This is a genomic window from Massilia forsythiae, from assembly GCF_012849555.1.
GTDB lineage: Bacteria > Pseudomonadota > Gammaproteobacteria > Burkholderiales > Burkholderiaceae_D > Telluria > Telluria forsythiae.
This window is the reverse complement of record NZ_CP051685.1, coordinates 4596819-5058191: the sequence shown is the minus strand read 5'-3', so window position 1 is coordinate 5058191 and position 461373 is coordinate 4596819. Positions and strand designations below refer to the sequence as shown.

Annotated in this window: 353 protein-coding genes, 6 pseudogenes and 1 riboswitch (2 of these 360 running past the window's edge); of the genes and pseudogenes, 163 read left to right on the top strand and 196 right to left on the bottom strand. The window is 68.0% G+C overall.

All coding sequences use genetic code 11. The features are described 5' to 3' along the window. A protein-coding gene (locus HH212_RS21210; protein ID WP_170204314.1) for a LysR family transcriptional regulator crosses the window boundary here: on the bottom strand, nucleotides 1-99 show its 5' portion. 807 nt of this gene lie to the left of the window's left edge; only the first 99 of its 906 coding nucleotides appear in the window; it begins with the start codon at nucleotides 97-99; its stop codon lies beyond the left edge, outside the window. A gap of 115 nt (nucleotides 100-214) precedes the next feature. Between HH212_RS21210 and hmgA the strand changes: the two genes are divergently transcribed. The 3 genes from hmgA to HH212_RS21195 all read left to right on the top strand — a co-directional run bounded on the left by hmgA (nucleotide 215) and on the right by HH212_RS21195 (nucleotide 4320). Further along, nucleotides 215-1579: a homogentisate 1,2-dioxygenase gene (gene hmgA / locus HH212_RS21205; RefSeq protein WP_170204313.1), complete on the top strand. Its 1365-nt coding sequence runs from the start codon at nucleotides 215-217 to the stop codon at nucleotides 1577-1579. Between the two features lie 353 nt (nucleotides 1580-1932). Next, nucleotides 1933-3414, top strand: coding sequence for a hemolysin family protein (locus HH212_RS21200; RefSeq protein WP_170204312.1), 1482 nt, complete (start codon nucleotides 1933-1935; stop codon nucleotides 3412-3414). A gap of 90 nt (nucleotides 3415-3504) precedes the next feature. Then, complete coding sequence (locus HH212_RS21195; protein WP_229217392.1) at nucleotides 3505-4320, top strand: OBAP family protein; 816 nt, start codon at nucleotides 3505-3507, stop codon at nucleotides 4318-4320. Between the two features lie 172 nt (nucleotides 4321-4492). Here the strand turns inward: HH212_RS21195 and HH212_RS21190 are convergent, their stop codons facing one another. Continuing rightward, nucleotides 4493-6904, bottom strand: a complete 2412-nt coding sequence (locus tag HH212_RS21190) for an outer membrane beta-barrel family protein (RefSeq protein ID WP_170204311.1) — start codon at nucleotides 6902-6904, stop codon at nucleotides 4493-4495. Nucleotides 6905-7068: 164 nt separating this feature from the next. Between HH212_RS21190 and HH212_RS21185 the strand changes: the two genes are divergently transcribed. Then, on the top strand, nucleotides 7069-8439 hold the full coding sequence (locus tag HH212_RS21185; RefSeq protein ID WP_170204310.1) for an amino acid permease: 1371 nt from the start codon (nucleotides 7069-7071) through the stop codon (nucleotides 8437-8439). Nucleotides 8440-8457: 18 nt separating this feature from the next. Here the strand turns inward: HH212_RS21185 and HH212_RS21180 are convergent, their stop codons facing one another. Continuing rightward, a complete protein-coding gene (locus tag HH212_RS21180; protein ID WP_170204309.1) occupies nucleotides 8458-8961 on the bottom strand; it encodes a flavin reductase family protein in 504 nt (167 codons plus the stop codon). 51 nt (nucleotides 8962-9012) lie between these two features. Then, nucleotides 9013-9186: pseudogene (locus HH212_RS21175) on the bottom strand (flavin reductase); the annotation flags it as partial. Nucleotides 9187-9330: 144 nt separating this feature from the next. On the opposite strand from HH212_RS21175, the gene HH212_RS21170 reads away from it, so the two are divergent. Beyond that, nucleotides 9331-9597 carry a cupin domain-containing protein gene (locus tag HH212_RS21170; protein ID WP_170204308.1) on the top strand — a complete coding sequence of 89 codons (267 nt, stop codon included), beginning with the start codon at nucleotides 9331-9333 and terminating at the stop codon, nucleotides 9595-9597. 204 nt (nucleotides 9598-9801) lie between these two features. Here HH212_RS21170 and HH212_RS21165 read toward each other — a convergent pair whose 3' ends face one another. Together HH212_RS21165 and HH212_RS21160 are read right to left on the bottom strand one after the other, a co-directional pair. Further along, nucleotides 9802-10353: a glutathione peroxidase gene (locus HH212_RS21165; protein ID WP_170204307.1), complete on the bottom strand. Its 552-nt coding sequence runs from the start codon at nucleotides 10351-10353 to the stop codon at nucleotides 9802-9804. 134 nt (nucleotides 10354-10487) lie between these two features. Then, nucleotides 10488-11369, bottom strand: a complete 882-nt coding sequence (locus HH212_RS21160; RefSeq protein WP_170204306.1) for a helix-turn-helix domain-containing protein — start codon at nucleotides 11367-11369, stop codon at nucleotides 10488-10490. A 139-nt stretch (nucleotides 11370-11508) separates the two neighbouring features. Between HH212_RS21160 and HH212_RS21155 the strand changes: the two genes are divergently transcribed. Both HH212_RS21155 and HH212_RS21150 read left to right on the top strand, forming a co-directional pair. Next, complete coding sequence (locus HH212_RS21155) at nucleotides 11509-12927, top strand: cytochrome P450 (protein ID WP_170204305.1); 1419 nt, start codon at nucleotides 11509-11511, stop codon at nucleotides 12925-12927. Between the two features lie 111 nt (nucleotides 12928-13038). Continuing rightward, nucleotides 13039-13665, top strand: a complete 627-nt coding sequence (locus HH212_RS21150; RefSeq protein WP_170204304.1) for a hypothetical protein — start codon at nucleotides 13039-13041, stop codon at nucleotides 13663-13665. A gap of 43 nt (nucleotides 13666-13708) precedes the next feature. On the opposite strand, the gene HH212_RS21145 is transcribed toward HH212_RS21150, so the two are convergent. Next, a complete protein-coding gene (locus tag HH212_RS21145) occupies nucleotides 13709-15952 on the bottom strand; it encodes a hypothetical protein (protein ID WP_170204303.1) in 2244 nt (747 codons plus the stop codon). A gap of 146 nt (nucleotides 15953-16098) precedes the next feature. Continuing rightward, nucleotides 16099-18576 (bottom strand): glycoside hydrolase family 31 protein, encoded by a 2478-nt coding sequence (locus tag HH212_RS21140; RefSeq protein WP_170204302.1) that lies wholly within the window; start codon nucleotides 18574-18576, stop codon nucleotides 16099-16101. A 265-nt stretch (nucleotides 18577-18841) separates the two neighbouring features. Here HH212_RS21140 and xth point away from each other — a divergent pair, with 265 nt between their 5' ends. Further along, on the top strand, nucleotides 18842-19618 hold the full coding sequence (xth, locus tag HH212_RS21135) for an exodeoxyribonuclease III (protein WP_170204301.1): 777 nt from the start codon (nucleotides 18842-18844) through the stop codon (nucleotides 19616-19618). Between the two features lie 45 nt (nucleotides 19619-19663). Here xth and HH212_RS21130 read toward each other — a convergent pair whose 3' ends face one another. Next, nucleotides 19664-20311 (bottom strand): TetR/AcrR family transcriptional regulator, encoded by a 648-nt coding sequence (locus HH212_RS21130; RefSeq protein ID WP_170204300.1) that lies wholly within the window; start codon nucleotides 20309-20311, stop codon nucleotides 19664-19666. 115 nt (nucleotides 20312-20426) lie between these two features. On the opposite strand from HH212_RS21130, the gene HH212_RS21125 reads away from it, so the two are divergent. The 5 genes from HH212_RS21125 to HH212_RS21105 all read left to right on the top strand — a co-directional run bounded on the left by HH212_RS21125 (nucleotide 20427) and on the right by HH212_RS21105 (nucleotide 26930). After that, the gene (locus tag HH212_RS21125; protein WP_170204299.1) at nucleotides 20427-21236 is read left to right on the top strand and encodes an SDR family NAD(P)-dependent oxidoreductase; all 810 of its coding nucleotides are present in this window, start codon (nucleotides 20427-20429) and stop codon (nucleotides 21234-21236) included. 295 nt (nucleotides 21237-21531) lie between these two features. Beyond that, nucleotides 21532-22764 (top strand): 3-methyl-2-oxobutanoate dehydrogenase (2-methylpropanoyl-transferring) subunit alpha, encoded by a 1233-nt coding sequence (locus HH212_RS21120; RefSeq protein WP_170204298.1) that lies wholly within the window; start codon nucleotides 21532-21534, stop codon nucleotides 22762-22764. A gap of 79 nt (nucleotides 22765-22843) precedes the next feature. Continuing rightward, the gene (locus HH212_RS21115) at nucleotides 22844-23848 is read left to right on the top strand and encodes an alpha-ketoacid dehydrogenase subunit beta (protein WP_170205594.1); all 1005 of its coding nucleotides are present in this window, start codon (nucleotides 22844-22846) and stop codon (nucleotides 23846-23848) included. Nucleotides 23849-23851: 3 nt separating this feature from the next. Beyond that, nucleotides 23852-25348, top strand: coding sequence for a dihydrolipoamide acetyltransferase family protein (locus tag HH212_RS21110; RefSeq protein WP_170204297.1), 1497 nt, complete (start codon nucleotides 23852-23854; stop codon nucleotides 25346-25348). A 16-nt stretch (nucleotides 25349-25364) separates the two neighbouring features. After that, complete coding sequence (locus HH212_RS21105) at nucleotides 25365-26930, top strand: FAD-dependent oxidoreductase (protein ID WP_170204296.1); 1566 nt, start codon at nucleotides 25365-25367, stop codon at nucleotides 26928-26930. Between the two features lie 175 nt (nucleotides 26931-27105). Here the strand turns inward: HH212_RS21105 and HH212_RS21100 are convergent, their stop codons facing one another. Then, the gene (locus tag HH212_RS21100) at nucleotides 27106-27408 is read right to left on the bottom strand and encodes a hypothetical protein (protein ID WP_170204295.1); all 303 of its coding nucleotides are present in this window, start codon (nucleotides 27406-27408) and stop codon (nucleotides 27106-27108) included. A 174-nt stretch (nucleotides 27409-27582) separates the two neighbouring features. Between HH212_RS21100 and kefF the strand changes: the two genes are divergently transcribed. The 4 genes from kefF (at nucleotide 27583) to HH212_RS21080 (ending at nucleotide 33503) form a co-directional block, all read left to right on the top strand. Continuing rightward, nucleotides 27583-28134 (top strand): glutathione-regulated potassium-efflux system oxidoreductase KefF, encoded by a 552-nt coding sequence (gene kefF / locus HH212_RS21095; protein ID WP_170204294.1) that lies wholly within the window; start codon nucleotides 27583-27585, stop codon nucleotides 28132-28134. Continuing rightward, the gene (kefC, locus tag HH212_RS21090; protein ID WP_170204293.1) at nucleotides 28124-29941 is read left to right on the top strand and encodes a glutathione-regulated potassium-efflux system protein KefC; all 1818 of its coding nucleotides are present in this window, start codon (nucleotides 28124-28126) and stop codon (nucleotides 29939-29941) included. The genes kefF and kefC overlap by 11 nt, the downstream gene beginning before the upstream one ends. A 161-nt stretch (nucleotides 29942-30102) precedes the next feature. After that, nucleotides 30103-31017 (top strand): alpha/beta fold hydrolase, encoded by a 915-nt coding sequence (locus tag HH212_RS21085; RefSeq protein WP_170204292.1) that lies wholly within the window; start codon nucleotides 30103-30105, stop codon nucleotides 31015-31017. A gap of 68 nt (nucleotides 31018-31085) precedes the next feature. Next, nucleotides 31086-33503, top strand: coding sequence for a PAS domain S-box protein (locus HH212_RS21080; RefSeq protein WP_170204291.1), 2418 nt, complete (start codon nucleotides 31086-31088; stop codon nucleotides 33501-33503). A 283-nt stretch (nucleotides 33504-33786) separates the two neighbouring features. Here the strand turns inward: HH212_RS21080 and HH212_RS21075 are convergent, their stop codons facing one another. Beyond that, complete coding sequence (locus HH212_RS21075; protein WP_229217390.1) at nucleotides 33787-35859, bottom strand: glycoside hydrolase family 2 TIM barrel-domain containing protein; 2073 nt, start codon at nucleotides 35857-35859, stop codon at nucleotides 33787-33789. A gap of 235 nt (nucleotides 35860-36094) precedes the next feature. Here HH212_RS21075 and HH212_RS21070 point away from each other — a divergent pair, with 235 nt between their 5' ends. From HH212_RS21070 to merP, 4 genes are all read left to right on the top strand, one after another. Next, nucleotides 36095-36643, top strand: a complete 549-nt coding sequence (locus HH212_RS21070) for a TlpA family protein disulfide reductase (RefSeq protein ID WP_211172388.1) — start codon at nucleotides 36095-36097, stop codon at nucleotides 36641-36643. A gap of 61 nt (nucleotides 36644-36704) precedes the next feature. Further along, nucleotides 36705-37832 (top strand): transglutaminase-like domain-containing protein, encoded by a 1128-nt coding sequence (locus tag HH212_RS21065; protein ID WP_170204289.1) that lies wholly within the window; start codon nucleotides 36705-36707, stop codon nucleotides 37830-37832. Nucleotides 37833-37893: 61 nt separating this feature from the next. Beyond that, nucleotides 37894-38292, top strand: coding sequence for a mercuric transporter MerT family protein (locus HH212_RS21060; RefSeq protein WP_170204288.1), 399 nt, complete (start codon nucleotides 37894-37896; stop codon nucleotides 38290-38292). A gap of 61 nt (nucleotides 38293-38353) precedes the next feature. Beyond that, nucleotides 38354-38659 carry a mercury resistance system periplasmic binding protein MerP gene (merP, locus tag HH212_RS21055; protein WP_170204287.1) on the top strand — a complete coding sequence of 102 codons (306 nt, stop codon included), beginning with the start codon at nucleotides 38354-38356 and terminating at the stop codon, nucleotides 38657-38659. A gap of 139 nt (nucleotides 38660-38798) precedes the next feature. Here merP and HH212_RS21050 read toward each other — a convergent pair whose 3' ends face one another. The 14 genes from HH212_RS21050 to HH212_RS20985 form a co-directional block, all read right to left on the bottom strand. Then, nucleotides 38799-42992, bottom strand: a complete 4194-nt coding sequence (locus HH212_RS21050; protein WP_170204286.1) for a CheR family methyltransferase — start codon at nucleotides 42990-42992, stop codon at nucleotides 38799-38801. A gap of 168 nt (nucleotides 42993-43160) precedes the next feature. Then, a complete protein-coding gene (locus HH212_RS21045) occupies nucleotides 43161-44402 on the bottom strand; it encodes an MFS transporter (protein WP_170204285.1) in 1242 nt (413 codons plus the stop codon). Nucleotides 44403-44470: 68 nt separating this feature from the next. Further along, nucleotides 44471-45673: a serine hydrolase domain-containing protein gene (locus HH212_RS21040; RefSeq protein WP_170204284.1), complete on the bottom strand. Its 1203-nt coding sequence runs from the start codon at nucleotides 45671-45673 to the stop codon at nucleotides 44471-44473. Nucleotides 45674-45976: 303 nt separating this feature from the next. Continuing rightward, complete coding sequence (locus HH212_RS21035) at nucleotides 45977-46411, bottom strand: DUF6386 family protein (protein WP_211172387.1); 435 nt, start codon at nucleotides 46409-46411, stop codon at nucleotides 45977-45979. A 545-nt stretch (nucleotides 46412-46956) separates the two neighbouring features. Beyond that, nucleotides 46957-47148, bottom strand: a complete 192-nt coding sequence (locus HH212_RS21030; protein ID WP_170204283.1) for a hypothetical protein — start codon at nucleotides 47146-47148, stop codon at nucleotides 46957-46959. Nucleotides 47149-47296: 148 nt separating this feature from the next. After that, entirely contained in the window at nucleotides 47297-47944 is a 648-nt protein-coding gene (locus tag HH212_RS21025) for a hypothetical protein (protein WP_170204282.1), read from the bottom strand. Nucleotides 47945-48065: 121 nt separating this feature from the next. Next, complete coding sequence (locus HH212_RS21020; RefSeq protein ID WP_170204281.1) at nucleotides 48066-48599, bottom strand: hypothetical protein; 534 nt, start codon at nucleotides 48597-48599, stop codon at nucleotides 48066-48068. A 170-nt stretch (nucleotides 48600-48769) separates the two neighbouring features. After that, entirely contained in the window at nucleotides 48770-49165 is a 396-nt protein-coding gene (locus HH212_RS21015; RefSeq protein ID WP_170204280.1) for a hypothetical protein, read from the bottom strand. A gap of 143 nt (nucleotides 49166-49308) precedes the next feature. After that, nucleotides 49309-49827, bottom strand: coding sequence for a hypothetical protein (locus tag HH212_RS21010; protein ID WP_170204279.1), 519 nt, complete (start codon nucleotides 49825-49827; stop codon nucleotides 49309-49311). A 185-nt stretch (nucleotides 49828-50012) separates the two neighbouring features. Then, on the bottom strand, nucleotides 50013-50432 hold the full coding sequence (locus HH212_RS21005) for a hypothetical protein (protein ID WP_170204278.1): 420 nt from the start codon (nucleotides 50430-50432) through the stop codon (nucleotides 50013-50015). A 131-nt stretch (nucleotides 50433-50563) separates the two neighbouring features. Continuing rightward, on the bottom strand, nucleotides 50564-50920 hold the full coding sequence (locus HH212_RS21000; protein ID WP_170204277.1) for a hypothetical protein: 357 nt from the start codon (nucleotides 50918-50920) through the stop codon (nucleotides 50564-50566). A gap of 113 nt (nucleotides 50921-51033) precedes the next feature. After that, nucleotides 51034-51444 carry a hypothetical protein gene (locus HH212_RS20995; protein ID WP_170204276.1) on the bottom strand — a complete coding sequence of 137 codons (411 nt, stop codon included), beginning with the start codon at nucleotides 51442-51444 and terminating at the stop codon, nucleotides 51034-51036. A 209-nt stretch (nucleotides 51445-51653) separates the two neighbouring features. Continuing rightward, a complete protein-coding gene (locus HH212_RS20990; protein WP_170204275.1) occupies nucleotides 51654-52079 on the bottom strand; it encodes a hypothetical protein in 426 nt (141 codons plus the stop codon). A 405-nt stretch (nucleotides 52080-52484) separates the two neighbouring features. Further along, a complete protein-coding gene (locus tag HH212_RS20985; protein ID WP_229217389.1) occupies nucleotides 52485-53327 on the bottom strand; it encodes a glycoside hydrolase family 16 protein in 843 nt (280 codons plus the stop codon). Between the two features lie 344 nt (nucleotides 53328-53671). On the opposite strand from HH212_RS20985, the gene HH212_RS20980 reads away from it, so the two are divergent. The 7 genes from HH212_RS20980 (at nucleotide 53672) to HH212_RS20950 (ending at nucleotide 63865) form a co-directional block, all read left to right on the top strand. Beyond that, complete coding sequence (locus tag HH212_RS20980; protein WP_170204274.1) at nucleotides 53672-56674, top strand: TonB-dependent receptor; 3003 nt, start codon at nucleotides 53672-53674, stop codon at nucleotides 56672-56674. A gap of 270 nt (nucleotides 56675-56944) precedes the next feature. After that, nucleotides 56945-58507 (top strand): tryptophan halogenase family protein, encoded by a 1563-nt coding sequence (locus tag HH212_RS20975; RefSeq protein WP_170204273.1) that lies wholly within the window; start codon nucleotides 56945-56947, stop codon nucleotides 58505-58507. A gap of 41 nt (nucleotides 58508-58548) precedes the next feature. Beyond that, on the top strand, nucleotides 58549-59322 hold the full coding sequence (locus HH212_RS20970; protein WP_170204272.1) for a SapC family protein: 774 nt from the start codon (nucleotides 58549-58551) through the stop codon (nucleotides 59320-59322). Nucleotides 59323-59377: 55 nt separating this feature from the next. Next, nucleotides 59378-60403 carry a cupin-like domain-containing protein gene (locus HH212_RS20965; protein WP_170204271.1) on the top strand — a complete coding sequence of 342 codons (1026 nt, stop codon included), beginning with the start codon at nucleotides 59378-59380 and terminating at the stop codon, nucleotides 60401-60403. Nucleotides 60404-60448: 45 nt separating this feature from the next. Further along, on the top strand, nucleotides 60449-61948 hold the full coding sequence (locus HH212_RS20960) for a tryptophan halogenase family protein (protein WP_170204270.1): 1500 nt from the start codon (nucleotides 60449-60451) through the stop codon (nucleotides 61946-61948). A 13-nt stretch (nucleotides 61949-61961) separates the two neighbouring features. Next, a complete protein-coding gene (locus HH212_RS20955) occupies nucleotides 61962-63167 on the top strand; it encodes an acyltransferase family protein (protein ID WP_170204269.1) in 1206 nt (401 codons plus the stop codon). Between the two features lie 23 nt (nucleotides 63168-63190). Continuing rightward, the gene (locus HH212_RS20950) at nucleotides 63191-63865 is read left to right on the top strand and encodes a DUF4336 domain-containing protein (RefSeq protein WP_170204268.1); all 675 of its coding nucleotides are present in this window, start codon (nucleotides 63191-63193) and stop codon (nucleotides 63863-63865) included. Between the two features lie 8 nt (nucleotides 63866-63873). Here HH212_RS20950 and mntP read toward each other — a convergent pair whose 3' ends face one another. The 6 genes from mntP to HH212_RS20920 form a co-directional block, all read right to left on the bottom strand. Then, complete coding sequence (gene mntP, locus HH212_RS20945; RefSeq protein ID WP_170204267.1) at nucleotides 63874-64437, bottom strand: manganese efflux pump MntP; 564 nt, start codon at nucleotides 64435-64437, stop codon at nucleotides 63874-63876. A gap of 5 nt (nucleotides 64438-64442) precedes the next feature. After that, nucleotides 64443-64623, bottom strand: a riboswitch (yybP-ykoY riboswitch). An 84-nt stretch (nucleotides 64624-64707) separates the two neighbouring features. Further along, a complete protein-coding gene (gene glk, locus HH212_RS20940; protein ID WP_170204266.1) occupies nucleotides 64708-65865 on the bottom strand; it encodes a glucokinase in 1158 nt (385 codons plus the stop codon). After that, nucleotides 65862-68543: a glycoside hydrolase family 3 protein gene (locus tag HH212_RS20935; protein ID WP_170204265.1), complete on the bottom strand. Its 2682-nt coding sequence runs from the start codon at nucleotides 68541-68543 to the stop codon at nucleotides 65862-65864. Before HH212_RS20935 ends, glk begins: the two co-directional genes overlap by 4 nt. A gap of 221 nt (nucleotides 68544-68764) precedes the next feature. After that, the gene (locus tag HH212_RS20930) at nucleotides 68765-69031 is read right to left on the bottom strand and encodes a PAAR domain-containing protein (RefSeq protein WP_170204264.1); all 267 of its coding nucleotides are present in this window, start codon (nucleotides 69029-69031) and stop codon (nucleotides 68765-68767) included. Between the two features lie 3 nt (nucleotides 69032-69034). Then, nucleotides 69035-70525, bottom strand: a complete 1491-nt coding sequence (locus HH212_RS20925) for a T6SS immunity protein Tli4 family protein (protein ID WP_170204263.1) — start codon at nucleotides 70523-70525, stop codon at nucleotides 69035-69037. Further along, complete coding sequence (locus HH212_RS20920) at nucleotides 70522-72282, bottom strand: esterase/lipase family protein (RefSeq protein WP_308633219.1); 1761 nt, start codon at nucleotides 72280-72282, stop codon at nucleotides 70522-70524. The genes HH212_RS20925 and HH212_RS20920 overlap by 4 nt, the downstream gene beginning before the upstream one ends. Before the next feature lie 233 nt (nucleotides 72283-72515). Between HH212_RS20920 and HH212_RS20915 the strand changes: the two genes are divergently transcribed. Next, entirely contained in the window at nucleotides 72516-73544 is a 1029-nt protein-coding gene (locus HH212_RS20915) for an IS5 family transposase (RefSeq protein ID WP_170203683.1), read from the top strand. A gap of 132 nt (nucleotides 73545-73676) precedes the next feature. On the opposite strand, the gene HH212_RS20910 is transcribed toward HH212_RS20915, so the two are convergent. The 6 genes from HH212_RS20910 to HH212_RS20885 all read right to left on the bottom strand — a co-directional run bounded on the left by HH212_RS20910 (nucleotide 73677) and on the right by HH212_RS20885 (nucleotide 82008). Then, nucleotides 73677-76331 carry a type VI secretion system Vgr family protein gene (locus HH212_RS20910; RefSeq protein WP_170204262.1) on the bottom strand — a complete coding sequence of 885 codons (2655 nt, stop codon included), beginning with the start codon at nucleotides 76329-76331 and terminating at the stop codon, nucleotides 73677-73679. Between the two features lie 329 nt (nucleotides 76332-76660). Next, nucleotides 76661-77698, bottom strand: coding sequence for a LacI family DNA-binding transcriptional regulator (locus HH212_RS20905; RefSeq protein WP_170204261.1), 1038 nt, complete (start codon nucleotides 77696-77698; stop codon nucleotides 76661-76663). A gap of 116 nt (nucleotides 77699-77814) precedes the next feature. Next, nucleotides 77815-78921, bottom strand: coding sequence for an ABC transporter ATP-binding protein (locus HH212_RS20900; protein WP_170204260.1), 1107 nt, complete (start codon nucleotides 78919-78921; stop codon nucleotides 77815-77817). Nucleotides 78922-78931: 10 nt separating this feature from the next. Then, entirely contained in the window at nucleotides 78932-79897 is a 966-nt protein-coding gene (locus HH212_RS20895; protein WP_229217388.1) for a carbohydrate ABC transporter permease, read from the bottom strand. Continuing rightward, entirely contained in the window at nucleotides 79894-80787 is an 894-nt protein-coding gene (locus tag HH212_RS20890) for a carbohydrate ABC transporter permease (RefSeq protein ID WP_170204259.1), read from the bottom strand. The genes HH212_RS20895 and HH212_RS20890 overlap by 4 nt, the downstream gene beginning before the upstream one ends. Before the next feature lie 12 nt (nucleotides 80788-80799). Then, complete coding sequence (locus HH212_RS20885; protein ID WP_211172544.1) at nucleotides 80800-82008, bottom strand: ABC transporter substrate-binding protein; 1209 nt, start codon at nucleotides 82006-82008, stop codon at nucleotides 80800-80802. A 299-nt stretch (nucleotides 82009-82307) separates the two neighbouring features. Here HH212_RS20885 and HH212_RS20880 point away from each other — a divergent pair, with 299 nt between their 5' ends. Next, on the top strand, nucleotides 82308-83507 hold the full coding sequence (locus tag HH212_RS20880; protein ID WP_170204258.1) for a cation:proton antiporter: 1200 nt from the start codon (nucleotides 82308-82310) through the stop codon (nucleotides 83505-83507). 18 nt (nucleotides 83508-83525) lie between these two features. Here the strand turns inward: HH212_RS20880 and wrbA are convergent, their stop codons facing one another. The 3 genes from wrbA to gntR all read right to left on the bottom strand — a co-directional run bounded on the left by wrbA (nucleotide 83526) and on the right by gntR (nucleotide 87642). Continuing rightward, nucleotides 83526-84125: an NAD(P)H:quinone oxidoreductase gene (gene wrbA, locus HH212_RS20875; protein WP_170204257.1), complete on the bottom strand. Its 600-nt coding sequence runs from the start codon at nucleotides 84123-84125 to the stop codon at nucleotides 83526-83528. Nucleotides 84126-84353: 228 nt separating this feature from the next. After that, complete coding sequence (locus HH212_RS20870; RefSeq protein WP_170204256.1) at nucleotides 84354-86450, bottom strand: putative bifunctional diguanylate cyclase/phosphodiesterase; 2097 nt, start codon at nucleotides 86448-86450, stop codon at nucleotides 84354-84356. 157 nt (nucleotides 86451-86607) lie between these two features. Then, nucleotides 86608-87642 (bottom strand): HTH-type transcriptional regulator GntR, encoded by a 1035-nt coding sequence (gene gntR / locus HH212_RS20865; protein WP_170204255.1) that lies wholly within the window; start codon nucleotides 87640-87642, stop codon nucleotides 86608-86610. Between the two features lie 199 nt (nucleotides 87643-87841). Between gntR and HH212_RS20860 the strand changes: the two genes are divergently transcribed. Continuing rightward, the gene (locus HH212_RS20860) at nucleotides 87842-88327 is read left to right on the top strand and encodes a hypothetical protein (RefSeq protein WP_170204254.1); all 486 of its coding nucleotides are present in this window, start codon (nucleotides 87842-87844) and stop codon (nucleotides 88325-88327) included. A gap of 374 nt (nucleotides 88328-88701) precedes the next feature. Then, nucleotides 88702-91449: a sensor domain-containing protein gene (locus tag HH212_RS20855; protein ID WP_170204253.1), complete on the top strand. Its 2748-nt coding sequence runs from the start codon at nucleotides 88702-88704 to the stop codon at nucleotides 91447-91449. A gap of 38 nt (nucleotides 91450-91487) precedes the next feature. On the opposite strand, the gene HH212_RS20850 is transcribed toward HH212_RS20855, so the two are convergent. Next, nucleotides 91488-92480, bottom strand: coding sequence for a diacylglycerol/lipid kinase family protein (locus HH212_RS20850; RefSeq protein WP_170204252.1), 993 nt, complete (start codon nucleotides 92478-92480; stop codon nucleotides 91488-91490). Nucleotides 92481-92816: 336 nt separating this feature from the next. On the opposite strand from HH212_RS20850, the gene HH212_RS20845 reads away from it, so the two are divergent. Continuing rightward, the gene (locus HH212_RS20845; protein WP_170204251.1) at nucleotides 92817-93548 is read left to right on the top strand and encodes a TetR/AcrR family transcriptional regulator; all 732 of its coding nucleotides are present in this window, start codon (nucleotides 92817-92819) and stop codon (nucleotides 93546-93548) included. 54 nt (nucleotides 93549-93602) lie between these two features. On the opposite strand, the gene HH212_RS20840 is transcribed toward HH212_RS20845, so the two are convergent. Continuing rightward, entirely contained in the window at nucleotides 93603-94742 is a 1140-nt protein-coding gene (locus HH212_RS20840) for a branched-chain amino acid ABC transporter substrate-binding protein (RefSeq protein WP_170204250.1), read from the bottom strand. A 130-nt stretch (nucleotides 94743-94872) separates the two neighbouring features. Here HH212_RS20840 and HH212_RS20835 point away from each other — a divergent pair, with 130 nt between their 5' ends. The 3 genes from HH212_RS20835 to HH212_RS20825 all read left to right on the top strand — a co-directional run bounded on the left by HH212_RS20835 (nucleotide 94873) and on the right by HH212_RS20825 (nucleotide 96935). Then, the gene (locus tag HH212_RS20835; RefSeq protein ID WP_170204249.1) at nucleotides 94873-95775 is read left to right on the top strand and encodes a MaoC family dehydratase; all 903 of its coding nucleotides are present in this window, start codon (nucleotides 94873-94875) and stop codon (nucleotides 95773-95775) included. A gap of 112 nt (nucleotides 95776-95887) precedes the next feature. Beyond that, nucleotides 95888-96409 (top strand): universal stress protein, encoded by a 522-nt coding sequence (locus tag HH212_RS20830; protein ID WP_170204248.1) that lies wholly within the window; start codon nucleotides 95888-95890, stop codon nucleotides 96407-96409. Nucleotides 96410-96497: 88 nt separating this feature from the next. Beyond that, nucleotides 96498-96935, top strand: coding sequence for a universal stress protein (locus tag HH212_RS20825; RefSeq protein ID WP_170204247.1), 438 nt, complete (start codon nucleotides 96498-96500; stop codon nucleotides 96933-96935). 42 nt (nucleotides 96936-96977) lie between these two features. Here the strand turns inward: HH212_RS20825 and HH212_RS20820 are convergent, their stop codons facing one another. Beyond that, nucleotides 96978-97283: a putative quinol monooxygenase gene (locus HH212_RS20820; protein WP_211172385.1), complete on the bottom strand. Its 306-nt coding sequence runs from the start codon at nucleotides 97281-97283 to the stop codon at nucleotides 96978-96980. 153 nt (nucleotides 97284-97436) lie between these two features. Between HH212_RS20820 and HH212_RS20815 the strand changes: the two genes are divergently transcribed. Beyond that, nucleotides 97437-97913, top strand: coding sequence for a hypothetical protein (locus HH212_RS20815; RefSeq protein WP_170204245.1), 477 nt, complete (start codon nucleotides 97437-97439; stop codon nucleotides 97911-97913). A 13-nt stretch (nucleotides 97914-97926) separates the two neighbouring features. Here HH212_RS20815 and HH212_RS20810 read toward each other — a convergent pair whose 3' ends face one another. Continuing rightward, entirely contained in the window at nucleotides 97927-98493 is a 567-nt protein-coding gene (locus tag HH212_RS20810; protein WP_170204244.1) for a flavin reductase family protein, read from the bottom strand. A 162-nt stretch (nucleotides 98494-98655) separates the two neighbouring features. On the opposite strand from HH212_RS20810, the gene HH212_RS20805 reads away from it, so the two are divergent. Then, nucleotides 98656-99930, top strand: a complete 1275-nt coding sequence (locus tag HH212_RS20805) for a DUF3108 domain-containing protein (RefSeq protein WP_170204243.1) — start codon at nucleotides 98656-98658, stop codon at nucleotides 99928-99930. An 18-nt stretch (nucleotides 99931-99948) separates the two neighbouring features. On the opposite strand, the gene HH212_RS20800 is transcribed toward HH212_RS20805, so the two are convergent. The 6 genes from HH212_RS20800 to HH212_RS20775 are packed head-to-tail and all read right to left on the bottom strand — an operon-like array spanning nucleotide 99949 to nucleotide 107988. Beyond that, nucleotides 99949-104637 carry a PilC/PilY family type IV pilus protein gene (locus tag HH212_RS20800; RefSeq protein ID WP_170204242.1) on the bottom strand — a complete coding sequence of 1563 codons (4689 nt, stop codon included), beginning with the start codon at nucleotides 104635-104637 and terminating at the stop codon, nucleotides 99949-99951. 52 nt (nucleotides 104638-104689) lie between these two features. Next, nucleotides 104690-105289 carry a pilus assembly PilX family protein gene (locus HH212_RS20795; protein ID WP_170204241.1) on the bottom strand — a complete coding sequence of 200 codons (600 nt, stop codon included), beginning with the start codon at nucleotides 105287-105289 and terminating at the stop codon, nucleotides 104690-104692. After that, nucleotides 105286-106461 (bottom strand): PilW family protein, encoded by a 1176-nt coding sequence (locus tag HH212_RS20790; protein ID WP_170204240.1) that lies wholly within the window; start codon nucleotides 106459-106461, stop codon nucleotides 105286-105288. The genes HH212_RS20795 and HH212_RS20790 overlap by 4 nt, the downstream gene beginning before the upstream one ends. After that, complete coding sequence (locus HH212_RS20785; protein ID WP_170204239.1) at nucleotides 106458-106904, bottom strand: type IV pilus modification PilV family protein; 447 nt, start codon at nucleotides 106902-106904, stop codon at nucleotides 106458-106460. Before HH212_RS20785 ends, HH212_RS20790 begins: the two co-directional genes overlap by 4 nt. Next, a complete protein-coding gene (locus HH212_RS20780) occupies nucleotides 106901-107533 on the bottom strand; it encodes a GspH/FimT family pseudopilin (protein ID WP_170204238.1) in 633 nt (210 codons plus the stop codon). Before HH212_RS20780 ends, HH212_RS20785 begins: the two co-directional genes overlap by 4 nt. Beyond that, nucleotides 107521-107988, bottom strand: coding sequence for a type IV pilin protein (locus HH212_RS20775; RefSeq protein ID WP_170204237.1), 468 nt, complete (start codon nucleotides 107986-107988; stop codon nucleotides 107521-107523). Before HH212_RS20775 ends, HH212_RS20780 begins: the two co-directional genes overlap by 13 nt. 293 nt (nucleotides 107989-108281) lie before the next feature. Between HH212_RS20775 and HH212_RS20770 the strand changes: the two genes are divergently transcribed. After that, nucleotides 108282-110633: a GH92 family glycosyl hydrolase gene (locus HH212_RS20770; RefSeq protein WP_170204236.1), complete on the top strand. Its 2352-nt coding sequence runs from the start codon at nucleotides 108282-108284 to the stop codon at nucleotides 110631-110633. A gap of 266 nt (nucleotides 110634-110899) precedes the next feature. On the opposite strand, the gene HH212_RS20765 is transcribed toward HH212_RS20770, so the two are convergent. Further along, a complete protein-coding gene (locus HH212_RS20765; RefSeq protein WP_229217386.1) occupies nucleotides 110900-111838 on the bottom strand; it encodes a DMT family transporter in 939 nt (312 codons plus the stop codon). A gap of 253 nt (nucleotides 111839-112091) precedes the next feature. Here HH212_RS20765 and HH212_RS20760 point away from each other — a divergent pair, with 253 nt between their 5' ends. After that, complete coding sequence (locus tag HH212_RS20760; protein WP_170204235.1) at nucleotides 112092-112559, top strand: Lrp/AsnC family transcriptional regulator; 468 nt, start codon at nucleotides 112092-112094, stop codon at nucleotides 112557-112559. A gap of 64 nt (nucleotides 112560-112623) precedes the next feature. Here HH212_RS20760 and HH212_RS20755 read toward each other — a convergent pair whose 3' ends face one another. The 4 genes from HH212_RS20755 to HH212_RS20740 form a co-directional block, all read right to left on the bottom strand. Then, nucleotides 112624-113004 carry a hypothetical protein gene (locus tag HH212_RS20755; protein ID WP_170204234.1) on the bottom strand — a complete coding sequence of 127 codons (381 nt, stop codon included), beginning with the start codon at nucleotides 113002-113004 and terminating at the stop codon, nucleotides 112624-112626. Between the two features lie 101 nt (nucleotides 113005-113105). Beyond that, entirely contained in the window at nucleotides 113106-114086 is a 981-nt protein-coding gene (locus tag HH212_RS20750) for an aldo/keto reductase (RefSeq protein ID WP_170204233.1), read from the bottom strand. 331 nt (nucleotides 114087-114417) lie between these two features. Then, nucleotides 114418-114573 carry a hypothetical protein gene (locus tag HH212_RS20745; RefSeq protein ID WP_170204232.1) on the bottom strand — a complete coding sequence of 52 codons (156 nt, stop codon included), beginning with the start codon at nucleotides 114571-114573 and terminating at the stop codon, nucleotides 114418-114420. A gap of 344 nt (nucleotides 114574-114917) precedes the next feature. Next, nucleotides 114918-115247 (bottom strand): hypothetical protein, encoded by a 330-nt coding sequence (locus HH212_RS20740; protein ID WP_211172384.1) that lies wholly within the window; start codon nucleotides 115245-115247, stop codon nucleotides 114918-114920. Nucleotides 115248-115639: 392 nt separating this feature from the next. On the opposite strand from HH212_RS20740, the gene HH212_RS20735 reads away from it, so the two are divergent. After that, nucleotides 115640-116476 (top strand): metallophosphoesterase, encoded by an 837-nt coding sequence (locus HH212_RS20735; RefSeq protein WP_170204231.1) that lies wholly within the window; start codon nucleotides 115640-115642, stop codon nucleotides 116474-116476. A gap of 21 nt (nucleotides 116477-116497) precedes the next feature. On the opposite strand, the gene speD is transcribed toward HH212_RS20735, so the two are convergent. The 5 genes from speD to HH212_RS20710 all read right to left on the bottom strand — a co-directional run bounded on the left by speD (nucleotide 116498) and on the right by HH212_RS20710 (nucleotide 120125). Continuing rightward, complete coding sequence (speD, locus tag HH212_RS20730) at nucleotides 116498-116881, bottom strand: adenosylmethionine decarboxylase (protein WP_211172543.1); 384 nt, start codon at nucleotides 116879-116881, stop codon at nucleotides 116498-116500. 122 nt (nucleotides 116882-117003) lie between these two features. Continuing rightward, on the bottom strand, nucleotides 117004-117195 hold the full coding sequence (locus tag HH212_RS20725; RefSeq protein WP_170204230.1) for a hypothetical protein: 192 nt from the start codon (nucleotides 117193-117195) through the stop codon (nucleotides 117004-117006). Continuing rightward, nucleotides 117188-118645: a DUF4178 domain-containing protein gene (locus tag HH212_RS20720; protein WP_170204229.1), complete on the bottom strand. Its 1458-nt coding sequence runs from the start codon at nucleotides 118643-118645 to the stop codon at nucleotides 117188-117190. The genes HH212_RS20725 and HH212_RS20720 overlap by 8 nt, the downstream gene beginning before the upstream one ends. 7 nt (nucleotides 118646-118652) lie before the next feature. Continuing rightward, nucleotides 118653-119696, bottom strand: coding sequence for an SPFH domain-containing protein (locus HH212_RS20715; RefSeq protein ID WP_170204228.1), 1044 nt, complete (start codon nucleotides 119694-119696; stop codon nucleotides 118653-118655). Between the two features lie 42 nt (nucleotides 119697-119738). Further along, a complete protein-coding gene (locus HH212_RS20710; RefSeq protein WP_229217385.1) occupies nucleotides 119739-120125 on the bottom strand; it encodes a DUF350 domain-containing protein in 387 nt (128 codons plus the stop codon). Between the two features lie 59 nt (nucleotides 120126-120184). On the opposite strand from HH212_RS20710, the gene HH212_RS20705 reads away from it, so the two are divergent. Together HH212_RS20705 and HH212_RS20700 are read left to right on the top strand one after the other, a co-directional pair. Beyond that, nucleotides 120185-121696, top strand: a complete 1512-nt coding sequence (locus tag HH212_RS20705) for a polyamine aminopropyltransferase (RefSeq protein ID WP_170204226.1) — start codon at nucleotides 120185-120187, stop codon at nucleotides 121694-121696. After that, on the top strand, nucleotides 121696-123342 hold the full coding sequence (locus tag HH212_RS20700) for an NAD(P)-binding protein (RefSeq protein WP_170204225.1): 1647 nt from the start codon (nucleotides 121696-121698) through the stop codon (nucleotides 123340-123342). The genes HH212_RS20705 and HH212_RS20700 overlap by 1 nt, the downstream gene beginning before the upstream one ends. Before the next feature lie 8 nt (nucleotides 123343-123350). On the opposite strand, the gene HH212_RS20695 is transcribed toward HH212_RS20700, so the two are convergent. After that, a complete protein-coding gene (locus HH212_RS20695) occupies nucleotides 123351-123734 on the bottom strand; it encodes a nuclear transport factor 2 family protein (protein WP_170204224.1) in 384 nt (127 codons plus the stop codon). Between the two features lie 125 nt (nucleotides 123735-123859). Then, a complete protein-coding gene (locus HH212_RS20690; protein WP_170204223.1) occupies nucleotides 123860-125416 on the bottom strand; it encodes an FAD-dependent monooxygenase in 1557 nt (518 codons plus the stop codon). A 269-nt stretch (nucleotides 125417-125685) separates the two neighbouring features. On the opposite strand from HH212_RS20690, the gene HH212_RS20685 reads away from it, so the two are divergent. Further along, nucleotides 125686-126243 (top strand): hypothetical protein, encoded by a 558-nt coding sequence (locus tag HH212_RS20685; protein ID WP_170204222.1) that lies wholly within the window; start codon nucleotides 125686-125688, stop codon nucleotides 126241-126243. 16 nt (nucleotides 126244-126259) lie between these two features. On the opposite strand, the gene prsT is transcribed toward HH212_RS20685, so the two are convergent. Further along, nucleotides 126260-129052, bottom strand: a complete 2793-nt coding sequence (gene prsT / locus HH212_RS20680; protein ID WP_170204221.1) for an XrtA/PEP-CTERM system TPR-repeat protein PrsT — start codon at nucleotides 129050-129052, stop codon at nucleotides 126260-126262. A gap of 196 nt (nucleotides 129053-129248) precedes the next feature. Here prsT and HH212_RS20675 point away from each other — a divergent pair, with 196 nt between their 5' ends. Next, the gene (locus HH212_RS20675; RefSeq protein ID WP_170204220.1) at nucleotides 129249-130031 is read left to right on the top strand and encodes a PEP-CTERM sorting domain-containing protein; all 783 of its coding nucleotides are present in this window, start codon (nucleotides 129249-129251) and stop codon (nucleotides 130029-130031) included. Between the two features lie 73 nt (nucleotides 130032-130104). Next, nucleotides 130105-130695, top strand: coding sequence for a YdcF family protein (locus tag HH212_RS20670; RefSeq protein WP_170204219.1), 591 nt, complete (start codon nucleotides 130105-130107; stop codon nucleotides 130693-130695). 129 nt (nucleotides 130696-130824) lie between these two features. Here HH212_RS20670 and HH212_RS20665 read toward each other — a convergent pair whose 3' ends face one another. Next, nucleotides 130825-131757: a LysR family transcriptional regulator gene (locus HH212_RS20665; protein ID WP_170204218.1), complete on the bottom strand. Its 933-nt coding sequence runs from the start codon at nucleotides 131755-131757 to the stop codon at nucleotides 130825-130827. Between the two features lie 137 nt (nucleotides 131758-131894). Here HH212_RS20665 and mdcA point away from each other — a divergent pair, with 137 nt between their 5' ends. The 13 genes from mdcA to HH212_RS20600 all read left to right on the top strand — a co-directional run bounded on the left by mdcA (nucleotide 131895) and on the right by HH212_RS20600 (nucleotide 144680). Next, nucleotides 131895-133589: a malonate decarboxylase subunit alpha gene (gene mdcA / locus HH212_RS20660; protein WP_170204217.1), complete on the top strand. Its 1695-nt coding sequence runs from the start codon at nucleotides 131895-131897 to the stop codon at nucleotides 133587-133589. Then, on the top strand, nucleotides 133589-134704 hold the full coding sequence (locus HH212_RS20655) for a triphosphoribosyl-dephospho-CoA synthase (protein WP_370663884.1): 1116 nt from the start codon (nucleotides 133589-133591) through the stop codon (nucleotides 134702-134704). The genes mdcA and HH212_RS20655 overlap by 1 nt, the downstream gene beginning before the upstream one ends. 81 nt (nucleotides 134705-134785) lie before the next feature. Beyond that, nucleotides 134786-135097 (top strand): malonate decarboxylase subunit delta, encoded by a 312-nt coding sequence (locus tag HH212_RS20650; protein WP_170204216.1) that lies wholly within the window; start codon nucleotides 134786-134788, stop codon nucleotides 135095-135097. Then, on the top strand, nucleotides 135094-136002 hold the full coding sequence (locus tag HH212_RS20645; protein ID WP_170204215.1) for a biotin-independent malonate decarboxylase subunit beta: 909 nt from the start codon (nucleotides 135094-135096) through the stop codon (nucleotides 136000-136002). The genes HH212_RS20650 and HH212_RS20645 overlap by 4 nt, the downstream gene beginning before the upstream one ends. A 107-nt stretch (nucleotides 136003-136109) precedes the next feature. Continuing rightward, nucleotides 136110-136898 carry a biotin-independent malonate decarboxylase subunit gamma gene (mdcE, locus tag HH212_RS20640; protein ID WP_229217759.1) on the top strand — a complete coding sequence of 263 codons (789 nt, stop codon included), beginning with the start codon at nucleotides 136110-136112 and terminating at the stop codon, nucleotides 136896-136898. Nucleotides 136899-137000: 102 nt separating this feature from the next. Continuing rightward, nucleotides 137001-137423 (top strand): malonate transporter subunit MadL, encoded by a 423-nt coding sequence (gene madL / locus HH212_RS20635; RefSeq protein WP_170204214.1) that lies wholly within the window; start codon nucleotides 137001-137003, stop codon nucleotides 137421-137423. Nucleotides 137424-137433: 10 nt separating this feature from the next. Then, nucleotides 137434-138198 carry a malonate transporter subunit MadM gene (gene madM, locus HH212_RS20630; RefSeq protein ID WP_170204213.1) on the top strand — a complete coding sequence of 255 codons (765 nt, stop codon included), beginning with the start codon at nucleotides 137434-137436 and terminating at the stop codon, nucleotides 138196-138198. Further along, nucleotides 138182-139006: a malonate decarboxylase holo-ACP synthase gene (locus tag HH212_RS20625; protein WP_211172383.1), complete on the top strand. Its 825-nt coding sequence runs from the start codon at nucleotides 138182-138184 to the stop codon at nucleotides 139004-139006. Before madM ends, HH212_RS20625 begins: the two co-directional genes overlap by 17 nt. Then, entirely contained in the window at nucleotides 139003-139956 is a 954-nt protein-coding gene (gene mdcH / locus HH212_RS20620) for a malonate decarboxylase subunit epsilon (protein WP_170204212.1), read from the top strand. Before HH212_RS20625 ends, mdcH begins: the two co-directional genes overlap by 4 nt. Before the next feature lie 183 nt (nucleotides 139957-140139). Continuing rightward, complete coding sequence (locus tag HH212_RS20615) at nucleotides 140140-142332, top strand: TonB-dependent siderophore receptor (RefSeq protein ID WP_170204211.1); 2193 nt, start codon at nucleotides 140140-140142, stop codon at nucleotides 142330-142332. Between the two features lie 7 nt (nucleotides 142333-142339). Next, nucleotides 142340-142690: a DUF3649 domain-containing protein gene (locus tag HH212_RS20610; protein ID WP_229217384.1), complete on the top strand. Its 351-nt coding sequence runs from the start codon at nucleotides 142340-142342 to the stop codon at nucleotides 142688-142690. Then, nucleotides 142687-144321, top strand: a complete 1635-nt coding sequence (locus HH212_RS20605; RefSeq protein WP_170204210.1) for a PepSY-associated TM helix domain-containing protein — start codon at nucleotides 142687-142689, stop codon at nucleotides 144319-144321. The genes HH212_RS20610 and HH212_RS20605 overlap by 4 nt, the downstream gene beginning before the upstream one ends. Next, nucleotides 144318-144680, top strand: coding sequence for a DUF3325 domain-containing protein (locus HH212_RS20600; protein ID WP_229217383.1), 363 nt, complete (start codon nucleotides 144318-144320; stop codon nucleotides 144678-144680). The genes HH212_RS20605 and HH212_RS20600 overlap by 4 nt, the downstream gene beginning before the upstream one ends. 30 nt (nucleotides 144681-144710) lie before the next feature. On the opposite strand, the gene HH212_RS20595 is transcribed toward HH212_RS20600, so the two are convergent. Both HH212_RS20595 and HH212_RS20590 read right to left on the bottom strand, forming a co-directional pair. Beyond that, nucleotides 144711-147185 (bottom strand): hybrid sensor histidine kinase/response regulator, encoded by a 2475-nt coding sequence (locus tag HH212_RS20595; RefSeq protein ID WP_170204209.1) that lies wholly within the window; start codon nucleotides 147183-147185, stop codon nucleotides 144711-144713. A gap of 144 nt (nucleotides 147186-147329) precedes the next feature. Next, nucleotides 147330-147962, bottom strand: a complete 633-nt coding sequence (locus HH212_RS20590; RefSeq protein ID WP_229217382.1) for a TetR/AcrR family transcriptional regulator — start codon at nucleotides 147960-147962, stop codon at nucleotides 147330-147332. A gap of 85 nt (nucleotides 147963-148047) precedes the next feature. On the opposite strand from HH212_RS20590, the gene HH212_RS20585 reads away from it, so the two are divergent. Next, complete coding sequence (locus tag HH212_RS20585) at nucleotides 148048-149616, top strand: FAD-dependent oxidoreductase (protein ID WP_170204207.1); 1569 nt, start codon at nucleotides 148048-148050, stop codon at nucleotides 149614-149616. A gap of 164 nt (nucleotides 149617-149780) precedes the next feature. Here HH212_RS20585 and paoC read toward each other — a convergent pair whose 3' ends face one another. From paoC to paoA, 3 genes are read right to left on the bottom strand one after another with little or no spacing between them, the layout of a single operon-like run. Beyond that, nucleotides 149781-151985 carry an aldehyde oxidoreductase molybdenum-binding subunit PaoC gene (gene paoC / locus HH212_RS20580; protein ID WP_170204206.1) on the bottom strand — a complete coding sequence of 735 codons (2205 nt, stop codon included), beginning with the start codon at nucleotides 151983-151985 and terminating at the stop codon, nucleotides 149781-149783. Between the two features lie 13 nt (nucleotides 151986-151998). Then, the gene (locus HH212_RS20575) at nucleotides 151999-152952 is read right to left on the bottom strand and encodes an FAD binding domain-containing protein (protein WP_170204205.1); all 954 of its coding nucleotides are present in this window, start codon (nucleotides 152950-152952) and stop codon (nucleotides 151999-152001) included. Continuing rightward, nucleotides 152949-153620 (bottom strand): aldehyde dehydrogenase iron-sulfur subunit PaoA, encoded by a 672-nt coding sequence (paoA, locus tag HH212_RS20570; RefSeq protein ID WP_170204204.1) that lies wholly within the window; start codon nucleotides 153618-153620, stop codon nucleotides 152949-152951. The genes HH212_RS20575 and paoA overlap by 4 nt, the downstream gene beginning before the upstream one ends. A gap of 267 nt (nucleotides 153621-153887) precedes the next feature. Between paoA and HH212_RS20565 the strand changes: the two genes are divergently transcribed. From HH212_RS20565 to HH212_RS27460, 7 genes are all read left to right on the top strand, one after another. After that, nucleotides 153888-154313, top strand: a complete 426-nt coding sequence (locus tag HH212_RS20565; RefSeq protein WP_170204203.1) for a hypothetical protein — start codon at nucleotides 153888-153890, stop codon at nucleotides 154311-154313. Continuing rightward, entirely contained in the window at nucleotides 154313-155158 is an 846-nt protein-coding gene (locus HH212_RS20560; protein ID WP_170204202.1) for a DUF2145 domain-containing protein, read from the top strand. The genes HH212_RS20565 and HH212_RS20560 overlap by 1 nt, the downstream gene beginning before the upstream one ends. Before the next feature lie 126 nt (nucleotides 155159-155284). Further along, nucleotides 155285-155569 (top strand): hypothetical protein, encoded by a 285-nt coding sequence (locus HH212_RS20555; RefSeq protein ID WP_170204201.1) that lies wholly within the window; start codon nucleotides 155285-155287, stop codon nucleotides 155567-155569. A gap of 136 nt (nucleotides 155570-155705) precedes the next feature. Beyond that, nucleotides 155706-156491 (top strand): TetR/AcrR family transcriptional regulator, encoded by a 786-nt coding sequence (locus tag HH212_RS20550; RefSeq protein ID WP_170204200.1) that lies wholly within the window; start codon nucleotides 155706-155708, stop codon nucleotides 156489-156491. Beyond that, complete coding sequence (locus HH212_RS20545; RefSeq protein ID WP_170204199.1) at nucleotides 156488-157879, top strand: HlyD family secretion protein; 1392 nt, start codon at nucleotides 156488-156490, stop codon at nucleotides 157877-157879. Before HH212_RS20550 ends, HH212_RS20545 begins: the two co-directional genes overlap by 4 nt. Continuing rightward, nucleotides 157876-159447: an MDR family MFS transporter gene (locus tag HH212_RS20540; RefSeq protein WP_170204198.1), complete on the top strand. Its 1572-nt coding sequence runs from the start codon at nucleotides 157876-157878 to the stop codon at nucleotides 159445-159447. The genes HH212_RS20545 and HH212_RS20540 overlap by 4 nt, the downstream gene beginning before the upstream one ends. A 31-nt stretch (nucleotides 159448-159478) precedes the next feature. Then, nucleotides 159479-161179: a TolC family protein gene (locus tag HH212_RS27460; RefSeq protein ID WP_229217381.1), complete on the top strand. Its 1701-nt coding sequence runs from the start codon at nucleotides 159479-159481 to the stop codon at nucleotides 161177-161179. Between the two features lie 96 nt (nucleotides 161180-161275). On the opposite strand, the gene HH212_RS20525 is transcribed toward HH212_RS27460, so the two are convergent. From HH212_RS20525 to HH212_RS20505, 5 genes are all read right to left on the bottom strand, one after another. Then, nucleotides 161276-162541 carry a glycosyltransferase family 9 protein gene (locus tag HH212_RS20525; RefSeq protein WP_170204197.1) on the bottom strand — a complete coding sequence of 422 codons (1266 nt, stop codon included), beginning with the start codon at nucleotides 162539-162541 and terminating at the stop codon, nucleotides 161276-161278. Between the two features lie 90 nt (nucleotides 162542-162631). Next, the gene (locus tag HH212_RS27760; protein ID WP_170204196.1) at nucleotides 162632-164254 is read right to left on the bottom strand and encodes a methyl-accepting chemotaxis protein; all 1623 of its coding nucleotides are present in this window, start codon (nucleotides 164252-164254) and stop codon (nucleotides 162632-162634) included. Nucleotides 164255-164396: 142 nt separating this feature from the next. Then, on the bottom strand, nucleotides 164397-166622 hold the full coding sequence (locus HH212_RS20515) for a xanthine dehydrogenase family protein molybdopterin-binding subunit (protein WP_170204195.1): 2226 nt from the start codon (nucleotides 166620-166622) through the stop codon (nucleotides 164397-164399). Next, complete coding sequence (locus tag HH212_RS20510) at nucleotides 166619-167128, bottom strand: (2Fe-2S)-binding protein (protein ID WP_170204194.1); 510 nt, start codon at nucleotides 167126-167128, stop codon at nucleotides 166619-166621. Before HH212_RS20510 ends, HH212_RS20515 begins: the two co-directional genes overlap by 4 nt. Further along, a complete protein-coding gene (locus HH212_RS20505) occupies nucleotides 167125-168465 on the bottom strand; it encodes a c-type cytochrome (protein WP_170204193.1) in 1341 nt (446 codons plus the stop codon). The genes HH212_RS20510 and HH212_RS20505 overlap by 4 nt, the downstream gene beginning before the upstream one ends. Nucleotides 168466-168638: 173 nt before the next feature. Here HH212_RS20505 and HH212_RS20500 point away from each other — a divergent pair, with 173 nt between their 5' ends. Then, nucleotides 168639-170612 (top strand): CocE/NonD family hydrolase, encoded by a 1974-nt coding sequence (locus HH212_RS20500; RefSeq protein ID WP_170204192.1) that lies wholly within the window; start codon nucleotides 168639-168641, stop codon nucleotides 170610-170612. 60 nt (nucleotides 170613-170672) lie between these two features. On the opposite strand, the gene HH212_RS20495 is transcribed toward HH212_RS20500, so the two are convergent. From HH212_RS20495 to HH212_RS20465, 7 genes are all read right to left on the bottom strand, one after another. Further along, nucleotides 170673-172685, bottom strand: a complete 2013-nt coding sequence (locus HH212_RS20495) for a GGDEF domain-containing protein (RefSeq protein ID WP_170204191.1) — start codon at nucleotides 172683-172685, stop codon at nucleotides 170673-170675. Nucleotides 172686-173010: 325 nt separating this feature from the next. Continuing rightward, nucleotides 173011-173388, bottom strand: coding sequence for a DUF5710 domain-containing protein (locus HH212_RS20490; RefSeq protein WP_170204190.1), 378 nt, complete (start codon nucleotides 173386-173388; stop codon nucleotides 173011-173013). 43 nt (nucleotides 173389-173431) lie between these two features. Further along, entirely contained in the window at nucleotides 173432-175042 is a 1611-nt protein-coding gene (locus tag HH212_RS27755) for a methyl-accepting chemotaxis protein (protein ID WP_170204189.1), read from the bottom strand. A gap of 193 nt (nucleotides 175043-175235) precedes the next feature. Next, nucleotides 175236-176147, bottom strand: a complete 912-nt coding sequence (locus HH212_RS20480; RefSeq protein ID WP_170204188.1) for an ABC transporter permease — start codon at nucleotides 176145-176147, stop codon at nucleotides 175236-175238. Continuing rightward, a complete protein-coding gene (locus HH212_RS20475; RefSeq protein WP_170204187.1) occupies nucleotides 176144-176986 on the bottom strand; it encodes an ABC transporter ATP-binding protein in 843 nt (280 codons plus the stop codon). The genes HH212_RS20480 and HH212_RS20475 overlap by 4 nt, the downstream gene beginning before the upstream one ends. 19 nt (nucleotides 176987-177005) lie before the next feature. Beyond that, the gene (locus HH212_RS20470) at nucleotides 177006-178034 is read right to left on the bottom strand and encodes an ABC transporter substrate-binding protein (RefSeq protein ID WP_229217758.1); all 1029 of its coding nucleotides are present in this window, start codon (nucleotides 178032-178034) and stop codon (nucleotides 177006-177008) included. A gap of 90 nt (nucleotides 178035-178124) precedes the next feature. Beyond that, nucleotides 178125-179000: a TauD/TfdA dioxygenase family protein gene (locus HH212_RS20465; protein WP_170204186.1), complete on the bottom strand. Its 876-nt coding sequence runs from the start codon at nucleotides 178998-179000 to the stop codon at nucleotides 178125-178127. Between the two features lie 242 nt (nucleotides 179001-179242). Between HH212_RS20465 and HH212_RS20460 the strand changes: the two genes are divergently transcribed. After that, a complete protein-coding gene (locus tag HH212_RS20460; protein WP_170204185.1) occupies nucleotides 179243-179998 on the top strand; it encodes a PEP-CTERM sorting domain-containing protein in 756 nt (251 codons plus the stop codon). Between the two features lie 22 nt (nucleotides 179999-180020). Here HH212_RS20460 and HH212_RS20455 read toward each other — a convergent pair whose 3' ends face one another. After that, nucleotides 180021-180962: a polysaccharide deacetylase family protein gene (locus tag HH212_RS20455; protein ID WP_211172382.1), complete on the bottom strand. Its 942-nt coding sequence runs from the start codon at nucleotides 180960-180962 to the stop codon at nucleotides 180021-180023. A gap of 308 nt (nucleotides 180963-181270) precedes the next feature. On the opposite strand from HH212_RS20455, the gene HH212_RS20450 reads away from it, so the two are divergent. Continuing rightward, nucleotides 181271-183043, top strand: a complete 1773-nt coding sequence (locus tag HH212_RS20450) for a glycoside hydrolase family 9 protein (RefSeq protein WP_170204184.1) — start codon at nucleotides 181271-181273, stop codon at nucleotides 183041-183043. 62 nt (nucleotides 183044-183105) lie between these two features. Here HH212_RS20450 and HH212_RS20445 read toward each other — a convergent pair whose 3' ends face one another. Together HH212_RS20445 and HH212_RS20440 are read right to left on the bottom strand one after the other, a co-directional pair. Then, nucleotides 183106-184722 carry a PAS domain-containing protein gene (locus tag HH212_RS20445; RefSeq protein ID WP_255487020.1) on the bottom strand — a complete coding sequence of 539 codons (1617 nt, stop codon included), beginning with the start codon at nucleotides 184720-184722 and terminating at the stop codon, nucleotides 183106-183108. Between the two features lie 199 nt (nucleotides 184723-184921). Next, nucleotides 184922-185110, bottom strand: coding sequence for a hypothetical protein (locus HH212_RS20440; RefSeq protein ID WP_170204182.1), 189 nt, complete (start codon nucleotides 185108-185110; stop codon nucleotides 184922-184924). Between the two features lie 92 nt (nucleotides 185111-185202). Between HH212_RS20440 and HH212_RS20435 the strand changes: the two genes are divergently transcribed. Further along, on the top strand, nucleotides 185203-186792 hold the full coding sequence (locus tag HH212_RS20435) for a tryptophan halogenase family protein (protein WP_170204181.1): 1590 nt from the start codon (nucleotides 185203-185205) through the stop codon (nucleotides 186790-186792). On the opposite strand, the gene HH212_RS20430 is transcribed toward HH212_RS20435, so the two are convergent. Then, nucleotides 186705-189293, bottom strand: a complete 2589-nt coding sequence (locus tag HH212_RS20430; protein ID WP_170204180.1) for a bifunctional diguanylate cyclase/phosphodiesterase — start codon at nucleotides 189291-189293, stop codon at nucleotides 186705-186707. The genes HH212_RS20435 and HH212_RS20430 overlap by 88 nt on opposite strands. Before the next feature lie 452 nt (nucleotides 189294-189745). Here HH212_RS20430 and HH212_RS20425 point away from each other — a divergent pair, with 452 nt between their 5' ends. Then, nucleotides 189746-190237: a heme-degrading domain-containing protein gene (locus tag HH212_RS20425; protein ID WP_170204179.1), complete on the top strand. Its 492-nt coding sequence runs from the start codon at nucleotides 189746-189748 to the stop codon at nucleotides 190235-190237. 99 nt (nucleotides 190238-190336) lie between these two features. Here the strand turns inward: HH212_RS20425 and HH212_RS27630 are convergent, their stop codons facing one another. Continuing rightward, nucleotides 190337-190462 carry a hypothetical protein gene (locus HH212_RS27630; protein WP_255486847.1) on the bottom strand — a complete coding sequence of 42 codons (126 nt, stop codon included), beginning with the start codon at nucleotides 190460-190462 and terminating at the stop codon, nucleotides 190337-190339. Between the two features lie 757 nt (nucleotides 190463-191219). Between HH212_RS27630 and HH212_RS20420 the strand changes: the two genes are divergently transcribed. The 4 genes from HH212_RS20420 to HH212_RS27850 all read left to right on the top strand — a co-directional run bounded on the left by HH212_RS20420 (nucleotide 191220) and on the right by HH212_RS27850 (nucleotide 194117). After that, nucleotides 191220-191648: a hypothetical protein gene (locus tag HH212_RS20420; protein WP_170204178.1), complete on the top strand. Its 429-nt coding sequence runs from the start codon at nucleotides 191220-191222 to the stop codon at nucleotides 191646-191648. Nucleotides 191649-191795: 147 nt separating this feature from the next. Next, the gene (locus tag HH212_RS20415; protein ID WP_170204177.1) at nucleotides 191796-192251 is read left to right on the top strand and encodes a hypothetical protein; all 456 of its coding nucleotides are present in this window, start codon (nucleotides 191796-191798) and stop codon (nucleotides 192249-192251) included. A gap of 824 nt (nucleotides 192252-193075) precedes the next feature. Further along, on the top strand, nucleotides 193076-193561 hold the full coding sequence (locus HH212_RS20410; protein ID WP_170204176.1) for a hypothetical protein: 486 nt from the start codon (nucleotides 193076-193078) through the stop codon (nucleotides 193559-193561). 220 nt (nucleotides 193562-193781) lie between these two features. Further along, on the top strand, nucleotides 193782-194117 hold the full coding sequence (locus HH212_RS27850) for a HEAT repeat domain-containing protein (RefSeq protein WP_370663883.1): 336 nt from the start codon (nucleotides 193782-193784) through the stop codon (nucleotides 194115-194117). A 180-nt stretch (nucleotides 194118-194297) separates the two neighbouring features. On the opposite strand, the gene HH212_RS20405 is transcribed toward HH212_RS27850, so the two are convergent. From HH212_RS20405 to HH212_RS20375, 7 genes are all read right to left on the bottom strand, one after another. Next, nucleotides 194298-195413: an SGNH/GDSL hydrolase family protein gene (locus HH212_RS20405; RefSeq protein ID WP_170204175.1), complete on the bottom strand. Its 1116-nt coding sequence runs from the start codon at nucleotides 195411-195413 to the stop codon at nucleotides 194298-194300. After that, nucleotides 195410-196585, bottom strand: coding sequence for a glycosyl hydrolase (locus HH212_RS20400; RefSeq protein WP_211172381.1), 1176 nt, complete (start codon nucleotides 196583-196585; stop codon nucleotides 195410-195412). Before HH212_RS20400 ends, HH212_RS20405 begins: the two co-directional genes overlap by 4 nt. A 161-nt stretch (nucleotides 196586-196746) precedes the next feature. Next, nucleotides 196747-199632: a glycoside hydrolase family 31 protein gene (locus tag HH212_RS20395; protein WP_170204174.1), complete on the bottom strand. Its 2886-nt coding sequence runs from the start codon at nucleotides 199630-199632 to the stop codon at nucleotides 196747-196749. A 218-nt stretch (nucleotides 199633-199850) separates the two neighbouring features. Next, nucleotides 199851-201536, bottom strand: a complete 1686-nt coding sequence (locus HH212_RS20390) for a GH35 family beta-galactosidase (RefSeq protein WP_170204173.1) — start codon at nucleotides 201534-201536, stop codon at nucleotides 199851-199853. A gap of 73 nt (nucleotides 201537-201609) precedes the next feature. Beyond that, the gene (locus HH212_RS20385; protein WP_308633218.1) at nucleotides 201610-204663 is read right to left on the bottom strand and encodes a TonB-dependent receptor; all 3054 of its coding nucleotides are present in this window, start codon (nucleotides 204661-204663) and stop codon (nucleotides 201610-201612) included. Nucleotides 204664-204770: 107 nt separating this feature from the next. Then, on the bottom strand, nucleotides 204771-207050 hold the full coding sequence (locus HH212_RS20380) for a glycoside hydrolase family 95 protein (RefSeq protein WP_229217380.1): 2280 nt from the start codon (nucleotides 207048-207050) through the stop codon (nucleotides 204771-204773). An 82-nt stretch (nucleotides 207051-207132) separates the two neighbouring features. Beyond that, nucleotides 207133-209343 carry a WD40/YVTN/BNR-like repeat-containing protein gene (locus HH212_RS20375; protein ID WP_229217379.1) on the bottom strand — a complete coding sequence of 737 codons (2211 nt, stop codon included), beginning with the start codon at nucleotides 209341-209343 and terminating at the stop codon, nucleotides 207133-207135. A 662-nt stretch (nucleotides 209344-210005) separates the two neighbouring features. On the opposite strand from HH212_RS20375, the gene HH212_RS20370 reads away from it, so the two are divergent. From HH212_RS20370 to HH212_RS20360, 3 genes are all read left to right on the top strand, one after another. Continuing rightward, on the top strand, nucleotides 210006-213053 hold the full coding sequence (locus HH212_RS20370) for a TonB-dependent receptor (RefSeq protein ID WP_170204171.1): 3048 nt from the start codon (nucleotides 210006-210008) through the stop codon (nucleotides 213051-213053). A gap of 213 nt (nucleotides 213054-213266) precedes the next feature. Continuing rightward, complete coding sequence (locus HH212_RS20365; RefSeq protein ID WP_170204170.1) at nucleotides 213267-214847, top strand: aldehyde dehydrogenase (NADP(+)); 1581 nt, start codon at nucleotides 213267-213269, stop codon at nucleotides 214845-214847. A gap of 182 nt (nucleotides 214848-215029) precedes the next feature. After that, nucleotides 215030-215839: an NAD-dependent epimerase/dehydratase family protein gene (locus HH212_RS20360; protein WP_170204169.1), complete on the top strand. Its 810-nt coding sequence runs from the start codon at nucleotides 215030-215032 to the stop codon at nucleotides 215837-215839. A 52-nt stretch (nucleotides 215840-215891) separates the two neighbouring features. On the opposite strand, the gene HH212_RS20355 is transcribed toward HH212_RS20360, so the two are convergent. From HH212_RS20355 to HH212_RS20345, 3 genes are read right to left on the bottom strand one after another with little or no spacing between them, the layout of a single operon-like run. Then, nucleotides 215892-216467 carry a hypothetical protein gene (locus tag HH212_RS20355; protein ID WP_170204168.1) on the bottom strand — a complete coding sequence of 192 codons (576 nt, stop codon included), beginning with the start codon at nucleotides 216465-216467 and terminating at the stop codon, nucleotides 215892-215894. Between the two features lie 7 nt (nucleotides 216468-216474). Beyond that, entirely contained in the window at nucleotides 216475-217365 is an 891-nt protein-coding gene (locus HH212_RS20350) for a glycine zipper family protein (protein WP_170204167.1), read from the bottom strand. Then, nucleotides 217365-217568, bottom strand: coding sequence for a hypothetical protein (locus HH212_RS20345; protein ID WP_170204166.1), 204 nt, complete (start codon nucleotides 217566-217568; stop codon nucleotides 217365-217367). Before HH212_RS20345 ends, HH212_RS20350 begins: the two co-directional genes overlap by 1 nt. A gap of 129 nt (nucleotides 217569-217697) precedes the next feature. On the opposite strand from HH212_RS20345, the gene HH212_RS20340 reads away from it, so the two are divergent. Continuing rightward, nucleotides 217698-218947 (top strand): IS3 family transposase gene (locus HH212_RS20340; RefSeq protein WP_229217358.1). Its coding sequence is split into 2 segments (ribosomal slippage): nucleotides 217698-217983 and nucleotides 217983-218947, totalling 1251 coding nucleotides; the frame shifts between segments, so codons are not numbered across the junction. Here the strand turns inward: HH212_RS20340 and HH212_RS20335 are convergent. The 7 genes from HH212_RS20335 to HH212_RS20305 form a co-directional block, all read right to left on the bottom strand. Beyond that, the gene (locus HH212_RS20335) at nucleotides 218944-219309 is read right to left on the bottom strand and encodes a PAAR domain-containing protein (protein ID WP_170204165.1); all 366 of its coding nucleotides are present in this window, start codon (nucleotides 219307-219309) and stop codon (nucleotides 218944-218946) included. The genes HH212_RS20340 and HH212_RS20335 overlap by 4 nt on opposite strands. A 556-nt stretch (nucleotides 219310-219865) precedes the next feature. Then, a complete protein-coding gene (locus tag HH212_RS20330; protein ID WP_170204164.1) occupies nucleotides 219866-221659 on the bottom strand; it encodes an IlvD/Edd family dehydratase in 1794 nt (597 codons plus the stop codon). Nucleotides 221660-221663: 4 nt separating this feature from the next. After that, a complete protein-coding gene (locus HH212_RS20325) occupies nucleotides 221664-222560 on the bottom strand; it encodes an SMP-30/gluconolactonase/LRE family protein (protein WP_170204163.1) in 897 nt (298 codons plus the stop codon). Next, on the bottom strand, nucleotides 222557-223348 hold the full coding sequence (xylB, locus tag HH212_RS20320) for a D-xylose 1-dehydrogenase (protein WP_170204162.1): 792 nt from the start codon (nucleotides 223346-223348) through the stop codon (nucleotides 222557-222559). The genes HH212_RS20325 and xylB overlap by 4 nt, the downstream gene beginning before the upstream one ends. Nucleotides 223349-223378: 30 nt before the next feature. After that, nucleotides 223379-224590 carry a fumarylacetoacetate hydrolase family protein gene (locus tag HH212_RS20315; RefSeq protein ID WP_170204161.1) on the bottom strand — a complete coding sequence of 404 codons (1212 nt, stop codon included), beginning with the start codon at nucleotides 224588-224590 and terminating at the stop codon, nucleotides 223379-223381. A 31-nt stretch (nucleotides 224591-224621) separates the two neighbouring features. Further along, nucleotides 224622-227027: a glycoside hydrolase family 3 N-terminal domain-containing protein gene (locus tag HH212_RS20310; RefSeq protein WP_170204160.1), complete on the bottom strand. Its 2406-nt coding sequence runs from the start codon at nucleotides 227025-227027 to the stop codon at nucleotides 224622-224624. 313 nt (nucleotides 227028-227340) lie between these two features. Next, a complete protein-coding gene (locus HH212_RS20305) occupies nucleotides 227341-228498 on the bottom strand; it encodes a LacI family DNA-binding transcriptional regulator (RefSeq protein ID WP_170204159.1) in 1158 nt (385 codons plus the stop codon). Between the two features lie 215 nt (nucleotides 228499-228713). On the opposite strand from HH212_RS20305, the gene HH212_RS20300 reads away from it, so the two are divergent. Next, nucleotides 228714-230972, top strand: coding sequence for an alpha-glucuronidase family glycosyl hydrolase (locus tag HH212_RS20300; protein ID WP_229217378.1), 2259 nt, complete (start codon nucleotides 228714-228716; stop codon nucleotides 230970-230972). Between the two features lie 43 nt (nucleotides 230973-231015). Then, nucleotides 231016-232182: an endo-1,4-beta-xylanase gene (locus HH212_RS20295; RefSeq protein WP_229217377.1), complete on the top strand. Its 1167-nt coding sequence runs from the start codon at nucleotides 231016-231018 to the stop codon at nucleotides 232180-232182. Nucleotides 232183-232242: 60 nt separating this feature from the next. Here the strand turns inward: HH212_RS20295 and HH212_RS20290 are convergent. The 7 genes and pseudogenes from HH212_RS20290 to HH212_RS20260 all read right to left on the bottom strand — a co-directional run bounded on the left by HH212_RS20290 (nucleotide 232243) and on the right by HH212_RS20260 (nucleotide 243464). Then, nucleotides 232243-233597 (bottom strand): IS3 family transposase gene (locus HH212_RS20290; protein WP_370663882.1). Its coding sequence is split into 2 segments (ribosomal slippage): nucleotides 232243-233111 and nucleotides 233111-233597, totalling 1356 coding nucleotides; the frame shifts between segments, so codons are not numbered across the junction. 178 nt (nucleotides 233598-233775) lie between these two features. After that, nucleotides 233776-234372 carry a PEP-CTERM sorting domain-containing protein gene (locus tag HH212_RS20285; protein WP_170204157.1) on the bottom strand — a complete coding sequence of 199 codons (597 nt, stop codon included), beginning with the start codon at nucleotides 234370-234372 and terminating at the stop codon, nucleotides 233776-233778. Nucleotides 234373-234479: 107 nt separating this feature from the next. Further along, on the bottom strand, nucleotides 234480-236960 hold the full coding sequence (locus tag HH212_RS20280) for a cellulose-binding domain-containing protein (protein ID WP_170204156.1): 2481 nt from the start codon (nucleotides 236958-236960) through the stop codon (nucleotides 234480-234482). A gap of 220 nt (nucleotides 236961-237180) precedes the next feature. Then, entirely contained in the window at nucleotides 237181-239199 is a 2019-nt protein-coding gene (locus HH212_RS20275) for a cadherin-like beta sandwich domain-containing protein (RefSeq protein WP_170204155.1), read from the bottom strand. Nucleotides 239200-239323: 124 nt separating this feature from the next. Continuing rightward, a pseudogene (gene bluB, locus HH212_RS20270) lies at nucleotides 239324-239902 on the bottom strand (5,6-dimethylbenzimidazole synthase); the annotation flags it as partial. A 33-nt stretch (nucleotides 239903-239935) separates the two neighbouring features. Continuing rightward, the gene (locus tag HH212_RS20265; protein WP_170204154.1) at nucleotides 239936-242902 is read right to left on the bottom strand and encodes a Tn3 family transposase; all 2967 of its coding nucleotides are present in this window, start codon (nucleotides 242900-242902) and stop codon (nucleotides 239936-239938) included. A 4-nt stretch (nucleotides 242903-242906) separates the two neighbouring features. Then, nucleotides 242907-243464: a recombinase family protein gene (locus HH212_RS20260; protein ID WP_170204153.1), complete on the bottom strand. Its 558-nt coding sequence runs from the start codon at nucleotides 243462-243464 to the stop codon at nucleotides 242907-242909. A 140-nt stretch (nucleotides 243465-243604) separates the two neighbouring features. Here HH212_RS20260 and HH212_RS20255 point away from each other — a divergent pair, with 140 nt between their 5' ends. The 11 genes from HH212_RS20255 (at nucleotide 243605) to HH212_RS20205 (ending at nucleotide 257183) form a co-directional block, all read left to right on the top strand. After that, entirely contained in the window at nucleotides 243605-243871 is a 267-nt protein-coding gene (locus tag HH212_RS20255) for a pyridoxamine 5'-phosphate oxidase family protein (protein WP_229217376.1), read from the top strand. A gap of 343 nt (nucleotides 243872-244214) precedes the next feature. Further along, complete coding sequence (locus HH212_RS20250) at nucleotides 244215-245786, top strand: TonB-dependent receptor (RefSeq protein WP_170204152.1); 1572 nt, start codon at nucleotides 244215-244217, stop codon at nucleotides 245784-245786. Continuing rightward, on the top strand, nucleotides 245783-246670 hold the full coding sequence (locus HH212_RS20245; RefSeq protein WP_170204151.1) for a TonB-dependent receptor domain-containing protein: 888 nt from the start codon (nucleotides 245783-245785) through the stop codon (nucleotides 246668-246670). Before HH212_RS20250 ends, HH212_RS20245 begins: the two co-directional genes overlap by 4 nt. A gap of 16 nt (nucleotides 246671-246686) precedes the next feature. Next, a complete protein-coding gene (locus tag HH212_RS20240; RefSeq protein ID WP_170204150.1) occupies nucleotides 246687-247733 on the top strand; it encodes a LacI family DNA-binding transcriptional regulator in 1047 nt (348 codons plus the stop codon). 28 nt (nucleotides 247734-247761) lie between these two features. Next, the gene (locus HH212_RS20235; protein WP_170204149.1) at nucleotides 247762-248517 is read left to right on the top strand and encodes an SDR family NAD(P)-dependent oxidoreductase; all 756 of its coding nucleotides are present in this window, start codon (nucleotides 247762-247764) and stop codon (nucleotides 248515-248517) included. A gap of 17 nt (nucleotides 248518-248534) precedes the next feature. After that, a complete protein-coding gene (locus tag HH212_RS20230) occupies nucleotides 248535-250541 on the top strand; it encodes a DUF4962 domain-containing protein (protein ID WP_170204148.1) in 2007 nt (668 codons plus the stop codon). After that, a complete protein-coding gene (locus HH212_RS20225; protein WP_170204147.1) occupies nucleotides 250538-251527 on the top strand; it encodes a sugar kinase in 990 nt (329 codons plus the stop codon). Before HH212_RS20230 ends, HH212_RS20225 begins: the two co-directional genes overlap by 4 nt. Further along, nucleotides 251524-252834 (top strand): MFS transporter, encoded by a 1311-nt coding sequence (locus HH212_RS20220; protein WP_170204146.1) that lies wholly within the window; start codon nucleotides 251524-251526, stop codon nucleotides 252832-252834. Before HH212_RS20225 ends, HH212_RS20220 begins: the two co-directional genes overlap by 4 nt. Next, entirely contained in the window at nucleotides 252815-253573 is a 759-nt protein-coding gene (locus tag HH212_RS20215) for a GDSL-type esterase/lipase family protein (RefSeq protein WP_170204145.1), read from the top strand. The genes HH212_RS20220 and HH212_RS20215 overlap by 20 nt, the downstream gene beginning before the upstream one ends. Continuing rightward, entirely contained in the window at nucleotides 253570-254352 is a 783-nt protein-coding gene (locus HH212_RS20210; RefSeq protein ID WP_170204144.1) for a polysaccharide lyase family 7 protein, read from the top strand. Before HH212_RS20215 ends, HH212_RS20210 begins: the two co-directional genes overlap by 4 nt. Before the next feature lie 116 nt (nucleotides 254353-254468). Beyond that, nucleotides 254469-257183, top strand: coding sequence for a TonB-dependent receptor domain-containing protein (locus tag HH212_RS20205; protein WP_170204143.1), 2715 nt, complete (start codon nucleotides 254469-254471; stop codon nucleotides 257181-257183). A gap of 145 nt (nucleotides 257184-257328) precedes the next feature. On the opposite strand, the gene HH212_RS20200 is transcribed toward HH212_RS20205, so the two are convergent. The 3 genes from HH212_RS20200 to aroE all read right to left on the bottom strand — a co-directional run bounded on the left by HH212_RS20200 (nucleotide 257329) and on the right by aroE (nucleotide 259910). After that, on the bottom strand, nucleotides 257329-258234 hold the full coding sequence (locus tag HH212_RS20200) for an SMP-30/gluconolactonase/LRE family protein (RefSeq protein ID WP_211172380.1): 906 nt from the start codon (nucleotides 258232-258234) through the stop codon (nucleotides 257329-257331). Nucleotides 258235-258333: 99 nt separating this feature from the next. Further along, a complete protein-coding gene (locus HH212_RS20195) occupies nucleotides 258334-259056 on the bottom strand; it encodes a ribonuclease activity regulator RraA (protein WP_170204142.1) in 723 nt (240 codons plus the stop codon). Nucleotides 259057-259091: 35 nt separating this feature from the next. After that, nucleotides 259092-259910: a shikimate dehydrogenase gene (gene aroE / locus HH212_RS20190; protein WP_170204141.1), complete on the bottom strand. Its 819-nt coding sequence runs from the start codon at nucleotides 259908-259910 to the stop codon at nucleotides 259092-259094. Between the two features lie 268 nt (nucleotides 259911-260178). Between aroE and HH212_RS20185 the strand changes: the two genes are divergently transcribed. From HH212_RS20185 to HH212_RS20175, 3 genes are all read left to right on the top strand, one after another. Further along, entirely contained in the window at nucleotides 260179-261213 is a 1035-nt protein-coding gene (locus tag HH212_RS20185) for a LacI family DNA-binding transcriptional regulator (protein ID WP_170204140.1), read from the top strand. Nucleotides 261214-261434: 221 nt separating this feature from the next. Beyond that, nucleotides 261435-262214 (top strand): rhamnogalacturonan acetylesterase, encoded by a 780-nt coding sequence (locus HH212_RS20180; RefSeq protein ID WP_170204139.1) that lies wholly within the window; start codon nucleotides 261435-261437, stop codon nucleotides 262212-262214. A gap of 106 nt (nucleotides 262215-262320) precedes the next feature. After that, nucleotides 262321-263757 carry a right-handed parallel beta-helix repeat-containing protein gene (locus HH212_RS20175; protein ID WP_170204138.1) on the top strand — a complete coding sequence of 479 codons (1437 nt, stop codon included), beginning with the start codon at nucleotides 262321-262323 and terminating at the stop codon, nucleotides 263755-263757. A gap of 40 nt (nucleotides 263758-263797) precedes the next feature. Here the strand turns inward: HH212_RS20175 and HH212_RS20170 are convergent, their stop codons facing one another. From HH212_RS20170 to HH212_RS20135, 7 genes are all read right to left on the bottom strand, one after another. Continuing rightward, nucleotides 263798-264127, bottom strand: a complete 330-nt coding sequence (locus HH212_RS20170) for a hypothetical protein (protein WP_170204137.1) — start codon at nucleotides 264125-264127, stop codon at nucleotides 263798-263800. A gap of 607 nt (nucleotides 264128-264734) precedes the next feature. After that, nucleotides 264735-265160, bottom strand: a complete 426-nt coding sequence (locus HH212_RS20165; protein ID WP_170204136.1) for a hypothetical protein — start codon at nucleotides 265158-265160, stop codon at nucleotides 264735-264737. 466 nt (nucleotides 265161-265626) lie between these two features. Next, on the bottom strand, nucleotides 265627-266220 hold the full coding sequence (locus HH212_RS20155; protein WP_170204135.1) for a hypothetical protein: 594 nt from the start codon (nucleotides 266218-266220) through the stop codon (nucleotides 265627-265629). A gap of 114 nt (nucleotides 266221-266334) precedes the next feature. Beyond that, nucleotides 266335-267135: a PA4824 family protein gene (locus tag HH212_RS20150; RefSeq protein WP_170204134.1), complete on the bottom strand. Its 801-nt coding sequence runs from the start codon at nucleotides 267133-267135 to the stop codon at nucleotides 266335-266337. Nucleotides 267136-267179: 44 nt separating this feature from the next. Next, nucleotides 267180-268763: a GGDEF domain-containing protein gene (locus HH212_RS20145; protein ID WP_170204133.1), complete on the bottom strand. Its 1584-nt coding sequence runs from the start codon at nucleotides 268761-268763 to the stop codon at nucleotides 267180-267182. 136 nt (nucleotides 268764-268899) lie between these two features. Then, on the bottom strand, nucleotides 268900-271887 hold the full coding sequence (locus tag HH212_RS20140) for a glycosyl hydrolase 115 family protein (protein ID WP_170204132.1): 2988 nt from the start codon (nucleotides 271885-271887) through the stop codon (nucleotides 268900-268902). A 130-nt stretch (nucleotides 271888-272017) separates the two neighbouring features. Next, complete coding sequence (locus tag HH212_RS20135) at nucleotides 272018-273307, bottom strand: SGNH/GDSL hydrolase family protein (protein WP_170204131.1); 1290 nt, start codon at nucleotides 273305-273307, stop codon at nucleotides 272018-272020. A gap of 143 nt (nucleotides 273308-273450) precedes the next feature. On the opposite strand from HH212_RS20135, the gene HH212_RS20130 reads away from it, so the two are divergent. Next, nucleotides 273451-274833: an enolase C-terminal domain-like protein gene (locus HH212_RS20130; RefSeq protein WP_170204130.1), complete on the top strand. Its 1383-nt coding sequence runs from the start codon at nucleotides 273451-273453 to the stop codon at nucleotides 274831-274833. Nucleotides 274834-274864: 31 nt separating this feature from the next. Here HH212_RS20130 and HH212_RS20125 read toward each other — a convergent pair whose 3' ends face one another. Further along, nucleotides 274865-275899, bottom strand: coding sequence for a sensor domain-containing diguanylate cyclase (locus tag HH212_RS20125; protein ID WP_170204129.1), 1035 nt, complete (start codon nucleotides 275897-275899; stop codon nucleotides 274865-274867). Between the two features lie 119 nt (nucleotides 275900-276018). Continuing rightward, entirely contained in the window at nucleotides 276019-277077 is a 1059-nt protein-coding gene (locus HH212_RS20120) for a hypothetical protein (protein ID WP_170204128.1), read from the bottom strand. 197 nt (nucleotides 277078-277274) lie between these two features. Here HH212_RS20120 and HH212_RS20115 point away from each other — a divergent pair, with 197 nt between their 5' ends. The 11 genes from HH212_RS20115 (at nucleotide 277275) to HH212_RS20065 (ending at nucleotide 293173) form a co-directional block, all read left to right on the top strand. Continuing rightward, on the top strand, nucleotides 277275-278114 hold the full coding sequence (locus HH212_RS20115) for a M15 family metallopeptidase (RefSeq protein WP_170204127.1): 840 nt from the start codon (nucleotides 277275-277277) through the stop codon (nucleotides 278112-278114). A 10-nt stretch (nucleotides 278115-278124) separates the two neighbouring features. After that, nucleotides 278125-278388: a PAAR domain-containing protein gene (locus HH212_RS20110; protein WP_170204126.1), complete on the top strand. Its 264-nt coding sequence runs from the start codon at nucleotides 278125-278127 to the stop codon at nucleotides 278386-278388. Nucleotide 278389: 1 nt separating this feature from the next. After that, nucleotides 278390-279991, top strand: coding sequence for a hypothetical protein (locus HH212_RS20105; RefSeq protein WP_170204125.1), 1602 nt, complete (start codon nucleotides 278390-278392; stop codon nucleotides 279989-279991). 28 nt (nucleotides 279992-280019) lie between these two features. After that, the gene (gene tssM, locus HH212_RS20100; protein WP_170204124.1) at nucleotides 280020-283910 is read left to right on the top strand and encodes a type VI secretion system membrane subunit TssM; all 3891 of its coding nucleotides are present in this window, start codon (nucleotides 280020-280022) and stop codon (nucleotides 283908-283910) included. Beyond that, the gene (gene tagF, locus HH212_RS20095; protein ID WP_170204123.1) at nucleotides 283907-284893 is read left to right on the top strand and encodes a type VI secretion system-associated protein TagF; all 987 of its coding nucleotides are present in this window, start codon (nucleotides 283907-283909) and stop codon (nucleotides 284891-284893) included. The genes tssM and tagF overlap by 4 nt, the downstream gene beginning before the upstream one ends. Nucleotides 284894-284895: 2 nt before the next feature. Further along, nucleotides 284896-285669, top strand: a complete 774-nt coding sequence (locus HH212_RS20090; RefSeq protein ID WP_170204122.1) for an OmpA family protein — start codon at nucleotides 284896-284898, stop codon at nucleotides 285667-285669. Between the two features lie 17 nt (nucleotides 285670-285686). Further along, complete coding sequence (gene tssA, locus HH212_RS20085; protein ID WP_170204121.1) at nucleotides 285687-286784, top strand: type VI secretion system protein TssA; 1098 nt, start codon at nucleotides 285687-285689, stop codon at nucleotides 286782-286784. Between the two features lie 110 nt (nucleotides 286785-286894). Further along, the gene (locus tag HH212_RS20080; protein ID WP_170204120.1) at nucleotides 286895-290212 is read left to right on the top strand and encodes a type VI secretion system Vgr family protein; all 3318 of its coding nucleotides are present in this window, start codon (nucleotides 286895-286897) and stop codon (nucleotides 290210-290212) included. Between the two features lie 67 nt (nucleotides 290213-290279). After that, nucleotides 290280-291947, top strand: coding sequence for a LysM peptidoglycan-binding domain-containing protein (locus HH212_RS20075; RefSeq protein ID WP_170204119.1), 1668 nt, complete (start codon nucleotides 290280-290282; stop codon nucleotides 291945-291947). 10 nt (nucleotides 291948-291957) lie between these two features. Further along, the gene (locus tag HH212_RS20070) at nucleotides 291958-292563 is read left to right on the top strand and encodes a hypothetical protein (protein WP_170204118.1); all 606 of its coding nucleotides are present in this window, start codon (nucleotides 291958-291960) and stop codon (nucleotides 292561-292563) included. Then, nucleotides 292553-293173 carry a hypothetical protein gene (locus tag HH212_RS20065; protein ID WP_170204117.1) on the top strand — a complete coding sequence of 207 codons (621 nt, stop codon included), beginning with the start codon at nucleotides 292553-292555 and terminating at the stop codon, nucleotides 293171-293173. The genes HH212_RS20070 and HH212_RS20065 overlap by 11 nt, the downstream gene beginning before the upstream one ends. A gap of 47 nt (nucleotides 293174-293220) precedes the next feature. Here the strand turns inward: HH212_RS20065 and HH212_RS20060 are convergent, their stop codons facing one another. Beyond that, nucleotides 293221-293568, bottom strand: coding sequence for a hypothetical protein (locus HH212_RS20060; protein WP_170204116.1), 348 nt, complete (start codon nucleotides 293566-293568; stop codon nucleotides 293221-293223). Nucleotides 293569-293653: 85 nt separating this feature from the next. Then, the gene (locus HH212_RS20055) at nucleotides 293654-294406 is read right to left on the bottom strand and encodes an Imm52 family immunity protein (protein ID WP_170204115.1); all 753 of its coding nucleotides are present in this window, start codon (nucleotides 294404-294406) and stop codon (nucleotides 293654-293656) included. Between the two features lie 188 nt (nucleotides 294407-294594). Between HH212_RS20055 and HH212_RS20050 the strand changes: the two are divergent. Next, nucleotides 294595-295071 (top strand): annotated as a pseudogene (locus HH212_RS20050) (EAL domain-containing protein). A 36-nt stretch (nucleotides 295072-295107) separates the two neighbouring features. Here the strand turns inward: HH212_RS20050 and HH212_RS20045 are convergent. From HH212_RS20045 to HH212_RS20005, 9 genes are read right to left on the bottom strand one after another with little or no spacing between them, the layout of a single operon-like run. Next, complete coding sequence (locus HH212_RS20045; RefSeq protein WP_170204114.1) at nucleotides 295108-296307, bottom strand: type VI immunity family protein; 1200 nt, start codon at nucleotides 296305-296307, stop codon at nucleotides 295108-295110. A gap of 43 nt (nucleotides 296308-296350) precedes the next feature. Further along, nucleotides 296351-299044 (bottom strand): type VI secretion system ATPase TssH, encoded by a 2694-nt coding sequence (tssH, locus tag HH212_RS20040; RefSeq protein WP_170204113.1) that lies wholly within the window; start codon nucleotides 299042-299044, stop codon nucleotides 296351-296353. A 42-nt stretch (nucleotides 299045-299086) separates the two neighbouring features. Next, complete coding sequence (gene tssG / locus HH212_RS20035) at nucleotides 299087-300184, bottom strand: type VI secretion system baseplate subunit TssG (protein WP_170204112.1); 1098 nt, start codon at nucleotides 300182-300184, stop codon at nucleotides 299087-299089. Continuing rightward, nucleotides 300148-301989 carry a type VI secretion system baseplate subunit TssF gene (gene tssF, locus HH212_RS20030; RefSeq protein ID WP_170204111.1) on the bottom strand — a complete coding sequence of 614 codons (1842 nt, stop codon included), beginning with the start codon at nucleotides 301987-301989 and terminating at the stop codon, nucleotides 300148-300150. Before tssF ends, tssG begins: the two co-directional genes overlap by 37 nt. Nucleotides 301990-302007: 18 nt before the next feature. Continuing rightward, nucleotides 302008-302502, bottom strand: coding sequence for a type VI secretion system baseplate subunit TssE (tssE, locus tag HH212_RS20025; protein WP_170204110.1), 495 nt, complete (start codon nucleotides 302500-302502; stop codon nucleotides 302008-302010). A 14-nt stretch (nucleotides 302503-302516) separates the two neighbouring features. Next, nucleotides 302517-303008: an Hcp family type VI secretion system effector gene (locus HH212_RS20020; RefSeq protein ID WP_170204109.1), complete on the bottom strand. Its 492-nt coding sequence runs from the start codon at nucleotides 303006-303008 to the stop codon at nucleotides 302517-302519. 31 nt (nucleotides 303009-303039) lie between these two features. Further along, nucleotides 303040-304539 (bottom strand): type VI secretion system contractile sheath large subunit, encoded by a 1500-nt coding sequence (gene tssC / locus HH212_RS20015; RefSeq protein WP_170204108.1) that lies wholly within the window; start codon nucleotides 304537-304539, stop codon nucleotides 303040-303042. A gap of 2 nt (nucleotides 304540-304541) precedes the next feature. After that, nucleotides 304542-305045, bottom strand: coding sequence for a type VI secretion system contractile sheath small subunit (tssB, locus tag HH212_RS20010; protein ID WP_170205570.1), 504 nt, complete (start codon nucleotides 305043-305045; stop codon nucleotides 304542-304544). Nucleotides 305046-305076: 31 nt separating this feature from the next. After that, the gene (locus HH212_RS20005) at nucleotides 305077-305682 is read right to left on the bottom strand and encodes a hypothetical protein (RefSeq protein ID WP_229217375.1); all 606 of its coding nucleotides are present in this window, start codon (nucleotides 305680-305682) and stop codon (nucleotides 305077-305079) included. A 312-nt stretch (nucleotides 305683-305994) separates the two neighbouring features. Here HH212_RS20005 and tssK point away from each other — a divergent pair, with 312 nt between their 5' ends. The 7 genes from tssK (at nucleotide 305995) to HH212_RS19970 (ending at nucleotide 314074) form a co-directional block, all read left to right on the top strand. Then, complete coding sequence (tssK, locus tag HH212_RS20000) at nucleotides 305995-307362, top strand: type VI secretion system baseplate subunit TssK (RefSeq protein ID WP_170204107.1); 1368 nt, start codon at nucleotides 305995-305997, stop codon at nucleotides 307360-307362. Nucleotides 307363-307405: 43 nt separating this feature from the next. Continuing rightward, the gene (gene icmH / locus HH212_RS19995; RefSeq protein WP_170204106.1) at nucleotides 307406-308170 is read left to right on the top strand and encodes a type IVB secretion system protein IcmH/DotU; all 765 of its coding nucleotides are present in this window, start codon (nucleotides 307406-307408) and stop codon (nucleotides 308168-308170) included. Then, nucleotides 308170-311043 (top strand): type VI secretion system Vgr family protein, encoded by a 2874-nt coding sequence (locus tag HH212_RS19990; RefSeq protein WP_170204105.1) that lies wholly within the window; start codon nucleotides 308170-308172, stop codon nucleotides 311041-311043. The genes icmH and HH212_RS19990 overlap by 1 nt, the downstream gene beginning before the upstream one ends. After that, nucleotides 311040-312236: a glycoside hydrolase family 19 protein gene (locus HH212_RS19985; RefSeq protein ID WP_170204104.1), complete on the top strand. Its 1197-nt coding sequence runs from the start codon at nucleotides 311040-311042 to the stop codon at nucleotides 312234-312236. The genes HH212_RS19990 and HH212_RS19985 overlap by 4 nt, the downstream gene beginning before the upstream one ends. 8 nt (nucleotides 312237-312244) lie before the next feature. Further along, nucleotides 312245-312748, top strand: coding sequence for a hypothetical protein (locus HH212_RS19980; RefSeq protein ID WP_170204103.1), 504 nt, complete (start codon nucleotides 312245-312247; stop codon nucleotides 312746-312748). A 160-nt stretch (nucleotides 312749-312908) separates the two neighbouring features. Next, nucleotides 312909-313562 (top strand): M949_RS01915 family surface polysaccharide biosynthesis protein, encoded by a 654-nt coding sequence (locus HH212_RS19975; RefSeq protein WP_170204102.1) that lies wholly within the window; start codon nucleotides 312909-312911, stop codon nucleotides 313560-313562. Nucleotides 313563-313603: 41 nt separating this feature from the next. Further along, nucleotides 313604-314074 carry a hypothetical protein gene (locus HH212_RS19970; protein ID WP_170204101.1) on the top strand — a complete coding sequence of 157 codons (471 nt, stop codon included), beginning with the start codon at nucleotides 313604-313606 and terminating at the stop codon, nucleotides 314072-314074. 224 nt (nucleotides 314075-314298) lie between these two features. On the opposite strand, the pseudogene HH212_RS27435 reads toward HH212_RS19970, so the two are convergent. The 7 genes and pseudogenes from HH212_RS27435 to HH212_RS19940 all read right to left on the bottom strand — a co-directional run. Continuing rightward, a pseudogene (locus tag HH212_RS27435) lies at nucleotides 314299-314418 on the bottom strand (IS3 family transposase); the annotation flags it as partial. A gap of 29 nt (nucleotides 314419-314447) precedes the next feature. Next, the gene (locus tag HH212_RS19965) at nucleotides 314448-315449 is read right to left on the bottom strand and encodes a T6SS immunity protein Tli4 family protein (RefSeq protein ID WP_170204100.1); all 1002 of its coding nucleotides are present in this window, start codon (nucleotides 315447-315449) and stop codon (nucleotides 314448-314450) included. After that, nucleotides 315446-317176 (bottom strand): esterase/lipase family protein, encoded by a 1731-nt coding sequence (locus HH212_RS19960; protein ID WP_170204099.1) that lies wholly within the window; start codon nucleotides 317174-317176, stop codon nucleotides 315446-315448. The genes HH212_RS19965 and HH212_RS19960 overlap by 4 nt, the downstream gene beginning before the upstream one ends. Before the next feature lie 19 nt (nucleotides 317177-317195). After that, entirely contained in the window at nucleotides 317196-320231 is a 3036-nt protein-coding gene (locus tag HH212_RS19955; protein WP_170204098.1) for a type VI secretion system Vgr family protein, read from the bottom strand. 93 nt (nucleotides 320232-320324) lie between these two features. Beyond that, entirely contained in the window at nucleotides 320325-321284 is a 960-nt protein-coding gene (locus HH212_RS19950; RefSeq protein ID WP_170204097.1) for a chemotaxis protein, read from the bottom strand. Nucleotides 321285-321459: 175 nt separating this feature from the next. Next, nucleotides 321460-324513 carry a TonB-dependent receptor gene (locus HH212_RS19945; RefSeq protein WP_170204096.1) on the bottom strand — a complete coding sequence of 1018 codons (3054 nt, stop codon included), beginning with the start codon at nucleotides 324511-324513 and terminating at the stop codon, nucleotides 321460-321462. 189 nt (nucleotides 324514-324702) lie between these two features. Beyond that, entirely contained in the window at nucleotides 324703-325188 is a 486-nt protein-coding gene (locus HH212_RS19940; protein WP_170204095.1) for an Lrp/AsnC ligand binding domain-containing protein, read from the bottom strand. 110 nt (nucleotides 325189-325298) lie between these two features. Here HH212_RS19940 and HH212_RS19935 point away from each other — a divergent pair, with 110 nt between their 5' ends. Further along, nucleotides 325299-326600, top strand: coding sequence for a D-amino acid dehydrogenase (locus tag HH212_RS19935; RefSeq protein ID WP_170204094.1), 1302 nt, complete (start codon nucleotides 325299-325301; stop codon nucleotides 326598-326600). Nucleotides 326601-326614: 14 nt separating this feature from the next. Further along, entirely contained in the window at nucleotides 326615-327754 is a 1140-nt protein-coding gene (gene alr, locus HH212_RS19930) for an alanine racemase (RefSeq protein WP_170204093.1), read from the top strand. A gap of 4 nt (nucleotides 327755-327758) precedes the next feature. Here alr and HH212_RS19925 read toward each other — a convergent pair whose 3' ends face one another. From HH212_RS19925 to HH212_RS19915, 3 genes are all read right to left on the bottom strand, one after another. Continuing rightward, complete coding sequence (locus HH212_RS19925) at nucleotides 327759-328511, bottom strand: immunoglobulin-like domain-containing protein (RefSeq protein ID WP_170204092.1); 753 nt, start codon at nucleotides 328509-328511, stop codon at nucleotides 327759-327761. Between the two features lie 182 nt (nucleotides 328512-328693). Continuing rightward, nucleotides 328694-329470: an AAA family ATPase gene (locus HH212_RS19920; protein WP_170204091.1), complete on the bottom strand. Its 777-nt coding sequence runs from the start codon at nucleotides 329468-329470 to the stop codon at nucleotides 328694-328696. Nucleotides 329471-329528: 58 nt separating this feature from the next. Beyond that, nucleotides 329529-330581: an NAD(P)-dependent alcohol dehydrogenase gene (locus tag HH212_RS19915; protein WP_170204090.1), complete on the bottom strand. Its 1053-nt coding sequence runs from the start codon at nucleotides 330579-330581 to the stop codon at nucleotides 329529-329531. A gap of 142 nt (nucleotides 330582-330723) precedes the next feature. On the opposite strand from HH212_RS19915, the gene HH212_RS19910 reads away from it, so the two are divergent. Both HH212_RS19910 and HH212_RS19905 read left to right on the top strand, forming a co-directional pair. Further along, the gene (locus HH212_RS19910; RefSeq protein WP_308633217.1) at nucleotides 330724-331107 is read left to right on the top strand and encodes an antitoxin Xre-like helix-turn-helix domain-containing protein; all 384 of its coding nucleotides are present in this window, start codon (nucleotides 330724-330726) and stop codon (nucleotides 331105-331107) included. After that, complete coding sequence (locus HH212_RS19905) at nucleotides 331104-331691, top strand: RES family NAD+ phosphorylase (RefSeq protein ID WP_170204088.1); 588 nt, start codon at nucleotides 331104-331106, stop codon at nucleotides 331689-331691. The genes HH212_RS19910 and HH212_RS19905 overlap by 4 nt, the downstream gene beginning before the upstream one ends. A 9-nt stretch (nucleotides 331692-331700) precedes the next feature. Here HH212_RS19905 and HH212_RS19900 read toward each other — a convergent pair whose 3' ends face one another. From HH212_RS19900 to HH212_RS19885, 4 genes are all read right to left on the bottom strand, one after another. Continuing rightward, the gene (locus HH212_RS19900; protein WP_170204087.1) at nucleotides 331701-332852 is read right to left on the bottom strand and encodes an efflux RND transporter periplasmic adaptor subunit; all 1152 of its coding nucleotides are present in this window, start codon (nucleotides 332850-332852) and stop codon (nucleotides 331701-331703) included. Continuing rightward, nucleotides 332842-336039 (bottom strand): efflux RND transporter permease subunit, encoded by a 3198-nt coding sequence (locus tag HH212_RS19895; RefSeq protein ID WP_170205569.1) that lies wholly within the window; start codon nucleotides 336037-336039, stop codon nucleotides 332842-332844. The genes HH212_RS19900 and HH212_RS19895 overlap by 11 nt, the downstream gene beginning before the upstream one ends. A 286-nt stretch (nucleotides 336040-336325) precedes the next feature. Next, nucleotides 336326-337264 (bottom strand): SEL1-like repeat protein, encoded by a 939-nt coding sequence (locus HH212_RS19890; protein ID WP_170204086.1) that lies wholly within the window; start codon nucleotides 337262-337264, stop codon nucleotides 336326-336328. Between the two features lie 78 nt (nucleotides 337265-337342). Continuing rightward, nucleotides 337343-337927 (bottom strand): outer membrane beta-barrel protein, encoded by a 585-nt coding sequence (locus tag HH212_RS19885; protein WP_170204085.1) that lies wholly within the window; start codon nucleotides 337925-337927, stop codon nucleotides 337343-337345. A gap of 222 nt (nucleotides 337928-338149) precedes the next feature. Here HH212_RS19885 and HH212_RS19880 point away from each other — a divergent pair, with 222 nt between their 5' ends. From HH212_RS19880 to HH212_RS19865, 4 genes are all read left to right on the top strand, one after another. Then, complete coding sequence (locus HH212_RS19880; protein WP_170204084.1) at nucleotides 338150-338581, top strand: GNAT family N-acetyltransferase; 432 nt, start codon at nucleotides 338150-338152, stop codon at nucleotides 338579-338581. Beyond that, complete coding sequence (locus HH212_RS19875; RefSeq protein WP_170204083.1) at nucleotides 338574-339572, top strand: hypothetical protein; 999 nt, start codon at nucleotides 338574-338576, stop codon at nucleotides 339570-339572. The genes HH212_RS19880 and HH212_RS19875 overlap by 8 nt, the downstream gene beginning before the upstream one ends. Continuing rightward, complete coding sequence (locus tag HH212_RS19870) at nucleotides 339569-340108, top strand: DUF6438 domain-containing protein (protein WP_170204082.1); 540 nt, start codon at nucleotides 339569-339571, stop codon at nucleotides 340106-340108. Before HH212_RS19875 ends, HH212_RS19870 begins: the two co-directional genes overlap by 4 nt. A gap of 89 nt (nucleotides 340109-340197) precedes the next feature. Beyond that, complete coding sequence (locus HH212_RS19865; protein WP_229217374.1) at nucleotides 340198-340986, top strand: YfaP family protein; 789 nt, start codon at nucleotides 340198-340200, stop codon at nucleotides 340984-340986. Nucleotides 340987-341013: 27 nt separating this feature from the next. Here HH212_RS19865 and HH212_RS19860 read toward each other — a convergent pair whose 3' ends face one another. Both HH212_RS19860 and HH212_RS19855 read right to left on the bottom strand, forming a co-directional pair. Further along, nucleotides 341014-343434: a DNA polymerase II gene (locus HH212_RS19860; protein WP_170204081.1), complete on the bottom strand. Its 2421-nt coding sequence runs from the start codon at nucleotides 343432-343434 to the stop codon at nucleotides 341014-341016. Next, nucleotides 343421-344263, bottom strand: a complete 843-nt coding sequence (locus HH212_RS19855; protein ID WP_170204080.1) for a ferritin-like domain-containing protein — start codon at nucleotides 344261-344263, stop codon at nucleotides 343421-343423. Before HH212_RS19855 ends, HH212_RS19860 begins: the two co-directional genes overlap by 14 nt. A 145-nt stretch (nucleotides 344264-344408) precedes the next feature. Here HH212_RS19855 and HH212_RS19850 point away from each other — a divergent pair, with 145 nt between their 5' ends. Together HH212_RS19850 and HH212_RS19845 are read left to right on the top strand one after the other, a co-directional pair. Next, nucleotides 344409-344834, top strand: coding sequence for a hypothetical protein (locus tag HH212_RS19850; RefSeq protein ID WP_170204079.1), 426 nt, complete (start codon nucleotides 344409-344411; stop codon nucleotides 344832-344834). Nucleotides 344835-344970: 136 nt separating this feature from the next. Then, a complete protein-coding gene (locus tag HH212_RS19845; protein ID WP_170204078.1) occupies nucleotides 344971-346404 on the top strand; it encodes an FAD-dependent oxidoreductase in 1434 nt (477 codons plus the stop codon). Here the strand turns inward: HH212_RS19845 and HH212_RS19840 are convergent. After that, nucleotides 346365-346979 carry a hypothetical protein gene (locus tag HH212_RS19840; protein ID WP_170204077.1) on the bottom strand — a complete coding sequence of 205 codons (615 nt, stop codon included), beginning with the start codon at nucleotides 346977-346979 and terminating at the stop codon, nucleotides 346365-346367. The genes HH212_RS19845 and HH212_RS19840 overlap by 40 nt on opposite strands. 200 nt (nucleotides 346980-347179) lie before the next feature. On the opposite strand from HH212_RS19840, the gene HH212_RS19835 reads away from it, so the two are divergent. Next, on the top strand, nucleotides 347180-347614 hold the full coding sequence (locus HH212_RS19835; protein ID WP_229217373.1) for a hypothetical protein: 435 nt from the start codon (nucleotides 347180-347182) through the stop codon (nucleotides 347612-347614). A gap of 97 nt (nucleotides 347615-347711) precedes the next feature. On the opposite strand, the gene HH212_RS19830 is transcribed toward HH212_RS19835, so the two are convergent. Together HH212_RS19830 and HH212_RS19825 are read right to left on the bottom strand one after the other, a co-directional pair. Next, the gene (locus HH212_RS19830) at nucleotides 347712-349121 is read right to left on the bottom strand and encodes a GDSL-type esterase/lipase family protein (RefSeq protein WP_170204076.1); all 1410 of its coding nucleotides are present in this window, start codon (nucleotides 349119-349121) and stop codon (nucleotides 347712-347714) included. Nucleotides 349122-349311: 190 nt separating this feature from the next. Beyond that, complete coding sequence (locus tag HH212_RS19825) at nucleotides 349312-349929, bottom strand: LysE/ArgO family amino acid transporter (RefSeq protein ID WP_229217372.1); 618 nt, start codon at nucleotides 349927-349929, stop codon at nucleotides 349312-349314. A 99-nt stretch (nucleotides 349930-350028) separates the two neighbouring features. On the opposite strand from HH212_RS19825, the gene HH212_RS19820 reads away from it, so the two are divergent. Beyond that, a complete protein-coding gene (locus HH212_RS19820) occupies nucleotides 350029-350934 on the top strand; it encodes a LysR family transcriptional regulator ArgP (protein ID WP_170204075.1) in 906 nt (301 codons plus the stop codon). 56 nt (nucleotides 350935-350990) lie between these two features. Continuing rightward, entirely contained in the window at nucleotides 350991-351419 is a 429-nt protein-coding gene (locus tag HH212_RS19815) for a GNAT family N-acetyltransferase (protein ID WP_170204074.1), read from the top strand. On the opposite strand, the gene HH212_RS19810 is transcribed toward HH212_RS19815, so the two are convergent. Then, a complete protein-coding gene (locus HH212_RS19810) occupies nucleotides 351404-352414 on the bottom strand; it encodes a DMT family transporter (RefSeq protein ID WP_170204073.1) in 1011 nt (336 codons plus the stop codon). The two genes, HH212_RS19815 and HH212_RS19810, sit on opposite strands and share 16 nt — an antisense overlap. A gap of 59 nt (nucleotides 352415-352473) precedes the next feature. Beyond that, complete coding sequence (locus tag HH212_RS19805; RefSeq protein ID WP_229217371.1) at nucleotides 352474-352962, bottom strand: helix-turn-helix transcriptional regulator; 489 nt, start codon at nucleotides 352960-352962, stop codon at nucleotides 352474-352476. 139 nt (nucleotides 352963-353101) lie between these two features. On the opposite strand from HH212_RS19805, the gene HH212_RS19800 reads away from it, so the two are divergent. Further along, nucleotides 353102-353533, top strand: coding sequence for a hypothetical protein (locus HH212_RS19800; RefSeq protein WP_170204071.1), 432 nt, complete (start codon nucleotides 353102-353104; stop codon nucleotides 353531-353533). A 16-nt stretch (nucleotides 353534-353549) separates the two neighbouring features. Continuing rightward, on the top strand, nucleotides 353550-354488 hold the full coding sequence (locus HH212_RS19795) for a LysR family transcriptional regulator (protein WP_170204070.1): 939 nt from the start codon (nucleotides 353550-353552) through the stop codon (nucleotides 354486-354488). A gap of 502 nt (nucleotides 354489-354990) precedes the next feature. On the opposite strand, the gene HH212_RS19790 is transcribed toward HH212_RS19795, so the two are convergent. Next, a complete protein-coding gene (locus HH212_RS19790) occupies nucleotides 354991-355680 on the bottom strand; it encodes an AraC family transcriptional regulator (RefSeq protein ID WP_211172378.1) in 690 nt (229 codons plus the stop codon). A gap of 151 nt (nucleotides 355681-355831) precedes the next feature. Here HH212_RS19790 and HH212_RS19785 point away from each other — a divergent pair, with 151 nt between their 5' ends. Continuing rightward, nucleotides 355832-356749: an NADP-dependent oxidoreductase gene (locus tag HH212_RS19785; protein ID WP_170204068.1), complete on the top strand. Its 918-nt coding sequence runs from the start codon at nucleotides 355832-355834 to the stop codon at nucleotides 356747-356749. Between the two features lie 42 nt (nucleotides 356750-356791). Here the strand turns inward: HH212_RS19785 and HH212_RS19780 are convergent, their stop codons facing one another. Together HH212_RS19780 and HH212_RS19775 are read right to left on the bottom strand one after the other, a co-directional pair. Further along, entirely contained in the window at nucleotides 356792-357160 is a 369-nt protein-coding gene (locus HH212_RS19780; protein ID WP_170204067.1) for a hypothetical protein, read from the bottom strand. A gap of 209 nt (nucleotides 357161-357369) precedes the next feature. Next, nucleotides 357370-357933, bottom strand: coding sequence for an SRPBCC domain-containing protein (locus HH212_RS19775; protein WP_229217370.1), 564 nt, complete (start codon nucleotides 357931-357933; stop codon nucleotides 357370-357372). A gap of 258 nt (nucleotides 357934-358191) precedes the next feature. Here HH212_RS19775 and HH212_RS19770 point away from each other — a divergent pair, with 258 nt between their 5' ends. From HH212_RS19770 to HH212_RS19745, 6 genes are all read left to right on the top strand, one after another. Beyond that, entirely contained in the window at nucleotides 358192-358491 is a 300-nt protein-coding gene (locus HH212_RS19770; protein ID WP_170204066.1) for a hypothetical protein, read from the top strand. A gap of 158 nt (nucleotides 358492-358649) precedes the next feature. Then, complete coding sequence (locus HH212_RS19765) at nucleotides 358650-360524, top strand: rhamnogalacturonan lyase (protein WP_170204065.1); 1875 nt, start codon at nucleotides 358650-358652, stop codon at nucleotides 360522-360524. A 72-nt stretch (nucleotides 360525-360596) separates the two neighbouring features. Beyond that, nucleotides 360597-361850, top strand: coding sequence for a BT3233 family polysaccharide utilization protein (locus HH212_RS19760; RefSeq protein ID WP_170204064.1), 1254 nt, complete (start codon nucleotides 360597-360599; stop codon nucleotides 361848-361850). A 29-nt stretch (nucleotides 361851-361879) separates the two neighbouring features. Beyond that, nucleotides 361880-363193: a right-handed parallel beta-helix repeat-containing protein gene (locus tag HH212_RS19755; protein ID WP_170204063.1), complete on the top strand. Its 1314-nt coding sequence runs from the start codon at nucleotides 361880-361882 to the stop codon at nucleotides 363191-363193. 116 nt (nucleotides 363194-363309) lie between these two features. Beyond that, a complete protein-coding gene (locus tag HH212_RS19750; RefSeq protein WP_170204062.1) occupies nucleotides 363310-364647 on the top strand; it encodes a rhamnogalacturonan acetylesterase in 1338 nt (445 codons plus the stop codon). A gap of 59 nt (nucleotides 364648-364706) precedes the next feature. Beyond that, nucleotides 364707-365759, top strand: coding sequence for a glycoside hydrolase family 43 protein (locus HH212_RS19745; RefSeq protein WP_229217369.1), 1053 nt, complete (start codon nucleotides 364707-364709; stop codon nucleotides 365757-365759). A gap of 341 nt (nucleotides 365760-366100) precedes the next feature. On the opposite strand, the gene HH212_RS19740 is transcribed toward HH212_RS19745, so the two are convergent. The 5 genes from HH212_RS19740 to HH212_RS19720 are packed head-to-tail and all read right to left on the bottom strand — an operon-like array spanning nucleotide 366101 to nucleotide 374351. Next, on the bottom strand, nucleotides 366101-367411 hold the full coding sequence (locus tag HH212_RS19740) for an oligogalacturonate lyase family protein (RefSeq protein WP_211172377.1): 1311 nt from the start codon (nucleotides 367409-367411) through the stop codon (nucleotides 366101-366103). Nucleotides 367412-367457: 46 nt separating this feature from the next. Beyond that, the gene (locus tag HH212_RS19735; RefSeq protein WP_170204061.1) at nucleotides 367458-368900 is read right to left on the bottom strand and encodes a glycoside hydrolase family 88/105 protein; all 1443 of its coding nucleotides are present in this window, start codon (nucleotides 368898-368900) and stop codon (nucleotides 367458-367460) included. Nucleotides 368901-368914: 14 nt separating this feature from the next. Continuing rightward, nucleotides 368915-369670 carry a DUF6250 domain-containing protein gene (locus HH212_RS19730; RefSeq protein WP_211172376.1) on the bottom strand — a complete coding sequence of 252 codons (756 nt, stop codon included), beginning with the start codon at nucleotides 369668-369670 and terminating at the stop codon, nucleotides 368915-368917. Then, nucleotides 369667-372585, bottom strand: a complete 2919-nt coding sequence (locus tag HH212_RS19725) for an exo-rhamnogalacturonan lyase family protein (RefSeq protein WP_170204060.1) — start codon at nucleotides 372583-372585, stop codon at nucleotides 369667-369669. Before HH212_RS19725 ends, HH212_RS19730 begins: the two co-directional genes overlap by 4 nt. After that, complete coding sequence (locus HH212_RS19720; RefSeq protein WP_170204059.1) at nucleotides 372582-374351, bottom strand: rhamnogalacturonan acetylesterase; 1770 nt, start codon at nucleotides 374349-374351, stop codon at nucleotides 372582-372584. Before HH212_RS19720 ends, HH212_RS19725 begins: the two co-directional genes overlap by 4 nt. Nucleotides 374352-374509: 158 nt before the next feature. On the opposite strand from HH212_RS19720, the gene HH212_RS19715 reads away from it, so the two are divergent. After that, nucleotides 374510-375874 carry a TolB-like translocation protein gene (locus HH212_RS19715; RefSeq protein ID WP_170204058.1) on the top strand — a complete coding sequence of 455 codons (1365 nt, stop codon included), beginning with the start codon at nucleotides 374510-374512 and terminating at the stop codon, nucleotides 375872-375874. 20 nt (nucleotides 375875-375894) lie between these two features. Here the strand turns inward: HH212_RS19715 and HH212_RS19710 are convergent. Next, nucleotides 375895-376926 (bottom strand): annotated as a pseudogene (locus tag HH212_RS19710) (acyltransferase family protein). Between the two features lie 268 nt (nucleotides 376927-377194). Further along, nucleotides 377195-378952, bottom strand: coding sequence for a pectinesterase family protein (locus HH212_RS19700; protein WP_170204055.1), 1758 nt, complete (start codon nucleotides 378950-378952; stop codon nucleotides 377195-377197). 145 nt (nucleotides 378953-379097) lie between these two features. On the opposite strand from HH212_RS19700, the gene HH212_RS19695 reads away from it, so the two are divergent. Beyond that, entirely contained in the window at nucleotides 379098-380201 is a 1104-nt protein-coding gene (locus HH212_RS19695; protein WP_170204054.1) for a fumarylacetoacetate hydrolase family protein, read from the top strand. A gap of 3 nt (nucleotides 380202-380204) precedes the next feature. Beyond that, a complete protein-coding gene (locus tag HH212_RS19690) occupies nucleotides 380205-380858 on the top strand; it encodes a GNAT family N-acetyltransferase (RefSeq protein ID WP_170204053.1) in 654 nt (217 codons plus the stop codon). A 117-nt stretch (nucleotides 380859-380975) separates the two neighbouring features. On the opposite strand, the gene HH212_RS19685 is transcribed toward HH212_RS19690, so the two are convergent. Next, complete coding sequence (locus HH212_RS19685; protein WP_170204052.1) at nucleotides 380976-381311, bottom strand: SMP-30/gluconolactonase/LRE family protein; 336 nt, start codon at nucleotides 381309-381311, stop codon at nucleotides 380976-380978. Nucleotides 381312-381414: 103 nt separating this feature from the next. Next, nucleotides 381415-382008: a 3-keto-disaccharide hydrolase gene (locus HH212_RS19680; protein ID WP_170204051.1), complete on the bottom strand. Its 594-nt coding sequence runs from the start codon at nucleotides 382006-382008 to the stop codon at nucleotides 381415-381417. Nucleotides 382009-382161: 153 nt separating this feature from the next. On the opposite strand from HH212_RS19680, the gene HH212_RS19675 reads away from it, so the two are divergent. Beyond that, nucleotides 382162-383073, top strand: a complete 912-nt coding sequence (locus HH212_RS19675; protein WP_170204050.1) for an alpha/beta hydrolase — start codon at nucleotides 382162-382164, stop codon at nucleotides 383071-383073. Between the two features lie 167 nt (nucleotides 383074-383240). On the opposite strand, the gene HH212_RS19670 is transcribed toward HH212_RS19675, so the two are convergent. The 6 genes from HH212_RS19670 to HH212_RS19645 all read right to left on the bottom strand — a co-directional run bounded on the left by HH212_RS19670 (nucleotide 383241) and on the right by HH212_RS19645 (nucleotide 393011). Beyond that, nucleotides 383241-384595, bottom strand: a protein-coding gene (locus tag HH212_RS19670) for an IS3 family transposase (RefSeq protein ID WP_370663882.1) whose coding sequence is annotated in 2 segments (ribosomal slippage) — nucleotides 383241-384109 and nucleotides 384109-384595 — 1356 coding nt in all. Because the reading frame shifts where the segments join, the coding sequence is not laid out codon by codon here. Between the two features lie 104 nt (nucleotides 384596-384699). Further along, complete coding sequence (locus HH212_RS19665) at nucleotides 384700-384993, bottom strand: L-rhamnose mutarotase (protein WP_170205562.1); 294 nt, start codon at nucleotides 384991-384993, stop codon at nucleotides 384700-384702. Between the two features lie 77 nt (nucleotides 384994-385070). After that, complete coding sequence (locus HH212_RS19660) at nucleotides 385071-386270, bottom strand: glycoside hydrolase family 88/105 protein (RefSeq protein ID WP_170204049.1); 1200 nt, start codon at nucleotides 386268-386270, stop codon at nucleotides 385071-385073. A 37-nt stretch (nucleotides 386271-386307) separates the two neighbouring features. Then, a complete protein-coding gene (locus HH212_RS19655) occupies nucleotides 386308-389082 on the bottom strand; it encodes a glycosyl hydrolase (RefSeq protein ID WP_170204048.1) in 2775 nt (924 codons plus the stop codon). Nucleotides 389083-389334: 252 nt separating this feature from the next. Further along, a complete protein-coding gene (gene rhaI, locus HH212_RS19650; protein ID WP_170204047.1) occupies nucleotides 389335-390642 on the bottom strand; it encodes an L-rhamnose catabolism isomerase in 1308 nt (435 codons plus the stop codon). 269 nt (nucleotides 390643-390911) lie between these two features. Further along, a complete protein-coding gene (locus HH212_RS19645) occupies nucleotides 390912-393011 on the bottom strand; it encodes a bifunctional rhamnulose-1-phosphate aldolase/short-chain dehydrogenase (protein WP_170204046.1) in 2100 nt (699 codons plus the stop codon). Between the two features lie 391 nt (nucleotides 393012-393402). Here HH212_RS19645 and HH212_RS19640 point away from each other — a divergent pair, with 391 nt between their 5' ends. The 7 genes from HH212_RS19640 (at nucleotide 393403) to HH212_RS19610 (ending at nucleotide 401571) form a co-directional block, all read left to right on the top strand. After that, on the top strand, nucleotides 393403-394269 hold the full coding sequence (locus HH212_RS19640; protein WP_170204045.1) for a DeoR/GlpR family DNA-binding transcription regulator: 867 nt from the start codon (nucleotides 393403-393405) through the stop codon (nucleotides 394267-394269). Between the two features lie 68 nt (nucleotides 394270-394337). Then, entirely contained in the window at nucleotides 394338-395300 is a 963-nt protein-coding gene (gene rhaS / locus HH212_RS19635) for a rhamnose ABC transporter substrate-binding protein (RefSeq protein WP_170205561.1), read from the top strand. Nucleotides 395301-395537: 237 nt separating this feature from the next. Continuing rightward, entirely contained in the window at nucleotides 395538-397118 is a 1581-nt protein-coding gene (locus tag HH212_RS19630) for a sugar ABC transporter ATP-binding protein (protein ID WP_170204044.1), read from the top strand. Continuing rightward, nucleotides 397115-398110, top strand: coding sequence for an ABC transporter permease (locus HH212_RS19625; RefSeq protein ID WP_170204043.1), 996 nt, complete (start codon nucleotides 397115-397117; stop codon nucleotides 398108-398110). The genes HH212_RS19630 and HH212_RS19625 overlap by 4 nt, the downstream gene beginning before the upstream one ends. A 28-nt stretch (nucleotides 398111-398138) precedes the next feature. Further along, nucleotides 398139-399182: an ABC transporter permease gene (locus HH212_RS19620; RefSeq protein WP_229217367.1), complete on the top strand. Its 1044-nt coding sequence runs from the start codon at nucleotides 398139-398141 to the stop codon at nucleotides 399180-399182. Nucleotides 399183-399208: 26 nt separating this feature from the next. Beyond that, nucleotides 399209-400603 carry an FGGY-family carbohydrate kinase gene (locus tag HH212_RS19615; protein ID WP_170204041.1) on the top strand — a complete coding sequence of 465 codons (1395 nt, stop codon included), beginning with the start codon at nucleotides 399209-399211 and terminating at the stop codon, nucleotides 400601-400603. A 332-nt stretch (nucleotides 400604-400935) separates the two neighbouring features. Next, nucleotides 400936-401571 carry a hypothetical protein gene (locus HH212_RS19610; protein ID WP_170204040.1) on the top strand — a complete coding sequence of 212 codons (636 nt, stop codon included), beginning with the start codon at nucleotides 400936-400938 and terminating at the stop codon, nucleotides 401569-401571. Between the two features lie 120 nt (nucleotides 401572-401691). Here the strand turns inward: HH212_RS19610 and HH212_RS19605 are convergent, their stop codons facing one another. Beyond that, on the bottom strand, nucleotides 401692-402525 hold the full coding sequence (locus HH212_RS19605) for a hypothetical protein (protein WP_170204039.1): 834 nt from the start codon (nucleotides 402523-402525) through the stop codon (nucleotides 401692-401694). A 97-nt stretch (nucleotides 402526-402622) separates the two neighbouring features. On the opposite strand from HH212_RS19605, the gene HH212_RS19600 reads away from it, so the two are divergent. After that, a complete protein-coding gene (locus HH212_RS19600; protein WP_255486840.1) occupies nucleotides 402623-405913 on the top strand; it encodes an nSTAND1 domain-containing NTPase in 3291 nt (1096 codons plus the stop codon). Further along, the gene (locus HH212_RS19595; protein ID WP_170204037.1) at nucleotides 405910-406275 is read left to right on the top strand and encodes a DP-EP family protein; all 366 of its coding nucleotides are present in this window, start codon (nucleotides 405910-405912) and stop codon (nucleotides 406273-406275) included. The genes HH212_RS19600 and HH212_RS19595 overlap by 4 nt, the downstream gene beginning before the upstream one ends. Nucleotides 406276-406329: 54 nt before the next feature. Here the strand turns inward: HH212_RS19595 and HH212_RS19590 are convergent, their stop codons facing one another. Together HH212_RS19590 and HH212_RS19585 are read right to left on the bottom strand one after the other, a co-directional pair. Continuing rightward, complete coding sequence (locus HH212_RS19590) at nucleotides 406330-406788, bottom strand: putative adhesin (protein ID WP_170204036.1); 459 nt, start codon at nucleotides 406786-406788, stop codon at nucleotides 406330-406332. Between the two features lie 92 nt (nucleotides 406789-406880). Then, nucleotides 406881-407615 (bottom strand): RhiA family protein, encoded by a 735-nt coding sequence (locus HH212_RS19585; RefSeq protein WP_211172374.1) that lies wholly within the window; start codon nucleotides 407613-407615, stop codon nucleotides 406881-406883. A gap of 201 nt (nucleotides 407616-407816) precedes the next feature. On the opposite strand from HH212_RS19585, the gene HH212_RS19580 reads away from it, so the two are divergent. Continuing rightward, nucleotides 407817-408461, top strand: coding sequence for a hypothetical protein (locus HH212_RS19580; protein WP_170204035.1), 645 nt, complete (start codon nucleotides 407817-407819; stop codon nucleotides 408459-408461). An 89-nt stretch (nucleotides 408462-408550) separates the two neighbouring features. Here the strand turns inward: HH212_RS19580 and HH212_RS19575 are convergent, their stop codons facing one another. Next, complete coding sequence (locus HH212_RS19575; RefSeq protein WP_229217366.1) at nucleotides 408551-411790, bottom strand: beta-galactosidase; 3240 nt, start codon at nucleotides 411788-411790, stop codon at nucleotides 408551-408553. Nucleotides 411791-412137: 347 nt separating this feature from the next. On the opposite strand from HH212_RS19575, the gene HH212_RS19570 reads away from it, so the two are divergent. Continuing rightward, a complete protein-coding gene (locus tag HH212_RS19570) occupies nucleotides 412138-415221 on the top strand; it encodes a TonB-dependent receptor (RefSeq protein ID WP_170204034.1) in 3084 nt (1027 codons plus the stop codon). A 47-nt stretch (nucleotides 415222-415268) separates the two neighbouring features. Here the strand turns inward: HH212_RS19570 and HH212_RS19565 are convergent, their stop codons facing one another. After that, a complete protein-coding gene (locus HH212_RS19565; RefSeq protein ID WP_170204033.1) occupies nucleotides 415269-416342 on the bottom strand; it encodes a glycoside hydrolase family 43 protein in 1074 nt (357 codons plus the stop codon). 256 nt (nucleotides 416343-416598) lie between these two features. Between HH212_RS19565 and HH212_RS19560 the strand changes: the two genes are divergently transcribed. Next, on the top strand, nucleotides 416599-417300 hold the full coding sequence (locus HH212_RS19560) for a YjjG family noncanonical pyrimidine nucleotidase (protein ID WP_170204032.1): 702 nt from the start codon (nucleotides 416599-416601) through the stop codon (nucleotides 417298-417300). Between the two features lie 28 nt (nucleotides 417301-417328). On the opposite strand, the gene HH212_RS19555 is transcribed toward HH212_RS19560, so the two are convergent. From HH212_RS19555 to HH212_RS19540, 4 genes are all read right to left on the bottom strand, one after another. Next, nucleotides 417329-418195, bottom strand: coding sequence for an oxygenase MpaB family protein (locus HH212_RS19555; protein WP_170204031.1), 867 nt, complete (start codon nucleotides 418193-418195; stop codon nucleotides 417329-417331). A gap of 119 nt (nucleotides 418196-418314) precedes the next feature. Further along, nucleotides 418315-421488: a TonB-dependent receptor gene (locus HH212_RS19550; RefSeq protein ID WP_170204030.1), complete on the bottom strand. Its 3174-nt coding sequence runs from the start codon at nucleotides 421486-421488 to the stop codon at nucleotides 418315-418317. Between the two features lie 179 nt (nucleotides 421489-421667). Next, nucleotides 421668-425303, bottom strand: a complete 3636-nt coding sequence (locus HH212_RS19545) for a TonB-dependent receptor (protein WP_229217365.1) — start codon at nucleotides 425301-425303, stop codon at nucleotides 421668-421670. Between the two features lie 214 nt (nucleotides 425304-425517). After that, nucleotides 425518-426636 (bottom strand): glycoside hydrolase family protein, encoded by a 1119-nt coding sequence (locus HH212_RS19540; protein ID WP_211172373.1) that lies wholly within the window; start codon nucleotides 426634-426636, stop codon nucleotides 425518-425520. 204 nt (nucleotides 426637-426840) lie between these two features. On the opposite strand from HH212_RS19540, the gene HH212_RS19535 reads away from it, so the two are divergent. From HH212_RS19535 to HH212_RS19520, 4 genes are all read left to right on the top strand, one after another. Further along, nucleotides 426841-428439 (top strand): tetratricopeptide repeat protein, encoded by a 1599-nt coding sequence (locus tag HH212_RS19535; protein WP_170204029.1) that lies wholly within the window; start codon nucleotides 426841-426843, stop codon nucleotides 428437-428439. Between the two features lie 80 nt (nucleotides 428440-428519). Then, entirely contained in the window at nucleotides 428520-429509 is a 990-nt protein-coding gene (locus tag HH212_RS19530; RefSeq protein ID WP_229217364.1) for an aldo/keto reductase, read from the top strand. Nucleotides 429510-429666: 157 nt separating this feature from the next. Then, nucleotides 429667-431379: a rhamnogalacturonan lyase B N-terminal domain-containing protein gene (locus HH212_RS19525; RefSeq protein WP_170204028.1), complete on the top strand. Its 1713-nt coding sequence runs from the start codon at nucleotides 429667-429669 to the stop codon at nucleotides 431377-431379. Between the two features lie 29 nt (nucleotides 431380-431408). After that, nucleotides 431409-431981, top strand: a complete 573-nt coding sequence (locus HH212_RS19520) for a PEP-CTERM sorting domain-containing protein (RefSeq protein WP_170204027.1) — start codon at nucleotides 431409-431411, stop codon at nucleotides 431979-431981. Between the two features lie 301 nt (nucleotides 431982-432282). Here HH212_RS19520 and HH212_RS19515 read toward each other — a convergent pair whose 3' ends face one another. Next, complete coding sequence (locus tag HH212_RS19515; protein WP_170204026.1) at nucleotides 432283-435639, bottom strand: DUF8487 domain-containing protein; 3357 nt, start codon at nucleotides 435637-435639, stop codon at nucleotides 432283-432285. A 203-nt stretch (nucleotides 435640-435842) separates the two neighbouring features. Here HH212_RS19515 and HH212_RS19510 point away from each other — a divergent pair, with 203 nt between their 5' ends. Beyond that, nucleotides 435843-436712 (top strand): tetratricopeptide repeat protein, encoded by an 870-nt coding sequence (locus tag HH212_RS19510; protein WP_170204025.1) that lies wholly within the window; start codon nucleotides 435843-435845, stop codon nucleotides 436710-436712. Here HH212_RS19510 and HH212_RS19505 read toward each other — a convergent pair. Next, the gene (locus tag HH212_RS19505) at nucleotides 436688-437977 is read right to left on the bottom strand and encodes an acyl-CoA dehydrogenase family protein (RefSeq protein ID WP_170204024.1); all 1290 of its coding nucleotides are present in this window, start codon (nucleotides 437975-437977) and stop codon (nucleotides 436688-436690) included. The two genes, HH212_RS19510 and HH212_RS19505, sit on opposite strands and share 25 nt — an antisense overlap. 13 nt (nucleotides 437978-437990) lie before the next feature. Next, complete coding sequence (locus tag HH212_RS19500; RefSeq protein WP_211172372.1) at nucleotides 437991-440330, bottom strand: TonB-dependent receptor family protein; 2340 nt, start codon at nucleotides 440328-440330, stop codon at nucleotides 437991-437993. Between the two features lie 355 nt (nucleotides 440331-440685). On the opposite strand from HH212_RS19500, the gene HH212_RS19495 reads away from it, so the two are divergent. Continuing rightward, on the top strand, nucleotides 440686-441609 hold the full coding sequence (locus HH212_RS19495; protein WP_170204023.1) for a LysR substrate-binding domain-containing protein: 924 nt from the start codon (nucleotides 440686-440688) through the stop codon (nucleotides 441607-441609). A 93-nt stretch (nucleotides 441610-441702) separates the two neighbouring features. Here the strand turns inward: HH212_RS19495 and HH212_RS19490 are convergent, their stop codons facing one another. From HH212_RS19490 to HH212_RS19450, 9 genes are all read right to left on the bottom strand, one after another. Next, on the bottom strand, nucleotides 441703-442911 hold the full coding sequence (locus HH212_RS19490; RefSeq protein ID WP_170204022.1) for an acyltransferase family protein: 1209 nt from the start codon (nucleotides 442909-442911) through the stop codon (nucleotides 441703-441705). A 193-nt stretch (nucleotides 442912-443104) separates the two neighbouring features. Next, nucleotides 443105-444787 carry an ABC transporter substrate-binding protein gene (locus tag HH212_RS19485; protein ID WP_170204021.1) on the bottom strand — a complete coding sequence of 561 codons (1683 nt, stop codon included), beginning with the start codon at nucleotides 444785-444787 and terminating at the stop codon, nucleotides 443105-443107. An 11-nt stretch (nucleotides 444788-444798) separates the two neighbouring features. Further along, entirely contained in the window at nucleotides 444799-446136 is a 1338-nt protein-coding gene (locus tag HH212_RS19480) for an SfnB family sulfur acquisition oxidoreductase (RefSeq protein WP_170204020.1), read from the bottom strand. Then, nucleotides 446133-447050 (bottom strand): ABC transporter permease, encoded by a 918-nt coding sequence (locus HH212_RS19475; RefSeq protein WP_170204019.1) that lies wholly within the window; start codon nucleotides 447048-447050, stop codon nucleotides 446133-446135. Before HH212_RS19475 ends, HH212_RS19480 begins: the two co-directional genes overlap by 4 nt. A 35-nt stretch (nucleotides 447051-447085) precedes the next feature. Then, on the bottom strand, nucleotides 447086-448075 hold the full coding sequence (locus HH212_RS19470; RefSeq protein ID WP_170204018.1) for an ABC transporter permease: 990 nt from the start codon (nucleotides 448073-448075) through the stop codon (nucleotides 447086-447088). Between the two features lie 9 nt (nucleotides 448076-448084). Continuing rightward, on the bottom strand, nucleotides 448085-449929 hold the full coding sequence (locus HH212_RS19465) for an ABC transporter ATP-binding protein (protein ID WP_170204017.1): 1845 nt from the start codon (nucleotides 449927-449929) through the stop codon (nucleotides 448085-448087). Continuing rightward, nucleotides 449926-451344: an LLM class flavin-dependent oxidoreductase gene (locus tag HH212_RS19460; protein WP_229217363.1), complete on the bottom strand. Its 1419-nt coding sequence runs from the start codon at nucleotides 451342-451344 to the stop codon at nucleotides 449926-449928. The genes HH212_RS19465 and HH212_RS19460 overlap by 4 nt, the downstream gene beginning before the upstream one ends. Nucleotides 451345-451491: 147 nt before the next feature. Continuing rightward, nucleotides 451492-451983: a PEP-CTERM sorting domain-containing protein gene (locus tag HH212_RS19455; RefSeq protein ID WP_170204016.1), complete on the bottom strand. Its 492-nt coding sequence runs from the start codon at nucleotides 451981-451983 to the stop codon at nucleotides 451492-451494. A 220-nt stretch (nucleotides 451984-452203) separates the two neighbouring features. Further along, nucleotides 452204-455203: a glycoside hydrolase family 2 protein gene (locus HH212_RS19450; RefSeq protein ID WP_170204015.1), complete on the bottom strand. Its 3000-nt coding sequence runs from the start codon at nucleotides 455201-455203 to the stop codon at nucleotides 452204-452206. Nucleotides 455204-455405: 202 nt separating this feature from the next. Between HH212_RS19450 and HH212_RS19445 the strand changes: the two genes are divergently transcribed. After that, nucleotides 455406-456389 (top strand): HDOD domain-containing protein, encoded by a 984-nt coding sequence (locus HH212_RS19445; protein WP_170204014.1) that lies wholly within the window; start codon nucleotides 455406-455408, stop codon nucleotides 456387-456389. A gap of 81 nt (nucleotides 456390-456470) precedes the next feature. On the opposite strand, the pseudogene HH212_RS19440 reads toward HH212_RS19445, so the two are convergent. From HH212_RS19440 to HH212_RS19430, 3 genes and pseudogenes are all read right to left on the bottom strand, one after another. Then, nucleotides 456471-457199: pseudogene (locus HH212_RS19440) on the bottom strand (haloacid dehalogenase type II). A gap of 109 nt (nucleotides 457200-457308) precedes the next feature. Further along, nucleotides 457309-458943, bottom strand: a complete 1635-nt coding sequence (locus tag HH212_RS19435; RefSeq protein ID WP_170204013.1) for a Na+/H+ antiporter — start codon at nucleotides 458941-458943, stop codon at nucleotides 457309-457311. Between the two features lie 4 nt (nucleotides 458944-458947). Next, nucleotides 458948-459616 carry an HAD family hydrolase gene (locus HH212_RS19430; RefSeq protein ID WP_170204012.1) on the bottom strand — a complete coding sequence of 223 codons (669 nt, stop codon included), beginning with the start codon at nucleotides 459614-459616 and terminating at the stop codon, nucleotides 458948-458950. A 416-nt stretch (nucleotides 459617-460032) separates the two neighbouring features. On the opposite strand from HH212_RS19430, the gene HH212_RS19425 reads away from it, so the two are divergent. Beyond that, nucleotides 460033-460788, top strand: a complete 756-nt coding sequence (locus HH212_RS19425; protein WP_170204011.1) for a FadR/GntR family transcriptional regulator — start codon at nucleotides 460033-460035, stop codon at nucleotides 460786-460788. A 213-nt stretch (nucleotides 460789-461001) separates the two neighbouring features. Next, on the top strand, nucleotides 461002-461373 hold the 5' portion of the coding sequence (kdgD, locus tag HH212_RS19420) for a 5-dehydro-4-deoxyglucarate dehydratase (protein WP_170204010.1). It continues 540 nt past the right edge of the window; 372 of the gene's 912 nt are visible here — the first part of the coding sequence; the start codon lies at nucleotides 461002-461004; its stop codon lies beyond the right edge, outside the window.

Below are 461373 nucleotides of genomic sequence, written 5' to 3'. Positions count from 1 at the left end.
CAGGCCCAGGCGCCGCGCCGCCGCCGAGATCTGGCGCTCGCGGTAGACTTCCTGGAACACGGACAGCAAGTTCAGGTCGATGCTAGTTGGTTCGGTCATGCTCGAGATAGGATTATTGATCGCATGAATAGTCTACATTCATCTATTCATCTCGTAAAACATCGGTTGCTCCTCTACAGTGAGGGAATCGCGCTTGACTAAAGGAGATGCCTGCATGAATTCGATGACGCCGCCAGCCGCCGAGACTGACGCCGCCGACGCCAGGCGCGCCGGCAGCGATCCGGCACGCTACCAGTCGGGGTTCGGCAACGAGTTCGCCACCGAGGCGTTGCCGGGCGCGCTGCCGGCGCACCGCAATTCGCCGCAGCGCGTCGCCTACGGCCTGTACGCCGAACAGATCTCCGGCACTGCCTTCACCGCGCCGCGCAGCCACAACCGCCGCTCGTGGCTGTACCGCATCCGCCCGGCGGCGATGCACGGCGCCTTTACCCGCATCGACGACGGCCGCATCACCGACGATTTCGAGCGCCTGGCGCCGTCGCCCAACCAGATGCGCTGGAGCCCGCTGCCGATCCCGCCGGACGGGCAGCCGACCGACTTCATCGACGGCTGGGTGACCATGGCCGGCAACGGTTCCGCCGCGGCGATGAGCGGCTGCGCGATCCACCTGTACGCCGCCAACCGCTCGATGCAAGGGCGTTATTTCTACGACGGCGACGGCGAACTGCTGATCGTGCCGCAGCAGGGCCGCCTGGCCATCGCCACCGAACTGGGCCTGCTGGAGATCGAACCGCAGCAGATCGCGGTGATCCCGCGCGGCGTGCGCTTCACGGTGGACCTGCCGGACGGCGCGGCGCGCGGCTACGTGTGCGAAAACTTCGGCGCCCTGCTGCGCCTGCCGGACCTGGGCCCGCTCGGCGCCAACGGCCTGGCCAACCCACGCGACTTCCTGGCGCCGGCGGCGCGCTACGAGGACGTCGAGGGCGATTTCACGCTGGTGGCCAAATTCGGCGGCAAGCTGTGGAGCGCGCCGATCGGGCATTCGCCGCTGGACGTGGTGGCCTGGCACGGCAATTACGCGCCGTATATGTACGACCTGCGCCACTTCAATACCATCGGCTCGATCAGCTACGACCATCCGGACCCGTCGATCTTCCTGGTGCTGCAGTCGCCCTCGGACACGCCCGGCGTCGACACGCTCGATTTCGTGATCTTCCCGCCGCGCTGGCTGGCCGCCGAGGACACCTTCCGTCCGCCCTGGTTCCACCGCAACGTGGCCAGCGAATTCATGGGCCTGGTCCACGGCGCCTACGATGCCAAGGCCGAGGGCTTCATGCCGGGCGGAGCCAGCCTGCACAACTGCATGAGCGGGCACGGGCCGGACGCCGCCACCTTCGACAAGGCGAGCCGCGCCGACACCGGCACGCCGCACAAGGTGGCCGACACGATGGCCTTCATGTTCGAGACGCGCAACCCGCTGGTGGCGACCGCGCAGGCGCTGGCGTCGCCGCAGCTGCAGGGCAATTACCAGGATTGCTGGGCGGGGATACGGAAGCACTTCGACCCGGCGCGCAAATAGCCCCCAGCGTCTTAGGCCACCGTCGTCCCCGCGCAGGCGGGGACCCATGCTGGCGTTACCGGAGCCGGACTGCGCGCATATCGATCATGGTTGTTCAGTATGGGTCCCCGCCTTCGCGGGGAGTCGTTTCAGGCAATGCCTGGAACGACGGGCTTTGGCCGCGGGCCAGGCGCAAAAGCCGGCGCCTGACCCGCGCGTGCGGCCGCCCGATCCGCCGTTTTTTGCCCGTCCGATAACGCTTTCTCCCGTGCACCCGTTGGCGCACGGGCGCCGTCGTGCGATCATCGGGCCTTGAAGGGACGGCACGGGCCGTCTCGCCGGGCGTACTTGCGCCCGGCCGCACCGGAAACCGCATGACCGACATCCTCATCATCCTGGCCCTCATCCTGCTCAACGGCCTGTTCGCGATGTCCGAACTGGCCGTGGTGTCGTCCAAGCGCATGCGCCTGGAAAGGATGCGCGCCGAGGGCAGCCCCGGGGCCGCCACCGCGATCGCGCTGGCCGACGACCCGACCCGCTTCCTGTCCACCGTGCAGGTCGGCATCACCCTGATCGGCATCTTCACCGGCGCCTTCGGCGAAGCCTCGCTGGTGGCGCGCCTGGCGCCGGCGCTGGCCACGCTCGGCCTGCCGCCCGACTGGGTGCATCCGGGCGCGCTGGTGATCGTGGTGATCGGCATTACCTTCGCCTCGATCGTGCTGGGCGAACTGGTGCCCAAGCGCATCGCGATCCTGTATCCGGAATTCCTGGCGTCGATCATCGCGCGCCCGCTGCAGGCGCTGTCGCGCCTGATGCATCCGTTCGTGCGCCTGCTGGGCATCACCACCGACGCCATCATGCGCCTGCTCGGCATGCGCCACCGGAAGGACGAGACCCCGACCGAGGAAGAAGTCACCGGCATGATCCGCGAGAGCACCGACGCCGGCGTGTTCGAGCGCGCCGAGTACGACATCGCCGCGCGCGCCCTGCGCCTGGACGACTGCCACCTGCGCGCGCTGATGACGCCGCGCGTCGACCTGGAATTCCTCGACCTCGACCAGCCGCTCGAGCGCAACCTGGCGCGCATCGCCGCGTCGCCCTACAGCCGCTTCCCGGTGTTCCGCGGCGACCGCTCGCACGTGCTCGGCGTGGTGCGCGCGCGCAACCTGTTCGGCCAGGCGATCCGCTGCCAGTCGCTGCAGTCGCTCGACATCGCGGCGGCGGTGGAGCCGATCCTGTACGTGCCGGAGTCCAGCAGCGCCATCGACCTGCTCGAGCAGCTGAAACAGGGACGCGTGGAACTGGCGATGATCGTCGACGAGTACGGCGACATCCAGGGCATGGTGACGCTGACCGACGTGATGGGCGCGCTGGTGGGCGAGGTCGGCACCGCCGAGGCCGATACGCAGGACGACGCCGTGCGGCGCGAGGACGGCAGCTGGTCGATGGACGGCGGCGTCGTGCTGGACCGTTTCCGCACCGTCACCGGTAGCGAATTCGCCTTCCCCGACGAGGACGACGACGCCTACCACACGCTGGCCGGCTTCATGCTCTACCAGCTCGGCTACATACCGAAGACCGGCGACCTGCTCGACTGGAACGGCTGGCGGTTCGAGGTGGTCGACATGGACGGCAACCGCATCGATCGCCTGCTGGTCGCCCCCGCTCCCGTGCCGCCGCCGGCCGCCGCAACGCCCGCTACCCGCGGCGCCGGTCGCGGCGCGGCGAAAGGCGCGAACCCGGGATCGGGCGCCGCGCCGTATGCCGGCCTGCATGCCACCGCCGTGCCGACCGTGGCCGGCGCGCGCAAGAATCGCCAGGGAACCGCGGCGCCGCCGGGCGGTCCATCCGCCTGAGCGCCGGCCGCGGGTGCGCCGGCGGGTACGCGCGCGCCCGCGGCCGCCTCATCGGAACGATAACGACAACGACAACGACAAGGAGCCTTCATGATTCTCGAGCCCATCCGCGCCCGCCTCCGCCGCGGCCGACCGGCCCTCCAGTGCGCGCTGGTGTCGGCGGCGCTGGCCATGCCCGCCGCCCAGGCCCAGGACACCAGGCCGCGCACCGCGCCCGCCGGCGACGCCAAGACCGGCGGCACGCGCGCGCTGGAAGCCGGCGCCAAGCTGTTGCAGGGTAACGCGCCGCTGTCGAACTTCGATGTCTACCTGGTCGGCTTCCACCCGATGAAGGACCATCCCGAAGAACAAATGGAAGCACACCACTTCTGCCGCCAGATGAACGAGGACCTGGCCCAGTGCACCCTGTTCGACGGCAATACCAGGACCGCCAACCTGAACGGCATCGAATACATCATCTCGGAAAAGCTGTTCAATACCCTGCCCCAGGACGAGCGCAAGTATTGGCACCCGCACAACGGCGAGATCCTGACCGGCCAGCTGATCGCACCCGGCATCCCGGAAGCGGCCGAGCACGCGCTGATGAAGAAGAAAATGAATAGCTACGGCAAGACCTGGCACGTCTGGAACACCGGCCACAACGGCAAGCGCGGCGACGCCCTGCCGCTGGGCGAACCGATGCTGGCGTGGTCGTTCAACCGCGACGGCGAGATCCTGCCCAACCTGCAGGAAGAACGCGATACGCGCACCGGGATCGGCACCGCCGACAAGCGCAAGCGGCGCGTCGACCTGAAGCCGCTGGCCAAGCCGCAGTCGGGCGTGGACGATTTGAAAGGCAAGTTCGGACGGCCGACGCAGGATATCCCGGGGGTGGTGGATAGCCGGGCTGCCGGGCCGGGTGCGTAGGGTAGACGGGTTTCCCGTCCACGCGTTCACGCGGTGCATGCATGGCGCGCGTCTGACCGGATGTCGGTTGGACGCGTGGACGGCGGAGCCGTCCACCCTACGTCTATGAATTTATTTATCGGTTAGTTGCAATTTATGGTTGATAAAACGGCGCCGCGAGGCGCCGTCGAACTTACATGCCGGGTCCGCCGCCGCCCGGGCCACCGCCGAAGCCGCCCGGCCCGCCGGGTCCGCCCGGACCGCCCGGCGGCGGACCATTGCGCCAGCCCTCGCCGTCCTGGCCGTCGCGCCGGCTGCGATTGGCCTGCGCCCCGCCGAAGCGGTACGACAAGCCGACGAAGGCGATCTGGCCGTCGAAGCGGCGGATGTTGCGCTCCTTGAGGGTGAGCGTGTCGATGATGGTTTCCGCCTTCTGCGAATTGAACACGTCGTTCACGTTCACCACCAGCGACAGCTGCTGGGTGATGTTGCGGCGGTAGCTCAGGTCGAGCGTCGCGAACGGCTGGCGGTAGCCATTGCCGGACAGGGTCTTGCCCTGCGCATTCACCTTCACCTGCAACTGGTCCTGCGGCGTCAGCGCGTAGTTCAGGTTGCCGCGCACGCTCAGCGAAGGCGCGTGGCGCGTGACCTCGGCACCGTTCAGGTCGAGCTGCTGCTGCTCGGTGTAGTTCAGGTTGCCGCTGGTGTTGATCGACAGCTTTGGCGTCAGCTTGCCGCTCAGCGTGAATTCCAGGCCGCCGGCGCGGTTGCTGCCGCCGTTCTCGAAGGTGGTCAGGATGGTCGTGGCGTCGACCACCGTCTGGCGCGTGCGGATGGTGTCGTGGTCGTCGCGGTAGTAGCCGCGCAGGTTGGCGTCCAGGATGCCGGCCTTGGTCTCGTAGCCGACCTCGAAGGAATCGGTCTTGACCGGTTTCAGGAACGGGTTGCCGCTCGATTCGTTCAATTCGTCGACGTAGGTGACGAACGGGTTGAGCTGGCCGGCGCCGGCGCGGCGCAGGCGGCGCGCGTACGAGAAGCGCAGGTTGGTCTTGTCGTCCAGCTTGTAGGTGGCGTAGGCGCTCGGGATCCAGTTCAGGTAGCTGTTGGTGATGCTGGTGCCGGTGGTCACCTGGTCCATGTCCAGGTGGGTGTGCTCGGCGCGCAGGCCGACCAATGCGCCCCAGCGCTCGCTCAGCTTCCACTGGTAGGAACCGTACAGCGCGGTGTTGCGCTCGTCGACCTGGAAGTCGTTGGTGAGGCGCGCATCCGCCACCGGCACCGCGCCGCTGAAGTTGTAGTAGCGGTTGTCGAACTCGCTGTCGTTGTCGGCGATCTTGTAGCCCAGCTTGACGATCGAGCCGTTCTCCAGCGGCAGCTCGTAGTCGCCGGTGTAGTCGACGATGCGGGTGTGGTTGGCCTGCAGGCGCTGGCTGGCGTCGGCGTCGGCGAACACCGGACGCACCACGTACGCGTTGTCGAAGCGGTTGTCGACGTCGCTGTCGTTGGTCGACACGCGCAGGTCCATCTTGAACAGCTCGCCCAGCTTTTCGCCCTTGTGGTCCCAGCGCAGGCCGCCCATGTTGCTGCGGTTGTCGCCGCTGGTACGGGTGGTGCGCTGGTAATCGGCCGTGGTGACGCCGGTGCTGCCGAAGGTCTGGTCGTGTTCCTGGGCGACGCTGTCGTTACCGCGCCGCATCAGGCCGAGGTTGGCTTCGACGGTATCGACGTCGCTCAGGTTGTAGGTGACGGCGCCGCGCAGGCCATGCATGTCGTTCAGGCCGGCGCTAGCGGACGTCTGGGTGGTGCGCTGGCTGGCGCCGGTGGCCGGGTCGATGCGCTCGCGGTCGTATTCGCCGGTCGAGTTGCGGCCGTCGTGGCGCACGAACACGCCACCCTGGATGCCCCAGCGGCCCTCGTTGTAGGAACCGTTGACGGCGGAGTTGTAGCGCCCCTCGCTGCCGTAGTTGGCGTTGACCACGCCCATGCCGCCGGCGCGGCGGTTGCGCTTCATGACCAGGTTCAGGATCGGCCCGCCGCCGCCCTCGTTGCCGAACTCGGCGCCGGGGTTGTTGATGACCTCGACCGAATCGATATCCTCGGCCGGCATCGCCTGCAGCATGGAGCCGCGGCTGTCGCCCTGCAGCATGGCCGAGGGCTTGCCGTCCACCAGGATCTGCACGTTGCTGTTGCCGCGCAGCGAGACCGCGCCGGTCGGGTCGACCGACACCGAGGGCACGTTGCCGAGGATGTCGGCGGCGGAACCGTTGGTGCTGCTGACGTCCTGCTTGACGTCGTACACTTGCCGGTCGATGCGGTTGACCTGGCGCTCGCCCTGCACGGTGACGGTGGCGACCTTGCCGGTGCCGGTTGCCGTGCCGGTAGTTGCGCCGCTGGTGGTGGCAGGCGCGGATGCGGGCGCCGCCTGCGCATCGGCTGCGGCGGCGCTGGCCGCCGTCGTGCCGGCGCTCTGCGCCAGGGCCGGCGCCGTCGCGGCCAGCTCGCACAGCGCCAGGCCGAGGGCCAGATACAGTACGCTGCGGCGCGGCGCTTGCTGCAAGGTGAAGGAAGATCGGGTCGGGACCATCGTGGATGCGTGTCGTGCCATGACTTTCTGGTTATGGTGGTCGGTCAAAATGCCAAGGATGTTACAGGCTGCTCGCAGCGAGTGCGAAATTCTTTGTGTAAATTAAAGTAAAACGGCCGGACCACGCTTCGGGGCGCCCGTTTCGATTAAAATCCTTGTTCTTTTTTGGCAAGAACAAGCGCTCCATGACGTCCGACGACAACCGACTCCACCGCGGCCTGAAAAGCCGGCACATCCAGCTGATCGCCCTGGGCGGCGCCATCGGCACCGGCCTGTTCCTCAGCGTGGCCGACAGCGTGCGCCTGGCCGGCCCGTCGGTGGTGCTGGGCTACGCGGTGGCCGGCCTGGTCGCCTTCTTGATCATGCGCCAGCTGAGTGAGATGATGGTCGACGAGCCGGTGGCCGGCTCCTTCGGCCACTTCGCCGACAAGTACGGCGGCCGCTTCGCCGGCTTCGTCTCGGGCTGGAACTACTGGGTGCTGTACGTGCTGGTCAGCATGGCGGAACTGTCCGCGGTCGGCATCTACGTACAGTACTGGTGGCCGCAGGTGCCGCCCTGGGTGTCGGCGCTGGGCTGCTTCGTGCTGGCCAACGGCATCAGCCTGATCAACGTGCGCGCCTTCGGCGAGAGCGAATTCTGGTTCTCGGTGGTCAAGGTGGCGGCGGTGGTCGCGATGATCGTCTACGGCGCTTTCCTGCTGGCCACCGGCGGCGCCGGCCCGCAGGCGACGGTGGCCAACCTGTGGCAGCACGGCGGCTTCTTCGCCCACGGCGTCAAGGGCTTGCTGATGTCGATGGCGATCATCATGTTTTCCTTCGGCGGCCTGGAAGTCATCGGCATCACCGCGGCCGAGGCGGCCGACCCGGCGCGCTCGATCCCGCGCGCCACCAACCAGACGCTGTGGCGCATCCTGGTGTTCTACGTCGGCTCGCTGGCGGTGCTGCTTTCGCTGTACCCGTGGAACCGGATCGTGCCCGGTGCCAGCCCGTTCGTGCTGATCTTCCAGGCGCTCGACGCCGGCATCGTCGCGCATGCGCTCAACCTGGTGGTGCTGACCGCCGCGCTGTCGGTCTACAACAGCTGCGTGTACTCGAACAGCCGCATGCTGTACGGCCTGGCCACGCAAGGCCATGCGCCGCGCGCGCTGCTGAAGGTGAACCGGCGCGGCGTGCCGCTGGTGTCGCTGGGCGTGTCGGCCGCCGCCACCGCGCTGTGCGTCGGCATCAACTATGCGCTGCCGGGCAAGGCGCTCGGCCTCCTGATGGGCCTGGCCGTGGCCGGCATGCTGATCAACTGGGCGATGATCAGCTGGAGCCACCTGCGCTTCCGCGCCGCCAAGCGCGCCGCCGGCCAGTCGACCGCGTTCCCGAGCCCGCTGCATCCGCTGACCAACTGGCTGTGCCTGGCCTACCTGGCCGGCATCGTGGCGATCATGTTCGCCACGCCGGACCTGCGCCTGTCGGTGTACCTGATCCCGGCCTGGCTGGCGCTGCTGGCGCTCGGCTACCGGCTGGCCGAGGGCCGTCGCGGCGGCGCCGCGGTGGCGCGCGGCTGAGGCGCGCCCGTCCTGGCATCAGCGTCCCGGCGTGACCTCGAACGGCACGCCGGTCTCGAAAAAATGGCCGCCGGCCACGTAGTGGATGCTGCGCTTGCCGCTCTCCTCCATGTGCCAGTGGCCGTCGGTGAATACGGTGGGGTCGGCCCAGGCGCCGACCACTTCGCCCAGGAACAGGTCGTAGGCTTGCTGGATGTGCGGCTCCGGGATCAGGCGGCATTCCAGCCAGCCCAGGCAACCCTCGACCAGCGGCCCGCCGGTGTGCTCGCCCGGCGTCCAGGCAATGCCGTGCGCGGCGAACTTGTCGGTCTCGCGCCCGGACTCGGAACCGACCGCCAGCGTGAGGCGCGCCATCGCGCGCGACGGCACGGCCAGCACGAAGCTGCCGGACGCCTCCACCAGTTCGCGTGTGTAAGAACCTATCTCAGTAGGCAGGGGGAAGCTAATGGCGATGCATGGCAAGCAGGGGCAAGGCGCGAGGACGCCGCATGGCGAGCCATGCAAGGACGAGCAACGCAGCACCTGTTTGGCAGGCGCGCCAGTAGCGACTCCGGACTACTGAGGTAGGTTCTCAGTGCTCTTGTCGAGCACGACCGCCACCTTGGGCGGCGAGAAATCGAGCGGCATCGACCACGCGGCCGACATCAGGTTGGCGCGCCCGCCGTGGGCGCTGCTGACGATCACGGTCGGGCCGTGGTTGAGGAGACGGTAGGACTTGGCCAAGTCGACGGGAACGCGCTGGGTCATGCTTGCCTTTCTCGGTGCGGATAGCGGTGTGCGGGGACGGCCATTATCGGCGCAATCGCACGCCGCCGCTTGCGGCCCGCTGGCCTGCACGCCGCGCGCGCCGGTGCTACACTCGCCCATCCTCATCGGTCACCTGAGCACACCATGGAACACCAGGCCTTCATCGAACTCCTGCAACGCGAAGGTTTCGCCGCACCGGTCACGGTCGAACGCGAACCGGACGGCCGCCTGGACGCGCACGCGCATCCGTTCGAGGCCAAGGCGCTGATTTTGGCGGGCGAGATCCGCATCGTCACCGGCGGCCGGGAGCGCCGCTACGGGCCGGGCGACGTGTTCCACCTGCAGCGCGACGAACCGCACGCGGAAAGCTATGGGCCGCAGGGGGTGCGATATCTGTCGGGGCGGCGTTGAGGCTGTCTTTCCCACATCCGCGCACGCGTGCCCGGGATAACCGCTGCCATAGCCCATCACTCGTCGTCCCCGGCCTCGGCGGCCCCCTTGGCGGGGACCCATACTGAGCAACAAAGTTCGGTGCACTAGAAACAACTCGGGCGCTTCAAAAATACCAACTTCGGATACTCAGAATGGGTCCCCGCCTTCGCGGGGACGACGGGGTCAATCCGCCAGCGCCGCCTCGATCGCCTGCACCAGCTGCGGGCTGTCGACCGTGACGTCCGGCGCGAAGCGGCCGACCACGCGGCCGTCGCGGCCGATCAGGAATTTCTCGAAATTCCAGGCCACGTCGCCTTCTTGCCTGGGCGCCAGGCCGTGCTGCTCCAGCTTGGCCAGCAGGGTGCCGTCCGGATTCGGCTGCATCCGCGGCATGGCTTCGATCAGCGCCGCGTACAGCGGATGGCGCGGGGCGCTGTTGACGTTGACCTTGGCGAACATCGGGAACTGCACGCCGAAGGTGCCGCGGCAGAACGCGGCGATCGACTCCTCGCTGCCCGGTTCCTGGCCGGCGAAGTCGTTGGAGGGGAAGCCCAGCACCACCATGCCGCGCTCGCGCAGGCGCGCGTAGGCCGCTTCCAGGCCTTCGTACTGCGGGGTCAGGCCGCATTGCGAGGCGACGTTGACCACCAGCACTACCTTGCCGCGGTATTCGGCCAGCGTGGTGTCGCTGCCGTCGATTTTCTTGAGTGGGATGTCGTACAGGGAAGTGCTCATGGTCGGTCCTGGGAAGCGTGCGGAAAGCGCCATTCTAAGCGGTGCGGCGGATCGGCGCTCGGCAGGCGTTGCCCTCGTACGCGCATGCATGCATGCACGCGAGCCGGCGCGCGGGCAATGCGCGCCGGCGCCGCTCACGACCAGATGCGGTACATCCAGTAGCTGTCGTCGTGCTCGATCGCGCGGGCCAGCGCGGTCGGCGACAGGCCGCTCATGGCGCGCGCCTCGCGCGTCAGGTGCGCCTGGTCGGCGTAGCCGGTATCGGCCGCCACGCCGCTCCACGAGATCTTGCCGCCGGCCTGGCCGGCGCGCGCGGCCAGCAGCGCCTGCTCGGCGCGTCCCATGCGCTGCAGCGTGCGCATCGGCAACCCGGCCCAGGCCTTGATGCGGCGCTCGGCCACGCGCACGCCGCGCCCGGCGCCGCTGGTGGCCGCCTGCAGCGCCAGCCGGCGCGCCCAGTCGCCCAGCACGCCGCGCTCGATGCCGGCGCGGCCGCGCGCCGCTTGCCAGCGCGGCGCCAGGAAGGCGTCCACCAGGGCGGCGCGCTCGGCGTCGCCGGCGGCGGCCATCAGCGCCGCCGTCAGGTCCTGCCAGGGCGCGCCCAGCACCGCGCCGGCCGGCAGCAGCTTGCCGACGCACGCCGGCAGGTCGATCCCGGCCAGCGCGTGCAGCGCGTCCGGGTAGAACAGCGCGACGAAGAAGCGCGCCGGACCGGCGTTCCAGGTCGCCCACGGCTGCGGCTGGGGGCCGCTGAAGACGGCCTCGCCGGCCTGCGCCACCACTGCCTGCGACACCACGCCCTCCTCGACCGCGGCAGTCGGGCCATCCAGCAGCCAGCACACGCCGCACAGGGGCGTGGCCGGGTAGCGATTGAAGGCCGGCCCGGCGCTGCCGAGCGTGCTGCGCGCTACGTAGGCTGCCACGCATGAGGCCAGCGCGCGCTGCGGGGCGATCAGGCGCGCGGTCGGGCGCGCCGGGGCGCGCTCGGGGATGGCGGACGGGCTGGCAGTGGGCATCGCGTTCCTCGGTTCGGGCATGGCCTCATTGTAGCGACGCCGACGCGCATGTCGCAAACGCGCATGTCGCAAACGTTCAAGACAGGCGGCGCGCGCGGGGTCACACTGCACGCACATCGTTCCAACCGAGGAGTACCCCATGCCAGACACCACGATCGCGTTCGCCGGCCCGCGCCTGCTGGCCGACCTGCCGGGACCGCGTCCCGCGCCCCTGTTCGGCAACCTGCTGCAGATGGACCGCGCGCGCGTGCACCGCACCATGGAAGACTGGAGCCGCCAGTATGGGCCGCTGTTCCGCGTGTCCTTTCCGCGCGGCGACCTGCTGGCGGTGGCGGACAGCGAGCTGATCGCCCAGGTGCTGCGCGAGCGCCCGGCGACCTTCCGGCGGCCGGCCATCACGACCGAAGTGGCTTCCGAAATGGGCATGCCGCCCGGCGTGTTCGAAGCGGAAGGCGCCGCCTGGCGCAACCAGCGCCGCATGGTGATGCAAGCCTTTGCGCCGCAGGCGGTCAAGGCATATTTTCCGTCGCTGGTGGAGGTCGCCCGGCGCCTGCGGCGGCGCTGGGAAGACGCCGCCCGCAGCGGACGCCGCATCGACCTGGGCGCCGAGCTGCGCCTGTACACGGTCGACATCGTCGCCGGCCTGGCCTTCGGCAGCGACGTGAACACCATCGAGCATGGCGACAACGCGATCCAGCGCCACCTGGACCGCATCCTGCCGGCGGTGGCGCGGCGCAGCCTGGCGCCGTTCCCGTACTGGCGCTACCTCAAGTTGCCGCGCGACCGCGACCTGGAACGCAGCGTCGCCGCCACGCGCACGGCAGTGGACGCGCTGGTCGCGCAAGCGGCGGCACGCATGCGCCAGGAGGCGGCGCCTGCCGCACAGCCGCGCAACATGCTCGAAGCGATGCTGGCGGCGGCCGCCCAGGAAGGCAGCGGCGTCAGCGAACGCGACGTGGCGGGCAACGTGCTGACCATGCTGCTGGCCGGAGAGGACACCACGTCCAACAGCCTGGCCTGGCTGATCTGGCTGCTGCACCGCCATCCGCAGGCGCTGGCGCGGGCGCGCGCGGAAGTGCTGGCGGTCGCGCCCGACCTGGACACGCTCGCCATCGAGCAGGTCGACCGGCTCGATTTCGTCGAGGCCTGCGCGCACGAGGCACTGCGCCTGAAGCCGCCGGCCGCCTTCATCCCGCTGGAGGCGCTGGCCGACACCGTGGTCGGCGACGTGCAGGTGACCAGGGGGACCATCGTCTGGTGCGTGATGCGCGCCGGCAGCCTGGACGACGCCAGCTTCGCCGATGCCGCCGCCTTCGATCCGCAGCGCTGGCTCGACGACGCGGTCAGCAAGAAGGCGTCGATGCCGTTCGGCGCCGGCCCGCGCACCTGCCCGGGGCGTTACCTGGCGCTCCTGGAAATCAAGGTGGCGATGGCGATGCTGCTGGCGCGCTTCGACATCGCCGACGTGGCGACCGGGCATGGCGGCGAACCGGACGAAAAGATGGGCTTCGTGATGGAGCCGGAAACGCTGCGCATGCGCCTGCGGCTGCGCGGCTGAAGGCCCGGCCGGCGCCCGGCGGCGGCCGGCCGGCGGTGACAATGCGTGACGATTGCCGGGTCCGGAGTGCGTATCATGCCGCAATACGACCTGCCACCGGAAACGATCCGCATGCCCACTTCCCTTGTCGTCCTGCTTGCCGCCGGCGCCCTGGTTGCGCTGTGCGCGCCATGGCTGCTCATGCGCCAGCGCGAACCCGGCGGCGCGGCCTGGCGTGCGGCGCGCGCCCATCTCGGCGCGAGCATGCTGGTGGCGGCGGCAGTGCTGTGCGCCTGGCAGGGATGGTCGCTCGCCGACCGCATGGCGAACCTGGGCGCGCTTTGGCTGGCGTGGATTGCGTCCGGTTTCGTTGCGCTGCTGCCCTTTTCACTGCGGCCGCGCCTGCTCGGCGCCGGCGCCGGCATCCTGTGTGCGTGCGTGTGGCTGCTGGCCTCGCTATGGCTGGTCTTGACGCTGCTGTTCGACGGCAATTCAACCGCCGAAGCGGACCTGGGCGACGGCTTGCATTGCCGGCAATCGATGTATGGTTTCGTGACCGGCGACTCCGGCACCGACGTGGCGCTGTTCCGGCGCTACGCCTTCATCGACCACGACGTGCTGAAGCTGCGCCAGTCCGACGTGTATCCAGAGTCGGTACAGCCGGCGCCTGCCGCCTGGCACGGCGCGCTGCAGCGCTGCCATCGCCTGATCGACCAGCAGCGCAGAAAGGACGCCGGCACCGGCACGGGCGCGCCATGACGGCGCGCGCACAGCCTGTTTCCCGGGCTGCGTCGAGCCGTCGTCAGCCCTTGCAGGCGAAGCCGTAGCGCGTCGTGGTGCAACCGCGGCGGATGCACTGACGCTCGCTGTAGCCGCGCGCGCGGCACTGGCGCAGGGTCGCTTCGCGCCGTTCGCGCGGCGACGGCTCCTTGGCCGCGACCGCAGGCGCGGCCCGCGATTCCGCCTTGGCGGCGCGCTTGCGCTGGGCGGCGCCGGCCGCCTCGCGTTCGCGTTTGCGCTCGGCCGCGCGTTCGCTGTCGCGCTTGCGTTCGGCCACGCGTGCGGCTTCCTGCTTGCGCTCGGCCGCGCGTCCGGCCTCGCGCTGGCGTCTGGCGTCGGCTTCGCGCTTGTGCTCGCGTTCCGTCTCGCGCTCGCGCTCGCGTGACTTTTCACGCTCGCGTTCCTTTTCACGCGCGCGATCCTTCTCACGCTCGCCTTCGCTGCGCGAGACCGCGTTCGATGCCGGCTTCGAGGCCGGCGCGTTTCCTGGCCCGGCGACGCCCAGCGCGGCGACGGTCATTGCACCGTCGGCAGCCGCTGGTGCGGCAGCCGGGGCGCCGACCATGCCGGCGGCCGCTTGCGGGCTGGCCGGCAGCGTCGGCGCGGCGGCCTGGGCGCCGGCGGGCGCGTCGGACGGCGCGCGGCCGGCAATGGTCGAGGCCATCGGCCCGAGCGGCGAATTCGGGCCGGGCGCCGGCTCCGCGGCCGTCGCCGGGGCTGCCGCAGCGACTAGCTCCCGGGCCGCAGCCGGGGCCGCCGGCTTGCTGTCCGCCACTGCCGCCAGGGCGCTGTCGGTGCGGTGATCCTGGTACAGGGCCACGCCGCCGGCGCCGGCCAGCGCCACCAGCACGCCCGCCACGCCCCACAGCGCCGTGCGCCGCTTCCAGGCGCCAGGCGCCGGCGCACTGCGCAGCGCCAGGTCTTCGCGCAGCCGCTCCGCCAGCCAGTCGGGGTCCTGGGATACCGGCGGCGCCGCGGTTGCGGGCGCCGGCATCGCGCCGTCCACGGCCGCCTCGGCGGCGGGCGGCGCCATGCCGCCGGCCATCGCCGCGGACGCGGATGCAGCCACCGCCGGCGTGGCGGCGCCATCCGCCGGATCGCTACCGTCAGCGCCGGCGCCGTCGTCCCGGGCGGGACGATGCCGAGGCGGCATCTCGTCTGCAAGCGCGCCGCCGGCGTCCGCTGCGGATGCGGCGTCGAAGCCGAAACGCGGCTCCGGCCTGGCCCCGGCCCGGGCCGAAATTCCGGCTTGCGGGGCGAATTCGGCGCCCGGCGCGGGGTCCGGCTCGAACGTGAACAACGGCTCGGCAGCGGCGTGTCCTGCCGCGGCGGCATCGCCGGCAAGATGCGGATCGCCCTGCGGCGCAGCGTGCATGTCCTCGGCCGCATCCGCGTCGAAGCTGAACAAGGGTTGCGGCGTGACGGCGCCTGCCGCGGTGCTGCTGTCGTCCGGCGCGAAGCCGGCGTCCATAGCGGCGTGGCCATGCGGCGCCGGCCCGGCTTGCTGCGCGATGACGGGTTCGGGTGCGGCACGGTGCTCGAGCGCAAGCCCGGCCGCGGCATCGGCCCCGGGATCGAAGCTGAACAGCGCTTCCGGCACGGCATCGCGCTGCGGCGCGGCGCCGGTGTCGTACAGGAATGCGGGTTCCGGCGTCTTGCTCAGGTAGTGCCCGGTCGATGCGGCGGGATGGATGCCGTTCCCGTCCTCCGGCGCGGCATTGTCCACGGCATGCGCCGCGACCGGCAACGGGTTCCAGGGAAGATCGCTCGGCGCAGCGGGCGCCTGCATGGACGATCCGCTGCCTGCCGCCCGCACATCGCCGGCGCCATCGGTGCCTGCCGCCCGGCGCACCGACCAGACGCGCGGGTCGCGCGGCGCCGGCGCGCCGTGCGCGCGCACCGCCACGACGGGTGATGCCTCCTTGGACAGGTTCACGCCCCCGAGACCGGCCTCTGCAACATCGCCCGCAAGCGGCGCCGCCCACGGCTGCGCACCGGGAGCGGGCACCGGCGCCGCAAACCAGCCGGCGGTGGTGGCGATCTGCGCCGGTACGGACGAATCGCTGTCCGGCGCCGCCGCGAACGGCGCAAGGCCGGCGCCCTCCGCCGGCGCCGGCGCCTGCGGCAGCGCCGCCGCGGAAGCCGCCGGGTCGGGCGCCGCGCGCGACGCGGGCGCGCCGGGCGTCGGCAAGGCCGGCAGGGACGGCAGCCGCCGCTTCGCCGCCGAGCCGTTTTCGTCGATATCTTGCAACAGTTGGGTTTTCATGGAACGTCAGGCATTCGCTTCGGATGCCGAAGTCTACACAAAAACCGCAGCTGGACAGGAAAGCACATGCGTCATGCATGCGGCAGCGCATTCATGCGTGCCGGAAACCAGACAGCATGGAAACGCCGCGGCGGACATTTTCGCGATTACAAGGTGACGGCCACCTGCAGCGGCGCCTGGCGCAACGGCGGCAGGCTCACTTCCAGCAGCCGGCGCTCGGCGTTCCAGGTGAACGGCAGCGCCTGGCCGCCGGCTTCCACCGCGCGCGGCCTGGCGCCGACGTTGTGCACTTTTAAGGCGAAGCGGCGCTCGACCACGGCGGCGCGCGCACCGGCTTGCGGCAGCAGGCCGATTTCCAGGCGTCCGTCCCGGGTCTTGCCGGAAAAGCGCACCAGCTGGTAGTTGCCGTCCTCGAAGGCATGCGCGCTGTGGCCGTCGTCGTCGTACAGCTTGCCGCTCGCCTCGTTCACACTCGCATCGTGCCAGTAGTGCAGCTCCAGTTCGCGCCCGTCGTACTCGCTGGTGCTGTGCACCACCTTCGCCAGCGGCACGAAGGCGCCGGCACGCACGTAGGTCGGGATGTGCTGCGCCACCGGGCGCACGGTCTCGACGATGCCGCCGCGGTGCGGCTTGTCCGTGTAGAAATCGAACCAGACGCTGTCGGCGCGCCCGGCCATCTTCGGGAAATACACTTCCTGGCGCGTCGCGCCCGGCTCCACCACCGGCGACACCAGCAGGTCCGACCCCCACAGGTAGGTGGTGGCGATGGTGCCGACCGGCACCATGTCGTTTTCCGGCTCCTCGAACATCACCGGACGCATCAGCGGCATGCCGGTGCGGCTGTTGTCGAAGGCGGCCGTGTAGTTATACGGCAGCATGGCGTAGCGCAGGCGCACCGCGTCCCGCGCCAGCGCTTTCGTCGCCGCCTCGCGGAACACCGGTTCCGGCGCCACCGATTCCTGGGCGTGCGGGCGGAACACCGGCTGGAACACGCCGTACTGCAGCCAGCGCACGTACAGTTCGTCGTCCAGCACCGGACCGGCGAAACCGCCCAGGTCGGAGTGCATGTAGGCCTGGCCCTGCATCCCCATCTGCAACGAAATCTCGACCTGCGACTGCAGCCCGCCCCAGCCGCGGCCGACGTCGCCCGACCACGGGATCATGCCGAAGCGCTGCGACCCCGAATAGCCGGAGCGCATCAGGATGAACGGCCGCTCCTGCGGGAAGTCGCGTGCATAGCCGTCGGCGATCAGGCGCGCCCACTGGTGGCCGTAGATGTTGTGGACCTCGTCGGCGCTGCCGGCGGCGTGGCGCGCGGCGGACGGATGCATTTCCGGCTCGCCCAGATCGCCCCACCAGCCGGCCACGCCGCCGGCCTTGAGTTCCTTGTAGATGTTCCAGAACCAGTCCTGTGCCCGCGGCGCGAACACGTCGACCAGGCCGGTGTTGCCGAAATAAAAGTCGAAGGTGAACGGCTTGCCGTCCTTGCCGGTCGCCAGCACGCCCTTCGACGCCGCTTCCTGCCAGCGTTTCGACGTGGTCAGGACAAAAGGCTCGGTGATGACCACTGTCTTGACGCCCTGGCGCGAAAAATCGGCCATCATCTGCTCGGCATGCGGGAAGCTGTCGCGGTCCCAGGCCAGGTTGCCCATCGTGCCCTTGACGGTCTTGCCGAACCAGTACAGGTCGAGCACCACCGCGTCCAGCGGAATGTCGTCCCGGCGGAAACGCTCGACCACGGCGCGCGTCTCGGCCTCGTCGTGGTAGCCGAAGCGGCTGGCGAAGTTGCCGAAGGCCCAGCGCGGCGGCAGCGGCTGGCGTCCGGTCAGGCGGGTGGTGCCGTCCATGACCTGGGCCCAGTCGTCGCCGGCCACCACCTGGTAGGTCTTGCGCCCGCCGATGGTCTCGAAGCGCAGCGTGCCGTCATGACGGCTGTCGAAGTCGAGGTAGCCGGACTGCGGATTGTCGAAGTGGATCGCGTAGCGGCGCGAGGACAGCGCCATCGGGATGCCGTAGCCCATCTGCGCCGCGGTCTTGCCGAAGCCGTAGGACGCCTTGTTGTACAAGGTAAAACGCTGGCCGCGCCGGTTCATGCCGGCGGCGCGCGCGCCGGCGCCGTACAGCGCCTCGTCGGGATCGAGCGCGAACTCGATCGATTCCAGCTTGCCCGCGTGCCCGTAGCCGCGCTTTTCGGCAACCAGCGGACGGCCTTTATAGGCGTAGCTGATGCGGAACGGCTTCTTCTCGACCGTGACCGTGATGCCGCCCGTGGCCAGTTGCACGCGGCCGGCCTCCTCCTTCACCGTCGCCGCCACCTGGCCGGGCGCCAGCACCACCGCGTGCGACGTCCCCGTGTCCTGCTGGCCGCGCGGCACGAAGCTGGTCTCGACGATGTCGGCGGCGTACGGCTTGATCAGGTAGCGGCCGTCGCTGGTCGTGACCTGCAACACGCCGTCGGGTCCGCTCTGCCAGCCGAGGAAGGTGCGCGCGGCGTTCTGCGCCGCAGCCTGTGGGCCGAAGGCGAGCGAGGCCGCCAGCAGGCCGACCAGCAAGGCGAGCCGTTTCGGCGCCGGCACGGCGGGTCGGTCGGCGCTGCGGAGGATGGGCGTGGCGGAATGAAGCATGGCGTTCGTCTCGGTCTGGTTGATGTCGTTGTGCGTGCGGGCCGGGCTGTGCGGCTGGGCGAGAGCATGCCAGAATTCGTGCCGCTAAGGTAGTAAATTTACACCGAAAGGCACTTCGACGGGCATAGCTCACGCAATTCGACGCGTTTCCAGAGTAGTTTGACTACCTGACGATAGCGACGCGATGGCGCTCCCGCCATCGTGCGGCGAGCGGGCGCATCTGCGGTCAGAATAGCGTCAACACCACCTCATGGAGCACGCCGGCATGCGCATCGCCACCTTCAACGTCAACAGCATCAATACCCGCCTGCCCGCCCTGCTGCAATGGCTCGAAGAAACCCGACCCGACGTCGCCTGCCTGCAGGAACTCAAGGCGCCGCAAGACAAGTTTCCCGAAGCCGCCATCCGCGCCGCCGGCTATTGCCCGGTCTGGCACGGCCAGAAGAGCTGGAACGGCGTCGCGCTGCTGGCGCGCGGGGTCGAGCCGCAGGAAGTCGTGCGCGGCCTGCCGGGCGACCCGGCCGACGAGCAGAGCCGCTACATCGAGGCGGTGGTGAACGGCGTGCTGGTCGGCGGCCTGTACCTGCCCAACGGCAATCCCGCACCGGGGCCCAAGTTCGACTACAAACTGCGCTGGATGGAGCGCTTGCAGGCGCGCGCCCAGGAATTGATCGACAGCGGCATGCCGGTGGTGCTGTGCGGCGACTACAACGTGATCCCGACCGACATCGACGTGTACAAGCCCGAGCGCTGGCGCGAGGACGCGTTGTTCCGCCCCGAGACGCGCGCCGCCTGGAACGAGCTGCTCGGACAGGGCTGGTGCGACGCGCTGCGCGCCACCCACCCGGACCAGATCATCTATACGTTCTGGGATTATTTCCGCGACGCCTACGGCCGCAATGCCGGCCTGCGCATCGACCACCTGCTGCTGAGCCCGTCGCTGGCGCCGCGATTGACGGCGGCCGGGGTCGACCGCGAGGTGCGCGGGCGCGAGAAGCCGAGCGACCATGCACCCACCTGGGTCGAATTCGACTGGCCCTGATCAAGAACCTGCCTCGCCAGGCCGGAATCGCTGCCGGGACAGGTGCTAGGGTGTCGCCCGCACTTCCGGAGGGGCGTCACGCACCGGCCGCGCCAGGACCACCGCCAGGCGCAGCGCGCTGCCGGTGACGTCCTCGATCGGCGGCGCGTAGCCATCCTCGATCCAGCGCAGCGCGATGTGGATCACGCCGCCGACGATGCCGGCCTGTAGCAGCGGGTCGGCCGGAGCGCCTGGCGGCGCGATCACGCGCGCCACCTGCCGGCCGATGTCGCGCAAGGCGACGTCGAAGGCGCGGTCGACGGCGCGGCTGACCCCGCGGATCTCGACCAGGAACACGCGCGCCGAGGGCGGGTCGCGCTGCAGCGCCGCGAAATAGGTCTGCAGCATGGCGCGTGCGCGTCCCGGACGGCCGCCGCCGGCGTCGCGCGCCGCCGCCATGATTTCTTCCAGCACCGCACAGGTCACCGTCTCGAAGCAGGCGATCAGCAGCGCTTCGCTGTTCGGAAACGATTCGTAGAAATAGCGCTCGGTCAGGCCGGCGGCCGCGCACACCGCCTTCACCGTGGCGTGGCGATAGCCGCGCTGGCCATACACGGCCACGCCGGCCGCGACCAGCTGGCGGCGGCGCTGGGCGCGGCGCTCGTCTTGCGGGACGCCGCGATAGGGTCGGGTGGTGGTCGGGTCTGCTGGCATGCCGCATTCTGGCACAGAATGTTGCCAAGGTCTTTCTGACAATGTACAGTGTCAGTCAAGAATCTCGGTAGACCCAACAATACAACCGGAAGGTACTGGCATGAACGATCCGGGCATGGATCTGGGCAATCGCGTCGCCGTCATCACCGGCGCCGGCAACGGCATCGGCCGCGCGCTGGCGCTGGCGCTGGCCGGACGCGGCTGCCACCTGGCGCTGGTCGACATCGATGGCGAGGCGGCCGCCGATACCGCGCGCGCCGCCCAGCACCTGGACGTGCGCGCCACCGCGCACCGGGTCGACGTGGCCGACCGCGCCGCGGTGCGCGCCCTGCCGCGGCAGGTGGACGCCGCCCACAAGCGCGTCGACCTGCTGGTCAACAATGCCGGGGTGGCGCTGGGCGGCAGCTTCGAGCAGGTCGACGAGGACGACTTCGACTGGCTGCTGGAAATCAACTTCGGTGGCGTGGTGCGCATGACGCGCGCTTTCCTGCCGCTGCTGCGCACCAGCGACGAGGCGCGTATCGTCAACTTGTCGAGCATCTACGGCATCATCACCCCACCCGGCCAGACCGCCTACGCGGCCAGCAAGTTCGCGGTGCGCGGGTTTTCGCATGCGCTGCGGCATGAGCTGCAAGGCAGCTGCGTTGGCGTGTCGGTGGTGCATCCGGGCGGCGTGGCGACCGCCATCGCGCGCAACGCACGCATGCCGCGCCATGCCACGCCGGAACAGATCGAACGTGGTCGCAGGCAGGTACAGCGGCTGCTGCGCATGCCGCCCGAGCGGGCTGCCGACATCATCGCGCGCGGCATCCAGCAACGGCGCGCGCGCATCCTGGTCGGCAGCGACGCCGTCACCGCGGCCTGGCTGGAGCGGCTGGCGCCGGTCGGCTACTGGGACGTGCTGAAGCGCCTGTTAGGGCGCTGAGACCGGCTGCGGTCGCCTTATCGGATAACAATTGTTCCTACGAATGTACGTGCTCGCCATGCGCGCCAGCGCAAAGCACGCGCATTTTCCTGTGTCCGCCTGCCCGGCGGCGTCCCCGTTTCGCTGCACTGCGTGCTAACGTGATCACCTCGTACGCATCCCCATGAAGGCTGCTTTCGAGCATTTTTCCTGCTGCAAAGCAGCAGAAAAATAGTTCCCGAACGGCTGTGTGCCGGGCTATCCGGGGACTTATGATGTGCTCCGCCGCACAAACCTTACCAAGGAAAAAGCGATTATGAGCCAGAGTAAGCCTCTGTCCCTGCATGTCCCGGAGCCTACCGGCCGCCCGGGTTGCAAGACTGACTTTTCGTACCTCGATGTCTCCCCCGCGGGTTCGGTCCCGCGTCCCCCCACCGACGTCGGCTACCAGGATACGGCCGCGCTGGCGTCCGGCCTGGTCCGCGTGCTCGACGACGACGACGATGCCGTCGGCCCCTGGAATCCGGAACTGGACCGCGAGAAATTGCGCTTCGGCTTGCGCACGATGATGAAGACCCGCATCTTCGATGCGCGCATGGTCATCGCCCAGCGCCAGAAAAAGCTGTCCTTCTACATGACCTCGCTCGGCGAGGAAGCCATCGGCAGCGCCCACGCGCTGGCCCTGAAGGACGGCGACATGTGCTTCCCGACCTACCGCCAGCAGAGCCTCCTGATGGCGCGCGAATACCCGCTGGTCGACATGGTCTGCCAGCTGCTGTCCAACGAGCGCGACCCGCTCAAGGGCCGCCAGTTGCCGGTGATGTATTCGGTCAAGGACAAGGGCTTCTTCACGATCTCCGGCAACCTGGCGACCCAGGTGCCGCAGGCGGTCGGCTGGGCCATGGCTTCGGCGATCAAGGGCGACACGAAAATCGCCTCGTCCTGGATCGGCGACGGCGCCACCGCCGAGAGCGACTTCCATACCGGCCTCACCTTCGCCCACGTCTACCGCGCGCCGGTGATCCTCAACGTGGTCAACAACCAGTGGGCCATCTCGACCTTCCAGGCCATCGCCGGCGGCGAGAGCGTGACCTTCGCCGCGCGCGGCGTGGGCGCCGGCATCGCTTCGCTGCGCGTCGACGGCAACGACTTCCTGGCGGTGTACGCCGCCTCCTGCTGGGCCGCCGAACGCGCCCGCCGCAACCTCGGCCCGACCCTGATCGAATGGGTGACCTACCGCGCCGGCCCGCACTCGACCTCGGACGACCCGGCGCGCTACCGCCCGGCCGACGAATGGACCCATTTCCCGCTGGGCGACCCGATCGGGCGCCTGCGCCGTCACCTGACCAAGCTCGGCTGGTGGTCGGACGACGAGCACGCGGCCCTGCAGGCCGAGCTGGAAGCCGAAGTGCTGGCAGCGCAAAAACAGGCCGAGCAATTCGGCACACTGGTCGACGGCCGCGTGCCGAGCGCCGCGTCGATGTTCGAGGACGTCTACAAGGAGATGCCCGAACACCTGCGCCGCCAACGCCAACAACTGGGGGTATGAGGTGATGCGAGACATTCAGAACGACAAGGCCGCCGCGCAGGACGATGCGGCCGAAGAGACGGCAGGCAAGCGCGTGCCGATGACCATGATCCAGGCGCTGCGCTCGGCGATGGACGTGATGCTCGGCCGCGACGACGACGTGGTCGTGTTCGGCCAGGACGTCGGCTACTTCGGCGGCGTGTTCCGCGTCACCGACGGCATGCAGGCGAAGTACGGCAAGCAGCGCGTGTTCGACGCGCCGATCTCGGAAGGCGGCATCGTCGGCACCGCCGTCGGCATGGCCGCCTACGGCCTGCGCCCGGTGATCGAGATCCAGTTCGCCGACTATTTCTATCCGGCGACCGACCAGATCGTCTCGGAAGCGGCGCGCCTGCGCTACCGCTCGGCCGGCGACTTCACGGCGCCGCTGACCATCCGCATGCCCTGCGGCGGCGGCATCTACGGCGGCCAGACCCACAGCCAGAGCCCGGAAGCCTTTTTCACCCACGTGTGCGGCCTGCGCACCGTGATGCCGTCGAACCCGTACGACGCCAAGGGCTTGCTGATCGCCGCCATCGAGAACGACGACCCGGTGATCTTCCTGGAGCCGAAGCGCCTGTACAACGGCCCGTTCGACGGCCACCACGACCGTCCGGTCGTGTCCTGGTCCAAGCACCCGATGGGCGAGGTGCCGGAGGGTTACTACAAGGTGCCGCTGGACAAGGCGGCGGTATTCCGCGAAGGATCGGATCTCACCGTGCTGACCTACGGCACCATGGTATGGGTGTCCGAGGCGGCCGCCAGCGAAACCGGCATCGACGCCGAGATCATCGACCTGCGCACGCTGTGGCCGCTCGACCTGGAGACGGTGCTCGAATCGGTGAAGAAGACCGGCCGCTGCGTGGTGGTGCACGAAGCCACCCGTACCAGCGGCTTCGGCGCCGAACTCGCGGCACTGGTACAGGAACATTGTTTTTACCACCTGGAAGCGCCGATCGAGCGCGTCACCGGCTGGGACACCCCGTATCCACACGCCCAGGAATGGGCGTACTTCCCGGGACCCGACCGCGTGGGTGCGGCATTCAAACGAGCGATGGAGGCGTGACAAATGGGCATTCACCTGATCAAGATGCCCGACCTGGGCGAAGGCATTGCTGAAGTGGAAGTCGTGGCCTGGCGCGTGCAGCCGGGCGACGCCGTCACCGAAGACCAGATCCTGGCCGACGTGATGACCGACAAGGCGACGGTCGAGATTCCGTCGCCGGTGCACGGCACCGTGGCCGCGCTGGGCGGCAAGGTGGGCGAATCGCTGGCGGTCGGCGCCGAACTGATCCGCCTGGAAGTCGAGGGCGCGGGCAACGTCGCGGCCAATCATGCGGCGGCCGGCGCCGCACACGCCGCGGCGGCCGAGCCGGCGTCGCCGGCGGACCTGGGACCGGACCGCGTCGGCCCGGACATGGGCGCCAGGGCGGCCGCACCGGCGGGCGCCACGGACAAGGGCGCCGCCGCCGGTGCGCGGTCCGGCGCGGCTGCGCAGGATCGGCCGGCAACGGCCGGCAGCGGCGCAGCCGGTACGGGCAGCGGCGCTGCTGGCGCTCCCGGCGCATCCGGCAGGCAAGCGCCCGGCGCCGGCAAGCCGGCAAGCGCACCGGCGCATCCGGCGCGCGCCGTGGCGGCCAACGCCACCCAACAGCGCCGTCCGGCCTTGCGCGCCGAAGGCGACAAGCCGCTGGCCGCCCCGGCCGTGCGCAAGCGCGCCTGGGACCTGGGCATCGAACTGCAATACGTGGCCGGCAGCGGCCCGGCCGGACGCATCGGCCATGCCGACCTCGACGCCTACATTGCCGGCGGCGCCCACGGCCACGCTGCCGGCAGCGCCGACGAGCGCTATGCGCAGCGGGACGGCGAGGAAGCGGTCCCGGTGATCGGCCTGCGCCGCAAGATCGCCGAGAAGATGCAGCACGCCAAGCGCCAGATCCCGCATTTCACCTATGTGGAAGAAATCGACGTCACCGAGCTGGAAGCGCTGCGCGTGCAGTTGAATGCGCGCTACGGCAACGAGCGCGCGCGCCTGACGCTGCTGCCGCTGATCATGCGCGCGGTGGTGCTGGCGGTGCGCCGCTTCCCCGAAGTCAATGCGCGCTACGACGACAGCGAAGGCGGCGGCGTCGTCACCCGCCACCAGGCGGTCCACATCGGCGTCGCCGCGCAGACCGACGCCGGCCTGATGGTGCCGGTGGTGCGCCACGCCGAGGCGCGCGATCCATGGTCGAGCGCCGAGGAAATCGCGCGCCTGGCGGAAGCCGCGCGCACCGGCAAGGCGGCGCGCGACGAACTGTCCGGCTCGACCATCACCATCACCAGCCTGGGCGCGCTCGGCGGCATCGTCAGCACCCCGGTGATCAACCATCCGGAAGTGGCGATCGTCGGCGTCAACCGCATCGTCGAGCGCCCGGTAGTGAAGAACGGCGGCATGGTGGCGCGCAAGATGATGAATTTGTCGTCCTCGTTCGACCACCGCGTGATCGACGGCATGGTGGCGGCGGAATTCATCCAGACCGTGCGCGGCTACCTGGAATGCCCGGCCACCCTGTTCATCGAATGAGGGGCGACGACAAACCATGACCATGCAAGCGAACACCGAAAACACCACATTGCTGATCATCGGCGGCGGCCCCGGCGGCTACGTGGCCGCGATCCGCGCCGGCCAGCTCGGCATTCCGACCATCCTGGTCGAGGGCGCCGAACTGGGCGGCACCTGCCTGAACATCGGCTGCATCCCGTCCAAGGCGCTGATCCACGCGGCCGAGGAATTCCACAAGGTCGCCCAGTACGCGGCCGCCGGAGACCGGGGACACCCGCTCGGCATCCGCAGCGCCGCGCCGACCATCGACCTGGCGCAGACGGTGCACTGGAAGGACGGCATCGTCAAGCGCCTGACCGGCGGCGTCGGCGCCTTGCTCAAGAAAAACAAGGTCAAGGTCGTCAAGGGCTGGGCCACCATCCTCGACGGCAAGACGGTCGAGGTGCGCACGGCACCCGCGGCGCAACCGGCCGACGAGGCAAGTGCGATCGCGGCGATGGCAGCGGCGGACGCGGCGGGTTCTGCACCCGCAGCCGCTGCATCTTCATCGCCATCGGCTGAAGCCAACGCGACCAGCGCGGGCGGCACGGGCAACCAGGCCGACGCGCCGCTGCGCATCCGCTGCGAGCACCTGCTGCTGGCGACCGGTTCGCAGGCGGTGGAACTGCCGTTCCTGCCGTTCGGCGGCCCGGTGGTCTCTGCCACCGAGGCGCTGTCGCCGCAGAGTGTGCCGCAGCACCTGGTGGTGGTCGGCGCCGGCTACATCGGCCTGGAGCTGGGCACCGCCTACCGCAAGCTGGGCGCGCGCGTCAGCGTGGTGGAAGCCGCCGGCCGCGTGCTGCCGGCCTACGACGACGAACTGGCCAAACCGGTGGCAGCCAGCCTGAAGCGCCTGGGTATCGAGCTGCACCTCGAATCGAGCGTGCTGGGCATGGCGCCGGACGGGTCCGGCGTGCGCATGCGCAATGCCGGCGGCGAGGAAACCGTGCTGGCGGCGGACCGCGTGCTGGTGGCGGTCGGGCGCCGTCCGCGTACCGCCGGCTTCGGCCTGGAAAGCCTGATGCTCGACATGCACGGCCGCGCCGTGCGGGTCGACAACCAGTGCCGCACCTCGATGCGCAACGTGTGGGCGATCGGCGACCTGACCGGCGAGCCGATGCTGGCGCACCGCGCCATGGCGCAGGGCGAGATGGTGGCCGAGATCATCGCCGGCAAGCGCCGTCACTTCACGCCGGCGGCGATACCCGCGGTCTGCTTCACCGATCCGGAAGTGGTCGTGGTCGGCGCCAGTCCGCAGGACGCGGCGCGCCTGGGGCTGGACGTGATCAGCGCCAGCTTCCCGTTCTCGGCCAACGGCCGCGCCATGACCATCGAGAACACCGATGGCTTCGTGCGTGTGGTGGCGCGCCGCGACAACCACCTGATCGTCGGCTGGCAGGCGGTCGGCGCCGGGGTGGCGGAACTGAGCACGGCCTTCGTCCAGTCGATCGAGATGGGCGCGCAACTGGAAGACGTGGCCGGCACGATTCACGCGCACCCGACGCTGGGCGAGGCGGTGCAGGAAGCGGCGCTGCGGGCGCTGGGGCACGCGCTGCACATCTGAAGCGGCACCCGGCTCGCGAACGGCCGCCATGGCGCGGCCGGGCCGCTTGCGCGACAAGCACGCGAGGCGCAAGGCGGAACGCGCGTGAAGCCCACGCAAAAACGCCTTCCCATGCAACGGGAAGGCGTTTTACCTTATGTCTCGGATCGGATTGCCGGCACGGCCGGCTGCCATCTCAACCCTGCCGGTTGCCCGGGTTGACGGCGGCAGCGCCGCCGATGCCGTCCATGCCGGTTTCCAGTTCGCCCGGTCCCTGGCCGACGAAACCGTTGCGCTCCTTTTCCGAGCCGTCGCTCAGCAGGTCGTCGGTCCGCGCCGACTGCGCATTGCCGTTCTCGGCCTGCTGCGCGGCGCGTTCGCCCGACATGCTGCCGACATTGCCGGTGCCGCCGGTACCCATGGTGGCGGCGCTGCTGGTGCCGTCCTTGGTCACCTGGTCGTAGGTGCGGCCCAGGCCGCTTTTGTTGTCGTCTGCCATGATGTGCTCCATTGCTTGTTGAATTGCTGTCCATGATAGCCATCCGGCGCTGGCCGGGAATCGGCATACGCCTGACCGTGTTGTAGGACATGTCGGGCGTGGGCCCGCCTGGCGCCGTAGGCTAGAATGCCTGCTCGACAACCATCCCGCGCGGCCGCGCCGGCCGCCCACTGCATGACGCCCGATTCCATCCTGGTCCTGTACGCCCATCCGGCGCCGCAGCGTTCGCCGCTGATGCGGCGCCTGGCCGACGCCGCGCGCGCCCTGCCCGGCGTGACTCTGCACGACCTGTACGAAACCTATCCCGACTTCGACGTCGACGGCGACCGCGAGCGCGCCCTGCTGGCGGCGGCGCGCGTGGTCGTGTTCCTGCATCCGCTGCGCTGGTACGGCATGCCGGCGCTGATGAAGGAGTGGATGGAAGCCACGCTGCGCCAGGGCTGGGCCTACGGCGCCGGCGGCGACGCGCTGCGCGGCAAGGGGTGGTGGCTGGTGACCGGCACCGGCAGCGCGCCGGAGGCGTGGACGCCCGGCGGGATGCACGGCCGTCCGGTCGCGGACTTCCTGGCGCCGTTCGAGCAGGCCGCGGCGCTGTGCGGCATGGACTGGATCGACCCGCTGGTCCTGTACGGCAGCGCCCAGGCCGGCGCGGCCGCGCTCGACGCGCAGGCCGCCGCCTTCACCCTGCGCCTGCGCGCGCTGACGGAGGATGTCCATGGAACATAACCTGCTGCTGAACGCCTGCATCTACCTGGCCGCGGCGGTGATCGTGGTGCCGCTGGCCAAGCGCCTCGGCCTGGGCGCGGTGCTCGGCTACCTGCTGGCCGGCATCCTGATCGGCCCGTTCGGCTTCCGCCTGATCGCCGAGGTGGAGGACGCGCTGCACTTCGCCGAGTTCGGCGTGGTGCTGCTGCTGTTCCTGATCGGCCTGGAACTGGAGCCGAGCCGGCTGTGGTCGCTGCGCCGGCCGATCTTCGGCTGGGGCGGCGCCCAGGTCGCGCTGGTCGCGGCCGGCCTGTGCGGCGCCGCGCTGCTGGCCGGCATCGACTGGAAGGTGGCGCTGATCGGCGGCCTCGGGCTGTCGCTGTCGTCCACCGCCATCGCCCTGGCGTCGCTGGAAGAGCGCAACCTGATGCCGACCCCGGCCGGCCAGGCCGGCTTTTCGATCCTGCTGTTCCAGGATATCGCCGCGATCCCGATGATCGCCATCGTGCCGCTGCTGGGCGTGCCGGAAAGCGCCGGCGGCGGCGGCAACGCCTGGCTGGCGGCGATCAAGGTGGCGGCGGTACTGGCCGGGCTGGTGGTGGCCGGCCGCTTCCTGATCCGTCCGCTGCTGCGCTTCATCGCCAAGACCGACACGCGCGAGATCTTCACCGCCTTCGCCCTGCTGCTGGTGATCGCCATTTCGCTGCTGATGCAGTGGGTGGGCGTGTCGATGGCGCTGGGCGCCTTCATGGCCGGCGTGCTGCTGGCCGATTCCGAATACCGCCACGCGCTGGAGACCGACCTGGAGCCGTTCAAGGGCTTGCTGCTGGGGCTGTTCTTCATCGCGGTCGGCATGTCGGTCGACTTCGCCGTGTTCCTGGCCCGGCCGGCTCTGGTGCTGGGCCTGGTCGCCGGCTTCTTCGCCATCAAGGCGGCGCTGCTGACGCTGCTCAGCCGCGCGCTCGGCATCGCCCGCGGCCAGCACCTGCAGTTCGCGCTGCTGCTGGCGCAGGGCGGCGAATTCGCCTTCGTGGTGTTCGGCGCGGCCGCCACGGCGCGCGTGTTCTCGCCCGACACGGCCTCGATCCTGGTGGTGGTGGTGGCGCTGTCGATGGTGGTGACGCCGCTGGCGCTGATGGCGCACGACCGCGTGGGCGCCTGGCGCCAGCGCCACGGCGGCGCCGGCGCCAGGCGCCCGGCCGATGCCATCGAGCCGAACCGGGACCACGTGATCATCGCCGGCTTCGGGCGCTTCGGCCAGATCGTCGGCCGCTTCCTGCACACCAGCGACGTACCGCTGACCGTGCTCGACCACGACCCCGACCAGGTCGAGGTGCTGCGCAACTTCGGCTTCAAGGTGTTCTACGGCGACGCCACCCGCGCCGACCTGCTGCGCGCCGCCGGCGCCGGCCATGCGCGCGCGCTGGTGGTGGCGATCGACGACATCGAGGACAGCCTGGCGCTGGTCGACGCCATCCGGCGCGACTACCCGGCGCTGCCGATCTTCGCGCGCGCCCGCAACATCACCCATTATTATCAACTGATGGACCGCGGCGTCGGCGTCATCGAGCGCGAGACCTTCGAGTCGGCGCTGCAGCTGGGGCGCAGCGTCCTGGTCGACGGCCTCGGCCAAAGCGCCTACCGCACGCGCCAGGCGGCCGCCCGGTTCCGCCGCTACAACACCGCCAACGTGCACGCCGTCTATCCGTACTACAAGGACCGCGCCGTCTACACCTCGATGGCCAAGCGCGCGCGCGAGGAACTGGAAACCATGATCGCGCGCGACCGCCGCGCGGTGGACGAGGAGCCGGCGCACGACTGGGACTGACGTATCGGCCCAGCGCTTGCACCGCCGATGAAAATTGCATGCATATGTTGCAATTTTGAAATGGAACGCTGTTATCATCGGATGGCCGCCTCGCGGCGCGCGCGACGCCGCGGCCCGGTGGCCGACGCGCTGCGCGCCCGAACCGTCCAACAGGAGATCCGATGTCTTTCGCACTGCCGACGCGCCGTTCCTTCCTCGCCCACGGCGCCGCCCTGGCCCTTGCGCTGTCCACGGCGCACGCCCTTGCCGCCACGCCGGCGCCGCCGTTTTCCTCGGAGCGCATCAGCGTGCGCGTGGAAGGCAGCGGTCCCGACGTGATCCTGATCCCGGGACTGAATTCCTCGCCGCGCACCTGGGCCTCGACGATCGCCGCGGTGCCCGGCTACCGCTACCACCTGGTGCAGGTGGCCGGTTTCGCCGGCCAGCCGGCCGGCGCCAACAAGGAAGGCCTGGTGGCGGCGCCGGTGGCCGAGGACATCGCGCGCTACATCGCGGCGAGCGGCCTGCGCCGCCCGGCCGTGGTCGGCCATTCGATGGGCGGCACCATCGGCATGATGCTGGCGGCGCGCCATCCGGACGCGCTGTCGCGCCTGATGGTGGTCGACATGTTCCCGTTCATGGGCGCCATGTTCGGCGGCCCCGGCGCGACCGCGGCGGGGATGCAGCCGATGGCCGAGCGCATCAGCGCCGGCATGCGCTCCGCCTCGCCGGAACAGCGCGGCAAGCGCGCCGTGGACACCATCGACGGCATGGTGAACAGTGCCGCCATGCGGCCCGGCGCGGTCGAGGATTCGCTGGCCAGCGACACGGACGTCTCCGCCAACGCCTACCGCGAACTGCTGACCACCGACCTCGGGCCGGAACTGCCGAAGATCGCGGTTCCCCTGACCGTGCTGTATGTGCTGCCCAAGGGCGCGCCGCTGACGGACGCGCAAATCGACGGCTTCTACAAGGCGGCCTACGCCCCGGCCAAGGGCGCCACCCTGAAACGCATCCCGGACAGCGCCCATTTCATCATGTGGGACCAGCCGGCGCGCTTCCAGGACGAACTGAAGACCTTCCTCGGCGCACGCTAGCCGGCCCGGGCGGGCCCGGAGACCGCCTGCGCGTACAATGGCGCTTTCGATTTCTGAGCGGAACCACGGTGGACGGCACGCAGGACGACGCAACATTTCTGGCGCAGCGCGGCCCGATGGCCGAACGCATCCGGACGCACGACTGGCGCGCCCACCCGCTGGGCGACCCTGCGGGCTGGCCGCCGGCGCTGCGCCATGCGCTCGGCATGGTGCTCGATTCGGCCTTTCCTACGGTGGTCGGCTGGGGCGAAGACCTGTTCACCTTCTTCAACGAAGCCTACCGCGCCGAACTCGGCGCACGCGCCGATGCCGCCCTCGGCCGTCCGCTGCGCGAGGTGTGGCGCGAGACCTGGGACGAGGTCGCCCCGCAGGCGCGCCGGGTGCTGGACGGCGCATCGATCTTCCGCGAGGAGGTGCCGGCGACGATCGAGCGCCACGGCCATCCCGAGCGCGCCTGGTTCACTTTTTCTTTCAGTCCGCTGCGCGACGACGCGGGCGCGGTGCGCGGCGTGGTCTGCACCGTGATCGAGGTGACCGCCAGGGTGCAGGCACTGGCGCGCCACCAGGACGCCGAGCAGCACCTGGCGCTGGCGCTGGAGGCGTCCGGCACGGTCGGCACCTGGTCGTACGACCTGGATACCTTCGAGGGCCGCCTCGACGAGCGCCTGAAGCGCCTGTTCAAGGTGGACGGCGACCTCGAACGTTCCAGCGCGGCGCTGGCGCGGATGGTGCAGGCGATCGCGCCCGAGGACCGCCAGCGCGTGCTCGACGCCGTGCAGGCCACCACCGCCGCCGGCGCGCCCTACGACATCGACTACCGCATCCCGCAGGACGACGGCGGCGCGGTCTGGGTCAATGCGCGCGGCAAGGTGTTCACCGATCCGCTCGGACGGCGCCGCTTCGCCGGCATCGTGGCCGACATCGGCGCGCGCAAGGCGGCCGAGCGCGCCGTGCTCGACAGCGAAGCGCGCTTCCGCCTGATCGCCGAGATGATTCCGCAGATGGTGTGGTCGACCGATGCGGACGGCGTCAACGACTACGTCAACGGACGCTGGCAGGAATTCACCGGCATCCCGGCCGCCGAGCTGCTGGGCGACGGCTGGCAGCGCGCCATCCACCCGGACGACTTGCCGGGCGTGCTGCGCGCCTGGCGGGCGGCGCTGGGCGGCGCCGGCATGTACGAACTCGAGCACCGGCTGCTGCACTGCAGCGGCGCCTACCGCTGGGTGCTGAACCGCGGCCTGCCGGTGAATGGCGCCGATGGGCGCGCGCGGCGCTGGATGGGCACCCTGACCGATATCCACGACCAGAAAACCGGCGAGGAAGCATTGCGCGACGAAGCCCGGCGCAAGGACGAGTTCCTGGCGATGCTGGCGCACGAGCTGCGCAACCCGCTGGCGCCGATCAGCAGCGCCGCCCAGCTGCTGGCGCTGGCCGGCGCCGACGCGCGTCGGGTGCGCCACGCGAGCGAGGTGATCACCCGCCAGGTGGCGCACATGACCGAGCTGGTCGACGACCTGCTGGACGTCTCGCGCGTCACGCGCGGGCTGGTCGAACTGGCGCGCGAGCGGATCGGCCTGGACGGCGTGGTGGCCGCCGCGGTCGAGCAGGCGCGCCCGCTGATCGAGGCGCGCCGCCACGCGCTGCGCCTGCACCTCGGCGACGGCGGCGCCCTGGTCGACGGCGACCGCACGCGCCTGGTGCAGGTGCTGTCCAACCTGCTGAACAATGCGGCGAAATACTCGCCGCCGGGCGGAAGCATCGACCTCAGCACGTCGGTGGCGGACGGCCAGGTGCGCATCGACGTGCGCGACGACGGCATCGGCATCGGCGCCGGCATGCTGCCGCACGTATTCGACCTGTTCACCCAGGCCGAGCGCACGCCCGACCGCGCCCAGGGCGGCCTGGGGCTGGGCCTGGCGCTGGTGCGCAGCCTGGTGCAGCTGCACGGCGGCCGGGTCGAGGCGCACAGCGCGGGCAGCGGACGCGGCAGCACCTTCAGCGTCGCCCTGCCGCTGGCCGGGGACGCGCCGGCGCCGCCGCATGCGTCCGCGGCGGCCGCGCCGGTCGCTGAGGAAGCTGCCGCGCCGGCGCTCGCCGCGCTCCAGGGCCGGGGACGGCGCATCCTGGTCGTCGACGACAACCTGGATGCCGCGGCGTCGCTGGCCGGCATCCTGGCCGCGCTCGGCCACGCGCCGGCGACCGCCGCCGGATCGCGCGAAGCGCTGGCGCTGGCGGCGGCCATGGCGCCGCCGCCCGAGGTGTTCATCCTCGACATCGGCCTGCCCGACATCGACGGCTACGAACTGGCGCGGCGCCTGCGCGCCACCGCCGCGCCGGACGGACCGCCGCCGCTGTACCTGGCGCTGAGCGGCTACGGCCAGGCCCACGACCGCGCGCTGTCGCGCAGCGCCGGGTTCGACCACCATTTCGTCAAGCCGGTGGACCTGGCGGCGTTGTTGCGGGTGATCGACGGCGGTGACTGAGCGCCTTTATTCTCTGCCGACAACGCGTCGTCCCCGCGCAGGCGGGGACCCATACTGAGCAAGAGAATTTGGTACCCAGAAGCAACCAGAACATTTCAAAAATGCCGACTTTTGGCACTCAGCATGGGTCCCCGCCTTCGCGGGGACGACGGTTTTTAGGCCAGCAATACTATCTTGGACAGTAGTGCGCCTTCGCGGGGCGTCGTTTCAGGCAGTGCCTGGAACGACGGTCTCCCGGTCGGCGATTCATTCCGGGTAGCGGTTTGCCCCACCTAAAATCATGTCACGCCACATGCTTGCGCGTGCGCGGCCGCGCGCGCCGCTCGAAGCCGGCCGGGCCCGTCCGGGTCGCGCGGGCGGGATGGCCGCCCGGGCCACCGGCGCCGGGATCGTCATCTTCCGGGGCGCCGGTCGCCCCGGCGCCCTGGTCCGGCCCAGGCTCGGTCGCCGTCGGGCGCTCGCTGCGGTACGGCAGCACCTCGGCGGTCTCGCCGACCCGACTCCACGCGTCGGGGAAATCCGGCCCGCGCCGCGTGCGCCAGCGTTCGTCGTGCCCGAGCGGGTCGAGGTGCCAGTCGTGCAGGCGCGCATCCGGCCCGCGCGTGGCGGCCGCCAGCGCGTCGATCGGCGCCTTCGGCACCCGGTGCTCGGTCAGCAGGCCGTTCTTTTCCAGGAAGGTGTCGGCCAGCTGGGTGTAGCAGAAGCCGGACAGCGGCCGGCAGGCATGCACCGCCGCCATCAGTTCCTGGTAGCGCGCCAGCAGTTCGCGGCCGTCGCGCGCCACCGAATAGCCCCAGCCGCGCCGGTCCGCCTCCTGGCCGGCGGCGACGGGCGTCATGCAGGCGATGCCGCCGAACTCGGACAGGAACAGCGGCCGGCCCTGGCCGCTGAAGCCGTCGATCACCAGCCGGCGGCGGTCCGGCTGCACGTGCTCGAGGGTGTAGGCGACGCGTTCGCGGGTGCCGTAGCGCTCGGCCAGCACGGCCGGGTCCTGGGCGTAGTCGTGCACGCTGACGAAGTCGCCGCAGGGCATCTCCCAGCCGTCGTTGCCGACCACCGGGCGGGTGCCGTCCAGCGCGCGCGTCATGTGGTACAGGGCGCGCACGAAATCCACCTGGCGCGGGTCGTTCATCAGTTCCGGCACGCCCCAGGACTCGTTGGTCGGCACCCAGGCCACGATGCACGGGTGCGAGACGTCGCGCTCGACCAGTTCCTTCCATTCCTCCATCACGCCGTGCACGGTGGCGTTGGAAAAGCCGTAGGCGGACGGCATCTCGCCCCACACGCACAGGCCGAGCACGTCGCACCAGTACAGCCAGCGCGGGTCTTCCGACTTCTGGTGCTTGCGCACGCCGTTGAAGCCGAGCCGCTTGATCAGCAGGACGTCGTGGCGCAGCTGCTCGCTGGAGGCCACCATCAGGCTGTCCGGCCAGTAGCCCTGGTCGAGCACCATGCGCAGGTAGTAGGGACGGCTGTTGAGCACGAAGCGCTCGCCCTCGACGCCGACGGTGCGCAGCGCGGTGTAGCTCTGCACCGCGTCCAGCAGGTTACCGGCGGCATCGCGCAGTTCGACCTCGGCCTCGATCAGCTGTGGGCTTTCCGGGCTCCACATCCACAGGGCGCGGGCATCGTCGATGCCGGGGTCGGGCAGCTGGAAGATGCGCGACAGGCGCGGCCCGGTCAGCAGGCAGCGGTCGGCCACCAGCAGGCGCTCGCCCAGGCGCAGGGTGACGTTGGCCATGCCGCCTTCCGGCACGTGGGCGACGTCGGCGTCCAGGCGGACCTGCCAGACGGCCACGTCGGCGGTCCAGCGCAACTGCGTCACGTGGGTGCGCGCCACCTTCTCGATCCACACGGTGCGCCAGATGCCGCTGGTGCGCGGGTACCAGATCTTGTGCGGCTCGGCCTCCCAATCCATCTTGCCGCGCGCCTTGTGCATGTCGAGCGGATCGTCGTCGGCCTGCACCGCGACCTCCAGTTCCGGCCCGTCCAGGTGGCGCGTGACGTCGATGGCGAACGGGCTGTGGCCGCCGCGGTGCTCGACCGCGAAGCGGCCGTTGACCCACACGCGGGCGCGGTGGTTGACCGCGCCGAAGTGCAGCATCAGGCGTTCCTCGGGACCGGGCATCATGCCGGGGTCGAGGCGCAGGCGGCGGCGGTACCAGATGCGGCGCCGGAACGCCATGTCGTGCACGCCGCTGGCGCGCGCCTCGGGCGGGAACGGCACCACGATGCTGCGGTCGAACGCGACCTCGGCCGGGTCGACGTGCACGGCCTGATCGTCGAGCATGGCCTGCCACGGGCCGTCCAGGCTGCGCCAGGCGGCGCGGCGCAATTGGGGGCGGGGATATTCCACGTTTGCCTCCTCGGCATGGCGGCGGGCGCCGCGCGATGGTTGTGATGGAATGCGCCGTGCTTACGTACGCGATACAACCACTCTACGCATGCGGGACCCGCGCACGCAAGCGCCGCACGCGCGGCGTGGCGAAAAAGGCGCGCCGGTCCGGCAGGCGCAGGGGCCGGCCGGCGCCGGGCATCCCTGCACGCCCTCTGGTATCATGGCGCTTGTTTTCGTCTCCCGCCGCCGTCACATGTCCATCATACTGCCGCACCGCCGCGCCGCATCCGTCCTGTGCCTGCTGGCGGGCGCCACGCTGCCCGTCCTGGCGCCGAGCGCGGCTGCGGCGCCGGTGGCGTCGCTGCAGGCCTGGCCGGCGAAGCAGCCGACCCCGCCGCTCAAGCTGGCCGGCCTGGACGGCGGCGACTGGGACCTGGCGCGCCTGCGCGGCAAGGTCGTGGTGGTGAACTTCTGGGCCAGCTGGTGCGGACCGTGCGTGGCCGAGCTGCCGCTGCTGGGCGCGCTGGCCGGGCGCGAGGCCTGGCGCGACCGGGTCGCGGTGGTCGGCGTGAACTACAAGGAATCGCTGGACGCCATCCAGGCCTTCGGCGCCGCCCACCCGATCCCGTACGCGCAGGCGCGCGACCGCTCGGGCGAGGCCTTCAAGGTCTGGACGCTGGGCGTGATGCCGACCACGATTCTGGTCGACCGCCAGGGCCGCGCGCGCTGGCGCAGCACCGGCGAGCTGACCGCCGGCGACGAGCGGCTGCAGCGCGCCATCGAGGCGCTGCTGGCCGAATGAGCGCGGCCTGCGCGTACACGCCCGACGACATCATTCAACAATCACAACAAAGGAACCACCCATGCGTGAAACCAACTTCCAACGCCGCCTCGTCCTGAAAGCGACCGGCGGCCTGCTGCTCGCCGCCGCGCTGCCGCGCGCCCTGTTTGCCCAGCAGGCGCAGCAGCAGGAGCAACAGCGCCGTTTCGATCCGCAGCCGGGCGAGTGGAAGGGTTTCGAGGTGGTCACGCGCATCGACCTGCAGCGCGCCCAGGGCCCGTCCACGGTGTGGGTGCCGCTGCCCGCGGTCGACACCGACTGGCAGCGCACGCTGTCCAACAGCTGGAGCGGCAATGCCAAGTCGATGCGCGCCGTGTCCGACAGCCGCTACGGCGCCAAGTACCTGGTGGCCGAGTTCGACGGCAGCGCGCCTCCCGTGCTGGAAGTGGTGTCGCGCGTGCAGACCCGCGACCGCGGCGAGAACTGGAAAAGCACCCGCAACGGCGGCGCATCCGCCGAGGACCTGCGCCTGTGGCTGAAGCCCACCGACCTGATGCCGCTGGACGGCATCGTGCTCAAGACCGCCAACCAGATCGTGGCCGGCGCGCGCACCGACGAGGACAAGGTACAGCGCATCTACGACTGGATCCTGCTGAACACCTTCCGCGAGCCGAAGGTGAAGGGTTGCGGCCTGGGCGACATCAAGACCATGCTGGAGACGTCCAACCTGAGCGGCAAGTGCGCCGACCTGAACGGCCTGTTCGTTGGCCTGTGCCGCGCCGTGGGCGTGCCGGCGCGCGACGTGTACGGCGTCCGCATCGCCCCGAGCGCCTTCGGCTACCGCGAACTGGGCGGCAAGCCGGCCGCGCTGCAGGGCGCCCAGCACTGCCGCGCCGAGGTCTACCTGAAGCGCCACGGCTGGGTTGCGATGGACCCCGCCGACGTCACCAAGGTGATGCGCCAGGAAACCGCGGAATGGATCAAGGACCCGGACCATCCGGTGGTCGCGCCGGTCAAGCGGGCACTGTTCGGCGGCTGGGAAGGCAACTGGATGGGTTACAACTTCGCCCACGACGTGCCGCTGCAGGGTTCCAAGGCGATCGGCAAGGTCGGCTTCCTGATGTACCCGCAGGCCGAGAACCGCGGCGAGCCGTACGACCCGCTGAACCCGGACGCATTCAAGTACGTGATCACCGCGCGCGCGCTCTGAGCCTGTCCCGCATCGCACGCCGCCGGCAGGATCGGCGGCGCTCTGCTATGCTGGCGCCGACATGAACGCGAATACCTCTTCCCGTGCGCCGGCGCCCCCGGCGGACCCGCCCGCCGCCACCGAACGCAAGGCCGGCCGCCTGGTGGCGCTGGCCGTACTGGCCTCGCTGCTGGCCTCCACCTGTTGCGTGCTGCCGCTGGTGCTGGTGCTGGCCGGGATCACCGGCGCCTGGATGGCCACGCTGCAGTCGATGAAGCCGGTCACGCCGTACGCGATCGCGGTGACGCTGGGCGCGCTGGGCTGGGCCGGCTGGCTGCTGTTCCGGCGGGCCCAAGTGTGCTCGCTGGAAGATGGCAGCTGCGCCACCACGCGGCCGCTGCTGCGCCGCGTGTTCGTCGGCTGCGCGCTGTTCATCGCGCTGCTGCTGGGCTTTCCGCTGGTGGCGCCGCTGTTCTACTGAACGCCGACCCGTGCGCCGCGTGCGCGCGGCCTCAACATTTCCATCGATCCAATCCCACGACATGAAAACGACCAAGCTCCTGTCCCTGTTCGCCGCCGTGGCCGCCGCCGGCCTGCTGGCCGCGCCGCAGTCCGCCCTCGCCAAGACCCAGACCGTGGCGCTGAACGTGCCGACCATGGATTGCGCCACCTGCCCGATCACCATCAAGGCCGCCCTCAGCAAGGTGCCGGGGGTGAGCAAGGTGAACGTCAGCTACGAGAAGCGCGAGGCGGTGATCGTGTACGACGATGCGCAGGCCAGCGTGGCGGACCTGAAGAAGGCGAGCGCGGATGTGGGGTATCCGGCGATGATCAAGACCGCGCGTTGAAACACGCGGCCTAGCAACGTCGTCCCCGGCCTTGGCGGCCCCCTTGGCGGGGACCCATGCCGACATTGACAGTGTCGAGGTGCTTGCGTAACGATTTCGCATGCTCACTATGGGTCCCCGCCTGCGCGGGGACGACGGATTATTCGATCGCTTCGCTCCCAGCACTGCCAGCCCGCTTTTCCTGCCGCGGCAACAGCTCGCGCACCGCCGCGGTCAGTTTGTCCACCGACACCGGTTTGCCGATGTGCGCCGAAAACCCGGCCGCGTGGGCCTGCGCGACGTCGCTCTCCCTGCTCATGCCGGTGATGGCGATCGCCGGCAGCGCCGCGTAGCCGTCGATGGCGCGCGCCCGCCGCAGGAATTCGTAACCGTCCATCTCCGGCATGGTGATGTCCGAGATCACCAGGTCGACGCGCTCGCGCGCCAGGATCGCCAGGCCCTCGCCGGCGCTGGGCGTGTCGAACACGGCCGCGCCGCTCATCTCCAGCAGCGCCTTGAACACGTGCAGGATGTCCTCGACATCGTCCACCACCAGGATGCGCAGCCCGGCCAGGCCGTCTTCGGCATCGTCCTGGTTTCCGGACCCCAGCCCGGCGTGGCCGTCCACCAGCGGCAGCCAGATGCTGAAGCGCGCGCCCTTGCCCAGGCCCTCCGAGGCGGCCTCCACCCGTCCGCCGTGCAGGCCGACGATCTCGCGCACCAGCGCCAGCCCGATGCCCAGGCCGCCCTTGCCGCGCGCGCCGTTGGCCGCGCTCTGGCCGTACATGTCGAACACGTGCGGCAGGAACTCGGGCGCGATGCCCTGGCCGTCGTCGACCACGTCGATGCGCGCATGACCGTCCTCGCGCGCCAGGCGCACCTCGATGCTGCCCTGCGCCGGCGTGAACTTCATCGCGTTGCTGAGCAGGTTCAGCAGCACCTGTTCGATGCGCACCACGTCCGCCATCACCGGCAGGCCGTCGGCGCCGCCGCTCACATCGAGGCGCAGGTCGCGCGCCGCCGGGTCGCTGCGGGCGACATCGACGATGCCGCGCACCAGCACGTCCGGCACCACCGGCGCCAGCGTCAGCGACAGCTTGCCGGTGCGCACGCGCGACATGTCCATCAGGTCGTCGATGATCTTGGCCTGGCTCATCACCGAGCTGCGGATCACCGAGGCGGCGCGCATGAAGGTGGGCGACTGGCGCAGTTCCGGCATGCGCGACAGGAGCTCGGCGTTAATGTGGATCATGTTGAGCGGGTGGCGCAGTTCGTGCGCCATCACCGACAGGAACTCGTCCTTCTGCGCCGCGGCCTGCTCGGCGCCGCTGCGCTCGGCCTGCTCGCGGTTCAGCGCCTGTTCGCGCGCCTCGCCCTGGCGCTCGCGCGCGGTTTCGTCGCGCGCGATCTTGGCGTAGCCGAAGAAATCGCCGTTGCGCAGCGGCGTGGTGACGCCGCTGCAGAAGAAGCGGCTGCCGTCCTTGCGCACATGCCAGCGCTCGTCCTGGGCGCGGCCGTCCTGGCGCGCGCGCCGCAGCTCGATTTCCGGCGCGCCGGCGGCCAGGTCTTCCGGCGTGAACAGGCGGTCCAGCGGCTGGCCCAGCATGTCCTCGGCGGCGTAGCCGAACAGGTGCTCGGCGCCGATGTTCCAGCTGGTCACGCGGCCTTCCTCGTCGAGCGTGACGATGGCGAAGTCGTTGGCGCTGTCGGCCACCATGCGCATGCGCGCCTCGCTGGCGCGCGCCTGTTCCTCGGCCTGGCGCCGCAGCGTGATGTCGAAGAAGGTCATCACCGCGCCTTCGATGCGGTCCTCGTTGGTGCGGTAGGGCAGCAGGCGCACGATGTAGCAGCGACCGTCGTTGCTGCGCACCTCGCGCTCGACCAGGTGCAGCGTCTCGAAGGTGGCGTTGACGTCGCCTGCCAGCTGGTCGTAGTCGAGCTTGTGGGTCAGGTCGAGCAGCGAGCGGCCGATGTCGGAGGCGATGATCGAGAACAGGTCGGTCGCGCGCGGCGTGAAGCGCTTGATGCGCAGGCCGCTGTCGACGAAGATGGTGGCGATGTTGGTCGAGGCGATCAGGTTGTTCAGGTCGTCGTTGGCCTTGCCGGTTTCCTCGACCTTGACCTTCAGCTCGTAGTTGACGGTAACCAGCTCCTCGTTGACCGACTGCAGCTCTTCCTTGCTGGTTTCCAGCTCCTCGGTGGCCGAGCGCAGCTCTTCGTTGATGGCCTGCAATTCTTCATTGGACGCGCGCAGCTCCTCGGTCGAGACTTCCGAACTCTCGATGGTTTCCTGCAGCTGCTCGCGCTTGCGCTGCAGCTCCGACTCGAGCTGGGCCAGCACCACGTCGTGGCTGCCGTCCTGGCGCGCCGCCGCCACCCGTTCGGGCGCCGGCTCCACCCGGGCGAACACCACCAGCAGGAAGTCGGCCTCCGATTCTTCCTCGCGGAACATGCGCACCGTCATGGCGATGGTGCCGAGCTCCTGCTTTTCCGGCAGGCCCACCGGGCGGCACGCGATACCGCCCTCGTGCTGCAGCGCCTGGTACATGGCCGAACGCAGTTCCATGCGCAGTTCCGGCAGCACCAGCGCCAGCAGGCTGCGCGACGGCTCGCCGCCGACCATGCGCAAGTATTGCCCGGCCTGCTGCGACATGTGCACGATGTTGCCTTCGCGGTCGGTCACCACCGAGGGCGGCGCTGCCTCGGCCAGCGCGCGCAGGTGCAACTCGGCGTACGAGAACTGCGGCTTGCCCGGCAGCTTGGCGCGCGCCACCTCGGGCAGGCGCGCGCCGAACACGGTCGAGCCCGGATTGTGGTGGCTCAGGGCGCGGCCGCCGCCGCCGCGGGCGCGGTAGATGCGGTTCTTCTTGTCCACCGCCACGAAGTACTCGGACACCGATTCGGCCGACTCCGAACTACCCAGGAACAGGTAGCCGCCGGGCTTGAGGGCGAAATGGAAGGTCTGCAGCACGCGCGCCTGCACGTCGCGGTTCAGGTAGATCAGCAGGTTGCGGCAGGAGATCAAGTCCAGGCGCGAAAATGGCGGGTCGCGCAGCAGGTTGTGCGAGGCGAACAGGATGCGGTCGCGCAGCGGCTTGCGGATGCGGTAGCGGTCCTCTTCCTTGCTGAAGTACTGGCGCAGGCGCGCCGGCACCACGTCGGTGATGATCGCAGACGGATAGTTGCCCGAACGCGCGGCATCGATGGCGCGGTCGTCGATGTCGGAGGCGAACACCTGGAATGCCGGCGGATGTTCCACCAGCGCGGCCTGGTCGGCCATCAGCATCGCCAGCGAATACGCTTCCTCGCCGGTGGCGCAGGCGGCGACCCAGGCGCGGATTTCGTCGGCCGGCACCTTGTCCTTGAACAGCTCGGGAATCACGTCGCGCTCGAGCGACTCGAAGGCTTCGCGGTCGCGGAAGAAGTTGGTCACGCCGATCAGCATGTCGTCCAGCAGCGCCTTGTTCTCGCCCGGATCGGCTTCCAGCAATGCCCGGTACTCGGGCAGCGTATGCACTTGCCGCACCAGCAGGCGGCGCTCGATGCGGCGCAGCACGGTGGCGCGCTTGTAGTGGCGGAAATCGTGGCCGGTGTACTGCAGCAGACGCGTGATGATGTCCTGCAGCGCATCCTCGGCACTGGCGGCGTCCTCCTCGATGCGCGCTTCGGCCAACTCGTGCGCCACCGGCGCCTCGCCGTCGGCCGGCGCCGGCAGGCGGATCGACTTGGCGTTGTTCCACAATTCGATCAGCTTCTGCGGCATGTCCACCACCGGCAGCACGAAGTCGACCACGCCGGTGCGGATCGCCGCCTTGGGCATGCCGTCGTGCTCGGCATCCTCGGGCGCCTGCACCAGCGTCACGCCGCCCTGCTCCTTGATGCGGGTGACGCCGACCGCGCCGTCGGCCCCGGTGCCGGACAGCACGATGGCGATCGCGCGCGCGCGGTGCGCGTCCGCCAGCGTGCGGAAGAACAAATCGATCGCCACGTGCTGGCCGCGCGGACGCTCCAGTTCGTCCACGATCAGCAGGCCGTCGACCATCGTCAGGCGGTAATTCGGCGCGATCACGTACACGTGACCCGGCTCGATCTTCACCGGCGACGTCACCTGCTCCACCGGCATGCGGGTGGCGCGCTGCAGGATCGCCGCCGCCGAGCTGGGGTGCTTGGGCGACAGGTGCAGGATCACCACGAAGGCCATCTCGTTGGCCGCCGGCATGTTCTCGAACAGGTGCAGCAGCGCCGGCAGGCCGCCGGCGGAAGCGCCGATGCCGACCACCGGGAACTGCAGTGTGCTCGGCACGACGCCGGGTGCGACGGGTTGCGAGCTGGGCGTGGCGGTGGTGTCCGACATCGTAATGTTTGCAAATGAACAAAGCCGCAGTCTAGACGATTCGTGCGCTATTTGGGCCGGGACGGAAAAATAAACTCGCAATGAATACCGCGTTTGGAGAAGAAGCGCGCGCCGATGGTTCCCGCGAGCACGCGCAAACGTTTGCGCCGGTTTTCCCACCCGGGTTGTCTAGACCACCGGCGCCGCCACCGTTGCGCGCCGTTCGCTCAGGAACAACAGCAGCGCCAGCGCCGGCAGCGCCATGCCGACCGCGCAGGCACCGCCCCAGCCGGCGCGCGCATAGGCCCAGGCGCCCAGCGCCGAGCCGGCCGCGCCGCCCAGGAAGAAGGTCGCCATGTAGATGCCGTTGACGCGGCTGCGCACCTCGGCGCCGAGCGCGTAGATGGCGCGCTGGCCCAGCACCAGGTTGCCGGAGACGCCGAAGTCCAGCACCACCGCCGCCAGCGTCAGCAGCGCCAGGCGCGCGTGCATCGAGGCGCCGTCGTGGGCAGTAGCCAGCGTGGCGCCGAAGGCGGCGATCACGACGGCGATGCAGAAGGCGGTGGCGGGACGGGTCCAGCCGCGGTCGGCCACGCGTCCGGCGATCGGCGCCGCCACCGCGCCCGCCACCCCGGCCAGCGCGAACAGCGCGATGCCGCTCTGGTCGAGGCCGAAGGCGGGGCCGGACAGCAGCAGCGGCGTCACGGTCCAGAACACGCTGAAGGCGCCGAACATGCCGGCCTGGTACAGCGCGCGCCGGCGCAGCACCGGGAAGCGCGCGACGATCCCGCCCATCGAACCGAGCAGCGCGGCATAGCCGAGCGTGGCCGGCGGCACGCGCGCCGGCAGCAGCAATCGCAGCACCAGTGCCAGCAGGGCCATCAGCAGCACCGACAGCCCGTACACCGCCTGCCACGACACCAGGTGCGCGAGGAAGCTGGCGACCGGACGCGCCAGCATGATGCCGAGCATCAGCCCGCTGACGATGTTGCCGACCACGCGCCCGCGCTCCTCCTCGGCCGCCATGTGCGAGGCGTACGGCACCAGCACCTGCACCGCCACCGCGCCGAAGCCGATCGCCAGGCTGCAGGCCAGGAAGGCGGCGGCCTGGCGCGCGAACATCGCGCCCAGCAGCGCCAGCCCGAGCACGCCCATCAGCCCCAGCACCAGGCGGCGGTTCTCGACCAGGTCGCCCAGCGGCACCGCCAGCAGCAGGCCGGCGCCGTAGCCGAGCTGGGTCAGCGTGACGATCAGCCCGGCCGCCTCGGCCGGCAAGCCGATGGCGGCGCGGATCGGGCCGACCAGCGGCTGCGCATAATAGATGTTGGCGACGATCAGGCCGCAGGCGGCGGCGATCAGCAGCATCAGCCAGGTCGGCATGCGGTCGTGCGCAAGAGTCACCGGATAGTCCTCGTCGGATGAAACAGCCATTCTACCGTTGCGGCCGCGCGGACGCTTTCAACGGGATCGCCGGTGCGGCAAGGCGGATGGGATGCGCTCTACGGCTGCTCGGCCCACTGGTATTCCCAGGCCCACGGCAGGGCGACGTCGCCCAGGGCAAGGCGCGCCAGTTCCGGGAACAGGCGCTCGGCGCGCACGTCGTTGGACAGCATGACCACGCAGCGCCGCCCCTGCTCCACGCACAGCGCCAGGTTGGCGCTCCACTCGTCATGGCCGGCCACGTACCAGGCGGTACTTGCGCCCTGGCGGAAGGTGAGCACGCCGAGGCCGGCGGCCAGCCCCTGCGGCCAGTCGGCGCGCGCCGCGTCGAAGGTCGGGAACTGGCGCCGCGATGCCACCGGCAGCCAGGCTTTCACCATGGCCTCGCGCCCGGCCGGACTAAGGCCGTCGCCGCGCATCATGCCGGCCCACAACCGCGCCTGGTCGGCGACGGTGGTGTCCATCGAGGCCGCCGCGCGCACCCGGTAGCGGCGCTCGTGCGGCTGCACGCTGCCGTCGAAGGCATAGCCCTCGGCGGCGTTGTCGGCAAAGCCCGGACGCCAGCGCATCGCGGTGCGGCGCATGCCGAAGCGGTCGAACACGCGCCGCTGCATCTCGAAGTCGACGTCCAGCCCCAGCACCTGCTCCAGGATCATCTGCAGCAATTGGTAGCCTTCGCTGGAATGGGCATAGCGGCTGCCCGGCTCGAAGTGGATGCGCAGGCGCTCGTCGTCTTCCAGCCAGCGGAAGTTGGCGAAGCCGGCCCCGTGCATCAACAGCATGCGCGGAGTGATGCTCTTCCAGCGCGGGTCGTCGGCCAGGTCGGCGTAGTCGAACGGCCGCTCGTGGTAGTACGGCAGCGGCTTGGGCAGCAGGCGGTTCAGCGGCGCGTCCAGGTCGAGCTTGCCCTCGTCGGCCAGCTGCAGCACCATGTAGGCGAAGGCGGTCTTGGTCAGCGCGGCGCCGTACAGCACCGTCTCGTCGGTCAGCGGCTGGCCCAGCGCGGCGTTGCGCTGGCCGAACACGCGCACCTTGCCGACCTTGCCGTCCTCGATGGTGGCCAGCGCCAGGCCCTGCACCTGCTCGCGCCGCATCACGCGCTGGATCTCGTTGTCGGCCAGCGAGCGCGCCGGGCGCTGGGGCGCGGCGCAGCCGGCCAGCAGGCTGCACAGCAGGGCCGCGGACAGCAGGGCCGCCGGCCGGCGCGGCGGCGTGCTGCTCTGATTCGTGCGGCGGTTGGACGACGCGGCCGTGATATGCATGCTCGAAGGTCTCTCTTCTGTCGTGGAGGCCGGCATCATGCCACGTCAACTGTGTCACCGGGGCGGTGCATGGATAAAAACATCGCCATGTGGCGACGTACCGTCCCGATTCGACGAGTGCGGATCAGCAGGTGCGGTCGATGTGTAAAAGGATCGACGCGGAGTTGCCCGTAGGGAAGCCGTGAAATCGCCACCCGGTTCGAGTCCCAGTGCATCCAAGCGGACGTGTCCTGCATATAGAATTGGGCGCCGTCAGGTTCAAAGTAACGGGTAAATTTGAGGGATTTTTGGCACGACGCACGATTAAATCCTGATCAGGCTGTCGAACTCGTTACGGTTCGAGCCATGAGCGAGGTGTAGCGAGAGCGAAATTTCATTTCCATCGCGTGAAACACGAAGCGTGTATTCGCCTGGTTGAATGTCGATGAACATCCCGCCGCGCGCGGCTTCTGGCTCAAACGCTTCCGCAGTGACTTCTTCGGCCGCACCTGCAAAGAGACGCCCTGACGGCACACGCAAGTTCACTTCAACCTGAGGACACTGAACCTCTTCGGCGAAGGTGAACGAGTATTTACCGTCACTACCGAGGTTAAGGAAGGCGACGTTCCCTCGATTTACCTCTGCAAGTTCAGCGTCAGGGATAGACCACCAATCAGCATCGTCTTCGAGACGATGCTTGAGGGAAGCGATATCAAAGACGCACATCGTCGCCGTGTCAGTTACGAAATTGGCCTTCAATACACCTCCTTTAATGCATGACGGCGGACAAGCATCACCGTTGAAATTTCCGATACTGGCCGAAACGGGTCATTGCGATCCGCATAGAAGTCTACCGGATGCAAATCCATCATTAGCTGCGACCGGCTGGAATCTACCACAAGCAGCCATTCATAGTCGCTTGCAGACGTTACGCCAGTATGATCGTCTGATCGGTACAGATTTCCCAATTCGCATTAAATTTTTTGAAAACACTGACTGGGCCGCATATCATCTACCTGAATAAGGATCGACTCATCTTTTCGAATCACCTCCAACCTCCCGTTGTCGAGCTCATGGACTTCCGCTGCCCAGCACGACACGATATGCCCACCAATTTCGATCTCAATCCGAAGATCAGCGTTCTCCCCATCACATCCGGTAACTAAAACATTCGCTTGTCCGATCGGAAGTTCGATAATCTCTCGAGTGCGGTAGATACTGCCGCATTCAAGACTCGATAGCATGTCCATTTGTTCTCGATACATCAGATGCAATCCGTAACAGCCTGTTCCGTCGTCAGACTGTTACAACATGCGATAGACCAAGCCGTTTTCCAACTGAACATCAAGGCTGATGAACTGGAGATATGGAACATCTGGATGGGTGCATGTAACCATGCCATCATCTGCTGCTCCTCCAGCGAATGCCATTTCAGTACCCACCCATCTGACGATACAGTGGTTATTGATCTTAGTGACATGGGCAAATTGTTCCAAGGTCGAGCACTCCTTCAGAGAGTACCAGTGGCCGCTGTTGGCGGATCTCGGCCGGTCGGCCCAGCATAGCAGGTTGCCCGATCGGAAATTTAACCGACTATTACGACCGGCCGGATTCGACCCAAAGCGGACACAAGATGGGCCTGGGTCAGAAGGTCGGATAGCCGATCGTCGCAGCCTCGACGACGAGTTGATCATAGCTTCGCCTCGATCCCAGCGCTTGAATCAGAGCCGAGGAAAGGGGCTCATGTTTGTAGAATCGCGCAATGACTTCAGCGGGAATATCAACCTCGTAGTAATGCTCGGCAAAGTCACGGTAGGTCTGCGGTCCACCCATATAGTACGAAAGCATCCATGACGAGCCATCCGGATCGCTCGCCAAAGGGTATGCGATCTGGCCCTGATTCCAAGCCTGAGCATCTGCCAGGAACCAGAGGCAGAAAGTCGTATCTTCCATGTGAAACGCCGGCTCTGTCAACGAGGACGAGAACTGCTTTGGGACATGTTCCAGGACGCCCGGCCAGATTTTCGGAGGATTCAAAGCCCACGGCGACATTGCAGCTTCGTGATCGAACCCTCGAATAAAACATCCAGTTGGATCAAAGACAGCAAACAGATCGTCGCCTTGGCCATTACGCATCGAGCCCATCTGCGTATCAAGCGACCAGCTGGAATCGAAAGAAAAGTACCGGAACTCCCATTCCTCTTCCAATATTGCATCCAGCATTGAAAGCGACTGCATGATGCATTTCAGCGTATCGGGCGGGGGAAGATCAAGCATAGGGTGTGAATGCATGATTTTTCAATACTTGATATGTCTGCTTATGGCCGATCTCGACCCTTCAGGTCAGAATAGCAGGTTGCCTGATCGGAAAAGTCACGAACGGTCACGACCGGCTGGATTCGACCCTAAGCGGTCATCGGATTATCGAACCAGTGTCTGACCTTAAGCTAAACGGTCGCCACCCACCAGGTGGATCCCATTCTCCTTCTCCATCAATCCTCCCGGGTGTCGCACGGTGGAGTACCACGCCATCAATTCCAAGGTCTTGCTGCTTCCAGATCAGATCGCCTTTACGGTCAAATGCGAGCACTTCAGATGCGGATGCGGCAAGGATGGAGATCTGACGATCAAGATGATCCAGGTCACGCGAGTCATATAAATGCCCGAAATACCCGCTTAGTGAGAAGCGGCGCATGTAGCCAAGATGAACGTCAACGACGAATACGAACCGCCCGTAGCCAATGTAAATCATGCTGTCATTGACACGTACGTCCCTGAAGCACGATTCGCCTGCACTCGCAAGAATGTCTACTCGGGCAAGCGGTGCGCTATCAACGGTCGCAGCCACGCTTGCGATGACCTCGGAGTCCGATATCTCACCAGCGGCAACGAGGATTTGGTCGAACTCAAGGTAGGCATCGCGAGGACTAAGGAATTCTACTTTCATGGATTTATCGTTGACATGGGGGAGCATCAAATGTCCGCTTCTGGCCGATCTCGGCCGTTCGGTCCAGCATAGCAAGTTGGCCCGGCGAAAAATTCACAGACTGTCACGACTGGCCGGAATCGACCCAGAGCAGTCGTTCGAAATTTAGATTTTACCGGCACTGCAGATAGTTAAATTACCTCGTAGCTCGTACAGTCTTCAACATCGTTGATAAGCACTTTGCGGCCGTTCTCGAATTCGAATATTACGCATGCTCCACGTTCGGTAGCCAACGTTCTATAAGACTTGAGGCGCACACCGACCAGCTCAGCGGAAAGCGCCACATCAATATGAGGATAGTTCCACCCTTCCTCACCAATGGACCAGGGTTCTGGATCTGTTGGCCATGTTCGCCAGTGCACTGTGCCAAGATCGAAACACAAACGGTGCCATATACCAGCGAACTTCAGATAGGTGACATTTGCCGTTTGGATCGGCTCTCCTTCAAACTCGAAACCTTCGCAGATCAACCCTTCGCACGTCTGTCCCTCAATCGCGGGAGGCGCACCGATGAATTCAAGTTCCACTGTGCTCTTCCTTAGCAATGCGTTGTAACGCACCTGACAGAATAAATTGAATACCCTGGCTACGACCGCTCCTGGCCGAAAGCGGTCTTTGCTGAACGCCTGCAACCGAACTAAAGCGAGCTAGAGACAGGGTTAAAGAGACGTTAAGTAGGCGCTATCTTAAAACTGGCAAGGGCATCATCGAGCTCGTCTGCAGTTGGCTTGTCTTTGCCAAAGATCATCCATTCGAAATACCCAATAATTAAAGCAGATGCGGCAAAAATACTAATATAATAGTCATTAAAGCGGAAATGCACCATCTCTCCAAAGCAATATGACTCATAGTCATCTATGCATGGAGGCGTGACCTCATCAATAATTTGACTTTCTTTTTTCTTAGGATCGGTAAGTTCCCAGTGTTTTGTCCCGTTTGATACTTCTGTTACAGCCTTAAAAAGAGCTTTGGCTTCACTTGAAAGGTTGTGTGCCCGGTGAGCTTGTTCGGCCGTAGCTCCTCGTTTTCCTTGCAGCCAGTCGATGTACAGGTGATGCGCTGTAACTACGAAGTTAAACGTGTCATAGACACTCCACGATTGTTCAAGACGCGACTCGTCATACTTCAGCTTTTCGAATAGCTGCTCTACTGTATGAAGAGGTAAGCGTGGCGAGGACTTTTTATGCAATTCATTCTCCAAGCGAACAGACACCACTACAACTTCAATTCTTTTGACCAGACAAGGGATTCAGACTCTGAACCTATCAGCTTCTGTTATTGACCGGATCCGGCTTTCGGGATCAGCAAAGCAGGTTTCCACAATGAAAAATTACGGAGTGCCACGAGGGGACGCTTCCGACCCGAAGCAGACGTTCAGTGACCGTGTAAATTTGCTTGTTTTTGCCTCTGAATGTCCTTTTTCAAAGCCCTTCCTGATAAATAAAAACCGCAGGTCATGCATCGCACAGGTAAGGGATGAACACCCTTGTTGTATCTAGCTTCGTCGGCGATAGAACATGAAACACTCAATGGCTGAGTCGCGCAGTTAGGGCACTTATACAGCAGTACAGCGAATACAACAAAAATAATGCTTACAAACACAAAACCGACAATTACCGCGTCATTTTGCTTAACAAGAAAGGCGTCTAGAACTAGTGGCCCTAAGAAAACGCTGCCAAAACCGAACCATACGCGAAGCTGACGTTTACGGAAAATAGCCACATTGACTGACTGCTCAGCTTTTACCTCATCGCTAGACAAATCTATTCTAGATAACATGGCATTCCCCCCCATAACCCTCCAAAGCTAGCTTCTTGTCGCCGAAAAAGTATAACGCCTACTTCTGGCGATTCGCGTCAGGGTCAAAGTAAATTTCTAACCGTTTGCAGACTTATCTGGTCGTCTGCTATCGACCCAGAGCGGATCTATTTTCTAATCCAATAAAGCTCGACCTGATCTGCGCCAACTAACCGCGTTTTAGGTACTTCTTGAATCTCGTCGGGATTGATTACAGGGCGCGGAAACGGCCCCGCTGCCTGCAGGAGTTCTGGATGGTCCTTTGTCGCAATATTGCAGACTTTGGAAAACGCCTCACCGGGATTTTTTGCGCGAACGAGACCCGACAGTTCGCAGTCGTGTTCGACGCCATCCTTCATAAAACCCCAGCCTACAGCGGCTACCTGCCACATACTCATGTCCGTCCTCTGTGAGCGATATTGAATTTGAACGTACTGCAACGCGGAAGCCTGCTTCTGGCCGAACCCGGCCTTCGAAAGCAACATAGCATGTTGATACGCTGAAAAGTCGTCAAGTGGTGCGACCGACCGGAACCGACCCATTGCAGACGTTCACACAACAGACAACCGGCTCAAATATTACGGATAATCTCGTAAGCTCATTGCTCCATCATGTTTTGAAAGCGCATCGACAGCGGTTGAAGCGCTTTCACATTTAGTCCAGCTGGGACTAAAAATATTAATAATCCAAGATAGCCCAAAAATCCAGAGGTTCTTAAATACATGCCTGCCGCAAACCCGAGAATTACTAACAGGATCAACAACACGTTCAAGCCGATCATGACTTTACGCAGACCGATCCTAGAGGGACTGGAAAGTGCGACGGCCGTGCCGGCCGGAATAAGTACGATAAAACTGTACAGCACAAGAATCGCCATAAGGGTGTTGAACGATATTTGGGCACCGAACTTCTGGGCAAAGAGAGCTAAGCCAGTCAAAGCCCACAAAACCGCGCCGACGATGTTCATCCACTTTGTTTTGTTCGTGGCGCCTATTGTTTTTTGCATCATGAATCTCGTTCACTAGTTTTAATTTCTGGTCTAATGTCAGTGCATGGCGTCCACGCCAAGTGCCCGATTCTGGCCGATCTTGGCCGTCCCATATAGTATAGCAGGTTGCCCGGTCAGAAAATTTACTGACTGTCACGACCCTCAGCAACCGACCCAAAGCGTACTGTCGAGTAGACTCTGTACAAGCTAACGGTTTGCAATCGAAAGAATTAATAATTGTGGCGCCAGTCCAGGTAGTCGAGGCCGGCCTCGTCTCTCCCAAGCTCAATCCGGTAGTAAGAACGCTTGGCCATTTCGCCAGAGGTTTCGTGCCAATAGAACTCAGCGATTCTCTCAAGTGGCAAACGTTTGCGGAGCAGTTCATAATAGGCGCCGGTAATTTCTCTCGCGCGCGCCTCCGAAACATCAAATTTTTTCCGTACTTCTTCAATAGTTTCTTCTAGCAAATACGGGATCGTGACCTCCATAGGACTCTCGGATTTGCCAAAATCAGCAACCAATTGTTCCAGTGCCGAACCCAGAATGTATCTTGCGGCGTCGGCACCAAAATTTGTCGTGAGAACGAGTTCACCTCGTTGCTCCAAATCCAGGAGAGACTGGAGAATTTTTTCTACAAGCTTGTCATCACTCTTCATTGAAACTTTCATCGCCCGCTTTCGTCCGATCGCCACAGTTCGACACAGTTCGACACAGCATAGCAGGTTGCCCGGGGACTAGTCGAAGGTATCCCACCATATCTCTCCAGTATCGTGCGTCTGCTTTTGGCCCAGGATGGGTAAATACCCGAAGCGAACAGTATATTGTCAAGACTCGGCCTCCGCAAACGCTCTCAAAGACGTTTTCTTGAGGTCCGCAATGGTAAAGAGACCCTTGAAAACGCGTGTATTTCGCGTTTCTATACAGTCTATGCCGATAGCAGTCGTCAATCATCTGGCAACATTAAAAGAGTTTCCGCTGAGGGAAATAATGTTCTCTTTCATTGGGCGATAACGTTTTACAGGTAGTGAATAGTTTTCACTCTATAACGGGCTAACGGGCGACTATTTCGCCCGGCGATAGACGCGCACGTAGTCGACCAGCATGTGCTGCGGCAGCGGCGTGGTCCCATCCGGATAGCCGGGCCAGTAGCCGCCCACGGCCAGGTTGAGGATCACGAAGAACTGATGCGCGAACACCCAGTCGCCGCCGACCGTGTCCGGGCGCGCCGTGTGGTACAGGATGCCGTCGCGGAACCAGCGGATCTCGCCCGGCTCCCATTCCACCGCATACAGGTGGAAATCGTCGGCGTAGGCGCCCTTGTCCAGCGCGGACGGCTTGCCGACGCCCTTCTCGCCCGAGTAGCCGGGGCCGTGCAGGGTGCCGTGCACGAGGCCCGGTTCCTTGCCGATGTTTTCCATGATGTCGATCTCGCCGCAACGCGGCCAGCCGGCGGTGCCGATGTCGGCGCCCAGCATCCAGAACGCCGGCCAGATGCCCTGCCCGCGCGGGATCCGGATCCTTGCCTCGTAGCGGCCATAGGTGCGTTCCTGCAGGCCCTGGGTCTTGATGCGCGCCGACGTATAGTCCTTGCCTTCGTAGCGTTCGCGGCGCGCCTCGATCACCAGCTTGCCGTCCTCGACGCGCAGGTTTTGCGGCCGTGCGGTGTAGAACTGCCGTTCGTCGTTGCCGTTGCGCGGGTCGCCGGTTTCCGCGACCCATTTGGTGCGGTCGAGTTCGCGGCCGTCGAATTCGTCGTGCCAGTCGAGTATCCAGCCGGGCGCTTGCGGGATCGGCATTGCCGGCACCGTGCCAGCCCTGGCAGCGGCCATGGACGGTCGCACCGCCATGGCCGCTGCCACCATGCAGGCCAGCGCCAGCACCGCCGATGCGGCTGCGCGCGGCATGCGTCTCCTGGTGTCGAACATGTCCTTGCTACGCATCCGGCCTCACGCCGTGCTGGTTGATCGGTCGTGACCGCGATCGCCTGGAAACCTTCCCAGGCGCGCCGACTATAGCAGCCGAAAATTTCACGTGTCAAATCCTTGGCAGGACGCGCGCCACACCGGCGCCAGCTTCGCGCCAGCTCCGCGCCAATGTCGCGCGGCCCCGAGTGTTGCGCCCAATCCGCGCTTTAAAGAATTGGTTGTATTACAGAACAATATTCCGTTGACAATTGATTTTCTTAAACCTAAGATTCCAGCACTGCATGGAAACGTTTCCATACAATGAAGAATAAACAGGAGACCCAATGAATCATCCCAAGGCGAAGCAAAAACTGATCAGCCTGGCCGTGGCCGGCGCCTGCGCGGCGATCGTGTTCCCCGCCCACGCGCAAGACCAGGTGCAGAACCCGGCCCAGGCGCAGGTGCAGGATAACGGCGTGGCGCCGGTCGCCACCCCCTACGATAGCGCCGCCCCCGGTGCGGTGCAGCAGGTGAAGGTCACCGGCCTGCGCCAGTCGCTGGCCTCGTCGCTGAACCTGAAGCGCAATTCGGACGGTATCGTCGACGGCATCGTGGCCGAGGACATCGGCAAGTTCCCCGATACCAACCTGGCGGAATCGCTGCAGCGCATCTCGGGCGTGTCGATCGACCGCTCGATCGGCGAAGGATCGAAGGTCACCGTGCGCGGCATCGGCCCCGACTACAACATGGTGCTGCTCAACGGCCGCCAGATGCCGACCTCGAACCTGGGCGACCTGAACGGCCGCGCCTTCGACTTCGCCAACCTGGCCTCGGAAGCGATCTCGCAGCTGCAGGTGTACAAGACCAGCCGCGCCGAGACCCCGACCGGCGGCATCGGCGCCACCATCAACGTGGTCACCGCACGGCCGCTGGACAAGCTGGGCACCTGGTCCAGCATCGGCGTCAAGGCGGTGCACGACACCACCAACAACAACCTGCCGGGCGACGTCAAGGCCAGCAAGTCGACCACGCCGGAATTCTCGGGCATCTACAGCACCACCAGCGCCGACGGCAAGTGGGGCCTGGGCATCAGCGCCAGCTACCAGGAACGCAACCTGGGCTACAACCAGGCGTCCGTGTCGAGCGGCTGGAAGGGTCCGTTCCGCGGCGACGAGAACAACTGGGGCACCATCCCGGCCACCGGCGCCGTCAACCGGCCCCAGGGCAGCACCCTGTACGAGGTGCCGCAGAACCTGAACTACAGCTTCTCGGGCGTCAAGCGCCAGCGCACCAACGGCCAGCTGACCCTGCAGTTCGCGCCGGTCAAGGACCTGGTCACCACCCTCGACTACACCTACTCGGAAAACAAGATCCAGACCAAGCGCAACGACGTCTCGGCCTGGTTCAACTTCGGCCCGTCGACCTCGACCTGGACCAATGGCCCGGTGGCGGCGCCGCTGGTGTACACCGAGCAGATCTCGCCGGCCACCAGCGACATCGCCATGGGCGGCGGCGACTTCGCCACCAAGACCCAGAACAAGTCGCTCGGCTTCAATGCCCAGTGGCGCGCCAATGCCGACCTCAAGCTCGAGTTCGACGCGCATCGTTCGACCGCCGAGTCGAAAGCCGACAGCCCGCTGGGTTCCTTCAACACCCTGGGCACCGCCAGCTTCAGCCGCGGCGATACCTCGGCCGACTTCTCGCACGACTTCCCGGTACTGTCGATCGCCGGCGCCGACTTCGCGCGCGCGCCACAGCAGGTCACCGGTTCCAACTTCCAGAACGGCTACATGAAGGGCGAAGTCGACCAGGCGCAGGTGAAGGGCCGCCTGCGCATGCTGGAATCGTCGAACCTGAACTTCGGCCTGGGCGCGACCGAGGTCAAGAACCGCTCGGCGCTGTCGAACAACCAGAGCGACACCTGGGGCGGCGCCACCAAGGCCTCGGACTACCCGAGCAGCCTGTTCCACCCGGCCACCGTGCGCGGCTACTTCGACCAGATCGACGGCAGCGGCAACCCGAACCTGTTCAACAATTTCTACACCTTCAACTTCAACGAGGTGCGCCAGGTCGCGGCCAGCGCCACCGGCAAGCCGCAGCTGTACACGGCCAAGACCACCTTCGACCAGGACCAGCGCACCACCGAGAAATCGAAGTACCTGTACCTGCAGTTCAATACCGACTGGGACACGGCAATGCCGATGCACACCGCGATCGGCCTGCGCTACGAAAAGACCGACGTGCTCTCGACCGCGCTGGTGCCGGCCGCGAACTCGATCAGCTGGGGTTCGCAGAACGAATTCTCGGTCAACTTCGGCGCGCCGACCTTCACCACGCTGGGCGGCAAGTACAACAACCTGTTGCCGAGCATCGACTGGGACATGGACGTGCGCCCCGACATGAAGGTGCGCGCCAGCTACGGCGAGACCATCGGCCGTCCGCGCTACGACCAGATCGCCGGCGGCCAGATCCTGGATTCGCTGGCGCGCGTGGAAGGCGGCACCGGCCACCAGGGCAACCCGGCGCTGAAACCCGTCAAGTCGAAGAACTTCGACCTGTCGTTCGAGTGGTACTACGCCAAGCAGAGCTTCGCCTCGGTGAACGCGTTCTACAAGGACCTGGACAACTTCGCCGGCCAGTCGCAGTTCCTGGCCACGCCATTCAACCTGCACACCCCGGTCGGCGGCACCTTCTGGAACGAGGCGCTGGCGCGCGGCTGCGGCAATGCCGACACCACCTGCATCCGCAACTACATCTTCCGCAACCATGCCGGCGCGCCGGGCGTGGTGCGCGGCGCGGACGATGCCAACGGCAACGCCACCGGCACGATCACCGGCCAGCAGAGCGACCCGATCGCCAACTTCCGCATCACGACTTCGTCGAACCAGAAGAAGGCCAGCCTGAACGGCCTGGAATTCAATCTGCAGCACATGTTCGGCAACTCGGGCTTCGGCCTGCAGGCCAACTACACCTACGTGCACTCGGGCCTGCGCTACGACAACACCTCGATCGGCGAGCAGTTCGCACTGCCGGGCCTGTCGAACTCGTACAACCTGGTCGGCATCTACGAGAACGACAAGTGGAGCGTGCGCACCGCCTGGAACTGGCGCGGCGAATTCCTGGCCTCGACCTTCGACAGCGCCGGCCCGAACCCGGTGTACGTGGAAGCCTACGGTCAGCTGGACGTGAACATCGGCTACAACGTCACCGACCGGCTGACGCTGCAGTTCGAGGGCATGAACCTGACCGATTCGATCACCCGCACGCACGGCCGCACCAAGCAGATGGTGGAGTACGCGACGCAGAACGGCCCGCGCTACATGGTGGGGGCGCGGTACAAGTTCTGATGAAAGCGTTCGCCTGACGAGTCAGCGCTGAAACGTCGTCCCCGCGCAGGCGGGGACCCATACTGAGCTTCCGAAGTCGGTACGTTGAGAGGCGCTGATACGACGCCGATGCCGGTTGCTATGTATGGGTCCCCGCCTTCGCGGGGACGACGGCCTTGAGGCCGGCGCACGGGCACACTTGCCCGACCAACTTTTTCAACAAACTAGAAGTTGTTCCAAAGACAGCTTTTCAGGTAGACTCATGCAGTCCGGTTCGACATGAAAGCTGTGATGAGCAACACCATCGAACACATCGTGGTGGTCGGCGGCGGGTCCGCCGGCTGGCTGGCCGCCGCGGTCTTCGCCGCCGAGCATCCGTCGCTGCGCGTAACGCTGGTCGAATCGCCCGGCGTGGCGCCGATCGGCGTCGGCGAAGGCACCTGGCCTTCGATGCGCGACACGCTGCGCCGCATTGGCGTGTCGGAATCCGACTTCCTGCGCGAATGCGACGCCGCCTTCAAGCAAGGCTCCCGTTTCGACCGCTGGGTCGACGGCAGCGCGCGCGACACTTACTTCCACCCGTTCGTCCTGCCCCAGGGCTACGGCGACGCCAACCTGGCCGCTGCCTGGCAGCGCATCAAGCGCGACACGCAGCACGACATCGCGTTCGCCGAGCTGGTCAGCTTCCAGCCGCACCTGTGCCTGCACGGGCGCGCACCCAAGCAGCCGCACACGCCGGAGTTCGCCGCGGTGGCCAACTACGGCTACCACCTGGATGCCGGCAAGTTCGGCGAGTTCCTGCGCCGCCACTGCACCGACCGGCTCGGCGTGCGCCACCTGCGCGCCCACGTCGACGCCATCGAATCCCACGAGAACGGCGACATCGCCGCGCTGCGCCTGCGCGAGCGCGCGCCGGGCGAAGAACGCTTGACCGGCGACCTGTTCATCGACTGCACCGGCATGCAATCGCTGCTGCTCGGCGGGCACTACGGCGTGCCGCTGGTGGAAAAAAAGGACGTGCTGTTCAACGACCGCGCGCTGGCGCTGCAGGTGCCGTACGCCACCCCGGACGCGCCGATCGCTTCCCAGACCACCTCCACCGCCCAGCGCAGCGGCTGGATCTGGGACATCGGCCTGCCGACCCGGCGCGGCATCGGCCACGTGTATTCGAGCGCCCATTGCAGCGACGAGGATGCCGAACGCGACCTGCGCGCCTATGTCGCCGCCACGGGCGGCCCGGCGCCGCAGGACCAGCCGGCGGCGCGCAGACTGGCCTTCGAGCCGGGCTACCGGGCGCGCTTCTGGCACCGCAACTGCGTCGCGATCGGCTTGTCGAGCGGCTTCATCGAACCGCTGGAAGCGTCGGCGCTGGCGCTGGTCGAGATGGCCGCGGCCTGGCTGGCCGACGACATGCCGGCCACGCGCGCCCAGGTCGACGCGGTGGCGGCGCGCTTCAACGAGGCCTTTACCTATCGCTGGGAACGCGTGATCGAATTCCTCAAGCTGCACTACGTGCTGTCGAAACGCGCCGACAGCCCGTTCTGGATCGAGCACCGCGAGGCACGCACCATGCCCGCGCGCCTGCGTGAGCTGCTCGACCTGTGGCGCACGCGTCCGCCGTCGCGGCGCGACTTCCCGCGCATCGAGGAAGTGTTCCCGGCCGCCAGCTACCAGTACATCCTGTACGGGATGGGTTTTACGCTGGACGGCGCGGCGCGCGCCTCCGACCTGCCGCGGCTGGCTGACGAGTGCGTGCGCGAAGCGGCGCGCCTGGCCGCCAAAATGCTGCCGGCGCTGCCGTCCAACCGCGAACTGCTGACGCACGCGGCGCGGCGCGGCCTGCCGCGCACCTGAACCGCACCACATACCAATAACAAACGAAGAGAGACACACCGATGCCCAACCACGTACTGCTCAACAGCGTCGACCACAAGGACCTGCGCGTGATCACCGCGCGCGGCGCCGCCTACGGCGATGCCGTCATGTCGGCCCTGACCTTCCCGGCCGAGTTCCGCGAACTGCAGGCCAGCTACCCGATCGTGTTCGCCAGGACCGCCGACGGCATGTCGTTCGACCCGGTCGCGCTGCTCGGCTTCGAGGAAGGCGAGAACCTGTTCCTGGTCGAGGACCACGAGACCGGCCAGGCGCGCTGGGACGCGCCGGCGATTCCGCTCACCGTCGAGCGCCAGCCCTTCATGATCGGGCGCGGCGCCGAGGAACTGTCGGTGCACGTGGACCTCGACAGCCCGCGCCTGTCGACCGCGCCCGGCGTCGGCGAGGCGCTGTTCCTCACCTACGGCGGCACCAGCGAATACCTCGAGCGCATCGCCTCGGTGCTGCGCACCATCCACGAAGGCTTGACGGCCTCGCGCGGCTTCGTCGCGGCGCTGATGGAACTCGAGCTGCTGGAATCGTTCGCGCTCGACATCGAACTGGACGACGGCTCGCAGAACCGCCTGGCCGGCTTCTACACGATCCACGAAGAACGGCTGCTCGACCTGCCGGCCGAGCGCCTGGAGCGCCTCAACCGCGCCGGCTACCTGCAGGCGATCTACATGGCGGTGGCCTCGCTGTCGCAGTTCCGCGGCCTGATCGAGCGCCGCAACCGCGCCAACCGCGACCGCCACGCACAGCGCGCCCGGGCCGGCTTCGATGCCATCCGGGTCTAGCGATATGCTTAGCGCCATGCCGTCCGCGCCGATACCCGCACCGACACCCGCGCCGATGCGCGAGATCGCCATTGCGCCGGCCGCGCCCGGCGCACGGCCCGCATTGCCGGACGAGCTGCTGCGCGCCACCCGACCGTACATCGTGCGCGGCCTGGCCGCAGGCTGGCCGCTGGTGCGCGCCGCGCGCGACTCCATCGATGCCGGCGACGCCTACCTGCGCCGCTTCTACCGCGACGCCACCGTCAACGCCATGCTGGGCAAGCCCGAGATCGGCGGGCGCTTCTTCTACGACGACACCCTGAGCGGCTTCAATTTCTTTTCCGTGCGCGCGCGCCTGGACGCGGTGCTGGACGAGATGCGCGGCCACCGCGACAGGGACGCCGCCGCGCCGGGCCAGCCGCAACCGGCGATCTACGTCGGCTCGACCACGATCGACACCGCGCTGCCGGGCCTGCGCGCCGACAACGACGTCGACCTGCACGGTCGCGACGCGCTGGCCAGCATCTGGATCGGCAACCGCACCCGCATCGCCGCGCACTACGACCTGCCGGACAACCTGGCGGTGGTGGCGGCCGGACGCCGCCGCTTCACGCTGTTCCCGCCCGAGCAGCTGGCCAATTTGTACATCGGCCCGATCGACTTCACGCCGGCGGGCCAGTCGATCAGCCTGGTCGACGTGACGGCGCCCGACTTCGCGCGCTTTCCGCGCTTCCGGCAGGCGCTGGAACACGCGCAGGTGGCCGAACTGGACGCCGGCGACGCCATCTTCATCCCGTCGATGTGGTGGCACCACGTGGAGGCGCTGGCGCCGTTCAACGTGCTGGTGAACTACTGGTGGCGCCAGTCGCCCGACTACATGGACACGCCGACCAACGCGCTCATGCTGGCGCTGCTGACCATGCGCGAACTGCCGCCCGAGCAGCGGCGCGCCTGGCAAGAGATGTTCCGCCACTATATCTTCGAGCCAGACGCCGAGGCGCTCGATCACATTCCGCCGCAGGCGCGCTACGCGCTGGCGCCGCTCGACGACGAGCGCGCGCGCACGCTGCGCGGCCAGCTGCTGAAACGCATAAACCGTTAATACAAAAAGACGCGCGCACGAGGGGCGACGCGCCAGGAGACCCACATGGAACACGACAAACAGAACGGCCCGATCCGGCGCGTGGTGATCGCCGGCGGCGGCACCGCCGGCTGGATGGCGGCGGCGGCGCTCTCGCGCACGCTCGGCAAGGTGCTCGACATCAAGCTGGTGGAATCCGACGAGATCGGCACGGTCGGCGTCGGCGAGGCGACCATTCCCTCGCTGGTGCACTTCCACCGCCTGCTCGACATCGACGAGCGCGAATTCATGGCTGCGACGCAGGCCACCTTCAAGCTCGGCATCAGCTTCGAGAACTGGCGCGCGCGCGGCGAAGACTACATCCACTCGTTCGGCCTGACCGGCACCGACCACTGGAGCGCCGGTTTCCAGCACTTCTGGCACAAGGGCCGCGAGCGCGGCCTGGCGCACGACTACGGCGACTATTGCCTGGAACTGCTGGCGGCCAGGGAAAACCGCTTCGCCCACCTGCCCAAGGATGGCTTGAACTACGCCTACCACCTGGACGCCACCCGCTACGCGCGCTACCTGCGCCGCTTCTCGGAACACTTCGGCGTCGAGCGCATCGAAGCGAAGATCGCCGCGGTGGAAAAGAACGAGGCCAGCGGCCACATCGCGGCGCTGCGCCTGGATTCGGGCAGCCGCGTGGAGGGCGACCTGTTCATCGATTGCACCGGTTTCCGCTCGCTGCTGCTGGGCCAGGCGCTGGGTGTCGAATACGAGGACTGGTCGCGATGGCTGTTCAACGACAGCGCCATCGCGCTGCAGACCGAGTCGACCGGGCCGGTGGTGCCGTACACGCGCGCCATCGCCCACGACTGGGGCTGGCAGTGGCGCATCGGCCTGCAGGGCCGGGTCGGCAACGGCATCGTGTTCTCCAGCCGTCACGTCGACGACGACACGGCGCGCGCCGCGCTGCTGGCCAATGTCCAGGGCAAGAAACTGACCGAACCGCGCACGATCCGCTTCCGTCCCGGCCAGAGAAAGCAGGTGTGGGCCGCCAACTGTATCGGCATGGGCCTGGCCAGCGGCTTCCTGGAACCGATCGAGTCGACCAGCATCCACCTGATCCAACGCGCCATCGTGCGCCTGCTGCAGCTGTTCCCGACACACGGCATCCACCAGACCGACATCGACGAGTACAACGCCCAGGCGGCGGAAGACATCCGCACCATCCGCGACTTCATCATCCTGCACTACAAGGTCACCAACCGGCGCGACACGCCGTACTGGGAAGCCGCGGCGACCATGGACGTGCCGGAATCGCTGCGCCACCGCATCGCGCTGTTCCGCGACACCGGGCGCGTGTTCCGCCTGCAGAACGAACTGTTCGCGGAAAACTCCTGGGTGCAGGTGATGCTCGGACAAGGGATGATGCCGGCCACCCACCACCACACCGCCGACCTGATGGGCGACGAGGAACTATCCGGCTTCCTGGAAGGCATCCGCGCCAACGTGCGCCGCACCGCCTCGCAGCTGCCGCAACACGGCGACTACGTGGCGCGCTATTGCCCGGCCAAGGCCTGAGGTGGGCACATCCATGAACTCGACCAGCATCGATGCCGCCTTCGGCGACAGCAAGCGCCACTACCCGATCCTGGACGGCCTGCGCGGCGTGGCGGCGCTGATGGTGGTCGCCTTCCACCTGTTCGAGGCACATGCGCCGAACCGCTTCGAGCAGCTGATCAACCACGGCTACCTGGCGGTCGACTTCTTCTTCGTGCTGTCCGGCTTCGTGATCGGCTACGCCTACGACGACCGCTGGCAGCGCATGACATTTGCCGACTTCTGCAAGCGCCGCCTGGTGCGCCTGCATCCGATGATCGTGATCGCGATGCTCATCGGCGCCCTGATGTTCCCGTTCCAGGCCAGCGGCATCTTCCCGAAATACGCCGGCGCCACGGCGGGCGACGTGCTGCTGGCGCTGGTGGTCGGCATGACGCTGTTGCCGCTGCCGCCCTCGATGGACGTGCGCGGCTGGGGCGAGATGCACGCGCTGAACGGGCCGGCCTGGTCGCTGTTCTTCGAGTACGTCGCCAACCTCCTGTACGCGCTGGTGATCCGGCGCTTTTCCAATACGGCGCTGGCAATCCTCGTGTTCGTGGCCGGCTGCGCGCTGGCGCAGCACACGGTGTGGGGACCGAACGGCGACGTCATCGGCGGCTGGTCGCTGGAACCGGCGCAGCTGCAGCTCGGCTTCACCCGCCTGATGTACCCGTTCTTCGCCGGCCTGCTGCTGTCGCGCATGGTGCGCCCAAGCCGCATCGCCCATTCTTTTCCGCTGTGCGCGCTGCTGGTGGCGGCGATCTTGGCGATGCCGCGCGTCGGCGGTGCGTCGACGCTGTGGATGAACGGCCTGTATGAAGCGGTCTGTATCATCGTGCTGTTCCCGCTGGTGGTCTGGCTGGGCGCCAGCGGCGCGGTGGCGGCGGGAGCGCCTGCGCGCGTCTGCGGCGTCCTCGGTGCGATCTCGTATCCGCTGTACATCGTGCATTACCCGATCGTGTACACCTACACCGCCTGGGCCGTGGACGGCAAGGTCAAGTTGGCGGACGGCTGGCCGGTGGCGCTGGCGGCGTTCGGCGCCAGCGTGGCGCTGGCCTGGCTGTGCCTGACCTATTATGACGTGCCGCTGCGCCGCTGGCTGGGGCGGCGCCTGGTCGAGGGACGCAGCGGCGCCCGGCCGGTGCAGGCCGCCGCGGCCGCGGCCGGCGCTGCCGACGAGGCGAGCGCGCCGGAACGCTGAATCGACCCTTCCTGGAGAACGACATGCTCGTGCAGCTCGCACCGGACCTGTGGCACATGGAGCGCGGCATGACGGCCGCGGGCGTTCCCGTGACTTCGCGCATGACGGTGGTGCGCTTCCGGGACGGCCGCCTGTGGATCCATTCCCCGGTGCGCTTCGGCGCCGAGGTGCGCGAGCAGCTGGCTGCGCTCGGCGAGGTGGCCTGGATCGTCGCCCCGAACCTGGCCCATCACCTGTTCGCCGGCCATTGCCGGCGCCAGTTCCCGGACGCCGCGCTGTACGGCCCGCCCGGCCTGGCGCGCAAGCGCAGCGACCTCACCGGTTTGCATCCCCTCGGCGAGCGGGTCGAACCGGCGTGGGCCGGCGAACTCGACCAGGTGCGTTTTCCGATCCCGCTGGTGCAGGAAACGGTGTGGTTCCACCGCGCCTCCGCCACGCTGGTCATGACCGACCTGGTGCAGTGCTGGTGCGGCCGATTGGACTGGCGCGCCGCGCTGTATGCGCGCGTCACCGGCGTGCGCGGCCGGGTCGACGTGCCGCGCACGGTGCGCCTGGTGGCACGTGAAAAACACACGGCGGCCGCCGCGCGCAGCGTGCTGGCCTGGCCGTTCACGCGCGTGATCACGGCGCACAACGCCATCATCGAGCGCGACGCGCATGCGCTGGTGACGCGCGCCTTCGCCCGTTTCGGCGTCTGAAGACATCGTCAACGCCCGATGTGCTCGTAGAGGATCAGGCAGCCGATCCCGATCAGCACCAGGCCGCCCATCAGTTCGGCGCGCTTGCCGACGATGCGGCCCAGGCCGCGCCCCAGCATCACGCCCAGCGTCACCATCACGAAGGTCGCCAGGCCGATCGCGCCGGCGGTGGTGAAGATGTTGGCGTCGACCAGCGCCAGGCCGGCGCCGACCACCATCGCGTCGATGCTGGTGGCGAAGCCGGTGATCGCCAGCAGCCAGAAGCCGTGGCGCTGCGGCTTGTCCTCCTCGTCCTCGTCGGCAGACACGCTCTCGCGGATCATGCGCAGTCCCAGCACGCCCAGCAAGGTAAAGGCGATCCAATGGTCCCAGGCGTCGACATAGGGGGCGGCGGCGTGGCCGAGCGCCCAGCCGAGCAAGGGCGTCAGGCCTTCGATCACGCCGAAGATGGCGCCGGTGCGCAGCGCTTCCCTGAGCTGGGGCCGCTGCAGGGCCGCGCCCTTGCCGATGGCGACGGCAAAGGCGTCGGTGGACATGGCCAGGGCGATGGCGGCGGTGGCGAGGAAATTCATGTAGTGCTTTCGGCCGGGCGCAAACGAAAGGTACGCCCGCGCGGCCCGGTCACGGCGCGCAGGCATACCAAAGGTCTTGCCAACCTAAAAGGCTGCCCGTACCACGGCGCTGGAGACGTGCGCGCCGAGTGTGTTGATACGGGAACTTCCGGGGACGGAAGCAGGCTACTCCCCAATGGAATGCGCGCATCTTACACGATCCGCCGGCAAAACTGAAACAAAAAACCCGGCGCGGCCGCTGACGGCCGACGCCGGGAAAGGGAGGAGAAATCAGTGGCGTGCGGGTGCCGGCCGGCGCGCGCCGGCGCCGCGTTCATGGCTGCGTTCGGCGCTGTCTTCGGCGATGGATTCGGCCAGCAGCGCCGCCGCGCCGTGCAGCGCCGGATAAGGCTCGGTGACCAGCCAGGTCGGAATACGGGCCAGGTAGGGCTGCAGGCGTCCCTTGTCTTCGAAGCGCGCGCGGAAGGCGGAGTCGTGGAACAGCCGCCCGAGGCGCGGCACGATGCCGCCACCGATATACATGCCGCCGGTGGCGCCCAGCGTCAGCGCGACGTTGCCGGCCACGCTGCCCAGCACCGCGCAAAAGGTCGCGACGGTGGCGCGGCAAGCGGCGTCGTCATCCGCCAAGGCGCGCCGCGTAATCTCGGGCGCAGGCAGGTGCCGTGCGGCCGTCACCGCGTGGATCAGCTCCAGGCCGGTGCCGGACAACAGGCGCTCGGCCGAGACGTGGCCGAAGCGCTCCTGCAGCGCATCCAGGATCCGCGCCTCGGCGCGCGTGGCCGCGGCGAAGCTGGCGTGGCCGCCCTCGCCCGCCAGCGCGATCCAGCGCCCGCCGCACGGCACCACGGCGGAGACGCCCAGGCCGGTGCCGGGTCCGACCAGGCCGATCGGCCGGCCCGGCGCCGCCACCGGGCTGGCTGAACCCGGACCGGCGCCGGTGCTCGTGCCCGTGCTCGCGCCGACGGTTTCGCGCTGGCCGGCGCGCAGGTGCGGCAGCGCCATCGCCAGCGCCTGGAAATCGTTCAGCACCAGCAGGGTGTCGAGCCCGCGCTCGGCGCGCAGGGCAGCGATCGAAAAGCGCCAGTGGTGGTTGGTCATGCAGACGGCGTCGCCCTCGACCGGATTGGCGATCGCCAGCGCCGCGTGGCGGATGCCGTCCACCGCCAAGCCGCGCGCCGCCGCCCGTGTCAGGTAGGCGTCGAGCGCGGCGCCGATGGTGGCGTGTTCGCTGCAGGCCAGCACCCCGATGTCGACGAAACCGGCGGCGGCGGCCAGGCCGGCGCCACCATCTCGCGCATGCGCCGTCGCATCCTGCAGCGCGAAGCGGGCATTGGTGCCGCCGATGTCGGCCAGCAGGCGCAGCCCGGCGCCGGCATCGGCGTCCGCGCCAGCGGCGGCGCGCCTGCCCGGCCCGGCGGGCGCGTTCATCGCAGGTCCTCGCAGCGCACCGCGTCGGCGTCGCGCGCCGCGCCGCCGACCACGTCGACGTTGCCGAAGGCGGCCGCGAAGGCGCCGCTGCTGGCCACGCTGAACGGCGCGCGCACGCGCGCCAGCTCGACGCCCTGCGCCGTGAAGCAGGCCAGCGGCACCTTGACCGATTGCTTGCCCTTGCCGGCCAGTCGCGCGAACAGCGCGGTGGCGTCGAGCGGACGGCCGCAGGCGCCCGCTCCCTGGCTGGAAGCGCCATCGCCGCACAGCATCGCCAGCGTCACCTTGCCGGCCGGCGCCGTTTCGACACGGGTATCGAAGCGCAGCGCGCCGTCTTTCACGATCGCCGCCGGCAGCGCCAGGGCGTCGGCGCCGCGCGCCTCGTAACGCGCCGCGTCGGCGCCGGCGCTACCGTCCCAGGTCACCAGGCGCGCATCCTGTTGGGTATTGATCTGCGCCACCGCCGCGCTGATGCCGGGCAGCGCGATGGCCGCGTTGAGGTCGCTGCCGGGAGCACGGCTGGCGGCGCCGCTCCGGAGCACGATCGGGAAGCTGGCGCGGTCGGCCTGGCCGAACAGCGGGAACACGTTGGAGGCGCTACAGCCGCCCGCCGGGTAGCGCGTGTCCAGCCGGCCCAGGCGCGAGCGGGCGCCGTTCGCGAGCCCGTAGCCGTAGGCGAACAGCGGCGCATTGGTGGTGGTGTAGCCCGGATCGCCGAGGTTCAGCGGCGTCTGGCACACGCCCCGCGGCCACGAGAACGACAGCTTGCCGCGGAAGTCGTAGCGCGGCGCGCCCGGCTGCGCCACCAGCAGGTCGGACACGCCCTTGCCTTCGGTGCCCGGCAGCCAGGCGGCGATGAAAGTGTCCGACAGGTTCAGCAAGTCGTTGACCCACAGCGGCCGGCCGGACAGGAACACCGTCACCACCGGCGTGGCCTTGGCCCTGCCCTTGACCGCCTGCAGCAGCGCCAGGTCGCCGGGATAGCGGCTGCTGTGGCGCAGCGTGCCGGACAAGACGATGTCGCCGTCGCCCTCGGCATACGGGCCTTCGCCGACCACCGCGATCACCGCATCGAAGCGCGACGGATCGACGTCCTTGCCGTCGGCGCTGTAGCTGACGTTGGCGGCGCCGGCCGCGGCGCGGATGGCGGCCAGGATTGTGTCGGCATTCGGGAAGTCGGCGTTGACATTGGCGGTGCCCTGCCAGGTCAGCGACCAGCCGCCGGTCTGGTCGGACATGGTGTCCGCCGCCTTGCCGACCACCAGGATGCGTTTCGCCTTGCCCGCCGCACCCGTCGCCCCGACCGCGAGCGGCAGCGCCGGTCCTTCGTTCTTCAGCAGCACCAGCGACTCGCGCACCGCGCGCCGCGCCAACTCGCGCGCCTGCAGGTCGGCATCCTTGCCGGCATAACGGTTGTCGGACGGGCGCTTGCCGAACAATCCGGCGCGCAGCTTGACGCGCACGATGCGCGTGACCGCGTCGTCGATGCGCGCCATCGGAATGCGGCCGGCCCGGACGTCGTCCATCGTGTTGGCGATGAACGCTTTCCAGTCGTTCGGCACCATCACCATGTCGACGCCGGCATTGATCGCCTGGGCGCAGCGGTCGTTGCGGCAACCGCTCACTTCGCCGATGCCGTTGTAGTCGGTGACGATGAAGCCGTCGAAGCCCATCTGCTCCTTCAGGATCTCGGTCATCACGCGGCGGCTGCCGTGCAGCTTGCCATGGTCGACGCCGGACACCACGTCATTCCAGCTATTGAACGACACCATCACCGTCTGTGCGCCGGCCGCCAGGCCGCTCAGGTAGCCCTGCGCGTGGATCGCGAGCATCTCCTGCTCGCCGACCCTGGTCACGCCGGTGTTGACGCCGTTCTCGGTACCGCCGTCGCCCATGAAATGCTTGATGCTGGCCACCACGTTGGCGTCGTCCTTGAACGCGCCCTGCATGCCCGCGATGTAGGCGCCGGCGTACTCGCGCACCAGGCGCGGATCCTCCGAGAAGCTTTCGTAGGTGCGCCCCCAGCGGTCGTCGCGCACTACGGCGACGGTCGGCGCGAAGGCCCAGGCGATGCCGGTGGCGCGCACGGCGCGGCCGGTAGCGGCGGCGATCGCGCCGACCAGCGCCGGATCGCGCGCCGCACCCAGGCCGATGTTATGCGGGAACTGGGTAGCGCCGTACAGGTTGTTGTGGCCGTGGACCGCATCGGTACCCCAGATCACAGGCACCTTGACCGCCATGTCGGTCGCCATCGACGCGTCGTGGAAGGCGTTGGCCATCGCCAGCCAGTCGCCGGCGGACGCGTGCTTGTCATCGCGCGGCCAGCTGCCGCCGCCGTTCAGCACCGAGCCGAGGTAGTAGGTGCGCACGTCGTCCGGCGTGACCATCTTGATCTCGGCCTGGGTCATCTGGCCGATCTTCTGCGCCAGCGTCATCTTGCCGACGATGGCGGCGACGCGCGCTTCCAGCGCCGGGTCCTTGCGGATGGCGCTGTCGATGTGAGGCCAGTCGGCCTGGATACGTTTTGCCGCGGCCGGCGCCGCTGCGGGCTGCATGACAGGCTGGTTCTGCTGCGCCTGGGCGGCCAGGACCGGGATCGCCAGCGCGACGGCCAGCGAAAGCGCAAGGCGCGCGCGTGGACGCGGACGCAACGCGCCGCGGCGGTAAATGGTGCTCATACGGTGTCTCCGTGTTGTCGTTATGCTGTCGGCGGCATCCAGGCCACCCGATTGGAAACGATTCCAATCCAATGCGCAGATAGTGAAGGGAATCGGTTGCGATGTCAACCGGGAAGTATCGATGGATACCCGGGCGCCGCACGCGGCCTGTCCGACGATGTGCCGAAGGCGCGGGGAGCGCACGATGCGGTGCACCCCAGTCCCGGCACACCGTGCCTCGATCACGCCCGGCTGAAGCGTCCCGTCGTGGCGGTCAGCGTGGCGCCGCACGTGGTCTTGTGGCCTTCATACGCGACTGCGATGCCATCGATGAGATGGTGCGGATCGCCTTCGGCGATGGTGCATTTGTCGTGCCCCTTGATGGGACAGCTGCAGACATCGCCCACGCGGGCGACGGCGATGCCGTCGACCGTGAAATGGGTGGCACCGACGCTTTCGACCTTGCCGCCGTGGGAGGTGGGATCGCCGAGACGTATCACGTTGCGCATGGGTCAGCCTTTGTGGTCTGGTAGGGTGGCGCCGTTCTGGCCGTCGGCCGGGTTGCCGGGCGCGGTACCGGAACCGTGTGGATCGGCGGCGCCAGCCGGCGCAGGTGATGCCGCTGCCACCGCATGCGGCTGGGCAGGCGCGTCGTCGTAGCTGACCAGCTTCCATACGGTGCCGCTGCGATAGGATGGTCGCTCTCCCTTGAGTTTCTGCCATAGCGACGGCTCACCGAGTGCCATCACATGCGGCATCCGTTCCCCCGATTTGAAATACCGGCGCGCTCCGCCTTCGACCGGTCCGGCTTCATCCGCCTGCCACCAGCCGGTTTGCGGACAGGTACGGCCAGTGGCGGCGAGTTCTCCGAGCGGTAACCGTGGGGCGGACTCGGCGTGTGCATTCTTGTTTGGTGAAGCGGTGGTGGGACGTACGCGGATCGAACTGGTGATCTTGTCCCATACTGCCAGGGCTTCCTCGTCTGTGAGACTAGCCTTGGTTGCGCCCGCAGCATTGTCGGAAACACCAGTTTGAAGCTGGATGTCTGCGTAAGGTTTGTACGGATCACGCGCTACGCCTAAAAATTTTGCCTGGAAATCGTGATGCGTATGTGAGCCATCCTCGTCCGGCGAACGCATTAACACTTCGTAGCCGGTTTTCCAATCACCGATTTCGCGTGTACTCTCGCGCAAAAATCTGGTGGCTGCTAGTACCTTCGCTTCCTCTGGGGTCATCGGATCGTTCCTAATGCGATCGAACTGTCTCTTCAATGAGTCACCTTCTGGATCGTCCGGGTTGGAAGGCGCGACGTAAATCGAGAAATGCGCATCAGGAATTTCATCCAAACGAACACCGATGCGGACATGTTCAAAGGATCGATTTTCATCGACGCCAGCCCTATCCAGCAAAAACCCGTTCTCTAAACAATTTCCCGGCTCACTAGGAATTTCATTCGGCAACCGCTGGCGCAATCTATTAGCAATACTCTTAATTTCCGCAATCGCCAAATTTTGATCTTCACGCATTGGACGTGATCTTATTACCACACCATCTTTGTTAAAACTGAAAAATCCACTGATTTTAAGTCCGTTAATCGACTCGAAACTTTCGTAGCCAGTAACAAGTCGGCCTTCAGGATGACCTGTTTGATCAACCGAAAGGAGTAACGGCACATTTTTTTGATTGATTGCTTTTTCGCTTTTCAGATCGGCTATAAACTTATCAGCCATATCCGCGACTTGCTTAGCACCATCGATATATACCTCTACATCTAGCGGCAGTGCCACTTCGCCCCATACGACTGTTGCGGCTGCAGGGACTTCGACGACGAACCTACCAAAACATACAGCCTTCGTTTTTGCAAAGACGTCTTGCAGACGTGGAGAAAGTGAAATCATGTTCGGTTTTTTCCATGAATTGGGCGTATGGTCGCAACCGCAAAAAATCAGAGCCACAACTAGACAAACAAAGCGAAACTTCCTCTTGCGTTTTGACACGCTCATATTTTACATCTCCAATTTGCACTTTGAGCTATACGGATAATGCTATAAAGGGTGGCGGCAATAACGCGCGCGTTTTTATAGCTAGATTGATGATCGTACCCACTTTGACGAAACACCGCCTTAAATACACCACTATTAAGTTGATAATCAGCGGATTGAGCAGGTACAGTTTGATCGCCGACTGACGTTGGCGGCGCTATTGTTGCGTAGATTGAGTCAGGCACACCTTCTTCTACAAGAACAAAATTTTTTGCATTACGGCCGAGCATATCCCATCGAACAAGCTCTAATTTACCTTGTTTCGAATCACTAATTATAGGCCATTCTTGCCAGCCGCTTGGATCAGCACAGTTCTCTCCAATTTCCCATATTACTTGCCCGAAGCTTGCCTGCTGTCTATCTGCCCCGTAATGTGCGTAACTATTAAGATGGAATGTGTTCGCAATCTGTTTGTGAAAAGATTGTGCGTAATCCAGGTATTCACATGTCCGTACAAATGTCCCACCTCCACGGATTGGAAGGTTCCCAGAGGGGTTTATCCAATCCTCGCGAAACAGTGCATACCATTTCCTCTTGATTTTATAGATCTCGCCATATGGATCTCCGTTTTTTGGCCAAGACTCCAAGTCATGCCCTTTATGTCGAATCCGAAGCCACCCATTTCCATATGATCCAGTAGGTAACAACTGCAGCCCGCCTGGCGAATTTGCCAGCACTGCAGTAACCTCGTCACCATAATTTCCTGAAACTTTGGCAGCAATGCTTGCTTCGGCTGCAAATGCCAAACCAGGATCTTCAAACCCCGCCTTCATCCTTTTGTAAGCCGCTGGCGCTCCGATCGCTGGCATGACACCGTGTATGACACCTAGAATCTTGTCTTGCATATTTCCGTAGGAAGGATGAACCAGTGCTCGCCCAACCAATCCGCCCATGGAATGAGTAACAACGATCACATGATTGCATTCATAACCAGATTGATTCAATTCCTCCATGACTCGATTGATACGACTTGCGATGTCTACAGCGCTCCTACCATTGGACTGCAGCCAGTTATAACCGAACGCATAAACTGGAAACCAGCAGCCAGATACTACATTCAGCAGTTCTTCTTCAGTTATTGCTTGTTGCGGCAAGCTCGCATGTGGCTGCCACGCCCCCGGATTAACACCAATTACATCGCGCCATTCATCCCGTACCTTGCCATCGAAAATTGTAAAGCCGAGACGCGATTCGAGGTGCTGCAGCAGCTTTCCATAGCTTTTGAAGTAGACTTCACCCCAACCTCGAGCACGCGCCTTTTGGACAGCTGTGCGTCCATTTTGTATAGTTACTTGATCATCCACGAGTAACGAAGAGTGGAAGTCCTTGTTCAGCTCTACATTACTATGTCGCCCGTCACCGCTGATATCGAAAGGCCCTGCAGGATCATAAATGTCGACGGTAGTTTCCAAGGGATCAAGTTGCAACTGTCGTTCTCGGGCGGAAAACTTGCTGTTCTGCCTAACGTTCCCCGCACCCAAAATATCTGGCCGCCATGAGATATTATCTTTCCGCTTCAGTTCCTGCTGCCGCTTTTGGCTCATGCGCAAATTCGACCCCATAATACCGGGCAGAAAGATAATTGGTAATACACGCTTGGGAAGAATCCGAGCACACTGTAGTTTTTTGTCTTGCTGCGGAGTTGCAAAACCCTCGGCTTTGCGAGCAGCATTCTTATGTTGTTTAGCAGGTAGACGGTGCTCTGAATTAGTCATCATAAGCTTTCGTTGATAAAACCTAGAGTGAAGGTAGCGAACCCTTCAGTCGTCAAGCGCCTCCACGACATATTGTCCGAACGGAATAACACTCTTAAAACGTTCGGTAATACCTTTTTCATCCGTTCGACCCTCGAACGTGCGCCCGTCTTCCGGCCACCTCTAAAAACCTCGGCTGACCTGACGCCGGCTGGGTAAAATCTTGAGATCGAACCAAGCCAGTGAGTGTCGCCGTGATGAAACCCCGGATCAGTCTATTTGCCGAGCAGGAGCGCGAGGACCGGCGCGCGAAGCTGGGCGATCCGCTGGTGGGCCTGGCCGAGCATGTGGATTTCGAGGCGCTGGCGGGGAGCATCGATGCCGCCGCGCCGCGTCCGTCGCGTGCCAAGGGCGGCCGTCCGCCATACCCGACAGTGTTGATGATCAAGATCCTGGTGCTGCAACAGCTCTACAACCTGGCCGACGACGCGCTGGAGTATCAGTTGCTGGACCGGCGCAGCTTCCTGCGTTTTCTGGACCTGACGGAAAGCAGCAGCATCCCCGACGCCAAGACGATCTGGCTGTTCCGTGACCGTTTGGCCCAGGCAGGCGTAGGCAATCAAGTATTCGAGCAAGTCCAGCAACAGCTGCTGTCGCAAGGCTATCTTGCCCGCTGCGGCCAGATCGTCGACGCTTCGCTGGTCCAAGCCCCGGTTCAACGTAACAAGCGGGAAGAGGCCGAGACGGTCAAGGAAGGCACGATGCCGCTAGGCTGGAAACCGCATAAGCGCGCGCAAAAGGACGTCGATGCCAAGTGGACCAAAAAGCACGGCAAGAATCATTTTGGGTACAAGCTGCACGCCAGCGTCGACAAGCGTTGCAAGCTGATCCGCAAGATCGCCATCACCCATGCTGCCGTAGCCGACACCACGGTCTTCGAGGAATTGCTCGACCTGAGCAACACAAGCCGGGATGTCTATGCCGACCGTGGCTACCCCAGTATCGAACGCGAAGCCAGATTGAAACAAGCCGGGTGGCGCGTGCATATTCAACGACGCGGCCATGCGACCAAAGGCATTTCCGAGACGCAGAAACGGCGCAACCGCGCGATCGCCACACCGCGAGCCCGTGTCGAGCATGTATTCGGCGCCCTGGCTCAAATGGGTGGAAAACTGGTGCGCTGCCTCGGCATCGTGCGCACGACCTTCGTCCTGCAGTTGAAGGCTGCCAGTTACAACCTCAAGCGTCTCGTATTCTTGAAAGAACGCGGTCTGGCACCGTTCTAAACCCACGGTTTGGCAGCCTGCGGCTGCCAAACCAGCCTGTTCATGTACGTGTCGCGATCAAAAATCGCGTTGTCGGAGAGTCGCGGCACGCTAAATCGTGGTTCAGATTGCCTGCTGACGTTCAAAACTGGGTTATTCGAGGTGGCCTTCCGTCGTAATCCGATACCGATGATTCTTGATCGGCGCATCACTACCTACCCAGCGCAAGATGACTTGCTGGTGGTGCGTGGCATCGGTTGTCGGCAGCGTAACGCCGGGCGGCGTTCCTCCACCCGGCCCGACGTGAATGAACTTGGCCGACTTGATGACATGGTCGCCACTGCTCTGCTGCGCGATCGTGCCGCCGCCGATATCGACCTGCGCCCCCTGCGCCACGAAACGCAGCTTGGGCGCCTGCAGCACGATCTCGTCGTTGGCAGTCAGCACGATGCGCTTGGACGACGTCAATTCGATATCGTCGCCATGCGCCTGCAATTCCAGCTTGCCACTGGCGGCCACCAGCTTCATGCCGAGCCGATGCGCGAACAGGCTGATGCTATCCGCTGCCCGCGCCAGCAGCTTCTTGCCGGCGGACAGCTGGGTATTGCCGACGCTGACCATGTCGACATGGGTCTGCGCGCCGATGGCCACGTTGTAATGGCTCGTCACGGCAATACCCGCGGGGGCCGACAGCGCCACCACAGGCTGTCCGCCACCGGTACCGTCCGAATCCGTATTGCTGCCGGCTTCCCACTGTCGCAGGTAGCCGATCAATTGCTTGAGCTCCTTGTCATCGCTCTCGTCGGCATAATGCGCCAGCGACAATTCGGACAGATGCTGCTGGACGCCCTGCAGTGCCTCCACCAGGCCGATCAGTTCCGTGCGGTCCAGCTGCTTGCCGCCGGCCTTGGTTCGTTCGCTCGCACTGATGAGTACGCCCTTTGCACCGCGCACCGCAACCGCGCCGTCGCTGCGCAACTCCGCCCCTTCGCCGCGCGCCTGTCCCCTGCCTTCGCTGCGGGGGTGGGTGAGCCATCCCAGGTTCAGCTCGCTATGACCGTGTTGTGAAGACAATTGCGCATTGATCTGGCCGGGCGTGTCATCCAATCGCAGCTGGTTGTAGCGCGTGCCCTGCACTTCCTTGCTCTTGATACCGGCCAGGTAGCGGTTCGCGGGCAGCGCACCGGCATGGCTGAAGGTCGGCGCCGCTTCGTTGCCATACACACGGGCCACGATGATCGGCTTGTCCGGATCGCCTCCGAGGAAATCGACGATCACCTCGTCGCCGACGCGCGGCAGCGCGATCGATCCGTAGCCGTTCCCGGCCCAGCTGCTGGCGACCCGCACCCACGCCGAATCCCGGTCGCTGCCGCTGGCACCGGCGCCGTGCGCATGGCTGTGGTCTTCCACGCGGGTACCTGGAAAGCGCACCTTGGCCCGTCCGTGTTCGTCGCAATGCACTTCCTCGCCCGGTGGACCGACCACGATCGCGCTCTGGAGTTGCGGGCGCGGCAAGTCGGTACGCGGGTCGAAAGCGGGTACGATCGGAATGCCGCGCCGTACGCAGGAAAAACGGTTGGCGTAGCGCGTGCCGCGTTCTACGCTCGCCTGGCGCAGCGCGTCGGCGGACGAGGCATCGTGCCACCCGTTGGCCGCGAACAGGCGGCGTATGGGCTCGTCGATGGTTTTCGGCAGGTTGTTTTCGGCGTCCACCTCGAGCGAGGTGACGATGAATTCCCGTTCCTTTTCCGGATGCTTGTCGATGTCGCGATGCCCGGTCAGGGTGAACCACTGCGCGACACAGAGCGCGCGCACGCTGCCTTCTCCATGAAACCATTTCGACTCGTATTCATGACGCTTCATGCGCAGTTCGCCGAGTTCGCAGTAATCGTCGCGATTGGCCCCCGCATGCGGCACGTCGATCAGGTAATCGTCCAGGCTGGCCGCAAAACGGTTGCCGGTCGTTCCCTGGTTGATGCACGACGCCGTCGTACTGGTCGTCGCGCGGCCCTGCAGATAATCCCAGGTCAGCCGACCGACGTTGCCGGGCTTGAGCTTGCGTACCGGACTCCAGGCGACGATGGCATCGCTCTTTTCGGTGGCGCTGTCGCGATGGAAGCGTATCGTGCCTGCAGCCTGTCGCGGCAACTTGAATGCATCGTCGAACAGCACCAACGTGTGTGCCGCGGTCTCCCGGGTCCGCAACGCGCCCGGCTGGCCCGGCCGGATGCACCAGGCGATCCCGCGCCGTTTCCACAGGCGGCGCAGGAAGTCGGCGTCGGATTCATTGTGCTGCATCGTGAATTCACGGGCCGGATAGGTGCCGGTAAGGCACGACCAATCGATATCGAAGGCTTTTGCGAGTACCGGATTACTTCGGCGCCATTCGCCCAGGATGATCCTGGTGATGTCCAGCTCGTTCAGGCTGCGGAAGACACGGGTATTGACGCGTTGCTCCATCAGCGCCAAGGCATCGCGGATGAACAATTCGTACGTGGCGAGGCCACCGTCGCTCTGGCCGGCCGCGGCTTGCGCGACGATGCCGCACACTGATCGCAGCTCGCCGCGATCCGTCACGAATTGCAGTTCGGCCGGCAAGGCGATGAATTCCTTCAACGCCAGATCGGCGCGCGTCGACACGCATAAAAGACGGTAATCCAGGCCCCCGCAGACCGTTTCCCTACCGACGACGCGCTTGACCAGCAAGACGTCTTCCAATACCTGCTGCGCATGTGACAACCGCAAACGGATGGGGCGGTCGGCCTCGGACATGCCGGCCAACGCCTCCATCAAGGCTTTCAAGTTCATTTGCACATCCCGGCCTCCGGCCATTTACCTGGACCCGGTCATGGTGACCTCCCTTCCACCATTTTTGGATGTCAAATGGAAACACTTTATGAGGTGGAATTGATGCATTGATCTAAAACATCAACATGTCAAATATCAGCGCATTTACCCAAAGCCGCTTTGCCATTCGCCGCGGCACTACAGCGGATCGAGGAACCAGCGGTAGCGCCGGCCGCGTTGTCGTTATCGGTGGGCGAACTGGATCGGTTACGCAGCGACGATATGGAAAGCTTTCCAAACTGGACGCAAAAAAAAGCCGCGCGCGCGTCCGCCGGCTGCGCGGCAGGCGATCAGGCGGCCGCCTTGCGCCGTCCGCGCGCAGCCGGCGCCGGCGCCAGCGAGGCGCGCACCGTCAGGCTGACCGGGAAATCGCGCATCACCGGCCGCTTCATGTCGTAGCACAGGTTGAGCAAGGCGTCGATGCCGTTCTGGGTCATCTCGCGCCACGGCATGTGCACGGTGGTCAGGCGCGGCGCCGAAAAGGCGGCGCTGGGCGTGTCGTCGTAGCCGAGTACCGACAGCTCGTGCGGCACGCGCACGCCGGCTTCCTGGAAGTACGACAGCGCACCCGCCGCCATTTCGTCGTTGGCGCAGAACAGCGCGGTACAGGCGTAACCGGAATCCAGCAGCTGCTTGGCCGCGGCCCAGCCGCCGGCCGGCGAAAAATCGCTCTCCACGCGCCAGACACCGTCCGGGTCGATGCCTTGCGCGGCCAGCTCTTCCAGGAAGCCGGCCACGCGTTCGTTGTTGTCTTCCAGGCGGCGCGGGCCTTCCACCAGCGCGATCCGGCGGTGCTTGTGGTCGAGCAGCGCGCGCGCCGCGACGCGGCCGCCCAGCTTGTGGTCGACCGTGAAGCATTGCTCGGGCAGCGAGGCGAAGCTGTGGTTCAGCGCCACCAGGCGTGCCGCCTTGGCGCCGAGCGCGGCGACGTCGGCTTCCTGCAGGGCGCCGGTCATCACGATCAGGCCGTCGCAGCCGCGTTCGACCAGGAATTCGATGCCTTCGATGGCCTGGCGCCGCTCGTCGCCGAGGCCGGCGCCGAAGGCCAGCACCATGTGCAGGCCGGCGGCGCGCAGTTGGGTGTCGATGATCTGCAGGATCGGCGTGTAGAAGGTGCCGCTCAGGACCGGGATGTAGACGCCGACCATGCGGCTGGTGCCGGACAGCAGCTGGCGCGCTGCGTGCGAGGGCCGGAAACCGAGTTCGTCGATCGCCTTCTTGACGCGCTCCAGCGTCGCCGGCGACACCGAGCCGCGCCCGCTCACCACGCGCGACGCCGTTCCCAGGCCGACGCCGGCCAGCTTCGCTACGTCCTTGATTGTCGCCACAGGCAGGTCCTCGTCCGCTTGATGTTGTTGATCGCCGCGTTTAGTAAACAGGTTGGCAAGATGCGGAGCATACCGCATCCGCGCCGCCATGTATCCATCCCCACGCCGGTCTTTGCCTAAATTTGCACGGGCGCGCGCATCGTTTCCAGCCGCACGCCCGTGTCCGGATCGAACAGCGAGACACGCGCCGCGTCGATACGGAATGCCACGCCCTGCCCCGGCGCGAAGCGGCGTGCGTCGTGCACCAGCGCCGAAAGCACATGGCCGCCGCAGCGCAGCCACACCACCTGGTGGTTACCCATCGGTTCGACCAGCGTGACTTCGCCGGCCAGCATGCCGGCGCCGGGCGCACCCTCCGCGAGCGTCACGTGTTCCGGGCGCACGCCCAGCACCACCGGGCGCGGCGGCAAGGCCGCCCCGGCCTCCTCGGCCTGCGCCAGGCCGTCCAGCACCAGCGGCCCGGCGCGGAACACGCCAGCGGCGTCCAGGGCGCCGTCGACGAAGGCCATCGGCGGCGCGCCGAGAAAACCGGCGACGAAGCGGTTGGCCGGGCGCGCGTACACGTCGGCGGGCGCGCCGATTTGCTGGATTCGCCCGCCCTGCATCACCACGATGCGGCTGGCCAGCGTCATCGCCTCGACCTGGTCGTGGGTCACGTAGATCATGGTGGAACCGAGCGACTGGTGCAGCAACTTGAGTTCGCGGCGCAGGTCGGCGCGCAGCTTGGCGTCCAGGTTGGACAGCGGTTCGTCGAACAGCAGCACGCGCGCCTCGCGCACCAGCGCGCGGCCGATGGCGACGCGCTGGCGCTGGCCGCCGGACAGCTGCGCCGGCTTGCGCTTGAGCAGCGCCTCCAGCTGCAGCATCGACGCGATGTTGCCCACGCGGCGGCGGATCTCGTCCTTCGGCATGCCGGCCACGCGCAGCCCGAAGGCCATGTTGTCCGCGACCGTCATGGTCGGGTACAGCGCGTACGACTGGAACACCATGCCGATGCCGCGCTCGCTCGGGTCGGCGTCGGTCAGGTCGCGCCCGCCGATCTCGACCACGCCCTCGTCGACGTCGACCAGGCCGGCGATGGCGTGCAGCAGGGTCGACTTGCCGCAGCCGGAGGGTCCCAGCAGCACCAGGAACTCGCCCGGCTCGACCCGCAGGTCCAGGCCCTGGATGACGGTCTTGCCGCCGAGGGTGACGCGCAGTGCGCGCAGGTGGACGTTGGACATGGGGTGGAGCTCAGCCTTTCACGGCGCCGGCGGCGATGCCGCGCACGAACCAGCGGCCGGACAGGAAATACAGGGCCAGCGGCAGCAGCGCGGTCAGGATGGTGGCGGCCATGTTGACGTTGTACAGGCGGATGCCGGTGGTGGTGTTGATCACGTTGTTCAGCTGGACCGTCATCGGCAGGTTGTCGCGCCCGGCGAACACCAGGCCGAGGATGTAGTCGTTCCACACGCCCGTCACCTGCATGATGGCGGCCACTACGATCACCGGCAGCGACAGCGGCAGCATCACCTGCAAGAAGATGCGCCAGAAGCCGCCGCCGTCGATGCGCGCCGCCTGGAACAACTCGTGCGGCACGCCGGCATAGTAATTCCGGAACAGCAGCGTCATCACCGGCATGCCGAAGACCAGGTGCACCAGCACGATCGCCGGCAGCGATCCGAACAGGCCGGCCAGCGCCATCACCCGCACCAGCGGGTAGATCATCACCTGCACCGGCAAAAAGGCGCCGGCCAGCAGGACCGCGAACAGCACCCCGGCGCCGCGCGGGCGCCAGAACGACAGCGCATAGCCGTTCACCGCGCCCAGCAGGATCGCCAGCACGGTGCTGGGCACGGCGATCGCCACCGAATTCCAGAAGCCGGTGCGCACGCCCTCGCAGGCGGCGCCGGTGCAGACGCCGCTCCAGGCCTGGCGCCACGGCGCCAGCGTGAGCGCGTGCGGCAGCGCGAAGATGCCGCCCTGGCGGATCTCTTCCATCGGTTTCAGCGACGTCACCACCATCACGTACAGCGGCAGCAGGAAGAACAGCGCGGCGGTGACCAGGAAGGCGTACAAGCCGATGCGTGCGCTGCGGCTGCCGCGACGGCGCGGACGTTTACCGCGGCGGCCGGCTTCGCCGCGGACGCGGCCGGAGCGCGGCGGCGGCACGGCCACGGCGCGCGCCATGGGCGCGGCGACGGGCGGATGGCGGTTCATGCGGCTTCCCTGCGGCTGCGCGCGTAGGCGTACGGCGCCAGCAGCGCCAGAACCGGGGCCAGCAGCAGCACCGCGCCGGCCGAGGCCAGGCCGACGTTGGAGCGCAGGAACAGGTGGTCCATGATGAACTTGGCCGGCACCTCGCTGGCGGTGCCGGGTCCGCCCTGGGTCATGGCGACCACGGCGTCGTACAGCTTGACCACTGCGGTCAGCAGCAGCAGCAGCACGGTGGCCACGGTCGGCCACAGCATCGGCAGCACCACCTGCAGGTACACGCGCCAGGCCGGAATGCCGTCCAGGCGCGCCGCCTTCCAGATGTCCGGGTCGACGCCGCGCAGCCCGGCCAGCAGCAGCGCCATCACCAGCCCGGAGGCTTGCCAGATGCCGGCCAGCGCGACCGCGTAGATGGCCAGGTCCTGGCGCACGATCCAGTCGATGTGCAGGCCGATGTTTCCGAGCAGGCCGTCGATGCCGTCGCCAGGGGCCAGCAGCCATTGCCACACCAGGCCGGTGGCCACGAAGGACATCGCATACGGATACAGGAACACGGTGCGCAGCACGCCCTCGCCGCTCACCTGGCGGTCGATGCACACCGCCAGCAGGAAGCCGATGACCAGGCAGGCCAGCACGAACACGGCGCCATAGGCGGCCAGGTTGTGCAGCGACAGCATCCAGCGCTCGTTGTCGAACAGGCGCCGGTACTGGGCCAGGCCGATGAAGCGGCCGGACGGGAAGGTGCGCGACGCCGTCAGCGAGATGTAGACCGTCCACAGGGCGGCGCCGACGTAGCCGGCCAGCACGGTGGCGGCCATCGGCAGCAAGGCGATGTGCGGCGCGATGTGCGGCGCGATGTGCGCGGATGCGGGCTTGCGGCGGGCGGTGGTGGCCATGGCGCCTTTCATTCAGTAGCGCAGCGCCGAGGCGATGCTGGACTGGGCGCGCTCGACCGGCATGTCGGTGTTCCAGTAGGCGGTCAGCACGTCCTGCAGCGCGCCGTTCTGGTCCGGTGTCAGGTACACCTCGGTGACGCCGAGCGCGCGTCCGCGTTCGCGCAGGATCGCCATGCCGGCGCGCGCGCAGGCGTCCAGGCCGGAGACGTCGGCATCCAGGCGCGCCGGCAGCGAACCCTTCAAACGGTTGAAGGCCAGCTGCACGCCGGGGTCGCCGGCCACGCGCGCCACCAGCTGCTGGGCGCGCACGGTCGCCGGATCGTCGGTCCTGGGAAAGACCAGCACGTCGCCCTGCACCAGGTAGGGGCTGGCGGCGGACAGGCCCGGCAGGCAGCCGAAGTCGCGCCCGGGCAGCATGCCGGCGGCGGTGAACTCGCCCTTGGCCCAGTCGCCCGTGATCTGGATGCCGGCGCGGCCGGTGATCAGCAAGGCGGTGGCGTCGTTCCAGTTGCGCCCCGGGGCGGCCGGGTCGACGTAGTCGCGCAGGCGTTTATACGCCAGCAGCACGCGCCGGAAGTCGCCCGAGCGGATGGCTGCCTGGTCGCGGTCGCGCACCACGCGCAGGTACAGGTCGCGCCCGCCCAGGTTGGACAGGATCATCGAGAACAGGATGTTTTCCTGCCACGGCTGGCCGCCGTGCGCCAGCGCGACCAGGCCGGCCGCCTTGAGCCGGTCGAGCACCGCGAACAGCTCGTCCACGCTGCGCGGTTCGGCCTTGACGCCCGCGCGGGCGAAGGCCGCCTTCGAATACCACAGCCAAGTCTGCATGTGGATGTTCAGCGGCGCCGCGTAGTAATGGCCGCCGACCCGGATCACGCCCAGGATCGGCTCCGGCAGCAAGCGGTCCCAGCCATCGCGCCGGGCCACCGCGTCGACGTCGTTGAGTAGGTTTTCCTCGATGATGTCGAGGAACTGCTTGGAGGTGTTGAACTGGGCCGCGGTGGGCGGATTGCCGCCGATGATGCGGTTCAGGGTGACGGCGCGCGCCTGGTCGCCGCCGGCGATGGCGGTGTCGACCCACTCGCCGCCGGCGGCGCGGTAGGCCTGCGCCACCTGGCGCACCGCGGCCGATTCGCCGCCCGAGGTCCACCAGTGGATCACCTCGGCGCGCGGCGCCGCCTGGTGCGCGCCGGCCGCCAGCGCCGGCGCTGCCGCCAGCATCAGCGCCAGGCCATGCGCTGCGCGGCGCCGGCCACGCAACCACAAGCGCAGCCGCGCGGCGGCCGCCTTCGTGCCTGCTCGGAACATCTCGTCTCCATCCCGGCTGTCACTGCGGCACGCGTTGGAAACGTTACCATGACTTTTTCGGGAGCATAGCCCGCGCCGGTTTTAGTGTCAAATAGAAAATATATAGGTGAATTTTCCTACAAAACTGGGCAGAATGGCGAAAAACTTTGGCAAGCCACCCAGGCCGGGTGCGATCGGCCAGGTAATAAAACACCGTCCACACTGGAGACACGATGGGAACGACCGAGATTTTCCTGCTCGCCATGCTGATCATCCTGACCCTGCCCTGGCTGGTCTGGCGCATCGGCGGCACCGATTATTACGCCCCGCTGGTGATCGTGCAGATCATCACCGGCGTGTTGCTCGGCCCCGGCATCCTGGGACGCGCCTATCCCGAGTACTACCGCTTCGTGTTCAATCCGCAGGTGACGGGCGCGCTGTCCGGCATCGCCTGGTGGTCGGTGATGATCTTCGTGATGATCGCCGGGATCGAGCTGGATTTGAAGAAGGCTTGGGAGCACCGGCGCGAAAGCGTGATCACCGCCTCGCTGGCGCTGGGCACGCCGCTGCTGTTCGGCTGCGTGGCGGCGCTGGGCATGTTGGGCTATGTGGGATGGAAAGGCGCCAGGGCCGCGGACTGGCAATTCGTGATGGGCGTCGGCATGGCCTGCGCCGTGACCGCGCTGCCGATCCTGATCCTGCTGATGGAAAAGCTGGCCATCCTGCGCGAGCCGATCGGCCAGCGCATCCTGCGCTACGCCAGCCTGGACGACGTCGCCATCTGGGGCGTGCTGGCCGTGATCCTGCTGGACTGGACCCGCGTCGGCCGCCAGGCCGGCTTCCTGTTCGGCTTCGTGGCCGCCGCCTGGGGATTCCGCAAGCTGATGGGCAGGCTGGAGGAACGCGACCGCTGGCCGGTGGCGCTGATCTGGCTGGCCGCCTGCGCCCTCGCCGCCGACTGGGCCGGGCTGCACTTCATGGTAGGCGCCTTCCTGGCCGGCGTGGTGATGGATGCGCACTGGTTCGACCAGCGCAACATGGACCTGCTGCGCCACCACCTGCTGCTGACGCTGATGCCGGTGTACTTCCTCAGCACCGGCCTCAAGACCAGCTGGGAAGGCGGCGGCGCCGCCGTGTTCCTGGCCGCAGGGGTGCTGCTGGCGGCCTCCGTCGCCGGCAAGCTGATCGGCGTGCGCATCGCCGGCCGCATCCTGAATTGGGGACCGGGCGAGGCCTCGGTCATCGGCTGGCTGCTGCAGACCAAGGCGCTGATCATGATCATCTTCGTCAACATCCTGCTCGACAAGGGCCTGATCACCAGCGCCACCTTTACCGCCCTGCTGCTGATGGCGATCGGCAGCACCATGCTGACCACGCCGATGGTGGCGCCGAAACTGCGCCGGGTGATGCAGCTGGTGACCAGGGCAAGCTGACCGGCGCGGACTGGCGCTTCAGCCGAACAGCTTGGCCGCCGTCTTCGCCACCACTTCGCCCTGGTGACGCGCGCCGTCCAGGTCGATCGCACTGGGCTGGCGCTCGCCCTTGCCGCCGGCGATGGTGCTGGCGCCGTATGGACTGCCGCCGGCGATCTCGTCGAGCGTGGTCAGGCCGGCGAAGCTGTACGGCAGGCCGACCACCACCATGCCGAAGTGCAGCAGGTTGGTGATGATCGAGAATTGCGTGGTTTCCTGGCCGCCGTGCTGGCTCGCGGTCGAGGTGAAGGCGGCACCGACCTTGCCCTGCAGCGCGCCCGTGGCCCACAGGCCGCCGGTCTGGTCGAGGAAGGCCGCCATCTGCGACGGCATGCGGCCATAGCGGGTCGGGGCGCCGATGACGATGGCGTCGTAGCCGGGCAGCTCGTCGACGGTGGCGATCGGGGCCTGCTGGTCGAGCTTGAAGTGGCTGTTGCGGGCGACGTCTTCCGGCGCGGTTTCCGGGACGCGCTTGACGTCGACGGTGGCGCCGGCGGCGCGGGCGCCTTCGGCGACGGCGTTGGCCAGTTGCTCGACGTGGCCGTAGGTGGAGTAGTACAGGACCAGGACTTTTGCCATGGGAAGTGCTCCTTTGCTTGAATGGGAAAAGTCATGCTAGCGCAAGCGGACCGGGGGCGGCGCTCGCTGCGCGACAGGCGCGGGGCGCTGTAGGGATCGCGGTTTTTCGGGTTGCGGGCGGTGGGCGCGGTGATCGGCTGTGGAAGCGGTGCATGGGTCCCCGCCTGCGCGGGGACGACGTTTACCGGCACGTGGCCACCGGGAGCGTCACAGGAAGCGGTGCGGCGCTCAAGCCGTTGCGCGTTCTCCGCGCAGGGAGTACGGGGACGATCTGGCCCAGGCCAGCAGGTCCTCGGCCGGCAGCGGCGGCGCGATGTAGTAGCCCTGCGCCTCGTCGCAGCCGAGCGCCTGCAGCGCGTCCCAGATGCGCCGTTCGCTGACGCCCTCGGCCACCACTTCCATGCCCAGGTCGTGCGCCAGGTGGATGGTCGACTTGACGATCGCCGCCGCGCGCGGGTCGTCGATCATCTTCATGGTGAAGGCGTGGTCGATCTTGATCACGTCCACCGGCAGCCGGCTCAGGTAGCTCAGCGAGGAATAGCCGGTGCCGAAATCGTCCACGTACAGGCGGAAGCCCATCGCGCTGAGGCGCTGCAGTTCGGCGATGCCGGCGGTCGGGTTGCTCATCAGGCTGCTCTCGGTGACTTCCAGGCCGATCATGCCGGCGCGCGAGCCGTGCCGTTCCAGCAGCGCGCGCAGCTGTTCCGACAGGGCCAGCACGCCGACGTCGCGCGCCGACAGGTTGACCGCGATCGGCAGCAGCACGCCTTCGCTGCGCCAGGCTTCGCACTGGGCCACCGCCCCTTCCAGCATGTGGCCGGTGAGCAGGTGGATGAGTTCGGTCGATTCCAGCAGCGGCACGAAGGACTCCGGCGCGATGCAGCCCTTTTCCGGATGCCACCAGCGCACCAGCGCTTCGGCGCCGACGATCTGGCGCGAGCGGATGTCGACCTTCGGCTGGCAGAACAGGCGCAGCTGCCCATCCTCGATGGCGGCGCGGAAGTCGCCCACCAGCGACAGCCTCCCCGGCGTGTGCGGATCGATGCCGGCGTCGTACACCGCCGTGTTGCGTCCGGCCTGGGCCGCCTGGTACAGCGCGATGTCGGCCTTGCGCAGCAGCGTGTGGTAGTCGCGGCCCTGGCTCGGCGCCAGCGCCACGCCGATGCGCGCACCGAGCGCGCACCAGATGCCGACCACCGAGAACGGCGCTTCCAGCACTTCGTGGATGCGCGCCGCCCAGTGGCGTGCCCGGGCCTCGTCGGCGTCTTCCAGCAGGATGGTGAAGCGGGCGTCGACCCGCGCCAGCAGGCCGGCGCCGTCGATCAGGGCGCCCAGGCGGTCGGCCACCAGCGCCAGCAGCAGGTCGCCGTACAGGTGGGTCAGCGCATAGTTCACGTCGCGGAAGTGCACCAGGTCGACGATCAGGCAGGCCAGCCGGTCGCGGCCGAGCTGCGCCAGGCGCGCACGGCAATGCCGCTCGAACAGGTTGCGGTTGGGCAGCCCGGTGAGCGTGTCGTAGTAGGCCAGGCGCATCACGTCTTCCTCCACGCCGCGGCGCGCCGTGATGTCCTGCACCAGCCCGGACAGGGCGGGCGGGCCGGCGCCGTCGCGGCGCACCTCGGCCACCACGTGCACCCAGCGCAGTTCGCCGTCCGGCTGCACCATGCGGAACTGCAGGTCGACGTGGCGTTCCGGCTCGGCCAGCGCGCGCCGGCGCGCCGCCAGCACCGCGGCGCGGTCTTCGATGTGGATGCGCGCCAGCACGTCGCGCGGCCCCACCGGCAGGTCGCCGGGCGGGAAGCCGAGGATGCGATAGCCTTCGGGCGAAGCCGCCAGCACGGCGCCGCGGCCGCCGTCCCAGCGCCAGTTGCCGATCAGGCCGAGCGCCTGGGCGCGCCGCAGTTCGTCCTGGTCGTCCATCAGGCGCGCCTGCTCGTCCACCAGGAAGGTCACGTCCTGCAGCGCCACCAGCACCAGGCCGCCGTGGGCGCCATCGGCATCGGTGTCGGCGGCGCGCCCGGCCGCGCCGACCGGCCACGGCTGCGGCAACACCTGGCGCGCGCTGCCGTCGGCATGCAGGAAGCGGTGCACGCGGCCGAACGGACCGGCCGCGCCGTCCTGCGCCGCCAGCAGTTCCGGCAGGTGCATGCCGAGCAGCGCCGCACGCCCATGGCCGAACTGCTCGACCATCGCCTGGTTCAGGTCGAGGACGCGCAGGGACTGGGCGTCGCACGCCAGCATCGCCAGCCCGTTCCCCTCGAACAGCGGGCGGAACCACGCGTCGGCGCCGCTGCCCGCCTGCCCGCCATGCAACTGGACAGCCATGGAAATCCTTTCAGGTTTGAATGGGGTCCGATTGCAGTATAGGGAAGGGACGTCAAAAAATCTGCATCAAAATTGCATCAAATACCTGTCTATTTAGACAGGTAGCCTGTAGGAAAAGATGCCTGCAAGGCCGCCGCGCGGGCGCGATCGGCCACGCTCATGCGCTTTCGCGCGGGCGCAGCGTGAAGCCGAGGTCGATGCGCCGCTGCGCCGGTTCGCGCCCGGCGATCACGTCCAGCAGCAGCGACGCTGCCTCGAAGCCGATGCGGTAGCGCGGCGTGTCGACCGTGGTCAGCGAGGGCAGCATCCAGGCCGACGACGGCAGGTCGTTGAAGCCGGCCACGGCGACGTCGTCCGGCACGCGCACGCCGTGGCGCTGGCAGTGGTAGATCGCGCCCTGGGCCAGGTCGTCGTTGCAGCAGAACACGGCGTCGCAGCCGGGCACCTCGCGCAGCGCGCGCTGCATCAGCTGCGCCCCCAGCGCGATGGTGGACGGCTCGCCGACCATGATCTCCAGGCGCTCGTCGCCCAGCCCGGCCGCCGCCATGGCGCGCCGCCAGCCGTCGGCCCGGCGCAGCGTGCGCTCGTCGCGCTGGGCGCCGATGAAGGCGATGCGCCGATAGCCCTTGCCGAGCAGGTAATCGGTCATGGCGCCGCCGGCGTCGATCTGGGAAAAGCCGACCGACAGCTCGTCCGGCCCGTCGGCCAGGTCCATCATCGACACGATCGGGATGCGCGAATTGCCGAGCACGCGCTGCACGTGCGGGCTGTCCGCGTGGCCGGACAGCAGCACCCCGTCCGGGTTCGACTGCAGGTAGATGTTGAGCAGCTTTTCTTCCTCGGCGGCGGCGTAGCGGGTATTCCCGATCAGCAGCTGGTACTGGCTGGCCTCGACCGCGTCGTGGATGCCGTCCAGCACCGCCGTGAAGACGGCGTTCGACAGCGACGGCACCAGCACCACGATCACGCGCGACTGGGCCGAGGCCAGCGCGCGCGCGGCGCGGTTGGGCACGTAGCCGAGTTCGGCCACCGCCTGCTCGACGCGCGCGCGGGTGGCGTCCGACACCAGGCGCGGCTGGCTGAGCGCGCGCGACGCCGTCATCGTGGATACCCCCGCCAGGCCCGCCACCGCTTCCAGCGTGGCGCGCCCGGTCCCCCTCCCCCTGCCTTTTCCTGCACTGGTCGTGTTCATTATTGTTGTCGTCCCGGAAACTGGCCGACTCGCGGCCGACCCGCGATTGCGCCACGAATTGATCAACATGTCAATTTTTCATCTGAAATACTGCTGACTTTGTGCGGGACATCCTACGCAAGCCTGGCAGATTGTCCGATTGCCGGTCCATTAAGATGTCCTACGATGAGATTCTTATCCACTTATTCAGGAGACCATCATGCCGACCAATCAAGATCCCAAGGACAAGGGTATGAAGGGAAATCCGGGCACGCCGAACCAGGCCGGCAGCGGTAACCTGCAGAGCGGGCGCCAGGGCCAGTCGGGCAGTTCGCCGTCGCAGGGCAATGCGCAGCGCGGCCAGGGCGCAGGGCGCGACGACGACTTGCAGGACGACAGCCTGCTGGGCGGACGGCAAGGCAACCAGGATGTCAGCCGGCAGAGCGGCGGCCAGCAGGATAGCGGCCGCCAGCAGGATATCGGTCGCCAGCAGGATGTCGGTCGCCAGCAGGATATCGGCCGCGATCAGGGCGCTGGCCGCCAGGGCGGTACCCAGCAGGATATCGGTCGGCAAGGCGGCCAGCAGGATCCCGGGCGCCAGGGCACGAGCCGCCAGAGCGGTAGCCAGTCCAGCCAGAGCGGCCAGTTGCCGCCGGACCGCCCGCAGCAGGACGACCTCGACGCCGACAAGCCGCCGCGGCGCTGAGCGCCACCGGCGCGCGCGCGCAGCCGGCCGTCTCCCGAGATCGTGCGCGCTGCTTCGGCAGGCATCCGCTGCGGCGGATCGCCTGCCCTTGCCGGCCCCCGCTTCCGCCCGCGGTGCCCGCCAGGGGCGCATGCGTCATATCGTAATGTCAGTTGTTCCGTAACATTTGCGTCACACTCGGCCTCGGTACGCAGAATGTGTCGATGCGTACTGAATATTTCCACAGGGAATGTTAAAATTCTCTTGCAGCCATGTCCCGATCGGACGCGGCGCACCGCCGACGTGCGCCAGCCGCGCGCACCGCCGGCGCTGGTCGCGACCAGTCCTGCCCTGTTGGAATCCGCCGCGGCCGCGCCGCACGCCGAATGGAACCCATGACCCTGCCCCTGGCCTTCACGTCACCGTGTGACGACTGCAACGCGCATATCGACAATACCTTCGACCTGATGGCGGTACTCGATCGCCACGGCATCATTCTGCGGGTGAACCCGGCGGTGCGCGACATCCTCGGCTACCAGCCGGCGGAACTGGCCGGACGCAGTTGCTACGATGTCCTGCACCCGGACGACCGCAGCGCGCTGGAGGAGCTCGGCGTGGCGGTGCGCGCCGGCGCCGACTGCCGCGAGCGCGAGCTGCGCTGGCTGTGCAAGGACGGGCGCGTGATCTACCTGTCGATGTCGGGGCGCTGGTCCGAAGTCGAAGGCTTGATGTACGCCAGCGCGCGCGACGTCACCGAGCCCCGCCTGGCCAGCGCCGCGCTGCGCCAGTCGCGCGAGCGCATGAACGTCATGCTGGAAAGCATCGGCGACGCCTTCGTGTCGCTCGACCGCGGCTGGCGCATCGTGTACGCCAACCGCAAGGCGGCGCGCTTCGTCGGCGTCGAGCCGGGCAGCGGCGTCGGCCGTCCCTTGCTGGAAGTGGTGCCGCAGCTCGAAGGCACGGTGTTGATGGCGCACTACCGCGCGGCGATGGAGAGCGGCCAGCCCGCCATGGCCGAGGTCGAGTGGCATCCGGGCGCCTGGATCGAGATGCGCGCCTATCCGACCGAGGACGGCCTGTCCGTGTACTTCCACGACATCACCGAGAAACGCAGCGCCGCCGACGCGCTCCGGAAAAGTGAGGCGCGCTTCCGCAACCTGTTCCAGCAGGCCGGCGACAGCATCCTGATCGCCGACCGCGAACTGCGCGTGGTCGCCGCCAACGGCCGCGCCTGCGCCCACTTCGGCTATGCCGAACACGAATTCGTCGGCCGCAGCGTGCGCGACATCGACGACGGCTATACCTACGACGCCGCGCTGTTCGACAGCCTGCGCGCCGGCAACACGCACCTGCTGCGCATCACCAAGCGCCGCCGCGACGGCAGCACCTTCCCGGCGGAGGTGCACGTGTCGCTGTTCGAGGAAGGCGGCCAGGTCTATTTCCAGGCCATCATCCGCGACCTCACCGAGCGCGACCAGGCCGAGCGCCGGCTGCGCGAGAGCGAGCAACGCTTCCGCGAGGTGATCGAGATGACGCCGTCCGGCTACGTGCTGGCCAGCGCCGCCGGCCGCATCCTGGACGTCAATCCGGCCCTGTGCGCGCTCGCCGGCCAGGCGCGCGACGCGCTGGTCGGACGCTGCCTGGACGAATTGTTCGTCGCCTTCCCGTGGAGCAGCCTGGCGCGCGCCGGCAACGCCGGGGTGCAGGGTGTGGAAGCGGTGATCCGCCATGCCCACGGCCATGCGCTGCACGTGCTGTTCAACGGCAGCGTGCGCCGCGGCGCCGACGGCGTGCTGGAAAGCGTGACCGGCCTGATGACCGACATCACCGATCGCAAGCAGGCCGAGCACCGGCTGCACGAGCTGGCCACGCACGACACCCTGACCGGCCTGCCCAACCGCGCGCTGCTGCACGAGCGCGTGCAGGCGATGCTGGGACGCTGCGCGGCGGACGCCGCGGTGGCGGTGATGTTCCTCGACCTCGACCGCTTCAAGGAAATCAACGATTCCTTCGGCCACGAGCTGGGCGACGAGCTGCTGTGCGAGGTGGCGGCGCGCCTGCGCAGCGCGCTGCGGCCCGGCGACGTGGTGGCGCGCCTGGGCGGCGACGAATTCGTGGTGGCCGCCGACTGCGGCAGCGGCGCCGCGGCCGCCGCCCGCATCGGCGCCAAGCTGCTGCAGACATTGACCGCGCCGGTGCGGATCGGCGCCCAGGACGTGATCATCGGCGCCTCGATCGGCATCAGCCTGTACCCGCAGGACGGCACCACCCGCGAGCTGCTGTTCCAGGCCGCCGACACCGCCATGTACCGCGCCAAGAATGCCGGGCGCAACCGCTACCGCTTCTTCGAGGCGGCCATGACCCAGGCGGCGCAGGCGCGCATGGCGCTCGAGGTATCGCTGCGGCCGGCGCTGGCGCGCCAGGAATTCGAGCTGCACTACCAGCCGCGCATCGACCTGGACGGCATGACGGTGGTCGGCTTCGAGGCGCTGATCCGCTGGCAGCATCCGCAGCTGGGCCGGGTGCCGCCCGGCGAATTCATCGGCATCGCCGAGGAGACCGGGCTGATCGTCGCGATCGGCGGCTGGGTGCTGCGCGAGGCCTGCCTCCAGACGCGCCGGCTGGTGGAAGAGCTGGGCCGGCCGCTGCGGGTGTCGGTAAACGTCTCGGCGCGCCAGCTGGCGCAGCCCGGCTTCGTCGGCGAGGTGCGCACGGTGCTGGAAAGCAGCGGGCTGGCGCCGCATTGCCTGGAACTGGAAGTGACGGAAAGCGCGCTGATCGAGGACATGGAGCGCACCGCCGCCATGCTGGGCGAGCTGCAGGGCCTGGGCGTCAAGCTGGCGGTGGACGACTTCGGCACCGGCTATTCCGGGCTGGCCTACCTGCGCCGCTTCCCGATCGACGTGCTCAAGCTGGACCGTTCGTTCGTGATGCAGGAAGACGGCCGCATCAGCGCCTTCGACTTCATCAAGGCCTTCGTCGACATGGCGCACGCGCTGCGCATGCAGGTGGTGGCGGAAGGCGTGGAAACCGCCGAGGTGCTGGACTTCCTGCGCGCCGCCAGCTGCGACGAGGCGCAGGGCTACCTGCTGGCGCGCCCGATCCCGCTGGACGCGCTCGGCGCGCTGCTGCGCGCGGGGTGAGCGGCGGCGCGGCGACCGGCGCACCGCGCCCCGGGCGCTCAGGCCGTCTCGGTATCGCGATCGGCGGCGCGCTCCTGCGCGGCGCCTTGGCCATCCTCCGGCACCAGCAGCGCCAGGCGGCCCTCGATGGCCCGGAAGCGCAGCGGCAGCGCCATCTTGCAGACCTCGCCGTCGGCGGCGACCTTCATGCGCCGCCGCGGCGACAGCAGCGGCGCGCGCACCGTCATGTTCTTGAAATCGAACGAGACCACGTCCTCGGCCTCGCCCAGCCGTCCCAGCGCGCCGCGCAGCAGCAGGCCCAGCATGCGCAGCTTGCCGACCGGCTTGGGCGCGATCGCCGCCAGCCGTCCTTCTCCCAGCGCCTGTTCGAGCGGCGCCATGCCGACCTGCTCCATCTGCAGCCGGTTGTTGCCGACGAATAGCGTGGGCGTGCGCAGGCGCCGCGTGCTGCCGTCCAGTTCCAGCGTGATGCGCAGGTTGCGGTGCGACCCGAGCGCGGTCTTCAGCGCGGAAAACAGCGCCACCACGCGCGAGCGCCCGTACTGGCGCTTGTCGTGCTCGCGCTCCTCGAGCAGCTTCGGGTACAGCCCGACGCTGGCGTTGACCAGGAAGATGCGCTCGTTGACCATGCCGATCTGTACCGGCCGCACGCGCGCGCGCAGCAGCGCCCGCACCGCCTCGCCCAGGTCTTCGGGAATGCTGTGGGTGCGCCCGAAATAATTGAAGGTGCCCTGCGGCAGCACGCCGAACACGCAGTCGCTGCGCACCGCCTCGTGCGCCACCGTGTTGAGGGTGCCGTCGCCGCCGGCCGCCACCAGCACGGCGCCGTCGCGTGCGGCGCGCTCGGCCATGCGGCGGGCGGCCGCGCCGAGTTCGTTGGCGTCGTGCACGACTTCCAGCTCGCAGGCGCGCCCGGCCGCTTCCAGCACGTCGCGGATGGTCGAGCAGCGCAGTTCGGTTTCGGCGCGGCCGGACCCGGCGTTGAGCACCACGTAAAACGGCGCATCGGGGCGCACTTCGATCGTTTGCATGCTGGACGGACCTCTAGACGGCGGGATTGATGGATTGGCGGCGTGGCGCCGGCATCGCCTGCGGCCGGCACTTTCGCCAATTCAGCATAGCAGTATTGACACGATCGGGCGTTACCGTTGCCGGCAGCCATCAAATATGGCGTTTTTCGCTGTTTACAGGTCTGGAAGGCATCGATTTTGCCCAAATGCAGATGTCACGTCACTAATTTTCCGACGCGCCAAGCGAATACCATGGGGTTATACTGAATCCACCATTTCGAGCGGACTGCGGCATCTCGGCGCCCAGGCCGCTCGCTCCCGGCGCAATCGCCGCCATCAAACCACACTGCAACAGCCATGAGAATCAGCAAGGAAAAGGCCGCCGAGAACCGGGCCGCACTGATCAGGGCCGCGAGCAAGCTGTTTCGCGCACGGGGCATCGACGGCGTCGGTGTCGCCGAGATCAGCAAGGAAGCCGGCCTCACCCACGGGGCGCTGTACGCCCATTTCAAATCCAAGGAAGAACTGGCGCTGGAAGCGCTTTCCTACGGCCTGGACCAGGCCCACGAACGCATGTTCGCCGACAGCGTCGACGGCGTGCCCGACCTGGCGCGCTTCCTGGACGACTATTTCTCTGTCGAGGGACGCGACGATTACGGCAACCGCTGCGCGATCGCGGCGTCGGCCAGCGAGATCGGGCGCCAGGACAAGGCCATCAGCGCCCGCTTCGCCGAAGGCTATATGATGCTGGTGCGGGTGTTCGAGCACCAGATCGCCGAACGCCATCCGGAAGACGACGCCACCGCGCGCGCGCTGGTCGCGGTATCGGCCATGATCGGTAGCGTGGCGATCGCGCGCGGCGCCGCCAAGGGCGATCCGGCCCTGTCGGCACAGGTGCTGCGCTCGGCGCGGCGCCTGATCGGCAACCTGGTGCTGGATACGCCCGCCGCCCAGCCGGACAGCGCGCCGGCCGGCGCCGGCGATCCGCCCGGGGACGTCATCGCCGTCGGCCCTGCCGGCGGCAGCCGCGCCGATCCGCTGCCGCTGGCGGCGCTCCCGCTGGCGGCGGGCGACTTGCCGGCCGCCTGAGACCGCGCCGCCAGGGGCGCCGCGGCACATGCCCATGGCGCCGCGCGCCGGCTGTTACCTGGTGACCGCGATCTGGGTGCGGTGGCCGCCCTTGAAGGTGTACAGGGTGATGACGCCGTCGCGGATGTCGCCATGGGCATCGAAGGCGATGTTGCCGGTCACGCCCTTGTAGTTGGTCCTGGCCAGCTGCGGCAGGTATTTCGCCGGGCTGGACGAGCCGGCCTTGTCCATCGCCGCGGCGATCGCCAGCACTGCGTCGTAGGAGTACGGCGCGATGATCTGGACGTCGATGCCGAAGCGCTTGCGGTAGGCGGCGCGGAAGGCGTCCATGGCGGGCATGCCGGCTGCCTCGACGCCGCCGGCCTCGGCGCACACCACCTGGCCGTCGGCCATGGTGCCGCCGGACAGCTTGTGCATCTCGTCCGAGCAGATGCCGTCGCCGCCCATCATGCGCACGTTCATGCCGAGCTGCTTCATCTGGCGCAGCATGGGTCCGGCCACCGCGTTCATGCCGCCGAAGAACACCAGGTCGGGGTTGCTGGCGCGGATGCGGGTCAGGATCGCCGAGAAGTCGGTCGCCTTATCGTTGGTGAATTCCTTGGCGACCACATTGACGCCCTGCTGGCGCAAGCCGTTGGCGAACTCGGTCGCCAGGCCCTGGCCGTAGGCGGTGCGGTCGTCGATCACGGCGACGCGCTTGGCGGCCATGGTCTTGACCGCGTAGCGGCCCAGCGCGCGGCCGAGCTGGATGTCGTTGGCCACCACCCGGAACGCCGTGTTGAAACCCTGCTGCGTGTATTTCGGATTGGTCGCCGACGCCGAGATCTGCGGGATGCCGGCATCGTAATAGATCTTCGAGGCCGGAATGGTGGTGCCCGAGGTCTCGTGGCCGATCACGCCGTTGACCCTGGCGTCGGCCAGCTTCTGGGCCGCCGCGGTGGCCTGCTTGGGGTCGCCGCCGTCGTCCTCGCCGACCAGTTGCCAGGCGACCTTGCGCCCGCCGATCGTGGCGCCGCGCGCGTTGAGGGCATCGATCGCCATGCGCGCGCCGTTTTCGCTGTCCTTGCCGAAGTGGGCGACCGGGCCGGTCATCGCGGCCACGTGGCCGATCTTCACCGTTTCCTGGGCGGCCGCCGCGCCCGCCCCTGCACTACCTGCACACACCGCAACCGCCAACAACACCTGCTTCTTCATTCCATCCTCGTATGATTAAGACATTCTTTATGCCAAAACGATAGGGTAACGCGGATACGCTCAACTAACAAGGTTTGCGGTGCAACATACGGTTTCAGGCACAATGCAGGTTTTACCCGAAACCGTATCGATGTCCACCGACCGACCGTCCCGCTTCGCTTCCCGTCCGTCACCCAAGCCGTCGGCGCCGCCCTCAGCGCGTGCGCTGCCGCCGCTGAACGCCGCCACCCTGCTGCGCGCCCTGTTCAAGCGCCCGCGCCGCAAGTCCGGCGCGCGCACGCCGCGCACCGTGTTCCGCCTGGCCGCCATCGATGCCGTCCAGCTGCGCCGCTACCGCGACGCGCTCGGCTTTCCCGGCCAGGGCATCCCGCTCACCTTCTATTACCTGCTGGCGCAGCGCGCCCAGGTGGCGACCATGCTCGACCAGGACTTCCCGTTCCGCCTGCCGGGCGCGGTGCACACCGAGAACGCGCTGCGGGTGGAAACCCCGGCGCGGCCGGACGCGCCGCTGCTGCTGGCCACCAGCGTGGCGGTGCAGCCGCCGGCCGAGGACGGCGCCGTGTACGCCACCCTCGACACCATCGGCGAGCAGGACGGCCATACGGTGTTCGCCTGCCGCAGCACCTACCTGATGGTGCGCGGCCAGCGCGCGCGCCGCGGCAACCAGCCGCATGCGCGCCCGGCCGCGGCGGCGCTGCCGGCGCTGGCCGCCTGGCGCCTGGCCGGGAACAGCGGCCGCGCCTACGCGGCCTTGTCGGGCGACTGGAACCCGATCCACCTGTGGAGCTGGTCGGCGCACCTGATGGGGATGCGCCGCCCCATCATCCACGGCATGCACACGCTGGCGCGCGCGTGCGCCGAACTGGAACTGGCCGGGGGCCGCCCGCTGGTGGCGCTGGCCGGACGTTTCCGCGCGCCGGCGCCGCTGGGGAGCGAACTGGTGCTGGGCGCCGACCTGGCCGGCGGCGGCTACGTGGTCAACAGCGGCGGGCGCGCCGTGGCCGAGGGCAGTTTCCAGCTGGCGCCGGAATAATCCGCGTCCCGGACGCAGGCAGGCGGCCAACGAGATTGATATATCTCAAAGAAGCCATGCGTCGTTTCGCCATGCTCAAGCCGTCGACAGCCGCCGTCCGGAAGGAGCGCACATGAACGCATCGCAGATTGCGCCCGGCGACACCGGCAAGCCGGATGCAGCCGCCGCAGCCGCCGGTGCGCCCGCCGCCGGCCCGGTATTCCGGCGCATCCTGTTGCCGACCGACGGTTCCGACGCCTCGCAACGCGCGATCCTGGCCGGCGTCGCCTTTGCACGCGAACTGGGCGCCGACGTCGTCGGGCTGACCGCGGTGCCGTCGTTCCGCGTACTCAGCGCCGATCCCGACATGCTGGAAGACACGCCCGAGCAGTACGCCGCCGCCAGCGCCAGGCGCGCGCGCCGCATGCTGGCCGATGTCGAGAACGCCGCGCGCGCCGCCGGGGTGCCATGCCGGCTGGAGCAGGTGAACGCGGACCGTCCCTACGAGGCGATCGTCGAGGCCGCCGCCCGGCTCGGCTGCGACCTGATCCTGATGGCCTCGCACGGCCGGCGCGGGCTGCACGGCCTGCTGCTCGGCAGCGAGACCGAGCGCGTGCTGGTACACGGGACGGTGCCGGTGCTGGTGCACCGCTGAGGGCGGCGGGCCTGGCCTCTTATCGACGCATCTTCATGGACTCGTCGGCGCGCACACGGTCCGTTTCCACCGATGACGGGAGCAGCCGATGTATCGACGCATCCTGGTGCCGACCGACGGCACCGAACTGTCGGCGCGGGCCATCGAGATGGCGCTGCGCCTGGCGGCGCCGGCCGGCGCCGTGGTGATCGGCATGCATGCCAGCACGCCGCCCTACCTGCTGGCGCCGGAACTGGGACTGGCGGCGCCGATCGACGACGCCTGGCGCCACGAACGCGAGCAGCAGGCGCAGGACGGCCTGGCCTACGTGCGCCGGCGTGCCGGCGAGACCGGCGTCGCCTGCGAGGCGCTGCTGGTGCGCCACGACTCGCCGCACGAGGCGATCGTGCAGGCCGCGCGCGACCGGGCCTGCGACCTGATCGTGATGGCCTCGCACGGCCGCCGCGGCATGGCGGCGCGGCTGCTGGGCAGCGAGACCGCCAAGGTGCTGACCCACAGCGCGATACCGGTGCTGGTGGTGCGCTGAAGCGCGATCGGAATTGCCGTGGCGGCGGCCGGCGCGGCTGTGCTAGCGCGCCGGTTCACCGAACATGGTCAGCAGCTGGGTGCGTACCGGACCGTCCAGCAGCCCTGGCGCCAATTCGGCGAAGGCGCGCATGTGCGGCATCTGCAGGTGCTTGTCGAGATCGTCCTTGCCGATCCAGTTTTCATAGAAAACGTACTCGGCCGGGTCGTCGTTGCTGCGGTGCAGGTCGTAATCCAGGCAACCGGGCTCGCGCCGGGTGGGCGCCACCAGGGCTCGCAGCTGTTCGCCGAGGGCATCTTCGTGTCCCGCCTGCGCGCGCAGGGTGGCGATGACGGTGAGTCGGGTCATGGTATTCCTTTCATCGGTGCGGCCAAGCCGCGTCATGGAGCGTATGCTCCGGGTTTAAAACATCCTTCGTGATCTTGATCAAATCAGCCGTGACGTAGTACAGAAACTGACTGCCTGGTTTGCATATTTGCTTTGCAGACGGAGAACCGTGCCATGCCCCCGCGACACCCCGCTCGCACCATCGCCAGCCGTCCGCGCCCGCTGGGCGCGGCGTTGCGGCATGCGCGCAAGAGCCTGTGCACGCGCCTGCATGCGCTGGCGGCACAGCCGGACGGCGCGTTCGCGTGCGGCTTCGCGCTCGTCGTCGCCGAAGTCGAGGCCGGCTTCCGCCACGAGGAAACCCTGACCTGCACGCTCGGCGTGGAGCGCCAGCGCGAGCAGGGCGAGGAAAACGCCGTGGTGCTGAGCGCGCTGCACCGGGTGCTGCCGCTGGTCGAGGGCGGCGATGCGCCTCTCGGGCGCGAGGTCCTGTGCGCCCTGCTCGACGTGCTGGCCCAGCACCGCCTGGGCAGCGCCCAGGCCGGCGCGACGGCGCTGGCCGACGCCCCTGCCGGCGCCCTGCCGCGCCGGCGCGCGAACGCCGCGCGCGCCACCCTGCACGTGCCGGGACGGCTGCGTCACCCGCGCTGACCGCGGCGCCGCCTCATTTCAGGCCGGGCCGGCGCCGCCGGACGATCTCGCCGGCCAGCATGAAGGTGCCGTCCCCCTTGTAGTGCAGCGTTTCCGGATGGCGCGGCGAAGCCAGCGCGCGCGCCGCCACCACTTCCCAGACGAAGAAATTGTACTTGTCGACCAGGCTGTCGTCGTGCAGGCGGCATTCGAACTGGGCGTGGCATTCGCGGATCGCGGGTGCGCCGACCTGCTCGGCCGGTTCCGGCGTGAGGCCGAAGGCGGCGAACTTGTCGGTGTCGGCGCCGCTGGTCGAGCCGACGCCGAGCACCTGCTCCAGCTGGGCCGCGGTCGGCAGGTTGAGCACGCACTCGCGGCTGGCGCGGATCAGCCCAAAGCTGTGGTTGGCCGACGAAATCACGCAGCCGATCAGCGAGGGCGTGAATTCGATCACGGTATGCCAGCCCATCACCATCACGTCGCGCTCGCCGTCGTGGGCCGAACTGACCAGTACCACCGGGCCGGGTTCCAGCCAGAACCTGACCTGGTCCAGCGGCACCGGCCGTTTGCGCGCCGTCCCTTGGCGATTCGTTGCAGTCATCGATTCTCCCTCGCGGACCCGCCGCGGTCATCTTGATCCTCGTATTATTGCGGCAAACCCGGCGGCGGCGGCGGACGCCTGGCGCGTGCGCCGGCCTGCCGTGCCGGCGCAGCGGGCGATGGCGTAGAATCCGTGCCAATCCACCCGATGAAAGGAAGCACCATGCCCGCAGCGCGGCTGCGCCGCCACCGCCGCCTGCTCGCCCTGTGCGCGTTGTCGGCGCTGCTGCACGGACTCGTGCTGCGCTGGATCGCCGCGCAAGCGCCGGCCCCTGCAACGCCGCGGGCGCCGCTTGCGGACGGCCTGGTACTGCGGCTGGCGCCGGCCGGGCTGGCGGCGCCGGCGCCGGCGGATGCGCCGCATGCCGCGGACCCGCGCATGCCCACTGCCGCGCCCGCGCGCGCGGCCGACGCCGTGCCGGCGCCCGATGCCGTTGCATCCGCAACTGGGGCACCGGCGCAGCAGCAGCAGCAGCAGCAGCAGCAGCAGCAGCAGGCTATCCCACTGGATACCGGCGACACGGCGGCGCCGGCCGGCGCATCCGCCGGCGCCATCCCGGACGGGTCGCTACCGGACGGGTCGCTCCCGGCCGGCGCACTGCCCGCCGGCGGCGCCGGCGCGAGCGGTCCGGCGGACCAGGCCGATCCCGCCGGCCCGGTTCCCGGCCGCTACCGCGTGCGCATGCCGCCCCCGGTCTTGCTGACCTACGCGCGCACGCGCCAGGCGCCGGCCATGCCGGACCGGCGCCTGGCCGACGCCCGCATCGACTGGCGCAGCGACGGCAGGCGCTACGCACTGAGCGTGGACGGGGTGCTGGGACGGCTGGACAGCAGCGGCGCCAGCGGCGACGCCGGCATGCTGCCGCGCCGCGCCGTGGAGCGGCGCGACGGCCGCGAACTGGTCACGCAGTTCACCGAGGACGGCCGCGTGCTGCTGCCCGGGGACGGTGCCGGCGCGGCCGACAGTCTCGGCGTGCTCGACCGCGCCACGCTGCCGCTGCAGCTGGCCGCGATCGGCCTGGGCGAACCGGACCAGATCGAACACGCGCTGGGCCGGCCGATCGAGGTCGCGGTGGCCGGGACGGATGCGGTGACGCGGATGCGCTTCGCGGTGGCCGGCCTGGAAAGCGTGGCCACGGCGCTGGGCGCCTTGCCGGCCTGGCGTCTGGTGCAGCAGGCCGCGCCCGGCCAGGCGCGCCTGGAGGTGTGGCTGGCGCCGGAGCGCGGCTGGCTGCCGGTGCAGCTGCGCGTGACGGAGGGCGGCGTCGCCGACACACAGACGCTGCAGACGCTGCAGATGCTGCAGGTCCCTGCCGCGCCGGCCGGGGATGCGCCCGGCGGCGGCGCAGAGAGGGGCGCAGCGGCCGGTACGGCTGGCGCCGCCGACCGCAACGCCCAGGAGCCCGTCCCCGTGGACCGAGCCCGGCGTCGCTACTGAAACAGGCGCCGCGCCGGATCAGTCGCGCACGCGGCGCCAGCCGGCCTTGTGGGCGCCCTGCGACTTGGCCGACGGCGCCCTGGTGGTCACGGTGTCGCCGTTGGCGGTGGTGGCCACCACCTTGCGCGTGCCGTTCGGCAGCTGGACCACGATGAAGCCGACCGTGGCCGAGGTGTTCGACAGCGCGCGCCCGGCGATCAGGCCGATGCTGTCGTCGGTCAGTACCGGCTTGCCGGTGCAGACGTCCAGCTGGTACAGGTTGCTGGTACCGCCGACCGAGCACGCCGACGACGAGGTCGGCAGGTTGGTGACCACGTTGACGGTGCCGTCCACCACCTTCGGATCCAGGTTGACGCGCTCGCCGCTGTTCTGGTCGAGGTCGAAATACCAGCCGGCCTGGGTGCCCAGGTCGACCGACGGCCCGGAGATGGTATAGCTGCCGGCATCGTCGCCGACCTTGGCCAGGCGCTGGCGCGACATCCTGGCGGCGGCGCGCCAGTCGGCGGCGGCGATGCCGACGCCCTTGTCGCGCAGCACGTACACGCTCTGGGTGTCGCTCACGCCGATGTCGGACACGTCCAGCAGGCGGCCGGTGCCGAACACCACCGCGATGCCGGCGCCGGCGCTGACCGTGCCCTGGCCGTCGGTGTTGTTGACCGCGCACATGGTCACCTCGGGCCGCGTGGTGACCGGCTGGGCGGTGCCGGCATCGCCCATCTGCAGCACGGCCGGGTTGCCGGGCCTGGTGAAGTCGAAGCGCCACATCTTGCCCTGGTTGTCGCCGCCGTACACGTAGGTCACCAGCGGGTCGGTCAGCGGATTGGCGGTGATCGCGGTGATGCGCGCAAAGCCCGACGGCGTGCCGGTGCTGCCGATGCCAGTGCCGGTCTTGCTCAGCACCTGGCCGGTGCCGGCGTCCACCACGTACAGGTAACCCTTGCCGTCGCCCCCATTCACGTTGTCGGCGCCGGGCACGTTGTTGTAGCCGGACGTCAGGAACACCACCGAGCGCTCGGTGCCGGACGCATCCTTCCAGGTGCCGAACTGCGGATTGCCGAACGACAGGCCGAGGTCGGCATCGTAGTTGACGCCGCTGCACACGGCGCTGTCGGCGCACAGTTCCCACAATCCCTTGGGGTTGGCGGGATCGGTCACGTCCAGCGCATAGAAGCCGCGCCCGCCGGCGTTCAGGCCGGCCACCACCACGCTGCGCCAGGTGGTGCCGATCTTGACGTCGCCGATCTCGGGCGCGCCGTCGGTGGTGAACTGGTGGTTGGTGCCGTAGGTCGTACTGGCCTGCAGGTACAGCTTCTTCATCGTGATGCGCGGCGCGTAGGCCCACATCTCCTCGCCGGTCTTGGCATCGAACGCGTGCAGCATGCCGTCGTTGGCGGCCACGAACACGCTCGGGCGGCGGCCGGTGTTGGCGGTCTTGAAGTCGGCATAGCCGGCCGCGGTATAGCTCTTGCGCGGGTCGCGCAGGTAGGCCGGCTTGGACGAGGCGATGTCGCCCATCACGATCGGCAGGACGGCGCTCAGGCCGGCCGGCACCTTGTCGGTATGGGCGTAGCCGCGCATGACGGTGTCGTCGGCGTATTGCTGCTGGCCGCGCAGCCAGTCGACGATGTTGGCGCCGTCGTTGACGATGGCGCGGTTGTCGGCCGACAGGCTGGCGCACTGGCCCAGCGCGCCGCACTTGTTGTCGAACCAGGCCTTTTCGGTCGCGTTCATCGAGGCGTACTTGAAGGTCTTGAGCGTGCCCGCGGCCGCGGTGTCGAGCATCCAGATGGTGCGCGTGTCGCTGCTGGCGGCCACCTTGCGGCCGACGGTATCGGACGAGGTCCAGACCGCGCCGGTGCCGACGATGCCGGTGGCGGTGTCGATCTTGCGGTCGGAGAGCTCGCCGAACCACTTCACGGTGGTGAAGGTGGACGAGAAGATGTCGTTGTCTTCCTGCGAGATGTTGGGCGTCGAGGTGGCGGCGGCCGCGGCGGCGCCCACCCGCACCTCGATGTTCGACAGCGCCGAACTCAGGCCCTGCACCACCTGGGTCGGGTCGGAGGCGGCGAAGTACCTGCCGTGGCCGTTGATGGCGGCGTGCCACAGGTCGTCCACGCGCGACTGGTAGGCGGCCGAGGGGCTGGCGTCGGTGGTGACCGGATCGGGCCAGACGTAGGCCTGGTTGTTGTTCCACGGGCAGCCCTTGGCGACGCCGGTGATCAAGTTGTAGAAGTCGCCGCCCGACTTGGGCGTCTCGTAGTTGGCCTCGTAGTTCATGATGCCGTCCACGCCCAGGCCGAGCGCGTAGGTGTTCATGTGCAGGCGCCGGTTGTCGCCGCTGGAAGCCGGCACCAGGCCGGTGCGGGTGAAATCCTCGAGTTCCGGGCGCAGCGAGGACGCCGCCGTATTGGAGCCGCCGTTGTACCAGTACAGCGAGACGTCGGCCAGCGAAGCCACCGTCTGCGTGCTCGTATCCAGGCAACCGCTGGCGCGGGTGCAGAAGCGCGCCGCGCTCTCGACGTTGTCGTTGTTGGCCACGTCGCCGGCGGGGTCGCCGTTCCAGTAGCCGTCGGTGGTGATGAAGGTGAAGTTCTGCTGGCACGGGTACTGCACCGCCTCGGACCCGGCCGCCATCTTGTACGGGCTCTGGTTGGCGTACATCTTGCCGATCGCGTGCAGCGCCTTGCGGATCGGGGTCGACAGGTTGCCGTCCATGGCATACAGGCTGGCGTACCAGCTGCTGCGGTTGGTCGACGAGAATTCGCGCGGCACCGTCATCGTACCTTCGGCGGCGGCGGTCGACAGCGACACGATGCCGACGTTGTAGTTGGCGGTGAGCGCCTGGAATGCCTGGCCGACGGCGGTCTTCATCATCTGGTTGCGCGTCTTGTAGTAGGCGTACCAGTTGGCGAAGTTGGTCATTTCCTCGTCGTAGGTGCAGGTGCTGCCGGCGCAGTCGCTGCGCGCGCTCGCGCGCGGATAACTGCTCCTGGTCGAGACGATGTCGGTGCGCACGAACACCGCGGCGCCGGCGCCCAGCGCCGAGGTGGCGAACGGAATGATGTCGTAGGCGCCGGCGGCCGGGACGCTGCTCTTGACCGTGGCGAACGCCAGCGTGCCGCCGTTGCTGAGCGCGCCCATGGCGACGGCGTCGCCGCCGGTGAGCGAGACGGTGTCGACCAGGCAGATGGTGGTGGTGGATGTGCTGCTGTACTTGGCGCACACGTCGGTCGTCTTGTCGCCGCCGGCATAGGCAACGATCGCGGTCTGCGAAGTGTTGTTCTTGATCGCGGCACGGATCGCGGTGGCGACGGTGGCCGCGCTTGCCCCCTTGCCCAGGCTGGTGTTCGACGCCAGCAGCTTGGTGCTGCCCAGGCTGGTGCCGGCGGCCAGCGACGCGGTGTTGCTGCTGGAACCGGTGCCGCTGACGGTGATGATCGCCGTCGGGCGATCGGTCGGGTCGACGATCACGCGCTGGGTGCTGACGCCGATGCCCCAGCCGCTGCGGGTGCCGTCGGCCACCAGCGAGCACAGGTTGGACGTCTTGGCGCTGCCGGCGCTGATGCAGTCGATCGGGATCACCGCCAGCATGTTGTCGCCGCCCAGCGTGATGCCGTAGCTGGAGCAGGCCGGCACCGACGAGTTGGTCGGGGTGCGCACGCAGGCCACGTACTGGTTGGCGAGACCGGTCTTGGCGATGATCGAGGCTGCCAGGTCGGTGGCCAGCGTGGCGCGCTTGGTGGCGCTGTTGGTGCCGCCCGAGGCGGCCACCGCGCCGTTGGTGATGACGACGTCGCCGTTCGCTTCGCTCACCGTGACGCTGTCGATGCTCATCGCCGCGCCGCTGGTGCTGGCGCCGATCGTGATGGTGCCGTAGGCCGCGGTCACGCCCGTGTTCGGATTGCTGAAGCGCGGGTACCTGAAGTTGCCGACATACTTGGCCTGGCAATTGGTCAGCGACCGGCTGTCGCACCAGCGTATCTTGGCCTCGTACGGGTAGCCGGACGGCGCCGCCGCGCCCACCGACGTGCTCTGGCAGTTGGTGAGGTTGGCGTCGGAGCAGTACTCGGCGACGTTGATCGTGTAGTAGTAGGGATTGCCGAGGAAGCTGCTGGAATAGGTGCGCGCGTCGCTCGGGTAGGTATAGGTGGCGGTATTGTAGGCGCAATTGGTGCGGTTGCTGTCGCACCAGCGCAGGTCGGGAAAACCGCTGACCAGGTTGGTGGTGGACGTGCTGGCATTGGTCAGGTCGCGCTTGTTGATGCCGAAGCCGTCGGTGGTGACCGAGGTCCAGGCGCTGGTGGCGGCGCGCGTCATCGACGCGTAGGAGGTGCCGTCGGCCTTGACCGGCGGCGTGTAGCGCACCTTCGGATCATAGTACTGGCGGTTGAAATCGGCGCTGTTGAACGGCGGGTGACCGACCGCACACGCCATCGTCCCGCCGGACATCTTGCTGGCGGCGCGGCAGGTGGAGGTGTCGTCGATGTAGTCGGGCGTGAAGTTGTAGGTCATCGAACCCGAGTTATCGTACAGCAGCATCAGGTTGGGCTTGACGTTGCCGGTGCCGCTGATGTTCAGCAGCGGCAGCTGGGCGATGCTGGTCACGCCGGCGAGTGCCGCGCCGGCCGGCAGCAAGGCCAGGGCGAGGACGGAAGCGAGGACGGAAGCGAGGAGGCTGGCGCCGGAACGGCCGAGGATGGTCTTCATGAAAAGCCTGACAAAAAAACGGCGGCAAAAAACGGCTGGCGGTTGGCGGCGCTCAAGCCCCGATCAGCACGATCATCTGGTTGGTGACGCTGGCGCCCTTGGCCCCGCGCAGGCGCGCGGTGATCACGTAATGCACGTAAGGGCTGGCCGTGTACGCCGGCGAATCCGAGGCCAGGCTGGTGCCCATCGCCACGGTGGTGCCGAGCTGGCCGCTGGTGGACGCGGTCTGCACGCACTGGTTCTTGGCGTCGTCGAAGGCCAGGCGCTGCAGGCACATGCGGTGGATCACGTATTCGATGGTGCCGCCGCCGGCGGCGGCCACGGTCTGGCTGCCGGTCCAGAAACCGCTGTCGCGCGCGTTCTGGCTGGTGTCCAGCAGCGCCACGTAGCCGTGCGCGGCGTCGTCCTGGCTGAGCAGCGCCTTGTTGCCGGCGGCGGTGGCGCTGAGCCACTCGAAGCCGGTATGCAGGCCGAGGTCGACCGACTGCGTCAGGGTCGCGTCGTAGGCCAGGTTGCCGGTGGCCAGCGTGGTCGAGTGGATCGACTTCATCAGGTAGATGCCGGACACCAGCATCAGCGTCAGGATCACCAGCATCACCGGCAGCGCCACCCCGCGCCGGCGCGCCTGCCTCGATACAGGGTGCCTCATCATGGCCTCCATCCGGCGTTGCGCAGCGTGACCACGGTCTCGAACACGCGGTAGCGGTAGCAGCGCCAGTCGACGCTGTCGCCGGCCACCGCCACGTCCACCGTCACCGGCACCGCGGTCACGCCCTGCGGCGCCTCGGCCGCGAACACCACCGGCTTGGCGACGGTGGCGGTGCAGGCGGCGCCGTTGGACGGGCTTTCCGGCGCCTTGCTGCGCGCCACCACGGCCAGGCGCACGGCGGCCACGTGCTGGTAGTCGCCGGCGTCCCCCAGCACGCCGCTGCCGTCGGCATTGATGATGGTGGACGACCACTGGTTCACCTGCAGCCCGCTCTGCGGCTGGAAGGCGGTGCCGGTGCGCGTGTCGAAGCCGTACTGCGCCTTGATCGACACCACGTTGTCGGCCACCGTGGCCGCCGCACCCGATGCGCCGGCCAGGTCGGTCGAGCGCAGCTGCAGGAAGCCGTCCGCCACCGACCAGGTATGGAAGGCCAGGCCGTCGGCCGGCCCGAGGTTGAACAGGCGCGCCGCGCCGCCGGTGAAGGCGGCGCCCAGGTTGCCGCTGTTGAAGCGGTAGCCGCTGCCCTGCGCGGCGACCAGGTATTGCTGGGCCGGCGGCAGCGGCAGCTTGGCCGGATCGTCGGAAATCTGCGCCAGCGCGCAGTCGCCGCCGATCTGCTCGGGGGCCACCACGATCACGTGGTTGCGGGCGAAGCCGAACGGCACGCGGTCGACCTCGATGCGGGCGCCGCTGGCGTAGTTGCCGGTCAGGCGCAAGGTCGGCGCGCCGCCCATCGCACTGCCGCCATAGAAGGTGATGCGGTCGGGCGCGGCGCCGTTCGATTCGATCACCACCGGCGCCAGCGGATGGATGGTGGCGCCGGCGCGCGTGGCCGGCGCCATGGCGTAGCCGGAAGTGTCGCTGAACACCGTGTTGCAGCCGGCCAGCAGCGGATCGTTGAGGCCGAACCCGGCCTGGCCGGCGTCGCTGCCGAGCGTGAACAGCGCCACCATCCCGTTCTGCATCGCATCCGATCCGCCCAGCGCGGTGTTGCGGCTGCGCTCGGCGCCGGTGACCATGCGCATGGCGAACACCAGCGCCAGCATGCCGATGGTGATGCTGATCATCAGCTCGATCAGGGAAAAGCCGGATGCACGGCGGCGGACGGGCGTCATGATGCGTTCGCGATATAGGAAACGACGCTGTGGCTGTTGGCCGCGGTATTCGCCTTGCGCGTCCACGAAATGGTGACCGTCACCTGGGTACGCGAGGTGCCGGTCACCGGCGCCACCGCCACGGCCAGGCCGGCGCCGGGGATGCGGGCGCGGGTCTCGGTGACCCACGGCTGCAGGCGCGCGCCCGGCGTGGCGCCCGCCGCCAGCGCATACGCGGCCAGGTTGGGCTGGTCGCTGGCCATGATGCCGAGCAGCTTGTCGGCGGCGATGGTGGCCTCGGCGCGCATGCCGGTATCGGCCAGCGCCGACTGCGAGCGCGCCTGCAGGCCGATCGCGCCGAGCAGGCCGATCGCCAGCAGCGCCACCGCCACCAGCGCCTCGATCAGGGCGATGCCGCGCTGGCGGCGCGTGGGCGATCCGGCGGGCAGGCGCGGCGCGGTCATGGCGGGCACCCCTTGGCGGCATGGGCGGCGGCGTCGGGGTCGCAGATGCCGGCCACGCCGGCCAGCGTCAGCGCCACCGCCGAGCGCGGGAAGGCGCCGCTGCGCTTGCGCGCCGGCGCCAGTGTCAGGCGCGCGATGCGCGGTGCGACGCGGGTATCGACCCAGCCGAGCGGCGTGAAGACCACGCTTTCCGCCTCCAGCGGCGTGACCGTGGCGGTCATGGCGTCGACACCCGGCAAGGCGGCGCTGCTCTTGTAGAGCGAGCGGAAGCCGCCGCTCTCGTCCGGGTCGCCGCCGGCCGGGGCCGAGGCGGTCGACCACGAACCGGTGCTGTCGTTGCAGGGCGTGGACAGGGTCGGAAAGCAGATGTCGACGCGCCAGTCCATCTGGCCGTTGGCATTGTCCAGCAGGACCAGGCGGCTGGCGCTGTTGTGCGCCACCGCCTGGCTGCGCGCCTGTGCCAGCCCTTCCCTGTAGAACACCGCGGCGGCGGCGGCCTTCTTGGCCAGCAGCCAGTTCGACATGGACGGCACGGCGATGCCGAGCAGGATGGCGAGCACCGCCACCACCACCGCGGCCTCGACCAGGGTGAAGCCGTCCGTGCGCGGCGCCGGCGTCACTGGACGCACTGCCCCCCCTTGCGGTCGATCCAGCAGGTGGCGCTGGTGCCCCAGCCGGTCGGCGACTGGTCGGTGGAACGGGTGCCGGACTGGTCGATGCTGTAGACGAAGCCGTTGGCGGCTGCGCGCCCCGTGGCGGTGATCTTGAAGGCCGAGTCGGTCGCGACCGGCAGCGAATACGTGAAGTTGGCGCTGTCAGCCGGCAGGCGGCGCGGCGTGCCCTGGTCGAAGCCGGCGTAGGTGTGGGCGTTCGACCAGAATTCCTCGGCCTGGGTCTGGGCGCTGCCGAGCGCCGAAAAGGCGTCGGTCAGGCGCCCGCGCGTGACGTAGTCGCGGTAGGCGGGAATGGCGACCGCACCCAGGATGCCGACCAGCGCCACCACGACCATCAGTTCGATCAGGGTGAAACCGGCCTGCCGCCGCGCCGCGTGCCGAATACCCTCGAATACCCGCTTCCTGTCCATCACGCCTCCGATGCCGTACGACTTCAAAAATTTCCGTACGTCAATGTTAGCGTAAAAAACCCCGGCTTGGTCGTGAAAAAGCGACAGCGCACAGGTTTGTTGCGCAAACACGGCGGCGCACAAGCGCTTCTTTGACAATCCATCAATGGGCTTGGCAAAAGCGACAATGCCGTTCCGATCACACCTGTTATCGCCATTGCAGCATCCGGAATCGGCGATCGCATCGTGCATGTCTTGCCTGTCATAAAACTTTCGCGTTATGTTTGCGGTTCGTTATCGCTATCGGAGACAGCATGGCCGTTCGTTCCCCTTCCCAGTTGTGCCGGCGCGCGTGCGCGGGCGCCGTCGTCCTGGCCCTGGCCGCCCTGCATGGCGCGGCGGTGCAGGCCGCCCCCGGCGCCCGCACCGACGACGTCAACGTCTTCATCGGCACCGGCGGCGACGGCCACACCTTTCCCGGCGCCACCCGCCCGTTCGGCATGATCCAGCTCAGCCCGGACACCCAGGTGCGCCATTTCCGCCAGAGCTATCCGTGGGCCGCCGGCTACCGCTACGAAGACGATTCCATCCTGGGCTTTTCGCACACCCACTTTTCCGGCGCCGGCCATTCCGACCTGGGCGACGTGCTCCTGATGCCGGCCAGCGGCGAGATCAAGCTCGACCCAGGCTATCCGGAGCGGCCGTTCAGCGGCTACCGTTCGCGCTTCTCGCACGCGGAGGAGCACGCCGAGCCCGGCTACTACGCGGTGAAACTGCGCGACAATGCCGTCGACGTCGAGCTCACCGCCAGCGAGCGCGTCGGCCTGCACCGCTACCGCTACAAGGCGGGCAGCGCCGCCAAGGTGCTGTTCGACCTGCGTTCCAGCATCTACGACTATCCCGGCAAGAACTTGTGGTCGCGCGTGCGCATGCGCGGCGCCGACACCGTCACCGGCATGCGCGAGACGCGCGGCTGGGCGCCAGGGCGGCAGCTGTATTTCGCGATCCGCTTCTCGCGCCCGTTCGCCACCCACCAGCTACTGAATCGCGAGGAAGGCGTCGAGTACAAGGGCTTCGCGCCGCCCGGCAAGACCGCGTCCGACAAGGTGCAGGTCGAGGGCAAGGCGCTGGAAGCCCTGTTCGACTTCGGCGACCTGCGCGATGCGCCGCTGCTGGTGAAGGTGGCGGTGTCGGCGGTGAGCGAGGACGGCGCGCTGGCCAACCTGGACGAGATGCCCGGCTGGGACTTCGACGCCGAGCGCCGGCGCGCGCACGACGCCTGGGAAGGGGCGCTGGGCGCGGTCGAGATCGAGGCGCCGCAGCCGATGAAGCGCATGGTGACGACGAGCCTGTACCACAGCATGCTGGCCCCGAGCCTGTTCATGGACCGCGACGGCCGGTACCGCGGGCCGGACAACGCCGTGCACCAGGCCGAGGGCTTCCGCTTCCACTCGACCTTTTCGCTGTGGGACACCTACCGCGCCCTGCACCCGCTGCTGACGCTGATCCAGCCGGCGCAGCGCAACGCCGACTTCGTGCGCTCGCTGGTCGCGTCGCAACAGGCCAGCCCCTACGGCATCCTGCCGGTATGGCAGTTCGCCGGCCTGGAAACCTGGTGCATGATCGGCTACCACGCGGTGCCGGTGATCGCCGACGCCTACATGAAGGGCTTGCCGGGCTTCGACGCAGAGGAAGCCCTCAAGGCGATGACGGCCAGCGCCGACTACGGCCCCTACGGCGGCCTGGAACACTACATGAAGCTGGGTTACGTGCCGATCGACCTGGAACCGGAAGCGGCGTCGAAGACGGTAGAGTATGCGTTCGACGACTGGACCATCGCGCGCATGGCCGAGAAGATGGGCAAGAAGGCGGTGGCGGCGAAGTATTATGCGCGCGCGAAAAACTGGCGCAACGTGTTCGACCGCGCTACCGGCTTCGTGCGCGCGCGCAAGTCGAGCGGCGAATTCCGCACGCCGTTCGATCCGACGCAATCGAACTTCGGCAGCGACTATACGGAAGGCAGCGCCTGGCAGTATTCCTGGTACATGCCGCACGATAACGCCGGCCTGGTCGGCATGCTGGGCGGCGATGCCGGCCTGGTGGCCAAGATCGACCAGGTGTTCGACGCCAGGGTCGACCCGGCCGTGTACGCGCATATGGAAGACATCTCCGGCCTGATCGGCCACTACGCCCACGGCAACGAGCCTTCGCACCACGTGGCCTACCTGTACGACTACGCCGGCGCACCGTACAAGACCCAGGCGCGCCTGGCGCAGATCGTGTCCAGCCAGTACCGCGACGCGCCGGACGGCCTGGCCGGCAACGACGACCTCGGCCAGACCTCGGCCTGGCTCGCGTTCACCGCGCTCGGCTTCTATCCGGTGGCGCCGGGCAGCAACGAGTATGCGATCGGCCGTCCCTTCGTGCAGCGCGCCGCACTGAACCTGCCGAACGGCAAGCGCTTCATCATCCGCGCCGAACATTTCGACCCGTCCAACGGCTACGTCGGGGCCGTGCGCCTGAACGGCCAGCCGTTGGCGCGCAGTTTCCTGCGGCACGACGAGATCATGGCGGGCGGAGAGCTGGTATTCACCATGCAGGCGGCGCCGGATACGGCGTGGGGCAAGGACAAGAGCGCACGGCCATACAGCATGACGGCGTATTGAAAGTCGGCGAGAGGTCATCTACCTCGCCACGAGCACACGCGCCATCCTGTCCGTCGTCCCCGCGCAGGCGGGGACCCATGCTGAGCTTCCACACACGCTAACCTGTGCGGAGTCGCCACTGCTCATAGCAAGCGGCTTTGGATTCTATCTATGGGTCCCCGCCAAGGGGGCCGCCAAGGCCGGGGACGACGGCGCATTGTTACGTGGCCATCGCGGACAACCCCATCGAACAACCGAAAAAACAGCCATCCGAGTCTGTCAGATCTTCAGCGCTTGCGCCGCATCCCCGCCAGTGCCACGCCGCCCAGGATCACGCTGAACCCGGCCAGGTGGTACAGGTGCGGCGCCTCGCCCAGCAGCGGCCAGGCGGCCAGCGTGGCGAACAGCGGGATCAGGTACAGCGCCATGCTGGCGCGCGCCGGGCCGGTCAGGGATACCAGGCGATCGAAGCAGAAGTAGGCGCCCAGGCTGGGCACGACCGCCAGGAAGCCGAGCGCGGCATACAGGCGGGCGTCACCGAAGTCCGGGGTCGGGCCGTTCCATGCTTCCAGCGCCGCGAACGGCGCCAGCACCAGCGCGCCGCCGGCGATCAGGGAAGCCAGTTTCACGGTGCTCGGCAGCGGCGGCAGCGGCACGCGCTTGTTGAACACGGTGTACAGCGCCCAGCCGCAGGCGGCCAGCACCACCCACAGGTCGCCCTGGCCGAACTGCAGCTGGCCCAGGGCCGTGACGTCGCCGCGCGACAGCACGATGAACACGCCCAGGATCGCCAGCAGCATGCCGCCGGCCTGCTTGCGCGCCAGCGGCGCCTTCCATACCAGGGTCTCGATCAGCGTCACCAGCGCCGGGCAGGCGGCGAAGATGATCGCCACGTTGGCGGCGGCCGTATGGCGCGCGCCGATGTATTGCGGGGCCACCGCCACGCCCATGCCCAGGCCGGACAGCAGCAGGATGCGCGGCCAGTTGGCCAGCAGCGTGCGGCGCAGCGCCCACATGCGCGGGCCGACGGTCGGCAACAGGATCAGGAAGGCCAGCGCCCAGCGGCCGAAGGCCAGGAACACCGGCGGAATGGCGGCGCTTTCGGCCCAGCGGGCGACGATCAGGTTGGCGGCGAACAGCGCGGGCGTGACCAGCATGAGCGGCAGCTCGGCGCCGATGGCATCGCTGCGATAACCCAGACCTGAACGTGATACGGCTTCTGACACGAGGACTCCTGAATTCGATGAAATCTGACACGGCGCCAGGCCTGCGCGCGGCGGAGCCGGACGCGCGCAACGCGACCGCTCGATCGCCGCTGGTGCACTGCACAAAGAAAACAGGATGTTAATGGAAGCGCCGTGAAATAGGCTTCTGTTCGGTAGCGATAACAGGACCAGTTTCGAAAGGATCTTCTTCGGGAAAGCTATAATGCAGAGAGATCATCTCTGACCATTCCCAAGCGAAGAAAGAAGCCTTGCAATGAAAGACGGCCAGCTGGACGACACCGACCGCCACATCCTGCGCACCCTCAGCCGCGACGGCCGCATCAGCAACCAGAAACTGGCGGACACGGTGCACCTGTCGCCGACGCCGTGCTGGCACCGCGTCAAGGCGCTGGAGGAAGCCGGCTACATCACCGGCTACGTGGCCACGCTCGACCAGCGCGCGCTGGGCCTGCCCGACACGGTGATCATCGAGGTCACCGTCGACCGCCACGACGACGAGATCTTCAAGGCCTTTTCCGACGCCCTGGCCGAGCTGCCGGAAGTGATGGAAGCCTACCTGCTGTCGGGCGAGTACGATTACCTGATCAAGGTGGCGGTGTCCGGCACCGAGGGCTACGAACGTTTCCTGCGCCAGAAGCTGTACAAGCTGCCCGGCGTGCGCCACACGCGCTCGACCTTCGCGCTGCGCTGCCTGAAACGGGCGCCGTCGGTCACGCCATGAGGGCCGCGCGGCAAGGCCGCACGCGCGCATGCGCATGCAGCAGGCCGGCAGGCCGCTACCGCGCTCACTCCGGCGTCGGCGGTCCGCTGGTCGGTTTCATGCGCGCATGCGACTTGCCTGGCCTGACTCGCAGCGGCGCGCGCGGCACCGCCGGCCGCAGCGAGGTCAGCTCGCCGTCGTAGGGTGGCGTGTCGGCATCGATCTCGACCGCATCGAGGCCCTTGTGGTCGCCGCGCAGGAACTGGGCGATCGCGATGTTGACGATCGTCCGTTTGCTGAGCTCGGCCGCAAGCCGGACTTTCTTGTTGAAGTACAAGAACGTGTGGGTGACGCCGAGAGCGGTACTGATCTCGACCTTCTTTGGCAGCGAAAAGCCGTAGCGGCCGCTGGCCCAGAGCCTGACCGTGCAGACTCCGGCATCTGGTGACAGGAAACTGAAGTTCATGCCATTATCCTAATGCCCCAGCGGCGTTGATTTGCCGCTAATTTGTTTTAATTAGTAACGATCCTGACGCAAGTCGGCCAATCCCGGAAAAGTCCGCCTGGTCACACGAACCCGGCCACCCGGTGCGGCACGTACGGCGCTTCCAACTGCGCGATTTCCTCGGCGGACAAGCGCAGTTTCAGGGCCGCCGCCGCGTCTTCCAGCTGCGACAGCCGGGAGGCGCCGACGATCGGCGCCGTCACCCCCGCCTTCTGCGCCACCCAGGCCATCGCCACCTGCGCGCGCGGAACGCCGCGCGCCCCGGCCACCGCCTTGACGGCGTCGGCCACGCGGCGGTCGGCGTCCTCGGTCGCCGCATACAGGCGGCGCGTCACCTCGTCGGTATCGGAGCGCTTGCTGGCCACGTCCCAGTCGCGCGCCAGGCGGCCGCGCGCCAGCGGGCTCCACGGGATCACGCCGATGCCTTCCGCCGCGCACAGCGGCAGCATCTCGCGCTCTTCCTCGCGGTACAGCAGGTTCAGGTGGTTCTGCATGCTCACGAAGCGGGTCCAGCCGTGGCGTTCGGCCAGGTACAGCGCCCGCGCGAACTGCCAGGCGTGCATCGAGGAAGCGCCCAGGTAGCGCACCTTGCCGGCCTTGACCACGTCGTGCAGCGCTTCCAGCGTTTCCTCGAGCGGCGTATCGTCATCCCAGCGGTGGATCTGGTACAGGTCGATGTAGTCGGTGCCGAGGCGGCGCAGGCTGGCGTCGACCTCGGTCATGATCGCCTTGCGCGACAGGCCGCCGCGGTTCGGCCCCTTGCCCATCGGGTAGTACAGCTTGGTCGCGATCACGGTTTCCTCGCGCCGCGTGAAATCCTTCAGCGCGCGGCCGACGATTTCCTCGCTGGTGCCGTCCGAATACATGTTGGCGGTGTCGAAGAAGTTGATGCCCAGCTCGACCGCGCGACGGATGATCGGGCGGCTGGCTTCCTCGTCCAGGGTCCAGGGATGGGTGCCACGCTCGGGCACGCCGAAGGTCATGCAGCCGAGGGCCAGCGGGGAGACCTGCAGGCCGGTCTTGCCGAGTCGTTTGTATTGCATCGGTCGCTCCATTCGATGGCGCGGCATGCGCCGCGCCGGGTCAAAAGGAGGACGTTATCAGAGAATCCATGTGTCTGCCGCGCCGCGCCGGATAACGAACGATCGCCGGCAGGACGGCGGAAACGATGGAGAGGACCGGAATGACGGCAATAGGCGAATGACCGGCGGGCGCTGCCTTCGGCGCGGAATCAGAACTGACGGGAGGATTGGGCTGGATCGGGGCCGCGGGCCGAGCGGCGCAGCGGATGATGCAGTCTAGTGGATGATGCAGTCTAGCGGATGGAGTGGCGCGCCTGGCCTGGGCGAAAAGCCCCGCAGCCCGGCGCGCCGTTCAGACCGCGGTCTGGGCCAGGGCGGTGCCGGCCTTGGCCAGCGCAACCGCCACCGGCAGTGCGCACAACACCAGCATCACGCCGATGCGCACACGGCGTGCGCGCTGCTTTTGCTGGGCGAAACGGGAAAGGCGAAAACCTGCATCGGTGCTCATCGACATCCTCTCGTTCATGGTGGATTAGTTAATATAGTACTACGACAACAAACTTTTCCGCGCCACGCAGACCGCGGCTTTTGCAGCACCGGCGCGCGCCATGCATCAACATGAATTTACGTGACGAAAGATTCAGATTACACCCGCTGCAACGGCAACGCCATGCGCCAGCTTAATGGTCGTAAATTTAGGTTGATCTTGTGTTTTTTTCGCCACGTGGGATGCAGGGCGAAGGTATCGGGAATGCCCCGTGTGGATCGCCGCCGCGGCATTCGCGCGGCGTAGGAGCGTGAAGCAGGCGTGACAGGCCGGCCGCCGCAGTAGGCCGCCGGCGCGCGCCGGCATCAGGTGCCGGAAATCCCGGCGATGCGGATGATGCCCACTGCCAGTTCGAGCCAGACGAAGACCAGCGTCGCGGCCAGCACCACCCCGCCGAGCGCCCGGATCACGCCATGGCGGGCGCGCTTGACCACCAGTTCGTAGATCAGGCCGGTTCCGACCAGCAGCACGATGGCCATGGCGATGTCGGCCCGCTTCCACGCCACGTCGTGCGTGAACTGCATCGCCACCAGCGGTACCGCCAGCAGGCCCGCGGTCAGCACCAGGAGTAGAACGATGCTTTTCGCCGCGTTCTGCTGCGTTATTGGCAAGTGATTGCCGGTCATGGTTTTCATCGTCGTGCTCCTCGTTGCAGGGCGCAGCCGTCCCGCCGGCGGCACGGACGGCCGGGACGTCGAACACCTGGTTGTGACATGGCGGGCACGCGCGCAGACCAGCCATGCGGCGCGTGCGGTGACTAAGACGCAAGAACTAAAACGCAAGAACTAGAACGCGAGAACTACAGCGCACGACGATCGATCCGAAGCAACAATGAACATACGCTGTTATTTTTACAACGCAGTGACACCATCATATACCGCGCCGCGGGCGCCGGTAGCAGTCCGCCAGGGCTTTTTTTCGATGCGTGGCGAATCCGCACACGCGCTACCGTATGGCAATCATTGCCGCGCCGGACCGCGCTTCGAGACTCGCGTCAAGGCTCGCGTTGAGGCTATATACTCCATGCATGCGCCTACAGCTCTTTTCCGACCTCCACCTCGAACGCTACGCCGACTTCCGCCCCCTCATTGCCGCCGACACCGACGTCGTGGTGCTGGCCGGCGACATCGGTTCCTACCAATCCGGCTCGCGCCTGGCCAGCGACGACTTCGGCCTGGCACGCTTTTCGCCGCTGCGCCAGGACGCGCCGCGCGCGCGCGTGCTGTACCTGCCCGGCAACCACGAATACGACGGCCTCGAATTCGGGCAGGCGAACCAGCGCCTGCGCGCCACCTGCGCGCGCCTGGGCATCGAATGGCTGGACCGCGCGGCCATCGTCATCGGCCACGTGCGCTTCGTCGGCACCACGCTGTGGGCCGATTTCGATGCCCTCGCTGCACGCGAACCCGACGTCACGCGCCAGCTGAAACAGCGCGAAAAAGCCTTCCGCGCCGCCAATTACTACCTGAGCAAGAACACCACGCTGCAGGACGGCCAGCCGGTGCTGGCCGAGGGCCAGCGCGCGATGGCGCTGGATTGCCAGGACTGGCTGCGCGGCGCGCTGGCGCAGCCGTTCGACGGCGTCACCGTGGCGGTGACGCACTACGCGCCCAGCCTGCTCAGCGCCGATCCGCGCTATGGCCTGACGCCGGGCACCGCCGGCTTCTGCAACGCGCTCGACGAACTGTTTCCATTGGCGGATCTGTGGATGCACGGCCACCTGCACTGCCCGCAGGATTACGTGGTCGAAGGCGAACACGCGGACGGCAAGCCGTGGCGCTGCCGCGTGGTGGCCAATCCGCTGGGCTACCTCAGCAAGGGCGAACAGGAAGGATTCAGGCCGGATTTCGCGATCGAACTCTGAGTCCGGCGCCGGCCGGACGGCTCAGCCGCGCGCCACGCTGCGCAGCGTCACGCGGCCGGCTTGCAGCGCCGCCTCGATCGCCGCCAGCGCCAGGCGCGGACGCGCTGCGCCGCACATGAAGATGTCGAGCGCGGCGAAGCCGTTCTCCGGCCAGGTATGGATCGAGATGTGCGATTCGGCCAGCAGCAGCACGCCGGTCACGCCGCCGCCGGCGCCGAAGGTGTGGAAATGGCCGTGCAGGATGCGCGCGCCGGCGGCCAGCGCGGCGCGCCGCAGCAGCGCGTCGATGGCGCCGGCATCGCGCAGCAATGCCGGCGCGACCTCGTGCAGGTCGGCCAGCAGGTGGGTGCCGGCGGGCCGGTAGGCGGACGCGGGCGGCAGCGCAACGGCAGCAGAGCCGGCGATCGCGTCGGCTACCTCAGCGGCCACCGCAGTGGCGGCAACCGCGCTGGCATCCGCGCCGATACCGGCGCCGGCATCCGCGGCGGTATCGGCGGCCGGATTGGCGAGCCCATCGGCAGCGGTGCTCACTTGTGCCCGCTCCCGCCGCCGCTGTAGCCGCCGCCTCCGCCGTAGCCGCCGCGCGAGCCCGAGCTCCAGCTGCTGCCGCCGCCCGCCCCGCCCGCACTGCCGGCGCCGCCGAGCAGGCTGAGCCAGCTGCCGAAGGTGGTCACCAGCACCACGAACAGCGCGTACAGGAAATACTTGTTGTTATTCATGCCGGAACAGGAAAGGCGGCAGCGCCAGCGCCAGCATGCCCACCAACACCCAGGGCGCGGCGGCGCGGAAATGCAGCAGCAGCGGAATCGCGTTCAGTCCGAACAGCCACAGCAGGAAGCCGCGCGACTGGCCGAGCGGCGACGCCTGTTCGCGCATGGCGGCGCGGGATGCATCCCGGCGCGCCGGCGCTGCGCCCAGGCCGAACCAGGCGCGTACCTGGTCGGCGGCGACACGGCTGGAGCGCGACCAGGTGTACTCCTCGGCATTCAGCTCGGACGACAGGCTGGCCTGCCCATGCCGGTATTCCGAGACCTGCACGGTGTCGCCGGCCCTGACGCGCCAGTGGAACGCGCCCAGCGCCAGCTCGACGCGCGCCCGGTACTGGTACATCAGCGTGAAGGCAGCGCCGTCCAGCCGCACCGCCACGGCGCCGGCAGTGCCCGGCCAGGTATCCATCACGTCGGCGCGCCACCATCCGTCCCCGGTCTCCACCAGCCAGGAAAAGCCGGCGCGCGGGTTGTGCAGCAGGTATTCGGTCCAGGTTTCGCCCTCGTCGTCGCTGCGGCGCATGGCGCCCAGCACGCGCACCTCGCGTCCGCCGACCGTGCCCTTGCTGCCGAGCGGAATGGTGAAGCGCTGCTGCTGCGCCTGCTCGCCGATGGCCAGCACCGCGACCGCCGGCGTGGACGCGTCCAGCAGGCTGCGGCAATGTTGGCAGACCAGGTTGGCGGTCACACCCGGCACCCAGGCGATCGCCGTACCGCACTGCGGGCAGGACAGCGCATCGACGCGGCCGCGGTAGCGCCCGGCGCTGGCCCTGATCGCCTCGTCGTCGCGCAGCAGCTGGCATTGCAGGCCGTCCAGCGTGACGGCCGCGCCGGCGTACAGCTGCGGGGTCTCGCCGTCCGAATAATCGAGGGTGACGAAGTCGCCGCCGCGGCGGAAGTCCGCCACCCGCGCTTCCCAGCCGGCGCCGACCCGGAAAGGCAGTTCGCCCTGGCCGCAGATGCAGCGCGCCGTGCGTTTTTCGGCAGCGATGAAGGCGCGTCCCAGGCCGATGTCGGTCTCGCGTCCGACTGCGATGGCGTCGAAGGCCGGCCAGGCGGCGCCGGGTTCGCGCTCGACGGTCACCACGTAGCGGCCGGCCGAATCGCCCAGCCAGCCGTCGCCGCCGTCGTCGAACAGCAAGAACCATTCGTTCCATATGCCGGCGTCGTAGCGCAGCTGGATGCGTCCGACCACGGTGAAGGCGCGCTGCCCGAAAGTGCCGGCGCTGCCGAGCTGGATCGGCGAATAATCCTCGAGCACATCCGCCATGCGCCCGAGGTCGCGCACCGCGCCCGCCTCCTTGACCACCGTGGCGCGGCAGAATTCGCACACCGCCTGCACCGAGGCATGCGACTTGAACTCGACCGGCGCACCGCAGGATGGACAGGAGACGATCTGCATGCGCGGCTCAGCCGATCAGCTTTTTCAGCAGCTCGGCCTTGGCGCCGTCGTAGTCGGCGGCCGAGATCAGGCCGCGGTCCAGCAGCGCCTTCAGCTTGGCCAGGCGCTCCTCGACCGGCTCGGCGGCCGGCGCCGCAGGAACCGTTGCAGCGCCCGGCGTGCCGACGCCCGGCGCGAACGCCCCGCTCATCCCCTGCGCCATCGCCTGGCCGACCGCCAGTCCCGCGCCCAGGCTGGCGCCCAGGCCGGCCGCGCCCCCTTCGTTCTGCGCCGCCAGCGGAATGCTGCTGGCCACCTGGAAGCGGGTGAAGCCGCTGATCTTGTCGGCCGCCAGCGAACCCTTCATGCCGGCGGAGATGCGCTCGTCCAGCGCCGCCTGCAGTTCTTCCGGCAGGCTGACGCTGGCCACGTTGAATTCGTCCAGGCCGATGCCGTAGCGCGCGAACGCCGCCTCCAGGTCCTTGCGCACCTGCTGCGCCATCAGCGCCTGGTTGGCCGCCATGTCGAGGAAAGCCACCTTCGACACGCCGAGCGAGGTCGCCATGGTCGCCAGCAGGATGCCGCGCAACTGGTCCTCGACCTGGTCGCGCGTGTACTCGGCGCGGGTGCCGCTGATCTCGGTATAGAAGCGGCGCGGGTCCATGATGCGATAAGAGTACATGCCGAAGGCGCGCACGCGGATCATGTCGAAGTCCTGGTCGCGGATGGTGATCGGCTGCGGCGTGCCCCACTTGCGCCCGGTCTGCACGCGCGTGCTGAAGAACACCACGTCCGACTTGAACGGCGAATCGAACAGCTTGTCCCAGTTGCGCAGGTTGGTCAGCACCGGCAGCGTGCGCGTGGTGAGCTTGTGGGTGCCGGGGCCGAACACGTCGGCGATGGCGCCCTCGTTGACGAACACCGCCACCTGCGATTCGCGCACGTTGAGGATGGCCCCGTTCTGGATTTCGAAATCCTGCATCGGGAAGCGCCAGGCCAGCACGCCCTCGCTGTCCTCGTTCCACTGGATGACGTCGATGAACTGCTTCTTGATGAATGAACCCAGGGACATGGCGTCCTCCTCGAATCGGATGATGGAATGGTGCGGCGGCGCTCAGGAAATGCAGCCGGCGTTGACGATGCCGATCGACAGCGAGATCGCACCCAGCAGGCCGCCGAAGGCGCTGTTGTCGGCCTCGATCTGGTCCTTGGACATGCGCAGCAGGCGCGTGGCCAGCACCCACACCAGCAACTGCACGATCAGCGCGCCGAGCGCCCAGCCGGCGAATTGATAATAATCCGCCGTGTGCATCAGGGCCGAGGCGATGGTCGCCGAAAAGCCGATCAGGCTGCCGCCCAGCGACAGCGCGGCGGCGTGGTTGCCCTGGCGGATCAGCTGTACCTCGTCGTACGGCGTCACGCGCGTGTACACGACAAAAAACGCCAGAACCAGCGCGCCGGCCGTCACCAGGTGCAGCAGATAGTTTAGGATGGCGGGCACGCAATTCTCCAAGGAAACGGTAAACACGGTATGTCGCATCTTAAGGTAAAAGTTGTCCGATGACCAAAAGAATATTGATCCTGTCGGTATTCGTCGTGGCATCCTGCGGCCTGGCCTACGAGCTGGTCGCCGGCGCCTTGTCGAGCTACCTGCTGGGCGACTCGATCCTGCAATTTTCGACCATCATCGGCTGCTACCTGTTCGCCATGGGCGTCGGCGCCCACGTCTCGAAATACGTGGCCGACGAGGACGTGCTGGCGCGCTTCATCGACATCGAGCTGGCGGTCGGCCTGATCGGCGGCGTCTCGGCGGCGCTGCTGTTCATGAGCTTTTCCTGGATGACGGCGCCGTTCCGCACGCTGCTGTACGTGCTGGTGTTCCTGGTCGGCCTGCTGGTCGGCATGGAGGTGCCGCTGGTGATGCGCGCCCTGAACGCGCGCCAGACCGCGTTCACCGAACTGGTGAGCCGGGTGCTGACCTTCGACTACCTCGGCGCGCTGGCGGTGTCCCTGCTGTTCCCGCTGGTGCTGGCGCCGCACCTGGGGCTGGTGCGCACCGGCTTCCTGTTCGGCATGCTGAACGTCGGCGTGGCCTGCTGGACCCTGTACGCCTTCCGCGCCGAGCTGGCCGACCTGGCCGGCCGGGTGCTGCGCGCCTGCGCCGTGCTGTTCCTGCTGGCGCTCGGCTTCGGCCTGTCCGAGCGCATGGTCGACTGGGGAGAACACGGCCTGTTCGGCGACGAGGTCGTGTACGCCACCAGCACCCCGTACCAGCGCCTGGTGGTCACGCGCTGGAAGGACGACCTGCGCCTGTACATCAACGGCAACCTGCAATTTTCCTCGCGCGACGAGTACCGCTACCACGAGGCGCTGGTGCATCCGGTGCTGGGCGCGCTGCCGTGGGCGCGCAGCGTGCTGGTGCTGGGCGGCGGCGACGGCCTGGCGCTGCGCGAGATCCTGCGCTACCCGAACATCCGCCACGTGACGCTGGTCGACCTCGATCCGGCCATGACCCGCGCCTTTACGCAACGCGCGGAACTCAAGGCGCTCAACCGCGGCTCGCTGTCCGATCCGCGCGTCACCGTGATCAATGCCGACGCCGCGCAATGGCTGCAGCATGCGGACGGCATGTTCGACGCCGCCATCGTCGACTTCCCCGACCCGTCCAGCTTCGCCCTCGGCAAGCTGTACTCGGTGCCGTTCTACGGCCTGCTGAAGAAACGGGTCAGCGAAAACGGCCTGGTCGTGGTGCAGTCGACCTCGCCGTTCTTCGCGCCGCGCGCCTACTGGACCATCGACGCCACGCTGCGCGAGGTCGGCTTCGCCACCTACCCGTACCACGCCTACGTGCCCTCGTTCGGCGAATGGGGTTTTATTCTGGCGGCCAACCGCCCCGGCTACGCGCCGCCCGAGCGCTACGCGCTGCCGATGCGCTACCTGAATGCAGACACCACGCGCGAGATGTTCGCCTTCCCGCCCGACATGGCGCGCCTGCCGATGGCGCCGAATCGCCTGAACACGCAGTCGCTGGTGCGCGAGTTCGAGCACGACTGGCGCCAGGTGATCCGCTGATGGACCGCCGCAGCTTCGTCAAGAGCGCCGCCGGCGCCGGCCTGGCCGGCCTGGGCGGGGCCGCCGCCTTCGCCGCCTGGCAAGAGATCACGCCGAGCGTGCTGTACCCGGGCCGCGCCGAGGGCCACTTCCTGCGCGACCTGGCGAACACCGGCGCCGTGCTGCCGCCGCCGGCGGAAACCGTCACCACCGACGTCGCCATCCTCGGTTCCGGCGTGGCCGGCCTGAGCGCGGCCTGGGCATTGGGCCGCGCCGGCCTGCGCGGCATGCTGATGGTCGACGGCCCGCAGCCGGACGGCAACGCCGCCGGCGGCCATTTCGGCAGCGGCGACACGATGCTCGAGTACCCCACCGGCGCCCACTACCTGCCGCTGCCCTCGCCCGAATCGCGCCACGTGCGCGCGATGCTGCACGACCTCGGCATCATCCAGGGCGACCCGTATGGCGAGCGCCCGGTCTACGACGAGCGTTTCATTTTGCACGGCCCGGAAGAACGCCTGCTGTACCGCGGCGCCTGGCAAGACGGCTTCCTGCCCACCGCCGGCGTGCCCGACTGGGAGTTGCGGGAACACCGGCGCTTCTTTGCCGAGGTGGAGCGCCTGCGCAGCGCGCGCGGCGAGGACGGCCGGCGCGCCTTCGTGTTCCCGACCGTGCTGTCCTCCGACGACGCGCGCTGGCAGGCGCTGGACCGCATCACGCTGAAGCAGTGGCTGGATCGCCAGGGCTACCGCGCGCCGTCCCTGCACTGGTACCTGAACTATTGCTGCCGCGACGACTACGGCACCCGCTACGACCGCGTCTCGGCCTGGGCCGGCCTGCATTACTATTGCAGCCGCTGGGGCAAGGCGGCCAACAGCGCCGACGGCGCCTGGCTGACCTGGCCGGGCGGGCTGGCGCCACTGGCGCGCCAGTTGGCGGCGCGCTCCGGCATCGAACGCCGCGCCGGCACCGTGGTCTCGGTCAAGCGCACCGGCGCCGGCGTCGAGGCGCTGTGCTTCACGCTCGAGGGCGCGCCCGGCCGCCCGCTTGCGCGCACGTATCTCGTCAAGGCGCGCAAGGCCATCTGCGCGATGCCGCTGTACGTGGCGGCGCGCGTGGTGGACGACATCGCGCAGCTCGGCTTCGACGCGCGCCGCCATACGCCGGCCTACGCGCCGTGGCTGGTGGCGAATTTCCTGATGCGGGACTTCCCGCGCGAACTGCCGCAGGCGCCGCTGTCGTGGGACAACGTGGTCTACGGCGAGCCGGGCCTGGGCTACGTGGTCTCGACCCACCAGGACATCCGCGTCACGCCGCCGGACAAGACCGTGTTCACCGCCTACGTGGCGCTGTCCGACCGCACGCCGGAGGACGCGCGCCGCTGGCTGCAGGCGGCCAGCCCACGCGAGCTGGTCGAGCTGGCGAGCCGCGACCTGGAAAGCGCCTACGGCTGGGCCTTCGCGCCCTGTGTCGAACGGGTCGAGATCACGCTGCGCGGCCATGCGATGGCGGAGCCGCTGCCGGGCTTTCGCGCCAACGCCGGCCTGCGCGCGCTGCGCGAGGCGGATGGTCCGCTGCTGTTCGCGCATGCCGACCTGTCCGGCTTTTCGGTGTTCGAGGAAGCGGCCTGGTGGGGCATCCAGGCCGCCGATAAAGCGCTGGGCTGAGCGTGCCGTCAGCTGGCGTCGACCAGCCGCGCGATGCGCAGCCCGTCGAAGGTGAATTCGGACCGCCCCTGCAGCGCGGCCTGCGTGCCCGCCCGCGGTCCGCCCGGCACGTCCACCGCGAAACGCCCGCGCCAGGCGATCTCCACGCGCGCCGTGTCGCCGTCGAAGGCCAGCGCGGTGATGCGCTGCTCGCGCTCGGAGAACAGCCGGCAGCCCTGTTCGGCCAGGCGGCGGAAGGCGTCGATGCCGTCGGCCGTCGCCGTCACCTGGCCGCCGGAAACGTCCTCGAAATGCACGTCGTCCGCCAGTTGCGCCAGCATGCGCTCGATATCGAAGGCGTTGTAGGCGTCCAGGTAGCGCTGGATGACGGCGCGGCGCGCTGCTTCGTTCATCGTGGTCTCCGGTGGGTGGCCGCGCCGCGCACGGTGCGGGAATCGTCCGTTCACTCTACACGAAGCGCACCCTTGCGCGGACGCCGCGATGACGAAACGGCATGCCCGCGCAACAGCGCAACCGCTCAGCCGACGCGCGGCGTCATGGCGCGGCTGCCGAACCAGCGCTCCAGCCTGGCCGGCGCGCCGGCAGGATCGCACAGGGCGGTGTAGCCGTCCGGCCGCACCAGGTAGGTGGCGTCGCGCGCCAGGCCGGCGTCGTAGCAGGCCTGGCTCCAGTCGTAGCGGTGCAGCGCCAGCCCGGCCTGGCGGCACCAGGCCTGCAGGTCGGGCGCGGGGTCGCCGTACACGTGCGCCTGCCAGGCGATCGCCGCCAGCGGCGCATGGTTGTCGGGCCCGTCGTGGCCGATCCAGGGCAGGCGCTCGCCGGCCCTGACCTCGCCCGCCATGCCTTCGCTGAGCGGGCTGTCGCGGTAGTGCAGCGCGGTCTGCGACAGCATGCGGAACATCTTTTCGCGCAACGGCTTGACGCCGTACGCGGCGCTCGCCAGCGGCGGCGCGATGCGGGTACGCACGAACTCGGCCAGCATGCCCTGCGCCGTCATGAAGGAAAAGGCGCGGTCGGTGGTCTCGACCAGCTTGCGCGCGAAGGCGATGCGTTCCTGCTCGTAGCTGTCGAGCAGCGCCTCGGTGGCATGGCCGCGCAGTACCGCGGCCAGCTTCCAGGCCAGGTTGACGGCGTCGCCGATGCCGGTGTTCATGCCCTGGCCGCCGGCCGGGCTGTGCACGTGGGCGGCGTCGCCCAGCAAGAAGGCGCGCCCGCTGCGGTAGCGGTCGGTGACGCGGTGGTGCACCCGGTAGCTGGAAAACCAGTTCACGCGGCGGATGTCCAGTCCCAGGCTGGCGATGCCGGCGCGGCGCACGTCGTCGAAGTCCGGCGCCGTGGCGTCGGGGCCGGGGGCAGCCGCGCGGCCGCGCAGGGCGCCGATCAGGCGGCCCTGGCCGGTAGCGCTATAGCCGAGCAGGATGACGAAGTCGGCATGCTCCACCGACAGGTGGATCTCGCCGTCGGCCGCCGTGCCCGCGGCCTCGACGTCGGCCACGTAGAACACCTGTTCGTAGGTGCCGCCCGCGAAGCCGGCGCCGAGCGCATGGCGCACCGTCGAGTGGGCGCCGTCGCAGCCGGCCAGCCAGGCCGCGCTGCAGGTGCGCTCGACGCCGTCCGGGCCGCGCAGGCGCGCGCGGATGCGGCCGCCGCCGCCGTCGCTGCCGTCGTCGCTGTCGAAGCCGGTCAGCTCGGTGCGCCGCTCGACCGTCACGCCGGCCTGCTGCAGGCGCTCGACCAGCAGCGCCTCGTGGCGGTCCTGCGGATAGATCAGCACGAACGGGAATGGCGTCAGGCGCCGGCCGGCATCGCGGAAGTCCAGGCGCGCGCGGCGCCTGCCCTTGACCCATAGGTTGACCGCCGGGTTGCGCATGCCGGCCGCGACCACGTCGCGGTCGAGATCCATCTGGCGGTACAGTTCCAGCGTGCGCGCGTGGACGGCCAGCGCGCGCGAGGTGGTGCCGGGGGCATCGGCCTTGTCGACGATGCGCACCGTCACGCCGAGCCGCGTCAGCCACAGCGCCAGCACCAGGCCGGTGGGACCGGCGCCGGCGATCAGGACTTCGGTATCGTTCATGGGTACCTCGGGGTCGGGTTGCGGGCCGGCGCCGCGACCGTGCCGGCAGCGGCGCCCCATTCACTGGACCGTGCGGGCGGCAGAGGGTTCGCCGATCGTGCGGCGCGCATGACCCGCATCGCGCGCACGATAGGGAAACATTGCGTTACGTACAGTTAGGTAGAATCCTACCGTCGGCCTCGCAATCCATGGCGCCGCGCTTGCGGCGCGCCCGGCCGACGTCGCCGCAGCAACGCATTTCCTCCCGCCGTCAATCCAGAAAGCACGTCATGAACATCGCCTGTATCTCCTGGGGCTCCCTGATCTGGGCGCCCGAACCGCTCAAGCTCGCCACGCCATGGCATCCGGACGGCCCGCTGCTGCCGCTCGAATTCGTGCGCGACAGCGACGACAGCGAGGAATTGGCGATCGTCCTGCACGAGAGCGCGCCGCCGGTGCCGACCTACTGGGCCATGCTGGACACCCACGATATCGGCGCCGCGCGCGAGATGCTGCGCCAGCGCGAAAAGATCCGCATCGAATGCCCGCAGTTCGTCGGCAGCATCCCCGATCCGCACGAATTCTCGTACGGCGCGGTGGGGGACGTGGTGGCGGCCTGGATGCGCGAACGCGGCATCGACGGGGTAGTGTGGACCGCGCTGCCGGCCAAGTTCGCCAAGGTCAGCGAGCGCGCCCCCAGCGCGCACGAGGCGGTCGCGTTTTTGGATGGCATGCGCGGCGAGCAGCGCCGCAAGGCGGAAGAGTACGTGCGCAAGGTGCCGCAGGAGATCCGCACGCTGTACCGTACACTGTTCGAACAGCGCCTGGGCTGGACGCCGGAAGCTTGACGATTACACGTCCACCCTACCTCAATCGCTCCAGCAGCTTGCGCGCGTCGTCGGCCTGCGCGAAGCGCATGTCGCCGGTGGCCAGGCTTTCCAGCTCCTTGCGCGCCGCCGCCTTTTCGCCGGCCTTGTCCAGCGCCGCCGCCAGGTGGAAGCGGATGTCGCGCGCCTTGGGCGACAGCGCGCGCGCCTTGTACAGCAGCGGCAGCGCGCGCCCGGTGTCGCCCTGCCCGACCAGGATCCAGGCCAGCGTGTCCATCACGTCGGCCTGTTCGCCGGCATCCTTGAGCGCCGCCTCGGCGGTGGCCAGCGCGCGCGCATCGCCCAGTTCCTGGTAGGCCAGCGCCAGGTTGTTGCGCACGACCACATTGCGCGGCTGGCGCGCCAGCACCGCTTCCAGCTGGCCGGCGGCGCGGCGGAACTCGCGCGCCGCCATCCAGGTCTGGGCGCGGTAGGCCAGCGCGCGCAGGTCGTCCGGATGCGCCGCCAGCCAGCGCTCCAGGCGCTGTCCCGCCTCGTCGGCGCGTCCGGCCTGGCGCAGCGCGTTGTCGCTCTTGATCACCAGCTCGCTGCCGGGATTAAGCGCATAGGCGCGCTCGTAGGCGGCCAGCGCCTCGGCCGGCTGGCGCTTGGCCATCAGCACGTCGCCCTGCAGCTGGAAGCCGGCGGCGCCGCGCGGATGCTGGCGCTGCATGCGTTCGGCGATGATCAGCGCCAGGTCGGGCTGGCCCTTGCGCACGTGGATTTCGGCCAGTTCCACCTGGGCCGACGGAAAGTCCGGCTGCATCGCCAGCACGCCCTTGAGGTCGGCCTCGGCCTGGCCCGGATTGCCCAGTAACAGCTGCAGCGCCGCCACCTGCATCAGCACCTGGGCCGAGCGCGGCAGCGCCGCCTGCAGGCTCTTGTAGCTGCGCAGCGCCTCCTTGATCAGGCCGTTGGCCAGCTGGCTCTTGCCGAGCAGGTCGAGCAGGTCGGCGTTTTCCGGGTTGGCCACCTGCAGCGTGCGCGCCAGGTTCAGCGCCGGTTCCGGCTGGCTGGTGCGCAGGTATTGCGCGATCAGGTTCACCGCCGGGCCGACCGCGGCCGGGTCGAGCGCGGCGGCGCGCTGCAGCCAGCGCGTGGCGTCCTGTTCCTGGCGCTGCCCGGCGGCCAGCGTCGACAGCGCGGTCATGGCGTCGACGCTGCGCGGATTGTGCTCCAGGAAGTCGAGCAGTTCGCGGCGCGCAGCCTCGGCGCCGCGCTTGCCGTCCTCTTTGGAGGCGCCGTCGCGCAGGGCCAGCTGGGCCAGGCCGGCCGCCGCCGGGTAATGCGACGGCGCCAGCGCCAGCGCGCGCTGGAATGCCGCGCGCGCCGGCGCCCATTCCCGGCGCGCGGCATGGGCGCGGCCCAGCAATTCCCAGGCCACCGCATTGGACGGCTGCACCCGCTGCAGCGCTTCGGCGGCGCGCAGCGCGCCGTCCAGGTGCTCCAGCTGCAACTCGGTGCGGATCAGCGCCACCGCCGCCTCGGCCGAGCCGCGATCCAGTTCGGTGGCGGCTAGCAGCTCGCGCACCGCCTGCGTATTGTCGCCCTGCCCCAGCCGGCTCAGGCCGAGCGAGGTGCGTAGCCCGGCCGAGGACGGATCGAGCGCGCTGGCCTGGCCGAACAGGTCGACCGCGCGCTCGAAGCGTCCCGCCTGCAGGTGGGTCTGGCCGGCGATCGACAGCAGCTCGACGTCCTTGCCGGACGCCTTCAGGGCCGGCTCCAGCACGCCCATGGCCTGCTGGCCGTGGCCGGTGCCCAGCAGCGCCGTGGCCAGCATCTTTCGGGCGGCGACGTTGTCCGGGTGGACTTCCAGGTAGTGGCGCAAGTGGTGTTCCGCCAGGTAGTCGGAACCGAGCTTGAGGCTGACCGCGCCCGCCAGCAGCACGCTCGGCATGTGCTCGGGCGCCGCCCGCAGCACCTTGTGCAGCGAATCGCGCGCCGCTTCCGGACGCCCGCGCGAATAGTCGAGCAGCGCCTGGGTGTACACCACCAGCACGCTGCCCGGCGCCAGCCTGGATGCGGCGTTCAGCTCGGCCTGCGCCAGGTCGTAGCGTCCCAGGCCGACCGCCATATAGGCCTTTTCGATGTGCGCCGAGCGGTGCTGCGGGACGATCGCCACCACCTTGTCGTAGGTGGCGAAGGCCTCGTCGTGGCGCTTTTCGGCGCGCAGCAGGTCGGCCTCGAACATCAGCGCCTCGGCGCTGCGCGGCTGCGCCTTCAGCACGCGCGCCGCGTGGGCATGGGCCGCGGCGACGTCGCCGTCCAGGTAGGCGATGCGGCCGAGTCCGATCTGCGCCTCGGCGCTACCGGGATCGATGCGCAGCGCCTGGGTGAACATGTCGCGCGCCTTGCCGCGCTCGCCCAGCGCCAGGAAGGCGTCGGCGCGCACCGGCAGCACGTCCTTTTCGTAGGCCTGGTCCGCGGTCAGCTCGAGCGCCTTGCGGAACTCGCCCTGCAGGATCAGCGCGCGGCCCAGCACCGCCACCGCAGGGGCGCGCGCATAGCCCTCGCGCACGGCCAGGCGCGCTTCCTTTTCCGCCGGCAGCGAGTCGCCGGTCTCGATGTAGGTGCGCGCCAGCAGGTAACGGGTAGCGGCGTTGTGCGGATCGCTCTCGGTGGCGTTCTTCAGGGTGATCACCGCGCCCTTGTAGTCGCCCTTGGCGGCCAGGTCGCGCGCCTGGGCGCGCAGCTCGTCGCCGGACTGGTTGGCGCAGGCGGACAGGACCAGCGCCAGCAAGAGTGGCGCGCAGCGGACAGCGCCGTGGCGCGTGAAAGGACGAGTGGACATGGATGGGCGCGCCGGCAGGCGCTTCGGGTTGCAACGCAGGTCATGCATTGTCAACCTTAAACTATCCATCATGCAAGTAAAATTACTTGAATGAATGTGATAAAACATCAAGTAACTGATTTATAATTAACGTTTACTCATGGCATATGTCATGCCGTACACAAAAATATTGTTTCCATACGTTCCGGGGGATTCCTTGAAACACACGATCAAGTTCGCTTGCGCCACCCTCGCCTGCCTGGCCGGCGCTTCGGCCCAGGCCGGCGGCATCAGCGACGTCGGCGTCAACGCCTACTGGGGCTCGGACAGCCACAACCTGGGCGACGTCATCGGCGGCAGCGTCTACGACATCCAGGGCGCCACCATCACCCGCGCCGGCACCGTGCTGACGATCGCCATCGCCACCAGCTTCGCCGGCCACGCCGGCGTCGAATCGACCCAGGCGCGCAACGGCATCGGCTACGGCGACGTGTTCCTGGCCGACACCTGGAACCCGTACGGCACCGACAGCCACCACGAAAAGGACAACGCGTCCAACGGCACGCTGTGGGACTACGGCTTCAGCCTGGACAACCGCTGGAGCAACACCGGCGGCACCTTCAAGCTGTACCAGCTGAACGGCGCCACCAACGCCGCCAACATCAAGAATTCGGAATCCTTCATGAGCTGCGCGCTCGGCAGCGCCTGCTATTACCGCAACGGCCAGGCCACCGCGGTGAACACGGCCTCGAAGACGGTCAAGGACACCGGCCTGACCGGCACCTGGTCGGTCACCGCCGACAAGGCGCTGACCTTCACCATCAACCTGGCCTCGTCCGAACTGCTGAACTACAGCTCGTTCGCGATGCACTGGGGCGAGACCTGCCAGAACGACGTGATCGAAGGCGTGACCACGGTGGTGCCGGCACCGGGCAGCGCGGCGCTGCTGGCGATCGGCCTGGGCGGCCTGCTGGTCGCACGGCGGCGCCGCCGCGCCTGATTCACCCGGCAAGGACCGGTACTGTTATCATCGGCTGACATCGTCGGCCGACCGACCGAACACCGAGGAACCCATGCCGGACGCCGACCTGCAGCGCATCGCCGACTACATGATGCCGGCCTTTCCGCCGGCGCCGTCGGACCTCGGCTTCCTGTTCGGCACGCGCCACGGCGTGGACGCGTTCTGCGAAGCGGCCATCTCGCTCTGGAACGAGGGCATGTTCGGGCGCCTGCTGGTCTCTGGCGGGGCGACCGCCGGCATCGCCCAAGCCGAGGCCGAGGTCATCGCCGGACGGCTGCTGCGGCTCGGCATGCCCGAGTCCGCCCTGATCCTGGAAAGCGCCGCCACCAACACCGGCGAGAACGTGCGCTTCGGCCGCGCCGCGGTGGCTGCCGCCACCGATCTCGCCGCCATCCGCAGCGTGGTCCTGATCGGCAAGGTCTGCTCGGCGCGGCGCTACCTGATGACCATGCAGCGCCACTGGCCGGGCTTGCGCATGTCGCTGTGCGCCGTGAACTATTTCGGCGTGCCGGCCGCGCGCTGGCACGAGGACGAGGCGTTCCGGGCGCGCATCCTGGGGGAATTCGGCAAGATTCCGGGGTATCTGGCGCAGGGGTTCCTGGCCGAAGTCGACGGCTGCGCTCCCTATCCGGCTTCCCGATAGCCGATGGCGCTCGTCGCGCGAACCGTCGGTCTGGTCCCAAGGCCCGCACATCGTCGCGCGACCGTCCCTTGAACGCGCAAGCCGCCGCACCCCACCGCCAACGCGCCGGTCGACACCCCGAAGTCGCCGTCACCCCGGCAACGCCTCCCGCTTCACCCCATACATCCGGCACTCCGCCGCCAGCGCGAGCAAATTCGGATCGCGCTCGCGCGCCGTCGACAGCAGCAGCGTGATCGCCTGGCGCGACGCATAGCGCGCATCCAGCGGGATCAGGTCGATGCGGCTGCTGAAGCCGGCCACGCGGCCGGGCAGCAGGCTGTAGCCCATGCCGCCGGCCACCAGGTTGATCAGCGAAAAGATGTCGCTCACGCGCAGGACGGTCTCCGGCACGTAGCCGGCCTGCTGGAACGCGTGGTCGAAGCTGTGGGCGGTGACGAAGCCGCTGCCCAGGGTAATGAACTTTTCGCCGCGCAGGTCGCGCAGGTCGACGTGGTCGCGGCCGGCGTACGGCGAGCCGAGCGGCGCGGCCAGGCGCACCTCGTCCTCGAACAGCGGCACGTTCAGGAAACGCGCATCGGCGCGCGCCTCGTCGAGCGGCGCCTGCAGGCCGATCACGATCGCGTCCAGCCGACCTTCTTCCAGCCCCTGCTGCAATTCCTGGTTCGAGCCCAGCGTGAGGTCCACCTGCAGTTCCGGGCGGCGCAGCTTCAAGCCCATCAGCAGTTGCGGAATGCAGCGCAGCGTCAGCGAATACAGCGAGCCTATCTTGAGGCGCCGGCCTTCCACGCCGGCCAGTTCGCGCGCCTGGCGGATGCCTTCCTCGGTCTCGGCCACCGCGCGCTGGACGTGCCTGGCGAACACGAAGGCGGCCGGCAGCGGCGCCAGGTTGCGCCCCTCGCGCCGGAACAGCGGACAGCGCAAGCCTTCTTCCAGCGAATGCAGCGCGCGGTGCACGCTGACCGTGCTCTGCCCGACTTCCTCGGACACGCGCGCCAGGCTGTGCAGGCGCATGAAGGCCAGGAACACCTCGAGTTTTTTCAGCGTGATTTCTTCGTCGATCATGGCGGTTCCAGAGTGTGAGCAGCGTCGAGATTACCGCAACCGTTAGCCTCAGAGTAAACGTTCGCGCGCCGCGTTGATTGAAACCGGCATCGCCGCTTCCTATGCTGGCATCACACGCTGCATACAAAGGAGACAACATGGGAAGCTCGAACCCCGCGCAAGCGGCGGCCCCGGCGCGCCGCTGGGACACCCGGCGCCAGGAAAAGCGCCGGCGCCTGGACGCGGTGCGCCACCTGGCCGACGGCGCGGTCCTGCCCGCCGACCGCCTGGCCGAAGCGCTGGAATCGCTGGTGGTCAGCGGCGACCGCGTGGTCCTGGAGGGGAACAACCAGAAGCAGGCCGACTTCCTGGCGCGCGCGCTGGTGCGGGTCGATCCCGAGCGGGTCAACCGGCTGCACATGATCATGCCCAGCGTCAGCCTGCCGGAACACCTGGACCTGTTCGAGCGCGGCATCGCCAGCAAGCTGGATTTCGCCTATGCCGGCGCGCAGAGCCTGCGCATCTCGCAGTTCCTGCAGGACGGTACCCTGCAGGTCGGCGCGCTGCACACCTACATCGAGCTGTATGCGCGCCTGTACGTCGACCTGGCGCCGAACGTGGTGATGGTGGCCGGCTACAAGGCCGACCGCGCCGGCAACCTGTACACCGGTCCCAGCACCGAGGACACGCCGGCGCTGGTGGAAGCGGCGGCCTTCCGCGACGGCATCGTGATCGCCCAGGTCAACCAGATCGTCGACGACCCGCAGGACCTGCCGCGCGTGGACGTGCCGGGCTCGTGGATCGACTTCGTGGTGCAGTCGGATAAACCGTTTTATATCGAGCCGCTGTTCACGCGCGACCCGCGCCTGGTCAAGCCGGTGCACGTGCTGATGGCGATGATGGCGATCCGCGGCGTGTACGAGCGCCACCAGGTGCAGTCGCTGAACCACGGCATCGGCTTCAACACCGCGGCGATCGAACTGCTGCTGCCGACCTACGGCGCACGCCTCGGCCTGAAAAACAAGATCTGCCGCAACTGGACGCTGAACCCGCACCCGACCCTGATCCCGGCGATCGAGTCCGGCTGGGTCGAGAGCGTATACTGCTTCGGCGCCGAACTCGGCATGGAAGCTTACACCGCGGCGCGTCCCGACATCTTCTTCACCGGGCGCGACGGCTCGATGCGCTCGAACCGCGCCTTTTGCCAGCTGGCCGGCCAGTACGCGGTCGACCTGTTCATCGGCTCGACGCTGCAGATGGACGGCCTGGGCAACTCGTCGACCGTGACCCACGGGCGCCTGACCGGCTTCGGCGGCGCGCCCAACATGGGCCACGATCCGCACGGCCGCCGCCACGCCACGCCGGCCTGGCTCGACCTGGTGGATGGCGGTACCGACGGCGGCGGCATCGACCCGCTGGCGCGCGGCAAGAAGCTGGTGGTGCAGATGGTCGAGACCTTCCAGGACGGCACCGCGCCGACCATCGTCGAATCGCTCGACGCGGTCGAGGTGGGAAAAGCGTCCGGCATGCCGCTGGCGCCCATCATGATCTACGGCGACGACGTCACCCACGTGCTGACCGAGGAAGGCATCGCCTACCTGTACAAGGCGCGCTCGCTGGAAGAGCGCAAGGCGATGCTGGCGGCGGTGGCCGGGGTGACGCCGATCGGCCTGCGCCACGATCCCGCCGCCACCGCGCGACTGCGCCGCGACGGGCTGGTGGCGCTGCCGGAAGACATCGGCGTGCAGCGCGCCGAGGCCACGCGCTCGCTGCTGGCGGCCAAGAGCATCGGCGAGCTGGTCGACTGGTCGGGCGGGCTGTACCAGCCGCCGGCCAAGTTCAGGAGCTGGTGATGACGGCGCTGATTCCGATGGTCACGGCGAGCGGCGCCGGAACGGCGCGCAGCGCGCCGGCCGATGCCCTGGCCGAGCGGCTGGCGGACCTGGCGGTGGCGGCGCTGGTCGACGAGGCGCTGCTGACGCCGAAGCCCGGCCTGGTCGACCTGCGCGGCGGCGGCGCCCACGCCGACATGCGCTGGATGCTGATGTGCCGCTCGGCGTGGGCGCTGCGCCCGGCCTTTCTCGACATGGCCCGCGCCGGCGCCGCCGTCGACGACTTGCCCGCGCTGCGGCGCCGCATCGGCGCCATCGGCCGCGCGGCGGAAGGCGCGATGATGGCGGCCACCGGCGGCGTCAATACCCACCGCGGCGCGATCTGGGCGCTGGGCCTGCTGGTGACGGCAGCGGCGCGTTACGCGCTGCATGGTGCCGCCAACGGCGCCGGCCCCGCCCGCGAGACGACGGCTACCAAGACCGCAATGCACGACACGGCCACCGGCATCGCCCGGCTGGCCGGCCGCCTGGCGCGCATCGACGATCCCGGCGCGCCGGCGCACACCGGCAACAAGGGCGAGCTGGCCTGCCGCGTCCACGGCGTGGGTGGCGCCCGCGGCCAGGCGCGCGCCGGCTTCCCGGCGGTGACCGGGCACGCGCTGCCGATGCTGCGTTCGGCGCGCGCCCGCGGCGACGCCGAGCCGCAGGCGCGCGTGAATGCCCTGCTGGCGGTGATGGCCGGCCTGGACGACACCTGCCTGCTGGCGCGCGGCGGCGCCGCCGCCCTGCATGCGGCGCAGACGGGCGCGCGGCGGGTCTTGGCGCGCGGCGGCATGGCGGCGCCCAACGGACGCCGCGCCTTCGCCGCGCTGGAGGCGCGCCTGCGCCGGCTGCACGTATCGCCCGGCGGCGCGGCCGACCTGCTGGCGGCGGCGCTGCTGCTCGATCGACTGGACACCGCGCGCATCGACGCTGCCGGGCGAAGAACCTATCCCGGTAGGGAGAGGGAAGTTGATGACGATGACTGGCAAGCGCGGGCAAGGCGCGAGGAGGCGCATGGCGAGCCATGCAACGACGAGCAACGCGGCACCCGCTTGTCAGGCGCGTCAGCAACGACCGGTTCCCTGCTGGGATAGGTTCTACGGCCTGCGCGGACCGGCAGCCCGGCCGGCAACGGCGGCGAACGCCGCGACACGACAATGGAGACGGAGTAAATCATGGAGAAACTGGCATTCTCGTTCGGCGCCGGCCAAGCGGCGCGCTCGCGCACGGTGACCGGCGTGGTCAGCTCGGGCGACCTGGAAGTGCTGCTGGAACCGGGCGCCGACGGCCGCACTACGGTGGCGGTGCAGACCTCGGTGGACGGCTACGGCGCCACCTGGACGGCGCTGCTGGAACGCGTGTTCGGCGCCGGCGCCCTGCCGGCGGCGCGCATCGAGATCAACGACAACGGCGCGACGCCGGGCGTGGTGCGCATGCGCATCGAGCAGGCCTTCGAAGAAGCACAGCAGATGGGAGCGGCATCATGAGCGTCGACACCGTATCCCACGCCGTGCACCCGGCAGACAGCCCGGCGCCCGCCCCCGACGCCCGCATCGAAGCGCTGCTACGGCGCGACAGCTTCATCGAACGCGGCGCGCGCAGCCGCGCGGGGGCGCTGCTCGACGCGGGCAGCATGCGCGAACTGGCGGGGCCGTTCGAGCGCATCGCCTCGCCCTGGCTGGCCATGCAGGGCCTGGTCACCCAGTCCGACGACGGCGTGGTGGTGGCCAAGGGCTTGCTGGCCGGCCTGCCGACCGTGGTGCTGGCCATCGAGGGCGCGTTCCAGGGCGGCAGCATGGGCGAAGTCGGCGGCGCCAAGATCGCCGGCGCGCTGGAACTGGCGGCGCGCGACAACCGGCGCGGCATCCCGACCCAGGCCGTGATCCTGTTCGAGACCGGCGGCGTGCGCCTGCAGGAAGCCAACCTGGGCCTGGCGGCGATCGCCGAAATCCACGCCGCCATCGTCGACCTGCGCCGCTACCGGCCGGTGATCGGCGTCAGCGCCGGCACGGTCGGCTGCTACGGCGGCATGTCGATCGCGGCCGGGCTGTGCTCGTACCTGGTGCTGACGCGCGAGGCGCGCCTGGGCCTGAACGGGCCGCAGGTGATCGAGCAGGAAGCCGGCGTGGCCGAATTCGATGCGCGCAACCGCGCCCTGGTCTGGGGTCTCACCGGCGGCGAGCAGCGCCACGCCACCGGGCTGGCCGATGCCTGCGTGGACGACGACAGCGGCGCCATCCGCGCCATCGTCGCCGCCCTGTTCGCACGCGGGGTGCCGGCGCAGCACCGCAGCCAGCAGGCGGATGTCTACCTGGCCGCCCTGGCGCGGGCCGCTACCGAAGAACAGCCGACGCCGGCATCGGTCCGCGCCGTCTACCCGGGAGAAGCATGATGGAATCGAATCGAATCGATGGAACGGCCGGCGCCGGCGCGCTGGCGACCGAGGTGAACACGGCGGCGGATGCGGCGCCCCGGCAGGCGCCGTCCTCGCGCGGCGCCATGTGGCTGCGCCTGCTCACCGGCGGCGCCGATGCGCTGCACGACTGGCCGGCGGTGCGGGTCTGCGACGCGCCGCTGAAAGGGCAGCCGGCGCGCTGGATCGCGGTGGTGCCCGACCCATCCAACCGCTTCCCGCGCGCGCGCACCGGCGAGGTCGGCCTGGTCGAGGGCTGGCAGCTGGCGCAGGCGGTGCAGGAGGTGATCGAAATGGACCGCGACGCCGCCGTCAGGCGGCCGATCGTGGCCGTGATCGACGCGCCCAGCCAGGCCTACGGCCGGCGCGAGGAAGCCTTCGGCATCCACCAGGCGCTGGCCGGCGCCGCCGGCGCCTATGCCGAGGCGCGCCTGGCCGGCCATCCGGTGATCGGCCTGGTGGTCGGGCTGGCCATGTCGGGCGCCTTCCTGGCGCACGGCTACCAGGCCAACCGCCTGATCGCGCTGGACGACCCGGCGGTGATGGTGCACGCGATGGGCAAGGCCTCCGCCGCGCGCGTCACGCTGCGTTCGGTGGACGCGCTGGAACGGCTGGCCGCCAGCGTGCCGCCGATGGCCTACGACCTGCGCAGCTTCGCCACCCTCGGCATCCTGTGGCGCGTGCTCGGGCTGACCGATCCCGCCTTGCCGGACGAGCAGGACCTGGCGCTGGTGCACGGCGCGCTGGAAGACGCGCTGGCCGACATCCTGGCCGACCCCGAACGCGGCCTCGAAGGCCGCCTGCAGGGCCGACACCGGCAAGCCTCGCGCCGCGTGCATGCGCTGCTGGAAGCGCAATGGGAGGCCGCCGACTAGGACACCATTCTCTAGCGAAGCAAGTGCACGACGCCGCCGTCCCGAAGGACGCCACAGATCCTGGGGCGGCGGCAACCGAATCCTGGACGTGAGGAGACACACATGATTATCTATGGAACCGCATTGCTGGCCGTATGCCACCTGCTCGGGATCTTCCTGGGCGATTTGCTGGGCGCGCTGCTCGGCGCCAAGACCAACGTCGGCGGGGTCGGCATCGCCATGATCCTGCTGATCTGCGCGCGGCTGTACATGCACCGGCGCGGGCTGATGCCGGAACCCACCGAGATGGGCGTGGCGTTCTGGGGCGCGATGTACATCCCGGTGGTGGTCGCGATGGCGGCCCAGCAGAACGTGGTCTCGGCGCTGCGCGGCGGCCCGGTGGCGCTGCTGGCCGCCTTCGCCACCGTGCTGGCCTGTGCCGGCTGCATCGCCCTGATCAACCGCAGCGAGCGCGACGTGCCGGATGCGCCGTTCGGCGCCGATGCCGACAGCAACCCCAAACCGGGCGCCACGCGCCGCGCCTGAGGAGAACGCCATGATCGAACTGCTGGAAAAAACCGCCAAGCACAACGGCCTGGTGCTGGCCTTCGCCCTGGTCGGCCTGGTGATGCTGGTATCGATGCAGCTGTCGCGCCGCCTGACCTTCGGCCGCGTGCACGGCTCGGCGATCGCCATCGTGATCGGCCTGGCGCTGGCCTACTGGGGCGGCATCCAGACCGGCGGCAAGAACGGCCTGGCCGACGTCTCGCTGTTCGCCGGCGTCGGCCTGATGGGCGGCGCCATGCTGCGCGACTTCGCTATCGTCGCCACCGCCTTCGAGGTGCAGGTGGTGGAAGCGCGCAAGGCCGGCCTGGTCGGCGTCGCCGCGCTGCTGCTCGGCACCGTGCTGCCCTTCACCGTCGGCGCCAGCGTAGCCTGGGCCTTCGGCTACCGCGACGCGGTCAGCCTGACCACCATCGGCGCCGGCGCCGTCACCTACATCGTCGGCCCGGTCACCGGCGCGGCCATCGGCGCCTCGTCCGAGATCATGGCGCTCAGCATCGCCACCGGCCTGGTCAAGGCGATCATGGTGATGGTCGGCACGCCGGCGGCGGCGCGCTTCCTGCGCCTGCGCACGCCGCGCTCGGCGATGGTGTTCGGCGGCCTGGCCGGCACCGTCAGCGGCGTCTCGGCCGGCCTGGCCGCCACCGACCGCCGCCTGGTGCCCTACGGCGCGCTGGTGGCCACCTTCCATACCGGCCTCGGCTGCCTGCTGGGGCCGTCGCTGCTGTTCTTCGCGACCCGTGCGCTGGTCGGCTGACATGGCGGCGCCGCGTCCGCACGACCTACTGTGGCTGGCGCGCGCCGGCGGGTTCACGGCGGCGGCGTCGTGCCGCGCCGGGTGGAGCGTGCGCGGCGCGGTGGGAGGCACGGCCGGCGAGACGGCGGCCGGCGACCCGGCGGCCGGCGCCCCGGACAACGGCGCTGCGGATGCCGGCGCCGCTGCCGGCGCTGGCGCAGCCAGCGACTTGCCATCGTGGCTCGATACACGATGGTTGATGCGGACGCCGCTGGTGGTGCGGCGCGCGCCCGCCCCGCCCGGCCGGGTGGCGGCGGGCGCGCGCGGCCTGCAGCGCAGCCAGCGCTGCGCCGGCCTGGCCGACCTGGGTGCGCTGGCGCGCCGCGTCACGCCGGAGCAGCTGGCGGCCGGGCTGCGCGGCCCCGGCGACGGACGCCCGCGCCAGGCTGCGGAAGGACTGCCCTGCATCGCCGCCCTGCTGCTGCTCGCGCCGCGCCTGGATGCGCTCGGCCTGGCCTGGGGTCCGGCCGGCGGCGCCGGCTTCTGGCTGGCGACCGGCCTGCCGGTGCTGCGTTCCGGCAGCGACCTCGACCTGCTGGTGCGCGCGCCGGCGGCGCCGCCGGCCGCCACGCTGGCGGCGCTGGCGAAACTGGCGGACGCCGCCCCGTGCCGCCTCGATATCCAGGTCGACACCGGCCACGGCGGCTTCGCCCTGGCGGAACTGGTGCGCGGCGCCGGGCGCGTGCTGCTCAAGACCGCGCGCGGCCCGCTGCTGCTGGCCGATCCGTGGGCTTGGGCCGACGACGGCGGGGCCATGGACGCCGCATGAGCGTCCTGTTCACCTTTCCCGGCCAGGGCGCCCAGCGGCCCGGCATGCTGCATGCGCTGCCGGACCACCCCGAGACCGCGCGCACGCTGGACGAAGCCGGCCGCGCGCTGGGCCGTGCGCCGGACGCACCCTTTCACGTCCTGGCGCTCGACGGCGAAGCCGCGCTGCGCTCGACCGTCGCCGTGCAACTGTGCCTGCTGGTGGCCGGGGTGGCCATGGCGCGTGTGCTGGCCGCGCACGGCGCCGGTCCGCGGATGGTGGCCGGCCTGTCGATCGGCGCCTGGCCGGCGGCGGTGACGGCCGGCGTGCTCGATTTCGCCGATGCCGTGCGCCTGGTGCGGCTGCGCGCCACGCTGATGGAAGACGCCTATCCGCGCGGCTACGGCATGAGCGCGATCGCCGGCCTGACGGCGCGCCAGCTGGCGCCGCTGCTGGCCGCGGTGCACACGCCGGCCACGCCGGTGTACCTGGCCAACCTGAACGGCGAGCGCCAGCTGGTGGCGGCGGGTTCCGACGCCGCGCTGGCCGCGCTGGCCGGCCTGGCGCTGCAGCACGGCGCGCTGCGCGCCGAACGGCTGGCGGTGCCGGTGCCGTCGCATTGCGCGCTGCTGGCCGACCAGGCCGGCCGGCTGGCGGCCGCCATGGAAATGGTGCCGCTGCGCCGTCCCCAGCTCACCTACGTCAGCAGCAGCGCCGCGCGCGCCCTGTTCGACGGCGCCCGCATCGGCGCCGACCTGGCCGCAAACATGGCGCACCCGGTGCTGTGGGCCGACACGGTGCGCCACGCCTGGGAACGCGGCGCGCGCCTGGCGCTGGAAATGCCGAGCGGCTCGGTGCTCACGCGCCTGGCGGAGCCGGTGTTCGGCGCCGGCCTGGCACTGGCTTGCGAGGGCCGGCGCATCGACGACCTGGTCGCGGCGGTGCGGGGCGAAGACGCCGTCGGCGCCTGACCGGCGGCAGCACGATCGCCGCCGCGCCCGCTGTGGTGCCCGCTGTAGTGCCCGCAGTCGCGCCGCAATAGCGGAAAAAGCGGTTCCAAAAAATCAATGATCGCGTTAGAATGCGAATCATTCTCATTTGCGTTCGCCTTGACCCCGCGCACGCCCTCCCTTCCCACACCGATAACAACCTGCATGACGACTTTGCCTCCGCGCCTGCCCCTGTGCGCCCTGCTCGCGCTCGCCTTTCCCGCTCTTCCCTCGTTCGGCCAGGCCCAGTCCCTGCCCGCCGCCGATGAACCCGTCACCCACGCCGTGGTCGTCACCGGCGCCCGCATCGACGAGCGCTACGGCGCCGGCCAGGCCGGCGTCGCCAAGGGCAGCCCAAGCCTGCGCGAGACGCCGCAATCGGTGACGGTGCTGACGCGCGAGCGCCTCGACGACCAGAACCTGCGTTCGCTCGACGAAGCGCTGCAGGCCAACACCGGCATCGTCGTCGAGCAGGGCAGCAGCTACGAGCGCAGCTTCTATTCGCGCGGCTTCCTGGTGGACACCGTGCAGTACGACGGCGTGCCGACCCAGCGCGGCAACGGCTTCGCCATCAGCCCCGACCTGGCGGTGTTCGACCGGGTCGAGGTGCTGCGCGGGCCGGCCGGCCTGTTCAACGGCGCCGGCCAGCCGGGCGGCACCGTCAACCTGGTGCGCAAGCGCCCGCTCAAGGCGGCGCAACTTGCCGCCCGGCTGAGCGCCGGCCGCTGGGACGACTACCGCGCCGAGGGCGACGCCAGCGTGCTGCTGAACGCGGCCGGCACGCTGCGCGCGCGCGTGGTGGGCGTGGGCCAGGAACGCAAGTTCTTCTACGACGCGGCGAACACCCGCCACCGCGTCGGCTACGCGGTGTTCGAAGCCGACCTCGGCCCCGCCACCACGCTCGGCGCCGGCGTCGACGTCGAGCGCAACGTCATGCGACCGTTCTACGGCGGCCTGCCGCGCTACAGCGACGGGCGCGACCTCGACCTGCCGCGCGACACCTACCTGAACGCCGCCTGGTCGCACACCGACGTCAAGACCACCACCGCCTTCGCCGACCTGCGCCACCGTCTCCAGGCCGGCTGGAACGCCAAGCTGGGCGTGACCCACATGCGCGAGTCCAACGACGACCTGAGCGGCTCGGCCTTCGGCACCGTGAACCTCGCGACCGGCGCGCGCCCGGCGCTGTCCTCGTTCGGCCAGAAGCTGGTGGGCGACCAGGACGCCGTCGACGCCACGCTGGAAGGCGGTTTCGACGCCTTCGGCCGCCGCCACGACGTGCTGGTGGGCGCCAACTGGCAGCAGCGCGACTACGACCTCGCCAGCCAGCTGTACCGCGTCGCCAATCCATCGATCGATCCATTTGCCTTCGATCCGTTCGCCTATGCGGTGGCGCCGACCGTGCCGGCGCGCGCCGCCGCCCACACCCACAACCTGCTGCGCCAGTCCGGCGTGTACGGATCGCTGCGGCTGGCGCTGGCCGAGCGCGTCAAGCTGGTGCTGGGCGGGCGCGTCAGCAACTTCGAAACCAGCACGCGCAACCTGGTCACCAACGTCTGGACCATCGCGCCGTTCGAGGAAAACCACAAGTTCACGCCCTACGGCGCCCTGAGCGTCGACCTGGCGCGCGACTGGACCGGCTATCTCAGCTACGCCGAGATCTTCCGCTCGCAGGCCAACCTGGTCACCGCCGGCGGCCAGCCCCTGAAGGCGGCCACCGGCAGCAATGTCGAAGCCGGATTGAAAGGCGAACTGGCGGGCGGGCGCCTGAACGCGGCGCTGGCGCTGTTCCGCGTGATCGAGGATAACCGCTCGCAGGTCGACCCCGGCCAGCCGACGCCCTGCCCGGCCTCGCCGCTAGGTGGGTCCTGCTACGTCGCCGAAGGCAAGGTGCGCAGCCAGGGCCTGGACGCGGAACTCAACGGCGGCCTGCTGCCGGGCGTGGAACTGGCCGCCGGCTATACCTTCAACCAGACCCGCTATCTGCGCGACCGCACCGCCACCGGCACGGCCAGCGCCAACGAGAACCAGCCGCTGTCGACCTTCACGCCCAGGCACATCGCGCGCCTGTGGGCCAACTGGCAGCCGCCAGGGGCCTGGTCGGCCTGGAGCGCGGGCGCCGGCGTCAACGCCCAGAGCCTGGCCTACAAGACCAGCGGCGCGCTGCGCATCGAGCAGCGCGGCTACGCGCTATGGTCGGGCCGCGTCGGCTACCGCATCGACCGCAACCTCGACCTCGCCGTCAACCTGAACAACCTGTTCGACAAGCGCTACTACCGCACGCTGGGCAGCACCGGCGGCGGCAACTGGTACGGCGAACCGCGCAACCTCGCCGCCACGCTGCGCGCCACCTTCTGAGGACACCATGAACGCAGTCGACATGTCCGACCATCCCGCCGCGCCGAGGCCGGCACCGAAGCAGCGCCGCGCCGGGATCACCCTGCGCCAACGCGGCGCGGTCGCCGCGCGCGCGCTGGCCGCGATCCTGGGCGGCTACGGCGTCGCCGCGCTGTCCACCAACGCCCTGGCGGCCGTGCTGCCGCTGCGCCCGGTGGAGGCGGTGGTCAGCGCCACCCTGACCGGGCTGGCCGTGTACCCGTGCGCGGCGATGTGGGCCTTCGCCGCCCGCAGCGCCACCCGCGCCTGGGTCGGCCTGGCGCTGTTCGCCGTCGTTCCGGGCCTGGTGCTGCTGGCCCGCAGCGGAGGCCAGTCATGAAGGAAGGCTTCCGCCAGTCGATGGCATGGCTGCACACCTGGTCCGGCCTGCTGGTCGGCTGGGTGCTGTTCATGGTGTTCGCCACCGGCACCGCCAGCTACTTCCGCGACGAGATCACGCTGTGGATGAAACCCGAGCTGCACGCCGCGGCATCGGTCCCGGCGACGCAGGAAACCGCCATTGCCAACGCCCAGCGCGTGCTGGAACACAAGGCGGCCGGCGGCCGGCGCTGGTACGTCACCATGCCGAGCGAGCGCGACCCGACCGTGCGCGCCAGCTGGGTGCCGGCGCCGAAGCCGCAACCTGGGGCGGACGGCCAGGCCGGCGCCAGGAAGGAAGAACCGAAGCGCGGCCAGCGCCAGTTCGGCAGCGCCGTGCTCGACCCGGCCAGCGGCCAGGAATTGGGCAAGGCGCGCGCCACGCAGGGCGGCGACTTCTTCTTCCGCCTGCACTTCGACCTGCACTACATGCCCGCCATCTGGGGCCGCTGGATCGTGGGTTGCTGCGCCATGTTCATGCTGGTGGCGATCCTGTCGGGCATCGTCACCCATAAACGCATCTTCAAGGATTTCTTCACCTTCCGGCCCGGCAAGGGACAGCGTTCCTGGCTCGACGCCCACAACGTCAGCGCCGTGCTGGCGCTGCCCTACCACCTGATGATCACCTACACCGGCCTGGTCACCTTGATGTTCCTGTACCTGCCGGGCGGCGTGCAGGCCGTGTACCAGGACCGCACCGATGCTTTCTACGCCGACCTGAACGGCGGGCCGGCCGGCAACGCCAAGCCGTCCGGCGAGCGCGCGCCGCTGGCGCCCCTGGCGCCGATGCTGGCGCAGGCCAGCGCCGCCTGGCATGGCGCGCCGGTGGGCCGGGTCACCGTCAACCTGGCCGGCGATGCGCGCGCCACGGTGACGGTGGTCCAGGGCGAGGGCCACGGCATCGGCAACGACCTGCCGACCATGACCTTCGACGGCGTCAGCGGCACGCTGCAGTCGCGCACCGGAGAGAACGGCGCCGCCGTGGCCACGCGCGGCGTCATGGTTGGCCTGCACGTGGGCCGCTTCGCCGATCCGCTGCTGCGCGCCTTGTTCTTCCTGTCCGGCCTGGCCGGCTGCGTGATGGTGGCCACCGGGCTCTTGATGTGGGCGGTGAAGGAACGGCCCAAGCTGGCCAAGCTGCGCAAGCAGGGGGAAGCGGGGTTCGCCAGCGGCGTCGGCCTGCGCCTGGTCGACGGCCTCAACCTGGGCGCAGTGGCCGGCCTGCCGCTGGCGATGGCCGCCTTTTTCTGGGCCAACCGCCTGCTGCCGAACGCAGTCGCGCAGCGCGCCGACGCCGAGATCGGCTGGTTCTTCGCGGTGTGGGGCGTGGCCGCGCTGGCGGCGCTGTTGCTGCCCAGGCGCTGGATGTGGCAGCTGCAGCTGGGCCTGGGCGGCCTGCTGTTCGCGCTGCTGCCGCTCTTGAACGCAGCCACGGGCGGCGCCGGCCTGGCGCGCAGCATCGGCATGGGCCTGTGGGCGGTGGCCGGCTTCGACCTGGTGACGCTGCTGCTCGGGCTGGCGCTGGTGGCCGCCGCGCTGCGCCTGCGCAGGACGCCGGCGCGCGCCGTGCGCCTGGCCGGGAGCGCGGCATGAGCGCGCTCGTTCCGATGCTGGCGCTGGGGGCGCTGGGCGCCGCGACCGGCGGTTTCTGTTCCCTCAGCCTGGCGATGGACCGCCACTGGGAGGGACTGCACGGCCGCGGCAGCGCGCCCTCGCCGCTGCGGCGGCGCCAGCTGCGCATCCTGGGCAGCGTGGCGCTGCTGGTGGCGCTGGCGGCGTGCGTGGCGCTGTGGGGCGGCGCCAAGGGCGTCGTCGCCTGGCTGGGCGTGTTGACGGCGGGGGCGCTGGTATCGGCCTTGAGCCTGACCTATGCGGGGCGCGCGGTGGCCAGGCTGGGATGGGTTGCCGGGACGATTGCGCTGGTGTCACTGGCGGGGGCGCTGGTGGCGTAGCTGCCATGACCGAAGCCACAAATCGGTGGTTCAGGGAGGATCGGCAATCGCCCTTTCCCGCGCGCTTCCGGCCTTTTCCGCCGCCACCTTTTGCAGCACCTCCAGGATATCCTCGCCCTTCACCGGCTTGACGAAATGCCGGTCGAACCCCGCCGCCAGCGCGCGCCGGCGGTCCTCGGCCTGGCCGTAGCCGCTGACCGCGACCAGCGGCGCGTGCTCCATGCCGGGCAGGCGGCGCAGGCGCGCGGCCAGTTCGTGGCCGTCGAATTCGGGCAGGCCGATGTCGAGCACGCACAGGTCCGGGCGCGTGCGCGCCGCGTGCTCCAGCGCGCGCGCCGGGCTGTGCCAGACCGTGGGACGGTGGCCGAGCGCCTCGACGAACATCGCCAGGATCTGGGCCGCGTCCACGTTGTCGTCGACGATCATGACTTCCAGCGCCGCCGCGCCGGCCGCACCGGCCTGCGCATCGGCCGGCGGCGCGGCTTCGGCGGGATCGCGCCGGCGCGGCAGCCGGATGGCGAAGCGGCTGCCCTGTCCGGGGCCGGCGCTGTGCGCCTCGACGCGGCCGCCGTGCAGCTCGACCAGGCTGCGCACCAGCGCCAGCCCGATGCCCAGGCCGCCCTGGGAACGGTCGATGCTGCGCTCGCCCTGCGAAAACAGGTCGAAGGCGCGCTTGACCAGCTCGGGCGCCATGCCGATGCCGTCGTCCAGCACGTCGACCGTGATGCCGTCGCCGCCCTCGTCCACCCGCATCTCGACCGCCAGCCGGCCGCCGGCCGGCGTGTACTTGGCGGCGTTGCCGAGCACGTTGGCGAAGATCTGCACCAGGCGCTTGCGGTCGCCCAGCACCGCCGCGTCCTGCGGCGGCAGCTCCAACGTCAACTGGTGGCCCTTGGCGGCGATCAGCGGACGCACCTGCTCGACCGCCTCGGCCACCACGCCGGCCAGCGCCACCGGCGCCCGGTGCAGCGTGATGTGGCCGCGGGTGACGCGCGAGACGTCCAGCAGGTCGTCGATCAGGCCGCTCATGTGGCTGGCCTGGCGCGCGATGATCGCGGTGACCTGGCGCACGCGCGCCTCGTCCGGCGTGCCGATGGTGAGGAAGTCGGCCGCGGCGGTGATCGGCGCCAGCGGATTGCGCAGTTCGTGCGCCAGCATCGCCAGGAACTCGTCCTTCCGCTGGTCGGCTTCGCGCAGCGTGTCGGCCAGCGCGCGGAACTGCGCCTCGCTGGCGCGCAGCGCATCCTCGGCCTGCTTTTGCCGGCTGACGTCGACCACCACGCCCGGCAGCCAGGCCGGCTGGCCATCGGCATCCGCGCTGACCTTGCCGCGCGCCAGCAGGTGGCGCCAGCCGCCGTCCGCCAGGCGCACGCGGTAACGGCATTCGTAGGCTTCGCCGGACGCCACCGAGGCGCGGATCGCCGCCTGCACCGGTTCCAGGTCGTCGGCGTGGATCGCGCCCAGGTAGGCGGCCAGCGGCCCGCCGTCGGCATCCGCGGTCGACACGCCGAAGATCGCCGCCAAGTTGCGGTCGGCGTACACGCGGTCGGCGCGGATGTCGTAGGTCCAGGTGCCGATGTCGGCCGCCACCAGCGCCGCCTTCTGGCGCAGGCGCGCGTCGCGCAGCGCCGCCTCGTTCTGCTTTTGCTGGTGGATGTCGGTGCAGGTGCCCATCCAGCGCACGATACGCCCGCCGGCGTCGCGGATCGGCTGCGCGTGCCCCAGCATCCAGCGGTATTGTCCGCTGTGGTGGCGCAGCCGGTATTCGATCTCGTAGGGCGCGCCGCTGGCCAGCGAGTGGCGCCAGGCGGCCCAGGCGCGTTCCTGGTCGTCCGCGTGGAACATGCCGTTCCAGCCGTCGCCGTCGGTGGAACCCGGCCGCATGCCGGTGAAGTCGTACCAGCGCCGGTTGTAGTAGTCGTGGAAGCCGTCCGGCAGCGTCGACCACACCAGCTGCGGCATGGCGTCGGCGATGGCGCGGAAGCGCGGGTCGCTGCCGAAAGTGGCGGCGCACTCCGGCAGCGTGCAGGAAAGGCCGTGCACGCTGCCGTCCAGGTCGCGCAGCGGCGCGCACGACATCGGCGGCGCCTGGCCGGCGCGGCCGTCGGCGGGTGTGCCGAAGCCCGGCGTGGCGACGCCCGGCGTGGCGACGCCCGGCGTGGCGACGCGCGGCTGTCCCAGCTGGAAGGCGACCTGCGGCAGGTCGGCCAGCGCCGGGCGCAGCGCGTCCCAGGCCTGCGGCCAGGCCTGTTCCAGCGGACGTCCCAGCGCGGCCGGATGCAGGCTGCCCAGCAGCGAGGTGCAGGCATCGTTGTACAGCAAGATGTGGCGCGGCCCCCACACCAGGAACGCCGGCGCCGCCGCGTCGAGCATGAAGCGCACCGCGTGGCGCAGCACGACGGGCCAGTCCTGCATGGCGCCGAGCGCGCTGGCGCCCTGGCTGGACAACATGCGCTCGACGGCGCCCTGCGGAAAGAAGCTGGTGTGTGGATGGAAATCGGTCATGGCGGCGTCCGGCGGAAAAGCGATGATCCTGGCGTGTTCGTCAGTTTCATCAATTCTATCAGTTTTCCACATGGCAACTAGATGAATTTCAATCGTGCGTCGCGTGCGTACATCCGTTGCGGCGGCCGGACGGCGCCATGCGCTTCAGGCGTATGGCGTGCCCGCCATCGCGGCGCCGATGCCGCGGCTGCCGCGGTCGACCAGCGCCAGGAACGCCGCCTGCGCCGCTGGCGCATCGTGGCCGGCGCGGTAGACGCCGTGCGCTTCGATCAAGGCCGCGCTCCAGGTGGCCAGCAGCAGGCCCGCCGCCAGCCGCGCATCCGGATCGTGCGGCGCCCTGCCCGCCGTCGCCGCCAGGGTCTGCGCGATCATGCCGGCGATTTCGTCGCGGATCGCCCGCGCGCGCGCCTGCAGCGTGGCGCTGCCCTCGACCGTGGCGGCGAAGCGTTCGCTGTCGGGGCTGAAGCGTAGGCTCGGGCTATCCTCGGCCACCAGCCGGTGCGCCAGGCGGCGCAGGGTCTCGACCGGGCCGACGGCAGGGTCGCGCTCCTGCAGGCTGCGGCGCAGCATCTCGCGCAACGCCTCGTCGCGGTCGAACAGCATGTCTTCCTTGCGCGGGAAGTGATTGAACACCGTCATGCGCCCGACGTCGGCGGCGGCGGCGATCTGGTCCACGGTCACGTGGTCGAAGCCGCGCTCCAGGAACAGGCGCGTGGCGGCGTCCGAAATACCCTGGCGGGTGGCCAGGCGCTTGCGCGAGCGGAGGTCGGAAGGCATTGACATGACGGCGATGCTAGCATAGTTTATATATACCGGGTATATTTTCATACCCAGTCTATTTTTATTGAATTCGTCATCTCCCATGAATCGCCATCACCCACATCACGACGTCATCGTCGCCGGCGCCGGTCCGGTCGGCCTGTTCCTCGCCTGCGAACTGGCGCTCGCCGGCTGCTCGGTGCTGGTGCTGGAACAGGCCGCCCAGGCCGATGCGCCGATGAAGCGGCTGCCGTTCGGCATCCGCGGCCTGTCGGCGCCGTCCGTCGAGGCGCTGGCGCGGCGCGGCCTGCTGGAGCAGCTGGAAGTGCCGCGCCGCCTGAAGCATCCGTTCGGCGATCCGGCGCGCATGCCGGCGCCGCCGGCGCGGCGCCAGATAGGCCATTTCGCCGGCCTGCCGTTCTTCGACGAGGACATCGAGCGCGCGCGCTGGACGCGGCGCCTGCCGGGTTCGCTCGACACCAGCATGCTCTCCGAGATGGCGGAACTGGAAAGCGTGCTGGCGCACCGCGCGCAGGCGCTGGGGGTGACGATCCGCCGCGGCGCCGCCATCGCCGGCGTCGAGCAGGATGCCGGCGGCGTCACCGTGCGGGCCGGCGGCGAGCTTGCGGACGGCGGCATGACGTACAGCGAAACGCTGCGCGCCGGCTGGCTGGTCGGCTGCGACGGCGCGCGCAGCACGGTGCGCAAGCTGGGCGGCTTCGACTTCGCCGGCACCGAACCGGAGTTCACCGGCTATTCGGCGCAGGTGGACCTGGCCGATCCCGAGCGCCTGCCCCCCGGCCGTACCCTGACCGCGACCGGCATGTTCTTCCAGTCGCAGCCCGGCTTTTTGGTCATGCAAGAATTCGACGGCGGCGCCGGCCATGGCGCCACGCCGCCCACCCTGGAGCAGGTGCAGGCGGTGCTGCGGCGCGTGTCGGGTACCGATGTGGGCGTGAGCGCCCTGCACGCGGCCAGCACCTGGACCGACCGCGCGCGCCAGGCCACCCGCTACCGCAGGGGCCGCGTGCTGCTGGCCGGGGACGCCGCCCACATCCACGCGCCGCTCGGCGGCCAGGGCCTGAACCTGGGGCTGGGCGACGCCATGAACCTGGGCTGGAAGCTGGCCGCCACTGTCCAGGGACGTGCGCCGGACGGCTTGCTGGACACCTACGAGGCCGAACGTCACCCGCCCGGTGCGCGCGTGCTGGACTGGTCGCGCGCGCAGGTGGCGCTGATGCGGCCCGACCCGGGGGCGCGGGCGCTGAGCGCGATCGTGCGCGAACTGCTGCAGACGCGCGACGGCGCGACCCATGTCGCCGGGAGGATCTGGGGGGTCGATACGCGTGTCGACCTGGGAGAAAAGGCCGACGCCCATCCGCTTGCGGGTTACAGCGTGCCGCGCTTCGAGCTGGAAGATGGCAGGCGCGTGGACGACCTGCTGCGCGACGGGCGTGGGTTGCTGCTGGATTTCGGTGGGGATGCCGGATTGGCCGGTCTGGCGTCCGGGTATGCCGAACGAGTCGATTATGTCGCCGGCCCGGCCCGGGAGCAGCTGGGGATCTCCGCGCTACTGGTGCGGCCGGATGGGATCGTGGCTTGGGCAGGTGATGATGAAGGCTGTCCGGCGGGTGCCGAGCCCGCCTTGGCGCGATGGTTCACGCCCTTGTAGGGTGGGCGGGTTTCCCGTCCACGCATCCACGTACCGCATGCATTGTCGCGGTATTCCGGGCATCCGGGCATCGCATGAACACGTGGACGGCGCAGCCGCCTCGCCAGCCGCGTCCACCCTACGATCATGCCGGCATCGTGTTCAAACCACCGCCGGCATCGTGATTACACCGCCAGCGGCATCTTCGCCAGCAGCTTGTCCAGCGTCACCGGATAATCGCGCACGCGCACGCCGGTGGCGTTGTAGATGGCATTCGCCACCGCCGCCGCCACGCCGCAGATCCCCAGCTCGCCCACGCCCTTGGCCTTCATCGGCGAGGTCATCGGGTCGGTCTCGTCGAGGAAGACGACCTCCTGGTGCGGGATGTCGGCGTGCACCGGCACCTCGTAGCCCGCCAGGTCGTGGTTGACGAAGTAGCCGATGCGCTTGTCGACCACCAGGTCTTCCATCAGCGCCGCGCCCACGCCCATGGTCATGGCGCCGATCACCTGGCTGCGCGCCGACTTCGGGTTCAGGATGCGCCCGGCCGCGCACACCGCCAGCATGCGGCGCACGCGGATCTCGCCGGTGGCGGCGTCCACCGCCACCTCGACGAAGTGGCCGCCGAAGGTCGATTGCTGGAACTTCTTGTCGAGGTCGCCGTATTCCATCGTGTCCTCGCCGGTGATGTCGCCCTGCGCCGCCAGCTGGCGCAAGTCTTGCGACTTGCCGCCGGCGCGCACCGCGCCGTCCGCGAAATCGGCCTGGGCCGGGTCCATACCGGCCTTCCTGGCGATGTTCTCGCGCAGCTTGACGCAGGCGGCGTACACGCCGGCGGTCGAGCTGTTGCCGCCCCACTGGCCGCCCGAGCCGGAGGACACCGGATAGGCGGAGTCGCCCAGGCGCACCGTCACGCGTTCGAGCGGCACGCCCAGCATCTCCGCCGCGGTCTGGGCGATGATGGTGTAGGAACCGGTGCCGATGTCGGTCATGTCGGTTTCCACCGTGATGCCGCCGTCGCGCTCCAGGCGCACGCGCGCCGCCGACTTCATGTTCATGTTGTTGCGGAAGGCCGCTGCCACGCCGTAGCCGATCAGCCAGCGGCCCTCGCGCACCTGGCCCGGCGTGGCGTTCCTCTTGTTCCAGCCGAAGCGCTCGGCGCCGAGGCGCAGCGTGTCGACCAGGCGCCGCTGCGAGAACTTGCGGCCCGGCTTTTCCGGATCGACCGTGGTGTCGTTGACGATGCGGAAGGTGACCGGGTCCATCTTGAGCTTCTCGGCCATCTCGTCCATCGCGATTTCCAGCGCCATCATGCCCGGCGCCTCGCCCGGCGCGCGCATGGCGTTGCCTTCCGGGAGATCCAGCACCGCCAGGCGCAGGTGGGTCATGCGGTTGGCGCCGGCGTACAGCAGGCGCGTCTGGTTGACCGCGGTTTCCGGCTGGCCGTCCGGCAGGTCGCCCGACCAGCTCTCGTGGGCGATCGCCGTGATGCGTCCCTCGCGCGTGGCGCCGATGCGCACGCGCTGGATCGTGGCCGGACGGTGCGTGGTGTTGTTCATCATCAGCGCGCGCTGCAGCGTCACCTTGACCGGGCGGCCGGCCGCCTTGGCGCCCAGCGCCGCCATCAGCGCTTCCGAACGCAGGAACAGCTTGCCGCCGAAGCCGCCGCCGATGTAGGGCGACACCAGGCGCACGTTCTCGACCGGGATGCCGAGGGTCTTGGCCATGTCCTTCTTGCCCCAGTTGATCATCTGGTTCGAGGTCCACAACGTCAATTTATCGCCTTCCCAGACGGCGATGGTGGCGTGCGGCTCCATCATCGCGTGCGACTGGTCCGGCGTGGTGTAGGTGGCGTCCAGCTTGACGGGCGCCTTGGCGAAGGCGCCGTCGAAGTCGGCGACCCTGGTCGCCGGCTTGTCGTCCTTCGCAGGTGGCGTCTTGGCCGCGTTCATGGCGGCGTCCAGGTCGTACACGCCCTGCACCTTGGCGTAATCGACCTTCACCAGCGAGGCCGCGGCGCGCGCCTGCTCGAAGGTCTCGGCCACGACGACGGCGACGGCCTGGTGGTAGTGCTGCACTTCCGGGCCGGCCAGCAGGCGCGCCGTATTGAAGTCGCCTTTGTTGATCTTGCCGGCGTTTTCGTAGGTGACCACGGCCAGCACGCCGGGCGCGCGGCGGGCGGCGGCCGTGTCGATGGCATTGATGCGGCCCTTGGCGATGGCGGAACCGATGACCCATCCGTAGGCGGCGTTCGGCGCCGCCTTGTGCTGTTCGTACGCGTAGGGCGCGGTGCCGGTGGTTTTCAACGGGCCGTCGATACGGTCGGTGGGCTTGCCGATGACCTTCAGGCGGTCGATCGGATTGGTGGTGGCGGGTGTGGTGAATTTCATTGTCGTCGTCCGGTTAAGCTTTGCGGGCTTGCGCCAGCACCGAGGCCAGGGTGCGCTGCACCAGCGGCACCTTGAACGCGTTGTCGTCGGTGGTGCGGGCGCCGGCCAGCAGCGCGTCCGTGGCCGCCTTGGCACCGTTGCGCAGTTGCTGGTCGGCGGCCGGCACGCGCCATGGGCGGTGGGCGACGCCGCCGACCGCCACGCGGCCGCTGCCGTCCGGCTGCACCACCGCCGCCACCGAAATGAGCGCGAAGGCGTACGAGGCGCGGTCACGCACCTTTTGGTAGTAATGCTTGCCGCCCAAGGGCTTGGGCAGCGTCACCGCGGTGATCAGCTCGCCTGGCTGCAGGTTGTTCTCGATGTGCGGGGTGTTGCCCGGCAGCCGGTAGAAATCCGCGATCGGGATCGTGCGGCGCGCGCCGTCGGCACGTACCGTTTCCACGCCCACGTCCAGCAGCTGCATCGCCACCGCCATGTCGCTCGGGTGGGTGGCAATGCACAACTCGCTGGTGCCGACGATGGCGTGGTTGCGGGTGTAGCCGCCGATGGCAGAGCAGCCGCTGCCCGGCGTGCGCTTGTTGCACGGCTGGTAGGTGTCGTAGAAATACGGGCAGCGGGTGCGCTGCAGCAGGTTCCCGGCGGTGGTCGCCTTGTTGCGCAACTGGGCCGAGGCGCCGGCCAGCAGCGCGCGCGACAGCACGGCGTAGTCCTTGCGCACGCGCGCATCCGACGCCAGGTCGGTGTTGCGCACCAGCGCGCCCACGCGCAGGCCGCCGTCCTGGGTCGGCTCGATCTTGTCCAGGCCGAGGCCATTCACGTCGATCAGGTGGGTCGGCGTCTCGATCTCCAGCTTCATCAGATCGAGCAGGTTGGTGCCGCCGGCGATGAAGCGCGATCCCTTGTTTTTCATGGCCGCCGCGGCGGCGTCGGCCGGATTGGCCGCGCGTTGGTAGGTGAATGCCTTCATGCCTTGGCCCCCTTCACATTGCCGCCGGCGACTTCGTTGATCGCTTCCATGATGTTCGAGTACGCCCCGCAGCGACAGATGTTGCCGCTCATGCGCTCGCGCAGCTCGTCGATCGACAGCAGCGGTTTCGCGTTCAGGTCGCCCGTGACGTGGCTCGGGATGCCGCGCTTGATCTCGTCCAGCGCCGCCACCGCCGAACAGATCTGGCCGGGGGTACAGTAGCCGCACTGGTAACCGTCGTGCTTCACGAAGGCGGCCTGCATCGGGTGCAGCTTGTCCGGGGTGCCGAGGCCTTCGATGGTGGTGATCTCGTCGCCTTCGTGCATCACCGCCAGACTGAGGCAGGAATTGATGCGGCGGCCGTTGACCATCACGGTGCAGGCGCCGCACTGGCCCTGGTCGCAGCCCTTCTTGGTGCCGGTCAGGTGCAGGTGCTCGCGCAGCACGTCGAGCAAGGTGGTGCGGGTGTCCAGTTCCAGCGTCTGCGGCTGGCCGTTGACGCGCAACGTGACCTTGCCGGTGACCGGCGGCGGCGTGGTAGCAGGCGTGCCGGACGCGGCGCCGGCCTGGGGCGCCGCCATCGACGGCACGGCGGCGGCGGTGGCCGACAGCGCGCCGCCGATCAGGATGCCGCGGCGGGTCTGGTTGATATCGGTGGATTGTTCCATGGGAGTCGATTCCTCGGGTGTGGACTACGGAGGTGAAGCGTCTGCCTTGACAGGCAGGCAATGTGATCATATTCGTCATATTAATGGCAATCCGCACTTCGCCTCCACACGCTTTGCACATCCGCGCGGTCGCGTCCGGCGCGACGGCCGGTAGCGGATCGCGCTACCGGCGGCTGCCGGCGCCGCGCCTGTGCAATAAACGCTTGTGACGGCGGCGGCCTCGGGGCATGATTTCCTCATATCGACGTGTTTACCGAAGGAGGCATCATGAAACACAAGCTGCTGGTCGCGCTGCTGTCCCTGTCGCTCGCCATGGGCCTGTCGCCCGGCGCGGTTGCCGCCTCGGGCAACGGCGACGCGTCCGCGCCGTCGCGTCTGTCGGCCGACGCGTCCGGCCTGGTGATCGCCGGCTCGCTGGTGGCGGTCTCGGTCACCGGCAGCGTGGTGGTGGCGGCGGTCGAGACCTCGGCCGAGGGCGTCGACCTGGTGCTCCAGGGCGCCGGCCAGGCCAGCACCGCTACCGTGCGCCTGTCGGGGCAGGCCGCGCGCGGGCTGTCGCTGGCGGCCGGCACGGTGCTGCAGGTGGTGGCCACGGCCACCGGCCAGGTACTGGTCCTGTCGGGCAAGGCGCTCGCCTTCATCCCCAACGAGGCCGGCAAGGCGCTGCTGCACCACGCGCGCTCGGGGGCGTGATGGGCGCCGCCGCGCACGCGCGCAGACCGGCTGGGGCACCTTCCCCGGCGCCGGCGCGCGGCCTGGCAGCGCTGTCCCTGGCCGCGCTGCTGGCCTGGACGCCGGCGCCGCCGGCCCATGCCGGCGCCACCTGCCGCGAAGAACCCTTGCGCGCCACCGAGGTGGTGCAATCGATGGAGCTGGCGCGCAAGACGGTCGCCGCGCTGGATGCCAGCGGCGCCGAGGTGGCCCTGCTGGCGCGCTCGGGCCAGGACCTGGGCCGCTACGGCCTGCGCTGGTCGCACATGGGGATCGCGGTGCGCGACCATCCGGCCGGCCGCTGGACCGTGGTGCATGAGCTGAACGCCTGCGGCACGGCGTCGTCCGACCTGTACGACGAAGGCGTCGGCAACTTCTTCCTGACCGACCTGCACCGCTACGACGCCGCGATCCTGGTGCCGGGCGCGCAGTTGCAGGCCGGCCTGAAGCGGGTGCTGGCGACGCGCACGCCGCGCCGCCTGCACGAGCCGCGCTACAACATGCTGTCCTACGCGTTCTCGACGCGCTACCAGAATTCCAACCAGTGGCTGCTGGAAGTGCTGGCGGCCGGCATGGCGCCGCCCGGCCAAGTCGAGACGCGCGCCGAAGCGCAGGCCTGGCTCAAGCAGCAGCCTTACCGGCCGGGCACGGTGGAGGTGCCGGCGGCGGTGCGCCTGGGCGCGCGCATGACGCGCGCCAACGTCGCCTTCGACGACCACCCGTTCGAGCGGCGCATGGCGGGGCACATCGATACCGTCACCGCCGATGCCTTGCTGCGCTTCGTGCAGGAACGCGATCCGGAGGCGCGCCGTGTGGCGGTAGAGTAGCCGGGTGCGGCCGGCACCGGCGCCGCGTTGTCGACACGACGCCATGCGCATCCTCTGCCTATTGCGTTCCGGGCCGGACAAGCCATATCGAGGACACCAACGTCCCACGTCACGAAGGAGAACGCCTTGAAACGCCTATTCGCACTGTGGCGCACCGTCGCCGGCCAGGACTTGCGCCTGTTGTGGTTCGCCATCCGCCACGAAAACCGGCCCGGGTGGCTGCTGCCCGGCCTGGCCGGCCTGGCGCTGTTCGCCCTCGAGCCGGCGAATTTTGCGCTGCCGGTGCTCGGCGCGGTCGACGAGTTCGTGCTGGTGCCGCTGATACTGCACGGCATGGTGAGCATGCTGCCCGCGCAGGTCGTCGATGGCTTCGCCCGCGTCGCGACTGGACGCCGGCGCCGCGGAAGGTGAATCGGTCAATTTTTCCCGGCCAGCGCCGGCATCGGGACCGGCACGCGGTTTTTCGAATCCAGGCACGCACGATTCAAACCGCATAATCTTGTCAATAAGTGTACGATTGATTTAACTCAAACAATCGTTTAACTAAATGACGAGCAGCAATCCGCGCACGATCGCGCCGGGCGCCGCCGCCCCATCGGCGGACGCGGCGCCTGCGCCGGCGCCGCCGACGACTTCCTCACGCAAGCCACGCACCGACGGCATCCAGGCGCGCGAACGCATCCTGTCCGCCGCGTTGCGCCTGTTCGTCGAGCGCGGCCAGGCCGCCACCCCGGTGCGCGAGATCGCCCAGGCGGCCGGCGTCAACGTCGCCGCCATCGCCTATTATTTCGGCGACAAGGCCGGCCTGTACCGCGCGGCGCTGTTCGAGCCGGTATGCGCCGGCGCCACCGCCGTTCCCGCTTTCGATGCGCCGGCCCTGGCCTTGGCCGAGGCCCTGGCGCTGTACATGCGCACCTGCCTGCAGCCGCTCGGCCAGGGCGCCGACGCCCTGCTCAGCGTGCGCCTGCGCTTTCGCGAAAGCTTCGAGCCGACCGGCATGCTGGAGGAAGAGCGCGCCAGCCGCTTGCGCCTGCACGCGCGCCTGGTCGCGCTGCTGCAGCGCCATCTCGGCCTGGACGCGCCCGACCGCGAGCTGCAGGCGCTGGCCTTTTCCATCTTCGGCCTGGTCGCCTACCCGTACTACGGTCAGGACCAATTGCGCGCTGCCGACGCCGCGCTGCTCGATGCGCCCGGCGCCGCCGACGCCTGGAGCGCGCGCCTGGCCGGCTACGCCGGCGCCCTGGTCGCCTTCGAGGCCGCGCGCCGCGACGCCGCCGCCGTTCACCACCCCGACACCCGACCCACCTCCACGCCCGACGGAACCGCCCCATGACCGACACGCAAGCGACCGAACCCAACGACCAAGTCCGCAAACCCGCCTCGTCCGCCGGCGGCCGGCGCGCCGACGACAAGCCGGCCGCCGGCAGGAACAACGATGCCGGGGACGGCGGCGACAAGGACAAGAACAAGGACAAGGACGACCGGGACGGCGGCGACGACAAGGCAGGCGACCACGAGGACGCCGGCGACAAAGGCGGCGACGACAAGAAGGAAGGCGACGACAAGCAGGTCGCGCCGGAAAAGAAGAAAAAGATCCGCATCGCCCTGTTCGCCTTCGGCGGCCTGGCCGTGGTGATCGGCCTCGGCTGGCTGGCCTGGCACCTGCTGGTCGGCCGCTACCACGAGGAGACCGACGACGCCTTCCTGCAGGCGGACACGGTGACGGTCGCGCCCAAGGTCGGCGGCTATGTCGAGGAAGTGCTGGTCAAGGACAACCAGGATGTCAAGGCCGGGCAGGCGCTGGCGCGCATCGACGCGCGCGACTACCGCGCCCAGACCGAGCAGTTCGAAGCGCAGATCGCGATCGCCAAGGCGAATGCCGACGCGGTGCGCGCCCAGATCGGCGAGCAGGAATCGGCGGTGGCCGAGGCGCGCGCCCAGCTGGAGGCGGCGCGCGCCAGCGCCGGCTTCGCCAACAACGAAGTGCGGCGCTACGCCCCGCTGGTGGACATCGGCGCCGAGAACGGCGAGACGCTGGCCCAGCGCCGCAACCAGGCCACCCAGAGCGACAAGCAGGTGGCGGTGCAGCGCGCCGCGCTGGCCAACGCCGAAAAGCGCATCACGTCGCTGCGCGCCCAGGTGCGCCAGGCCGAAGCGCAGGCCGGCACCGCCGAGGCCCAGCTCAAGGCGGCCAACGTCAACCTGCAATCGACCCTGCTGACCGCCAGCATCGCCGGCCGCGTCGGCGACCAGACCGTGCGCGTCGGCCAGTTCGTGCAGCCGGGCGCGCGCCTGATGTCGCTGGTGCCGACCGGCAGCCTGTACATCACCGCCAACTTCAAGGAAACGCAGATCGGCCGCATGCGCATCGGCCAGCCGGCCGCGATCAAGGTCGACGCCCTGCCCGGCGTCGACCTGCACGGCCGCATCGAGAGTTTTTCGCCCGGCACCGGCGCCCAGTTCTCGCTGCTGCCGCCGCAGAACGCCACCGGCAACTTCACCAAGATCGTCCAGCGCGTGCCGGTGCGCATCGCGGTCGATACCGGCCCGGAAACGCGCCAGTTGCTGGTGCCGGGCCTGTCGGTGAAGGTCGAGATCGACACCAGCGACAACAAGGACGCCATCAAGCGCGCCAAGCACCAGGAAAAGCGGCGCGAGGACGGGCGCGAAGATCGGCGTGACGCTCAACGCGACGAGCAGCGCCGGGAAGCGCGCGGATGAGCGCGGCCGCGAAGGGCGCATCCGCCGAGGCGCAGGCGCCCGCCGAAGGCAAGGCCGACGCCGGCGCCTGGCTGGCGGTGGCGGCCGGGACGCTGGGCGCGCTGATGGCGACGCTCGACATCTCGATCGTGAATTCCTCGCTGCCGACCATCCAGGGCGAGATCGGCGCCAGCGGCACCGAGGGCACCTGGATCGCCACCGGCTACCTGGTGGCGGAGATCGTCATGATCCCGCTGTCCGGCTGGCTGGAACGGGTGCTCGGGCTGCGCACCTTCCTGCTGGCGGTGGCGGCACTGTTCACCGCGTTTTCCGTGCTGTGCGGCCTGTCCACCACGCTGCCGATGATGATCGCCGGCCGCGTCGGCCAGGGCATCACCGGCGGCGCCATGATCCCGACCGCGCAGACCATCATCGCCACCCGCCTGCCGCGCAGCCAGCAGCCGATCGGCACCGCAATGTTCGGCGCCACCGCCATCCTGGGGCCGGTGGTCGGCCCGCTGATCGGCGGCTGGCTCACCGAGAACCTCAGCTGGCACTACGCCTTCTTCCTCAACGTGCCGGTGTGCGCCGGCCTGGTGGCGCTGCTGCTGGTCGGCCTCAAGCACGAGCCGCCGCGCCTGGCCCTGCTGGCCGAAGCCGACTGGCTCGGCATCTTCGGCCTGGCCGCCTTCCTGGGCGGGCTGACCGTGGTGCTGGAGGAAGGCGAACGGGTGCAGTGGTTCTCGTCCAGCCTGATCATCTGGCTCACCATCCTCTCGATGGCCGGCTTCGTGGTGCTGATGATCGGCCAACTGACCGCCAAGCGCCCGGTGATCCAGCTGCGCCTGCTGCTCGACCGCCAGTTCGGCAGCGTGGTCGTGATGGGCATCACGGTCGGCATGGTCATCTACGGCACCTCGTACGTGATCCCGCAATTCCTGGCCACCATCTCCAATTACAACGCACTGCAGGCCGGCAAGATCGTGGCGCTGGGCGGCTTGCCGGCGCTGATGATGATGCCGCTGGTGCCGCTGATGATCAAGTATATCGACATCCGCCTGGCCGTCGGCTTCGGGCTGTCCGTGCTGGCGATCAGCGCCTACACCGAGACCGACCTGAGCGCGCAGGCCAGCGGCGCCGACTTCGTGGTGTCGCAGCTGATCCGCGGGGTCGGCACCATCTTCGCCATGGTGTTCCTGAACCAGGCGGCGATCCAGTCGGTGTCGCGCGACCATGCCAGCGACGCCGCCGGCCTGTTCAACGCGGCGCGCAACCTGGGCGGCTCGCTGGCGCTGGCCGGCATCGCCGTGCTGCAGGACCAGCGCCTGTGGCTGCACTCGCGCCGCCTGGAAGAATCGCTGAACGCCAACCGCGGCGGCGTGCAGGATTACCTGGCCGGCCAGGCGCAGGCGCTGGGCGGCATGCCGCAGGCGCTGCGTGCGCTGCAGGGCACGCTCCAGGCGCAGGCGCTGACCATGACCTACACGGACCTGTTCTGGATCCTGTCGGTCGGCATCGGCTGCGTGATCCCGCTGGTGCTGTTCCTGCGCCCGCTGAACACCAAGGCGCCGGCGGCCGGAGCCCATTGAGGCCCCTTCGAATCGATCAAGGAAGACAAGCATGCGCCATCGTACGACCCCGCGTTTCACGCCCACCCTGTTGCTGTGCGCGCTCCTGGCGGGCTGCGCCAGCGCCGGCAAGGATTATGCCGGTCCGCCGGCCGACGCCGCGCCGCCGGCCGGCGCCGGTTTCGCCCGCGCCGGCGCGCCGTCGGCCAATCCGGACGACAACCCGGTCCAGCCCGGCGGCCAGGTGTTGGCCCGGTGGTGGACCGCGCTCGGCGACCCGACCCTGGACGCGCTGGTCGAGCGCGCCCTGCGCGCCAACCCCAACCTGGACGTGGCGCGCGCGCGCCTGCGCCAGGCGCGCGCCGGCCTGCGCACGGAACGCGCCAACGGCCGTCCCAACGGCACCGGCACGCTGCTGGCGGCGCACGCGCGCCTGCCGCCGCTGGGCGATGCCCTCGGCGGCAGCCGGTCGGCTTCGTCCGGCGACGCGGCGCAATCCGGTGTCAGCCTGCCGTCCTCGTTGAACCTGTACAGCGTCGGCTTCGACGCCACCTGGGAAATCGACCTGTTCGGCGGCCGCCGGCGCGCGGTGGAAGCGGCCGGCGCCCAGCTGGAGGCGGCCGAGGCCAGCCTGGCCGACGCCCAGTTGAGCCTCACCGCCGAGGTGGCGCAAGCCTACGTCAATTTGCGCAGCAGCCAGCAGCGCGTGGCGCTGTCGGACGCCGCGGTGGCGCGCCAGCAGCGCATCCTCGACCTGACCGCCAAGCGGGTCGAGCGCGGCACCGCGTCGCAGCTCGACCTGGCGCGCCTGCAGGGCCAGCTGGAAGCCACGCGCGCCGAGGGCGAGCCGCTGCAGACGGAACTGGACAGCTACCGCGACGAACTGGCGGTGCTGGTGGGGGCGGCGCCGGGCGCGCTGGATGCGCAGCTGGCCGCGCTCACGGTGCCGCCGGGCACGCCGGCCGCCGCCGGACCGGCGCTGCAGCCGAATCCGCAGACGGATCCGCAGGTGAATCCGCAGCGGAGTGCGCAACGCGGCGCGCCGGCAGGCAGCGCACCGGGCGCGCCGACCATCGTCCCGCCGGGCACGCAGCAGGACGCGCAGCTGGCTGCCTTGCCGGCGGTGCCGCTGCCGCCGGCCTCGGTGGCGGTGGGCGATCCGGCCGCCATGCTGCGCCGCCGGCCCGATATCCGCGCCGCCGAGCGCACGCTGGCGGCGCGCACCGCGCAGGTCGGCCAGGCCGACGCCGCGCGCTTTCCGCGCCTGACCCTGCTCGGCCTGATCGGCATCGGCGGCACGCATCCGTCCGACCTCACGCACCTGGACGATTTTTCGGCGATCCTGGCGCCGCAACTGGCCTGGAACTTCCTCGACTTCGGCCGCAACACGGCGCGCATCGAGCAGGCCCAGGGCGTGCGCGACGAAGCCGAGGCGCAGTACCGCGCCGCCGTGCTGGGCGCGCTGCGCGACGCCGAAAGCGCGCTGTCGCGCTTCCGCCAGCGCCGCGCCACGGTGGCGACCATCGCCCGCAACAAGGCCGCGGCCGACCGCGCCGCCATGCTGATGGCGGCGCGCCAGCGCGCCGGCACCGCCAGCCTGATCGACGTGCTCGACACCGAGCGCCAGCAGATCAGCGCCGAGCAGAACCTGGCGCAGGCGCAGGCGGCATTGACCGGGGATTTCGTGGCGCTGCACAAGGCGCTGGGGCTGGGCTGGCAGGCGGCGCCCGGCTCTGGCGCGACGCGCCCGTGATCGGGAAGCGCCCGGCCATCACCGGCATGGCCGGATGCGTAGGGTGGACGGCGTCACCGTAGGCGCGATGCGAAGACCGCGGTATAGCTCTCCACCCTACGCGCCGGGCCTCGGCTCTAACTGTGCCAGCACCTGGTCGACCGCGATGCCGGCGACCCAGTCCTCCCGCCCCGCCACGGTGACGACGGTACTGGCCGCCTTGTCGATCGGCGCCCATTCCGGGTGGTTGGCACGCATCAGCGCGATCACCGGCACCCGTACCGCGTTCGCCAGGTGCATGACCGCGGTCTCCACCGAGATCACCAGGCCGCACAGGCGCATGGCCGCCGGCAGTTCGAAGAAATGCGTCTCGGCGCAGAACAGGCGTACGCGCGCCAGCGCCGCGTCGCCGTGGCGCGCCAGCAGCGCGCGCACCTGCGCCAGTTCCTCCGGCACCACGTTGACGATGAAGTGGGCGTCCTGCCAGCCGGGCCGGCGCGGCAACGCGCGCACCAGCTCGATCACCCGTTCCAGCGGCCAGGTGCGGTCGGGCGACTTCGACCACGGGTTGACGAACACCAGGTCGGCGCGCGCCACGTGCGCCAGCCCCCACGCGGCCAGGTGCGCGCGCGCGGCGTCGTCCCAGCGGGCCGGGATGTCGAGCCGCGGCCAGCGCCGCGCCGGCGCGACCGCCAGGCCGAAGCAGCGCTGGAACCAGCCGGCGTAGATGTCGCTGATGTGCCGGCCGGCGGGGTCGCGGTAGACCGGCAGCGAGGCGTCCAGGCGGCGGTAGGCGACCATGCGCGAAAACGCATGCAGCGCGCGCTCGGCCGGCCGGGTCAGGCCGAACACGAAGCCGGCCGGGCTGATCTCGCGCGCCAGGCGCGCATAGCGGTGGCAGTCGACCACCGCCAGCGACACCACCAGCGGATACGCCATGGCCTGGGCCTCGCGCACCGACGCGCGCAGCGTCGCGGTATTGTAGGTGCGGTCGTAGACCTTGGCGATCCAGGGACAGGCGGCGAGCCAGTCGTACAGCGCGTAGCGGCGCAGGTGCTCCCACCGGGCCGGGTCGTCGGTGCGGCGCCGTTCGTCCACCCACAGGTGCAGCGCGATGTGCGGATGGGCTTCGGCAAAGGCGCGCAGGCAGCCCTGCAGGTAGGTGAAGTCGCCGATCGCCAGGTGGGTGACGAACAGGATGCGGCGCGCGTCGCGCAGCACCCCGGGCGGCACCAGCTGCGCCGGCGTGGCCGACGCGGCAGGCGTCGTGGATGCGCCGGGCGTGGTGAAGGCGGCCGGCGCATCCGCCGCGGCGCGGGCGCGGGCGGGCGGCGCCGGAACGCGCGGGGTCGGGTGGCGGCGCGGCGCGCGCGCTGTCGTCATGGTCATCCTTTCGGCGGTGGTCACAGGCGCGCCGATGATAGCGCCGCCGCCGCGGGACGAGGTGCCGGCCTGCGCCGGCTTGACGATTCTTTACGCGGATTTACCGGCGTCGAGGGCAAGGCGTGCAGTGGCGCGCGCGGGAGCGCCGGCCGGCGCCGGCGTGCCTGCCTGGGCGCGCAAATGAAACGTGCCCACCGTGCGCGCCAGCTCGTCGGCTTCCTCGCGCAACGCCTGCGCCGCCGCCGACGCCTGCTCCACCAGCGCGGCGTTCTGCTGGGTGGCCTGGTCCATCTGGGTGATGGCGCGGTTCACCTGTTCGATGCCGGTGGTCTGTTCCTGGCTGGCCGACATGATCTCGGCCATGATGTCCGTGACGCGGCTCACGCCGGTGACGATCTCGCCCATCGTGGCGCCGGCCTGGTCGACCAGCTGCGAGCCGTGGTGCACGCTGCGCACCGAGTCGTCGATCAGCGACTTGATTTCCTTGGCCGCCGAGGCGCTGCGTTGCGCCAGGCTGCGCACCTCGCCGGCCACCACCGCGAAGCCGCGGCCCTGTTCGCCGGCGCGCGCCGCTTCCACCGCCGCGTTCAGCGCCAGGATATTGGTCTGGAAGGCGATGCCGTCGATGACGCCGATGATGTCGGCGATGCGCGCCGACGCGGTATTGATCGCGCCCATGGTGCTGACCACCTCGGTCATCACCGTGCCGCCCTTGGCCGCGACGCTGGAGGCCGACAGCGCCAGCGTGTTGGCCTGGCGCGCATTGTCGGCGTTCTGCTTGACGGTCGAGGTCAGCTGCTCCATCGACGAGGCCGTTTCTTCCAGCGCGGCGGCCTGCTGCTCGGTGCGGTTGGACAGGTCGAGGTTGCCGGCCGCGATCTCGCTGGATGCGGTGGCGATGGTGTCGGTGCCGGCGCGCACGCGGCCGACGATGGTGGCCAGGCCCGCGTTCATGCTGTTCAGGGCCGTCATCAGGCGGCCGGTCTCGTCGTTGGCGCGGGCGGCGATGTTGCGGGTCAGGTCGCCGTTCGCCACCGCGCCGGCCACGCTGACGGCTTCTTCCAGCGGCCGGACGATGCCGCGCACCAGCATGGCGCCGACCACGCCGGCCAGCACCAGGCCGAAGGCCATGCCGCTCAGGCATACCAGGCGCACCAGTTCGAAGGTCGTCTGCGAGCCCTGCTGGGCCTTGTCGGCTTCGTTCAGCTGGATCTTGATGAGGCCGTCGACGGCCTCGCGCACCGGCACGAACAATGCCTTCATCTTGCCGTGCGCCAGTTCGGTGGCCCTGGCCGCATCGCCTGCGCGCAGCGCCGCGATGGCCGGCTGCAAGGCCTCGCTTTCGTAGCGCGCCCGCGCCTGCACGAAACGGTCCGCCAGTTCCTTTTCGCCGTCCGCCATCCTGGTGGCGCTGTAGTCCTTCCATTGGGCGTCGACCACGGCGCCGTTGCGCGCCACCTCGTCCAGTAACACCGTGACGCGCTGCGGGTCGGCCACCAGCGCCTCGACCACGTTCAGCTGGTTCAGGTCCAGCTTGCGCACCACCTGGTCCAGTTGTCCCAGGCAGACGATGCTGTCCACGTACAGGTCGTGCAGGTTGGTGTTGGAGCGCGCCAGACTGACCAGGCCGACGGCGGCGCCGACGATCAGCTCCAGGCCGAGCAGGACGATGACGAAGATCAGGCGGGCTTTGATGCTGACGTTCTTGAACATGGGCGGACACCGGGGCCAGGGAAAAATTGGATTATAGAAACCCTTGGTGTCTTGTGGGAATAGTTCACAAACTATTTTTATTATTTAACAATTGCGTGCGCCATTAACAACAGCCGGCGCCCCCCCTGCCGGCATCCCGCTATCAGCGCCCCGTGCGCACCCGCGCCCGGTCCAGCGGCACGTCGCGCAGGCGCAGGCCGCAGGCATCGGCGACGGCATTCGCGATCGCCGCCGATGTCGGCCCTTGCGCCGCCTCGCCGGTGCCGAGGAAGGGCTGGCCCGCGCGTTCGGCCAGGTGGATGTCGATGCGCTCGGGCACCTGGTTGAAGCGCAGGATCGGGTAGCCGGCCCAGTCGCGCGTGAGCACCTGCGAAGCGTCGAAGCGCACGCGCTCCAGCAGCGTCCAGCTGGCCGACTGGATGATGCCGCCCTCGATCTGGTTGCGCACGCCGTCCGGATTGACCACCTCGCCGCAATCGACCGCCGCCACCGCGCGCGTGATGCGCACCAGGCCGGTCTCGCGCACCACCTCGACTTCCAGCGCGATGGCGCAGAACGCCGCCAGGTTTTTATACCGGGCGAAGGCGAAGCCGCGTCCGCGCCGCGGCGTCTTCTTGTACGCGTCCCAGCCGAAACGCTGCGCGGCGGTGCGCACCACCTCGATGGCGCGCTCGTCGTCCAGGTGGCGCAGGCGGAACGCCACCGGATCGACGCCCGCGGCGTGCGCCAGCTCGTCCATGAAGCTCTCGATCGAGAACACGTTGCCGTAGGCGCCGAGCGAACGCAGCGCCGAGGTGCGCAGCGGCGCGCCCGGCTGGAAGTGGTGCACCACGCGCGCGTTCGGCAAGACGTAGTACGGCACGCCGTTGCGGTCGCCGGCGCCTTCCGGCTGCGGGCTCGGCTTCGGCGTCGGCGGCACGAACGGCTTTGCCAGGTGGGTCGCCGCCAGCAGGTTGCCGGCCTTGCCGGGCCGCGTGTTGTGCGGCGGACTCCAGACTTCATAGCGCCAGTCGGCGATGCGTCCGCCCGCGTCCAGCGTGGCCGCGACCATCGTCGACATCGGCGCGCCGAACGGCTCGTGCCCGTGCTCGTCCTCGCGCATCAGCTGCACCCGCACCGGCTTGCCCGGCCAGGCGCGCGCCAGCAGCGCGGCGTCGGCGGCCACGTCGTCGGCGGCGTTGTGGCCGTAGCAGCCGGAACCCTCGATGTGGATGCAGCGGATCGCGTCCTTCTTCGCCCCCAGCAGTTCGGCCAGCGCCTCGCGCAGCGGATACACGCCCTGGCTGTGGGTCCACACGGTGTACTTGCCGTCGACCAGCTGGGCAATGGCGCACGAGGGACCCACCGAGGCGTGCAGCTGGAACGGGCGGCTGTAGGATGCCGACAGCGTGCGCCCGCCGCCCGCCTGCGCTGCCGGATCGCTGCGCTCCAGGATCGGATACGACTGCGCCGGCAGGCTGCGCACCAGCGCCGCCGTGTCCATCCCCGCGGGCAGGTCGGCCGGCACGTCCCAGCGCGCCGCCAGCGCCAGCGCGGTAGCCGCCTTGACGGCGCGGTATTCGCCGTCGGCGATCACCGCCAGGAAGCGGCCGTCGCGCACCACCTTCAATACGCCGGGCAGGCGCGCCACGCCGCCCGCATCCAGGCTGAGCAAGCGCGCGGCCGCGGAAGGCGGACGCACCACGCGCGCATGCACCATGCCCGACGGGCGCAGGTCCTGCACATAGGCGGTGCCGCCGCTGACCTTGGCCGGGATGTCGACGCGCGGCAGGCTTTTTCCCACCACCGTGTGCATGGCCGGCGCGCGCGGCTTGGTCGCCGGGTCGGCGCGCAGGTGCAGCTGGCGCCCCGCCACCAGTTCGCCGTAGGTGGCACGCCGCCCGTCCGGCGTGCGCAGGGCGCCGTCGCGCGTCATCAGGATGCTGGGGTCGACGCCGAAGCGCTGCGCGGCGAAGCCGGCCAGCAGGGCGTGCACCTGGGCCGCGGCGTAGCGCAGCGCGGTACCGCTGTCCTGCATCGAATGGCTGCCGGCGGTGTAGCCCTCGTTCGGGGTGCGCGCGGTGTCGGCCGTGACCAGCGCGATGCGCGGCGGCGCCACGCCGAGTTCCTCGGCCGCCACCTGCAGCAGCGCGGTCTTGATGCCCTGCCCCAGCTCGGCCTTGCCGGTGAAGACGGTGATGCGGTTGTCGGCGTCGATGCGGATCCAGGAATCGAGCCACGGATCCTTGTCCAGGCTGCCGGGCAGCTTGCCGCTCGAGGCTTCGTTCTCGGCCTGGCCCCAGGCCGGCCCCATGGAAAACGCCAGCGTGAGCGAACCGCCGGCGGCGAGGAGGCGGCGGCGCGCCGGATTCTGCAGGCGGTCCGTCATGCCTTGCCTCCGGTCTTGCCCGAGGCCGCGTGGGCGCCGCCGGCCTTGAGCGTGTCGGCGGCGCGCCGCACCGCGCGCAGGATGCGCATGTGGGTGCCGCAGCGGCACAGGTTGGGCATCATGTGCTTGCGGATCTCGGCGTCGCTGGGCGCCGCGTTGTGCGCCAGCAGGCTGGTGGCGCGCATGATCATGCCGGCGATGCAGTAGCCGCACTGGGCCGCCTGCTCGTCGATGAAGGCTTGCTGCAGCACGCCGGGCACCTTGGCGCTGCCCAGTCCCTCGACGGTGCCGACCGGGCGGCTGCCCACGGTGGCCACCGGCACCATGCACGACATCACGGCGGCGCCGTCCAGCGTCACGGTGCAGGCGCCGCACTGGCCCAGGCCGCAGCCGAACTTGGCGCCGTCCAGCTGCAGCTCGTTGCGCAGCACGTACAGCAGCGGCGTGTCGGGATCGGTGTCGACCGCGTGCTCGCGGCCGTTCACGCGCAGGTGGTAGGTGGTCATGGCTGCTTGGCTTTCCGGACGTCGTCCTCAAGGGTGTTCCAGGCCGGCTGGGCGGCGCCGTAGCGGCGCAGGTAGGCGGCCAGCGCGACGGTCTGCTCGTCGGTCAGGATGCCGGCGAAGGCGGGCATCCAGCGCGCCGGCTCGCCGTCCGGCGGTTCGATGCCGTCGCGCACGATGCGGATCAGGCTGCGCGGGTCCGGGTCGTACAGCGCCACCGCCTTTTGCAGCGGCAGCGCCGAACCGGAGGTCGGCGTGCGGCCCAGGTCGTGGCAGCGCGCGCAGGATGCGGCATACACCTCGTGGCCGAGGCGCATGCGCGCCAGGTCGGGATCACCCTCGCGCGGCGCCGGCATCCGCATCGGCACCGGCACCGGCGCCGGCAGCGCGGCGACCCGTTGCGCCGGCGTGTCGCGCGCCGGCGCCAGGGCCAGGAAGCTGTGCATGTAGGTGGCCATGGCGTCCACGTCGCGCGCGTCGGCCAGGCGCAGGTTGTCGACCACCGACTGCATCGGCCCGCCGGCCATCGCGTGGTCCGTGGCGATGCCGGTGCGCAGGTACTCGGCCAGGTGCGCGCGCGACCACGGCAGCGGCGACGGCGACCTGGCGTTCAGCGCCGGCGCGTACCAGCCTTCGGCCTCGCCGCCGTCCAGGAAGCGCTTGCGCTCTTCGCCGCCCAGGCGCGTGCGCGGGCTGTGGCAAGCCGAGCAATGCGCCACGGCGTCGGCCAGGTAGGCGCCGCGGTTCCATTCGGCGCCCTGCGCCGGGTCGGGCCGCCACGGGCTGCGGTCCAGGTACAGGATGTTCCAGAAGCCGACCAGCGGCCGGAAGTTCATCGGGAAGTGCAGCTCGTTCGGGTGCGCCGGCGCGTCCAGGCTGGGACGCGTCATGAAGTAGGCGTACAGGGCGCGGATGTCGTCCTGCGCCATGCGCGTGTAATGGTCGTAGGGGAAGGCCGGGTACAGCAGGCGGCCGTCGCGCGCCACGCCCTCGCGCAGCGCGCGCGTAAAGGCCGCTTCGCTCCAGGCGCCGATGCCGGTGCGTACGTCCGGCGTGATGTTGGTGCTGTAGATGGTGCCGAAAGGCGTGGCCAGCGGCCGGCCGCCGGCGAACGGCCGGTTCAGGTCGACCGTGTGGCAGGCGGCGCAGCTGCCCAGCATGGCCACGTTGGCGCCGCGTTCGACGAGGGCGGCGTCGAATTGCGGCGCGCGCGGCTGCGGATCGATCGCCGGGCGCCACATGACGGCCCAGGCGCCCAGCGCCAGCAGGACCAGCAGGACGGCGAGCGCCGCCAGCAGCTTGCGCCGCCTCGGTGGGCGCGGATGGGGGGATGCGTGCATGCGGTCGGCTCCAGTGTGTTGGAACGGATTATGCACGGCTTCGGGCGCAGCCCCGGTGCCGCCGCGGGCTATCGTGCGCACGTCAATACCGGACCGTGCCGGACGATGCCGCCATGGCAATCCGCATCCCGCGCGCATATACTTGCCGCTTTGCCCTTCCCGTCCAGGAAACCATGACCCGCCGTCCCCTTCCCCTGCTGTCCCTGATGCTGGCGCTCGCGTTCGGCGCCCCCCTCGCCCATGGCGCCGCTGCCGCCGAAGCGGCCGAAGCGGCCGCACCGCAGCGCGACCTGCGCGAGACCTACACCAAGTACGAGTACCGCATCCCGATGCGCGACGGCACCCGCCTGTTCACCGTGGTGTACGCGCCCAAGGACGCGTCGAAACCGTATCCGTTCCTGGTCAACCGCACGCCCTACAGCGTGGGCGTGAACGCGGACGGCGAGCGCCACTACGGCGAGGACTGGTTCCCCAAGCAGATCGGCCCGTCCAAGGAATTCGAGGACGCCGGCTATATCTTCGTCAAGCAGGACGTGCGCGGGCGCTACATGTCCGAGGGCAAGTGGGTGGAGATGACGCCGCACGCAAGCGGCAAGCGCGCCGCCGGCGAAGGCCAGGAAAGCCAGGACATGTTCGACACCATGGAATGGCTGCTCAAGCACGTCCCCAACAACAACGGCAAGGCCGGCATCTACGGCATCAGCTACCCCGGCTTCTACACCTCGGCCAGCATCATCGATTCGCACCCGTCGATCAAGGCCGCCTCGCCGCAGGCGCCGGTGACGGATCTGTACATGGGCGACGACTCCTACCACGGCGGCGCCTTCATGCTGGCGGCGAACTTCGGCTTCTACGCGGCGTTCACCGAGCAGCAGAACCCGACGCCGCTGCCCAAAACCTGGTCCAGCTTCGACTACGGCGCGGCCGACGGCTACGACTTCTTCCTGCAGCACCGGACCATGCGCAACATCCTCGGCACCTTGAGCCCGAACCAGCGCGCGCTGCTGGCGCCGACCATCGAGCACGACACCTACGACGCCTTCTGGCAGACGCGCGCGATCGCGCCGCACCTGAAGAACATCAAGGCCGCCGTGCTGACCGTGGGCGGCTGGTTCGACGCCGAGGACCCGCAAGGCCCGTTCACCACCTACCAGTCGATCAAGAAATACAACCCCGCCATCTACAACGGCCTGGTGATCGGCCCGTGGGTGCACGGCGGCTGGGCCGGCCTGGACGGCAAGCGCCTGGGCCAGGTCTCGTTCGACCGCAAGACCGGCGAGGATTTCCGGACCGGCATCCAGTTTCCGTTCTTCGAGCAGCACCTGAAAGGCGTCAAGCCGGCGCGCCCCTTGTCCGAGGTGACGGCCTTCGAGACCGGCTCCAACGTGTGGCGCCACTACGATGCCTGGCCGCCGCGTCCGGCCAGGGCGCGCACGCTGTACTTCGGCACCGGCGGCAAGCTCACCTGGCAGCAGCCGGCCGCCGCAGCGCCGGGCAACGGCGCTGGCGCCGCCTACGACGAATACGTGTCCGATCCGGCCAAGCCGGTGCCCTACATCGGCTACGCGTCGACCGACGTGCCCAAGGAGTACATGGTGTCCGACCAGCGCTTCGCCGCCACCCGCCCGGACGTGCTGGTCTACCGCAGCGAGGTGCTGGAAGAAGACGTGACCATCGCCGGCCCGGTGACGCCGAAGCTGTTCGTGTCCACCAGCGGCACCGATGCCGACTGGGTGGTCAAGCTGATCGACGTGTTCCCGGCCGAGTACCCTTCGACAGATCCGCAGGAGCGTGGCCGCGACGTGGCGGCGCCGGCCCCCTCGCTGGCCGGCTACCAGATGCTGGTGCGCGGCAACCCGCTGCGCGGGAAGTTCCGCAACAGCTTCGAACAGCCGGAAGCCTTTACGCCGAACAAGGTGGAGGCGATCAGCTACCACCTGGGCGACGTGAACCACACCTTCCGCCGCGGCCACCGCATCATGGTGCAGGTGCAGAGTTCGTGGTTCCCGCTGGTCGACCTGAACCCGCAGACCTTCGTCTCGATCCCGCAGGCGAAACCGGAGGATTTCATCAAGGCGACCCAGCGCGTTTACCATGCGCCGCAGATGCAGTCGGGGCTGCAGGTGCTGGTGATGCCGGCGCAGTAAGCCGCACAGTCAGCGGCACGACCGGCCGCACGGCGGACCGGCGTGCGTGCGTGGCCGCGCTCAGGCGGCGCGGGCGGCGCGGTCCACCGCGGCCGGGACACCATGCGCGCCCGGCAGCACCAGCCGCGCCGCCGCACCGGCCACCAGCCAGGCGCGGTTGCGGCCGCCGCGCTTGGCGTCGTACAGCGCACGGTCGGCCCGGGCCAGCGCCTGCTGCCACTGCACTTGCGCCGGTTCCGTCACCACCGCGCCGGCGCTGATGCTGACGGCGATTGCCGCGCCGGCGCCGGCATCGACCGGCGTCGCCGCCACGGCATCCAGCAGGTCGCGCAGCAGGGCCGCCTTGACGCCGGCCTCCACGCCGGACTCGGCGCCGACGCCGTCGCAATGGACCAGGAATTCCTCGCCGCCCCAGCGCATCGTCGCGCCGCGCGCGCCGACCGCCGCGCGCAGGCGACGCGCCACCTCGACCAGCACCGCATCGCCGGCCGCATGGCCATGGCAGTCGTTGATGGCCTTGAAGTGGTCGATGTCGAGCAGGATGAAACAGGCCCCACCCCCGGCCGCGGCGCCGCGCGCGTCCATGGCGTCGTGGAACGAGCGCCGGTTGCGCAGGCCGGTCAGCGCGTCGTGGGTGGAGTGAAACGCCAGTTCGCCGTTCATCTGCTCCAGGCGGCGGCCGGCGCAGGCGGCGCGCCGGTACAGGCGCCAGACGAAGCCGCACAGCAGCAGGGCCAGCACGGCGCCGCCGGACGCCACCAGTTGCCAGCGCCGCCGCACCCGCAGTTCGTGGTCCTTGAGCGCGTTCTCGCGGCGCAGGTTCTCGAACTGGACCGCGCGCTGCTGGACGTCGAACTGTTCGCGCAACACCGCCGTGGTGCGCTCGCGTTCCGCCGCCGACAGCCTGCCGGTAATTTCCTCGCGCTCCTGGGCCGCCTGCCACGCCTGGCGATAACGGCCGGCGCGCGCCAGCATGCGGCTTTTTTCGGCGAGCACGTTGGCCAGGTCGGGCAGGCTGCCGGAGGCGCGCAGTTCCGCCGCCACGCCATCGATGTGGCGCACGCCCTGCTCGACCTGGCCGCCGCCGGCCAGCGCGAAACCGAGGTTGGCGCGCGCAATGAGGCCGTTGCCGGCGTCGCCGCTGCGCGCCGCCAGCGCCATCGCCGCGCGCGCGGCGCGCGCCGCCTGCCGGTAATCCCGCTGCTGCAAGAAGGCGTCGGCAATGTTCGCCAGCACGTTGGCCTCGATGCGCGCCAGGCCGTGCGCCTGCGCGATCGCCAGCGCCTGCCGGTAGGCCGCGTGGCCCTCGCGCATCGCGCCGAGCATGGTCTGGGCGATGCCCCGGTAGATGAAGGCGCGCGCCGCGTCCGGCTGCGCCAGCGCGGCGCCGTCGCGCCCGGCCGGCGGCAGCACGGCCAGCACCTTGTCCGGCGCCTGCGAATACACGTAGGCGTTGGCCATCGACAGGCGCACCGCATTGGCGGTCGGATGCAGCAGTCCCGGATGGCGCGCGCACAGCGCTTGCGCCTTGAAGTAGTGGCTCAGTGCGAAATCGAACTGGCCCAGCGCGACGTACACGTCGCCGTACAGCTGCTGGACGGCGGCCAGGAAGGCCGGGCTGTCGACGTCGGCAAAGCGGCCATCGATCGCGCTCAGCAGCTCCAGCGCCGCCGCCGGGTCGCTCGCCAGCCGCTGGCCGACCCGTCCCAGTTCGGCGTTGGCCATGCCGGCGCGGTCGCCGGCGGCGCCGGCCAGGCGCAGCAGGGCGGCGTCGGTGCGGTAGACCGCGGCCGCGTCGCCGGCGTCCAGGTAGGCCTGGCGCAGCAGCCTCAGGTACGGTGCGCGCAGCGCATACGAACTCCCCTCGGGGAATGCCTTGCCCGCTGCCAGCAGGTCGGGCAGCACGCCGGCATCGGCCGCCCTGACCCTGGCTTCGAGCGCACGCAGGGCGCCGCCGGCTTCCTGCGGCCGGGCCGGTCCGGCCCAGCAGGCAGCCAGCACGCCGGCGGCGAACACGGCGCCGCGAAGCCGGCGGCATCGCCGCAGGCGATGCGGCGCGGTGGGACTATTCATGGCGTATCGGCCTGCTGGAGGACATCGATCGGCGACGCGCGCGGCGAAGCGCGGCTGTGGTGGAATGCCGCATCGTGCGGCGTTCGCTGCAGGCACGCGCCGATATTCGCTGCGTTCCTGCGCGTCGTATTATGTGCCAAAAAGATATTGAACGCAAGCAACTTGACAACACATCGAGCGGTTTGCGCCGCCCCGGATGGCCGCACGCGGACGCTCGGGAATCGTCGCCCTGCAGCGCCCGCGCCTGTGCAGCGGCAGGCTGCATGCGCACGCCCGGCTGCCCGCGCCACCGCGCGACCGCGCGACCGCCTGCGCCGCCGCGGCGTCAGCGCCTGAGGCGGCCGATTGCTTCCAGCAGCCCGGCGCGCGCTGCCGTCCAGCCGCTTTTTTCCAGCGTGGGCGCGCATTCGGCGCAGGCGTCGAAGGGATTGCAGTCGTGCTCCAGCTCGACATACCGGGCACCGGTCACCGGCTTGGCGGCGCGCGCATCCACGCGCCCGCCTGCGCTGCCGGCGCCGGGTTTGCCGCCGCCCTTGCCGCCGGCACTTGCCGGCGCCGCGGCGCCCTCCTCGGGCATCCATTTGGCGAACGCCTCGAGCGCGACGCCGTCCGGCACGTACCAGCGCTTGCGGCCCGGGTTCCAGCGTGCGCCGAGTGCGCGGGCTTCGTCTTTTTCTGCGTAGGGGACGTTCAGGAAGGTCATGGTCGATCCGGATTGGGCAAGGGCAAGGCGCCGGCCGGCGATGCTAGCGCAACGCAAGCAGGTTGGCAACCCGCGCCGCGCCGCCCGTCGAGGCCGCCCCCAGCGTCGGCCTATCCAGCCTGAACACGGCCACCGCCTGCGCCAGCCGGCCGGCCTGGTCCTGCAGCGACTGCGACGCCGCCGCGGCCTGTTCCACCAGGGCCGCGTTCTGCTGGGTCACGTCGTCCATCTGAGTGATGGCGCGGTTGACCTGCTCGATCCCGGCGCTCTGCTCCTGGCTGGCCGACGAGATCGCGCCGAGGATGTCGGCCACGCGGCGCACGCTGTCGACGATCTCGCCCATGGTGGCGCCGGCCTGCTGCACCAGCCGGCTGCCGGCCTGTACCTTGCCGCTCGAATCGTCGATCAGCGCCTTGATTTCCTTGGCCGCCGCCGCCGAGCGCTGCGCCAGGTTGCGCACCTCGCCGGCCACGACCGCGAAGCCGCGGCCCTGCTCGCCGGCGCGCGCCGCTTCCACCGCCGCATTCAGCGCCAGGATGTTGGTCTGGAAGGCGATGCCGTCGATGACCGAAATGATGTCGGCGATCTTGCCGGATGCGGCGTCGATCTGCGCCATGGTGTCGACCACGTCGGCGATCACCGCGCCGCCGCGGGTGGCCACGCCGGACGCGGTCTCGGCCAGCGTGTTGGCCTGGCGCGCATTGTCGGCATTCTGGCGCACCGTGCCGGTCAGTTGCTCCATCGACGACGCGGTTTCTTCCAGCGCGCCGGCCTGCTGCTCGGTGCGTGTGGACAGGTCCTGGTTGCCGGCGGCTACCTGCGCCGAGGCGGTGGCGATGGCATCGCTGCCGCCGCGCACGGTGCCCACGGTAGCCACCAGGTTGTCGTTCATCGCCTTCAGCGCGCCCATCAGCTGGCCGACCTCGCACCTGCTCGACGCCTCGACCCGGACGGTGAGGTCGCCGGTCGCCACTGCGCGCGCCACCACCAGCGCCTGCTTCAGCGGCGCCACGATCGAACGCGTGATCCACCAGCCCATGGCGCCGGCCGCGGCGAGCATGGCCAGGCCGATGGCGATCATCTGCCAGCGCGTGTCGCGATAGGTCTGCTGGGCGGCGGCAGCATCCTCGATGCCCTGCTTGCGCTGCCACTGGATCTGGTCGTCGATGGCCCCCATGTAGGCCACGAAGACCGGACGCAGTTGCGCTGCCAGGAACGCGCGCGCGCCGCGCTCGTCGCCGGCCTCGATCAGCGCCAGCAGCTGTCGGCGGCGCTTGCCGTATTCGCCGTTCAGCTCGACCTGACGTTTCAGGATGGCGCGTCCGGTCTCGCTCTTGACCAGCTTGTCGAGCTGGCCGAGGATGCGCCCGATGTCGTCCTGCGACGAAGCGATTTCGGTCGCTTGCCTGGCGCGGTCGGCCGCATCCTCGCTCAACATAATGTTGCGCATCGCGATGGCGATATCGGTCACTTCCTTCTGCAGCCTCGTGCTGAGCTCGATGCGCGGCAAACGCTTGTTGCCGAGGTTGTCGGCGCTCTCGCTCATGCGCCCGAGACCGGCGATCGCCATCGCAACCAATGTCGCCATTGCCAGGCACAGCAAGCCATAACTCAAGGCCAGTCGTGTTCCAATCTTCAAATCCGATAGTTTCATTGGGTCTCCAGCGCCGATGCGCCCCTGTCGGTTAATCTAATTGCTCAAATTAAGTGTATTTACTTAAGGCAACAGATTATGCCACGATGCATCGCCGGCGGCTGGAAAACCCGTGCCGGCAGCGCCATGGCCGGCCCCGGTACAACATTTGTGCAACATTCCGGCTAGCGCCGGCGCCGGCGCCGGTGCAGTGTCAGCGCTGCATCCCCCAGCGCCGCACCGTCAGCCGCTCGACCGACTGGAACACGATGTTCTCGAACAGCAGGCCGATCACGATCACCATCGCCAGCCCGGCAAACACTTTATCGGTGAACAGCTCGTTGCGGCTCTGGAAGATGTACCAGCCGAGGCCGCCCTTGCCGGAGGTGGTGCCGAACACCAGCTCGGCCGCGATCAGCGTGCGCCAGGCGAAGGCCCAGCCGATCTTCAGGCCGGACAGGATCGCCGGCAGCGCCGCCGGCACCAGGATCTGCACGATCAGGCGCGCGCCGCCGAGGCCGTAGTTGCGGCCGGCCATGCGCAGCGTCTCCGGCACCCCGCGAAAGCCGGCGTAGGTATTCAGCGCCAGCGGCCACATCACCGAATGCATCAGCACGAACACCAGGCTGCCCTTGCCCAGGCCGAACCACAGCAGGGCCAGCGGCAGCAGCGCAATCGCCGGCAGCGGATTGAACATGGCGGTCAGCGTTTCCAGCAGGTCGCGCCCGATGCGGGTCGACATGGCCAGCGAAGTCAGCAAAAAGGCGCCGGCGACGCCGGCCAGGTAGCCCTGCAGCAGCACCCACAGCGACACGCCGACGTAGCCGATCAGCTCGCCCGAGGCGATGCCGTCGGCCAGCGCGCGTCCGGTCTGCAGCGCGCCCGGCAGCAGCAGGTCGTTGCCGGTCCAGCGCGCCGCCGCTTCCCACAGAACCGCGATCACGGCCAGCAGGACGCCCTTGCGCAGCCAGCCGTTCTGCAGCAGGCGCTCGCCGACGCTGAACGGCCGGCCGGCCACGGCGGCGCCGCCGTCCAGGCCCGGCGCCGCGAGCGCGGCGGCGCCAACGCCGGTCGCCAGCGGCACCTCGTATTCCGGCCGCACCGGCGGATCCCATTGCGCGCTCATGTCGGCACCGCCTGGCGGTTGCGATCGCCGTGCCGCCCGGGCCGGCCGGCCGTGTCCTCGGGGCCGAACAGCAAGCCGTGGATGCGGTTGGCGGCGGCCTGGAATTCCGGGCTGCCGGCGCTGTGCAGGCCGAACTGGTGGCTGTTGATCTCGGCGCGTACCCGGCCCGGATGCGGCGACAGCAGCAGGATGCGGTTGCCGACCACCAGCGCTTCCTCGATCGAGTGGGTCACGAACAGCATCGTGAAGCGCGCCTCTTCCCACAGCGCCTGCAGTTCTTCCTGCATGCGCCGGCGCGTGAGCGCATCGAGCGCGGCGAAGGGTTCGTCCATCAGCAGGATCTGCGGCTGCATCGCCAGCGCGCGCGCGATCGCCACGCGCGCCTTCATGCCGCCCGACAGCGTGTGCGGATAGGCGTCGACGAAGCGGCCCAATCCCACCTTGGCGATCCAGTGCAGCGCGCGCGCCTCGGCTTCCTTGCGCGCGGCGCCGCCGGCCAGCAGCGGGAACATCACGTTCTGTTTCACCGTCTTCCAGGGCGGCAGCTGGTCGAATTCCTGGAACACGACGATGCGGTCCGGCCCCGGCTTCAGGATCGGGCGGTCGTTCAGCATCAGGCTGCCGGCGCGCGGCGCGATGAAGCCGCCGACCGCCTTCAGCAGCGTCGACTTGCCGCAGCCGGATGGGCCCAGCAGGACGAAACGGTCGCCGCGCCAGACGTCGAAGCTGACCTCGTGGGTGGCGCGCACGGTGCCGCGCCCGGATGGGTACTCGATGGTGACGCCATGGGCGCGCAGCAGCGCGTCGTTTTGCACCACCAGGAAAGGCAGGACGTTCATGTCGGGCTCCTCGGCTCGCTCAACTGCCCGACGCCAGCGCCGGGTGTTCGAAGAAGTAATCGCGCCAGCTGGCGGGCTTGTTCTTGATGGCGCCGGCGGCGTTCAGGAAGGTGGCCAGGCCCAGCGTGTTCTGCGGCGCCACCTTGAACTGGTTCTGCGGGTCTTTGATCACCTTCAGCAGCAGCGCGCGGTCGATCTTGCCCTTGGTGACGCGCAGGTAGGCGTCGGCCGCCAGCTCCGGATCGGTCTTGATCAGCTGCGCCGCCTCGGCCAGCGCGTCGATGAAGGCGCGGTAGGTCTTCGGGTTCTCCTTCACGTACTTCTCGGTAGCGTACAGCACCGTGGACGAGGCCGGGCCGCCCTGCACGTCGTACGAATCGAGCACGATGTGGGCATTCGGATTGCCGGCCAGTTCCTGCTCCTGGTACGGCGGCGTGGCGAAGTGGGCGTTGATCTCGGTCTTGCCGGCGATGATGGCGGCGCTGGCGTCCGGGTGCGGCAGCGTCTGGGTCAGGCGGTCCAGGCGCGCGAACTGGCCGGTGCCCCACTGCTTGGCGGCCGCCATCTGCAGGATGCGCGCCTGCACCGACACGGTCACGGCCGGCAGCGCGATGCGGTCCTTGTCGCCGAAGTCGGCGATGGTCCTGACCTTCGGGTTGGTCGAGATCAGGTAGTACGGAAAATTGCCGAGCGAAGCCACGCCCCTGACGTTCTGGCGCCCCCTGGTGCGGTCCCAGATGGTCAGCAGCGGGCCGACGCCGGCGCCGGCCACGTCGATCGAGCCGGACAGCAATGCATCGTTGACCGCGTTGCCGCCGGAAAGCTGAACCCAGTCGACCTTGATCGGCACGCCCTGCTGCTTGCCGTGCTTCTCGATCAGCTTCTGGTCCTGCGCCACGTTGAGCAGCATGTACACCACGCCGAACTGCTGGGCGATGCGCAACTGGCCTTCGGCATGGGCGCACAGCGGCACGGCGGCGATGGCGGCGGACGACGCCAGCGTGACGGCGAACTTGGTGAGGGACAGGCGTGGCAGGGTCGAACGCATCATCGGGTCTTTCGGGTGGGTCGGGTGGCGGGTGGGTCGGGTCGCGGTGCGGCCGCGGGCGGCCGTCCGGGACATGGCGCGGGGTAGCCGTCAGAACGGCGCGTCGCCCTCGATCGTGGTGCGGTACAGCTTGCGGCGCTGGTCGTCCGGCGTGCCGGCGGCCAGGTGCATCACCGAGCGGTTGTCCCAGAACACCATGTCCTGCGGCTGCCACCGGTGGCGGTAGACGAATTCCGGGCGGGTGCTCAGGTCGAACAGTTCGTCCAGCAGCGCGCGGCTCTCGTCTTCCGGGAGGCCGACGATGCGCGTGGTGAAATGCTCGCTGACGAACAGCGCCTTGCGCCCGGTTTCCGGGTGGGTGCGCACCACCGGGTGCACCACCGGTTTCACCTCGTCGATCTGGGCCTGGGTCAGGTTCGGGCGCCACGGGTTTTTCTTTTGCAGATCCGCGTAGCGCGCCAGGTAGCTGTGCTCGGCCCTGGCGTGCTCCACCGCGCGGCGCAGGTGGCCGGGCAGCTGTTCCCAGGCCGTGTGCTGGTTGGCGAACAGGGTGTCGCCGCCGACGGCCGGGAGTTCCTGCGCATGCAGCATCGAGCCCAGGCTCGGGGTTTCCTTGTACGACAGGTCGGAATGCCAGAAATGGCCGGCGTCTCCCAGGCCGATCGGCTGGCCGTTCTCGCGGATGTTGGAGACGATCAGGATTTCCGGCTCTTCCGGCAGCTGGAACTGGCGCAGCACGTGGATCTGCAGCGGCCCGAAGCGGCGGCTGAATTCCATTTGCTGGCGCGGCGTGATGTCCTGGTCGCGGAACACCAGCACGTGGTGCAGCAGGTGGGCGCGGTGCAGGCGCGCGAAGTCCTCGTCGTCGAGCGGCCGCGACAAATCGAGCCCGAGCACTTCGGCGCCGAGCGCGGCCTCGAACGGTTTGATGGCGAAATGCTGGCGTGGTTGCAGTACGGCGGACATGGCGGCTCGCGGATGGGTCGTGGAGCCGCCAGGGTAAGCGCGCACGATTCGATCGCCAACGAAGGTTTTCGAGGATCGTCATGCGGTTTTCGCTGAGGCAAGCAAACGTCCATACAGAGCCGCCCCTGCCACGAAACGGCGGGCGCGCGCTTGACGGTACGCGTCCATCCGGCTTGCGTTGGCGGGACAACGCGCGCCGGACCCGGCCCTACACTGGGCATGCACATCCAGTGCGCATACCAATGGAGAACATGATGTCCACTGTCAAATGGCTTGCCGCCCTCGCCCTGGCCGCGCTGTCCGCATCGATCCATGCCGAGCCCTTGTTCCTGAGTACGAGCATCAGCGGCGCCGTCACGTCCACCGACAACCGCATCTTTGAACTCGGGTACTTGCAAGCAGGCACGCCCATCACCGTCGATTTCGCCAACGAAGCCAACTTCACTTTCTCGGCGATCGATGCAGGCACGCTCATCAACCAGTCCATGGGGGAATTCACGCGATTCGACGTGGCGTCGGGAAGCCATCTCGCCGCGTTCGACCGGACCCCGGCCTGGAATAACAATCCCTTCAACCAGATCCAGCTGCACGACAATGTCGTGAATGCGGCGGGCGAAGTGGTCGATGGTTTCGAGCTGTACCTGTACGGCGAAATGTACGGCGGCTACGTCAGGTATTCCCTGGTCCAGCGGCTGGAATTTTCTCCGGACACCTTCGACGGTCTCGACGCCTGGTCGGTCCTGGCCCTGGAGCATGCCGCGCTGCTGGGCGGCACGATGGAATGGACGCGCGAAGCCAGCAGCTGGGACGGGCCCGATGTCAGGGGCGCCCTGTCCGCCGACGTCACCGGCTTCAGCATCCAGTTTTCCGGCCCGGGGGCCGAAGTGCCCGCGGTGCCCGAACCGGGCCAATACGCGTTGCTGCTGGCCGGCCTGGCCGGCGCGGCGGCCTTGCGGCGCCGGCCGGGCCGGCCAGGCCGCGCTGTCGCATTTGGATGACGATCGCCGGCGACACGGCCCGTCACCGGCAGACGTTTTCCAGCGCCATCACCGGCGCCGGCGCCGGCAGGCCGGCGACGTCGATACGCAAGTCCTGCGCATGGCGCTCCATCAGCATGCCGTTGCCGACGCGCGGACTGGGCGCGCGGTAGGCGGCGTCGTTCTGCGCCTGCTCCAGCGTCACGTAGCGCGCGCCGGCGGCGTCCAGCCTCGCCATCACGTCCGGCAGCGTGGCCGCGCTCCAGGCGCCCAGGTGCGTCAAGAGCACCTGCGGGATCATGCGGCCGTACACGCGCTGTGACAGGGCGCGCGTGCGCACGATGGCGGCGTCGACGCGGCGCAGGTAGTCGGCCTTCATGCGCGCGATCGCCGCCGCGTCGCCCTTGTCCAGGCAGCGCGCGTAGGTGTCGGTGTAGGCCCAGTCGTCGAAGCTGATGCTGACCTCGGCGATGCGGTAGCCCTGCGCATTCAGCCAGGTAATGGCGCCGTCGTGGCGCGGCACCTCGTCGCCGCCGTCGAGGAAGGGAAAGCGCAGCACGTGCCAGTCGGCCTTGCCCATGCGCGCGGCCAGCACCGGCTCGCCGGCGCGGGCATCGTCGATCCAGGCGTGCAGCGACGGCGCCTGGCTCAGGCCGAGGTGGCTGTAGGTGTGGTTGCCGAGCGGCCAGCCGACGCGGCGCCAGTCGTCCAGCACCGCGCTGCTGGCCGGTTGTTCCTGCAGGCGCTTGGCATTGACGAAGCCCCAGGCCTGCGGCACATGGTGCGCCCTGAGCGTGTCGATATACGCGCGCGCGATGCCGTCCCAGCTCAGGCCGCGCGGCAGCGGGCCGTGCACGCTGAGGTCGTCGACGGTGACGGCGACGTCGAAGGGCGCGCCGTCGGCGGCGCCGGCAGGGGCGCAGGTGGCGGCGCAGGCGAGCGCGGCGGCGCCCAGGATGGTGCGGATCGGCATGGCGGGTGTCACGGCGTGGTCTCCATTGTTCCCGGTGCGGGAGTTCCCGGTGCGGGAGTTCTTGTTACGGGCATTCTCGATGCGGAAGAGCGCGGCCTTCCCGGATGAGCGCGGCAAGCATACGCCATCGCACCGCGGCCTGTCACCTTACGCATACTGCATTATTGACTTGATTTCATCGGACACGGTAGGATGAAATCGATTACAGCCGATCCGGCATACAACGAAGAGGATGACGACATGCAGCAACCGGTCCCAGGGCGCGGCGCACGCCGCGCCGCCGCCCAGCCATTCAAACCTTCCCGGCAAGCCGCCACCCGATGCCTGCTGGCGGCCGGCATCGCGCTGGCGGCCGCCGGCGCCGGCGCCCAGGACGCGCCCGCCGCCGGCAATGCCGGGGCCGCGCCATCAAGATCAACCAGCTCGGCTTCCTGCCGGCCGCGCACAAGCTGGCGGTGGTGCCGGCCGGCGCGGCATCGCGCTTCACGGTAGTCGATGCCGCCAACGGCAAGCAGGTGTTCGAAGGCAAGCTGGGCGACGCCGCCCGCTGGGACGCCTCCGCAGAAACCGTGCGCGTGGCCGACTTTTCCACGCTGCGCACGGCGGGCCGCTACCGCCTGCGCGTGGCCGGCCTGCCCGATTCGGCGCCGTTCCCGATCGATGCCAATGCCTACCGCGACCTGGACGCCGGCGCCATCCGCGCCTATACGATCAACCGCGCCGGCATCGCCCTGGGCCCGCAGGTGGCCGGCATCTACGCGCGCGCGGCCGGGCACCCGGACGACAAGGTGCTGGTGCACGCGTCGGCGGCCTCGAAGGCGCGCCCGGCCGGCACCGTCATCGCCAGCCCGAAAGGCTGGTACGACGCCGGCGACTACAACAAGTACATCGTCAATTCCGGCATCAGCACCTATACGTTGCTGGCCGCCTACGAACACTTCCCGGACTGGTTCGGTAAGCTCGGCGTGCGCCTGCCGGAATCGGGCAACGGCCTGCCCGACCTGCTGAACGAGGCGCTGTGGAACCTCGACTGGATGGCCACCATGCAGGACCCGGCCGACGGCGGCGTGTACCACAAGCTGACCAACCTGTCCTTCGACGGCATGGTCATGCCCGAGCGCGCCACGGCGCCGCGCTACGTGGTGCAGAAGACCACCGCGGCGGCGCTCGACTTCGCCGCCGTGATGGCGACCGCCAGCCGCGTGCTGGCGCCGTTCGACGCGCAAGCGCCCGGCCGCTCGGCGCGCTTCCTGGCGGCGGCCGAAGCGGCCTGGCGCTGGGCGCGCGCCAACCCCCATGCGCTGTACCGCCAGCCGGACGACGTCAAGACCGGCACCTACGGCGACGACCACGTCGACGACGAATTCGCCTGGGCCGCGGCCGAGTTGCTGATCGCCACCGGCAAGGACGACTACCGCGCCCTGGCGCTGTCGATGCCGGCGCCGGCCGCGCGTCCCGGCAAGCCGGCGCTGCCAGCCGGCGAGCGCAGCGCGGAACCCGGCTGGGCCGACGTCGCGCCGCTGGGCTGGATCTCGCTGGCGCAGCAAAGCAAGCGCCTGCCGGAGGGCGTCGACATCGCGCCGGTGCGCAAGCGCCTGGCGCAGGAAGCCGAGCGCCTGGCGGCGCGCTGGAACGCTTCGCCCTACCGCGTGAGCATGGCGGCCGGCGATTTCGTCTGGGGCAGCAACGCGGTGATCCTGAACCAGGCGATGATGCTGGTGGCCGCCTACCGCCTGGATCCGCGCCCGGCCTACCTGGATGCGGCGCAGTCGGCGCTGGACTATGTCCTCGGCCGCAACGCGCTCGGCACCTCGTTCGTCACCGGCTTCGGCGCCCGGGCGCCGCTGCATCCGCACCACCGGCCGTCGCAGGCGGACGGCATCGCGGCGCCGGTGCCGGGCTGGCTGGTGGGCGGGCCGAATCCGGGCCAGCAAGACTTGCCGTCCTGCCCGGCCGGCACGCGCTACCCGTCCGCCCTGCCGGCGCTGTCCTGGCTGGACGACGTCTGCAGCTACGCCAGCAACGAGGTCGCCATCAACTGGAACGCGCCGCTGGTGTACGTGGCGGGGGCGCTGCAATCGCTGGTGCGTTAGCCTCTGGTGCGCCGACCTCTGGTGCGCTGTTCGCCGGTACGCTGGACGCCGCTGGCGCCGTCTCAAGGCTCCTGCCCGCGTGCCTCGGGTTCGGCAGCGGCACGCACATCCACCTTCAGGGCGACGCGCACCCGCTCGGCCAGCTGGCCCATCCGGCTGGACCTGGCAATCGATTGCGCGTCACTTGCGGCGGCGGCGGCCGCGAGCGACGCCGCGCTGGCGAAATCCACGCCGAAGATCGCCGGCATGTCCGGCTGGCGCAGGCGCAGCGCATCCACCAGCCGCATGGCGTCGCCGCCGTCGTCGAGGGTCAGGCTGGCCACCAGCAGGTCGATGCGGCCATGGCCGTCGGCCAGCGCCACCGCCTGGTCGATGCCGGCCGCGCCCAGCACGCGGTAGCCGAAGCGGCGCAGGTAGGTTTCCATGACGTCGCGCGCATCCGGCGCAATGCCGTCGACCAGCAAGACCGTACGCATGCCCATGGCGTGGATCGGGGTCCAGCCGTCGGCGCGGGCGCCGCTGCGCTGGTCCGAGTCTCCCCCGCCGTGCAGCGCCACCGGAAACGCCATGCGTATCGCGGTCCCCTTGCCGACCTCGCTCTGGATATCCAGCCAGCCCCCGGATTGCTGGGCAAAGCCATGGACCATCGCCAGGCCCAGGCCGGTGCCGGTCGCCTTGGTGGTGAAGAACGGCTCCCTGGCGCGGCCGAGCGTGTCCGGCGTCATGCCCGCACCCTGGTCGGCCACGCTGATCATCACGTGCGGCGCACGCAAGCGTTCCTGCCCGCCGAAGCGGGTCCCGGTCGGCAGCATCGACGTCGCCAGCACCACCTTGCCGCCGTCCGGCATGGCATCGCGCGCATTCACCAGCACGTTCAGCAGCGCCATTTCCATCTGCGCCGGATCGAGCTGGCAAGACGGCAAGCCCGGTTGCAACGCCAGTTCCAGATCGATCTTGCTGCCCAGCGTACGCGCCAGCATCTCGCTGAATTCGACCACCAGGCCATTCATGTTCAGGCGCAAGGGCTTCAAGTGCTGCTTGCGGGCGAAGGTCAGCAGCTGGTTGGTCAGCTTGCCGGCTTTTCGCACGGCGAGCGCGGCGCGTTCGACTGCCAGCAGCGCGGCGGCGGGACTGCCCGGGATCGTGCGCACCAGGTCGAGATTGCCGGCCACCACTTGCAGCAGGTTGTTGAAGTCGTGCGCGACGCCGGCGGTCAGCTGTCCCAGCACTTCCATTTTTTGTGCTTGCAACAGGGCTTGCTCGCCGAACTTGCGGCTGGTGATGTCCATCATCGACCCGAACCAGTACAACACCCGCCCGCCGGCGTCGTGGATCGGGCCGATGAACACGGCGTTCCAGAACGGGTGGCCGTCGGCCTTATAGTTGAGGATGTCGACCGCGACCGAGCGGTTCTCGCACACGGCCCGGCGCAGTGCGGCGACCGCCTCTGGGTCGGTATCGTCGCCTTGCAGGACACGGCAGTTCTTGCCGACGATGTCGGCGTCCGCGTAGTGCGTCAGTTCGCAAAACGCCGGATTGACGAAGACGATCGGGTTATCGGCCTGGTTGGGATCGCTGACCACGATCGGGACGCGCGTCATTTCGATCGCGGCGAAAAAGACATTGTCGCGCTCTTCCAGACCGGCCCGGGATATGCGGCTGGCGCGCCATCGGGCCACTGCGGGGTGCTGCGCTTCGGACGAGGCAATCCTTGTTTCCTGTTCCGCTTGTCCGGTCACCGTCGTCCTCCTCGTTCACCGCATGCCGCCACATCGCGGGCACTCGTGGTAATGCAACAGGGAAATCACGTCGTTCCATGCATTATAGAAAATTCATGCACATTCTATAAGCTAAAAATAAGTTTGCGGGCAGTATTAACTATCTGTAATAGCGGCGCAACAATCGCTCGAGATCGGCTACGGCGAAGACGATGGTGCCGCGCTCTTCCCGCCGGGGCGCGAGACCGCGCCCGCCTGCCAGCGCCGTCGGTCCGCCGCGGCGGCCGGGCCGGATACGAGGACGCGGGGCAATCGGATAAATCCGGCCGGGTTTGTTGAGCGCAAACATTCCTGTTGCCGCTGCCGGGTGCGCTGTTCTACACTGCCGGTCATGGCGCGCATGGACGCGCCGGCAACCGACAACGGAGACGAGCAGGCGCCATGAGCGATACCAACGACAACACCATCCGCAGGATCGTCATCGTGGGCGGCGGCACCGCCGGCTGGATGAGCGCGGCGCCGCTAGCGCAGCGCCTGGGCGGTCCCGGCCATGACGGCGGCCGCTGCGAGGTAGTGGTGGTCGAGTCGCCCGAGATCGGCACCATCGGCGTCGGCGAGGCGACCCTGCCGACGATCCGCTTCTACAACGCCGCGCTCGGGCTGGACGAGGCCGACTTCATCGCCAGGACGCGCGCCACCTACAAGCTGGGCATCGAGTTCCGCGACTGGGGCCACCTCGGCAACCGCTTCTTCCACGGCTTCGGCGACTTCGGCCCGACACTCGGCAACAGCCCGGTGCACATGTACTGGCTGCGCCTGGCGCGCGAGTTCGACCGCATGCCGGCGCTGGAAAACTGGTCGATGTCGTCGGTGATGGCGCGCGAGAACCGCTTCGCTGCGCCGGGCGGGCAGACGCCGGGCATCAGCGACGCCTATTCCTACGGCTTCCATTTCGACGCCGGCCTGTACGCGAACTACCTGCGCGACTACGCCATGGCGCGCGGCGCGCAGCGCATCGAAGGCACCATCACCGCGGTCGAGCAGCATCCGGACAGCGGCTTCATCACCGCCGTCAAGCTGCGCGACGGCCGCCGCGTCGAGGGCGACCTGTTCATCGATTGCTCGGGCTTCCGCGGCCTGCTGATCGAGGGTGCGCTGCAGGCCGGCTACGAGGACTGGAGCGACCGGCTGCCGTGCAACAGCGCCCTCGCCGTGCCCTGCGCGAGCGTGGACAAGCTCACGCCCTACACCCGCTCCAGCGCCAGGGCGGCCGGCTGGACCTGGCGTATCCCGCTGCAGCACCGCACCGGCAACGGCCACGTGTACAGCGACGCCTTCACCAGCGACGAGGAAGCGGCGCGCGTGCTGCTGGACGGCCTGGACGGCGCGGCGCTGGACCAGCCGCGCCAGCTGCGCTTCGTCACCGGGCGCCGGCGCAAGTCATGGGTCAAGAACTGCATCGCGATCGGCCTGTCGGCCGGCTTCGTGGAACCGCTGGAATCGACCAGCATCCACCTGATCGAGACCGCGGTCGGCAAGCTGGTCGAACTGTTCCCGCAGCGCGACTGCAGCCCGGCGCTGGCGGACGAATTCAACCGCGTGATGGGCGGCCGCTACGAATCGGTGCGCGACTTCATCATCCTGCACTACAAGCTGACCGCGCGCGACGATTCCGACTTCTGGCGCCATTGCGCCGCCATGCCGGTGCCGGAACCCTTGCGCCACCAGATCGAATTGTTCCGCGAGACCGGGCGCGTGGCGGTGCTGGACCGCGACGGCTTCGCCGAACCCTCGTTCGTGGCGATGATGATGGGACTCGGCATCACGCCCAGGCGCTACGACCCGCTGGCCGACCGCGTCGACATCCGCCAGGTGCACGGCCACTTCGCCGGCGTGCGCGACCTGGTCGCGCAGGCGGCGGCGCGCATGCCGGAGCACCGCGCCTACGTCGAGGGAACGGTGGCCGGCAAGGCCGCCGGCGCCAGCCACCTGGCGGCGAAGGCGGCGGCCGGCTCCGGCCGCCCGAAGTAATAGCCCTGGGCCTCGTTGCAGCCGAGGGCGCGCAGCGCGCGCGCCTGCGCCTGCGCCTCGACGCCCTCGGCGATCACTTCCAGCCCGAGGTTGCGCGCCATGCCGATGATGGTGGTGACGATGGTGTAGTCGTGGTGGTCGCTCAGCATGTCGCGCACGAAGGACATGTCGATCTTCAGCTTGTCGGCCGGCAGGCGCTTGAGGTAGGCCAGCGACGAATAGCCGGTGCCGAAATCGTCGATGGCGATGGAAAAGCCGTCGCGCCGCAGCGTGTCCATGATCTCGATGGCGCCTTCCACGTTTTCCATCAGGCCGCTCTCGGTCAGCTCCAGCGCCAGGCAGCTGGAATCGACGCCGGCCGCGCGCGTGGTGGCGCGGATGGTCTCGACGATGCCTTTTTCCGCCAGCTGCTGGGCAGCCAGGTTGACCCACAGCCGCCCCGGAAACGCCAGGCCGGCGTCGCGCCAGGCGCGCACCTGGCGGCAGGCCTCGCCCAGCACCCACTTGCCGAGCGCGCCGATCATGCCGCGGCTCTCGGCGATGGGGATGAACACGGCCGGGCTGACCCAGCCGCGCTGCGGGTCGCGCCAGCGCAGCAGCGCCTCGGCGCCGATGGCGCGGCCGTCGTCCAGGTTCACCTGCGGCTGGTAGTGCAGTTCCAGCGCGCCGGCGGCCAGCGCATGGCCCAGGTCCTTGGCCAGTTCCATGCGCTCGACCAGGCCGTCGCTCATCTCGGGCTGGTAGAACACGAAGCCGCCGCCGGCCGCCTTGGCGCGGTACATGGCGATGTCGGCGCGCTTGAGCAGGTCTTCCATGCCGGCGCCGTCGCGCGGATAGGTGGCGATGCCGATCGACAGGCCGACCGCGAAGGTATGTCCCTGGATCGCCACCGGATCGGCCATGGCCTGCGCCAGCCGGCCGGCGATCAGCGCGGCGGTGACGTGGTCGGCGCGCTCGGCCACCACCACGAATTCGTCGCCGGCCAGGCGCGCCAGGATCTCGCGCGCGCGCAGCGCCGCCTGGAAGCGGCGCGCCACCTTGATCAAGACCTGGTCGCCGACGCCGTGGCCTTGGGTGTCGTTGATTTCCTTGAAGCGGTTCAGGTCCATGTACAGGATCGCCAGCGGCGTACCGGCGCGCTGCGCCTCGGCCAGCGCGGCCTTCATGCGCTCGGTGAACAGGCTGCGGTTGGCCAGCCCGGTCAGGGTGTCGTACAGCGCCAGGTTGCGGATCTTTTCGTCGGTGGCCTTGCGCTGGGTAACGTCGGTATTGATCACCAGGATCGACTTGGGCCGGTTGTCGTCGTCGCGCACCAGCGTCCAGTGGCCCTCCACCACCAGCAGCCCGCCGTCCTTGCGGCGCTGCGCCACCTCCCCCAGCCACTCGCCGGTGTCCAGCGTCGTGCGCACCGCATCGCTGGAGGAGTCGGGGCCGTCGCGGTACAGCCAGTGGTCGATGCGCTTGCCCATCACTTCCTCGTCGCTCCAGCCGTACAGGCGCTCGGCGCCCTTGTTCCAGTACTGGATGGCGCCGTCGATGGCGCGCACGATGATGGCGTCGCGCGCCTTGTCCAGCAGCGAGGCCTGGTCGCGGTGGCGCGCCGCGTGCGCGCGCGCCTGCTCGCGCAGGCTCTGCTCCTCGGTCACGTCCTCGGCCATCAGCAGCAGGCGCCGTTCGCCCTCGGCCAGCTGCACGCCGGCCAGGGTCAGGCGCAGGCGCTTGCCGCGCAGGTCGACGCCGACGCCGTGGCGGGTGCCGCCGGTCGCCAGCATGGCGGCGGCCTGCTCGCGCAATCCCGGCTGCGGCAGCACGGCGCCGAAGTCGAGGCCGGCCACATCGCCCTCGCCGGGCAGCGTCAGGATGTCGCAGAAGGCGCGGTTGGCGCTCACCACCGCCAGGGTGTCGCTCAGCACCATCAGGCCGGTCGGCAGGCTGGCGATCAAGGCTTCCGCGTAGCGCTTCAGGCCCAGGATCTCGCGCCGGTCGGTGATGTCGCATAGCGAGCCGGCGATGCGGATCGCGCGCCCGGTCTCGTCGCGCTGGGCCAGGCCGATCGCGCGGAACCAGCGATAGTCGCCGCTGTTGCAGCGCAGGCGGTAATGCACGTCGTAGGGCGTGGCGCCGCTGCGGTCGAGGATGTGCGCGGTGAACGCCGTCTTGGTCGCTTCCACGTCGTCCGGGTGCATCACCGCGAACCACGTGTTCAGCCCGTTCGGCAGCGCCGTCTCGTCCGGATAGCCGAGCAGCTTGCGCACCTGGTGCGACCACAGGAACTGGTTGGCCGGGTCGGTCAGCTTGCGCTGGCCGATCTCGACGTCCCACAAGCCGTCGCTGGTGGCTTCGCGCAGCAGGTTCAGGCGCGCCTGCAGGCGCGCATGGTCGTCCTTCAGCAGCGCGCTTTCCGCGCGCGCCTCCATGCCGCGCCGCCATCTGCGCAGCACGCGCCGTTGCAGCGCGCTGCGAAGGCCGGTGTTGCGGGTGCCGTGCCGGGTTGAAAGCATCGTGGGTGTGCCTTTCGGTGATTGGAAATGACGACGGGCACTTGGCAGTATGACTTGTCGGACTTTAATCTTTTCACTGAAATCGATGGAAGTCTTATGGTGTTTGGTTCGAATCAACAACCATGCGCAAAAACGCTCGCCGTCACCGACGTACTGCAACACGCGGGTGAACCACGTCATTGTCATTCGTTCATTTCCCGGACGTTACTCGCGCGCGATAGCGAATCGTTGCAGGCGCATGTTCCGACCAGCAAGCGCACACGGCGATCCGTTATACTCGTCGGACAACAACAACAGGAGGGGCACCCAACGCCATGGCCGTCACACTTGTCCGAACCGTCTGCGCCGGCTTGATCGCAGCAGGCTCGCTGCTTGCTGCGCTGCCGGCCGACGCCGCAGCCGCCAACCCGCCGGGCGCAGCAGCGCCGGGCGCCACCAAGCCGGAAAACACGATGAACAAGAAGAAAAACGATCCCTCGATCGACGTCATCAAGCGCCAGGAACAGGCGCTGCAGTTCACGTCGTTCGACAACGATACCGCGCTCGCGATCGGCAACCGCATCATCGAGCAGGCCAAGGCGGAGAAGGTCGCGGTCACGGTCGACGTGACCGTCGACCGCAACCCGTTGTTCTTCCACGCCATGGCCGGCACCAGCCCGAACAACATCGACTGGATCCGTCGCAAGAGCAATCTGGTCAATCGAACCGGCCACGCATCGTTCTTCACGCACATCGAAGCCATCGACAATGGCCAAGACTTCAACAACTTGCCGGCGTTCGACACGAAAGACTTTGCCGCCCACGGCGGCGCGTTCCCGATCATTCTGAAGGGCAAAGGCCAGATCGGCACGATCACCGTATCGGGCCTGGCAGGCGTGGACGACCATGCGATGGCCGTTCGCGCGCTGAAGTGGTACCTGAAGCAGGACGAGGTTCCGCTCTAGTGACCCGGAGAGCACGGCTGTCTGCGCTCCCCACGCCCCGCACAGCTGCGGCAAGCCCGGCGCCGCCATGGCGTTCTGTGGTCACTGGCAGGTCGGGCGTTATTCATCCAGCGCCAGGACGGTGGCGGTGCCGCCACCGAAGAAGCACTCGTTCTCAGACAGGAAGTCCGTTTTTAGTGCCGACAGAAGGGTCTGGATACGGTTGTGATGGTCGCGTTCAAACATTTATCAGTCCGTGGCCAAAAACCTCTTTCAACGCTTCGATCAGCCTCTGTTCAGTCTGGCCAAGCTGATTCTGGTCGACCATGCGCCAGTTGCCCTCGTAGAGCGCAAATGCCTCTTTGCCGGTAATGACATCACTGGGCTTGCGGCTCCAGGCGAGCTACGCCAGCTGAGAATAATCCCCGATCGTGATGGTGGCAGGTGCGGTCTTCATATGGACGATTATCGGTCTTGCGGGCAGAAAGTCACGACGGCCGCGCATGATGTCCCGCCCTCACACAGTTTCTCGGTTTCTAACCATGGCCGCCTGCAAAGCGCGATGCGGCGCTGCGATCCCTTGACCCAGCCCTGCGCGTAGAACACCTCCAATTTTTTCGCCTGGGCGGCGGCCTGCGAGGAAGCGGCCCGGCATGAAGTCATGTAACCCGCGGGGCTGCGCCTGCTCAACAAGATTGTGCTGGGCGGATACGATGCGGTCGATACGGACAGCGCGGGACGATTCCAGGCTCGAAGATGTCGTGATGGCAGCGGCTTCGATGCAGGCCACTGTATTGCCTTCGAGAATTTTTGTACGATTGACAACAGCGGAAATGGAAAGTTTTTTGAATGATTTAGAATGACCACTTCTGGACGGATCCGGTCTGTCACGACACTTACTGAATTTTAACTTGGCAACCTGACATGCTGGGCTGAAGGGCCGAGTTCGGCCACAAGCAGCATTACCCGTTCAGAAAACGCCAAAAATTATGAGAGAAAATTGATGAGCACAGCCCTTGATGACGTGGTATCTACCGCCAAGCGCGCCGTAACCACGTTTCATGAACGATCGAATAATGGTCTGGATTTTTCGGAGGAAAGCCTTTCGATTGTTGAAGAAATGCTGGCAGAAGCGTCCGATTACGTAGGAGAAATGCCGCAGTCGCAGGTTTCGGGACTTGTTCAACTGCTCGGCTGTTACATCCTTGAAGTGGCCCGCGCAACATATGGTGGCGAGTACGCATGGATTGACGATACGCGAGGTCCGGTTCTTGTCGTAGGTGAGCCGGAGACGCATATTGCCATCTCCACCTGGGACAAAGTACGCGGTCGTTTAAGCGGTGACACAGCCGACAACATTCCGTTTTTTTACCAAGGTTTTGCCGAAATGGCTCGCAAGCGGCCACCCGGACAACGAACGCTGTTTGTATGATCTGCGCTATTTGAACGTCCGGTATGGGTCGGTTCCTGCCTGTTGCGACAGTCCATGATCTTTGCGGCTTGACACATGATATGCTAAGCTGAGGGGCCAAGATCGGCCAAGCGCGGTCGTTCTTTCCTAGTCGTACCACTCCCTTTTATGAATCTGAAAACCGTTTCGGCTGTATCGCTTCTGCTGGTACTTGTAGCACATCTTCCTGCTGCCAATGCTGTCTGCTTTTATCCGGGAACCGCCAGATCTGGATACAATATTCCACTCAAGACAGAGGTTCGTACTGCTGAAGCAATCGTCATCGGTCGTGTGCTATCAGAGCAGCAGTTACAGGAGGATGCGGACGATCCCGATGGCGTTACCGCATCCAATGTGACCATCGAAGTCCTAAAAAAGCTGAAAGGGACTTTGTCGGGCGTTATCGTGGTGAGGAATGAAAACACATCGTCCCGTTACCCCATGTCGATTGGCGAAGAACACATCCTGTTCGTTTCTCGTACAAAGCGTGGCACGTGGATCGATAGCTGTGGGAATTCAGAAGTGATGCCGGATGGAGAGCAAGTCGTCAAGGAAGTACGGACACAACTTCGGGCATTGAACTAGTGGACACATTGCCTATAATGGTTCCGCTACGTCCGCAACCGGCCAGAAGCAGATACTTGTTGAGCGTCAATTTAAGTCAGACTCCTATGTGCTGGCACGTCAGAATATTCCAGAAAATTACTTCGTCCGAACGAGAAACATTACTTGGCCCGACAGTTGTAGGAATTCTAGTCGGTGCCTTTTCCGCCTTTTGCGTCGTCGCCTTTGATAGTGACTATGGCGGAACAATACAGGTATGGCAAAGGGTGCTTCGCACAGTGCTAGGCTTCTTCGGCGGCTTTCTAGCCGCCTTTGGACCGTTCGGATTACTGCCCATACTGGTCGCACGTCTAATGCGAAGAAACCGAAGCAGCTAGTTGTTAAACGGCCGGTTTCGGTCGGCAGTTGCCGTACAGTGGACGGCAAGACGCGGCCATGGAACGGCAGCTCAGTATGTTGTATATCCAGCAGACGCGATCCATACGCTCGTAACTGCGGACACCGCGGAATCGGCAGCGAAGAATGTATATAGCGAGCTAGGCATCACGGTCCTGTAACAGGGTCGTAGATGAGATCGTCATACGTCCGGTTTGGGTCGAGTCCGGCCTTCGTGATAGTCCGTGAATTTTTCAGCTTGGCAACCTGCTATGCTGGCTTGAATGGCCGAAATCGGCCCAAGCTTTATTAAAACGCAAAAAACTTAAATTTTCATGGGTAGGGCGACCCCTCCCGACCTCGAGAAAATCGCGTAGCGGCCGTTCTGAGAGGTCGATTTTTTTGTTCGACGATTTTTCCCGAGTTTTTACACAGCCTGGGCCAAAAGCGGACATGCCTTGCATGGCCGCATGCTGCTGCCCTTAGTTATCAATCATTCAAGCACGAATCGTGTGAGAAAAAATTTCGCTGAAGATCTTATTTTGAAAACAAGCAATCTGGTGGTGCGAAGCATCGCAACCTTGGGGCTACTTGTCTTCACATCCATTGCCATGGCTGACCAAATATTCCTTAATTCAAAGAATGCAGTGTCGGGCCGCATGGCTATCCTGGAGGACGATGGACAGGTGGCTCACCTCTATCTCACTGCGCCATCAAGCAGGAAAATCGAACGCGACGTCATTCTTTACATGCGAATTCAACCGATCACCGAGGGTGAATGGAAGAAAATCATGGCGGCTAAATCTACGCCACGCTTGACCATCAATATGGCAAGTACGACCGCGGTCATCGAAGACCCAGCAGAGCACGAATTTGAATTCTGTTGGTCGCATGACGGAAATTCCGTCGCAGCTTTACGGCATGGGATGCCTCTGGCCTTCATATCGGCGACTTAGAGACTGGGATATTCGAAGGCTGTCGCCGTTACGTCACCACTCGCTAGCTTTTGGGAGCAAGCAAAATATGAAGCAGTCTTTGACAAATAAATTGAAGGGCTGCTTTGGGTCGGTTGCTGCCGGTCGTGACAGTCCGTGAATTTTCCGACCGGACAACCTGATATGCTAGGTCAAACGGCCGAGATCGGTCAGGATCTCACCTTCATCAACCACATCATTTATGACCGAAAGCAAACTTACACCTGAGTTGCTTCAGGCTCTAGAGGCCACGCCTGAAGGCCCCGCGCGCGTAGACCTCTTAACCAAGCTGCTCGTGACAGAAGGGCATGACCGTTATGAGGACACCGTGTTCGAGCTAGGTTTAATCGGCGCACGTAACGCAGTCCCGGCTATAGTGAAAGCAGCTAACACGCCTTTTCAAGAGTTCATTCGCTGGGGCAATCTTCAAGAATTTCGACGCAAGTGTGCGTACGCATTGGCTCGAATAGGAACCGATGAGTCGCGAGCTGCACTCCAAGGAATGGCAAATAGCTCAGACGTAGATTTGCGAGAGTAGGGTGAAGAGGGTCTACGTCACTGGCCAATACCATACAAACCTCGATGACCGCTCTGGGTCGATTCCCGCCAATCGTCAGTAACATCACTCTTCACTCGCTGCTATAGCCAATCGCCGCCCGCACCACCCTTCAGATCACTGCGTGAGCGGCGCGGAAACATACGACATGTGTCGGCCGCGTCACCAGCCCATCTTGCCCTTGATGAACGCGCTCAGCCTGGCCGCATTCGCCTGGTGCTGCTTGATGCGCGGATGCTGGCCATAGCCGGTGAAGTCGAAGAACAGCGTGTCGATGCGCTTCTCGCCGTCTTCCTTGCGCAGGCGCTCCACCGCCGCCGTCACGTAGCCGGGCCAGGGCGAATCCGCTTTGGTCGCGTCCATGCTGCCCAGCGCGCACACGATGTAGGCCTTCGGGTACAGCTGGCGGATGCGCGCGACGAAGGTCCGGTACGCCTCGATGCGCTGGGCCGGGGTCGGCTCCGGCTTCAGGCGGTGCTCGCGGTCGACCAGCCAGGCGTCGTTCTGGAACAGGTTGACCACCACCACGTCCGGCGTCCAGCTGGAAAAATCCCACTTGCTGTCGTTGTCGCCGACCGCGCTCAGCTGGTCGTAGAAGTCCGGCATGGTGAACGGGAACCAGCTGATCATCAGGCCGATGCCGCTCTGCGAGGTCACGTGCGCTTCGGCGCCCAGCTGGCGCGCGGCGATGCTGGCGTAGGACATGAAGTTGTTCTTGTCCTTCTGCCGGTCGTCGCGGCCATTGTCGGCGCCCTCGTCGCCCATGCCGCTGGTGATGGAGTCGCCGAAGAATTCGATGCGGCGCGCCGGGCGCGGCGGCGGCGCCAGCAATTGGCCGCCGTCGGCCAGCTCGAAGCCGCGCACGGTGGTGGCGCCCTCCTCGCCTTCGGTGCGCTTGGTGATCAGGAAGCTGTGCCGGCCCGGCGCCAGGTGCTGCGCCACCAGGTAGGTCTTTTCGCCCTTGAACGCTTCCAGCACGAACGGGTACGTGAGGTCGCCGTCCAGGAACACGTTGAAGTAGTTCTTGCCGTTCTGGTCGTCCAGCGTCACGGACAGCGAACTGCCGGTGAAATTGCCGGCGATGGCGCTGCCGGGCCAGGAGAGTACCGGTGCGGACGGCCTGGAAAAATCGATGCGGCCGGTGTATTGCAGGCGCTTGTCGCTTGGCGCGACGGCGGTGCCGGCCAGGGCCGGGCCGGCGTGCAGCAGGCCGGCGGCGAGTAGCGCCAGCGCGCCGGCGCGCAGTGGGGAAACGGTGGTCGATTGCGTTGATTTCATTGGGGCGCTTTCAGGAATGCCGGCAGCTTGTCCAGCGTGATGACGTTCGGATGGTGGTACACCTTGTTCTTGTGGGTGAGCGTGTTGTAGTAGTCGCCGCTCCAGAAATTGTCCTTGTCGGTGGCGCCGGCCGGGGCATGGCCGTCGTTCCACACCGTAAACCACAGCCAGGGCGCGCCGTCGGCCAGCATCTTGTCCGGGTCGGGAATGTAGCTCGTTTCGCTGAGCGCCACCGGCTTGTCGCGGTTGCCGATGGCGCGCGCGGCGCGGTAGGTGGCGGCCTGCGACTTGTAGGCCTTGGCGTCGCCATTCTTGTCGTCGTCGTAGATGTCGTAGCCGACCACGTCGACCACGTCGTCGCCGGGATACCAGGCCGGGTCCTGGCCGTTCCACACCCACACCAGGTTGTGCAGGCCGTGCGTGCGCACCAGGCGCTCGTGCATGTGGCGCCACAGCTGGATATAAGCCTGCGCCTGCGGCACGCCGTCGCCGCGGGTGCGGCCCCACCAGAACCAGCCGTCGCCCTTGTTGCCGGACGCCTCGTGCAGCGGCCGCCACAGCACGACCACGCCGGCATCGGCCAGGCGCCGCAGCTCGCCGGCGACCAGGTCGATGCCGGCGTCGAGCTGGGCGTAGCCTGGGCTGGCCGTGTCCAGGCGGCCCTCCTTCATCGGAATGGTGAAGCCGGTGTTCTTCGCCGCGTCGCGCTCGCGCGCGTAGAAATTGCCGCGGCCCGCTCCGGCCACGGCCAGCCGGGCCGGGTCGCGCCAGTGCCAGCAAAAGGTCACCAGGCCGCCGCGGCGGGCGAAGGCGATCGCTTCGTCGACCTGGTGCGCGCCCTGGGCGTCGGGGCCGGCGAGGCCGCTGTTCATGAAGTCGTAGCCCATCAGGGCCGGGTACTTGCCGGTGTCGTCGAACACGCGCCGGGCCATGTCGGCGCCGTCGTTCCAGGTCAGGTCTTGCTGGCCGGCGATGATCTGCTTGCCCCAGATGCCGCGCAGCCAGGCGTACAGGGCGCGCGTGGCGGGGGTGGCGTCGGGGTCGCTGAGGGTGGCGTGGGTGGCGGATGTCGTCGGCGCGGATGCGGCAGTCGCGGGAAGCGCAGCCGCGGCTGCCGACAGCGTCAGTGCCGCCAGCAGGCGGCAGGCAAAGATGGAGTAATGTTTTCGCATTCCGTTATCCGTTACAGCGTCGTTCCCGCGCAGGCGGGGACCCATGCTCACTTACTAAAATCCGTGCATTGACCTGACACTTCAATTCATATGCAGCCAACCATGGAAGCTGTGTATGGGTTCCCGCCTGCGCGGGAACGACGAATCAGCTGCGACGGTGCTCACAGCTTGATCACCACCGCCCTGCCGTCGTACTCCACGCTCTTGTCGGCCGCATCCAGGTCCGCCGCCGGCGCCGTGCCGGCGCGCAGCACGCGCACCTTGAACTGGCGCCGGGCCGGCATGCCCTTGTACTGGCCGGCGCGCGCGCCGATCGTCACGGTGCCGGCCTTGTCGTCGTAGCGCACCGCGATGCGGCTGGATTCGCCGCGCTGGTAGGCGTTGGTCACGCCGTCGTCCTCGTACAGGCTGCATTCGCCGCTGGCGCCGGCCACCACCTGCAGCACGATCGGCGCGTCCGGCTTCTCGTCGACGTACTGGGTCACCGGGCCGGTCGGCAGCACCGCGCCGGCCTTGAGGAACAGCGGGATGCGGTTCAGGGGCGCATCCACCGTGGCGGTGGTGCCGCCCTGGTGGCGCATGCCGGTGTCGAAGTCGATCCAGTCGGCGCCGGCCGGGAAGTAAACCGTGCGGCTGCGCGCGCCGTAGGCGGTCACCGGCGCCACCATCAGCGCGTGCCCGAACAGGTACTGGTCCTTGATGTTCTTCACGCGCTCGTCGCGCGGGAAGTCCATCACCAGGCCGCGCATCATGGTGCCCGACTCATAGTGGGTGTCGGCCGCCATCGAGTAAATGTAGGGCATCAGGCGGTAGCGCAGCTTCAGGTAGCCGACCATCGCATCGCGCATGGCGTCGTCGCCGGCGGCGATGTTGTAGATCTCGCGCTTGACCACTTCGCCGTGCGAACGGAACAGCGGAGAGAAGGCGCCGAACTGGAACCAGCGCAGGTTCAGCTCGCGCCATTCCTTCATGTCTTCCGGATTCGCCGCCTTCTGGCCGGTGGACCGGTTTTCCTGGGCCGAGCCGACGTCGCCGACCTGGTAGCGCGTTTCCTGCGCGTAGCCGCCGATGTCGTGGGTCCAGTTCGGGATGCCGGACATCGAGAAGTTCACGCCCGAGGCGATCTGGTCGTACAAATTGTTCCAGCGGCTGGCGGTGTCGCCGCTCCACACCGCCACCGCGTTGCGCTGGATGCCGGCGAAGCCGGAGCGCGACAGGATGAACTGGCGCGTGTCCGGCTGGTCGCGCCGCAGGCCCTCGACCATGCCGCCCGAATGCACCAGGCTGTACGGATTGAAGGTGACTTCGCCGGCGCCGTAGACGGTGGGGCCGATCAGCTTCTTGAAGTCCTCGGGACGGGTGTTCGACAGCACGTCCGGCTCGGTATTGTCCATCCACCAGGCGTCGAAGCCGAGGTCGACCAGCTTGCCCTTCATCTGGCGGTAGTAGATATCGCGCGCCTCTTTCGTGTACGGATCGTAGTGCGAATTTTTGTAGCCGGGGCCGACCCAGTCGAGCGCGCCGTCCTCGACGTTCTTGGTCCACATGTGGCCCTTGGCCGCCAGTTCCTTGTAGTTGTCGGTGTTGGCGTAGAACTTGCCCCAGATGGAAATCATGATGCGCGCGTGCTGCTTGTGCACGGCGTCGACCATGCCCTTCGGATCGGGGAAACGCGCCTTGTCGAAGTCGTGCGAACCCCAGCCGTTCTCGGGCCAGTAGAACCAGTCCTGCACGATGTTATCCAGCGGCCAGCCGCGCTTGCGGTACTCGGCCACCACGTCCAGCAGCTGCTGCTGGGTCTCGTAGCGCTGGCGCGATTGCCAGAAGCCGTAGGCCCACTTCGGCATCATCGGCTGCTGGCCGGTGAGAAGGCGGTAGCCGCCGATCACGTGGTCCATGCTGTCGGCGCTGATGACGTAGTAATTGATCGCTTCGGCCACCTCGGACGACATGGTCAGCGAGTGGCGCTCGGGCGCCGGCAGCGGGTCGTTGTGGGTCATCGCCACCATGCCGCCGGAGGCCCTCCATTCCAGGTGCAGCTTGACCGGCTTGTCCTTTTCGAACGTCACCTCGAAGTTGTGGTACCACGGGTTCCAGCCCTGGCGCCACACGTCCATCACCTGCTTGCCGCCGATGGACAAGGTCGCGTAGTCGGACGCGTACAGCTGCATCTTGTGCACGCCCGGCTTGCTGCTGGCCATGGCGCCGTCCCACACCACCTTGACGTCCTTGCCGGCCAGTTCCTTCACCGACGGCAGTTCTTTCGGCCAGTATTCGGCCAGGTCCTTCAGGTACTGGTAGGCGATGTCCTTTTCCTGGCGCGTCAGGGCCAGCTTGCCGTCGATGTAGTAGCGCGCCGTCAGGCCGCCCGGCTTGCCCGCCTCGTCGGTGAGCGCCAGGTCGCGCGACAGCCAGGCGTAGGGCTTGGGGTCGCCGAAGCGGGTGATCGCGTTGTTATCCCACAGCAGGCCGTAGTTCTTGTCCGAGACCACGAAGGGCACCGAGGCGATCATGTTGTGCTGGGCCAGCAGCACGTCTTCGCCGTTGTAGTTCATCTGGGCGTTCTGGTGCTGGCCCAGGCCGTAGAACGCATCCTTGGTGCCGTGGTTGAAGCCTTCCTGGATCGCCAGGAAGGGCTTGCCGCCGACGTCCACCTGCGTCATGGCTTCGCTGGCCTGGGTCAGGAAGGGCTTGCCGGCGGCGTCGAAGAAGCGCAGCTTGCCGTCCTTGAGCGCGACTTCGGCGCTGACCTTGCCGGCCTTGAGGCGCACCGTGCCGGCGGCGCCGCCGCTGGCGTCGACCGTGAAGCGGCAGGCGCTGCACGGCCGGGCCACCGTCATCAGTGAAGGCGTCAGGGTTTTGTCGGCCCGGTCGAGTTTCAGCACCTGGATGATGTTGTCGCTCATCAGGTTCAGGCGGACCAGTCTGGCGGGGCCGGTGTCGGGGGTAATGTCGATGCCGGTGGCGGTTTTTTGCCAGGTGCCGGCCAAGGCCGCGGTGCTCGTGGCGAGCAGCATGGTGGCGGTGGCGATGTGGGTGAGGCGCATGTGGTTTGTCTCCTGAATTGGTCGGCTGCGTTTCTTCTTGTGTCGGCCTCAATGCGTCGTCCCCGCGAAGGCGGGGACCCATACTTAGCTACCAATGTCGATACGCGAGCACTTCGGCTTCTTTGAACTCAGCATGGGTCCCCGCCTGCGCGGGGACGACGTTGTTTTACGGTGCGGGTGATTTGGCGATAGGATTTCAAACCATCCGGATCTTCACTTCAATAGGTCCCCATCCTCACTTTCAGAACCGTCGGCGTTGCCGGCAGGTTCAGGCCGTAGTCGGTCTGGTCGCCGTTCCAGTTGCGCTCCATGACCCACTTGCCGTCCTTGTCGAAGCGCCCTTCTTCCACGCGCGCGTACATCGACGGCTTCTCCTTGTTGGCCCCCAGCCCGGACAGCTTGACACGGATCTGCTGCCCGATCAGCACGAACTCGTCCGGGCCGACCTGGGCGATCGCCACGCCGCCCGACGGGTGCTCGGTACCGGCGGCGAATTCGGTCTTGTCGCGCAGGTATTCGCGCTCGCCGAACTGGAATTCGCGGAACGACAGGGTCGCCTTCCAGCCGTTCATCTCCACCGTCTGCGGCGCGCGGTCGTCGCCTTCGGCCACGCCCCAGGTGCGGCCGGCCAGCGCCCATTTGGCCCAGGTGCGTCCCATCGGCGCGAACACCTTGTAGATCTTCGCGAACGGCTCGACCATGCGGCGGTCGATGTATTTCGCGCCGAGCGGGTAGTTGCTGTATTCGGCGTAGTCGATGCCGAACGGCGCCACGCCCAGTGCGCCCTTGCCGATGATCTGGTAGACGTAGCGCGCATAGCCTTCGGCATTGCCCATTTCCGGCACCATCAGCGCATTGTCGCGGCGCTGGAAGCTGGCCAGGATGGCGCTGACCTTGTTCGATTCCGGCATGTAGATGTCGGGCGCGGCGAAGTCGATGTGCGGCGCGGCGGCCTTGTAGATGCCGATCACGTCGTAGGTCGGGCCGCCGCTGGCGAAGTTGGCGCGCCACGGCAGCGGCGCGCGCGGGTCGTCCAGCGGCTGCGGATCGCGCAGCGCGTTGTTCACGTACATCGGCAGGTCGTACACGGCGCGGCCGGCCTTGGCGATCTCCTCGATGTAGCTGGCGATGGCCCAGCTGTGGAAATACTGTTCGGCGTAGTCGCCGTATACCTCGGACCAGTTGCCCTGGGCCGGGCGGCCGGCCGGCGCCGGCTGTTGCGCCAACACGGCGGCGGGCACCGGCTGGGCAAAGGCGGCCTGGCCGCGCGCGCCGTAGTCGCGCGCCACGCCGTAGGTGCCGACCTCGTTCTCGACCTGCACCATGATCACGGTCTTCTTGTCCGCGTCGATTTTCCTGACGTGCTCCATCAGCGCCACGAAGGCCTTTTTATCGGCCGCCAGCGTGGCTTCGCCCAGCGGCGACAGGCAGTAGCTGGTCTTGCCGTCCTTGTCGACCATGCGCGGGAAGCGCGTGTTGTCGAACTTGACCCACTCCGGCGTGTACGACGGGCCGGTATTCTTCCAGGTGCCGAACCACAGCAGCACCAGGCGCATGCCGTTCTGGCGCGCCTGCGCCACCAGGGTGTCGACGTAGCCGAAGTCGAACTTGCCTTCGCGCGGCTCGATCTGTTCCCAGGCCACCGGGATCTCGAGGGTGTTGGCGTGGGCGTCCTTGAGCGCTTCCCACACCTTGGGCAGCGCGGCCGGATAGTTGCTGGAGTTCTGGGCCTGGCCGCCCAGCACCAGGAACGGGGCGCCGTCGACCAGCAGGGCGTGGCGGCCGTTCTGCTCGACCAAGCGCGGCATCTCGGCGGCGGTCGCAGCGGCGATTGACACTGTATGGAGGCCGGCAGCGGCCAGGAACGCGCACAGGGCGGCGCGGCGGAAAAATGGGGTAGTCATGCGCGAGCGGGTCCTTCGGCGTCGGCGTGTGAAAAAAACGGCCGGGAGAACATCCCGGCCGCCGTCGTGCTGCTTAGAACGAGTAACGCAGCGAGGCCGTGTAGCGCGGGCCCGAGACGAACCAGGCGCGGCCCTTCAGGCCGATCCCCTGCTGCATCAGCTGCTTGTACTTGGCGTCGGTCAGGTTCTGCGCTTCCAGGCCGAGCGACAGGTTTTCGCTGATGTTGTAGAACACCGAGGCATCCAGCTGGCCGTACGAATCGGCGTAGGTCGGCAGCGCCCAGGCCACGTTGTGCTGGCCGACGGTGCTGCTGGCCGGGTTGGTGTCGGTGCCGTCGGTGCCGCGGGTACCGTTCACGTTCACGCCCTGCAGGTTCTTCGAGCGCCAGTTCCAGGCCAGGCGCGCCGAGAACTTCTCCTTGTCGTACATCAGCGCCACGTTGTACGTGTTCTTCGACAGGCCCTGCAGCGGCAGGTCGCCGAAGGTCTTGCCGTCGATGTCGCAGCCGTTCAGGTTCAGGTTCAGGTTGCTGGTGCCGCCGTCGCTGCCCGAGCAGTAGACCGAATACACCGGGTTGTACAGCTTCTGCTTGCCGTCCACGTAGGTGTAGTTGGCTTGCAGGCCGAAGCCCGACAGCCAGCCCGGCAGCATGTCGAAGTACTGCTGGTAGGCGATCTCCATGCCGCGTGCGCGGCCGCGCGCGCCGTTGACCGGCGCGGTCACGTTGAAGTTGTACGACTTGCCGTCGGTGCCCTGCAGCGGATAGCTGTAGGACTGGGTGACGATGATGTCCTTCAGGTCCTTGTTGAACACCGCCATGGTCAGCGAGCCGGCCTTGGCGAAGTACCACTCGGCGGTCAGGTCGACCTGGCGCGACTGGATCGGTCGCAGGTTCGGGTTGCCGTCGCTGGTGCCGGTCAGGCTGACGTTGTTGACGATGCGCGACAGCGGCGTGCCGGCGGCGTTCGAGACCAGGGTCGAGTCGACGTTTTCCGACAGCGTGGTGTAGCCCTGCAGCTGGCTGAAGTCCGGACGCGAGATGCCCATCGCGGCGCCGAAGCGGAACTGCAGCTTCTCGGTCGCCTTCATGCGCAGGTTCAGGCTCGGCAGCACGTTGTGGTAGCTGTTGTCGAACTCGCGCGCCGACGACGAGGCGGCGATGACCGGGATGGCGGCGCCGGTGGTCGGGAAGCCGGCCGGATCGTTCGGGATGCCGGTCGGGTTGAACACGATGTAGCCGCGCGCCTTCATGTCGGTCTTCACGTAGCGCAGGCCGACGTTGCCGTCCACCGGGTACTTGAGGTCGTCGAAGCCGAAGCGCAGCTGGGCGAAGGCGGCGCCGGTCTTTTCGCTCTGCGAGTTGGTGCCGGCCGGGTCGGTGCCGAAGCTGGCCGCCTTCCAGGTCGAGCAGGTGTTGCCGGCTTGCGCGCACAGCACGTTGTAGTACTGGTGCAGGGCGGTGTAGCTGGCCGGGTAGCCGGTGGCCAGCGACGTGTTCGGGAACACCAGCGCCGGCACGTTGGTGTTGTTGTTGAAGAAGTTGGGGAAACCGTAGACCTGGGTCTGGTTCGAGAAGCGCGGGTCGCCCAGGTAGGCCAGGCGGCCGCCCAGTTCGCCCTGCCACGGCATGGTGATCGCGGCCCAGTTGTAGCTCGGGTTCGAGTTCTGGGTGACGGCGTCGCGGTCGGTGAAGCGCACGCCGAAACGCACGTCGCGCAGCACCGGATCGTCGAAGGTGTACTTGGCGTCGGCCTTGACCGCCCATTCGTCGGCGGTGCTGCGGTCCATGTGCTCCTGGGTGAACGACCAGTAGTAGTTGTTCGGGTTGGCCAGGTAGGCGCGGTCGGCGTCGCTGAAGTTCAGCGTCGGCACGCTGCCGCGCAGGTCGATGTTCTCCTGCTGCATCTTGATCGCGGTGGCGACGGTCGAGTCGAAGCTGGTCGACTTGGCCTTGATGCGCTGGACGTCGGTGTCGAAGGCCCAGCTGCTGGTCGGACGCCAGCTCACGTGCCACGACACGTCGGTGGTGCTGGAGATGCGGTTGGCGGCGCGGGTGTCGGCGCCGAAGTCGATGCCGCCGTCGATCGGGTCGCTCAGGGTGCCGGTCAGCAGCGCGCCCTTGGCGTCATAGGTGGCGCCCGGGGCGACACGGATGTTGTAGGGGCTGGCGGCCGAGAAGATCGCCTGCTCGTCCCACTGCATCTTGTACTTCGACTTGAAGTAGGTCAGCGACGAGCTCAGGGTGGCGTCCTTCTTCCACTGCAGGGCGCCGTACGCGCCTTCGCGCTTGCGGTCGAAGTTCAGGGTGCGCCACTGCGAACCCTTCGGGATCCACACGGTGCGGCCCGGCTCCACGTCGGTGCGCGGGTAGTAGGGCTCGACCTGGAAGGCGTCGGTGCGGGTCGCGCTTTCCGAGTACGCCAGGTCGACCAGGGCGCCGATCTCGCCGAAGCCGGTCTTCCAGCGGTCCGAATACATGATCGAACCGGACGGCGACATCTTGCCCTTCTTCAGTTCCGAGCGGGTGGTCTGCAGCGACACGGCGACCTTGCGGCCCTTGAAGTCGAACGGCATGGCGGTGCGCAGGTTGACCAGGCCGCCAATGCCGCCTTCGATCTGCTCGGCCGACGGGTTCTTGTAGATGTCGACGCCGGCCATCAGTTCCGGCGGCACGTCTTCGAAATTGAGCGAGCGGCCGCCGTTGGCCGAGAACGAATCGCGGCCGTTGAGTTCCGAGCGCACGTAGGTCAGGCCACGGATGTTCACGCCCGAGCCTTCCACCGAGTAGTGCTCGGGGTCGCCCTTGGCCATGGTGCGGTCGATGGTGACGCCGACCACGCGCTGCAGCACCTCGGTGACCGAGCGGTCCGGCAGCTTGCCGATGTCGTCGGCGACGATCGAGTCGACGATCTCGTCCGAGTTCTGCTTGAGTTTCTGGGCCGAGTTCAGCGCGGCGCGCTGGCCGGTGACCACGACCATGTTGGCGCCGCCCGGCACTTGCGCGCCGGCCGCCGGTGCGGACGCCGCGGCGCCGTCGGTGGTTTGTGCGAATACTGCGCCGCTTGCCAGCAGTGCGATCTGCGCCGCTGCGACCGCGATGGCGGTCTTCCTGAATTGATGCATCATGTCTCCCAATGGGTATCGTAAAACTGTTTATACGGGCAGGACCGCCTGCCGCTTCGCTGCAACACCCGGACGCATGGCGGTCCGGGACAATCCGTTGAAAATGTCGTTCAGAACCGGTCGGCCTCCAGCGTGAGCGCGCGCCCGGCCGCCAGCGGCACCTGGATCGCGCGCGCGCCGTAGCGCACCTTGACCGTCTTGCCGGCCGCCGCGCCGGGCGCCGGGCGCAGCGTGGCCGCCACCAGCTTGCCCGCCTTCCACGCCAGGTCCACCTCGAGCGCGCCGCGCGCGCGCAAGCCCTTCACCGAACCGTCCGGCCAGGCCGAAGGCAGCGCCGGCAGCAACTCGATCTCGCTGTCGTGCGACTGCAGCAGCAGTTCGGCGATGGCGGCGGTGGCGCCGAAGTTGCCGTCGATCTGGAACGGCGGGTGCGCATCGAGCATGTTCGGGTAGATGCCGCCGGCGTTGTTGTGCTCCGAGCCGATGCCGGCCTGTTCGGATGCGCGCGCGCCCGGCGTGGCCAGCAGGCCGCGCAGCATGCGGTAGGCGTGGTCGCCGTCGCGCAGGCGCGCCCAGTAGGCCATCTTCCAGGCCATCGACCAGCCGGTGCCGGCGTCGCCGCGCGCTTGCAGGGTCTTGCGCGCCGCGGCGGCCAGCGCCGGCGTGCGGCCCGGCGTGATCTGGCGCCCGGGGAACAGGCCGAACAGGTGCGACACGTGGCGGTGGGTGTCGCCCGGCGTGTCCAGCACCGGATCCTTCTTTTCGTCCAGCCATTCGAGCAGCTGGCCCCAGCTGCCCACGCGCGGCGCCGCCAGGCGGTCGCGCATGGCGGCCAGGCGGTCGCGCAGCGGACGGTCGACGCCGAGCGCATCGGCCGCCTGCACGGTATTGTTGAACAGGTCCCAGACGATTTCCTGGTCGTAGGTGACGCCGTCCTCGATCGGTCCGTGCTCGGGCGACCAGCCCTGCGGCGCCACCAGGCGGCCGTCCGGCAGCTGCTTCAGGTAGTCCTGCCAGAAAGCGCTGGCTTCCTTCATCATCGGGTAGGCCACGTCGCGCAGAAAGGCGCGGTCCTGGGTGAACGCGTAGTGTTCCCAGAAGTGCTGGGCGTACCAGGCGTTGGCGGTCTTGTTCCACAAATAATCGGTGGCGCCGAACGGGTTCGACTCGGTGCGCACGGTCCAGCCGCGCACCGGCTTGCCGTCCTGCGTCTTGAATTCGCCCGCAGTGGCGCCGCGCCACACCGGCGCCAGGCCGTTGACCAGGCCGAAGAACGGCGTCGCCAGTTCGCTCAGGTTCGCGACCTCGGCCGGCCAGTAGTTCATCTGGATGTTGATGTTGGTGTGGTAGTCGGCGTTCCACGGCGGCGTCAGGCTGTTGTTCCACAGGCCCTGCAGGTTGGCCGGCAGCGAACCGCGCGAGCTGGATGCCAGCAGGTAGCGGCCGTACTGGAACAGCTGCGCTTCCAGTTCCGGGTCCATGCCCTCTTTCGTGTACGCCGTCAGGCGCGCGTCGGTCGGCAGCGCGCGCCGCGCGGGCGCCGTGTCGCCCAGGTCGAGCGCCACCCGGCCCACCAGGGCGCCGAAGTCGCGCTCGTGCTCGGCGCGCAGCTCGGCTGCCGCACGGGCGGCGGCCGCGCTCACCTGGCGCGTCACGCGCGGCAGCGGATTCTCCCCCTGGAAGCGGCGCGCGGCGTCGAGCACGTAGCTGGTGCCGGCGCCCAGCACCAGGGTCACGCTGTCGCAATCGGTGAAGACGATGCGCTGGCCGTCGACGGCGACCTTGCCGCCCTGGTTCAGCACCTGCACCTGGCTGGCGTAGTCCATCACGTTGGTCGACAGCTTGGAGCCGGGCTGGAACCAGCCGGCCAGCGTGCCGCTCGCGTACAGGCGGTTGCCGGCGGCGGCCAGGTGGGCGCCGTGGCGGTCGCCCAGCGTCACCGAACCGGAGTACTGGCCGGGGCGGTCGGCGCTGAGGCGCAGCACGATCACCTGCGCCGGATTGCTGGCCCAGGCTTCGCGCTTGAAGTGCACGCCGCCGTGCGTGTAGGCGACTTCGTGCACGCCGCGCGCCAGGTCCAGGCTGCGGCGGTAGTCCTGCACGCCGTCGGCGTGGCCGGGCAGGTCGACCAGCACGTCGCCGAACGGCTGGTAGGCGCCCATCACCTTGTCGTCGCCGGTCCACAGCGAGATCTCGTTGAACTGCAGGTGTTCGCGGCCCGGCTGGCCGAACACCATGGCGCCGATGCGGCCGTTGCCGATCGGGAGCGCCTCGCGTTCCCAGCCGGCGTCGTCGTCCCGGGCCGGGCGGTCGTAGTGCAGCACCAGTTCCGGCGCGGCGCCGGCGATGCCCGCGCCCAGCAGGCCGGCGGCCAGTAACGCAGCGCGCAACAGCGTATTCACGGGGTGCCGCGACGGCCATGGAATCGATTTCATAAACAGGTCCGGAAGAAGGCGCATGGGGTCGTTTCGCTCAGTTCGGGGTTGCGGCCGGCTTGCCGTAGACGATGCCGCGCCCGGCGGTGCTCATGTAGACCACGCCGAAGCGGTTCATGTCGCCGACGACGAACTGGCCGTCGCCGGGGCCGCCGTACTGGTGGGCGTCGTCGTTGATGCGCAGCCAGGTGGCGCCGCCGTCCAGGGAGCGGTGCACGCCGCGCCGGCCGGCCACCGTGCCCCAGATGTACAGGGCCGGGTAGGCTGCGCCCGGCGCCGCCTTGCCGTAGCCGACCGCGCCGCAGTCGCTCACCGCCGCGATCCTGGTGAAGCTGGCGCCGCCGTCGAGCGAATGGGCCAGGCCGGCGCCCTTGAGCGCCACCCACAGGTCGCCGGCGCGGCCCGGCATGGCGCGCAGCAGGCTGGAGCCGCCCACCGGCAGGCTGGCGCGCGGTGCGAAGCTGGCGCCGCCATCGCTGCTGGCCAGCAGCTTGCCGCCGGCGTAGGCGTAGAACACGCGCGCGTCGACCGCGTCGGCCACCGGGCGCAGGCGTTCGCCGGCCAGTCCGGCGACCGGCGTCCAGCTGGCGCCGCCATCGAGCGAGCGCCAGGCGCCGTTCGAGCGTTCCGGCGCATGCAGGATGACGGCGCCGTCGCTCGACAGCGCCACCTGGCCGCGCTTGCCGTTCAGCGCCGGCGCGGCGCGCCAGCTGGCGCCGCCGTCGCTGGTGAGCATCAGCTTGTCGCCCAGGCGCGCCATCGTGTCCGGACGGCTTCCCGCCACGGCCAGGCCGGTGGTGGTGCCGATCTGCGGATCGTGGATGCGGCCGTGGCGGGCCGGCTCGTCGTGGAGAAAACCGTCGTAGTCGCCGATGGCCGAGACCAGCGGCCGCCCTTCCCGGCTGGCCAGGCCCAGCGGTACGGTCTCTTCCAGCCCGTCCACGGTGAAGGTCCAGGTGGCGGGCGACGCATCGATGTCGGCCGTGCGGAACACGCCGTTGCCGGACGTGACCCAGACCGCGCGCGGATCGCTCGGGTCGAACTCGACCGAGCCGGCCCAGTGGATCGCATGGCCCTTCAGCCAGGGCACGCCGGCGGCGTCGCGCGCGAAGCCGCGCGCGACGACATCGGTCCAGCTGGCGCCGCCGTCGCGGCTGACGAAGATGCGGTCGCCCTTGGCATCGCCCTGCGGCAAATAGGTATTGATGGTGGAGACCACCAGCCGCCGCGGATCGCGGGGATCGACGCTGATGCCGGCGAACGGCCGGGTCCAGCCGCGCGGCGTGATGTCGGTCCAGGCGCCGCCGGCGATGCGGTACTTCCACACCTGGCCGCGGTCCATCGGTTCGCGTCCGCTGCGGTCCGGATGCGGGCCGGCGCCGTTGGCGTAGGTGACGACCAGGTTGCCGGCGCCGTCGAAGGCGGCGCGCTGCGGCATCAGGTCGGTGGGCGCGCCTTTCACCGGCGCGAAGCTGGCGCCGCCGTCGTCGCTGCGGTACAGGCTGGGGCCGGCGCTGCCGAAGCGCGACACGCCGACGAACAGGCGCCGCGCCGGTCCACCGTTGGCGCTGGCGGGATCCGGCAGCACCATGACGATGCCGACGTCGTTCGGTGTGGCGCTCACGTCGAGCGCGGTGACGCGGTTCCAGGTATCGCCGGCGTCGGTGCTCTTGAACAGGCCGTCGCGGCGCGAACCGAGGTACAGCACACGCGGCGCGCCCGGATCGACGGCGAGGCGTTCGCCGTCCTGGCGGCCCATGCCGTTGCCGTGGGTCTTGAATTGCGCGCTGACGTCGATGGTGGCGAAGGTCTTGCCGTAGTCGGTCGAGCGCAGGATGGCGGTGCGGCCGCCGTTCAGGTAAGCGATGCCGGCCAGCAGGTAGACCTTCGCGGCGTCGTGCGGATCGATCGCCAGCGCATCGATGCCGAGGTAGCCGGTCTGGTCTTCCGAGACCCAGTCCAGCAGCGGATGCCAGCGCCGTTGACTGGCGTCCCAGCGGTAGGCGCCGCCGACGTCGGTGCGCGCATAGGCGACGCCCGGCTCGCTGCGGCTGGGGATGACGGCGGTGACGAAGCCGCCGCCGCCGATGGCGACGCTGTCCCACACGTAGGCAGCGTCCGGCCCGGAAGCGCCGGGCGTGGCGACGCCCGCCATGACGGCGCCGGAGGCGGCGTCATGGCGCACCATCGCGCACGACGTCAGCGTCAGCGCGACGGCCAGGGCGGTTGCCAGGCGGTTCAACTTCATCGGTCCATTTCCATCATGTTTCACGCAACTGCCGCAAACACGAGAAACACGGCGGCGGCGCGCGCCGCGGCGCACTGTGCGTCAAACATGTGTCTCCTGCAAGCTGCTATTGATTGTTGTTATTCATATTACCGGCTTATGCGCGCATCGTAAGCGAAGCGCCCACCCCATGGCAAGCGAAATGTTCACGCTAACATATGTTGCACGCTTTGCCATGAACTTCCGGTATTTACTAAACAACGGATAATTTTTCTTTGTTTACAACGCCATCGTCGCCATCTCGACGCCGTTCGGCAAGAATGGTGCCGTGGACGGGTACAAGACGAGCCGTTCATGCCTTTGTGGACCTTGTTTCCTGCACAGGGCGGCAGCGCCAGGATCCGGAACGTTGACCGGGAGTCAGTCGCAGCATGCTTTTTGCCCATGCAATTCTGCGCCACTACTGTCGCAAATACGCAACTCTGTTCTTTGTTGACATGGCTTCTTGTCTATTTACGAGACAAAATTGTACGTACTCTGTTGCGTATTCACAAAACTTACAGCCTAGTAAGGTATTTATGAAAATTGTATGGTAGCGTACAACAACCAGTGTTAAGCCAATCATCCGGTCGCACTGGCGGTTCGTTCAAAAAAATATAGCCACCTGTATCGGGGGAGACAAAGTGAAGAAGTTCCAGAAGACTGCAATCGCCGCGGCGGTTGCGCAGTTCGCCATCGCCATCGCCTATAGCGGCGCCGCCTGGGCCCAGACCGGCGACGCCGTCAACACCAACACCAACCCGGCCAACACCGCCGCCGGCGCCAAGCCCGCCGTGGTGGTGGTCAGCGGCCAGCGCGCCGCGCTGCAATCGGCGCAGAAGCTCAAGCAGGATGCCGACGAGGTGGTCGACTCGATCGTCGCCGAAGACATCGGCAAGCTGCCCGACCGTTCGATCACCGAAGTCCTCAGCCGCGTGGTCGGCGTGACCATGGACCGCAGCATGCCGGGCGACCCGCAGCACTACGCGGTCGAAGGTTCGGGCATCGCGATCCGCGGCCTGACCTACGTGCGCTCCGAGTTGAACGGGCGCGAATCGTTCTCGGCCAACGGCGGCCGCTCGCTCAGCTTCACCGACGTGCCGCCCGAGCTGATGGCCGGCGTCGACGTCTACAAGAACCCGTCGGCCGAGCAGACCGAGGGCGGCGTGTCCGGCCTGGTCAATCTGCGCACCGCCATGCCGTTCGACTACAAGGGCTTCAAGGGCTCGGCGATCGGCTCGTACACCCACTCCGACCTGCGCAAGGGCAAGTCGCAGCCGTCCGGCTCGCTGCTGCTGTCGAACCGCTGGAACACGCCGTTCGGCGAATTCGGCGCCCTGATCGACCTGGCTTCGTCGAAGAGCAACACCCGCAACGACGAGCTGTTCGTCGAGGGTTACTACCCGCACACCAACATCGACCCGACCCGCACGGTCTGGGTGCCGCGCGGCGCCCAGTGGCGCTCGCAGACCATCGACCGCGACCGCAAGGGCACCTACGCCGCCTTCCAGTGGCGTCCGGTGCGCGACTTCACCGCCGCCCTCACCTACTTCGAATCGCGCTACAAGGAAAGCTGGTCGGAACAGGCGCTGCTGTCGCAGGAAACCGGCGACCGCGCCTACGACATGCAGGTCACCAACGGGGTCTATGACGCCAACGGCGCGCTGCTGTCGGGCGTGATCTCGAATCCGAAGAACGGCGGCGTCAACTTCAACACCGACCGCCGCGTCTCCGACCGCAAGTCGAAGACCAGCGACCTGGCGCTGAACCTGCAATGGCGCGCCGCGCCGGACCTGACCTTCACCACCGACTTCCAGCTGGTGCGCGCGCGCACCAACGCGCTCGACTCGGACGTCGCCACCGGCGTGCAGATGCCGAAGGAAACCGTCGACCTGACCGGCTCGCTGCCCAAGTTCACCTTCGACCAGAGCGACATCGCCTATCTGTCGAACCCGGCCAATTACTACTGGGCCTACACGATGGAACACCGCGACGCCTCGCGCGCGGAGAGCAAGGCCTGGAAGACCGACGCCCGCTATAACTTCGACAACCCGGTGCTGCGCGACATCCGTTTCGGCGTGCGCCTGCAGAACCGCGATTCGCGCAACCAGAACACCAACCCGAGCTACAACTGGCAAGGCATCACCCAGCCGTGGATGGTGGGCTGGCAGATCCCGCACCTGGCCACGCTGAACGATCCGCGCTTCTCGGGCGGCGCCGAGCTGACCCAGTTCAACAACTTCTTCAGCGGCGACGTGTCCGTGCCGGGCATCGTGTTCCCGACCGACGCCGTGGCGCGCGGCTATCCGGACAGCTATGCCAAGCTGCACACCTACCACGACATCCTGTGCAAGGAGCAGGGCTCGACCTGCACCGTGTGGACCCCGGCCGGCTTCGACGGCGACCCGGTCAGCGTCAACTACCAGGAAGAGAAGACGCGCGCGTTCTACACCCAGCTGCGCTTCGGCTTCGACGACCTGCCGTACCCGATCGACGGCAACATCGGCGTGCGCTACGTGAAGACCAAGTCGACCGCGTTCGGCTACACCACCTACAACCCGAGCGCGGTCGATTTCGGCACCGCGCCGAGCGTGACCGGGCGCGACCTGATCCCGAACATCGCCACCTTTGCCACCGCACGCAACTACGAGAACGACTACAACAACGTCCTGCCGAGCCTGAACCTGCGCATGAAGTACAGCGACAAGCTGCAGTTCCGCTTCGCCGCCGCCAAGTCGATGTCGCGTCCGGACTTCAACCAGCTGCAGGGCTACATTCCGCTGTCGCGCTCGATCCAGAGCGTCACCGACCCGGTCACCAAAGCGGTAGTGGTGAGCGGCGTGTCGCTGACCGGCACCGCCAACGGCAACCCGAACCTGCGCCCGACCACCGGGGTGTCGACCGACCTGACCGCGGAATGGTACTTCACCAAGAGCGGTTCGCTGACCTTCGCGGCCTTCAACAAGGACCTGAAGAACATCATCGTCAACCAGCTGTACAACTACGACGTGACCGACGTCGCCGGCACCACCCGCAGCTTCACGGTCACCGGCCCGGTCAACGGCGCCCATGGCTTCGCGCGCGGCTTCGAGGTGGCCTACCAGCAGTTCTACGACTTCCTGCCGGACTGGGCGCGCGGCTTCGGCACGCAGGCCAGCTTCACCTACGTCGACAGCAAGCGCAAGCTGAACAACCCGGTGTATTCCGAGTACTGCTCGGGCGCCGACGGCGCCACCAACCTGAACCTGTACGTCAACGGTTGCGACACCGACGGCCGTACCTTCGGCGACCTGCCGCTGCAGGGCTTGTCGCGCAAGACGGTCAACCTGGCGCTGATGTACGAGCAGGGTCCGATCCAGGCGCGCGTAGCGTACAACTGGCGCTCGCGCTACCTGGCCGGCGTGAACGTGTTCGGCACCCGCGACACCAACGGCACCGACACCAACCCGGCCAGCCCGACCCGCGGCCAGCACAACGTGGCCTGGGGCTTGCCGCTGTGGCAGGAAGCCTACGGCCAGGTCGATGCCTCGATCTTCTGGAACGTGAACGACAAGTTCCGCATCGGCCTGGAAGCGCAGAACCTGAACGACGCCATCTCGAAGCAGACCATGCAGCAGCACGCCGGCACCTTCGGGCACGCCTGGTTCGCCACCGGTCCGCGCTACACGGTCCAGGCGAGTTACAATTTCTGACGGTACGACGGACAACGCGGCGGCGCCACCCCGGCAAGCCGCCCCGTTCGTCCCTCGTTCCGGAGAATGCATGGTTCGACCCGACCGTACTGTCCCGCTTTGCGCGCATCCCCCTGCGCACCCCGCGCCCCACCCCGCTGCCGCCCGCCGGCCGCGCGGCGGGGCGCAGCCGCTTCATCCACCCCTTTCCACACCAACCTCCAAGGAGACTCCATGACCGTCAATGGCGACATGATCATCGGCCGCCGCACCGTGCGCGGCAACGCCGGCACCGCCAGCGCCTTCAACCCTGCCACCCGCGCCAACCTGGAGCCGGCATTCGGCCTGGCGCACCCGGAGCAGCTGCAGGAAGCCTGCCTGCTCGCCGAGCAAGCCTTCGACGCCTACCGCAACGTCCCGCTGGAAGGGCGCGCGCGCTTCCTGGAAGCGATCGCCCAGCAGATCCTCGACATCGGCCCGCTGCTGATCGAGCGCGCCTCGGCCGAGAGCGGCCTGCCGGCCGCGCGCCTGGAAGGCGAGCGCATGCGCACCGTGAACCAGCTGCGCCTGTTCGCCAAGGTGGTCCGCGACGGCTACTTCCTGGAAGCGACCATCGATTCGCCGCTGCCGCAGCGCACCCCGCCGCGCGCCGACCTGCGCCTGCGCAAGATCCCGCTCGGTCCAGTGGCCGTGTTCGGCGCCTCCAACTTCCCGCTGGCGTTCTCGGTGGCCGGCGGCGACACCGCCTCGGCGCTGGCGGCCGGCTGCCCGGTGGTGGTCAAGGCGCACAGCGCCCACCTGGGCACCTCGGAACTGGTCGGCAAGGCCGTGCAAAAAGCTGCCATCGAGTGCGACATGCCGGAAGGCGTGTTCTCGATGCTGATCGGCGAAGGCCGCTCGATCGGCCAGGCGCTGGTCGACCACCCGGCCATCAAGGCGGTCGGCTTCACCGGCTCGCGCCAGGGCGGCATCTCGCTGATGCAGACCGCGGCCGCGCGCAAGGAACCGATCCCGGTGTATGCCGAAATGAGCAGCATCAACCCGGTGTTCGTGCTGCCGGGCGCGCTGGCCGAAAAAGGCGCCGCGCTGGGCGCCGGCTTCGTCGATTCGCTGACCCTGGGCGTCGGCCAGTTCTGCACCAACCCGGGCCTGGTGATCGGCCTGGCGGGCGAAGCGCTGGACGCCTTCCGCACCGCCGCCGCCACCGCGCTGCAGGGCAAGGGCGCCGGCACCATGCTGACCGCCGGCATCCATAAAGCCTACACCGACGCCATCGAGCGCCGCACCGGCGTCGCCGGCCTGGAACTGGTGGCGCGCGGCACCGCCGAAGGCCAGGGCCACGCCGCCCAGGCCGCGCTGTACCAGTGCGACGCCGCCACCTACCTGGCCACCCCGGCGCTGGAAGAAGAGATCTTCGGACCGGCCTCGGTGCTGATCTCCTGCCGCGACGAAGCCGAGATCGTCGCCGTGGCGCGCCACCTGGAAGGTCAATTGACCGCCACCGTGCACGCCACCGGCGCCGACCACGGCATCGCCGCCGCGCTGCTGCCGACGCTGGAGCGCAAGGCCGGCCGCATCCTGTTCAACGGCTGGCCGACCGGCGTCGAAGTCTCGCACGCGATGGTGCACGGCGGCCCGTTCCCGGCCACTTCCGACAGCCGCAGCACCTCGGTCGGCGCCACCGCCATCGAGCGCTTCCTGCGCCCGGTGTGCTACCAGGACGTGCCGGCCGACCTGCTGCCGGAAGCGCTGCGCGACGGTAACCCGCTGGGCCTGGCGCGCGTGGTGGATGGGACGTTGACCACGGCATCCTGATCCAGCAGCGGTCGCATCGCTGCCACCGCTTGATCCGTCGTCCCCGCGCAGGCGGGGACCCATGCCGAGCATCACGAAGCCGAAACGCCGACGTAACGACTTCTGTAGCGATGTATGGGTCCCCGCCTCCGCGGGGACGACGCCTATTTGGCATCCCCATTATCAGACACGATTTCACGCCCATGACCAAACCCTTCAAACGCATCCTCTTCACCGGCGCCGCCGGCAACCTCGGCCAGCGCCTGCGCCCGCACCTAGGGCAGTTCGCCGATATCGTGCGCCTGGCCGACCTGGCCGACCTCGGCCCCGCCGGCCCCGGCGAGGAAACCGTCCGGTGCGACCTGGCGGACAGGGACCAGGTGATGGCCATGTGCGAGGGCGTCGATGCGATCCTGCACTTCGGCGGCGTCTCCACCGAGGAAGCGTTCGCGCCGATCATGCAGGCCAACATCCTCGGCACGGTCAATTTGTACGAGGCGGTGCACAAGCTCGGCATCCGCCGCGTGGTGTTCGCCAGCACCAACCACACGATGGGCATGTACAAGACCACCGACCTGGTCGACGCCGGCATGCCGCCGCGCCCGGACGGCTACTACGGCGTGTCGAAGGTGTTCGGCGAATCGCTGTCGCGCTACTACTGGGACCGGTTCGGCATCGAGACCGTGTGCATCCGCATCGGCTACTGCTGGCCGGAGGCGACCAACTACCGCCAGCTGACCACCTGGCTCGGCCTGGACGACCTGGTGCAGCTGCTGCGCCGCTCGCTGCTGACGCCGCGCGTGGGACACACGATCACCTTCGGCACCTCGGACAATCCAGGACGCTGGTGGGACGACAAGCATGCGCGCTTTTTGGGGTACAAGCCGGAACAGAGTTCGGCGCAATTCGCGAACAGGGTGCCGGATGCGGCGAACTGGGAGGAGATGCAGGACATCACGCTGACGTACCAGGGCGGGGTGTTCCTGCATAACGGGCCGAAGTACCGGTCTTGAATAGTTGGCCGTGCGGTTTTGGCAGCACAAGTTGGCAAACGCGCGGCTGGACTCAAAGCGCGCGGGAAGACAAAAATTCCAACCAATCGTCATGTGCAGCAAAGCGTGAAAGGTAGGCCACCCGGCCGCGCGCGTCCAACTCGCTCCAGAATGGCGAGAACAGCCAATCCCACCAATATTCCATGGCCCCTTGGAGACTCCCCAAGCTCGATGGGTCGGCATCAGGGAAGGCGAGCCACGGCGGAGGAGGCACAATATTTAGCGCGTCGATTTTATTAATCAACGCGGCGCAGTTTGTGACGATCACCACGACGACGCCGCCGAATTCAGAGCGGATGGAAAAGTGAACCGATTTGTCGCCGCGCCGGGCATGGCCCTCCTGGAGCAATGCCGGGTTGGGCCATCCGAACTCGGACGCCAAAGCGCCGACGACGCCGGCGGCGTCCGCTTCGAGCGCTCCGAATTCGAGGCGATAGGCGAACACGCCCTGGCCTTTCAAAAAGACTTTTGGAGGGTAAGGTCGAAAGTTGGACAATTCGTCCAGAGCCGCTGGCGGATAGCTGCCGGCCATGTTGTCTCGCGTCGCTCCAGCCCCGAACGCGGCCGCGATGCGTTTGAAAAAATCCATCGGATCCTCAATTCTTGTCGATATGGTCGGCCACCCAGTCCGCTCCGAAATAACCGGCAGCGCCAAAAATGATGCCGCCGGCCAAGCCGGTGAGTACCGCACCGGGTCCGGTTTCGATGCCCAAAGCAGCGCCGGCGACGCCGCCGAGTTTGAAACCTGCCGCCGCCGCTCCCCAGCCGCCGGCTTGCCGGATCACTTCAGCAGAGATCGGCTTGACGCTTTTGGCTTGGAAGGATTTCTCCGACGCCTGCTCCAGATCGTAAGCTGTCAAGACGATGCCAAGCACTTGCACTACCCGTCCAGCGCCCGTGGCAACCTTGGCGACCTTCAGCGAGCTGGTGTTGAAAATTGCCTTGGGCGGCACTTTCTCGCTATGGACCAGCACCTCTCTATCAAAGTCCTGTACATACATGGCGATCTTGTCGACGCGTTTGGCCAAGTGCGGGTTCTGGGCCTTGTATTGGTTGAGCGAAGCGAGAATCTCCTCAGTGGATACCAAGCGCGCACCAGCGGCTTTCGCTTTGGCGATATCGATGAAAACCGATCGGCCGTCGAAGCGCGGTGACCCTTCCGGAAAGATGGAACTCGATGACACGTAAGACGACGAGCTGTTGCCCATGACGTGCTCGGCCACCGTCGGCGGAGCCCCCCACTTCTTCGGCATCAACCCATATTTCTCCGGCTGCACCTGACTAAGCTGCGCCAAGGGAGACAAGTTCATGCTTGAAAGGTAGGGACTCGTTGGCGTCGCGTAAACTTTCCTGACTAGAAAACCTTCTTTCCCGACTTCGTCGACGACGATGAAGAAAAACGCCCGGGCGGGCATGTGGTGACTGGTAACGTCCCGCCGAGATCCTGGCGCCGTGTTGGTCAGCGTCTCGAATTCAAAGGCGCTCATCACCATTTCTCCAAAGCGGGAGCGCCGGTCAATATGGCGAGCGACTGGGCGTTTTCGGTGTGGACGCGCTGGCAGCATCCGGCACCGTCGGTTAGTCCTTTGTAGACCTTTCCGGACCCGTCGATGATATGGTAGGGCATGCCGGCGATGGGTTGTCCGTCTTGGTCCAGCACGCGCACTTGCTCGTCGTAGGGAAGCGTCACCTTGTCGGCGCTTCTCCGCGAGGAACTCGAATTGTGCGTGCCCGAATCGTCTCCCGCCAAAGAAGTGTATAGTGGACCCCGAATTTGAGACAGTGGTTTAAGCTGTCGTCCGCGAAAGGATGACAGCGAATGAGTGAAGGTAAAAAACGCAGGGTGCACAGTGCCGAGTTCAAGGGCAAGCTCGGGCTGGAAGCGGTGCGCGGGGTGAAGACGATCAACGAGATCGCGCAGGAGCACGACGTGCATCCGCAGTTGGTGACGCAGTGGAAGAAGGAGATTCTGGAGAACGCCGGCGCGCTGTTCGACGTCAAGCGCGGGCCGAAGCCGGTGGACGAAAGCAGTCCCGAGGACAAGCTGTACAGCGAGATCGGCAAGTTGAAGATGCAGGTGGATTGGCTCAAAAAAAAGCTTGGGGAATGAGTCCTGCCGAGCGGGCACGGTGGATTGCGCGGGAAGACGCGATGCCGCTGACCATGCAGTGCGAACTGGCCGGCGTGCCGCGTTCGACGGTGTATCGGCGGCTGGAAGCGGTAACACGCCAGGCATGCATGAACGAGGAAGACGACCGATTGCGCGCCCTGATCGACGAGGAATACACCGGCCGGCCGTTCTACGGTAGCCGGCGCATGGCGGTGTTCCTGCGAGGTCGAGGGCACCAGGTCAATCGCAAGCGCGTGCAGCGCTTGATGCGGGAAATGGGTCTGGCGGGCATGGCGCCGGGGCCGGCGACGAGCAAGCCGCATCCGCAGCACAAGGTCTATCCATACCTGTTGCGCGGGGTAGCAGTCACGCGACCGAACCAGGTGTGGAGTACGGATCTGACCTATATCCGCCTGGCGCGTGGCTTTGCCTACCTGGTGGCGATCATCGACTGGTACTCGCGCCGGGTACTGGCCTGGCGCATCAGCAACAGCATGGACGCGTCGTTCTGCGTGGACTGCCTGGAAGATGCGCTGCGCCACCACGGCAGGCCGGATGTATTCAACAGCGACCAGGGCGCGCAGTTCACCAGCGACGCCTTTACCGGCGTGCTCAAGCGCGAAGGTGTGGCGATCAGCATGGACGGACGCGGGCGGGCGCTGGACAACATCTTCGTCGAGCGCTTGTGGCGCAACGTGAAGTACGAAGACGTGTACCTGAAGGGTTATGCCAACATGCCCGAACTAACAGTCGGCCTGGCGCAGTACTTTGTGTTCTACAACGCCGAGCGACCGCATCAGGCGTTGAGATATGAGACGCCGGATCATGTCTACCGCGCCGGTGTCGGAGGCGGTGCGCTGATCGTCGACAGGTTCGGCGACGCGGGCCTAGAGCAAGAAAAAATCGGCAGTACGGGGCAGCGCCGGGCAGCTGCTGAAGTGGAAACGGACACAGCTTAAACTAGCCGGCTGAGTGTCTTGACTGATGGGTCCACTTTAGTGGCAGCAGATGCGACAGGGGCGGCCGTCGACGGGGCCGTAGTGAAGCCGGAGCCACATTCGATGGTCGCAGTGATTTGCGACGCGATGAGGGTGGCGCCGCAGGAGGTCTTCATGCCTTCGACCGCGACCCTGACACCCATCATGGTCGCGTTTACCGCTCCTTCGACGATGACGACATTGCCTGGACACCGGGGGCAATGCACCTTGTGCCCGGCGCCAGCCGCCGGCTTGCCATAGATGAGCAAGAAAGGATGGCCCTCGACGACCGTTCCACCATGAGAAGTCCTGTCGCCCTGTCTGATGATCGCCCTTTCGCCCATGCAGCACTCCATTGACGAGATGTTCGGAAGACCAAGTCTATCACTGTCCAGCGCGCTGGCTAACGGTAGTGGAACCTTGTTGTATCGTTCGGACGAGGTGATGCTGACGGTAACAGAGTCGAAGGGCTTGCATGTCGATCCTGCTTGCTCGCTATGGGTCCCCGCCTGCGCGCACTACTGTCCAAGATAGTATTGCTGGCCTAAAAACCGTCGTTCCAGGCACTGCCTGAAACGACTCCCCGCGAAGGCGGGGACCCATTCTGCATATCTAAAGTTGGGATTTTGGAAGCACTTTCGCTGCCTCTGAACTACCAAATTTTCCAGCTCAGTATGGATCTCCGCCTTCGCGGGGACGACGAGTTGTTGGCTAGGAGTTATTTTACGTGACTGCTAGCAACAAAAGCCGCTTAAAGCAGAGATAACGATTATCTTGGACAGTAGTGCGCCTGCGCGGGGAGTCGTTTCCGGCAATGTCGGGAACGACGCTGGTTTGCGACGCCAGAGTGCAGGCTGCCCAGCGCCTGCCGCTTCCCGCAGGAGCGGGAAGCGGCAACCATCAATGGTTATGCCTTGGCATCTCCTGCGCCACCGCGCGGTACGGCAGCGCCAGCTCCATGCAGGCGCCGGTGTGCAGCTGCCCGACCGTGGCGCGGTAGATCTGCTGCCACGGGGTCTGGTTCGGCGGGATCGGCGGCGGCGCGTCCTGGCGGCGCGCTTCCAGCTCGGCGTCCGCCAGCAGCACGTTGCAGCTGCCGTCGTTCAGGTCGACGCGTACCACGTCGCCGGTGCGCAGCAGCGCCAGGTTGCCGCCGGCCGCGCTTTCCGGCGAGGCGTTCAGGATCGACGGGCTGTCCGAGGTGCCGGACTGGCGGCCGTCGCCCAGCGTCGGCAGCGCCGTGATGCCGCGCTTGATCAGCGCATCCGGCGGCTGCATGTTGACGACCTCGGCCGATCCCGGCCAGCCCACCGGACCGGCGCCGCGGATGACCAGCATGGTGCGCTCGTCGATCGCCAATGCCGGATCGTTGATGCGGTGGTGGTAGTCGTCCGACCCGTCGAACACCACCACGCGGCACTCGAAGCGGTTTTCCGAACCCGGCGTCGACAGGTAGCGCTCGCGGAAGCTCGGCGAAATGACGCTGGTCTTCATGATGGCGAAGTCAAACAGGTTGCCCTTCAAGACCAGGAAGCCGGCGGTCTGCTTGAGCGGATCGTCGAACGGGCGGATCATCTCGCGGTCATGGCTTTCGCGACCGACCAGGTTCTCGGCCATCGAGCGGCCGGTGACGGTCGGGCGCTGCGAGCGCAACAAGCCCTTCTGCTCCAGCTCCCACATGATGGCCGGAGTACCGCCGGCGCGGTGGTAGCGCTCACCCAGGTACTTGCCGGCCGGCTGCATGTTCAGCAGCAGCGGCACGTCGTAGCCGTAGGTCATCCAGTCTTCCGGCGTGATCTCCACGCCGGCGTGGCGCGCCATGGCGACGATGTGCGGCTGGGCGTTGCTGGAGCCGCCGATGGCGGCGTTGACCACGATGGCGTCCAGGAAGGCTTCGCGCGTCAGAATCGACAAGGGACGCAGGTCCTCGAAGGCCATGCCGACGATGCGGCGGCCGGTCTCGTAGGCCATCTGGCCGCGTTCGCGGTAGGGCGCGGGAATCGCCGAGCAGCCGGTAAGCGACATGCCGAGCGCTTCGGCGACGGCGTTCATGGTCGACGCCGTGCCCATGGTGTTGCAGTGGCCGGCCGACGGCGCCGAGGCGGTGGCGATCTGGATGAACTTGTCCTCGTCGATCTCGCCCGCGGCCAGGCGGCGGCGGCCCTTCCAGATGGCGGCGCCGGAACCCACCAGTTCGCCCTCGAACCAGCCGTCCAGCATCGGCCCGCCGGACAGGACGATGGCCGGGATGTCGACCGTGGCCGCCGCCATCAGCTGCGCCGGCGTGGTCTTGTCGCAGCCGGTGGTCAGGACCACGGCGTCGATCGGGTAGCCGTGCAGGATCTCGACCAGGCCCAGGTAGGCCAGGTTGCGGTCCAGCGCCGCGGTCGGGCGGCGGCAATTCTCGAAGATCGGGTGCAGCGGGAATTCCATCGGGATGCCGCCGGCGTCGCGGATGCCGTCGCGCACGCGCTTGGCCAGCTCCAGGTGGATGCGGTTGCACGGCGCGATGTCGCTGCCGCTCTGGGCGATGCCGATGATCGGCTTGCCGGAGCGGAGTTCCTCGGGCGTGATCCCGTAGTTCATGAAGCGCTCCAGGTACAGCGCGGTCATGTCGATGCGGTCTTCGTTGTCGAACCAGTCCTGCGAGCGGAAACGGCGCGGCCCGGCCTGGTCTTTCGTGTTTTCGGTCATCGTCTCACTCCTCGATGCGCAGCACGTGCTGCGGCAGGCCCGGCGTTTCGGCGCGGAAGGTGAACAGCGCGCCGGCCAGCGGCTGCTGCGCCAGCTTCTCTTCCGACAAGCCCTTGCGCGCCGTGGTCACGTAGGCGGTGCGCAGGTCGCCGCCGCCGAAGGCCAGCTTGGTGATGTTCGAGCACGGGAAGCGCACTTCGCCGACTTTGTTGCCGCCGGCGTCGTAGCGGTCGATGCGCCAGCCGCCGAAGGTGGCGATCCAGACGCAGCCGTCGGCGTCGACCGCCATACCGTCCGGGTGGCCGCCGCCTTCGTTCAGTTCCACGAACAGGCGTTTGTTCGCCAGCGCGCCGTCGGCCGCCAGGTCGAAGGCGTACACCTTCTTGCCGAGCGTGTCGGTGTGGTACAGCGTGCGTCCGTCCGGGCTGGCCGCCGGGCCGTTGGTGATGATATAGCCGTCATCCATGCGCGCCACGTGGCGGCCGTCGTAGCGGTACAGCGCCCCGGTCGGGGCGCTCTCGCCGTCGTCCATCGAGCCGAACCACAGGCGGCCGGCGGCGTCGACGTAGCCGTCGTTGAAGCGGTTGCCGGTGTCGTCCGCCTCGACCTTGGCCAGCGGGTGGAACTCGCCGGTGGCGTCGTCGAAGCGGTACATGCCGTCTTCCAGCGAGCACACCATGCTGCCGTCGGAAGCCGGCACGATGAAGCTGACCTGGCCCGGCGCATCCCAGCTGCGCCGGTCGGCGCCGTCGTGCGCGCAGCGGTGCAGGCGCCGGCCCTTGATGTCGACGAACCACACGCGTCGATTGGGCGCGTCCCACAGCACGCCCTCGCCGAGGATCGCGCCGACTTCCCACAACGGAACCGGCGTGATGCCTTCCAGTTTGTCGTCGATGCTCATGCGCCGTACCATCCCGCGTCGACGAAGTATTCGCGGCCGCTGCAGCGGCGGCCGTTGCTCGAGGCCAGGAACAGCGACAAGGCCGCCACGTCCTGCATCTCGACGCGCTCCTGGATGCACTGGCCGGCCAGGATGCGCGCCTCTTCTTCCGGCGTGTGCCACAGCGCCTGCTGGCGCGGGGTGCGCACCGCGCCCGGCACCACGGTGTTGGCGCGGATGCCGTACTTGCCGAGGTCGCGTGCCATGCCGCGCGTCATGCCTTCGATGCCGGCCTTGGCGGTCATGTACAGGTCCAGCTGCGACGAGGCCAGGTACCACGAGATCGAGCCGAAGTTCAGGATCACGCCGTAGTTCTGCGCCTTCATGCCGGGAATGACGGCCTGCGAGCAAAAGAATTTATGGCGCAGGTTGACCGCCATGCGGTTGTCCCAGTAGGCCGGGGTGACGTCCTCGATCTCGTGGCGGTCGTCGTTGGCCGCGTTGTTGAGCAGGATGTCGACCGCGCCGGCTTCGGCGACGATGGCGGCGAAGGTGGCCTGCAGCGCCGGGATGTCGGTCAGGTCGCACTTGACGAAGCGCGCCGGCTGGGCCGCGCCGGCCAGTTTCTGTTCCAGTGCGCGGCCGGCTTCCTCGGCGATATCGAGGAACCAGACGCGTGCGCCCTGGCCCACGAAGGCGCTGACCAGTTCGGCGCCGATGCCGCTGCCGCCGCCGGTGATGACCACACGCTTGCCGGCCAGGTCGGGATAGGTCGCGTAGACGAAAGCTTGTTGATTGGTGTCTGACATGTGATGTTCGAATTCCAGTGAAAACGCCGCTCAGGCGGTTGGGTTGGCGGCGGCGAGCAGGCCGCGCCGCGCCAGGTTGTCGTACAGGGCACGCACGCCGAAGGTCCAGGGCGCGATCTCGTCGCTGCGCTGGACGCTGTTGACCAGCGTGCCCAGCGACGGCGTCGAGATGCTGACGCGGTCGCCGGCGTGGTGGGTGAAGCCGCCGCCCGCGCTGTCGCGGTCCTTGATCGGCGAGAACATCGTACCCAGGAACAGCATGAAGCCGTCCGGATACTGGTGGTGGGCGCCGCAGGTCTGGGCGACCAGGTCGAGCGGGTCGCGGCTGATCTCGCGCATGCGGCTCCTGCCTTCCAGCTCGAAGCCGTCGTCGACGCCTTCGATCAGCATGCGCACTTCGCACTGGCGCAGCGTGTCCAGCGTGAAGCCGTTGTCGAACAGGCGGATGAAGGGGCCGATCGCGCAGGAACCGTTGTTGTCCTTGGCCTTGCCCAGCAGGAGCGCGCTGCGGCCCTCGATGTCGCGCAGGTTGACGTCGTTGCCGAGCGTGGCGCCGACCACCTGGCCGCGGCTGTTCACCGCCAGCACGATTTCCGGCTCCGGGTTGTTCCAGTGCGAGGCCGGGTGCAGGCCGACCTCGACGCCATGGCCGACCGCCGACATCGGCTGCGACTTGGTGAACACCTCGGCATACGGGCCGATGCCGACTTCCATGTACTGCGACCACAGGCCGCGGCCGGACAGCTCGGTCTTCAGGCGCAGCGCGGCGTCGGAACCCGGCTTGATCTCGGAAAGGTTGGTGCCGATCGAGGCCTGCAGCTGGCCGCGCAATTCGGTCGCGCGCGCCGGGTCGCCCTTGGCCTGCTCCTCGATCACGCGTTCCAGCAGGCTCACCGCGAAGGTGACGCCGCAGGCCTTGATGGCTTGCAGGTCGCACGGGGCCAGCAGGCGCGGCACGTCGCCGTCTTGGCCGCCGGCGGTGGGCGCCGCCAGCATCAGCTCGGCCACGTCGCCAAGGTCCTCGCCTTCGGCGCCGCGCACGATGGCGGCGGCGTCGTCGCGCTCGAACAGGTCGGACACGGTCGCCGCGTGGCGGGTGATGTCGACCACGCGGCCGCGCCGCACGGCCACCACGGCCGGGCCGGCCACGGCCTGCGCTGCGCCGGCGGGGCGCCACACGCGGCCCACCAGCAACGCATTGTCCAGGTCGTCCGGCAGGAGGTTCGCTTGTTGTGCTGTCATGATGTCTCTCGTGTAGATGGTGCCGGATGGCTTACGCCACCGTCAGCGTGGTCTTCTTCAGGTCCGCGCTGTTCGGTCCGGCGAAAATGGTAAAGGTGCCCGGCTCCACCACGCGCTGCATGTCGGCATTGTAGAACCACAGGTCGGTCGGCTTGATGTCGAAGGCGAGCGTGCGGCGCTCGCCCGGCTCCAGGGTCACGCGCTGGAAGCCCTTCAGTTCCAGCAGCGGCCGGGTGACCGAGCTGACGTCGTCGCGGATGTACAGCTGCACCACCTCGTCGCCGCGGCGGCTGCCGCTGTTGCGCACCTCGACCAGGGCGCGCGTGCTGCCGCCCGTGCCGATGCGGGCCTGCTCCAGGCGCGGCTCGCCGATCTCGAAGCGGGTGTACGACAGGCCGAAGCCGAACGGGTACAAGGGCGTGGTGACGCCGTCGATGTAGCCGCGCCGGCTGCTCGGCTTGCGGTTGTAGAACACCGGCAGCTGGCCGGTGTCGCGCGCGATCGAGACCGGCAGCTTGCCGCCCGGGTTGGCGCGGCCGAACAGCAGGTCGGCCACCGCGTGGCCGGTCTCCTGGCCCATGTACCAGCATTCCAGCAGCGCATCGGCGCGTTCGGCCAGCAGGTTGACCGACAAGGGACGCCCGTTCAGCAGCACCACCACGGTCGGCTTGTTCAGCGCGAAGATGGCGCGCGCCAGGTCGTTCTGCTGGCCGATCAGGTCCAGCGAGGTGCGGTCGCCCAGGTGGTTGTCGGCCCAGGCTTCGCGTGCGGTCTGCTCGTTGTCGCCCAGGACCATGACGATGGTGTCGGCCGATTTCGCCGCCGCGACCGCCTCGGCGATCAGGCGCGCGTTGACTTCCGGCTTGGTAAAGACGATCTCGTCCTTGCCCCACACGCGGCCCTCGGTCAGGCGCACGCCTTCCGCGTAGGCCAGCGCAAAGCCCTGCGCCTGCGCTTCCTTCTGCAAGCCTTCGTAGACCGAGACCACGTGGCGCGGCACGTCGGAATAGCCGCCGATCGGCGTGTCCTTGGCGTGGGTGCCGAGCAGCAGCATCTTGCCGACTTTATTTGCCTGCAGCGGCAGCAGATTCTTGTCGTTTTTCAGCAGCACGGCGCTGCGGCGCGCCGCCTCCAGCGCCAGCGCGATCGCATCCGGCGTGGCGGTGCGGGCATCGGCCTGGGCGGCATCCGCGTACGGATTCTCGAACAGGCCGGCCTCGAATTTCAGTTTCAGGATGCGGCGCACCATGGCGTCGAGTTCGGCCACGGCGATCTTGTTTTCCTTGACCAGCTCGGCCAGGGTCAGGTAGCCCAGCGGGTCCGGGGTCTCGATGTCGACCCCGGCCTTGACCGCGCGCAGCGCCGCTTCCTTGGGCGTGGCGGCCAGGTGGTGGCGCGTGATCAGCTCGTTGACCGCCATGTAGTCGGACACGGTGACGCCCTTGAAGCCCCATTCCTTGCGCAGCACGTCGGTCAGCAGCCAGCGGTTGGCGTGCGAGGGCAAGCCGTCGATTTCGTTATACGACGGCATGACGGCGGCGATCTTCGTCTCGCGGATGACCTTTTCGAACGGCGGGAAGAAATCCTCGCGCAGCGTGCGCTCGCCCAGGTTGGCCGGGCCGATGTTGGTGCCGCTCTCGGGCTGGCCGTGGCCGGTCATGTGCTTCAGGGTGGCGTAGACCTTGTCCGGCGCCAGCGGCAGCGTCTCGCCGGAAAAGCCGATCACCGCGGCCTTGCCCATCACGCCGCACAGGTGCGGGTCTTCGCCGTAGGTTTCCTCGATGCGGCCCCAGCGCGGCTCGCGCGCCACGTCCACCACCGGCGCCAGCGCCAGGTTGGCGCCGCGCGCGCGCATCTCGCGCGCGGCCACGCCGAAGATCTTCGTCACCAGGGCCGGGTCGAAGCTGGAGGCCAGGCCGATCGCCTGCGGGAAGCTGGTCGCCTCGCGCGTCACATAGCCGTGCAGCGCTTCCTCGTGCATCAGCACCGGGATGCCCAGGCGGGTGCGCTCCATGGCCCACTTCTGCACGGCGTTGACGTAGTCGGCGGTCTCCTTCGGGCCGCGGTGGGCGGTCTCGCCGGCGTCGCCGGCGGCCGTGGCCGCGCCCAGCTGGCGGTCCGAGGGCCGGGCGAACATGCCCATGCCGTGCGGGTGCGCCTTGGCCGCCTTGTCGGCGGAGAAGCTGGTGTCCGGGTTCTGCAGCGCCGCCTTCTGCTGCCACACGCACTGCATCTGGGCGATCTTTTCGTCCAGCGTCATGCGCCGCAGCAGGTCGTCCACGCGCGCGTCGACCGCGGCGCCGGCCTGCTTGTACAACGGCGCGCCGCCGGACGCCGCCGCCTGGGCCGCATGCGCCAGCGCGGGCACGCTGCCCACGGTCGCCAGGCCGGCCGCGCTGCCGACGGTCGCCAGGAATTCCCTACGTTTGATTGCCATCGATTTTCGTCTCCACTGCTTGTCGTTATATCCCGCCGGTCATGCCGGCGGACGTTTGCTTGCTGCAAATCGTTGTGCGCTGCCACAGAAATCGAACATTTCCATAACAGAAATGTTACCGCAATCATCGGAGTCTAAACGGCGAAATTAGTGGTTGTCAATGAAATAGTGGGCGCCTACGAGTGATGCTGGCGCAGGGTGGACGGCTCGGTGGGGACGTGCGATTCGACGCGACGCGCGCGCCGTCCACGCGTTCATGCGGCACCCGCGTCGCCGCGCTCCATGCAGCGGCCGGACGCGTCGGCAAGCCGGTTCAACCGGCGGCGTGCGCGCGCTTGGCGCCGGCGCCGCCCTTGGCGACCGGCTTGGCCGGCATCTTGACGCTCGGCAGGCGCGCCGGCGGGCGCACGCGCGGGGCGGCGTCGGACTGGCGCCGCACCAGCTCGAAGTCCATGCGCACCCGCTCCGGGGCCGCCGCCACGCCTTCGCGCTGGGCGCGCACGCGCCGCACCAGCGACTGCACCGCTTCGCGCGCCATCTCGGCGATCGGCTGGCGCACGGTGGTCAGCTCCGGCCAGATGGTGGTGGCCAGCGCGGTGTCGTCGAAGCCGGTGACGGTCAGGTCGCCCGGCACGTCCAGCCCCAGGCGGTGCGCCACCGCCACCGCGGCGGCGGCCATGTCGTCGTTGCTGGCGAAGATCGCGCTGGGACGTTCGTCCAGCGCCAGCAGGTGCTCGGCCGCGTCCAGGCCGGAGCGGTAGGTGAACATGCCCTGCACCACCAGTTCTTCCGACTTGTCGGCGCCCTTTTCCTCGATGGCGGCGCGGTGGCCGGCCAGGCGGCGCGCGCTGGCGGTCTGGTTCGGGTGGCCGACCACGAAGCCGATGCGCTGGTGGCCCAGGGCGATCAGGTGGCGCGTCATGTGGTGGGCGGCCTCGTAGTCGTCGACGCTGACCGCGCCCACGCGCTCGTCCGGCAGGCCGCAGGCCACCACCACCGCCGGGATGCCGGAATCGGCGATGCAGGCGATGACGGCCTCGCTGTCGCACAGCGGCGGCGGCAGGATGATGCCGTCCAGGCCGTTCTCGATCAGGTGGCGGGTCTGCGCTTCCTCGTGCTGGCCGGCCTCGCACTTCTCGACGAACAGCTGCACGTTGTTCAGGCCCGACTGGTTCAGCAGGCCGACCAGGAATTCGCTCAGGTAGCCGGCGCTCGGATTGCTGTACAGGAAACCGACGCGGATCGGCTTGGAACCGGCCAGATTGCGCGCTTCCTGGTTGGGGGTGTAGTTCAGGGCGGTGACGGCATCGGCCACCTTGCGCCGCGTGCTCTCGCGCACCAGGCCCTTGCCGTTCATGACGCGCGACACCGTCATCGCGGACACGCCCGCCAGCTTGGCGACGTCGGCCATGGTCGGCTGGCCGCGGCGCTCGACCTCTTCCTGCATGGTCTCTACTTTGGCTTTCGTCATGTCCGGCGCGTCCTTATGCTAGCGGTTGTTTGCGCTATCTTAGCACAGGAACATCACCCCCAGCGATGGCGGTAGATAGGCCGCCTAGCTCGGCAATGGCCCCAGAAATCGATTTCATCGAAATAAGGTTTGCGCTAACATCGCGCCGCCGGTTAAGCTCGCACGAGCCACGCTTCCATAAAAAACGCAGTCAAGAAAACAACCGGAGACACCTCGTGCAGCGACTTTTCCCGCGCCGTCCAGCCGCGCATTCTGTCTTGTTCCTGGCGGCGCGCCTGCTGGCGGCATGCCTCATCGGCTTGGTCCTCGCGCGGCCCGCGCTGGCCGCCGACGAAGACGGCTACGAGCTGTGGCTGCGCTACCGCCCCCTGCCGGCCACCGCGCGCGCGCAATTGCAGGACAGCGCCGCCGCCATCGTCACCCTGGCGCCGGACAGCCCGACCGTGCGCGCCGCGCGCGCCGAGCTGCAGCGCGGGCTGGCCGGCCTGCTGGGCCGCACGCCGGCCACGCCCGCCGCCGCAATAGCAGCGACCCGGCTCGCCGCCGGCAGCGTGGTGCTGGCGCGCGCCGCCGACCTGCCGCCGTCGTTTGCCGGCCAGGCCAGGCTGCGCGCGCTGGGGCCGGAAGGCTACCTGGTGCAGCGCACCCGCCTGCGCGATGCGGACGTGATCCTGATCGCCGCCAACGCCGATACCGGCCTGCTGTACGGCAGCTTCGCCTGGCTGCGCGCGCTGCAGACCGGCACCGGCGCGGCCGATCGGGACCTGGCGCGCATCGAACTGGCGTCCAGCCCGGCCCTGCCACGCCGCATCCTCGACCACTGGGACAACCTCGACCGCACCGTGGAGCGCGGCTATGCCGGCGAATCGATCTGGAACTGGTGGGAACTGCCGGACGTGATCGACCCGCGCACCACCGACTATGCGCGCGCCAACGCCTCGCTCGGCATCAACGGCGCGGTGCTGAACAACGTCAACGCCAAGGCCGCGGTGCTGTCCGCGCCCTTCATCGCCAAGGCCGCCGCCGTGGCCGGCGTGCTGCGCCCGTACGGCATGCGCGTCTACCTGTCGGTGCGCTGGTCGACCCCGCTGGAACTGGGCGCCACCAAAACCGCCGACCCGCTCGACCCGGCGGTGGCGGCCTGGTGGCGCGCCAAGGCGGACGAACTGTACGCGGCGATACCGGATTTCGGCGGCTTCCTGGTGAAAGCCAATTCCGAAGGACAGCCGGGACCGCAGGACTACGGCCGCAACCACGCCGAAGGCGCCAACATGCTGGCGCGCGCGCTGGCGCCGCACGGCGGCATCGTGATGTGGCGCGCCTTCGTCTACAACCCGGCGTCGCACCCGAGCCAGAACAACGACCGCGCCGCCCAGGCCTACGAGCAGTTCAAGCCGCTGGACGGCAGCTTCGACGCCAACGTCATCGTGCAGGTGAAGAACGGGCCGATCGACTTCCAGCCGCGCGAGCCCGTGCACCCGCTGTTCGGCGCCATGCCGGCCACGCCGCTGATGATGGAATTCCAGATCACCAAGGAGTACCTCGGTTTCGCCACCCACCTGGCCTACCTGGGGCCGCTGTTCGAGGAAGCACTGCGCTTCGACACCCGCGCCGGCGGCGCCGCGGCGCCGGCGCTGACGGTGGCGCAGGTGCTCGAAGGCGGTCACGATGTCGCAAAGGTGGGTGGGATCGCCGGCGTGGCCAACATCGGCAGCAGCCGCAACTGGTCCGGCTCGGACTTCGACCAGGCCAACTGGTACGCCTTCGGCCGCCTGGCCTGGGACCCGCTCGGCGACAGCCGCGCCATCGCGCGCGAATGGGCGGCGCAGACCTGGTCCACGGACGCACGCGTGACCGAGCCGGTGACGGCGCTGATGATGCGCTCGCGCGAGGCGGTGGTCGACTACATGACGCCGCTCGGCCTGCACCACATCATGGGCACCGGCCACCACCACGGCCCGGCGCCCTGGATCGACGACCTGGAGCGGCCCGACTGGAACCCGGTGTATTACCACCGCGCCGGGCGCGACGGCATCGGCTTCGAACGCGGCGCCGCCGGCAGCAAGGCGGTGTTCCAGTACGCGCCCGAGGTGGCGCGCCGCTTCGCCGACCCGGCCACTACCCCTTCCGAACTGCTGCTGTGGTTCCACCACCTGCCGTGGGACTACCGCATGCCGTCCGGCCGCACCCTGTGGCAGGAACTGGTGGCGCACTACGACCGCGGCGTGGCGGAAGCGGCGGCGCTGCAGGCCGGCTGGGAGCGCGTGCGCCCGCTGGTTGACGCGCGCCGCGGCGGCGACGTGGCCCAGCGCCTGGCGCGCCAGCATGCCGACGCCGTGTGGTGGCGCGACGCCTGCCTGGCCTACTTCCAGCATGTTTCGGGCCTGGCGCTGCCGCCCGGCACGCGCGCGCCCGCGCATCCGCTCGAATACTACCAGGCACTGCGTTTTCCCTTCGCGCCCGGCCACGGCTGAACGCAATGATCCATCCCCATAACGATCGCAATCGGAGACAAGCATGACCACACGACGCACCATGCTCGGCGCCCTCGCCGGCGCCACCCTGCTGCCGGCCCTCGCCCTGCCCGGCCTGTCACACGCCGCTGCGGCCGACGCGGCCGAACCGCTGAAGGAGATCGCACGCCGCAAGGGCCTGCGCTTCGGCACCGCGGTCGGCGGCGGCCGCAACCAGTTCGGCGACGCGGCCTACCGCGCGCTGGTCGAGCGCGAATGCGGCATCATCGTGGCCGAGAACGAGATGAAGTGGCAGGGCCTGGAACCGGCGCGCGACGCCTACCGCTTCGGCCCGGCCGACGCCATGCTGGCCTGGGCCAGGGACAAGGGCATGGCGATGCGCGGCCACAACCTGTTCTGGCAGGCCGAGAAATGGCTGCCGGCCTGGGTCGCCAGGGAAGACTTCGGCGCAGACCCGAAGCGCGGCGTGGAAGCACTGATGCGCAAGCACGTCAAGACCGTGTGCGAGCATTTCGGCAGCGCATTGGACAGCTGGGACGTGGTCAACGAAGCGGTCGACCCGGCCGACGGCAAGCTGCGCCAGAACGCCCTCACCCGCCCGCTCGGCGCCATCGAGCAGATCGACCTGGCGTTCCGCCTGGCGCACGAGTACGCGCCGCATGCGCAGCTGGTCTACAACGACTATATGCGCGGCGACGCCGGCAGCGCCAGGCACCGCGCCGGCGTGCTGGCGCTGCTGGCGGAACTGAAAAAGCGCGGTACGCCGGTCGACGCGCTCGGCCTGCAGAGCCACATCGGCTCGTGGGACGACATCGATGGCGGCAAAAACCAGGGCACGAGCGGCAGGCAGCGCGACCTGGCGGAATGGCGCCGTTTCCTGGACGAGGTCACCGGCATGGGTTACGGCCTGTTGATCACCGAGTTCGACGTCAACGACCGCCGCCTGCCGGCCGACATCGCCCGCCGCGACGCCGGCGTGGCCGCAGCGGCGCGCGACTACCTCGACCTGACGCTGTCGTACCCGGGCCTGCGCGACTTCCTGTTGTGGGGCATGTCGGACAACATCAGCTGGCTGCAGACCTGGGACGAAGCGCCGCGCAAGGACAAGCTGCCGATGCGCCCGTGTCCCTACGACGCCCAGCTGCGCGCCAAGCCGCTGCGCGAGGCGATCGCGGCGGCGATGCGCGGCATGCCGGCGCGGCAGGCCTGAACCAACCCGTAACGTCGTCCCCGCGAAGGTGAAGTGACCTAAGAAAGTTGGACAGGGGGATTATGCGGTCTTGGCGTGTGCTAGTCTATATTGAACAGGACTCATGCCGCCAAGGCCGATCCTGATCCGGTCTTGATTGTAATACTGCACGTAATCCACGATGGTCTTCTTTAGGTCATCGATGCTGGCAAATTTGTGATTGTGGAAACACTCTGACTTCAAGATGCCGAAGAAGCTTTCCATGGACGCGTTGTCGTAGCAGTTACCTTTGTTGGACATGCTTTGCTCCATGCCGGCGTCGCTCAGCATCTTGCGGTATTGAGTCATCTGGTAATGCCAGCCCTGGTCCGAATGAAGCATTGGTTTTTCATTGATGCCCAGCTTTTGCTGTGCCTTCGTGAGCATTGAAGTTACCAGGGTGAACACTGGCCGTGTATCGAATGAATACGCAACGATTTCCCCGTTAAACAAATCCTTGATTGGTGAGAAGTACAGCTTGTCTTGCCCTACTTTGAACTCGGTGACGTCAGTGACCCATTTCTGGTTAGGTTCGCCTGCAGTAAACTCCCGCTTGAGCACATTTGGCGCGACTATGCCTACTTGACCTTTATACGATTTATATCGTTTAACTCGTTGTGACGACTTCAATCCTTCTGCCTGCATCAGCCGTTGGACGGTATTGGCATGAATTTTTTTACCTGCCTGTACCAAGGCGCTTGCTACGCGGCGGTAGCCGTAACGCCCTTTGTGCGCATCAAACGTCATCTTGATAAGCTGTTTGATGCCTTCGTGTCTATCTGGCCTTTGCCTGGCCTTGTCCCAATAGTAAAAATTGCTCTTGGGAAGATTGACGATCTTGAGCAGGGTAACAATTGGGTATTTTTGCCTTAATTCATGCACTACCTGCGCTTTTTGGGCGCGGGCTGCTTTTGTGCTTGAGCTAAGGCTTGCAGCTTTTTTAGAACCTCTACCTCCATACGCAAGTACTCGTTTTCCTTGAGCACCTCATCAAGCGTACGTTCGGCATCAGGTTTGGCGGCAGGTTTTTTCGTAGGTGCTTTCATTTGGCGAGCGTGATTGTGCGGCTTGGCCAATGCCTCCAAGCCACCGCTGCTATAGCGGCTCTCCCATATCCCAATACTGGTCGGGTTGCGAACATTGAAGATGGCTGCCGTCTGTTTCATCGACAATCCATTGTCCCACATGTACTGTAGTGCCGACAGCTTAAACTGGGCATCATAGCGCGTTACCTTGCGGCTGATTCCTTCCATCCCATGCAAACGATAAGCCGCTACCCATCGTTTGACCGATCCAATATTTACCTCGTGATGCGCCGACAAACGGCGGAAACCCATGGTACCGCTGAAGTACTCCAGCACTACCTTGTGCTTGAATTCGTCTAGATACTTGAACATCTGATCCTTCGAAAGTTGAACGGTTTTCCTGTCCAACTTCCTTAGGGCAGTTCAAGGCGGGGACCCATACCGAGCATCCAAAGCCGATATCCGAAGCGTTTCCGTACTGTTGATCGGAGCGATTTCGGCACTTCAGCATGGGTCCCCGCATCCGCGGGGACGACGCAGGCTCAGCGCCTCAAGCCCTCCGCCGCGGCCTGCGCGCCATCCACCCCACCAACCCCAGCCCCAGCGCGAACAGCCCCGCCGGTTCCGGCACCTGCGCCGCGTCCGCCACCGTGAAATCGTCCATCACGAAAAAGCCCTTGTCGCGCGAGATCACCAGGCGCGTCACGCCGATAAAATTGGCGGCGACGAAGGCGAAGCTGTTGGTGATGGCCACGTCGCCGGTGCTGCCGACCAGCGCGCCGAGCGCATCGTAGCCCATGATGTTGACCGAGGTGGCCTGCGTGCCGTTGATGGCCGGCGCCGCGAACCAGGCGCCGGCGAAGTCGAAGGCGTTCGCGCTGGTCACGCTGAGGCGGTTCACGCCGAAGCCGTTGTTGACGAAGTTGCCGCCGGAGTGGGCGGCGTTGGCGTAGCCGCCCACCGTGGTGTCGCCCAGGTACCAGTTGCGGTCGAAGGTGAAGCCGCCGTAGGGGTTGTAGGCGCCGATCGTGGACAGCTTGCCCTTGGCGTCGAGGTCGTCGAAGTTCAGCACGGCGGCGCCGGCGTGGGCAGCGGCCAGGTTTGACGCGGCCAGGGCGGCCAGCAGCGGCAGGAGTCGGAGTGTCATGCTAGTCCTCATATGGTTATCGTTATCGTTGTCGTTCCGGGGCGCCTCGGCAAGCCGCTGCGCGCCGCATGGCCGGCGTGCGGCGGTTGTGCGAGGCGCCGTTTCCTTCAGTTGCAGACGTCGCCGGTCACCGTCGGCAGCGCCGAGCCGCTCACCGTCAGGCCGAATTCGGCCGTACCGCCCGGCGCGATCACCGTGTTCCAGCTCTGGTTGGCGCTCGCGCTATAGGTCGGCGGCGTGCCCGTCACGGCGGCGTTCCAGGAACCCTGCACGACCGAGCCGTCGCTGTAGGTCCAGCCGACGGTCCAGCCGTTGACCGGGTTGGCGCGGTTGTTGGTGATGCGCACCGCCGCGTTGTAGCCGCCGCTCCACGATGCGGTCACCAGGTACTCGCACTTGTTGACCGGCGCGGACGGCGTGCCCGGCGTCGCCACCGCCGGCGTCACCGTCACCTCGCCGTTGTCCGCGACCATGCCGTAGACGATGCCGCGGCCCACGGTGCTCATGTAGACCATGCCGTAGGTGTTCATGTCGCCGACCACGAACTGGCCGTTGCCGGTACCGCCGTATTCGTGGGCGTCGTCGTTGACGCGCACCCAGCTCGCGCCCTTGTCGATCGAGCGCAGCAGGCCGTGCACCGTGCCCACCGTGCCCCACATGTACAGGGCCGGATAGTCGCTGCCCGGCGCAGCCTTGCCCAGGCCGATGGCGCCGCAGGCCGAGACCGCCGCCAGCCTGGCGAACGTGGCGCCGCCGTCGACGGTGTGCGCCACGCCGTCGTTCAGGCATACCCAGACGTCGCCTTCGCGTTCCGGCGTTGCGCGCACCAGGCTGGCGCCGCCGCCCGCCAGCGTGCTTTTCACGGCGAACGAGGCGCCGCCGTCCGCGCTGGCGTAGAAGCTGCCGCCGTCGAAGGCATAGAATTTGGTCGGATTCACGCGGTCGGCGACCGGGCGCGCGTTGCGCACCGCCAGGCCGGCGATGGCGCGCCAGTTGGTGCCGAAATCGGTCGAGCGGTAGCTGGTGGCGGAATTCGACGGGCTGTGCAGCAGTGCGTAGCCGTCGGCCGATAGCGCCAATTGTCCCTGGCTGCCGTTGATCGTGGCCGACCGGGTCCAGCCGGCGCCGCCGTTGGTGGTGGTATACAGGGCGCTGCCGGCGCGCGCCATGACGTTCGGGTTGCGCGCGGCGACCGCCAGGCCGGACGTGCTGCCCATGCGCGGCTGGTGGATGCTGCCGTAGGCGTCCGGGCTACGCTGGACGAAGCCGTCGTAGTCGAGCATGACGGACACGAAGGGTGCGCCGGCCACGCTCTCGGCGGCGGTCGGCACGGTTTCCTCGAGCCCGGCCACGTCGAAGTTCCAGGTCGGCGCGGCGGCATCGATGTCGGGCGTCTTGAACACGCCGTTGCCGGAAGTGACCCAGGCCTGGCGCGTGTCGAAGGGATCGAATTCGACGCTGCCGGCCCAGTGGACCGCCTCGGTCTTGATCCAGTCCACGCCCTTGCTGTCCAGCCTGAAGCCGCGCTGCACCACGTCGCTCCAGTTGCGGCCGCCGTCGCGCGAGCTGTAGATACGGTCGCCGTAGGCATTGTCGTGCTGCAGCTTCCAGGTGTTGATGGTCGAGGCGACCAGGTGCTTCGGGTCGCGCGGGTCCATGCTGATGCCGCTGAACGGGTTGCCCAGGCCGGCCGGCGTGACGTTGGTCCAGTTGCCGCCGGCGGCATCGTATTCCCAGATCTGGCCGCGGTCGAACGGCTCGGCCGTGGTGCCGTAGGGACCGGCGCCGTTGGCGTAGGTGACCACCAGCGCGCCGTCCGGCGACAGCACGGCGCGCTGCGGCATCAGGCCGGCCGGGCCGCCCGCCACCGGCTCGAAGCTGTCGCCGCCGTCGTAGCTGAAATACAGGTTGGGGCCGGCCGAACCGAAGCGCGAGACGCCCACGAAGATGCGCTGCGCGCGGCCGTTGTCGACGCTGGTGGGGTCGAGCAGCACGAAGCCGATGCCGTTGTCGTTGGCGGTGGCCGTCACCGGCAGCGAATCCAGGCGGTTCCAGGTAACGCCGGCATCCAGGCTGCGGAACAGGCCGTCGCGCCGGGTGCCGGCGTACACCACCGCGCCGTCGCCCGGATCGACCTGCAGCTTTTCGCCGGACTGGCGCCCCATGCCGTTGCCGTGCGCCTTGAATTTGCCGGTGACGTCGATGGTCTTGAAGCTGCGGCCGTAGTCGGTCGAATGCAGGATGACGGTCTTGCCGTTGTTGAAGTAGCTGGTGCCGGCCAGCAGGTAGACGTTGGCGGCATCGTTGGGATCGATCGCCAGCGACTCGACGCCCTGCAGGCCGGTCTCGCCGTCGGACACCCAGTCCAGCAGCGCCACCCAGCGTCCGCTGGCGGCGTCGTAGCGGTAGGCGCCGCCGACATCGGTGCGCGCATACACTACGCCGCGCTCGCTCTTGCTGGGGATGATGCCGGTGACGTAGCCGCCGCCGCCGACGGCGACGCTGTCCCAGTGGTAGTGCTCGGCCGACGCGTGCGCGCACGCGAACAGGCCGGCCGCGACGAGCGCGGCCAGGCGTTTGGTTTTCATTTGTCTCCTCCGTTTTTTCGATGGGCTTCGTGTGGCCGAAGCGCGCGTTCTTTATGCAGTGTTATGAAATCTGCACAAGAAATCAACCGAAATGTGAGACAGGAGGCAATTCGTTAACAAATATGTTGTGCGCTAACACCTTTGCATACCGGCCCGACCGTCTTGCCGCAGCGGATGCTTCGGTGAAAGCGTCGCTGCGGCGATGGAACAGCGGGGCCGGTCAGGCGATCGTCACCGTGATAGCGGCCTGGTAGCCGGCCGCCACGCTGCCGCTGGTGTCGAGCATCTCGGTGCTGGTGCCGTCGCTGAAGACGTTATCAGCCGAAAACGAGGTCACCGAGGTGTTCTGCCCTTTCGTGTACAGCGAACTCGCATACACGGCCGCGGTTACCGCCTGCGGGAACGCGAACTGCGTGGTGGCCGTGGCCGTGCCGCCCAAGCTGTTCGTCACGTACACCTGGGCATGGATGTGGGTAATCCTGCCGACGTACCAGCCGGGGAAGATGGTGGTGAACGTCACCTGGCCGTTGGCATCGGTGGTCTGCACGCCGCGCAGGTAGGTCAGGCCGGCCTGCCCGGCGTTCTGGTTGCTGCTGTAGCCCGAATACAAGCCGTCCTTGTCACAGTGCCAGATATAGATCGCCGCGCCGGCCACCGGGGTGCAGCCGTTGCTGAGGTCTTGCAGCGTGATGGTCAGCGTCAGCGGCACGCCGGTCTTGCCCTCGGTGATGTCGCTGCGGCGGATGGTCGAGTTGGTCAGGACGGCGTACAGCGGATACGGCCCGTCGGTCTCGCTGGCGGTCAGCGTGCAGCTGCCGACCGCGGCGCGGGTGACGGTCGCGGTGTAGGTGGTGCGCGTGGCGCCGTCCTGGGCGGTCACGACGATGGTGAGCGTATTGCTGCCGACCGCCAGCGCGATGCTGGCGGCGCTGCCGCTGGCCACCGTCGTCCCGTTGACGGTGACACTGGCGGCGCTGCTCGACGTCGTCGGCGTCACCGTGATCGACGCCACGCTGTTGGCCACCGCCGCCGTGTACGCGGTGGTGGCGGCGCTGAAGGTCGGCGACAGGCTGCCGCTGGACAGGGTCAGCGCGCTCAGCGTGGCGAGCGTCGAGGTGGTTGCGGCCTCGCGGGTGACGCTGACGGTCGTGGTGGACACGGTGCTGCCGTCCTGCGCGCGCACGACCACGGTGATGGCGTTGCTGCCCACCGCCAGCGCGATGGCGGACGAGCTGCCCTCGCCGTTGGTCGCGCTGCCGTTGACGGTCACCGTGGCGTTGCCGTTGCTGGGCGAGGCCACGACGGTCAAGGAAGCGACGTTGTTGGCGACCGTCGCCGTGTAGGCCAGCATGGAGGCGCTGAACGCGGGCGACAGCACACCGGACGACAGCGACAGGGCGCGCAGCGTGGCGTCGCTGCTGACGGTCGAGGTGGCGCGGGTCACGGAGACGGTGTAGGTGAGCGTCGTCACGCCGTCCTGCGCGGTGACGAGGATGCTGATCGTGGTCACGCCGGCGCTCAGGGAGATGGCCGCGGAGGCGGCGCCGCTGGCCACGGCCTGGCCGTTCACCAGCACCGTCGCCGACGTGTTCGCGGCCGTCGGCGTGAGCGTGATGGTACTGACCGTGCTGGCCACCGCCACGGCGTAGGCGCTGGTGCCGCTGGCAAACGCCGGCGACAGGGTGCCGGCCGAGACGCTCAGGGCCGACAGGGTGGCGACGCTGGAGGCGGTCGCTGCGGCGCGCGTGACGACCACGGTATAGGTCTGCGTGCTGGTGCCGTTGCCGGCCGTGACGACGATCGACACGGTATTCGCCCCCACCGCCAGCGTTACCGCGGCGGAGGTGGCGCCGCTGGCGACGGCGCTGCCGTTGATCTTGACGCTGGCGGCGCTGTCGGCAACGGTGGGCACGAACGCGATCGACGCCACGCCGTTGGCCACCGCCACCGTGTAGGCCGCGGTGGTCGCGACGAAGGTCGGCGACAGCGCGCCCGACGAGACGCTCAGGCCGGCCAGGGCCGCATTGCTGGACGAGGAGGTGCTTCCGCCCGAACTCCCGCCGCACGCCGCCAGGGCGAGCGCGCTGAGGGTACCGAGGGCGCCGCCCAGGGCCTGGCGCCGCTTCGACACCGGAGGAAGCGTCTCGTCGGGCCGGGATGGACGTTCGCCGGGCGCCTGCGAAGACGGGTTGTCGTGGTCGGCGTGGGCGCGCCGCTGATCCCGCAAGTCGTTTGCCATGTGTCGTGCCTTGAGTAGGTTGGTCGCGAAGCCGGCCGGGCCGGCCGTATGTACGAGCCCATCCTATTCAGCGCGCACGCCCCCTTCAAGCACGTTTACCTATCTTTACGCGTGTCCGCGGCGCTCAGCCGCCCGGCGCCGCCGCCCAGGCATCCTCGTACAGCACGCCCGCCACCGGCTGGCGCTTGTCCCAGCCCTCTTCCTCCAGCATCGGCGCCGCGTAGAACGCTTCCACGTGGCCGACGCACAACACCGCGATCGGCACGCTGTCCGCCGGCATCGCGCACAGTTCCCGGATGCGCTGCGGATCGAACAGCGACACCCACCCTGCCCCGATGCCCTCGGCGCGCGCCGCCAGCCAGAAGTTCTGGATCGCGCACGATGCCGAGGCCAGGTCCATCTGCGGCATGGTGCGGCGCCCGAACACGTAGGGTTCGCGCTTGTCCATCAGGCCCACCACCAGCACCTCGGCGCAATCGAGGATGCCCTCCACCTTCAGGCGCATGAAGTCGTCGGCGCGCCGGCCGAGCGCGTGCGCGGTCTGCACGCGCTCTTCCTCGACGTGGGCGTGGATGGCCTGGCGCAGCGCGCGGTCGGCGATGCGGATGAAGCGCCATGGCTGCATCAGGCCGACGCTGGGCGCGCTGTGCGCGGCCGCCACGAAGCGTGCCAGCTGCGCGGGGTCGATCGGCGTCGGCAGGAAGGGGTCGCCTCAGAAAACGGAAAATAAAGCACGCTAAGCCGTTTGGCGCGGTCTCAGTGGTCTGAACTTGCCGGCACCTACCTTCGCACTGCTACGCCACACGTAATCGCCTGTCAGATTGATATGTTCCCAGCCAAGCGGCGATAGGTACTGCAACAGGCCGATATCGACGCTCTGGCCATGGCCACGCAGCGCATTCGTGGCCCGCTCAAGGTAGACGGTATTCCAGAGTACGATGGCGGCCGTCACCAGATTGAGGCCGCTTGCTCTGTAACGCTGCTGCTCGAAGCCCCGATCGCGGATCTCGCCAAGACGATTGAAAAACACGGCACGCGCCAAGGCGTTGCGCGCTTCGCCCTTGTTGAGCCCTGCGTGCACGCGGCGCCGTAGCTCGACGCTCTGCAGCCAGTCGAGGATGAACAGCGTTCGCTCAATCCGTCCCAGCTCGCGCAACGCGACAGCCAGGCCGTTCTGGCGCGGATAACTACCTAGCTTCCTCAGCATCAAGGACGCCGTGATCATCCCCTGCTTGATCGACGTGGCCAGCCTCAGAATCTCATCCCAGTGAGCGCGAACGTGCTTGATGTTGAGCGTCCCGCCGATCATCGACTTGAGTCCGTCATAGCTAACATCGTTCCTCGAGAGGTAGAGCTTAGTATCGCCCAGGTCGCGGATGCGCGGCGCGAACCTGAACCCGAGCAGGTGCATCAACGCAAAAACGTGATCAGTAAAGCCGGCCGTGTCAGTGTAGTGTTCCTCGATCCGCAAATCGGACTCGTGGTACAGAAGGCCGTCGAGCACATAGGTCGAGTCGCGCACGCCGACGTTGACAACCTTTGTATGAAACGGCGCGTACTGGTCCGAAATGTGGGTATAGAACAGCCGCCCTGGCTCACTGCCGTATTTCGGGTTGATGTGGCCAGTGCTCTCGGCCTTGTTGCCAGCCCTGAAGCGCTGGCCGTCCGAGGACGACGTGGTGCCGTCACCCCAGTGTTTCGCGAAGGGATGTCGGGACTGTGCATTGACCAGCTCGGCCAGCGCAGCGGAATAGGTGTCGTCGCGGATGTGCCAGGCCTGCAGCCACGCCAGCTTCGAGTATGTCGTGCCAGGGCACGACTCGGCCATTTTGGTCAGGCCCAGGTTGATCGCGTCGGCAAGGATCGTCGTGAGCAGCAAATTCTTGTCCTTGGCCATGTCACCGGACTTCAAATGCATGAAGTGTCGAGTGAACCCGGTCCATTCGTCCACTTCCAATAGCAGCTCTGTGATCTTGATGTGTGGGAGGATGGCTGCAGTCTGGTCTACCAGGATCTGAGCGCCGTCAGGCACTACCGCGTCAAGCGGCGTAATCTTCAAGCCCGATTCCGTGAGCACCGCATCCGGCAAGTCATTGGCCAAGGCCATCCGGTTGACCTCGGCCAGCTGCTGTTCCAGCAAGCCGATCCGGTCATGCAGGTAGCGGTCGCCGTCCGTGGCCACCGACAGCGGCAGATCGCCCGCGATCTTCAACGCCGCGAACCTGTCGATCGGCACCAGGTAGTCCTCGAAATCCTTGAACTGGCGCGATCCCTGCACCCAGACGTCTCCCGAGCGCAGCGCGTTCTTCAGCTCCGACAACGCGCACAGCTCGTAGTAGCGGCGGTCGAGGCCTGCGTCGGTCATGACCAGCTTTTCCCACCGTCTTTTGATGAAGTCAGTCGGCGCCCCTGCCGGCAGCTTGCGGGCATTGTCGGCGTTCATGGTTCGCAGCACGTCGATCGCATCAAGCACATCACGGGCAGCCGGCGCCGCGCGCAGCTTGAGCACATCGAGGAACGCGGGCGCGTATCGGCGCAAGGTCGCGTAACTCTCGCCAACCCGGTGCAGGAAATCGAAATCGCCAGGCTGGGCGAGCTTTTGCGCCTCGGTGACGCTTTCGGCGAACGCATTCCAGGACATCACCCCTTCGATGGCCGCGAACGGGTCTGCACCCGATTGCTTGGCTTCCAATAGGGCCTGACCGATGCGGCCGTACAGTTTCAGCTTGTCGTTGATAGCCTTGCCGGACGCCTGGAACTGCTGCTGATGCTTGTTCCTGGCCGCGTTGAACAGTTTGCCGAGGATGCGGTCGTGTAGGTCGATGATTTCATCAATCACGGTTGCCGCGCCGTCGATCGCCAATGCGGCCAGCGTGGCGTAACGCCGTTGAGGTTCGAACTTCGCCAGGTCGGCCGGCGTCATCTGACCACCCTCCCGGGCGATCTTGAGTAGACGGTTTTGGTGAACCAGCAGATCGATCCCCTCAGGTAGACCAATCGCCTGCCAGACCTTCAGGCGCTCGATGTGTTCTAGCATGTGGCGTGAATTCGGCTTGGCCGGCGACTGGCGCAGCCAAGCCAGCCACGTTGTCCTGCCGTTGTCCCGTCGATTGAGCAGGTCACCCAGCCGTCGGCGGTGCAGAGACGATAGCGGCTTACACAACGTGGCGTAGATGTGCCGGTTAGCCCGCGTGATCGCTTCCGCACAGATTCGCTCGATCGCACCTAGCGCGGGCTGGATCACCGATTGTTGCCGCAGATTCTCGATGAGGGTGCTGGCCAGCACGACGCCTTTGTCGGTCTGCTTGGCGATCTCGGTCAAGGTGTGCACGGACCGCCGATAGTGGCCCATCGTAAAGAGCTGGTAGCCGAAAACGCTCTGCAGTTCGACAAGGTGCTCGCGCCGCGTCTGGTCGCGCTGGCCGTACTCCGCCCAGCACTCGGCCGGCACATTCAACTGTTCGGCAACGAATTTGAGCAGGGCCGGGAACGGTGCCTGGTCGGCACCGAGGATGACGCCAGGGAAGCGCAGATAGCAGAGTTGTACCGCGAAGCCGAGGCGATTGGCAGGGCCGCGCCGCTGCCGGATAACAGACAGGTCGGATTCGCTGAATTCGTAGTATCGGATCAGGTCGTCTTTGGCAGTGGGTAAGGTCAGGAGGTTGTCAAGCTCGGTGGCGGATAGGATCGAACGACGTGGCATGCGGTTATTCTGTTTTCAGGTATTGGTAAAGAGTCTCCCGACTGATGCCGAGGTCGCGCGCTACGGTTGCCTTCGGCTTGCCGTCGGCGACCCGAGTGCGTAGCTCGGTCACGCGCTCGGGCGCGAGCGCTTTTTTGCGGCCGCGGTAGGCCCCGCGCTGCTTGGCCAGCGCGATCCCCTCGCGCTGCCGTTCACGGATAAGTGCGCGCTCAAACTCGGCAAAAGCGCCCATCACCGACAGCATCAGGTTTGCCATTGGCGAGTTCTCACCGGTAAAGGCCAAACACTCTTTGGCGAACTCGATCCGCACGCCGCGCCTGGTCAGGCTCTGCACAAGGCGTCGTAGGTCGTCCAGGTTGCGGGCCAAACGGTCCATGCTGTGCACGACCACGGTGTCGCCCTCGCGCACGAAGCCCAGCAGCGCTTCCAGCTGCGGCCGCTGCGTGTCTTTGCCCGATGCCTTGTCGGTAAACACCCTGTCCACCTGTACGTGCTCGAGCTGCCGGTCCGGGTTCTGCTCGAAACTGCTGACCCTGACGTAACCGATTCGTTGGCCTTTCAAGGGACCTCCCTGTTGTCAATGTCAGGCTGAAATCTATGAGCCTTCCAGTCAGGTGTCAATAAATCGCTTCCGCGACCCTATCCTGACGCGCTTTGCCGAGATTTCCTAACGCCTAATTAGGGTGTACTGCAACTTGGCAGGTGGACGACGCCGGCAACCTGTGGTTCCTCAGCGCCGACGACAGCCACAAGAACGCCGAGATCGACGCCGACCGGAACGTGGCCCTGACCTTCCAGACCGACAAGCATTCCGGATTTGTCCGCATGGACGACCGCGCCAGCATCTCGCGCGATGCCAGCCGCATCAAGGACTTGTGGAATCCGCTGCCGCGGACGTGGTTTACCGAAGGAGAGAACGATCCGCGCATCACCGTCGTCCAGGTCGCGCCCGTGTCGGGATACTATTGAGACAACAAACACGGCGACGCGGTGGCGGCGGCCAAGGCGGCGGTCGGCGCCGTCGTCGGCAAGACGCTCGACGATTCCATCGAAGCGCGGCTCATCTTCTGAGCGCCGTCTCCTGCTTGGATACGGACCGCGGGTGCCCGACCGGAGGCACCCGGACCGTCGCGACAAAAAAGCAGTTGACTTGCCGAACCGTTCGTATATCCTCCACTGCATCGCTACAGTATAACGATACAGTAAATCCTTTGGGACGTTTCCTTCATCCCGACGCCGGAATTTTTTACCCTTCTACTGTAACGATACAGATAAATGTTTCGGTCGAAACTACAATAACGAAGGAGACAACATGTTGAGCCATACCGCATTCCGGCCGGTGCGCTGCGCGCGTTTGCCGATCGCCACCGCGACCACGCTGGCGCTGCTGGCCTGGAGCCCTGTACAGGCGCAACAAGCGGGCAAGGACGAGGCCTCGCAGCCGGCCGATCGGCAAGCAGCATCCGCCGCACAACCCAAGCTCGAGCAAGTGGTCGTCACCGCCAACCGCCGGGTCGAAAAGCTCGAGGACGTGCCCGCATCTATCTCGGTGCTCGGCGAGGAAACCCTGCAGCGCAACAACGTGCGCGAACTAGTCGACATCGTCAATCTGTCGCCCGCTCTGTCGATCTCGGTCGGCACCCAGGTCGGCACCAACAGCATCAACATGCGCGGCATCGGCACCACCTCCAACAATCTGGGCATCGAGGGCGACGTCGCGATCCTGGTCGACGACATCCCTTATTCGCAGGCGCAGCAGGCATTCAAGGATGCGACCGACGTGGTGCGCGTGGAAGTGCTGAAGGGACCGCAAAGTACGCTGTTCGGCAAGAGCTCGATCGCCGGCGCCGTGCTGATGACGACCAAGCCGATCGGATCGGGCCCGATGCAGACCCGCGTGAGCCTGTACCGTACCAGCGACCACGAATACCGTGCCTCCGCCGCCCTGAGCGGGCGCCTGAGCGAGGACGTCGGGCTGCGCCTGTACGTCAGCAAGACGGATTTCCCGGGCATGCTGCACAACCTGACGAACGACACGATGCAGAACGGCTCGGGCGGTAAGAGCGTCCTGGCCAAGCTGCAGTGGCGGGTGACGCCCGACCTCGACGTGCTGATCGCGCCGCATTTCGACCACTCGCTGTCGACCGGTAACACGGCCGCCATCATCGCGATCGATCCGGGCGTCGGCTACCTGTACAACAAGAACTACACGGCGCTGTCGAATACCGCCGTCCTGCGCGACATCCACATCGGCCCCTTGAACCGGGAGATCCGCAACGATTCGCCGACCGGGCTGGAGTCGACCGACCGCGGCATCGGCGTGCGCGCCAACTACGCGTTTCCGGACGCCTCGCCACTGGCCGGGCATACGCTGACCTCGATCACCTCGGTCGACAACAACCTGTCGAATGACTTCCGCGACAACGACAACATCGACCTGATCTCGACGTACTACCAGGTGAACGCGAGCGGCAAACCGTCCGGCATCGCCGATCCGCCCATGATCAACGGCACCACGGCCAGCAAGACATCGACCCAGGAATTCCGCCTGACCTCGCCGGACGGCAGTGCGTTCCGCTACCTGGTCGGCGTGTGGCTGTCGCGCAATACCATGTATCGGACCTATTACCGCGGCAACCCGTTTGTGAAGGAAACGAATTTCACCAACTACCTCACCGATTCGGGCATCCTGAACCATGCGATCTACGCCAACACGAACTGGGACTTTGCGCCGCGGCACAGCCTGAGCGCGGGCCTGCGCCTGAACCGCGAGACCAACAACTATTCCTTCCATACGATCGACAGCCTGTCGTCGTCCGCGCCGAACAACGTGCACACCGGCGAGTACTACTACGTCGCCCCCAGCACGAGGCGACGGCGATGACGGGCAAGCTGGGCTACAGCTTCCACGTCACCCGCGACGTGATGGCCTATGGCACCGCCTCGACCGGCAACAAGGGCGTCGCCTACGACATGACCAGCGGCGCCAACAACCCGAACGTGTTCGCCCACCTGCCGCTGGCGGCCGAGAAAGCGTTCAGCCTGGAAGCCGGCCTGAAGGCCAATCTGTGGAACAACCGCGCCACCTTCAACGCAGCCTTTTTCCAGACCCGCTTCCGCGACTACCAGACCTCGGCCACCGAGCGCTTCTCGGACGGCAGCCTGGCCAGCGTCCTGTACAGCATCCCGGCGATCCAGACGCGCGGCTTCGAAGCCGACGCCACCGTGCTGGCGACGCGCGCCCTGCTGCTGAACGCCAACCTGGCCTTCACGCGCGCCACGATCCGGTCCTGGGACCAGGGCACCTGCTACAGCGGCGCGACCGATTGCACGATTCCGAACCGCCTGGTGCCCGGCGCCTTCCTACGCGACGCCAGCGGCGGCGCGATGCCGAATTCGCCCAAGTGGAAGCTGTCGATGGGCGCCGAATACACGCTGCCGCGGGCGGCCTGGCTGCCGTATCCGGTCGCCGTCAACGCGCAGTGGCGCACCCAGTCGGCCGTGCGCGGCGCGATCAGCCAGGACCCGAGCCTCGACCGCCCGGGCTACGGCATCCTCGACCTCGGCGCCCACGTCGCCGACGCCACGGGACGCTACAAGCTGTCGGTGGGCGTGCGCAACGTGCTCGACAAGCACTACGCGGTCGGCAACGTCGGCTCGTTCCTGAACTTCAAGCGGACCAGCGGACCCGACATCAAATCGTATGGCTGGCAGCCGGCGCGCGACGCGTTCCGTTACACCTCGATCCGGCTGGACATGACGTTCTGAACGAACGGACGACACCATGAACGAACCCAGAATCCAGGACGTGGCCAGGCTGGCCGGCGTCTCGACCACGAGCATCTCGAACTTCCTGAACAACCGGATGGAACAGATGCGTCCCGGGACCCGCCTGAAGATCCAGCAAGCCATCGAGCAGCTGGGCTACCGCCCGAACAGCGCGGCGCGCCAGCTCAAGACCGGCGTGGCGGCGATGGTCGGCCTGCTGGTGCCCTCGTTGGCGAACCAGTTCTTCGGGGCGCTAGCCTGCGCGGTGGAGACGGCGGCCGCGCGCGACGGCTGCCAGGTGATGACGTTCAGCACCTTCCGCGATCCGGACCGCGAGCGCGCCGTCACCGCCGACCTGCTGGCCTACGGCGCGAAAGGCATCGTCACCGGATCCGCGCTGAATGACACCGACCACCTGGCGACGATCGCCGCGCGCTGCCCGGTCGTGGCCTTCGATATCCGGCGTTCCTCGGAAAGCCACGACCGCATCGCTACGGTCTCGGTGGACAACGTCAGCGCCACCGCGCTGGCGGTCGACCACCTGGCCGCCCTGGGCCACCACTCGATCGCGCTGGTGACGCCGCCACCGTACACGCTGAACCGCCAGGATCGCCTCAAGGGCTTCCAGCAGGGCGTCGCGCGCGCGGGGCTCACCGGCGAACTGATCATCGTCGACGCGAGCGAAGCGCCGCGCGACCCGCACGGCGATACCCAGCTGTTCGAGCTGGGCCGCAGCGCGGCGGCGCGCCTGCTGGCGGCCGCGAGCCGGCCGACGGCGGCGATCGGCATCAACGACATGATGGCGATCGGGATCGGTGTCGGCCTGCGGCAGCTGGGCAGGCAGGTGCCGCGCGACGTGTCGCTGATCGGCATCGACGACATCTTTTTCGCGGTCGCCCACGATCCGCCGCTGACCACGGTGCGCCAGCCGATCCAGGCCATGGCCGACGCCGCCGTGCAGCGCATCCTGGCGCCGTCGTCGGCCACGGCCACGACCGACGAAGCCGGGCTGTTCGCGCCGGAACTGGTCGTCCGGGGCTCGACGGCGGCACCGCGTACTTAACCATCACCACCAAAGGAAAACAAAGCATATGGAACTCATCGGAAAGAAAGCCCTGGTCACCGGCGGCGCATCGGGCATCGGCAAGGCCAGCTCGCTGGCGCTGGCGCAGGCGGGCGCCGACGTCGTGCTGACCTACTGGAGCAGCGCCGCCGAGGCCGACGAGGTCGTGGGCCAGATCCGCGCCATGGGCCGTCGCGCGCACGCGATCCAGGCCGACATGAGCGACAGCGGCGCCGCCGAACGCGTCTTCGCCGAGGCCGAACATGTGATCGGCGAGATCGACGTCGTGTTCGCCAATATCGGCGGCCTGATCCAGCGCTGCCGGGTCGCGGAGATGCCGCTGTCGCTATGGGCCGACGCCGTGAACCTGAACCTCACCAGCACCTTCGCGATCTGCCATGCGGCGTTGAAGCGCATGGAGCCGCGCCGGCGCGGATCGATCGTCACGATGTCCTCGCTGGCGGCTTTCGACGGCGGCGGCCCGGGCTCGGCCCACTACGCCGCGTCCAAGGCGGCCGTGGCCGGCTTCACGCGCGCGCTGGCGAAGGAAGCCGGCCCGCTGGGCATCCGCGTCAACGGCGTGTCGCCGGGCCTGATCGCCACCCGCTTCCACGACACCTTTAATACGCCGGCCAATCGCCAGGCCATCGTGGAGCGGACGCCGGCCCGGCGCGAGGGCGCGCCCGAGGACGTGGCCAACCTGGTGGTGTTCCTGGCGTCCGAACGCGCCGCCTTCCTGGCCGGCGAGATCGTCCAGGTCAACGGCGGCCTGGGTTTGTATTGAACGGAGCGAAATACACGATGAACTTCACCTTTACGCGACGCCGTTTCCTCGGCGCCGGCCTGACGCTGCCGGTCCTGGCCCTGAACAACGCATTGGCGCAGGACGAACGCGAATCGCTGGGCACCGGCCAGAACACGAAGATGGCCGGTCCGCATCCGCTGCAAACCATCATGGCGGCCCACCCGGCCGCGCTGCGCCGCGAGCTGCAAGGCGTGCATCCGCGCGTGTTCGTCACCGCCGGCGGCCTGGACACCCTGCGCCAGCGCGCCAAGGGCAGCCACCGCGCGCAGTGGCAAGCCGCGCTGGCCAGCCTGATCGCGCTGCGCCAGCCGCCGGCGCCGGCGCCGGCCCAGAAACGGCGCGCCCAGAACGACACCGCCATCGGCATCATCGGCGCGGCCCTGGCCTACCGCATCGAGGGCGACGCCCGCTACCTGGAGGCCGCGCGGCGCTACATGGACGCCGCCGTCAGCTACCCGGTCTGGGGCTATACCTACAGCAAACCCGACATCGACCTGGCCGCCGGCCATCTGCTGTACGGCCTGGGCGCCGGCTATGACCTGCTGTACGACGTGCTCGACCCGGCCGACCGCGCGCGCTATCGCGACAAGCTAGTGCGCCAGGCCGGCATCCTTGCCGACCACTTCATGCCAACCCCGGGCAAGTCGTACTCGTACAGCCAGAACCACTGCTTCATCCCGATCGCCGGCCTGGCCGTGGCCGCGTATGCGCTGTGGGACGACACCCCGGACGCGGCGCGCTGGGCCGCTCTGGCGCGCGCCATCTTCAGCCGCGTGCTGGACGTGGCCTCGCCCGACGGTTATTTCTACGAAGGCGTGGAATACTGGATCTTCTCGATGCCGTGGATCGTCCACGCGCTGGACGCCTTCGCCCACGCCGCCGGCGACGACTTGTACGATACCCCGGCCCTACGCCGCGCCCACCTGTACATCGCGCACTCGCTCACGCCCAACGGCCAGGACGTGTATGACTTCGGCGACGTGTTCGAGGGTCCGGTCACGCGCGCGCGCCAGGGCGAGGAACCGGCGCGCACGCACCCGGGCGGCAAGCTCAATTCGAACTACAACCTGCTGTACCGGCTAGCCGCGCGCTTTTCCGATCCACAGGCGCAGGGCGTGGCGGACTGGATGGCCTCGCTCGGCCACGTGTGCGCGGAAGACTTCTGGACCCTGCTGTGGCGCGACCCGGCGATCCAGTCCGCACCGATGACGGCGCTGCCGCCCTACCACCATTTCGACGACCTCGGCACCGTGTACTGGCGCAGCGACTGGACGCCGCGCGCCACCGCGTTCGCGTTCCGCGCCGGGCCGCCGGAAGGCCACCACGTCGCGTCCCTGATCGGCAAGCTGCCCGACTGGCACCTCGAGACCGGCCATTCGCACCCGGACGCCGGCAGCTTCATCCTGTACGGCGCCGGCACCTACCTGACCGGCCCGATGGGCTATGCCGGCATCCCGACCAGCAAGTTGAGCAATACGCTGCTGATCGACGGCCATGGCCAGGCCAACGAGGGCGGCGGCCACGACGCCTTCCGCGATTACACGTACGCGCGCCTGGATGCGATCCGCTTTACCAGCGTCCGGCTGGGCCGCGACGGCGCCGAACTGGTCGCCGACCTGACCGGCGCCTACCGTCCCGAACTTGGCGTCGACAAGCTGCAGCGGCGCTTCCGCTATGCGCGCGGCGCATGGACCGTGACCGACACGCTGCGGGCCAGCAAGCCGGTGGTGCTGACCGCGCAGGTGCACGGCGACGGCGTCATCGCCAAGAACGGCGCGCACACCTACCTGGTGCAGGGCGCGCCGGCGGCGCTGGCGGTGGAGGTCGGCACGGGGGCGGCCAAGGGCGTGATCGAGCCGGGGGTCGTGGTCGCCGCCGGACCGCCGGGCCACGTCGACCGCGGCCCGACCGAGGAACGCGGCACGGTGCTGCGGCTGTCGCTGCCCCCCAGCCGCGACGCGACGCTCGTGACCCGGCTGTCGATCGCGGAGCGCCGTCCGTGACGGTGCCGGACGTCGTGACCGTGGGCGAGGCGATGGCGCTGCTGATGGCGCGCACGCCGGGCCCGCTGGAGAGTGTCGACGTATTCGAGCGCGCCACCGCGGGCGCCGAACTGAACGTCGCGGTCGGCCTCGCCCGGCTGGGCTTCCACGTTGGCTACATCGGCAGCCTGGGCAAGGATAGCGCGGGGCGCCGCCTGCGCGCCTTCATGGCCGCCGAACGGCTCGACCTGCGCCACCTGTGGATGGACGTGCGCTACCCGACCGGCCTGATGCTGAAGCAGATGGCGGTCGGCGGCGCCGACCCCGAGGTCGAGTACTTCCGGCGCGGCTCGGCCGCGAGCCACCTGTCGGCGCGCGACCTGCCGGCGCCCGACAGCGATTTCGGTCGCGCGCGCCTGGTGCACCTGACGGGCATCTGCCCGGCCCTGTCGCGTGGTTGCCGGGAGCTCGCGTTCGCGCTGGCGCGCCAGGCCCGCGCCGGCGGCCGGACCGTGAGCTTCGACCCGAACCTGCGGCCGCGCCTGTGGCCGTCGCGCTCGGCGATGATCGAGACGGTCAATGCGCTCGCCTGCGAAGCCGACCTCGTGCTGCCTGGCCTGGCGGAGGGCCGGATGTTGACCGGCTGCGACGAGCCGGCGGCGATCGCCGGCTATTACCTCGAACGGGGCGTGCGCCAGGTAGTCGTCAAGCTCGGGCCGGCAGGCGCCTATGTGGCCGGCGCCGGCGTCGAACCCGGCATCGTGCCCGGCGTGCCGGTGGCGCGCGTGGTGGACACCGTCGGCGCCGGGGACGGCTTCGCGGTCGGCGTGATCAGCGCCTTGCTCGACGGCCTGGACTTGCGCGACGCGGCCGCGCGCGGCTGCGCCATCGGCGCCCGCGTCGTGCAATTCCGAGGCGATTGCGACGGCCTGCCGGACCGCGCGCAACTGGACGAGGCATCGGCCCGCGCCGGCCGCACCGGAACCCACATGGAGACACAGGCATGAAAACCATCAAAGGCTTGCGCTGGCTGATCATCTCGCTGGTGGCGGTCGCGACGATCATCAACTACATCGACCGGTCCGCGCTGGCGGTCATGTGGCCCGGCATCGCGGCGGAACTGGGCATGGACAAGCGCGACTACGCCAACATCGTGACCATCTTCCTGATCGGCTACGCGGTCGGACAGTCACTGTTCGGCAAGCTGTTCGACGCCCTCGGCACCCGGATCGGCTTCATGCTGTCGATCCTGGTCTGGTCCGGCGCGATCGCGCTGCATTACGTGGCGCGTTCGGCGCTGTCGTTCGGCCTGTTCCGCACGATGCTGGGCGTCGGCGAAGCCGGCAACTGGCCAGGCGCCACCAAGGCCATCGCCGAATGGTTCCCCGTGCGCGAACGCGCGCTCGGCCAGGGCATTTTCGGCGCCGGCGCGTCGCTCGGCTCCGTGATCGCGCCGCCGCTGGTGGCCCTGCTGTATGCGGCGGTCGGCTGGAAAGCGACCTTCGTGCTGATCGGCTCGCTCGGTTTCATCTGGATCGTGCCCTGGCTGATCGTGTACAAGACCGGTCCGGCCGCCCACCCATGGATCGGCGCCGACGAACGCGCGCTGATCCTGTCCGGATCGGGCGCCGCCGCCGCGGCGCAGGACGACTATGTTCCGACGCTGGCCCAGTTGCTGCGCCATCGCCAGAGCTGGGGCGTGATCGGCGCGCGCTTCTTCATCGATCCGGTCTGGTGGCTGTTCGTCAGCTGGCTGCCGCTGTACCTGAACGAACGCTTCGGCTTCGACGTCAAGGAGATCGGCATGTTCGCCTGGGTGCCCTACGTCGGCGCGGCAGCCGGCGCGCTGGTCGGCGGCTGGCTGTGCGGCCGCTTGCTGGCGCGCGGCTGGAGCGTGAACCGGGCCCGCAAGTCGGTGATCGCGGGCGGCCTGCTGCTGATGTTTCCGGCGCTGATCCTGAGCGCCGCGGCAGCCACGCCGGTGCTGGCCGTGCTGGCCATCGGCGTGATCCTGTTCGGCTTCCAGGCGGCCATCACCAACATCCAGACGCTGCCCAGCGATTTCTACTCGGGCAAAACGGTCGGCACCCTGGCGGGCCTGAGCGGCACTTCGGCCGTGCTGGGCGTCATCGTGTGCATGCAACTGGTGCCGGTCCTGACCGTCGGCGGCGACTACACGCCCTTCTTCATCCTGGGCGCCGCGCTGCTGCCCCTCGTATTCCTATCCCTCTGGCTGGGCGGTCGGGTCGACCGCGTGCAGCCCCATTCATCCCGCAAGAAGACTGGAGACCTCGATGAAACCCGCGTTTCGTAATTCCCTGCTACTGGCGCTCGCGCTCGCGGCCGGCCCCTTCCATGCGCACGCCGCGGCGGACAAGCCGAACGCGTCGCAAGCGCTCGAAAAGAAGGATGACGGCACGTTCCTGAAAAAGCACGAAGCGATCCTGGCACGCGCCAGGAGCGGCCCGATCGGGCTGCTGTTCCTTGGCGACTCGATCACCGAGCGCTGGCACATCGCGCCGCACATCTGGGACGCTTATTACGGCAAGTACCAGCCGGCCAATTTCGGTATCGGCGGCGACCGGACCGGACACGTCATCTGGCGCATCGAGCACGGCGAACTGGACGGTATTGCGCCAAAGCTCGTGGTGTTCATGCTCGGCACCAACAACAGCGGCGATTACCCGGCCGAGGAGATCGCGGCCGCGGACCGCAAGATCGTCGGCATGATCCGCGCCAAGCTGCCGGCGGCGAAGATCCTGGTGCTCGGCATCTTCCCGCGCGGCCCGCGTGACACAACCGGCAAGCCGGTGACCGACGCCGGCATCGAGGACGCGGCCCGGCGCATGCGCACCATCGACGCCGTGAACCGCGACCTGGTCCAGCTCGACAATGGCCGCGACATCCGCTTCCTGAACATCAACGCGACCTTCCTGGGCCAGGACGGCAAGATTCCCAACACCATCATGCCAGACCAGTTGCACCCAGGTCCGGCCGGCTACCAGCTGTGGGCCGACGCCATGCAACCGCTGCTGCAGGAGATGCTCAAATGAAGACCGCCCTCCGTATGCTGGCCTGCGCCCTGCCGCTGGCGTCGCTGACGGCCACGATGGCGCCCGCGTCCGCCGCCCCCGCCTTCACGCCGCGCGACGCGCTGGAGCGCCAGTTCGACCTCGAAGGCAAGCCGCCGTACGCGGCGCCGTACGACGGCACGCTGCGGTTCAGCGCGCTGGACGCGAAGTACGATTCCGGCCATGGCCACGGCTACCGCAACGAATTCAAGATCGCCGACAAGCTGCGCCGGCCCGCCGCGCAAACGCACGAGCATTTCGCCGCGCGCGTGACGGCGCAGCTGCCGGACGGCGCCAAGACCATCGTGGCCCAGTACCACGTAGAAGGACTGGACACCATCGTCAAGGTCTACGTGCAGGACACGGCGGACCGCCAGGGCCTGGATGGCAAGCCCGACAACGGCGTGTTCGACATCCTGGTGCGCATGCTTGGCACCGACGGCAAGGAGGCCACGACGGCGCTGGGGACGGTGCGCTCCGGCCAGCCCTTCGACCTGGACGTCCGGTTCGACGGCGGCGATGCGCGCGTGGCGGTGACAGGTCCCGACGGCGTGCAGCGCGAGGGCCATACGCGCATCAAGCCGGACGAGCGCGCGATCTACTTCAAGTTCGGCGATTACCTGCAGGCGCTCGACCCCGACACCGGCAAGCACACGATCAGCAGCGCCCAATGGGACCGCTACTATGCGGCCAAGCGCATCACGGCCGAGCACGTCGTTTTCAGCAACACCGTGTTCGAGCGCGAAGGACCCCAGCCATGACCGCCGCGCATCCGCCGACGGCGCCCGAGACCACCGCACGCTACGCGGCGTGGCTGGGTGCGCGTAGGCCCACATAAAACCAACGACAAACCCAAGGAGATCAAGTTTTGAAGACGATGCAATCAATGCGGTTCGACCGCACCCCGCTCGCTGCCGCGGTCACCCTCGCCCTGCTGGGCCTGGCGCCCGCGGCCGGCGCCCAGCAAGCCCCGGCCGCGGACGCGGTCAGCAAGGTCGAGATCACCGGCTCCAGCATCAAGCGCGCCGCCGCCGACCAGGCGCTGCCGGTCACGGTGACCAAGGCCGAGGACTGGATCGCCCAGGGCGCGATCACGGTGGCCGACGTGCTGATGTCGATCTCGACCGCGGCCGACTACGAGCCGGCCACCGGCGCCGGCAACGGCAACGGCGCCAACATGCGCGGGATCGGCACCTCGCGCACGCTCGTCCTTCTCGACGGCAAGCGTCTGTCCGACAGCTCGATCGACCCGAACACGATTCCGGTCAGCGCGCTCGACCGCACCGAGGTGCTGCGCGACGGCGCTTCGTCGGTGTACGGCAGCGACGCCATCGGCGGCGTGATCAACTTCGTCACCAAGAAGGCCTACAGCGGCGCTTCGTTCACGCTCAAGGGCAGCGTGCCGCAGCGCAGCGGCGGCGGCGAGACCGAAGGGCTCTCCTTCATCGCCGGCAAGGGAACCTTGTCGAGTGATGGCTGGAACGTCTACGTCACGGGGGACTTGAATAAAAGCGTTCCCCTCGGCCAGGACGCCCGACCCGACATCACCAGCACCGAACGGCTGATGAGCGCGGGTTTCACGGCGCCGCACCTGACCAGGGGCACCAACGCGGTGCCGGCCAACGTCACGCTGGCCAACGGCTCGACCAAGGTCGGCAACAAGACCATCACCGGCAGTCCGTATTACGGCAGCGGTTGCCTGCCGCCGTATTCGACGCCGGGCACCAGCAATACCTGCTCCGCGATCGCGAACGCCAACACGCTGACGCTGACCACGGCGAAGAAGCAGAGCTCGCTGTTCCTCAAGGGTTCGAAGATGCTGTCCGAGGATAACAAGTTGACGGCCTCGGTGCTGTATTCCACGATCTATGTTCGTCCCGTAAAGAACCCGACCACGGGCCTGGACGCCTCGATTCCGAATTTTCCGGCGCTGACCATCACGCCGAGCAGTCCCTACTATCCGGGCAAAGGCGTCACGCCCGCGATGGCCGGGATCACCAACCAGACGCTGACGCTGGGGTGGTCGCTGATCGGCGACCTCGGCCCGACCGTGCTGAACTACCAGAAGTCGCAATCACGCGTGATGCTCGAGGACGAAGGCCGTCTCGGGGCCTGGGACTACAAGGTCGGCCTGTGGAACGCGGTCTACGCGACCAATTCCTCGTTCCGTTCCGGCTTCGTCAACAGCTATGGCCTCCTGGCCGGCGTGTCCAACGGCGTCCTGAATCCGTTCGGCCTGCAGGACGAGAAGGGCAAGACCTACCTCGCAAGTATCTCGACCAACGGCGAACTGGCCGGCAAGGGCTTGACGCGCCTTACCGGCGCCGACCTGACGGTCAGCCGTGAGCTGATGCGGCTTCCGGGCGGTGTCCTGGCCGTCGCCGCCGGCGTCACGGCCTATCACGACTTTGGCCGCTCTTTCGTTCCGCCGAGCGTCGCACTGTCCGGCGGCCAGACCGGCTCGTCCACCGCCGCGCTCGACGTGCACGCGTCGCGCAACGTGACATCGATGTATGCGGAACTGGACGCGCCACTGACCAAGTCGCTGGACGTCGACATCGCCGTGCGTACCGACCGCTACAACGACTTCGGCAGCACCACCAATCCCAAGCTCAGCTTCCGCTACAAGCCGTCCGGCTGGCTAATGCTGCGCGGGGCGGTCGGCACGGGCTTTCGTGCGCCGACGCTGGGCGAGCGTTACTTCGGCGCCGTCAACGGGCCGACCGGCGTGACCACCACCACCTACAACGATCCGCTGCTGTGCCCGGGTGGCGCGGTCGGCGGCAATTCGGGGGGCACAGCCCTGCCCGGCTATTCGCCCACCACGGTGTGCACCGCAAGGCTCCCGGTCAACACGGGCGCCAACCCCTCGATCGGGCCCGAGAAGTCACGCACGATCAACTTGGGCGTCGTGCTCACGCCGACCCGGTCATTGCTGGTCTCGCTCGACTACTGGAACGTGCGCCTGCGCGATGCGATCGGCCAGATGGCTCAGGCCACGCTGTTCCAGCCGCAGTACGCCAGTCTGTTCGTGCGCGATCCCAAGACCAACGCGCTGCTGTACATCGACGACCGCCTGAACAACATGGGCGGCCAGCGCACCGACGGCGTCGACGTGACGGCCACCTACACGCTGCCGCGCACGCGCTGGGGTACCTTCGGCGTCCAGCTCGACGGCACCTACGTGCACAACTTCCGCACCCGGCTGACCAACGACAGCCCCTGGATCGACAGCGTCAACACCTTCGGTCCGCTCGACGCCAACCTCTTCATCTACCGGTGGCGCTACACGGCGTCGCAAAAATGGCGCAGCAGCGGCGGCCACTGGAGTTCGACGCTGTCCGAACAGTATCGGCAAAGCTTCGAGGACCTGAACGCGGATTCCTTGTTCTATCACCGCATCGATCCCTATCTGCTGGTCAACTGGTCACTGGTCTATACCGGGTTCCGCAAGTGGTCGTTCATGGGCGGCGTGAACAACGTGTTCGACCGCGACCCGCCGGCCGCCAACTACCGCAACGAGGGCTATCTCAGCGGACAAGCCAGTCCGGTCGGCCGCGCGTTCAACCTACGCGCGACCTATACCTTCTGAACGACGGACGCCTTTTGCTGAGGCGTCTACTGTAACGTTACAGTCAACACTGTCGCGCCGGGTTCGCCCGGCGTGTCGGGTGATGGAAGATGGAACTTGGAAGATGGCGGCGGGCCGGACGGGGGCCACGCCGCCTGGGTCGTGCTCAGGCTGGAAACGGTGTTTCGGCCACGCCGATGACGCCGGGCCGCAGCATGACGATGGCGCCGGCCCAGACGTCGCCTTCGGTCTTGCCGACGGCGATCGAGGTCACGAGCAGCGTATCGAGGCCGGCGCCGCCAAAGCTGCACATCGAGGGTTTCAACATCGGTACGTCGACGCGCCGGTCTAGCTTGCCGTCGGGCGTGAAACGCAGCACGCAGCCGCCGTCATTCCCGCAGATCCAGTAACAGCCGTCGCTGTCGACCGCCGCGCCATCCGGACGCCCCGGAAGCGTTTGCATGTCGACGAACAGGCGTTGCCCGCTCGGCACGCCGTCGTCGGGATCGTAGTCGAATGCCCATACCAGCTGGCGCTGCGGATGGGAGTCGGACAGATACATGGTCCGGCCATCCGGCGACCAGGCCAGGCCGTTCTGCACCAGCAGGCCCGAGACGACCGGCGCCGAGACGCCGTCCCGCACGGTGTAGCGGTGCAGGTTACCCAGCGGCCGGTTGGCGGCGATGTCGGCGAACATGGTGCCGCTCCAGAACCGCCCCTGGCGGTCGCAACGGCCGTCGTTGAAGCGCATGCCGGGGCCCATGCCGCCAGGCGGCGCCCCCAGCTTCCGCTGTGCGGCCATCCCGCTGCTGCCCAGCTCGAGGCTGAAAATACCGCTCTCCATGCCGGCGATCAAGCCGCCACTTTCCGTCAGCGCGATCGATGCGACCTTTTCCGTCGTTTGCCAGCTGGCGAGCCGCCCGGACGCGGCATCCAGGCGCCAAATGGTCATCGCCGCGATATCGACCCAGTACCATGCGGCCTGCCGCGCGCACCACAGCGGGCTTTCGCCCACGCTGCAACGCACGTCGCCGACGAAGTCGATGCCCTGTGTGTTTGTGATGTGACTCATCGCTATTCTCGGGTGATGGGCGCGGCACACGCTCGCCGCGGCGAAAGGCCGGGGTGCGGCTCTGCGCCCGCCCCGGCTGCGCGCGCCCGGGTGTCGGCGTTATTCGGCAGAGCGCGCTTTCTTCCAGGCGTCATACAGCGCCAGCGTCTCGGGGGCCGTCGGCGGATACAGGCCGATGATCGTTGCGCCGCCTGCGACTTGTTCGAGCACGAAATCTTCAAAGCGCTCCATCTCGACCGCGTCGCGCGCGATCTCCTCGGCCAGGTGGGCGGGAATGCAGACTACACCGTCGTCGTCGCCGACCATGATGTCGCCCGGGTACACCGGAACCCCGCCGCAGCCGATAGGCGCGTTGATGTCCAGCGCGTGGTGACGGATCAGATTGGTCGGCGCCGAGGGGCCCGAACACCAGGCCGGCATGTCGAGCCGGGCAATGCCGCTGGCGTCGCGCAATCCACCGTCGGTGACGATGCCCGCCGCGCCGCGCACCTGCATGCGCGTCGCCAGGATGCTGCCGGCCGACGCCACCGACACGTCGCCGCGGCAATCCATGACCAGCACGGCGCCGGGCGGGATCTCCTCGACCGCCACGCGCTGCGGGTGGCGCGGGTCGCGGAAGACCTCGAGGCCGTCCAGGTCCTCGCGCGCCGGGATGTAGCGCAGCGTGAACGCCGGTCCGGCCAGGCGCTGCCCGGGCTTGAGCGGGCGCGCGCCCTGGATGAAGACATTGCGAAAGCCACGCTTGTACAACAGCGACGTCAGGGTGGCCGTGTTGATGGTCTTGAGCGTCTCCAAAGTGCTTAGGGATATTGCTTGAGTCATGTTTTGGTCCGGTTGAAGGTTTGTGGAGAGGTGGTTCAGGTTTGGGCGCGCAGGGCGGCGTAGACGGGCGCGGTGTCGGGGCGCACGGCGCGCCACCACTGGAATGCTTCCGCGGCCTGCTCGACCAGCATGCCGAGGCCATCGCGCGTGGCGATGCCGTGCCCGGCCGCAAAACGCAGGAACACGGTCGGCCGGCTGCCATACATCATGTCGTAAGCCAGGCTGCCCGGCACAAACACGGCCGGCCCTATCGGCGGCAACTGGTCGTCCATGCTGGCCGAAGTGGCATTGATGACCACGTCGAAGCCGCCGTCCAGCGCATCGAAGTCGCGGGCCAGCACCGTGCCGTGCGCCGCAAACGCCGCGGCGAGTTCGGTCGCCTTCGCCGCCGTGCGATTGGCGATCGTCAGCGACGCGGCGCCCGCCTGCAGCAGGGGCAGGATGGCGCCGCGCGCCGCGCCGCCCGCGCCGAGCATCAAGACCCGCTTGCCGCGCAGAGCGACGCCGGCGCCATGTTCGATGTCGCGCACCAGGCCGGCGCCGTCCGTGTTGTCGCCGAGGATGCGTCCATCGACGATCCGCAAGGCATTGACGGCCCCGGCGGCGCGGGCGCGCTCGGTCAGCGTGTCGGCCAATGCGCGCGCCTCGAGCTTGAAGGGGACGGTGACACTCATGCCTTTGCCGCCCTGCTCGATGAAGGCGCGCACGGTGGGGACAAAGCCGTCCAGCGGGGCCTGCAGACGCTCGTAGGTCAGATTCTGTCGCGTCTGCTCGGCAAACGCGGTGTGGATCTGGGGTGACTTGCTATGGGCGACCGGATGGCCGATCACCACGTATCGATCTAGTACGTTCATTCATTGTTTCTTTCAAATCGTGGATAGGCAATGCCCGCATCACTAAAACGCTTTACTGTAACGATTTAGTATAGTGCAGGCAGGTTACTTCCAAACTTCTTTCGCGTCAACAAGACGATGGAGGCCGCCGCGTGGCTGGACGGTGCCTGCTCGCGCCCGGCAGTGCAGCTGCATGGACTCGCTGCATCGTTTTACCTATCCCATGACCTATAATGCATGTGTCCAGGCGACAATTGCGTCCGCCGGGTGTCGAGCCGATTGAAAAACCATGAGCGAACCAAAGATCCAGGACGTCGCGCGTCTGGCGGGCGTATCTCCGTCCAGCATTTCGAACTACCTGAACAACCGGATGGGCCAGATGCGCCCGGATACCCAGGCCAAGATCGAATGGGCGATCAAGCAGTTGGGCTACCGGCCGAACATCGCCGCACGCCAGCTCAAGACCGGCGTCGCCGCGATGGTCGGCCTGCTGGTCCCGTCGCTCGCCAACCAGTTCTTCGGGGCGCTCGCTTGCGCGGTGGAGGCCGCTGCCGCGCGCCACCACTGTCATGTCATGACCTTCAGCACGTTTCGTGATCCGGAGCGCGAGCGCACCTTGACCGCCGACCTGTTGGCCTATGGCGTGCAAGGCGTGATCACCGGGTCGGCGCTGAGCGACACCAACCACCTGGCGTCGGTCGCCGCGCGCTGCCCGGTGGTGGCCTTCGACATCAAGCCCACCGACGAGCGCCACGCCCACGTCAACACCATCTCGATGGACAACGCGGCGGCGACCGCGATGGCGGTGGCGCATCTGGTCGGGCTCGGTCACCGTGCGATCGCACTGCTGACCCCCCCGCCCTTTACCTTGAACCGCCAGGAACGGGTGCGCGGCTTCCAGCAGGCCGTCGCCGACGCCGGCGTCAATGGCGAGGTGTTGGTCACCGACGCTTCCGACCTGCCCAGCGACCCGCACGGCGACACCCAGCTCTTCGAGATGGGCCGCAGCGGCGCGACGCGCATCCTGTCAGCGGCCTCCCGGCCGACCGCGGTCATCGCCATCAACGACATGATGGCGATCGGCGTCGGGGTCGGGCTGAAGCAGTTGGGCAAGCGCATCCCTGGGGATTACTCGCTGATCGGCATCGACGACATCTTCTTCGCGGCGGCGCACGATCCCGCGCTGACCACCTTGCGCCAGCCGGTCCAGGCCATGGCGGACGCCGCGGTCCAGCGCATCCTGGCTCCCGCCTCCGCGCCCGATGGCGCCTTGTTCGCGCCGGAGCTGATCGTGCGGGCGTCGACCGCGCCGCCCGCACGCTGACTTCCACGCCAAACATCGGTTCCTGTTCTAGCCCTGCACCGGCGCCAGGCGGCACCGGGATGGCGGCTTGCGCCCCATCGCGCCGGAAAACACCACGCGCTCCTTTGAACTAGAACGATATACTAAATCGTTGCACTAACCGTACTGATCCTGTAGATTGGCTCGTATGCTGATCGACATCGCATCCGGCAATCAAGGAAACAGACCAGACAGGAGATCCCATGACATTCCGCCTTTTCCCCGTTGTCGTGTCGCTCGCGGCAGCGCTTGCGGGCAGTCCGAGCGGCGCCGCAGAACTACCCCAGCCGATCCGCGTCATTCTCGTCGGCGACTCGACGATGGCAAGCGGAAGCGGCTACGGCGACGCCTTGTGTGCCCGCTTCGTTGCCAGCGTCAAGTGCATCAACCTGGCGCGCGGTGGACGCAGCACGTCGACGTTTCGCAACGAAGGCCGCTGGGCCGACGTCGAGACGCTGCTGCGCGATGGGAGCGCGTTCGACGCCACTTACGTGCTGATCCAGTTCGGCCACAACGACCAGCCGGGCAAGGGCGAGCGCTCGACCGACCTGGTGACCGGGTTCGGGCCGAACATGGCGCGCTATGCCAGCGAGACGAAGGCGCTTGGCGGCGTGCCGGTCCTGGTCACGCCGCTAGCCCGGCGCAGCTTCAAGGGCGCTTATCTGAAGGACACGCTCGGACCCTGGGCGGAGGCCACGCGCAAGGCCGCCGCCCGCGAAAACGCGGCGCTGCTCGACCTGCACGCCGACAGCATCGCCGCGGTGCAGGCGATGGGCCCGAACGAAGCCGACACGCTGGCCGTGGCGCCGCCGGAAAGCGCGCCGTCCCCTGCCGATCCGAACCGCGTCGAGGTCGTCGGCGCGCCGAAAGGGGCGTTCGACTATACCCACGTCGGCCCCAAGGGTGCGGCCTTGTTCGCCAGGATGGTGGAGGCGGAATTCACGGCGGCGATACCGTCGATCAAGCCCTACTTCAAGCAGTAAGCCTCGCGTCGTAAGCGCGTGGTGTTCGTGAAGGTGTCGAGTCGTTCATCTGGTTCAGTCGACACAGCGTGTTCTCTTAAAACAAACGAATCTATTGGAGGCGGCAATGCATGTCAGAAATCTGAAAGTCAGGATGTTGGGTATCGGTCTGAGCGCCACAATGCTGTTTGCCGGTTGCGGGGGCACGGCCGATGGCATGGCCGACGGCACGAGAGCGGCAAGGATGCTGGCGACGACCGTTACCACGGTCCCGGCCGGCAATCCGGGGCTGCGCGAAGCGGACGGCAGCGTTCACGTGATTCCGACGCCCGCCGCGGCGCCGACGATCGTGAATGTCGTCACCCGGGCCGCGCAATTAGGCAAGAGCATCGATCTGGCCGATAACGCGACCAGCGACCAGCCGGCGATCGATGCCGTCCTTGCCGATGTCGCACCCGGCAGCACCGTCTATTTTCCCAATGGTACGTACAACGTTTCCACGATTGCGCTGAAAAAGAGCGGCGTCCATATCATGGGCCAAAGCCGCGACGGCGCCATCATCAAATCCAGCCTGTCCCTGACGGGATCGGCGATGACCATCATGGGCCTGCACGATATCGTGGTGGGCCACCTGACGTTCACGTCGACCTGGACGGGCACGTATTCCACGGATACGGTGAACAACAATCCGTCCGCCGGGGGGCCGCTCAACATGATCGCGACCGGCAAAAATACCTACAACGTCACGATCGACAGCGTCGTGTGCGAGAAGTTCGACCGCATCGGCGTGCGCATCGGCGGCGGCTCGCACGATATCCTGGTAAAAAGTTCGATCGCCCGGAATGCCACCGACGTCGGCGGGGGCGGCGCGGGCTACGGATTCGTCATCATGGGCGATACGCACGTGGACGCCGCGACCAACCCCTTCCTGGGCGACCCGCTGAAAGACACGTACTTCGTGAAGCTGGACAACAATACCACCGACGCTCCGTACATCCGTCACGGCGTGATCGTGCAATATTGGGCGCACAATAACCTGATCACGAACAGCCACTTCGACGGCACCCGGCTCGATTCCATCGATCTGCACGGCGAAGACGAATACGCCAACGAAGTCACCGGCAACCCCGTGACCAATTCGCAGCGGGCGGCGATCGCGCTGGGCAATTCCGGCGGCGGCCATGACAAGACCGGCGTGTATAACTGGATCCACGATAACGATTTGGTCGGCAATACCCTGGGCATTTCCGTCGAATACGGTACCCAGCTCACGACCATCGAGAGCAACACGATTCGCGACAATGCCTCGCTCGCTCCCGTTTCTCCGCGCGGCATCTTGTTGGGCAGCAGCAGCGGCACGGTCGTCCGGAACAACGCCATTTCCAACAACACCGTACCGGGCTTCGTTGCGGTCTATCTGAGCGATAACGCCGCCGAGGGTACGGAACCGGCAGGGGGTCCGAAAAACTGGACGATCAGCGGCAATACGGTGACCAACAGCGGGACGCCGTTCAAGGATATGGCGACCCTCGACAGCGGCAATACGATCCAGACCACCTGGTAGGCGGACCAACGGCCGCCCGCCAATCGATCCCGCGATAGCGTCACGCCGCTTGCTGCGCTGTCGCCAGCAGCACCCGGTCGCTCTCGTCGCGGGTGTCGGTGACGGCCACGTGAAACCGGGCGCCGCCAGGCGCGACCCGCACTACCACGTGTCCATCGTCCCTGCGCAGCTTGTTCGTCAGGCGGCCGTTCGCCAGCAGGTTCTCGCGCATGACGGTGGTGGCGAACACGTCGCGCGGGCCGGGGTACAGGCGTTCGCTGAACATCCGTTCCAGCTGAAGCATGTCGGGATGTGCGATGTGCCAGGACGGGATCACCCAGGCGCGCAGGCGCAGCGTGCACACCACGTCGGCATCGAGGCCGTCGAACATGCTATGGTTGTCGGCCGTCGCGACCGTGACCAGCCCCGCGTGGGCAGAACTTGCTTGGGTTTATTCGTGGGTTTATTGAGGGGATTCAGCGGGCTCAGCGGGGGAGAAAGCAGTACGTTTTCCCTAGGGAGCGGTCCCGCTGGCTCCCCTGTACTCCCCTGCTCGCTAGGTTCATAGCCTATCGAGGGTTCGAATCCCTCTCTCCGCTAAGCCTACCTTAGTTAGCACGAGGTGTGCTGACGTGGATCATCTGCCCGACGAGCCCAGAAGCGCCGGTACCGAACTACCGGTACAAGCCCTGCAAAGCTGGAAACATACTTTGGTGCCCCGACGACCGCTCAAAGCCATGCTGATCTGACTCACACTGGCTGGCGCCCATAAAAGTCAGGGCGATTCACATCGACTTGCACTTTCCGTTATGCGAAAAAGTCTTGGTAATGCAAACGGCGGCACCCGGCGCAGGCCGTGTAACAACACATGCCGGTGTCCGAAATGGTGGCTCCTGGATCGTGTCTCTTCACGGCTTTGGTCGGATGCTCTCGTAGGTTAGGCGCGTGCAATGTACGTTGGCACACACGAATCGCAAGGAAGCTCCCATCCGGGCACTTCAGGCATACGTGTCGATACGATTGCCAAGCGGCCCAGTCGGCGTCGGCACCAAGGCCTGAGTGGATCTTGTCTGCGCATTGCCGTCGCCGCGCGTTGCCGATCCAGCCATTGCGCGTTGCAATTCGTCGATCTTCGCTCTGACTGCAGCGATATCCGTCTTTCCCTCCGGTGTCTTAGCCGATACGCAGTTGACGCATTCGGACAGCTGCTTCTGATAGCGGTCGAGTCGAGCGCGCAGGTCGACGGCAGTCGCCTGGCTCGGCCGGTACACTGCGATTCCGCCGAAAGTGAAATTGACAACACCGTTGTGGAGCATATGAGCCCTTTCGCACTGGCTGAGATAACTAGCAAACGCGTCGTTGCAACCATGCACATGCCTATACTTCAACTTGAACAACATTTCGTCCACGGTCGACGTTTCCATCTCTCTACTAGTTCGTACTAGCCCCAAGCTGGTTACAGCATCGAAAAATATATTTCGCTTGCGCCGTATAGCCGGACAAGCGGCGCGTGGTGGCCTGCGGCCGATTCTTCAGTCACAGGTCGAAATTTAACGAGTTCGACAGTCTGCCTCGCATCTAGTCGATAGCCGCAGAAATCAAAAGCTAAGACCGCTTTGGGTCGAACCCGGTCGTTCGCCTTCAGCCTTAGCGTGCTTTATTTTCCGTTTTCTGAGGCGACCCCAGGAAGTGGCGCATGTCGCGCCGCTCGCGGATGGCGCGGTAGACGCCGTCGATCTGCTCGGGGGGAAAGGCGTGTGGATTCATGGTCTGGTTCCGTTGGGTGCGGGCGCCGTCCTGTCATTCGGCAGCGCCCGATGGATGCGCAATATAACGGAACAGCGCGGCAATGTCCTGCATCGCGGGGGTATTCCGGCGCCGGCTGCCGCTTCAGCGGCGTTCCCGGCCGCCGACGATGGCGCGCAAACGGGCCTGGTCGACAGGAAAGCGCCGGTCGAACGCCGGCTGGCCGCCGGAGGTCCAGTCGCAAGCCGGCGTGCCGTCTTCCTCGCCGTCCCGGTAGCACACCCTGGTTTCGCGGCCACGCCATGCGGCCGGGCCGTCGCCGACGGTGATGCCGGTCACCGAGGGCAGGCGCCGGCAGCTGTCGCCGAACACGACATCGGACAGCACGCGCTCGCCGTTGCGCGCCAGGCTCAGGTGGATTTCCGGCACGCCGCCGCACAGCAGGTTGGAGGCAGGATCCTGCTGCGCCGTGACGGTGTAGGTCGCCGTGCCGAGCGTGCAGGACACGCGCAGGTCGTGCGGATCGTGGAAACCCGCCGCGGCGAGGACGGCGCGGCGGCCATCCGGCCCGGCCGGGTCGCTGGCCATGCTGTCGTGCAGGCGGCGGTACTCCACGTCGAGCAGCCCGGCCTCGGGCACGCAGGCGATGCGCACGAAGTCCGGCGAGGTGTCGGCATACGCCGCCGGCGCCATCGTCGCTGCGGCGGCCAGCATCACGCACAGGGCAATTCTCGTCACGGCATCCTCCTCGCGAGTGCGGCAAGACGCCAGGATAGCGGATCCGCCCTTCCGAACATGCGCGCTTTGTCACCGCACGCCGGCGCAGGGACGCCGGGCCGGATTATCCTGCGCTCAGCGCAGCACCTGCGCCGTCAGCGTCAAGCCGATCGTGTAATAGCGCTCGGCGCCGGCATGGCCGATGCGGTCGCCCACGCCGGCGTCCAGCGCCAGCCGGTCCGGGATCAGCGCGTAGCGCACGCCGGCCTGCTCGTAGCCGTGGCCGCGGCGGCTGCCGTAGGCTTCCAGCGTCAGCGTGGTGCGCGCGGTAGCGCTCCATTCGGCGCCGGCGGCCAGGAAGCCGTCCTGGCGGCTGCCGCTGCGCGGGTGCAGCCAGCCGGCGTTGGCGTGCGCCAGCACTTTGCCGTCCAGCAGCGACACGGTGAACGGCACCAGCACGGACAAATCGCCGATCGCGCCGGTACCCTGGCGGAACTGGTTGGCGATGGTCAGGCCGACGGCCCAGTCGATGCCGCCCGCCTTGTCGTCGTCGTCATCGTCATCGTCGTCCTCGAGCGCCTTGAACACGGTCTTGGCCTGCACCACGCCGGAACGGTAGGCAGCGGCGCTGCCGCCGGGGCCGATGCGTCCGCCGCCGGCGGACAGCTCCCACTTGCCGCCGAGGTTGCAGGCCGGAACCGCCCAGTACTCGAGCTGGCCGGTGGTGTGCTGGGTCCAGCTCTCGACCTGGCAGTTGCCGGGCGCGGTGATGGTGGCGTCGTCGACCACCATCGGACGGGTGGCGTGCGCGCCGGCGCACGCGAACAGCGCGGCCAGCGGCCACAGGCTGCGCGCAAGGGTGAACGGTTTGATGGCTGGCTCCTGCAGGGCGGACGGGACGGGCGCAAGGATAAAGTTGCCTCTCCGGGGCGTCAAGCGAATGCGTGTTTACATGTGGCAACTTTGCCGACACCATCGCCTCACGCCGCGGCCTCCACCCGGTTGCGTCCCGCCGCCTTGGCGCGGTACAGCGCGGCGTCGGCGCGCCGCACCCAGTCGGCCGCCTCGCCGCCGCCGGCTTGCGGCGCCATCGCGCACACGCCGATACTCACGCTGACCACGCCCGCCGGCGCGCCGCCGTGCTCGATGGCGCAGGCGGCGACCGCGTCACGGATGGCGTCGGCCAGCGCCAGCGCCGCCGCCAGGCCGGTGGCCGGCAGCACCAGCGCGAATTCCTCGCCGCCGTAGCGCGACGCCAGCGCGCGTGCGGGCGGCAGGCAGGCCTTGATGCAGCGCGCCACCCGCGCCAGGCAGGCGTCTCCCGCAGGATGGCCGTAGCGGTCGTTGTAGCCCTTGAAGTGGTCGACGTCGAGCATCAGCACCGCCAGCGGCAGCCCCTCGCGGCGCGCAGCCTGGAATTCGCGCTGCAGGGCGAGGTCGTGGTAGCGCCGGTTGAACAGGCCGGTCAGGCCGTCCAGGTAGGCCAGCGACGCCAGCGAGGCATTGCTGGTTTCCAGCGCCGCCTTGGTCGCCAGCAGTTCGCGTTCGAGCCGGTCGCGCAAGCGGATCTGGCGCATCACCTGGCGGCCGAGGAGCGCCAGGCCGGCGATCAGCGCCACCAGCACGCCGCCGGCGGCCACGCTGCCGGCGCGCCAGTTGGCGAGCACGTCGTCCTTCGAGCGCGCCACCGACACCACCAGCGGGAAGCCGGCCACCCGCGAGAAGCCGACCATGCGCGTGACGCCCTGCCCGGCGCTTTCCAGCAGGCCGCCGTCGCGCGGCGCCGCCGCCAGCCGCGCGAACACCGGCGAGGCGGCGATGTCGCGGCCGACATCCACCACCGCGAACGGCATGCCCAGCAGCTGGATGCCGTCGTCGAGCGCCAGCACGATGCCGCCGTCGCGCCGCACGTCGAGGCGTTCGTACACGGCGCGGAAGTAATCGACCCGGATGGTCGCCAGCGCCACGCCGGCGAAACTGCCGTCGGCACGCTCGATGCGGCGCGACACCGGGATCACCCAGGCGCCGCTGGTGCGGCCGACGATCGGCGCGCCCACGTGCACGCCGCGTCCGGGGTGGCTGCGGTGATGGCGGAAGTAATCGCGGTCGGCATTGTTGCGGCCGTCGAACGCGCGGCCGGCCGAATTGACGATCCAGCGTCCGTCCTGGTCGTAGATGAACAGGCCCTGCAGCGCCGGCAATTCCTTCATGTGGCGCGTCATCAGCGCGCGCAGCTCGTCCACCTGGGCGCGCGACCAGCCGTCGGTCTCGACCCGGTCCACCAGGCCGACCAGCACGGTATCGGCCATCTTGAAGGTGGCGCCGGCCTGGTCGGCCAGGGCGCGCGCGGTGTTGACCGTCGTGATCCCGGCGTTCGCCAGCTGCAGCCGGCGCGCATGCCAGTTGCTCCATGCCTCCAGCGCCAGCAGGGCGCAGCAGGCGAATGCCAGGATGCCGGCCGTCAGCGCCTTGATCGAACGGCGGCCGCCCGCCGCCTCGCCCTGCCCGGCCGCGACCGCGCCGCCCGCTTCCAATGCCCGTTCCCGTTCCAGTCGTTCCTGCATGCACCGATTCCATGATCCGATACCGCAGTGTAAGCCAGAATTTCTATTAAGAAATCATATTCGAGATAATTTGTCGGGATTGCCGGGTGACCCGTTGTCGCTACGGACGGGCGTCGCGCCGCGGCGCGCGCAGCCGTCACGGCAGGCGCGCACTCTCCTCCGGCCCCAGGTAGCTCGGCTTGAGGCCGCCGGCGTCGATCACCAGGCGCTGCAGCACCAGTCCGGCATCGAGCGCCCAGAACTTCAGCACGTGCCGTCCCGGCCGGGCGATGGCGTGTTCCGACGCGAAGCGCGCCACGCCGTCCGAGACGATGGTTTCCCAATGCTTGAGGGAGGTATCGGCGTGCACGTCGACGATGCGCGGCGCCTCGTCGTCGAACGAGACCGCGTAGCGAAAGCCGGCGCCGGGACGGAATTTCAGGGTCGGGGCGAGCGTGGCCTGCACGCTCACCGTGCCCGGCTCGAACAGCATCACGTCGTATTCCAGGCGCATGCCGTCCTGCAGCGTGGCGGCGGGCGCCTCGGCCGGCAGCGTGGTCATGCCGGACAGCGTGTGGCCCAGGCCGGGCACGCGCAGCCATTCCCGCCCCTGCGGCGCGAGCGCGCGCGCATGGTGCTCGGCTTCGATGGCGACCACGCCGCCGCTTTCGACGAAGGGCGCCGCGCCGCCCGCCATCGCAGCGGGCGCCGCCGGACGCTGGCCGGCGTGGCGCAGCGGCAGCTCGACGTTCACTTCCTTGCCGTCGGCGCCGACGACCGTCAGCATTGCCGCGCGCGCATCGCGCGGTGCGCGCGCCCAGTCGACGCCGACGTCGATGCGCTGCGCCGGCTGCTGCGCCGCCAGCGTGCCGCCGGCCTGGCCGAGCACGACCCAGGGCTGGTCGGCGCGCACCGTGTACGGCAGCGACGCGCCGCCGCGATTGAACACCTCCACGTAGGTGGGACGGACCGCGAACGGGTCCAGCGCCGGCAGGCGCAGGCTCGCCGCCGGCCAGGCCGCGGTGCTGCCCTCCACCGCCACGCCCAGGCCGGTTCCGGCGGCGGCCGGCGCCGGCGCATGCTGCACCTCCGGCATGATGTCGGTCTCGGGATCGCGCCAGCCGGTGTAGCCGATATGGGTCTGCGCCATCATGTGGTTCCACTTGCCGCCGGCGATGTCCTGCTGGTACCGGCGCGCCAGCGCGGCGTCGCGCGCGAACAGCGCTTGCGCACGCGTGGCGAGTGCACCGGTGTCGCCGCGGCCCTGCGCCGCGTGCAGGCGGTTGCGTCCCACCGTCGCGTACAGTTCGTTCAGGTTGGCCGAGGCCTCCACCGGATACTGCACCAGCTGGAAGAAGGCGTCGCGTTTCTCCGCCGGCAGGCGCGCCGCCAGCGCGCGGGCGCGCTCGGCCAGGCCGTTGTAGTCGGCCACCACGCGCTCGGATTCGCGGTAGTCCACCAGGCTGTAGGTGTCGGGCGCCAGCTGCTCCGGCTTGCGCCGGCCGTTGTACCGGGCGTAACCCTCGACCAGTGCGGCGACCTCGCCGGCGAATTGCGCGCCGAACTCGCGCGTGGCCCACAGTGTCAGGTAGTCCGGCAGGCGCGCGGCCGGCCACGCCGCCGGGTTCCAGGCGTAGTTCAGGAAGAACTCGGTCGGCACTTCCATCGGCTTCAAGTCGCCGACGTTGACGATCCACAGGCGGTCGGCGCCATGGCGCCAGGCCTGGTGCATCTGCTCCCACACCTTGGGCAGCGGCGTCACGTTGATCCATTTGTAGGAACGCGGCCCGCCCACGTAGTCGAAGTGGTAGTAGATGCCGGCGCCGCCGCTGCGCTTGCGTTCCTCGCGCGTCGGCAGGCGGCGGATGTTGCCCCAGTTGTCGTCGCACCACAGCAGCGTGACGTCGTCCGGCACGCGCATGCCCTTCTCGTAGTAGTCCTGCACTTCCTTGTACAGCGCCCACAGTTGCGGCACTTGCGGCAGCGGCTTGCCGGTTTCTTGCGCGATCATGGCGCGCTGGTCGCCGACGATGCGCTGCAGCAGCGCGACGTTGGATTCCTCGGACATCGGCTCGTCGCCGTCGCCGCGCATGCCCAGCGTGATGACGCGCTCGAAGGCGCTGCTGCGGCGCAGGCCCTGCTGCCAGAAGTCGCGCAGCGCCCGTTCGTTGCGGTGGTAGTCCCACGGCCCCTTGCCGTACCTGGCCCACTCGGCGTGGGCGCGCATCATCGGCTCGTGGTGCGAGGTACCGATGACCACGCCCATCTCCTCGGCCAGGCGGCCGTTCTGCGCATCGTCGTCGTAGAAGGCGTTGCCCCACATCGCCGGCCACAGGTAGTTGGCGCGCATGCGCAGGATCAGGTTGAACACCTTTTCATAGAAGCGCGCGTTGAAGCCGCCGAACTTTTCCCGGGCCCAGCCGGACAGCGCCGGCGCCTCGTCGTTGAGGAAGATGCCGCGGTAGCGCACCACCGGCGCGTCGGTGACGCGGGTGCCGTCGGCCACGCTCAGCACGGCGTGCCGTTGCGCCGGCACGTCGGCCCACCAGTGCCAGGGCGAGACGCCGATCTGCTCGGACAGCGTGTACAGCCCGAAGATGGTGCCGCGCTTGTCGCTGCCGGCCACCACCAGCGCGCGCGCCACGCCGGGCAGCGGGTTGCGCACCACCTGCACCAGGTAGCCTTCCCACTTGCCGCGCAAGGCCTTGGCGTCGATGCGGCCCTCGCGCGCCAGGCGGTCGATCAGCGCGCTCTTGCCGAGGGTGCCGACCAGCACCAGGTCGCCGGCGGCGGCGGCGGTGCCGTCCGCTCCCTTGCGCGCGCCCTTGCCCGCGCCCGGCAGGGCCTGCAGCAGCGCTGGCCGCTGCCCGCTGACGCGGGCGATGTCGTCCTGCAAATCGGCGGCGGCGCGCCGCACGCCGGCGTGCTCGTTCGGGTCGAGCACCAGGCGCGCCGCGCGGCCGTCGGCGGCCAGCAGCACGCCCGGCTTGCCCATGTCGAAGCCGACGATCGGGCGTTCGCCCAGCGCCCAGGCGGACGGCGCGGCGGCCATGGCGGCGGCGAGCAGCGCTGCCAGGATGGCCGTGCGCAGGCCGCGGCCGTGCGAACCCGTCTTGCGCGGGCCGCGGTTGACTACGTGTCTCATCGTTCTCTCCCGGCCGTCTGTCGCGGCCTGTTCATGAAGCGGTTGGCGGCGGCGCGGTGCGCCGCAGGCGGCCGGCGCGCCCGGCGCAGCGGCGAGGCGCGGCCAGGTGCGGCCGGCTAGGTGCGGCCGGCTAGGTGCGGCCGGCCGGCGCGTGGCGGCAGCCGCGCAGCGCGTCCAGCGGCACCGCCTGCCCCATCGCCCGGTAGCCGGCCGCCGACGGATGCAGGCCGTCGTTGTCGAATTCCTTGCGCAGGTAGTCGGGACGGGCCGGGTCGCGCAGCGCGGCGTCGAAGTCGACCACGCCGTCGAAGGTGCCGGATGTGCGGATCCAGCGGTTGAAGTCCTGCCGGTCCTGCTCGTTTTCCGGGCCCGGCTTGTAGTAGCCGCTGCCGGCGTACGGCGTGACGGTGGCGCCCAGCACGCAGATGCCGGCCGCGTGCGCGCGCTGGACGATCTGGCGCTGCGCCTGTTCCAGGTCTTCGAGCAGCTGGCGGCGCGCGGCCGGGCTGTCCTCGCCGGCGCGGTGCGGCACGCCGAAATCGTTTACCCCGATCATGACGATGGCGTGGGTGGCGCCGGGACGCTGGACCACGTCGCGCTCGAAGCGCGCCGCCAGGTTCGGCCCGAGGCCGTCGCGCAGCATGCGTCCGCCGCCGATGCCGGCGTTCACCACCGACACGCCAGCCATGCCGGAAGCGCGCAGGCGCGTGGCCAGGTGGTCGGTCCAGCGCGCGTTGGTGTCGGGGTCGACGCCGTAGCCGTCGGTGATCGAGTCGCCGATCGCCACCACCGCGTGCGTGGCGGGCGCCGCCAGCACCTCGACGCCGGCGATCTGGTACCAGCGCGTCACCCGGGCGGCGTCCGCCAGGTCGGGCGCCATGGTCTGCTCGCCCCGGGCCACGAAGCTGGTGGCGCGCGCGCCCGGATGGCCGGTCTGGCGCGCCGGCTCGGCCGCGAAATGCAGCGAGATCGCCAGGTCGGCGCCGGCCGCGTGCGCCAGCCGGACCGGGTCGCTCAGGTACTCGGCGCCGGCCGGGATGGTAACCGCGGCGCTGCCGCCGAAGCGCAGCGCGCGCACGCTGCCGGGGCGCAGGGCCGCCTGGCCGGGACCGGCGGACAGCGCCAGGCTGGCGGCGTCGATCGCCAGCGGCGCGGTGCCGAAGGCGTTGCTGAGGCGGACGCGCACGCTGTCGCCGCCGGCCGAGACGCGCACCACCTGGCGCAGCGTGGCGTCGCGCCACTGCTCGGCGGGCAGCGCGTTCTGGCCCTCCGGCACCAGCTGCGCCGCGCCCCACGACGCCACCCAGTGCATGCCGTCCGCGGCCGGCGACCCCGCCCCGGGCGCACCGCCCCCGCCACTGGCGCAGCCTGCCAGGAGAACGCCGGCCACGCTCGCGGCCAGGATGGATCGACTCGACATCGTTGCTCCTTCAATGGATAATGACCCAGCAAATGTTTGCGCAATCATTCTAGTTTAGAAGATTGTTAGGGGCAACGAATAAAATGTCCTCGATATAACAATGCGCAGCCGGCTGCTCATAATAACTTTCAGGAGACCACGACATGAATCCCATCCAGCGCGCAGCCAGTCCCGTCGTCACCAGCATGCGGGTGATCCCGGTTGCCGGGCGCGACAGCATGCTGCTGAACCTGTGCGGCGCCCATGCGCCGTATTTCACCCGCATCCTGGTGCTGCTCGAAGACAGCGCCGGCCACGTCGGCATGGGCGAGGTGCCGGGTTCCAACGGCATCCTGCTGGCGCTGGAAAAGCTGGTGCCGCTGGTGACCGGCACCGAGATCGCGCGCCACAACCGCACCCTGAACGCGCTGCGCGCGGCGATTGCCGGCGCCAGCCACCGGGTGACCTCGAGCGCCGAGGCGCAGGTGATGAAGCAGCCGCACGAGATCAACCTGCGCCTGGAAAACGTGGTCACGGCGGTGGAGGCGGCACTGCTCGACCTGCTCGGCCAGCACCTGGGCGTGCCGCTGTGCGAATTGCTGGGCAACGGCCAGCAGCGCAGCGAGGTGCCGATGCTGGCCTACCTGTTCTACATCGGCGAGCGCCGGCGCACCGACCTGGCTTATCCGGATGGTACTGCGCCCGACGGCGGCGGCCAGGATGGCTGGTACCGCCTGCGCAACGAGGAAGCGCTCACGCCCGGCGCCATCGCCGACCTGGCCGCGGCCGCGGTGGACCGCTACGGCTTCACCGACTTCAAGCTCAAGGGCGGCGTGATGCGCCCGGAACAGGAAGTCGAGGCGGTCGCCGCGATCAAGCGCCGCTTCCCGCAGGCGCGCGCCACGCTCGACCCGAACGGCGCCTGGTCGCTGGCCGAGGCCATCGCCGCCTGCCGCGGCCAGGGCCATGTGCTGGCCTATGCGGAAGACCCGTGCGGACCGGAAAACGGCTACTCGGGGCGCGAGATCATGGCCGAGTTCAAGCGCGCCACCGGCATCCCGACCGCCACCAACATGGTCGCCACCGACTGGCGGCAAATGGCCCATTCGCACCTGCTGGGCGCGGTCGACATCCCGCTGGCCGACCCGCACTTCTGGACCATGCAGGGATCGGTGCGCCTGGCGCAACTGTGCCACGACTGGGGCCTGACCTGGGGCTCGCACTCGAACAACCACTTCGACGTGTCGCTGGCGATGTTCACCCATTGCGCCGCGGCGGCGCCGGGCAACATCACCGCGATCGACACCCACTGGATCTGGCAGGAGGGACAGGAGCGCCTGACGAAGGAACCGCTGCGGATCGCGGGCGGACGCGTGCAGGTGCCGCAGGCGCCGGGCCTGGGCATCGCGCCGGACATGGCGCGCATCGAACAGGCGCACGACCTGTACAAGCGCGTGTCCGGCGGCGCGCGCGACGACGCCATGGCGATGCGCTACCTGGTACCCTGCTGGACCTACGATCCGAAGCGCCCGAGCTTCGCGCGCTGACCGGCGCGCCGGGCAGTCGACGGCGGCGCCGTCAGGCGGCGAACACCACCCGGTTGCGCCCGCCCCGCTTGGCTTCGTACATGGCCTGGTCGGCCTGGTGGATCCACATCGCGCCGCTGCTGGCGCCGGGGCCGTAGGCGGCGGCGCCGATGCTCAGCGTCGGCAGCCGTTCGCCGTCCTGCGCACAGCTGTTCTGCTGCGCCAGCGCGCGCATGCGCTCGAGGATGCGCGCCGCTTCCGGGCGGTCCACCTGGCGCAAAATGACGCAGAATTCGTCGCCGCCGTAGCGGCCGACGGTGTCCTGCTCGCGCACGCAGGCGCGCATGATCTCGGTGACCTTCTGCAGCGCGCGGTCGCCGGCGAGGTGGCCATACCTGTCGTTGATCTGCTTGAAGCCGTCGACGTCGATCAGCGCGATCACGCTGTCGTTCATCGCGGTCTCCGGTGAGCTGAACGATTCGTCCAGGATGTCGTTCAATGCCGCCCGGTTGGTCAGGCCGGTCAGGTGGTCGGTCTTGCTCATCCGGCGCAGCTGCTGCTTTTGCGTGGCCAGCTTCATCGCGCTCTGGTAGCAGACGTAGCCCAGCGAGACCGGATACAGGATCATCAGCGGCAGGCAGGCGGCCACCTGCAGCTGGCTGAGCGCGCCGGCGAACGGCGGCGCCAGCGCCAGCCAGGCCAGCGCGGCGCCGGCCAGGCTGGCCAGCGCCCCCATGCCGGTGAAGCGCGGCCCGCCCATCGCCATGTTGTTCATCGAGATCATGGCGACGATCGCGACCGACGGAATCGGATTGAATCCGATGGCGCCGGCGAAGAAGCCGGCGGCCAGCGCATCGACCAGCATGCTGCGGCGCTCGGTGTCGAGCGGGCGCGCGCCGATCCTGGCCAGCAGGTAAGCCAGGTGCGGCCAGCCGAAGCAGTACAGCAGCAGCATGCCGAGTACCGGCCCGTGATACGGCAGCGCCGGCAGGCAGGCGTAGACCGGCCAGAAACCCAGGCCCAGGCCGATGCAGCGCGGCAGGTAGAAACGCTTGGGCAGCGTCATGCTCTGAGTTACGGATCCCATGTGGACGTTGACGACATTGCGAAAAATATTTGTATTTCCTTATTGTAACAAATATTTCTTTATATCATCACACGGAACGGTAATTCGGGTCCCGCCAGCCACACTCTGCGGTCGAAAAATCAGTCGGCTGCGGACTTGGCCAGCGCTGCCGACCTGCATGCCGGCTCCTTGCGCGCCGCACCCTGGCACAGGCGTGCACGGCATTGGGCCTCGCCGGCGGCGTTGTACTGGCGGCACACCTTGAGCTGCTCGGCCGGCGTCGCCGGTTTCGGGCGCGCCTGCATGTGGCTCATCAGTGCCGCCAGCAGCGCGACGTCGCTGTCCTGCTCCTTCGGCGCGCTTCGCGACGTCGTGCTTCCCTTGGACGGCGCCGCCTTGGAAGATGTCGGCTTGGCAGGCGCCGCCTTGGATGGGGCTGCATGCCTGGACGATTTCGCACCCGCCCGGCCCTCTTCGGACCGTGGCTTCGGCTTGGCCGCGGCATCGGCCGGCTGCGCGCGGCGCGGCTGCTTCGACGGCTTTTCCAGCGCCTGGGTCAACTGGTCGTGGTGGGGAGGCGCGGATGCAGGGGCATGGACCGGCATGGGCGCCAGCGCAGCCAGCGGATTGGCCGATTCCGGCGCGGCGGACGCCGGCGCCGGCGCGTCGGCCGGCGTTGCTGTAGCGACCGGCGTTGCTGCAGCGGCCGGCGTTGCTGTAGCGGCCGGCGTTGCTGTAGCGGCCGGCGTTGCTGTAGCGGCCGGTGTTGCTGTAGCGGCCGACGGCGCTGCAAGCCCGGCTGCCGCTGCGCCCGTCGGCAACGCCGCTGCCGGAGACAATGCCTTGGACGCCGCCGGCGCGCCCGGCTGCACCGCCGCCGCAAGCGCCGGCACAGCCCCCGCGCGCGCCGGGGACGGCGCCGCCGCCTCGTGCGGCGCGCGCTCCTCGTCGTCGGCCGGCATAAAGAACAGGCCGGCCGCCGCCAGGGCACCCAGGCCGAGGCCGCTCCACAGCAAGGTGCGCGGCTTGCGCAGTACGCCCTCGGCGGTGGCGCCCGCACGCGCCGCCGCGGCCGGCACGGCAGCGGGCGCGCCCTCCAGCGCGCTCAGGATACGCTGGTGCTGCGGGCCCGATTGCGGCTCGCTGGACAGCAGTGTGGGCCGGGCCGAGCGGACCGGGCGATCGCCTTGGTCTTGCAAGTTAGCTCCTTATCAATTCCCGTAATGTACAAGAAGTTTGAAAACCATGTTGCCGATTCGTGTCGGCACACCCGCCCGGCAGCGGCTGCGCCACCAACCGTTCAATTGTGCGCAGGGTTGTCATATGACTAAGTTATACTTCTGGGCAATGGTTTTGGGTTACCTAAGATATAGCAACGTCGCTCGGGGAGTGCGCTGTGTGGGTGCTGGCAATTACCGTCTATTTCGTCGTGGCCTGCCTGATCAGCTGGATGATCCTGTTTCCGGCCGGTCGCGAATTCATGCTGAACGTCCTCGCCGGCGCCGGCCAGCGTCTGCAGCGCGGCGCCGGTGCCTTGGCGCAGCGGCGCCTGCGCGAAGCGCGCGCGCTGGGCGCCGGCGGCATGGCCTCGGCCGGCGCCTTGCGCGCCTTCCTGCGCCGTCACGCCCTGCTGTACGGCGCCGGCGCCGCCCTGGTGTGCGTGCCGCCGCTGCTGGCGCTGACGCTGGCGCGCAAGCCGGCGCTGACCGCCTACGAACCTTCTACCCGCGAAGTCAATACCCAGGTGGCCGACCTGCTGCAGGGCGAACAGCTGGTGCCGCCGCCGGCGCTGCCGCCGCTGGTGTTCGCCTCGGCCGAGGTGGCGCAGGAACGGCCGCTGCTGGTCTCGGCCAGCCGCGACTGGGCGCTGATGAACGCCGCCTATACCCAGCGCCTGCTGCTGGTCTTCAAGATCATGCGCGAGCAGTACGGCTACGAAATGGCCATCCTGGAAGGCTACCGCAGCCCGCAGCGCCAGGATGCGCTGGCGGCGCTCGGCCCCGGCGTGACCAATGCGGCCGCCTTCCAGAGCTGGCACCAGTACGGCCTGGCCGCCGACTGCGCCTTCCTGCGCGACGGCAAGCTGGTGATCTCGGAAAAGGACCCGTGGGCGCTGCGCGGCTACCAGTTGTACGGCCAGGTGGCCGAATCGCTCGGCCTGACCTGGGGCGGGCGCTGGAAGATGATGGATTTCGGGCATACCGAGCTGCGCATGCCCGGCGTGATGAGACGATAGGAGTGCAAGCATGGCAGCACCATTGATCCGCCTCGGCGACAAGACCTCGCACGACGGCACCGTCGTCGAAGCCTCGGCCTTCAGCGACAGCGGCGGCAAGGGCATCGCGCGCGTGGGCGACCGCGTGAATTGCCCGCGCCACAGCAACGTCACCATCGCCACCGGCGACCCGACCATGCTGGTGGACGGCCGCGCGGTCGCGCGCCACGGCGACAAGACTTCCTGCGGCGCGACCCTGATCGCCGGCCAGCAGAACAGCGTGGACATGGTGTGACGTGGCGTCCTGGCTGAAAAACACGGTGGGCACGGCCGGCGCGTTCGGCGCCAGCTGGGGCGGCGCGGTCTGGTACTGGCGCGCCGGCAACCGCATGCCGGACGGCGCCGAGCTGGCGCTGTGGCTGCTGGTGCTGCCGCTGGCCGTGCTGGCGCTGGCGTGGGGCGTGCGCGCCGCGCGGCGGCGCGCCGCCGCCGCCGCCGCGGCAGCCACGGCGGCCGTGCCGGCCGGGGCCGCCGCCGCTGCACCCATGCCGGCTGCGGACGCCGCGCCCCTTCCCGCCGGGCCGGCGATCGTCGCCAGCGCCCTGCGCACGCCGCACGGCGACAGCGCCGCCGCGCTGCGCGAGGCGCTGGCGGCCGGGGTGCAGCCGGCGCTCGATCCGGAACTGGTGGACCGGCAGGGTTATCCGGTACTGAGCGCACGCGTGGCCGGCCTGGACGACGGCGCGGTGCGCGACGCCTTCGCGTCCATGGCGCCTGCAGGCGGCATCGCAGCCGGCGCGGCCCTGAGCGACGCGCAGTGGCGCGCGCTGGCCCTGGCCGGCGCGGCCGCGGCCGAACTGGCGCAGGTGCTGGGCGGCCACCCGCACATCCACGGCGGCCGTGGCGGCAGCAAGAGCGGCGCGCAGCATGCCGGCGCCGCTGCCGCTGCCGGTCCCAATGCTGGTCCCGATGCGCGCGCCGCCGCCCCGCTGCCGCTGCTGCACCTGCATTGCCTGTGGGGCGGCGCCTGGAGCCCGGCCCAGCGCGCCGCCGCCGACGCCTTTATCGCGCGACAGCTCGTCGCCGGCGGCTGGCCGGCGCAGCGCCTGGCCGTGGCCGCCCGCGCGTCCGCCGCCGGCACGACGGCCGACGTCCCACCCGCACACGCACCCGCCGGCGCCGCGCACGACGATGCCGACCTGGCCGCCATCCTGGCGCCGCTGGCGGCGCACACCGGCGAAGCGCGGCTGGCGCTGGTGCTGGCAGGCGCATCGATGCTCGGCGCCGCCAGCATCGATGCGCTGGCCGGCGCCGGCGCCCTGTGCGGCGCCGATACCCCGCAGGGCATGGTGCCCGGCGAAGGCGCGGCGGCGCTGCTGCTGGCCGACCCGGTGCAGGCGCGCCTGCTGGCGCCGGACGCCGACGTGCTGCCCGTGCTGCGCGCCTTTGCCGGCGCGCCGCGCGACCCGGCACTGGACGCGTCGCGCCGCGTCGACGCCGCCCCGCTGCGCGCGCTGGCGCGCCAGGCGCTGCAAACCGCCCGCTGCGCGCCGCAGCAGGTGGCCATGCTGGCCGCCGACACCGATGCCCGCAGCAGCCGCGTGATGGAAACGATGGCGCTGGCATCGAACGAACTGCCCCATCTCGATCCGGCCGCCGACCTGGCCGCCACCGGCGCCGCCTGCGGCGCCTGCGCGCCGGTGCCGCTGCTGGCCGCGCTGGCGCTGGCCGCCGACGCCGCGCTGGAACACGCTGCGCCGGTCCTGTGCCTCGGCAATCTGGATGCGCGCCACCGCACCGCCGCCGTGGTCGCCCCGAGCGCCGCCGACGATCGCACCCACAATCCCGCCGCCGCCGACGGGTCCATCCCGCCGGCGGCAGTGCCCACCCTTACCTGAATCCACGTTTCCACCACCGACCATCACCATGCACAAATTCCGGGACTTCCTGACCAACCGCACCAGCCTGATCGTCATCGGCTGGCTGGCGTTCGCCGCCCTGCTGCTGCTGGCGGCGCGCCTGCTGCAATGGCCGCCCGCGCTGCCGTGGATCGTGCTCGGCCTGGCGCTGCTGGCCGGCGCCGCCGTCTGGCTGTGGCGGCGCCGGCGCCGCCGGCAAGCCGGCGCCCGGCTCGGCGACATGCTGGAACAGCAGATCGGCACCGCCGGTGCCACGGCCAGCGCGCCGGCGCCGGACGCCACCCAGCGCCAGGAAACCGAAGTGATCCGCAAGCGCCTGCTGGAAGCGATCGCCACCATCAAGGGATCCAAGCTGGGGCAGTTGTCCGGCGACGCCGCCCTGTACGAGCTGCCCTGGTACATGATCATCGGCAATCCGGCGGCCGGCAAGAGCACGGCCATCGCCAGCTCCGGCCTGCAATTCCCGTTCGCCGACAGCAAGGTGGTGCAGGGCGTGGGCGGCACCCGCAACTGCGACTGGTTCTTCACCACCGAGGGCATCCTGCTGGATACCGCCGGCCGCTACTCCGTGGTCGAGCACGACCGCGCCGAGTGGTTCGGCTTCCTCGACCTGCTGAAGAAACACCGGCGCAAGGCGCCGATCAACGGCGTCGTCATCGCCGTCAGCATCGCCGAGCTGACCCGCAACCGTCCCGAGTTCGCCATCAACCTGGCCAAGAACCTGCGCCAGCGCGTGCAGGAACTGACCGAGCGCCTGGAAGTGCATGCGCCGGTGTACGTGGTGTTCACCAAGGCCGACCTGATCAACGGCTTCACCGAGTTCTTCCAGGACAGCGAGCGCGGCGAGCGCGAAAAGATCTGGGGCGCCACCCTGCCCTACGCCCCCGACGCCGCCAGCGAGCAGCTGCTGGACGCCTTCGACGCCCGCTTCGACGAGCTGTACGACGGCCTCAAGGAACTCAGCCTGGCCAACATGGCGCTGCAGTGGCGCGAGCGCATGCCGCCCGGCGTGTTCACCTTCCCGCTGGAGTTCAGCTCGATCAAGCCGGCGCTGCGCGCCTTCGTCGCCACGCTGTTCGAGGACAACCCGTTCCAGTTCAAGCCGGTGTTCCGCGGCTTTTACTTCACCAGCGCGCTGCAGGAAGGCGAGACGGTGTCCGCCTCGTCGGCGCGCGTGGCGCAGCGCTTCGACCTGCAGCTGCAGCCGGCCGCGCACGAGGAACAGCACCAGCAGCAGGGCTACTTCCTGCTCAACCTGTTCCGCCGCGTGATCTTCGCCGACAAGGACCTGGTGGCGCAGTACGCCAGCCCGGCCAAGATGCGCCTGCGCTACGCCGCCTTCTTCGCCGCCACCGCGCTGGTCGGCCTGTCGCTGGCCGGCTGGAGCTGGTCCTACATGAACAACCGCCAGCTGGTCGCCAACGTCCAGGCCGACCTCGACCAGGCGGTCAAGCTGCAGGCGAAGAGCCCGGATTTGCAGTCTCGCTTCCAGGCGCTGGAAGTGCTGCAGGACCGCATCGAGCAGCTCGACGGCTACGCCGGGCACCGCCCGCTGTCGCTCGGCATGGGCCTGTACCAGGGCGACATCCTGAACCGCAAGCTGCGCGAGGAATACTTCAACGGCGTGCGCGAAGTGATGCTGAAACCGGTGGCGCAGTCGCTGGAAGGTTTCCTCGGCGAAGTCAACGCCAACCCGGCGCAGTTGCAGCCGATGACCAAGCCGGTGGCGGCGGCTTCCGGCGCCGGCGCGGCGCTTGCGACGCCGGCCGCCGGCGCATCTGCGGCGGCGGCGGCGCCCGCTGCCGTCAGCGCCGACAACGCCGCCACGGTCGACAGCGGCGCCCAGCAATTCAAGGATGCCTCGCCGGCCAACGCCGAGGATGCCTACAACGCCTTGAAAACCTACCTGATGCTGGCCGATAAATCGCGCGCCGAGGCCGCCCACCTGAACGACCAGCTGACCCGCTTCTGGCGCGGCTGGCTGGAGCGCAACCGCGGCGCCATGCCGCGCGAGCAGATGATCCGCAGCGCCGAGCGCATGATCTCGTTCTACCTGGCGCAGGTGAACGACCCGTCCTGGCCCGGCATCGAGCCGCGCCTGGCGCTGGTCGACCAGACCCGCGACAACCTGCGCCGCGTGGTGCGCGGCCTGCCGGCGCGCGAGCGCGTGTACGCCGACGTCAAGGCGCGCGCCGCCACCCGTTATCCGGGCGTGACGGTGGCGCGCATCGTCGGCGAGCAGGACAAGGAACTGGTGCTGGGCAGCTATGCGGTGTCCGGCAGCTTCACGCGCCAGGCCTGGGAAGGGTTCGTCCAGGACGCCTTCCGCGACGCCGCCAACCGGGAACTGCAGAGCGCCGACTGGGTCTTGAAGACCTCGTCGAAGGACGACCTGACGCTGGAAGGCAGCCCGGAGCAGATCCAGAAGTCGCTGGTCGAGCTGTACAAGAACGAGTATGCGCGCGAATGGCAAAAGTTCATGCAGGGCGTGACCATCCGCGACCTGAATGGCTTCGACGGCGCCGCCGCCGCCATGAACCGCCTGGGCGACCCGCAGAATTCGCCGATCTCGCGCCTCTTGACCACCGTGTACGAACAGACTTCGTGGGACAACCCGTCGCTGGTGAGCGCCGGCCTGCAGCGTGCCCAGGGCGGCGTGAGCGCCTGGTTCCGCGAGACCATCCTGCGGCGCAAGCCGGCGCAGGTGAACGTCGACCTCGGCCCGACCACTGGAACGCAAAACGCAGCACAGAATGCGGCGCTGCCGCTGGGGCCGGTGGGCCGCGAGTTCGCCGGCGTGGCGCGCCTGGTGGTGGCGCGCGACAAGGACGCCTCGCCGCTGCGCGGCTACATCGACAACCTGTCCAAACTGCGCGGGCGCTTCAACGGCATCAAGAACCAGGGCGACCCCGGCCCCGGCGCCAAGCAGCTGATGCAGCAGACGCTGGACGGCAGCGGCTCGGAACTGGCCGACGCCCTCAAATACGTCGACGAGCAGATGCTGGTCGGGATGACCGATGCCCAGCGCGCGGCGCTGCGGCCGGTGCTGGTGCGCCCGCTGATGCAGACCTTCGCGGTGATCGTCAAGCCGGCCGAGCTTGAAATCAACAAGGTGTGGGCGGCGCAGGTGCTGCAGCCGTTCGGCAAGAACCTGGCAGTGAAGTATCCGTTCTCGACCGAATCCAAGGCCGAAGCCAGCAACGCCGAGATCGGCGAGATCTTCGGTCCGGACGGCGCCATCGCCAAGTTCTTCAACACCACCGTCGGCCCGCTGGTGGTGCGGCGCGGCGATGCCCTCAGCAGCCGCACCTGGGCCGGCATGGGCGTGACGCTGGCGCCGGCGGTGGTGGCCGGCTTCCCCGGCTGGGTGGCCCCGCTGGCGGCCGGCGGCGTGGCCAATGCCGCCGCCTCCGCCGGCGGCGAGGCCCAGACCCGCTTCGACGTGCAGGCGCTGGGCGCCGCCGGCGCCACCGAGTTCACGCTGGAGATCGACGGCCAGGCGCTGCGCTGGCGCGGCCAGCCGCAGCCGTGGGTGCACATGGTGTGGCCGAACGCCCAGGGCGTGCCGGGCGCCAAGATCACCGCGCTGACGGCGGAAGGCCGCAACGTGGTGGTGCTGGACGAACCGGGCCACTTCGGCCTGAAGAAGATGATCGAGGCGGCCCAGCGCAAGCGCCGTCCGGACGGCGCCTTCGAGCTGGCCTGGCAGAACGGCGGCGTCACCGTGAATGCCAACCTGAAGGTGCTGCCCAGCGCGCCGGCGCCGGCGCAGGCGGCCCAGCCCGGCCAGGGCTTCAAGCGCCTGCGCCTGCCGGAGGCGGTGACCGCCCCGGCGCCAGGCCCGGCACCGGCGCAGCCCGCGCCCGCCACGGTCGCCGCCGCCGGAGCCGCGCAATGAGCCGCGCCGTCACCCCCGTCGGCGTCGGCTATTTCGGCAAGCTGCCCAGCCGCGGCGATTTCGTCAAGGGCGGGGCCAGCGCCGCGCTCATGAAGGTGCTGGACGACTGGCTGTCCGAGGCGATGGACCTGATGAGCGCCAACGCGCGCTGGAAGCTGGTCTACGACGCCGCGCCGCCGCTGCACTTCGCCTTCGTCGGCCCGCGCCGGCGCCACGCCATCGGCGGCCACATCGTGCCCAGCAGCGACGAGTCCAGCCGCCGCTATCCGTTCCTGATGGTGGGGGCGATGGAAGTGGCCGAGCCGAATTTGTTCGTGCCGAATGCGCCGCTGGTGTTCACGCGCCTGTGGAGCCGCCTGGAAGCGCTGACCAACGAAGTGCGCGCGGCCAGCGACCCGGCGGCTGCGCTGCAGTCGGCCGCCGCCCAGCAGGTCGAACTGGACCTGCGCAGCGCCGCCTACGACGCCGCCTTCGCGGATTTCCTGGCCTTGCAGACGCTGGGCGCGCTGGATGCGATGCTGGCGCAGGCGGGTTTCCGCGGCAGCGCGCGCCAGGTGCTGCTGGCGCTCGGGATGCTGCTGCAGCCGGTGCTGGCCAGCAGTTCCAGCCGCCTCGAAAAGAGCCTGGTGCTGCCGCTGCCGGCGGACCCGATGTACCGCAACCTGGTGGCGGCGTTCTGGATGCACCTGGTGACACCGTTCCTGGCGCGCGCCGACTTCGAGCTGGCGCTGTTCGTCACGCGCATCGAGAACCGGCCGGTGCTGGTGCTGGGCTTTTCCGGCGCCTCGGCGCTGACGCTGCGCACCATCGTCGATCCGCACGCCGGGCTCGATCACCACATCGCTTTCGAGGAACTCGACTGGGTCGAAGACCAGGTCGATACCGACTACGCCATCAAGAAGCTGTCCACCTACCTGGCGCGCGGCGACCTGTCATTACAGTCCGCGCTGGAATCGGTCGGCACGGCATTCATCGGGACCTGACCATGCGACTTCTCTCTCTTTCCCTGGCCGCTGCGGCGGCCCTCCTGATCGCCGCCGGACCGGCCGCTGCACAAGCGCCGCAACCCGGCCAGGTCGTGGCCAGCGGCACTGTGCCGGACGAGGCCACCAAGGCCGCGGTGCTGGCCAAGCTGCGCGAGCTGTACGGCGCCGACAAGGTGGTCGACCAGGTCGCGGTCGGCCAGGTGGCGGCGCCGGCCAACTGGAATGGCTACGTGCAGAAGCTGCTGACCCAGGACCTGCGCCAGATCAGCCGCGGCCAGCTGAAGGTGGACGGCAGCAGCGTCAGCCTGCGCGGCGAGGTCGCCAGCGAGGCGCTGCGCCAGCGCATCGCCGGCAACGTGGCCGGCAGCCTGAACCCGACCTACACGGTGGACAACGGGCTGCGCGTGTCGGCCGCCGACCAGGCCATCCTGGACAACACGCTGGCCAACCGCACCATCGAATTCGACAGCGGGCAAGCCACGCTGACCCCGGCCGGGCGCGCCATCCTGGACGAGATGGTGGCCGCCATGCTCAAGCTGAAGGGCCGCAAGGTCGAGATCATCGGCCACACCGACAGCGCCGGCCTGCGCGCCAGCAACATCAACCTGAGCCAGGCGCGCGCCGCCACGGTCAAGACCTACCTGGCGGGCCACGGCATCGCCGAGGAACTGCTGAGCGCCAGCGGCCAGGGACCGGACCGCCCGGTCGCCAGCAACGACAGCCCGGACGGACGCGCGCGCAACCGCCGTATCGAGTTCCGCATGGCGCAGTAACCCGACACAAGGACACCATGTTCAACGCAGAAGAACTCCTCCTCCCCATCAGCCCCGACCAGCCGTGCGGCGCCGACATGGCGTTTTCCGCTGAGCTGGACGCGATTGCCCAGGCGCGCAAGTTCGACGATCCCTCGCTGGAACAGGGCGAATGGGTCACGGAACTGAAGGAAGCCGACTGGGACTTCGTGGTCAAGCGCTGCAGCGCGCTCCTGGCCGGCAAGACCAAGGACCTGCGCCTGGCCGTGTGGCTGGCGGAAGCGGCAGCGAAACAGTTCCAGCTGCGCGGCCTGGGCGAAGGGTTTTCCTTGCTGGCCGGCCTGGTCGAGCGCTACTGGGACCAAGGCCTGTATCCGGAAGCCGAGGACGGCGACCAGGAACAGCGCATCGGCAACCTGGCCTGGATCCTGTCGCGCACGCGCGCGCTGGTGCGCGAGGCGCCGCTGACCCAGGGCCGCGGCCAGGGTCCGGGCAGCGGCTGGTCGACCATCGACTTCGAGGCGGCGAGAAAGCGCGCCAGCAGCGGCATCGAGCCGGAAGGCCTGCCCCGGCTGGCCGAGATGGAAGCGGCGCGGCGCGCCAATCCATCCCGGTTCACGGCCGCCTTCCATGCGGACGCCCAGTACTGCCTGGACGCGCTGGGCCGCCTGGAGCAAGCGGCCGACGCGCAACTGGGCCAGGACAGCCCGGGTTTTTCGAGCGCGCGCGAAGCGGTGCAAGGCATGCTGCACGCGCTGCCGCTGCCGGCCGGCGCCGCGCCATCGGTGGCGGCGCAGCCCGACGCCGCTGCCCAAGCGGCCGACGCGGGCGCAGGGGCGGATGCAAGCGCACATGCAGCGCCATCGTCTGCTGCTGCCGGCGCCGGCGCCGACGCCCAGCCGGCGCCGGCCGGCGCCCCCGGCCCGATCCGCTCGCGCGCCCAGGCCATCGCCCAGCTGCGCGCGGTGGCCGAGTTCTTCCGCGAAACCGAGCCGCACAGCCCGGTATCGTATTTCGCCGAAAAAGCAGCCAACGCCGGCGAGCAGGACCTGCATACCTGGCTGCGCTCGGTGATCAAGGACCAGGGTTCGCTGGCGCATATCGAAGAACTGCTGGGCGTGCCGCCCTCGAACTGAGGATGATGGCCGGGACCAAGCGGGCTGGGCGAATCGCTCTTGCCCTGGGCCGGCTTCTACGATGTAATGTTTGGTATCGATCCACATGTAGCGCATTGACCGACATGGGCATGTCCACTTCCTCCGATGTTGCCGCCGTCCAGGCCGTGGCGGCGGCGCTGTCCGGGTTCACCCAGGGCAGCCGGCTGCTGCGCCTGCACACGCCGCTGGGGCCGGACCGGCTGCTGGCCGAAGCGCTGAGCGGCGCGGAAGGCATCGACAGCGGCTTCCGCTTCGCGCTGTCGTGCCTGTCCACCGACGCCGGCATCGCCCTCAAGACGCTGATCGGCCAGCCGGTGCTGCTGGAACTGTCGGCCGGCCCCGGGCTGGAGCTGCGCCCGTTCCACGGCCACGTGACGGCGGCGGAACTGTGCGGCGCCGACGGCGCACTGGCGCGCTACCGCCTGACCATCGAACCGTGGACGGCCTTCCTCGCGCTCGGCCGCGACAGCCGCACCTTCCAGGACCGCTCGGTGCTTGAGGTGATCGACACCGTGCTGCGCGCCTGGTCCGGGCGCGGCAGGCTGGCGCCGGCCTGGCGCATCGAAGCCGACCGCGCCCTGTACCCGCGCCGCAGCCTGGTGACCCAGTACCAGGAAAGCGACCTCGCCTTCGTGCGCCGGCTGATGAGCGAGGAAGGCCTGTTCGGCTTCTTCGAGCACCGGGGCGATGCGGACGCGGGCGCGCTCGGCGCGCACACGCTGGTGATCGCCGACAGCAACCACGCCTTCCGTCCGAACCCGCACGCCGTCGCGCGCTTCACCCAGCCGGGCGCGGTGATGAAGGAAGACAGCGTCGACCGCTGGCGCAGCGAGGCCCGGCTCGGCACCAACGCCGTCGAGCTGCGCAGCTGGGACTACCGCAGCCGCAGCGTGCGCGCGGTGGAAGCAGCGGGCACCGCGGTGGACGGTGCAGCGGGCGCCGGACTGCGCAGCGCCGACGCCCCCGGCGCCTATGCCTACGCCACGCGCGAGCATGGCCGGCGCATCGCCGAGCGCCAGCTGCAGGCGCTGGACGCGGCGCGCGCGATGCACACCGGCGCCGGCACGCTGCGCGGCTTCGCGCCCGGCACCACCTTTTCCCTGTCCGGCCATCCCAGCCTGGACGGCGCGAGCTTCCTGCTGGTGCGCGTGCGCCACCTGGCCCACAACAACCTCGACGCCGATGTCGACGGCGCGCTGGCGCGGCGCCTGGGCGCCGATCCGGTGGCCGCCCTCGGCGCCGGCGTCCTTGCCGCCGGCCCGCATGCGAGCGGGCGCGGCATCGCCGGGCGCCCCGTGTACCGCAACAGCTTCGACGCCATCCCCGCCGACCTGCCCTACCGCAGCGCAAGCGAGGACGGCCACGGACGCCTGCTGCATCCGCGCCCGACCGTGCACGGCCAGCAGACGGCGATCGTGGTGGGCGCCGCCGGCGCCCCGGTGCACACCGACCGCGACCACCGCATCAAGGTGCAGTTCCACTGGCAGCGCGGCGGCGCCGCCCACAACCGCCTGGCCCACCCGGCGCCCGACGGCCATACCGGTGCGCCGGCGGACGACGGCGCCGGCACCTGGGTGCGGGTGGCGGCGCCGCTGGCCCCGGTGGCCGGCGCCAACTGGGGCAGCCATGCGCTGCCGCGCGTCGGCCAGGAAGTGCTGGTCGATTTCATCGACGGCAACATCGACCGCCCGGTGGTGATCGGCGCCGTGTACAACGGCGCCGGCGCACAGGATGCCCAGCACAACGAGGTCGCCGCCGGCGCCGGGGCGGCGACCGGCAATGCCGGCGCCTGGTTCCCGGGCGAGTCCGGCGGCCACGCGCATCCGGCGCTGCTGTCCGGCCTCAAGAGCCAGGCGCTGGCCGCCAGTGCGGAAGGCGCCGGCGCCTACGGCCAGCTGGTGTTCGACGCCGGCGCCGGACAGGCGCGCGTCTCGCTGCAGCAGCATGCGCGCGCACACGAAGGCAGCGCCGAACTGAACCTGGGCCACCTGCGCCACCAGACCGACAACCGGCGCCTGGACGGCACCGGCTTCGGCGCCGAACTGAAGACGGCGCACGCGCTCGCCGTGCGCGCCCGCCTCGGCTTGCTGGCTTCGAGCGACGCCCAGGCCGGCGCCGGCGGCGAACAGATGGATGCGCGCCCCGCGCGCACCCAGATCGACGCCGCGCGCGAACTGGCGACGGCGCTGGCGCGCACGGCGCAGCAGCAGAACGCCAGGCTGGCCGGCGAAGCCGAAGCGGACCAGCTGCCGGCGCTGGCGGCACTGCAGGCGGCGGGCGAGGCCATCGAGGCTTCTGCCGAGGCGGGCGCCGCTGCACAGGCCGGCGCCGGCGCCACAGGAGCCGCCGCAGGAGACGCCCCGGCGGGCGGCATGGGCAGCGCCGCCGCCTTCGACGCGCCGCAGCTGCAGCTGAGCGCGCCCGCCGGCATCGTCGCCGTGACGCCCGCCAGCGCCATCCTCGCCGCCGGCGCCACCGGCATCATCGGCGCCGGCCAGGACATCGACCTGGCGGCGCAGGGATCGCTGCATCACGCGGTCAAGGCCGGCATCGGCCTGTTCACCCACGGCAAGGCGGCCGGCGGCGCGCGCCCGGTGCAGGACACCGGCATCCGCCTGCATGCCGCCAGCGGCAAGCTGAGCACGCAAAGCCAGGGCGGCGCCACCCGCCTCACCGCCGACAAGACCGTCACCGTGGCCAGCGTGCAGGGCAGCGTCACCGCCGCCGCCAGGGACCACGTCTTGATGACGGCGCAGGGCGCCTACTTGAAACTGGCGGGCGGCGACATCATGCTGCACTGCCCCGGCAAGGTCGAGTTCAAGGCCAGCGTCAAGGAACTGACCGGACCTCAGCGCGCCTACGGCCCGCAGCTCGCCTTCGACCGCCCCGGCGCGCTCGACCTGGAAACCGTCCCCGCCAAAATGAGCGCGCGCGTGATCGTCGACCGCCCGCTGCAGGACCTGATGGCGGCCGGCGGCGGCGCGGTGCCGTACCGCTTCATCGACCACACCGGCCAGCTGATCGCCAAGGGCACGCTGGACGACAACGGCGCCACCGGCCGCGTGTACCACCAGACCCAGCGCGACTACACCGTGCTGTTGGGCGAGCCGGGCGACTGGACCAGGGTCGAGCACGACGACGACGTGTGCGGCTGCGGCGGCGGGCACGAGGAGGAGCATGGCGATACGCACGGCGGCGACGCCGCACAGGACGCCGTCGCCGCCGCCCATCCCGCCGACGGCGCGGATGAAGACGGCGCCGGCGCGGACGCCGGCAGCGGCGACGATGACGCGGCCGAAGGCGGCGCCGGTTCGGACGCCGGCCGCGCGTTCGAGCGCAGCCTGCTCGACCACCTGGTCTTCGCCGACGCCGACATCCTCAAGTGTATCGAAGAGGGAGAAGAATGACGCCATCCACCCGCGCCGCCGCCGGCACCACGCCCGCACCGGGCCCGGCCCGCTGAGAGACACGCCCATGTTCGTACGCGCCACCTACTACCGGGAAAAGAAGACCGTCCATTACTTCGACGAGAACGGCGAGGAGACGCTGTACATCGGCGGCTCGTTCGCCTGGCGCACCAACAATCCCGGCAACCTGGCCAAGCCGGGCAAGCGCATCGTCAGCACCTACATCGGCCTGGCCCAGCGCACCTCGAAGAAGAACAGCCTTTTCATGATCTTCCCGGACCGCGCCACCGGCGACGCCGAGCGCATCCGCCTGCTGAAGGAGGTGTACGGCGGCAGTTCGATCGCGGCGATGATGGAGCGCTACGCCCCGCGCGAGGAAAACGATACCGACGCCTACATCGCCTCGGTCAGCACCGCCGCCGGGGTCGACAAGGAGACGCGCCTGGATGCGCTGACCGACGACCAGTTCAAGAAGCTGGCCGGCGCCATGGCCAAGAAGGAAGGCTGGATACCCGGCAAGATCGTCCCGCTCGGCAAACCCAGCACGGTGGAACTGCGCGACAAGCTGCGCCAGCCGCTGGCCACCCAGTCGGTCGAGCTGAAGGGCGCCAGGACGCCGGTCACGCTCAAGACCGATGCCGGCGGCGCACTGCCGACCGTGTATCCGAAACTGTTCGGCGACGGCCTGTCGCTGTACCTGGACCAGGTCGGCGACAAGATCGGCGAGCTGGTCGATGCGGGCAAGGCCAGCGCCTATACCTTCATCGCGCCGTATTTCGCCATGAAGAGCAACACCGACGTCCACGAGACCAAGGACAAGACGGCGCCGCTGGTCCACATCGTCAAGCAGGGCGAGACCCTGGGCACGATCGCCGGCAAGTACGGCGTGAGCATCGACGCGCTGGCCGGCGCCAACCACATCGCGGACCGCAACCGGATCTTCCAGCGCCAGCACCTGCGCATTCCGGGCAAGAGCGCGGCCGGCGGCCAGGCGCCGGCTTCCACGCCGGCTGCGAAACCCGCCGCCACGCCCGCCGCCAAGCCGGCGGCGCGCCCCTCGCCCACCGCCGCCGCCGCACCGGTCCCTGCCCCGCGGCGGGCGCCGGCGGCCGCCGTCCAGGTCGACCGCCAGCGCACCGACAAGAACCATCCGATCACGGTGCTCAGCAGCGCAGTCAAGGAAGCCAGCGGCCCGGCCTGGTGCAAGCGCTTCATGGGCAACAACACGCTGTCCGGCCTGAACGCGGATTTCCGGCCCAAGGCGGCCAGCTTCATCGCCGCGCTCAAGGCCGGCGGCGCCAGCGTGCGCATCAGCGCCGTGTACCGGCCGATCGAGCGCTCCTACCTGATGTACTGGGCCTTCATGATCTGCCGCGGCACCGACCCGGCCGACGTGCCGTCCTGGCCGGGCGTGGACATCGACTGGACCCACCGCGGCGCCGACGGCAAGCCGGACGCCGCCAAGGCCAAGGAAGCGGCCGAACAGATGTGCAAGGGCTACGGCATCCGTCCGCATGCCAAGTCGCAGAAGGTCGGGCGCCCGAAGCGCTCGCGCCACAATTTCGGCGGCGCCCTGGACATGCACCTGGGCGGCTATGTCGGCAAGATCTTCAAGGACGCCGACGGCAACGACGTCACCGCCAAAGGGTTTTCCTCGCTGGTCGCGCTGGGCGCCAGCTACGGCGTCATTTACTTCCCACAAGAAAACATGCACTGGTCCGATACCGGGCATTGAACCTCGACCCATGAAACCACTCTTCCTGCTTTCTCTGCTGGCCCTGTCCTCCGCCGGCTGTTCCGCCGATGGCCTGCCGGCCGTCGGCGTCGTGCAACAGGTGCCCGTGATGGCCGACGGCGCCAGCGTCAGCGCGCGGCCGGTCTACATCCTCACCAACCGCAAGCTGGCCGCGCCCACCGTGTTCAGCGCGCTGCAGGGCTCGTCCGGCACGTATACCGTGGCCTGCTGCTTCGAAGTCAGGAACACCACGCCGCTGGCCCTGAACAGCGAACTGGCCAAGTACGCCAGGGATCCCGAATTCGTCGCCCACATGAAGAGCGTGAAAGGCTACCAGTACGTCTACGCCGCCCAGCCGAGCGCCGACAAGTCGCGCTGGACGCCGCTGATGAAGACGCTGGCCGCGAACGCCGCCAACCCCGACGACGCCTCGCCGTTCTCGGCGCCGGTGGTGGCCGCGCAGTTCGGCAAGCCGCGCATGCCGGCGGCGTTCAGCGTCGACGGCGCCGCGCTGACGCTGCAGGTGCGCAGCGACCGCAAGGCGGGCCGCAGCGTGTACGTGTTCACCCAGGGCGGGCAGAAGGCGGAATTCTCGGAGAGCGGCTTTGGCGACTGACACCGGCGCCGTGCGCGCGCAAGCACATGGGAAGGAAACGGCGCGTCGGCTGCGGACCGTCGCGGCGCTGTGCGCCGCCTGCGCGCTGGGGTTGCCGGCGGCAGCGGCATGGGCGGCACCAGTGGCGGCGGCACCGGCAACGTCCGGAACGCGCGCCGAGGTCAAGCCGGTGTATGGCGTGAACACGGTCAAGCTGGGCAAGCTGTCGCTGCGCATCGTGAAAGGCATGATCGGCAACGGCACCGCCAGCAGCTTCGATACCTTCACGCTGTACCTGGTGCCGGCGGCGCCGGGCGAGGCCTGGATGCAGGTCACCGCGCCCGGCCAAAAAGGCCTCGGCTACAACTTCCGCAACTACGAGTCGGGTGACGCCAACATGCAGTCGATCGGCTTTTATGTCGAAGCCAACCACTTGTACGCGGTGCAGGCCACCAAGGTCGGCGCCGCGGCCGACGCCAACGGCTCGCGCAAGACCCCGTTCGATTTCGAGGTCAGCCGCTTCAACGAGGACGAGGACATCCCGATGTTCCACAGCGAGCGCAAGCTGCGTTCGAAAGGCCAGTACGTCGACGCCAGCGAAGCGGTGGCGCGCGAATTCTTCAACCGCTGAGCGGGCGCCCGGCGGGCACCCGGCTCGCACTCGTGCCGCGCCGCGGCTTATTCGTCGAACTCTTCCGCCAGGTTCTTCCAGCCGCGGCTCTTGGCGAACGGCGCGAACTCTTCCGGCGCCTCCAGCACGATCAGGCGGCTGTCCTGCAGGCCGGGGTCGCTGTGGCCGAAGTCCGGCCCCTTGTAGCCGAGCGCGCGCAGGCGGTCGACGAGCGCGCGCACCAGCACCGTGTCCTTCCAGGCGCCGGGATCGAGCTTGGCGCCGAAGTCCACGTACACGTCGATGATCCCGTAGCCCTCGTCGAAGATGCGGATCGACTTGACGTCGAGGGTACGGCCGTTGCCGTCCTTGGCCTGGAACGGGCCGGACAGCTGGATGTCGGAATCGGTAGTCATGCCGCCAGCATACCACCGCCAGGCGCGCCGCGCCTGCCCGAGCCGCATTGGACATCTCATCAGCGGCTGCCGGATGATGTTTCGCTCATAGATCGACGAAGCGAGGCAAAAGATCCTGGTCGACCAGGCGCACTTCAATGGCATGCGCTTTCTCCACATGACCGGGATCGTCGTCCGAAAACGGCGCGTCGGTGACGCTGACGACGATCGTGCCGATCTGTTTGTCCTTTTCCTGCTCATCCTTGATCATCACAGGCACCAAAGCATGTGCTTCAGGCACTTGCTGGACGCTCAGCATTCGAGGCAGATACAGCATCCAGCCGACGCCGGCACGGTCCTTGAAAACCGCGTCGTAGTACATGGTCGCGACAGAGGCATACAGCGGCTCGAAGATCGTTGCCGCAAAAGCAATCGCTTCTGCCACTTGGCGCCATTCGCCCAGCCGCATCCGCCCCCTGGGAGACCTGATGGACAGCCTGAAACTGCTGGCCACGCCGTCCTGGCGGCCAAATTGGCAGCTGATCGATGCGCCTTTGGCACGGTCTTCCTGGCCATTCCAGAGTGTGAGGTTTCTGACGACCTCGCTTGCCTTGGCGTACTGGTGGAGCACTGCAAGCGCCGCAGTAGTAGGGCCGTCCGCATCGAATACCGGGTAGAGATGCGATGTCTCCCTATCGCCGGTTGCAATCAGCCACTGGCGCTCTTCGAGCAATGGGTCGAATCGTGCGACGGAACGCAAAAATCTGCTTATCAGACGCAAATGAAAGTCGAATGACGTGGCATGCTGTCCGGTGCTGTCGAACCGGACTTCGAGTTGATGATTCAGATTGGGATTCATGGTTGGTAGACGACGCCTATTTGTGGAGCAGCAGCTTGTAGAATCCGCTGCATATACCTGTAGGAAACTGGCTGTTGAAAATACCACCGAAGCTGTACCGGCGGCTTGGGAGCCGCTTTGGCATTCTGTTTGAGGGCTTTCACAGTCAAATCATCGAAAATCCGTTCCTGGAAATCGTACCGGACGGCGTGCAGCGCGAACTGGCGGCCGCGCTGGCGCGCCACGGGGTACCGGCGCGCCTGCTGAAAGTCGAGATCACGGAATCGGCGATGATGGACGACCAGGACACGATCCCGGCCGAACTGGCGGCGATCCGGGCGCTCGGGGTGCAACTCCACCTGGACGATTTCGGCACCGGGTATTCGTCGCTGTTGCAGCTGCAGCGCACGAAGATGGACGTGCTCAAGGTGGACTGCTCGTTCACCGCGGAACTCGGGCGCTCCAGGTAAGGCAACGTGTTCTTTCAGGCGATCTTGTCGATGGCGCACGCGCTCGGGATGCAGGTGGTGGCCGAGGGCGTGGAGACGCGCGCGCAGCTGGCGATCCTGCGCACGCTGGGGTGTAACGAGGTGCAGGGGTACCTGATTGCGCGGCCGCTGCCGGCGGCGGAGGTCGAAGGGCTGCTGGCGCGGCTCAATCTACTGGATGAGCGGGCGGCGGCATAGTGGCGCTATGTCCGCGACAATGCGATGAAGGGCAATTTACAGCTCCGCTACCAGCTCCCATGTAATGGCTTCGCGGCTGAGATATTCGCCGTGCAGACCGAGCTTGAGCACATACGGCGCTATATCGCCCGGCAGCAGGACAAGCTGGAGCGCATCGTCTGCATCGGCCGCTCGAGATGCGGTATCGCTATACCGGCCGTGGATGCTGCATGCGTGGCCGGTCTCGAGTCTGACGCGCTTGCGCGGGGCAGCGCCTGCGGGTGCACGAGGCAGTCCAATGAAGGTCGCTGGAGGCCAGACACCAGGAACGTCGTAACGACGTACCCAGAGATCGCTCGTGTACCGGTCGAAACGACGTTCGCCATCGATCGAGCCGAACCCCATCGACCCCACGTTCCCGCTTCGCAGAGGACGGAGTATGGCATTGATGATGGCAAGCGTCCTTGGCACTTCGCTTCCCACCGGAACGATTTCAGGGTCATCCCCAGCATTGATGAAGACACCCGACGGCACAGAGCTGAATGCAATGCCGGCAGCACGAAGCTGGTCCGTCAATGCCGATATGCCCCCCACGCGTTCAGCCAGGGTGTTTCCGACAAAGGTGCGCCAGTCGATGCTCGTGAAGCCGGTCTGTGCCCAATTGCTGTGGAATATGTCTTCGATGAAGACGCCGAGATAACGACTGGCGAGATCGATTTCGTCGCTCTGGTAGAGATACTGCTCATATGTCGAAACAGCAGCCAGCCCCGCATGCCCATGGAACGGTGCCAGCCGGTCGGCGAACAGGTCGAGCAGCTTGAACAGCGCTCCCCGTTTTTCCGGCACATACGCGTGTTCGCGCGGGACGACGAAACTCACGACCGACACTTGGCCGTTCTGCCAGCCCCGCTCGGTCAAGGCGCTGATATGGTACTCGGTTGCGGTTTCGCTGTCGCCCGAGGCGGCAAACCACTCGACCTGGTCGTCTTCATCCATTGCTTGCACTAACGAATGTAGCGGCGTCATCGCTCCGATGGCCACGATCGTGCCGCGATCGGCATTGAAGGCCCAATCCAGCTCAGCCCCATACAGTCGTTCATACGCCTCGATACATTCGACCAAGGCGCTTCTCGTCGCTGCCTTGTGCCCACCCCAGAAGTAGAATGTGGCACGAACACCAACCGTCATCACGACACGCTCGTCCTCGATGTATTGGTAATCGAAATCGAGATCCTCAAGCGATGCGAACGCGGTCATACCTTGTCACCAGTTCTCGACGGTTCGCATACGCCAGCCCGCTCTATTTGACGCTGTACCTGAACTGCCCCTGCTTCCCCGCCCCCACCTTGATCTTCGCCACCGGTACCCCTTCCGCCATCCTGGCCAGCACCGATTCCGCGATCTCCGGCAGCAGCGTCCCGTTGAGGATGTTGTCGACATTGCGCGCCCCCGAATCGACCTCGGTGCAGCGCGCCAGCACCGCCTCCACCAGCGCGTCGTCGTAGCTGAACTCGGCCTTGTGGTTGATCGCCACGCGCCGCCCGATCTTGTCGAGCTTGAGGCGGATGATCTCGGCCAGCACGTCGTCCGGGATCGGGTAGAACGGCACCACTTTCAGGCGGCCCAGGAAGGCCGGCTTGAACTGCTTCATCAGCGCCGGGCGCACCAGTTCTTCCAGCGCCTGCGGCGTCGGCAGTTCCCCGGCGGTCTTGTTCAGGCAGGCCTGCATCAGCGCGCTAGATGCCACGTTCGAGGTCAGGATGATGATGGCGTTGCGGAAGTCGATCTCGCGGCCCTCGGCGTCGTCCATCACGCCCTTGTCGAACACCTGGAAGAACAGTTCCATCACGTCCGGGTGCGCCTTCTCGACTTCGTCCAGCAGCACCACGCTGTACGGGTTGCGCCGCACCGCCTCGGTCAGCACGCCGCCCTCGCCGTAGCCGACATAGCCCGGCGGCGAACCCTTTAAGCCGGACACGCTGTGCGCCTCCTGGTATTCGCTCATGTTGATGGTGATGAGCTTCTTTTCGCCGCCGTACAGCACGTCCGCCAGCGCCAGCGCGGTTTCCGTCTTGCCGACACCCGAGGTGCCGACGAACAGGAACACGCCCTTCGGCTTGTCCGGGTCTTCCAGGTTGGCGCGCGCGGTGCGCACGCGCTGCGCCACCGCCTCGATCGCATGCGGCTGGCCCAGCACGCGCTGCTGCAGCAGGTCGCGCAGTTTCAGCACGGTCCTGATCTCGTCGGTGACCATCTTGCCGAGCGGGATGCCGGTCCAGCCGGCGACGATGGCGGCCACCGCGTGGCCGTCGACCTGCAGCGGCACCAGCGGCGCCTCGCCCTGCAGCGCGCGCAGCTCGGCGCGCAGGACGTCGAGGTCGTCGGGCGCGGCGCCGTCGGTCGCGCCGTCCGCGCCGGCGCCTTCAGCGTCGGTGCCATCGAGACGCGCGCGCGCCGCCTGGATGCGCCGGGCCAGTCCACGCTCGCCTTCCCAGCGCGTGCGCAGCACCGCCAGTTCTTCCTCGGCCGCGGTGCGCGCCGTGGCCAGCTCGGCGCGCCGCGGCGCATGCGTACCCTCGCCCGCCGCCTGTTCGCGCGCCAGGGCGGCGTCCTCGGCATTCACGCGCTCCAGTTGGCGCGACAAGTCCTCGATACGCGCCGGGGTCGCGTTCTGGCCCAGCGCCACCTTGGCGCAGGCGGTGTCCAGCACACTGACCGCCTTGTCCGGCAGCTGGCGCCCGCTGATGTAGCGGTGCGACAAGCGCACCGCTTCCGTCACCGCCTCGTCGTGGATGCGGATGCCGAAGTGCTGTTCCATCAGCGGCGCCATGGCGCGCAGCATGGCACTGGCGACTTCCTCGCTCGGCTCCTCCACTTTCACGACCTGGAAACGGCGCGCCAGCGCCGCGTCCTTCTCGAAATACTTCTTGTACTCGCCCCAGGTCGTGGCGGCGATGGTGCGCAGCTCGCCGCGCGCCAGCGCCGGTTTCAACAGGTTGGCGGCGTCGTTCTGGCCGGCCTGGCCGCCGGCGCCGATCATCGTGTGCGCCTCGTCGATGAACAGGACGATCGCGTGCGGGCTTTTCTTGACCTCGTCGATCACGTTCTTGAGGCGGTTCTCGAACTCGCCCTTCACGCTGGCGCCGGCCTGCAGCAGGCCCATGTCGAGCGTGTGGATCTCGACGCCGCGCAGCACCTCGGGCACGTCGTCCTGCACGATGCGCAGCGCCAGGCCTTCGACCACGGCGGTCTTGCCGACGCCGGCCTCGCCGGTCAGGATCGGGTTGTTCTGGCGCCGCCGCATCAGGATGTCGATCACAAGCCGGATCTCGGCGTCGCGCCCGATCACCGGATCGAGCTTGCCCTCGCGCGCGCGCGCCGTCAGGTTGGTGGTGAACTGGTCCAGCGCCGGCGTGCGCGCGGCGGCGGCACGTCCGAGTTCGCCAACCGGGTCGCCGCCCTCCACGCCGTGCTCATCGCCGGCGGCCGGCGCCTGCGCCAGCGCCGGCGCCTCCTGCGAACCCTCGGCGATGCGGTCGAGGTGATGCTTGAGCCCGTCCAGGTCGATGCGCGCGAACAGCGGCGACGCGCGCTGCGCCAGCTGCGCCAGTTCCGGCGCGGTGAGCAGCGCCTGCAGCAGGTGCGCGCTGCGGATGCTGGCTTGCTGCCCGGCCTGCAGGTCGAGCGATGCGATCAGCCAGGCATGCTCAAACAGCCTGGGCAGGCGCTCGGAAAACACCGGCGTGCGCGTGTTCCCGCCCTTGAACTTTTCCACTTCCGCGTGCAGGTCGGCTTCCAGCCGCGCCGGGTCGATGCCGCTCCTGCGCACGACGACGGCCAGGTCGCTGGCCGGCTGTTCCAGCAGCGCCAGCAGCAGGTGCTCGATGTCGACCTCGTACTGGCCCAGCCCCACGCACAGGCTGGCGGCGCGCGTGGCGGCGGCGCGGGTGGTGTCGTTCAGCTTGCCGATCAGCGTCTTCAGGTTGATGCTCATGGACTCCCCTCGTTGTCGTCGTTAGCGTCGTTATGGTCGTGGTCAAGCGGCGGCCGCATGCGCCGCCTGGATCTCGTAGCAGACATCGGCGCGGTCGGCGCTCTGCGGCCCGTCGACCAGGAAGCCGTCCCAGCCCAGGCGCCCGCCGATGCGGCCGTCGTTCAGCGCCACCCCGCGCACGTCGGCCGCGCGCAGCACCAGCTTCACCTCGTACTCGAGCGCCAGGCCGGTGAACATGGCCAGCATGTTGTACAAGGCGCGCGCGGCGCGCCCGCCCGGCAGAAAGGCTTCGTAGTCGGCCAGCGGCAGCGGGCCGATGGTCAGGCGCAGGCGCAGGTCGCGCTGCCAGACGCGGTCGCCGGCCAGCGCGCCGCCGCCCAGCGTGGCGTTATGCATGCCGAGCGTGGTCTGCTGCGCCGGCGGCACGTCGTACCAGCGGCCGACGAACTGCTCGATGGCGACCGGCTGGCCGAAGTATTCCGCCAGCACGCGCGCCATGTGCACCGCCGACGGCGGGCGCTGGCGCATCGCGGTGGCGAAATAAGCCACCGATTCGTCCAGCAGGCCGTCGCCGTGGTCCGACATGCGCCGCCGCAGCGAGGCGTGGCCCATACCGGCCAGCGACAGCAGCAGCGGCAGGAAGCCGTCCTTGCCGCTGCCGTGGTACTTGAGTTCGAGCCGGTACTTGCGCCAGGCCTGGTAGAACAGGTACAGGGTCCGGCTGGAAAAGGTGTCGAGGAAGGCGCGCGGGCCGTCGTCGCGCTCGAACAGCGCGTGCGCCGCGATGCGCTCGGTGTAGTGCGCCGGCAGCGCCCCGGCGCCGCCCAGGAAGCCCATGAAGGCCGGCGTCAGGCGCAAGTAATGGAGCTCGGCCCGCTGGAGCGCCGCGGCCAGCGCCTGCGGCTGCGGCGCCAGGCCCGCCGGTTCGGTGCGCAGCGCCTCGACTTCGCTGGCCGGAAAGGCGAGCGAGGTAGAATTCTGGAAGCGCACGAAGTTCGCCAGCGCACCCTCTTCCGGCACGCCGCGCCGCTTGAGCCACAGCTCCAGCATGCGCACCGCCTGGAAGTACTGGAACCGGTAGGGCTGCGCGAACAGGCGCTCGATTACAGCAGGCTCAAATCGCCGCTTCGTGGCAGGCATCGCAGCAGTTCCCCTCCGGTTTTGTTCGACACGATCACCAGTTGCGTGAAGCTGTTGGCATGCACGTACAGGCCCAGGAAGCGCTCGACGACGTGGGCGAAGGCGTCGATGCCGCTGCCGACGAAGGCTTCCTCGTCGATCGCCAGGCGCACCTCGATGCCGCGCACCAGGCAGGCGAACGGGTTACCTGGCAACCAGGCGGTGGCCGCCTTGTGCTCGACCGCGGCGATGCCGCCGATCTGGCGCTGCGAGGTGGGCGAGCGCGGCAGGTCGTACAGCGTCAACATCTCGCGCAAGGCGTCGACGCCGCCGCCGGACAGCGACAAGTGGTTGAGGGACAGGTGCGAAATCAGGCGCCAGTGCGCGCCGCGGCCGTTGTCGAAGCGCTGCGACAGCGTCGGCTTGCGCAGGAAGACGATGCTGCGCACGCTGGAGCCGCCCTCCAGGAACAGGTCGCCGCCGCGGGTGCCGTAGGGCAGCAGCGCCGGCAGGTCGCGGTTGGTGCAGGTCAGCTCGATGCTGAGCGTGTCGGTCTCGACCTCGGCCGGGTCGAAATCGATGTCGACCAGCGAGATCTGGGTTTCGTAGCCCGGGCTCTTTTCGGCCAGCAGCGCGTCGCGCCGCATGATCCAGTAATGGCCGCTCCTGTCCGGCGCCTGGCCGTGGCGCAGCGAATAGAACGGCCGGAACTCGACGATCGACTCGCCCTGCGGGGTCTGCTTCACCAGGTGCACCGAATCGATCGACTGCACTTCGAAGCCGTAGGCGCGGCGCGCGTCGGCCAGCACCGGGTAGCTGGCGGCGGTATGGGTCAGGCGGATCGGCTCGCCGTGCTGGCGGAACAGGTTCACCACCGGCGTGCAGCCGAGCAGCAGGTTGGCCGCCGACAGGTTGCCCAGCAGGCGCGCGCCGGCGGAATCGGCGCGCAGGCCGCCCAGCGCCAGGTGCAGCGTCAGCGTGCGGCAGCCGCTCGGGACCAGCGCGCCGACGGCGTGCATGTCGATGTCGAAGAAGTTGAACTTCTCGGGAAAGCAGAAGTATTCGGTCAGCAGCCGGTAGGCCGGGTGCGAACGCGCCGAGAACTGGATCAGCGCTTCGTCCTCGCCGAAGCCGGCCGGCAGCACCGGGATGGCCGGCAGGCGCAGCCAGCGCCCGTCGTTGTCGGCCTCGACGTAGGCGGCCACGCCGCGCATGAACAGGGCATCGCGCAGGGCCGCGCAGAACGACGGTTCGCCGTCGATGAACACGCGCAGGCGCTGCAGGTTCAACTGCCTGAGCGGCGCCTGGGCCGAGGTGGCGGCCAGCGTCACGGCGATGGCGGATCCGGCGCCGGGCGGCAGGCGCACCGCTTCCGGCGCGTCGACGATCGGCGAAAAGACGGCGCGGCTCAGCGCCAGCGGCGCCACCGTCACCGGATACGCGGTGCGGAAGGTGCAGGCGCCGCCGCGCACCGGACGGGTGGTCAGCTGGGTGCCGCGCGCGATCTCGCCGGCCGCCGTCATCTGGGCGGTGCCGGCGAAATCCATGCGCGCGATCGAGCACGACGGGAACGGGCGCAGGTAGTGCGGGTACAGCACCTCGAACAGCGCCTCGGTGAATTCGGGATAGTCGTCGTCGAGGCGCTTGGCGATGCGCGAATTGAGCAGCGCGAACGACTCGATCATGCGTTCGATGTGCGGGTCTTCGCACACCTCGCCGCCGACCTGCAGCTGGCCGGCGATCTTCGGGTAGCGCTCGGCGAACTCGCGCGCGTAGCGCCGCAGGAAGCCGAGTTCCTGCTCGTAGTACGGTAGTAATTGCTCCAAATGCGCTCCGTGGTGCGGTCAGGTCGGCGTGACCGCCGCGCGGCGCGCCTTGCTGATGGTGTAGTGCAGGCTGGACGGCTGCAGGACGGCGTCGAAGTTCACCGGCTCGTGGCTGCTGCTGACCACCAGCAGCGCCGTGATGGCGAAGTTCAGGCGGTTCACCGCGTCGTCGCGCAGTTCCAGGCGCGCCTGCACGTTGCGCAGGCGCGGCTCGTGGCGCGCGATCGCCGCTTCCAGGCTGCGGCAGATGAAGGCGCGGTCGTCGCTGCTCGACAGCGACAGGCCGGCGAAATCGTGCAGGCCGTAGTTGACGATCGAGCGATTGCACTCGGGCAGGCGCTGGAACGCTTCTTCGGGCATCACCGCGCGCGTGTTCAGCAGCGCCTCCAGGTCGCGCGCCACTGCATCCTTCATCTCCTCGATCGAGACGCGCAATGCCGCCGGGGCGGCCGGACCCGACGAGCGCTCCATCAAGCGGTCGAACAGGCCCGGCGTGTATCCCCTGGTCGGCATCTACCTGGCCCCGCTCAGGCGACCTTGTTGGCCGACAGGTCCCAGCCGCCGGAGGTATTGCCGCCGGTGCCACCGCCCACCTTTTGCTGGGTGTACTTCCACTTCACCTTCGAGTACTTCAGCGACACGTCCTCGGTCAGGATGTCGCCCGGCGCCACCGACGGCGACACGCTGCCGATCAGGACATTCTCCAGCTCGATCTCGAAGTACTTGACGCGCTCGCCCTGGCCGTCGGCGCGCAGGAATTCCAGCTTCGCCTTCGGGATGGTCTTGCCGGACGAGCAGGTCTGCAGCAGGATCGGCGTGGCCAGGTCGGCCAGCTTGGAGACCACGATGTCCTTGTGCTCGGTGCGCTCGGCGGTGTGACCGCCGCCGGTCGACGCGGTCGCCGACTTCGGTTGCAGGACTTCCCACTGGACCCCTTTGACTTCGATCCAGTCCTTGTGGGCGGTATCGGCCGATTCGCCTTTGATACCGTCGATTTGCAGATAGACGTCGATTGCCATGTTGTTCCTTTCGATGTGAAATGACTACAGTTCAGGACTTGGTCGCCGCCGGAAGTTCGGCGACCAGGCGCAGCGAGACGGACAGCTCGTCGAGCTGGAAGTGCGGGCGCAGGAACGACACCGCACGGTAGACTCCCGGACGTCCCGGTACTTCGGAAACCTGCACCGACGCCTCGCGCAGCGGGAACTGCGCCTTCTGTTCCTGGCTGGCGTTATCGTCGAGCAGCACGTACTGCGTCAGCCAGCGGTTCAGGAAATCCTCGACGTTCGAGGCGGCGGCGAAACTGCCGATCTTGTCGCGCATCATCGCCTTCATGTAGTGGGCGATGCGCGAGACGGCGAAGATGTACTGCAGCTGGGCCGACAGCAAGGCATTCGCGTTGGCGGCGTCGGTGTTGTACTTGCGCGCCTTCTGCGCCGACTGCGCGCCGAAGAAGGCGGCGTAGTCGGTGTTCTTGCAGTGCACCAGCGAGATGAAGCCGAGGTCCGACAACTCCTTTTCGCGGCGGTCGGTGATGGCGATCTCGGTCGGGCACTTCAGCGCCACCTCGCCCTCGTCGGTCTTGAAGGTGTGCGACGGCAGGTCCTCGACCAGGCCGCCGCCCTCCACGCCGCGGATCGCCGCGCACCAGCCGAAGTCCTCGAAGGCATTGGTCAGCTTGGTGCCGAACGCGTAGGCGGCATTGCACCACAGGTACTTCTGGTGGTCGGTGCCGTCCACGTCCTCGACGAAATTGAAGCCCTCGGTGGTGGCGCCGTCGGCCGGGTTGTACGGCAGGCGGCCCAGGAAGCGCGGCAGCGTCAGGCCGACGTAGCGCGCATCCTCGGATTCGCGGAACGACTTCCACTTGGCGTATTCGACGGTGTCGAACACCTTCGACAGGTCGCGCGGCTTGCCCAGGTCCGCATAGGTTTCCAGGCCGAACAGCTCGGGCGAGGCCGACGAGATGAAGGGCGCGTGCGCGGCCGCTGCCACGTGCGACATCTGCTCGATGAAGTACATGTCTTCCGGCTGGCGCGTGACTTCATAGTCGCCCAGCAGCGCCCCGAACGGCGCACCGCCGAAGGTGCCGAATTCTTCCTCGTACACCTTCTTGAACATGGTGCTCTGGTCGAATTCGATCGCGCTCTGGAAGTCCTTGACCAGCTCGCGCTTGGAGGCATTGAGCATCTTGACCTTCAGGTTCGGGCCGGTGGCGCTGTTGCGCACCAGGTAGTTCAGGCCGGTCCAACTGCCCTCCAGCTTCTGGAACTCGGGCGCGTGCATCACCGCCGACAGCTGCGCCGAGATCAGGCGGTCCAGCTCGGCCACGCGGGCATCGATGGTGGCGGCCAGGTTGTCGGACACCACGACCGTCCCCTCCATCACCTGGTTCACCAGCTCGGCGATCAAGTCCTTGGCGCGCGCGTGCTCGGTGCTCGACTTGGCCACCCGGCTCTGCTCGACGATCTGGTCGAGCAGGTTCGGTTCGGCGGCGGCTTCGGGCGCGGCGTGGGCGGCGGCAGGTGCGGCGTTCGATTGCACGGACATGGTCATTCTTTCGCGGGTTTATGGCCCAGCTCGGCCAGTTTCTCGGTGCTGTTCAACACGTCGTTGAGCAGGTCTTCCAGCTTGTCGTTGCCGGCCAGCTTGTTGCGCAGGTCGGCCAGCTTGGTGCGCGCGTCCAGCAGCTTTCGCAACGGCTCGACCTGCTGCACCACCGCCTCCGGCCGGAAATCGTCCATCGAGCGGAATGTCAGGTCGACCGCGAATTGGCCGCCCTCTGCCGACAATTCGTTATTCACGCGATAGGCGGCGCGCGGTTCCACGCCTTTCATCACTTCGTCGAAATTGTCGCGGTCGATGCCGACGAAACTGCGGTCCTTCAGCCGTTTTTGCGGAACCGCCGATTTACCGCCGAAATCGCCGACCACGCCGACCACCATCGGCAATTCCTTGTTTTCGATGGCGTCGCCGATTTCCACGTCATATGTCATTTGCACGCGCGGCGGCCGGATTTTTTGCAGTTTCTTTTGAACGCTGGAGTTTTTTGCCATAAAACCTCCTGGAATGGTTAAAACACGATTTTTATTTAAGTGCTCCGAAAGGATCGGCGCTGGAACCTTCATCCGATTTCGCTTTTCCCTTGCGCGCTTTCGGCGGCGGCGCTTTCGCCGACGCCGCGGAAGTCGCCGCCGGCGGCGGAATCAAGACCTGTTCGCCCAGGCTTTCGCGCAGCAGCTTGGCCAGGTCCTGCGACTCGGTGCGGATCGATCCGGACAGGTTGTTCTGGCGGCTCAGATCGGCCAGCGCGCGCGTCGACAGGCGCAGGCCGCTGATGGCGATGATGCTGTTGGCCAGGCGGTCGCTCGGATCGCGCACCAGCACTTCCTGGGCGCTGACGATGGCGTCGCCATAGCGGCCGGCATCGAAACGGGCCTGGGCGATGCCGCTCCACGGTGCCTTGTCGGCCGGATTCGCGGCGGCGGCCTGCTTCCACAGCGTGACTGCCTGTTCCTTCTGGCCGGCGCCGTTGGCCTGGGCCGCTTGCGCCAGCAATTCCTGCATGGACGGGCCGCCCTTTTTCTGGGCGACGGCGGACGGCGTGGTGCTGGCGCAAGCGCCGAGCAGGGCGCCGCAGAGAATAGCGCCGATAATCTTTCCGATCGCGCCCGATGGTATTGCTCGAATCATGCTGTCCTCAAAGCTCATATTGAAAATGGTGCTTATATAATCAACAACTGATCGTTTTAATACTAGCAGATTCCAAACAGCGCAGGTTTCCGATTCGATGAATCGTGCGCGGCTTCCGGATAATGAAAAAGCCGGCGTGACAATCGGTTATTTCATGCGTATCGCATAAAACTCACGGATTTCCACCAAATGGAATTGGACAAACGATAAAAAACGTCTATGAAATGGCATTCGCCAATTGGGCGCAATCCATTCGAAAGAAATGTTACTGTTCAGCCAATCGATTATTCCAACCCAGGAGACCTACCCGGCATGAGCGGCAAGATTCTTTGGGGCGAAGGCTTGTTCCTGCGTCCGCAGCATTTCCAGCAGCAGGACCGCTACCACGAAGAGCGCCTGCACCACACGGCCGGCCTGCTCCATCCGTACGCGTGGGGCGTGGGCACGCTGCAGGTGGACCGCGACGCGCTCGCCAACAACACGCTGCGCCTGCTGGAACTGGCGCTGCGCTTCCAGGACGGCGAGCTGGTGTCGGCGCCCGGCGCCGACGAGTTGCCGGAAGCGGTCGACCTGGGCCAGCTGCCGCAGTCGGTGCAGACGGTGACCTACCACGCCGCCATGCCCGGCTTCAAGCCGTTCGGGGGCAATTTCAGCAGCAACATCGGCGGCAATGCCGGTGCTTCCGCCGGCAGCGACGCCAGCGCGGTGCGCTTCCAGCAACTGGAACGCGAGACGCCCGACCTGTACACCGGCGCCGCCGCGGCCCAGTTGTCCTACCTGCGCAAGACCGTGCGCCTGGTGTCGGATGCGGAGCCGCTGGACGCCTACGTGCACGTGCCGCTGCTGCGCCTGCGCCGCGCCGCCAGCGGCGGCTTCGAGCTGGACGCGTCGTTCGTGCCGCCCTGCCTGTCGGTCCGCAGTTCGCCGCTGCTGTTCCTGCAGCTGCGCCGCCTGGTGGATGCGCTGCAGGCCAAGGTCAGCGCGCTGTACGGTCACCACCGCGAGCCGAGCAAGCACGTGATCGAGTTCCGCTCCGGCGACATGTCCTCGTTCTGGCTGCTGCACACCGCCAGCACCGCCTCGGCCACGCTGTCGCATTATTTCCACCACCCGGCGCTGCACCCGGAGCGCCTGTACGAACAGCTGCTGGCGCTGGCCGGCAGCCTGATGACCTTTTCCAAGAGCTGGACCCTGGCCGACCTGCCGCCCTACAAGCATGCCGAGCCGGGTCCGGCCTTCGCCACGCTGCACCAGATCATCCGCGAACTGCTGGACACCGTGATCTCGTCGAAGTACTTCGCCATCGCACTGCGCGAAGTGAAACCGTCGTACCACCACGGCATGCTCGATTCGCAGAAGATCGACGACAAGACCACCTTCTATCTCGCGGTGTCGGCCGGCCTGCCGGCCAGCGAACTGGTGGACGTGGTGCCGCTGCGCTTCAAGGTCGGCGCGCCGGACGACGTCGAGAAATTCGTGCTGTCGGCAATGCCGGGCGTGCGCCTGGTGCATGCGCCGCAGGTGCCGCCGGCGGTGCCGGTGCGGCCGGACGCGGTGTACTTCGCCATCGAGGCCAAGGGACAGATGTACGAACGCATGCTGCAGGCGCAGTCGATCTCGATCTACGTCCCGGGCAGCATGTCGGACGCCCGGCTCGACCTGGTGGCGGTCACCGCCTGACGCGCGCCGGCACGACGAGGATTCAACCAACGAGGACCACCGGATGAGCACCGCAACCGCACCTTCCCTGATGGGCGCCGCGCCGCCGGCGCCGGCACAATCCGCGCCGCAGACGCTGCTGGACCTGATGTATGACGGCTTCTACGCCCTGTTCATGCTCAAGAACGGCAGCGGGCCGCAGGACGACGCCGCCTTCGCGCACAGGATGACCCAGTTCCTGGACGACTTCGGCCGCAACGCCAAAAAACAGAATGCGTCGCCGGACGACATCGACGCCGCCAAGTACGCGTTCTGCGCGGCGGTCGACGAGATCATCCTGCGATCGAGCTTCACCATCCGCGAGGCCTGGGAGCGCCGTCCGCTGCAGCTGGCGCTGTTCGGCGACCAGCTCGCCGGCGAGAATTTCTTCAACCGCCTGGAGCAGCTGCGCACGCGCGGCGGCGCCCACCTGCAGGCACTCGAGGTGTTCCACATGTGCCTGCTGCTCGGCTTCCAGGGCCGCTACATTTTGGAAGGCACCGAAAAGCTGAACTACCTGACCTCGCGCCTGGGCGACGAGATCGCCCACCTGAAGGGCAAGCGCGGCGGCTTCGCGCCGCACGCGGAGCGGCCGGACCAGGTCATCCACAAGCTGCGCAGCGATTTGCCGCTGTGGGTGCTGGGCTCGGTGTTCGGCCTGATCTGCGTGCTCGGCTTCATCGGCCTGCGCACCTCGCTCGGCCGCACCAGCGAGACCCGGATGAATGCCTACAACGACGTGGTCAAGATGGCGCCGCGCGCCGCCAACCTGACCATCACGCTGCCCTGATGGACACGCCGCTGCCGTCGGCGTCCCTGCCGTCCGCCATGCCGGCCCTCGACGCGCTGTTCGGCACCGGCCTGGCGCAGCGCGACCGCCTGGTCACGCTGGCCGGCAGCCAGGACGGCGCCCTGCCGCAGGCGTTGATGGCGGAGCGCGTGCAGGGCCGCGAAGGCGTCAACGAACTGTATGCGTTCGAGGTCGACGCCCTGAGCACCTCCACCGACCTCGACCTGGACGCCTTTCTCGGCGAGGAACTGACGGTGACGCTGCTGCAGCCGGACGGTTCGCGGCGCGCCTGGCACGGCCTGTGCACGGAGGCGGCCTGGCTGGGCGCCGACGGCGGCGTGGCGCGCTACCGGCTGCGCCTGGAGCCGGCGCTGGCGCTGCTGCGCCTGCGCCGCGACAGCTGGATCTTCCAGGACAAGGACGTGTGCCGGATCGTCACCGAACTGCTGGCCGACTACCCGCAGGTGCGCTTCGCCTTCGATGTCACGCAAGCCCTGGCGCCGCGCGCGATCTGTACCCAGTACCGCGAAAGCGACCTCGACTTCCTGGTGCGCCTGCTGGCCTCGGAAGGCCTGTCGTGGCGCTTCGAGCACGACCAGCCGGATGACCAGTCAGAAAGCGCCGACGGCCAGGCGCGCCATCGATTGGTGATCTTCGACAGCCGCGCGCGCCTGCCGGACATGCCGGGCAACGCCGCGCTGCGCTTCCATGGCGTACGCGCGGCCGACAGCGACGATGCCATCGACCGCTTCGGCGCACGCCGGCGCGCGCAGGCCAACACGGTCGCCATCGGCAGCTGGGATCCGGCGCAGCTGCTGGCCCCGGCCGCCGAGCAAACCAGCAGCCTGGACGCCGGCGACCTGCCGGCGGCGCAGGTCTACGACGGCAGCGGCGAACGCAGCGCCAGCGGCGCGCCCCACGGCGGCACGCCCGGCGCGCACAGTGGCCTGATGCTGCAGGCGCTGGAGCTGGACAACAAGCTGTTCGAGGGCACCGGCGCGGTACGGCGCCTGGCCGCCGGCCACCGTTTCAGTTTGACGCAGCACGCACGTTATCCGGATGGCGACAACGGCTTCACGGTGCTGTGGGCCGAGCACGAGGCGCGCAACAACTTCACGGCGCAGATCCGCACCGCGGCTGCCGGCGCGCTGGAAAACGGCACCTACCGCAACCGCTTCGGCTGCGTGCGCGACAGCGTGGCCATCGTCCCGGCCGCCACCGCCGCGCCGGCGCCGATCACCGCGCCGGGACCGCAGACCGCGCTGGTGGTGGGCGTGGCCAATGCGGTGGCCACCACCGACCGCGAGCACCGGGTGCGGATCCAGTTTCCCTGGCAGCGCGGCCAGGCGCCGAATGCCGGCGGCCTGTTCCACGATACCGACGACAGCGGCAGCGCCCCCGGTGACGAACGCGCCGGCACCTGGGTGCGCGTGGCCGAGGCGCTGGCCGGCCCCAACTGGGGTTCGCAGTTCACGCCGCGCATCGGCACCGAGGTACTGGTCGACTTCATCGAAGGCGACGTCGACCGGCCATTGGTGGTGGCCCAGCTGTACACCGGCGCCGATTTGCCGCCGTTTTCCGCCGGTGTCGACTCGGGCGCCAACCATGCCGGCACCCTGTCCGGCATCCACAGCCACGCCTTCGACGGCGCCGGCTGGAACCAGTGGCAGCTGGACGACACGCCCGGCCAGGTGCGCACGAGGCTGGCCAGCAGCAGCGCGGCCACGCAACTCAATCTCGGCTACCTGGTCCGGCAGCCACCCGGATCGAGCCAGCGCGGCGCCTACCGCGGCAGCGGCTTCGAGTTGCGCACCGACGCCTGGGCCGTGGCCCGCGGCGCCGAGGGCGTGTTGCTGACCACCGCGGCGCGCAGCGATGCCGTCTCGACCCAGATGGACGCGGCCGAAGCGCTGGCGCGGCTGCGCGCCGGCCACGAGCTGGCGCAGGCGCTGCTGGACGACGCCACGACGCAGCACGCGCTGTCGAGCAAGGACGCCCAGGCGGCGCACGCCGCCACCGCCGACCTGCTCGATCCGACAATCAAGGGCAAGTACGGAGGCGACGTCAATGGCCAGCCGGCGCTCAAGGCTCAGCCGGGCACGCGCGAACTGGATACGCAGGCGCCGGTGGAGCGCTTCGGCGCGCCGCTGGTGGCGCTGGACGCGGCCGCCGGCGTCAACTGGGCCACGCCCGCGTCCACCGTGCTGTTCGCCGGCCAGCACCTGCAGTGGAGCGCGCCCGGCGACCTGCACCTGGCGGCCGGCGCCACCGTGTCTGCGGTGGCGGCGAGCGCGGCGACCTGGTTCAGCCACGAAGGCGGCATCCAGGCCATCGCCGCCAACGGGCCGGTGTCGCTGCAGGCCCATACCGACCAGCTGGAAATCCTGGCCGACCAGTCGGTCACGGTAATTTCGGTGAACCAGGATATCGAGGTCAAGGCCGGCAAGAAGATCGTGCTGCAGGCCGGGCAGGCGTCGGTCACGCTGGAGGGCGGCGACATCACCTTCGCCTGCCCGGGGCATTTCACGGTGAAGGGGGTGCAGCACGTGTTCGACGGCGGCGCGCACGGCTATACGGAACTTGCACCACTGCCGAGCGAACTGGCAGCAAGCGCAGTGCCGCTGGTGTCCGCTTCGCGTTTCAGTCAACAGATCGATATCGGTTCAATGTTGCGGAACGATCCTGAACTGATGGGCGCATCGTATGAAATATGGACGGCCGGGGAGAAGCCTGAACTGCTCGCTGCCGGCAACATCGATTCCGCATACCAGTCGACCCGGATTTTCACGGAAAAGCCGGAAGAAATCGAAATCATCATCGGGGAGAACGAGTGGACATCCTATACGCACATGCCGTCCGAGGATGATGAATGACGACGTGGGAAGATTTCCTCAAGGTTTTCAAGAAGCTTTCGGAACCATCGAAGCCCGGTTCCGTCATGATCCGCTTCATTACACGTTATATGGAGCCTGCGGATGGCATCGCCTACCTGATCCAGTACGAGGGCAAGGAAATCAGGGGAACGACGACCACGACGGACAACCACGTACTCGTTTCGCCGGCATCCCTGCACCCCATTCGCGTGCATGCCTGGTCGAGAAAACGCAAGGGTTTCAAGCTCATCGACACGCTGACGCCGGTGGTTGGAACACCCCAGCTGGTATATGAGACCATGAAGACCTATAAACAGCCGGGTGCAACGAAGCCGCATCCCAAATCGGCCGGACAGGCCGGATCCGCGCCGGCTGCGCCGCCGAGATCCGTACCGCCAGGACCGTCACCCACTGACAACCAAGGCGTTACGCCAAAGCCGGATCAAGACAGCAGCAAAGCGCCGCTCGCCCGATCTGAACGCCCCTTGCCGGATGAAATAACGTATTCCCAATTAAAAAACATTTTTCCCTTGGCCGAGGAAGCATACCTTACCCAGGTAAAGGACGAGCTGAACCGTGACTTGCCGCGTTACAAACTCGATACCATCTACCGTCGCGCCCATTTTTTCGCCCAGGCACGCGAAGAAGCCGGCGCCGGCCTGAAAGCGAATGTCGAAAGCTTGAATTACAAGGTCGATACCTTGAAAAGCACATTCAGGTATTACCGGCTTCATCCTGACGTGGCTGCCCGGCATGGCCGCATCGACAGGCTTGAAGGAAGAAGGCGCGTCGTATTACAACCGGCAAATCAGGAGGCGATCGCCAATCATGCTTACGGGAGCCGGGCAGGCAATGGCCCTCCCGAGACCGGGGAAGGATGGAAATACCGGGGCCGCGGCATCTTCCAGCTGACAGGTGCGAGCAACTATGCCGAGTTCAACACGGGGTATCGCTCGCTATGGGATGGCGAACACCCCGACTTCACATCGCAGCCGGAGAAGATCGTCGACTTTCCCTTCAATATCCGCTCGGCCGTCTGGTTTTGGGTGGCCAACAAGGTGTACGAGCGCGCCGATCAGGGCGCTTCCGACAATGCGGTGGAAAAGGTCACCGAAAAAATCAATCCAGCGCTCAAACACCTCGATATGCGACAGCATAACTTTCGGACGCTAACCTACCCAGCTTTCAAGTAAACCGCTCAATGATGAACAAGACGACTGCCATCTATTTTTCCATTGCCTGCCTCTCGCTCGCATCCTGTCGCGTAAACTCCAGCAATATCGGAACCACCACAAACTGCACCACCGGCGAGGAAATCCTTTATTCATGCAGCACCGGAAAAAAGACGCTCTCGTATTGTGCATCGAAACCGGGGGCCGCCGATCCATTCCTGGAGTACAGATACGGCATCAGGAACAAGCCTGAACTCGTGTATCGCCCGGTTCGCAATGATCGAAAAAGCTATTTCAACCGTACTACCCTCACTGGCGCAAGCAATGAGAGCACCGTCATCTGGTTCAAGCGGGGGAATTTTTCATATATCCTGAACGATCCTATGAGAGGTTCGCCATTCCTGAAAATCGTCGAATCGGGCAAGTCGATCGCGACGATTGAATGCAAAGGGAATTTTTCCGGCGATCCGGAAAAAGCCAATCCGTTCATCCTTCGCGCGAGTCCGGAGGATTACTTCAATTTGACGAAATAGTTCGTATCCGTTTCCTTGCCCATTCATGCTTACCCATTACGAAATCCTCGGATGGGCGGCGCCATCCGGACGCGAAGATCGCGTCGCCGCGCGTGCTCGATCTGGGGATCTGCAAGGTACTTGTGCATGTGCCAGTAATGCGAGCGCAATAGGAAGCGGCATGCTCCGTCCTTCGCTTACCCTGGCCGGCGCCGCCCTGTCGACGGCGGCCCACGTCTGCTGCGCCGCCGCGCCCGCGATCCGGGCGGTGCCGGTCGACGCCGCATGGCTGGCGCAGCACCACATCTTATTCGCGGGGCGCCTGGTGCAGGCGCGCAGCATCGCCGACAAGGATGGCGAACATATACTGGTCCTGTCGCGCAAGGCCGGACCCTCTCCTTCGCAGCCACGCTCCGGCCGCATCGAACACATCGAACTGGCCGCGACACGCCACGGCCGCGCCGGCGCGGGCTGGAAGCAGGAGTGGACCGTGCGCGACGCCGTCGATTGTCCCGACCTCGATTCGGAAGCGGATTTCTACGCGCGTGCGGTCGCGGTCACCGACCTGAACGGCGACGGACGCGCCGAAGTGACGATCCCGTATCACCTGTTCTGCGGCGGCGGCATCGAGCCGTCCACGGTGAAGATCATCCTGCGCGAAGGCGCCACCAAGCTGGCGATCCGCGGCGAGTCGCTGGTGCGCCTGCCCGGCCAGGAACCGTTCGGCGGCGAACGCCGGTACGACCAGGCGCTGCTGCAGCCGCGCATGGCGGCCTACAAGCGGCATCTGGACGGCGTGTGGCAGGCGGTGGCGGTCGAACGCGCCCACCGGTGAAGGCCTCGGCGCCACTCCGATCGGCATGCTCGGCGGTGGCCGTGCTGGCGGTCCTCGGCCTGGTGCTTTTTTCAGGCAAATCCAGGAACCCTGGCGCTTCCAGCGACTTGGCGGCCCTGCGCGCAGTCGTGCAACTGCCGTCCGCGTTCACGGCCGGCCGATGGGAGATCTTCGGCACGCCCGAACACACCGGCGGCGCGCCGGGGCCGACCGACTACGTGACACTGGTGGCGGAGTTGCGGATCGCACCGGGCGACTGGCGCCGGCTCGAAGCAGCCGACGGCGGGAAGCCGTTCGTCGCGCCGGAAGCGGCGCGGATGTGGCTGTCGACGCCGTACAGGACGCTGCTGGCCAAACACAAGGGAGGCGAGTTCGAGCTGCAGTCGGCGCAGGACTGCCGCGCATGGTCGAGCAAGGTCGTCAAGAGCGGGCGCCAGGTCTCCGGTTTTACCTGCCTGAATGGCGACCATGCACTGGTATACCTGACCCTCATGGCGCCGGGGGCGTCGTGACCGGCGCCGGCTGGCGGCAATGCCCCCTGGGCGCAGGTCGTTCCTGTCCGGTGTTGGTACCGATAGAGCACGCTCGTCTCGTCAAAACCGCATCTCGCAAGTCTTGAACACGTTTTCCTCGACGTAGGCGTTGACGAGCGTACGCTCTTTCTTCAGCACGCGCAGGTTAGTGAAGTCATCCCGGATAATCCCCCATTTTTAGAGCACGCTAAAAGTAGAGGTTGAGAGGCAAGCGTCAGTTTATGTTTTGGCGTGATACCGCCGAGCGCCATGCTAGGCCGGCCGTGATTGTAGGTCCACAACCAGCCAGTGGCAAACCGTTGGATTTCGCCAGGCGTTTCGAACAGATGCGAGCAATGGTATCTCAACCGCTTTATTTCGCAACAGGCTGAATTGATCTTGTGATCTTATCCCACATTTGAAGCGCCTGTGCGTCGTTCAGAGAATTGGGTTGCTTCTTCCCACCCTTATCATACTGCCCGCTAACGAACTCGATATGGATGAACGGCTTGACGGTATCGGGATGAGAGCTGACAGTCTCGAGTGAAAACCCATATTCAAGTTCATCATCACGCTTGCCCATTTTTGCGGCACCGAGCCATTCCTGCATGTGCATATCTGAAATCATTATCTCGCCTTTCCGCAATACACGATGTTTCAAATCGAACACCTTCACCAGCGAATCTTCACTTGCCATGCGCGTCAGCAAGGCGTCATCTGAATCTCGCTTATATGTATCAACAGAAATGTCGACTCGCAGGTCAGGCCGACTCGTACTTCGGAATACGAATTCGGCGCTCTCGGTCTCATTGGCGCCTTTGATACAAACAGGTCCGATGCAGAAGTCATCCCCCGTGGCATCATCTACCTGGACAATTTTCGACACGAAGTGCAACAAAGATTTTTCAGCCTGTTCGAATTTTCCATGATACGAATTCGCTGTAATACGAATATAGGCTTCTCCAGCCAGACAATCGAGTTCGCTAATATATACGTCATCGACCTTCATTATTCTGAACAATATAGAGTGGCCGGGCTGGACCGAAGACATTTTCAAAGCATTTTCCACCTCAGTACCCGATTTGGACAATTTTGATTTTCTCTCAGCGACAGCAGCCATGAATTCCTGCACGTTCGTGTGTCCGGAAATAACCTCGATCCGCATTTTGGACTGCAGAGGATTTTCTTGCTTTGGCACAATTATCGTAGACGCTCCTTCATCAATAACGAATTCCTCTGGCAGATCTAGCATAAGTCTACCGATACGATGTTTTTTCATCGCGATTTTTTCCACTTGTCCCCCTTGGTGCTTGCTACAAGCTGAACATACGGACACCCATACAACAAAAAGAAGCATACGCTTGAACCAATTCACTTGAATTCCTTTGCAAGCGCGGCTATTTTTGTCAAACAATAGTGGCTTACGCATCTGGCTACTGGATCCTGGTATGCCGGCTCATGAGAAAATCCTTGTAGTCGAAATTGCTGGCGAACCGAATCCTTTCCTGTTGAGCGTGGAGAGGCACCGGATATACTCGGGACAGTTCCATCACCATTGCTATCTTGCTTCTCGCATATAATTTTCCAATGACTTGTTTCATACGACATCGGCGTCATGTAAGGTGGCGCTCCCACGGCGATGAATTCTTCTACCTTGTGACCACCTACGTAGATGGTCGATCCTCCTTCATCTCTGGTATCCCTGTAATCCAGAGAGACGGCATCGGCCGCCGTGACATGCTTTCCATCTTGTGGATCGATACCTTTTCTTAAGGTCCAAGTAACGTTTTTAAAACTAGCTTGAGCACCAATGCCTGCACCGTAAAACACATATGTGTTGAAGTGAAACTTCCCTGCCAATCGCTCGTGAAAGCGACGAGCCTGCTTGATGTTTCCCTCAAACTCTTCCCAGTCTATGGCTGTGCCGCTCTTGGGGTTGAGCCATTCGTTCTTTACCAAACCCCACCACTTGTTCTTGCATAAGTAGATTTCAGTATACGGATCGGACTTCGGCAGGCTGGCCAGAATCTTTCCGGTGTCATCCTTTATCTGCAACCAATTCGTGCCGTACTCGCTGGATGGCAGTAGTTGAAGTGCTCCAGGTGCTTGTGCAAATACTGCTGTGACTTCCGGGCCGCTCGGTCCAATAACAATCGATGCAGCATAGTCTTCATCGCGCATGCCACTTTTACACCGGCGATATGCGACCGCCGCTCCTACCGAGGGCATCACTCCGTGAAGGACACCAGCAACCTTGCCAGCGACGCCCGGCCGTTCGACACAAGCACGTGCCACCAGTCCACCCATCGAATGGGTTACCAAGATAACTTGCTGGCACTTGAACAAACCGTGATTATTTTCCAAAATAATTTTATCGATACGCTCTTCGAGACGCTCTGCTCCTGCAGTATTCGAATCCAGCCAATTATATCCACAAGCATATACCGGAAATCTCCATTTCGCACGTTTCAGCAATTCTTCCGACATGATCGGAGCAGTAAAATGGCCATTTTCCGCATGAGGTGGAAGGCCAACCATCTGCATAACAATTCCTGGGTGAAGTCTTTTCTCCGGTGACGGATCGCCCGGCTTCGGCACTGCACTCATCGCCGTATAAAAAAAGTCGTCCCAGTCGGCTGGATTGGAGCTATGGCCATTCAGCTTCTGCTCCAGCCACAGTAGGAAAGAATGATAGCTTGTTTCTGCAATCTCGCCCCAACCGCGTTCTCGGTAAATAGTCTCGTTTGCAATGGAACCGACACCGTCCGACGGGACGTCTCCACCCTCAAACACCTTCGTTCGCGACGGATGTAACGTTTTTTGGCGGACACCCGCGCCTTTCCGTGCCCAATACCACGCAAGTCTAATTGGCACCCCTTTTGTGCTGTTTAACAGCCACACGGGTTGATTTTTAAGAGAACATAAGTTCGACCCCATGATGCCAGGTACGAAAACTATTGGTAGGCTCTGAACAGGCGGCAAAATCAGCTTTACCGGGTTCGATATACTGGTGTCGGTTAAAGTCCAGGAAAATGTCGGCGTTCCATTCTCACCTGGACGTGCAAGTTGGTTTCTAACTTTATCTTTGGGTACGTAAGCCATAGGTTCGCTGTCAACGCCTTCAATTATCCAGATAGGGGGGCCTGCCCAGAATCCGTATATCCAGCCGCTCAGGCCTCATTCCGTGCTGCAGTGGGATCATCCCCTCACCATCCGTCACGCCAGCAATCTTCCCGCCATCTTCCTTAAGAATTTCATAGCGCATATTCGCGATCGGATCGCCGACCGGATCGACCAACTGGAACTTCTCATCGAAATTCAGCACGCCGCGCGGCAACGTCGGCATGTCAGCACCGATGCTGGCCGGACCGGTAAAGCTCTTCTTGCCCGCGTGGATTGTGATCTTCCCGGGACATTGAACGGTGATATTGCCGTCATCGATCGTGATATTCGCGCCGCCGGCCGTGGACAGCGAGATGCGCTTCGCCGCCGCCCACTCCACCGCTGCCTGCGCGCTGACGATCGCCACGTCGTCGCGCGCCTGCACGTCCAGCACGTCGGCCTGGGCCTGGACATCGATGGCGTCGCGCGCCGCGATCGCCTGGATGCCGATGCCGTTCTCGCCCGGCGCGACCGCCCCGCCGAGCACGCCGATCGCCTGGATCGCCTGGGTGCGCAGCTGCCCGCCGCCGACGAACTGGCTGTCGCCGCCGCTCATCAGCGCCACCGCCTCGCCGCTGACGAGTTGCACGTCCGTCTGCGCGGTGACGGCCAGCCCGGCCCTGGCGCTGATGGCGACGACCGGATCGGTCGGGTGCGGCAGCTTGCCGGCGCCGGGCGCGGTGTCCTTGGCGGCGGCGTCGGCGCGCGCCGCCTCCAGCCCGGCGTCGCCGACCATGCCGGACACCGCCTTCAGCAGGGCCGGCAGCGGCGCCGCGTCCGGGTCGATCGTGCTGGCGTTCGGCTTCGCCGCGCCCTGGTGCACCGCCAGCCCCACCGTGCGGTGCGTGCTGGCCGCCTTGTCGAAGGTCTCGGCCAGCTTGACGGCCTGCTTGAGCAGCGCGATGCCGGCCGGGTTGTCGCCTGCCGGCTCGCGCGCCGTGGCCGCGTGGGCAATGCCGTAACTGGACACCAGCAGGCCGGCGCCGGCGCGCACGGCGCCGTGGGCGTCGGTGCGCAGTTCGGCGCCCTGGCCACGCAGGCTGCCGCGGTAGTTGTCGGCGGCGTGCACCAGGTGGCCCAGGGTCAGCTCGGTGAGCGCATGGGTCGAGCGCAGCTGCACGCGGCCTTGCGCGTCGGTGTCGTCGAACAGCAGCTGGTTGTAGCCTTGCCCGCCGAATTCCTTGCTGCGCACGCCCCACTGCGCGGCCGGGTTGCGGTGGCCGCCGCTGTCGGCCGAGGCGCCGTGCCACAGCGGGCCGTTGCCGCCTGCCAGGTTGCCCTGGCCCGACGGCATGTGGTCGGCGGCGGCGCCGAACAGCGCGGCCGGGTCGGCGTCCGCTCCGGCCGCGCCACCCGGCGTCGGCGCCGATCCGCCTTCGCCCTGGCCGTTGTACAGGGCGCCGACGACCAGCGGGCGGTCGATGTCGTTCTCGATGAACTGCACCAGCACTTCCTGGCCGATGCGCGGCAGGAACTGGCTGCCCATGCCGCCGCCGGCGGCGCGCTGCGCCACCCGCACCCAGCACGAGGCATTGCCCTCGTCCTGCCAGTGGAAGCGGATACGCACGCGGCCCAGCGCGTCGCAATACAGTTCGTCGGCGCCGCCAGGCTGGTCCTGGCCATCGGCGCCGATGACGATCGCGCTCTGGGCGCCGAAGACGGTCGGCTTCGGGTGGCTGCGGCCGTCGCTGCCGGGCAACATCGGGCGCCACACCACGTCCGCCGGCACCGCTTCGAACAGGTTGGCGTAGCCGGACTCGCGCGCCTGGGCGATCGCCAGCGGCAGCTCGTCGGATGCGCAGGCGCGCCTGTCCGGCGCCTCTTGCAGCCTATCGCGCAGGGTTTCCTCCAGCAGTTCAGGGATCGGCCCGAACAGCTCCGCCAATCCCTGCTGCGCCGCCACCGGCAGGTTGTTGACGCCGATGCTGGTCACCTCCAAGACCGTGTACGCCGGCGCCGTGCCGGCGCCGAACGCCGCCAGCGGCCCCTGGGTCACGCCGATGCGGGTGCCGGCCGCCAGCGTGCGCACGGTCGAGCGGCCCTGCCACACGTCGGCCGGCGCCTCGCGCGCTTCCATGCGCACGCGTGCGTGATGCGCGGCTTCGGCGGCATTGGTCTCGCTGTACTGGCCGGATGTATCGTAGCTTTCCAGTAACGGCAGGTTGGGCGCCCGGCGCCGCGCCGCCACGCCGGCGCCCACCGACTTCTTGGCCTTGTAGTCGTAGCTCAGCAGCGTGGTCATGCCGGACACTAGGCGGCGGCGCGCATGCAGGGCCTGAATGGTGTCGCGCCGTTCGCCGGCGCGCGCGCCGTGGAAGCGGATGCCGCCGCCGGCGGCGCTGCTCGCATCCTCGGGAATCGCCTCGACGCGGGTGCTGTCGGCGAACAGCACCATGCGATGTCCATCCTCCACCTGTTCGAAACGCCAGGCGATGCCTTCTTCGGTCAGCAAGCGCAGGATGAAGTCGTAATCGGATTCGCGGTACTGGCAGCAATAGCTGCGCGCCGCCACGGCGGACAGGAAGCCGTCGACTTCGCCGCTCCAGCGCCACTGCGCCAGCGGCGCAAACGCGGCCAGCACCTCGTCGACGATGTCCGTGACGCGCTTGTCTTGCCATACGCGGCTGTTGCGCGTCTGCGTGAGGCGCCACAGCCATGGGGTCAGGCGCAGGCGATAGCGGGCGAAGCCGCCTTCGCTCCCCAGCAGCGCGGCGCGGGTGACGTCGCCGCTGAAGCGGGTGCGGGTGCCGTCGGCCAGGCTGATTTCCAGGGTCGCCTGGCGGCCGAGCAGGGGCGCCAGCTCGAGGTGGGCATCGGTCGACAACGCGATGACGTCGCGGGCGCCGAGTCCGTGCACGACATCGTCGGCGGCAAAGGCTTCGACCAGCAGATCGGGCGCATCCTCGTCCCCGGAAAACCTCAGCTCGAGCAGGCGCGTGACAGCGCTGAACTGGACAAGCGACGTGGCGATCTGGGCGAGCAATGCCTGGGACATGGCGGACCGGGTGGCGAATGTTGTCGTGACTATATCACGAGCCGTCCAGCCCGCCGCGCCATGGTGGCGCGGCATCTTCCGATCCGCCGCGCTTCAGCCGCGCAGCAGCGTGCGCAGCGTGCGCGACAGTTCCTCGGCCGAGAACTTGGCCACGTAGGCGTCGGCGCGCACGTTCTTGACGTGTTCCTCGTTGGTGGTGCCCGACAGCGACGAGTGGATCACCACCGGCAGGCTGCCGAAACGGTTGCTCGACTTGATGTTGCGGGTCAGCGTGAAGCCGTCCATTTCCGGCATCTCGAGGTCGGTCAGCACCAGTGCGATGCGGTCGTACACGGTCTTGCCCTCGCGCTCGGCGGTGGCGGCGATCACCTGCAGCTGGTCCCAGGCTTCCTTGCCGCTCTTGGTCATCACGTACGGCAGGCCCATCGCGTCCAGGCCCTGCTCGATCAGGCTGCGCGCCACCACCGAGTCGTCGGCGGCCAGGATCACCGAGCCGGGTTTCAGGGCGATCTTGGCGCCCACCGCCTGGGCGATGTTTTCCGTGCCCTCGTCCGGGTTCAGGGTGCGCAGGATGGTCTCTACGTCCAGCACCTGGGCCAGGCGCGGCGGGTGGCCGTCCTGCGCTTCCAGGCGCGCGATGCTGGTCACCATGCCGCTGGCGGCGCTGCGCTCGGCCGACATCACCTGCGTCCAGTCCAGGCGCACGATCTCTTCCACGCTCTCGACCGCGAAGGCTTGCGTGGTGCGCGCGAATTCCGTCACCAGCATGATGTTCAGGCCGGTCACCGGCTTGACGCCGGCAATACCCGGCAGGTCGAGCACCTGGATGATCTGGCCGCGCAGGTTGACCACGCCGAGCACGTGCTCGGGCGCGCCGGCCACCTTGGTGATCGTCGGCATGGCGACGATCTCGCGGATCTTGAAGACGTTGATACCGAACAGTTCGCTGTGTTCGCCCTTGTCGTCGCCGCCGAGGCGGAACAGCAGGAGCTCGAATTTGTTGGTGCCGGTGAGGTTGCTGCGTTCGTCGACTTCTTGCTGTACCGATTTCATGTGTCTTCCCGAGAAAATATGATTCTTTTGGGAAATTCTAGTCGTGAATACGGGCACTGTGTAAGCCTTACGGCAAATCTGTCAGTTTTTCTGCGGTTTCGTTTAAAAAAAGCGACAGCGCAGGCGCGGCGCATGCGGACCGGGCCGGTCCGCATGCGCTCGCTCACCGCCCTGTTCAGAAAAACGAATACCCGAGACGGATACTGTAGCGCGGCCCGGTCACGAACCAGGCGCGGCCCTTGTCGCCGATGTGCTGGGTCATCAGCTGGCGGTACTTGGCATCGGTGAGGTTCTGCGCCTGCAAGTCGATCTTGATGCGCTCGTTGACGCTGTACGACACGCCGCCGTCGAGCTGGCCGTACGCGTCCGCCCACAGCGGCAAGCCCCAGGCCACGTTGTGCTGGCCGGCGGTGGCGCTGGCCGGATTGGTGTCGGTGCCGTCCGAGCCGCGCGTGCCGTTGCTGGTGGTGCTCATGAAGTTCTTCGAGCGCCAGCTCCAGGCCAGGCGCGCCGACCACGGGCCGCGGTCGTACAGCAGCGTGAAGTTGTAGGTGTTCTTCGACAGGTAGGGCAGCGGCAGGTCGCCGAACGAACGGCCGTCGATGTCGCAGCCGTTCATGTTCAGGTTGACGTTGTCCAGGCCGGTGCTGCCGCCCGAGCAGTAGGCCGAATACACCGGCGTGTACAGCTTGCGGCGGCTGTCCACGTAGGTGTAGTTGGCCTGCACGCCGAGGCCGCGCAGCCAGCCCGGCAAGCCGTCGTAGTACTGCTGGTAGCCGACCTCGAATCCTTTCACCGTGCCGCGCGCGCCGTTCACCGGCGAGGTGACGATGAAGTCCTGCTGCTTGCCGGTCGTGTCGGGCAACCGGTAGATCGTGCTTTGGTCGATGATGACGTCGTTCAGGCGCTTGCCGAATACCGCCAGCGTGAGCGAGCCGGCCTGGGCGAAATACCATTCCGCGGTCAGGTCGAGCTGGCGCGAGGTGATGGGTTTCAGCAGCGGGTTGCCGGACGCCGTGCCGGTGCGGCTGACGTTGGTGATGTTGAGCACCTGGGTGGCGTCGTTGAGCTGACCGCTCACGTCCTGGCTGAGCGTGGTGTAGGCCTGCAGCTGGGAAAAGTCGGGACGCGACATCGAGGTGCCGTAGGCCAGGCGGAACTGCAGCGTGTCGCTGGCCTTCAGGCGCAGGTTCAGGCTGGGCAGCAGGTTGTGGTAGCCGTTTTCATAGTCGAGCGCGCGCGCGAAGGCCGGGATGGTCGGGAACGGCACGCCGGTGTAGCGGTAATTGGCCGGCAGGTTCGGCGTGGTCGGGGTGAACGACAGGTAGCCGCGCGAATGCGAATCCGTCTTCACGTAGCGCACGCCGAGGTTGCCGTCGACCGGCCAGCGCCAGTCGTCGACGCCGAAGCGCAGCTGCGTATAGAAGGCCTTGGTGCGTTCCGACTGGTCGTTGGTGCCGGACGGATTGTCGCCGCCGAAGGTGGCCGCCTTCCACGGCGTGCAGCCGCCGCCGCCCTGCGCCGCCAGGCGCTCGGCGCACAGGATGTCGTGGAACTTGTGCAGCGCCTCGTAGGTGGATGGATAGCCGCTGGCCAGCGACAAATCGGGGAACACGATGGCCGGCACCGACACCTTACCGTTGAAGAAATTCGGGAAGGCGTTGACCACCGCCGCGCCGGCGAAGCGCGGGTCGCCCAGGTAGGCCGGTTTCAGGATGTCCCAGCCGACCTGCCACGGCTGCGTGATGGCGGTCCAGTTGTAGCTCGGGTCCGAGTTGCGCGTCAGCGCGCTGCGCTCGGTCAGGCGCACGCCGAAGCGGACGTCGCGCAGCAGCGGGTGGTCGAACGCATATTTGACGTCGCCCTTCCACGCCTTTTCGATGGCGCTGCTGCTGTCCAGGTGCTCCATGGTCGAGCCCCAGTAATAATTCGCGGGATTGGCCAGGTAAGCCTTGTCGGCGGCGTCGAACACCAGTTGCGGCAGGTCGGCGCGCAGGTCGAGGCGCTCGCGCGGCATCAGCACGCCCAGGCCGACGGTGGAATCGAAGCCGTTGGTCACCGCTTTCACCCGCTGGAGGTCGGAGGTGAGGGTCCAGTCGGACGCCGGCTTCCACTCGACGTTCCAGGCGATATCCGTGGTGCTGGAGCGGCGCGTGGCGGCGCGCGCGGCGTCGCCGAACGGAATGCCGTTGTTGACCGGGTCGGTCAGGGTGCCGGTCAGCAGCGCGCCGTTCCTGTCGTAGGTGGCGTCGGTCACGCGGATGTCGTACGGGCTGGAGGACGCAAAGAATGCCTGCTCGCCCCAGTTCATGCGGTACTTCGACTTGAAGTACGTGAGGTGGCTGCGCAGGTTGTTGTCCAGCTTCCACTGCAGCGCGGCGTAGGCGCCCTGGCGCTTGCGGTCGAAGTCCAGCGTGCGCCACTGTGCGCCCTTGGGTATCCAGACCGTCTTGCCGGACACCACGTCCGAACGCGGATAGTAGGGCTCGACCTGGAAGGCGTCGGTGCGGGTGCCGCTCTCGCTCGAGGCCAGGTCGACCAGCACGCCCCACTCGCCCAGCGGCGTCTTCCAGCGGTTGGAAAACATGATGGAGCCGGACGGATCGGGCTTGCCCTTCTTGAGCGTGGAGTGCATCGCTTCCACCGACAGTGCCGCGTGCGCGCCCTTGAAGTCGAAGGGCAGCGCGGTACGCAGGTTGATCAGGCCGGAAATGCCGCCCTCGATCTGTTCCGCCGACGGGTTCTTGTAGACGTCCACGCCGGCCATCAGCTCGGGCGGCACGTCCTCGAAGTTGAGGGAGCGGCCGCCGTTGGCGGAGAACGAGTCGCGGCCATTCAGTTCCGAGCGCACGTAGGTCAGGCCGCGCACCGTCACGCCCGAGCCCTCGACCGAAAAGTGTTCCGGGTCGCCGCGCGACATTTGCCGGTCGATGGTGATGCCGGGGATGCGCTGCAGCACCTCGGTCACCGAGCGGTCCGGCAGCTTGCCGATGTCGGCGGCGACGATCGAGTCGACCACCTCGTCGGCATTCTTCTTGAGCTGCTGGGCCGATTGCAGCGCGGCGCGCTGGCCGCTGACCACCACCACGCTGGCGCCGGCAGCCGGCGCGCCGGGCTGGCCGGCTTGGTCCTGGGTGGTTTGCGGGTCCGCCTGAGCCGCGGCGGTGGTGGTGCAGGCGAGCAGCTGCGCCACGCCGAGGGCGATGGCGGTCTTGCGGGTCGTTCTCATGTTGTCTCCACGGTGCCGAAATTGTTTTTCGATCGGATTGATTGCCGATCCAATTTATAACCGTGGATTAACGAGTGTCAATACAGCTTTTTATGCATTCGCTAAACGCTGGCGCTGTTCATCGCAACACGCTAAACAAGGGCCGAAAACACGTCTGGGCACAGGAAAACGTCGCAATGGCGCCACTGGTCAGCGCATCACCGACAACGCCAGCGTTTCCTTCACCTCTTCCATCACCACGTAGCTCTTCGACTGCCCGCCGTCCGCCACGTGCAGGATCTCGCCGAGCAGACGGCGGTATTCCGTCATCTCGGGAATGCGCGCCTTGATCAGGTAGTCGAAATCGCCCGACACCAGGTGGCACTCCATCACTTCCGGAATCGCCAGCATCGCGCGGCGGAAGCGCTCGAAGGCCTTTTCCGATTTCTGGTGCAGCGTGATCTCGACGAACACCAGGATCTGCAGCCCGAGCGCCTGCGGCGCGATGCGCGCGTGGTAGCCGGCGATCACGCCGTCGCGCTCCATGCGCTTGACCCGCTCGATGCAGGGCGTGAGCGACAAGCCCACCTTTTCCGCCATGTCCTTCATGACGATGCGGCCGTCGTCCTGCAGGATGGACAGGATGTGCAGGTCGATCCGGTCGAGTACGCGGCTCGACGCCTTTTGAACGCGCATGATTTTTCACTGAAAAGTCGAATAACAACCGAAACAATTATCGCTCCACTGGCGCTACCATGGCAATCTTTACCAATCCCGTCGTATTTTCAGGAAGATCAGGAACAGCTATGCGAGCAACGCGCGTTTTGGTGCTGGGCAGCGGCGTGGTGGGCGTCACCACCGCCTATTATCTGGCGCGGGCCGGCCATGAGGTCACCGTGATCGACCGCCAGCCCGGTCCGGCGCTGGAGACCAGTTTCGCCAACGCCGGCCAGATCTCGCCGGGCTATGCTTCGCCGTGGGCGGCGCCGGGCATCCCGCTGAAGGCCTTCAAGTGGCTGTTCCAGCGCCATGCGCCGCTGGCGATCCGCCCGGACGGCAGCCTGTTCCAGCTGCAGTGGATGTGGGAGATGTACCGCAACTGTTCCGCCGACCGCTACGCCGTCAACAAGGAACGCATGGTGCGCCTGGCCGAATACAGCCGCGATTGCATCCGCCGGCTGCGCCAGGAAACCGGCATCGGCTACGAGGGCCGCCAGCAGGGCACGCTGCAGCTGTTCCGCACGCGCCAGCAGTTCGACGGTGCCGCCAAGGACATCGAGGTGCTGAAGGAGGCCGGCGTGCCGTTCGAGCTGCTCGCCAGCGAACAGCTGGCGCGCGCCGAACCGGCCCTGGCCCACGTGCGCGACAAGCTGGTCGGCGGCCTGCGCCTGCCCAACGACGAGACCGGCGACTGCCAGCTGTTCACCAGCCGCCTGGCGCAGATGGCGCGGGAACTCGGGGTGCGCTTCGAGTTCGACACCACGATCCGCAAGCTCGACCTGCGCGGCGGCGAAGTGGTCGGGGTGCAGACCGACAAGGGCACCTTCAGCGCCGACCGCTACGTGCTGGCGCTGGGCAGCCATTCGCGCCTGCTGCTGCGCGACCAGTTCAAGGTGCCCGTGTATCCGTTGAAAGGCTACTCGATCACGGTGCCGATCGTCGACGCCGCGCGCGCGCCGGTGTCGACCATCCTCGACGAGACCTACAAGATCGCCGTGACGCGCTTCGACGACCGCATCCGCGTGGGTGGCATGGCCGAGATCGCGGGCTACAGCAAGGCATTGAATCCGGCCCGCCGCGAGACGCTGGAACTGGTGGTGAACGATCTGTTCCCGGGCGCCGGCGACGTGGCGCAAGCGAAGTTCTGGACCGGCCTGCGTCCGATGACGCCGGACAGCACCCCGATCGTCGGCGCCACGCCGCTGCGCAACCTGTTCCTGAATACCGGCCACGGCACGCTCGGCTGGACCATGGCCTGCGGCTCGGCCAGCGTGATCGCCGACCTGGTGGGCGGCAGGTTGCCGGCGATTCCGGCCGACGACCTGGCCGTGTTCCGTTACGCCGGCGACCGGGGCGCGCACGCCCGCCCTGCCCTGGCCAGGGTGTGACTTCGCACTCGACGATGGGCGATCGCATCGACGATGCCGGCGCGCCGGACCTGGCGGCCGCCGCGCGCGCCGGCGCGCTGCTGACGGTCGACCTGGGCGCAATCCGCGCCAACTACCGCCTGCTGCGCGCACGCGCCGGCGGCGCCGAGGTGGCCGGCGTCCTCAAGGCGGACGCCTACGGCCTGGGCATGGCGCAGGTGGCGCCGGCCCTGGTGCGCGAAGGCTGCCGCACCTTCTTCACCGCGCACCTGGACGAAGCCCTGCGCCTGCGGCCGCTGGTGCCGGCCGCCAGCGCCATCTATGTCCTGCACGGCCCGATGCCCGGCACCGCGCCGGATTTCCTGGCGCACGGCCTGGTGCCGGTGCTGAACGATGCGGGCCAGGCGCGCGAGTGGCGCACGCTGGCCGCCACGCTCGGGCGCCGCCTGCCGGCCGCGATCCAGGTCGACAGCGGCATGTCGCGCATGGGCATGTCCGGTGCCGACCTGGCCGCCCTCGGCGAGCCGGCCGAATGGCTGCAGGCATTCGAACCGCGCTTGCTGATGAGCCATCTGGCCTGCGCCGACCTGCCGGACCACCCGCTCAACGCGCTCCAGCACGCGCGCTTCGAGGCCTTGCGCGCGCGCTTTCCCGCCATGCCGGCCAGCCTGGCGAACTCCTCGGCCGTGTTCCTGGGACCATCCTGGCACTACGAGCTGGTGCGGCCGGGCGCGGCCCTGTACGGCATCAACCCGCAGCCGGGCGCGATGAATCCGCTGCGCCAGGCGGTGTCGCTGCAGGCACGCATCGTGCAGGTGCGCACCGTGCAGGCCGGCGACGCGGTCGGCTACGGCGCGCGCTGGGTGGCCGACGGCACGCGCCGCATCGCCACCCTGTCGATCGGCTATGCGGACGGCTGGCTGCGCGCGCTGACCAACCGCGGCTTCGCCTTCATCGAGGGCATGCGCGTGCCGGTCGCCGGCACGGTGTCGATGGACAGCATCACGCTGGACGTGACCGGCGTGCCGGAAGCCTTGCTGATGGCGGGCCGGCCGGTCGAGCTGCTGGGCCCGCACCAGCAGGTGGATGCGGTCGCGCAGCAGGCGGGCACCATCGGCTACGAGGTGCTGACCCGGCTGGGCGGGCGCTTTTACCGGCGCTACCTGGATAATTGACCCGTCAGCGCACGCAACTGACGTAGGCGCCGAGGGTATCCAGCCGCTGCGCCGTCGACGCTATCCGCTCCCCCGTCGACGCTGCATCGAGCGCCACGACGACATGGCTGGACGCCTGCCCCGTGGTGCCCGGCGTGGACGTCCAGGTATTCCCGAGCGCCCACTTGTGGCCGGCGAATGCCCCGGAAACGTACAAGTCCGACAGTTCCGCCTGGGTCGGCAGGCGCCATCCACCCACGCTGTCGATCACCGAGCCGGTAAAGAAATCGCGCGCATTGGTCCAGGTATCGGCATCGGTGACGCCGCGCCAGGTCAAGCCGGTGGACAAGACCGTAACCGTATCCCCGGACGAGCCAGGCGCGATGCACTGGTTCCTGGCCTGGTCCAGCTTGGCCGGGCTGACGCAGGCCGGAACCGCCTGGCAGCTGCCGTTCACGCGCGCCTGGCCGGCGGGGCACGCCACGGGAGTCAGGGTCACGGTCAGCGTGGTCGACTTGGCGGTCGGCCCGTAGCTGCCGATGCGCTCCTGGGACGCGGTGATGGTGCTGGTGCCGACGCCCTTGATGGTGACGGTGGCGCCGTCAATGGTCGCCACCGCCGCGTTGCTGCTGGTGTAGGTAAAGGCGGCAGGGCTGCGCGAACCGGGTGCGGTGAGGGTGAACGGCTGGTCGGTCGCGATTTTCTCGATCGCCGGGAAATCGCCCAGCGGCGGCCCTTCGCCGGTACTGCACGCCGCCGCCAGGCAAGATACGGCCAACCACGCCGCCAACCACCCTGCAAGATGCTTCATGATGATCCTTCACGAATTCGACAGGCACCGGATGCGCCGACGCCACCGCCATCCCGGCGGCACGCACATCGATCCGCCGGTCCAGAACATGCCAGTTTAACAAAATTTAACTTTTGAAAAGACGCGCTTTGTCACGCACATGAATGGAACTAGGAAGACTGCGTGCCGTCGTCGGCTTCGCTACGGTCGAACAGCACGTCGAGCATGCGCTGCGGATGCGCCAGGAAGCTGCGCGTCACTTGCACGTGCTCGGTGTCCTCGTAGGCAACGCGCTCGACGCCGCCCGCCCCGCACTGGTAAATCAGGGCGCCGGGGTAGGCCATCAGGATCGGCGAGTGGGTGGCGATGATGAACTGGGAATCGTCGAGGATCAGGTCGTGCATGCGCGACAGCAGCGCCAGCTGGCGCTGCGGCGACAACGCCGCCTCCGGCTCGTCCAGCAGGTACAGGCCCTTGCCGCCGAAGCGCCGGTCGACCAGCGCCATGAACGATTCGCCGTGCGACTGTTCGTGCAGCGAACGGCCGCCATAGGAATCGATGATCGGCGGGCCGCCCGGGCCCTCGTCGAGTTTCTCGATCTCGGTGCCGACGTTGAAGAAGCTTTCCGCGCGCAGGAAGTAGCCGTCGCGCGGCGTGCGGATGCCGCGCGCCACGCGCAGGTATCGGTGCAGGATCGAGTGGGAGTGGCGCGTGCCGAAGCGGAAGTTCTTCGAGCCGCCTTCGGCGTTGAAGCCGAGCGAGACGGCGATCGCTTCCAGCAGCGTCGACTTGCCGGAACCGTTTTCGCCGATGACGAAGGTGATGCGGGGATGCAGGTCGAGGTGCCGCAGCGGACGGATCGCCGGAAGCGAGAACGGGTAGTGATCGAAGGACGGCACCCGCTCGCGCAACAGCGTGACGCGGCTGACGTATTGCGAAGTGAACATGCTGCCGGCTCCTGTCGGTAACGCCCGGCGCGGGCGCCCCGACAGGATAGCGCAAGCCTTACAGCGTCGCCATGTCGATCACGAAGCGGTACTTGACGTCGCTCTTCTGCATGCGCTCGAAGGCGGTTTCGATGTCCTGCATGGCGATCGGCTCGATGTCGGCGGTGATGCCGTGCTCGGCGCAGAAATCCAGCATTTCCTGGGTCTCGGCGATGCCGCCGATCAGAGAACCCGCCAGGTGGCGGCGCTTGAAGATCAGGTTGGCGACGCTCGGCGACGGGTGCGGATTCTCCGGCACGCCGACCATGGTCATGGTGCCTTCGCGCTTCAGCAGGGTCAAAAAGGCATCCAGGTTGTGCGGCGCCGCGACCGTGTTGAGGATGAAGTCGAAGCTGCTGGCGTGCGCGGCCATCTCTTCCGGATTGCGCGAGACCACGAGCTCGTCGGCGCCCAGCGCGCGCGCATCGGCGATCTTCGATGGCGAGGTGGTGAACGCCACCACGTGCGCACCCAGCGCATGCGCCAGCTTGATGCCCATGTGGCCCAGGCCGCCGATGCCGACCACGCCAACCTTCTTGCCGGGACCCGCGTTCCAATGGCGCAGCGGCGACCAGGTGGTGATGCCGGCGCACAGCAGCGGCGCCACCGCGGCCAGGTCGCCGGCCTGGTGCGAGATCTTGAGGACGAAATGCTGGTCGACCGTCACGCCGGCCGAGTAGCCGCCGTAGCTGTTGTCGCCGCTGCCGTCGAGCCAGCCGTTGTAGGTCTGCTTGAAGCCGTGCGGGCCTTCGCAATACTGTTCCAGGTCTTCTTCGCAGGGGTGGCAGTGGCGGCAGCTGTCGACCATGCAGCCGACGCCGACGATGTCGCCGACCTCGTGCTTGGTGACGCCGGCGCCGACCGCGCTGACGCGGCCGACGATCTCGTGGCCCGGCACCAGCGGATAGCGCATGCCCGGCCACTCGCCGCGCGCGGCGTGCAGGTCGGAGTGGCAGACGCCGCAATGCAGGATGTCGATGGCGACGTCGTTGTCGCCGACTTCACGGCGCGGGACGGTGGTGGGCGCGAGCGCGCTCGTCGCGGACTGGGCCGCGTAGGCTTTGATTTCCATGTTGGATTCTCTTGCTGATGGTGATGGAACCGGACGGCGCCGGCTGCCGATGCAGGCCGCGCCGTTCCGAACGGTCGATGCCGCGCGCGCCGGATGAAGCCGCGCACGCCGGCCCGGCCAGTCTAGCAGATGCCGCACGAGCTTGCCGGACGCGCCCCGGAACCCGCCAGCGGCGGCGGTCGGCCGGCTGTCGGTCCGCATGGGGATGAGCAAGGACAGCCTGCTGTCGAGTCTCGGTTTGTCGCGTGCGACGATCAGCCGCAAGGAACGGGATGCCGCCGTGCTGTCCAGGGACGAATCGGAACGGGTGCTGGGTGTGGAAGCCTTGATCGGCCTGGTGCAGACGATGGTCGAGCAGTCGGGCGACCCGGCCGGCTTCGATGCGGCGCGCTGGGGGTCGGACTGGCTTGCCAGGCCGCTTCCCGCACTCGGGGGCCAGACGCCGGCAAGCTACATGGATACGTTCGAAGGGCAAAAGCTGGTCGCGGACTTGCTGGCGACGAGCCAGAGCGGAGCGTACGCGTGACCGTCGCGGCCTGGCGCATCGCCGTCGAGGCGCCATCGTATGCAGCCGACGATTTGACGGGCACGGGTGCGAAGATCACCGGCGGACGCTGGAACAGCAAGGGCACGCCGGTCCTGTACTGTGCCGAAAACATCGCGCTGGCGACCCTGGAAACCGTCCACACCCTCCGCAGCGGCGGCCTGCCGTTCAATCGCTACCTCGTGCGTGTCGACATTCCCGATCCGGTCTGGGCCGAGCGCCGCGTGCTCGACCCGCTGCCCGGCGCATGGGATGCCATTCCGGCGGGGATGGGCGCGCGGCTTGCGACGATCGGACTCTGCTGGGTAGCCGCGATCATATCGTACGCGCGCCGGCATCCCGGCCAGACGGGTGGTTCGGACGCATTCCTGATGATGGGCGTCCTGTTCTTCGGCTATGTGCTGGCGCTGGTGGTGAGCGGCGCGAGCTCGGCGTGGTCGGCCGTGCTGGTGCGGCGCCATGCCGGCGTGCACGCCCCTGTCGCCAGGATCGTCAGGTGGCTCGTATGCATCGTCCTGCTGGTGCCGCTGCTGTTGTACATCGGCGCCAGCCTGCGGCTTTTCTGATCCGCACCCTCACCCCGCCTTGCGCCCCGCTGGCGCCGCCTGCGCCACCCGCACCAAATCCCCTTCGGCGATGCCGTCCGGCGGACTGTCGATGATGCGGTCGGCGCGCCCCACCCCGCCGCCCAGCTCCACCGCGTTGCCCATGTCGCGCCCGATGCGCACCTGCCTGATGCGCACCCGGTTGCCGGCGTCCAGCGTGGCCACGCGCACGCCGTCCTTGCCGAGGATGAGCGCGCCCGGCGGCACGGTCACCACGTCGGCCGGCGCCGCCACGTCGAAGCGCACGTTGGCGAAGGCGCCGGGCAGCAGTTCGCCCTTGGGGTTGTCGACCGCCAGCTGCACCAGCATGGTCCCGGAACCGGCGCTGATCGCCTGGGACTGCGACTGCACCGTCGCGGCCCAGGTCCGGCCGGGACGTTCCGGCACGCTGACCTCGGCCCTGGTGCCGGGCTTCACCAACGCCACCTGGCGCTGCGGCACCTGCACGTACACGCGCAGGCGGCGCAGGTCGGACACCACGAACAGCTCGCTGCCGGCGGCGCCGCCTACGCTCACCAAGGCGCCGACGTCGGTATTGCGCGCGGTGACCACGCCGTCGAACGGCGCCGTCAGCGCCGTATAGCGCTTCAATGCCTGCTGGCGCTCGACGCTGGCCTGCAGCGCCTGCACGCTCGACTGGCGCGACATGAAATCGTTCTGCTTCTCATCGGCTTCCTGGCGCGAGACGGCGTTCTGCGCCACCAGGTTCTGCCAGCGCTTGGCGGTGCCCTCGGCCAGGGTGAGGCCGGTGCGCGCCACCGCCAGCTGGGCCTGCGCGCCCTTCAGGTCCTGGTCCAGGTCCGGGGTATCGATGCGCGCCAGCACCTGGCCGGCCTTGACCGGGGCGCCGATATCGACGTTCCAGCCCGCTAGGTAGCCGCTGACGCGGGCGTAGATCGGGGCGCGCGCCCAGGCTTCGATGCGCGCCGGCAGTTCCAGGCCGCTGGACGGGGCATCCTGCATCGCCACCAGGCTGACCGTCGGCACCGAACGCTCGGCCGCGCCTTCCTTCAGTTGTCGGCCCTGGCTGTGGCGCGAGTACAGGCCGCCGGCGACCACGCCGCCGGCGAGCAGGATGGCGATGGCGCCGAGCAGCAGCGGACGCGAGGATTTAGTTGGCATGGATCGGTACTCCGGATTGGGGTGGAACGCCGGTGCCCGCGGCATGGCGCTTGGCGCGGCCGTGGACCAGGCTGAAGACGACGGGGACGAACACCAGCGTCGCGAAGGTCGAGAACACCAGGCCGCCGATCACGGCGCGGCCGAGCGGCGCGTTCTGCTCGCCGCCCTCGCCCAGGCCGAGCGCCATCGGCAGCATGCCGATGATCATGGCCAGCGCCGTCATCAGGACCGGGCGGAAGCGCACGAAGCCGGCTTCCAGCGCCGCGGCGGCGGAATCGCCCAGTTCGAGCAGGCGCTCGCGCGCAAAGCTGATCACCAGCACGCTGTTGGCGGTGGCCACGCCCATGCACATGATGGCGCCGGTCAGCGCCGGCACCGACAGCGTGGTGTGGGTGGCGAACAGCATCCAGACGATGCCGGCCAGCGCCGCCGGCAGCGCCGCCACGATCACGGCCGGATCTAGCCAGGACTGGAAGTTCACCACGATCAGCAGGTAGATCAGGCCGACCGCGCCCAGGAGGCCGAACAGCAGGCCGGAAAAGGCGCGCTCCATGGTGCGCACCTGGCCCAGCATCTCGACGGTGGCGCCTTTCGGCGCCTGGGCACGGGTATCGGCCAGTACCTTACGAATCTCGGCGGCCACGCTGCCCAGGTCGCGGTCTTGCGTGGTGGCGTGGATCTGCACCATCGGCGCCACGTCGTACTGGCTGACCAGCGCGCTGCCGTTGGTGCGCTGGAAGCGCGCGATGGCGCCCAGCGTGGCGGCGTTGGCCGTGCTGCCGTTGCCCACCGGGAGTTCGCCCAGCGCCGACAGCGAATCGAGCTGGTGCTGCGGGGTCTGCATCACGATCGGGTAGGTCACGCCGCTGGCCGGGTTGAGCCAGTAGGTCGGCGCCACCTGGCTGCTGCCGGCCAGGTTGACCACCATGCTGTTGGTGACGTCGCGCGTCGACAGGCCCAGCAGGCCGGCCTGGGTGCGGTCGATGTCGACGTTGAACACCGGCGAACGGTTCGATTGCTGGATGCGGGCGTCGGCCACGCCGGGAATCGCGCGGATGCGCTTCAGGAGCAGCTGGGCGTAGCGGTAGTCGCCGTCCAGGTCGCGTCCGCGCACCTGCACGTCGATCGGCGCCGGCGAGCCGAAGTTCAGGATCTGGCTGACGATGTCGGCCGGCGGGAACGAGAAGGTCGTGTCCGGGAATTGGCGCGGGAGCGCCTCGCGCAGCCTGCGCACGTATTCCGCGGTCGGCGCGTGTTCCTCGCCCAGGGCGATCTGGAAATCGCCGTCCTGCGAACCCATGGTGCCGGTGTTGTTGTAGGTGACGTTGATGCTCGAGGACGGCATGCCGATGTTGTCGACCATGGTGACGATCTCGCGCGCCGGGATCACGCCGCGGATCGCCTTTTCGATGGCGGCGAAGCGCGCCGCCGTCTCTTCGATGCGGGTGCCGACCGGCACGCGCGCATGGATCAGCACCTGGCCGGAATCGACCGCGGGGAAGAAGTTACTGCCCAGGAAAGGCACCAGCAGGAACGACAGCGCCACCACGGCCGCGAACGCCGGCAGGAACAGCTTGCGCCCGGCGATCGCGCGCTCCAGCATGCCATGGTAGCGCCCGCGGATGCGCTCGAAGCGCGCCTCGAAGCCGCGCTGGAAGCGCTGCAGCGGATTGGTGGGGACGGCGTGGTGTTCCTCGACGGGCGAGTGGGCGCGCAGCAGCCAGTTGGCCATGGTCGGCACCAGCGTGCGCGACAGGATGAACGAGCACACCAGCGCGAACACCACCGCTTTCGCCATCGGCACGAACAGGAAGCCGGCCACGCCTTCGAGGAAGAACATCGGGATGAACACGATGCAGATGCACAGCAGCGAGACCAGCGCCGGCGCCACGATCTGCTGGGCGCCGTCGAGGATGGCCGGCTCCACCGCCTTGCCCTGCTCCAGGTGCCAGTTGATGTTCTCGATGGTGACGGTGGCGTCGTCGACCAGGATGCCGACCGCCAGCGCCAGCCCGCCCAGCGTCATCAGGTTGAGCGTCTCGCCGGTCGCGGCCAGCGCGATGATGGAACCGAGGATCGACAGCGGGATCGACACCGCGATGATCACGGTGGAGCGCCAGCTGCCCAGGAACAGCAGGATCATCACGCTGGTCAGCAGCGCGGCGATCGCGCCTTCCAGCGCCACGCCCTTGATGGCGGCGCGCACGAACACCGACTGGTCGTTGATCGGCACCACTTTCAGCGCCTCCGGCAGGCCGGCCTGCATCGCCGCCAGGCGCGCGCGCACGCCGTCGACGATCGCCAGCGTGGAGGCGGAACCGTTCTTCAGTACCGACATCAGCACCGAGCGGCCGCCGTCGACGTGCACCACGTTGGTCTGCGGCGCATTGCCGTCGTGGACGTCGGCGACGTCGCGCATGTACACGGTGGCGCCATTCACGAACTTGATCGGCAAACGGCCCAGCTCCTCGATGGCCGCGGGCGCGTTGTTCAGCTGGATCGTGTATTCCAGGCTGCCGATCTTCTGCGTGCCGACCGGCGTCAGCACGTTCTGCGCCGCCAGCGCGTTGGCGATGTCCTGCGCCGACAGGCCGCGCGCCGCCAGCGCCTCCGGCTTGACGTCGATCTGCACCTGCCGCTGCTTGCCGCCGTACGGCAGCGGGATCGCCGCGCCCGGCACCGTCACCAGCGGCGTGCGCAGCGTGTTCAAGCCGAGGTCGAACAGCTGCTGCTCGGACAGGCCCTTGCCCGACAGCGCCAGCTGCAGGATCGGCACGGTGGCGGCGTTGTAGTTGAGGATCAGCGGCGGCGTGATCCCGGCCGGCATCTGGCGCACCGCCGACTGCGCGATCGCCGTCACCTGGGCGTTGGCCACGGCGATGTCGACGCCCGGCTGGAAGAAAATCTTGATGACGCTGATGCCGGCGTAGGTGTTGGCCTCGATGTGCTCGATGTCGTTGACGGTGGTGGTCAGGCTGCGCTGGAACAGCGTCGAGATGCGCCCGGCCATCTGGTCCGACGGCAGGCCGGTGTACTGCCAGGCCACTGCGATCACCGGCATGCGGATCTCGGGGAAGATGTCGGTCGGCGTGCGCAGCGCCGCCAGCGGCCCGATGATGAGCAGCACCAGCGCCAGCACGACGAAAGTATAGGGACGGCGCAGCGCGACGCGGACCAGGTTCAGCAGCATGGTTGGTTTTCCAAAAACGGGGTGGAAAATTGCGCGATCTTCCCGTAATTACAATGATCTGCGCTCAAGCGAACGCGCGAACCCGGTAATATGCGCGAAAAATGCGCTGCTGGCTAGATGGTTTGATGCGTAAAACGGGGGAATTCTGCAGTGTGAATACGCAGGTTGCCCTATGGCGGGGGGCAATGTAACGACACTTGTGGCATGGTGTGGGGCAGATGTCATGCTTGTAAGGGCAAGGGTGCGATGCGCTGCCAAGCGTCCGCCCTCGCTGGCGGACGTCCTACCTGGTTTTTTTCCCTGCATCGCCCGGTTCGTCCTTGTCCTGCTTGAAACGCATGGGCAGCTCTACCTCGTACGATGTGTCCTTGCTGAAAACCGGCGCTGGCGGCATTCGTACACTTGCCGCTGCCTGCTGCAATGCCTGGTCGAAGGCGGGATCCTTGGACGGCGATGCGACGCGGACCCAGAGCGGTGCATGCTCGCCGCGCCGGAATGCAAAGCGCAAGATCACTTCGTAGGGAAAGTCCTTGAACGACGAGGTGGCGCCCGTTCTTTCACCGACGTCTGCCACCCGAGTGCCGAGGAGGGAACGCCAACGCGATTGCTCCAGCTTCGCTTCGCTGTCCGTCATGACAGCACGCGCCGACTGGATGCGATCCAGTTCCAGCCAACCCTGCTCGTTCCAGCGGCGCGCAGCGCGGCGGTAGTAGTCGACGGCTTCGCGCTCGCTCGGGGCGCGGCCCAAGCCGTGTTCCGCCATGCGTCCCAGCGCCACCAGACTGCCGGCATCGTTGTTCGCAGCCGCCTGGCTGTACTGGTCCCAAGCCTGCGCATACGACACCGGTGCGCCGACACCCTGCTCGGCCATCCGTCCCAGCGCTGCGTGCCCCATGGGGTCCAGCGGCGCGGCGCGCTCGTACAGCGTCCTGGCTTGTGCAGCATCTTTCGGCACGCCCTGCCCACGCTCGCTCCAGCGTCCGAGCAGGATCAGGCAGGCAGGTTCGTTCGCCATCGCGCCGTCCTGCACGAACGCCAGGTCCTTGGCGTCGCGCGGGCCGGATTCGTCGGCGCGTTTCAAGTCACTGCATACCGTCATGTTGCGGATGCTGCGCCCGCGCTCCAGCAATTTCTGCAATCCTTGGTCGCCTGTCGGCTGCGCCGCGGCGGCGTCGAGCATGCCGGCCGAAGCGGCGACGACCAATATGGCTTCCTTGAACATCCAGTGCTTCTCCCTTTTCGGTCGACACGAATCGATGTGCCTGCCGGTCGGACCGCACCGGCAGGCGCCATGGAAAACTCAGAAGTAGTAGTTGGCCGAGATACCCACATGGCTGCCGTCGACGTCCTCGAAACCGCGCGACTTGTATTTTTCGTTCACGTAGCGCAGCTTGAAGCCGACGTTCGGGCTGCTGAAGTATTCCGCTTCCACCACGGCGCTGGTGGCGTCGTCGAACTTCGCGTCCAGGCCGGAGGCCACGCCGCTGCTGCTCAGTTTCGGGCTGGCCGCATAGCGCACGCCGCCGCCCACGCGCCAGGACGGGTTCGGATGGTAGTAGCCGATCAGTTCGACCGGAAAGCGCTGGAACTTGATGTCGCCGTTCCTGGCATTGGCCTGGTCCACATGGTAGTTGACCGTACCCTGCAGCGAGAACTCGGGCGTGAAGCGGTAGTCGACGCCGGCGGTGAAGTAGATCAGGCCGCCGCCATGCAGGTTGACGGTGTCGCCGTCGGTATAGCGGGCGCTGACGAGCTTGTCGCCGCCGCCGCTCAGGCCCATGCCCACCAGGAAGCGGGCCGGCGAAGGTTCGACGACGGCGGTTTGCGCCTGTGCGGCGCCGAAGGCCGCGGACAGGAGCGCGGCAACGAGGATTTTTTTATTCATGTGCGTAGTGGTCGGTGTATATCCGGCATTCATGCGTGCCGTTTCGCGCCCAGATTATAAAATTGGCAATGCGCGTAAATACTCACCAAACATCACGGAACGGCAAAGTTTTTTCAGGTTCGTCAGCGGTGGCGGGCCCTCCTGCATGCCGTTTCGGCATGGCGAGCGTTCTATAATGGTCGGCTTCGATCACCGCCGCACCGCAAAGCGAAAACGATTTATATGGAAATCCTGGTCTACGGCATCGACCGCTACGACGACGTGATGGCGCTGATGCGCGCCACGCCCGGCGTCTCGATCCGCGACGCCGACGCGCGCGAGACGACCGCACGCTACCTGGCGCGCAACCCGGGCCTGAGCTTCCTGGCCATCGACGCCGGCCGGGTGATCGGCTGTGCCCTGTGCGGCCACGACGGCCGGCGCGGCTACCTGCAGCACGTGATCGTGGCGCCGGACTACCGCGGCCGCGGCATCGCCGACGCGCTGGTCGGGCGCTGCCTGGACGGCCTGGCCGCGCTCGGCATCGGCAAGACCCACATCGATGTCTTCACCAGCAACGACGCCGCCAACCGCTACTGGACGCGGCGCGGCTGGCGGCGTCGCGACGATATTCACCGCTATTCGATGATCCGCACGGGCGGTGCGAATGCCTGAGCGCGAACACGGCCGGACGAGGAGGCGTGTCGGCATCCTGCTGCGCGCGATCGGGCACGCCGCCAACATCCTGATCTTGCTGGCGGCCCTGGTGTATGCATTCGGCGCCATCCTGTGGATGCATGCGCCGGTGGTCGCCGCGCTGCTGAACATCGCCACGATGGCGGCGCTGCCGCTGGGACTGGCCTGGCTGTGCCGGCGTATCGGCATCCTCCTGCAGCAGCCGCCTTCCACGGTCGCCTCTTCTCCCGCGCGGCGGCGGCTGCTCATCGGCGGCGGGCTCGCGGTCGCCGCGGCGTGCGTCACGCTCGTCCATACCGGCGTGACGGTCTACCGGTGCAACGTCGACCGCTCACGCAACGCGGCCGCCCACGATATCGAGACGCGCAGGAATGGTTACGAGCGCGTGTGCCCGGGCGATCTCGGACGTTTCGAGATGTCATTCCGGCCGATCGAGAGCGTGACCCGCAAGCTGGCGTTCCAGCCGATCGATCTTACGCATACGCCGTTCGCCCGGTTCGAGCCGCTCGGCGGGCGCGTCGAAACCGTCGGCGACGTGGCGTCGATCGTCTATCGCGGCTTCCGCCTGCCGGACGGACATGTGCTGACATTGCAGGAACACGACATGTCCGCCGACGGCGTCAGTTCGTGGCGCGACCCGAAGGACGAGCCGGAGCGTGTCAACGGGCTGGCGGCGCGGCTGTTCGTGATGGAAGCGCCGTCGGGCGCGGCCGTCTCGCACCTGTCCTGGGTGCAGGGGCGGCGCGACATCCAGCTGTGGATCGATGCGAACGTGGTGCGCGAGCCGCTGCGTGAGCGCCTGTTCGCCCTGGCGGCGTCGCTGCCGGCTGCGGTGCCGGCCTGTCCCAACGAACGTCCGCCCAAGCCGTGGCGCTTCGACGCAAACGGCCGCCGCATCGAGGAACCGATGCCTGCCATGATGAGCCAGGCGGACTTCGACGCGCTGTCTGCACCACGGCCATGCAAATGAATCGCACATGGGTCGGCGTCGCCGTGGCGTTGCTGTTGTTCGTTTGTTCGGACTCCGGCCTGCCCGGACATACATCGCCGGAACCCTTCACGGACTTCGAGACCCTTTCCGTGGACAACCGGGGCTGCATATTCGACTGCCCGGTGTTCGAAGTCAGGATTTTTTCCGATGGACGGGTGCGTCATTCCGGCCCGATCTTCGCCCAAACGGGCGGTACCGAAGAGTTCCGTATCGACCGGGCCAGCCTGGTGCGGATCGCGCACGCCCTGCGCGAAGCGCACATCGACGACATGCGCGACCGCTACGTGGATGAGGCCGACGGTTGCGCGTCGGTGATGACCGATCAGTCGACACTCGTTCTGCATGTGAACCGGGGACGGGGAAAACGCAATAAAAGCGTGGAATTGTATACCGGCTGCTTCGGCGGCAGCGTCCCGGCCGAGCGTATCAATGCGCTGCTCGAGGCCATCGACCACGTCACCGGCACGGGGACGCTGGTCGAACGCCGGATCCAGGCGAGACCACGCGTCCATTGACATACAGCCAATATCACGGCACGCTGAAGGAGAGCTCGCTCACCCTGTCCCGCGTCGTGCCGGCGCCCGCCTCTCCAGGATCCTTGACCATGCTGATGCGTACCCTTTCCGCCGCCCTGCTCGGCCTCGCGGCGCTGCTGCCGGCGGCCAGCCAGACCCTCGAGACGCCCGCCGGCGGCTGGAACCGCGCCGGCCTGGTCGACCGCTCGGAAGAGCCGGCGGTCAACTATCCGTATGCGCTGATCGACCGCGGCGTGCAGCGCAACCGCACCATGATCCGCGGCCGCCTGGCCGCGGCCGGCAAGCAGCGCCCGTTCCACACGCTGGTGGTGAACGGCAACCCGACCCCGCTGTACACCGACGACGAGGGCCGCTTCGCGCGCGGCTACACGTTCGGGCGCGGCTCCAACAGCGTCGAGATCCGCTCGCCGAGCGGCAAGGCGGTCAAGCGCGTGCAGTATTACGAGGCCGACAGCAGCCGCCCGCAGCCGGTGCTGCGCGTGATCGCCGCCTGGGACGACAACCAGGCCGAGATCGACCTGCACGTGGTCACGCCGGACGGCCAGCACGCCTACTGGATGCACCCGGCGCTCACCAACGGCGGCGGCCTGGACGTGGACAGCGTCGACGGCCCCGGTCCGGAAATGTTCACCATGACCGCGCCGATGCGCGGCGCCTACCAGGTCTGGGTGAATTACTGGGGCAACTTCGGCAGCGAGGGCTACCACTTCGACGCCTCCACGCGCCAACGGCCGATCATCACCACGCGCGTGACCCTGATCTTCAACGAAAACACCGGGCGCGAGCGGAGGGAAGAATTCGTCATCCCCTTGCGCGCCCTGGGCGAACTCACGCTGGTGAAATCGTTCCGCCTCTGACGGCGCGGGTCGCCCGGCCGGGCCTGTTCAGAACAACGCGCCCTGCGTGCTGGTCAGCTTGTCGAAGCCGTCGCCCAGGAACGGCAGGATCGCATCCGCCACCGGTTCCAGCTGGCGCGTCAGGTAGTGCTCGTAATCGGGCGCCGATTGCAGCGTTTCCAGCGGCTCCGGCCCGCCGGTCGTCATCACGTAGGCGATCGTGGCGCCGCCGTTGCGGTACGGCGCCGGACGGCCCTGCGCCAGGTGCCAGGCATCGGCGATGCGCGCCGCGCGCACGTGCGGCGGCAGGTTGCGCTCGTATTCGGCCAGCGGGCGGCGCAGGCGCTTGCGGTACACCAGCAGGTCGTCCAGCTCGCCGTTCAGCGTGCGCGCCACGTAGCCGCGCAGCCAGTCCTGGTAGGGCTCACGCCGGAAGATGCGTTCGTACAGGCCCTGCTGGAACTGCTGCGCCAGCGGGGTCCAGTCGGTGCGCACCGTTTCCAGTCCCTTGTAGACGAACTCGTCGCCGCCGCCGGGCGCCGTGGCCAGGCCGGCGTAGCGCTTCTTGCTGCCCTCTTCCGAGCCGCGCACGGTCGGCATCAGGAAGCGGCGGAAATGGGTGTCGACTTCCAGCTCGAGCGCGCTGTCCAGCCCCATGGCATCGCGCAGGTGCGCGCGCCACCAGCCGTTGACGTGGTCGACCAGTTCGCGGCCGATGCGCAGCGCCTCGGCGTCGCTGTGCGGACGACCCAGCCAGACGAAGGTGGAATCGGTGTCGCCGTAGATGACCTGGTGGCCGCGCGCCTCGATCAGCGCGCGCGTCCGGTGCATGATCTCGTGGCCGCGCAGCGTGATCGACGAGGCCAGGCGCGCATCGAAGAAGCGGCAGGCGGTGGTGCCGAGCACGCCGTAGAAGGCGTTCATGATGATCTTTAAAGCCTGCGCCAGGTGCGCGTTGCCGTCACGCTTGGCCGCTTCGCGCCCGGCCCACACGCGCGTGACGATGCCGGGCAGGCAGTGGCGCGTGCGCGAGAAGCGCGCGCCGCGAAAGCCGGGCACGGTGTCTTCCTCCGGCGCGCGCAGACCCTCGAGCAGCCCGACCGGATCGATCAGGAAGGTGCGGATGATCGACGGATACAGGCTCTTGTAGTCCAGCACCAGCACCGAATCGTACAGGCCCGAGCGCGAATCCATGACGAAGCCGCCGGGGCTGTCCTCGCCCGGTACGTCGCCGATGTTGGGCGCCACCAGGCCCTGGCGGTGCATCAGCGGCATATACAGATGGTCGAAGGCGGCCACCGAGCCGGCGCTGCGGTCGGCGGCCAGGCCGGTCACGCTGGCGCGCTCCAGCAGGAAGTCGAGCAGCCCCGTCTTGGCGAAGATGCGCGTGACCAGCACGCAATCCTGGAGGTTGTAGGTGGCCAGCGCCGGCTTGTCCTCGGCGAACATGCGGTCGATCTCGCCCATGCGGTCGTACGGGTTGCCGATCGCCTTGCCTTCGCCGAGCAGGGTCCGGGACACGTTCTCCAGGCTGAACGAAGGGAAGTTGTAGGTGGCCGCGCGCAGCGCCTCGATGCCGTCGATGACCAGCCGTCCCGGCATGCCGGCGAAGTACCGTTCCTCGCGCCCGGTGTCGCGCCATTCCATCGGTGCGCCGCCGCGCCCCAGCCGCAGCGGATGCCCCATGCCCTCGGCCTGGCGCTGCAGCACGCGCAGGTCGAAGCCGATGACGTTCCAGCCGATGACGGCGTCCGGGTCGTGGCGCGCCATCCACGCCTCCAGCCGATCGAGCAGCATGCGCCGGCTGTCGCAGTAGTCCAGGTCGAAATCGAGCCCGGTTGCGTCGCCGTTGGGCGGGCCGAGCATGTAGACGCGGCGCTCGCCGCAGCCTTCCAGGCCGATCGAGCGCAGTTCTCCCTGCATGGTGGTCTCGATGTCGAGCGAGACGGTGCGCAGGCGCGGCCGGTAGTCGGGCACCGGCTTCAGGCGCACATCCAGCAGCAGGGACGGATCGTGCGGCGCCGGCGTGCCGCCGAAGGCCAGCGGCGCCGTGATGAAGCGCTCCATCAGGTAGCGATCGGGCGGGCGCACGTCGGCCTCGTAGACGTCGACGCCGTGTTCGCGCAGGCGCTTTTCCAGGCGCAGCAGCTGGCGGTAATGGCGGCAGTACAGGCCCAGCACCGGACGGTGGCGGAAGTCGGCCAGCGCCAGCGGGCGCAGTTCGACGCCGCGTTCGCGCCCCAGCAGCGCGCGCGCCGCGTCTTCCTGCTCGGCCGGCAAAAAGGCGACCGCGGGCGCCGGCGCCAGGCGCAGGCGGCGCGGGCCGGCGTCGGTGGCGATCCAGCACTCGATCTCCACACCGTCATCGACGTCGCGCCAGTGCCGCGTCAGCAGGAAGCCTTGGCCGCTGTCCCCGTGCGGCCCGGCGGCGTCGGCGGCGGCGTCGGCGGCGGCGTCAGTCGCAGGCATGGGAGAGGCGCCCGCCCGCGATCGGGTCTCGTTCGAAACGCGCCAGTTCGGCCTCGGTGAAGCCGGCACGGCGGCGCGCGTCGACGTTGAACGGGCCTTTCAACACCGGCGCCTTGTACTGCACGGTGAGCGCGTCGTAGGTGGCGCAGGGTTCCAGCCCGCTTCCCGCGCACAGGTAAAAGTACCAGCGGTTGCCGATCTCGACGTGGCCGACCTCGTCGCGCAGCAGGATGTCGAGGATGCGCGCCGCCTCCACGTCGCCGGCCTGGGCCAGCTTGGCGCGCAGCGGCGGGATCGCATCCAGGCCGCGCGCCTCCATCGTGCGCGGCACCAGTGCCATGCGCGCCAGCGCGTCGCCGCTGGTCTTGGCCACCATTTCCCACAGGCTGTCGTGGCCGGGGAAGTCGCCGTATTCGTAGCCGAGCGTGCGCAGATGCGCCGCCAGCAGCGCGAAGTGAGCCGCTTCTTCGGCGGCCACGCGCAGCCAGTCGGCGTAGTAGGCGGCCGGCATGCCGCCGAAGCGCCACACCGCATCGAGCGCCAGGTTGACGGCATTGAACTCGATGTGGGCCAGCGCGTGGACCAGCATGGCGCGCCCCTCGACGGTGGCCATCGAGCGCCGTCCCAGCAGGCGCGGCGGCACCAGCGCCGGCCTGCTCGGCCGGCCGGGAATGTCCGCCGGTTCGGCCAGCACAGTATCCGTCGCCAGCGTACAGGCGCCGGCGTGCCAGGCCTGCGCCAGGGCGGCCACGGCGGCGGTCTTGGCGGCCGGATCGGTCAGCAGCAGGCAGTGCAAGGCTTGCGTGCGCAGTTCGGGCGGATGCGCCATGGTCGACGTCTCGTGAGCGGAAAAGCGCGAGTGTAGCAAATCGGCAGCGGGCGCCGCCAGCACCCGTAGCACCCGCAATTGTTACAACTTGTCACTTGAACAATGTCGAGTCCGCCGCCATCCCTGTCACAAGGAGGACGACACCATGAAATCCGCACTCTTGCTCGAATACGACCATACGGCGCGCACGCAAGCCGCCGCGCAACTGCAGGCGCTGGGCTACGTCGTCGCCCACGCCGACAGTCCGCAGGCGGCGCTGCACACGGCGCAGGCGATCCGCTTCGATGCCATGCTGACCTGCACCGACACCAACGCCGACGACCGCCGTTCGCTGCTGGGCGAACTGGCGCGGCTGGCGCCGGGCGCGCCGATCGCCCTGCTGCTGGACGACAGGCGCACGCCTGCGCCGCGCGTCGGACGCGGGGTGGCGCTGCTGTCCAGGCCGCTCACGCAGCGGTCCCTGCGGCGTTCGCTGCGGCGCGCGGCTGCTGCCGCCCTCGATGCCACGGCGCCTGGACCGGCGGCGCAGGAACGCCGCCACGCGCCGCAGCGGCGCCTGCAGCCGCGCTGACGGCGCGCCCGCCCCAAGCCGAGCGCCCGCAGCAACCGGCGCGCCGCGGCGGCTGGGGCTACAATGCGGGCGAAAGGAAGATCATGCGCCCATCCCTGCCAGCCAATCCGCCGCGCCGCCGCGCGGACGGCGCGCCATGAACCGGCGCGTGCATCCCGTGCGCCTGCATGGCGCGGCGGCCTCTCCCCTTGCGGATGCGCCGGACGCCATCGTGGTCGGCAGCGGCCCCGGCGGTGCGGGCGCGGCGCGCGCCCTGGCGCGTGCGGGCGCACGCGTGCTGGTGCTGGAACAGGGCGGCGCCGAGGCGCTCAGCGGCACCCTCGGCCAGATGGCGTCGATGGCGGCGGTGCCCGGCAAGGGCGCCTTTCTGCATCGCGACCTGTCGCTGCTGGTGCGCGCCCTGACGCTGGGCGGCACCTCGACCATCAACTTCGCCACCGCCGCCCCGCCCCCGGCCGCCATGTTCGCCGCCCACGGCATCGACCTGGCGCCGGCGCTGGGAGAATTGCGCGCCGAACTGCCGATGGCGCCGCTGCCGGACGCGCTGGTGGGCCCGATGGCCCGGCGCATCATGGCGGCGGCGCGCGCCAGCGGGCTGGATTGGCACAAGCTGGACAAGCTGATCCGCCCTGCATCCTGCCGCAGCGGCTGCTGGCGCTGCGTGTACGGGTGCCCGTTCGGCGCCAAGTGGAGCGCGCGCGACTTCATCGACGATGCCTGCAGCCACGGCGCCCGCGTACGCAGCCGCGCGCGCGTGACGCGCGTGCTGGTCGAGGATGGCCGCGCCGCCGGCGTCGAGGCCGAGATCGACGGCCGCCTGCAGCAATTGCGCGCGCCGCTGGTGGTGCTGGCCGCCGGCGGCATCGGCAGCCCGCGCCTGCTGCACGCCTCCGGCCTGCTGGACCAGTCCCCCGCCTTTTTCAGCGACCCGGTGGTGGCGGTGATGGGCAGCGTGGACGACCTGGAAACCGACCCCACCAGGGACGAGCGCGGCGGCGCCGAAGTGCCGATGGCGGCCGGCGCCGCCCTGCACGAGGACGGCATTTCCCTGGCCGACCTGACGCTGCCGCAGCCGATGTACGCGGCGTTCGCGGCCCAGGCCGGCCGCGTCGACCGCCTGCTGGCGCATGCGCGCACGCTGACGGTCATGGTCAAGATCCGCGACCGCATCGGCGGGCGCATCGGCCCGCACTGGGTCGACAAGACGCTGCACCCCGAGGACCGCGCCCGCTTCGCGCGCGGCATCGGCCTGGCGCGCGATATCCTGGCGCGCGCCGGCGCGCACCACGTGTTCGCCAGCCACCACTTCGCTGCCCACCCCGGCGGCAGCGTGCGCATCGGCGAACGGGTCGACAGCGATCTGCAGACGGCCACGCCCGGCCTGTACGTGTGCGACGCCGCGGTAATCCCGGCGCCGTGGGGCCTGCCGCCGACGCTGACCCTGCTGTGCCTCGGCACGCGCCTGGGCGCGCACCTGGCGCGCGGCGAGTTTCCGGACCGCGCTCACACCGGCCTGGGCGCCGGCGGCGCTCAATCGGCGTGCAGGTCGAACACGAACGTGGTCCGGTAGACGTAATCCGGGTCCAGCGCCGGCAGCGGCTTGCGGTGGCGCGCCAGGGCGGCATCGCCCCTGGCCTTCATGTACGAAACCAGGCTGTCGCGTATCTTGCGCGGATCGTCCAGTTCTTCCCTGGCCAGGTCGCGCACCATGCGGGTGGGACGCTCGGCCATGTTGACGTCCTGCTGGCGCCAGGCGATGCGGCCGCTGGCGGGATCGAATTCCATGGCGACGCTGCCGGATACGCCGTGGTACAGCGCCAGCGGCGGGTATTCGCTCTGCACCGACACCGTGCCCACCACCGCGAACAGGTAGCTGCAGGCGGCGAATACCGCCGGCGGCATCCGTTCCAGTTCGCCGTTGAAGCCGTCCGGGTCGGCTTCCGGATTCGCCTTGGGGATGCATTGGGCCGGAAAGCGGTCGCGCACCGGATTCTTGGCCGCCCACCAGAACGCCATGCCGGCATCGCTGCCCCTGTCCGCGTAGCCGGCCATCAGGCGGTGCACGGCGTTCGGCTCGCGCGCATCGTAGGCCATCATGTACAGCGCGGCGCCTGCGAATCGCCCGATCGATGATAATGACGGCACGTATTCTCCTCCCGATGGGTTGAACCCGCATGGTGTTGCTGCCAGGCGGGCAAAGTGGAATGATGCCATTCCGGCATGCCTGAAAGGTGCGCACATTCTCACGGGACAGGAGCGTACAAGGGCGCGCACGCCAATCGTGACGCGTTATATTGCCAAAACGTGTACTATAAAAAACAACAACGTCATTACAGGAGCTCACCATGAACAAGATCACCCTCTCCACCCTCATGTTTGCCGCTGCCGTGCTGGCCACCGGTTGCCACAAGGCCGACAACACCAACAACGCCAACATGGGCCCGGCCCAGGCCGCCGGCAAGTCGGTCGACGACGCCGCCGCGCGTACCGCCGAAGCCAGCCGTGACGCCGCCGCCCGCACCGACGCCGCCATGGACCGCGCCGGCGACAAGATCGACAATGCCGCCGCCCGTACCGGCGCCGCCATGGACCGTGCCGGCGACCGCATCGACAACGCCGCCGAGCGCGCCGGCGACAAGATGCAGAACGCCGGCGCCGAAATGCGCCAGGAATCGCGCGAAGCCGCCGCCGACGCCAAGCGCGGCGTGAGCAACGCCACCGCAGCCACCGGCCGTGCGGTCGAGCGTGCCGGCGAAAAGATTCAGGACGCCGCCAAGTAAGACCTGCCGGCGCGATTGCCGCCGGCGTCATGCGAACCGGGCGCAGCCTCCACGCGAGTGGGTGCTGCGCCCGTTTTTATTGCTGCAAGGCGGTGCGCTATTGATTCTTGCGCCGGCGTACGGCATACGGCGGCGCCAGCAGGTCGAGATCGATCGTGCGCGCCATCGCCAGGTAGCCGGCGCGGTTGGGATGCAGGAAATCGATGGCGGCGGTGCTGCTGTTGGGCTGGAACGCGGGACGCAGCCGGCCGGTAGCCGCATCCACCGTGGCGGCGTCGAAGTCGGCCACCGCATCGAAGATGCCGGCGCTGCGGATGAAGGCGTTGACGGCCTGGCGGCGCGCGTCCAGTTCGGGCGTGCCGCTGGCGCTGCCCAGGTTCGACGTGATGGTGGCCTGGATGAGCTTGATACTGGGCCGCCGCGCGCGCAGCGTCGCGACGCCGCTGCGGATGCCGTCGATGAGCGATGCCGCCGAGGCGCCGGCGCTCAGGTCGTTGATGCCCTCGAACCAGATCACGGCGCTCCCCCCGGACAAGCCCAGCACGTCGCGTTCGAGGCGGCCCAGTGCGGGCGGCCCGCCGGCGCCGGCATCCGTGAGGATGCGGTTGCCGCCGATGCCGGCGTTCGCCACCGCGATCTGGTTGCCGTAGGCGTCGCGCAGCCGCCGCCCGAGCACGTCGGGCCAGCGGTCGTCGCCGTTGAGCGTGGAGCCGGTGCCGTCGGTGATCGAGTCGCCGAGCGCGACCACGGTCACCGCATTGCGCAGCCCGCGCGTATCCACCGCATCCAGGAAATACCAGGACGTACTGGTGTACGGGAAAGCCTCGTCGCTTTCCTCGCCGCCGTGTGCACCGGCGCCCGGCGCACTGAGGTAATTGGTCTGCAAGGCCTTCGAATGCCAGCTCATCGGCCCGCTGCTGCCCACCACGTGGAAGCTGACCGCCAGCTTGCGCCCGTACAGCAGCAACCTGTCGGGTCCGCGTGTGGCGTCCAGCGCCACCGGGTCGCTCCACAGCAGCTGGCCGGCCGGGATGACCACCCGGCGCCGCCCGCCCTGGAACGAAACCGGCCGGTTGGTGTCGTCCGCGATCGTGCCGGCACTGGCCTGCAGGCCGGCATGGACGTCGTCGAGCGTGAGCGGCTGGGTGCCGAAGACGTTGCTGAAGCGAAACCGGAAGGTATCGCCCCAGGCTGTCGGACGCACGATCATGCGAAAGCTCTGGTCGACGGCGCTGGTCGCGCCATCGGGAAAGGCAAACGCCAGGCTCGGCTGCAGGATGGCCGTGCCGGTCGGGTAGGTGCCGTGCGCTACGCCGGACCAGGTCGTCACCCAGTCGCCACGTCCGTCCGCGCCATGCCGGCCGTCGTCGGCGGCGGCAAATGCCCGGCCGCTGGTCGCGCCCGCCGCGCCGGTCAATGCCGCGACACCGGCGGCGGCCTGCAGGAAGCGCCGGCGCGCAGGCGCTTCACGGTTGCGGTCCGGCTGCACGCTGTCCTCGTTTTCCATGTCTCTCTCCTGTTTTTTTTGGAAAATTGCTGTGTACAAGTGCGGATTGTCAAGACGCATCCCGTCGATCGTGCCAGGGCGCGTCAGGTCATTCTAGGGAATTCCCTCAAAAGGAGATACGTGTCCGCATCGCGCCTTGAGGCATGCCAAAAGACCCAGGCGGACACGGGGGCCAATGCCATAACACGGATCAATCGCGCAGCAGCAGCACGGCCATCAGCAGCATGACGGCCCCGGTCAGCGCCTCGATGCCGCGCCACACCGCCGGCCGCCCCAGCAGCCCCGCGCAATGGCGCGCCAGCAAGCCCAGTCCGGAAAACCACAGCAACGACGCCGTCATCGCCCCGGCTGCGAACGACGCACGATGGCCGTCCGCCAGCCCGCTGCCGACCGCACCCAGCAGCACCACGGTATCCAGGTAGACGTGCGGATTGAGCAGCGACATCGTCAGCACCGCCGCCAGCGCCTTGCCGGCATCGCCCTGGCGCGCCGCGTCCGCCGGCTGCGGCGCGCCTGCGCTGCCGCGCCAGGCGCCCGCCAGGCAGCGCAGGCCGTACCACAGCAGGAAGGCGGCGCCGCCGTAGCGGCAGGCGGCCAGCAGCGCCGGCGCCGACTGTACCAGCGCGCCGAAGCCGGACACGCCTAGCGCGATCAGCGCGGCGTCCACCGCGATGCAGGTGGCGACGGTCAGCAGCACGTGGCGGCCGCGGATGCCGGTGCGGATCACGTGCGCGTTCTGGGCGCCGATCGGCATGATCAGGCTGGCGCCGAGGCCCAAGCCCTGCATGAATACCTGTTGCGACAACATCGATGCCCTCCCGGCCGTGAAAACCGCAAGGATCGCCCGGGCGCGTCCGAAGATCAATTATATTAATGCAATCTAATCCCGATTAAGAAACGCTCATCCATGAAAATCGATCCGCGCCGCAGCGAAGCTTTCCTGGCCACCGTCGACAACGGCAGCCTGGAGCAGGCCGCGCTGCAACTGCGTATCACGCCGTCGGCGGTGTCGCAACGCATCAGCGCGCTCGAACAGGACATGGGCACGCCGCTGCTGATGCGCACCCGTCCTTGCCGGCCGACCGCGCCGGGCATGCGCCTGCTGCAGTTCCTGCGCCGGCGCGCGCTGCTGGAAGCGGAGTTCAGCGCCGACCTGGCGCAGGACGCCGGCCCGGTGCGGGTGACGCTGGCGGTCAACAACGATACGCTGGCGACCTGGCTGCTGCCGGTGCTGGCCCCGGTGCTCATCGACGAAGGCCTGCTGGTCGAGTTCGTGCTGGACAACCAGGGCCACACCTTCGCGCTGCTGGAACAGGGCCAGGCCGTGGCCTGCATTTCCGGCGAAGAGCGGCCGATGCGCGGCTGCGCCGTCAGCGCGCTCGGCCTGATGCGCTACCGCATGGTGGCGGCGCCGGCATTCGCCCGGCGCTGGTTCCCGGCCGGGCTGGAACGCGAGGCGGCGCGGCGTGCGCCGGTGATGGTGTTCGACCGCAAGGACACGCTGCAGACCCAGTTCCTGCTGCGGCACGCCGGCCTGCCGGAAGGCGCCTATCCGTTTCATTACGTGCCGGCCAGCGACCCGTACGTGCAGGCGATCCGGCTCGGCCTGGGCTACGGCATGCTGCCGCTGGAGCAATGCGCGGCCATGCTGGCGTCCGGCGACCTAATCGACCTGGCGCCCGGACTGCACGCCGACGTGCCGCTGTACTGGCACGCCTGGCGCATCCAGCCGGCGCGCCTGGAGCGGCTGGGCGCGGCGCTGATCGGCGCGGCGCGGGCCACGCTGCTGCCCCTAGCCCCACCGGTGCCTTGAGCGGCGCATGGCAAAATGGCGGCCACAGGTTCTTTTATCATCTCACTGACACCATCATGATCCGGATTGAAACCATAGCGTTGGGCGAACTGGCCCGCATCGATGCGTTCTATCGGGTGACGGGATATGGCGGCGGCGTCTCATCGGCCGACCTTACGCTGGCAGCCAGCATGGACGATTGCCTGGCCGGCGCCGTGCGGCTATGTCCCGAACACGGCGTGACCGTTTTGCGCGGCATGCAGGTGGCGTCGGCCTTCCAGCGCCGTGGCATCGGCCGCGCCTTGCTCGATCACTGCATTCCGTACCTCGACCGCGGCGACGCCTGGTGCCTGCCCTACGATCACCTGGTCGCGTTCTATGCCTGCGCCGGCTTCTCGCCGGCGCCGCCGGAATCGCTGCCGCCATTCCTGGCCCGGCGCCTGGCCGGCTACCTGGCTTCCGGCCAGCGCGTGCTGGCGATGCACCGTCGTCAGCCGTCGGGCTGACGGCCGTCGCGACGGTGCACAGCCGCGCACGAGGCCACGCCCGCCACCAGCAGCGCCAGCGCGGCGGCTTCCAGGCCGGTCGGCCAGCGCCGCTCCCACAGGAAACCATAGCCGGCCGCGAAGATGGTCTCAAACACGATCATCTGTCCCATCAGGGTCAGCGGCAGCGCGCGGCTGGCGACGTTCCACAGGCCGTTGCCGACGATCGAGCACAGGATGGCGACGCCGCCGGCGATGGCGGCGAAACGCAGCCAGTCCGCCGCGGCGTGGACCGGCGCATCCGGTCCCACCCCTGCCGGCAAGAGATGCGGGAAGAACGCCGGCAGCGCCAGCAGCAGCGCCTCGATACCGGTCGCCACGCCGGTCAGCAGGTTCCAGTCGTGCGGCGACAATGCCCGCAGCCCGGCCAGGCGGCGGCTGTTGCCGACCGCGTACACGGTCCACGACACCAGCGCGCCGAGCGCGCACAGCAGCCCGGGCAGCGCGTCGCGTCCCAGCGTGGCCAGCGACTGCCGGCTGGTGCAGGCCAGCCCCGCCAGGCCGAGCGCCAGCGACGGCAGCAGCCGGCGCAGCGCCACGGCGCCGTGTTCTCGGCTGCCGACCAGCGTCACCGCCAGCGGCAGCAGGCCGATCACCAGCGCCGCCATGGCCACGCCGCCGCCGCGCACCGCTTGCGCCAGCAGCACGTAGTACAGGATGTTGCCGGTGAAGCCGAGCCAGGCCAGCGCGCACCAGTCGCGCCAGGCCAGGACGGCGGCCAGGCGCCGCCACGACGGTGCGATCAGCACCGCCGCCGCCAGGCCGTAGGCCAGGTAGCGCCCGGCGGACAGTTGCAGCGGCGTGAAGCCGGGCGCCAGTTGCGGCGCCAGGAATACCAGGCCCCACAGCGCGCCGGCGCCGATGCCGGCGCCGATGCCCTTGCCCGTGCCGATGCCCGTGTTCGTATGCACGCCCGTCCCCGCGCCGATGCCGCCCGACTCGTGTTTGCCGACCATGCCGATCCTCCGTAAAGCCGGGATTCTGGACGGTTCGGGCCGCATTGTCTTGGCCGTTCCTACTGTTTTCCTGACCCGGTCTCGCGGCTGCGGCTGCGGCGGCGCCAGGCGGCCGGCGTGGCGTCCAGCTCGCGCCGCATCGCCCGCGTCAGGGCGCTCTGGTCGGAAAAGCCGGCGGCCAGCGCCACCGCGGCGACCGGGCCGGCGCTGGTGGCCAGCAGCCGGCACGCCAGGTCGAGCCGGCGCCCGAGCAGCCAGGCGTGCGGCGTGCTGTCCAGCTCCTCGCGGAACAGCGCATGCAGGCGGCTGACGCTCAGGCCGGCCAGGCGCGCCATCGAGGCCGTGGTCCACGGCAGGCCGGGCCGGGCCTCGACCTCGGCCTTCAGCACCGCCAGGCGCGCGCGCGGCTGCGGCGCGTCGGCCGCCAGCGTGTCCAGCAGCAGGCCGCCCGACAGCGGCAGCACCAGCTGGGCGAACGCATGGCGGTCGGCGCCGCAGTCTTCGCGGTAGCTGCGGATGTCGACGTTCGCGATGGCGGGTGCGGTCATGTGCATGGCTGCCTGGGATGGACGGAAAGTCTAGCACGCACGCTGCGCTGGAACCGAAGTGTCCGTCAGGCGCAAGCGCAGCCGCGCGCGGCGAGCTTGGCGTAGACTTGCCGTTCCCATTCTTTTCCAGGAGCCAGCCATGCAGGTCGAGCGGATCTGTTTCGAGGAAGTGTTCGATGCGCCGTCGCGGCGCGGCAGTTTCAGTTTCCGCAGCGGCGGCAAGAGCAGCTACGGCGTCCAGTTGCCAGGCCGGCCGGTGCCGCGCGCCGGCGCGGTGTTCGGGGTCGCCTTCGGCAGGCCCGGCGACTGGTCCACCGTGCTGGGCACGCGCGACCTGGCGACGCAACGGGTGACGCTGGCCATGCCGGCGTGGGACATCGTCATGCACCAGTTCGACCTGCTGTGGCTCCTCGCCGTGCCGTTGCTGGCCGGCAGCCTGCTGTTCGGCGGTGCGCTCGCCGCGCTGGCGATGCTGGCGGCGCTGGCGGCCGGCGTGGCGGCGTTTTCGCGCCGCGGGATGCGGCAAAACCGCCGCGTGCGCGCAGCGCTGCTGGCGATGGCGCCGGCATGACCATGCACCCCACCGCATGCGCACCCTCCACGATCTCGACCTGAACCTCCTCAAGGCGCTCGACGCCCTGATCGACGAACGCAGCGTGACGCGCGCCGCCGCGCGCCTGGGCGTGACCCAGCCGGCCATGAGCGGCATGCTGACCCGCTTGCGCGACGTGTTCGGCGACCCGCTGTTCGTGCGCGCCCAGCGCGGGGTCGTGCCGACCGCGCGCGCGCTGCAACTGGCGCTGCCGGTCAAGGCCGTGATGGGCGGGATCGGGGCGCTGCTGCAGCCGGACGTGTTCGAGCCGGCCCGGGCCGAGCTGACCTTTACCGTTGCCGCCACCGATTACGCGCTGCGCGCCGTCGCGGCGCCGTTCCTGGCCGCCCTCAAGCCGCGCGCACCGAACATCCGCGTGGCGCTGGTGGCGCTGGAAGCGGGGCCGCCCGAGCTGGTGCAGGCGCGCCTGGAACGCGGCCAGGTCGACCTGGCCCTGCTGACGCCGGAGAGCACGCCGCCCGACCTGCATGCGCGCCGCCTGTTCGAGGAACGCTACGTCTGCGCCATGCGCGCCGGCCATCCGGCGTCGCGCCCGGGCGCACTGACGCTGGAGCGCTTCTGCGCGCTCGAACATGCGCTGGTGTCGTACGACGGCGGCAGCTTCGAAGGCGTGACCGATGCCGCGCTGGCGCGGCTCGGCCTGCGGCGCACGGTCAGCCTGTCGGTGCAGAACTTCCTGATCCTGCCCGAACTGCTGGCCGCCGGCGACCTGCTCGCGGTGCTGCCGCGGCGCCTGGTGGACGGCGTGCCGGGCCTGGCGCTGGTGGAACCGCCGCTCGCCATTCCCGGCTTCGTCAAGACGGCCGCCTGGCACGAACGCACCCACGCCGACCCGGCGCGGCGCTGGCTGCGCGAATTGCTGTTCGCTGCCTGCGCCGATCCGGCCTGGCGCCCGGCCGGGCAAGCCGTTTGACGCCGGCGCCGGGCCGGTCCGAGGCACGTGTGAACAAATAATAAAATTTGCCACAGCCTCTCTTATGAGACAGGTCGATCGCAGCATGATGCTCTCGCAAATAATGTTTGCCACAAAATCGTAAAAGATGGTTGGGCATCGGGCGCATGCAGCAATAAAGTTTGCCACAACTTGCACGGCACGTAGGCTTCGGTAACGTCCGCTTTCGACCCGGAGCAGACGGTCAAGTCTGGGACCGAGACAGCCACATTACGCACACTATCCCGACTACAATGAGACCAAAGATCCAATAGCCCACTCGTTCGTTCCTGGACATCTCTGCATATCGTTCGTCACGCGTTTTAGTGAACGATTCCTTTACTAGCTGTTGCCAAGTCTTTTTCATAGCGTTAGCCAAACCATTTTTGAAGAAAATGCTCCTGTCACCAAGGGTGAAATTGGCAACTGCGCGACTGCACGTCCGCTCATGGCCGGATCCGGTCACTCGCGCCGGTTTCGAGATTCATGCAGACGGTTCCAGGAAAGCACTGGGCGTTGTCGCCGTCACCTGGCGGAAGGCGGACGAGAACGATGCTGTGCTGGCAAAGCCGAGTTCTGACGCCACTTGCGCGATCGCCTTACCGCGCGCGAGGCTGTCCATTGCATGGACGATCCGGGCGCGCTGGCGCCAAGTTTTGAACGTTAGCCCGGTCTCGGTCAGGAACACCCGGCTCAGCGTGCGCACCGAAGTCGCGGCGCGCGACGCGATCTCGGCGACGCTCAACCGGTTGCGCACGTCGCCGGCTGCGACCGCTGCGATGCGTTTGCCTGTTGCGCCAGTGGGCAAGGGTAGGAAGGTTGGCGCGTGTGCGGTCTCAGTTAATTCGTGAAGCATTAGGCGAACCACCAGTTCGGTCTTGTCGGCGCTCATCGCACTGTTGAACGCGACCGCAAGCAGCGTGCGCATCAACGGTGTGATACGTAGTGCGAAGGCGCGATCGAGCCGCGTCGGTGGTGCCCATGCACGCGCGGCGGCGGGGTCCCAATGCACCATCCATAGCTCGGCATCGCTGAGAACCTCGACGTGATGCTGCACCCCGGCCGGGATCCAGACGCCGAGCTGCGGCGGCACAAGCCAGCGGCCGGCACCCGTGTGGACTTGGACCATGCCAGTGGCCGCGAACGTGAGTTGCGCCTCGTCGTGCGCGTGCATCGGCTCGCCAGCGCCGCGTGTTTTGTAGGCACGATGTAGGGTAAAAGCTGGGTAAGGCATGGTGGCTTGTCGGCGATGCAGGTTGGCGCCACATCGTAAAACGCTTCCTCTATGATCGCAACATCATTTGGTGAATCAACAGGAGCGTACAATGCGTGCAGTCGTAATCGAGTCGTATGGCGACAACAGTGTGGTGAATGTGTTCGACGTGGCCAGGCCGGCGCCACAGGCGGGAGAACTCCTTGTGAAAGTGCGGGCGGCGGGCGTGAACCCGATCGACTGGAAAATTCGTGGCGGCGTCGGCCAGCGCATGGGTATGACGCTACCGATTCATCTTGGCGGCGAAATCAGCGGCACGGTGGAGCAGGTCGGTGCAGGCGTCGCCGGGTTCAGCGTCGGGGACGCTGTCTTCGGCATCATTAAGGACGGCGGCTTTGCCGACTATGCGATAGCGCCCGCTGCCGACATGGTGCGCATACCGGCCGACCTGGACTTCATCGCCGCGGCCGCCATTCCGCTCGGCGCGCTAACGGCATGGCAGGCACTGTTCGACGTAGCCAAGCTAACACGCGGACAGCGGCTGCTCATTGCCGGCGCGTCAGGCGGCGTAGGGTCGCTGGCGGTGCAGATCGCGAAAACCGCAGGTGCACATGTTACGGCAATAGCGTCCGGACGGAATGCCGACTTCGTACGGAGCCTTGGTGCGGACACGTTCATCGATTACACTGCGCAGCCGTTCGAACAAGTGGCACGCGACATGGACGTCGTGTTCGACACCGTGGGGGGCGACACCTTCCAACGTGCGTTTGGGACGCTCAAGCATGGAGGCTTTCTGGTGACTTCAGTTGAGTTTCCGACCGAAGAAGACGGCCGGCGTGGAGTTGGCGTCGGGCGCGTGTTTTGCAAGCCCAATGCGGCGCAGCTGACTGCGATCCGAGACTTAGTGGAGGCAGGGAAGTTGCAGCCTCACGTGGCAACAGTGTTGACGCTCGATGAGGTCAAAGAGGCGTTTGCGCTGTCTGAAGGCGGTCGAACGCGGGGCAAGATTGTGCTTGGAATAAGTCAGTGAACAACGCCGACTTCGAGACACGGATCGCACAAGCGATGGTGCTTATGCCCCGCGTTCATGACGCGTGAGTTGCAATGGCCAAATCGTGTACGGCATGAACACGGTAGCCGTCGCAAGGTTGGCTTGGATATCTGCCATAAAGCGCTCGAGTTGGTGAATCCAAGAGAGCAAGCGCTCTTGCTCCAACTCCGGTAGGAACTCGAACCCTCCTTCATCAAAATAGGCTCCAGTCTCGATAAGATGTTTGTGCTGCTGAAGTTCACCGGTAACAGTGAGCGACATGCCTCCAAGCGCACTGATTCTATTGGCCAGTAAATCTATGAATGCAGCACGAGTCAACGTACCCTGAGCGTAAGCTGCAAGCGAGTTCCGCAATTGCTCAGAATCGAAGGATTTAACACGAAACTTCATTCAGGCGCTTACTAGACGCGCGACGGTCCGCTTCTGGCCGATAGCTGACTGTCGATAAGGCTTAGTGTACGACCTCGTTGCAACCTGGACAAGCTGCCAGTGAGCAAATTTAGCTGCGGTTGTTGTGGCAAGCTTTATTGTTTTGTGGCGAAATTTGTTAGTTTGTGGCGGACTTTACTAGTTGGCGACAGCACGGCGCCGGCACGCAATCAGTCCGATCCGGCGCGCGGCGCGGCAAGGAGCGCGTCGGACAGCGCGCGGCCGGCATCGTTTTCGCGCGTGGCGCCGACCAGGCCATCCAGCCAGTCCTGGTGGCCGTTGATCATCGGGTTCGGCCTGGTGCGGGCCAGCTCGCGCGCCGGCGCGCCGTTCTGGGTTTCCTGGGTCAGCACGCGCACGCGACCGCCGTCGAGGTCTTCCAGCAGCCAGGCGTGGTACACGTCCAGGCGCGCGGCGGCATCGCCTTCAACCCAGCCATGCCAGGCCAGGCGCCCCGGCCGGCCCGGCGCCGGCGGCACGCATTCGGTCACCAGCGCTTCCACGGGAAAGCCGAAGGTACTGAAGCGGAAGCGCGTGCCGGCGGCCAGCAGCGGTCCGGCGCCGCCGTCGAAGGCGACGTCGGCCGCATTGGCATAGTAGGCCGGCCAGCGGGTGGCATCCGCCAGCAAGGGCCAGACGGCGGCCGCATCCAGGCCTGCGTGGATGACTTCGTTGGAAGCGAAATTGTCGGCAATGCCGGGAAGGTAGCCTTGCGGCCAGAGAATGTGGTGCATGCGGATCCTTGCAATCGTTGGGGGCAGCGCGCGTGCGGCGCACTGGACCGGCCCATGATGCCGGCCAGCCGGAAATAACACCAATCCTCGATTTTTATTCGACACATCATTCAAAACGATACCGGAAACGCGATCGTCGCCCGTTTCCTCGTCCGGCGCGGTGCCGGCCCAGCCATTCTATTTCCGCGCCATCAATTTCCTGAGTTGCGTAAGATAAGAACCAGCAGTTACGTACCAACTCGCTTCCCGGAGTTCATCATGAAAACAAGCAAACGGCGCGCCGCCGCCTATCGCGTGTACGTTCGCACCGTCGACGGCGACATCCTGCTCTGGACGGAAACCGCCACCGCCGATCCCGACGTCGCCGACGAGGCGATCCGCGACCTGCTGACGACCGAATACTTCGAAGGCAGCCCGTTCGTCCTGATCGCGCTGTACCGTGGTAATTTGTATTTCACCCACGAATACGACACGCCCGACGACGGCAGCCACGTGGTGCCGCAAATGCTGTCCAACCTGGGCCGCATCGACTGGCTGCGCTATCCATCCGTGCATTGACATTCGTGCGCTGACGCGCGTGTTTACGCAGGCAGGCGTTCGCTCAAGCGGGTGATTATCTGGGGCGCCATGCCCCGGCGTTGTTGACACTGCCGGATGCGGATTCGATACTCGAATCGCATTTCCGCATCTTCCGCTCCATCCGACAACGTCCAGCCATGGCCAACCATACCCAGACCGACCACCCGCTCCTGCCCGGACTGCTGGCAGCGCTGCTGCTGGCGGGCGCCAGCGCGGCGCACGCGGCGATGCCGGCGCGCCAGATGGAAAAGCTCGACCGCGGCGTGGTGGCGATCCATACCGATGCCGGCAACTTCGTCGGCTGGCGGCTGCTGGCCACCGATGCGGACGGCCTGGCGTTCAACGTCTACCGCGACGGCAAGAAGCTGAACCCCGCGCCGCTGGCCTTGACCAACTTCAGCGACCCGAACGCCGGCGCCGACGCGACCTACAGCGTGCGGCCGGTGCTGGACGGCGTCGAGCAGGCCGCGGCCGCCAGCGCCGCCACCTGGCGCCAGCCGTGGCTGACGGTGCCGCTGCAAAAGCCGCCGGAAGGCGTGACGCCGGACGGCCAGCGCTACCGCTACACCATCAACGACGGCGCGGCCGCCGACCTGGACGGCGACGGCGTCTACGAACTGCTGGTGAAATGGCAGCCGACCAACGCCCACGACAACTCGCAGCGCGGCACCACCGGCAACACCTACCTGGACGCCTATAAGCTGGACGGCACGCGCCTGTGGCGCATCGACCTGGGCCGCAACATCCGCGCCGGTGCGCATTACACCACCTACCTCGCCTACGACTTCGACGGCGATGGCCGCGCCGAAGTCATGGTGAAGACCGCCGACGGCAGCGTGGACGGCCGGGGCAAGGTCATCGGCGACGCCGCGGCCGACTACCGCAACAAGGACGGCTACGTGCTGGCCGGTCCGGAATTCCTCACCGTGTTCGACGGCCGCAGCGGTGCCGCGCTGGCCTCCGCGCCCTATTTGCCGGCGCGCGGCGAGGTGGCCGCCTGGGGCGACGCCTACGGCAACCGGGTCGACCGCTTCCTCGGCGGCGTGGCCTACCTGGACGGCACGCGCCCGAGCGCGGTGTTCACGCGCGGCTACTACACGCGCGCCGTACTGGCCGCCTGGGACTGGCGCGACGGTAAGCTGAGCAGCCGCTGGGTGTTCGACAGCGATGCCGGCGGCCCGAGCGGGCCGGGCGCCGCCGCCAACCACCAGGGCGCGCACTGGATGTCGGTGGCCGACGTCGACGGCGACGGCAAGGACGACCTGGTCTACGGCGCCGCCACGATCCGGAGCGACGGCACCCTGCTGTACAGCACCGGCCTGTGCCACGGCGACGCCCTCCACGTCGGCAAGCTCGACCCGAACCGCGCCGGCCTGCAGGTCTACATGGTGCACGAAACGCCGTCCTGCTACCGCGGCATGGGCGCCGAACTGCACGACGCCGCCACCGGCAAGGTCCTGTGGAGCGTCGACGGCGCCAACCACGACGTCGGCCGCGGCACCTGCATGGACATCGACCCCGCCTTCCCCGGCGAAGAGTGCTGGGCGTCGGTCGGCGGCCTGATGAGCGCTTCCGGCAAGCAGATCTCGGCGGCACGCCCGCGCAGCATCAACTTCGGCGTGTGGTGGGACGGCGACCTGCTGCGCGAATCGCTGGACGGCGCCCGCATCGACAAGTGGAATCCGAAGACGGGGCGCCTGGAAGCGCTGCTGGACGCGTCCCGTGTCGGCGCCGCCTCGATCAACGGCACCAAGGCGGTACCGGTGCTGTCGGCCGACCTGTTCGGCGACTGGCGCGAGGAAGTCGTCTGGCGCAACACGGACGACGACGCGCTGCTGGTGTTCTCCACCACCGCGCCGACGCCGCACCGCCTGGTCACCCTGATGCACGATCCGCAGTACCGCGTGCAGGTGGCGGGCCAGAATGCCGGCTACAATCAGCCGCCGCACCCGGGCTTTTACCTGGGCGACGGCATGCAGCCGCCCGCGCGCCAGCCGGTCCGCGTTCCCTGAACGCCGCCGGCCATGCGCGAACATTTTTCGGATCGATCCATCAGAAGAGCCCAGCCCAACATGCCACTGCCCATGAATCTTCGTCTTTCCCTGCTCGCCGCCGCCATCCCTGCCTGCCTGGCCTGCGCCGGCGCATCCGCCTCCGATACCGCGTCCTCTGGCGCGCCGCTGCGCATCACCGTCACCAACACGCTCGACATCGCGCGCCCGTCCGAGACCATCGTCGTCCCCTGGTCGAAGATCAACGCCGCGCTCCCGCACGCGCTGGTGCAGAAGCTGGCGGTGAAGGACGCTGCCGGCCGCGCGCTGCCCTACCAGGTGACCAACGTGGCGCCGGAAGCGAAGGACCCGCAGAACGTCGGCGTGGCCTACGGCGACCTGATCTTCCAGCACGACTTCCAGGCCGGCGAAAAGTCCGCCACCTTCACCGTCGAAAAGACCGACACCATCACCCAGCCGTTCCCGACCAAGGTGTTCGCGCGCTACGTGCCCGAGCGCCTCGACGACTTCGCCTGGGAAAACGACAAGGTGGCGCACCGCACCTACGGCCCGGCGCTGGAAGCCCCGGCGCCGGCCGGCTCGGGCAAGGAAGTGCTGCGCACCAGCGGCCTGGATATCTGGTTCAAGCGCGTGCCCTACCCGATCGTCGACCGCTGGTACAACAAGGGCCACGACCACTACCACCACGACGAAGGCGAAGGCATCGACATGTACAACGTCGGCGGCTCGCGCGGCGCCGGCGGCACCGGCATCTGGGACGGCAAGACCCTGTACGTGGGCGGGAATTACAAGTCCTGGAAGGTGATCGCCAACGGCCCGGTGCGCGCCATCTTCGAACTGAGTTACGACGGCTGGGACGCCGCCGGCACCAGGGTGTCCGAAGTCAAGCGCTTCACCGTCGACGCCGGCCACTACCTGGACCGGATCGACAGCACCTTCACGTTCGCGGGCGCGCCGCGCCTGACGGTGGGCATCGGCCTGAACAAGACCCCGGCCGACAAGGGCCAGGACGCCAAGGTCGGCGCGGTCGAGAACAAGGCGGACGGCTCGCTGGTACAGTGGGTCGGCCAGCGCAGCAACGAGGACTTCGGCGTGGCCGTCATCGTGCCGGCGGCGGCGGGCGCCGCGCAGCCGTTCGCCACCGACGCGCGCAATTCGCTGGTGCTGGCGCCGGCAACGTCCGGCCAGCCGCTGCGCTACTACGTCGGCGGCGCCTGGACCCGCGCCGGCGAGATCACCAGCCGCGAGCAGTGGCAGCGCTACGTCGCCGACGAAGCCGCGCGCCTGCGCGCGCCGGTGACGGTCAGCCTGGCCAGCGGCGGCTGATCGCGTCTCGCCCAACCGAAAGCCCCACCATGCAATCCGTGCCGCCGCCGCGCCGCCTGGCGTTCGCCCTCGTCTTGTTCCTGGTTGCCGGCAGCGCCGGCGCCGCCACCTATTACGTGGCGCCGAACGGCAGCGACGGCGCGCGCGGCAGCAGCGACGCGCCGTGGCAATCGATCGCGCGCGCCCAGTCGGCGGCCCAGCCCGGCGACACGGTCTACCTGCGCGGCGGCAGGTATGCCTACAGCGCCGCCACCACGTCCTGCGCCAGCCGCCGCGCCACGGTCAGCGCCATCGTGCTCGACAAGAGCGGCAGCGAGGGCAAGCCGATCCGCTACTGGGCCTACCCGGGCGAGACGCCGGTGCTGGATTTCGCCGGCATGAAGGACGATTGCCGCGTCAAGGGCATCGAAGTCACCGCCGACTGGATCCACCTGAAGGGGCTGGAGGTGACCGGCGCGCCGCAGCAGCCGCAAAACCGCCTGAACCACGAATCCTGGGGCGTGTGGATCGACGCCAGCCACGGCGTCTACGAGCAGCTGGACCTGCACCACAACATGGGACCGGGGCTGTTCATCAAGGACGGGGCGGACAACCTGGTGCTCAACAGCGACTCGCACCACAACTACGATCCCTACACCTCGAACGGCGCCGGCCAGAGCGCCGACGGCTTCGGCGCCCACGTCAGCGCCGGCCACCCCGGCAACGTGTTCCGCGGCTGCCGCGCCTGGGCCAACACCGACGACGGCTTCGACCTGATCAACGCCTACTCCCCGGTGACGATCGAGTATTCGTGGGCCTGGGACCACGGCTACCTGCCGGGCACGCGCACGCCGCTCCCGGCCGGCAACGGCAACGGCATCAAGGCGGGCGGCTACGGCGGCAAGTACGCGCCGGCCAAGGTCAGGCACGTGGTGCGCTTCTCGGTCGCCTTCGACAACAAGGTGTCCGGCTTCTACGCCAACCACCATCCGGTGGCGCTCGACTTTTTCAATAACACCGCGTTCGGCAACGGCAGCGATTTCAACATGCTCGGCATCGCGCCGGACGGTTCGCCCGTCTACCTGGGCACCCTGCGCAACAACCTGTCGGCGTCGCCGGCCGGCCTGAAGGTGGCGGGCGCCGATGCCGTCGCCAATTCCTGGGACCTGAAGCTGGCGCCGGGCGCGGCCGACTTCGAGGACGTGTCGCACCAGGGCTGGGACGCGCCGCGCCAGGCCGACGGCAGCCTGCCGGTGCTGCCGCATTTCCGCCCGCGCGCCGGCAGCCGCCTGGTGGACGCGGGCGTCGACGTCGGCCTGCCGTTCAAGGGCAAGGCGCCGGACCTGGGGGCGTTCGAGCGCTAGGCCGGCCACGGCCGCGCCGCGCAACGATCACTTCCCTGATTCTTTCGCCCGGTGCGGACGCTGCGGACCTGGCGTGCATAGAATGGGAACACGTTCCTCTTCGCTTCCGGATGCCAATGCAACGCTCCCGCTCACCGTTTCCGCCCCGGCCACGCAGCGCGGCCTTTGCCGCCGCCTTGTCGCTCGTTACCTTGTCGTTCGCCATCTCGACGCTCGCCGCGGCGGCGCCGGCGAGTACCCCCGGCCAATCCAAGTTCGCCTTCGCGCCCGACACTGCGCCGGCCGGCTTCACCGCCGTCGCACCGGCGACGCTGTACAGCGACGCGCGCGGCTACGGCTTCGAACCCGGCGCCGCGCCCGGCGGCCCGGCCTATTTCAGCGTCGATCTCGCGGAAGGCAACTACGACGTCACCGTCACCCTGGGCGACGACAAGGCGGCCGCCAGCACCACGGTCAAGGCCGAGCTGCGCCGACTGATGCTGGAAAACGTGCAGACCGCGCCGGGGCAGACGGTTACGCGCCGCTTCACCGTCAACGTGCGCACGCCGCGCATTGCCGCCGCCAACGGCATCGAGGCCGGCGAAGTCAGGCTCAAGGCGCCGCGCGAAACCGTGCAGGAAGCCTGGGCCTGGGACCGGCGCCTGACGCTGGAATTCAATGGCAGCCATCCGGCCGTGCGCAACATCGAGATCGCCCCGGCCGCGGTGCCGACGCTGTTCCTGCTGGGCGACTCCACCGTCTGCGACCAGCCGGGCGAACCGTACGCCAGCTGGGGCCAGATGCTGCCGCGCTTCTTCAAGCCGGGCGTGGCGGTGGCCAACCACGGCGAATCCGGCGAGACCTACCGCGACGCGCTGGCGCGACGCCGCACCGACAAGATCCTGAGCAGCTTGCGGCCGGGCGACACCGTCGTCATGCAGTTCGGGCACAACGACCAGAAGCAGATCAAGGATGGCAAGGGCGGCCCGTTCACCACGTACAAGGCCGAGATCAAGGCCCACGTCGCGGCCGTGCGCGCGCGCGGCGGCGTGCCGGTGATCGTGTCGCCGATGGAGCGGCGCGGCTTCGACGCCCAAGGGAAGGTGCTGCCGTCGCTGGCCGACTACGCCGAGGCCGCGCGCCAGTCGGCGCGCGAGCTGGACGTGGCCTTCATCGACCTGAACGCGATGAGCAGGACGCTGTACGAAGCGCTCGGCCCGGAAGGCTCGAAGCGCGCCTTCGCAGAGCCGGCGCCGGGCAAGCTCGACAACACGCACCACAACGCCTACGGCAGCTACGAGCTGGCCAAGGCGATCGTCACCGGCCTGCAGGCGGCGCGCCTGCCGGTGGCGGCATTCGTCGTCGACGGCTTCCGGTTCGACCCAAGCCGCCCCGATCCGGTAGCGGCATTCTCGGTGCCGCCCAGCCCGCAGGTGACGCACGAGCGGCCGCTGGGCGACGAGGCCAACAAGTGAGCCGGCCGGACCGGACGACCGATGCTGCCGCGGCCGCAGAAGCCGCAGGAGCCGACGCTGTGCCGGATCGCCGACGCCGCCAGCTGCTGGCGCTGACGGCGGCGCTGGCGCCGGCACTGCTGGCCGCGTGCGCGCATCCGCCCGCGCGCGGCCCGCATCCCGCGCCGGCAGCGCAACCGACGCCGGCGCCAGAGGGCGATGCCTACCTGTTCGCCTACTTCACCGGCAACGGCGAAGACGGCCTGCACCTGGCCGCCAGCAGCGACGGCTACCGTTGGGACAAGCTGAACGGCGGCGCCAGCTACCTCAAGCCCGCGGTCGGCGTGTCGAAGCTGATGCGCGACCCGTGCATCGCGCGCGGCCCGGACGGCACCTACCACATGGTCTGGACCGCCGGCTGGAACGAACCCGGCATCGGCTATGCGTCGTCCAGGGACCTGGTGCACTGGTCGGCGCAGCGCTACCTGCCGGTGATGGCGCACGAACCGACGGTACTGAACGCCTGGGCGCCCGAGATCGCCTGGGACGGCCGGCGCGGCGAGTTCGTGCTGTTCTGGTCGTCGACGATTCCGGGGCGCTTCGCGGACACCGATGCCGGCGGCGACGCCGCGGGCCGCAACAAGTACAACCACCGCATCTACGCCGCCACCACCCGCGATTTCGCCACCCTGACGCCGACGCGGCTGTTCTACGATCCCGGCTTCTCGGTGATCGACGCCACCTTCCTGCGCGCCGGCGGGCGCGACTGGCTGCTGGTGAAGGACGAGACGCGCAACCCGCCGAGAAAATACCTGCAACTGGTGGAAGCGGCGTCGCTGCAGGGACCGTTCGGCAAGCCCGGCGGCCCGATCACGCCGCCCGGCCTGTGGACCGAAGGCCCGACCGCGCTGCAGGTCGGCGCGGACGTCATCGTCTATTACGACGCCTACACCGCCAGGCACTACGGCGCCCTGCGCGCGCGCGGCGGCGACTTGACGCGCTGGGAAGACGTCACCGCGCAGATGCGTTTTCCCGACGAGGGCACGGCGCAGCGCATGCGCCACGGGACGGCGTTCGCGGCGCCGGCGGCGCTGGTGGCGAAGCTGCGTGCGTCGAATACGGGAACCCGATAACACCCGCTATCGCATGCATCGTCGTCCCCGCAAAGGCGCACTACTGTCCAAGATAGTATTGCTGGCCTAAAAACTGTCGTTCCAGACACTGCCTGAAACGACTCCCCGCGGAGGCGCACTGCTGTCCAAGATAATCGTTATCTCTGCCTTAAGCAGGCTTTGTTGCTAGCAGTAACGTAAAATCATTCCTAGCCAATAACTCGTCGTCCCCGCGAAGGCGGGGATCCATACTGAGCAAGAAGATTTGGTAGCCGGAAGCAATCAGAATGCTTCAAAAATACCAACTTTTTACACTCGCTATGGGTCCCCGCCTTCGCGGGGACGACGGTTGCTGGTACCGCTCAGGATGACTTGACAGCTGGAGACGGTGCCTGAACCACCGGCGCCGCGCCTGTCACCGGCGTCCTGGCAACCTCCACCGCATACGTCTCGTTGCGCCCTTCGAAATTGCCGCCGAAGACCACCCACTTGCCGTCCGGCGTGAAGTGCACGTTCGGCTCCAGCGCGCGGTAGCCGTGGGCCTTCATGTTGACCAGCTTCTCGGACACGAAGCGCGTCCCGGCCGCGTCTAGCCTGAAGGCGTAGATCCACATGCCGTCCGGCGCCTTGGCCACCTGGGTCGGGTCGCCGCCGTCGCCGGCGAACAGCTTCCGGTCCGGCGAGATCGCATAGTGGATCGACCATTCGTTGGCGGTCAGCCCGTAGCTGGCCAGTTCGCGCCCGGTGCGCACGTCGGCGCCGGCAAAATAAAAGGTCTGGCCGCGCGGCTTCTGCAGGTCGAACCAGATCGACTTGCCGTCCGGCGCGAAGCCTTCGTGGCCGGCGATCTCCATCGGCATGCTGCGCTTGTGCATCAGCGTGGTGGTCTTGTCCTTCAGGTCGTAGCGCCAGATGCGGTCGACCTTGTGCCACGGGCCTTCGTGGCAGAACATCAGGATGTCGGGGTCGGTCGGCGAGAACTGGATGTGGCCGAGCCAGGTGTTTTCCTCGTGGACCACCTTCATCTTCCCGCTGGCGATGTCGATGGTGAAGATGCTGTTGAGGAGGTGGGCGTCGTAGATGCGGTCGAAGAAATCGCTCTTTTTGGGATACTTGCGCGCGATCTCGCCCTGCTCGGGCGCGGCGTAGCTGCCGGCCAGCACGGTGCCGTCGGCGTTGATGGTGGCGAAGCCGCCGCGCTGGCCTGCCGGGAAGGTGTACAGCTTGCGCGTCTTGTGCGTGTCGACGCCGGTGGCGTACAGCGTGTCGCCGGCCTGGTACAGCACTTCGCGCGTTGCGCGCGCGATCATCGGCAGCACGCGCTTCCTGGCCGGATCGGCGGTGACCTGCTCGGTCTTGCCGGTCGCGAGGTCGAGCGTGAAGATCTGGCTGACGCCGTCGACCTCGTTGCTGAACACCATGCGGTCGCCATGCCCATCCCCCGCGCCCTGTCCGGCGATGAACGGGTTGTTGTGGAAGTACCAATTCGAGATCGGACCGGTGGGGCCGGACAGGCGGCGCACCTTGTGGCCGGTGTCCATGTCGATCCACTCGGCCGGCATCGGCTTGCTGGCGCCGGTCTCCAGCACGTCCTGGGCATGCGCCGCGTGCATGGCGGCGGCCTGGTCCAGCCCGGCCGCGCACAGGGCCAGGGCGATGTGCTTGCGTTTCATGGTTCGTCTCCGCTCCGCTTTATCTTTTATATCGTTTACCGCCGGATCAACGCACGCCCTGGTACATCAGGCCGCTGTCGTTCAGGCCAAACTTGTACTTCCGGTTCATCTCGATGATCTCGGCGCCGGCCAGCAGCGCCGGGCCGTAGCCGTGCGCCGCCTTGACGCTGGTCGGCCGGTAGGCATAGAAGGCCGGGTCGAAGGCCATGCCAGTGCCGACGCAGATGCCCTCGATCTGGCCCTCGGCGGTGACCTTGCCCGCCACCGCGTTCCAGGCCAGGTTGGCCATCGGTCCGTACATCTGCGGCTCGACGTAGCCGCGGTTGACGGCGCGCGCGATGGCGTAGGTATAGATGGCGGTGGCCGAGGTTTCCTGGTAGGTCTCGTTGCGGTCGATCAGCTGGTGCCAGAAGCCTTCCCTGGTCTGGTACGCCGCCAGCCCCTTGATGTGGGCGCGCAGCTGGTCCAGCACGGCGTTGTAGCCCGGATGCGCCTTCGGCAGCACTTCCAGCACCTCGACCATCGACATCACCGCCCAGCCGTTGGCGCGCGCCCAGTGCAGCTCCGGGTGGTCGCGCATGCCTTCCACGTAGCCGTGCATGTAAATGCCGAGCTTCGGGTTGAACATGCGCTTGGAGAACTGCAGCACCTGGTTCACCGCGTCGTCGTAGTAGGTGCGCTGGCCGGTGGTCTTGCCCAGGTAGGCCATCGTGGGCACGCCCATGAACATATCGTCCAGCCACAGCGTGTCCGGCAACGGTCGCATCTTGTGTCCGCCCTTGCCGTCCGGGCCGCCGCGCGCCAGCGTGCCATCCAGCAGGCGGTATTCGCGCTTGGTGACGAAGTCGCCGCAAATGCCGATCATCTGCGTGTAGTCGACCGTGGCGCCGGCCACCTTGGCCTTCAGGAAGCTGTGGCACAGGGCGCCGGCATCGTCCAGCGCGTGCGGATTCAGGAAGCTCTTGATCGGCGCGCGCGCACGGTCGGCATCGGCGCGCACCGCCGGGTAGTATGCCTTGGTCAGGCGCGCCAGCAGATCGTGGCGCTTGTTCACGTAATCCAGGTAGCGCCGGTCGCCGGTGGCGGCGCCGGCCGCCAGCATGCCGGTGTAGGTCACGCCCCACTCGTAGCTGGTGAGGCGGAAGTCGCCGGGCTTCAGCACCGCATCCGGATCGGCGCGCGCGAAATCGGTGACCGGCGCGCCGCGGGGGTCGACCACTTCCGCCGGCGTCACGCGGTCGAGATAGGCGAACACGCGGTCCAGCACCGCCTTGACCTCGGCCGCCTCCATCACGCGGTACGGGGTCGGGTACTGTACTTCCAGCGCGTGCAGCATGGCGTCGGCGGCGGCCGGTCCCTTTTCCTGCGGCGGCGGCGCGGCCTGGGCGGCGGCCTCCGATAGCGGCGCCAGCGCCAAGGCGGACAGCGCGGCGGCCAGGGCCACACGCAGCGGATGGCGCGCGTTCTGGCGCGGGAAGCGGACATTCATCGGATCGGTCTCCTTCATTTGAGCTGGTAGATGTGCAGGTCGTCGATGGACTGGCGCGACCAGGTGGTGCGAAAGCCGAAATACCCGCGGGTGAGCGGGTGCGGGTCGCGGTACGCGAACCACTGCTCGCCGTCGACCAGCATGCGGGTGCAGCCGCGGACCACCGCGATCTCGACGCGGTAGTCGCGGTTCGGCAGCAAGAGATGGGCGGCATCCTTGTATTCGGCCAGCAGCAGGCGCTGGCCGTCGCCGTAGCGGCGCAGGCGCGTGGTGCTGTTGGTGTTGCCGCCGACGCCGGCGTAGTACAGCTCGAGGTCGTCGTAGTCCTCGAACTTGCCGCTGCGGGTGAACAGGTTGGCGCTGCGCGGGTCGCGCGCCATCCAGAAATGGTTGAAGTCGGACAGGCGGTCGTTCCTGCCGCCGTCCACCACCACGCGGCGCGTGTAGGTGATCAGCACATCGCCGGACAGCGGCTTCTCTAACCAGACGGTGGCACCGGAATCGACGTCGATGACCAGGCGGCCGTCGCGGGTGGCGACCGCGTTGCCCGGCTTGCGCGCGTACTCGGCCACGTAGCCGTGCAAGGGGTCGTTGAAGTCGTCGGCGAACAGCAGCGCGCCGCGCCGGCCCCAGTCGGTGCAAGGCGCCTGGGCGCCGGCGGCCTGGGAGCGACCGGACGGAACGCCGGCGCAGGCGGCGGCGAGCGCGGCGCAGGCGACCAGCACGGCGACGGTGCCGATACGGCGCCGATGCGGCGGCGGCGCCCTCATCGCTGTCCGGCCGGGCCGGCCGTCGGCGTGGCGACACGCGGCGGCATCCCCGCGGCCGCTCCCGCTGCCGGCGGCGCGCCGGCGCCGCCGCGATCCGCCACCGCGGGCACCGGCGGCAGCTCATCCGGCAAGGCATCGCCCAGCAGCGCCAGCGATTCGATCATGGTCAGCCCGCTCTGCGCCGCGTCGTTGGTCGACACGCCGGCCGCCTCGTCCGTCGGATTCAGGACGTCGGCGCCGCCGAGCGCCACCGGCGCCGCGCCGCGCCAGCGCGCCATGTTGGCGACCGCGATGCGGGCGAACGCCGGATTCTTCGTCTGCGCATACGCGTAGGCCGCCAGGCGCGGACCGCCCTGCGCTTTTTCCACGTATTCGGCGCCGGCGCCTTCGATGCCGGTGGTCTTGTCCTTCAACAGCACCTCGGCCGGCGCTTCGCCCAGGCGCGCGTACTGCAGCCAGGCGGTGGCGAAGTCCTTGCGGCCCAGCAGCGGCACCAGCTCGAACATCACCTCGGCGCCGCCCTGGATGGTGGACAGGTTGTACAGCACCGGCACCTGCGCATGCTCGACCGGGTCCGGGATCGGCATCAGCTTGCCGCTGGCCGGGTCGTAGCCGACGGTCATGCTGCCGCGCCCCTTCAGCGGGCCGATCCTGCCGCCGCCCAGGTCCGGGTTCAGGCCGTTGCGCACGCCGGAGCGCAGCCAGTACGGCATCTGCAGGATCGAATCGACGCCGGCCAGGATGCGGTCGCGCCATTTGACGTCGCCGCTGCGCTCCCATTCGGTCATCCAGTTCCCGGCCAGCACGTACCAGTCCGGCCCCAGGCGGATGCGGCCTGGGTACTTGGGGTCTTGCGGCAGCACCGGCTGCGCCAGGCGCATCGGATCGTAGCGCACCATCGCCCGGTCGGCCTGCAGCTGCTCGCGCATCACGTCGCCGATGCGCTCGTCGGTGGTCAGGTAGTAGAACGGGCGCCAGTGCGCGGCCTGGCTGATGCGGCCTTCCTTGGAGCCGTCGCCCCATTTCACCACGTTGTGACGAGAACCGAGACCTAGCATCGGTCCCAGGTGGTAGACGTTGGTCTCGCTGGTGTTGCGCGCCAGCGCCTCGGCGGTGCGGAACAGGTCGGCGCGCCCGCTGCGGAGGTAGCTGGCCCACAGCCACAGCGGCGTGCCCAGTTCGGTGTTGTCCCAGGCGTAGCCGCCGTGGTCGTAGTTCCACACGTGGCGCTTGAAGTTGTAGCTGTGGATGAAGTCGCCGTACGTCCAGAAGCCGTACCAGTGGCGCTCGTCCTGCTGGCGCTGGTAAAAGGCCAGCACCGCATCGAGCTTGTCCTCGACCGCGGCGCGCGCCGGCGTCGAACGGTCGACCGGGCTCCACACGCCGAACACACCGGCCGCGCGGATCGCCGCCGGCGACGCCGACAGCAGCGCGCGCACCCCGCCGGCCCTGGCCAGCGCCGCCAGCTCGCTGCGCGCCGGCACCGCGGCGGTGGGCGTGATCGTGAATTCGCTGGTGCGCGCCACGCCGTAGGCCACCGAGTTGCCGGGCTGGACGTCCTCGTAGGTGGCACCCAGGCCGTGCGCGCGGGTGGCGTAGTGGCGCATGTCCATGGCCGGCGCATCGGGCGACCACAGCCAGGCGGTCAGCTCGGCCACGCCGGCACCCGTGCCCGGCTTGTCGTCCGCGCCCGGGGAAGCGGCATGGCGCACGTCGAAGCCGCTCGGGTAGCTCTGCCAGAAGTCCTTGACGCTAATGGCCAGGCCGCCCGAGACGTCGCCGACGAAGGCCAGGCCCGATGCGCGCCTGCCGGCATCGGCAAACACCCAGGAACTGGCGGCGCCGGTGCGCTTGACGATGTTGAAGCCGTTCGGGCTGGGCTGGGTCAGGCGGTAATCGCTCCAGATGGCCAGCTGTTCCTTGTCCTTGTGGCCGTAGAAACGTCCGCCGTCGATGCGCCGGCCGGCCACCTGGCGCGGATCGGCGTTCAGGTCGCCCGGCTGCAGCGATTCCATCCACAGGCCGCCGTCCTGGCCGCCGAAGGCGACGTGGCGGTTGTAGACATCCTCGCGCAGCGGCACGCTGAAGCGCAGGCCGAGCGCGCGGATGAAGTCCTTGCGCTGGTCGCCGTCGTAGACGAACGTGTGCACCACGCGGATGGCCGGGTCGCCGGCATACAAATACAGGCGCAGCGAGAACGGCAGCCAGGCGCGCCCGCCTCGTGCCAGCTTGTGCCTGCCTTCGATCTTGACGACCGCGCGTACCGGGCCGGACTGCTCGAGCGTCACCTTGTCGATCTGCGAGGCAAAGGCGGCGCGCGCCGGCATGGCGCCCTCTTCCGGGTCCGGCCCCTGCTGCAGCAAGCCGACCAGGCGGCCGTTGCGCGCGACTTCGCGCCCGGCCACCGTGATCGAGCGCACCAGGTCGGCGCCGCGCATGCCCACGCGCACGCGGGCCGCGCCGGTGTCGATGTCGATGAAGCCGTCGCCCTTGACCACGCCGAGTGCCGCCGCGGGTGCGGCTGGGGCTTGCGCCGTGTCCGCCGCCGCGATCACGTAGGGTCCGGGCGCGTTGGTCACCGTGGCGAAGCCGCCGAACTTGAGGGAGCCGTCGGGCCAGTACGCCAGCGGCCAGCTCTGCAGCGGCAGCGCCTTGCCGTCCGGTCCGCGCAACGTGAACGCCTGCTCCTTATGCGCCGCGCCCTGCGCGAACGGCACGCCCCAGCTGACGCCGCCGCGCACGGCCGGCGCATCGCCGACCCAATTGACGGTGGCCTCGAGCGGCGCGGCCGCTGCCGCCGGCACCAGCGCAGCGGATGCGCACAGCAAGGCGGCGCCCGCCACGCGCGCGCGCAAGCCGGTCGCGCGGCTGCCGCACTGGCGCCGTACGTTCTTCGTCGTCGGTGCGGTCGTCATGGATGCGCCGCCGTCGTGCCGGATGCCTTATCGGAAGCCGGGCCGGCAAAATAGGCGCCCAGCGGATTGCCCGGCAAGGCCTTCAGGCCGGCGGCCACGCGCGCGGCGTTGAAGTCGGCGCCCTGGCCGTTGGTATGGGTGCGGGCGTCGGAAAAGAAGGTGTCGACCTTCGCCGCGCCGGCCTGGCGGTAGCCGTCCGCCACCAGCAGCGTCAGGTCCATGAACAGCGCGCCGTTGGCCTGCGCCACTTGCCGGTCCCAGTCGGCGAAGGTGGCGAAGTCGCGCCCCTCCTGCCACTTGTCGCGGTGCGGCACCGGCGAGGCCAGGATCACGGTGGCGCCCTTGGCCCGGGCGTCGTTCACGTAGCGCGCCATGTACCAGCCGAAGCTGTGCACCTGCTCCTTGCTACCGTCCGGCCGCGTGTCCTCGACCGTTTCCGGGCCGATGCCGGGCGCCGAGGCGCGGTTCTTCATCGCCGGGTCGCCGATGCGGCCGCCGTCGTTGTGGCCGAACTGGACCAGCACCACGTCGCCGCGCTTGAGCCGGGCCAGCACCCGGTCCCAGCGCCCTTCGGTATAAAAGGTGCGGCTGCTGCGCCCGCCGATGGCGCTGTTGACCACGTTGATCTTGCGCGTGTCGAAGAACGGTGCGATGCGTTCGCCCCAGCCGATGGCGCCGTTCTGGCCGCCGCTCCTGACGGTCGAATCGCCGACCAGGAACAGCGTCGGCAGCGACGGATCGAGCGCGCTTTCCTCGCGCACGGCGCGTGCGTCGACCACCGGCCGGTCGTCTTCCTTCATGCTCGCGACGTTCGTGTTCGCGCCCTCCTTCATGCCCGCATCCCGATGCATGAAGCCGGCGATGCGCGCGTCGCCCAGCCCGCGCAGGCCGGCCGCGACGATGTCCGCGTTGAGCTGCGCGCCGGCCCAGTTGGTGTGCACGTGCTCGTCCGGCACGGTGAGCGGGAACAGCTTCATCACCGCGTCGTGCCCGAGCTCGTCGTAGCGGCGCGCCGCCAGTTCGTTCAGGTCGATGAAGGCGACCCGCTCGCCCTGCGCCACCTGCTGCGCCCAGCCGGCATAGTCGGCCCGGTTGCGGCGTACCTTGCCCTGCTCGTCCCAAGCCTTGCGGGGAATCGGGGAGACCACCACCGGCGTGGCCCCCCTGGCGCGGATGTCGGCGATGAAGCGGCGCAGGTACCAGCCGTAGCTGTGCACCGTCTCGTGCTGCTTCGTCAGGATGTTGTCGATCTCCTGCGCCTCCTCGCCGGTGCCGCGGATGGTGCCGCGCGCGCGCTTGTCGTCGTTCAGCGGCGCGGCGTCGTTGTGCCCGAACTGCATCAGCACCACGTCGCCCGGCTTGATCAAGGCGAGCGTGCGCTGCCAGTGGCCGCTGGTCAGGTAGGTGCGGCTGGACAGTCCGCCGACCGCGCGATTCACGACATTGACCTTGGCCGGATCGACATACGCCGCGAGCGGATTGCCCCAGCCCCACTGGCCGGCCGGGCCCTTGCCCTGGCCGTCGTCGCGGCCGTTGCGCACCGTCGAGTCGCCGATCAGCACGATCGACGGCAGCGCGGGGTTGGCCGGCTCCGGCAGCGCCACCTGGGCGCGCGCGGGGTCCGTATTGACCGCAGCCGGCAATGGCGCCGCCGGCTGCGGCGGCGGCGGCGGCGTCTGCGCCGCGGCGGCATTGCAGGCGATGGCGATGGCGGCGGCCAGCGCGCACGCACGGATCGGAAGGAAGGCGAAGGAGCGGACGCGCATGGGAATCTCTCGGCTTGCGGAACCTGGATTCTATGCGAGCCGGCTGTCACCGCCGGCCGCGGCCGTCCAAAGAATCACCAAGATGAGCGATGCGGCGCCGCCACGCGGCGGGCGGCGCGGAGACAATGGCGCATTCCAACCCGCCCCGGATGACGACCATGCCTTCCCGTCTTTACACCTGCGCCGTGCTGTCTGCCGCGTTGTGCGCCACCCTGCTGTCCGCCACCGCTTCCGCCCAGATCGGCAAGCGCTTCCCCTCCGAACGCAAGGTGGTGCGGGACCCGGTGACCGGCACCATGCTGACCTTCCTGACCTCGAAACCGCACGGCGACTCGAAGATCTATCCGACCCACCCGCAATGGAGCGCCGACGGCAAATGGGTGATTTTCCGCTCGCGCCTGGCGGACGGCGAAGCGCTGGCGGTCAACGAAGCCAGCGGCGACATCGTGCAGGTGTCGGAAGGCGGCTACCAGGGCATGCTGAACCTGGCGCGCAAGTCGATGAAGCTGTACTTCATGCGCAAGCCAAAGGACGCCGGCGGCGGCGGCCTGCAGATCGTCGAGGTCGACCTGGCGCGCGTGTTCGCCGACAGCGCCGCCGGCAAGATGCAGCCGGCAGCCAGCTACCAGCGCGTGGCCGGCATCCTGCCCGACAGCCTGGAGGCCGGCGGCGACATGGCGCTCGACGCCGGCGAGGAATGGGTGTATTTCCGCGTCGGCAAAACGGAAGCGGCGCGCCACCTGGCGCCGGGCGCGAAGATCGAGCCGAACTTCGGGCCGCGCAACATGGGCGCCGGCCCCAACGGCATCGCGCGCATGAACGTCCGTACCGGCGAGGTGCGCCACGTGGTGTCGGTGCCGTTCCAGATCGGCCACATCCAGGCCAATTTGTTCAACCCGGGCGAGATCGTGTTCTGCTGGGAGACCGGCGGCAAGTCGCCGCAGCGCACCTGGACCGTGCTGGCCGACGGCAGCGGCCTGCGCCCGCTGTACCCGGAGGCGCCGTACGAATGGGTGACGCACGAGGCGGTGATCGGCAAGGACGAGGTGGCGATGGCGATCATGGGCCACCGCCAGATTCCCGGCGCGGCGGCCACGGTGGCCGGCGCCGCCACCGGCGTGGAGGGCGCCAACCCCGGCCAGGACGATGCCTGGGGCCCGGCCGGCACGCGCGAAAAACCGAGCGGCCTGGCGATCGTCAACCTGCGCACGCGCCAGATGACGATCGCCGGCCAGACGCCGTCCGGCAGCGGCCTGTGGCACGTGCACGGTTCCAGCGACGGGCGCTGGGCGGTGGGCGACGATTTCAGCCGCAGCGTGTACCTGATCGACCGCCGCACGCGCGAGATGACGATGCTGACGACCGGCCACAAGACCACCGCCGCCGACCACCCGCACCCCACCTTCAATGCCGACGGCACCAGGATCGAGATCCAGTCGGCGATGCTGTCGCAGGATGGCCGCACCATGAACATCTGCATCGTCCCGGTGCCGGAGGCGTGGCTGAAGCGGCCGGCGCCGTGAGCCGCACCCTGCGCCGGGCGTCAGCCGTTGATGAATGACCGCAGGGCCGGCCCGTCGCCGGGCACCGGGGCCGAACGCTTGATGCGGCCGCCGATGGCGGCGCCGAACGGCCGTGGTGCCAGCCGGCTCAGTATGCGATGCACGACCACCAGCGCCAGGACGATGGCAGTGGTGGCGGCCACCATGTAGGTAGCGTGCAGCATCACGTCGCTGACGCGGTGCTCGTGCATCCGGAACAGTTGCACCAGCGGATAGTGGGCCAGGAACACGAAGAAACTGTACTTGCTGTGCTGTTCCGCCCATGCGCCGATGGCGGTGCCGACCAGCAGCGAGGACGCCGGCCACACCACGAACGGCGCCACCAGGTAGATCGGCGTGATGTCTTCCATGCCCAGGTAGATCGTGGCCGCGCAGATTACGCCGAGCAGCACCAGCAGCGACCATGCGGCATGATCGAACGCTTCGATGTTCCAGCGCTGCACCGCCGCCAGGCCGCCGATGTAGAACAGCACCGCCGTGCTGTTGCGCAGGATGAGGTAGCCGTCCAGGTCCAGCAGGAAGACGACGGCGACGATGGCCAGGCCGATGGCGGGAAAGCGGCGCAGGAACACGCCGTAGACCGGCGCCAGCGCCACCAGTACGAAGAGATCGCGCAAGAAGTACAAGGGGCTGTTGAAGGGCGCGCCGAACATGCCGGTGAAGCGATTGACGACGTCGAAGCGGCTGCTGCCGAGCAGCGGGAACAGCGGCGCCTACCCCGTCGTGTATTCGATGGCGAAGTTCAAGGCCAGGAACAGCACGTTGAAGACGAGGAAAGGCACGGCCAGCGTCCGGCATTTCTGTTTATACAGTTTCCACGGTTTCACATCGCAACCGGCGGCGAACAGCAGGTAGGCCGAAATGACGGACAAGGTGGGAACGGCAAAGCGGCCGACCCGGTCCTGGAAAAAATACAAGATGACATCCCATGCTTCCAGGCGGTTCAGTTCGCCCATCGGCGGCGTCCCCATGTGCAGGAAGACGACCGAGACGATGAGCAACGTGCGCAGCATCGAAATGCGGCGACTGATATTGCTTCTCGCGACCATGATTTTTACCTTACGTTGCTTCGGTAAGATAGACCGATAAAAAATACACTACTGATATTATCGAATTTAATAGAGAAAATTGCAATGCAGCATCGTGTAAAGTTGTTTAAAGAAAAATGCTGTCTGGATGCCCCGCAACCGCGCGCGTCGGCGCCGCTCGGCGCGGTGTAGAACATGCATTCGGAGCGGCATGGCGCGGGGGCGGGCGCGCCGGCTCGCGCTGGGTGCGATGTCAGCGCGGCGCGATCCGTACGGCAGCGCTGGTCAGCGTTCCGGCCGCGTTCCGTACGCGCACCGCGTACATGCCTGCCTGGCGCGCCACGATGCGCGCCGCGGTGGCGCCTGGAATCGGCTTGCCGTCGCGCAGCCACTGGTAACGCGGCGCCGGCACCGCCGCCACCGCGACCTCGATCGCCGCGCCCGCCCTGGCCGCCTGCGGCTGGCGCAGGATCAGCGGCGCCAGCGCCGGCCGCCAGCCGCCGAGCACCCAGGCCGGGTCGCCGTAGCTGGCGATCAGCGCCGCATCCCGGTCGCGGTCGAGGCGGCGCGAGGCCGGATGGCGCGCACCGGTGTCGACCGGCTCGCCGTCGGCGCCGCGGCTGTCGAATTCCCAGAAGCGCACGCCGGCGGTGGCGCCGTCGAGCGGCCCCCAGCCGGGCGGCGCGATGCCGGACAGCGTGGCGCGCAGCAGCACCGCTTCGGCGTACGGGTAGTTCTTCCCCTTGTTGTCCGGCAGGCGCGCCAGCACCGCCAGCGCACCGCCGCGGGCGCGGAAGGCGCAGTCGACGAACACGTTGCCGTGGTTGGCCTGGGTATTCCGGATCCACATGAAGGGGCCGGGCGATTCGATCTCGCAGTCGCGGAAGAAGGCGGGACCGCGGCCGAGGATGGCGTCGCCGCCGCCGACCAGCCGCAGCCGCTGCAGGTAGGTGCTGCCGTTGACCTGCAGCGCGTCGCCGGCGCCGATGACCGTCACGTCGCTCACCAGGTTGCGCTCGCCGTTGAGAAGCAGCCCTTCGGCCTGCCCTTCCAGCGTGCTGGCGATGGTGAGATTGACCAGCGCCACGTCGTGCACATGGTCGAGCGCGAATGCCGCGCGCCGCGACGGGAAGGTGCCGGGCAGCTCGTTGGTGCCGACGCCGGGCGGATGCGGATTGAACACCTCGTTGTTGGCGTAGTGGATGCGCACCCTGTCGCGCTCCTGGCCGAGGATGGTGATGCCGTGCTTGTTGCGGGCATAGACGATTTCCTCGTAATCGCCGTTCTTCACGAAGATCGTCACGCGCCGGGCGTGCTGCTCGGGCACGAAGTCGAGCGCGCCCTGCACGGTGTCGAAATCGCCGCTGCCGTCGGCGGCGACGGTGACGCGCCCGGCGTCCGGCGCCGGCCCGCGCGCCCTGGTCGAGAAGCGCCATGCCAGCTTGCCCCGCAGCCCGGCGAAGCTGCCGTCGTCCAGCGCCAGCACGCCGGGATCGACCTGCACGTAATAGGTCTTGCCGTATGCGAGCAGGTTGTGATGCGGCGTGATGATCGCGCTGTCGGCGCGCACGATCACCGGGTGGAAGTGGAAACCGTCCGTGAAGCCGCCGATGATGCTCAGCTGGTAGTCGCTCCCCGCCGGCGGCAGGCCGGGCGCGGACGGCGTGCCGGCGCGGGTGTCGGCGTTGGTGCGGCGCGGCCCGCCGTAGTCGTACGGCGCCGGCAGGTAGGACGGGTACGGCCCGGCGGCGCGCTCGGCCGGGCCGGCCGGGATGGCCAGGTCGAGCGTGTCGACCAGGCGGTCGTCGGCGGCATCGTAGATGCGGATCTGCCCCGTCGTGCCGAGCGTCGGCGCGCCCGGGAAGCGCAGCACCAGGCGGACGTCGGGATTGACGCCGGCGGCGCCCTGCGCCGGGTAGGTGGCGACGGCTGGCGCGGCCGACACTGCGGCGGGCGGCGCCGCCATGACGATGGCCGCCAGGGCCGCAACGGCAATGAAGGAAGGGGTCACGGTCTGCGCGCTGTGGCAGCGTATCGTTGGTAGCCGGTCCATTGTAGGGATGTCATCGCGGGCCGCCAAGCGAATCCGTTTGCCAGTTGCCGCGTCCCGGGACGACAATGAAGCGACCATCCCTTTCCGGAACGAGGAGACACACATGGACAACCATCGCCGCAATCTCTTGAAGGCAAGCGCCTCGGCCGCCGTCGGCAGCCTGCTCGCGGGCGCGGGAAGCGCGCAGGCGCAGGCCCGGGAGCAGGAACACAGCCCGGGCGGCATCAACGGCGCGCAAGTGAAATCGGTACCGCCGCTGGCGGCCAGGGTCGGCCTGCGCCTGGCCACCTGCGTGCCGGGCGCGGACGGCGCGCAGGCCGTCATGGTAGTGCTGGACGACGGCCGGATGATCGACCTGCAGGCCGAGGCCGCGCGCCAGAAGACCAAGCTCGGCTTCGACGCCGGCTCGATGCTGGAACTGATCAAGAGCGGCGACGCCGGCCTCGAACAGGTGCGCACGCTGGCCGCGCGCGCATTGCGCGACAAGGCGCCCCTGCTGCCGCTGGCGCAGGCGCGCCTGCTGTCGCCGATCCCGCGCCCGGACCGCAACATCTACTGCGTCGGCTGGAACTACCTGGACCACTTCGAGGAAGGCAAGAACGCGCGCGCCGACAAGCGCACCGAGACGCTGCCGGACCACCCGGTGTTCTTCACCAAGGCCACGCACACGATGAACGGCCCGTTCGACCCGATTCCGCAGGATGCCGCCAACTCCACCCAGACCGACTGGGAAGCCGAACTGGCGGTGATCGTCGGCCGGCGCGGCCGCAACATTGCGGAAGACCAGGCGATGGATTACGTGTTCGGCTACGCGGTGTACAACGACACCACCGAACGCGACATCCAGCAGAAGCGCCACGGCGGCCAGTGGTTCAAGGGGAAGAGCCTGGACGGACACGGGCCGATGGGACCATGGATCGTCACCGCCGCCGGCGTACGCCTGGACGACATGCGCATCGTCTGCCGCGTCAACGGCGTCGAAAAGCAGAACGCCGGCTACAAGCAGATGTACTTCAAGATCCCGCGCATCATTGCCGAGCTGTCGCGCGGGATGACGCTGGAACCGGGCGACATCATCGCCACCGGCACGCCGTCCGGCGTCGGCTTCGCGCGCAAGCCGCCGGAATTCATGAAGCACGGCGACGTGATGGAGACCGAGATCACCGGGATCGGCGTGATCCGCAACACGATCCGGGCGGAGGGCTGATCCATGCTCGCCGCCCACGCCGATCACGTCGATCCCGCCCTGCTTGCGGACTGGCTGCGCGCGCGTTCCATCGCGCGCGGCTTGCCGCAACCGGCGCCGCTGGCCGGCGGCGGCATGCGGCTCGATACCGGTTCGGATGCCGAACTTCGGCGCTACGTCTTCCCTGGCCCGCAGCCCGGCATCCGCGCGCTTGCGCGATCGATCGGCGAACCCGGCGTGTTCATCAAGGTCTGCGGCGCGGGCGCCGAGCTGCTGGCGCTGCTGCCGCATGGCTGGCGCTTGCAGCCGCAGGGCTGGCTGATGGCGCACGACGGCGCATGGAACATGACGCCTGCGCTCCCGGCCGGCTACCGCCTGGACAGCGCCGGCGATGGCGTGAATACCTCCGCCAGGATCAGCGCACCGGACGGCGCGCTGGCGCCCAGCGGCTACGCCGCCGAACATGGCAGCGTATTCATCCTCGACCGCATCGCCACCGAAGCGGCGTACCGGCGGCGCGGCCTGGGCACGGCGCTGGTGGCCGCACTGGGCGGGCGCCGGCGCGACGGCGATGCGCGCCGCGTGCTGGTGGCCACCGGCGACGGCCGCGCCCTGTACGAATCGATGGGATGGCGCGTCCTGTCTCCCTTCACGACGGCGGTCATCGAACGAGCCTGAGCGGCCGCGGCGCGGCGTCGCCCGGCCCGCTTCAACGCCGCGCGCCGTCCGGTTTCGGCAGCCAGCCGAGGTAGCCGCCGTCGACGTTATGGACGTAGTAGCAGCACGCGCTTTCGCTCACGCCCAGATGCGGCCCGCCGCGCCGCGCGTCAGGTTGTCCGGGAAGCCGGGCAGGTTGTCCAGCAAGATGCGCGCGCCGGGCGGCATGGCGCGGATGTCCAGCCGGTCGGCGCCGATGTCGATCCGCCATACGCGATAGCGCCCGCTCTCGGCCACCAGCAGGCTGCGTTCGTCGTGGCTGAGGGCGATGCCGTTGGCCAGGCTGAAACCGCTTGCCACCACGCGCACCCGGCCCGTGTCCGGATCGACTTCCAGCACGCGGCCAGTGGCCGACTGTTCGAGCACGTCCAGCAGCGCCGCTTCCTGCGTGGTGCCCCAGCGCGTACCGGCCACAGGGCGAAATACGCGGCGAAGACGAGCAGGATCGGCATGAGGTAAATAATCAGCTTGATGGTCGGCTTGGACAGGATGGCCCCGTCATGGTGGACCCGCCCCCTCAATCGAGCGGCGCGATCGTCACGTTGCGCAGTTCGTACGGCGTTCCCTCCAACTGGAAGCCGATGCGGCCGGCGCGCGGGTCGCTGGCGCTCACGCGGTTCTGCGCCACGCCGTTGATCGTCACCTCGATCGAACCGTCGCGGCTGACCACGTCCATGCTGTTCCATTCGCCGGCCGGGCGCTCGCTGTCGGCGCCGGTGTGCGCCTTGATCGCCGGGTAGGCGCCGGGCGCGCTGGTCAGCGGCTCGGCGAAGCCCGCCTTCGCCATGGGCAGCAGGTCGCCCACCGAACCGTGCTTGGTCTGCACCTGCTGGCTGTGCGGCCAGACGCCGTCGCGCGGGCCGCTGTCGATGTGCAGCAGCACGCCGCCGTTGCCCGGCTTGCCCGGCCAGCGCCACTCGGCATGCAGGCGGAAATTGCCGTAGACGGCGCGGGTGGCGATGAAGCCGGACGGCTTGCCGGCCAGCGCCACGCCGCCGCCCGGCAGCGGCGTCACGATGTCCTGCAGCGATGCCGCCGGCGCGGTGACCGCTTCCAGGGTGGCGAACTGGCCGGCGAGATCGCCGCCGGCGCCGAACAGGGTCACGGGCATGCGTGGTTGTGCTGCGGGCGCCGCGGGCGCGGCGTCCGGCTGGCCAGGATGTGCGGCGCAGCCTGCGAGCAGCGCACAGGAAATCGCCAGATGACACAGCGTCGGCTTTAAAATGGACATACTATTTATCCTGTTCAAAAAATGGAGACACCCATGAAACGACCTGCCCTCGCCCTGCTGTTCGCAGCCGCCCTTCCGCTGGCCCAGGCTGCCGCACCGGACGTGATGCCATTGTGGCCCGAAGGCGTGCCCGGCGCCAGGCCCGGACTGGGACCGGAGCGCAACGAGGACGGGCGCACGTCCAACGTGAGCGTGCCGACGCTGACCGTGTATGGCCCGGCGGTCGACCGGCCCAACGGCACCGCCGTCATCATCTGCCCCGGCGGCGGCTACGTGCGCCTGTCGACCCAGCGCGAAGGAGAGCAGTATGCCGCATGGCTGAGTACCCTGGGCGTGACCAGCTTCGTGCTGAAGTACCGCATGGCCGAATTCGGCCACCCGGCGCCGCTGCAGGACGTGCTGCGCGCGGTGCGCATGGTGCGGCGGCACGCGGCCGAGCTGCACGTGCGCGCCGACCGCATCGGCGTGATGGGCAGCTCCGCCGGCGGCCACCTGGCGGCCAGCGCCGGCACCCTGTTCGACCATCCGCTGGGCCGCACCGGCGCCGAGCTGGACGCGGTCAGCGCCCGGCCGGACTTCCTGATGCTGCTGTACCCGGTGATCACGATGGACGGCCCGGCCGTGCACGCCGGCTCGCGCAAGGCGCTGCTGGGCGCCCGGCCGGATGCCGCCACGGTGAAGCTGATGTCGGTCGAGCAGCAGGTGACGGCGCGCACGCCGCCGACGCTGCTGGTCCATACCCAGGAAGACGCCACGGTGCCGGTCGAGAACAGCATCTTGTTCTACCAGGCGCTGACGCGGGCCAGGGTGCCGGCGGAGATGGTGTTGTTCGAGCATGGGTCGCACGGGATGGGGATGCGGGCCGGGCTCGGCACCGCATCCAACTGGCCGCGCCGGGCGGAGGAATGGTTGAAGGACAAGGGGTTGCTGGATCCGGTGAAGTGATCCGGCCCCCCCCACATGCACGCCGTCGTCCCCGCGCAGGCGGGGACCCATACTGATTATCCGGAGTCGGTATTTTTGAAGCACTCGAGTTGTTTCTAATGCACCGAATTCTGTTGCTCAGCATGGGTCCCCGCCTTGAAGTGACCTAAGAAAGTTGGACAGGGGGATTATGCGGTCTTGGCGTGTGCTAGTCTATATTGAACAGGACTCATGCCGCCAAGGCCGATCCTGATCCGGTCTTGATTGTAATACTGCACGTAATCCACGATGGTCTTCTTTAGGTCATCGATGCTGGCAAATTTGTGATTGTGGAAACACTCTGACTTCAAGATGCCGAAGAAGCTTTCCATGGACGCGTTGTCGTAGCAGTTACCTTTGTTGGACATGCTTTGCTCCATGCCGGCGTCGCTCAGCATCTTGCGGTATTGAGTCATCTGGTAATGCCAGCCCTGGTCCGAATGAAGCATTGGTTTTTCATTGATGCCCAGCTTTTGCTGTGCCTTCGTGAGCATTGAAGTTACCAGGGTGAACACTGGCCGTGTATCGAATGAATACGCAACGATTTCCCCGTTAAACAAATCCTTGATTGGTGAGAAGTACAGCTTGTCTTGCCCTACTTTGAACTCGGTGACGTCAGTGACCCATTTCTGGTTAGGTTCGCCTGCAGTAAACTCCCGCTTGAGCACATTTGGCGCGACTATGCCTACTTGACCTTTATACGATTTATATCGTTTAACTCGTTGTGACGACTTCAATCCTTCTGCCTGCATCAGCCGTTGGACGGTATTGGCATGAATTTTTTTACCTGCCTGTACCAAGGCGCTTGCTACGCGGCGGTAGCCGTAACGCCCTTTGTGCGCATCAAACGTCATCTTGATAAGCTGTTTGATGCCTTCGTGTCTATCTGGCCTTTGCCTGGCCTTGTCCCAATAGTAAAAATTGCTCTTGGGAAGATTGACGATCTTGAGCAGGGTAACAATTGGGTATTTTTGCCTTAATTCATGCACTACCTGCGCTTTTTGGGCGCGGGCTGCTTTTGTGCTTGAGCTAAGGCTTGCAGCTTTTTTAGAACCTCTACCTCCATACGCAAGTACTCGTTTTCCTTGAGCACCTCATCAAGCGTACGTTCGGCATCAGGTTTGGCGGCAGGTTTTTTCGTAGGTGCTTTCATTTGGCGAGCGTGATTGTGCGGCTTGGCCAATGCCTCCAAGCCACCGCTGCTATAGCGGCTCTCCCATATCCCAATACTGGTCGGGTTGCGAACATTGAAGATGGCTGCCGTCTGTTTCATCGACAATCCATTGTCCCACATGTACTGTAGTGCCGACAGCTTAAACTGGGCATCATAGCGCGTTACCTTGCGGCTGATTCCTTCCATCCCATGCAAACGATAAGCCGCTACCCATCGTTTGACCGATCCAATATTTACCTCGTGATGCGCCGACAAACGGCGGAAACCCATGGTACCGCTGAAGTACTCCAGCACTACCTTGTGCTTGAATTCGTCTAGATACTTGAACATCTGATCCTTCGAAAGTTGAACGGTTTTCCTGTCCAACTTCCTTAGGGCAGTTCACCTCCGCGGGGACGACGGTTCGGGCGGCGGAATGGGAACCGCAGGATCGTTCACGGCAAATGGAACATCGGCGTCAAGGCCCACTCCTTCGGCCGGTTGCCCGGCTCCACCTCCATCAGCTCGGCCATGTAGTCCCACCAGCGCCGCATCACCGGCAACTGCGGCAGCGCGGCGCTGGTCTCGCCGGGGCGCAGCTTCAGCACCGCGAACAGATGCAGGGTTTCCTCGTCCAGGAAGATCGAATAATCGTAGATGCCGGCATCCAGCAGCGCTTCTTCCAGTTCGGGCCAGAGTTCGTCGTGGCGGCGCCGGTACTCGTCGACGCTACCCGGCTTGAGCTTCATGCGGAACGCGCGCGTGCGCGCCGGTGTACCGACCGGCGCCGCCGGCCACGCTTCCCGCGTCACATCCTGTGGATCCTTCATCGCTTGCCCCCCGCGGCCATGGCCTTGAGTTCGGACGCCGCCAGCATGAAGGCGCCGACGCCGTAGTTGAAGCTGGACGTCGGCCGGTAGAACGCCGGCTCGGCGCCGGTCTGCTGGATGTTGCCCAGGCGGCCGTCGGCGTACACGTTCCTCAGCATGCCGGCCCAGGCCTTGGCGATCACCGGCCGGTACTTGCTCGCGTCCAGGATGCCGCGGTTGACGCCGTAGGCCATCGCGTACACGAACAACGACGAGCCCGAGATTTCCGGCAGCGGGTAGCTGGCCGGGTCGAGCAGGCCGGCGTGCCACAGGCCGTCCGCGCCCTGGATGCTCGCGATCTTTTCCGCCATCTCACGCAACTGCTGCACGTAGAAGCCGCGCTGCGGGTCGTCCGCCGGGATGTCGTCCAGGATCAGCGCCAGGCCACCCATCACCCAGCCCTCGCCGCGCGACCAGAACACCTTCTTGCCGTTGGCCTCGCGCTTGTCCTTGTAGCCGGCGTCGCGCGCGTACAGGTGCTCTTCCCTGTCGTACAGGAGGTCCGACGTGCGCTTCCAGTTCAGGTGAACATAGTCGAGGTACTTGCGCTCGCCGGTGATCTTGTACAGCTTGACCCACACCGGCGGCGCCATGAACAGCGCGTCGCACCACCACCAGGGGATGCGCGCGTCGCCCGGCTTGAGCGTGGCCAGCGGCAGCAGGTCGTCCATCTCCTGCTTGGTCAGGTTCAGCATCGACGCCTGCCGGTCCTGCCGGTACAGGTCGAGGTAGACCTGGCCGATCGACAGGTCGTCGGCGTTCGGCAGGCGCGAACGCAGCTGGAAATCGAAGTGGCGCGCCATGTCCAGCATGGCGTTGCGGTACTTCGGGTCGCCGGTGGCGTTCGAGGCGGCCAGGAAGCCGACGTACATCACGCTCGAGGTCCAGATGCGGTCCCAGTGCGGCTGCGAGCGCGCCAGCTGCCAGTCGGCCACCTTGCGCAGCGCCTTGTCGATGGCGGCCGGCTCCAGCGCCGGCGACAGGTCGGTGGCGTAGGGGCCGGCGGCGGCCGGGGCGTCGCCGAAGTGGCGGCTGGTGTCCTTGTCGACGATGGCTTGCTGGGCCGGCGTCGGCAGCGGGTAGTTCTGCGCGGTCGCCGCGCCGTGCGGCGCGCAGGCGGCGGCCGCGATGGCCGCCAGTGCGATCATGTGCTTCATGCGATGTCCCCTTCTTCGATAATGTGCATGCCGGTGTTCACAGGCGTTTCTCCCCCATCAGCCTGACCGGTCCCAGCATGCCGGACGGCTGCGGGGCGATCAGTTGCGTGTCCTGCGGCTTGAAGCGTTCGCCGTAGCGCGCCGACAGCAGGCGGTAGTCGGGCAGCGCATGGCCGGCCAGCGCGTTCAGGCCGAGGTTGGCCACCCGCACCTCGATGCGGTTGCGTCCCGGCGCCAGGTAGGGCGTGACGTCGACCGCGTACGGCGGACGCCAGACGGCGCCGGCGCGCCGTCCGTTGACGATTACCTGCGCCGCCTCGCGCACCGGGCTGTCCAGCATGGCGCGCATGCCGGCCGGGACCTTGGGCGTGCTGGCCAGCGGCGTGCCCTGGCCGAAGTCGAGCACCAGGCGCTGGCCCTGCAGCTGGGCGGCATCCAGCGTGACTTCCCTGGTGTACACCGCTTCGCCGGAAAAATAGCGCGTCGCGGCGTCGTCGGTCCAGGAATGCAGCTGTTGCACCGCCGCCGGTTTGGCGCCGTCCGGGAAGGCGAGCGTCCAGTCGCGTCCGAGGTCGGCCACCAGCCGGGCCGGCGCCAGGCGCGGCGCCGGCGCGGTGGCAGGCAGCGGCGCATCGCTGAACACGATCACGCGCGACTCGTACGGCGCCAGGTCGAGCACCGGGGCGTTGTCCGCCTGCGTCACCTTGCCGCTGTCCGGATCGATCCAGCTCGCCACGGCGCGCTTGCTGCGGAAGCCGGCGCTGGCCTTGAGTGGCCGGTTGCCGGTGTTGGCGACAAAATAGATGTCGGCATCCTTCAGCTTGCGGCGCACGAAGCCGATGTCGGCCGCGTCGTTGGACAGCTGCAGGTCGGGCGCCAGCACCTTACGCAACGCCGCACCGACGGCGCCGTCGTCCGCGACCAGCTGCACGTTCTTCGAGGCGAACAGCGCCCCGGCGGCGGCGGCCACCCGCTTGCCTACCTGGGCGGCATCGCGCAGCCCCGGCGCCAGCGACGGCTTGGTACCCACCGCGACGATGCGGCCGCCGCCGCGCACGTAGTCCTGCAACTTCGCCAGCACTTCCGGCGCCAGCCGCGTCACGTGCGGCAGCACCAGCACCGGGTGCTTGACACCCAGCGCCAGCACCGATTCGGCATCGACGTAATCGAGGTTCTGGCCGGCGTCGAGGATCTGCGCCGTGAGTTCCGGCGTGACGTGCCGGTGCATCTCGGCCGACAGCGACACCTTGCCCGGCACCAGCGCCGCATACACGTCGTCGTTCGGCAGGAACACGGCGACCTCGTTGGCCGGCTCGCCCTGGCGCATCAGGTAGCTCATGCGCGCCAGGTAGCCGGTCACGTCCGGCATCACGTTCCACCACGGGTTGTGGTCGTTGAACACGGCCGCCGCGTAGAAGGAATAGCCCGGCTCCACCGCGCCCGGCGGCGTGTAGGGCCAGCCGTGGCCGACGAACAGGTTGACGCCCTGCAGCAGCATGCGGTCGGCCTCGGCCTTCATGTCCAGCGGGGTGGCGCTGAAGGCGGGCGAATGCAGCCAGGTCCAGCTCTCGGCCGAGATCACCGGACGCCCGTACAGGTGGCCGGCCGAGGTGGCCAGGCGCGTGAACGAGAATTCGCGGAATTGCGGCCCCTCTCCTTCCGGCAGCGCCACCAGGCGGTTGCTCGACATCGACACCGCCGGCTCGCCGTAGGTCTGCGAGCGGAAGCGCGTGCCGTGCGCTTTCGCCCAGTCGTCGACCGGGGTCAGGTAGCGCTCGTTCACCAGCTCGGTCTGGGTCAGCGCCCAGTCGTGGCGCGCGCCGCCGGCGTCCGGACCCTGGCCGCTGAAGATGACGGGCAGGTAAGGCGTCAGGTCGTAGCCCCGGCGCTTCCTGAATTCGTCGAGGAAGTCGTCGGTCCAGTCGGTCTGGTAGACCTCCAGGCTGTCCGAGAACACGGCGTACGGCGGCTGGTCGCCGAAGGCTTTCAGCAGCGGCTCGGCGACCGTGCGCAGGTGGTGCTCGACCACGCCGCGGTTCAGGTGGTCCATCACGAAGCCTTCGGCGCCGAGTGCGGCGCGCTTGACCTGCTGGCCGGTGCGGCTGGCGATGTAGAACACCAGCACCCGGTCGCGCGGCGCCGCGGCGATGGCGCCGCGTCCGTTGCGCGCAGCCGCCGGCGCGGCCGGCTTCAACTTGGTGGTGTCGAGGCCGCGCGCGTCGCTGCCGTCGCCGACGAAGGTGGCGACCAGCTTTTCGCCGCTCATCAACAGCGGCGGCGCAAAGGCGCTGCTGCCCGCCGGCAGCGCCACGCTCGCCATGCGCAGGCGCGCCGCGGCCTGCGTGACGCCGATGTGCGGGCCGCCGTAGGGCCAGCCGCTGGCCAGCGTCATGTCGACGCGCAGGCCGTTGGCGCGGCCGGTGCGGTTGGCGAAGCCCAGCGCATCGAGGAACTCCGGCGACAGGTAGGGCACGTTCCGGATGCCGCGCGCCGGATCGTCGAGTTCCATCGGGTACACCGGCTGGATCTCGAAGCCGCCGAAGCCGCCGGCCTTCATCGCGGCGATCTCGCGCTGTAATTCGGGCTTGGCGACGGCAGGGCCGAACCACCACCAGCGCATCATGGGCTTGGCGTCGTCGGGCGGCACGGCCAGGTGGGCGGCGACTTCGGACAGGGTATGGGAAACGGTGGGGCCGGATGCGGATGCGGCCGGGTCGGCGGCGTGGGCGAGCGAGAGGCACAGCAGCGCTGCGGCCAGCGCGCAGGGGACGGCACGGGCGGCGAGCGGCTGGCGCGGGGGGCGCGGGGTCATGTAGGAGGTTCTCCTGGTGGACAGGCAGATGTCGGATGTGCGACCACGTCGTTCCCGCGCAGGCGGGAACCCATGCTGAGCTACCACTTATACAAACTTGGATTCGCGCTAAAGCATCGACAAGAGACGATGGTTCCGGTAGCGCCAGACACTGTTCGCGCACCTGCGTTTCAGCCAGCTCGGCATGGGTCCCCGCCTACGCGGGGACGACGGTCTTGGGGTCGACAAATTATTTGATAGCCAGGCGGCGCATCAAACAATCCCGCTGCTGCTCGCCCCCGCCCTGGCCGGGCGCGCGCTCGCCGCGCGGTCGCGGTAGCCGCTGGCGCGATACGCCGCCACCGGGTCGGCGGCGCCGCCGGAACGGATGCGCGCCATCGCCAGGATCGGACCCACGTCGGTGCGGAACGCGGCCTTCAGGGTCTGCGCCGCCTGCAGCGCGTCGTTGCCCTGCTGGTGGCCGGCCAGCGCGGCGCGGTCGACCAGCGCCGACTGGATGTAGGCACGCTGCACTTCGACCGCGCTGCTCATCAGGCTCTCGATCGGGTCGGTCACGTTGTGCGACTGGTCCAGCATGTAGCTCGGCTTGAAGGCGGCGCCGTCGCGTTCGGCGGCGTCGGCCAGCTCGTTGAAGACCAGGAACAGCTGGAACGGGTTGATCGAGCCGGAATCCAGGTCGTCGTCGCCGTACTTGCTGTCGTTGAAGTGGAAACCGCCGAGTTTACCGAACTGCGCCAGGCGCGCCACGATCATCTCGATGTTGGTGTTGGGCGCATGGTGGCCCAGGTCGACCAGGCACTTGGCCTTCGGTCCGAGCTCGGTGGCGCAGGCGAAGCTGGTGCCCCAGTCGGCGATGGTGGTGGCGTAGAACGCCGGCTCGAACAGCTTGTGCTCGATGAAGACGTTCCAGTCGTCCGGCAGCGCCGCGTAGATGGCGCGCATGCTGTCCAGGTAGCGCTCCAGCGCGCCGCGCAGGTTGTGCTGGCCGGGGAAGTTGGCGCCGTCGCCGACCCACACGGTCAGTGCCTTGGAGCCGATGGCGCGGCCCAGTTCGATGCATTCGATGTTGTGGGCGATGGCCTGCTCGCGCGCGGCGGCGCTGTTGGCGGTCAGGCTGCCGAACTTGTAGCTGTGTTCCTGGCCGACGGCGTCCGAAAAGGTGTTCGAGTTGACGGCGTCGAAGCCCAGGCCCAGCGCTTCTCCGGCCTGGCGCAGTTCCCGCGCATCGCCGACCTTGTCCCACGGGAAGTGCAGCGACACCGCCGGCGTGGCTTGCGTCAGCTGGTGGATCACGCCGCAGTCCTCGAGCTTTTCGAACACGTTGCGCGGCTCGCCGCGGCCGGCGAAGCGCGCGAAGCGGGTGCCGCCGGTGCCGGCGCCCCAGCTCGGCACCGCCACGGCGAAGCCTTGCGCCAACGTGGTCAGGCGCTCGATGTCCTGGCCGCGGCGCGCCAGCATGCTGCCCAACGCGTCGTAATCGGCCTGGACGCGGGCGGCCAGCTTGTCGTTGTGGTCGGCCAGCAGGCCTTGGTCGATCAACTGCGCACTCGACTTCGTCATTCCTTGTCTCCTCGTTATGCCGCGGCGTGACCGGGTGGGTCCACCGCGTTCGTTCTGATATATCACTGCATGATGACTATACAACGGCGTGGGTGCTTCGCGTCAACCGGATATTTCGTCATATTCGATCGCGGCGTAGGGTGGACGGCTATGCCGTCCACGCGTTCAAACGGTGCATGTGTTGGTTGGACGCGTGGACGGCGGAGCCGGCTAGGCGCCCCCGTCCACCCTACCGGTGGCGCCGGTTCCATGTACCGCGCCCCCCGTCGTCACCGCGTAAACGCCGCCGCATTCCCGGCATCGACGTTGAGCACGTTGCCGGTGCTCTTGCCCGCCTTGTCGCTGGCCAGGAAGTACACGGCTTCGGCGATGTCTTCCGGCAGCACGCTGCGCTTGAGCATGCTGCGCTTGCGGTAGAACTCCTCGACGTCGTCGGTGCCGATCTTGTTGGAGGCGGCGCGTTCTTCCTTCCACTTGCCGTCCCAGATGCGCGAGCCGCGGATCACGGCGTCGGGGTTGACCACGTTGACGCGGATGCCGAATTCCGCGCCTTCCAGCGCCACGCAACGCGCCAGGTGCAGCTCGGCCGCCTTGGCGGTGCAGTAGGCCGAGGCGCCGGCGGATGCCACTAGGCCGTTCTTGCTGCCCACGAACACCATGCTGCCGCCCAGGCCCTGCTGTTTCATCATCGTGAAGGCGGCGCGGCTGGCGAGGAAGTAGCCGGTCACCAGGATGTCCTGGTTGCGCTTCCAGATGTCGAGCGTGGTTTCGTCCAGCGGCGCGGCCGAGGCGATGCCGGCGTTCGACACCAGCAGGTCGACGCCGCCGAAGCGCAGGGCGGTCGCGCCCAGCACGCCGGCGACATCCTCTTCGCTGGTGATGTTGGCCTGCACGGTGGCCACCGTATCCTTGCCGGCGACCTTGACCAGGTCCTTTTTCGCTTCTTCCAGCGCCTCGCCGTCGATATCGGTCAGCATCACGCAGGCGCCTTCCTGCAGCAGCTGGCGCGCCACCGCCTGGCCGATGCCGCCGGCGCCGCCGGTGACCAGCGCGATGCGTCCGGCCAGGCTTTTCGGCTTGGGCATGCGCTGCAATTTCGCTTCCTCGAGCAGCCAGTACTCGATGTCGAAGGCTTCCTGTTCCGGCAAGCCGACGTAGGTATCGACGCCATTCGCGCCGCGCATCACGTTGATGGCGTTGACGTAGAACTCGCCGGCGATGCGCGCGGTGGCCTTGTCCTTGGCGAACGAGAGCATCCCCACGCCCGGGATCAGGTAGATGATGGCATTGGCGTCGCGCACCTTGGGCGAGGTGGCGCGCTTGCTGCGCTCGTAGTAGGCGGTGTAGTCGGCGCGGTAGTCTTCCAGCGCCTGATCCAGTCCGCTCACCAGGCGCTCGAAGTCGGGCGCGCTCGGATCGAAGTCCAGCACCAGCGGACGGATCTTGGTGCGCAGGAAGTGGTCCGGGCACGAGGTGCCGAGCGCCGCCAGCGGGGCCAGGTCGGCGCTGCCGACGAACTGCAGCACGGCGTCGCTGTCGTCGAAGTGGCCGAGCTTGTATTCGGTCTTGCTGATCTTGCCGCGCAGGAGCGGCATCAGGCGCGTGGCGACGGCGGCGCGCTCGGCGGCCGGCAGCGGAGCATATTTCTGCCCGCCGAACACCGGCTGGCGGATATTCTGGTTGAGCCAATCCTCGGCGCGCTTGATCATCGCCAGCGTGTTCTCGTAGCATGACCTGGCGTCATCGCCCCAGGTGAACAGGCCATGCCCTTCCAGGATGATGCCTTTCAGATGCGACTGCTGCTGCGACAACTGCTCGAGCTTGAGGCCCAGGTCGTAGCCCGGACGCTGCCACGGCAGCCAGCCCAGTTCGCCCTCGAACACGCGCTCGGTGATCTGCTGGCTGTTCTGGCAGGCTGCGATCGCGATCACCGCATCCGGGTGCATATGGTCGACGTGCTTGCGCGCGATGTAGGCATGCAGCGGGGTGTCGATGCTGGCCGCGCGCGGATTCAGGTTGAAGGTGCAGTGCGGCAGGTAGGCCACCATCTCGTCTTCGCGTTCCAGGCCGTGGTAGCGGTGCTTGAGCGCATTCAGCTTGTCCATGTACAGCGTCGAGAAGCCGTCCAGCTTGATGCTGCCCAGGTCGCCGCCCGAGCCCTTCACCCACAGCACCTCGACCTGCTCGCCGCTGAGCGGATCTTCCATCATGACCTTGGCCGAGGTATTGCCGCCGCCGAAATTGGTGATGCGCAGGTCCGAACCGAGCAGGTTCGAACGGTACAGCAATCGTTCGGGTTCGCTCATGCCGGCCGCCAGCCCCTCGTCCCAGCGTGACGTGATCGGTTCTTGCGCCTTGGTGTCGCTCATTCTCAGTCTCCGTTTTAGAAATAATGCCACCACGGGTAGTGGCGTTGTTCGATTACCGCTCCGGAAATTCGATTTGACGAATCTCTCGACATCCTTTCGCCTGTCAGCCTCGAGTGGAAACAGGCCGATGGCAACCCGAACAAGTAGAAATCAGCGGAGTAATCAGTGTCAACTCAGAAATAGTCAACTTGGTGACGAAGAATCGAATAATCATTTCGATGATCGAATTGCGCATATCGGTGTCGCAGCGAAAAAAAATAATCAATCAATTGATCAATTGCTGATTGACTCGCCATTGCATCCTGATTAATCTGCAACGAAGCAAAGCGTTCCTTTTTGGCACGACTTTAGCGCAGCCGCAATACAACAGACGGCAAATCAGGAGACAAAAATGGTAAATCACAAACGCCGCAAGCGTTTGCTGAAGCTGCTCGCGGAACACCAGGCAGCGACGGTACAACAGCTTGTCGAATGGCTCAATGCGTCCCCGGCGACGGTACGGCGCGACATCAGTTGGCTGGCTGCGCGCAACCTGCTCACGCGCACCCGGGGCGGGGCCGAGAACCTGCTGCCGAAAAAGCGCCAGTTCGCGCTCTCGAGCGAAACCTTCCAGAACAACATCCAGTGCTACGCGGCGCGCAAGCGCGCCATCGCCCGCCACGCGGCGTCCATGTGCGCGGACGGCGAGACCATCATCATCAACGGCGGCACCACCACCTTCATGATGGCCGAGTTCCTGTCCGAGCGGCAGTGCAAGATCCTCACCAATTCCTTCCTGATGGCGGAACGCCTGTTGATCTCGAGCGAGAACGAGATCATCGTCCCGGGCGGCAAGGTCTACCGCGAACAGAACGTGATCCTCTCGCCGTTCGACAACGACATCACCCAGCACCACTACGCCAGCAAGATGTTCATGAGCGTGTACGGCTTGTCGCTGCTGGGGTTGATGGAAGCCGATCCGCTCCTGATCCAGGCCGAGAAGCGCCTGATCAGCCAGGCCGAGGAACTGGTGGTGCTGGCCGACAGCTCCAAGTTCGCCAAGAAGGCCGGCCTGATCCTGTGCGGCCTGGACCGCGTGGCCCACGTGATCACCGACACCAATGCGTCCGACAGCGCGGTGCAGCTGCTGGAACAGTACGGCGTAAACGTGGTCACCGTGCCGCCCGACGCGGTGGCGCCCGACCTGTGTTCGCCCCATTTCAATCCTGCCTACGACCTGCAATCGGCGGCCCTGTTCCACACGGAGACATCGCATTGAGCAACGAGAATTTCGCAAGCAAGCGTCTGCGTGTAAAGGGTCTGCTGCTGGCGCTGGGCGCCGCCGGCATGCTGGCCGGTATGGCGGGCTGCGACAAGAAGCCGGAAAAGACGCGCATCGCCATGGTCGTGAAAAACCTCGGCAACGGCTTCTTCGACGCCGCCCACCAGGGCGCCGACGAAGCGGCGAAACAGCTCGGCAACGTCGACGTCATCTACACCGGCCCGACCACGCCCAGCGCCGAAGGCCAGATCGAGATCATCAATTCGCTGATCAGCCAGAAGGTCGACGCCATCGTCATCTCGGCCAACGACCCGAATGCGCTGGTGCCGATCGCCAAGAAGGCGATGGCGCGCGGGATCAAGGTGGTGTCGTTCGACAGCGGCCTGGCGCCGGAAGGCCGGCAGATGCAGCTGAACCCGTCCAACGCCCGGCTGATCGGCGAGAAGCAGATCCAGATGGCATCCAATGCCATCGGCGGCGCCGGCGAAATCGCGATCCTGTCGGCCTCGGCCCAGGCCACCAACCAGAACATCTGGATCGGCGTGATGAAGGACGTGCTGCAGAAGCCCGACTACGCCAAGTTGACGCTGGTGGCCACCGTGTACGGCGACGACCAGTCCGACAAGAGCTACCGCGAGGCGATCGGCCTGCTGCGCAGCCACCCCGGCCTGAAGGCGATCATCGCCCCGACCACGGTCGGCATCGTCGCCGCCAGCAAGGCGGTGGTGGACGAGCACCTGGTCGGCAAGGTGCACGTGACCGGGCTCGGCTTGCCGTCCGAGATGGCCGGCCACGTGAAAAGCGGCGCGGTGAAGGAATTCGCGATCTGGAACCCGATCGACCTGGGCTATGCCGCCACCTTCGCGGCCGACCAATTTGTGACCGGCAAGGCCAAGGCGGCGCCGGGCGCCAAGGTATCCGTGGGCCGGCTGGGCGAGGTGACGCTGGATGCCAACGGCGAAGCGGCGCTGGGGCCGCCGTTCACGTACGACAGCGGGAATGTCGAGAAGTTTGCGAAGATGTTTTGAGGCTCCGGCAAATCGAGCGTTGCCATGTGAGCCGCGCTCGCCGAAGGCACGTCGTTCCCGCGCAGGCGGGAACCCATACCGCGTAACCGGCATCGTCAGCGCCAGCCATGCTGCACGTTCAGCATGGGTCCCCGCCTGCGCGGGGACGACGTGCGTACTACGACACAAAAAATATTACGTCACTGCTTACACGCCAGCCGCCTGTCATCCACAGCTGCTTAAAACCATATAAACCGTATGCCAGTCACCCTCCCCTCCAGCGCCTCCGCACCCGCCGCCGGCGCCGCCCCCGGCGCACCGGTCCTGCAGCTGGCCGGCATCTGCAAGCGCTTCAACGGCATCCACGCGCTCAACGACGTCGACCTCACCGTGCGCGCCGGCGAAGTCATGGCGCTGATCGGCGAGAACGGCGCCGGCAAGTCGACCTTGGTAAAAACCCTCACCGGCATCTACCGCCCCGACGCCGGCAGCATCCTGCTGGACGGCAAACCGGTGGCGTTCGGCAGCCCGCAGGAAGCGATGCGCGCCGGGATCACCGCCGTGCACCAGGAAACCGTGATGTTCGACGAACTCTCGGTGGCCGAGAACATCTACGTCGGACGCCAGCCGACCGCCAAGGGCGGCCGCATCGACTGGGCGCGCATCGAGGCCGAGGCCGAGGCGCTGTTCGCGCGCCTGGAGGTGTCGCTGCCGGTGCGCGCGCGAGTCAAGGACCTGTCGGTGGCGCAGCGCCACTTCGTCGAGATCGCGCGCGCCCTGTCGCAGGATGCGCGCGTGGTGATCATGGACGAACCTACGGCTGCCCTGTCGCAGCGCGAGATCCGCGAGCTGTACCGCATCGTGGCACAGCTGCGCGCGGCCGGCACCGCCGTCATCTTCATCTCGCACAAGTTCGACGAGATCTTTACCGTCGCCGACCGCTACACCGTGCTGCGCGACGGCCGCTTCGTCGCCGACGGCGACCTGGCCGCCATCACGGAAGCCGACCTGGTGGCGCTGATGGTCGGGCGCGCGGTGCACGACGCCTACCCGAAGGCGCAGGCCCCCATCGGCGCGCCGCTGCTGGAGGTCGAGCACTTCCGCCACCCGACCGAGTTCGACGACGTCTCGTTCACGCTGCGCCGCGGCGAGATCCTCGGCTTCTACGGCCTGGTCGGGGCCGGCCGTTCGGAAGTGATGCAGGCGCTGTTCGGCATGACGCCGCACGTGCGCGGCACCGTGCGCCTGGACGGCAAGGAAATCACGATCTCCACGCCCGCCGAGGCCATCGCCCACGGCATCGCCTACGTGCCGGAAGACCGCCAGCACCACGGCGCCCACTTGAGCCTGCCGATCGTGCAGAACGTCACGCTGCCGATCCTGTCCCGGATCGGCCTGTTCCTGCGCGGCCGGCGCAACGAGGAGTGCCGCATCGCGCGCCACTTCGCCGAGCAACTGGAACTCAAGGCCAGCCACCTGACCCAGCACGTGTCCGAACTCTCGGGCGGCAACCAGCAGAAGGTCGTGCTGGGCAAGTGGCTGGCCACCGACCCGAAAGTCATCATCCTCGACGAGCCGACCAAGGGCATCGACATCGGCTCCAAGGCCGCCGTGCACCACTTCATCAGCGACCTGGTAACGCGCGGCCTGTCGGTGATCCTGGTGTCGTCGGAACTGCCGGAAGTGCTGGGCATGGCCGACCGCGTGGTGGTGATGCAGCAGGGCCGCGTGCGGCGCGTGTTCGCGCGCGGCGAGGCCACGCCGGAAATCGTGGTGGCGGCGGCGTCGGGCCTCGAACTCGATGCCGGCGCCCCGGCGGAACGAAAGGAAAGCGCATGAACGGTCTATTCAAACAGCGCGAGCCGCTGCTGGCGCTGATGGTGGTGGCGCTGGTGCTGGCGGTGGGCGTGGGCGCGCCGGTGTTCCTGTCGGCTGCATCGCTGGCCAACCTGGTCACCGACAGCACGCTGCTGGTGATGCTGGCGCTGGCGCAGATGCTGGTGATCGTCACGCGCGGCGTCGATTTGTCGGTGGCGTCCAACCTGGCATTGTCCGGCATGGTGGCGGCGATGCTGGCTTCGCGCCATCCGGAACTGCCGCTGGCGCTGCCGGTGCTGGCCGCGTGCGCGGTCGGGCTGGCGCTGGGCCTGGTCAACGGCTGGCTGGTCGGCACCCTGGCGCTGCCGCCGATCGTCATCACGCTGGGCAGCATGAGCGTGTACCGCGGCCTGGTGTTCGTGCTGTCCGGCGGCACCTGGGTGTCGGCCCACCAGATGCCGGCCAACTTCGTCGCCTTTCCGCTGACGCGCCTGCTCGGCATGCCGAACCTGGTGTGGATCGCCGCCGCCGTCACGCTGGCCATGCTGTTCATCGCCAGGCATACCCGCTTCGGGCGCGACCTGTACGCGATCGGCAACGCGCCGCACTGCGCCGGCACCATCGGCATCCCGACCGCGCGGCGCCTGCTGTGGACCTACGGCCTGTCCGGCCTGGTGGCCGGCCTGTGCGGCTACCTGTGGGTGGCGCGCTATGCGGTGGCCTACACCGAAGTCGCCTACGGCTTCGAGTTCACCGTGATCGCGGCCTGCGTGATCGGCGGCGTCAGCATCGCCGGCGGCGTCGGCAGCGTGACCGGCGCGCTGCTGGGCGCCCTGTTCCTGACCGTGATCGGCAACGCGCTGCCGGTGTTGCAGGTGTCGCCGTTCTGGCAGAGCGCCCTCACCGGCCTGGTGATCCTGGCGGCGGTGCTGGTCAATGCGCGCGGCAACGGCAAGCGCAGCCGCCAGATCCTGCCGCTGCACAAGAACGCGCTCGAACAGCGTGCCCACTGAAAGAGACCGACACAACATGGAGCGCCGCGTGAACAGCACCGCCCTGCCGACCGACCCCGTCCAACCCGCGCAGCCGTCGACGCCGTCGACCTCGCGCTATACCATCCTCGACCGCGAGACGCGCGGCTTGAAAGACCTGTTCGGGCGCTGGGAGGCGCTTCTGGCGCTGCTGCTGGTGCTGGTGTTCGCCGCCAACAGCATCGTCCTGCCGCACTTCCTCGACCTCTACAACCTGCTGGACGGCACCGTCAACTTCAGCGAAAAGGCGATGATCGCGCTGCCGATGGCCTTGCTGATCATCTGCCGCGAGATCGACATCTCGGTGGCCGGCACGCTGGCGCTGTCCTCGGTGGCGATGGGCCTGGCCATGCACGCCGGCGTGCCGCCGGCCGCGCTGCCGCTGGTGGCGCTGGCCTGCGGCAGCGCCTGCGGCCTGCTCAACGGCGTGCTGGTCACGCGCTTCGCGCTGCCGTCGATCGTGGTCACCATCGGCACCGTGTCGCTGTACCGCGGCCTGGCCAGCGTGGTCCTGGGCGACAAGGCCTTTACCGGCTACCCGCAGCTGATGGCCGACTGGGGACAAGGCTATTTCTTCGGCATCGTGCCGCGCGAATTCGTGGTGCTGCTGGTGCTGGCCGCGGTGTTCGCGCTGGTGCTGCACACCACCACGTGGGGCCGCCGCATCTACGCCATCGGCAACAACCCGGACGCCGCGCGCTTTTCCGGCATCGCCGTGGACCGCTACCGCCTGGCGCTGTTCATGCTCACCGGCGCCATGGCCGGCCTGGCGGCGTTCTTCCTGACCGGCCGCATCGCCAGCACCCGCCCCAACATCGCCACCGGCTGGGAGCTGGAAGTGATCACGATGGTGATCCTGGGCGGGGTCAGCATCGCCGGCGGCGCCGGCACCATCGGCGGCGTGCTGCTGGCGGTGCTGACGCTGGGCGTGGCCACCTACGGCATGTCGCTGGCGAACATCCCGGGCATCTACATGACCATCGTGGTCGGGGTGCTGCTGCTGGTGACGATCGCGCTACCGCGCCTGCTGCGTGCGCGCGCGGCGCGCAAGTGATGCGCCCAAGTGAGGCGCCCGTGACGATGCACACGAACGACGCCCTGATCGTCCTCGACATCGGCAAGACCAACGCCAAGCTGGCCCTGCTCGACGGCGATGGCGCGCTGCTGGCCGAGCGGCGCCGTCCCAACGCGGTGCTGCACGACGGCCCGTATCCGCACCTGGACACCGAGGGGTTGTGGCAATGGCTGCTGGCGACCTGCCGCGAGTTCGCCGCGCGGGCCAGCGTCTCGGCCATCGTGCCGGTGACGCACGGCGCCACCGCGGCCCTGGTCGACGCCCACGGCCTGGTGCTGCCGGTGCCCGACTACGAGTTCGCGTTCGACTTCGACGCTGCCGGCGCCGGCGCCGCCTACGAAACCGTGCGCCCCGCCTACGACGAGACCTGCTCGCCGCTGCTGCCGGCCGGCCTGAACCTGGGCCGCCAGCTGGCCTGGCTGCAGCAGGCGTTCCCGCACGACGTCGCGCGTGCGCGCCACATCCTGATGTATCCGCAGTACTGGGCCTGGCGCCTGTGCGGCGCGGCGGCCGGCGAGGCGACGTCGCTGGGCTGCCATACCGACCTGTGGAACCCGTACACCCAGCGCTATTCGTCGCTGGTCGAGCGCATGGGCTGGCAGCGCCTGCTGCCGCCGCTGGCGCCGGCCTGGGCCTCGCTCGGCACGCTGCGCGCCGAGGTGGCCGATGCCACCGGTTTGCCGCGCGCCTGCCAGGTCCTGTGCGGCATCCACGACAGCAACGCCTCGCTGCTGCGCTACCTGGACCAGGACGGCGCCGATATGCCATCGACTGCGCCGCGCACGGTCCTGTCGACCGGCACCTGGATCATCGCCGCCGCCTTCGGCATGCCGCTGGACGGCTTGCGCGAGGACGCCGACATGCTGGCCAACACCAACGCGTTGGGCCGGCCGGTGGCGTGCATGCGCTTCATGGGCGGGCGCGAGTTCGGCGAGCTGGCCGGCGCCGATCCCGAAACCTGCGCGTTGGACGACATCGAACGCGTGGTCGCGCAGGGCACGCTGGCGCTGCCGTGCTTTGCCGCCACCGGCGGTCCGTTCGCCGGGCGCGCGGGCCGCATCGACGGTCCGGCGCCGCTTGACGCGCGCGAACGCTATGCGCTGGCGACGCTGTACACGGTGCTGGTGACCGATTACTGCCTGGACGCGCTGGGTGCGGCGGGACCGGTCGCGGTGGAAGGCAGCTTCACCGCCAACCCGTGGTTCGGCCCCGTGCTGGCGGCGCTGCGGCCGGGGCAGCCGGTCAGCTATTCGGACGATGCCAGCGGCACCACCTGCGGCGGCTGGATGCTGCGCCATCGCGCGCGCCCGGCGCCCGGTTCGAGCACGCCGGTGGCGGCGCTGCCGATAGCGGGGCTGGATGCGTACCGGCGGCGCTGGCTGGATGCGCTGCGGGCATAAACAGCGTCAATCCTGGTTCAGCCATCGGTCGATATCACGGCAAGCGTCGAGCCGGACCGATTCGAATTCGTCGCGGTCGTTTTTATTTGCCAGATCCATGTGAAAACTTATAGTCGGCAAGAGCACGGGCGGTAAAAACATCATTAAGAACCGATCTCAGTATATTGAGCTAGGTTCTTGATTGCCGCTTGCGCGAAATGCTGTGCAACCCGGGCATCGCCATGGAAGACGCTATAGATAGGATCCCGGCCTGCCGGAAAAGACGTGCTAAGATAACAATCTTCCCAACGTGCTGTGCGTTTGCGGCTACGACCTCTTTTGCGGAGTCCAATATGCCTTTCTCGCGGACCGACTTTATTGCCCTGTTTGCCCTTGCTCCCAAGCCCTATGCCCAATATGAAGCAACCTGTGGCGGTAAAGACAAGCTCTATGCTCTGTTCCATACCTTAGGCCAAGTCCACTTTGTCCGCTTGGTTCAGGGTTTCTATCCGGACCAGCTCAAATCGATCATGCTGGGGCTGAGTACCCTCGAGTTGCAGCAGGTGGGGAATATGACATTACCGACCCTAGTATCCCTGCGAGAAGTTAATGCCACCTGGATAAAGAATGTGCTGCGCGTGCTGACCAATGTCAGTCCTGTCGTATCCGTGCAAGTAGCGCCCAACGCCATCGTTCAGACCCTCGTCCATCCCGCTCGGACCAACCAGCTCGTAACGGAAGTGAACGCGAACATGCAATCCCCACGCAATTTGATCTTCGATCATAAAGGCATCTGTGTTGCCGAAATCAATTTTTCCAACCACGGCATGACGGCCACCTCCGGCCATGCCCATATTTACCCGGTCGGTGCCATGCCGATTACCGGCCACCATGTAAGCGGAGTCCCGCATTTCGGTCAGGGCGACTACCCGGCGGAATGGCGAGCCCTGCCGCCGGGGATCACGCCGGTGCGCCCGCTGTGGACCTGATCCAGCTCACGTCGATCATTCCACTTGAGTACACCCAGGTGAAGCACAGCCATTGAAGAATGCGCGCAGCCAACAAGAACGTCATCTAGCGGCTCGGTAGTTGAGCGCCCTTCCCCGGGATCACGCGGCGGCGGGCCTAAGGCAGTCGCGCACGGCGCGACAGCATGACTCGGCCACCACTTCCTGCCTGGCGATGGATAGATCACCGTCCAGGTCGAACTGATCGCTCCAGACGATCGTGGCCATGGCTATATCGAACAGACGCAGATTGGCGCGTGCACTCGTACGGTCTACCCGGACGCTGCTTTCCAAAACATGCGTAACACCCGCAGTACGCGCCCGCCCGCCCGGCTCCAGCCCAGGGCTCGACGCCGGTAGCATCACGAAGTCTGCGCCGAGTTCCAGATGCAGCCGATGGATGATTTCGTCATTCAGCCCATGGATGAAATCGCACCCGCCACGGTCCGACGTGCAGGCGTTCGGCACGAATGCAAGCCGTTTGTTCTCTATATCCACGCTGAAGCGTTCTATATGCGCCACGTACGCGCCGGCCGGAATCGTGATGCGTACCGGATCATTTTTTCCATCCGATTCGTAATACGCTTCAAGGCGCCTGCGCAGGCGGCCAACTTGTACCCGAACCACCGGATCGTCCGCGGGAGAATATGTTCGCGGATCACGTCGGAACAACTCGATTCCGATCTCGAATTCACCAATCTTTTCGGCACTAGGCCTATATAGTGCAGAAACCATATAACGCAATAACGGTCCGGCGCGACGTGCTTTAAAAAAATGCGGGCTATTCAACAATCGCTCCAACTGCGCCTGTACCTCGACGGCGATTTCGACTTGTCCATCTCCCGGCGGTATCGGCGTCGCCGCGCCAGCCCCGGCAACAGGTTGCCGCATCGAAAAAATAGCAGTATTGATAATATTCTCCAGCAGAGGTAACATCAAAGAGAAAAGCGTCTGACGTATACTTTATGCACGCCGGGCATTTTCTGCCTTCCGAAAACCTTACCCTGCAAGTTGTTGATTCAAAAGGCATTTGATGTCAAGATCAACGGAAAAGAAGGTTTTCCCAGCTTTCCGGTTCGGCGATTGGCATGTCGAAACCGGTGCGAATGCCATATTCCGGAACGGAATACGTCGCCAGATCGAGCCACGTGCAATGGATTTACTTACCTTTTTGTGCGAAAGACCAAATCAGGTGATTTCCGCCGATGAAATCGTCGCACGCTGCTGGGCCAATGCTTTCCAAGGCGATAATTCGCTACACAAGGCGTTGAGCCAATTGCGACACGCGCTCGGCGATTCCGCCGTGAGTCCGCGTTATATCGAAACGATCAGAAAACGCGGCTACCGCACAATTGCCGATATATCGCCATTGGCGCACGAAACATCCGATCCCCTCTGGCGCGATCGATCGCCATTTCGCGGGCTGGAAGCGTTCGAACCCGAACATGCCCCCGTTTTCTGCGGACGAGACAGTGCGACCCACGTACTGAAGCAGATGTTGCTCGCCCAATTGAATCGGGGATGCGCAATGCTGCTGGTGCTGGGGCCGTCCGGGTCCGGCAAAACGTCCCTGGTGCAGGCTGGGTTGCTGGCGCACCTGTCGAAAGGACGCGAAGCTGGTATTCGGCTCCGGACATGGCTGACTTTCGACTGTGCCGACCTTGGTGGCGCAAGCTTGTTCGCGGGTCTCGGCAGCGTCTTGCTCGACTGCGAGATCGACGGCAAACCGCTGTTCCACGATCAGAGCGCTGCATCGCTCGCACTGCGGCTAGCAGAAGACATCGCCTGGGTCGAAGCGCATCTCGGCGGTGCGCTGGCAGGGCAAAGAATCTTTCTGTTCATCGACCGACTCGAGGCGATCTTCCGGATCGGACATCTGCACGACAAGGAACGTGCAGCATTCTTCGAATGCATCGAACGACTTGGGCAAATGGGTATCATCGCCATTATTGCCTGCCGGAATGACTTCTATCATCATGTAATGGGATTCGCGGCAATGCGTGCACTCAAGGCGCGCGGTGGACATTACGACTTGAATCCTCCGGATGCGCTGGAAATGGCGCGCATCATCCGGCAGCCGGCCCACGCCGCAGGATTACGCTTTGAAACGGACGCCACAAGCGGTGCCAGCCTGGACGACCTGCTATGCCATGCGACGCATCGGGGAACCGATGCCTTGCCGCTTTTGGAATATTGTCTACAGGAACTTTATCGACGTCGCGACAACCAGAATATGCTGCGGCTTGCCGTGTTCCATGAATTGGGCGGCATCGAAGGAGCGATCAGCGTCCGTGCGGAAGAAGTGATCGCTACCTTGAGCAAGGCGGAAGTCCATGCCCTGCCGCAGGTGTTGTCGCGGCTGGTCATGCTGACCGACGACCAATCCGCCGTCACCGCCAGGCATGCGCCATGGGCATCGCTGAAAGCGGGTGCCGAGCAGGATCTGGTCAAAGCGCTTGTCGAAGCACGATTGTTCGTAACCGACTTCATCGCCGGCACTCCCACTTACGGCGTCGCGCATGAAGCGCTGTTGCGTCGATGGCCGCGCGCGCAAGACTGGATCGAGAAACATCGCGAATCGCTCCGGCTGCGTACCCGTATCGGCGCCCAGGCGGCGCGCTGGCGCGAACACGGCATGGACAGCGGTCTTCTGTTGCCACCAGGAATTCAAGCGCGTCAGGCCAAGGCGCTGGTTCGTCAGCGCGAACTGGACCTGGATCGACTCGAACTGGACTTCATCGCCGCATCGGTCAGAAAAGTCGAACGATACGAACGGGTACGCCTTTTGATTTCGGTTCTGGTCGTTACGTTGGCGCTGCTTGCCGGAGCGCTCGGCGTTGCCGCGTTCGCTGCGCAACGGCGTGCGGAACGACATCGTGGCGAAGCGGAAGGGCTGGTCACCTACATGCTGGGCGAACTGGTCGACAAGGTCAGGCCGCTCGGCAGGCTTGACCTGCTCGACAGCGTGAGCGAGCGCGCCCTGCTTTACCTGTCCGACATGAGCCGGCTGCAGGCACGCCCGGTAGCGCTGACGCAAAGATCAAAAGCCTTGCAGGTGATCGCCGAGGTCAAGATCGCACGCGGGGATCCGGCTGCCGCCACGGCAGCCCTGCTCGCGGCACGCCAAATTCTCGGCGAACTGGCGCGTATGCAACCGTCGAACCGGGAGGTGCTCGCGAATCTGGGTGCGAATGCCTTCTGGCTCGGCCAGATACATTTTGACCATGGCGAATGGGACGCCGCGTCTCGGCAATTCCAGGATTACCTCGACTTCAGCAATCAGGTAGCGCAACTGGCCCCCAGCGATCCGGACACCTGGATCGAGCAATCTTATGCGCATAACAGCCTCGGAAGCACGGCCCTGAAACGCGGCAAACTCGCGCTTGCCGCCACCGAGTTTTCCGCATCGGTGGCCTTGAAGTCGCGGGCATTGGAACGCAAGCGTGGCGATCCCACCCTGACCGCGGACCTGGCCGACAGCATTTCCTGGTTGGCCAGCACCAAAACCCGACTCGGCGAGCTGGATAGCGCCATGCGCCTGTTCCGGCGCGAGCAGGCGCTGCTGCAACCATTGCAGGATGCCGTTCCACAAAATGGCTTATGGATGCATCGGTATGCGTTCGCCCTTTGGCACCAGTCAGAGCTGTACATGGTTGCTGGCAAGAAGCGCGAGGCCATGATCCTGCTGGAACGTAGCGCACTTCTTCTAGGCCGGCTCGTGCATTTGGATCCCAGCAACCGGAACTGGCGCATGGACATGAACAACGCCGAATTGAAACTGCTGGAGCTGGACATAGCCGGAACCGACGGGCGTGCCAGCCCGGAACGCCTGGATGCTCTGTACCTGGCCTTCGACCGGCTTCTCGCCCAGGAGCCACGCAACACGACTCTGGCGAGACTAACCGCTTCGGCCTTGGTCACCAAAGCGCAATCGCAGCGCGGACACGGCCAGCTTGCGAAGGCTCGCGCGACGCTGGCGCCGGCGCTGGCCGCGTTGAGCCACCAGCATACGACGGCCCCGGCGGATACATCGATAGCGGATGCGCTGGCAACGGCGCTGCTGGTGCAGGCACAGATCGAACAGGCGCTGGGCGCTACCGCGGAGTCGGAACAAGCGTGCCGGGCAGTAGAAGACTTGTTCGCGCCCTCGGTGGCTACCAGCCTCGATTTCCGCATCCTCTCGGCTTGGGTACGCGCCCAATATTGTCTCAGAACGCCCCAGCGCGCTGCGCCTTTTCTCGGCAGGCTGGACAAGATCGGGTTTCACGATCCGAGATTTCTCGAAGCACTTCACTTGACCGACGATCGAAAGGAAATAGAATGATTCAACCGGTACATGTACAAACAAATTTCTACCAAGTCCAGGTCTTGATACGGACCGACGACGACGGCAACCTGGACTTCACTTACATACCCGACAAGGTCAACATCGATACGTCGAACGCGGTGATCAGCTATCAGCTGGTCGAAGCGCCTGCAGACACTACTTTCTGGGGGATGCAAATTTTGCCCGCCAACCAGGACGCCTTCGGGGCGCCACAGATTAGTGGCAATGGATACATGCTCTCGATTAATGACGTCAATGGCAACAAGGAGCCGAATGTGTACTCGGTGTCGCTCATGCTGTCCCAACCGGGCAATGGCATTCTGCTGTCCGATCCGCAAATCATCAACCGCCCTGGTTGATCGCTACGCGATGCCGGCGCTCTGCCCGGCATCGCGTACGTGTCGCCGCCTAATTTATCTAGCCAGTACTAACGGGTTCTTCGCGTGCTCGATAGCGGTGCATGCAGCCCAGAAACAGCGAACGATGCCACCTTCTATTCGGAATGGCTCAGCACGCTGCCACAATGCCGACAGCGACGTCGGGCTTTCGACCCCGATGATATGTGGTCCACCCGGCTTGAGATGGATACCGCGCGGCGGATGGAGCAGGTAATTCGGCGCCTTTTCTCCAGCCGCATAATGCACCGGCGTATCGCTGACCAGAACATTACTACTCGGGTTCTTGATACCCAGCATACTGATCAAGTCACGATTTTCCAGCGCCTGGCCGGTCGCATCCGCTATCGTCGCACCCGGCGGCGCCAGCACCCAGAATTCGAACCCTTCCGGCACGATCGTTTCGCCCGTGTATTCGAAGGTGCCATGGCCGCTGAAGATCACGTCCAGACCCGTTGTCTGGATCGGGTGTTTCAACTTCCTCACGTGTGACCAATCCAATGTCATACGATTCTCCTCGATATGTCCGATACGGTGGCCGGGCGGGTCGAGCCACCCGGCACTTCATCTTACGAATACTGGACGGCGAACGATCCATTGGCGTTCTGGATGACGGTGGCAGTCATTTGCGGTTTCCCAGTAAAATCAATTTCTGCCGGAACCGTAGTGAAAGCCTTCACGTCGATGATTTCGCCTTGGGTGAATGCCCCGTCAGCAACGTAGAACTTAACGACTGGAATGATCTCAAAGGTGTCGTTAGGCTCGGCAGCGAAGGTCGCCACCGGCGCTGGAATACCGGTGCCGGTCGGTTTGGCCATGCCGAACACGTAGTTGAAGTCGCTTGTGAAATCGGTATTCGCCTTGATCTCGAAGGCGCCGGCATTCGCGACGCCACCGGTCGTCGTGCCGAAACCCGCGGGAGAGGTTCCCTGGAATACCACGCCGTCGCGGGAACTGGTATTGACGGCCGCCACCCCGCCTTGGTGCACGACAACGGAAGGCGACAACGCTTCCGGAACAGTGCCCCAGTAGGCGTCAATAATGTCGGTATACACGAGCGTGTCGATGCCGCCATTGCGCACGCTGGGGAAAGTGACCCACGCGTTGGTGAACACTTGCACCTGCGAACCGGCGGAAGTCACGGTGGGCGGTTCCGAAAAGACGACGTAGCTTTTCGGGAAACCGGACTGGTTATACACCTGAATAGTATATTGGGCCATGATTGTCTCTATAAAAAATGAGCGGTCGATGCCGCGGATGGGTGGGTGAACATGACACGAGGTCTTGAACACGGAATCCATCATCGCGCCTGCAAGGCATCGGCATAAGTAGCACTCAAGTAACGTTACGCGCTGTTACGGCTGGGACGGCAAATGTCGCACGCGCATCGGCGTTTTCGAGCGTCCATGTGCGGTACCTAGCCGGGACGATCCCATCCAAGGCCCCGCCCCTCGAGTTCGATGATTTTTTGCTATGATCAGTGATCGACAGGCCTTTCGACTACCATGACTCTTGAACCTCATCCCGAGCGACGCTCGGCGGACCGGCGTACCGATGGCGTCACCGCAAAAATCTTGCGCACCATGTTCGCCATGCGGCGCGGCTTCGGCAGCGGTGCCGCGAAAAATCTCTTGTTGCGCAACGGTCTCGACGAGGAACTGATCGAGCGCGTATTGGCCATTCCCGAAGACCGCCGCGTGCAGCGGCGCCGTACCGACGAGATGCCGTCCATGCCTGCGGATCGGCGTGACAGGCCGGCTGTCGACGATGACGAAGCCGTCACGCTCGACGCGGCCGGCATGGCAATCCTGTACCGCCTTCGTTTCGAAGTGGATACCGGCATGCAGAGAATCACGATCGCCGAGTGTCCGGCCGATTTGATGCGTTTCGCGCTGATTCAGTTGGACGAGGACGGCAAGCCTGCGATCACTGCAAAGGGGCGGCAGGCGCTCAAGCACTTCGCCTGCGTACGCGCGCTCGACCGCATTCAAAGCGGCGTGGACGCGATCCCGATGAGCGAGGAAATCCGGACCTGGCTGGAATCGAACCTGTTCATGCAGCGCATCGGCAACGGCTACACGGTCACCGAGCTCGGCGTCGGTTGGCTGGAATTCAACCGGACGATTTCCCAAAAGCGGGCGGTGTCGTAGCGACCGGCAGGACCAGCAATTCGATCATGCCGGCGCTCCGGCGCATGGTCGTTCGCTTTCGAATCCGGACGTATTGACGAGCATACCCGCTATCCGCCTCCTCCGCCAGGCGTCACGCTTGCCGGCGCCACCCCGCCGCGCACGGCGCGCAGCGTCACCAGCCGCACCGGCTCCAGCGCATTCTCCGGCTTGCCGTCGGTGGTCACCGCCAGCGCGATGGTGTTGTCGCCGTGCGGATCGAGGATGCCCGGCGGGATCACGAAAGTGCGCTGCGGGCCGACGTGGGCGATGAACTGGCCCATGTTCCAGCCGTTCACGAAGATCAGCGCGCGGTTTTCGCGCGCGGAGCGCGGCTGCGCGGCGTCGCCGAAGGCCAGGCCGAGCTGGACGTCGTGGCCCTCGGGCAGGTCCAGCTTGACGCGGGTGCGCAGCCAGTAGGTGCCGGGCGCCGGCGGCGCATCCTCCGCCCTGGCCGCGGCCCAGCCGGCGTCCGCCGTCGCAGCGGCGCCGGTGAGCGGCAGGTACCACCCTTCCCGCTCGCCGTACAGCCCGCCGTTGTTGAGCGGCCCGCGCAGCTTATCGAAGATGTCCTCGCCGCCGCGGTTGCCCTGGATGCGCCACTCGATCGGCACGGCGAAGCGGCGCCCGCCCTTCGACGTCAGCGAGGCCGATATCAGGCCGCGCGCCTCGCGGTGGGCGTCGTCCGCCATCAGGTCCCAGTTGTGCGAGTTGTTGCGCACCATGGCGGCGATCACGTGCCGGCCCGGCGCCAGGTCGCCCAGCGCCAGCTTGACGCTGTCGGTGGTCTCGGGGAAGGAACGGCCGGTGTCGAGTTCGTGCTGGCCGGCGAAGCGGCCGTCGACCCAGACCTGGAGCATGCCGCCGCCCCCGCCGCCGTAGAACAGTTCCAGCCGGTCGGCGCGGACGGCGCCGATGTCGACGTGGCCGCGGTACCAGACGTCGCCGTGGTGAAAGCCGTAGTCGCTCATCGCCAGGGTCGGCTGGCCGCGCTCGGGCAGGGTCCAGGTCTGGGCGGCCGAGGCGCGCCGGTCGGCCTTGGCCCAGGCGCTGTCGTCGAAGGCGGGCTGCGCCTCGGGACTGTCCATGCGCCGCGTCCAGGCCGCGCGGCCGAGGTCGGGCAGCGCCACGCGCGCGGGGCCGGGCACGACGCCGCTCCTGACGCTGCCGTCCGGCTGCGCGCGGAAAGCCAGGGGCTGGCCGTTGAAGCTGAGCGCGGCGAAGGCCGGCCCCCAGATTTCCAGCGTGCTGTCCTCGGCGGTGTCGCCGGTGAGAGCCAGCGTGCCGCCCGCCAGCGTGCTTGATCGCACCAGCGCCGGCGTCAGCTGCAGCACCTTGCCGGCGTCCGCGCCTTTACCTACATCCTGCAGCCAGAAGCGCTGGCTGGTCGCTTCGTCCGCCAGCAGCAGGAGCAGCGGCGCCCGTCCGCCGCCGCTGATGCGCACGCGCGCCAGGCCCCCGTGCGTGTAGGCCAGGCGCAAATCGCCGCGCCCGGCGTCGAACCTGGACGCCACCTGCCCGGCCAGCACCTCGACCTTGGGCGCGCCCGCGTAGCGCAGCACGGTCTCGGCCTGCTCGCCGCCGCGGCCCTGCAGCAGCACGATGTCGCGCGCGCCGTTCCGGAATTGCGCCTGCAGCTCGGAGGTCGAATACACCAGGCGCTGGCGCTGCAAATCGACGCCGGCCAGCAGCATCTTGCCGTCCTGGCCGTTCAGGCGCGATTCGATCGTGTAGCTGCCGTCGCGCGTGGCCAGGTCGAAGCGGAAGCGGTCGTCGCCGGTGAGGTCGGACGGGCTGTGCACGGCGAACAGCACGTGCGCGCCGAGTTCCTGGTTGACGTTGTGGTAGACCTTGACCCTGTCGCTGGTCGTCTTGACCGGCGCGCCCTTGTCCATGCGCGCCAGCACCGGCTCGGCCGCCTGCACGAACATGCCCTGCTGCTTCAGGCCCAGCGCCTTGGGGCGCAGGCCGCGGTCTTCGGCGATCGGCGCGCCGTAGTCGTACGAGGTGTACACGATCGGCCCCGGCAGCCAGCCCCACGAGGTGCCGCCGAAGGCCATGTACAGGTTGTGGATGGTGATGCGATTGATCAGGTCGGTGCCGTAGAACACGCGCTGATAGCCGGTGCCCTGGCGCTGGGCGGTGCAGTCATACGTGCCGTTCGAGCCCCAGTAGTCGAACCAGCCGGCGCCGATCTCGGCCAGGAAGCCCGGCGTGGCGGGTGAGGACAGCGCGCCGGACTTCGGTCCCGGCGCCGCATACATGCCCCAGTCGGGCGCGCGCGCCGGGCCGCGCGGGTCGGCGTGCACGTCGCAGGTGCCGCCGGGGTAGCCGTCGAAGGCGTACAGGTCGGTCGGTCCCGGATTGGTCCAGGGCGCGCCGGATCCCTTCGGCGTCCAGTCGGGCAGGCGCCCGGCGGCGTTGTGGAACATCGGTACCGTGATGCCGTCGCGCCTGGCCTTGGCGGCCAGGTGTTCCATCATGCGCGCGTGCTTGGGCTCGACCTTGCCCAGCTCGTTCTCGAGCTGGTAGGCGATCACGTTGCCGCCGCCATTCGTTATCTGGTGGCGCGCGATGATGGCGTTAATCCGGGTCATCCATTCGTCCATGGCGGCCAGGTAGACCGGATCGTCGGTGCGCGCCTCGGCCTTGTTGCGCAGCATCCAGCCCGGAAAGCCGCCGCCGGACAGTTCGGCGTTCACGTAGGGGCCGGGACGGGCGATGACGTACATGCCCTCTTCCTCGGCGGTCGCCAGCGCGCGCTCCATGTCGCGCACGCCCGTGAAATCGTAGACGCCCGGCGCCGGCGAATGGTAGGCCCAGTCGAAATAGAAGGAGACGCCATTGAAGCCGAGCGCCTTCATCTTCTGGATGACGTCGCGCCACTGCGCCGGGTCGGGCAGGCGGAACGGATGGATCTCGCCTGACCACAGCACGATGCGCTTGCCGTCGACCAGCAGCGAGTACCGGTCCCAACTGACCTGCCTGGGCTCGTTCCTGGCGCCCGCCAGCGGCGCCGCCGCGACGCCGGCTGCCCGCACGGCCTGCGCGGCCGGCGGCGCTTGCACTGGCCGCGCTTGCACCGCCGCCGCATCCGAGGCCTGCGGAATGCCCAGTTCCTGCGCCACGCCGGCGCCGCCGAGCGCCGTGCCTGCAAGCGCGGCCAGCACCAGCCGCACCAGCCGCGCCAAGCGCGTCGGCAGCGCCAAGCGCGTGGGCGCGGCGACGCACTGCATCACATCCTGCATGGCATCCGCACCTGCCGCGCCGCACGCGGACGGCGACGCATCGTTCGAAGCAAAACTCGGCACCGGCTCGTCTCCTGATGATCGTTATGGCGCGTATTGTCGCCGCGATCGCGCATGTGTTGGCCAAATGCCATGCAAGCGCTCAACAACATGATTATTCCATCGCCGCGGGAATGCGGCGCGGATTTCGATGGCGGGTTGCGGCTACCATCGACGCGTCAATACCGGCGCAGCGCGCCGGCTTCCGGACCCCAAGCAGCACGCCGGACCGGCCGCGGCGCCCGCCGCATGGCCAGGCTTGACGACCGCCCGCGCCGGCCCCGCGCCGCCGGGCGCCACGCCGTTCCTTCAGTCGCGACAACAGCGCCCGCATCGACGGGAGCATTACAAGAACGAGGAGATACCGCACCATGAAACCTGCCCACGAACCCACGCCGCGCGCCGGAACGCGCCACGGCACCGGCTGCCGCCGCACCCTGGTCAGCCTGGGCGTGCTGGCGATGCTGGCATCGCTGCAGGCGCACGCCCAGCAGAGCGCCGCCGCAGCCGATGCCGCCGCGCCGCAATCCAGCACGGCCGCACCCCTTGATACCAACACCGACCCGGTCGACGCCAACGCCGCGCGCAGCGCGCCCAAGGCGGTGGAAACGGTGGTCGTCACGGGCTTTCGCGCCAGCCTGAACAGCGCCCTGAACACCAAGAAGAACGCCGACGGCATCGTCGACGTGATCAAGGCCGAGGACATCGCCAAGTTCCCGGATGCGAACCTGGCCGAGTCGCTGCAGCGCGTGCCCGGCGTGGCGCTGGCGCGCGGCGACGGCGGCGAAGGCAAGCAGATCACGGTGCGCGGCCTGAACGCCGGCTTCACCCGCGTGCGCATCAACGGCATCGAGGGCGTGGCCGCCACCGGCGCATCGGACATCAACGGCAGCACCAACCGCGGGCGCGGCTTCGACTTCTCCGTGTTCGCCTCGGAACTGTTCAACAGCCTGGAAGTGCGCAAGACGTCCGAGGCGGCGGTCGAGGAAGGCTCGCTCGGCGCCACCGTCGACCTGCGCACCGCGCGCCCGTTCGACTTCAAGGGCCGCACCGTCAGCGTCGGCGGCCAGGAGTTCTACAACCAGCTGTCGAAGAAGACCCAGCCGCGCGTGACCGCCCTGCTGTCGGACCGCTGGGACACCGCCTACGGCAAGGTCGGCGCGCTGGTCTCCGGCGCCTACTCCAAGCGGCGCGCCACCGAGGAAGGCTACGAAGCGGTCGAGCTGCTCAGCGCCAGCGCCGACGGCGGCTTCTGCTCGCCGCTCGGCGCCGCCCAGAACCCGGCCAACAGCGCCGTCAAGGGCATCACCCCGACCGCCTGCGGCTTCGGCGTGCCGCGCACCTCCGACCCGGCCGCCTACAATTCGGTGTTCGGCCGTACCGACAACTACGGCGGCACGGTGGCGACGCCGGCCGCCGGTTCCGGCGCCTACGCCCCGCGCATCCCGCGCTACCGCCGCTCGCAGACCGACTACGAACGCACCGGCATCACCAGCTCGTTCCAATGGCGCCCGGCGCCGAGCACCGAGGTGAACCTGGACCTCATGTACGGGAAATTCGCCAACAAGCGCTACGACAACTACATCGAGGCGATCTCGTTCGGCCGCACGCTGGCGCAGGCCAACGGCAAGCCGCAGACCTCGATCCTGGAAACGCACTTCGACGGCAACGGCAGCTGGGACTACGGCCGCTTCAACGGCGTCGACGTGCGCACCGAGGGCTTGCTGGACGTGTACGACACCACCTTCCGCCAGCACGTGCTGTCCGGCAGCCACAAGTTCAGCGACACCGTCAAGCTGAACTTCCTGACCGGCGCCTCGAACGCCAACCTGAACGAGCCGATGCGCGCCACCGTGCAGTTCGACGCGCCCAACGTCAACAACTTTTCCTGGGACTTCCGCAACAACCGCAACGTGCCGACGCTGAACTTCGGCACCGACATCGCCAATCCGGCCAGCTTCGGCTTCGCGCCGCAGGATGCCGACGGCACCGTGCACGGCCAGTTCGTCGGCCGCTACCTGGACACCACCAACAAGCTCAAGACCTCCGAGGTCAACCTGAGCTGGGAGATGAACGACCACCTGACCAGCCGCTTCGGCCTGTCCAAGCGCACCAATACCTGGTCGAACTTCGAGATCGGCTCGGGCGGCAACGGCTTGACGCTGCCGTCCGGCGTGACCATGGCCAGCATCTCGCGCCAGATCACCGGCTTCGGCAACGGCCTGGGCGGCAGCGGCGTGCCGTCGCAATGGGCGGCGGTCGACCTGAACAAGTTCCTGGCGGTGTACAACATCGAGTGCCACTGTTCAGCGGTGCCGGGCTCCGAGTACAACGTGCTGGGCCAGGCCAACCGCCGCGTCGAGGAAAAGATCGACGCGCTGTACGGCATGGTCGACTTCAACTACGACCTGCTCGGCATCGGCTGGCGCGGCAACGTCGGCGTGCGCGGCGCCGACACCAAGGCCACGTCCACGGCGCTGATCGCGGTGAACGGCCAGCTGCAGCCGAACACCGGCACCAAGAAATACCGCGACTGGCTGCCCGCCTTCAACCTCACGGCGCAGCTGCCGAAGGACGTGTTCGTGCGTTTCTCGGCCGGCAAGACGCTGTCGCGCCCGGAGTACGTGGACCTGGCGCCGTCGGCCACGGTCTCGCAGATCGCGCAATCGGTCTCGATCGGCAACCCGAACCTGGACCCGATCCGCGCCAAGACCTACGACCTGCAGGCCGAGTGGTACTACGCCAAGAACGCGATGGTCTCGCTCGGGTACTTCCGCAAGGACATCGCCAGCTTCATCCAGACCGTGTCCGAGCGCGCCACCTATTCGTCGCTGGGCCTGCCGAACGACCTGCTGGTGTTCGGCGGCTGCTCGCTGACCGGCACGCCGGTGTGCCCGACGCTGCCGAGCACCGAAGTGGTGGTCAGCCGCAAGGTGAACACCGCCGGCGGCCCCTTGAACGGCCTGGAATTCAATTTGCAGGCGCCGTTCAGCTTCCTGCCGGGCTTCTGGAGCAACTTCGGCTTCCTGGCCAACGCCACCGCGGTGAAGTCGAAGATCACCTACATCACCCGCGTCGACAACCCGCGCACCGCCGCCAACGAACAGCTGACGCAGGTGGCCAACTTCACCGGCCTGTCGCCGCGCGCGCACAACCTGACGCTGTTCTACGAGGACGCCAAGTTCAGCGCGCGCGTGTCGGCCGCGCACCGCTCCAGCTACCTGCTGGCGGTGCTGGGCGACGTCAACGGCCACGACTACACCACCGTGGACGGCTCGACCAACGTCGACGCCAGCATCTCGTACAACCTGACCCCGCAGCTGCGTCTTTCGGTGGAGGGGCAGAACCTGACCGACACGCCGCTGCGCTACGGGCGCGATACGCAGCGCAACGACACGCTGCTGTACGTGCATTCGGGACGCTCGTTCGTGCTGGGGTTGAACTACAAGTATTGATGCGCACGGGGCGGATACGACGCCGCGTATCACCGCGTGTGCCGTTTTCACCGCTTCATGTCCGCCACCGGCTCGCCGAAATCCGGCGTGCCGTCGGCGCGCCAATGGATGACTTGCGCGCGCGTATGCCGGTTCGGGTCATTCAACGAATCGCCGGGGATGTCGCGGTAGTTGCGCGCGTGGTAGACCAGAATGTCCGTCTTGCCGTCCGGCGTGGTGGTGAAGCTGTTGTGCCCCGGTCCCCACTGGCCGTTGGCGGGGCTCGACTTGAACACCGGCTCGCGCGACTTCGACCACGATGTCGCATCCAGCAGGTCGGCATCCGCGCGCGCGGTGAGCATGCCCATGGCGTAGCTGGCGTCGGTGGCGCTGGCCGAGTAGGTGAGAAAAACGCGGCCATTTTTCACCAGCACCGCCGGCGCCTCGTTGACGTCGAATTTCACTTTTTCCCACGCATACTCGGGTTTCGTCAGCATAATGGCCGGCCCGGCGATCGACAGTGGGCTATCCATGCGCGCGATGTAGATGTTGGTGCCCTTGCTGCCATCCGGCGCGCGCTGGGTCCACACCAGGTAGCGCTGGCCGCGGTGGGCGAAGGTGGTGGCGTCCAGCGAAAACGATTCCCAACCGGTCTTCAGCTGGCCGCGCTCGATCCACGCGCCGTCGAGCGGATCGGCGGACGCGTTCTCCAGCACGTACAGGCGGATCGCCCACTTGTCCTCGGCGCGGCCGGCGGTGAAGTACAGGTACCACTTGCCGTCGATGCGGTGCAGTTCCGGCGCCCAGATGTGCGCGCCCATTTCGCCGCTGGCGTGCTTGCGCCAGACCGTCTTCGCCTCGGCCTTGCCCAACTCGTCCAGCGAACGCGCGCGGCGCAGCTCGATGCGGTCGTATTCGGGCACGGTGGCGGTCAGGTAATACCAGCCATCGGCGGACAGGCTCACCTGCGGGTCGGCGCGCTGGCGCACGAGCGGGTTGGCGAACACGGGTTCGGCGGCCTCGGCCCGGGCGCCGGGGTCGGCTCCGCTGGGGGCGTGGTCGGCGGCGCAGCCGGCCAGGACGGCGGCGAGAAGGATGCCGGACGCGACACGCGCCATGGGGAAACGCGGGATGCGGATCATGGAAGCTCCAAAAAAAATGCCAGCCATGGTCGGATGGCTGGCGTAACGAGACACAAAGTGAGACGCATCCGAGTCATTCTATGCGATCGATCCGCGCCCATCATGCCCTGCCGCCAAACAATCACGACGCTGAGCGCTGCGCCCGGCGAACCATCCTGCGGCGTTCCAGCGCACCGGCCCGACGCCAATGGCCCGCATCCGGCGGCGATCGCCCGTGCTATCATCGCCGACCCGCGCCACGATGGAACGCCGCACGATGAAGCACGCCCTCTTCCTGTTCGACCTGGATGACACCCTGCTCGACTTCAAGGCCTCCGAACGGCTTTCCTTCACCCGCACGCTGTGTGCACTGGGCCTGGCCGATGGCCTGGAACCGCTGTTCTGCGACTACCAGGCGATCAACCTGGCGCTGTGGCGGCAGTTCGAACTGGGCGCCGTCTCCAAGGACTTCCTGAAGGTGGAACGCTTCCGCCGCACCTTCGCCGCGCACGGCCTGGACCTGGATGCGCACGCCGCCAGCGGGCTGTATCTCGAATCGCTGTCGGACACCGTGGTGCTGGTCGACGGCGCCCGCGAAGTATGCGAACAATTGGCTGCGCTCGGCGAGGTCGGCATCATCACCAACGGCGTGCACCACATCCAGCACCGCCGCATCGCCAGTTCCGGCCTGCAGGACCACATCTCGTTCGTGGCGACGTCGGAGGCCTGCGGCTTCGCCAAGCCGGACAGCCGCTTCTTCGCATTCACCACCAGGATGGCGCGCGCCTTCGACCCGGACAAGACCGTCATCATCGGCGACCGCCTGGACGCCGACATACTGGGCGCCAACCGCTTCGGCATCGACGCCTGCTGGTTCAATCCGGGCGGGCTGGCCAACGCCTCGGAGGCGGTGGCGCATTACGAGGTGGCGCGCCTGGGCGAGATCGTGCCGGCGTTGACGGGACCGCGCCGCGCGTGATGCGGAGAGCCGCCCGCCACCGTGCAGATCACGGTGGCGGCATCTGCCAGCCTGCCGCAACCCGCCGCGCCGCCTGGCGCGGCGGCGTGTCCCCCAGCGGCAGCAGCCCGGCCACTCGTGCCAGCACGCGCACCAGTGCCGCCTCGCCGGCGCGCAGCCCGTACCCGCGCAACTGCGGCAGCGAGCGCACCGGTTCCGGCACGATCTGCACGGCGGCGCGCACCAGCAGCCGCTGCAGCGGGCGCAGCGGCGCCGGCAGGATCGGCGCCGCGCACATGATGCGCAGGAACTCGGCCAGGATCGCCGACCCTTCCAGCCCCGGCGCAGTGGCCGCCAGCAGCGCGTCCCAGGCGGCGCGCGAGCATGGTGCGCCGGTAGCGCCGTACAGGCGCGCGGCGGGCCGGCCTTCGGCAAAGGCGGCATCCATCTCGGCCGCCGACAAGGGGCGCACGTAGCGGTGGTAGGCCTCGGCGAAGCCGAAGCCGGCGGTGGCCTGCACCCAATCGAGCAGGCGCGGGTCGTCGGCGCGGTAGGCGATGCCGCTCGGGGTGACACCCGTGACGCGCGCGTGCATGCGCGCCACGTGCGCGATCATCCTTTCGGCGTCGGAGCGCGGGCCATACACCGTCATCATGGCGGCGAAGCCGGTGCGGCGCAGGCGCAGCACCGGGTCGCGGCGGAAGCCGCTGTGGTCCCATACGCCGGAGCGCACCGACGGTTCGGCCAGTTCCAGCAGCACCGCCGCCACACCGCCGATGAACAGCGCCACCGGATTGGCGAACACGCGCCAGGACACGCCGTGCGCCGGCGCCAGCGCCGGTTCGCCGGCCGGTCGGCTGAAATCGAAGGCCATGCCGGGCGGCGGGCGCGCCAGGTCGCGTAGTTGGTCCAGCATCGCACTTCCTCCTTGCGGCGATTGTAATCGTGCCCTGGCAAGCGCGCGGCGCAAGACGCAAAAAAGCGCCGGCCCTCCATCGGAGAACCGGCGCAACGGGGAGACGCAAGCGGTGCGGCTCAGTTCTTGATCGACAGGCTCACGAAATAACGCCGGCCGGAGAAGGCCAGCTCGTTGATGCGAAACAGGTCGCCGGCATCGGTGATCTGCGCCTGGTCGGTCAGGTTCTTCCCTTCCAGCGACAGCGTCACGTGCTCGTTGTAGCGCCACTGGATCTTGGCGTCGAGGAAGCCGGTCTTTTCCTGGAAATTCGGGTTGCCGGAAACGTCGTTGGCGCCGGTGAAGAAGCGGTCGCGGTAGTTGTAGGCGATGCGCGCGTTGATCGGGCCGCGGTCGTACCACAGCGAGACGTTGTAACTGTTGCGCGACATGCCCGGGTACGGCAGCACGCTGCCGTCCAGGATGTTGAGGCGCTCGTTGCCCCTGGCATAGGTATAGCCCATGCGCGTGTAGTTGGCGTCGCCGCCGAAGCCGCCCAGCCAGCCCGGCAGGAAGGTAAAGGCGCTGCGCGCGGCCAGTTCGATGCCGCGCGTGGTCGCGCCCTGGCCATTGACCGGCTGGGTCACGTCGAAGCGGTCGCCGCTGCCGAACAGGTCGACGTTCTTCACCAGCACGCGTTCCAGCACATAGCTGGAGATGTCCTTCTTGAACAGTGCCACGCTCAACTGGCTGTCCGCGCTCGGGTAGTACTCCAGGCTGAAGTCGGTGTTGGTCGAGCGGTAGGGTTTCAGCGACGGGTTGCCGGCGGTGCAGTCGTCGGTGCCGTCGCCGCCGAACTGCGCCAGGCCGCTGCCCCGGGTGCAGGTGGCGTTCGGCGCCAGCAGGTCGATGCGCGGGCGCGCCATCGCCTTGGCCCAGCCGACGCGCGCCAGGAACTTGTCGGGCATCAGCCAGATCGTGCCATTGAAGCTCGGCAGCACGTCGTTGTAGGTGTTGTTCACCGCAGTGGTGACGTTGCTGAGCACGACGTCGCTATAGCTGGACGAACCGAGCGAGGTGGCGACGCGCTGCTGCAGCTTGAACAGGCCGGCGGCGTTGTCGCGCGTGCGGGTGTAGCGCATGCCGACGTTGCCGTCGATGTCGTAGCCGAACAGCTCGGTGCCGTAGTCCAGGCGCAGGTAGGTGGCGGCGATGCGCTCGCCAACCGAGAAAGCCGGGATCTGCGGGTAGGTCTGGCCGTCGCTGCCCGGCGCGCTGAACAGGTAGCCGTGGTTGAAGCGCGACGTGTCGAAGTTGGGCGCGGCGGCGTCGTAGGACGGGGCGATCCAGCCGGCGGGCAGGTTCGACAGGCCGCCGTAGCCCTTGAAGAAGGTGCCGGGCGAGCGCTCGCGCAGCGAATTCACCAGCGCCGCCATCTGCGCCGCGTTCACGTAGCGGGTGGCGAAGCTGCCGTTGATGAAGCTCTGGGTGTCGTTGGGCCGCTGCGCGCTGCCGCGATACAGCGGGTCGTAGATGACCGTCTGGTTGACGTTCGCGCTCAGCACGTTGACGTCGTCCGCGGTCGAGGACAGGTTGCTGCCGGCGCTGGCCAGGTAGCCGCCGGCGCCGTACTGCTTCGAGTCGGCCTTGCGCGCCTGCGCGCCGAACAGCACGCGCTTGAAGAACGGCGTGCTCAAGCGGTACCTGAAATCGAGCTTGGCCTGGTCTTCGCTGTTCCTGGTCTCGGTCGGACGGTACTGCAGCTGCGCCTGCACATAGGACGACGCGTTTTCTGGGTCGTAGGCGGCCGGGAAGGTGAAGTGCGGGATGCCCTTGCCGTCCAGCGTCACCTTCAGGCCGGGCGCGTTCTGGGTCAGCACGATGTTGTTGCTGTCGCTGTTGTAGGTCGACTTCGCCGTGTTGAACAAGCCATCGACGTCCAGGCGCCCGCTCTTGTAGTTGAAGCCGCCGGAAAGATAGCGCGAATCGACGTCGAGCTTGAAGGCGCGCGCCGAGGTGGAAAAGGCGCCCTGCCCGCCCTGCCCGGCCACGTTCAGGCAGTTGCCGACCGTGTACGAGGTCACGTAGTGATTGCTGACCACCATGCTGTCCGGCGTCGTGGCCGGGGTGACGCAGCTGCCGGCCGCGGTCGGCACGCCGTTGGCGCCGTACACCGGCGCGTTGCCGGCATTCGCCAGGCGCGAGACGGCGCCGAAGTCGGTGCCGAAGTTGCGGTCGTTGAGCAGTTGGCGCTGGGTGTTGGCCTGGAAGCTGGTCCAGGCGCTCAGTTCGTTGCTGACCTTGTACTGCGCGGTGAATTCCGCCGACGAGCGCTTGTGGTCGCGCGTCCAGATGCCGTAGCGGGCGATGCCGGGCGAGTAGTCGTTCCACTGCGCCAGGCAGGCGGCGCGCTGGGTCGCGTCCAGGGTGGTGGCCGAGCAGCCGCTCTTGGCGCCGATGGCGGCGAGCAGCGGGTCGCGGCTGACCACGGTCTTTTCCAGTGAATTGTCCCAGTCCTGCAGGAAGCGCCACGAGGTGTTGCGCGCATAGTCGTTGCGCGTATAGACCTTGTCGAACACGATGTTGGCCATCAGGCCGAGGCGCCCGTCCAGGTACTTGTCGGCCATGTACAGGTTGGCGCGCGGCTGCACGCCGCCGCGGCTGGACGACTGCTCGGCCGACAGCGTGCCGCCGATGGTCGGCTTCTTGAAGTCGAGCGGCTTGCGCGTGTTGATGCTGACGGTGCCGCCGACGCCGCCCTCGGTCATGTCGGCGGTGATGCCCTTGTAGACGTCGATCGAGCCGATCAGCTCCGAGGCCAGCTCGCGCAGCTCGGCGCCGCGCCCGGCGGTGCCGTTGGTGCTCAGCACCGACATACCGTTTATCTCGATCCGGTTCAAGTCCGGCTCGACGCCGCGGATCGACACCTGCGAGCCTTCGCCGAAATCGCGCGACAACTGCACGCCGGTGACGCGCGACAGCGCCTCGCCCACGTTCTTGTCGGGGAACTGGCCGATGTCCTCGGCCACGATCGAATCGACCACGGTGCTGGCGCGCAGCTTGCGGTCGATGGCCGAGGCCACCGACTGGCGCGTGCCGGCCACGCGCACCACGCTGGCGGCCGGGACGGCGTCCTGCGCGGTTGCCGGCGGTGGCGCATCGCCGGTGGCGGGCGCCGCCGCCTGCTGCGCCGACGCGGCCTGCGCGGCCAGCAGCGCCAGCACGGCGGCCACCGCCGCGGCGCTGCGGCGCCGTTGGAAGGGTTGGAAGGAATGGGTGCGATCGGCCGTTGCGGCGGCGCGCAAGATGGGCATGGTTCGTCTCCTGGAGCGGCCCTGCGGGCCTGTTGTATTGACGTGATGGAGATCGATTCTATGCGTGCGTCGCCGCGTATCGACGGCCCTGGACGAAAGAATCAGGACGGTGAGCGAAACGAAAAACGCCGGCCACGAGGGCCGGCGTTGCAAGCGCGATGCGACTGCCGTTGCTGGAATCAGCCGCCGTAGCGGAAGTTGATGCCGGCCATGATACGGCGCCCCGAGTAGCTGTAGTCCAGGATGCTCGGCGTGCCGTCGGAGAACGGCACGTAGGAGCCCTGGCTGCGGCTGTCGATGGCGTTGCCCAGGTTGCGGCCTTCCACGAACACCTCGAAGTTCGGGTTGATCTTGTAGGAGATCTTGGCGTCGACGTAGCGGGTGGCGTCCTTGAAGTTCGGCGAACCCGGGTTGTAGGCCGGCGCACGGGTATTGCCGCTGGCGTTCGGGTAGTTGTTCAGGGTGTTGCCGGTCGAGCCTGCGATGTTGTTGAAGTAGGCGTCGACGCCCTGCACCGCGATGCGCGCCTGCAGGCGGCCGTCGTCGTACCAGATCGCCCAGTTGTACTGGAACTTCGATTCGCGCAGCGGCGGCAAGGCGGTGCCGGTGAGCAGGTCGACGATGTTCTGGGTCGAGGTCACCGATGCCAGCTTGGTGTAGTTGGCGTCGAAGCCCGTGAAGCGCAGCACCGACGGCAGGAAGGTGAAGGCGGTCCTGGCGCCGAACTCCCAACCCTTGCGCGTGGTCGGCACGGCGTTGGTCCACACCGAATAGTCGAACGGGATGTTCCCCAGCGAGACGCCGGTGACCGGGTCCACCAGCGAAATGCCGAGCGTGCTGCCGTACGCGCTTTGCGCCAGCGCGGGGCCGATGATGCCCTGCTGCTTGAAGTAGGCCAGCGACACCGAGGTGTCCTTGTTCGGGTAGTATTCGGCGCTCCAGTTCTGGTTCAGGTTCTTCTGCGCCAGCAAGTCCGGGTTGCCCACGGTCGACGAGCAGCGCTGGTCGACGTCGCCGTCGTCGAGACGCTGGTCGTAGGTGCAGGTCCCCTGCGGCACCAGGTAGCCGACCGGCGGACGCGCCACCGTGCGTGCGCGGTTGTAGCGCAGCACCACCTGGTCCGGCACCACCCACGCCGCCAGGTTGTAGATCGGCAGGAAGTCGTGCGAGGTGCCGTCCACCACCGTGTTGGTGGTGATCGTGGTGGTGCTGATGCCGGCCGCCGCGGTCGAATTGGCCGGGTCGTAGGCCGCGGTCTTGGAGATCGAGTTGAAGGTCATCGCGCCGATGCCGTGCACCTTGGTGCGGATGTAGCGGTAGCCGATGTTGCCTTCCAGTTCCCAGCCGAACGGCAGCTTGCGGTCGCTGAACGGGATGTGATCGAGGTTGAAGTCGCCCATCAGGTACACGGCTTCGGAGCGTTCCTTCATCTTCGACACGGGCTGCTGGTAGGTCTTGCCGTCGCTGCCGACGCACTCCTTGAGGCAGTTCAGGTTGATGTTGGGGACGCCCGACAGCGCGAACACCTTGTCGACGTCGATGGCCGGCCAGTTGGTGATGGCGCCGGTGCTGATGCCCTTGGCCCCGTTGAAGAACGAGGTGGCGGTGGCGTTGCCCGTGGTGGACTGGGCGATGATGTCCTGCAGCTGGGCCGGGCTCACGTAGACCACGCCCGAGTTGGCGCTGGCGTAGGCATTGCTCGGCACGAAGCCGGACGGGCACTTGTTGCCGCCCGCCGCCAGCGAGCCGGCGGTGTCCTGGCAGCCGACCAGCGTGCTGCGGATGTACGCCGCCGGCACCACGGCCAGGGGGTTGGTGCTGGCCACGTAACCACCGCCGCCATACGCGTTGACAAAGGTGTCGCGCAGGTTGCCGCCGGCCTTGAAGCGGGTGAAGAAGGGAATCGAGTCCGGCGCCGCGTAGGTGAGGTCGAGCTTGGCGGTGCGCTCCTCGGTATCGCGCATCTGCGGCGTGTAGGTCAGCTGCGGCTGCGAATAGGTCAACTGCGGCGACTGGGTCGCGGTGTACGCCGGCAGCGACCTGATCACGGTGGCGCTGGCGGTCGATAACGCGGTGGCGACCGGCGCGTTCAACTTGACGTAGTTGGCGGTGTTCGACAGGTCGAAGGTCGAGTTGGCCGGGAAGGTGTAGTTCCACAGGCCCTGCGGCGTCACGCTCATGGTCGAGGTGCCGTAGTACTGTGCGAACGAGGTGCGCTTGGTCTCGCGCTGGAAATCCGACTTGGCGTCGCCGACCAGCCATTCGGCCTTCAACGCGCCGCGCTGCCAGGTACCGCCGGTCTGGAAATACTTGCTGACCGTCTGGACCGTGTCGTGCAGCTGGTCGATGCCGGCCGCGTTGTTGTTGGTCGTGAGCTCGGTCACGTGGTGGCTGGCGTCCACCTTCACCGAGGACGGGTCGACGTTGGCTGTCAAGCCCTGCACCAGCCCGCCGCTGAGGTAGCTGGCATTGCCCGGATACAGGTAGTAGCCCGAGGCGACGCCGGCCGGGGTCACGGCTCGCCGGCCGTTGGTGTCGACAAGGCTGCCGGCCGTGTTGGTGGCCAGGCCGCCCAGGCTCAGGTACGAGGTCTTGTTGTCGGCGGTGAACTTGGAGTAGCTGCCCTTGGCGTAGACGGTCAGGTCGTTGTTGACCTTGAAGTCGGCGCGCAGGTCCAGGTTCTTGGTCTTCTGCAGCTGGGTCGATACCCTGGAGCGCACCAGCGACGGCGTGTAGTCGTTCCACTGGTTCAGGCAGCTGAGCACCTCGTTCTGCCTGGCATTGATCGCACCGGTCTTGTTCGATGCACTCAGGCTGGCGATCACCGGCGACGCGGTGGTCAGTTGCGGATAGGCGGTGTAGCAGTCGGCCTTGCTCTGGGCCGCGGCCGATTTCTGCAGGATCTGCAGCGGCGTGTCCGAATTAAAGTTGCCGGAGCTGAACACCGGCATGTTGGTGGCGGCATCGGCCGCATTCAGCGTGGCCGGATTGTAGGTGAAGGTCTTTTGCGGCGAGTTGTCGAAGTCGACCGAGCGCGAGTAGCCGGCCACCGAACTGGTGGCCACCTGCTGCTGGTGCTGTTCGTTGAGCATGGTCGATTGCGACGTGTTCAACAGCACGCCCAGGCGGTCGTCCAGGAACTTGCGCGACAGGATCAGGTTGGTGTCCGGCTCCCACTTCTTGTTCAGGTTGTTCTGCTGGCCGGCCACGCGCACCGAGACGAAGGGTTCCTTGAAATCAAGGCCGGTGCGGGTCTTGACGATGATGCCGCCGCCCAGCGAGCCTTCGACCATGTCGGCGGTGGAGCCCTTGACCACGTCGACGCTCTTGATCAGGTCGGCGGACAACTGGCGGAACTCGGTGCCGCGGCCGCTGCCGCCGCCGTTCAGGTCGGTGCCGCCGGCCGATTGCACGGCCATGCCGTCGATCTCGACGCGGGTCAGGTCCGGACCGTTGCCGCGCACCGCGACGCTGACGCCGTCGCCGAAGTCGCCGCGGTCGAGCGCGATGCCGGCCATGCGCGAGATCGCCTCGCCGATGTTCCGGTCGGGCAGCGAGCCGACATCCTCGGCCACGATCGAATCGACCGCGGTGGCGGCATTTTTCTTGCGCTCGATGCTGGACTGCTGCGAACGGCGGGTGCTGATGATCACCTTCGACACCGGGGTCGCCGCCGCCACTTCCGGCGCGGCGCTGCCCGGATTCGGCGCGGCTTCCTGCGCCATCGCAGCCTGGCTGGCCACCAGCGAAGCCAGCGCCACCGAGACGGCGTAGCTCAGGCGATTCGGACGGAATCCTTGTTTGATTTCACGCATTTACTGTCTCCCTTTTGCCGTCGGTGACGGCAGTTTTTATGTAGTCCCGGCGATGCGGCATGTCCCGGACCACTGTATGACCACGCAGGTGGTGTTTTTTTTAGTGTATGGCCTCGTTACCGCGAAGTGACATGCCCCCGGAAAACACTCACCAACATGAGCGAAATGCGCAGACAGTGCGCAGATGCTGCGCGGTTGGGCGCTGGAAGGCGAATCAGTTGGAGGGCGCCGCGGCACCGGCGCGCGCGGCGCGATCGTTGTTTTTCGGCGGCGCTTCGGGTAGCAGGCGCATGTGCGCCGGCCGGTCGCGCTCGACGCCCAGCACGCCGCCGGCTTCCTGCAGCTCGGCCACCTGGATCACGCTGCGGCGCTGCGCCGGGCCGTCCGCCTTGGCATCCGCGCCGCGCCGGCCGGGATGGGTGAAGTAGAACAGCCAGGCGCGCTCGCCGCTGACCACGACGTCGGCGTGCCCGCCGATCACGCCGTCGTCGGCGCCCTGCCCCGGTTCCGCCAGCAACGCGCCCGGCTGCGCGTGCCAGTGCAGCGCATCGCTCGAGCGGTACACGCCCAGGCCGCGCCACAGGTCGAGGATCAGCCACCAGGCGCCGCGCCAGCGGAACACCTTGGGGCCTTCGCCGCGCTGGTCGAGCGCGCGCCCGCGGTCGGTCCAGTGTTCCAGGTCCGGACTGTCGGCGTACCAGGTCTTCTTGCCGTCCAGTTCGTTGTTGTACCAGAGCCGCCAGCCGCCGTCCGGCAGGCGCGCCAGCGAGGCGTCGATCACCTTCTCGTTCGCCAGCGGCACGACGCGCGCATGGTGCCAGGCGCGCAGGTCGCTGCTGGTCAGGTGCACGATCGTGCGCGGGTGCTTCCAGTCCTGGAACACGCCCGGTACCACGGTCAGGAACATGTGATACAGGCCGTCGTCCCCGCGCACGATGTCCGGCGCCCAGTGGGTGGCGTCCGCACCGCCCATCGTCGGCGGCAGTTCGATGTCGGCGGTGCCGAGGTAGTCCCAGTGGGCGCCGCCGTCGGGCGATTCGGCGATGCCGATGCGGGTGCCGTGCACCCAGCTCACGCCCGGCAAGCCCTGCGCCGTGGCGCGGCGGTTGGTATACAACATCCACCAGCGCCCGCGCTCGCGGTTGTACACCAGCACCGGGTCGGCGGCGCCGTCGAACACCGGGTCGCGCAGCAGCGGCTTGGCGGCGACCGGGCCGGCATCGTCCGCAGCCGCCTTGGTGGGCGCAGCGCCGCCGCCGACGGTGCAACCGGCGGCGATGCAGGCCAGGCCGGCCAGCAGCAGGATCGACAGGCGGTGCAAAATGGCTTTCATGAACGGCTCCGGGCGAACGGGATGGAAAGGGGGCGGCTGTGCGGGTGGCGCCGATTCTAGGCGAGCGCGCCGTCGCTCCCGCCCTCCCCGCGGAAAGAATCATCATCTTGATCGCCGCCGCGGGTTCCGGCCCGGCGGCCATCCGCTACACTCGGCGCAGCCGCCGCAACCGGCACCATGCCAATCACGAACGGGAGACACGAGATGACGCCATCGATGCACAGGACGCGGCTGGCGCTGGTCATCGCCGCACTGGGTGCCCTGCCCCTGCCCGGCCTGGCGCAGGCGCAGATGGCTGCCGCCCCGACGACTGCGCCAGCCGCCGCCGAACAGACCGCCGCCGCCCAGGGCGCCGCCAGCGTCGTGATCAAGGGCGCGCGCGGCGGCGCCACCCAGGCCGATACCGTCATCGCCGCCAAGAGCCGCGTCCTGTCGCGCAAGTACGCCTCCTCGTGCGCCTTCATGAGCTCCCCTAACGCGGCCGAGGACGATGTCGCCCTCGCCTACATGGCCGACTTCGGCATGGAAGACAGCATCTCCAACGATGCCCCGCGTTATTCCGACCTGGCGCCGGACGGCGACGCCGCCAATTCGAATGGCGCGGCCGGCGACCCGAGGCGCTTTTCCGACCGCGCGCCGGACGGCGACGTGTCGAACGCCCGGCTGCCTTCCTCGATCGGCGCGATTCCCGGAGCGCCCGATCCGAACGCCCCGTCGGTGAAATGCGGCGCCGGCGACCGCCGCTTCGCCGCCGGCCGCAACGCCATCCTGCGCAAGGACAAGTCGCTGGCGCAGGGCTTCGAAGCGCTCGACAGGCGCGACTACGCGCGCGCGCTGGCGCTGCTCACGGCCGCCTACAAGAAGATCGGCTACGACGAGGCGGCGCTGGCGCTGGCCAAGATGCACCTGTACGGCATGGGCACGCCCAGGGATACCGGGGAAGCCGTGCGCTGGCTGCGCCTGGTGGCGGATGGCCGCTTCGACCCGGCCAGCGACGGCTTGCGCTTCGATCCGAAGGAGCCGCAGTTCATGACCGAGAAGGTGGAAGCGGCGTTCATGCTGGCGCGCATCCACGAACGCGGCATCGGCATCAAGCCCGATCCGGACCAGGCCCGCAAGTGGTACGCCCGCGCCGCCGACTTCGGCTTCGTCCCGGCGCGCGACATCCTGGGGCAAGCCTGGCTGGCCGGCTACGGCGGCCCGCGCGACGCGCGCAAGGGGCAGGCCTACCTGCAGGACGCGGCGCGGGCCGGCTACGTGAGCGCCCAGTACAACCTCGCCAGGCTGTACTATCGAGGGGACGGCAGCGGCGACGGCGCGGTGCCGCGCGACCTGAAGCAGGCCGGCGCCTGGTTCGACGCCGCCGCCCGCGCCGGGCATCCGGGCGCGCTGTTCGCCGCGGGACGGATGTTCGACCTGGGCGAAGGCGTGCCGGCCGATCCGAAGCGCGCCATCGTCTACTACAAGGAAGCCGCGCTGAAGGGCAACGGCGACGCCGAATTCGCGCTCGGCACCTTCTTCTACGAAGGCGAGCAGGTGCCGAAGAACCTCGACACCGCGCGCAAGCTGTTCGACGCCGCCGCCCGCCAGGGCCAGGCCGACGCCATGTTCAGCCTGGGCGCGATGGCCGCCAACGGCGAAGGCGGCCCGGCCGACCAGGCCATGGCCTGGGTGTGGTTCAGCCTGGCCAAGGCGGCCGGCCACGCCGGCGCGGATGCCGCGCTGAAGGCGCTGGCGCCCAAGCTGACGGCGCAGGACCGCGCCAAGGCCGATGCCATCCTGAAGCCGGCGGCGAAGTCTTGAAAGGTTCGGCGGCGTCGCCGGCGCACCGGTTCCACGAAGACGGCTAAGATGCCAGCCTGACCTTCACTGGAGACGAAAAGATGACGATGCACCTGCGACAATTCGGCAAGGATGACTTGCGCGTGCCCGAGATCGGCCTGGGCTGCTGGCAGCTGGGCGGCGGCTGGCGCGACGACTGGGACGACGCGGTGGCGCGCCAGACGCTGGAGCAGGCCTACGCCGCCGGCGTGCGCTTCATCGACACCGCCGACGTGTACGGCGACGGCGCCAGCGAGCGCTCGATCGGCGCGTACCTGGCAGAGCGCCGGCCGCGCGATCTGACCATCGCCACCAAGCTGGGACGCGCCGGCATCTACCCGGACGGCTACACGCGCGGCGCGCTGCGCGACGCCACCCTGCGCTCGATCGAGCGCCTGGGCGTGGAACGGCTCGACCTGACCCAGCTGCACTGCGTGCCGACCGAGGTGCTGCGCCAGGGTCGCGTGTTCGAGTGGCTGCGCGAACTGCAGCAGGAAGGCCTCATCCAACGCTGGGGCGCCAGCGTCGAATCCAGCGAGGAAGGCATGATCTGCCTGGAACAGGACGGGCTGGCGTCGCTGCAGGTGATTTTCAACATCTTCCGCCAGAAACCGGCCGAGGAACTGCTGCCGCGCGCGGCGGCCCGGGGCGTGGCCATCATCGTGCGCCTGCCGCTGGCCAGCGGCCTGCTGGGCGGGAAGATCACGCGCGCCACCACCTTCCGCGCCGACGACCACCGCAACTTCAACCAGGACGGCCAGCAGTTCAACGTCGGCGAGACCTTCGCCGGCCTGGGCCAGCAGCGCGGCGTGGAAGCGGCCGAGCGCGTGGCCGCGCTGGTGCCGCCAGGGATGACGATGGCGCAGATGGCGCTGCGCTGGATCCTCGATCACCCGGCGGTGACGGTGGTGATCCCGGGCGCCAGTTCGCCGGCGCAGGTGCAGGGCAACGTGAGCGCTTCCAGCCTGGCGCCGCTGCCGGATGCACTGCACGCCGCGCTGGCGCAGGTGTACCGCGACAACGTGCGCGAGCATATCCGCGGGCCGTACTGATCGGCTCCGATTCGATCCTTCCGGCACGGCGCGCTCAGCGCCGTGATTTTTTGGCGGCGCCGCTGCCGCCCCGGATCGCAGCGCGCACGCCGCTGCTATCCTCTTCCGTGCAGTCACCCACAAGATGCCCAGTGCGGCACACCACGGAGGAGATCCCATGCATCACCCGTCCCTTGTCCGGTCCACCCGTCTCATCGCATCCAGCCTGATCGCCGCATCCGGCCTGCTCGTTGCCTGCGGCGGCGACATATCCGGCGCCGACTCGTCCGGCACGCGCCTGCTGGCGGGCGCCTCGTCGGTTTCTTCGGCATCCATCGCGGCAAGCGGCAGCCAGGACGCCGCCAGCACCTTCGGCATCGGCGAGGCCGGCGGCTATCTCACCGTCGACAGCGGCGCCGGCCTGGTGTTCAAGGTCAGGCAGGCGGGCGGCGACATCACCTCGATCCACTACAAGGGCGGGCCGGAACTGCAGGGCCAGTCGAAGGGATCGCACATCTCGTCGGGCATCGGCGCGGCGGTGTCGTACGCGGTCGCCAATGGGGTCGCGAAGATCACGCTCACCACCGCCACCCTGGTCCACTACCTCCTGGTGCGCCAGGGCGACAACACCGTCTACATGGGTACCTACGTCACCGCCGAGCCCTCGGTGGGCGAGCTGCGCTGGATCACGCGCCTGAACGGCAGCGTGTTCACCGGCGTGCCGCGCGAATCGAACAATGCCGGCAGCACCGGCGCCATCGAGAGCAGCGACGTGTTCGGCTACGCCGACGGCACCTCGACCTCGAAGTACTACGGCAACCAGCGCGCCATGGACCTGTCGGTGCGCGGCGTGACCGGCGCCGGCGTCGGCGCCTACATGGTCTACGGCAGCCGCGAGAGCAGTTCCGGCGGCCCGTTCTACCGCGACATCCAGAACCAGAGCGGCGGCGACACCGAGGTCTACAACTACATGAATTCGGGCCACGCCCAGACCGAAGCCTGGCGCATGGGCTTCCACGGCCCGTACGCGCTGGTGTTCACCGACGGCGCCGCGCCCAGCATTCCCGACATGGCCTGGATGGAATCGCAGAACCTGTCCGGCTGGGTGCCGGCCAGCGGACGCGGCAAAGTCAACGGACGCGGCCTGCTCGGCTTCGACCTGGCGCACCGCTTCACGGTCGCCTTCAAGAACGACACGGCGCAGTACTGGACGGTAGCCAAGGCCCCGAACGGCGCCTTCGCCACGCCCGCCATGAAGCCGGGCGCCTACACCATGACCGTGTTCAAGGACGAGCTCGAGCTGTACAGCGAGAGCGTCAGCGTGGCGGCCGGCGCCACCAGCACCCTGCCCGTGCGCACGCTCGACGCCGATCCGGACAAGGCGGCCGCCGTCTGGCGCATCGGCACCTGGGACGGCACGCCGCTGGAATTCCTCAACGGCACGAGCATCAACCTGCGCCACCCGTCCGACACCCGCAACGCCTCCTGGGGGCCGGTCACCTACGCCATCGGCGCGCCGGCCACGACCTTCCCGGCCGCGCAATGGAAGGTCGCGGCCAACAACCCGACCCGGGTCACCTTCGTACTGGCGCCGGAGCAGGTCGCCAACCATACCATCCGCATCGGCATCACCACCGCCAGCGGCGGCGGCCGTCCGCAGATCAGCGTCAACGGCTGGACTTCGGCGGTGCCGGCGGCATCCACGCAGCCGAGCACGCGCAATGTCACGGTCGGCAACTATCGCGGCAACAACAAGCTGTTCACCTATGCGGTGCCGGCCAGCGCCTTCGTCGCCGGCACGAATACCCTGACCATCAACGTCGCTTCCGGCTCGGGCGGCACGGGCTACCTGAGCCCGAGCTGGGTCTACGACACGCTCGACATGCTGTAACCACTAGCGAAAACAAGGAGACTCCCGGCATGCAAGCCCTGCGCATCCTCATCCCCGCCGCCGCAACCGCCATGGCGCTGGCCAGCCCGCTCGCCGGCGCCGCCCTGGTGACCCACGACGACGGCAGCTTCGGCGACACGGCCACCGGCTACCTGTGGCGCACCCTGTCCCAGTACGACGGGCTCGACTACGGCGCCGCCACAGCCCTGCTGCCTGCCGGCTGGCACGTTGCCAGCGCCGCCGAACTGGCCACGCTCACCGCCGCCGCGCCGGCCGACCCGGCCGGCTTCGCCCGCGACGCCGCCGTCATGGGCGCCGCCGCCGGCGACATCGTCTGGGGCTGGTACGGCGACGGCAGCCAGTACGCCTGGAAAAGCGACTTCGACACGGCGTGGAACACCAGCGCCGCCGCCAACCCGTACGGCTGGACCGGCTGGAACTATGCGGTGTCGCCCGGCGACGCCATGGCCGGATTGAGCGTGTTCGCGGTGAATACCGATGCCGCCCAGGCGGAAGTGCCGGAACCGGCGTCGCTGGCGCTGGTCGGTTCCGGCTTGGCCGCATTGCTGCTGGGGCGCCGCCGGAGCGGCAAGCGCGCCTGAGCGGGCCTGTCCAAGACGATATTGCTAACCTCAAGACCGTCGTTCCAGGCACTGCTTGAAACGACTCCCCGCCAAAGCGCATTGCTGTCCAAGATAATATTGCTGACGTAAAGACCGTCGTCCCCGCGAAAGCGGGGACCCATGCTGAGTCTCCAAAGTCGGTATATGTCAAAATTCGCGTGACTTTTATTGCAACGAATTCTATTGCTCAGTATGGGGTGAAGAATGCCAGTGGCATTCTTCACCCTGCGCGGGAACGACGGGTCCTTGGCCCAGAATGCATATGGCGCCGAGCCCGTGCCTACTTGCGCCGCCCCGGCTTGCGCTCGTCCATCCCCGCCTCGTCGACATCGGCCGACATCGAGCGCGAGCGCTGGTAGTCGACCTCGCCCGCTTCTTCCGGCAGCGGCGGTCCCGCATACACGACGGCCACGTCGGCCAGCGCGCTGGCGCGGTCGTTGCCGAAGCCGGACAGCGCCGTCAACTTCAGGTAGCGCGCACTGACGCTGCGGCCGAAGTCGACCGTCTGCGGATCGAAGGTCGAACCCAGCGTGGCGCGCTTGAGGTCGCGCCAGTCGCGGCCGTCGTCGCTGGCCTGAACCAGCCACTCGCGCACGTCGCCCTCGTGCTCGCGGTGGTTCTGGCGCGGCATCAGCACCAGCCCGGTGAACGGCACCGGCGCCGGAAAGGCGATGGTCAATGCCGGCTGCGGACGCGGCGTGTCGCCCTTGACCGCGACGAGTGAATACGTATTCGGATCGCCGTCGATGGCGTTGGCGGCGTCCGGCCAGCCGCTGGCCCGCGCGCCCAGCTTCTTCATGACGCGGGTGTCGAACAGCACGGCGCGCAAGGCGGCCGGGTCGACCTCGGTGCGCGGCCGAAAGGCGTCGCCCGCCATGTAGGCCAGCAGGGACCGGCGCAGCTGGCGCGCCACCGGGCGCTCGGCCAGGCGGCCGTCGAGGTCGAAGGTCGACACCATCAATTTTCCCGGGCCGACGCGCGCCTCGAACAGCGCGCCCAGCTTGTAATTCCGATTCCAGTCGTCGATCGGCTGCACGATCGGCTGCAGGCCGCGCGGCAGGCGCTCCACGTTCATGGCGCGCGCGCCGTTCACCAGTTCGGTCCATTGCCAGTCGAAGTGGGACGCGGTCGGGAACTGCGCCAGCGCCGGGTGCTTGTCATCGATCCACAGGCCCAGCATGCGGCCCCAACCCGGGTTCATCAGGCGGTTCCAGAACACCGGCACGTCGGCCAGCGGCGGCGAGGTCCAGTCCAGGTCCGCCTTGCGCGGCAGGTACAGCACGCTGCCGCCCTGCGCCAGGCGGCGCTCGGCTTCGGCCCAGGAATGCGTGGCCAGCACGGCGGATGCGGCGGCGTCCGCAGCCGGTGCGCTGCGCGCGCCGGTGCCCTGGTCCGGCGCTTGCGCCACGTCCGGGGCGGCGCCCGGCTCGGGATACACCCAGAAATGCCAATCGTTGGCGATCGGCGCGCTTTTGCTATCCTTGCCGCCCTCCAGCCCCACCACCAGCGTGTAGCGCGCCGGCGCCGGCAAGCCATCCAGCGCGACGTCGATGCGCCCGAGCGGCGTGTTCAGGCCGATCGGCACGTCGCGCGGCGCGAAGCGGCCCGACAGCAGCGCGCGCCCATTGTCATCCTCGATGCGCCAGTACGGACGTGCAGCGGACAGCGGGCGCGCGCCGTAGTGGGCGATCTCCACCGGCACGTCCAGGCGCTCGCTTGCCGTGAGCACGTTCCTAGTCACGCGCGCCAGCGGCACCGTCTCGCCGTTGAAGCGGCGGAATTGCGCGGCGGTGGCGTAGCCCTTCGGTTCCCAGAAGGTGTCGAGCAGGCCGACCAGCGCCGTGCCCTGGCCGAGGTAGTCGTGCAGGTCGAGCAGCTGGTAGCCGCTCATGCCGCGCGTGCGCAGGATCGCCTCGATCTCTTCCTTGTAGCACAGCAGCTGGTATGCGCCGGAGGCCAGCGCGAAGTCGCGGTTCTTGTCCAGCACGCCGTGCCTGCGCGCCGAGTCGCGGAAGATCTCGTAGTTCCCCGGCCGCAGGTAGCCGGTGAACTTGTCGATCACGCCGAAGTCCGGATAGGCCACCCACTGCCCGGTCTCGTGCGACAGCACCGGCACCGTGATGCCTTCCAGCGAGGCGGCGTAGTCGCGCCCGAACCAGCCGGTCTTGTTGCGCAGCGGCTTCGGCCCGATGCGCTGGATCGCCAGGTAATCGGTGCCCTTGTCCACGTCCGGCACCTTCGGCTCCGTGTGGCCGGTGCCGTTGGTGTACAGGCGGCGCGGGTCGGCCGTGCGGTAATGCGCGATCCACTTGTCGAACGCTTCCTTCCAGCGCCCGGACGGCTCGTTGCTGGGGCTGAGCAGCAGGAACGACGGGTGGTTGCCGTAGGCGCGGATCATGCGCTCGGTCTCGTCGTACAGCATGGCTTCCATCGGCGTGCCGGGCGAGACGTTGTTCCACATGCCCGGCTCGGGCTGCAGGTAGATGCCGACCTCGTCGGCCGCCTGGAACGCGGCTTCCGGCGGCGTGAACGAGTGGAAGCGCATGTGGTTAATGCCCCACGCCTTGTTGATCGCGAAGATCTTCTTCCAGTAGTCGACGTCGGTGGGCGGATAACCGGTCAGCGGAAAGTCGCCGCCGTGGTGGGTGCCGCGCAGGAAGGTCGGACGGCCGTTGACCAGGATATCCGTGCCGCGCGCGGCGATCTGCACGAAGCCGAACGACAGGGTGCGGCGGTCGTCGGCGGCCGGGCCGGCCAGCGCCAGCGCCAGCTTCTGCAGCGCCGGCTGCCACTCGTCCCAGGTCTTGGCATCGCGCGGGTACTGCACGCGGAACTCGGCGGCGCCGCCGCGTTCGTCCCACGCGACCGCGATGCGCTGCGTCTTGCCGCCCACGGTTGCGCCGACGCTGCCCTTGGCGGCCGGCGCGCCGGTATTCCCGATGCGCAGCTTGACCAGCACGCTGCGGTCCGCGACGCGCGGGTACAGCTGCACGTCGTCGATGTACACCGGCGAGGTCGCGCGCAGTTCCACCTTGCCGACGATGCCGTTCCAGCTCATGCCGAGCGAGTCGGACACGCTGTGCGCATCCGGCCGGTAGGCCATCAGCAGGCGGCTGTCGACGCGCACCGCGATGCGGTGCTTGCCCGGCGCGAGCGTGCCGAGTTCGTAGGCGTGTTCGGCCACCAGGCTGCGCACGCTGCCGACCTCGCGCCCGTCGATCCAGGCGCTCGAACCCCAGCGCGGGCGCTCCAGCCACAGCTGCACGCGCTTGCCCTGCCAGCCGCGCGGCACATCCACTTCGCGCGTGTACCAGGCGGCGCCCAGGTAATGGCGCGGCGGCTGGCTCAGGAACGGCACCTTCACCCGGCCCGGCGCGGTGTAGGCCCGGTAGTCGTCGCGCAGGTTCCAGTTGCGGTCGTACAGCGACAGCACCCAGGGCGTGGACGCCGTGATCTCGTCGCCGTAGCCTTGCGCGTTGAGGATGCCGGGCAGGCGGATGCGCTGCGGCAGCGCCTGGTCGATCCAGCCCTGCGCCACGCCCTGGTCGTCGCGGTCGAGGGCGAACTGCCAGGTGCCGGACAGGTCCATGGTGTCGGCGGCGTGGGCCGCAGGCCAGGTCAGCGCGCCCGCGAGCATGCACGCGCACCAGGATGCGTACCGGGACGCCCGGCGGGTAGCTTTGATGTGTTCCATGCTGCGCAGTGTAGGGGCCGGCGCATGGGCTCCGGTCCATCGCCTGCAAAACACTCATCCGATTGAGCGATACACGCCCGCCGGTGCAGGGCTATACTCGACCCGCAGCATGTTCCCCATCCAACGACAACGATACAGGAGGAATCATGAAGAATGCCCTGCGCCGCCCGCGGCGTACCCTGGCGCCGGCGCCGCTCGCGCTCACGATTGCGCTGGCCGCATCCTTGCCCGCGGGCGCCGCCGACCGCACCGGAGAACCGTCGTTCAGCGCCCCGTCCAGTCTCATCGACAATCGGCCGCTTTCCATCCGCGACACCGTCGCGCCCCCGGCGCCGCACGACCGCCTCATGAGCGCGACCCTGACCGGGCGCACCTCCGGCGGCTGTCCCTTCCTCGGCCCCTACAATCCCGCACTCGATCCGGCCGCTGGCGGCGCCGCGACGGTGCCCGTATCGATGACGGGTTGCCGCACCGGCGGCGCGCCGGCCGTCGTCGACAAGGGATCTGCCGGCGCGTACGCAGCGCTGGCGCACGCCTTCGATGCCTACGACCGTGGCGACCATGCCGGCGCACTGTCCGGGTTCCGCGCGGCCTGGTCCCAGGTCGGCTATCCGGAAGCGGCGCTGATGCTGGCCCAGATGCACCTGTACGGCCAGGGTGTCCCGGCGGACGGCAGGCAGGCGGTGTACTGGCTGGACCGGCTCGCGGGCGGCTACTTCGATCCGCGGCAGCAGCGCATGCGCTTCGATCCCGCCCATCCGCAGTTGATGAGCGCGCAGGTCCAGGCCGCCTTCATGCTGGCGCGCATGTACGAGCGCGGCATCGGCGTCGAGGCCGATCCGGCGCGTGCGGCCGGGTGGTATGCCAAGGCCGCGGAATTCGGCTTCGTGCCGGCGCTGGCGATCCTGGCGGATGGCTGGAACTCGGGAGAATTCGGGCGCCGCGACGAGGCGAAGGCGCACGACTACCGCGCGCGCGCCGCGAAGGCCGGCTACGTGACGGCGTCGCGCGGCTGAACATCCACCGGCGCCGGCGGCGCCGTTTCCTCTTCCCGCGCCGGCGGCGCCCCCGCCCCGCCCTGCGCCGGCGCCGTGCCGTTCAGGTGATAGTCGCCGATCATCCGCTCGCGCAGGATGGCCGGGTTGTGCGAGGCCGCCGTGCGCGCATTGCGCCAGTGGCGGTCCAGCCGGCGCGCCTCGCTGGTGGCGGAAGCGCCGCCGACCTCGAACAGCAGGTTACTGGCCTGCAGCACCAGGTCGATCACCACCTGCTGCGCCTGGAACGCCTCGATCTCGGTCGCCGTGAACAGCGCATCGTCGGCGCTGCCGTCGACGATGCGTGCGCGTGCCGCCTCCAGCGAACGCGCCACGCCGGCCACCAAACTGTCCGCCGCGTACGACAAACTGGCCAGGCGCCCGACCACGCGCTGCACCAGCGGGTCGTGGCGCGGGCGCGATTCGCCCGCCACGTCGAAGGCGCGCGTCTTGCGCCGCACGAACGCGACGGCGTCCTGCAGCACCGCGCGCCCGACCCCGCCGATACTGGCCAGCAGCACCAGCTGCAAAAAGGCCTTGTGGTAGCCGCCCGGCGGCTTGCCGTCGAAGCGGCGCACGATGTGCTCGTCGCCCAGCGCCACGTCCTCGAACACGGTGGTGCCGCTGGCGGTCATGCGCTGCCCGAAGCCGTCCCAGTCGTCCAGCCGCGTCACGCCCGCCAGCGTCGCGGGAAAGGCGAGGCTGACGACCTGCGCGCCGTCGAGCGCGGTGGCGACGATCCAGTCGGCGTACAGCGTGCCGGTGCTGTAGAACTTCTTGCCGTCCAGGCGCCAGCCGTTGCCGGCGCGGGTGATGGTGGTGGCGATGGTCGAGCCGGCCGTCTGCTCGGCCATGGCGTAGCCGATCAGGGCGCCGTCCACCACCTTGGGGAACCAGAACGCGCGCGTGGCCTCGTCCTCGTGGTTCAGGCGGCTCTCGAGAAAGGAAAAATGGCCGCGCAACAGGTGCGCCAGGTTGGAATCGGCGGCCGCCAGTTCCACCAGCAGGGCAAAGAACTGCGGCAGGCTGGCGCCGATGCCGCCCCAGGCCTGCGGGATGCGCAGCGCGCCGAAGCCGGCGGCGCGCAGCCATTCGACTTCCTCGAACGGCAGGCGGCGCTCCTGCTCGCGCGCCAGGGCGCCGGCGGCGATGCGCGCAAACACGGGACGGAAGCGCGCGGCCAGTTCGGCGTCGCTGGGTGCTTGCGGCGGCTGCGGCGGCGGCAGTGGGATTCGGTCGATGTTCATGGCGTGCCTCCTTTCAGCGGAACGCGACCGACAGGCCGCCGTAGATGCCGAAGCCCTCGCCCGGCGCCGAACGGCGCTGGTCGGTGCCGGCATCGTTGTAGGCCGGCGCCACGCTCGACACGTAATGCTTGTTGGCGAGGTTGCGCAGGTCGAGGAACACCTTCCAGCCGGCGCTCGGGTGGTCGTAGCCGAGGCTGGCGTTGAGGATGGCGTAGCCGTGCGTCTTGAACGAGTTGGCGTAGTCGACGTCGATGCGCGAGGCCGCCTGCACGCTCACGCCCGCATACAGGCCGTTGGGGCGCTCGTACTGGAGTTCTCCCTGGTACCAGCGGCGCGGGATGCCGGGCAGCGTGTTGTCGCCGAACCTGGCGTCGCGGCGGAAGCGGAAATCGTTCAGCGTGAACGAATGGCGCGTGCTCAGCCTGCCGGCCGCGCCGCCGTCCCACAAGCGCGATTCCAGCCCGGCCTCGACGCCCTGGTGGATGGTCGGGCTGGCGTTCGATTCGGCCGTCAGCGCGGCGGTGGTGGCCGTGGCCGGAACCACTTCGACCGACAGCAGTTCGTTGCGCACGTGCGCACGGTACACGCTCAGGCTCCAGCTGGCCGCGCCGGCCTGGCCGCGCGTGCCCAGTTCGAGCGTGTTGGCTGCCTGGTCCTTCAAATCGAGGCCGCGCCGTGCCAGGCCGGTGGCCGGCCCGCTGGTGAAGGTCGGCGGCGTGGTGAGGAAGGCCCAGCTGTTGGGCGGTTCGATGCTGCGGCTGGCGTTGGCGAACAGCTGCACGTCGTTGTCGAGCGTATAGCGCAGGCCCAGGCGCGGCGCCAGCGCGTTGGTGGTGCGGCGGTAGTCCTCGTTCGTGACCGGGAAGGTGACCGCGGTCTGGCGCTGCGTGTGCACCGCCGAGACGCCGCTGGTGAGCCACAGGCGCGGCGCCAGTTCCAGGTCGTTCCCGGCGTGCAGCGTGGTGTCGGCGCCGTCGTAGTTCGAGTGGCGGATGCGCGTGCCGGTCGCCAGCGCCGCGGTGGCGGCGGCCGGGATGCGCACATAGGTGTCGAGCCAGCCGTGCAGGTGGCCGGTGTAGAGCAGGCCGACCTTGGTCTTGCTGGCGCGGCCGAACAGGATGCCGCGCGTTTCGTAGTCGAGCACGGCCGAGGCGTCGGCGAAGCCCCAGCGGCCGGCGTTCACCGACAGTTCCTGGTCGATCGGGTAGTTGTGGTACACCAGGCCGGCCGACAGCGTCGAATCGGCGTCGATATTCCAGGTGGTCTTGTTGGCGATCCAGGTCGAGCCGGGCTGGCGCCGGTGGGCATTCTGCTGCACCGCCACCGGATTGGCCTGGCGCGGGTCGCTTTCCACCTGCGCCACCGTCAGCGCGCCCGGCTGCTCGTTGTCGGTCTGGCGCCAGCGAAAGTAGAAGCGGGTCTGCACGTCGTCGGCCAACCGGTAGCCGAGATTGGCGATCACCCCGCGCGACTCGCCGTGCGACAGCGCCTGGTAGCCGCGCCGCTCCGCGTCCACCGCGGCGACGTAGTAATCCAGTTTGCCGATCACCTGGCCCGAGCTGACGTAGGCCTTGCGGTAGCCGTAGCTGCCGCCCTCCACGCGCGCCTCGAACGGCGCCGCGTCCTGGCCGGTGCGAGTGACGTAGTTGATAGCGCCGCCCAGCATCAGCGCGCCGGCGTCGAAGGCGTTGGCGCCGCGCAGCACTTCCGTGCGCGACAGCCCGAGCGGCTCGAACAGTTCGTAGGGGGTGCCACCCGGGCCGGTGACCGGCAGACCGTCGAACAGGAACAGGGTGCCGGAGCGGAAGAAGTTGGTGCCGCGGTTGATGGCCGAGCCGCGGATCGAGATCTTGATGCCGTCGGTGCCGCCAGCCGCCTGCGCGTACACGCCGGGCTGGAAGGCCAGCACGTCCTCGTTGGTGAACACGCGCCCCTTTTCGACCTGCGCGGCGTCGACCACGCTGACGCCGCCGGGAATGTCGTCCAGGCGCAGCTTGGCCTTGTCGGCGCCGCTGAGCGCCTTGCCGCGCACGTGGACCACGCCGCCCGCGCCTTCCGGCGGCAACGCGTCGGCCGCCGGCGCCGCGGCAGCGCCGGCGTCGGCCGTTGCGGCGCTCGCCGTGGCCACGCCGGCGCCATTGTCGACGCCCGCCGCCGGCGTTGCCGCCGCCAGTGCCGGCGCCGCGTCCACGGCGCCGGCCGCCATCCCGCTCGCCATGCACATGGCCGCCACGGCGGCGCCGATCGCCGTGCAGCGCAAGGCGCGCTGCGGGGCGTGGCGGCCGGCGCGGGCCGGATGTGCGGTAACGGATCGGATGGCGGCCTGCTGCGCCGGGGTCGCTTGTCTGCTCATGTCTGCTTTCATGGTGGGGTGGATGAAACGGTCCCCGCACGTTAGCCAATCCTGCTGCGCCGCACAAACAATCAAAACTGCGATGCTTTGCAGGAGAAACGTCATATCCATCCGATGCGCAACCTGCGCAGCTTCCCCATGCGGCATGGTTTGAGTAACCATATTCGGAAGGATTCGTTGGCAAAACCGTACTTTTTGATGAAGATGAGAATGGACACCCCGAAAAACCTGCTGCGCGTTGCCAGGGCGGTCTGCGATGCTCGCTGTACCTCTCGTACAGCTGCGTTTCTCGACCACCCTGGCTGCCGCTCGCGACGGTTTTCGAGGTGCCCAATAGGTATTTAATGGAGCCAGAATGAATTTCCAGCAATTGCGCTTCGTGCGCGAAGCCGTCCGCAACAACCTGAACCTGACCGAAGTGGCGGCCGTGCTGTACACCTCGCAGTCCGGCGTGAGCAAGCAGATCAAGGATCTAGAGGAAGAGCTGGGCATCGAGCTGTTCGTGCGCTCCGGCAAGCGCCTGACCGGCGTCACCCGTGCGGGCGACGGCGCCGTCGACATCGTGCGCCGCATCCTGCTGGAGACGGAAAACCTGCGCCGCTATGCCAGCCAGTACGCCGGCGTGGACAGCGGCCGCCTGGTGATCGCCGCCACCCACACGCAGGCGCGCTACACGCTGCCGGGCGTGGTCGAGAAATTCAACCGGGCGTTTCCGAAGGTGGCGCTGGAGCTGCACCAGGGCACGCCGCGCCAGATCGCCGCCATGCTGAGCGACGGCGACGCCGACATCGGCATCGCCAGCGAAGCGCTCGACGGGGCGCCGGACGTGCGCGCCTACACCTGCTTCACCTGGCGCCACGTGGTGATCGTCCCGCCGGGCCACCCGCTGCTGGCGCGCGCGCCGGTGACGCTGGCCGACATCGCCGCCTATCCGCTGGTGACCTACAACGAGCAATTCACCGGACGGCATTGCGTGGATGCCGCCTTCAGCGCCGCCGGCCTGGTACCGGACCTGCGCCTGACGGCGATGGACGCCGACGTCATCAAGACCTACGTGCGGCGCGGGCTCGGCGTCGGCATCGTGGCCGAGATGGCGCTGGAAGACCTGGCGCGCGACGGCCTGCGGGTGCTGGACACCGACGGCCAGCTGTTCGGCACCTGCACCACCATGCTGGGCGTGCGCAACGGCGTATTCCTGCCCAGCTTCGCGCACCGCTTCATCGAGATGTTCGCGCCCGGCCTGCAGGCCGAGCACCTGGCGGAGCCTGCGACGATCTGATGCGCCGCCCGTGCCGGATCAACCGCGCGGCTTCGACGCCCTATGCGGGATGCCATTTGACGGGCATAAGCATGCGCGTCGAGGCGCCACGCTTTACAGGCCCTCGCGCCGATCGCCGGTCTTGATGGACAGCCAGGCATGCCGGTCGGCGCCGTGCAGCGCCTTGCCGAAGCGCACGCACGGCCGCTCCACGTAGCGGTAGGTGAAGCGCGCCACCCGGTACGACGCGAACGTCGCCAGCACGAACAGGATCGCCGCGTACACCACGGACAGGATGCCGGTCACGCCGAACGGCCAGAGCATGGACAGCAGGGTCTCGACCGATGCCAGCGCGGCGAAGTTGATCAGGTAGATGCTGAAGCTCATCTTGCCGATCTCGACCACCGTGCCCGGCGCCACCGCGGCCCGCGGCTTGAGCAGCATGAACAGCGCCCAGCCCGCGAACAGCAGCGTCAGCAACAGGTGCTGCGGCAACAGGAACACGAGCAGCTCCCACCCTTTGCCGGGATAGAACTGGACCGCCAGCAGCGCCGCGACCAGCAGCGCCGTGGCGCCGCCGGCGTCCAGGCGCGAGCGCCGCACCCAGTCCTGCACGGCGGCGGACTTGACCGCGCGGTACAGCAGGAAACCGATGGCGAACACCACCAGCTGGTTCGGCGGCCAAAAAAACAGGAAGCGGTCGCGCGCCTCGGCGCCGACTTCCGGATACAGCCCCTGGCCGAACACCGACGCCGCCAGCATGAGCGCGTACGCCAGCACCACGAACAGCACGGCGCGGCGCATGGTCGTGACCAGCATGGCCAGCAGCGGAAACACAAGGTAGAACATGAATTCGACGCTGATGCTCCAGCCGCCCGGCGCCGGCATCCAGCCGCCGATCGTCGGCAGCAGGTAGGGCGACCAGGCGTTATAGAACAGCAGCGTGCCGACCAGGCGCGCGAGGTTGAATTCGTCCAGCGTGCGCTGTTCGAAGAACCAGTAGAAGGCGATCGCCAGGAAATACAGCGGGGCGATGCGGAACCAGCGGTTGACGAAGAACTGGCGCGCCCGGGCGCCGAACGCATGTCCGGTATCGCGGCTCCAGGACATCAGCAGCGTCACCGCCGACACCAGGAAGAACAGTTGCACGCCCGTGTGGCCGAGCAGCAGCAGGCGTTTGACGGGCCAGGCCAGCGTCGGCACATGGATGAAGACGTGCATGCAGATCACCAGCAACACGGCATAGCCGCGCAGCGCGTCGATCGCCTGCAGGTCCTGTTGCTGGTCGAAGCGGCTGCCCGCCGCGGGTGTCTTCGTTGTCATTGTTATCAAGTGTTCAAGAACCATGCATTCGCAACAAGATTGCGGATGAAATGATAAGGGCAGCCTCAGTGATTAGCAAACAGAAATAAAGTACTTCCGATCATTCAGGGAACGAATCGCAACAGATGGTTGTCATGATAAAAAGACGCGAAGTGACAGCCGCGCCATGGACGCGGCTTGGCGAACGGCAGACCTATGCCTTGCTCAGCCACACATTCGCGAAATTATTGCGGGTCTGGTAAGGAAACTCGTCGATGTTGTGCACGCGCCTGCCGACCACCGAAAAGAAGCGCACTTCCAGCAATTGCAGCACCGGCAGGTCGGCCTGCACGATGCGCTGCACGCGTTGGTAGTTGACGGCGCGCGCGGCGCGATCGACGCCGGAACGGGTCTGGTCGAGCAGACGGTCGATCTCGGCGTTGCTGTAGCCGGACACCTTGCTCCAAGGGACGCCGACGCGGTCGCCGCGCTTGCCGTAGCGGATGTCGAAGCTGCTCTGGGGATCGGGCATCCAGCTGCCCCAGGAACTGATCATCTGGAACTGGCGCCCGGTGAACACGTCGCGCGTCCAGGTCGACAAGTCCTTGCCGCCCAGCACGCAATCAATGCCGACGCGGCGCAGCGCCTGGCGCACGAACTCGCCGGTGCGGCGGTAGTCGTCGCCGAAGGGAATGAAGTCGTGCACCAGGCGGAAGCGCCAGCCGCCGGCCTTGCGCGGCAGCCCGGCCGCATCCAGCAATTGCTCGGCGCGCCGCGGGTCGAACGGATAGCGCGCGGCGTCCTTCACCACGTACTGCGGCAGGCCGGACGGCACCGGCGCATCGAGCGCGGCGCCGTAGCCGCCCCACACGGTGCGCACCAGCGCGGCGCGGTCGATGGCGTGGGCGATGGCCTGGCGCACCGCCGGCTTGCCGAGCAGCGGGTCGCGCAGGTTGAATTCGAGCCAGTAGGTGCTGGGCTCGTACTGGGCGGTGTCGAGCGCCAGGCCGGGCAGCTGGCGCAGGCGCGCGGCGTCGCTGAAGGTGACCGGGTTGCGCGCCGCGTAGTGGGCGGCGCCGGTTTCCAGCATCGCCGCGCGGCTGGCGGAATCGTTGACCACCTTCCAGACGATGCGGTCCAGGTGCGGCAAGCCAGGGAGATAATAGTTCGGGTTGCGTTCCAGGACGATGTGGCTGCCGCGCTGCCATTCCTTGAACACGAACGGCCCGGTGCCGACCGGCCGGTTGTTGCACGGGTTGGTGACCAGGTCGGTGCCCTCGTACAGGTGGCGCGGCATGATCACGCCGCTGTTGCTGCCCAGGTAGTTGACCAGCACCGGCCAGGGTTCCTTCAGGCGCACCACCACCGTCAGCGGGTCCGGCGCCGTCACCCGTTCGATGACGGCGGTGAAGCTGCTGTTCATCGAACGCGGCCACATGGTCTCGATCGAGTACTTGACGTCGTCCGCGCCGAACGGGTGGCCGTCGTGCCAAGTCACGCCGCGGCGCAGCCGGATGGTCCAGGCCAGCCCGTCCTTCGATTCCTCGGCCGACAGCGCCAGGCGCGGCACCAGCTTGCCGTCGTTGCCGTTGACGAACAGGCGGTCGTAGATCTTCGAGGTGACCAGCAGGTTCGGGTTGGAACCGTTGACGTGGAAGGCGAGCGTGGACGGTTCCGGAAAGGCCAGCGCCACCAGCGTGCCGCCGCGTTCGGGCGTGGCGGCGGACGGCGCGGCCTTGGCCGGCGCAGGCGCGGCAGGCGCAGGCGCGGCTGCCGTCCCGTGCGCCAGTCGCGGCAGCGCGCCGCCGGCGAGCGCGGCGCCGGCCAGGCGCAGCAGGCGCCGGCGCGCCGGATCGGACAGGGAATCGAAAACGGGATTGATGCCGGTTCGCTGCATATGCGCCCTCCTCACAGCGCCGCCGCGGCGCGCACCGGCGCCGGCGCGGTCGTTGCCTGCGCCGGTACGGCCTGCGCATCGGGCGCCGGTGCCGGCACCGGATGCGCGGACGCCGCCTGCGGCTGCTCCAGATACTTCGGCCGGCGCAGCGGCGCCTTGCCGTTCAGGTAGTAGTTGCCGACGTCGAACAGGCGCCAGCGCACCGGATCGTGCAGCGTGTGCGTGCGCGCGTCGCGCCACAGGCGGTCCAGGCCGTGTTCCGGCGCGGTCGAGCGCGTACCGGCCAGTTCGAACAGTTTATTCGTGATCAGCAGCGCCGCGTGGGTGGAGGCGGCGCGCGCTTCCGACACCGCCACCGCCGCGCGCGTCCAGTCGTGCGCGGCAGCCGTTTGCCAGGCACGGTCGATGGCCAGGCCGGCACGCTCCAGCAGCGCCTCGGCGCCATGCAGCGCCACGGCCAGCTCGCCCACCTCGCGGATGCTCAATTGGTCCTCTTCCCACGGCGTGCCGGGCGGCGCATCCGGCGGCAGCGGATTGCGCGCGCGGATGAAGGCGATCGTCGCCTCGAAGGCGGCGCGCGCGATGCCGGTGTCGATCGCCGCGTGCAGTACCTGGCCGATCGGCGCCACCGGTTTCACATGGTCGGCATTCAGCGTGTGCGGCACCAGCAGGTGCGGCGCCAGGTACGCGTCGTCCACCAGCACGCTGCCGCTGGCCGTGGTGCGCTGGCCGAAGGCGGCCCAGTCGTCGATCACGCTCAAGCCCTCGGCGTCGCGCGGATAGATCGCCAGCCAGTGCTTCCTGTCGGCGTCGCCGACCGCCACCGGCACCCACTCGGCGAACAGCGCGCCGGTCGAGTAGAACTTGCGCACGCTGACGCGCCAGCCTTCGCCGCCCGCGTCGCGGGTCAGGCTGACCTTGCGGTCTTCCGGCCTGCGCACGTCCGGCTCCACCAGCGCGTTGCCGAAGTGGTCGCCGGCCAGCACGCGCTCGAAGAAGAAGCGCTTCTGCTGCTCGCTGCCCTCGTGGCGGATGATCTCGATAATGAAATAATGGTTCTGCGGGATCTGGCCGATCGAACCGTCGGCCGCGGCCAGCAGCGCGATCACGCGCGCCAGCGTCGCGTACGACACGCCGGCCCCGCCGTATTCGCGCGGCACGGTGATGCCCCACAGGCCGCTCTGGCGGATGCGGCGCAGTTCCGCCAGCGGCAGGCGGCGTTCGCGGTCGCGCTGCGCGGCGCCGGGCGCGAACTCCGCGGCCAGCGCGGCGGCGACGGCCAATGCCTCTTCGTCGTCGCGGATCAGGTGCGCCCTGCCCGGGCCGATGGCGGTGATGGGTGGTGTCATGCTCGGTCTCTCAGCTTGGGGTTGAAGTATTGGTTGAGGGCGTCGCCCAGCACGTTGAGCGACCACACGGTCAGCGTCACGGCGGCGCCGGGGATGGCGATCATGTACCAGCCGCTCTGGATCGCCTCGCGGCTCGATGCGATCATCGCGCCCCAGCTGGGCAGGTTGGGGTCGCCCAGCCCGAGGAAGGCCAGGGCCGACTCGGACAGGATGCAGCCGGCCACCACGATCGAGGTGCTGACCAGGATCGGCGTCAACGCGTTCGGCAGCACGTGGCGCAGCACGATGCGCGCCTGGCCCATGCCGGCGGCGATGCCGGCCTGGACGTACTCGCGGTTGCGCAGGCCCAGCACCTCGGCGCGCACCACGCGCGCGGTGTGGGTCCAGGACGTCACGCCGAGCGCCAGCACCACCACCCATAGCGACGGCTCCAGCGCCGCCACCAGCACGATCGCCAGCAGGAAGCGCGGCACGATCTGGAAGAAGTCGGTCACGCGCATCAGGGCGTTGTCGATCCAGCCGCCATGCCAGCCGGCCAGCGTGCCGACCGCCACGCCGATCGACAAGCTCAAGGCCGCGGCGGCGGCGCCCACCAGCAGCGACACGCGCGCGCCGTGCGCCAGGCCGGCGCCGAGGTCGCGCCCCATCAGGTCGGAGCCCAGCGGGTGGCGCCAGTCCTGGCCCGGCCACAGGTAGGGCGGCAGCGTCATGTCGAGCGGGTCGCCCGGGTACAGCAGCGGCGCGCATACGGCGGCCAGCAGCACCAGCAGCAGCGCCGCCAGGGCCAGCCGCGCCTGCGCCGGGAAGGCGGCCGTCTGGCGCGCCGGGGACGGCGGCGTCGCCGGCGCCGGCGCGGAATCGGACAGGGAGGCGGCCGCGGAAACGGACGCCGGGATCGGTTGCGGTATGCTCATCGTCGTGGATTCGTCGTGGATTCGTCGTCATGGCTTCAGCGTTGCAGGTCGATGCGCGGATCGAGCCGCGCCGTCAGGATGTCGAGCGCCAGGCTGGTGGCCAGCACCAGCATGGAACTGAGGAACAGGATCGACAGCAGCAGGCTGGTGTCGCGGCCCAGCACGGCGTCGTAGGTCAGCTTGCCCAGGCCGGGCCAGGAAAACACGGTCTCGACCACGATGCTGCCGGCCAGCAGTTCGCCGAAGTGGGCGCCGACCAGGGTCAGCACCGGCAGCACGGCATTGCGCAGCGCATGGCGCAGCAGCACCGCCGCTTCCGACAAGCCCTTGGCGCGCGCGGTGCGCACATAGTCTTCCTGCAGCGCATCCAGCATCGAGGCGCGCGTGAAGCGGGCGTACACCGCCAGCGAATACACGGACAAGGTCGCCACCGGCAGCACCAGGTGCCACAACACGTCGCGCACCTGCGCCCAGCGCCCCTGCGCCTCGATGCCGACTTCCTGCATGCCGCCGACCGGGAACCACTGCAGCTTGACGGCAAAGGCGACCACCAGCATCAGCGCCAGCCAGAACACCGGCACCGAATAGCACAGCGCCATCAGCGCCGACACCAGGCGGTCGAGGCGGCCGTTGCGGCGGCGCGCGCACAGCACGCCGAGCAGCACGCCGCCCACTACCGCGATGGCCAGGCTGGACAGGCCGAGCAGCGCGCTGGCGCCGATGCGTGCGCCGACCAGCTCCGCCACCGGCGCGCCGAAGCGGTGCGAATAGCCGAGATCGAAGCGCGCCAGCCGGCCCAGGTAGGCGAGCAGGCGCATCCAGGCCGGCTGGTCCAGCCCGAACGACTTGCGCAGCTCGGCCACGTAGGCGGCATTGTCGGCGCCGGCGTCGCCCTGCCCGGTTTCGCCGGCGACGATCTCGGCCAGGTCGCCGGGGGCGAGCTGGATCAGCAGGAAGTTCAGCACGCAGATGCTGAAGGCGATCGGGATGAATTGCAGCAGGCGGCGGCGGATGTAGGGGCCCATGCGGTCCTCTCAGGCGAAGCGGGCGAGCGGCGCCGGCATTGGCGCGGGCGCCTGGGCCGGCGTTGATGATTCCGGCCAGCGCGGCGCGGCGGCGATCAGCGAACGGGTGTACGGATGCGCGGCGTCCGTGAACAGCCGCTCGCGCGCGATGGTCTCCACGGCCTCGCCCTTCTGCATCACCATCACCCGGTCGGCCATGTAGTCGATCACCGCCAGGTCATGCGAGATGAACAGGTAGGACAGGCCGAACTCGCGCTTCAGGTCGACGAACAGGTTGAGGATCTGCGCGCGCACCGACACGTCCAGCGCCGACACCGGCTCGTCGCAGATCAGCAGTTTCGGCCGCAGGATCAGGGCGCGTGCGATGCCGATGCGCTGGCGCTGGCCGCCGGAAAACTCGTGCGGATAGCGGCGCGCGGCGCTCGCCGGCAAGCCGACCGCGTCGAGCATGGCCGCCACCCGCCGGCGCCGTTCGCCGCGGTCGCGCACGCGCTGCACGGCCAGTACCTCGTCCAGCGCATCGCCGATGCGCTGGCGCGGGTCGAGCGCAGCGTACGGATCCTGGAACACCACCTGCACCTTGCTGCGGTGCGGCCGCAGGGCACGCCCGCGCAGCGGCGCGATGTCGGTGCCGTCCAGGATCACCTGGCCGCCTACGGCCGGATTGAGGCCGACGATGGTCTTGCTCAGGGTCGATTTGCCGCAGCCGGATTCGCCCACCAGGCCGAGCGTCTCGCCGCGGGCGATCTCGAAGGACACGTCCTTGACCGCCGAGATGGTGCCGTAGCGCGACGAGTACTGCGCGACCAGGTTATGTACCGCCAGCACCGGTCCGGCAGCGGACGCTTGCGAGGCGTTCGCCGCAACGGCGCCGGCATCCGCTCCGGCCGCGCCCCGGATCGCCGGTGGCGCCGCATGCGGCTGCCGTGGCGTGGTCTCGATGCCCTCGTCCGCGCCGCCGATCTCGGTCAGGCGCACGGTGCCGTGGTGGCAACCGGCGCCGACGTGCAGCGAGGCCGCCAGCAGGCCGCGGCTGTACGGGTGCTGCGGGGCGAAGAACAAGCGCTCGCGCGTGCCCTCCTCGACCTTGGCGCCGCCGCGCATGACGGCGACGCGGTCGGCCCACTTCCCGACCACCGCCAGGTCGTGCGTGATCAATAGCAGCCCCATGCCGAGGCGGCGGCGCAGGCCGTCCAGCAGTTCCAGCACCTGCGCCTGGATGGTGGCGTCGAGCGCCGTGGTCGGTTCGTCCGCCACCAGCAGGCGCGGTTCGCAGGCGACGGCGATGGCGATCATCACGCGCTGGCGCTGGCCGCCGGACAGGTGATGCGGATGATCGTCGATGCGCCGCTGCGGCTCGGGCAGGCCGACCAGGTCGAGCAGTTCGATGGCGCGGGCGCGCGCCGCCGCCGCGGACAGCTTCCAGTGGCGCCGCAGCACCTCGCCGATCTGCACGCCGATCGTCAGGACCGGATTCAAGGAAGTCATCGGCTCCTGGAAGACCATGCCGATGCGGCTGCCGCGCAGATCGCGCAGCACGGCGTCCGGCGCGCCCAGCAATTCGCGGCCCTCGAAGCGGATCGTGCCCTGCGCCCGCGCGCGCGCCGGCAGCAGGCCGGCGATGGCGGCCGCCACGGTCGACTTGCCGCAGCCGGATTCGCCCACCAGCGCCACCACCTCGTCGGCGTGCACGTCGAGGTCGAAGCCGTGCACGGCCGCGCCGTCCGGGTAGTACACCTCCAGGCCGCGCACCTGCAGCAGCGGCGGCGCATCGTTGGCGCCGGGCCGTCCGCCCAGGCCGCGCTCGCGCCAGGCGCCGGACCCCTCGCCGCCGTCGTGCCGAGGCGCGTTCATGCCGCGCTCCGTTGCCAGCTGCGATGGCTGGCGCCGTGGTGGCGCGCCGGCAGGTGCGCCTGGCCGGCGCCGAACAGTTTTTCGCGCAGCGTGCCTTCTTCGTAGGCGGTCTTGTACAGACCGCGCTGCTGCAATTCCGGGATCACCAGCTCGATGAAGTCGCGGTAGCTTTCCGGCGCCACGGTGCGGGTCAGGTTGAAACCGTCCACGCCGGTCTCCTCGACCAGCCGGGCGATCTCGTCCGCCACTTGCGACGGCGTGCCGACGAGCGGCTGTTGCTGCGAACCGAACGGACGCGCGGCCAGCAGCTGGCGGCGCGTGGTCCCCGGCGGGAAGCGGCCGGCGCGCGCTTCTCCCACGCGGCGCAGGCGGTCCGGGTACAGCGCTTCCAGCTTGGCGTCGGTGATTTCCTCGTCCAGGCCGAAGCGTTCCAGGTCGACGCCGGTGCCGCTGACCATGTGCGCCAGCGCGCCCTCGGCGCTGGCATAGCGGCGGTAGTCCTCGTACTTGTCGCGGGCGGCGGCGGCGCTGCGGTCGACGATCACGGACAGGCTGGAAAACACCTTGACGTCGTCGGCGCGCCGGCCCGCCTCCACCGCCAGCGCGCGGATGTTGGCGACGATGCGCGCCAGCCCGGCGCGGTCGGGCGCGCCGGTGAATACACATTCGGCGTGGCGCGCGGCGAACCGGTTGCCGCGCTGCGAGGCGCCGGCCTGGAACAGCACCGGCGTGCGCTGCGGCGACGGCGCGGTCAGGTTGTAGACGCCGTCGACCTTGTAGTACGGCCCCTCGTGCCAGACGCGGTGGATGCGCGCCGGATCGGCGTACACGCCGCGTTCGCGGTCGGCCAGCACGGCGCCGTCCTCCCAGCTGCCTTCCAGCAGCTTATAAAAGGCGTCGAGGAAATCGTCGCCGCGGTCGTAGCGGTCGTCGTGGTCGAACTGCTGCTTCAGGCCGACCGCGCGCGCGGCGCTGTCCAGGTAGCCGGTGACGATGTTCCAGCCGACCCGGCCGGACGTCAGGTGATCCAGCGTCGCCATGCGGCGCGCGAACAGGTACGGGTGTTCGTAGGTGAGATTGGCGGTGACGCCGAAGCCGAGATGGCGCGTGGCCTGCGCCATGATCGGCACCACGTAGGTCGGGTCGTTCACCGGCAGCTGGACCGCTTCGCGCGCCGTGACCTCGATGCCGCCGCCGAGCACGTCGTAGACGCCGACGATATCGGCCAGGAACACGGCATCGAACAGGCCGCGCTCCAGCAGCTGCGCCAGTTCGGTCCAGTATGCCGGCTTGTGGTAGTCGACCGAATTGTCGCGCGGGTGCTTCCACAATCCGTGGTGGATGTGCCCGACGCAGTTCATGTTGAAGGCGTTGAGGCGGATCTGCTTCGGGTGCTGTTTCGGGTGCTGCGTCATTGGCTCTCCGGCGTGGACGGCCGGCGCTGGTGCGCACGGCCGGGGCCAGATTAGCACCGGGGTTTTGCCCGCAGAACCAATGAATCCTCGGTTTCAAATTCGCCGCGGCTGATAAGCAAAGCAGCCGGACGGGATAGCATAGGAGGCCTAGAAGGCCGACGAAGCTGGCGTGCGGCGCCGGCGCAGCAGCGCCAGCCCGGCCAGGCCGGCGCCCATCAGCGCCAGGCTGGCCGGCTCGGGCACGTCGGCGCCCGGCCCGGCCAGGGCCGTGCCGACCGTCAGGTTGTCGACGGTGACGAAGCTGGAGAAGATACCGTTCGAGATCGTCAGCGAGCGGATGGCGACGTCGCTGGTGAAGCCGCGGTAGCTGTCGGCGATCGACGTCGGCGCGAAGGTGGTGCTGGTGCCGTCGCTCAGGGCGATGGTGATCGCCAGCGCCTGGAATTCTTCATCGAAGCCGGTGTTGTAGAAATTGCCGCCGATCGCATCGACGTTGGCGCCGGTGAAGGTGATGACCAGGGCATCGCCCCCCAGGACGACACTCAGGAAATCGCCATTCCCGTACAGGCCGTAGCGCGCCGTCGCGGTGTACGCGTAGGCGCCCTGCGAGAAATCCAGCGAAGCCGGCGCATTGTCCATGTCGGTCGGGGTATCGAAGGTTCTAGAAACTAGTAATGAATATCAATGTGTAATGCCGTCAGCACGTCGGTAAGCACCGCGTCGATCCGGTCGCTACCCGGATCGATGACGAAGGCGGCGTCGTATCACTCGCCATACTCGGGCCGCAGACCCGGCAGGCGGTTGCAACCGCCGCCTTGCTACAGCGCGGCGGCATGGAATGCATCCACCTTTCTACGCTTCAGGGCTGCTCGTAGAACTCGGCCTCGACGATCGACAGCGTCCCCTTGCCCGCCTGCTGCGCCCCGCTATCGACATTGGCCTGGTTGGCCACCTCGGTCAGTTTGAATTCCTCGCCGCCATCCTGCTTGGCGGCGGCATCGGTATCCAGCGCGATGCGCACCGCGCCGCCCATGCGCGGCTTGAGCGGCAGCGTCACGTAGCCCAGGCTCTTCGGCGTTGCGCCGCGATACACTTCCTCGCCGTCGACCGACACCACCAGCGGATAGCTGCGCTCGCGCCAGCCGGTCAGCTTGAGTACCACCTCGCTCAGCCGGGCCGGGCGCGCCAGCCGATACGTGATGGCGGCGCCCTGCCCCGGCGTGCTGGTCCAGCGCGTGGTCTCGTCGTCGTCGAACGAGCGGCCCGCCTCGCCGGCGTTGCTGGCCGCTTCGACACCGGCCACCGGCACCGCCACGCGCGACACGGCGAACGACGGCGTGGCCGGGGTCGGGCCGCGATCGAGGCGCAGCGGCGGCGGCGGCGCCGGCCGGGCCAGGCCGCCGCTCACCGCCACCGGCGCCGACTCGAAGGCCAGTTCGGCCGGCGCCAGGCCATGCGCGCGGGCGCGCACCACGATGCGGCCGGCCTGCGTGGTGCTGCGCACCAGCACCCGGTTGACGCCGCCTTCCACCGGCAGCGTGCGGTCGAGGATGTGGTTGTGCGGTCCCTGGGCGATGCCGCCGCGCCACTCGGCCGGCCCCTGCAGGTCGAAGGCGACGCTGTCCAGCGCCACCGGGTTGCGGCGCCCGCGCGCGTCCACCACTTCCACCTGCAGCAGGGCGACGTCGGCGCCGTCGGCGCGCAGCGCGTGCGGGGCGGCAATGCGGGTCAGGCGCAACGCCGCCGGCTTGCCGGCCGTGGCCAGCACCGCCTCGCAGACGGGGCGGCCGGCGCGATCGTAGCCGACCGCCTTGAGTTCGCCTTCGCGCCACGGCACGGCGTCGAAGGTGAACAGGAAGCGCTGGCTCTGGCGCGCCTTTCCCACTTCCCTGCCGTTCAGGGTCAGGCGCACGCTGTCGGCGCTGGAGATCACGTGCACCGGCTTGGCCGTGCCCGGCGCGTAGTTCCAGTGGCCGACGATGTGGGCGCGCGGCTTCTCGACGTCGACCCAGCCGTCCCACATCACCTGGTGCGCGAAATAGCCGTCCTTCGGGATGCGCATGGCGTCGACCTCGCCGCTGCGCCGGAAATTCTCGGCGCCGCGGTGGTGGGTGTTACTGTCCGAGAAGATGATGTTGACGCCGCCGCTGGACACGCGCGTGCCGGTGCCGGGCCGCTCGCGCCAGTAGTCGTACCAGCGCGCCACGTCTTCCAGCGCGAAGCTGTCCGCGTTGCGGTTGTAGACGGCCGCGCTCTGGTTCTTGTACAGCGGGCCGTCGCCGTCCTTGTGGAACGGCGGCGTCAGGTCGTCCCAGAACTTGCGGGCCGCCTCGTCGCGCGCATATTCCATCGCCCACACCGGCATGCGCGCGCTCTTGTTCACGTATAGCATCTCGCCGCCGTATTCGGACACCTGCTGCAGTTCGCTGCTCAGCATCTCGCGGCTGCCGGCGGCGCGCCCGCCGTACGGGTCGTAGCGGTCGCGCAGCGCCTTCATCTCGCGCATGTGGGCCGCGCTGACGCCCTTGTTGCCGCTCTCGTAGAACACGATGCTCGGGCTGTTGCGGTTGTAGACGATGGCGTCGCGCATCGCTTCGATGCGCTGCTCCCAGCGGCGTCCCGTCACGTCGGCCTCGGAGTCGCCGGCCGGCATCGCCTGCATCAGGCCGATGCGGTCGAACGATTCGACCTCCTGCTTCCACGGCGCGATGTGCATCCAGCGGAACAGGTTGGCGTTGCCCTCCAGCGCCACGCCGTTGCCGTAGTCGCTCAGCCAGGCCGGCACCGACATGCCCAGCGCCGGCCATTCGTTCGAGGTGCGCTGGGCATAGCCGTGCACCTGGATCACGCGGTCGTTCAGCGCGATCGTGCCGTTGCCGAAGGCGGTCTTGCGGAAACCCGTGCGCGTGCTCACGCTGTCCACCGCGCGTCCGTCCACCCTGAGCGTGGTGACCACGTCGTAGAGGTAGCCGTAGCCCCAGCTCCAGAATTCCAGGCCCTGCACCGGCGCGCCCGCCTTGACCACGGCGGTGGCGCCGGCGGCCAGCGTCTGCGCGGGCGCGGCGAAGCGCGCCACCGCCTTGCCGTCCTTGTCGCGCAGCTCGACCTCGTAGGCGAAGGTGCGCGCCTGCGCGCTGTCGTTGCGCACCTCGGACTCGGCCCAGACGGTGGCGCTCTTTCCGCGCACGTCGAAGTCGCGCGCATACACGTAGACGCCGACCGTGCCCAGCGACGCATACAGCGGCAGGGTCTGGTGCAGCGGATCGGTCACGTGCAGGCGCACGTTCTTGGGCAGGCCGCCGTAGTTGGCGTTGAAATTCTTGTCGGCCCACTGGTAGCGCTGGCCGGTCGCCTGCTCGCGGTAGTCCCAGCGGTTGTCGGTGCGCACCGCCACCACGTTGTCGCCCTCGACCAGGGCGCCGGAAATCTCGAAGCCGAAGGCATTGATGCCGTTCTCGTGCAGGCCGACGCGCTTGCCGTTGACGTACACCTCGGCGGCCTGGCGCGCGCCTTCGAATTCCAGGAACACCTTCTGCCCCGGTTCGCGTCCGGGCAGCGCGAAGTGCTTGCGGTACCAGGCCACGCCCGTCGAGTGGTCGGCGATGTCCTTGGCGAAGGCGTCGTCCTCGTTCCAGGCGCGCGGCAGCGTCACCGCTTTCCAGGCGCCGTCGTCGAAGCCGGCGCGCGCCGCGTCGGGCGGGTCGCCCACCATCAGCTTCCAGCCGGGATTGAAGTCGTACAGCGCGCGCCCGGCGTGGGCCGGCAAGGCGGCCAGGGCGGCGCCGGCCAGGAAGATGGCCGGAAGGCCGGTCGACAGGACAGCCGACAGGCGCGGCAGCGGGACGAGACGCAGTTTCATGGGCATCCATTCATCGGTGAAGCCGGGCGGACGCGGATCGCCACGGGGCCGGCGCCGGAATGGTAGCAGCCGGCCATCCGCAGCGGATCGTCCTGGACGCCGCTTTCGGGTCCGGTGCGCGAATCACTCACCATCGTGATCGATCGGGACCCGCGGCGCGCTACAATGGCCGCTGTTTCGGCGGCACGGATGCGGGTGGCAAATGAAGAAGTGGCTCAATCGGCTCATCGGGGGTACGGACGGCGGCGCGCCGGCGAGCACGGCGCCGGCGCCCGTCGCGGACACGGCGGCGGCAGCCCCGGCTGACACCGGCGTCGACCTGGCCTGGTACCGCTGGCTGACCGCGTCGGGCGAGCCGGATACCGGCGGCGGCGACGGCGCGGTCCTGCTGGAACGCCTGCACGCGCTGGCGCGCGACCCCGCCGGCGCCGCCGGCCTGGTGCCGCGCGTTCCCGAGGTGGTGCCGCAGCTGCTGCACAGCCTGGCCGACGAAGGCGCTTCCACCGCCGACCTGGCGCGCCAGGTAGCGCAGGACGTGGTGCTGGTGGCCGAGGTGATCCGCGAAGCCAACAGCGCCTACTACCGGCCGATCACCCCGGTCAAGAATGCCGAGGCGGCGATCGTGATGCTGGGCGAGAACGGCCTGCGCATGCTGCTGGCGCGCATCGCCTTCCGCCCCGTGATCAACATGCCGGCCGACCGCTTCGTGCGCCACGCCATCCCGCGCGTCTGGGACCAGTCGGTGAAATGCGCGCTCGCCGCCAGCCTGATGGCGCCGGGCCTGTCGACCGGCGTGTTCGAGTGCTACCTGGCCGGCCTGATGCAGAACCTGGGACTGGTGATCGGGCTGCGCCTGGCCGGCCAGCTGCGCAGCGAGGGCCTTCTTCCCGGCGCGCCCGGCTTCGCACCGGCCTTCGTACCGGCGCTGCTGGACGCGTCCCGCCAACTGTCGGCGGCGATCGCGCTGCACTGGGATTTTCCGCGCGACGTGGCCGAGGCCATCGCCGCCGCCGGCCAGCCCGGCGCCGCGCACCTGGCGCAGGCGCTGGCGCAGGGCGACCGCATCGCCAAGCTGCGCATGCTGGTCGACGCCCATGTGTTGGGCGAGAACGATGCGCTGGTCAGCGATGGCTTGAGCAGTTTTCAGCGGCGCTGCTTCGGCAAGCTGGACGGGCTGGAACACTAGCATTCCGCCTCTGCGAACCGCTGCCCTCACTGCTGCGGCGGCTGTGGTCATGACAGCGCCGCGCGGCGCCCGGCAGCGGCGTCAGGCGCAGCCGAGGATATCCGCCAGCGCCTCCAGGTCGTCCGCCACCACATCCCACTGCGCATCCGCCTGCAGGTCGCTGGTCTGGCCCGGCCCGTGTTCGCGCGGGCGGGCCACGAACACCGTGCGCAGGCCGACCGCGCGCGCCGCGTGCAGGTCCGCGTTGTGCGCCGCGACCATCGCGGCTTGCGGCGGCGCCAGCCCGGCGGCGGCCACCGACTTCAGGTAGACCTGCGGCTGCGGCTTGTAGTCGGCGGCGATCTCGGCGCCGAGGATCGCATCCCACGGCAGGCCGGCGAAGCGCGCCAGGTTCAGCATGCCGGCGATGTGGCCGTTGGAGATCGGCGCGATGGCCTAGTACCGCTTCAGGCGCGTCAAGCCGGCCACCGCATCGGGCCAGGCATCCAGGCGCTCCCAAGCGCGGTTCAGCTCGGCCAGTTCGGCGTCCGGCATGGCTTTGATGTCCGCACCGTGGCGCGCCAGCACCGTCTCCAGGCTTTCGCGGTTGAGCACGTCCAGCTTGACCCACGGCCGTGCGCCCGCGCGCACCTGCTGCATCGACGGCTGGTACAACGCGCGCCATTCGTCGGCGAAGGCGAGCGGATCGAGCGCGATGCCGTGGCGGCGCAGGATGGGCTCGGCGGCGCGCGCGACGCCGCTGCGCCAGTCGACGACCGTGCCGAAGACATCGAAGCCGAGCAAATTTACTTCTTGCAGGTTATTGATCATGCATGGCTCCCTTGATCGAGGCGGTGGTTGTACATTCCGCGTTGCGGCGATGAGCAAGCGTCGCAGGAACGCATCGTCGCGCTCCGGCCTCCAGGAAAGCGCGGGCACATCATTGCAGTTTTCGCGTGCTTTGCAGGCTGGCACTTGCAAGTTCGCCGGACTTGGTCATTGCGCTTCTGATTTGCTGCTCCTCGAGGTCCAATTCCTCTGCAAGTGAGCGGTGCGTATCTGCATCCACTTGGTCCGTGTGCTCCGACAGCTTCTCCCGGGCGGCCTCGATTGCCACCAGCCGCAGGCGTCTCTGCGCATTGAAGTGTTCGGCGTTCTCGGGCGATTCGGCTTCTTTCTCGTCAGCCGCCCGCTCGGCCCTGGCTTCGTACTCGTCGACGAGTGCGGATGCCGCGGCCGAATGCTCCGGGCTGGCGTCTGGTTCGAGGTGTTCCTTGACCGCTTCGAGTGCGGCGTCGGCAATCTCTGCCCGGGCCAGCGCTTCCGTCGGTTCGGCAGCCACCTGCTCCGGCTCGATCACGTCGAGTCTGCGTACCAGCCAGCCGAGCGTGGTGCCCTGGACGATCAGCGTCGCAAAGATCGAACAGAACGCCAGGAAGACGATCACATCCCGCGCGGGAAAGTTCGACGGCAGGGCAAGCGCCGCGGCCAGGCTGACCACCCCTCGCATGCCAGCCCACGACACGACCGCATGGTGCGTCCATAGCGGCGCCGTCGGCTGCGCGGCCCCGCCGCGAGAGAACGCGCCCGGCAGCCAGCCCGTGATGAACACCCAGACGAAGCGGCTGGCAATGAGCGTCGCCGACACGGCAAGTGCGAGCAAGGCAAGATGGGCAAGCGTAGTGGCACTCTCGTTCGCAAGCCGCTCGACGATGCCCCGCATCTGCAGGCCGATGAGCATGAAGATCAAGCTGGCGAGCAAGAACTCGATAAAGTTCCAGACTGCGTTGAGTTCCAGTCGGGTACGGGCGGTGAACTCCGCATGCTGCTTTCGGCCCAGTACGAGACCGCACACGACCGCCCCCAGGACGCCCGATGTGTGCAGCGCCTCGGCGCCCAGGTAGGCTGCAAAGCCCGCCAGGATGCTGGTCGTGATGTCGAGCATCGTGTCATCGATCTTGCTGAAAACCCACATCGCCAGGCGACCGATCAGCCAGCCGATGGCGATGCCGCCGATTCCCATGCCAAAGAACTGGAGCAGGCCGCTTGCATAGCTCACCGAGCTCGCTGCTACCGCCGCGACAGCGAAACGGTACAGGACCAGCGACGACGCATCGTTGATGAGGCTTTCGCCTTCCAGGACGGTGACGATCTGCTTGGGAAGCTTGAATTTCTTCAGGACCGAGCTGGCGGCAACGGCATCGGGCGGCGCCACGATGGCACCCAGCGCTGCTGCAGCCCACCACGGAAGTCCAGGCACCAGCAAGTGCGCCACGATGGCTACCGCGGCTGCGGTAAACAGGACAGCGCCGAACGCCAGTAAAAGAATCGGTCGAAGGTTCGAACGGAACGCAGGCCAATCCGTGCGGTAGGCACTGACCTGCAGGAGCGGCGGCAGAAACAGGGCCAGCGCAAGTTCCGGATCCAGCTCGACCGCAGGCAAACCCGGTATCAGGGCGAGGCCCATGCCGCCCAATACCAGCGGAATTGCCACCGGCAGATCCAGGCGCTGCGCCACCATCGCAAGCAGGACGCAGAATGCCACCAGGCCGAGCAGGATTTCGAAAGTCGTCATCGAATCAGCCGGCCAGCGGCGAGTCGGCCCAATGACGCAACAAGGCTGCGGGATCATCGAAGATGGCTGCCGCCTCGGACAAGGCCACATCGTCCCAGTACCCCCCGCAGCGCAGTGCAATGCACTTGACCCCGGCTGCCTTGGCTGCTGCGATGTCGTAGGGGGTATCACCCACCATCACGGCCTCGTCGGGTTGAACGCCGGCCTTCTTCAAGGCCACTTCGATGATGTCACCGTCGGGTTTGGACTCTTTTACCTCGTCGGAAGAGACCGCCGTGTCGAGCAGGTCACGCAGGCCGGCCTGCGCGAGCAGGGCCGGCAGCTCTTCTCCACTGGACGACGCAATGACCAGACGCAGGCCTTCGGACCTCATGCGTTGCACCAACGGCCTGGCGCCTGGTGCAGGGTCCAGGTTCGGGATGAAGCTGCTCAGCAATAACTGCGTGCGGTCTTTGGTAATCTGTTTCGCGAGCGCCGAGTCCGACTCGATGCCGAGTACCTCAGCGAAAACCTTGTCGGATCCCTTGCCGATCAAACGCCTGATCTGCTCGTAACCGACAGAATAGCCGTGGCTTTGAAGGGTTTGAACCCATGCTCGCGTATGCGCATCGTTGCTGTCGATAAGCGTACCGTCAATGTCGAAAAGAACAGCTTTTAGCGCGACTTTAGTCATTAAATAAAATTACCTGAAAAGAATATCTACGATTGATTTAAATAGTCAACTCATTATCCCCAGTATTGCAGTTGGTTCTTGAGACTGCCCCATGCGATTCTGCTAATTTTTTAGAAACAAGTCATCATGACACGCGCAAATAGACCGTTGACAGATCGTTAATTCATGGTAACAAAATAAAGACAATCATATGTCAGTACACTCCCTGAGCTAGAGTAGGAAAAGAATTACGCCCTGAACAGAAATTCCTTAGGACAATTAGTGAGGAATGAGTGCGGCACGTGGCGACTGATTCTCCCTTCCCTTCCCTCATGAACGCGTTCCCGAACAAGTGTTCCACCAGTAGCAACTTATCAGACATCAGACGATATCGGCGAGGGTATAATGGCCTTGTCTCGGCCACCATCCTTCCCCGCATGAATACCTCCATTTCTCCCGCCCACGCCGGTCGCAAGAAGCACCGCACCCTGGCCCAGGGCGTCATCGAGGACATCAACGAGCGCATCCGCCAGTCGCTGCTGAAACCGGGCGACAAGCTGCCGACCGAGTCCGCGATCATGGAACAGCACGGCGTCAGCCGCACCGTGGTGCGCGAGGCGATCTCGCACCTGCAGGCGGCCGGCCTGGTGCAGACGCGCCACGGCATCGGCACCTTCGTGCTGGAGCGCCAGCCGAGCAGCCTGGGCATCGACGCCGACAGCATCGTCACCGTGCGCGACGTGCTGGCGATCCTGGAACTGCGCATCAGCATGGAGACCGAGGCGGCCTGGCTGGCGGCGTCGCGCCGCAGCGACGCGCAGGCGATCGCGCTGGGCGAGGCGCTGGCCGACATGGGGCGCGCGATGGAACAGGGCCGGGCGTCGGTCGAGGCCGACGTGCGTTTCCACCGCCTGGTGGCGGAAGCCACCGGCAACCGGTATTTCGTCGAGATGCTGGGTCAGCTCGGCAACGCCCTGATCCCGCGCGCGCGCCTGAACACGCCCGGCTTGCAGCTGGAACGGCCGGCCGACTACCTGGACCGCGTCAACCGCGAGCACGAGGACATCTGCAGCGCGATCCTGCGGCGCGATCCGGAAGCGGCGCGCGCGGCGATGCGCACCCACCTCTCGAACAGCCGCGAACGGCTGCGTCTGGCACAGCAGCGGCTGGAAGCGAATCTCGGCCAGGCCTAAGGCAGCGGTCCGGCGCGGGCGCGGCGCGGTGCCGAAGGCCCCTGCGCTGCGGCGGGCGGCGCCGCATACAGCCGGATTGCCACATCGATGGCGACGGCACGATTTTTCCTTGCCTCGGCACGCGTTCAGTTGTACGATGACTTACAACTTAACTCGCCGGCAACCCACGACAGGCCGGCACCTGCCACCGCATATCACGACACTGGAGATGCCATGAATCCGCAAGAATTGAAACAAGTCCTGTCCTCGGGCCTGCTGTCCTTCCCGATCACCGATTTCGATGCCGAGGGCAACTTCCGCCCCAGCACCTATGCCGAGCGCCTCGAGTGGCTGGCCCCGTACGGCGCCACCGCGCTGTTCGCCGCCGGCGGCACCGGTGAGTTCTTTTCGCTGACGCGCGAAGAGTATTCGGACGTGATCAAGACCGCGGTCGACACCTGCGCCGGCAAGGTGCCGATCCTGGCCGGCACCGGCGGCCCGACCCGCACCGCCATCCAGTACGCGCAGGAAGCCGAGCGCCTGGGCGCCAAGGGCCTGCTGCTGCTGCCGCACTACCTCACCGAAGCCGGCCAGGAAGGCTTGATG

Bases quoted from the DNA above. Each gene is read 5' to 3' on its own strand.
- HH212_RS19790 (WP_211172378.1), bottom strand. From the start codon at position 355,680: ATGCACGCGCACGACGAGGCGCAACTCACGTTCGCGGCCACTGGCATG.
- HH212_RS20855 (WP_170204253.1), top strand. From the start codon at position 88,702: ATGACCCTGCCCCTGGCCTTCACGTCACCGTGTGACGACTGCAACGCG.
- HH212_RS20405 (WP_170204175.1), bottom strand. From the start codon at position 195,413: ATGAAATCAACGCAATCGACCACCGTTTCCCCACTGCGCGCCGGCGCG.
- HH212_RS19780 (WP_170204067.1), bottom strand. From the start codon at position 357,160: ATGAAGTTTCGTGTTAAATCCTTCGATTCTGAGCAATTGCGGAACTCG.
- HH212_RS20785 (WP_170204239.1), bottom strand. From the start codon at position 106,904: ATGACCGCGCCGCGCCTGCCCGCCGGATCGCCCACGCGCCGCCAGCGC.
- HH212_RS19490 (WP_170204022.1), bottom strand. From the start codon at position 442,911: ATGACAACGAAGACACCCGCGGCGGGCAGCCGCTTCGACCAGCAACAG.
- HH212_RS20970 (WP_170204272.1), top strand. From the start codon at position 58,549: ATGCCCAACCACGTACTGCTCAACAGCGTCGACCACAAGGACCTGCGC.
- HH212_RS19810 (WP_170204073.1), bottom strand. From the start codon at position 352,414: ATGGTCGGCAAACACGAGTCGGGCGGCATCGGCGCGGGGACGGGCGTG.
- HH212_RS20090 (WP_170204122.1), top strand. From the start codon at position 284,896: ATGCGACTTCTCTCTCTTTCCCTGGCCGCTGCGGCGGCCCTCCTGATC.
- HH212_RS20870 (WP_170204256.1), bottom strand. From the start codon at position 86,450: ATGGCTGTCCAGTTGCATGGCGGGCAGGCGGGCAGCGGCGCCGACGCG.
- HH212_RS20220 (WP_170204146.1), top strand. From the start codon at position 251,524: ATGAAAACCATCAAAGGCTTGCGCTGGCTGATCATCTCGCTGGTGGCG.
- HH212_RS20830 (WP_170204248.1), top strand. From the start codon at position 95,888: ATGAACGCATCGCAGATTGCGCCCGGCGACACCGGCAAGCCGGATGCA.
- HH212_RS20885 (WP_211172544.1), bottom strand. From the start codon at position 82,008: ATGCTGGCGGCAGCGCCGGCGCTGGCGGCCGGCGCGCACCAGGCGGCG.
- HH212_RS20385 (WP_308633218.1), bottom strand. From the start codon at position 204,663: ATGATGCATCAATTCAGGAAGACCGCCATCGCGGTCGCAGCGGCGCAG.
- HH212_RS20480 (WP_170204188.1), bottom strand. From the start codon at position 176,147: ATGAGCGCGCAATGGGATCCGCCGGTGCGGCCGGAATACGAGGTGCCG.
- mdcE (WP_229217759.1), top strand. From the start codon at position 136,110: ATGTGGCTGCGCCTGCTCACCGGCGGCGCCGATGCGCTGCACGACTGG.
- HH212_RS20435 (WP_170204181.1), top strand. From the start codon at position 185,203: ATGAGCGATACCAACGACAACACCATCCGCAGGATCGTCATCGTGGGC.
- HH212_RS21140 (WP_170204302.1), bottom strand. From the start codon at position 18,576: ATGCTTCATTCCGCCACGCCCATCCTCCGCAGCGCCGACCGACCCGCC.
- tagF (WP_170204123.1), top strand. From the start codon at position 283,907: ATGAGCCGCGCCGTCACCCCCGTCGGCGTCGGCTATTTCGGCAAGCTG.
- HH212_RS19765 (WP_170204065.1), top strand. From the start codon at position 358,650: ATGGCCAACCATACCCAGACCGACCACCCGCTCCTGCCCGGACTGCTG.
- HH212_RS20170 (WP_170204137.1), bottom strand. From the start codon at position 264,127: ATGTTCGACGGCCTCGATGCCGACGTGGTGTGCACGCTGCGCCTGCGC.
- HH212_RS20760 (WP_170204235.1), top strand. From the start codon at position 112,092: ATGAAAGACGGCCAGCTGGACGACACCGACCGCCACATCCTGCGCACC.
- HH212_RS27760 (WP_170204196.1), bottom strand. From the start codon at position 164,254: ATGTTCAAGAACGTCAGCATCAAAGCCCGCCTGATCTTCGTCATCGTC.
- HH212_RS20525 (WP_170204197.1), bottom strand. From the start codon at position 162,541: ATGACGACAGCGCGCGCGCCGCGCCGCCACCCGACCCCGCGCGTTCCG.
- HH212_RS20755 (WP_170204234.1), bottom strand. From the start codon at position 113,004: ATGAACTTCAGTTTCCTGTCACCAGATGCCGGAGTCTGCACGGTCAGG.
- HH212_RS20240 (WP_170204150.1), top strand. From the start codon at position 246,687: ATGAACGAACCCAGAATCCAGGACGTGGCCAGGCTGGCCGGCGTCTCG.
- HH212_RS20045 (WP_170204114.1), bottom strand. From the start codon at position 296,307: ATGACCGCGTTCGCATCGCTTGAGGATCTCGATTTCGATTACCAATAC.
- HH212_RS27460 (WP_229217381.1), top strand. From the start codon at position 159,479: ATGCGCCATCGTACGACCCCGCGTTTCACGCCCACCCTGTTGCTGTGC.
- HH212_RS20930 (WP_170204264.1), bottom strand. From the start codon at position 69,031: ATGCGCAACGTGATACGTCTCGGCGATCCCACCTCCCACGGCGGCAAG.
- HH212_RS20235 (WP_170204149.1), top strand. From the start codon at position 247,762: ATGGAACTCATCGGAAAGAAAGCCCTGGTCACCGGCGGCGCATCGGGC.
- tssK (WP_170204107.1), top strand. From the start codon at position 305,995: ATGAGCGGCAAGATTCTTTGGGGCGAAGGCTTGTTCCTGCGTCCGCAG.
- HH212_RS21155 (WP_170204305.1), top strand. From the start codon at position 11,509: ATGCCAGACACCACGATCGCGTTCGCCGGCCCGCGCCTGCTGGCCGAC.
- mdcH (WP_170204212.1), top strand. From the start codon at position 139,003: ATGAGCGTCCTGTTCACCTTTCCCGGCCAGGGCGCCCAGCGGCCCGGC.
- HH212_RS20080 (WP_170204120.1), top strand. From the start codon at position 286,895: ATGTCCACTTCCTCCGATGTTGCCGCCGTCCAGGCCGTGGCGGCGGCG.
- HH212_RS21115 (WP_170205594.1), top strand. From the start codon at position 22,844: ATGACCATGATCCAGGCGCTGCGCTCGGCGATGGACGTGATGCTCGGC.
- HH212_RS19615 (WP_170204041.1), top strand. From the start codon at position 399,209: ATGCACACGAACGACGCCCTGATCGTCCTCGACATCGGCAAGACCAAC.
- HH212_RS19975 (WP_170204102.1), top strand. From the start codon at position 312,909: ATGCTCCGTCCTTCGCTTACCCTGGCCGGCGCCGCCCTGTCGACGGCG.
- HH212_RS20425 (WP_170204179.1), top strand. From the start codon at position 189,746: ATGAACAAGAAGAAAAACGATCCCTCGATCGACGTCATCAAGCGCCAG.
- HH212_RS20575 (WP_170204205.1), bottom strand. From the start codon at position 152,952: ATGAAGGCATTCACCTACCAACGCGCGGCCAATCCGGCCGACGCCGCC.
- HH212_RS20505 (WP_170204193.1), bottom strand. From the start codon at position 168,465: ATGCACGCATCCCCCCATCCGCGCCCACCGAGGCGGCGCAAGCTGCTG.
- HH212_RS20935 (WP_170204265.1), bottom strand. From the start codon at position 68,543: ATGAGCACCATTTACCGCCGCGGCGCGTTGCGTCCGCGTCCACGCGCG.
- HH212_RS20705 (WP_170204226.1), top strand. From the start codon at position 120,185: ATGACCAAAAGAATATTGATCCTGTCGGTATTCGTCGTGGCATCCTGC.
- HH212_RS20165 (WP_170204136.1), bottom strand. From the start codon at position 265,160: ATGGAAACGTCGACCGTGGACGAAATGTTGTTCAAGTTGAAGTATAGG.
- HH212_RS20585 (WP_170204207.1), top strand. From the start codon at position 148,048: ATGAATCGCCATCACCCACATCACGACGTCATCGTCGCCGGCGCCGGT.
- HH212_RS20475 (WP_170204187.1), bottom strand. From the start codon at position 176,986: ATGAACGTCCTGCCTTTCCTGGTGGTGCAAAACGACGCGCTGCTGCGC.
- HH212_RS19495 (WP_170204023.1), top strand. From the start codon at position 440,686: ATGAATTTCCAGCAATTGCGCTTCGTGCGCGAAGCCGTCCGCAACAAC.
- HH212_RS19725 (WP_170204060.1), bottom strand. From the start codon at position 372,585: ATGACGACCGCACCGACGACGAAGAACGTACGGCGCCAGTGCGGCAGC.
- xylB (WP_170204162.1), bottom strand. From the start codon at position 223,348: ATGTCAGACACCAATCAACAAGCTTTCGTCTACGCGACCTATCCCGAC.
- HH212_RS19555 (WP_170204031.1), bottom strand. From the start codon at position 418,195: ATGCTGGACCAACTACGCGACCTGGCGCGCCCGCCGCCCGGCATGGCC.
- HH212_RS19730 (WP_211172376.1), bottom strand. From the start codon at position 369,670: ATGAGGGCGCCGCCGCCGCATCGGCGCCGTATCGGCACCGTCGCCGTG.
- HH212_RS19585 (WP_211172374.1), bottom strand. From the start codon at position 407,615: ATGATGGATTCCGTGTTCAAGACCTCGTGTCATGTTCACCCACCCATC.
- HH212_RS20655 (WP_370663884.1), top strand. From the start codon at position 133,589: ATGACGGCGCTGATTCCGATGGTCACGGCGAGCGGCGCCGGAACGGCG.
- gntR (WP_170204255.1), bottom strand. From the start codon at position 87,642: ATGAACACGACCAGTGCAGGAAAAGGCAGGGGGAGGGGGACCGGGCGC.
- HH212_RS19675 (WP_170204050.1), top strand. From the start codon at position 382,162: ATGAAACGACCTGCCCTCGCCCTGCTGTTCGCAGCCGCCCTTCCGCTG.
- HH212_RS19985 (WP_170204104.1), top strand. From the start codon at position 311,040: ATGACGACGTGGGAAGATTTCCTCAAGGTTTTCAAGAAGCTTTCGGAA.
- HH212_RS19560 (WP_170204032.1), top strand. From the start codon at position 416,599: ATGAAGCACGCCCTCTTCCTGTTCGACCTGGATGACACCCTGCTCGAC.
- HH212_RS19645 (WP_170204046.1), bottom strand. From the start codon at position 393,011: ATGAGCGACACCAAGGCGCAAGAACCGATCACGTCACGCTGGGACGAG.
- HH212_RS20470 (WP_229217758.1), bottom strand. From the start codon at position 178,034: ATGCGTTCGACCCTGCCACGCCTGTCCCTCACCAAGTTCGCCGTCACG.
- HH212_RS19795 (WP_170204070.1), top strand. From the start codon at position 353,550: ATGCGCACCCTCCACGATCTCGACCTGAACCTCCTCAAGGCGCTCGAC.
- tssM (WP_170204124.1), top strand. From the start codon at position 280,020: ATGCACAAATTCCGGGACTTCCTGACCAACCGCACCAGCCTGATCGTC.
- HH212_RS20410 (WP_170204176.1), top strand. From the start codon at position 193,076: ATGCTGCTGCCCTTAGTTATCAATCATTCAAGCACGAATCGTGTGAGA.
- HH212_RS19885 (WP_170204085.1), bottom strand. From the start codon at position 337,927: ATGAATAAAAAAATCCTCGTTGCCGCGCTCCTGTCCGCGGCCTTCGGC.
- HH212_RS20280 (WP_170204156.1), bottom strand. From the start codon at position 236,960: ATGAAAACCAAACGCCTGGCCGCGCTCGTCGCGGCCGGCCTGTTCGCG.
- HH212_RS19605 (WP_170204039.1), bottom strand. From the start codon at position 402,525: ATGTTACCTCTGCTGGAGAATATTATCAATACTGCTATTTTTTCGATG.
- HH212_RS20110 (WP_170204126.1), top strand. From the start codon at position 278,125: ATGGCAGCACCATTGATCCGCCTCGGCGACAAGACCTCGCACGACGGC.
- HH212_RS19545 (WP_229217365.1), bottom strand. From the start codon at position 425,303: ATGCGTGAAATCAAACAAGGATTCCGTCCGAATCGCCTGAGCTACGCC.
- HH212_RS21025 (WP_170204282.1), bottom strand. From the start codon at position 47,944: ATGCATTCACACCCTATGCTTGATCTTCCCCCGCCCGATACGCTGAAA.
- HH212_RS21020 (WP_170204281.1), bottom strand. From the start codon at position 48,599: ATGAAAGTAGAATTCCTTAGTCCTCGCGATGCCTACCTTGAGTTCGAC.
- madL (WP_170204214.1), top strand. From the start codon at position 137,001: ATGATTATCTATGGAACCGCATTGCTGGCCGTATGCCACCTGCTCGGG.
- HH212_RS19550 (WP_170204030.1), bottom strand. From the start codon at position 421,488: ATGCCCATCTTGCGCGCCGCCGCAACGGCCGATCGCACCCATTCCTTC.
- paoC (WP_170204206.1), bottom strand. From the start codon at position 151,985: ATGAAATTCACCACACCCGCCACCACCAATCCGATCGACCGCCTGAAG.
- HH212_RS20275 (WP_170204155.1), bottom strand. From the start codon at position 239,199: ATGGCAAACGACTTGCGGGATCAGCGGCGCGCCCACGCCGACCACGAC.
- HH212_RS20850 (WP_170204252.1), bottom strand. From the start codon at position 92,480: ATGCAAACGATCGAAGTGCGCCCCGATGCGCCGTTTTACGTGGTGCTC.
- HH212_RS20815 (WP_170204245.1), top strand. From the start codon at position 97,437: ATGCCCCCGCGACACCCCGCTCGCACCATCGCCAGCCGTCCGCGCCCG.
- HH212_RS20565 (WP_170204203.1), top strand. From the start codon at position 153,888: ATGAAACACAAGCTGCTGGTCGCGCTGCTGTCCCTGTCGCTCGCCATG.
- HH212_RS19770 (WP_170204066.1), top strand. From the start codon at position 358,192: ATGAAAACAAGCAAACGGCGCGCCGCCGCCTATCGCGTGTACGTTCGC.
- HH212_RS19740 (WP_211172377.1), bottom strand. From the start codon at position 367,411: ATGAAACGCAAGCACATCGCCCTGGCCCTGTGCGCGGCCGGGCTGGAC.
- HH212_RS20990 (WP_170204275.1), bottom strand. From the start codon at position 52,079: ATGAAGAGTGATGACAAGCTTGTAGAAAAAATTCTCCAGTCTCTCCTG.
- HH212_RS19655 (WP_170204048.1), bottom strand. From the start codon at position 389,082: ATGACCCCGCGCCCCCCGCGCCAGCCGCTCGCCGCCCGTGCCGTCCCC.
- HH212_RS21145 (WP_170204303.1), bottom strand. From the start codon at position 15,952: ATGAAAACCCAACTGTTGCAAGATATCGACGAAAACGGCTCGGCGGCG.
- HH212_RS20375 (WP_229217379.1), bottom strand. From the start codon at position 209,343: ATGAAGTTGAACCGCCTGGCAACCGCCCTGGCCGTCGCGCTGACGCTG.
- HH212_RS19855 (WP_170204080.1), bottom strand. From the start codon at position 344,263: ATGGCGCATCCGCCCGAACTGCGCACGCAAGCCTTGCACTGCCTGCTG.
- HH212_RS20605 (WP_170204210.1), top strand. From the start codon at position 142,687: ATGAAGGAAGGCTTCCGCCAGTCGATGGCATGGCTGCACACCTGGTCC.
- HH212_RS19875 (WP_170204083.1), top strand. From the start codon at position 338,574: ATGCCTGAGCGCGAACACGGCCGGACGAGGAGGCGTGTCGGCATCCTG.
- HH212_RS19600 (WP_255486840.1), top strand. From the start codon at position 402,623: ATGTCAAGATCAACGGAAAAGAAGGTTTTCCCAGCTTTCCGGTTCGGC.
- HH212_RS20590 (WP_229217382.1), bottom strand. From the start codon at position 147,962: ATGCCTTCCGACCTCCGCTCGCGCAAGCGCCTGGCCACCCGCCAGGGT.
- HH212_RS27630 (WP_255486847.1), bottom strand. From the start codon at position 190,462: ATGTTTGAACGCGACCATCACAACCGTATCCAGACCCTTCTGTCGGCA.
- HH212_RS19760 (WP_170204064.1), top strand. From the start codon at position 360,597: ATGAATCTTCGTCTTTCCCTGCTCGCCGCCGCCATCCCTGCCTGCCTG.
- HH212_RS20210 (WP_170204144.1), top strand. From the start codon at position 253,570: ATGAAGACCGCCCTCCGTATGCTGGCCTGCGCCCTGCCGCTGGCGTCG.
- HH212_RS19785 (WP_170204068.1), top strand. From the start codon at position 355,832: ATGCGTGCAGTCGTAATCGAGTCGTATGGCGACAACAGTGTGGTGAAT.
- HH212_RS19460 (WP_229217363.1), bottom strand. From the start codon at position 451,344: ATGACGCAGCACCCGAAACAGCACCCGAAGCAGATCCGCCTCAACGCC.
- HH212_RS20005 (WP_229217375.1), bottom strand. From the start codon at position 305,682: ATGATTCGAGCAATACCATCGGGCGCGATCGGAAAGATTATCGGCGCT.
- HH212_RS19640 (WP_170204045.1), top strand. From the start codon at position 393,403: ATGGTAAATCACAAACGCCGCAAGCGTTTGCTGAAGCTGCTCGCGGAA.
- HH212_RS20140 (WP_170204132.1), bottom strand. From the start codon at position 271,887: ATGAGACACGTAGTCAACCGCGGCCCGCGCAAGACGGGTTCGCACGGC.
- HH212_RS20515 (WP_170204195.1), bottom strand. From the start codon at position 166,622: ATGACGGACCGCCTGCAGAATCCGGCGCGCCGCCGCCTCCTCGCCGCC.
- HH212_RS19800 (WP_170204071.1), top strand. From the start codon at position 353,102: ATGCAGGTCGAGCGGATCTGTTTCGAGGAAGTGTTCGATGCGCCGTCG.
- HH212_RS20180 (WP_170204139.1), top strand. From the start codon at position 261,435: ATGACATTCCGCCTTTTCCCCGTTGTCGTGTCGCTCGCGGCAGCGCTT.
- HH212_RS19815 (WP_170204074.1), top strand. From the start codon at position 350,991: ATGATCCGGATTGAAACCATAGCGTTGGGCGAACTGGCCCGCATCGAT.
- HH212_RS20985 (WP_229217389.1), bottom strand. From the start codon at position 53,327: ATGCCGCGCGCAGCCGCATCGGCGGTGCTGGCGCTGGCCTGCATGGTG.
- HH212_RS21150 (WP_170204304.1), top strand. From the start codon at position 13,039: ATGCCCACTTCCCTTGTCGTCCTGCTTGCCGCCGGCGCCCTGGTTGCG.
- HH212_RS20440 (WP_170204182.1), bottom strand. From the start codon at position 185,110: ATGTTTGCGCTCAACAAACCCGGCCGGATTTATCCGATTGCCCCGCGT.
- HH212_RS19880 (WP_170204084.1), top strand. From the start codon at position 338,150: ATGGAAATCCTGGTCTACGGCATCGACCGCTACGACGACGTGATGGCG.
- HH212_RS21105 (WP_170204296.1), top strand. From the start codon at position 25,365: ATGACCATGCAAGCGAACACCGAAAACACCACATTGCTGATCATCGGC.
- HH212_RS20205 (WP_170204143.1), top strand. From the start codon at position 254,469: ATGCAATCAATGCGGTTCGACCGCACCCCGCTCGCTGCCGCGGTCACC.
- HH212_RS20980 (WP_170204274.1), top strand. From the start codon at position 53,672: ATGAATCATCCCAAGGCGAAGCAAAAACTGATCAGCCTGGCCGTGGCC.
- HH212_RS21110 (WP_170204297.1), top strand. From the start codon at position 23,852: ATGGGCATTCACCTGATCAAGATGCCCGACCTGGGCGAAGGCATTGCT.
- HH212_RS19660 (WP_170204049.1), bottom strand. From the start codon at position 386,270: ATGAAGCACATGATCGCACTGGCGGCCATCGCGGCCGCCGCCTGCGCG.
- tssH (WP_170204113.1), bottom strand. From the start codon at position 299,044: ATGAGCATCAACCTGAAGACGCTGATCGGCAAGCTGAACGACACCACC.
- HH212_RS20350 (WP_170204167.1), bottom strand. From the start codon at position 217,365: ATGAGCGCCTTTGAATTCGAGACGCTGACCAACACGGCGCCAGGATCT.
- HH212_RS21060 (WP_170204288.1), top strand. From the start codon at position 37,894: ATGAACGCGAATACCTCTTCCCGTGCGCCGGCGCCCCCGGCGGACCCG.
- HH212_RS19750 (WP_170204062.1), top strand. From the start codon at position 363,310: ATGCAACGCTCCCGCTCACCGTTTCCGCCCCGGCCACGCAGCGCGGCC.
- HH212_RS19570 (WP_170204034.1), top strand. From the start codon at position 412,138: ATGAAACCTGCCCACGAACCCACGCCGCGCGCCGGAACGCGCCACGGC.
- wrbA (WP_170204257.1), bottom strand. From the start codon at position 84,125: ATGGCAAAAGTCCTGGTCCTGTACTACTCCACCTACGGCCACGTCGAG.
- HH212_RS20900 (WP_170204260.1), bottom strand. From the start codon at position 78,921: ATGTCCAACGTCCACCTGCGCGCACTGCGCGTCACCCTCGGCGGCAAG.
- HH212_RS20695 (WP_170204224.1), bottom strand. From the start codon at position 123,734: ATGAACGAAGCAGCGCGCCGCGCCGTCATCCAGCGCTACCTGGACGCC.
- HH212_RS19505 (WP_170204024.1), bottom strand. From the start codon at position 437,977: ATGAACATCGACCGAATCCCACTGCCGCCGCCGCAGCCGCCGCAAGCA.
- HH212_RS19475 (WP_170204019.1), bottom strand. From the start codon at position 447,050: ATGAGCATACCGCAACCGATCCCGGCGTCCGTTTCCGCGGCCGCCTCC.
- HH212_RS20665 (WP_170204218.1), bottom strand. From the start codon at position 131,757: ATGATCGACGAAGAAATCACGCTGAAAAAACTCGAGGTGTTCCTGGCC.
- HH212_RS20775 (WP_170204237.1), bottom strand. From the start codon at position 107,988: ATGGACAGGAAGCGGGTATTCGAGGGTATTCGGCACGCGGCGCGGCGG.
- HH212_RS20420 (WP_170204178.1), top strand. From the start codon at position 191,220: ATGAGCACAGCCCTTGATGACGTGGTATCTACCGCCAAGCGCGCCGTA.
- prsT (WP_170204221.1), bottom strand. From the start codon at position 129,052: ATGTCCACTCGTCCTTTCACGCGCCACGGCGCTGTCCGCTGCGCGCCA.
- HH212_RS19860 (WP_170204081.1), bottom strand. From the start codon at position 343,434: ATGCCTGCGACTGACGCCGCCGCCGACGCCGCCGCCGACGCCGCCGGG.
- HH212_RS20310 (WP_170204160.1), bottom strand. From the start codon at position 227,027: ATGGCAATCAAACGTAGGGAATTCCTGGCGACCGTCGGCAGCGCGGCC.
- HH212_RS21165 (WP_170204307.1), bottom strand. From the start codon at position 10,353: ATGAGCACTTCCCTGTACGACATCCCACTCAAGAAAATCGACGGCAGC.
- HH212_RS19850 (WP_170204079.1), top strand. From the start codon at position 344,409: ATGAAATCCGCACTCTTGCTCGAATACGACCATACGGCGCGCACGCAA.
- HH212_RS20550 (WP_170204200.1), top strand. From the start codon at position 155,706: ATGACGAGCAGCAATCCGCGCACGATCGCGCCGGGCGCCGCCGCCCCA.
- HH212_RS20835 (WP_170204249.1), top strand. From the start codon at position 94,873: ATGTCCACCGACCGACCGTCCCGCTTCGCTTCCCGTCCGTCACCCAAG.
- HH212_RS20750 (WP_170204233.1), bottom strand. From the start codon at position 114,086: ATGCAATACAAACGACTCGGCAAGACCGGCCTGCAGGTCTCCCCGCTG.
- HH212_RS21085 (WP_170204292.1), top strand. From the start codon at position 30,103: ATGTCTTTCGCACTGCCGACGCGCCGTTCCTTCCTCGCCCACGGCGCC.
- HH212_RS20720 (WP_170204229.1), bottom strand. From the start codon at position 118,645: ATGCAGATCGTCTCCTGTCCATCCTGCGGTGCGCCGGTCGAGTTCAAG.
- HH212_RS20725 (WP_170204230.1), bottom strand. From the start codon at position 117,195: ATGAATAACAACAAGTATTTCCTGTACGCGCTGTTCGTGGTGCTGGTG.
- HH212_RS20700 (WP_170204225.1), top strand. From the start codon at position 121,696: ATGGACCGCCGCAGCTTCGTCAAGAGCGCCGCCGGCGCCGGCCTGGCC.
- HH212_RS19665 (WP_170205562.1), bottom strand. From the start codon at position 384,993: ATGAAGCTCAAGCCGGGTAGCGTCGACGAGTACCGGCGCCGCCACGAC.
- HH212_RS20200 (WP_211172380.1), bottom strand. From the start codon at position 258,234: ATGAGTCACATCACAAACACACAGGGCATCGACTTCGTCGGCGACGTG.
- HH212_RS27850 (WP_370663883.1), top strand. From the start codon at position 193,782: ATGACCGAAAGCAAACTTACACCTGAGTTGCTTCAGGCTCTAGAGGCC.
- HH212_RS19820 (WP_170204075.1), top strand. From the start codon at position 350,029: ATGAAAATCGATCCGCGCCGCAGCGAAGCTTTCCTGGCCACCGTCGAC.
- HH212_RS20845 (WP_170204251.1), top strand. From the start codon at position 92,817: ATGAGAATCAGCAAGGAAAAGGCCGCCGAGAACCGGGCCGCACTGATC.
- HH212_RS19535 (WP_170204029.1), top strand. From the start codon at position 426,841: ATGACGCCATCGATGCACAGGACGCGGCTGGCGCTGGTCATCGCCGCA.
- HH212_RS20295 (WP_229217377.1), top strand. From the start codon at position 231,016: ATGACCACACGACGCACCATGCTCGGCGCCCTCGCCGGCGCCACCCTG.
- hmgA (WP_170204313.1), top strand. From the start codon at position 215: ATGAATTCGATGACGCCGCCAGCCGCCGAGACTGACGCCGCCGACGCC.
- HH212_RS19580 (WP_170204035.1), top strand. From the start codon at position 407,817: ATGACTCTTGAACCTCATCCCGAGCGACGCTCGGCGGACCGGCGTACC.
- HH212_RS19525 (WP_170204028.1), top strand. From the start codon at position 429,667: ATGCATCACCCGTCCCTTGTCCGGTCCACCCGTCTCATCGCATCCAGC.
- HH212_RS21195 (WP_229217392.1), top strand. From the start codon at position 3,505: ATGATTCTCGAGCCCATCCGCGCCCGCCTCCGCCGCGGCCGACCGGCC.
- HH212_RS20805 (WP_170204243.1), top strand. From the start codon at position 98,656: ATGCCCGCAGCGCGGCTGCGCCGCCACCGCCGCCTGCTCGCCCTGTGC.
- HH212_RS19845 (WP_170204078.1), top strand. From the start codon at position 344,971: ATGAACCGGCGCGTGCATCCCGTGCGCCTGCATGGCGCGGCGGCCTCT.
- HH212_RS19955 (WP_170204098.1), bottom strand. From the start codon at position 320,231: ATGTCCCAGGCATTGCTCGCCCAGATCGCCACGTCGCTTGTCCAGTTC.
- HH212_RS20130 (WP_170204130.1), top strand. From the start codon at position 273,451: ATGAATCCCATCCAGCGCGCAGCCAGTCCCGTCGTCACCAGCATGCGG.
- rhaS (WP_170205561.1), top strand. From the start codon at position 394,338: ATGCTGGCCGGTATGGCGGGCTGCGACAAGAAGCCGGAAAAGACGCGC.
- tssB (WP_170205570.1), bottom strand. From the start codon at position 305,045: ATGGCAAAAAACTCCAGCGTTCAAAAGAAACTGCAAAAAATCCGGCCG.
- HH212_RS20540 (WP_170204198.1), top strand. From the start codon at position 157,876: ATGAGCGCGGCCGCGAAGGGCGCATCCGCCGAGGCGCAGGCGCCCGCC.
- HH212_RS20890 (WP_170204259.1), bottom strand. From the start codon at position 80,787: ATGGCCACCACCGCCCGCCGCAAGCCCGCATCCGCGCACATCGCGCCG.
- HH212_RS19500 (WP_211172372.1), bottom strand. From the start codon at position 440,330: ATGAGCAGACAAGCGACCCCGGCGCAGCAGGCCGCCATCCGATCCGTT.
- HH212_RS20740 (WP_211172384.1), bottom strand. From the start codon at position 115,247: ATGAAAACCATGACCGGCAATCACTTGCCAATAACGCAGCAGAACGCG.
- HH212_RS19720 (WP_170204059.1), bottom strand. From the start codon at position 374,351: ATGCGCGTCCGCTCCTTCGCCTTCCTTCCGATCCGTGCGTGCGCGCTG.
- HH212_RS19890 (WP_170204086.1), bottom strand. From the start codon at position 337,264: ATGTTCAAGGAAGCCATATTGGTCGTCGCCGCTTCGGCCGGCATGCTC.
- HH212_RS20250 (WP_170204152.1), top strand. From the start codon at position 244,215: ATGTTGAGCCATACCGCATTCCGGCCGGTGCGCTGCGCGCGTTTGCCG.
- HH212_RS19595 (WP_170204037.1), top strand. From the start codon at position 405,910: ATGATTCAACCGGTACATGTACAAACAAATTTCTACCAAGTCCAGGTC.
- HH212_RS19450 (WP_170204015.1), bottom strand. From the start codon at position 455,203: ATGAAACTGCGTCTCGTCCCGCTGCCGCGCCTGTCGGCTGTCCTGTCG.
- HH212_RS20825 (WP_170204247.1), top strand. From the start codon at position 96,498: ATGTATCGACGCATCCTGGTGCCGACCGACGGCACCGAACTGTCGGCG.
- HH212_RS20920 (WP_308633219.1), bottom strand. From the start codon at position 72,282: ATGATGACTAATTCAGAGCACCGTCTACCTGCTAAACAACATAAGAAT.
- HH212_RS20975 (WP_170204273.1), top strand. From the start codon at position 56,945: ATGAGCAACACCATCGAACACATCGTGGTGGTCGGCGGCGGGTCCGCC.
- HH212_RS19915 (WP_170204090.1), bottom strand. From the start codon at position 330,581: ATGGAAATCAAAGCCTACGCGGCCCAGTCCGCGACGAGCGCGCTCGCG.
- HH212_RS20430 (WP_170204180.1), bottom strand. From the start codon at position 189,293: ATGCTTTCAACCCGGCACGGCACCCGCAACACCGGCCTTCGCAGCGCG.
- HH212_RS20950 (WP_170204268.1), top strand. From the start codon at position 63,191: ATGCTCGTGCAGCTCGCACCGGACCTGTGGCACATGGAGCGCGGCATG.
- HH212_RS19990 (WP_170204105.1), top strand. From the start codon at position 308,170: ATGGACACGCCGCTGCCGTCGGCGTCCCTGCCGTCCGCCATGCCGGCC.
- rhaI (WP_170204047.1), bottom strand. From the start codon at position 390,642: ATGACGAAGTCGAGTGCGCAGTTGATCGACCAAGGCCTGCTGGCCGAC.
- HH212_RS20915 (WP_170203683.1), top strand. From the start codon at position 72,516: ATGAAACCCCGGATCAGTCTATTTGCCGAGCAGGAGCGCGAGGACCGG.
- HH212_RS19515 (WP_170204026.1), bottom strand. From the start codon at position 435,639: ATGCTCGCGGGCGCGCTGACCTGGCCTGCGGCCCACGCCGCCGACACC.
- HH212_RS21120 (WP_170204298.1), top strand. From the start codon at position 21,532: ATGAGCCAGAGTAAGCCTCTGTCCCTGCATGTCCCGGAGCCTACCGGC.
- HH212_RS20860 (WP_170204254.1), top strand. From the start codon at position 87,842: ATGCCGACCAATCAAGATCCCAAGGACAAGGGTATGAAGGGAAATCCG.
- HH212_RS20820 (WP_211172385.1), bottom strand. From the start codon at position 97,283: ATGACCCGACTCACCGTCATCGCCACCCTGCGCGCGCAGGCGGGACAC.
- HH212_RS19480 (WP_170204020.1), bottom strand. From the start codon at position 446,136: ATGACACCACCCATCACCGCCATCGGCCCGGGCAGGGCGCACCTGATC.
- HH212_RS20135 (WP_170204131.1), bottom strand. From the start codon at position 273,307: ATGTCGAGTCGATCCATCCTGGCCGCGAGCGTGGCCGGCGTTCTCCTG.
- HH212_RS20995 (WP_170204276.1), bottom strand. From the start codon at position 51,444: ATGATGCAAAAAACAATAGGCGCCACGAACAAAACAAAGTGGATGAAC.
- aroE (WP_170204141.1), bottom strand. From the start codon at position 259,910: ATGAACGTACTAGATCGATACGTGGTGATCGGCCATCCGGTCGCCCAT.
- HH212_RS20315 (WP_170204161.1), bottom strand. From the start codon at position 224,590: ATGACAGCACAACAAGCGAACCTCCTGCCGGACGACCTGGACAATGCG.
- xth (WP_170204301.1), top strand. From the start codon at position 18,842: ATGCGCATCGCCACCTTCAACGTCAACAGCATCAATACCCGCCTGCCC.
- HH212_RS19625 (WP_170204043.1), top strand. From the start codon at position 397,115: ATGAACGGTCTATTCAAACAGCGCGAGCCGCTGCTGGCGCTGATGGTG.
- mntP (WP_170204267.1), bottom strand. From the start codon at position 64,437: ATGAATTTCCTCGCCACCGCCGCCATCGCCCTGGCCATGTCCACCGAC.
- HH212_RS19530 (WP_229217364.1), top strand. From the start codon at position 428,520: ATGACGATGCACCTGCGACAATTCGGCAAGGATGACTTGCGCGTGCCC.
- HH212_RS20650 (WP_170204216.1), top strand. From the start codon at position 134,786: ATGGAGAAACTGGCATTCTCGTTCGGCGCCGGCCAAGCGGCGCGCTCG.
- HH212_RS20545 (WP_170204199.1), top strand. From the start codon at position 156,488: ATGACCGACACGCAAGCGACCGAACCCAACGACCAAGTCCGCAAACCC.
- icmH (WP_170204106.1), top strand. From the start codon at position 307,406: ATGAGCACCGCAACCGCACCTTCCCTGATGGGCGCCGCGCCGCCGGCG.
- mdcA (WP_170204217.1), top strand. From the start codon at position 131,895: ATGGGAAGCTCGAACCCCGCGCAAGCGGCGGCCCCGGCGCGCCGCTGG.
- HH212_RS21045 (WP_170204285.1), bottom strand. From the start codon at position 44,402: ATGGCTGTTTCATCCGACGAGGACTATCCGGTGACTCTTGCGCACGAC.
- HH212_RS20960 (WP_170204270.1), top strand. From the start codon at position 60,449: ATGGAACACGACAAACAGAACGGCCCGATCCGGCGCGTGGTGATCGCC.
- HH212_RS20925 (WP_170204263.1), bottom strand. From the start codon at position 70,525: ATGAGCGTGTCAAAACGCAAGAGGAAGTTTCGCTTTGTTTGTCTAGTT.
- HH212_RS19980 (WP_170204103.1), top strand. From the start codon at position 312,245: ATGATGAACAAGACGACTGCCATCTATTTTTCCATTGCCTGCCTCTCG.
- HH212_RS21100 (WP_170204295.1), bottom strand. From the start codon at position 27,408: ATGGCAGACGACAACAAAAGCGGCCTGGGCCGCACCTACGACCAGGTG.
- HH212_RS19695 (WP_170204054.1), top strand. From the start codon at position 379,098: ATGGACAACCATCGCCGCAATCTCTTGAAGGCAAGCGCCTCGGCCGCC.
- HH212_RS19940 (WP_170204095.1), bottom strand. From the start codon at position 325,188: ATGCGCGTTCAAAAGGCGTCGAGCCGCGTACTCGACCGGATCGACCTG.
- HH212_RS19690 (WP_170204053.1), top strand. From the start codon at position 380,205: ATGCTCGCCGCCCACGCCGATCACGTCGATCCCGCCCTGCTTGCGGAC.
- HH212_RS20600 (WP_229217383.1), top strand. From the start codon at position 144,318: ATGAGCGCGCTCGTTCCGATGCTGGCGCTGGGGGCGCTGGGCGCCGCG.
- HH212_RS19485 (WP_170204021.1), bottom strand. From the start codon at position 444,787: ATGCAGCGAACCGGCATCAATCCCGTTTTCGATTCCCTGTCCGATCCG.
- HH212_RS20955 (WP_170204269.1), top strand. From the start codon at position 61,962: ATGAACTCGACCAGCATCGATGCCGCCTTCGGCGACAGCAAGCGCCAC.
- HH212_RS20125 (WP_170204129.1), bottom strand. From the start codon at position 275,899: ATGGGATCCGTAACTCAGAGCATGACGCTGCCCAAGCGTTTCTACCTG.
- HH212_RS20400 (WP_211172381.1), bottom strand. From the start codon at position 196,585: ATGCGAAAACATTACTCCATCTTTGCCTGCCGCCTGCTGGCGGCACTG.
- paoA (WP_170204204.1), bottom strand. From the start codon at position 153,620: ATGGAACAATCCACCGATATCAACCAGACCCGCCGCGGCATCCTGATC.
- madM (WP_170204213.1), top strand. From the start codon at position 137,434: ATGATCGAACTGCTGGAAAAAACCGCCAAGCACAACGGCCTGGTGCTG.
- HH212_RS20245 (WP_170204151.1), top strand. From the start codon at position 245,783: ATGACGGGCAAGCTGGGCTACAGCTTCCACGTCACCCGCGACGTGATG.
- tssC (WP_170204108.1), bottom strand. From the start codon at position 304,539: ATGTCCGTGCAATCGAACGCCGCACCTGCCGCCGCCCACGCCGCGCCC.
- HH212_RS19430 (WP_170204012.1), bottom strand. From the start codon at position 459,616: ATGACTAAAGTCGCGCTAAAAGCTGTTCTTTTCGACATTGACGGTACG.
- HH212_RS20215 (WP_170204145.1), top strand. From the start codon at position 252,815: ATGAAACCCGCGTTTCGTAATTCCCTGCTACTGGCGCTCGCGCTCGCG.
- HH212_RS19755 (WP_170204063.1), top strand. From the start codon at position 361,880: ATGCAATCCGTGCCGCCGCCGCGCCGCCTGGCGTTCGCCCTCGTCTTG.
- HH212_RS20020 (WP_170204109.1), bottom strand. From the start codon at position 303,008: ATGGCAATCGACGTCTATCTGCAAATCGACGGTATCAAAGGCGAATCG.
- HH212_RS20070 (WP_170204118.1), top strand. From the start codon at position 291,958: ATGAAACCACTCTTCCTGCTTTCTCTGCTGGCCCTGTCCTCCGCCGGC.
- HH212_RS19445 (WP_170204014.1), top strand. From the start codon at position 455,406: ATGAAGAAGTGGCTCAATCGGCTCATCGGGGGTACGGACGGCGGCGCG.
- HH212_RS20965 (WP_170204271.1), top strand. From the start codon at position 59,378: ATGCGCGAGATCGCCATTGCGCCGGCCGCGCCCGGCGCACGGCCCGCA.
- HH212_RS19735 (WP_170204061.1), bottom strand. From the start codon at position 368,900: ATGAATGTCCGCTTCCCGCGCCAGAACGCGCGCCATCCGCTGCGTGTG.
- HH212_RS20195 (WP_170204142.1), bottom strand. From the start codon at position 259,056: ATGACTCAAGCAATATCCCTAAGCACTTTGGAGACGCTCAAGACCATC.
- HH212_RS19865 (WP_229217374.1), top strand. From the start codon at position 340,198: ATGCTGATGCGTACCCTTTCCGCCGCCCTGCTCGGCCTCGCGGCGCTG.
- HH212_RS19510 (WP_170204025.1), top strand. From the start codon at position 435,843: ATGAAGAATGCCCTGCGCCGCCCGCGGCGTACCCTGGCGCCGGCGCCG.
- HH212_RS20325 (WP_170204163.1), bottom strand. From the start codon at position 222,560: ATGAGCATCGACGACAAACTGGAAGGCATCACGCCGGTTCCGTTGTGG.
- HH212_RS20415 (WP_170204177.1), top strand. From the start codon at position 191,796: ATGAATCTGAAAACCGTTTCGGCTGTATCGCTTCTGCTGGTACTTGTA.
- HH212_RS20460 (WP_170204185.1), top strand. From the start codon at position 179,243: ATGGAGAACATGATGTCCACTGTCAAATGGCTTGCCGCCCTCGCCCTG.
- HH212_RS20715 (WP_170204228.1), bottom strand. From the start codon at position 119,696: ATGTCCCTGGGTTCATTCATCAAGAAGCAGTTCATCGACGTCATCCAG.
- tssA (WP_170204121.1), top strand. From the start codon at position 285,687: ATGTTCAACGCAGAAGAACTCCTCCTCCCCATCAGCCCCGACCAGCCG.
- HH212_RS20360 (WP_170204169.1), top strand. From the start codon at position 215,030: ATGACCAAACCCTTCAAACGCATCCTCTTCACCGGCGCCGCCGGCAAC.
- HH212_RS20840 (WP_170204250.1), bottom strand. From the start codon at position 94,742: ATGAAGAAGCAGGTGTTGTTGGCGGTTGCGGTGTGTGCAGGTAGTGCA.
- HH212_RS20335 (WP_170204165.1), bottom strand. From the start codon at position 219,309: ATGGGCGAAAGGGCGATCATCAGACAGGGCGACAGGACTTCTCATGGT.
- HH212_RS19775 (WP_229217370.1), bottom strand. From the start codon at position 357,933: ATGCACCACATTCTCTGGCCGCAAGGCTACCTTCCCGGCATTGCCGAC.
- HH212_RS19870 (WP_170204082.1), top strand. From the start codon at position 339,569: ATGAATCGCACATGGGTCGGCGTCGCCGTGGCGTTGCTGTTGTTCGTT.
- HH212_RS21200 (WP_170204312.1), top strand. From the start codon at position 1,933: ATGACCGACATCCTCATCATCCTGGCCCTCATCCTGCTCAACGGCCTG.
- kefF (WP_170204294.1), top strand. From the start codon at position 27,583: ATGACGCCCGATTCCATCCTGGTCCTGTACGCCCATCCGGCGCCGCAG.
- HH212_RS20500 (WP_170204192.1), top strand. From the start codon at position 168,639: ATGACCCGCCGTCCCCTTCCCCTGCTGTCCCTGATGCTGGCGCTCGCG.
- HH212_RS20685 (WP_170204222.1), top strand. From the start codon at position 125,686: ATGAACATCGCCTGTATCTCCTGGGGCTCCCTGATCTGGGCGCCCGAA.
- HH212_RS19465 (WP_170204017.1), bottom strand. From the start codon at position 449,929: ATGAACGCGCCTCGGCACGACGGCGGCGAGGGGTCCGGCGCCTGGCGC.
- HH212_RS21065 (WP_170204289.1), top strand. From the start codon at position 36,705: ATGCGTGAAACCAACTTCCAACGCCGCCTCGTCCTGAAAGCGACCGGC.
- HH212_RS21170 (WP_170204308.1), top strand. From the start codon at position 9,331: ATGGAACACCAGGCCTTCATCGAACTCCTGCAACGCGAAGGTTTCGCC.
- HH212_RS19565 (WP_170204033.1), bottom strand. From the start codon at position 416,342: ATGATCCGCATCCCGCGTTTCCCCATGGCGCGTGTCGCGTCCGGCATC.
- HH212_RS21050 (WP_170204286.1), bottom strand. From the start codon at position 42,992: ATGTCGGACACCACCGCCACGCCCAGCTCGCAACCCGTCGCACCCGGC.
- HH212_RS19455 (WP_170204016.1), bottom strand. From the start codon at position 451,983: ATGGACAATGCGCCGGCTTCGCTGGATTTCTCGCAGGGCGCCTACGCG.
- HH212_RS20390 (WP_170204173.1), bottom strand. From the start codon at position 201,536: ATGACTACCCCATTTTTCCGCCGCGCCGCCCTGTGCGCGTTCCTGGCC.
- HH212_RS20330 (WP_170204164.1), bottom strand. From the start codon at position 221,659: ATGACCGAAAACACGAAAGACCAGGCCGGGCCGCGCCGTTTCCGCTCG.
- HH212_RS20615 (WP_170204211.1), top strand. From the start codon at position 140,140: ATGACGACTTTGCCTCCGCGCCTGCCCCTGTGCGCCCTGCTCGCGCTC.
- HH212_RS19435 (WP_170204013.1), bottom strand. From the start codon at position 458,943: ATGACGACTTTCGAAATCCTGCTCGGCCTGGTGGCATTCTGCGTCCTG.
- HH212_RS20395 (WP_170204174.1), bottom strand. From the start codon at position 199,632: ATGCGCCTCACCCACATCGCCACCGCCACCATGCTGCTCGCCACGAGC.
- HH212_RS21185 (WP_170204310.1), top strand. From the start codon at position 7,069: ATGACGTCCGACGACAACCGACTCCACCGCGGCCTGAAAAGCCGGCAC.
- HH212_RS21005 (WP_170204278.1), bottom strand. From the start codon at position 50,432: ATGGGGGGGAATGCCATGTTATCTAGAATAGATTTGTCTAGCGATGAG.
- HH212_RS20795 (WP_170204241.1), bottom strand. From the start codon at position 105,289: ATGATGAGGCACCCTGTATCGAGGCAGGCGCGCCGGCGCGGGGTGGCG.
- HH212_RS21000 (WP_170204277.1), bottom strand. From the start codon at position 50,920: ATGTTGCTTTCGAAGGCCGGGTTCGGCCAGAAGCAGGCTTCCGCGTTG.
- HH212_RS19425 (WP_170204011.1), top strand. From the start codon at position 460,033: ATGAATACCTCCATTTCTCCCGCCCACGCCGGTCGCAAGAAGCACCGC.
- HH212_RS19470 (WP_170204018.1), bottom strand. From the start codon at position 448,075: ATGGGCCCCTACATCCGCCGCCGCCTGCTGCAATTCATCCCGATCGCC.
- HH212_RS20365 (WP_170204170.1), top strand. From the start codon at position 213,267: ATGACCGTCAATGGCGACATGATCATCGGCCGCCGCACCGTGCGCGGC.
- HH212_RS20175 (WP_170204138.1), top strand. From the start codon at position 262,321: ATGCATGTCAGAAATCTGAAAGTCAGGATGTTGGGTATCGGTCTGAGC.
- HH212_RS19835 (WP_229217373.1), top strand. From the start codon at position 347,180: ATGAACAAGATCACCCTCTCCACCCTCATGTTTGCCGCTGCCGTGCTG.
- HH212_RS20910 (WP_170204262.1), bottom strand. From the start codon at position 76,331: ATGAACTTGAAAGCCTTGATGGAGGCGTTGGCCGGCATGTCCGAGGCC.
- HH212_RS19805 (WP_229217371.1), bottom strand. From the start codon at position 352,962: ATGACCGCACCCGCCATCGCGAACGTCGACATCCGCAGCTACCGCGAA.
- HH212_RS21190 (WP_170204311.1), bottom strand. From the start codon at position 6,904: ATGGCACGACACGCATCCACGATGGTCCCGACCCGATCTTCCTTCACC.
- HH212_RS20895 (WP_229217388.1), bottom strand. From the start codon at position 79,897: ATGAACCGCCATCCGCCCGTCGCCGCGCCCATGGCGCGCGCCGTGGCC.
- HH212_RS20770 (WP_170204236.1), top strand. From the start codon at position 108,282: ATGGCCGTTCGTTCCCCTTCCCAGTTGTGCCGGCGCGCGTGCGCGGGC.
- HH212_RS20145 (WP_170204133.1), bottom strand. From the start codon at position 268,763: ATGCAGGAACGACTGGAACGGGAACGGGCATTGGAAGCGGGCGGCGCG.
- HH212_RS20745 (WP_170204232.1), bottom strand. From the start codon at position 114,573: ATGAGCACCGATGCAGGTTTTCGCCTTTCCCGTTTCGCCCAGCAAAAG.
- HH212_RS20610 (WP_229217384.1), top strand. From the start codon at position 142,340: ATGAACGCAGTCGACATGTCCGACCATCCCGCCGCGCCGAGGCCGGCA.
- HH212_RS20790 (WP_170204240.1), bottom strand. From the start codon at position 106,461: ATGACGCCCGTCCGCCGCCGTGCATCCGGCTTTTCCCTGATCGAGCTG.
- HH212_RS20495 (WP_170204191.1), bottom strand. From the start codon at position 172,685: ATGAATAGTCCCACCGCGCCGCATCGCCTGCGGCGATGCCGCCGGCTT.
- HH212_RS20055 (WP_170204115.1), bottom strand. From the start codon at position 294,406: ATGAATCCCAATCTGAATCATCAACTCGAAGTCCGGTTCGACAGCACC.
- tssE (WP_170204110.1), bottom strand. From the start codon at position 302,502: ATGCCGACCAGGGGATACACGCCGGGCCTGTTCGACCGCTTGATGGAG.
- HH212_RS20645 (WP_170204215.1), top strand. From the start codon at position 135,094: ATGAGCGTCGACACCGTATCCCACGCCGTGCACCCGGCAGACAGCCCG.
- HH212_RS19900 (WP_170204087.1), bottom strand. From the start codon at position 332,852: ATGCCAACTAAATCCTCGCGTCCGCTGCTGCTCGGCGCCATCGCCATC.
- HH212_RS19610 (WP_170204040.1), top strand. From the start codon at position 400,936: ATGCCTTTCTCGCGGACCGACTTTATTGCCCTGTTTGCCCTTGCTCCC.
- HH212_RS19950 (WP_170204097.1), bottom strand. From the start codon at position 321,284: ATGAAATCGGTACAGCAAGAAGTCGACGAACGCAGCAACCTCACCGGC.
- HH212_RS19630 (WP_170204044.1), top strand. From the start codon at position 395,538: ATGCCAGTCACCCTCCCCTCCAGCGCCTCCGCACCCGCCGCCGGCGCC.
- glk (WP_170204266.1), bottom strand. From the start codon at position 65,865: ATGAACGCGCCCGCCGGGCCGGGCAGGCGCGCCGCCGCTGGCGCGGAC.
- HH212_RS19960 (WP_170204099.1), bottom strand. From the start codon at position 317,176: ATGGCTTACGTACCCAAAGATAAAGTTAGAAACCAACTTGCACGTCCA.
- HH212_RS20230 (WP_170204148.1), top strand. From the start codon at position 248,535: ATGAACTTCACCTTTACGCGACGCCGTTTCCTCGGCGCCGGCCTGACG.
- merP (WP_170204287.1), top strand. From the start codon at position 38,354: ATGAAAACGACCAAGCTCCTGTCCCTGTTCGCCGCCGTGGCCGCCGCC.
- HH212_RS20670 (WP_170204219.1), top strand. From the start codon at position 130,105: ATGCCGGACGCCGACCTGCAGCGCATCGCCGACTACATGATGCCGGCC.
- HH212_RS20265 (WP_170204154.1), bottom strand. From the start codon at position 242,902: ATGCCACGTCGTTCGATCCTATCCGCCACCGAGCTTGACAACCTCCTG.
- HH212_RS20075 (WP_170204119.1), top strand. From the start codon at position 290,280: ATGTTCGTACGCGCCACCTACTACCGGGAAAAGAAGACCGTCCATTAC.
- HH212_RS20560 (WP_170204202.1), top strand. From the start codon at position 154,313: ATGGGCGCCGCCGCGCACGCGCGCAGACCGGCTGGGGCACCTTCCCCG.
- HH212_RS19830 (WP_170204076.1), bottom strand. From the start codon at position 349,121: ATGGAAAACGAGGACAGCGTGCAGCCGGACCGCAACCGTGAAGCGCCT.
- HH212_RS20490 (WP_170204190.1), bottom strand. From the start codon at position 173,388: ATGACCTTCCTGAACGTCCCCTACGCAGAAAAAGACGAAGCCCGCGCA.
- alr (WP_170204093.1), top strand. From the start codon at position 326,615: ATGGGCGATCGCATCGACGATGCCGGCGCGCCGGACCTGGCGGCCGCC.
- HH212_RS20450 (WP_170204184.1), top strand. From the start codon at position 181,271: ATGCCTGCTGGCGGCCGGCATCGCGCTGGCGGCCGCCGGCGCCGGCGC.
- tssG (WP_170204112.1), bottom strand. From the start codon at position 300,184: ATGCCTGCCACGAAGCGGCGATTTGAGCCTGCTGTAATCGAGCGCCTG.
- HH212_RS19540 (WP_211172373.1), bottom strand. From the start codon at position 426,636: ATGAAAGCCATTTTGCACCGCCTGTCGATCCTGCTGCTGGCCGGCCTG.
- HH212_RS20800 (WP_170204242.1), bottom strand. From the start codon at position 104,637: ATGAAGACCATCCTCGGCCGTTCCGGCGCCAGCCTCCTCGCTTCCGTC.
- HH212_RS20595 (WP_170204209.1), bottom strand. From the start codon at position 147,185: ATGACCGATTTCCATCCACACACCAGCTTCTTTCCGCAGGGCGCCGTC.
- HH212_RS21160 (WP_170204306.1), bottom strand. From the start codon at position 11,369: ATGCCCACTGCCAGCCCGTCCGCCATCCCCGAGCGCGCCCCGGCGCGC.
- HH212_RS27755 (WP_170204189.1), bottom strand. From the start codon at position 175,042: ATGAAACTATCGGATTTGAAGATTGGAACACGACTGGCCTTGAGTTAT.
- HH212_RS21070 (WP_211172388.1), top strand. From the start codon at position 36,095: ATGTCCATCATACTGCCGCACCGCCGCGCCGCATCCGTCCTGTGCCTG.
- HH212_RS20510 (WP_170204194.1), bottom strand. From the start codon at position 167,128: ATGACCACCTACCACCTGCGCGTGAACGGCCGCGAGCACGCGGTCGAC.
- HH212_RS21125 (WP_170204299.1), top strand. From the start codon at position 20,427: ATGGATCTGGGCAATCGCGTCGCCGTCATCACCGGCGCCGGCAACGGC.
- HH212_RS19825 (WP_229217372.1), bottom strand. From the start codon at position 349,929: ATGTTGTCGCAACAGGTATTCATGCAGGGCTTGGGCCTCGGCGCCAGC.
- HH212_RS20735 (WP_170204231.1), top strand. From the start codon at position 115,640: ATGCGCCTACAGCTCTTTTCCGACCTCCACCTCGAACGCTACGCCGAC.
- HH212_RS20305 (WP_170204159.1), bottom strand. From the start codon at position 228,498: ATGACGAAAGCCAAAGTAGAGACCATGCAGGAAGAGGTCGAGCGCCGC.
- HH212_RS19680 (WP_170204051.1), bottom strand. From the start codon at position 382,008: ATGCCCGTGACCCTGTTCGGCGCCGGCGGCGATCTCGCCGGCCAGTTC.
- HH212_RS20690 (WP_170204223.1), bottom strand. From the start codon at position 125,416: ATGAACGATACCGAAGTCCTGATCGCCGGCGCCGGTCCCACCGGCCTG.
- HH212_RS19920 (WP_170204091.1), bottom strand. From the start codon at position 329,470: ATGTTCACTTCGCAATACGTCAGCCGCGTCACGCTGTTGCGCGAGCGG.
- HH212_RS19935 (WP_170204094.1), top strand. From the start codon at position 325,299: ATGCGAGCAACGCGCGTTTTGGTGCTGGGCAGCGGCGTGGTGGGCGTC.
- HH212_RS20355 (WP_170204168.1), bottom strand. From the start codon at position 216,467: ATGGATTTTTTCAAACGCATCGCGGCCGCGTTCGGGGCTGGAGCGACG.
- HH212_RS19520 (WP_170204027.1), top strand. From the start codon at position 431,409: ATGCAAGCCCTGCGCATCCTCATCCCCGCCGCCGCAACCGCCATGGCG.
- HH212_RS20810 (WP_170204244.1), bottom strand. From the start codon at position 98,493: ATGACTGCAACGAATCGCCAAGGGACGGCGCGCAAACGGCCGGTGCCG.
- HH212_RS20880 (WP_170204258.1), top strand. From the start codon at position 82,308: ATGGGAACGACCGAGATTTTCCTGCTCGCCATGCTGATCATCCTGACC.
- HH212_RS20465 (WP_170204186.1), bottom strand. From the start codon at position 179,000: ATGTCCGCCGTACTGCAACCACGCCAGCATTTCGCCATCAAACCGTTC.
- HH212_RS19945 (WP_170204096.1), bottom strand. From the start codon at position 324,513: ATGAGAACGACCCGCAAGACCGCCATCGCCCTCGGCGTGGCGCAGCTG.
- HH212_RS21040 (WP_170204284.1), bottom strand. From the start codon at position 45,673: ATGCATATCACGGCCGCGTCGTCCAACCGCCGCACGAATCAGAGCAGC.
- kefC (WP_170204293.1), top strand. From the start codon at position 28,124: ATGGAACATAACCTGCTGCTGAACGCCTGCATCTACCTGGCCGCGGCG.
- HH212_RS20060 (WP_170204116.1), bottom strand. From the start codon at position 293,568: ATGACTACCGATTCCGACATCCAGCTGTCCGGCCCGTTCCAGGCCAAG.
- HH212_RS20285 (WP_170204157.1), bottom strand. From the start codon at position 234,372: ATGACACTCCGACTCCTGCCGCTGCTGGCCGCCCTGGCCGCGTCAAAC.
- HH212_RS19715 (WP_170204058.1), top strand. From the start codon at position 374,510: ATGCCTTCCCGTCTTTACACCTGCGCCGTGCTGTCTGCCGCGTTGTGC.
- HH212_RS20185 (WP_170204140.1), top strand. From the start codon at position 260,179: ATGAGCGAACCAAAGATCCAGGACGTCGCGCGTCTGGCGGGCGTATCT.
- HH212_RS21130 (WP_170204300.1), bottom strand. From the start codon at position 20,311: ATGCCAGCAGACCCGACCACCACCCGACCCTATCGCGGCGTCCCGCAA.